Origin of the sequence: Lactococcus allomyrinae, from assembly GCF_003627095.1 — a bacterium.
GTDB lineage: Bacteria > Bacillota > Bacilli > Lactobacillales > Streptococcaceae > Lactococcus > Lactococcus allomyrinae.
In genome coordinates this window covers 807,402-1,268,774 of record NZ_CP032627.1, presented here as the reverse complement: position 1 = coordinate 1,268,774, position 461,373 = coordinate 807,402, and the positions used below count along the sequence as shown (strand labels likewise).

The 461,373-nt window shown below is 36.7% G+C and carries 405 protein-coding genes, 19 pseudogenes, 3 riboswitches and 1 other annotated feature (1 of these 428 cut by a window edge); of the genes and pseudogenes, 376 read left to right on the top strand and 48 right to left on the bottom strand.

Annotated features, from left to right (window positions below; translation table 11 throughout):
- The first annotated feature begins 162 nt into the window (after nt 1-162).
- From D7I46_RS05955 to dapA, 3 genes are all read left to right on the top strand, one after another.
- Nucleotides 163-1,239, top strand: coding sequence for an aspartate-semialdehyde dehydrogenase (locus tag D7I46_RS05955; RefSeq protein ID WP_120772064.1), 1,077 nt, complete (start codon nt 163-165; stop codon nt 1,237-1,239).
- A complete protein-coding gene (locus D7I46_RS05950; RefSeq protein WP_120772063.1) occupies nt 1,236-1,700 on the top strand; it encodes an NUDIX hydrolase in 465 nt (154 codons plus the stop codon). The genes D7I46_RS05955 and D7I46_RS05950 overlap by 4 nt, the downstream gene beginning before the upstream one ends.
- Before the next feature lie 550 nt (nt 1,701-2,250).
- Entirely contained in the window at nt 2,251-3,144 is an 894-nt protein-coding gene (gene dapA / locus D7I46_RS05945; protein WP_120772062.1) for a 4-hydroxy-tetrahydrodipicolinate synthase, read from the top strand.
- Nucleotides 3,145-3,221: 77 nt separating this feature from the next.
- Here dapA and D7I46_RS05940 read toward each other — a convergent pair whose 3' ends face one another.
- Nucleotides 3,222-3,893, bottom strand: coding sequence for an MgtC/SapB family protein (locus D7I46_RS05940; protein WP_120772061.1), 672 nt, complete (start codon nt 3,891-3,893; stop codon nt 3,222-3,224).
- 699 nt (nt 3,894-4,592) lie between these two features.
- On the opposite strand from D7I46_RS05940, the gene D7I46_RS05935 reads away from it, so the two are divergent.
- The 10 genes and pseudogenes from D7I46_RS05935 to D7I46_RS05890 all read left to right on the top strand — a co-directional run bounded on the left by D7I46_RS05935 (nt 4,593) and on the right by D7I46_RS05890 (nt 16,957).
- Nucleotides 4,593-6,299 carry a ribonuclease J gene (locus tag D7I46_RS05935; protein ID WP_120772060.1) on the top strand — a complete coding sequence of 569 codons (1,707 nt, stop codon included), beginning with the start codon at nt 4,593-4,595 and terminating at the stop codon, nt 6,297-6,299.
- A 121-nt stretch (nt 6,300-6,420) separates the two neighbouring features.
- The gene (locus D7I46_RS05930; protein WP_120772059.1) at nt 6,421-7,944 is read left to right on the top strand and encodes a leucine-rich repeat domain-containing protein; all 1,524 of its coding nucleotides are present in this window, start codon (nt 6,421-6,423) and stop codon (nt 7,942-7,944) included.
- Nucleotides 7,945-8,145: 201 nt separating this feature from the next.
- Nucleotides 8,146-9,699, top strand: coding sequence for a signal recognition particle protein (ffh, locus tag D7I46_RS05925; protein ID WP_120772058.1), 1,554 nt, complete (start codon nt 8,146-8,148; stop codon nt 9,697-9,699).
- A 434-nt stretch (nt 9,700-10,133) separates the two neighbouring features.
- A pseudogene (locus D7I46_RS05920) lies at nt 10,134-10,840 on the top strand (AzlC family ABC transporter permease).
- On the top strand, nt 10,827-11,162 hold the full coding sequence (locus D7I46_RS05915; protein ID WP_120772057.1) for an AzlD domain-containing protein: 336 nt from the start codon (nt 10,827-10,829) through the stop codon (nt 11,160-11,162). The pseudogene D7I46_RS05920 and the gene D7I46_RS05915 overlap by 14 nt, the downstream one beginning before the upstream one ends.
- Nucleotides 11,163-11,417: 255 nt before the next feature.
- Nucleotides 11,418-11,927 carry a GNAT family N-acetyltransferase gene (locus D7I46_RS05910; RefSeq protein ID WP_120772056.1) on the top strand — a complete coding sequence of 170 codons (510 nt, stop codon included), beginning with the start codon at nt 11,418-11,420 and terminating at the stop codon, nt 11,925-11,927.
- A gap of 330 nt (nt 11,928-12,257) precedes the next feature.
- Nucleotides 12,258-12,494 carry a DUF1858 domain-containing protein gene (locus D7I46_RS05905; RefSeq protein WP_120772055.1) on the top strand — a complete coding sequence of 79 codons (237 nt, stop codon included), beginning with the start codon at nt 12,258-12,260 and terminating at the stop codon, nt 12,492-12,494.
- Between the two features lie 508 nt (nt 12,495-13,002).
- Nucleotides 13,003-14,498, top strand: a pseudogene (locus D7I46_RS05900) (DUF438 domain-containing protein).
- Between the two features lie 153 nt (nt 14,499-14,651).
- Nucleotides 14,652-15,455 (top strand): glutamate 5-kinase, encoded by an 804-nt coding sequence (proB, locus tag D7I46_RS05895; RefSeq protein ID WP_120772054.1) that lies wholly within the window; start codon nt 14,652-14,654, stop codon nt 15,453-15,455.
- Nucleotides 15,456-15,715: 260 nt separating this feature from the next.
- Nucleotides 15,716-16,957 carry a glutamate-5-semialdehyde dehydrogenase gene (locus D7I46_RS05890; protein WP_120772053.1) on the top strand — a complete coding sequence of 414 codons (1,242 nt, stop codon included), beginning with the start codon at nt 15,716-15,718 and terminating at the stop codon, nt 16,955-16,957.
- 81 nt (nt 16,958-17,038) lie between these two features.
- Here D7I46_RS05890 and D7I46_RS05885 read toward each other — a convergent pair whose 3' ends face one another.
- The 3 genes from D7I46_RS05885 to D7I46_RS05875 form a co-directional block, all read right to left on the bottom strand.
- Complete coding sequence (locus D7I46_RS05885; RefSeq protein WP_120772052.1) at nt 17,039-17,953, bottom strand: cation diffusion facilitator family transporter; 915 nt, start codon at nt 17,951-17,953, stop codon at nt 17,039-17,041.
- Nucleotides 17,946-18,233 (bottom strand): ArsR/SmtB family transcription factor, encoded by a 288-nt coding sequence (locus tag D7I46_RS05880; RefSeq protein WP_120772051.1) that lies wholly within the window; start codon nt 18,231-18,233, stop codon nt 17,946-17,948. Before D7I46_RS05880 ends, D7I46_RS05885 begins: the two co-directional genes overlap by 8 nt.
- Nucleotides 18,234-18,639: 406 nt before the next feature.
- The gene (locus D7I46_RS05875; RefSeq protein ID WP_120772050.1) at nt 18,640-18,909 is read right to left on the bottom strand and encodes a heavy-metal-associated domain-containing protein; all 270 of its coding nucleotides are present in this window, start codon (nt 18,907-18,909) and stop codon (nt 18,640-18,642) included.
- 365 nt (nt 18,910-19,274) lie between these two features.
- On the opposite strand from D7I46_RS05875, the gene D7I46_RS05870 reads away from it, so the two are divergent.
- From D7I46_RS05870 to D7I46_RS05740, 28 genes and pseudogenes are all read left to right on the top strand, one after another.
- Nucleotides 19,275-19,592, top strand: a complete 318-nt coding sequence (locus D7I46_RS05870) for a PTS sugar transporter subunit IIB (RefSeq protein ID WP_120772049.1) — start codon at nt 19,275-19,277, stop codon at nt 19,590-19,592.
- Nucleotides 19,592-19,930 (top strand): PTS lactose/cellobiose transporter subunit IIA, encoded by a 339-nt coding sequence (locus D7I46_RS05865; RefSeq protein WP_120772048.1) that lies wholly within the window; start codon nt 19,592-19,594, stop codon nt 19,928-19,930. Before D7I46_RS05870 ends, D7I46_RS05865 begins: the two co-directional genes overlap by 1 nt.
- Nucleotide 19,931: 1 nt before the next feature.
- Complete coding sequence (locus D7I46_RS05860; protein ID WP_120772047.1) at nt 19,932-21,185, top strand: PTS sugar transporter subunit IIC; 1,254 nt, start codon at nt 19,932-19,934, stop codon at nt 21,183-21,185.
- Between the two features lies 1 nt (nt 21,186).
- A pseudogene (locus D7I46_RS05855) lies at nt 21,187-22,640 on the top strand (glycoside hydrolase family 1 protein).
- 190 nt (nt 22,641-22,830) lie between these two features.
- The gene (locus D7I46_RS05850; protein WP_120772046.1) at nt 22,831-24,696 is read left to right on the top strand and encodes a BglG family transcription antiterminator; all 1,866 of its coding nucleotides are present in this window, start codon (nt 22,831-22,833) and stop codon (nt 24,694-24,696) included.
- A gap of 305 nt (nt 24,697-25,001) precedes the next feature.
- The gene (pyrR, locus tag D7I46_RS05845; RefSeq protein WP_120772045.1) at nt 25,002-25,517 is read left to right on the top strand and encodes a bifunctional pyr operon transcriptional regulator/uracil phosphoribosyltransferase PyrR; all 516 of its coding nucleotides are present in this window, start codon (nt 25,002-25,004) and stop codon (nt 25,515-25,517) included.
- Nucleotides 25,518-25,648: 131 nt separating this feature from the next.
- Nucleotides 25,649-26,941, top strand: coding sequence for a uracil-xanthine permease family protein (locus D7I46_RS05840; RefSeq protein WP_120772044.1), 1,293 nt, complete (start codon nt 25,649-25,651; stop codon nt 26,939-26,941).
- 182 nt (nt 26,942-27,123) lie between these two features.
- A pseudogene (locus D7I46_RS05835) lies at nt 27,124-28,035 on the top strand (aspartate carbamoyltransferase catalytic subunit); the annotation flags it as partial.
- Between the two features lie 359 nt (nt 28,036-28,394).
- Nucleotides 28,395-29,474 carry a carbamoyl phosphate synthase small subunit gene (locus D7I46_RS05830; protein ID WP_120772042.1) on the top strand — a complete coding sequence of 360 codons (1,080 nt, stop codon included), beginning with the start codon at nt 28,395-28,397 and terminating at the stop codon, nt 29,472-29,474.
- 161 nt (nt 29,475-29,635) lie between these two features.
- Nucleotides 29,636-29,881: a type B 50S ribosomal protein L31 gene (locus tag D7I46_RS05825; RefSeq protein WP_120772041.1), complete on the top strand. Its 246-nt coding sequence runs from the start codon at nt 29,636-29,638 to the stop codon at nt 29,879-29,881.
- A gap of 593 nt (nt 29,882-30,474) precedes the next feature.
- The gene (locus tag D7I46_RS05820; protein ID WP_120773304.1) at nt 30,475-31,005 is read left to right on the top strand and encodes a DUF177 domain-containing protein; all 531 of its coding nucleotides are present in this window, start codon (nt 30,475-30,477) and stop codon (nt 31,003-31,005) included.
- Nucleotides 31,006-31,159: 154 nt separating this feature from the next.
- Nucleotides 31,160-31,852 (top strand): response regulator transcription factor, encoded by a 693-nt coding sequence (locus D7I46_RS05815; RefSeq protein WP_120772040.1) that lies wholly within the window; start codon nt 31,160-31,162, stop codon nt 31,850-31,852.
- Between the two features lie 8 nt (nt 31,853-31,860).
- A complete protein-coding gene (locus D7I46_RS05810; RefSeq protein ID WP_120772039.1) occupies nt 31,861-33,339 on the top strand; it encodes a HAMP domain-containing sensor histidine kinase in 1,479 nt (492 codons plus the stop codon).
- A gap of 635 nt (nt 33,340-33,974) precedes the next feature.
- The gene (locus D7I46_RS05805; protein WP_120772038.1) at nt 33,975-35,216 is read left to right on the top strand and encodes an ammonium transporter; all 1,242 of its coding nucleotides are present in this window, start codon (nt 33,975-33,977) and stop codon (nt 35,214-35,216) included.
- A gap of 105 nt (nt 35,217-35,321) precedes the next feature.
- Nucleotides 35,322-35,663: a P-II family nitrogen regulator gene (locus tag D7I46_RS05800; RefSeq protein WP_120772037.1), complete on the top strand. Its 342-nt coding sequence runs from the start codon at nt 35,322-35,324 to the stop codon at nt 35,661-35,663.
- A 304-nt stretch (nt 35,664-35,967) separates the two neighbouring features.
- The gene (gene murD, locus D7I46_RS05795) at nt 35,968-37,317 is read left to right on the top strand and encodes a UDP-N-acetylmuramoyl-L-alanine--D-glutamate ligase (protein WP_120772036.1); all 1,350 of its coding nucleotides are present in this window, start codon (nt 35,968-35,970) and stop codon (nt 37,315-37,317) included.
- Nucleotides 37,318-37,447: 130 nt separating this feature from the next.
- The gene (gene murG, locus D7I46_RS05790; RefSeq protein WP_120772035.1) at nt 37,448-38,542 is read left to right on the top strand and encodes an undecaprenyldiphospho-muramoylpentapeptide beta-N-acetylglucosaminyltransferase; all 1,095 of its coding nucleotides are present in this window, start codon (nt 37,448-37,450) and stop codon (nt 38,540-38,542) included.
- Nucleotides 38,539-39,645 carry a cell division protein FtsQ/DivIB gene (locus D7I46_RS05785; protein ID WP_120772034.1) on the top strand — a complete coding sequence of 369 codons (1,107 nt, stop codon included), beginning with the start codon at nt 38,539-38,541 and terminating at the stop codon, nt 39,643-39,645. The genes murG and D7I46_RS05785 overlap by 4 nt, the downstream gene beginning before the upstream one ends.
- Nucleotides 39,646-39,878: 233 nt before the next feature.
- Nucleotides 39,879-43,184 carry a GH36-type glycosyl hydrolase domain-containing protein gene (locus D7I46_RS05780; RefSeq protein ID WP_120772033.1) on the top strand — a complete coding sequence of 1,102 codons (3,306 nt, stop codon included), beginning with the start codon at nt 39,879-39,881 and terminating at the stop codon, nt 43,182-43,184.
- Between the two features lie 93 nt (nt 43,185-43,277).
- Complete coding sequence (locus tag D7I46_RS05775) at nt 43,278-44,531, top strand: sugar ABC transporter substrate-binding protein (protein WP_120772032.1); 1,254 nt, start codon at nt 43,278-43,280, stop codon at nt 44,529-44,531.
- 68 nt (nt 44,532-44,599) lie between these two features.
- The gene (locus D7I46_RS05770) at nt 44,600-45,484 is read left to right on the top strand and encodes a carbohydrate ABC transporter permease (protein WP_120772031.1); all 885 of its coding nucleotides are present in this window, start codon (nt 44,600-44,602) and stop codon (nt 45,482-45,484) included.
- On the top strand, nt 45,481-46,311 hold the full coding sequence (locus D7I46_RS05765) for a carbohydrate ABC transporter permease (RefSeq protein WP_120772030.1): 831 nt from the start codon (nt 45,481-45,483) through the stop codon (nt 46,309-46,311). The genes D7I46_RS05770 and D7I46_RS05765 overlap by 4 nt, the downstream gene beginning before the upstream one ends.
- Nucleotides 46,312-46,322: 11 nt before the next feature.
- Nucleotides 46,323-48,386 (top strand): glycoside hydrolase family 3 N-terminal domain-containing protein, encoded by a 2,064-nt coding sequence (locus tag D7I46_RS05760; protein WP_120772029.1) that lies wholly within the window; start codon nt 46,323-46,325, stop codon nt 48,384-48,386.
- Nucleotides 48,387-48,450: 64 nt separating this feature from the next.
- Nucleotides 48,451-49,368 carry a LacI family DNA-binding transcriptional regulator gene (locus D7I46_RS05755; protein ID WP_120772028.1) on the top strand — a complete coding sequence of 306 codons (918 nt, stop codon included), beginning with the start codon at nt 48,451-48,453 and terminating at the stop codon, nt 49,366-49,368.
- A 5-nt stretch (nt 49,369-49,373) separates the two neighbouring features.
- On the top strand, nt 49,374-49,946 hold the full coding sequence (locus tag D7I46_RS05750; RefSeq protein WP_120772027.1) for a histidine phosphatase family protein: 573 nt from the start codon (nt 49,374-49,376) through the stop codon (nt 49,944-49,946).
- Nucleotides 49,947-50,052: 106 nt separating this feature from the next.
- Nucleotides 50,053-51,366: a GTPase ObgE gene (gene obgE, locus D7I46_RS05745; protein ID WP_120772026.1), complete on the top strand. Its 1,314-nt coding sequence runs from the start codon at nt 50,053-50,055 to the stop codon at nt 51,364-51,366.
- A gap of 185 nt (nt 51,367-51,551) precedes the next feature.
- Nucleotides 51,552-51,680 carry a hypothetical protein gene (locus D7I46_RS13655; RefSeq protein ID WP_276117065.1) on the top strand — a complete coding sequence of 43 codons (129 nt, stop codon included), beginning with the start codon at nt 51,552-51,554 and terminating at the stop codon, nt 51,678-51,680.
- A 177-nt stretch (nt 51,681-51,857) separates the two neighbouring features.
- A complete protein-coding gene (locus tag D7I46_RS05740) occupies nt 51,858-52,028 on the top strand; it encodes a hypothetical protein (RefSeq protein WP_120772025.1) in 171 nt (56 codons plus the stop codon).
- Nucleotides 52,029-52,125: 97 nt separating this feature from the next.
- Here D7I46_RS05740 and D7I46_RS05735 read toward each other — a convergent pair whose 3' ends face one another.
- Both D7I46_RS05735 and queA read right to left on the bottom strand, forming a co-directional pair.
- Entirely contained in the window at nt 52,126-52,761 is a 636-nt protein-coding gene (locus D7I46_RS05735) for a hypothetical protein (protein WP_120772024.1), read from the bottom strand.
- Between the two features lie 166 nt (nt 52,762-52,927).
- The gene (queA, locus tag D7I46_RS05730; RefSeq protein WP_120772023.1) at nt 52,928-53,965 is read right to left on the bottom strand and encodes a tRNA preQ1(34) S-adenosylmethionine ribosyltransferase-isomerase QueA; all 1,038 of its coding nucleotides are present in this window, start codon (nt 53,963-53,965) and stop codon (nt 52,928-52,930) included.
- Between the two features lie 466 nt (nt 53,966-54,431).
- On the opposite strand from queA, the gene D7I46_RS05725 reads away from it, so the two are divergent.
- Nucleotides 54,432-55,136, top strand: coding sequence for a glucosamine-6-phosphate deaminase (locus D7I46_RS05725; RefSeq protein WP_120772022.1), 705 nt, complete (start codon nt 54,432-54,434; stop codon nt 55,134-55,136).
- 179 nt (nt 55,137-55,315) lie between these two features.
- On the top strand, nt 55,316-56,128 hold the full coding sequence (locus D7I46_RS05720) for an aldo/keto reductase (RefSeq protein ID WP_120772021.1): 813 nt from the start codon (nt 55,316-55,318) through the stop codon (nt 56,126-56,128).
- 277 nt (nt 56,129-56,405) lie between these two features.
- On the opposite strand, the gene D7I46_RS05715 is transcribed toward D7I46_RS05720, so the two are convergent.
- A complete protein-coding gene (locus D7I46_RS05715; RefSeq protein WP_120772020.1) occupies nt 56,406-57,557 on the bottom strand; it encodes a hydroxymethylglutaryl-CoA synthase in 1,152 nt (383 codons plus the stop codon).
- 231 nt (nt 57,558-57,788) lie between these two features.
- On the opposite strand from D7I46_RS05715, the gene D7I46_RS05710 reads away from it, so the two are divergent.
- The 6 genes from D7I46_RS05710 (at nt 57,789) to D7I46_RS05685 (ending at nt 62,967) form a co-directional block, all read left to right on the top strand.
- Nucleotides 57,789-58,934 (top strand): thiolase family protein, encoded by a 1,146-nt coding sequence (locus D7I46_RS05710; RefSeq protein ID WP_120773303.1) that lies wholly within the window; start codon nt 57,789-57,791, stop codon nt 58,932-58,934.
- A 2-nt stretch (nt 58,935-58,936) separates the two neighbouring features.
- The gene (locus tag D7I46_RS05705; RefSeq protein WP_120772019.1) at nt 58,937-60,169 is read left to right on the top strand and encodes a hydroxymethylglutaryl-CoA reductase, degradative; all 1,233 of its coding nucleotides are present in this window, start codon (nt 58,937-58,939) and stop codon (nt 60,167-60,169) included.
- Between the two features lie 53 nt (nt 60,170-60,222).
- Entirely contained in the window at nt 60,223-60,684 is a 462-nt protein-coding gene (locus D7I46_RS05700) for a MarR family winged helix-turn-helix transcriptional regulator (RefSeq protein WP_120772018.1), read from the top strand.
- A gap of 303 nt (nt 60,685-60,987) precedes the next feature.
- Nucleotides 60,988-62,166 carry an MFS transporter gene (locus tag D7I46_RS05695; protein WP_120772017.1) on the top strand — a complete coding sequence of 393 codons (1,179 nt, stop codon included), beginning with the start codon at nt 60,988-60,990 and terminating at the stop codon, nt 62,164-62,166.
- 201 nt (nt 62,167-62,367) lie between these two features.
- Nucleotides 62,368-62,640: a 30S ribosomal protein S16 gene (rpsP, locus tag D7I46_RS05690; protein ID WP_120772016.1), complete on the top strand. Its 273-nt coding sequence runs from the start codon at nt 62,368-62,370 to the stop codon at nt 62,638-62,640.
- Between the two features lie 87 nt (nt 62,641-62,727).
- Entirely contained in the window at nt 62,728-62,967 is a 240-nt protein-coding gene (locus D7I46_RS05685) for a KH domain-containing protein (RefSeq protein WP_120772015.1), read from the top strand.
- Between the two features lie 45 nt (nt 62,968-63,012).
- On the opposite strand, the gene D7I46_RS05680 is transcribed toward D7I46_RS05685, so the two are convergent.
- Nucleotides 63,013-63,858, bottom strand: coding sequence for a hypothetical protein (locus D7I46_RS05680; protein ID WP_120772014.1), 846 nt, complete (start codon nt 63,856-63,858; stop codon nt 63,013-63,015).
- A 334-nt stretch (nt 63,859-64,192) separates the two neighbouring features.
- Here D7I46_RS05680 and D7I46_RS05675 point away from each other — a divergent pair, with 334 nt between their 5' ends.
- The 15 genes from D7I46_RS05675 (at nt 64,193) to D7I46_RS05600 (ending at nt 82,102) form a co-directional block, all read left to right on the top strand.
- Complete coding sequence (locus D7I46_RS05675) at nt 64,193-65,080, top strand: Rgg/GadR/MutR family transcriptional regulator (protein WP_120772013.1); 888 nt, start codon at nt 64,193-64,195, stop codon at nt 65,078-65,080.
- Nucleotides 65,081-65,227: 147 nt separating this feature from the next.
- On the top strand, nt 65,228-66,037 hold the full coding sequence (locus D7I46_RS05670; RefSeq protein ID WP_120772012.1) for a Cof-type HAD-IIB family hydrolase: 810 nt from the start codon (nt 65,228-65,230) through the stop codon (nt 66,035-66,037).
- Nucleotides 66,038-66,115: 78 nt separating this feature from the next.
- Nucleotides 66,116-66,673, top strand: a complete 558-nt coding sequence (locus D7I46_RS05665) for a VC0807 family protein (protein WP_240424515.1) — start codon at nt 66,116-66,118, stop codon at nt 66,671-66,673.
- 183 nt (nt 66,674-66,856) lie between these two features.
- Nucleotides 66,857-68,056, top strand: a complete 1,200-nt coding sequence (gene ftsY / locus D7I46_RS05660) for a signal recognition particle-docking protein FtsY (protein WP_120772011.1) — start codon at nt 66,857-66,859, stop codon at nt 68,054-68,056.
- Between the two features lie 223 nt (nt 68,057-68,279).
- Entirely contained in the window at nt 68,280-69,254 is a 975-nt protein-coding gene (locus D7I46_RS05655; RefSeq protein WP_120772010.1) for a ribose-phosphate diphosphokinase, read from the top strand.
- A 469-nt stretch (nt 69,255-69,723) separates the two neighbouring features.
- Complete coding sequence (locus D7I46_RS05650; protein ID WP_120772009.1) at nt 69,724-70,398, top strand: helix-turn-helix domain-containing protein; 675 nt, start codon at nt 69,724-69,726, stop codon at nt 70,396-70,398.
- A 399-nt stretch (nt 70,399-70,797) separates the two neighbouring features.
- Nucleotides 70,798-73,308, top strand: a complete 2,511-nt coding sequence (gene leuS / locus D7I46_RS05645) for a leucine--tRNA ligase (RefSeq protein WP_120773301.1) — start codon at nt 70,798-70,800, stop codon at nt 73,306-73,308.
- A 47-nt stretch (nt 73,309-73,355) separates the two neighbouring features.
- Nucleotides 73,356-74,123 (top strand): MurR/RpiR family transcriptional regulator, encoded by a 768-nt coding sequence (locus D7I46_RS05640; RefSeq protein ID WP_120772008.1) that lies wholly within the window; start codon nt 73,356-73,358, stop codon nt 74,121-74,123.
- A gap of 3 nt (nt 74,124-74,126) precedes the next feature.
- Entirely contained in the window at nt 74,127-74,846 is a 720-nt protein-coding gene (locus D7I46_RS05635; RefSeq protein WP_120772007.1) for a LytTR family DNA-binding domain-containing protein, read from the top strand.
- A gap of 362 nt (nt 74,847-75,208) precedes the next feature.
- Entirely contained in the window at nt 75,209-76,018 is an 810-nt protein-coding gene (locus tag D7I46_RS05630) for a hypothetical protein (RefSeq protein WP_120772006.1), read from the top strand.
- 12 nt (nt 76,019-76,030) lie between these two features.
- Complete coding sequence (locus D7I46_RS05625; protein ID WP_120772005.1) at nt 76,031-76,429, top strand: hypothetical protein; 399 nt, start codon at nt 76,031-76,033, stop codon at nt 76,427-76,429.
- Between the two features lie 156 nt (nt 76,430-76,585).
- Nucleotides 76,586-77,047: a hypothetical protein gene (locus tag D7I46_RS05620; protein WP_120772004.1), complete on the top strand. Its 462-nt coding sequence runs from the start codon at nt 76,586-76,588 to the stop codon at nt 77,045-77,047.
- An 858-nt stretch (nt 77,048-77,905) separates the two neighbouring features.
- Nucleotides 77,906-79,315 (top strand): PTS sugar transporter subunit IIC, encoded by a 1,410-nt coding sequence (locus D7I46_RS05610; protein WP_120772002.1) that lies wholly within the window; start codon nt 77,906-77,908, stop codon nt 79,313-79,315.
- 481 nt (nt 79,316-79,796) lie between these two features.
- Nucleotides 79,797-81,155: a glycoside hydrolase family 1 protein gene (locus D7I46_RS05605; protein WP_120772001.1), complete on the top strand. Its 1,359-nt coding sequence runs from the start codon at nt 79,797-79,799 to the stop codon at nt 81,153-81,155.
- 143 nt (nt 81,156-81,298) lie between these two features.
- On the top strand, nt 81,299-82,102 hold the full coding sequence (locus D7I46_RS05600) for an alpha/beta fold hydrolase (protein ID WP_120772000.1): 804 nt from the start codon (nt 81,299-81,301) through the stop codon (nt 82,100-82,102).
- A gap of 109 nt (nt 82,103-82,211) precedes the next feature.
- Here the strand turns inward: D7I46_RS05600 and D7I46_RS05595 are convergent, their stop codons facing one another.
- A complete protein-coding gene (locus tag D7I46_RS05595; protein ID WP_120771999.1) occupies nt 82,212-82,565 on the bottom strand; it encodes an iron-sulfur cluster biosynthesis family protein in 354 nt (117 codons plus the stop codon).
- 408 nt (nt 82,566-82,973) lie between these two features.
- On the opposite strand from D7I46_RS05595, the gene D7I46_RS05590 reads away from it, so the two are divergent.
- The 8 genes and pseudogenes from D7I46_RS05590 (at nt 82,974) to D7I46_RS05555 (ending at nt 92,718) form a co-directional block, all read left to right on the top strand.
- Nucleotides 82,974-83,339, top strand: coding sequence for a hypothetical protein (locus D7I46_RS05590; protein WP_120771998.1), 366 nt, complete (start codon nt 82,974-82,976; stop codon nt 83,337-83,339).
- A gap of 143 nt (nt 83,340-83,482) precedes the next feature.
- Nucleotides 83,483-84,724: pseudogene (locus D7I46_RS05585) on the top strand (NAD(P)/FAD-dependent oxidoreductase); the annotation flags it as partial.
- 185 nt (nt 84,725-84,909) lie between these two features.
- Complete coding sequence (locus tag D7I46_RS05580) at nt 84,910-86,952, top strand: NAD(P)/FAD-dependent oxidoreductase (RefSeq protein WP_120771996.1); 2,043 nt, start codon at nt 84,910-84,912, stop codon at nt 86,950-86,952.
- 113 nt (nt 86,953-87,065) lie between these two features.
- A complete protein-coding gene (gene sdaAB / locus D7I46_RS05575) occupies nt 87,066-87,737 on the top strand; it encodes an L-serine ammonia-lyase, iron-sulfur-dependent subunit beta (RefSeq protein ID WP_120773300.1) in 672 nt (223 codons plus the stop codon).
- Nucleotides 87,738-87,793: 56 nt separating this feature from the next.
- Nucleotides 87,794-88,669, top strand: coding sequence for an L-serine ammonia-lyase, iron-sulfur-dependent, subunit alpha (sdaAA, locus tag D7I46_RS05570; protein WP_120771995.1), 876 nt, complete (start codon nt 87,794-87,796; stop codon nt 88,667-88,669).
- A 547-nt stretch (nt 88,670-89,216) separates the two neighbouring features.
- On the top strand, nt 89,217-89,678 hold the full coding sequence (locus tag D7I46_RS05565; RefSeq protein ID WP_120771994.1) for a CopY/TcrY family copper transport repressor: 462 nt from the start codon (nt 89,217-89,219) through the stop codon (nt 89,676-89,678).
- Between the two features lie 83 nt (nt 89,679-89,761).
- Nucleotides 89,762-89,965 carry a heavy-metal-associated domain-containing protein gene (locus tag D7I46_RS05560; RefSeq protein WP_120773299.1) on the top strand — a complete coding sequence of 68 codons (204 nt, stop codon included), beginning with the start codon at nt 89,762-89,764 and terminating at the stop codon, nt 89,963-89,965.
- A gap of 558 nt (nt 89,966-90,523) precedes the next feature.
- Nucleotides 90,524-92,718 (top strand): annotated as a pseudogene (locus D7I46_RS05555) (heavy metal translocating P-type ATPase).
- Here the strand turns inward: D7I46_RS05555 and D7I46_RS13265 are convergent.
- From D7I46_RS13265 to D7I46_RS05545, 3 genes are all read right to left on the bottom strand, one after another.
- On the bottom strand, nt 92,715-92,870 hold the full coding sequence (locus D7I46_RS13265) for a hypothetical protein (protein WP_162930840.1): 156 nt from the start codon (nt 92,868-92,870) through the stop codon (nt 92,715-92,717). The pseudogene D7I46_RS05555 and the gene D7I46_RS13265 overlap by 4 nt on opposite strands.
- A complete protein-coding gene (locus D7I46_RS05550; protein WP_120771993.1) occupies nt 92,867-95,512 on the bottom strand; it encodes a YfhO family protein in 2,646 nt (881 codons plus the stop codon). The genes D7I46_RS13265 and D7I46_RS05550 overlap by 4 nt, the downstream gene beginning before the upstream one ends.
- A gap of 304 nt (nt 95,513-95,816) precedes the next feature.
- Entirely contained in the window at nt 95,817-96,596 is a 780-nt protein-coding gene (locus tag D7I46_RS05545) for a DUF4931 domain-containing protein (protein WP_120771992.1), read from the bottom strand.
- 255 nt (nt 96,597-96,851) lie between these two features.
- Between D7I46_RS05545 and mnmA the strand changes: the two genes are divergently transcribed.
- The 23 genes from mnmA (at nt 96,852) to D7I46_RS05430 (ending at nt 122,998) form a co-directional block, all read left to right on the top strand.
- Nucleotides 96,852-97,973, top strand: coding sequence for a tRNA 2-thiouridine(34) synthase MnmA (gene mnmA, locus D7I46_RS05540; protein ID WP_120771991.1), 1,122 nt, complete (start codon nt 96,852-96,854; stop codon nt 97,971-97,973).
- A gap of 145 nt (nt 97,974-98,118) precedes the next feature.
- Complete coding sequence (locus tag D7I46_RS05535; RefSeq protein WP_120771990.1) at nt 98,119-98,667, top strand: hypothetical protein; 549 nt, start codon at nt 98,119-98,121, stop codon at nt 98,665-98,667.
- Nucleotides 98,668-98,826: 159 nt separating this feature from the next.
- The gene (gene rpsA, locus D7I46_RS05530) at nt 98,827-100,053 is read left to right on the top strand and encodes a 30S ribosomal protein S1 (RefSeq protein WP_120771989.1); all 1,227 of its coding nucleotides are present in this window, start codon (nt 98,827-98,829) and stop codon (nt 100,051-100,053) included.
- A gap of 84 nt (nt 100,054-100,137) precedes the next feature.
- A complete protein-coding gene (gene uvrC, locus D7I46_RS05525) occupies nt 100,138-101,946 on the top strand; it encodes an excinuclease ABC subunit UvrC (RefSeq protein WP_120771988.1) in 1,809 nt (602 codons plus the stop codon).
- A 95-nt stretch (nt 101,947-102,041) separates the two neighbouring features.
- Nucleotides 102,042-103,145 (top strand): A/G-specific adenine glycosylase, encoded by a 1,104-nt coding sequence (gene mutY / locus D7I46_RS05520; protein ID WP_120771987.1) that lies wholly within the window; start codon nt 102,042-102,044, stop codon nt 103,143-103,145.
- Nucleotides 103,146-103,215: 70 nt separating this feature from the next.
- Nucleotides 103,216-103,485 carry a (4Fe-4S)-binding protein gene (locus D7I46_RS05515; protein WP_120771986.1) on the top strand — a complete coding sequence of 90 codons (270 nt, stop codon included), beginning with the start codon at nt 103,216-103,218 and terminating at the stop codon, nt 103,483-103,485.
- 1 nt (nt 103,486) lies between these two features.
- Nucleotides 103,487-103,762, top strand: a complete 276-nt coding sequence (locus D7I46_RS05510; RefSeq protein WP_120771985.1) for a GNAT family N-acetyltransferase — start codon at nt 103,487-103,489, stop codon at nt 103,760-103,762.
- A gap of 106 nt (nt 103,763-103,868) precedes the next feature.
- A complete protein-coding gene (locus tag D7I46_RS05505) occupies nt 103,869-104,066 on the top strand; it encodes a hypothetical protein (RefSeq protein WP_120771984.1) in 198 nt (65 codons plus the stop codon).
- 1,067 nt (nt 104,067-105,133) lie between these two features.
- The gene (locus D7I46_RS05500) at nt 105,134-106,405 is read left to right on the top strand and encodes a KxYKxGKxW signal peptide domain-containing protein (RefSeq protein WP_120771983.1); all 1,272 of its coding nucleotides are present in this window, start codon (nt 105,134-105,136) and stop codon (nt 106,403-106,405) included.
- A 20-nt stretch (nt 106,406-106,425) separates the two neighbouring features.
- Nucleotides 106,426-109,269 carry a MucBP domain-containing protein gene (locus tag D7I46_RS05495; protein ID WP_120771982.1) on the top strand — a complete coding sequence of 948 codons (2,844 nt, stop codon included), beginning with the start codon at nt 106,426-106,428 and terminating at the stop codon, nt 109,267-109,269.
- A 144-nt stretch (nt 109,270-109,413) separates the two neighbouring features.
- A complete protein-coding gene (locus D7I46_RS05490) occupies nt 109,414-110,217 on the top strand; it encodes a hypothetical protein (protein WP_120771981.1) in 804 nt (267 codons plus the stop codon).
- Nucleotides 110,218-110,245: 28 nt separating this feature from the next.
- Nucleotides 110,246-111,457: a ParM/StbA family protein gene (locus tag D7I46_RS05485; protein ID WP_120771980.1), complete on the top strand. Its 1,212-nt coding sequence runs from the start codon at nt 110,246-110,248 to the stop codon at nt 111,455-111,457.
- A 32-nt stretch (nt 111,458-111,489) separates the two neighbouring features.
- Nucleotides 111,490-112,899 (top strand): MucBP domain-containing protein, encoded by a 1,410-nt coding sequence (locus D7I46_RS05480; protein ID WP_120771979.1) that lies wholly within the window; start codon nt 111,490-111,492, stop codon nt 112,897-112,899.
- 53 nt (nt 112,900-112,952) lie between these two features.
- Complete coding sequence (locus D7I46_RS05475) at nt 112,953-113,312, top strand: hypothetical protein (protein ID WP_120771978.1); 360 nt, start codon at nt 112,953-112,955, stop codon at nt 113,310-113,312.
- Nucleotides 113,313-113,425: 113 nt separating this feature from the next.
- Entirely contained in the window at nt 113,426-114,952 is a 1,527-nt protein-coding gene (asp1, locus tag D7I46_RS05470) for an accessory Sec system glycosyltransferase Asp1 (protein WP_120771977.1), read from the top strand.
- Nucleotides 114,953-114,967: 15 nt separating this feature from the next.
- On the top strand, nt 114,968-116,608 hold the full coding sequence (locus D7I46_RS05465; RefSeq protein WP_120771976.1) for a glycosyltransferase: 1,641 nt from the start codon (nt 114,968-114,970) through the stop codon (nt 116,606-116,608).
- A 47-nt stretch (nt 116,609-116,655) separates the two neighbouring features.
- A complete protein-coding gene (locus tag D7I46_RS05460) occupies nt 116,656-117,165 on the top strand; it encodes a helix-turn-helix domain-containing protein (RefSeq protein ID WP_120771975.1) in 510 nt (169 codons plus the stop codon).
- 72 nt (nt 117,166-117,237) lie between these two features.
- Entirely contained in the window at nt 117,238-117,624 is a 387-nt protein-coding gene (locus tag D7I46_RS05455; protein ID WP_120771974.1) for an ArsC/Spx/MgsR family protein, read from the top strand.
- A 173-nt stretch (nt 117,625-117,797) separates the two neighbouring features.
- On the top strand, nt 117,798-119,204 hold the full coding sequence (gene pepV, locus D7I46_RS05450; protein WP_120771973.1) for a dipeptidase PepV: 1,407 nt from the start codon (nt 117,798-117,800) through the stop codon (nt 119,202-119,204).
- 78 nt (nt 119,205-119,282) lie between these two features.
- Nucleotides 119,283-119,645, top strand: a complete 363-nt coding sequence (acpS, locus tag D7I46_RS05445) for a holo-ACP synthase (protein WP_120771972.1) — start codon at nt 119,283-119,285, stop codon at nt 119,643-119,645.
- A 124-nt stretch (nt 119,646-119,769) separates the two neighbouring features.
- A complete protein-coding gene (gene alr, locus D7I46_RS05440; RefSeq protein WP_120771971.1) occupies nt 119,770-120,873 on the top strand; it encodes an alanine racemase in 1,104 nt (367 codons plus the stop codon).
- Between the two features lie 236 nt (nt 120,874-121,109).
- A complete protein-coding gene (locus D7I46_RS05435) occupies nt 121,110-121,538 on the top strand; it encodes a Spx/MgsR family RNA polymerase-binding regulatory protein (protein WP_120771970.1) in 429 nt (142 codons plus the stop codon).
- A gap of 152 nt (nt 121,539-121,690) precedes the next feature.
- Nucleotides 121,691-122,998 (top strand): dihydrolipoyl dehydrogenase family protein, encoded by a 1,308-nt coding sequence (locus tag D7I46_RS05430; protein WP_120771969.1) that lies wholly within the window; start codon nt 121,691-121,693, stop codon nt 122,996-122,998.
- A gap of 86 nt (nt 122,999-123,084) precedes the next feature.
- Here the strand turns inward: D7I46_RS05430 and D7I46_RS05425 are convergent, their stop codons facing one another.
- Complete coding sequence (locus tag D7I46_RS05425) at nt 123,085-125,109, bottom strand: copper-translocating P-type ATPase (protein WP_240424526.1); 2,025 nt, start codon at nt 125,107-125,109, stop codon at nt 123,085-123,087.
- Between the two features lie 261 nt (nt 125,110-125,370).
- Here D7I46_RS05425 and D7I46_RS05420 point away from each other — a divergent pair, with 261 nt between their 5' ends.
- The 5 genes from D7I46_RS05420 to D7I46_RS05400 all read left to right on the top strand — a co-directional run bounded on the left by D7I46_RS05420 (nt 125,371) and on the right by D7I46_RS05400 (nt 128,541).
- A complete protein-coding gene (locus D7I46_RS05420) occupies nt 125,371-126,216 on the top strand; it encodes a bifunctional methylenetetrahydrofolate dehydrogenase/methenyltetrahydrofolate cyclohydrolase (protein ID WP_120773298.1) in 846 nt (281 codons plus the stop codon).
- The gene (locus tag D7I46_RS05415; protein ID WP_120771967.1) at nt 126,213-126,395 is read left to right on the top strand and encodes a hypothetical protein; all 183 of its coding nucleotides are present in this window, start codon (nt 126,213-126,215) and stop codon (nt 126,393-126,395) included. The genes D7I46_RS05420 and D7I46_RS05415 overlap by 4 nt, the downstream gene beginning before the upstream one ends.
- Nucleotides 126,396-126,457: 62 nt before the next feature.
- The gene (locus tag D7I46_RS05410; RefSeq protein WP_120771966.1) at nt 126,458-126,817 is read left to right on the top strand and encodes a YrdB family protein; all 360 of its coding nucleotides are present in this window, start codon (nt 126,458-126,460) and stop codon (nt 126,815-126,817) included.
- Nucleotides 126,810-128,063, top strand: a complete 1,254-nt coding sequence (gene xseA, locus D7I46_RS05405; protein ID WP_120771965.1) for an exodeoxyribonuclease VII large subunit — start codon at nt 126,810-126,812, stop codon at nt 128,061-128,063. Before D7I46_RS05410 ends, xseA begins: the two co-directional genes overlap by 8 nt.
- A 238-nt stretch (nt 128,064-128,301) precedes the next feature.
- Nucleotides 128,302-128,541, top strand: coding sequence for an exodeoxyribonuclease VII small subunit (locus D7I46_RS05400; protein WP_120771964.1), 240 nt, complete (start codon nt 128,302-128,304; stop codon nt 128,539-128,541).
- A 41-nt stretch (nt 128,542-128,582) separates the two neighbouring features.
- On the opposite strand, the gene D7I46_RS05395 is transcribed toward D7I46_RS05400, so the two are convergent.
- On the bottom strand, nt 128,583-129,308 hold the full coding sequence (locus D7I46_RS05395; protein WP_240424513.1) for a MurR/RpiR family transcriptional regulator: 726 nt from the start codon (nt 129,306-129,308) through the stop codon (nt 128,583-128,585).
- 318 nt (nt 129,309-129,626) lie between these two features.
- Between D7I46_RS05395 and D7I46_RS05390 the strand changes: the two genes are divergently transcribed.
- The 7 genes from D7I46_RS05390 to D7I46_RS05360 all read left to right on the top strand — a co-directional run bounded on the left by D7I46_RS05390 (nt 129,627) and on the right by D7I46_RS05360 (nt 143,418).
- Nucleotides 129,627-131,705: a fructose-specific PTS transporter subunit EIIC gene (locus D7I46_RS05390; protein ID WP_120771962.1), complete on the top strand. Its 2,079-nt coding sequence runs from the start codon at nt 129,627-129,629 to the stop codon at nt 131,703-131,705.
- 504 nt (nt 131,706-132,209) lie between these two features.
- On the top strand, nt 132,210-134,732 hold the full coding sequence (locus tag D7I46_RS05385) for a glycoside hydrolase family 38 N-terminal domain-containing protein (protein WP_120771961.1): 2,523 nt from the start codon (nt 132,210-132,212) through the stop codon (nt 134,730-134,732).
- A complete protein-coding gene (locus tag D7I46_RS05380; protein WP_120771960.1) occupies nt 134,729-136,345 on the top strand; it encodes an alpha-amylase family glycosyl hydrolase in 1,617 nt (538 codons plus the stop codon). The genes D7I46_RS05385 and D7I46_RS05380 overlap by 4 nt, the downstream gene beginning before the upstream one ends.
- Nucleotides 136,338-137,093 (top strand): MurR/RpiR family transcriptional regulator, encoded by a 756-nt coding sequence (locus tag D7I46_RS05375; RefSeq protein WP_240424512.1) that lies wholly within the window; start codon nt 136,338-136,340, stop codon nt 137,091-137,093. Before D7I46_RS05380 ends, D7I46_RS05375 begins: the two co-directional genes overlap by 8 nt.
- Nucleotides 137,094-137,400: 307 nt before the next feature.
- Nucleotides 137,401-139,326, top strand: a complete 1,926-nt coding sequence (gene mngA, locus D7I46_RS05370; RefSeq protein ID WP_120771959.1) for a PTS 2-O-a-mannosyl-D-glycerate transporter subunit IIABC — start codon at nt 137,401-137,403, stop codon at nt 139,324-139,326.
- A 182-nt stretch (nt 139,327-139,508) separates the two neighbouring features.
- Nucleotides 139,509-142,139: a glycoside hydrolase family 38 N-terminal domain-containing protein gene (locus D7I46_RS05365; protein WP_120771958.1), complete on the top strand. Its 2,631-nt coding sequence runs from the start codon at nt 139,509-139,511 to the stop codon at nt 142,137-142,139.
- 229 nt (nt 142,140-142,368) lie between these two features.
- Nucleotides 142,369-143,418 (top strand): glycerate kinase family protein, encoded by a 1,050-nt coding sequence (locus tag D7I46_RS05360; protein ID WP_120771957.1) that lies wholly within the window; start codon nt 142,369-142,371, stop codon nt 143,416-143,418.
- 55 nt (nt 143,419-143,473) lie between these two features.
- Here the strand turns inward: D7I46_RS05360 and D7I46_RS05355 are convergent, their stop codons facing one another.
- A complete protein-coding gene (locus D7I46_RS05355; RefSeq protein ID WP_120771956.1) occupies nt 143,474-144,352 on the bottom strand; it encodes a LysR family transcriptional regulator in 879 nt (292 codons plus the stop codon).
- A gap of 109 nt (nt 144,353-144,461) precedes the next feature.
- Between D7I46_RS05355 and D7I46_RS13735 the strand changes: the two genes are divergently transcribed.
- From D7I46_RS13735 to rplS, 20 genes are all read left to right on the top strand, one after another.
- The gene (locus D7I46_RS13735; protein ID WP_338033598.1) at nt 144,462-144,776 is read left to right on the top strand and encodes an EamA family transporter; all 315 of its coding nucleotides are present in this window, start codon (nt 144,462-144,464) and stop codon (nt 144,774-144,776) included.
- Nucleotides 144,776-145,396, top strand: coding sequence for an EamA family transporter (locus D7I46_RS05350; protein WP_338033597.1), 621 nt, complete (start codon nt 144,776-144,778; stop codon nt 145,394-145,396). Before D7I46_RS13735 ends, D7I46_RS05350 begins: the two co-directional genes overlap by 1 nt.
- A gap of 63 nt (nt 145,397-145,459) precedes the next feature.
- Complete coding sequence (locus D7I46_RS05345; RefSeq protein WP_120771955.1) at nt 145,460-146,317, top strand: polyprenyl synthetase family protein; 858 nt, start codon at nt 145,460-145,462, stop codon at nt 146,315-146,317.
- Nucleotides 146,318-146,812 (top strand): GNAT family N-acetyltransferase, encoded by a 495-nt coding sequence (locus D7I46_RS05340; RefSeq protein WP_120771954.1) that lies wholly within the window; start codon nt 146,318-146,320, stop codon nt 146,810-146,812.
- Nucleotides 146,809-147,285, top strand: a complete 477-nt coding sequence (locus D7I46_RS05335; RefSeq protein ID WP_120771953.1) for a GNAT family N-acetyltransferase — start codon at nt 146,809-146,811, stop codon at nt 147,283-147,285. The genes D7I46_RS05340 and D7I46_RS05335 overlap by 4 nt, the downstream gene beginning before the upstream one ends.
- A 209-nt stretch (nt 147,286-147,494) precedes the next feature.
- Nucleotides 147,495-148,301 carry a TlyA family RNA methyltransferase gene (locus D7I46_RS05330; protein ID WP_120771952.1) on the top strand — a complete coding sequence of 269 codons (807 nt, stop codon included), beginning with the start codon at nt 147,495-147,497 and terminating at the stop codon, nt 148,299-148,301.
- The gene (locus D7I46_RS05325) at nt 148,298-148,741 is read left to right on the top strand and encodes an arginine repressor (protein ID WP_120771951.1); all 444 of its coding nucleotides are present in this window, start codon (nt 148,298-148,300) and stop codon (nt 148,739-148,741) included. Before D7I46_RS05330 ends, D7I46_RS05325 begins: the two co-directional genes overlap by 4 nt.
- 286 nt (nt 148,742-149,027) lie before the next feature.
- Nucleotides 149,028-150,695 carry a DNA repair protein RecN gene (gene recN / locus D7I46_RS05320; protein ID WP_120771950.1) on the top strand — a complete coding sequence of 556 codons (1,668 nt, stop codon included), beginning with the start codon at nt 149,028-149,030 and terminating at the stop codon, nt 150,693-150,695.
- Between the two features lie 110 nt (nt 150,696-150,805).
- Nucleotides 150,806-151,327, top strand: a complete 522-nt coding sequence (locus D7I46_RS05315) for a DUF805 domain-containing protein (protein WP_120771949.1) — start codon at nt 150,806-150,808, stop codon at nt 151,325-151,327.
- Between the two features lie 114 nt (nt 151,328-151,441).
- Nucleotides 151,442-152,383 (top strand): DUF805 domain-containing protein, encoded by a 942-nt coding sequence (locus D7I46_RS05310; protein ID WP_120771948.1) that lies wholly within the window; start codon nt 151,442-151,444, stop codon nt 152,381-152,383.
- A gap of 251 nt (nt 152,384-152,634) precedes the next feature.
- Nucleotides 152,635-153,576, top strand: a complete 942-nt coding sequence (gene rsmH / locus D7I46_RS05305) for a 16S rRNA (cytosine(1402)-N(4))-methyltransferase RsmH (protein ID WP_120771947.1) — start codon at nt 152,635-152,637, stop codon at nt 153,574-153,576.
- A 99-nt stretch (nt 153,577-153,675) separates the two neighbouring features.
- Complete coding sequence (ftsL2, locus tag D7I46_RS05300) at nt 153,676-154,056, top strand: cell division protein FtsL (RefSeq protein ID WP_120771946.1); 381 nt, start codon at nt 153,676-153,678, stop codon at nt 154,054-154,056.
- Nucleotides 154,053-156,341, top strand: a complete 2,289-nt coding sequence (locus tag D7I46_RS05295; RefSeq protein ID WP_120771945.1) for a penicillin-binding transpeptidase domain-containing protein — start codon at nt 154,053-154,055, stop codon at nt 156,339-156,341. Before ftsL2 ends, D7I46_RS05295 begins: the two co-directional genes overlap by 4 nt.
- 225 nt (nt 156,342-156,566) lie before the next feature.
- The gene (gene mraY / locus D7I46_RS05290) at nt 156,567-157,559 is read left to right on the top strand and encodes a phospho-N-acetylmuramoyl-pentapeptide-transferase (protein WP_120771944.1); all 993 of its coding nucleotides are present in this window, start codon (nt 156,567-156,569) and stop codon (nt 157,557-157,559) included.
- A gap of 281 nt (nt 157,560-157,840) precedes the next feature.
- Nucleotides 157,841-158,158, top strand: coding sequence for a hypothetical protein (locus tag D7I46_RS05285; protein ID WP_120771943.1), 318 nt, complete (start codon nt 157,841-157,843; stop codon nt 158,156-158,158).
- 167 nt (nt 158,159-158,325) lie between these two features.
- A complete protein-coding gene (locus tag D7I46_RS05280; protein ID WP_120771942.1) occupies nt 158,326-159,819 on the top strand; it encodes an ABC transporter permease in 1,494 nt (497 codons plus the stop codon).
- 113 nt (nt 159,820-159,932) lie between these two features.
- Nucleotides 159,933-160,595: an ABC transporter ATP-binding protein gene (locus D7I46_RS05275; RefSeq protein ID WP_120771941.1), complete on the top strand. Its 663-nt coding sequence runs from the start codon at nt 159,933-159,935 to the stop codon at nt 160,593-160,595.
- A gap of 279 nt (nt 160,596-160,874) precedes the next feature.
- Nucleotides 160,875-161,264 (top strand): ArsC/Spx/MgsR family protein, encoded by a 390-nt coding sequence (locus tag D7I46_RS05270; RefSeq protein WP_120771940.1) that lies wholly within the window; start codon nt 160,875-160,877, stop codon nt 161,262-161,264.
- A gap of 52 nt (nt 161,265-161,316) precedes the next feature.
- Entirely contained in the window at nt 161,317-161,991 is a 675-nt protein-coding gene (locus tag D7I46_RS05265) for a GTP pyrophosphokinase (RefSeq protein ID WP_120771939.1), read from the top strand.
- Between the two features lie 219 nt (nt 161,992-162,210).
- Nucleotides 162,211-162,555: a 50S ribosomal protein L19 gene (gene rplS / locus D7I46_RS05260; RefSeq protein WP_120771938.1), complete on the top strand. Its 345-nt coding sequence runs from the start codon at nt 162,211-162,213 to the stop codon at nt 162,553-162,555.
- A gap of 76 nt (nt 162,556-162,631) precedes the next feature.
- Here the strand turns inward: rplS and D7I46_RS05255 are convergent, their stop codons facing one another.
- Together D7I46_RS05255 and D7I46_RS13260 are read right to left on the bottom strand one after the other, a co-directional pair.
- Nucleotides 162,632-163,186, bottom strand: coding sequence for a TMEM175 family protein (locus D7I46_RS05255; protein ID WP_162930839.1), 555 nt, complete (start codon nt 163,184-163,186; stop codon nt 162,632-162,634).
- Nucleotides 163,187-163,333: 147 nt separating this feature from the next.
- Nucleotides 163,334-163,489 (bottom strand): hypothetical protein, encoded by a 156-nt coding sequence (locus D7I46_RS13260; RefSeq protein ID WP_162930838.1) that lies wholly within the window; start codon nt 163,487-163,489, stop codon nt 163,334-163,336.
- A gap of 209 nt (nt 163,490-163,698) precedes the next feature.
- Between D7I46_RS13260 and D7I46_RS05250 the strand changes: the two genes are divergently transcribed.
- On the top strand, nt 163,699-164,178 hold the full coding sequence (locus tag D7I46_RS05250) for a hypothetical protein (protein ID WP_120771937.1): 480 nt from the start codon (nt 163,699-163,701) through the stop codon (nt 164,176-164,178).
- 104 nt (nt 164,179-164,282) lie between these two features.
- Nucleotides 164,283-165,289, top strand: a pseudogene (locus tag D7I46_RS05245) (alpha/beta hydrolase).
- A 116-nt stretch (nt 165,290-165,405) separates the two neighbouring features.
- On the opposite strand, the gene D7I46_RS05240 reads toward D7I46_RS05245, so the two are convergent.
- Nucleotides 165,406-165,942, bottom strand: a complete 537-nt coding sequence (locus tag D7I46_RS05240) for a TetR/AcrR family transcriptional regulator (RefSeq protein ID WP_120771936.1) — start codon at nt 165,940-165,942, stop codon at nt 165,406-165,408.
- Between the two features lie 211 nt (nt 165,943-166,153).
- Here D7I46_RS05240 and D7I46_RS05235 point away from each other — a divergent pair, with 211 nt between their 5' ends.
- The 19 genes and pseudogenes from D7I46_RS05235 to D7I46_RS05145 all read left to right on the top strand — a co-directional run bounded on the left by D7I46_RS05235 (nt 166,154) and on the right by D7I46_RS05145 (nt 185,146).
- The gene (locus tag D7I46_RS05235; protein ID WP_120771935.1) at nt 166,154-168,559 is read left to right on the top strand and encodes a YhgE/Pip domain-containing protein; all 2,406 of its coding nucleotides are present in this window, start codon (nt 166,154-166,156) and stop codon (nt 168,557-168,559) included.
- 215 nt (nt 168,560-168,774) lie between these two features.
- Nucleotides 168,775-169,107, top strand: a complete 333-nt coding sequence (locus tag D7I46_RS05230) for a metal-sulfur cluster assembly factor (RefSeq protein ID WP_120771934.1) — start codon at nt 168,775-168,777, stop codon at nt 169,105-169,107.
- Between the two features lie 352 nt (nt 169,108-169,459).
- A complete protein-coding gene (gene liaF / locus D7I46_RS05225) occupies nt 169,460-170,098 on the top strand; it encodes a cell wall-active antibiotics response protein LiaF (protein ID WP_120771933.1) in 639 nt (212 codons plus the stop codon).
- Nucleotides 170,095-171,093 carry a sensor histidine kinase gene (locus D7I46_RS05220; protein ID WP_120771932.1) on the top strand — a complete coding sequence of 333 codons (999 nt, stop codon included), beginning with the start codon at nt 170,095-170,097 and terminating at the stop codon, nt 171,091-171,093. The genes liaF and D7I46_RS05220 overlap by 4 nt, the downstream gene beginning before the upstream one ends.
- A 253-nt stretch (nt 171,094-171,346) precedes the next feature.
- Nucleotides 171,347-171,976 carry a LuxR C-terminal-related transcriptional regulator gene (locus D7I46_RS05215; RefSeq protein ID WP_120771931.1) on the top strand — a complete coding sequence of 210 codons (630 nt, stop codon included), beginning with the start codon at nt 171,347-171,349 and terminating at the stop codon, nt 171,974-171,976.
- 100 nt (nt 171,977-172,076) lie between these two features.
- Nucleotides 172,077-172,883 (top strand): Cof-type HAD-IIB family hydrolase, encoded by an 807-nt coding sequence (locus tag D7I46_RS05210; protein ID WP_120771930.1) that lies wholly within the window; start codon nt 172,077-172,079, stop codon nt 172,881-172,883.
- Nucleotides 172,884-173,085: 202 nt separating this feature from the next.
- Entirely contained in the window at nt 173,086-173,676 is a 591-nt protein-coding gene (locus tag D7I46_RS05205; protein WP_120771929.1) for a peptidylprolyl isomerase, read from the top strand.
- 1 nt (nt 173,677) lies between these two features.
- A complete protein-coding gene (locus D7I46_RS05200) occupies nt 173,678-174,118 on the top strand; it encodes a S1 RNA-binding domain-containing protein (RefSeq protein WP_120771928.1) in 441 nt (146 codons plus the stop codon).
- Between the two features lie 19 nt (nt 174,119-174,137).
- Nucleotides 174,138-174,742, top strand: a pseudogene (locus D7I46_RS05195) (TVP38/TMEM64 family protein).
- 222 nt (nt 174,743-174,964) lie between these two features.
- Nucleotides 174,965-176,203 carry an FtsW/RodA/SpoVE family cell cycle protein gene (locus D7I46_RS05190; RefSeq protein ID WP_120771927.1) on the top strand — a complete coding sequence of 413 codons (1,239 nt, stop codon included), beginning with the start codon at nt 174,965-174,967 and terminating at the stop codon, nt 176,201-176,203.
- A 78-nt stretch (nt 176,204-176,281) separates the two neighbouring features.
- Nucleotides 176,282-176,710 (top strand): flavodoxin family protein, encoded by a 429-nt coding sequence (locus D7I46_RS05185; protein WP_120771926.1) that lies wholly within the window; start codon nt 176,282-176,284, stop codon nt 176,708-176,710.
- Nucleotides 176,711-176,958: 248 nt separating this feature from the next.
- A complete protein-coding gene (locus D7I46_RS05180; protein ID WP_120771925.1) occupies nt 176,959-177,720 on the top strand; it encodes a (S)-acetoin forming diacetyl reductase in 762 nt (253 codons plus the stop codon).
- A gap of 321 nt (nt 177,721-178,041) precedes the next feature.
- The gene (gene abc-f / locus D7I46_RS05175) at nt 178,042-179,529 is read left to right on the top strand and encodes a ribosomal protection-like ABC-F family protein (protein WP_120771924.1); all 1,488 of its coding nucleotides are present in this window, start codon (nt 178,042-178,044) and stop codon (nt 179,527-179,529) included.
- Between the two features lie 221 nt (nt 179,530-179,750).
- Entirely contained in the window at nt 179,751-180,650 is a 900-nt protein-coding gene (locus tag D7I46_RS05170; protein ID WP_120771923.1) for a DMT family transporter, read from the top strand.
- Between the two features lie 186 nt (nt 180,651-180,836).
- Complete coding sequence (locus D7I46_RS05165) at nt 180,837-181,439, top strand: HAD family hydrolase (RefSeq protein ID WP_120771922.1); 603 nt, start codon at nt 180,837-180,839, stop codon at nt 181,437-181,439.
- A 94-nt stretch (nt 181,440-181,533) separates the two neighbouring features.
- On the top strand, nt 181,534-182,265 hold the full coding sequence (locus tag D7I46_RS05160) for a YwaF family protein (protein ID WP_120771921.1): 732 nt from the start codon (nt 181,534-181,536) through the stop codon (nt 182,263-182,265).
- A 151-nt stretch (nt 182,266-182,416) separates the two neighbouring features.
- Nucleotides 182,417-184,371: pseudogene (gene gyrB / locus D7I46_RS05155) on the top strand (DNA topoisomerase (ATP-hydrolyzing) subunit B).
- An 89-nt stretch (nt 184,372-184,460) separates the two neighbouring features.
- Nucleotides 184,461-184,886, top strand: a complete 426-nt coding sequence (gene arr, locus D7I46_RS05150; RefSeq protein ID WP_420844008.1) for an NAD(+)--rifampin ADP-ribosyltransferase — start codon at nt 184,461-184,463, stop codon at nt 184,884-184,886.
- An 80-nt stretch (nt 184,887-184,966) separates the two neighbouring features.
- A complete protein-coding gene (locus tag D7I46_RS05145; RefSeq protein WP_120771919.1) occupies nt 184,967-185,146 on the top strand; it encodes a MarR family transcriptional regulator in 180 nt (59 codons plus the stop codon).
- 73 nt (nt 185,147-185,219) lie between these two features.
- Here the strand turns inward: D7I46_RS05145 and D7I46_RS05140 are convergent, their stop codons facing one another.
- The 5 genes from D7I46_RS05140 to D7I46_RS05120 form a co-directional block, all read right to left on the bottom strand.
- Nucleotides 185,220-186,827: an accessory Sec system glycosyltransferase Asp1 gene (locus tag D7I46_RS05140; protein ID WP_120771918.1), complete on the bottom strand. Its 1,608-nt coding sequence runs from the start codon at nt 186,825-186,827 to the stop codon at nt 185,220-185,222.
- Nucleotides 186,824-188,368 carry a glycosyltransferase gene (locus tag D7I46_RS05135; protein WP_120773296.1) on the bottom strand — a complete coding sequence of 515 codons (1,545 nt, stop codon included), beginning with the start codon at nt 188,366-188,368 and terminating at the stop codon, nt 186,824-186,826. The genes D7I46_RS05140 and D7I46_RS05135 overlap by 4 nt, the downstream gene beginning before the upstream one ends.
- Nucleotides 188,369-188,463: 95 nt before the next feature.
- Nucleotides 188,464-189,438, bottom strand: coding sequence for an FAD:protein FMN transferase (locus D7I46_RS05130; RefSeq protein ID WP_120771917.1), 975 nt, complete (start codon nt 189,436-189,438; stop codon nt 188,464-188,466).
- A gap of 62 nt (nt 189,439-189,500) precedes the next feature.
- A complete protein-coding gene (locus D7I46_RS05125; protein WP_120771916.1) occupies nt 189,501-190,442 on the bottom strand; it encodes an OB-fold protein in 942 nt (313 codons plus the stop codon).
- A gap of 67 nt (nt 190,443-190,509) precedes the next feature.
- Nucleotides 190,510-192,510 carry a KxYKxGKxW signal peptide domain-containing protein gene (locus tag D7I46_RS05120; protein ID WP_120771915.1) on the bottom strand — a complete coding sequence of 667 codons (2,001 nt, stop codon included), beginning with the start codon at nt 192,508-192,510 and terminating at the stop codon, nt 190,510-190,512.
- 315 nt (nt 192,511-192,825) lie between these two features.
- On the opposite strand from D7I46_RS05120, the gene D7I46_RS05115 reads away from it, so the two are divergent.
- The 22 genes and pseudogenes from D7I46_RS05115 (at nt 192,826) to D7I46_RS05010 (ending at nt 214,412) form a co-directional block, all read left to right on the top strand.
- Nucleotides 192,826-193,278, top strand: coding sequence for a MarR family winged helix-turn-helix transcriptional regulator (locus D7I46_RS05115; protein WP_120771914.1), 453 nt, complete (start codon nt 192,826-192,828; stop codon nt 193,276-193,278).
- Complete coding sequence (locus D7I46_RS05110; RefSeq protein WP_120771913.1) at nt 193,275-194,831, top strand: MDR family MFS transporter; 1,557 nt, start codon at nt 193,275-193,277, stop codon at nt 194,829-194,831. Before D7I46_RS05115 ends, D7I46_RS05110 begins: the two co-directional genes overlap by 4 nt.
- Complete coding sequence (locus tag D7I46_RS05105; RefSeq protein WP_120771912.1) at nt 194,831-195,550, top strand: DUF4811 domain-containing protein; 720 nt, start codon at nt 194,831-194,833, stop codon at nt 195,548-195,550. The genes D7I46_RS05110 and D7I46_RS05105 overlap by 1 nt, the downstream gene beginning before the upstream one ends.
- A gap of 70 nt (nt 195,551-195,620) precedes the next feature.
- On the top strand, nt 195,621-195,920 hold the full coding sequence (locus D7I46_RS05100; RefSeq protein ID WP_120771911.1) for a DUF2316 family protein: 300 nt from the start codon (nt 195,621-195,623) through the stop codon (nt 195,918-195,920).
- A 311-nt stretch (nt 195,921-196,231) separates the two neighbouring features.
- The gene (locus D7I46_RS05095) at nt 196,232-196,987 is read left to right on the top strand and encodes a MurR/RpiR family transcriptional regulator (protein ID WP_120771910.1); all 756 of its coding nucleotides are present in this window, start codon (nt 196,232-196,234) and stop codon (nt 196,985-196,987) included.
- 280 nt (nt 196,988-197,267) lie between these two features.
- A complete protein-coding gene (locus D7I46_RS05090) occupies nt 197,268-198,476 on the top strand; it encodes a phosphopentomutase (RefSeq protein ID WP_120771909.1) in 1,209 nt (402 codons plus the stop codon).
- Nucleotides 198,477-198,530: 54 nt separating this feature from the next.
- Nucleotides 198,531-198,935 carry an arsenate reductase (thioredoxin) gene (gene arsC, locus D7I46_RS05085; RefSeq protein ID WP_120771908.1) on the top strand — a complete coding sequence of 135 codons (405 nt, stop codon included), beginning with the start codon at nt 198,531-198,533 and terminating at the stop codon, nt 198,933-198,935.
- A gap of 26 nt (nt 198,936-198,961) precedes the next feature.
- On the top strand, nt 198,962-199,198 hold the full coding sequence (locus D7I46_RS05080) for a zinc ribbon domain-containing protein (protein ID WP_120771907.1): 237 nt from the start codon (nt 198,962-198,964) through the stop codon (nt 199,196-199,198).
- Nucleotides 199,199-199,587: 389 nt separating this feature from the next.
- A complete protein-coding gene (gene deoD / locus D7I46_RS05075) occupies nt 199,588-200,292 on the top strand; it encodes a purine-nucleoside phosphorylase (RefSeq protein ID WP_120771906.1) in 705 nt (234 codons plus the stop codon).
- Between the two features lie 121 nt (nt 200,293-200,413).
- Nucleotides 200,414-200,860, top strand: coding sequence for an ASCH domain-containing protein (locus D7I46_RS05070; protein WP_120771905.1), 447 nt, complete (start codon nt 200,414-200,416; stop codon nt 200,858-200,860).
- An 18-nt stretch (nt 200,861-200,878) separates the two neighbouring features.
- A complete protein-coding gene (locus tag D7I46_RS05065; RefSeq protein WP_120771904.1) occupies nt 200,879-201,319 on the top strand; it encodes an ASCH domain-containing protein in 441 nt (146 codons plus the stop codon).
- Nucleotides 201,320-201,637: 318 nt separating this feature from the next.
- Entirely contained in the window at nt 201,638-203,305 is a 1,668-nt protein-coding gene (locus D7I46_RS05060; RefSeq protein WP_120771903.1) for a formate--tetrahydrofolate ligase, read from the top strand.
- Between the two features lie 126 nt (nt 203,306-203,431).
- Nucleotides 203,432-204,009: pseudogene (locus D7I46_RS13650) on the top strand (C40 family peptidase).
- A gap of 612 nt (nt 204,010-204,621) precedes the next feature.
- Complete coding sequence (locus tag D7I46_RS05050; RefSeq protein ID WP_120771902.1) at nt 204,622-205,470, top strand: amino acid ABC transporter substrate-binding protein; 849 nt, start codon at nt 204,622-204,624, stop codon at nt 205,468-205,470.
- Nucleotides 205,471-205,741: 271 nt separating this feature from the next.
- Nucleotides 205,742-206,629: an amino acid ABC transporter permease gene (locus D7I46_RS05045; protein ID WP_120771901.1), complete on the top strand. Its 888-nt coding sequence runs from the start codon at nt 205,742-205,744 to the stop codon at nt 206,627-206,629.
- A gap of 12 nt (nt 206,630-206,641) precedes the next feature.
- Nucleotides 206,642-207,394: an amino acid ABC transporter ATP-binding protein gene (locus tag D7I46_RS05040; protein ID WP_120771900.1), complete on the top strand. Its 753-nt coding sequence runs from the start codon at nt 206,642-206,644 to the stop codon at nt 207,392-207,394.
- A gap of 1 nt (nt 207,395) precedes the next feature.
- Nucleotides 207,396-207,623, top strand: a complete 228-nt coding sequence (locus D7I46_RS05035) for a DUF4059 family protein (RefSeq protein ID WP_162930837.1) — start codon at nt 207,396-207,398, stop codon at nt 207,621-207,623.
- Nucleotides 207,624-207,798: 175 nt separating this feature from the next.
- Nucleotides 207,799-208,728 carry a thioredoxin-disulfide reductase gene (trxB, locus tag D7I46_RS05030; protein ID WP_120771899.1) on the top strand — a complete coding sequence of 310 codons (930 nt, stop codon included), beginning with the start codon at nt 207,799-207,801 and terminating at the stop codon, nt 208,726-208,728.
- A 330-nt stretch (nt 208,729-209,058) separates the two neighbouring features.
- Complete coding sequence (gene secG, locus D7I46_RS05025; protein WP_120771898.1) at nt 209,059-209,307, top strand: preprotein translocase subunit SecG; 249 nt, start codon at nt 209,059-209,061, stop codon at nt 209,305-209,307.
- Nucleotides 209,308-210,000: 693 nt separating this feature from the next.
- Complete coding sequence (gene rnr, locus D7I46_RS05020; protein ID WP_120771897.1) at nt 210,001-212,433, top strand: ribonuclease R; 2,433 nt, start codon at nt 210,001-210,003, stop codon at nt 212,431-212,433.
- Nucleotides 212,434-212,602: 169 nt separating this feature from the next.
- Nucleotides 212,603-213,190: an isochorismatase family protein gene (locus D7I46_RS05015; RefSeq protein WP_120773294.1), complete on the top strand. Its 588-nt coding sequence runs from the start codon at nt 212,603-212,605 to the stop codon at nt 213,188-213,190.
- 163 nt (nt 213,191-213,353) lie between these two features.
- Nucleotides 213,354-214,412, top strand: a complete 1,059-nt coding sequence (locus D7I46_RS05010; protein ID WP_120771896.1) for an endonuclease/exonuclease/phosphatase family protein — start codon at nt 213,354-213,356, stop codon at nt 214,410-214,412.
- A 22-nt stretch (nt 214,413-214,434) separates the two neighbouring features.
- On the opposite strand, the gene D7I46_RS05005 is transcribed toward D7I46_RS05010, so the two are convergent.
- A complete protein-coding gene (locus D7I46_RS05005) occupies nt 214,435-214,902 on the bottom strand; it encodes a hypothetical protein (RefSeq protein ID WP_120771895.1) in 468 nt (155 codons plus the stop codon).
- 256 nt (nt 214,903-215,158) lie between these two features.
- Nucleotides 215,159-216,097 carry a UbiA family prenyltransferase gene (locus tag D7I46_RS05000; RefSeq protein WP_120771894.1) on the bottom strand — a complete coding sequence of 313 codons (939 nt, stop codon included), beginning with the start codon at nt 216,095-216,097 and terminating at the stop codon, nt 215,159-215,161.
- A 504-nt stretch (nt 216,098-216,601) separates the two neighbouring features.
- On the opposite strand from D7I46_RS05000, the gene D7I46_RS04995 reads away from it, so the two are divergent.
- The 17 genes from D7I46_RS04995 (at nt 216,602) to mgtA (ending at nt 238,054) form a co-directional block, all read left to right on the top strand.
- Entirely contained in the window at nt 216,602-216,865 is a 264-nt protein-coding gene (locus tag D7I46_RS04995; RefSeq protein WP_120771893.1) for an ACT domain-containing protein, read from the top strand.
- A gap of 110 nt (nt 216,866-216,975) precedes the next feature.
- The gene (locus tag D7I46_RS04990) at nt 216,976-218,313 is read left to right on the top strand and encodes a PFL family protein (RefSeq protein ID WP_120771892.1); all 1,338 of its coding nucleotides are present in this window, start codon (nt 216,976-216,978) and stop codon (nt 218,311-218,313) included.
- Nucleotides 218,314-218,368: 55 nt separating this feature from the next.
- On the top strand, nt 218,369-218,647 hold the full coding sequence (locus tag D7I46_RS04985; RefSeq protein WP_162930836.1) for a hypothetical protein: 279 nt from the start codon (nt 218,369-218,371) through the stop codon (nt 218,645-218,647).
- Nucleotides 218,648-218,961: 314 nt separating this feature from the next.
- Complete coding sequence (locus tag D7I46_RS04980; protein ID WP_338033596.1) at nt 218,962-220,305, top strand: DUF3440 domain-containing protein; 1,344 nt, start codon at nt 218,962-218,964, stop codon at nt 220,303-220,305.
- A complete protein-coding gene (locus D7I46_RS04975; RefSeq protein ID WP_120771889.1) occupies nt 220,287-220,829 on the top strand; it encodes an IbrB-like domain-containing protein in 543 nt (180 codons plus the stop codon). The genes D7I46_RS04980 and D7I46_RS04975 overlap by 19 nt, the downstream gene beginning before the upstream one ends.
- Before the next feature lie 872 nt (nt 220,830-221,701).
- On the top strand, nt 221,702-222,400 hold the full coding sequence (locus tag D7I46_RS04970) for a histidine phosphatase family protein (RefSeq protein WP_120771888.1): 699 nt from the start codon (nt 221,702-221,704) through the stop codon (nt 222,398-222,400).
- Nucleotides 222,384-223,193 (top strand): M15 family metallopeptidase, encoded by an 810-nt coding sequence (locus D7I46_RS04965; protein WP_120771887.1) that lies wholly within the window; start codon nt 222,384-222,386, stop codon nt 223,191-223,193. Before D7I46_RS04970 ends, D7I46_RS04965 begins: the two co-directional genes overlap by 17 nt.
- Before the next feature lie 18 nt (nt 223,194-223,211).
- Nucleotides 223,212-223,616: a hypothetical protein gene (locus D7I46_RS04960; protein WP_120771886.1), complete on the top strand. Its 405-nt coding sequence runs from the start codon at nt 223,212-223,214 to the stop codon at nt 223,614-223,616.
- Between the two features lie 410 nt (nt 223,617-224,026).
- Complete coding sequence (gene hrcA, locus D7I46_RS04955; RefSeq protein ID WP_120771885.1) at nt 224,027-225,070, top strand: heat-inducible transcriptional repressor HrcA; 1,044 nt, start codon at nt 224,027-224,029, stop codon at nt 225,068-225,070.
- Between the two features lie 29 nt (nt 225,071-225,099).
- The gene (gene grpE / locus D7I46_RS04950) at nt 225,100-225,645 is read left to right on the top strand and encodes a nucleotide exchange factor GrpE (protein WP_120771884.1); all 546 of its coding nucleotides are present in this window, start codon (nt 225,100-225,102) and stop codon (nt 225,643-225,645) included.
- An 82-nt stretch (nt 225,646-225,727) separates the two neighbouring features.
- Complete coding sequence (dnaK, locus tag D7I46_RS04945; RefSeq protein ID WP_120771883.1) at nt 225,728-227,551, top strand: molecular chaperone DnaK; 1,824 nt, start codon at nt 225,728-225,730, stop codon at nt 227,549-227,551.
- A gap of 286 nt (nt 227,552-227,837) precedes the next feature.
- Nucleotides 227,838-229,601, top strand: coding sequence for an oleate hydratase (locus D7I46_RS04940; RefSeq protein WP_120771882.1), 1,764 nt, complete (start codon nt 227,838-227,840; stop codon nt 229,599-229,601).
- Between the two features lie 66 nt (nt 229,602-229,667).
- Nucleotides 229,668-230,837, top strand: coding sequence for an amidohydrolase (locus D7I46_RS04935; RefSeq protein WP_120771881.1), 1,170 nt, complete (start codon nt 229,668-229,670; stop codon nt 230,835-230,837).
- Nucleotides 230,838-231,104: 267 nt separating this feature from the next.
- Nucleotides 231,105-231,800: a DeoR/GlpR family DNA-binding transcription regulator gene (locus D7I46_RS04930; RefSeq protein WP_120771880.1), complete on the top strand. Its 696-nt coding sequence runs from the start codon at nt 231,105-231,107 to the stop codon at nt 231,798-231,800.
- A gap of 103 nt (nt 231,801-231,903) precedes the next feature.
- Nucleotides 231,904-232,833 carry a 1-phosphofructokinase gene (pfkB, locus tag D7I46_RS04925; protein WP_120771879.1) on the top strand — a complete coding sequence of 310 codons (930 nt, stop codon included), beginning with the start codon at nt 231,904-231,906 and terminating at the stop codon, nt 232,831-232,833.
- On the top strand, nt 232,823-234,730 hold the full coding sequence (locus D7I46_RS04920) for a PTS fructose transporter subunit IIABC (protein ID WP_120771878.1): 1,908 nt from the start codon (nt 232,823-232,825) through the stop codon (nt 234,728-234,730). Before pfkB ends, D7I46_RS04920 begins: the two co-directional genes overlap by 11 nt.
- A 164-nt stretch (nt 234,731-234,894) precedes the next feature.
- A riboswitch (M-box (ykoK) riboswitch) is annotated at nt 234,895-235,054 on the top strand.
- Between the two features lie 315 nt (nt 235,055-235,369).
- Complete coding sequence (gene mgtA, locus D7I46_RS04915) at nt 235,370-238,054, top strand: magnesium-translocating P-type ATPase (protein ID WP_276117075.1); 2,685 nt, start codon at nt 235,370-235,372, stop codon at nt 238,052-238,054.
- A 68-nt stretch (nt 238,055-238,122) separates the two neighbouring features.
- Here the strand turns inward: mgtA and D7I46_RS04910 are convergent, their stop codons facing one another.
- The gene (locus D7I46_RS04910) at nt 238,123-240,657 is read right to left on the bottom strand and encodes an HAD-IC family P-type ATPase (RefSeq protein ID WP_120771876.1); all 2,535 of its coding nucleotides are present in this window, start codon (nt 240,655-240,657) and stop codon (nt 238,123-238,125) included.
- 250 nt (nt 240,658-240,907) lie between these two features.
- On the bottom strand, nt 240,908-241,261 hold the full coding sequence (locus D7I46_RS04905; protein WP_120771875.1) for a YxeA family protein: 354 nt from the start codon (nt 241,259-241,261) through the stop codon (nt 240,908-240,910).
- 274 nt (nt 241,262-241,535) lie between these two features.
- Here D7I46_RS04905 and cls point away from each other — a divergent pair, with 274 nt between their 5' ends.
- The 5 genes from cls (at nt 241,536) to whiA (ending at nt 247,520) form a co-directional block, all read left to right on the top strand.
- Nucleotides 241,536-242,981, top strand: a complete 1,446-nt coding sequence (gene cls, locus D7I46_RS04900; RefSeq protein ID WP_120771874.1) for a cardiolipin synthase — start codon at nt 241,536-241,538, stop codon at nt 242,979-242,981.
- Nucleotides 242,982-243,029: 48 nt separating this feature from the next.
- Complete coding sequence (locus D7I46_RS04895; RefSeq protein ID WP_120771873.1) at nt 243,030-244,358, top strand: RsmF rRNA methyltransferase first C-terminal domain-containing protein; 1,329 nt, start codon at nt 243,030-243,032, stop codon at nt 244,356-244,358.
- A gap of 144 nt (nt 244,359-244,502) precedes the next feature.
- The gene (gene rapZ, locus D7I46_RS04890) at nt 244,503-245,390 is read left to right on the top strand and encodes an RNase adapter RapZ (RefSeq protein WP_120771872.1); all 888 of its coding nucleotides are present in this window, start codon (nt 244,503-244,505) and stop codon (nt 245,388-245,390) included.
- Nucleotides 245,387-246,367 (top strand): gluconeogenesis factor YvcK family protein, encoded by a 981-nt coding sequence (locus D7I46_RS04885; RefSeq protein WP_120771871.1) that lies wholly within the window; start codon nt 245,387-245,389, stop codon nt 246,365-246,367. Before rapZ ends, D7I46_RS04885 begins: the two co-directional genes overlap by 4 nt.
- A gap of 226 nt (nt 246,368-246,593) precedes the next feature.
- On the top strand, nt 246,594-247,520 hold the full coding sequence (whiA, locus tag D7I46_RS04880; protein WP_120771870.1) for a DNA-binding protein WhiA: 927 nt from the start codon (nt 246,594-246,596) through the stop codon (nt 247,518-247,520).
- A 167-nt stretch (nt 247,521-247,687) separates the two neighbouring features.
- On the opposite strand, the gene D7I46_RS04875 is transcribed toward whiA, so the two are convergent.
- On the bottom strand, nt 247,688-248,245 hold the full coding sequence (locus tag D7I46_RS04875; RefSeq protein WP_120771869.1) for a TetR/AcrR family transcriptional regulator: 558 nt from the start codon (nt 248,243-248,245) through the stop codon (nt 247,688-247,690).
- A gap of 185 nt (nt 248,246-248,430) precedes the next feature.
- Between D7I46_RS04875 and D7I46_RS04870 the strand changes: the two genes are divergently transcribed.
- From D7I46_RS04870 to D7I46_RS04860, 3 genes are all read left to right on the top strand, one after another.
- Nucleotides 248,431-249,309: an ABC transporter ATP-binding protein gene (locus D7I46_RS04870; RefSeq protein WP_120771868.1), complete on the top strand. Its 879-nt coding sequence runs from the start codon at nt 248,431-248,433 to the stop codon at nt 249,307-249,309.
- A gap of 20 nt (nt 249,310-249,329) precedes the next feature.
- Nucleotides 249,330-250,952: an ABC transporter permease gene (locus D7I46_RS04865; protein ID WP_120771867.1), complete on the top strand. Its 1,623-nt coding sequence runs from the start codon at nt 249,330-249,332 to the stop codon at nt 250,950-250,952.
- Nucleotides 250,953-251,183: 231 nt separating this feature from the next.
- Entirely contained in the window at nt 251,184-251,975 is a 792-nt protein-coding gene (locus tag D7I46_RS04860; protein ID WP_120771866.1) for a formate/nitrite transporter family protein, read from the top strand.
- 26 nt (nt 251,976-252,001) lie between these two features.
- Here D7I46_RS04860 and ntdP read toward each other — a convergent pair whose 3' ends face one another.
- From ntdP to D7I46_RS04845, 3 genes are all read right to left on the bottom strand, one after another.
- On the bottom strand, nt 252,002-252,532 hold the full coding sequence (gene ntdP, locus D7I46_RS04855) for a nucleoside tri-diphosphate phosphatase (RefSeq protein ID WP_120771865.1): 531 nt from the start codon (nt 252,530-252,532) through the stop codon (nt 252,002-252,004).
- Between the two features lie 114 nt (nt 252,533-252,646).
- Nucleotides 252,647-252,895: a hypothetical protein gene (locus tag D7I46_RS04850; RefSeq protein WP_120771864.1), complete on the bottom strand. Its 249-nt coding sequence runs from the start codon at nt 252,893-252,895 to the stop codon at nt 252,647-252,649.
- A 42-nt stretch (nt 252,896-252,937) separates the two neighbouring features.
- A complete protein-coding gene (locus D7I46_RS04845) occupies nt 252,938-253,837 on the bottom strand; it encodes a metallophosphoesterase (RefSeq protein ID WP_120771863.1) in 900 nt (299 codons plus the stop codon).
- A 484-nt stretch (nt 253,838-254,321) separates the two neighbouring features.
- Here D7I46_RS04845 and D7I46_RS04840 point away from each other — a divergent pair, with 484 nt between their 5' ends.
- The 29 genes and pseudogenes from D7I46_RS04840 to D7I46_RS04700 all read left to right on the top strand — a co-directional run bounded on the left by D7I46_RS04840 (nt 254,322) and on the right by D7I46_RS04700 (nt 284,322).
- Nucleotides 254,322-254,612, top strand: a complete 291-nt coding sequence (locus D7I46_RS04840; RefSeq protein ID WP_120771862.1) for a WXG100 family type VII secretion target — start codon at nt 254,322-254,324, stop codon at nt 254,610-254,612.
- A 51-nt stretch (nt 254,613-254,663) separates the two neighbouring features.
- Entirely contained in the window at nt 254,664-255,134 is a 471-nt protein-coding gene (gene essA, locus D7I46_RS04835; protein ID WP_120771861.1) for a type VII secretion protein EssA, read from the top strand.
- Nucleotides 255,131-255,403 (top strand): EsaB/YukD family protein, encoded by a 273-nt coding sequence (locus D7I46_RS04830; protein WP_120771860.1) that lies wholly within the window; start codon nt 255,131-255,133, stop codon nt 255,401-255,403. The genes essA and D7I46_RS04830 overlap by 4 nt, the downstream gene beginning before the upstream one ends.
- Nucleotides 255,390-256,505 carry a type VII secretion protein EssB gene (gene essB, locus D7I46_RS04825; RefSeq protein ID WP_120771859.1) on the top strand — a complete coding sequence of 372 codons (1,116 nt, stop codon included), beginning with the start codon at nt 255,390-255,392 and terminating at the stop codon, nt 256,503-256,505. The genes D7I46_RS04830 and essB overlap by 14 nt, the downstream gene beginning before the upstream one ends.
- A 9-nt stretch (nt 256,506-256,514) precedes the next feature.
- Complete coding sequence (gene essC / locus D7I46_RS04820; RefSeq protein ID WP_120771858.1) at nt 256,515-260,975, top strand: type VII secretion protein EssC; 4,461 nt, start codon at nt 256,515-256,517, stop codon at nt 260,973-260,975.
- Between the two features lie 9 nt (nt 260,976-260,984).
- Nucleotides 260,985-261,425 carry a DUF4176 domain-containing protein gene (locus D7I46_RS04815; protein WP_120771857.1) on the top strand — a complete coding sequence of 147 codons (441 nt, stop codon included), beginning with the start codon at nt 260,985-260,987 and terminating at the stop codon, nt 261,423-261,425.
- A gap of 12 nt (nt 261,426-261,437) precedes the next feature.
- Nucleotides 261,438-261,704 carry a hypothetical protein gene (locus D7I46_RS04810; protein ID WP_120771856.1) on the top strand — a complete coding sequence of 89 codons (267 nt, stop codon included), beginning with the start codon at nt 261,438-261,440 and terminating at the stop codon, nt 261,702-261,704.
- Nucleotides 261,705-261,712: 8 nt separating this feature from the next.
- The gene (locus D7I46_RS04805; protein ID WP_120771855.1) at nt 261,713-262,075 is read left to right on the top strand and encodes a hypothetical protein; all 363 of its coding nucleotides are present in this window, start codon (nt 261,713-261,715) and stop codon (nt 262,073-262,075) included.
- Nucleotides 262,066-263,307 carry a T7SS effector LXG polymorphic toxin gene (locus D7I46_RS04800; RefSeq protein ID WP_120771854.1) on the top strand — a complete coding sequence of 414 codons (1,242 nt, stop codon included), beginning with the start codon at nt 262,066-262,068 and terminating at the stop codon, nt 263,305-263,307. The genes D7I46_RS04805 and D7I46_RS04800 overlap by 10 nt, the downstream gene beginning before the upstream one ends.
- The gene (locus D7I46_RS04795; protein ID WP_120771853.1) at nt 263,300-264,022 is read left to right on the top strand and encodes a hypothetical protein; all 723 of its coding nucleotides are present in this window, start codon (nt 263,300-263,302) and stop codon (nt 264,020-264,022) included. Before D7I46_RS04800 ends, D7I46_RS04795 begins: the two co-directional genes overlap by 8 nt.
- Nucleotides 264,019-264,363: a DUF4176 domain-containing protein gene (locus D7I46_RS04790; RefSeq protein WP_120771852.1), complete on the top strand. Its 345-nt coding sequence runs from the start codon at nt 264,019-264,021 to the stop codon at nt 264,361-264,363. Before D7I46_RS04795 ends, D7I46_RS04790 begins: the two co-directional genes overlap by 4 nt.
- A 144-nt stretch (nt 264,364-264,507) precedes the next feature.
- On the top strand, nt 264,508-265,818 hold the full coding sequence (locus D7I46_RS04785) for a T7SS effector LXG polymorphic toxin (protein ID WP_120771851.1): 1,311 nt from the start codon (nt 264,508-264,510) through the stop codon (nt 265,816-265,818).
- Complete coding sequence (locus D7I46_RS04780) at nt 265,805-266,587, top strand: hypothetical protein (protein WP_120771850.1); 783 nt, start codon at nt 265,805-265,807, stop codon at nt 266,585-266,587. Before D7I46_RS04785 ends, D7I46_RS04780 begins: the two co-directional genes overlap by 14 nt.
- Complete coding sequence (locus D7I46_RS04775; protein ID WP_120771849.1) at nt 266,577-266,921, top strand: DUF4176 domain-containing protein; 345 nt, start codon at nt 266,577-266,579, stop codon at nt 266,919-266,921. Before D7I46_RS04780 ends, D7I46_RS04775 begins: the two co-directional genes overlap by 11 nt.
- A 78-nt stretch (nt 266,922-266,999) precedes the next feature.
- The gene (locus D7I46_RS04770) at nt 267,000-268,433 is read left to right on the top strand and encodes a T7SS effector LXG polymorphic toxin (protein WP_120771848.1); all 1,434 of its coding nucleotides are present in this window, start codon (nt 267,000-267,002) and stop codon (nt 268,431-268,433) included.
- A 6-nt stretch (nt 268,434-268,439) separates the two neighbouring features.
- Entirely contained in the window at nt 268,440-269,069 is a 630-nt protein-coding gene (locus D7I46_RS04765; protein WP_120771847.1) for a DUF443 family protein, read from the top strand.
- A 1-nt stretch (nt 269,070) separates the two neighbouring features.
- Entirely contained in the window at nt 269,071-269,430 is a 360-nt protein-coding gene (locus D7I46_RS04760; RefSeq protein WP_120771846.1) for a DUF4176 domain-containing protein, read from the top strand.
- A gap of 66 nt (nt 269,431-269,496) precedes the next feature.
- Nucleotides 269,497-270,048 (top strand): hypothetical protein, encoded by a 552-nt coding sequence (locus tag D7I46_RS04755; RefSeq protein ID WP_120771845.1) that lies wholly within the window; start codon nt 269,497-269,499, stop codon nt 270,046-270,048.
- A 312-nt stretch (nt 270,049-270,360) separates the two neighbouring features.
- Nucleotides 270,361-270,528: a hypothetical protein gene (locus tag D7I46_RS13255; RefSeq protein WP_162930835.1), complete on the top strand. Its 168-nt coding sequence runs from the start codon at nt 270,361-270,363 to the stop codon at nt 270,526-270,528.
- Nucleotides 270,515-270,916, top strand: coding sequence for a glycosyltransferase (locus D7I46_RS04750; protein ID WP_120771844.1), 402 nt, complete (start codon nt 270,515-270,517; stop codon nt 270,914-270,916). Before D7I46_RS13255 ends, D7I46_RS04750 begins: the two co-directional genes overlap by 14 nt.
- Before the next feature lie 630 nt (nt 270,917-271,546).
- Nucleotides 271,547-274,366, top strand: a complete 2,820-nt coding sequence (esaA, locus tag D7I46_RS04740) for a type VII secretion protein EsaA (RefSeq protein WP_120771842.1) — start codon at nt 271,547-271,549, stop codon at nt 274,364-274,366.
- A 113-nt stretch (nt 274,367-274,479) separates the two neighbouring features.
- A pseudogene (gene queG, locus D7I46_RS04735) lies at nt 274,480-275,534 on the top strand (tRNA epoxyqueuosine(34) reductase QueG).
- Between the two features lie 117 nt (nt 275,535-275,651).
- Nucleotides 275,652-277,184: a Ppx/GppA family phosphatase gene (locus D7I46_RS04730; protein ID WP_120771841.1), complete on the top strand. Its 1,533-nt coding sequence runs from the start codon at nt 275,652-275,654 to the stop codon at nt 277,182-277,184.
- Between the two features lie 12 nt (nt 277,185-277,196).
- Entirely contained in the window at nt 277,197-279,317 is a 2,121-nt protein-coding gene (gene ppk1, locus D7I46_RS04725) for a polyphosphate kinase 1 (protein ID WP_120771840.1), read from the top strand.
- A 54-nt stretch (nt 279,318-279,371) separates the two neighbouring features.
- On the top strand, nt 279,372-280,469 hold the full coding sequence (gene prfB, locus D7I46_RS04720; protein ID WP_120771839.1) for a peptide chain release factor 2: 1,098 nt from the start codon (nt 279,372-279,374) through the stop codon (nt 280,467-280,469).
- A 233-nt stretch (nt 280,470-280,702) separates the two neighbouring features.
- Nucleotides 280,703-281,395 carry a cell division ATP-binding protein FtsE gene (ftsE, locus tag D7I46_RS04715; protein WP_120771838.1) on the top strand — a complete coding sequence of 231 codons (693 nt, stop codon included), beginning with the start codon at nt 280,703-280,705 and terminating at the stop codon, nt 281,393-281,395.
- A complete protein-coding gene (ftsX, locus tag D7I46_RS04710) occupies nt 281,388-282,323 on the top strand; it encodes a permease-like cell division protein FtsX (RefSeq protein ID WP_120771837.1) in 936 nt (311 codons plus the stop codon). The genes ftsE and ftsX overlap by 8 nt, the downstream gene beginning before the upstream one ends.
- 187 nt (nt 282,324-282,510) lie before the next feature.
- Nucleotides 282,511-283,032, top strand: coding sequence for a hypothetical protein (locus D7I46_RS04705; protein WP_162930834.1), 522 nt, complete (start codon nt 282,511-282,513; stop codon nt 283,030-283,032).
- Between the two features lie 54 nt (nt 283,033-283,086).
- Nucleotides 283,087-284,322, top strand: coding sequence for a glycosyltransferase family 2 protein (locus D7I46_RS04700; RefSeq protein WP_120773293.1), 1,236 nt, complete (start codon nt 283,087-283,089; stop codon nt 284,320-284,322).
- Nucleotides 284,323-284,381: 59 nt separating this feature from the next.
- On the opposite strand, the gene nrdF is transcribed toward D7I46_RS04700, so the two are convergent.
- From nrdF to plsY, 5 genes are all read right to left on the bottom strand, one after another.
- Nucleotides 284,382-285,359 carry a class 1b ribonucleoside-diphosphate reductase subunit beta gene (gene nrdF / locus D7I46_RS04695; RefSeq protein ID WP_120771835.1) on the bottom strand — a complete coding sequence of 326 codons (978 nt, stop codon included), beginning with the start codon at nt 285,357-285,359 and terminating at the stop codon, nt 284,382-284,384.
- A gap of 425 nt (nt 285,360-285,784) precedes the next feature.
- A complete protein-coding gene (nrdE, locus tag D7I46_RS04690) occupies nt 285,785-287,953 on the bottom strand; it encodes a class 1b ribonucleoside-diphosphate reductase subunit alpha (protein WP_120771834.1) in 2,169 nt (722 codons plus the stop codon).
- A 402-nt stretch (nt 287,954-288,355) separates the two neighbouring features.
- On the bottom strand, nt 288,356-288,778 hold the full coding sequence (gene nrdI / locus D7I46_RS04685) for a class Ib ribonucleoside-diphosphate reductase assembly flavoprotein NrdI (RefSeq protein WP_120771833.1): 423 nt from the start codon (nt 288,776-288,778) through the stop codon (nt 288,356-288,358).
- A 1-nt stretch (nt 288,779) separates the two neighbouring features.
- Nucleotides 288,780-288,998, bottom strand: a complete 219-nt coding sequence (locus D7I46_RS04680) for a redoxin NrdH (protein ID WP_120771832.1) — start codon at nt 288,996-288,998, stop codon at nt 288,780-288,782.
- Between the two features lie 154 nt (nt 288,999-289,152).
- On the bottom strand, nt 289,153-289,791 hold the full coding sequence (plsY, locus tag D7I46_RS04675) for a glycerol-3-phosphate 1-O-acyltransferase PlsY (protein ID WP_120771831.1): 639 nt from the start codon (nt 289,789-289,791) through the stop codon (nt 289,153-289,155).
- A gap of 515 nt (nt 289,792-290,306) precedes the next feature.
- On the opposite strand from plsY, the gene parE reads away from it, so the two are divergent.
- The 23 genes and pseudogenes from parE to radC all read left to right on the top strand — a co-directional run bounded on the left by parE (nt 290,307) and on the right by radC (nt 316,389).
- On the top strand, nt 290,307-292,241 hold the full coding sequence (parE, locus tag D7I46_RS04670; protein ID WP_120771830.1) for a DNA topoisomerase IV subunit B: 1,935 nt from the start codon (nt 290,307-290,309) through the stop codon (nt 292,239-292,241).
- A gap of 107 nt (nt 292,242-292,348) precedes the next feature.
- Nucleotides 292,349-292,855: a hypothetical protein gene (locus D7I46_RS04665; protein ID WP_120771829.1), complete on the top strand. Its 507-nt coding sequence runs from the start codon at nt 292,349-292,351 to the stop codon at nt 292,853-292,855.
- A 38-nt stretch (nt 292,856-292,893) separates the two neighbouring features.
- Nucleotides 292,894-293,733 carry a 3'-5' exonuclease gene (locus tag D7I46_RS04660; protein ID WP_120771828.1) on the top strand — a complete coding sequence of 280 codons (840 nt, stop codon included), beginning with the start codon at nt 292,894-292,896 and terminating at the stop codon, nt 293,731-293,733.
- Between the two features lie 178 nt (nt 293,734-293,911).
- Entirely contained in the window at nt 293,912-294,355 is a 444-nt protein-coding gene (locus D7I46_RS04655) for a GNAT family N-acetyltransferase (RefSeq protein ID WP_120771827.1), read from the top strand.
- A gap of 190 nt (nt 294,356-294,545) precedes the next feature.
- Entirely contained in the window at nt 294,546-297,014 is a 2,469-nt protein-coding gene (parC, locus tag D7I46_RS04650; protein WP_120771826.1) for a DNA topoisomerase IV subunit A, read from the top strand.
- A 215-nt stretch (nt 297,015-297,229) separates the two neighbouring features.
- The gene (locus tag D7I46_RS04645; protein WP_120771825.1) at nt 297,230-297,808 is read left to right on the top strand and encodes a biotin transporter BioY; all 579 of its coding nucleotides are present in this window, start codon (nt 297,230-297,232) and stop codon (nt 297,806-297,808) included.
- 232 nt (nt 297,809-298,040) lie between these two features.
- A complete protein-coding gene (locus tag D7I46_RS04640; RefSeq protein WP_120771824.1) occupies nt 298,041-299,015 on the top strand; it encodes a biotin--[acetyl-CoA-carboxylase] ligase in 975 nt (324 codons plus the stop codon).
- 150 nt (nt 299,016-299,165) lie between these two features.
- Complete coding sequence (locus D7I46_RS04635; RefSeq protein WP_120771823.1) at nt 299,166-299,471, top strand: CHY zinc finger protein; 306 nt, start codon at nt 299,166-299,168, stop codon at nt 299,469-299,471.
- Nucleotides 299,472-299,688: 217 nt separating this feature from the next.
- Nucleotides 299,689-300,558 (top strand): C40 family peptidase, encoded by an 870-nt coding sequence (locus D7I46_RS04630; RefSeq protein ID WP_120771822.1) that lies wholly within the window; start codon nt 299,689-299,691, stop codon nt 300,556-300,558.
- Between the two features lie 302 nt (nt 300,559-300,860).
- Nucleotides 300,861-301,388, top strand: a complete 528-nt coding sequence (locus D7I46_RS04625) for a methylated-DNA--[protein]-cysteine S-methyltransferase (protein WP_162930833.1) — start codon at nt 300,861-300,863, stop codon at nt 301,386-301,388.
- Nucleotides 301,372-301,824 carry a methylated-DNA--[protein]-cysteine S-methyltransferase gene (locus tag D7I46_RS04620; RefSeq protein ID WP_120773292.1) on the top strand — a complete coding sequence of 151 codons (453 nt, stop codon included), beginning with the start codon at nt 301,372-301,374 and terminating at the stop codon, nt 301,822-301,824. The genes D7I46_RS04625 and D7I46_RS04620 overlap by 17 nt, the downstream gene beginning before the upstream one ends.
- Nucleotides 301,825-302,047: 223 nt before the next feature.
- The gene (gene lspA, locus D7I46_RS04615; RefSeq protein ID WP_120771820.1) at nt 302,048-302,515 is read left to right on the top strand and encodes a signal peptidase II; all 468 of its coding nucleotides are present in this window, start codon (nt 302,048-302,050) and stop codon (nt 302,513-302,515) included.
- A gap of 53 nt (nt 302,516-302,568) precedes the next feature.
- Nucleotides 302,569-303,474, top strand: a complete 906-nt coding sequence (locus D7I46_RS04610) for an RluA family pseudouridine synthase (RefSeq protein WP_120771819.1) — start codon at nt 302,569-302,571, stop codon at nt 303,472-303,474.
- 107 nt (nt 303,475-303,581) lie between these two features.
- Entirely contained in the window at nt 303,582-305,246 is a 1,665-nt protein-coding gene (locus D7I46_RS04605; protein ID WP_120771818.1) for a glycosyltransferase family 39 protein, read from the top strand.
- A 489-nt stretch (nt 305,247-305,735) separates the two neighbouring features.
- A complete protein-coding gene (locus tag D7I46_RS04600) occupies nt 305,736-306,704 on the top strand; it encodes a glycosyltransferase family 2 protein (protein WP_120771817.1) in 969 nt (322 codons plus the stop codon).
- 149 nt (nt 306,705-306,853) lie between these two features.
- A complete protein-coding gene (locus tag D7I46_RS04595; protein WP_120771816.1) occupies nt 306,854-307,690 on the top strand; it encodes a COG4705 family protein in 837 nt (278 codons plus the stop codon).
- Between the two features lie 51 nt (nt 307,691-307,741).
- Entirely contained in the window at nt 307,742-308,437 is a 696-nt protein-coding gene (locus D7I46_RS04590) for a response regulator transcription factor (protein ID WP_120771815.1), read from the top strand.
- Between the two features lie 396 nt (nt 308,438-308,833).
- On the top strand, nt 308,834-309,433 hold the full coding sequence (locus D7I46_RS04585; RefSeq protein ID WP_120773291.1) for a DUF2127 domain-containing protein: 600 nt from the start codon (nt 308,834-308,836) through the stop codon (nt 309,431-309,433).
- Nucleotides 309,434-309,443: 10 nt separating this feature from the next.
- Entirely contained in the window at nt 309,444-310,775 is a 1,332-nt protein-coding gene (locus D7I46_RS04580; protein WP_240424508.1) for a sensor histidine kinase, read from the top strand.
- 73 nt (nt 310,776-310,848) lie between these two features.
- The gene (locus tag D7I46_RS04575; RefSeq protein ID WP_240424507.1) at nt 310,849-312,303 is read left to right on the top strand and encodes a glycosyltransferase family protein; all 1,455 of its coding nucleotides are present in this window, start codon (nt 310,849-310,851) and stop codon (nt 312,301-312,303) included.
- Nucleotides 312,304-312,514: 211 nt separating this feature from the next.
- The gene (locus D7I46_RS04570; protein WP_240424506.1) at nt 312,515-313,105 is read left to right on the top strand and encodes a phosphatase PAP2 family protein; all 591 of its coding nucleotides are present in this window, start codon (nt 312,515-312,517) and stop codon (nt 313,103-313,105) included.
- Nucleotides 313,106-313,780: 675 nt separating this feature from the next.
- A pseudogene (glmS, locus tag D7I46_RS04565) lies at nt 313,781-315,594 on the top strand (glutamine--fructose-6-phosphate transaminase (isomerizing)).
- A 120-nt stretch (nt 315,595-315,714) separates the two neighbouring features.
- Complete coding sequence (gene radC, locus D7I46_RS04560) at nt 315,715-316,389, top strand: RadC family protein (protein ID WP_120771814.1); 675 nt, start codon at nt 315,715-315,717, stop codon at nt 316,387-316,389.
- A gap of 175 nt (nt 316,390-316,564) precedes the next feature.
- On the opposite strand, the gene D7I46_RS04555 is transcribed toward radC, so the two are convergent.
- A complete protein-coding gene (locus D7I46_RS04555) occupies nt 316,565-317,104 on the bottom strand; it encodes a GNAT family N-acetyltransferase (protein ID WP_120771813.1) in 540 nt (179 codons plus the stop codon).
- A 110-nt stretch (nt 317,105-317,214) separates the two neighbouring features.
- Here D7I46_RS04555 and D7I46_RS04550 point away from each other — a divergent pair, with 110 nt between their 5' ends.
- The 8 genes from D7I46_RS04550 to D7I46_RS04515 all read left to right on the top strand — a co-directional run bounded on the left by D7I46_RS04550 (nt 317,215) and on the right by D7I46_RS04515 (nt 323,257).
- Complete coding sequence (locus tag D7I46_RS04550; RefSeq protein ID WP_120771812.1) at nt 317,215-317,412, top strand: hypothetical protein; 198 nt, start codon at nt 317,215-317,217, stop codon at nt 317,410-317,412.
- Nucleotides 317,413-317,591: 179 nt separating this feature from the next.
- Nucleotides 317,592-318,017: a universal stress protein gene (locus tag D7I46_RS04545; RefSeq protein ID WP_120771811.1), complete on the top strand. Its 426-nt coding sequence runs from the start codon at nt 317,592-317,594 to the stop codon at nt 318,015-318,017.
- Nucleotides 318,018-318,336: 319 nt separating this feature from the next.
- A complete protein-coding gene (locus D7I46_RS04540) occupies nt 318,337-319,830 on the top strand; it encodes a BglG family transcription antiterminator (protein WP_120771810.1) in 1,494 nt (497 codons plus the stop codon).
- Entirely contained in the window at nt 319,817-320,281 is a 465-nt protein-coding gene (locus tag D7I46_RS04535) for a PTS sugar transporter subunit IIA (protein WP_120771809.1), read from the top strand. The genes D7I46_RS04540 and D7I46_RS04535 overlap by 14 nt, the downstream gene beginning before the upstream one ends.
- Nucleotides 320,282-320,335: 54 nt before the next feature.
- On the top strand, nt 320,336-321,211 hold the full coding sequence (locus tag D7I46_RS04530) for a ketose-bisphosphate aldolase (protein ID WP_120771808.1): 876 nt from the start codon (nt 320,336-320,338) through the stop codon (nt 321,209-321,211).
- A 96-nt stretch (nt 321,212-321,307) separates the two neighbouring features.
- Nucleotides 321,308-321,622 (top strand): PTS fructose transporter subunit IIB, encoded by a 315-nt coding sequence (locus tag D7I46_RS04525; protein ID WP_120771807.1) that lies wholly within the window; start codon nt 321,308-321,310, stop codon nt 321,620-321,622.
- A 2-nt stretch (nt 321,623-321,624) separates the two neighbouring features.
- Nucleotides 321,625-322,728: a PTS fructose transporter subunit IIC gene (locus tag D7I46_RS04520; protein WP_120771806.1), complete on the top strand. Its 1,104-nt coding sequence runs from the start codon at nt 321,625-321,627 to the stop codon at nt 322,726-322,728.
- A 13-nt stretch (nt 322,729-322,741) separates the two neighbouring features.
- Nucleotides 322,742-323,257 (top strand): D-lyxose/D-mannose family sugar isomerase, encoded by a 516-nt coding sequence (locus tag D7I46_RS04515; protein WP_120771805.1) that lies wholly within the window; start codon nt 322,742-322,744, stop codon nt 323,255-323,257.
- A gap of 5 nt (nt 323,258-323,262) precedes the next feature.
- Here D7I46_RS04515 and D7I46_RS04510 read toward each other — a convergent pair whose 3' ends face one another.
- The 3 genes from D7I46_RS04510 to D7I46_RS04500 form a co-directional block, all read right to left on the bottom strand.
- Nucleotides 323,263-323,682, bottom strand: coding sequence for a hypothetical protein (locus D7I46_RS04510; protein ID WP_120771804.1), 420 nt, complete (start codon nt 323,680-323,682; stop codon nt 323,263-323,265).
- A 24-nt stretch (nt 323,683-323,706) separates the two neighbouring features.
- Nucleotides 323,707-324,315: a YitT family protein gene (locus tag D7I46_RS04505; protein ID WP_120771803.1), complete on the bottom strand. Its 609-nt coding sequence runs from the start codon at nt 324,313-324,315 to the stop codon at nt 323,707-323,709.
- Between the two features lie 496 nt (nt 324,316-324,811).
- Nucleotides 324,812-325,627, bottom strand: coding sequence for an Rgg/GadR/MutR family transcriptional regulator (locus tag D7I46_RS04500; protein ID WP_120771802.1), 816 nt, complete (start codon nt 325,625-325,627; stop codon nt 324,812-324,814).
- 335 nt (nt 325,628-325,962) lie between these two features.
- On the opposite strand from D7I46_RS04500, the gene D7I46_RS04495 reads away from it, so the two are divergent.
- From D7I46_RS04495 to D7I46_RS13250, 5 genes and pseudogenes are all read left to right on the top strand, one after another.
- Nucleotides 325,963-326,232 carry a hypothetical protein gene (locus tag D7I46_RS04495; protein WP_162930832.1) on the top strand — a complete coding sequence of 90 codons (270 nt, stop codon included), beginning with the start codon at nt 325,963-325,965 and terminating at the stop codon, nt 326,230-326,232.
- A gap of 1,064 nt (nt 326,233-327,296) precedes the next feature.
- Nucleotides 327,297-327,830 (top strand): InlB B-repeat-containing protein, encoded by a 534-nt coding sequence (locus D7I46_RS04485; RefSeq protein WP_162930831.1) that lies wholly within the window; start codon nt 327,297-327,299, stop codon nt 327,828-327,830.
- A gap of 117 nt (nt 327,831-327,947) precedes the next feature.
- Complete coding sequence (locus D7I46_RS04480) at nt 327,948-328,154, top strand: hypothetical protein (protein ID WP_120771799.1); 207 nt, start codon at nt 327,948-327,950, stop codon at nt 328,152-328,154.
- 183 nt (nt 328,155-328,337) lie between these two features.
- Nucleotides 328,338-328,517, top strand: a pseudogene (locus D7I46_RS04475) (recombinase RecA); the annotation flags it as partial.
- A 90-nt stretch (nt 328,518-328,607) separates the two neighbouring features.
- Complete coding sequence (locus tag D7I46_RS13250; protein ID WP_162930830.1) at nt 328,608-328,805, top strand: hypothetical protein; 198 nt, start codon at nt 328,608-328,610, stop codon at nt 328,803-328,805.
- A 348-nt stretch (nt 328,806-329,153) separates the two neighbouring features.
- On the opposite strand, the gene D7I46_RS04470 is transcribed toward D7I46_RS13250, so the two are convergent.
- From D7I46_RS04470 to fitA, 4 genes are read right to left on the bottom strand one after another with little or no spacing between them, the layout of a single operon-like run.
- The gene (locus tag D7I46_RS04470; protein ID WP_120771798.1) at nt 329,154-330,104 is read right to left on the bottom strand and encodes a siderophore ABC transporter substrate-binding protein; all 951 of its coding nucleotides are present in this window, start codon (nt 330,102-330,104) and stop codon (nt 329,154-329,156) included.
- 48 nt (nt 330,105-330,152) lie between these two features.
- The gene (gene fitC / locus D7I46_RS04465) at nt 330,153-330,911 is read right to left on the bottom strand and encodes an iron chelate ABC transporter ATP-binding protein FitD (protein WP_120771797.1); all 759 of its coding nucleotides are present in this window, start codon (nt 330,909-330,911) and stop codon (nt 330,153-330,155) included.
- Nucleotides 330,908-331,876: an iron chelate uptake ABC transporter family permease subunit FitB gene (fitB, locus tag D7I46_RS04460; RefSeq protein ID WP_120771796.1), complete on the bottom strand. Its 969-nt coding sequence runs from the start codon at nt 331,874-331,876 to the stop codon at nt 330,908-330,910. The genes fitC and fitB overlap by 4 nt, the downstream gene beginning before the upstream one ends.
- The gene (fitA, locus tag D7I46_RS04455; protein ID WP_120771795.1) at nt 331,873-332,820 is read right to left on the bottom strand and encodes an iron chelate ABC transporter permease FitA; all 948 of its coding nucleotides are present in this window, start codon (nt 332,818-332,820) and stop codon (nt 331,873-331,875) included. The genes fitB and fitA overlap by 4 nt, the downstream gene beginning before the upstream one ends.
- Nucleotides 332,821-334,486: 1,666 nt before the next feature.
- Here fitA and D7I46_RS04450 point away from each other — a divergent pair.
- The 23 genes and pseudogenes from D7I46_RS04450 to D7I46_RS04345 all read left to right on the top strand — a co-directional run bounded on the left by D7I46_RS04450 (nt 334,487) and on the right by D7I46_RS04345 (nt 353,525).
- On the top strand, nt 334,487-334,741 hold the full coding sequence (locus D7I46_RS04450) for a hypothetical protein (protein ID WP_120771794.1): 255 nt from the start codon (nt 334,487-334,489) through the stop codon (nt 334,739-334,741).
- Nucleotides 334,738-334,974 carry a hypothetical protein gene (locus tag D7I46_RS04445; RefSeq protein ID WP_120771793.1) on the top strand — a complete coding sequence of 79 codons (237 nt, stop codon included), beginning with the start codon at nt 334,738-334,740 and terminating at the stop codon, nt 334,972-334,974. Before D7I46_RS04450 ends, D7I46_RS04445 begins: the two co-directional genes overlap by 4 nt.
- A gap of 65 nt (nt 334,975-335,039) precedes the next feature.
- Nucleotides 335,040-335,588: a DUF916 domain-containing protein gene (locus D7I46_RS04440; protein ID WP_120771792.1), complete on the top strand. Its 549-nt coding sequence runs from the start codon at nt 335,040-335,042 to the stop codon at nt 335,586-335,588.
- A 2-nt stretch (nt 335,589-335,590) separates the two neighbouring features.
- Nucleotides 335,591-336,178 carry a DUF3324 domain-containing protein gene (locus D7I46_RS04435; protein ID WP_120771791.1) on the top strand — a complete coding sequence of 196 codons (588 nt, stop codon included), beginning with the start codon at nt 335,591-335,593 and terminating at the stop codon, nt 336,176-336,178.
- Nucleotides 336,179-336,274: 96 nt separating this feature from the next.
- Entirely contained in the window at nt 336,275-336,565 is a 291-nt protein-coding gene (locus D7I46_RS04430) for an LPXTG cell wall anchor domain-containing protein (protein WP_120771790.1), read from the top strand.
- A 60-nt stretch (nt 336,566-336,625) separates the two neighbouring features.
- Complete coding sequence (locus D7I46_RS04425; protein ID WP_120771789.1) at nt 336,626-337,297, top strand: WxL domain-containing protein; 672 nt, start codon at nt 336,626-336,628, stop codon at nt 337,295-337,297.
- A 68-nt stretch (nt 337,298-337,365) separates the two neighbouring features.
- On the top strand, nt 337,366-340,581 hold the full coding sequence (locus D7I46_RS04420) for an L-type lectin family protein (RefSeq protein ID WP_120771788.1): 3,216 nt from the start codon (nt 337,366-337,368) through the stop codon (nt 340,579-340,581).
- Nucleotides 340,582-340,647: 66 nt separating this feature from the next.
- The gene (spx, locus tag D7I46_RS04415; protein ID WP_240424503.1) at nt 340,648-341,235 is read left to right on the top strand and encodes a Spx/MgsR family RNA polymerase-binding regulatory protein; all 588 of its coding nucleotides are present in this window, start codon (nt 340,648-340,650) and stop codon (nt 341,233-341,235) included.
- Between the two features lie 522 nt (nt 341,236-341,757).
- On the top strand, nt 341,758-341,982 hold the full coding sequence (locus tag D7I46_RS13785; protein ID WP_120771787.1) for a Mu transposase domain-containing protein: 225 nt from the start codon (nt 341,758-341,760) through the stop codon (nt 341,980-341,982).
- 124 nt (nt 341,983-342,106) lie between these two features.
- The gene (locus D7I46_RS04405; protein ID WP_120771786.1) at nt 342,107-342,853 is read left to right on the top strand and encodes a MurR/RpiR family transcriptional regulator; all 747 of its coding nucleotides are present in this window, start codon (nt 342,107-342,109) and stop codon (nt 342,851-342,853) included.
- A gap of 99 nt (nt 342,854-342,952) precedes the next feature.
- Nucleotides 342,953-344,360 (top strand): annotated as a pseudogene (locus D7I46_RS04400) (PTS sugar transporter subunit IIC).
- Between the two features lie 71 nt (nt 344,361-344,431).
- A complete protein-coding gene (locus D7I46_RS04395) occupies nt 344,432-345,793 on the top strand; it encodes a glycoside hydrolase family 1 protein (protein ID WP_120771785.1) in 1,362 nt (453 codons plus the stop codon).
- Between the two features lie 555 nt (nt 345,794-346,348).
- The gene (locus tag D7I46_RS04385) at nt 346,349-346,564 is read left to right on the top strand and encodes a hypothetical protein (protein ID WP_120771783.1); all 216 of its coding nucleotides are present in this window, start codon (nt 346,349-346,351) and stop codon (nt 346,562-346,564) included.
- A gap of 595 nt (nt 346,565-347,159) precedes the next feature.
- On the top strand, nt 347,160-347,459 hold the full coding sequence (locus D7I46_RS04380; protein WP_120771782.1) for a helix-turn-helix domain-containing protein: 300 nt from the start codon (nt 347,160-347,162) through the stop codon (nt 347,457-347,459).
- Nucleotides 347,456-348,562 carry a type II toxin-antitoxin system HipA family toxin gene (locus tag D7I46_RS04375; RefSeq protein ID WP_120771781.1) on the top strand — a complete coding sequence of 369 codons (1,107 nt, stop codon included), beginning with the start codon at nt 347,456-347,458 and terminating at the stop codon, nt 348,560-348,562. The genes D7I46_RS04380 and D7I46_RS04375 overlap by 4 nt, the downstream gene beginning before the upstream one ends.
- 483 nt (nt 348,563-349,045) lie before the next feature.
- Nucleotides 349,046-349,468 carry a hypothetical protein gene (locus tag D7I46_RS04370; RefSeq protein WP_120771780.1) on the top strand — a complete coding sequence of 141 codons (423 nt, stop codon included), beginning with the start codon at nt 349,046-349,048 and terminating at the stop codon, nt 349,466-349,468.
- A gap of 95 nt (nt 349,469-349,563) precedes the next feature.
- Nucleotides 349,564-349,809, top strand: coding sequence for a DNA-binding protein (locus D7I46_RS04365; protein ID WP_120771779.1), 246 nt, complete (start codon nt 349,564-349,566; stop codon nt 349,807-349,809).
- 215 nt (nt 349,810-350,024) lie between these two features.
- On the top strand, nt 350,025-350,171 hold the full coding sequence (locus tag D7I46_RS13485) for a hypothetical protein (RefSeq protein WP_240424501.1): 147 nt from the start codon (nt 350,025-350,027) through the stop codon (nt 350,169-350,171).
- Nucleotides 350,172-350,378: 207 nt separating this feature from the next.
- On the top strand, nt 350,379-350,918 hold the full coding sequence (locus D7I46_RS13480) for a tyrosine-type recombinase/integrase (protein WP_240424499.1): 540 nt from the start codon (nt 350,379-350,381) through the stop codon (nt 350,916-350,918).
- Nucleotides 350,875-351,066: a hypothetical protein gene (locus D7I46_RS13475; protein WP_240424497.1), complete on the top strand. Its 192-nt coding sequence runs from the start codon at nt 350,875-350,877 to the stop codon at nt 351,064-351,066. Before D7I46_RS13480 ends, D7I46_RS13475 begins: the two co-directional genes overlap by 44 nt.
- A 101-nt stretch (nt 351,067-351,167) precedes the next feature.
- Nucleotides 351,168-352,019: a ribosome biogenesis GTPase YlqF gene (gene ylqF, locus D7I46_RS04355; RefSeq protein WP_120771778.1), complete on the top strand. Its 852-nt coding sequence runs from the start codon at nt 351,168-351,170 to the stop codon at nt 352,017-352,019.
- A 75-nt stretch (nt 352,020-352,094) separates the two neighbouring features.
- The gene (locus tag D7I46_RS04350) at nt 352,095-352,871 is read left to right on the top strand and encodes a ribonuclease HII (RefSeq protein WP_120771777.1); all 777 of its coding nucleotides are present in this window, start codon (nt 352,095-352,097) and stop codon (nt 352,869-352,871) included.
- 411 nt (nt 352,872-353,282) lie between these two features.
- Entirely contained in the window at nt 353,283-353,525 is a 243-nt protein-coding gene (locus D7I46_RS04345) for a hypothetical protein (protein WP_120771776.1), read from the top strand.
- Nucleotides 353,526-353,597: 72 nt separating this feature from the next.
- On the opposite strand, the gene D7I46_RS04340 is transcribed toward D7I46_RS04345, so the two are convergent.
- Nucleotides 353,598-354,350, bottom strand: a complete 753-nt coding sequence (locus D7I46_RS04340) for a mechanosensitive ion channel family protein (protein WP_120771775.1) — start codon at nt 354,348-354,350, stop codon at nt 353,598-353,600.
- 175 nt (nt 354,351-354,525) lie between these two features.
- Here D7I46_RS04340 and D7I46_RS04335 point away from each other — a divergent pair, with 175 nt between their 5' ends.
- From D7I46_RS04335 to rplL, 21 genes and pseudogenes are all read left to right on the top strand, one after another.
- The gene (locus tag D7I46_RS04335) at nt 354,526-355,548 is read left to right on the top strand and encodes a branched-chain amino acid aminotransferase (protein WP_120771774.1); all 1,023 of its coding nucleotides are present in this window, start codon (nt 354,526-354,528) and stop codon (nt 355,546-355,548) included.
- A 112-nt stretch (nt 355,549-355,660) separates the two neighbouring features.
- Nucleotides 355,661-360,114, top strand: a pseudogene (gltB, locus tag D7I46_RS04330) (glutamate synthase large subunit).
- Nucleotides 360,114-361,556, top strand: a complete 1,443-nt coding sequence (locus D7I46_RS04325) for a glutamate synthase subunit beta (RefSeq protein WP_120771773.1) — start codon at nt 360,114-360,116, stop codon at nt 361,554-361,556. The pseudogene gltB and the gene D7I46_RS04325 overlap by 1 nt, the downstream one beginning before the upstream one ends.
- A 266-nt stretch (nt 361,557-361,822) precedes the next feature.
- Nucleotides 361,823-363,076 carry a diaminopimelate decarboxylase gene (locus D7I46_RS04320; RefSeq protein ID WP_120771772.1) on the top strand — a complete coding sequence of 418 codons (1,254 nt, stop codon included), beginning with the start codon at nt 361,823-361,825 and terminating at the stop codon, nt 363,074-363,076.
- 503 nt (nt 363,077-363,579) lie between these two features.
- Nucleotides 363,580-364,092, top strand: a complete 513-nt coding sequence (locus D7I46_RS04315; protein WP_120771771.1) for a helix-turn-helix domain-containing protein — start codon at nt 363,580-363,582, stop codon at nt 364,090-364,092.
- Nucleotides 364,093-364,208: 116 nt separating this feature from the next.
- Nucleotides 364,209-364,448 (top strand): YneF family protein, encoded by a 240-nt coding sequence (locus D7I46_RS04310; RefSeq protein WP_120771770.1) that lies wholly within the window; start codon nt 364,209-364,211, stop codon nt 364,446-364,448.
- 131 nt (nt 364,449-364,579) lie between these two features.
- Nucleotides 364,580-365,392 carry a glutamate racemase gene (racE, locus tag D7I46_RS04305; protein ID WP_120771769.1) on the top strand — a complete coding sequence of 271 codons (813 nt, stop codon included), beginning with the start codon at nt 364,580-364,582 and terminating at the stop codon, nt 365,390-365,392.
- Nucleotides 365,393-365,404: 12 nt separating this feature from the next.
- Nucleotides 365,405-365,998 (top strand): annotated as a pseudogene (locus D7I46_RS04300) (nucleoside-triphosphate diphosphatase); the annotation flags it as partial.
- Between the two features lie 49 nt (nt 365,999-366,047).
- Complete coding sequence (locus tag D7I46_RS04295) at nt 366,048-366,551, top strand: metallophosphoesterase (protein ID WP_120771767.1); 504 nt, start codon at nt 366,048-366,050, stop codon at nt 366,549-366,551.
- A gap of 22 nt (nt 366,552-366,573) precedes the next feature.
- Entirely contained in the window at nt 366,574-367,035 is a 462-nt protein-coding gene (cbpB, locus tag D7I46_RS04290; RefSeq protein WP_120771766.1) for a cyclic-di-AMP-binding protein CbpB, read from the top strand.
- Nucleotides 367,013-367,729, top strand: a complete 717-nt coding sequence (gene xerD, locus D7I46_RS04285) for a site-specific tyrosine recombinase XerD (RefSeq protein WP_120773286.1) — start codon at nt 367,013-367,015, stop codon at nt 367,727-367,729. Before cbpB ends, xerD begins: the two co-directional genes overlap by 23 nt.
- Before the next feature lie 29 nt (nt 367,730-367,758).
- Nucleotides 367,759-368,490, top strand: a complete 732-nt coding sequence (locus D7I46_RS04280) for a segregation/condensation protein A (RefSeq protein WP_120771765.1) — start codon at nt 367,759-367,761, stop codon at nt 368,488-368,490.
- Nucleotides 368,487-369,050: an SMC-Scp complex subunit ScpB gene (gene scpB, locus D7I46_RS04275; RefSeq protein ID WP_120771764.1), complete on the top strand. Its 564-nt coding sequence runs from the start codon at nt 368,487-368,489 to the stop codon at nt 369,048-369,050. The genes D7I46_RS04280 and scpB overlap by 4 nt, the downstream gene beginning before the upstream one ends.
- Nucleotides 369,040-369,756, top strand: a complete 717-nt coding sequence (locus tag D7I46_RS04270; protein ID WP_120771763.1) for a pseudouridine synthase — start codon at nt 369,040-369,042, stop codon at nt 369,754-369,756. Before scpB ends, D7I46_RS04270 begins: the two co-directional genes overlap by 11 nt.
- A gap of 129 nt (nt 369,757-369,885) precedes the next feature.
- A riboswitch (FMN riboswitch) is annotated at nt 369,886-370,084 on the top strand.
- Nucleotides 370,085-370,204: 120 nt separating this feature from the next.
- Nucleotides 370,205-370,825: an ECF transporter S component gene (locus D7I46_RS04265; protein WP_120771762.1), complete on the top strand. Its 621-nt coding sequence runs from the start codon at nt 370,205-370,207 to the stop codon at nt 370,823-370,825.
- A 96-nt stretch (nt 370,826-370,921) separates the two neighbouring features.
- The gene (locus tag D7I46_RS04260; protein WP_120771761.1) at nt 370,922-372,766 is read left to right on the top strand and encodes an ABC transporter ATP-binding protein; all 1,845 of its coding nucleotides are present in this window, start codon (nt 370,922-370,924) and stop codon (nt 372,764-372,766) included.
- Nucleotides 372,753-374,537, top strand: coding sequence for an ABC transporter ATP-binding protein (locus D7I46_RS04255; RefSeq protein WP_120773285.1), 1,785 nt, complete (start codon nt 372,753-372,755; stop codon nt 374,535-374,537). Before D7I46_RS04260 ends, D7I46_RS04255 begins: the two co-directional genes overlap by 14 nt.
- Before the next feature lie 113 nt (nt 374,538-374,650).
- Nucleotides 374,651-375,406 (top strand): helix-turn-helix domain-containing protein, encoded by a 756-nt coding sequence (locus D7I46_RS04250; RefSeq protein WP_120771760.1) that lies wholly within the window; start codon nt 374,651-374,653, stop codon nt 375,404-375,406.
- 6 nt (nt 375,407-375,412) lie between these two features.
- Nucleotides 375,413-375,604, top strand: coding sequence for a hypothetical protein (locus D7I46_RS04245; protein WP_240424495.1), 192 nt, complete (start codon nt 375,413-375,415; stop codon nt 375,602-375,604).
- 69 nt (nt 375,605-375,673) lie between these two features.
- Nucleotides 375,674-375,805: a sequence feature (ribosomal protein L10 leader region), on the top strand.
- Nucleotides 375,806-375,828: 23 nt separating this feature from the next.
- Nucleotides 375,829-376,344 (top strand): 50S ribosomal protein L10, encoded by a 516-nt coding sequence (rplJ, locus tag D7I46_RS04240; RefSeq protein ID WP_120771759.1) that lies wholly within the window; start codon nt 375,829-375,831, stop codon nt 376,342-376,344.
- A gap of 81 nt (nt 376,345-376,425) precedes the next feature.
- Nucleotides 376,426-376,791 (top strand): 50S ribosomal protein L7/L12, encoded by a 366-nt coding sequence (rplL, locus tag D7I46_RS04235; protein WP_120771758.1) that lies wholly within the window; start codon nt 376,426-376,428, stop codon nt 376,789-376,791.
- Nucleotides 376,792-377,151: 360 nt separating this feature from the next.
- On the opposite strand, the gene D7I46_RS04230 is transcribed toward rplL, so the two are convergent.
- A complete protein-coding gene (locus tag D7I46_RS04230; protein WP_120771757.1) occupies nt 377,152-377,721 on the bottom strand; it encodes a TetR/AcrR family transcriptional regulator in 570 nt (189 codons plus the stop codon).
- A gap of 586 nt (nt 377,722-378,307) precedes the next feature.
- Here D7I46_RS04230 and D7I46_RS04225 point away from each other — a divergent pair.
- The 42 genes from D7I46_RS04225 (at nt 378,308) to D7I46_RS04020 (ending at nt 428,742) form a co-directional block, all read left to right on the top strand.
- On the top strand, nt 378,308-378,619 hold the full coding sequence (locus tag D7I46_RS04225; RefSeq protein WP_120771756.1) for an LPXTG cell wall anchor domain-containing protein: 312 nt from the start codon (nt 378,308-378,310) through the stop codon (nt 378,617-378,619).
- Nucleotides 378,620-378,704: 85 nt separating this feature from the next.
- Nucleotides 378,705-379,547: a WxL domain-containing protein gene (locus tag D7I46_RS04220; protein ID WP_120771755.1), complete on the top strand. Its 843-nt coding sequence runs from the start codon at nt 378,705-378,707 to the stop codon at nt 379,545-379,547.
- Between the two features lie 45 nt (nt 379,548-379,592).
- On the top strand, nt 379,593-380,384 hold the full coding sequence (locus tag D7I46_RS04215) for a WxL domain-containing protein (RefSeq protein WP_120771754.1): 792 nt from the start codon (nt 379,593-379,595) through the stop codon (nt 380,382-380,384).
- Nucleotides 380,385-380,424: 40 nt separating this feature from the next.
- The gene (locus tag D7I46_RS04210) at nt 380,425-381,183 is read left to right on the top strand and encodes a WxL domain-containing protein (RefSeq protein WP_120771753.1); all 759 of its coding nucleotides are present in this window, start codon (nt 380,425-380,427) and stop codon (nt 381,181-381,183) included.
- A gap of 57 nt (nt 381,184-381,240) precedes the next feature.
- Nucleotides 381,241-381,996: a WxL domain-containing protein gene (locus D7I46_RS04205; protein ID WP_120771752.1), complete on the top strand. Its 756-nt coding sequence runs from the start codon at nt 381,241-381,243 to the stop codon at nt 381,994-381,996.
- Nucleotides 381,997-382,043: 47 nt separating this feature from the next.
- Nucleotides 382,044-386,912: a beta strand repeat-containing protein gene (locus D7I46_RS04200; RefSeq protein ID WP_120771751.1), complete on the top strand. Its 4,869-nt coding sequence runs from the start codon at nt 382,044-382,046 to the stop codon at nt 386,910-386,912.
- Between the two features lie 137 nt (nt 386,913-387,049).
- Nucleotides 387,050-388,231, top strand: a complete 1,182-nt coding sequence (locus tag D7I46_RS04195) for a WxLIP family cell surface protein (protein ID WP_120771750.1) — start codon at nt 387,050-387,052, stop codon at nt 388,229-388,231.
- 139 nt (nt 388,232-388,370) lie between these two features.
- Complete coding sequence (locus tag D7I46_RS04190) at nt 388,371-388,892, top strand: helix-turn-helix domain-containing protein (protein WP_120771749.1); 522 nt, start codon at nt 388,371-388,373, stop codon at nt 388,890-388,892.
- Nucleotides 388,893-389,122: 230 nt separating this feature from the next.
- Nucleotides 389,123-389,251, top strand: coding sequence for a teichoic acid D-Ala incorporation-associated protein DltX (gene dltX, locus D7I46_RS04185; RefSeq protein WP_120771748.1), 129 nt, complete (start codon nt 389,123-389,125; stop codon nt 389,249-389,251).
- An 11-nt stretch (nt 389,252-389,262) separates the two neighbouring features.
- The gene (gene dltA / locus D7I46_RS04180; RefSeq protein WP_120771747.1) at nt 389,263-390,792 is read left to right on the top strand and encodes a D-alanine--poly(phosphoribitol) ligase subunit DltA; all 1,530 of its coding nucleotides are present in this window, start codon (nt 389,263-389,265) and stop codon (nt 390,790-390,792) included.
- Nucleotides 390,793-390,794: 2 nt separating this feature from the next.
- Entirely contained in the window at nt 390,795-392,012 is a 1,218-nt protein-coding gene (gene dltB, locus D7I46_RS04175; protein WP_120771746.1) for a D-alanyl-lipoteichoic acid biosynthesis protein DltB, read from the top strand.
- A gap of 32 nt (nt 392,013-392,044) precedes the next feature.
- Nucleotides 392,045-392,284, top strand: a complete 240-nt coding sequence (gene dltC, locus D7I46_RS04170; RefSeq protein WP_120771745.1) for a D-alanine--poly(phosphoribitol) ligase subunit DltC — start codon at nt 392,045-392,047, stop codon at nt 392,282-392,284.
- Entirely contained in the window at nt 392,274-393,545 is a 1,272-nt protein-coding gene (gene dltD, locus D7I46_RS04165; protein ID WP_120771744.1) for a D-alanyl-lipoteichoic acid biosynthesis protein DltD, read from the top strand. Before dltC ends, dltD begins: the two co-directional genes overlap by 11 nt.
- Nucleotides 393,546-393,719: 174 nt before the next feature.
- The gene (gene metE / locus D7I46_RS04160) at nt 393,720-396,017 is read left to right on the top strand and encodes a 5-methyltetrahydropteroyltriglutamate--homocysteine S-methyltransferase (protein ID WP_120771743.1); all 2,298 of its coding nucleotides are present in this window, start codon (nt 393,720-393,722) and stop codon (nt 396,015-396,017) included.
- Nucleotides 395,983-396,834, top strand: coding sequence for a methylenetetrahydrofolate reductase [NAD(P)H] (metF, locus tag D7I46_RS04155; RefSeq protein WP_120771742.1), 852 nt, complete (start codon nt 395,983-395,985; stop codon nt 396,832-396,834). The genes metE and metF overlap by 35 nt, the downstream gene beginning before the upstream one ends.
- Before the next feature lie 311 nt (nt 396,835-397,145).
- Entirely contained in the window at nt 397,146-399,782 is a 2,637-nt protein-coding gene (locus D7I46_RS04150; RefSeq protein ID WP_120771741.1) for an HAD-IC family P-type ATPase, read from the top strand.
- Between the two features lie 190 nt (nt 399,783-399,972).
- Nucleotides 399,973-400,731 (top strand): triose-phosphate isomerase, encoded by a 759-nt coding sequence (tpiA, locus tag D7I46_RS04145; RefSeq protein WP_120771740.1) that lies wholly within the window; start codon nt 399,973-399,975, stop codon nt 400,729-400,731.
- A gap of 244 nt (nt 400,732-400,975) precedes the next feature.
- Nucleotides 400,976-401,869, top strand: coding sequence for a choloylglycine hydrolase family protein (locus D7I46_RS04140; protein ID WP_120771739.1), 894 nt, complete (start codon nt 400,976-400,978; stop codon nt 401,867-401,869).
- A gap of 57 nt (nt 401,870-401,926) precedes the next feature.
- A complete protein-coding gene (locus tag D7I46_RS04135) occupies nt 401,927-402,517 on the top strand; it encodes a hypothetical protein (protein WP_120771738.1) in 591 nt (196 codons plus the stop codon).
- Nucleotides 402,518-402,603: 86 nt separating this feature from the next.
- Nucleotides 402,604-403,992, top strand: a complete 1,389-nt coding sequence (locus D7I46_RS04130) for an APC family permease (protein ID WP_120771737.1) — start codon at nt 402,604-402,606, stop codon at nt 403,990-403,992.
- A 102-nt stretch (nt 403,993-404,094) separates the two neighbouring features.
- The gene (locus tag D7I46_RS04125; RefSeq protein WP_120771736.1) at nt 404,095-404,679 is read left to right on the top strand and encodes a hypothetical protein; all 585 of its coding nucleotides are present in this window, start codon (nt 404,095-404,097) and stop codon (nt 404,677-404,679) included.
- A complete protein-coding gene (gene hemW, locus D7I46_RS04120) occupies nt 404,672-405,805 on the top strand; it encodes a radical SAM family heme chaperone HemW (protein WP_120771735.1) in 1,134 nt (377 codons plus the stop codon). Before D7I46_RS04125 ends, hemW begins: the two co-directional genes overlap by 8 nt.
- Nucleotides 405,806-405,852: 47 nt before the next feature.
- Entirely contained in the window at nt 405,853-406,653 is an 801-nt protein-coding gene (locus D7I46_RS04115; RefSeq protein WP_338033595.1) for a glycoside hydrolase family 25 protein, read from the top strand.
- 191 nt (nt 406,654-406,844) lie between these two features.
- The gene (locus tag D7I46_RS04110; protein WP_120771733.1) at nt 406,845-408,479 is read left to right on the top strand and encodes a urocanate hydratase; all 1,635 of its coding nucleotides are present in this window, start codon (nt 406,845-406,847) and stop codon (nt 408,477-408,479) included.
- Entirely contained in the window at nt 408,479-409,603 is a 1,125-nt protein-coding gene (locus D7I46_RS04105; RefSeq protein ID WP_120771732.1) for a DUF917 domain-containing protein, read from the top strand. The genes D7I46_RS04110 and D7I46_RS04105 overlap by 1 nt, the downstream gene beginning before the upstream one ends.
- Nucleotides 409,603-410,472, top strand: a complete 870-nt coding sequence (locus tag D7I46_RS04100) for a MetQ/NlpA family ABC transporter substrate-binding protein (RefSeq protein ID WP_120771731.1) — start codon at nt 409,603-409,605, stop codon at nt 410,470-410,472. Before D7I46_RS04105 ends, D7I46_RS04100 begins: the two co-directional genes overlap by 1 nt.
- Nucleotides 410,473-410,534: 62 nt before the next feature.
- Nucleotides 410,535-412,055, top strand: a complete 1,521-nt coding sequence (locus D7I46_RS04095; RefSeq protein WP_120771730.1) for an HAL/PAL/TAL family ammonia-lyase — start codon at nt 410,535-410,537, stop codon at nt 412,053-412,055.
- Nucleotides 412,056-412,315: 260 nt separating this feature from the next.
- A complete protein-coding gene (locus D7I46_RS04090; protein ID WP_120771729.1) occupies nt 412,316-413,860 on the top strand; it encodes an ABC transporter permease/substrate-binding protein in 1,545 nt (514 codons plus the stop codon).
- A complete protein-coding gene (locus tag D7I46_RS04085) occupies nt 413,860-414,810 on the top strand; it encodes an ABC transporter ATP-binding protein (RefSeq protein WP_120773283.1) in 951 nt (316 codons plus the stop codon). The genes D7I46_RS04090 and D7I46_RS04085 overlap by 1 nt, the downstream gene beginning before the upstream one ends.
- A gap of 184 nt (nt 414,811-414,994) precedes the next feature.
- Nucleotides 414,995-415,435 (top strand): deoxycytidylate deaminase, encoded by a 441-nt coding sequence (locus tag D7I46_RS04080; protein ID WP_162930829.1) that lies wholly within the window; start codon nt 414,995-414,997, stop codon nt 415,433-415,435.
- Between the two features lie 170 nt (nt 415,436-415,605).
- Nucleotides 415,606-416,358, top strand: coding sequence for an acyl-ACP thioesterase domain-containing protein (locus D7I46_RS04075; protein ID WP_120771727.1), 753 nt, complete (start codon nt 415,606-415,608; stop codon nt 416,356-416,358).
- A gap of 20 nt (nt 416,359-416,378) precedes the next feature.
- Complete coding sequence (locus tag D7I46_RS04070) at nt 416,379-417,152, top strand: TIGR01457 family HAD-type hydrolase (protein WP_120771726.1); 774 nt, start codon at nt 416,379-416,381, stop codon at nt 417,150-417,152.
- Between the two features lie 142 nt (nt 417,153-417,294).
- The gene (locus D7I46_RS04065) at nt 417,295-417,906 is read left to right on the top strand and encodes a TIGR01906 family membrane protein (RefSeq protein ID WP_120771725.1); all 612 of its coding nucleotides are present in this window, start codon (nt 417,295-417,297) and stop codon (nt 417,904-417,906) included.
- Nucleotides 417,907-418,170: 264 nt separating this feature from the next.
- Nucleotides 418,171-419,160, top strand: a complete 990-nt coding sequence (guaC, locus tag D7I46_RS04060) for a GMP reductase (protein WP_120771724.1) — start codon at nt 418,171-418,173, stop codon at nt 419,158-419,160.
- A 289-nt stretch (nt 419,161-419,449) separates the two neighbouring features.
- Nucleotides 419,450-419,902 carry a hypothetical protein gene (locus D7I46_RS04055; protein ID WP_120771723.1) on the top strand — a complete coding sequence of 151 codons (453 nt, stop codon included), beginning with the start codon at nt 419,450-419,452 and terminating at the stop codon, nt 419,900-419,902.
- Entirely contained in the window at nt 419,895-421,556 is a 1,662-nt protein-coding gene (locus D7I46_RS04050; RefSeq protein ID WP_120771722.1) for a lipase family protein, read from the top strand. Before D7I46_RS04055 ends, D7I46_RS04050 begins: the two co-directional genes overlap by 8 nt.
- 1 nt (nt 421,557) lies before the next feature.
- Nucleotides 421,558-421,878 (top strand): hypothetical protein, encoded by a 321-nt coding sequence (locus D7I46_RS04045; protein ID WP_120771721.1) that lies wholly within the window; start codon nt 421,558-421,560, stop codon nt 421,876-421,878.
- A complete protein-coding gene (locus D7I46_RS04040; protein ID WP_120771720.1) occupies nt 421,878-422,177 on the top strand; it encodes a hypothetical protein in 300 nt (99 codons plus the stop codon). Before D7I46_RS04045 ends, D7I46_RS04040 begins: the two co-directional genes overlap by 1 nt.
- 209 nt (nt 422,178-422,386) lie before the next feature.
- Nucleotides 422,387-423,103 carry a MurR/RpiR family transcriptional regulator gene (locus D7I46_RS04035; protein WP_120771719.1) on the top strand — a complete coding sequence of 239 codons (717 nt, stop codon included), beginning with the start codon at nt 422,387-422,389 and terminating at the stop codon, nt 423,101-423,103.
- A 221-nt stretch (nt 423,104-423,324) separates the two neighbouring features.
- Nucleotides 423,325-426,135, top strand: a complete 2,811-nt coding sequence (locus tag D7I46_RS04030) for a hypothetical protein (protein ID WP_120771718.1) — start codon at nt 423,325-423,327, stop codon at nt 426,133-426,135.
- A 282-nt stretch (nt 426,136-426,417) separates the two neighbouring features.
- Nucleotides 426,418-426,515, top strand: a riboswitch (purine riboswitch).
- Nucleotides 426,516-426,763: 248 nt separating this feature from the next.
- Nucleotides 426,764-427,360, top strand: a complete 597-nt coding sequence (locus D7I46_RS04025; protein ID WP_120771717.1) for a xanthine phosphoribosyltransferase — start codon at nt 426,764-426,766, stop codon at nt 427,358-427,360.
- Between the two features lie 74 nt (nt 427,361-427,434).
- Nucleotides 427,435-428,742 carry a nucleobase:cation symporter-2 family protein gene (locus D7I46_RS04020; RefSeq protein WP_120771716.1) on the top strand — a complete coding sequence of 436 codons (1,308 nt, stop codon included), beginning with the start codon at nt 427,435-427,437 and terminating at the stop codon, nt 428,740-428,742.
- Between the two features lie 51 nt (nt 428,743-428,793).
- Here D7I46_RS04020 and D7I46_RS04015 read toward each other — a convergent pair whose 3' ends face one another.
- Nucleotides 428,794-429,303, bottom strand: a complete 510-nt coding sequence (locus D7I46_RS04015) for a tRNA (cytidine(34)-2'-O)-methyltransferase (RefSeq protein WP_120771715.1) — start codon at nt 429,301-429,303, stop codon at nt 428,794-428,796.
- A 359-nt stretch (nt 429,304-429,662) separates the two neighbouring features.
- On the opposite strand from D7I46_RS04015, the gene D7I46_RS04010 reads away from it, so the two are divergent.
- The 28 genes and pseudogenes from D7I46_RS04010 (at nt 429,663) to alsS (ending at nt 458,632) form a co-directional block, all read left to right on the top strand.
- Nucleotides 429,663-430,163: a dihydrofolate reductase gene (locus tag D7I46_RS04010; protein ID WP_120771714.1), complete on the top strand. Its 501-nt coding sequence runs from the start codon at nt 429,663-429,665 to the stop codon at nt 430,161-430,163.
- 393 nt (nt 430,164-430,556) lie between these two features.
- Entirely contained in the window at nt 430,557-431,789 is a 1,233-nt protein-coding gene (gene clpX, locus D7I46_RS04000) for an ATP-dependent Clp protease ATP-binding subunit ClpX (protein ID WP_120771712.1), read from the top strand.
- Nucleotides 431,789-432,376 carry a ribosome biogenesis GTP-binding protein YihA/YsxC gene (yihA, locus tag D7I46_RS03995; RefSeq protein WP_120771711.1) on the top strand — a complete coding sequence of 196 codons (588 nt, stop codon included), beginning with the start codon at nt 431,789-431,791 and terminating at the stop codon, nt 432,374-432,376. Before clpX ends, yihA begins: the two co-directional genes overlap by 1 nt.
- Nucleotides 432,377-432,494: 118 nt before the next feature.
- Nucleotides 432,495-432,845, top strand: coding sequence for a dihydroneopterin aldolase (gene folB / locus D7I46_RS03990; protein WP_120771710.1), 351 nt, complete (start codon nt 432,495-432,497; stop codon nt 432,843-432,845).
- Nucleotides 432,846-432,864: 19 nt separating this feature from the next.
- Entirely contained in the window at nt 432,865-433,914 is a 1,050-nt protein-coding gene (gene folE / locus D7I46_RS03985; RefSeq protein WP_120771709.1) for a GTP cyclohydrolase I FolE, read from the top strand.
- 6 nt (nt 433,915-433,920) lie between these two features.
- On the top strand, nt 433,921-434,994 hold the full coding sequence (gene folP, locus D7I46_RS03980; RefSeq protein WP_120771708.1) for a dihydropteroate synthase: 1,074 nt from the start codon (nt 433,921-433,923) through the stop codon (nt 434,992-434,994).
- Nucleotides 434,994-435,506 (top strand): NUDIX domain-containing protein, encoded by a 513-nt coding sequence (locus D7I46_RS03975; protein WP_120771707.1) that lies wholly within the window; start codon nt 434,994-434,996, stop codon nt 435,504-435,506. Before folP ends, D7I46_RS03975 begins: the two co-directional genes overlap by 1 nt.
- 64 nt (nt 435,507-435,570) lie before the next feature.
- Complete coding sequence (locus tag D7I46_RS03970; protein ID WP_120771706.1) at nt 435,571-436,851, top strand: bifunctional folylpolyglutamate synthase/dihydrofolate synthase; 1,281 nt, start codon at nt 435,571-435,573, stop codon at nt 436,849-436,851.
- Between the two features lie 171 nt (nt 436,852-437,022).
- Entirely contained in the window at nt 437,023-437,664 is a 642-nt protein-coding gene (locus tag D7I46_RS03965) for a deoxynucleoside kinase (protein WP_120771705.1), read from the top strand.
- Between the two features lie 109 nt (nt 437,665-437,773).
- Nucleotides 437,774-439,057, top strand: coding sequence for a homoserine dehydrogenase (locus D7I46_RS03960; protein ID WP_120771704.1), 1,284 nt, complete (start codon nt 437,774-437,776; stop codon nt 439,055-439,057).
- A 35-nt stretch (nt 439,058-439,092) separates the two neighbouring features.
- Nucleotides 439,093-439,977 carry a homoserine kinase gene (gene thrB, locus D7I46_RS03955; RefSeq protein ID WP_120771703.1) on the top strand — a complete coding sequence of 295 codons (885 nt, stop codon included), beginning with the start codon at nt 439,093-439,095 and terminating at the stop codon, nt 439,975-439,977.
- 589 nt (nt 439,978-440,566) lie between these two features.
- On the top strand, nt 440,567-441,166 hold the full coding sequence (locus D7I46_RS03950) for a hypothetical protein (protein WP_120771702.1): 600 nt from the start codon (nt 440,567-440,569) through the stop codon (nt 441,164-441,166).
- A 72-nt stretch (nt 441,167-441,238) separates the two neighbouring features.
- Nucleotides 441,239-442,138, top strand: coding sequence for a UDP-N-acetylmuramate dehydrogenase (gene murB / locus D7I46_RS03945; RefSeq protein ID WP_120771701.1), 900 nt, complete (start codon nt 441,239-441,241; stop codon nt 442,136-442,138).
- A 478-nt stretch (nt 442,139-442,616) separates the two neighbouring features.
- Complete coding sequence (locus tag D7I46_RS03940) at nt 442,617-443,951, top strand: ABC transporter ATP-binding protein (RefSeq protein ID WP_120771700.1); 1,335 nt, start codon at nt 442,617-442,619, stop codon at nt 443,949-443,951.
- Nucleotides 443,948-444,730, top strand: a pseudogene (locus D7I46_RS03935) (ABC transporter permease); the annotation flags it as partial. The gene D7I46_RS03940 and the pseudogene D7I46_RS03935, both read left to right, overlap by 4 nt.
- Nucleotides 444,731-444,797: 67 nt before the next feature.
- Nucleotides 444,798-445,597, top strand: a pseudogene (locus D7I46_RS03930) (ABC transporter permease).
- A 20-nt stretch (nt 445,598-445,617) separates the two neighbouring features.
- Nucleotides 445,618-446,685, top strand: a complete 1,068-nt coding sequence (locus D7I46_RS03925; protein WP_120771698.1) for an ABC transporter substrate-binding protein — start codon at nt 445,618-445,620, stop codon at nt 446,683-446,685.
- A 155-nt stretch (nt 446,686-446,840) separates the two neighbouring features.
- Nucleotides 446,841-447,059: an NUDIX hydrolase gene (locus D7I46_RS03920; RefSeq protein WP_120771697.1), complete on the top strand. Its 219-nt coding sequence runs from the start codon at nt 446,841-446,843 to the stop codon at nt 447,057-447,059.
- A 20-nt stretch (nt 447,060-447,079) separates the two neighbouring features.
- Nucleotides 447,080-447,625 (top strand): annotated as a pseudogene (locus D7I46_RS03915) (NUDIX domain-containing protein); the annotation flags it as partial.
- A gap of 74 nt (nt 447,626-447,699) precedes the next feature.
- Nucleotides 447,700-448,830, top strand: a complete 1,131-nt coding sequence (locus tag D7I46_RS03910; RefSeq protein ID WP_120771695.1) for a nicotinamide-nucleotide adenylyltransferase — start codon at nt 447,700-447,702, stop codon at nt 448,828-448,830.
- Between the two features lie 18 nt (nt 448,831-448,848).
- A complete protein-coding gene (gene pnuC / locus D7I46_RS03905) occupies nt 448,849-449,619 on the top strand; it encodes a nicotinamide riboside transporter PnuC (RefSeq protein ID WP_120771694.1) in 771 nt (256 codons plus the stop codon).
- 197 nt (nt 449,620-449,816) lie between these two features.
- The gene (locus D7I46_RS03900; RefSeq protein ID WP_120771693.1) at nt 449,817-450,149 is read left to right on the top strand and encodes an arsenic metallochaperone ArsD family protein; all 333 of its coding nucleotides are present in this window, start codon (nt 449,817-449,819) and stop codon (nt 450,147-450,149) included.
- A 200-nt stretch (nt 450,150-450,349) separates the two neighbouring features.
- Nucleotides 450,350-451,720 (top strand): 23S rRNA (uracil(1939)-C(5))-methyltransferase RlmD, encoded by a 1,371-nt coding sequence (rlmD, locus tag D7I46_RS03895; RefSeq protein WP_120771692.1) that lies wholly within the window; start codon nt 450,350-450,352, stop codon nt 451,718-451,720.
- A gap of 3 nt (nt 451,721-451,723) precedes the next feature.
- Nucleotides 451,724-453,325 (top strand): NAD(P)/FAD-dependent oxidoreductase, encoded by a 1,602-nt coding sequence (locus tag D7I46_RS03890; RefSeq protein ID WP_120771691.1) that lies wholly within the window; start codon nt 451,724-451,726, stop codon nt 453,323-453,325.
- 142 nt (nt 453,326-453,467) lie between these two features.
- Entirely contained in the window at nt 453,468-454,088 is a 621-nt protein-coding gene (locus D7I46_RS03885) for a class I SAM-dependent methyltransferase (protein WP_120771690.1), read from the top strand.
- A gap of 236 nt (nt 454,089-454,324) precedes the next feature.
- Nucleotides 454,325-455,497, top strand: a complete 1,173-nt coding sequence (locus D7I46_RS03880) for an AI-2E family transporter (protein WP_120771689.1) — start codon at nt 454,325-454,327, stop codon at nt 455,495-455,497.
- 62 nt (nt 455,498-455,559) lie between these two features.
- The gene (locus D7I46_RS03875) at nt 455,560-456,810 is read left to right on the top strand and encodes a tetratricopeptide repeat protein (protein ID WP_120771688.1); all 1,251 of its coding nucleotides are present in this window, start codon (nt 455,560-455,562) and stop codon (nt 456,808-456,810) included.
- Nucleotides 456,811-456,967: 157 nt separating this feature from the next.
- On the top strand, nt 456,968-458,632 hold the full coding sequence (alsS, locus tag D7I46_RS03870) for an acetolactate synthase AlsS (protein WP_120771687.1): 1,665 nt from the start codon (nt 456,968-456,970) through the stop codon (nt 458,630-458,632).
- Nucleotides 458,633-458,746: 114 nt separating this feature from the next.
- Here the strand turns inward: alsS and trhO are convergent, their stop codons facing one another.
- Nucleotides 458,747-459,700: an oxygen-dependent tRNA uridine(34) hydroxylase TrhO gene (trhO, locus tag D7I46_RS03865; protein ID WP_120771686.1), complete on the bottom strand. Its 954-nt coding sequence runs from the start codon at nt 459,698-459,700 to the stop codon at nt 458,747-458,749.
- A 297-nt stretch (nt 459,701-459,997) separates the two neighbouring features.
- On the opposite strand from trhO, the gene dprA reads away from it, so the two are divergent.
- Complete coding sequence (gene dprA / locus D7I46_RS03860; RefSeq protein ID WP_120771685.1) at nt 459,998-460,843, top strand: DNA-processing protein DprA; 846 nt, start codon at nt 459,998-460,000, stop codon at nt 460,841-460,843.
- Between the two features lie 157 nt (nt 460,844-461,000).
- Nucleotides 461,001-461,373, top strand: partial view of a type I DNA topoisomerase gene (gene topA, locus D7I46_RS03855; protein ID WP_120771684.1) — the beginning only. The gene runs 1,760 nt beyond the window's last position; only the first 373 of its 2,133 coding nucleotides appear in the window; the start codon lies at nt 461,001-461,003; its stop codon lies off the right edge, out of view.

Genomic DNA, 461,373 nt, shown 5'->3' with positions numbered 1-461,373 from the left:
AGATTGTTAGGTGAGTTGGTATAAAATTGGCGTTAGTCCTCTGGGCTACTGCTTTTTAGTAAATCTAGTAAACTGACAGAAATCTGTCAGTAAACTTTTTCTTGCTCTGAGCACTCAAAAGCGTTATAATAATGTTAATTTACTAAAAAAGGATAGACAATTATGACACAATACAATATTGCAGTTGTCGGAGCTACTGGAGCTGTCGGCACTCGGATGCTTGAACAATTAGCGCAATCAACCCTTCCTATTGAAACTGTTCGTGCTTTGGCAAGCAAACGTTCAGCAGGAAAAATTGTGGAATACAAAGATCAAGAACTCGTTGTTGAAGAGTTAACAGAAGACAGTTTTGAAGGGATTGATATTGCTCTTTTCTCTGCAGGAGGTTCAGTATCAGCAAAATTTGCTCCATATGCTGTAAAAGCGGGCGCTGTGGTGGTAGATAATACATCATTTTTCCGTCAAAATCCAAATGTGCCACTCGTTGTGCCAGAAGTCAATGCCCACGCATTGGATGAACATAATGGAATTATTGCCTGTCCCAATTGCTCAACGATTCAAATGATGATTGCACTTGAGCCTATAAGACGTGCTTATGGACTCAAACGTATCATTGTCAGCACTTATCAAGCGGTCAGTGGTGCAGGTCAATCTGCAATCAATGAAACAAATCGTGAGTTGCAAGAAGCACTGAATGGAACCCCGCTAAAAGAGTTGTCAGCAAATATTTTGCCATCAGCAGGTGATAAAAAGCACTATCCAATTGCTTATAACGCGCTTGCTCAAATTGATGTTTTTACTGACAATGATTATACCTACGAAGAAATGAAAATGACAAATGAAACCAAGAAAATAATGGAAGATGATTCTATTGCGGTTTCAGCGACTTGCGTACGTATTCCTGTGCTCTACGGACACTCTGAGTCTGTTTATGTTGAAACTGAAAAAGTTGCCCCTATTGAAGAAGTGAAGCGTCTCATTTCTGAATTTCCTGGTGCAGTCCTTGAAGACGACGTTGCACATCAAATCTATCCACAAGCAATTAACTCAGTTGGACGACGTGAAACTTTTGTTGGACGAATCCGTAAAGACCTCGATGTCGAAAACGGTGTTCATCTATGGGTGGTATCGGATAATCTGCTCAAAGGAGCGGCATGGAATTCGGTACAAATCGCAGAAACACTGCATGAACGTGGCTTAGTTCGAGCAACAAAAGATTTGAAGTTTGAACTCAAATGAGTTATATCAGAAAAATTCGTGAGAAAATTGGTCATGAACTTCTGATTTATCTTGGCGCAGGTGTGATTATCTACCACGACAACAAAATCCTCTTACAACAGCGTCAGGACAATGGGACTTGGGCTTTGCACGCAGGCGGTATTGAGGTCGGCGAGGAGCTTGAAGAGACAGCACGTCGTGAACTCTTTGAAGAAACAGGACTAAAGGCTGAAACTCTTGAGTTATTGGGGATTTACTCAGGTCAAGACCGCTTTATGACTTACCCTAATGGGGACCAAATTTATATGCCCAATGTTTATTATATTTGCCGTGATTTCACAGGAAAGTTAAATCCTCAGCCTGATGAAGTTCAGCAACTCGCTTGGTTTTCGCTTGACCAACTTCCAGAAAATATTCATAAACCTAATCAAAGAGTTTTGCAGGATTTTATCAGATTGGTTATAAGTGAACCAAATCCCTGAAAAATATTCTAACTCTCCTGTTGTATTTTGAAACTCAAATCAATGGCTAAGATAGATTTAAAACTTGGCGTACACCATAAAATGTGTTATAATATATCAAACAAATTAGAGGTTGCAAATATGAAAAAGTCAGTGGAGCGGTGGATGCGATGAAACTGATGGCGGCGTATTTTGCCGAAAGAAGAATTTCCACAAGGTTTTTTCTTGGGCTGATAGGTTAAATCCGTCAGACTGTCTTTCTGTCAGCACTGATAGAAAGTTGAGCTAATCAAAATCATTTTTGACGAACTTTTAAGAACCTCTTTTGCACAAAAATAGAGGTTTTTTGATTTTTATAAAAGCAAGTGCGTGCTATCTCCGCTCTTTCAGGTCGGAGATAAAGCGGCACTATCTTCGCTATGCACGCTGTCCATCCTTGCTAAGGTGCTAAAGCACCTAGTCGGAATGGCAAGCCTTGAATTTCGACCGACTAAATTCAGGGGGAGTTAAAACTGTTCCTGAATAAGTCTTGACTTCATTAATCATGACCTTAAAATCTAAAGGAGAAATTATGTCAGCAAAAGAAGCAATTGAAAAATTGAAAAGTGTGCGGATTATCACCGCACTTGTCACACCATTTGATGAAAATGGTGAAATTAACTTTGAAGCATTTCCAAAATTGATAGAGGATTTACTCGCTCATCATACTGAAGGTTTCATCTTGGCAGGAACAACCGCCGAATCTCCAACTTTGACTCATGATGAAGAATTAGCGATTTTCGCTGAAGTTAATCGGATTGTGGCGGGGCGCGTACCGCTCATCGCAGGTGTTGGAACGAATGATACTCGCGATTCTATCGAATTTGTAAAAGAAGTGGCAAAGTTAGGCTATATTGATGCTGGGCTTGCAGTGACACCTTACTACAATAAACCAACGCAAGAAGGAGTTTATCAGCATTTTAAGGCTATCGCTGAAGCTTCGGACTTACCAATTATCTTGTATAACATCCCAGGAAGAGTTGTTACAGAAATTCATCCCGAAACGGTGCTGCATCTCGCTCAATTAAATAATGTCATTGCCGTAAAGGAGTGCACAAATACAGATAATATCGCTTATCTGATTGAAAATGCGCCAGCTGATTTTCTTGTTTATACGGGAGAAGACGGACTTGCCTTTCATGCAAAAGCTTTGGGTGGACAAGGAGTAATCTCTGTTGCCAGCCATATTTTAGGTGATGAAATCAATGAGATGTTCAATGACTTAGAGCAAGGGAATATTGTCAATGCAGCAGCAATTCAACGTAGAATCTTACCGAAAATTAATGCGTTATTTAGTAGCACGAGTCCAGCGCCAATCAAGGCAGTACTTAACCATAAAGGATATAACACAGGAGCATTAAGACTTCCACTTGTTGCAGTAACTTCTGATGAAGCTAAAATAATTATTGAAAAGATAGAAAAATAATAAGCTGTCCGAAAGGACAGCCTATTTATTATATTATTTCTTGAAGCAAATGTAATTTGAATTTTCAATCGCGAAGATTAATACTCAATAGATTGTATTTCATCATTTTCTTTTAATAAATCCATTAATAAACCAACATCATAATTTTGCGGAATTTTAAGATATAATTCTGCACGTAAAATATCGTTTGTTTGACGTTCAACTTTTAGATTGATGATTTTGATATTATTTTCTTTCAAGATTTTTTGAGTAAAGTTAATTCCCTCAATGTCAGATAATTGTAGGATAAGGCGGTCACTCGCAGGTAATTTTATCCATCGCAGATTTTGATGTAAGAGGATTTGAAAAAGGAGAATCAGAAGTGTGGCAGCGATTCCAATAAAATACAGACCTGAACCTATTGCCATCCCAATTCCAGCTGTTGCCCAGATCCCGGCGGCAGTGGTAAGCCCATTGACAGATTGGTTATGCACAAAAATCATACCAGCTCCTAGAAAGCCAATCCCGCTTACGACTTGAGCAGCGATACGTGAAGGGTCAAGCACAACATCATGAAGATTGATAATATCCATAAAACCATATTTTGAAACAATAATCATTAATGCAGCACTCAAAGCGACAATCAAATGAGTTCTCACTCCAGCATTTTTTAAACGACTATTTCTTTCATAACCAATCGTATAGCCACAGATTCCAGCTATAACTAAACGAACCAACCAGTCCAGCTGAGTTAACAGATTAATATTCATAAAATTTCCTTTCTTACTATTGTTATTTTTGAAATACACCCTCTCTATTATAGGACGATTTAGTGATAAATCAAAATGAATATGATTTTATAGGGTGGTGAAATGATTACTTTATTGGTGGGGAGTTCTTTTTCCCCGCCAATGTTAGGGTACAACCTCACATCAAAAATATGAGGTCACACCTCCGATTCGCTACGTTATCCATTCGATTTAAGCGACTAAAAATGGTCCTGTCCTTGAAGTTTAAGCGCTAAAGTGCTAAGACCCTAGGGCAGTGGAACAAAAGCAGCACGTGTTAAGTTAAACTTATTAATAAGTGACTGTTTGCTAGAGAGTCAATGCGTAAACAGGAGGAAGAGAGATTTAACAGACTTTCTTATCTACTTGATTTTTTAATTAGTTTGGGTTAAACTTATGTTAGTGTATTCTCGGTAGAGATTGGAATGCCAGTCTCTTTTATTGTAGCTTCCTACTTAAATGTAATGAAGCTTGTTTTTATCGCTTGTCCCACTTGACCGTTTACGAGAGTGAATACGGCAAGGATAAAGTAAAAACTCTGTCATGGTATGACCTTACATCTGTAAGCTGAGCTTACCTTGTCTTAGAAAATCTGGAATTTACTGACAGAGTGTTTTTATGTCGAAAAAATTATAATTTACACTGATAAGAGCAATTTGTTCTTAAAAATGAAAGGTTTTTATGTCTAATATTAAGATCACCCCTTTAGGTGGTGTACGTGAATTTGGTAAAAATATGTATTTGGTTGAGGTTGATGAGCAAATTTTTGTGCTTGATGCTGGGCTAAAATACGCAGAAATAGAAATGTTGGGAGTTGACTTTGTGATTCCTGATATTACTTATCTTTTGGAAAATGCAGATCGTGTGGCGGGTATCTTCTTAACTCATGGTCATGCGGACTCTATCGGTGCACTTCCCTATATCGTATCTGAGCTTCGTGTTCCTGTATTTGGCTCTGAACTCACAATTGAACTTGCAAAAATTAATGTAAAAAACTATGCGGATAGCCGTAAGTTTAATGATTTTCATGTGGTCAATGAAGATACGGAAATTGATTTTGGCAAAGCTGTGGTTTCGTTCTTCTCCACAACACATACGATTCCCGAAAGTTTAGGAATTGTTATTTCTACGAAGTCTGGGAACGTTGTTTATACAGGAGATTTCCGTTTTGACCCTGCAGTAGCAAAGGGTTATCGGACAAATATGCGTCGTCTTGCTGAGATTGGTAATAATGGGGTGCTTGCTCTGCTGTCTTCGTCACCCAATGCTTTATCAACATTACAGTCTGCTAGTGAACATGAGATTTATGACAAGATATATGATTATATCAATGATAGTGAAGGTCGTGTGATTATTGCTTGTAATGCAGGGAATCTGGGACGTATTCAACAAACGATTGATGCTGCGATTAAAATAGGACGTCGCCTTGCTTTCACAGGTGAAGATATGGACCAAATCATTGAAACGGCAACACGTTTGAAAAAACTTAGAGTTGTAGATAAAAAATCAGTGATTAAACCCTCAGAAATCAAAAAATATGACGATAATGAACTCGTTATTTTGGAAACAGGCCGCATGGGAGAACCATTAAAAGCGCTTGGCGATATGGCACATCATCGTCATAAATATGTTCAAATCAAAGATGGTGACCTTGTTCTTGCGGTTACGAGTCCATCTGTTTCTTACGAAACGACGATTGCACGCATTGAAAATGATATTTATAAAGCTGGCGGTGTCATGAAAATGCTTGGCTCAGATTTAAAAATTTCAGGTCATGCCAATGCACGAGATTTGCAATTTATGCTTGATATCTTACGCCCTAAAAATCTGATTCCGATTCAAGGAGAGTATCGTGAACTTCGTGCTCACGCTGAATTAGCAATGGAAATGGGTATTTTGCCTGAGCATATTTTCATTGCCAAACGTGGAGAATCTGTTGAGTTTGAAAAGGGGGAAATGCTTCCAACAGGAGTTATTTCAGCAGAAAATGTCATGATTGATGGCTCTGGTGTGGGAGATATTGGCTCGGTGGTTTTGCGTGACCGAAAAGTTTTGTCTGAAGACGGAATCTTTATAGCAGTGATTACAATTTCCAAAACAGAGCGTAAAATTGTTAGTAAATCACGTGTTCACACGCGCGGATTTGTCTACGTAAAAACCTCTCGTGACTTAATGCGTGAAGCGGGAGAATTAGTTAATGAAACTGTGGATAAATATTTGGCAGGCAAAGAGTTTGACTGGGCGGACATCAAGGGAAATATTCGTGATGCACTCGGCAAATTCCTTTATGAACAGACAAAACGTAAACCAGTGATTCTGCCAGTTGTGATGGAAGCACGTCAACCACAAGAACTTAACAAACGTTATGGCAAAAAAAATAATAAATGAAACTAAGAGTGTGAATCTAATTCGTTTAGATTTTAGCGAATTTTTATCAAAAAATTAATTTTATTTATATTATGAGTGACAAAACCTCCAAATTTTCGTATAGAAAGTTAGGAGGTTTTTTATGTATAAATTAAGATATTCAAAAGTAATTATTATCACAGGATTACTTGCTGTAAGTTTGGGTCCAATTGTTTCAGAGATACCGAAATCACTGACAGAGCTGTCAGTACAAGCAGCAACTGTAACACAGACTTATACGGACAGTCAAGGAATAACCTACACTTTAGATAACACCGGTCAAACGGCGACAGTCACTACATTTTCAGGAGTTGTTGGTGCTGATGTCATTATTCCAGATTCTGTCAGTACTGACGGACTAAGCTATAGAGTGACCTCTATTGGTGCTTATGCTTTTTCAAATATGGGTTTGCATTCGGTCATCATTGGAAATAATGTTACAGATATTAATACGAGTGCTTTCCAAACAACAACAAGCTATCCAGATTATTATAAAAAAGCATTGACCAGTGTAATATTGGGAAGCAATGTTCAAAACATTAAAACAGATGCCTTTGCTGGCAATGCACTGACAAACATTATTTTCCCGTCATCAGTATCTAAAATTGCAACACGAGCTTTTGCAAATAATTTGCTGACAGAAGTTTCATTTGGAAATAATGTTACAGAAATTATGAGTAAAGCATTTCAAAGTAATCAACTAACTAATATTACATTTGCGGATGATGCACGAACAATTGTTGACTCAGAAGCATTTTCAGGGAGCCCTGTGTCATCTTTAACACTTGGGATTGGCGTGACTCTAGCGGACGATACTTTCAATAAAGTCAGTCCACTGTTTGGACAGCTTGATGATTTACCTCTGACGGGTGTAAGAACGATTTTTGTCAGTAGTGATGGAACAATCCAAAAAAGTTGGTTAGAGGAAGATATGGCCTCCACTGGTGATTCCATTTCAGAAAATACGGACAATGAAGGCAATACGAAAGGAAGTAATGATGAAGAAACCGTCAGCACTGACAGCCCAGTAACACTGCCTGATGATGTTTTGCTCGACAATGAAACATCATCATCTGATGCTCCAAATGTAAATGGCAAAACAACTGTCAGCACTGACAGCCCAACGACATTGCCTAATACTCCAGGTGTTGATGATACGATAATATTACCAGATGATGCTGACAATGCATCAATAGATAGTTCCAACGTTGTTTCTGAAGCGGAGATTATTCCATCAATTGCAGACAATGATAAATTACTGACAACAATAGACTCAGCACCAAAAAAGCTGTCAGTTAGTTCCAAGACTTTGGAACTCCGCTCCAGTTTACCACCATCCGAATCAGTAGAAAAACTAAAGAAAACACTGATGACTAAGCGCTCCAAAGGATTAAGTCCAGCATTGCTCAGTCATACCGTCTCGTCAGAACTTCCAAAGCAACCAAAAACAAAGCAAACTGCTACTAAAGAGTCAACAAGTATTGATAAAAAGTCTCAAAACCTCAAACAAACAGAAAAGTCGGGTCAGAGGCAGCAAAAATTTGATTATTTTATGATTATTCCGGCTTTATTGCTTGGTTTTATAGTTGGTAAACTTATACCGAGTCCTAAAAAATTTAAAAAATGAAAAATTCACTCAGACCATTGATGTATTCAATTTTTTTAAAAGAAATGTTATAATAAGAACACTAAAGTTGTTCAGAAATATTGCTTTTGTCTAACTGTGCTTTTAGTGCAAGCTTTGCTTATTTCATCCGTCAATTGGCGGATTTTAAAGTGATTTTCATAGTATGAACAAATCAATGTAAAAAAGAGATTGGAATAGAAAATGGCATTTGAGAATTTGACCGAACGTTTGCAGAACGTTTTTAAAAATTTACGTGGAAAGAAAAAAATTACAGAAACAGATATAGCGGAAATCACCAAAGAGATACGTGTAGCGCTTTTAGAAGCTGACGTTGCACTTCCTGTTGTCAAAAAATTTATCAAAGCGATTCGTGAACGTACGATTGGTACGGAGGTCTCAGAGGCACTCAATCCCGCTCAACAAGTGATAAAAATTGTAGACGAAGAATTAACAGCGATTCTTGGAGGGGGAGAAGCAGAACTTCTCAAATCCCCCAAAATTCCTACAATTATCATGATGGTTGGTCTACAAGGGGCTGGTAAAACAACGTTTGCTGGAAAACTTGCTAAAAAACTCAAAGAGGAGCAAAATGCTCGTCCTTTAATGATTGCTGCCGACGTTTACAGACCAGCAGCAATTGACCAGTTAAAGACCTTAGGTGTTCAGCTTGATGTTCCAGTTTATGATGAAGGGACAGCAGAAAATCCTGTTAATATTGTTAGAAATGGATTAGAAAAAGCGCGAGAAGAACGCAAAGATTATGTATTGATTGATACAGCAGGTCGCCTTGAAATTGATGATAGACTTATGGATGAGTTGCACCAAATCAAGGCTCTTGCGCAACCAACAGAAATTTTACTTGTCGTTGATGCAATGACAGGACAAGTGGCAGCACAGGTTGCTAAAACATTTGATGAAAAACTAGATATCACAGGTGTGATTATCACAAAACTTGATGGTGACACGCGTGGTGGTGCGGCGCTATCTATTCGAGAAATCACAGGGAAACCGATTAAATTCACTGGGACAGGTGAAAAATTAACAGATCTTGAAACATTTTATCCAGATCGGATGAGTTCAAGAATTCTTGGTATGGGTGATATGCTTACGCTGATTGAAAAGGCGCAGGCACAATTTGATGAGGAACAATCTGTAAAACTTGCCGAAAAAATGGCAGAAAATCGTTTTGATTTTGAAGATTTTGTTGAACAACTTGACCAAGTGACTAACATGGGGCCAATGGAAGATATTATGAAGATGATTCCTGGAATGTCGCAAATGCCTGGACTTGACAAAGTCAAAGTTGATCCTAAAGATATCGCAAGAAAACGTGCGATGGTTTTGTCAATGACACCAGCAGAACGCCATCTTGAAGTGGATTTATCACCAGCTAGAAGACGACGCATCGCCACAGGTTCGGGAAATTCATTTATTGAAGTAAACAAATTTATCAAGCAGTTCAATCAGTCTAAAGAAATGATGCAAGGTATCATGAATGGTGATATGAATGCAATGATGCAAAAAATGATGGGCGGTACGAGTATGCCTAACCTTCCTAAAAATGGGAAGCTACCTGCAGGAATGCCTGATATGAGTCAATTAGGAGATTTATCAGGCATGATGGGAGGCAGTGGAACACCAGATATGTCTTCAATGTTCGGTGGAGGTCTTAAAGGAAAAGCTACTGAATTTGCCATGAAGCAAGCAATGAAAAGAGCCCAAAAGAAAATGAAAAAAGGTAAAAAGAAAAAATAGTAGTTGCTTTGATTTAGGTTACGTCAGCTGTCCACGTATTTTAGGGCTCTAAAGCACAATACGGAATGATCCATGAAAAATATATCTTTTGTTTGATACACTTATCAAGACTGTGGAAAGATAAAAGTATTGTTTTCCTATCTGTATCCTTGGTACAAATAAAGGTTTCCGTTAGAAATAAAACAATAGCAAAACTTAGATGAATACTATTAGAGCAGGAAAAATTTCCTGTTTTTTTATATAATGGACAGACATACTATTTTATTTTCGAGCGATTCAAGATGGATTTGCTTATTTGCTAAAGACATTATTTAGTATGAGGGCAAGAAAAACAAACTTTTATTATTTATCGTATTAATATAAAATGCAGCCTCTACGATTTCAGTAAAGTAAGTTGTGTTTAGAAGTAAATAGTATTAGAAATTTGAGAGATTATGAATTCAGAACTGACTTTTAAACAAGGATTGCGAGATACTTTGCCAACTGTTTTTGGTTACATAGGAATTGGTTTGGCGTTTGGAATGATTGGGCATGCGGCTAATTTTAGCGTATTGGTTGTTTTTTTGTTGTCGCTGATTGTATATGCTGGTTCAGCTCAGTTTATCATGATTACACTACTTGCTGATAAAAGTCCTATTCTATCAATTATTTTGAGTGTATTTTTGGTTAATTCACGTATGATTTTGATGAGCATGACCACTGCCTCTTACTTTAAAAAAGAAAGTTTGCTCAAAAATATTTTTCTGGGCACTTTGTTGACAGATGAAAGCTTCGCACTAGGGATGAACAAGCAAAATTATACAGGAGGAAAACTTAGTTTTCCTTGGTTTAATGCAGCAAATCTCTTGTCTTATATGGTTTGGAATGTGGCGACTGTTGTTGGAGCGTTACTAGGAAACCTCTTGACAGACCCAGAAAATTGGGCTTGGGATTTGCAGTTATTGCGATGTTTATCGGTCTTTTATATTTGCAACTCATTAGCGATAAAAGTTTAGGAAAGCTCCTTCAATTAATAATGATTGGAATAACTTTTGTTTTATTCTATTTTGGTTTGATGATTATTCCGAGTAATTTGCTTGTCCTATTTGTGACTTTGATTGCGTGTGCTGTGGGAGTGGGGGTTAAACGTGTCTTCTTTTGAATTTACTTTATTAACTATCTTAGGATGTGGACTTGTGACTTGGCTTTCGCGCGTTCTTCCTTTTATTTTGCTAAAAAAAATGACTTTACCTAAGCTTTTAGTCGAGTATTTAAGCTTTGTTCCGATTGTGATTATGTCTGCACTATGGGTATCCAATCTATTTGTGCAACATTTGGGACATTTTCCCTCAGTAGATTGGAATAATTTGTGGGCCTCTATCCCAACAGTAATAGCAGCAATCTTGACTAAAAATTTGTTGATTATTGTTCTTGTTGGGATTGTATCTTTAGCAATTGTGCAGCTGGTGCTTTATACTGGCTAATCACTAAACAATTTTAGTTGATTAGTCAGATTAACTGCGGTTATACTGGCGCTTGTTAAGCAAACGGATATCGTAGCAAACCCTTTTGCCTTGCTGCTTTATCAGGTTACCACAGCGATTACCCCAGAGTTTAAAGCTAGGTGCTTCAGTGGACAGCGTAACTGGAGATAGAGCGAATGAACACCTAGCCTGTTGACAATGTGGCGCGGCGGAGTATCTCAGAAGTTAAACAAGTATTAGGAGAATGGGAATACGATGGAAATTGAATCGGAGCGTCTGATTTTACGTGATTTTAAAGAGAGCGATTTAGAAGATTTGCAAGAAATTTTTGGAGATAGAGAAACGATGAGATTTTGTGAACCCCTCTATTCTTTAAAGCAAACCGAGGAATTTTTGCAGAACTTTTGTATCAGTGGGAGAAAAGCCTTCGCAGTAGAAGAAAAAATGAATGGAAAAATGCTGGGTTATCTGCTATTTAAGCCATTTTCTTCAGAACAAGATAATGTTTTTGAAATAGGATGGTGGATAAATCATAATTATTGGCGTAAAGGTTACGCTTATGAAGGGGTTACACGATTGATTGAGTGTGCATTTGAACAATTAGGAGTTGATGAAATTGTGGCGGAAACTTTGGATAACGACAAATCAGGAGCGTTGATGAGAAAACTGGGATTTGACTTGTATAAAATTGGAAGGAAAGCAAGTCAAGATAATGATGGAAATTGGTGTGACGTTTTTTGGTATAAATTGAGTTCGCAACACTGAAAGTATAAATAAATGGCAACGGTTCTGTGAGTAGAACCTCGTAGCTCCTAAAAAATGAGATTAAGCTTGGATTTTGAGGAATCTAGGTTTTTTTCTTTCTGTTCAAATAAGAGATATTTTGTTAAAATAAGGTGTCAAAAACTTTTTACAGCAAACAAAGTCATGAAAAAACTGGTATTTTTCTTATGTGCAACTTTGACTTGCGTGATGTGTTAATCACAAGTGGTAGTTTATATTGACGAAAACTTTCATTTCTGTGATTAAAGGATTGTTGATTTTTACAATGGACCAAGATATAGAAATAGAACAGTGTGAGATGGAGAAAAGAAGATGATTCAACTTAATATAGATGCGAAACTTTATGATTTGGCGACAGCCTATCCTGAAATTGTGGAGTTGATGGACGAATTAGGATTTCACGAAATTAAAATGCCAGGAATGCTACAAACAGCGGGACGAATGGCAACAATTCCTATGGGAGCTAAGATGAAACATATTGACTGGGAGGAGATTGTGCGAGTCTTTGCTGAAAATGGTTTTGAATTTGTAAGCTCTGACACCGTTTAATTTCTAAATATTCCTTACATTGGTTAATATCTAAACAACTTTGTACTAGTAATCCGCTAGTGCAGATTTAATAATTGAACTGCAGATAGACTGCTTTTTGCTCTTACCATTCTGACTTGATACTTTAGTACCATAGCGAACCATTTTGCCTTGTTGCTTTGTCTTTTGCTCTTGCTACTTTAGCAAGCAGACGGACAGTGGTTGCGTAGACCGTTCGTAGAACGGCGTGTGAAGCACGTAGCAACTTACTATTTTATAGACGTTGACGAGTAGCAACAGATATGCTAGTTGTTTCACCTAGTGGCTTAGTGAAATCGGAAGCAGAGTAAAGTGGAGATAGAGCGAATGGATACCTGCGGTGGATGGATAGCGGAGCGAAAATACGAGTAAGCAAGGGACAACGTTTGCTTTGCTGCTTTATGCATACCTGTGGTGAAACGAGTGTAGACCGTTCACAGAACGGCACACGAAGTGCGTGCCCTGAAATGATTTGTAATGGAGATAAAAAATGAATAAAGATATGAAAAAGTCAACAACGGTTGACCGTCAAAAAAGAATTGTTGAGATTTTAACTTTGCTTCATGAAGGGGTTCTTTTGAGGAAGCAAAGAAAATTTTTAATGAAGAGTTTGATGGTGTGGATGTTTCAGAGATTACTGGTGCAGAAAAAGCTTTGATTCAGGGAGGATTGAATCCATCAGAAATTCAAAAGTTATGTAATGTTCACGCAGCGGTTTTTAAGGGTTCAATCAAGGATATTCATAAATCCTCTTTAGAAGAAAATACGCCTGGACATCCTGTATATACGCTGAAACTTGAGAATCAAGTCATTGGATCACTTCTTAATGATGAAATTCGTTGGGTTTTTGCAAAGATTGAAAAGGGAGAGTGGCAACTTCTAGAACGCTTGGTTGCTGCACTCAAAGATTTGTATAATATTGACAAACATTATACGAGAAAAGAAACATTGATTTTCAGTTACATGGAGAAATATGGTATTACAGCGCCACCAAAGGTGATGTGGGGTGTGGATGATGCTGTGCGCGACATGGTAAAAGAGTTGTTAGTCTATCTTAAAACAGATAGAGTTGCTTTGAATGCTTTGCGTGAGATGCTGGATGATGTGATTACTGAGATTGAAGAGATGATTTTTAAGGAAGAGGCGATCATGATTCCAATGTGTTTGGATGTCTTTTCTTTGGATGACTGGGAGCAGATTGAGCGAGATTCTGGTGAGATTGGTTACTCATTTATCGCAGAACCTTTGAAATGGAAAGCCTCAAGTGAATCACGTGCGCTTGAAGCTGAACGAGAACCAGAGCGGCTTGCTGCGATTGAGTCGGCGAAGGCGATGACGGCGGCGATTGCGGCAGATGGTGGTGCTGAAGTTGTCAAACCCAAACGTGTTAAGCGGCAGTATGACTGGGAAAAGGCACAGGGTGACGGTGTAGTCGTGTTGCCAACTGGGATTATGCGCCTTAATGAATTGACTGCATTGTTTAACGTTTTGCCTGTAGATTTGAGTTTTGTGGATAAAGATGATATTGTTCGGTTTTTCTCTGGTGGTGAGCGGATTTTTCCACGTGCGAAATCTGTTGTAGGTAGGCGGGTAATTGATTGTCATCCACCAAAGTCATTTGATGCTGTGGATAAAATTTTGAAAGATTTTCATGCAGGAATTCGGGATTCAGCAGAGTTTTGGATTGATTTGCATCGGTTTAATAAAAAAGTTTATATTCGATATTTTGCGATGCGTGATGAGGAAACAGGTGAGTATTTGGGATGTTTAGAGGTTTCTCAAGACATCACAGCTATTCAAAATCTTGTTGGAGAGAAACGCTTGGATGGGCATGAACAACAGCAATCTGCTTATGAGGATGCTGTAGCTGAGAAGAGTGCTGACAACAATGCTGCCAGTACTGATGAAAAACTGGCTTCTTCCGAAATGCCTGATTTTGTGAAAAAAATGTTGGAGGAACGTTCTGTCAGTATTGATAAACGTTGATAAGTATTGATGATTCGCGAATTGGTTTGCTGACAGAGGTAGGAAGTGTATTCCGTACTGATGGAGTTTTTGTCAGCACTGACAGAAACTTTTACAAGGAAAAAATTGATTTTTTACAGCAAAATTGCGCCTCATTTGGTATAATTGTAGATTATGACGAGAAGAAATATTTTGAAATCTCGGCGAATTGTGATAAAAATAGGAACAAGTTCGCTGATTTTACCTAATGGAAAAATTAATTTATCAAATATTGATGAACTTGCTTTTGTTTTGTCTGATTTGAATAATAAAGGTTATGAAGTGATTTTGGTGACATCAGGTGCTGTAGGTGTGGGATTAAATGTTTTGGGAATGGATAAACGACCAGCCGACATTGCAACGCAGCAAGCTTTGGCATCAATTGGTCAAGTCGAGCTAATGAGTCTTTATACGCAGATGTTTAGGCGTTACTCGCAGAAAGTTTCTCAGTTACTTTTGACACGGGATGTGACTGATTTTCCAACAAGTCGGGAAAATGCAGAAAATGCGCTTTCAGCATTGCTTTCGATGAATATTATCCCGATTGTCAATGAAAATGACGCCATTGCGGTGGATGAAATGGACCATCAGACAAAGTTTGGTGATAATGATAAACTCGGTGCAATCGTTGCGAAGCTTGTGGATGCTGACTTGCTGATTATGCTGTCTGATATTGATGGACTTTATGACAAAAATCCGACAATCTATGATGATGCACAGATTTTTAGAGAAATCCATGAAATCACAGATGAGTTGCGCGAAATGGCTGGTGGAGCTGGGAGTCGCTTTGGTACAGGCGGAATGACTTCTAAGTTGTCTGCAGCACAAATTTTATTTGAGAATAGGCAGGAAATGGTGCTGACAAATGGTGCCAGAATCCGTGAGATTCGTGAAATCATTGCTGGTAAAGAAATTGGCACTTATTTTTATCGAAAATAATTCTGTCAGAATAAAACTCTAGATATAACAACGTTCTGGATTTATCCATTGTAGTATAGCAACTTTTGTATTAGTTCACCTTCAATTCTACTTAGTAGATTGTTAGATGAACAGCAGATATGCTGTCTTTTGCTCTTACCATTTCGTCTTGCCAGCTTTGGTGGTTTAGAACGAATAGACAGCGGAGCGAAGAAGTGCTATGTTTGAAAGTTAAACAGTATTAAAAGTTGAGCAATATTAGTCAATAGGAAGGGAAATTAATGATTGAGGAACTTGGACAAAAAGTAAAAATAGCAAGCCGAGCGCTTTCGAAAGTTCAGACGATTGATAAGAATAATTTTTTGATAAAATTGGCTGATAGTCTCATTGAAAATACTGACAGAATCTTGTCAGAGAATCAAAAAGATTTGGAAAAAGCTCAATTGCATGGAATTTCCAACATTATGGTTGACCGCTTGCGGTTGACAGAAACTCGAATTGCTGATATGGCGGTAGGCTTGCGACAAGTTGCTGGTTTGCCTGACCCGATTGGACAGCTTGTGCAAGGTTTTACGAATCTTGACGGGTTAAAAATTGTGCAGAAAAAAGTACCTTTAGGTGCTGTCGGAATGATTTTTGAGAGTCGCCCAAACGTGACTATTGATGCGTTTTCTCTGTGTTTTAAGACGGGAAATTCAGTGCTTTTACGTGGAGGTTCAGATGCTTTGTTTTCAAATATGGTTTTAGTGAAAATTATCAAAGAAAATCTGAAAAGTAGTAATCTTCCGGAGTCAGCAGTAGAGCTTTTGAGCGATACGAGTCATGCAGAAGCTGAGAAAATGATGCAGGCAACCGCTTATCTTGATGTCCTTATCCCACGGGGCAGTAGTAGATTAATTAATACAGTTAAAGCAAAAGCAACCGTTCCAGTCATTGAAACAGGCGTTGGAAATTGTACGATTTTTGTTGATGAATCAGCTGATTTCGAGATGGCAATAAAAATTATCATCAATGCAAAAACACAGCGCCCAAGTGTTTGTAATGCTGCGGAAAGCCTCGTTGTTCACGCAAAGATTGTAGACCAATTCTTACCAGAATTACAAAAAGAAATAGACAAAGTTCATAAAATTGAGTTCCGTGCTGATGAAAAAGCACTGTCAGTACTGACAGAAGCTATGTTAGCCACTGACGAAGATTTTCGGACGGAATATCTAGATTATGTGGTATCTGTCAAAACCGTTGATAACCTTGACGAAGCCATTGAGCATATCAATAAATATACAAGTCATCATTCAGAAGCAATTGTAACCCATGATTATTTCAACGCTCAAAAGTTCCAAGATGAGATTGATTCGGCAGCTGTTTATGTCAATGCTTCTACGCGTTTCACTGACGGTTTTGTTTTCGGATTAGGAGCAGAAATTGGCATTTCCACACAAAAACTTCATGCACGAGGGCCAATGGGACTTGATGCACTGACAAGCACAAAATTTTTGATTGACGGGACAGGACAAACCCGCTAAATAACTGATAAAAGTTGATAAGCACTGACAGATTTCTGTCAGTAAGTTTAATAAAAAACGACCTCTGTAAGAAGTCGTTTTTTACTTTTCATACTTCAAGTGACACTCATGTTCAATCTGTGTTTCATCAAGCTCAATTGCAGATTGACAAACATGATGTGCCTCTAAAAGCTTCCTAACAGCAACTTTTGCCGTAGTAAAATCTTGATTTTGAGGAATCAAAATATGAATCATTGCAGCATTTTGTTCACCATCAATAGACCAAATAATGAACTGAGTAATGGCACGAACTTCTGGAAGATTCTCCAATTCAAGAAGTAAATCAGAATAATCAACATCAAGTGGCACAGACTCTAGCAAAATGCGTAAAGTTCCCACGAATTTCGGCAGTGCCTTACTCAAAATAAAGAGTGCAATAGCAATTGATAAAAGTGGGTCTAACCAATACCAATTCACAAAATGGAGGGTAATGGAAACAATCAAAACACCAAGCCATCCCAATACGTCCTCCAAAGCATGGAGATTTAAAATGCTTTCATTACGAGAAGAACCGCGTGCAAGAAGCCACGCTCCGAATCCGTTGGCAACAATTGCAAAAATCGCTAAACCAAGCATTCCAGAAGCTTGAACAGGTTGCGGATTTAATAATCTAGGTACAGACTCAAAGAGCACAACAAAACTACCAGTAATCAAAATAACACTTGTAAGCACGGCTCCTAAAAGGCTAAAACGCTGATAACCAAAGGAAAATTTATTGTCTTCACCGCGCTTAGAGAATTTTTGGAAAAACCAAGCTAAACCAATAGCAACAGCATCTCCTGTATCATGAACAGCATCAGATAGTATCGCAGTCGAATTAAATAAAAATCCAAAAATAAACTCCAAAATTGCAAAGAAAAAGTTGAGTACAAAAACAATTGTGACATTTTGTGAAGTCAAAGCATCCAAAGTGTGATGGTGATTTTTATGTTTTGTAGAAAATAATTTTTTATTCATCTAAATGCTCCTCTAAATGTTCTGAAACATCCTTGAGCAGATGAAGAATGTGTCGGTCATAAATACTGTATGTTACAGTTTTTCCACGTTTTTCACTTGTTAAAATCCGAGCAGTTTTGAGCAACTTGAGTTGTTGACTGACAAGGGATTGAGAAAGTCCGCTTTTTTCAACAATTTCATTGACAGTCGCATCACTCGTAGCAAGTGTTGAGATAATTTTTAAACGTCCTTCATTTGAAAAAAGCTTAAAAAATTCTGCAATATCGTTATAATTCGTCATATTATTATATTATAATTTTATAATATAAATGTCAAGTCAATAATAAGTTATTTTTGGTGAACCAACAGTTTCGAAGATATGATCAATGTGATGTAACACTGTTTCAACTTTTAATTTTTTCGCTTCATCTTCTGCGCCGCACCATTTATCTGTTTGTTTATACTAGTTCATCTCTAAGTCTGTATTAGAAGATTTAATAATTGCAGGTATACCACCTTGCGTCTATCCAAACTTTAATTCTAAAAGGAGTTTTTATAAACCAAACAGTATCAAAATCTGAAGCTCCAAAAATAAATGTAGGATATTTGGTTGACTAATACAATAAAAACAGTCAAAGGATGGTGATTCTTGACTGCTTTTTCATTTATTTATCCAATCAATAATAGTGATACAAATTTCAATAACCTTATAATACAAGTTTGTAACCAGCTTTTTCGACTGAAAAGGAAATATCAGTTAATGATACCTCAGCATTTGTATCAAACATTGCTTTCCCTTCTTCCAAAAAAACTTTAACAGCAATAATACCGGGAACATCAAAAATAGCTTGGGCAACGGTGTTTGCACAATGTGTGCAAGTCATTCCCTCAATGTTAACTGTCGTATGTGCACTAATAGCAGTATCACCTACTTCACGTATTGTTGGACCTGTGGTAGCATCATTTATTTCTGTCATTATATTTCTCCTTTAAATTAAATAATATGTTTTAGACAAGTTCCACTAAAAAATTTAGTAAAGATATTAAGATTTTAACTACAAAAATGTGAGATACAGCTATTATCACGAGATGAATCAGTCAGTTATGGAAGCCTGTGGTGTTCCCCGTAACAGCTTAATTATAGTTTACGATTTTTCAAAACTTCAGTAATCTCATATCGATGATGTTAGCGCATTCAAAAAAACTTCCGCTTAGCAGGAAAAAAATTTGGCAGAGGAAAAAAATAACTTTTGCTACAATAAAATCATCGAAACAATAGCTTTCTACCTATTGCTTCAATAAGAAAACAAATTAAGTTAATTAAATATCTTAGGAGAACAAAATGACAAAACAAGTATTATTGACCTGTGGTGCAGGTGCATCATCTGGATTTATGGCAGCAGCGGCACGTAAAGCGGCAAAGAAACTCGGTGCAGATATCGAAGTTAAGGCAAAAAGTGAAACAGAGGTTGAAGCTTCCTTACCCGACATTGATTTACTTCTCGTTGCTCCTCATTTAAAGTACATGATTGATGAAGTCAAGGAACTTTGTGAAACAAATCATGTCAAATATAACATTATCCCACAGCGTGTCTACGGAGCGTTAGATGGTAAAGGATTAGTCCAATTTGCTCTAAAACAGTTTGAAGGAGAAGACTGATGGAAGAAAAAGAAATCGTAGATCGTGACGAGTTAGCAATAGTTTCAATGAGTACGATTCTCCATGCGGGGAACGCACGTGATTTTATCTTTCAAGCTGCAAATAAAGCAGCAGAAGGGCAATTTGACGAAGCAAATCAACTCATGAAACAAGCAAATGATGAGCTTATAGAGGCGCATCATGCTCAAACCTCAACCATACAAAAAGAAGCAGAAGGGATTGAAATTCCTTATTCTTCATTATTTGGTCATGCCCAAGACCATGTAATGACTGTAAAGACAGAGTACAATCTTGTCAAGGAAATTATCAAGCTCTACAAACGATTGGAGGAAAAATGATATGAACAACTTTATGGGCTGGATGACCGACAGTTTTGCACCAAAAGTAAATAAGTTTGCAAAAAATGCTTGGATTGCAGCTATTCAAGAGGCAATTATGGCAGCAATGCCAATGATTTTGATTGGTTCATTTGCTACAGTGTTGAGCCTTGTCAATATTTACGTCAAGGGTTTTCCAGATTTTTCAATGATTGGTACTTTTTCATTTGGACTCTTCTCAATTTTTCTTTCATATTTGATTCCAAATTCAGTGATGAAACATAAAAATCATGTTGAAATCTCGAAACAAGCAGGATTGGCGGGATTAGCATTTTTCTTAATCTTGATTTATCCTAAATTAAATGCAACGACAGGTGCGATTACTTTTGATAGTAATTCGTTTGGTACAGGCGGTATGATTGCAGCGTTAATTGCAGGTTTATTTGTTGCCTTTATCATGAATCTATTTACGAAATTTAATTTTATTGGGGAGGATTCGGGGCTTCCAGACTTTGTGGCAATTTGGTTTAACACTTTGCTGCCAATTATCGTTATTCTTCTAGTAGGTTGGTTATTTACTTTCCAACTTCACTTTAACTTATATGCAGGAATTAACTCATTATTCAGTCCGCTGATTAATTTGGGACAAAGTTTCTGGGGTCTGACCATATTAATGTTCCTTGGATTTTCATTCTTATATTCTTTTGGTATTTCAAGTTGGGTATTGACTCCTGTAATTTATGCGATTGAGCTTCCTGGTATTGCTGCAAACCAAGCAGCTGTTGCTGCGGGACAAGTACCTACAAATATTTTCACTGTAGAGGCTACAACATTAATTTTAATTGGTGGTGGCGGAGCGACATTAGCATTGTGTATTATGATGGCTTTTCTTGCTAAATCATCACGTTTACGTATGATTGGGAAAGCGGCACTTGTTCCATCAGTATTTAATATCAATGAACCTCTTGTCTTCGGTGCTCCAATAGCGTTTAATCCAATATTGATGATTCCATTTTGGATTACTGGCTTAATTACTCCAATATTGTTATGGTTGTCAATGAAACTTCACCTTGTTCCTATTCCATCGCAACCTTTTCAAATGTGGTACACACCAGCACCTATTGCTGGGTGGATAATTACGAAATCTATTGCGGGAGTTATCTTTGTATTGGCAATCTTTGCCATCTCATGGATAATTTACTATCCATTTTTTAAAGTTTATGATAAGCAAGCAGTCCAACAAGATTTAGAATGGGCCGAAGACGAGGAGGATTAATGTGAGAAAAAATAAATACCCTTATTTTAAAGAAGGATTTTTGTGGGCGGGAGCACAAGCAGCATCTCAAGCAGATGGAGCATACACTCAAGACGGAAAGAAGCCTAATTCATCGGATGTTCAACCTTATCTTAAAGGCTTAGATAATATGGAAATTCAACAACTTGAGCAAGAAGGAATGAAAATTGAGCAAGTGAAGAAGGCACTTTTGGATACAGAGCATTTTTATCCTAAACGTCACGGGATTGATTTCTATAATAGCTATGAAAAAGATTTAGAAATGCTTGCTGAAACTGGGATGAAAGCTTTTCGTACTTCTATTGATTGGTCGAGAGTCTTTCCAAATGGAGATGAAATGCTGCCAAATGAAGCAGCACTAGAACACTACGAAAAAATGATTGACAAAATTCGTGAAGTAGGTATGGAACCTATTATCACAATGCTCCATTATGAAATGCCGATTCATTTAACTTTGGAGTATGGAGGATGGACGAATAAAGCGGTAATTGAGTTGTTTGTTCGTTATGGTAAAGTGTTACTGGAGCGGTTTGGTCAAAAAGTGAAGTATTGGATTGTTATTAATCAAATTAATATGATTCAGGTGGAGCCTTTCTTGTCACTTGGAATTTGTAGTAATCAGTATGAAAATATTGAAGAAGCTGAGTATCAAGCTGTTCATAATCAAATGGTTGCTTCTAGTATGATTCAACAATATGCCAAAACACTTAACAATCCAAATTTGCAGGTTGGTACAATGGTCGCAGATGGAACAGCTTATCCTGCTTCTTGTAAACCAGACGATGTCACGCTTGCTTTATGGCATAACAGGATGCAGTATCTTTTTACGGATGTGCAGTTTAGAGGAGAATATCCACAAGTTGCTTTAAATTACTTTAAAGCGCATGATTTAAAGATTAACATGACGGATGAAGAACTTATGCTTTTACGGGAAAATCCAATGGATTATCTGGCTATCTCTTATTACTTCTCTCAAATGGTTGATGCAGACAAAAATGATTATATTCCGTATGACATTACAACAAATCCACATTTGGAGGCTAATCCGTGGGGTGGAATATTGATTCGAAGGGATTATATCACACGTTATCACAATATTGGGATCGTTATCAAAAACCTATTTTGATTGCTGAAAATGGTTTTGGAATGTATGATGAGCTCGTGAGTGGAAAGGTTCATGATGGTTATCGCTCGGATTATCTGGGGGCCCATATTGAGCAGGTAGGACGTGCTATTTATGATGGAGCAGAGGTCATTGCTTACTGTGCGTGGGGTCCGATTGATATTGTGAGCTGTTCTTCTCAACAGATGTCAAAAAGATATGGTTTCATCTATGTTGATATTGATGACGAAGGAAATGGCTCACATAAGCGTTTGAAAAAAGACAGCTTTGCTTGGTATCAAAAAGTAATCGAAACAAATGGAGCAGAAATTTAAGGAGTTTTTAAACTCCTTTTTGAGCTTGACTTGGTATGATTGTAAGAGAGGGTGTCCAAATTGTTGGTACTCAAAGGCTGTGAAATAAGATTTTAAGAGTTCCGAAATAGCTGGAATAAATTTGTATGGATGTCAAAAGATAGGATAGACAGGTATTTTACTGTGAAAATGATGAAAATGGGATAATAGGATGAAAAAGAAAGAAATTCTTTTAGATTATCTAAAAAATCAGAAGAAGGAGCAGTTTGTTTCGAGTTCGGATTTAGCAAAAATATTAGGTGTCACAAATCGAAGCATCAGGTATTATGTGAAACAACTTAATGATGATGTGCCTGATTTGGTGGAAAGTAGTCGGGAGGGCTACCGATATAATTGGCAGTATTTTGAGGTGCCAAAAGTGGATGAATCGGTGGATGGGCGCAGATTTTCTATTTTACGTTATTTACTGCAAAAAGGTGACGATGGAGTAGATTTATTTGATTTGGCAGAGGAGCTTTTGGTGTCGGAATCAACCATTCGTCAGGATATGTCAGCGTTGCAAGAGTTAATGCAGGATTATCAATTGATGATTAAGCAGCATGAGTTTCGCTATTATTTGACAGGGACTCAAGAGGCGAAACGGCTACTTATCATGACACTCATTCGTAAGAAAAATGGTGATGCACCTTCTCTGGAAGGTGAAATGCAGCAATTTTTAGGAGAAATTCCGTTGTCAGTGCTGACAGAAATCTGTCAGCAGGTTTTTGACGAATTTAATTTTCATGTGAATCAATATTTTTTTCAGAATTTTATTTTGCACCTGATTATTGTACTTAATCAGAAATGGCAGGATGAGTCTAAGGTGTTTTCAAGTCCATCTTTGCCAATGATTGAAAAAATTGCAGAGTCTATTTTTGATCACTATCATCTTGAGCTGGCGCAGGAGGATAAGTTTGAGCTGGCTTTGTTATGCGATGGCGAGCGAGGGCATCGTGAAGTTGAAGTTTCTAATTATGTGTCAAAAAATGTTTCGGCTAGTCTTCATCGGGCATTGGAAGAATTAAGTAGTGTATTCCTGATTGATTTTACTGACCAACAGTTTTTAAATCGTCTGTTACTTCATACTCAAAATCTTTATAATCGAGTAAAAAATAAAAAAGTTAAGCGAAATCTGAGTGCCTTAGAGATTAAGATGCGTTATCCTGCTTTGTTTGATGTTGCAGTATATTTGTCTTCGTTGATCGCAACGGATTTGAAAATTGAGATTGCTGAGGATGAAATTGCTTTTTTGGCGTTGCATATTGGTTCTTTTTTGGATGAGCAAAAGAAAAATGCGGAAAAAATTCATACTTTGCTTGTTGGCTCAGACTATTTAGAGAGAGAAAATCAGATTCAAGTCTTATTGGAATCACGCTTTGGTGATGAATTACTTTTTGTCAGTGCTGACGAAATAAAAAATACTGACAGCGTTGAGTTTATTATTTCGTCAGAGAAAAAATTTTTCGATTATGATGCAGAAGTCGTTTTTATCCAAGAATTTTTAAGAGAACGTGATTTCGTAAGAATTCGCAAAGGAATTGAACGCACCAAACAAAAGCGTTATTTACACTTTTTAGAAGAATTTTTACCAAAATTAATTCAAAAAGAAGCGTGCATAGCACTGGAAAAAGTAGAATCAAAAGAAGAAGTGTTCAGCTTCATTGGACAGTGGTTTTTCGAAAAGGGATTTACTGATCATCATTATACCCAACGATTATTTGAGAGGGAAAAAATGGCATCGACTGCCTTTACAAGCGGTGTCGCACTTCCTCATACCATCAGATACGAAGGAAAGAAAACTGGATTTCTTGTATTAAAACCAGTTCAGCCGCTTTACTGGGATGAACAGTCAATAAAATTGATTCTGGCGATGGCGATAAATCCAGCAGATTCACATGATTTTAATCGTATATTTCCAAGAATTATTGAAATACTTGTTGAAGAATATCATGTGAATTTTTTGCGAAGAAGTCAAACAAGCGATGAATTTATTAAGCGCTTGATTGAATTGATGGTCGCTGACGGGTATTATGATTAGCAAAATATTTTCTGTCAGTACTGACAAACTTTTATCAAAATATCTTTGACAAAAAAATATAAATTTGCTATAATATTTTAAACCTTTAAGGTTGTCCAGAGAGGCAGGCAAGGTCAGAAAATAACAAAGTAATAAAACGGTGGACAGCGTCCATTTTCTGATACTATACCTGCATTCTGATGGATGCAGGATTTTTGTTTTTACAAATCAAACTGTAAAAAATTGTCGAAGTGCTAGAGCTTGAATAAAGTTTTAGCGAGCGTCTTAATCAACAGGATTCACCTCTTAAAGCAAAGGAGTTAAAGATGGCAAAAAAAGAAATTATTGATGAAATCACAATGAAACGTGCGATTACACGGATTACTTATGAAATCATTGAGCGTAACAAAGATTTGGATAAGTTGGTTCTTGTTGGAATCAAGACAAGGGGTGTTTATCTGGCAAAAAGGATTCAGGAACGCCTGCAACAACTTGAAGGGCTTGAGATTCCTTTTGGAGAGCTTGATACACGACCATTTCGTGATGATAAGCAAGCAGAAAAAGATACCACAGACATTGATGTAGATATCACAGGTAAAGACATTATCCTCGTTGATGATGTGCTCTATACAGGACGTACAATTCGCGCCGCAATTGATGGTCTGGTAAAAATTGGTCGTCCAGCACGTGTGCAATTAGCTGTCCTTGTAGATAGAGGGCACCGTGAATTACCTATTCGTGCAGACTATGTAGGGAAAAATATTCCAACTGCTCGCGAAGAAGAAATTATCGTACAAATGTCAGAACACGATGGTACTGATAGCATTTTGATTGAACGTTAAGTTTTGATAAAAGTCTGTCAGTTCAATGTACCTGACAGAAGCATTGAATCGGTGTAAGAAAGCTCTGTTAGCATACTAACAAAGCTTTCAGTATACTGACAGCATTAAGAAGTTACTGACAGGAGAAAAAATTGAACGATAACGATATTATTTTGAAAGTAGACGAAAAACCAGGAGCAGGACAGTGGTTTGGGCTTTCCTTCCAGCACCTCTTTGCTATGTTTGGCTCAACCGTCTTGGTGCCGATTCTTGTTGGTATCAATCCGGCCATTGCCTTACTGAGTTCTGGGCTTGGTACCTTAGCTCACATGAGTGTGACGAAGTTTAAAGTTCCTGCTTACATGGGGTCATCATTTGCCTATATTGGTGCGATGACACTACTGATGAAAAATGGAGGAATGCCTGCAATTGCGCAAGGAGCAATGACAGGTGGTTTAGTTTATTTAGTGGTAGCTCTCATCGTCAAGTTTGCAGGTAAAGGCTGGATTGATAAAGTTTTACCACCGATTGTGGTAGGACCAATTGTTATGGTCATTGGACTTTCATTAGCTCCAACTGCAATTAATGATGCAATGTATACCAATGCAGGAGCGCAGACAGGATATAGCTTATCTTATATCATCATTGCTTTGATTACAGTGTTAGCAATTGTAATTTATAGTATTTATGGAAGAGGTTTTCTTTCTGTTGTACCTATCTTACTTGGGATTATTACAGGTTATGTTGCAGCGATTATTATTGGAAAAATTACTGGTTCAGATATCGTTTCATTTACTGGACTCGCTCACGCAAAGTGGCTTGACCTTCCACCAGTAGTCATTCCTTTTGTAAGTTATCATTGGGCATTTTATCCATCGGCTATTTTGACAATGGCACCCATTGCATTTGTCACAATGACTGAACATTTTGGACACATCATGGTTCTAAATTCTCTAACAAAGAAAGATTACTTCCAAGAGCCAGGACTTGAAAAAACACTGAGTGGTGATGGTGTCGCACAGATTATCGCTGGTTTCCTCGGTGCGCCGCCAGTAACTTCCTACGGTGAAAATATTGGAGTAATGGCAATTACGAAGATTCACTCTATCTATGTTATTGCAGGAGCGGCAGTTCTCGCTGTAGTTGTTTCGTTTGTCGGTAAGATTACAGCGTTACTGCAATCTATTCCAGCGCCAGTGATTGGTGGAGCATCCATTGCACTCTTCGGTGTTATCGCAGCATCGGGCTTAAAGATTTTAGTAGAAAATAAAGTAAACTTTGATATTAAGCGCAACCTTCTTATCAGCTCAGTTGTTCTAGTCATTGGGATTGGCGGTATGATTATCAATATTACGCAAAATCTGCAAATCTCATCAGTAGCCATTGCAACGATTCTTGGGATTGTCTTGAATCTAGTTTTACCAAAAGATGTCAGTGAACAATAAGCTGGCGATAACTCTGTCAGTTCAATGCGCCTAACACAAACATTGAATCGGCAAATAAAAGTTTTATCAGTGCAGTTGATAAGTCTGTCAGTGTACTGACAGCATCAAATATAATCAAATCAAAATTGTCAAAACAAACTGTAGCGACCGAGAGCGCTCAGTTAGGGTAAAGGAGACCTAATATGTCAGTAAAAAACGGATTAGTAAGTTTGTCAAACCTCACAACAATGGAAAATCTAAGTACTGAAGAAGTGATGGCATTAATCAAAAGAGCGCAGGCCCATAAATCAGGTACAGCAGAATTTAATCTACCTAAACAGACTTTTGCCTCAAATTTATTCTTTGAAAACAGTACACGAACTCACCACAGTTTCCATATTGCTGAACGAAAACTGGGATTGGACGTCCTTGAATTTGATGCCCAAGCCAGTTCAATCAGCAAGGGAGAAACACTTTATGATACAGTATTGACACTGTGTGCTTTAGGTGTTGAAGTTTGCGTTATCCGCTCAGGTGTCGAACATTACTATGAAGAACTTGTCAATTCTGAAAATATCACTTGTGCCATTGTCAATGGTGGAGATGGTTCAGGTCAACATCCAAGCCAATGTTTACTTGACTTGATGACGATTTATGAAGAATTCGGCAGATTTGAAGGTTTAAAAATTGCAATCTCTGGTGATTTGACACATTCACGTGTTGCAAAATCAAACATGATGATGCTTAAAAAATTGGGAGCGAAGCTTTATTTCACAGGTCCAGCAGCATGGTACAGTGAAGAATTTGATGCCTACGGACATTATGCCAACCTTGACCGTATCCTTCCTGAACTGGATGTTCATATGTTACTACGTGTTCAACATGAACGCCACTCAAGTGGAGAAGTTTTCTCAAAAGAATCTTATCATAGACAATTTGGTTTGACTGAAGAAAGAGCTAGATTGCTTAAACCAACGGCAATCATCATGCATCCAGCACCAGTAAACCGTGATGTAGAAATTTCGGATAATTTAGTTGAAAGTCCACAAAGTCGTATTGTTCAACAAATGAGCAATGGTGTTTACACACGTATGGCAATTCTTGAGGCAATCATGCAAAAACAAAATGAAATCAAACAAGAAAAAAATCTAAAAGTTGTAGGTGCAAGCATTTCGGGAGCAATAAGTTCTAACTTAGAAACAATAGTCTAATATAAGTGTACTTATAAAGTAAGGCAATATCATTTAATTTCATCTCCTTATACTTAGAAATTAAATTGTGTCTTGCATAATATCTAAATGTAGAATAATAGACTTGAATTCTAATTGGGTGGATGAGTGAAACCTTGATTAGTCAGATGATATTTCAAACTTCATAATGAACGGCATGACACACATTGCTGAAGCTAGTTAGTGTGAAGCAGGTGACTATAATCACTTCAAATACGGAAAATAAGAACAGAAAAGAGATAATGATGAGCAAGAGACTCTTAATCTTGGAAGATGGCACAATTTTTGAGGGAGAGGCGATTGGGGCAAACCTTGATGTAACGGGAGAGCTGGTTTTTAGTACTGGGATGACAGGTTACCAAGAATCAATCACCGATCAATCTTACAATGGGCAAATTCTAACGTTTACCTATCCAATTATTGGTAATTATGGTGTGAATCGTGATGACTACGAATCTATCCACCCGACTTGTAAGGCAATAGTTGTTCATGAAGCAGCGCGTCGTCCTTCGAATTGGCGGATGCAAATGTCTCTTGATGAGTTTCTTAAAGCAAAAAATATCCCTGGTATCTCAGGTATAGATACGCGAGCAATCACAAAGATTGTTCGCGAACACGGAACGATGAAAGCAGCTCTTGTTCAAGCAAAAGACGAAGTAGAACATCAAATGAGTCAACTAAAAGCTACCGTATTACCAACGAATCAAGTCGAAACCAGTAGTACAACAACGGCATATCCTTCACCAAATACAGGGAGGAAAGTTGTTGTTGTAGACTTTGGACTTAAACATAGTATTTTACGGGAACTTTCAAAGCGTCAATGTAACATCACAGTTGTTCCATATAATACAACATCTGATGAAATTTTAGATATGAATCCAGATGGAGTCATGCTGACAAATGGACCTGGGGATCCTACAGATGTTCCGGAGGCGATAGAGATGATTCGTGGGATTCAAGGAAAAATTCCCATTTTTGGAATTTGCTTAGGTCATCAACTGTTTAGCTTAGCAAATGGTGCCACAACTTATAAGATGAAGTTTGGACATCGTGGATTTAACCATGCAGTTCGTGAAATTGCTACAGGACGCGTTGATTTTACTTCACAAAATCATGGTTATGCAGTGGATGGTGAAAACTTACCAGAAGATTTGATGATTACTCATGTGGAAATCAATGATAACTCTGTTGAGGGAGTAAGACATCGTCGTTTCCCTGCTTTTTCTGTTCAATTTCACCCAGATGCAGCACCTGGTCCACATGATGCAAGTTATCTTTTCGATGATTTTATGGATCTCATGGATACATTTAAGGTAGAAGCTTAGTATAAAAGTATAAAAATATAATGTTAAAAGAAGATGTAAAGTTTTTTTCTTGACAAATAAAAATTTTTACTTGAAATTTTATGATGAATTTGATAAAATGTTTAAGTATTCGTACAACTTTGGTCTGGCAAACAGTCCAAGGCAGAAAGGAAATTCTAACGATGAAACAAAATATCCATCCTAAGTACCAAGAAGTAGTGTTTATGGACACAACAACTGGTTACAAATTTTTGTCTGGCTCAACAAAAGGCTCTAAAGAAACTGTTGAGTGGGAAGACGGTAACACTTATCCATTGATTCGTGTTGAAATCTCTTCAGACTCACATCCATTCTACACAGGTCGTCAAAAATTCCAAGCAGCGGACGGACGTATCGCGAAATTCGAAAAGAAATACGGCAAACAATAATAGAGATGGTCAATCGACCATTTTTATTTTTGAAGATGAAAAGCTGTCAATAGGCAGCTTTTTATACTATGGGCTCATAGGTTTATACTAGATTGAGAATTTAGTAGATGAATTGCAAGGATACACAGATAAGAAAAGTATAATCAACAAGGGTAGGACGTGTTCCTAAGCAAACGAATAGCGGAATACTGAAATAACGGTGTGGCAAAATATTTCGGCAGCTTAGACATGGTGCATTGAAAACGTAGCGTAGTCCTTTCTAAAAGAAGCTTGTAGAAATGAAAGAGTATTAGCAATGCTTTGGATTTCGTGGGAAATGATAAATATTACTGGGATAAAAACTAAAAATAATGTAAAATAAGACAAGTTGATGGTAGAGAAAATTACTGATACTGTTTCACTTTTAAAATACTTTTAGAAGTGAAAGTTTGCGTTTTATACGCTGTGTTAAGGTTGCGGATGAAAAAGAAAAAGCAATGCTTTTCCCAATCGCCAAAGACAGCATCATTGCAGCTCATACAGCTAAATGTCTAAAGCCTTTTAGAGATGAACTAGTATAAATCATCTTGAAAAATAATTGGAGAACGATGAATATGAAATGGTCTTTAAATGAGATAACTAAGAAAAAACACATTAATTTTGAAGAAAATTTAGATTTGCATGAGGAATTATTGGCACGTTCGTCAGAAATTCTTGATTGCTCTATTATTGAAACCATGGGTGAAGTGAACTATGAAGATGGACTATTCTATCTGGATTATCAGTTGAAGACGGTTCTGACTTTGCCTTCATCAAGAAGTTTAAGAGCAGTAGAATATCCGATGGAAGTGGTTGTCAATGAAATTTTTACCACAAAAGAAAATGCAAATGAAAATCAAGAACTGTTAGATAATGATATGATTTTTATCTTAGATAAAGATTTGATTAGTCTGGATGAATCTGTGGCTGACAATATTTTGTTGGAAATTCCTTTAAGAGTACTGGCGGAAAATGAAGAAGATGAAGCAATGCCAATGGGAAAATTTTGGTCGGTACTCACCGAGGAAGATTATAAAAAGCAACAAGAAGAAAAACAAGATGAAAAAAAATCTCCGTTCGTAGGTTTAGATGGACTATTTGATTAGAGGGTTCTCATTTTATCTGTTAGTGATAACAGAGTAAAGGTAAGCGGAATCAATTTTAATAATTCCAGCAAATAGTTTGTAGATAAATTAAATTTATATTATAATAGCATTATAAGATAGCAAATTATACAGATTTTTTTAAGAAGGAGAAGATATGACATCGAAAAAAATATTGATTATAGAGGATGAGAAAAATTTAGCACGCTTTGTTTCACTTGAATTAGAACATGAGGGATATTCAACAGAGATTAAAGATAATGGTCGTTCAGGTCTTGAAGAAGCTCTAGCAAAAGATTATGATTTACTTTTGTTGGACTTGATGTTACCAGAACTTGATGGTTTTGAGGTGGCTCGTCGTTTGCGTAAAGAAAAAGACACACCGATTATTATGATGACAGCACGTGATTCTACAATGGACCGAGTGGCTGGTCTTGATATTGGTGCAGACGACTACATTACTAAACCATTTGCTATTGAAGAACTGTTGGCGCGTGTTCGTGCGTTTTTCCGTCGTGAAGATCATGCTCATGCGGTAGAACAATCAGAAAATACGACTTTCAGAGATTTAGTGATTGATAAAACGAATCGTACAGTGCATCGTGGTAAAAAGGTCATTGACCTTACTCGCCGTGAATACGACTTACTTTTGACTTTGATGCAAAATGTTGGTGATGTTGTGACTCGTGAACATTTGGTCTCACAGGTTTGGGGATATGAAGAAGGAACAGAAACAAATGTTGTTGATGTCTATATTCGTTATCTTCGCAACAAAATTGATGTTGAAGGACATGAAAGCTATATTCAAACGGTACGTGGTTTGGGATACGTGATGCGTGAACGTAAGTAGAATGTAAGATGAAAAAAAATAAAACGCCCAAAGAAATAGAGAATACAAATGAAAGCTCATCTAAAAGAAGTATTATGCTTAGATGGGCTTTTGCTAATACAGTTTTTTGCTTTATCACCTTTACGGTATTTGCAGTTGTGATTTATCAGGCGACAATAACCACCTTCATCAATGAGGAGAAAAATGTTGTATTAAATTCAATGACAAATATTGAGAGTGTACTCTCCGAGGCAAAGGAGCCCTTAACTTCGGAAACTTTACATCAATATATTGACTATACAGCAACCATAAAGCCTGGTAATCATTCTTCTGAAGAGCAAACATTGATGAGTATGATTGGTAGTCGAAAAGCTTTTTACATTTATGATGTTGATAAACACTTGCTTTATTCAACACATCCTCGTTCATTTGGTTTCATGAATTTAAAAAATAATGAAATTAAGCAGTTTGATGGTAAAAATCCTGGATTTTTGGTTGAAAGAGAGATTGTTTCTAAGTCAACAGGTAAGGTGATTGGATATTTACAGGCCTTTTATGATTTAACTTCTTATCATAAAGTAAGTAATCTTCTATTGATTTCTCTCTTGGTTTTAGAAGTTGTTGCGTTGATTATAGCTCAGATTATTGGTTACTTCATGGCTCATTATTTTATGAGACCTTTGGAAAAGTTACATAAAGGGATGCAGGAAGTTGCTGAAGATCCGACAGGTGAGTTTAAACCGATTGAGATTAAGACGGGTGATGAAATTGAGGAACTTGCCCATGTTTATAATGAAATGATGATGAAAACTAATGCTTACGTAGAGCAACAAAAACGCTTTGTTTCAGATGTTTCTCATGAGCTTAGGACACCACTTGCTGTATTGGATGGGCATATTAATCTACTTAATCGTTGGGGAAAGAATGATGCTGAGATTTTGGATGAATCCTTGCAGGCAAGTCAGTTTGAAATTTCAAGGATGAAAAAGATGCTAGAGGAGATGCTTGCACTTGCAAGGCTTGAAAATGTTGATTTATCTAGTAGTGAACTGGATTGTGATGTGGTAAAAGTTTGTAAACACGCGGTGAAAAATTTTGCTTTGGTGCGTCAGGAATTTGAAATTGAGCTGATTCAAAAAGTGAGTGAGGAGACTAGGGCAAAAATTTATCCAAATCATTATGAGCAAGCATTAAGTATTTTGTTAGATAATGCGGCAAAATATTCACCTGATGATAGAAAGTCAGTTATAATCACGATTGATGAGGATGAAGAATATGTGATTACGAAAGTTTCTGATAAAGGAATAGGTATTTCTAAGGAAGATATTCAACACCTTTTTGAGCGTTTTTTCAGAGCCGATAAGGCAAGAAATAGAGATATTGGTGGAACAGGACTCGGATTGTCAATCATGGCGCGTCTAGCGGAGAATTATAAAGGAAAAATTGAGGTAGAGTCTGAGCTTGGTGTTGGCTCAACTTTCATATTAAAAATTCCTAAATTGGACTAAAGCTGATAGATATTATATTAATCACGTTTTAAAATCCAGTAAGTTTCATATGTCTTGTCATTTAAGAAATTAGGAAATAAATGAGTATTAGAGAGTTGGCAGAGTGCTAACCTCTCTTTTTTGTAGACTAGGGGTATTCATTTGATTTATATGTTATGTTTTATGACATGGAATATAAAAAATACTTGCTTTTTTAGAAATTCATGTTATAATTTATAACATGAATGAATTGTCAGAAAATAGAGTAAATTTTATCTGTTTAGAATGACTATAAATTCTATTATTTGGTACTTTGGTAAAGAAGCACTCAAAGTGAATTGCTTGGAGATGGTTTGATGCATTATAGCTTTGGTATATATTATTCCATAGAAAGGTAGATGGGCTGCTGATTCTTGGTGGTATATGCTGTATATACTAATTTCACTTTAAAATCTGATTGAATTTTATTAGTGGTAACTGTGATTGACGTATCATGGTGCTGAGTTCGCACCATGAAGTCAATCCGTTGTTGATTTTTGCAACGAATTAGCCATAGTACGGACTTTTTCAAGTGATTGAATCATTTGTTAACTCTCTGACGTGAGGAAATTAGTGATTTCATGATGAGTATTTCACGCATTTTAAAGGAGGTTGATATGGAGACAGGCTCAATTGCTTTTATTTTAATTTGTTCTGCATTGGTTTTATTAATGACACCTGCACTTGCTTTTTTCTATGGAGGGCTGGGACGTCGAAAGAATGTTTTGAATAACATGATGATGTCTTTGGCACCGATGGCACTTGCTTCGATACTTTGGGTGATTGCTGGATTTAGTTTATCTTTTTCTGGTGGTGGTAGTTTTATTGGAGATTTTCAGCATTTATTTATGAATGGTGTGGATATGGCAAAAAATTCGTTATTTCCAGCTAGTCACATTCCTGATGGATTGTTCAGCGGATTTCAAATGATGTTCTCGATTATTACAGTAGCGTTAATTACGGGTGCTGTGGTTGGTAGAATGCGTTTTACTCCGCTATTGATTTTTATGGTTGTTTGGCTGCTTCTAGTTTATTATCCTTTGGCACATATGGTTTGGGGTGGTGGATTTTTGGCTCAGATTCATGCGATTGACTTTGCCGGTGGTGATGTTGTGCATATTTCGAGTGGTGTGACAGGACTTGTATTGGCAATTGTTCTTGGGAAACGGCGTGATTATGAGCGCTTAGAATATCGGCCACACAATATTCCTTTTGTGGTGCTAGGAGCTGGGCTTTTATGGTTTGGATGGTTTGGATTTAATGCAGGATCAGCGCTTGCAGCAAATGGTGTGGCTATTAATGCTTTTATGACAACAAATACGGCGGCAGCAAGTGCGATGTTATCTTGGATGTTGTTGGAAAAACTTATCATTGGTAAACCATCTGTAGTTGGAGCTTGTTCAGGAGCTGTTGTTGGACTAGTTGCGATTACTCCTGGTGCAGGGTATGTTTCGCTTTGGTCGTCTCTTATTATTGGATTTTTAGTGAGTCCTATCTGCTTTTTCATGATTAGTGTTGTAAAGAAAAAGTTTGGTTATGATGATGCTTTGGATGCTTTTGGATGTCATGGAATTGGTGGGATGTTTGGTGGAATTATGACAGGAATTTTTGCCACACCTGCGCTTTCTCCTGATAAAGATTATGTTGGCTTGATTTATGGCTCTGGTAATCTACTTTTGGCTAATTTATTAGCAGTAATTTTTACAATTGTTTTCTCTGCTGTGATGAGTTTGGTGATTATCAAAGGGATTACTCTGTTTATGCCGATTCGTGTCACTGACCGAGCTGAGGCAATTGGACTTGATGATAGTGAACATGAGGAAACTGCTTATCCTACGTTTTTGGGATTGGATTCTTGATTTTGAGAGTATTTTTATGGATAAATGCAAAAAAATTACTGACAGTTTTGTAAAGTTTACTGATAGAATTTCTGTCAGTTGTCAGTGAGGGAAAGTGAGGAAAAAATGAAAAAAATAGAAGCAATCATTCGAGGAGATAAGCTAGAAGACTTAAAAAAAGCATTGGTTGAAAATGGAATTGTGCATGGTATGACAGTTTCTCAAGTTCTTGGTTATGGTCAACAAAAAGGTTTTATAGAATATGTCCGTGGGCAAAAAATTGAAACGACATTACTTTCAAAAATAAAAATAGAGATTGTCTGCGTTAATCAAGAAGTGGACGAGATTGTTGCTGTTATTGCCACAGCTGTTCAGACAGGAGAAGTGGGTGATGGAAAAATTTTTATTCAACCTGTTGAGCGTGTCGTTCGTATTCGTACTGGTGAGGAAGATGGAGAGGCTTTGTAAACTTGACGTTGCAATGTTAATCTGTTAGTTTGTCATAGTTAATCAGAAATGATGCAGATGAGATAAGATTTGTCAGCGACTTACAATTTGTAAGTCGTTTTTGTCAGCAAAAAATTCACTGACAGAAAGGGTGAGTGGTAAGACTGTTGAAAAAAAGCGGAATTAGGGGTAAAATAGATGAGATAAAGTTGTAAGGAGCAGAAGCAAAATTTTGCAATGAAAGATGGAAAGATTGAGCTTGCAACTTTGGATAAAGTCATCTCGTGAATACGATGATGTGTTGAATCCAAAAAAGGAATAAAAAATGAAAAAAATCACAACGTTTGAAGATAAAAAAATTTTGGTGCTTGGTTTAGCAAAATCAGGTTTAGCTGCAGCTAGACTTTTACATGATTTAGGCGCGATTGTTACAGTAAACGATGGCAAGCCCTTCGCAGAAAATAAAGAAGCACAGGAATTGCTTGAAGAAGGAGTTAAAGTCATCTGTGGTAGCCATCCATTGGATTTGTTAGATGAAGATTTTGCACTGATGGTAAAAAATCCAGGAATTCGTTATGATAATCCAATGGTTGAGCGGGCAATTTCTCTAAATATTCCTGTCATCACCGAGGTTGAACTGGCTTATTTGGTAAGCGTTGCACCGATTATTGGAATAACTGGGACAAACGGAAAAACAACAACGACAACGCTGATTGCAGATATCTTAAATGCTGGCGGTAAGGCTGCAAAACTATCAGGAAATATTGGTTTTCCTGCCTCAGGAGTAGCATCAAAAGCTGTCAGTACTGACAACCTTGTCATGGAACTTTCAAGTTTCCAATTGATGGGAATCAAGACATTTAAACCCCAAATCGCTGTGATTACCAATCTTTTTTCAGCACATCTGGATTATCATGGCTCACAAGAAGCTTATGAAGCTGCAAAATGGCGAATCCAAGAGAATATGACGGCAGATGATTTATTGATTTTGAATTTTAATCAAGAAAAATGTAAAGCCTTGAGTTCTCTGACAAAGGCAACAGTTGTTCCATTTTCAACAAAAGAAAAAGTAGCAGGAGCTTATGTTCTTGATGGTAAAATCTATTTTAAAGATGAATTTATCATGAATGTTGCAGCACTTGCTCTTCCAGGTGAACATAATGTGGAAAATGCACTTGCTGCAATTGCGGTAGCAAAACTGCGTGCTGTCAGTAATGCTTCCATTCTGTCAGTGCTGACAACATTTTCTGGTGTGAAACATCGTCTTCAATATCTCGGAGAACTTGATGGACGCAAAGTTTATAACGACAGTAAAGCGACAAATATCTTGGCCACTCAGAAAGCACTTTCAGGTTTAGATAATAGCAAACTTTGGCTACTGGCAGGTGGTTTAGATCGTGGAAATGGCTTTGACACACTTGAACCAGATTTGATTGGTTTAAAAGGAATGGTTGTCTTTGGGGAGACTGCACCAAAATTGCAGAAAACTGCGGAAAAATTAGACATTCCAGTCTTTCACAGTGAAAATGTTGCCACAGCACTAGAAGAAATTCTTCCACAAACAGAAATAGGAGATGTCATTCTATTGAGTCCTGCTTGTGCAAGTTGGGACCAATATAAAACTTTTGAAGAGCGAGGCGACTTGTTCATCGCTAGCTTTGAAAAATTGAAATGACGACCTCATCAGTGAAAAGGTCTGTGCTGACGAGGTTCTAGTCTATAAATACACATCTAATGTAGAAAAAATAAAACTGACAGGATTCTGTCAGTGAACCAAAAACCCCAAGTTAAAATTGGAGAACAAAATGCGAATTATCATTACAGGCGGCGGAACGGGTGGACATATTTATCCAGCGCTTGCTTTCATTAACTACCTTAAAACAGTTGAGCCGGACTCAAAAATCCTATATGTTGGGACGACGCGTGGACTGGAAAATAAAATTGTTCCAGCAGCAGGCATAGATTTCCAAACGGTAGACGTGCAAGGATTCAAGCGTTCGCTAAGTTTAGATAATTTCAGAACAATTGCGAAATTTCTCAAATCAGCGCGTGATGCTAAAAAATTAATCCAAGAATTTCAGCCAGATGTTGTTATTGGTACAGGTGGATATGTCGCAGGGCCTGTACTCTATGCCGCAGAAAAATTGAGAATCCCGACGCTTATTCACGAGCAAAACTCAATTCCAGGAATCACAAATAAATTTCTAAGTAAGCACGTGACAAAGATTGCGGTTGCATTTGAAGCTGCAAAACCGTTCTTTCCAGCCGAAAAGACAGTTTTCACTGGAAATCCGCGGGCTCAAGAAGTTGCAGATTTGAAACACTCAGATGTTTTAGAAAGTGAATATCATCTACAAAAAGGCAAGAAAACGGTCGTGATTTTTGGTGGTTCACGTGGTGCTATGACGATAAATGAGGCAGTAAAACAAGCCCTACCTCAATTTGTTGAACAAAACTATCAAGTGATTTATGCATCTGGTCAAATTTACTATGATGAAGACCACGAGTGTTTTGCTCCTTATGAAAATAGCCAAAATATAGCAATACGTCCATATATTTCAAATATGCTTGAAGTTCTTTCAGCTTCGGATTTAATTCTTTGCCGTGCTGGAGCGACGACTATTGCGGAAATCACAGCATTAGGTTTACCGACGATTTTTGTACCTAGTCCTAATGTGACTGCAGACCATCAAACCAAGAATGCTCAAGCACTAGTCAAAATAAATGCTGCTAAAATGATTCCAGACAGTGAGTTAACAGGCGAAGTGATGATTGAAATCATCAATGAAATTTTCAAGGACGAGAACAACTACCAGCAAATGGCAGAAAATAGTCGTAAAGCAGGCGTACCAGATGCAAGCGAGCGGCTTTACAATCTTGTGAAAGAAATAATTAAATGAGTGAAAAAGATAAAAATCTAACACCCTGGCAAGAAAAAAATCTCGAATATCGGAGAAAAAAAGCTGAGGAAGCCAGACAAGAAGCTAAGAAAAATCAGCCTAAAATTGCTCGTTTCTCTTCTCCATTCCTCAAAACAGTCTCAAAAAAAGAAGAAGCTAAGAACGAGAAAGACATTTCAGAAGAAACAGAAAATGCGGAAGGGCAAGAAACAATCCTGAGTGAGCTGGAAAATATTGCTCAAGATGTTGAAAGTTTAAGAAGAACTAGACCATCTATTTTTGCGGGCAGTGGAGTCCTTCTCAAAAAAATGTGGATTGGTTTAGCTTTTGCACTGCTTATTTTCTTTGGCTCTGTTTACGCAGTTTCTCCATTAAGCAAAATCGGAAACTTTACTGTATCTGGAAACCAAAATGAAAGTGCAGAGCAAATCGCTTTGGCTTCTAAAATTAAAACGGGTGATAGTATTTTTCAAATTTTGAACACAAAACAAAATATTGAAAACACAATAAAATCCCAATTTCCACGCGTATCTACTGTAAAGTTGAGCTACCACTTTCCCAATAATTTTGAAGCTCAAATCCAAGAATATGCAAATAGTGTCTATGTCAAACAAAGTAATAAAACCTATCTTGTTTTGAGTAATGGATATATTATCACAACACCAGTTGATTCAAAACAAGTGCAAGAAAACAAGCTTCCCACCCTACAAAATTTTTCAAATGCTGAAGTTCAGGAGTTTGTCAAAGCATATGAGACATTGAAACCTGATTTAAAAGCCCTGATTACCAATGTGACAAAAACTCCAACCAGTGCAAGCAAAGATTTTATTGCTCTTGACATGAGCGATGGCAATCAAGTTCGTGTACCTCTGAGTCAACTCGCTGAAAAGCTCCCCTATTATCCAAGTGTTGCAAAACAAGTCAAGGCACCTCAAGTTGTTGATATGGAAGCAGGAATTTATACAAAACCTAAGGCTGCCTATCTTGCTGATCTAAGCAAGCAAGCAAGTGCTCAATCATCATCACTCGCGGCAGAAAAAGCCAAAAAAGCAGCGGAAAATACAGGAACATCAGCAAGCAGCACTACTACTAGTAGCCAATAAGAGTTGATAATAACTTGATTTATATTTACTCAATCTTTTGTTTTAAATTAAGAAAGCTAAGTTTTACTTAGTTTTTTTGTATCTTTTAGTGAAACGTTTCTTTTGTAATATAAACTTAACAATGATAGTATTGACAATCATTATCGAAAGCGGTATCATCTTAATAGAAACGTTTCACTAATAAAATAATAGAAATTAGTCAGTGATATTCATGACTAAAATCGGAGAAGATAATGGGGAAGAAAATCGGTGTAAACCGTACGGTACTTAAAACTATTTCAAATGGTGATTTAGAAATTAGTTTTGTTGCAACTGGCGATATTCACACGATCAAACACAAAAATATTTTTCTAAATCAACTTATCGGGCAAGAGATTGACGGTTCTATTACTAATATTTATCTTCGAATTTTTGAAATCAACGAAATCAAATCTTATCCACTCTTAGGTAAAAATTCAGATTCACGGTTTTGGATAGGAAAATCTCAAGCAAAATGGACTGGAAGGATTGCAGATATTTCCTATGAAGTAAAGTTGAGCTTAACTGAGACCTCTTGGTTTTGGGAAGTGAGACTTGATGGTGTTTCGAAAAAGGTAGATGTTGTCTATGTTAACGATATTGGACTGGCAGATGGTAATGCATTGCGAAGCAACGAGGCTTATAATGCTCAATACATTAATCATCAAGTTTTTGAAGAAGGAGGCTACAAGCTTTTCAGCCGCCAAAATCAAGTTCAATCCACAGGTTTTCCAACACTTGAAACAGGAGCTTTTGGTGATTTAAGCGTGACGGGATATTTGACAGATGGTTTTCAGTTCTTTGGAAAATCATTTAAGCAAACAAGAAAACCGGAAGCACTAGAAAAAATTGAATTTGATAACGAAGTCTATCAGTATGAAATGTCCCTGATTGCTCTGAAAACCGAGGCTATTTTACTCAATGGGCAAAAGTCAGTGACTTTCTACGAACTTTATCAAGCTGATAGTAAAACGCTCAAAAATGCCCCTACACATGATTTTCCGCATCTATCCAATGAGGATTTAATTGAAGTTTCGCTAACGAAACCGAAGGTAAAAATGGATCAGCAGCTCAATGGTCGTCTTCTGAGTAACGAGGAACTCCGTCAACAGTATCCTAATGCAAAGTTTGAAGAAGTTGCCAATGGCCAAATTTTATCTGGATTCACTCAGCAGAATACACATTTTGTCAGTTTAGCTAAAGAACTAATTGTTGAGCGAGAACACGGTGAAATTTTCCTCTCTGGGAATTCTAAGTCCATCAAAAATAGAGGAATTGCAACGAGCAGTTTTATCTACGGATTGTTTAATGCTCAACTTGTCATTGGTAATACCAATATGAACAAATTATTATCAAATCAACGTGACCATCTCAATTTGCATCAGGTTTCAGGTCAACGTATTTTTGTAAAAGTTGGAAATGACTATCAAATGTTAGGGATTCCTTCAACTTTTGAAATGGGTTATAATTTTGCTGAATGGACCTATGTTCTACCAGACGATACACTGATTGTTAGAAACTTTGCGGCGAATCAAGAAAATAGTATTCAACTTGAAATTGAGTCACAATCGGGTAAAATTTATGAGTTCCTGTTTCTTAATCAAGTCATCATGGATGAGATGGAATATAAAAGTGAGTTGCAGGTAAATGTGGTTGACTCGATGACTTATGAATTTACAGCAGGTGAGGATTCAGCGAGTCAGATAGGAAATCCTGCACTCCGCTATCAAATGGTATTTAGTCAACCTGTTGGATTGCTTGAGTCAGAGCATCTGTTTGATGGAACAACTTTCATTGAAGATGGTCTAGTCATCTTTAAAGTAAAAGCAAATCAGCTAAAAGTGAAAATGACTGGAAGTCTTGATGGAAATATTGAGCACTTTGATTTTTTGGATTTTGTTCAAGAAAAACAAAAATACAAAGTCTATATTGAAAACCAACTACTCAACCAGTTCAGATTTACAAGTAAACATAAAACATTTGAAAAATTAAACACTATCTTGCCTTGGTATACCCATGATATGCTCATTCATTACCTTAGTCCTCATGGTTTAGAGCAGTATGGTGGTGCGGCTTGGGGGACACGTGACGTTTCGCAGGGTCCTCTTGAATTCTTCCTTGCGACACAACAGCCAGAAGTAGCACGTGAGATTTTGTTGGAATTGTTTAGTCATCAGTTTGAAGATGATGGGACTTGGCCCCAATGGTTTATGTTTGATGAATATCAACCGATTTTTTCTGATGAAAGTCATGGAGATGTGATTGTTTGGCCGTTCTTTGCGGTTGCTGAATACTTAGAGCAAACTGGAGACTTCAGTTTGCTTCGTGAGCAAGTTCCTTTCGTATCACGTTCGACACAAACATTTACTGAACAAACTTTTAGCTTTGATGAGCATTTGCAAAAAGAACTTCAATATATTAAAAATCACTTTCTTAAAGGGACATATTTGTCTGCCTATGGGAATGGCGACTGGGATGATACCTTGCAACCAGCGAATAGTGAGCTTAAAGAGCATATGACTTCAAGTTGGACAGATGCCTTGACTTATCAGGCATTACAAAAATTTGCTCAAGCAATTAGAGAAATTCGTCCAGACGAGTCTAAGAATTTGATAGAGTTAGCAAAAGCAATCAAAGCTGATTTTGAGAAGTATCTCATTCCAGAGGGGACAATCTCTGGTTTTGCTTTACAAAATCGAGATGGAAGCTTTGAGGCAATGATTCACCCCAAAGATAAAAAAACAAATATCCAATATCGTCTTCTACCGATGAATAGATCAATTATTGCAGAGGTTGCAGATAATGAACAGATGGAGCATAACTTAGAATTGATTGAGCAGCATTTGATTTTTAATGATGGTGTGCGTTTGATGAATCATTCTCCAGCATATCATGGTGGGATTTCTACGCACTTTAAGCGAGCCGAACAAGCTGCTAATTTTGGACGAGAAATTGGATTACTTTATGTGCATGCGCAGATTCGCTATGTTGAGGCGATGGCAAAGGTAGGCAGAGCTAAAGAAGCTTGGAAAGCGCTTGAGCAAACGATACCAGTCGGACTGCAAGAAGTAGTAAATAATGCTGAACCGCGACAAGCAAATGTCTATTTTTCTAGTAGCGATGGTGATTTTAAAACGCGCTATGCAGCTCAGGAAAATTTTGACAAGCTCAAATCGGGAAATATCGGCGTAAAAGGTGGTTGGCGTCTTTATTCATCAGGGCCAGGTATCTTTACGAACCAAGTCATTGCTCATTTAGCGGGAATTGAGATGACTGCGAGTGGACTCAAGGTTGATCCAGTATTTCCAGAGGATATGGATGAAGTTTGTTTTGATTTCAATATTAACGGAAAAAATCTTCATTTCAATCTGAGCAAAGGGGAGACATATGCAGCTATCATTGATAATCAATTAATTGATAGTGAAAATGTATACAATCCGTATCGTAAATCAGGAATTCTTATAAAAAATAGTGAACTATTAGTATTAAGAGACAATAGCTCAATTTACATCACAGTGTAGCATTTACTTACTTAATGGTAAGACTCAAGATAAATGCTTGATCGATTACTATTGAAAAAATTATTTTGAAAAATAAATAGGAGAACTCTTTAAATGAAACTCAATAAAAAAATTGCACTTGGTACATTTTCAGCATTAGCAATACTATCACTTACTGCATGTGGAACGTCTAGTTCTGCAAATAAGTCCTCAAATAAAGAAATCACAGTTTGGGCAATGGGAGCTGAGGGTGAAAACCTTCCTAAAGTAGCGGCTGATTTTACAAAAGAAACAGGAATTAAGGTTAAAGTTCAAAATATTCCTTGGGCAAACGCACATGATAAGCTTTTGACCGCAGTTGCTTCTAAACAAGGACCAGACGTAATTCAGATGGGAACAACATGGATGACTGAGTTTAAAGATGCAGGAGCTTTGACGGATTTATCTAAATACATCAGTAAGGATAAAAACTTATCAGACAGCAATTTCTATGATGCAAATTTGGCAACCACAAAGTTTGATGGTAAGTCTTATGGTATTCCTTGGGCAAATGACGTTCGTGTCCTTTATTATCGTACAGATATTTTTAAAAAAGCAGGAATTAATGAAGCACCAAAAACCTGGGATGATTTAACAAAAGATGCTAAAATTCTATCAACACGGGGTAAAGGGGAGTATGGGATTTCTATCGATCCAGCAGAACAAAGTTTTGCATTTATGATGGCTAATCAAGCGGGAAGTAGTTTGATTAAAGATGGAAAAGCTCAATTTGACCAACCTGAATTTGTACAAGGGGTCTCTTATATAAACAACTTTATTCAGAAAGGTTATGCTCCTAAACAGCCTTTGAGTACAGATATTACTCAAACTTTTGGAGGAACGGATTCTAAAACACCAATGTTTATCTCAGGACCTTGGATGGTAAGTGCATTAAATGCTGCAGGAAATGATATTCCTGGAAATTATGCAACAGCAGTGCTGCCAGAAGGTCCAGATAATAATGACTCGGTGGTAGGTGGCAATAATCTAACTATTGCTAGTTGGTCTAAAGCAAAAGATGAATCAGCTAAGTTCATTAGTTTTATGAGTACTCCAAAAGAACAGCTTGCTTGGTATAAACTAGTTAATGACCTTCCAACAAATAAGACTGCGCTTCAGGATAAATCCATTGCGGGAAATGCGTTGATGAAACCCTTTGTTGACCAATTGGATCACGCAAAACCAATGCCAATGGTGCCTCAATATGAACAAATTGCTCAAAGCTACTTAACCTTCCAACAAAATATTTGGTTAAAGAATGCAAATGTTACTGAACAAATGAAGCAGTTCCAGACAAAAGCTCAAAGTTTATTGGATGCAAAAAATTAATAATTATTTGATGAGGTAGAGAAGTTTAAAAACTCTATCTCATATTTTTTAAGGAGAATATAGATAAAATGAAAAACTTTCTCAATAAATACTTTCCCTATTTCTTTCTCTCTCCAGCATTAATATTGTTACTCTTGTTTTCGATTTTTCCGATTATCGTTGCACTGCTTATTTCATTTACTGATGCTGGAGTAACAGGTTTGGCGGACTGGTCACAAATTCATTTTATTGGAGTACAAAATTTTAAAGAGATTTTTTCGGATCCAGTATTTTTCCAATCTATAAGGAATACTTTGTTCTACGTGATTATAGGGGTCCCTCTAGTTGTAGTCATTTCAATGGGGCTAGCTATTGCAATCAATTTTGGTGAAAATCGATTTTTTAGAGCATTTAGAGTTGTGTTTTATGCTCCGTCAGTAACCAATGTAGTTGCAGTGGCGGTCATTTGGGCTTTTCTTTATAATCCCTATGGTTTCTTTAATTTCGTTCTTGGGATTTTCCATATACCACCTATTGGATGGTTGCAAGATACTAGTATTGCTAAAATTTCATTGATTGTTTTAGCCTTATGGAGAGGGGTTGGAACAAATATGCTTATTTTTCTTGCTGCTGTCTCTGGTATTCCGAAAGAGTATTATGAAGCTGCTTCATTAGATGGGGCAACACTTCGCGACCAGATTTTCCATATTACAGTCCCAAGCTTAAAATTTGCAACATTCTTTGTGAGTGTAACATCATTAATTGGATGGCTACAATTTTTTGATGAGCCATTTGTCATGACGAATGGGGGACCTTTAAATTCCACAATGTCGATTTCTCTATTCATCTATCATAACGGTTTCCAGTTAAGCCGTTTTGGATATGCAGCAGCAGGTAGCTTTGTTCTTTTTGTTGCTATTATAATTGTCACTCTTGTAATGTTTCGGATTCAAGGAAAGGAAAATCAATTATGATTATTACTAAAAAACAAGCAAAGGTATATAAAATAATTCTAGGGATTTTCTTACTTTTGGCCGCGGTATTTACGTTACTTCCAATTGTTTGGATGTTGTTATCAAGTGTAAAATCTCAAACAGAGTTGATGCAATTTCCTCCTACTATTTTGCCTAAAAATATTACCTTTGAAAATTTTGTGCAACTTTTTACACAAATGAATTTTGTTCAATACTTGCTCAATACATTAATTGTCGTTTTTTGGTCATTCTTTGGAATGTTTTTATCTGCTGGTGCTGGCTATGCCTTTGCTAAATTTAATTTTAAGGGAAGAAGATTTCTATTTTATTTGGTTTTAGCAACGATGATGATTCCTGGTCAAGTTACGATGATTCCTGTATATTTGCTCCTCAATGCAATAGGGCTCACAAATACGATGACTGGGGTTGTCTTGCCGGGTTTAGTTGGAGCTTTTAGCATTTTTCTGTTTAGACAATTTATGTCAGGAATTTCAACAGAAATGCTTGAAGCTGCACGTCTTGAAGGAGCCAGTGAATGGACGATTTTCTGGAGAATCATTATTCCGGTATCTAAGCCTATCTTAGCGGTACAAGGAATTTTGACATTTATTGCTGGTTGGAATTCTTTCTTGTGGCCATTGATTATTGCCAACGATCAAAATAAATATACATTGTCTGTTGGTTTGCAGCTTTTGAAGGGTCAATATACGGCAAATTATGGCTTACAGATGGCTGGTTCAGCATTTATGGTTATTCCGATTATCATTGTGTATATGATTTTCCAAAAGTATTTCTTGGAAGGTTTTAATGTGTCGGGAATGAAATAGGGAGAAAAAAATTGAAAAAAGAAAATTTAGATAAGCTTTTAGAACAGATGACAATCCAAGAAAAAATCGGGCAGTTGACACAGCTTGGTGGTGAATTTTTTCAGACAGATAATCAGGAAATTACAGGGCCAATTTACGCGGAAAACAAGATTAGTGAGGCTGAGGTTTACACGTTGGGCTCGGTTTTGGGCGTTTATGGTGTGGAAAATATCCGTAAAATTCAGAGTGATTATTTAGAAAAATCACGTTTGAAAATCCCACTTTTGTTTATGGCGGATGTCGTCCATGGGGCGCGCACGATTTTTCCGATTCCGTTGGGTCTCGCGACAAGTTTTAATCCCGAATTGGCGCGAAAAACGGCGGAAATTGCGGCGAAAGAAGCGACTGCTGCGGGCTTGCACGTGACTTTTGCGCCGATGGTTGATTTGTCGCGGGATCCGCGTTGGGGACGCGTCATGGAAGGAACGGGCGAGGATCCTTTTTTGAATGGTGTCTTTGCTGAACGTTTTGTCAGAGGATTTCAGGGCGATTTTGATGAGGAACATCTGGCGGCTTGCGTGAAACATTTTGCAGCCTATGGGGCGGTTGAAGCGGGTCGTGAGTACAATGTGGTTGATTTGCCTGAAAATAAACTGCGTGAGCTGTATCTGCCTGCTTACAAAGCTGCGATTGATGCGGGAGTTGCACTTGTCATGACGAGCTTTAATACAATCAACGGTGTCCCAGCGACTGGTAATAAATGGCTGATGAAGGACATTTTGCGTGATGAATGGGGCTTTGATGGCGTGGTCATTACGGACTATGGTGCAGTTATGGAGCAAGTAATTTGGGGAACGGCTAAAAATGCGGAAGAGGCCGCACAAAAAGCGCTGTCAGCAACGGTTGATATTGAAATGATGACAACAGCTTACTTACAGACACTAGAAAAATTGGTCAAAACTGACAAAAAGTTGTCAGTGTTACTTGATGAAGCGGTCAGACGAGTGTTAGAGTTAAAAAATCGCTTGGGACTTTTTGAAGACCCTTATCGCGGTGCAACGCTTGAGCGAGAAAAATCACAAGTCTTTACTGAAGAAAATAAACAAGTCGCTTATGATGCCGCGGTAGAGTCCATCGTTTTATTAAAAAATGATAAGAAAAGTCTGCCTTTGAAAAAAGCAGATAAAGTATCGTTTTTGGCCCCATTACTTGACAGTACTGATTTACTTGGCAGTTGGTCTTGGAAGGGAGACGTAACTGAGACGGAGAGCATTCTGTCAGTACTGACAGAAAAGGAGTGTTGTCCTACGAAAGAGGCTGATAAATTAGTTATTTTTGTAGGGGAGAAAAGTGCGCAGACAGGAGAATCAAAATCTTATACAAATATTAGCTTGACACAAGAAGCTATTGATTTAGTTGGTCAGTATGCTGATGGAAAACAGGAGATTATTTTAGTTGTCTTTGCAGGAAGGCCTCTGGATTTGTCAACGATTGCTGATAGAGTTGATAGCATTCTTTATGCTTATTTTCCAGGGACAATGGGAGCGCGTGCCATTGTTGATTTACTCTATGGCACGCAAAATCCATCTGCTAAACTGACGATGAGCTTGCCAAGAAGTAGTGGGCAAATTCCGATTTATTATAATCAATATATGACAGGTCGTCCGACTTTAACTGAAAATGAAGAGTATGTCTCACGTTATCAAGATTGCTTGTCAACGCCACTCTATCCTTTTGGTCATGGACTTTCTTATAGTGATTTTGAATATTTTGACCCATCTGTCAGTACTGATGAAAACAAAATCAAAGTTGACATCTCTGTCAAAAACAGGAGTACTGTAGATGGAAAAACAACAGTGCTCATCTTTGTTAGAGATTTAGTCGCGACCACCGCTCGTCCACTCAAAGAATTGAAAGCTTTTGAGAAAATTGAATTAAATTCAGGCGAAGCAAAACGACTTCATTTTGAGATTGACAGCGAACAATTAAAATTCTATAATTTTACTAATGATTATGTCTTTGAACATGGGCAATTTGAGGTTTTTATTGCCAAAAGTAGCGAGGATATTATTGAAAGTAAAATCGTTGAATTTTAAATAAGGTCAGGCTCAAGAAGGGGAACAAAATGGCAGGAATTAGAGAAATTGCAAAACAGGCGGGGTGTCGATCTCAACCGTGTCTTATGCCTTGAATGGTTCTGCCAAAGTTTCTGAACCTACGCGTACTAGAATCAAGGAGATTGCAGATCGATTGGGCTATGCTCCGAAATTAGCAGCGAGGACACTTAAAGGAAATAAAACAAATATTATAGGCGTATATATCTCAAGCTTTCAGGGTGAGTTTTATGGTGAATTACTTGATGGGATGCAGCATCGGTTAGAACTTCTGGGCTATGATATGATGGTCAACTCAGGAAATCGTACTCAAAAATTTCTATCTGAAAAATTGTTTGATGGCGCAATTATTCTGGATAATAAATTTCAAGATGATGATTTAAACAAAGTTTTAACTCAAGGCAATAAAGTCGTGGTACTTGACCGAGAAGTAAGCCATGAGAATGCACGAACCGTCTTACTTGATAATGCTTCAGGATCAAAAGAGGCAGTAGAGTATCTGGTCTCTCAACATCAAGAAAACTACTATATCATTTCTGGACCACGAGGAAATTACGACGTAGAAACACGCCTGCAAGCTGCAATTGAGACATTTGAAAAATCAGGTAAAAGCTTCAAAATCTTGGAGGGAGATTTCACAGAGCAATCTGGATATGAAGCGGCAGAAAAAATCATTGCAGAAGCAAAAGATAAAACAGTAGGAGTGTATTCGTTAAATGATGATGAAGCGATAGGATTTTACCGCTATGCACGTCGCCATCATATTTTATTAGAACCACAATTTAAAATAGTGGGTTTTGATAATAATCATTCAGCTGATTTTTTATATCCTATCTTGCCCTCTATCTCTTATCGAAAGCATTTATGGGGAGAACAAGCAGCGGAGACTTTGATTGATTTAATAGAGAGTAAGCCAAGTGCTAAAAATCAAACGATTAAGACAGCGCTTAGCTTTAGAAAATAAAAAATATGAAGAAACATATTTATATCATGAGACATGGGGAAACACTTTTTAATGCTCAGCGTAGAACACAAGGTTGGTGTGATTCACCATTATCTGAAAGAGGAAAAGCCGATAGCATCGTGGCTCGCAAATTCATGAAAAATTTTCCTGTCGAGTTCGATGCATTTTATAGTTCTACTTCTGAGCGGGCGAGTGATACCTTGGAAATCGTTTTTCCAAAAAAATCTTATCAACGATTGAAAGCGTTAAAAGAGATGAATTTTGGTGCTTTTGAAGGTCAGCCGACCTACCTTGAAGTATGGGATAAAACGACATTTTATGAGGCGTTCGGTGGTGAAACCAGGGCAGCGCTTGTTGACAGAGTGGAGAAAGCGTTCCTAGAAATTTTATCTCCACCTAAAAATCAAAATGTATTTTGTGTGGGTCATGGTGCAGCAAGTTGGTTTTTTCTTGAAGACAAGGTCAAGCGGACGACAGCTATGTCAACAGAAGGTTTTCAAAATCTCGATCTTATGCACTTGACATTTGATCCTAAGACAAGCGAATTTGAGTTTTGTGAAATTGTTCATATCCTATGAAACCAGCTTTTGAGATAATCGGTAAAATATGATAAAATAGGAGCAGTTCAAAGCTCCTATTTTTTTAGGAAGTGCTGAAAAATAGGAAAACAGAGGAAAAAATAAAATGAGCTTATTTTTAGATACAGCTAAAATTGAGGTAAAAGCTGGGAAAGGTGGCGATGGCGCAGTTGCTTTTCGTCGTGAAAAATATGTCCCAGACGGTGGTCCTGCGGGAGGTGATGGCGGAAAAGGTGGGTCAGTTATTTTCAAAGTAGATGAAGGAATGTCTACCTTGATGGATTTCCGTTATAATCGTATTTTTCGTGCTAAAGCTGGCGAAAAAGGCATGAACAAAGGAATGCACGGACATGGCGCTGAAGATTTAATTGTGCGTGTTCCCCAAGGAACAACGGTCAAAGATAATGAAACAGGTGTCGTCCTTGCTGATTTGATTGAAAAAAACCAAGAGTTTGTCGTGGCTAAGGGTGGACGTGGCGGACGGGGAAATATCCGCTTCGCGACACCACGTAATCCTGCACCAGAAGTCGCTGAAAATGGTGAGCCTGGTGAGGATAAGATTTTGTTGTTGGAGCTTCGTGTGCTTGCGGATGTTGGTTTGGTCGGATTTCCATCTGTGGGAAAATCGACTTTACTTTCAGTCGTATCAAATGCTCGCCCTAAAATCGGAGCTTATCATTTTACGACAATTACGCCGAATATTGGGATGGTGCAAGTCGGCTATGGCGATAGCTTTGTTATGGCGGATATGCCTGGTTTGATTGAAGGTGCACACTCTGGTGCGGGTCTTGGAATTCAATTTTTGAGACATATTGAGCGGACGCGCGTGCTGCTTCATGTCTTAGATATGTCTGAGCTTGAAGGACGTGATCCTTTTGAAGATTATAAAACGATTAATGATGAGTTGGAATCTTATAATCTGCGTCTAATGGAACGTCCGCAAATCATTGTGGCAAATAAAATGGATATGCCTGAAGCTCCTGAACGTCTGGCAGAGTTTAAAGAAAAATTAGCAGCAGATTTGAAAGAGGACGAGCAAATGCCTGAAATCTTTGAAGTTTCTGGTCTGACAAAGACAGGACTGCAAGGTCTGTTGGCTCGCACGAGTGAACTCCTTGCTGAAACGCCTGAGTTCTTGCTTTACGATGAAGACGAATTTGCAAATGAGGTTGCGTATTACGGATTTGAGGAAGAAGAGCAGCCTTTCACTGTATCGCGTGATGATGATGGCGGCTGGCGGTTGTCTGGTGAGAAGATTGAAAAATTATTTGTCATGACAAACTTTGACCATGATGAATCTGTGATGAAGTTTGCGCGTCAGCTGCGTTCTATGGGTGTTGATGAAACCCTTCGGAAAATGGGTGCTCGTGATGGCGATTATGTAAGAATTCGTAAATTTGAGTTTGAATTTGTGGATTGACATAAGATTTATATTAGTTCATCTTTAATTTTGCGCAGTAAAATTATTAGATGAACTGCAAATATGCTGCCTTGCGATGTAAGAAAAAAGTGTAGCTTTTCTTATTCCCAACCTTGACATAGTGCGTCATCTTCACTACGTTAGGCTATCCATTCGCTCTAAGCCAGCAGAGCTGGCAAGGAGAAATGGTAAGCGCAAGAAGTGGTTTGCGTGGAGCGCAAAGGCTGAGAGTGCGACTAGGTGCTTTGCCTTTTGCTCTTGCTGCTTTAGCAGCTAAGCAAAAGGATAGCGAGCGGAGCAACGAAGTTGCATAGACCGTTCGTAGAATGGCGTGCGAAGCACGTAGCACTGTAGCGCAAAATGTTCCATTTAGAAATTAAACAGTATTAGATTTATCAAGCTTGCAACTTAAATGAAGGCGATAAAGCTTGATTTTGTATGATGAAATTATAAGGTAATGAATGAGCAATAAGTGATTTTGGAGAACAAGAATGGGATTTAAAATTATTGGTGACCGAGATAAGGATGGTAATTTTATTGCTTCCGCAGATTATTGGACGGATGCACGGATTGATACGCTGTTAAAAAAATATAATCCAAAGGGAAAATTAACATTATCCAAAGCCAATCAAGAAACACACGATGAAAAAAAGACTGAGTAATTCAGTCTTTTTGACTTGTCATATTAGCTCATCTCTAAATCTACAAACATTATCAGCATTGGCAGAATACTGTAAGCAGACAATTTCTCACTAAGGGTTATCTAATGGGATTAGTAGGAGTAATCGCTTCTTGGAAAATGACACGATTTACAGTTTTTGATTCATCAGCAACTTTGTAGAGAGCGTTGCGTTGGAGGTTTTGAAGATGAGGTAAGAATGTTTGAGAGGAAAATTTAGCAAGGTTATCTTTGATGAGACGGTTAGGATTAAATGAGATATCATCGGGTACGAGAGAAAGAACTGCCGAATTTTGATAATGTGTTTCAGTAATGCTTTGATTTTCAATGTGAAATGTTGTAGCTTCTGGTGCTGAAAGGGTAGAAGATTCATGCTTAGAGGAAGAACCTGATTCTGCAAGTAAATTTGGGTATCCAGCAATAATCGCATTGAATTGGATAAACTGACCAAAAGTAGCCTGCTTATATTTATATTTTTCTAATTCATCTCTTAAAAAAAGCTGTGCTTCATCAAAGGTCAATTTTGGCTGATAGTAAAATTTTTTTCTAATCTCATTTGTAATAAGTTCAAATCCTGTGATACCGACGACAAAACCGTTTGGACTAGTTTCAAATTTTTTAAAATGAGTTTGGGTGATGTATTGGTCAGTTGTAATTTGTCCATCTGAGATAATACTGATGAAATCAGGTGTCATAACAAGGTTGAGAAAACTCATTTTGCTCCTTAAAAAGTCTATTTATTAAACTTGTGAAGTCAACTCGTATTGCTTTTGGGCACAACCAACAACTAAACGATCTGCGCGCAACAGCTTATTCTGTCAGTATACTGATTCAATGCTCGTTTTAGTTGCATTAAACGGACAAAACTTTTGTCGGTGAATTTTATGATTTTGTTCGTACAAACATTGCATCGCCAAAACTGAAAAAACGATATTTTTCATCAACGGCGTGTTGATAAGCTTCAAGTACAAAATCGCGCCCAGCAAATGCAGCAACAAGCATGACTAATGTTGACTTTGGAAGGTGAAAGTTTGTGTTGAAAGCGTCAACAACTTTCCATTCATAGCCAGGTTTGATGAAAATATCTGTCCAGCCTGAATCTGCTTGTATATCTCCTTTAAACTTGCTTCCGATTGTTTCTAAAGTTCTAATAGATGTTGTCCCACAGGCAACAACCTTGTGACCAGAGGTTTTAACTTCGCGGAGAGTTTTTGCTGCCTCTTCTGAAAGTTGATAAAATTCACTGTGCATATGATGCTCGTCAACATTATCTACGCTGACAGGTCTGAAAGTACCAAGACCCACGTGGAGTGTCAATTCAACAATTTTTACGCCTTTATCTTCAATGGCTTGCAAAAGCTCTGGTGTATAGTGTAAACCTGCTGTTGGAGCTGCAGCAGAGCCATTTTCTTTGGCAAAAACTGTTTGATAACGTTCTTGGTCTTCAAGTTGTTCGTGGATATAGGGTGGAAGTGGCATTTCGCCTAAACTTTCCAAAATTTCAAGAAAAATTCCATCATAATGAAATTCAACAATGCGTCCACCATGTTCAAGTATTTCGATAACAACAGCACTCAGACGACCGTCACCGAAAATAACTTGCTCACCGACTTTCATTTTCCGAGCAGGTTTTGCAAGAGTTTCCCAGCGATTTTCACCCAAATCCTTGAGTAAAAGAAGTTCAATGTGTCCTTTTGTTTCACTGCGCACGCCATGCAACCTAGCAGGCAAGACGCGAGTGTTATTAAGTACTAAAGCATCTCCAGATTCAAGTTCATCAATGATATTATAAAAATGTTTATCTTGCATTTGATGAGTTTTAGGGTCAAGGACCAAAAGACGTGACTCAGAGCGTTTTTCTAAAGGGGTTTGAGCAATAAGTTCTTCTGGTAAATCAAAATCAAAATCGTTAATATTCATAAAAACAATTATAGCAAAATTTCACTCAAGCAGCGTATTTTGATATTAGTTTTTATGCTGTCTCATTTCTTAAATTTTCCAAGATTAGTGAACAGCTCGGCTGTCTTGTGGCTGTGAGCTGTGAAAACACCAACACCGAGTGGTAACTGTGGATAGAATGCGTTGTGACGATTTATTACGACATCAAATGTGAGGTGCAAACTAAAAGTAAATTTTATAAATTATCATAGAGAGCAAAAAAATGAGTTTTGTTGATAAATTTTTGTTGACATGACATGATTTTATGCTATAATAAAAGTGTAGATAAATTGATATATACCAATTCAAAAATGATTCAGACTTTTTGAGGTCAGGATACATTTTATAACTGAACTTGTTTGTCTTTTCCTAAGCACTTGATATGTTGGGCTCTAGTGTGGTCGATAAAGGTGAGATGAGTTTACATTTTAAAAAGGAGCACAGAAAAATGAAAGTTATCGTAGTTAAAAATCAACTTGAAGGCGGAAAAATTGGTTTCAATCTTCTTAAAGAAGCAATGGAAAATGGTGCTAAGACACTTGGACTTGCGACAGGTTCAACTCCAGTAGAGTTTTATAATCAAATCATTAATTCTGACCTTGATTTTACTGGTATGACTTCAGTTAACTTGGACGAATATGTAGGTCTTGATGGTTCAAATGATCAGTCTTATCGCTACTTCATGAACAAACATTTGTTTGAAGAAAAACCTTTTAAAGAAAATTTCTTGCCAAATGGTAAAGCCGCAGACCTTGATGCTGAAGTAAAACATTACGACCAAATCATCGCAGAACATCCTATTGATTGGCAAATTCTTGGTATCGGTCAAAATGGTCATATTGGCTTTAATGAACCAGGAACACCTACTGATATTACAACTCATGTTGTTGACCTTGAAGAAAGTACAATTAAAGCAAATGCACGGTTCTTCACATCAGAAGCTGATGTACCACGCCAAGCAATTTCTATGGGACTTGCTAGCATTATGAAATCTAAAAATATTGTTTTGATGGCTTATGGCAAAGAAAAAGCTGAAGCTGTCAAAGGAATGATTGAAGGTGAAGTTACAATTGATTTACCAGCATCTATCTTGCAAACTCGTGATAATGTCACAGTGATTGCTGATGAAGCAGCTGCATCATTACTTAAATGAAATATAAAATCTGTCAGCATACTGACAGATTTTTTCTATACTGAACAAATCTTAAAGATAGTCTAATATAATTGTCAGTGCTGACAGAAATCATTTTTTCTAAAATTTTGATAAAATAGAAAGAAAAGTTTGGAGGAGGACAAGATGGGTTATCAGACACTTATCAACTCGCAAATGGCGTGCAAATTCCCAAAGTTGGCTTTGGAACTTGGCAAAGTCCAGATGGAGAGGTTGCTTATGAAGCAGTGAAAACTGCACTTATCACAGGTTATCGTCATATTGATACGGCTCAGGCTTATGGCAATGAACTATCTATAGGAGAAGCCATAAAAGATTCAGGAATAGCACGTGATGAACTTTTCATTACAACAAAATTATGGAATTTTGTCAGCACTTATGAAGAAGCTGTCAGCAGCATTGATGAAAGTTTGGAGAAGTTGGGGTTGGAATACATTGACCTTCTGCTTATCCATTGGCCAAATCCAGTGAAAACACGTCCTAACTTTAAGACACGAAATAGTGAACTGTGGCGTGCGATGGAAGAAGCTTATGAGGCGGGAAAAATTAGAGCGTTGGGTGTAGCTAATTTTCAACCTCATCATCTGGATGCTTTGTTTGAAACTGCAAAGATCAAGCCTGTTGTCAATCAGATTTATAGCAATCCAAGTGACCAACAAGAGGATATTGTAGCTTATAATAAAGCGCATGATTTACTGACAGAAGCGTATTCTCCGCTTGGAACAGGTGAAATTTTTAAAATATTAGCCTTGGGTGAAATCGCTGAAAAGTATGACAAAACAGTGGCGCAAACGGTGCTGAGATGGCATTTACAAAAAGGATATCTTCCTCTTCCTAAATCTATCACGCCTAATCGAATTAAAGAAAATGCTCAAATCTTTGATTTTGAACTGACAGATGAAGATATGGTATTCATTGACCAGTTACATGGCGCCCTTTTACCACACAAATATCCTGATAATGTCCAATTTTAAAAAAGAAAAACCTGTCAGTATGCTGACAGGTTTTGTTATATACTGATTCATTGATTGCTTCAATCTTTTACTACCTATCAATATCATAGCAGGCAGTAGCGATTGGAAAAATTACTGACGAAATTTCTGTCAGTGTTCATTGAGGTTGTGGAATCAACGCGTTTTGCTTTTGACGACGAGCCTAAGGTAAACCTCATATCAAAGATGTGAGGTCATCTTATCCATCTCAACATTTTAGGATAAAGGTTGTTCATTCTCTACTGACTGTATCTTGACTTTATTTTTTGTAAAGACGATGATTATCACGAATCTCACTAATTGAGAAGGGCATCTCATCATGATATTCTGCATGATGATTCAAATCTAACTTTTCATTAAACATTGTTTCATACTCAGAAATAGTCAATTTTGAACGTCCATCAAGTAATGCTTGGTGGTCTTTTGTACGCAGATATTTCTCAAAACCATCCACTAATTCACCAGAGAAAAATTCAGCGACGGTTCCAGAACCATAACTAAATAATCCGATTTTATCACCAGCAGATAGGTCAGGTGAGTTTTCTAAAAGAGAGATTAAACTCAAATAAAGTGAACCAGTGTAAAGATTGCCGACACGACGATTATAAGCAATTCCATATTCAAACTGTTTCATCAAATCATCAGCATTTTTAGGACTTTCAGACTCAAGTTTTGGCAATAAAGCTTTTTTACCCATTTTGGTATAAGGCGTATGGAAAGCAACCGCCTTAAAATCTTCAAAGGTCAAACTAGTGCGGCTGGTGTATTCATCCCAAACTTTTGCAAAGGCATTGATATAAGTTTCATTTGAAAATTTTCCATCAACAGAAGGATAGGCCTGTCCAAAAGGACGCCAAAAATCATAAATATCTTGCGAAAGTGCAACATTATCATTATTTAATGTCAAAAGATGCGGTTCGCTAGTAATCAGCATAGCAACAGCACCACCACCTTGTGTTGGCTCTCCACCTGTATTTAAACCATATTTTGCAATATCAGAGGCAATGACAAGGACTTTCGACTCAGGATGAAGAAGTACATGGTCACGGGCAGCAGCAAGTCCTGCTGTTGTTGCGTAGCAAGCTTCCTTCATTTCAATACTACGTGCAAAGGGCTGAATATCAAGAAGACCATGAACCACAACAGCGGAAGCCTTAGATTCATCAACACTGGACTCTGTGCCGACAATCACCATATCTATTGATTTTTTGTCTTCATCTGTTAAGATACTTGCAGCAGCATTTGTTGCAAAAGTAATAATGTCTTGAGTAGCAGGATTGACTGCCATTTCATCTTGTCCAATTCCAATATGAAATTTTGCTGGGTCAACTCCTCTAGCAAGCGCCAACTCTGTCATATCAACGTATGTATTTGGCACAAAAAAAGCAAGTTTATCTATACCGACTTTCATTTTTAAAAATTCCCTCATTATCATAGTTGTGCGAATATAACTTTGATTTTTTATCGAACCACATTTTTGCTTCAAGAAAAAACAAAAAAAGTTGATTTCACAACCTTATTTTTGAATGATATCATTTTAGCACATTTCACAAGATTTTCATAGCTCACCATCTTCAAGGGATAAACTCTCTTTACAAAAAGGACTCGAAATTATGCTATAATGGCTTTCGGAGGTTCACTCGTGAAAGAAATTGTAATCATTGACGCCTTACGTACGCCAGTCGGTAAATATGACGGCGCACTTTCTAAATATTCGGCAGCAGAGCTTGGGACAGCTGTCGTAAAGCAACTTTTAGCCCGACATGAAGCGATAAAGTCAGATGTGGCTCAGGTCATTTTTGGCAATGTCCTTCAAGCAGGAAACGGTCAAAATGTCGCGCGGCAAATTGCGCTAAACAGCGGTTTAAACGCTTCTGTACCTGCTTCGACGATTAACGAAGTCTGCGGCTCAGGCATGAAAGCGGTCATTTTAGCGAAACAACTCCTCCAGCTTGGAGAGGCGGAGCTGGTGATTGCAGGCGGGACGGAGTCCATGTCCAACGCACCAATCTTGAAAAATCAAAAGACGAACGAAGAGACACTCTCGATGCTCTCTGACGGCTTGATTGACGCTTTTTCAGGGATTCATATGGGAAATATCGGCGAAACCATTGCCGAGAAATTTGAAATTTCTAGAGAAAGTCAAGATGTCTTTGCGCAAAATTCACAGGAAAAGTCAGTTGCAGCTAGAAATGCGGGAATTTTTAAAGATGAAATTGTCCCTATTGGAGCGATGGCAGACGACGAGGCCCCACGTCCAAACTCAAGTTTAGAGAAATTAAGCACGCTGCGCACGGTTTTCAAAGCAAACGGAACGGTAACTGCTGGAAATTCTTCACCAGTGAATGATGGTGCCTCGGCAGTCATTTTGGCAACGAAAGAGTATGCTGTTCAACACCAAATCCCCTATCTTGCAGAGTTAGTTGATTCAGTAGAAATCGGGATTGACCCAGCCATCATGGGTGTTTCGCCGATAGAAGCCATCACAAAATTGCTCGCTAAGACGAAGTTGAGCCTATCAGAAATTGACCTTTTTGAAATCAATGAAGCCTTTGCGGCGTCTAGTGTTGCGGTCAATCGTGAACTCGCACTTGATGAGAAAAAAGTAAACATTTATGGTGGAGCAATTGGTTTGGGACACGCCATTGGCTCAACTGGAGCAAGGATTATCACAACATTGAGCTATGCACTCAAGCGTGAAAACAAACGTTACGGTATTGCAAGTCTTTGCATTGGCGGTGGTCTGGGGCTTGCCGTCTTGCTGAAAAATCCAAAATTTGAAAGCTAAACATGGAAAAGAAATTCTATCAGATGACGCCAGAAGAACGCCGTCAGACGCTTGATTTACCTGAGAAAACGCGGGCTGTTTTGCGTCAAATGGCACTCGATGAAGCCATCGCAAATAATTTGATTGAAAACCAAATCTCAGAGTTTGAGCTGCCAATGGGACTCGCCCAAAATTTTGTCATTAATGACAAAAAATATTTGATTCCTTTTGTGACAGAAGAGCCATCAGTTGTTGCTGCAGCAAGCAACGGTGCCAAAATGGCTGGCAAATTTACTGCAAAGATTACGGAACGGTTAATGCGTGGGCAAATTGTCTTTTATGACGTACAAAATGCCACGAAACTTACTGACAGAATTTCTGTCAGCACTGACGAAATCTTGTTAGTAGCACGAACAGCTTATCCCTCTATTGTCGAAAGAGGTGGAGGCTTACGAGAAATTTCTACTCGAATTTTTGACGAAAATTTTTTGTCAGTAGATTTTAAGATTGATGTCAGAGATGCGATGGGGGCAAACATTGTCAATTCAATATTGGAGGGCATAGCAGAGCGTTTTCGTCAGTGGTTTCCTGAGGAAAAAATTTTGTTCAGCATTCTGTCAAATTTTGCGACCGAATCTCTGGTAAAAGTAAGCTGTGAAATTCCGGTCAAAAAGCTGTCAAAAACTGACAACGGCGCAGAAGTTGCTGACAAAATCATGGCAGCTTCGCGTTTTGCAAAACTTGACCCTTATCGTGCCGCGACGCACAATAAAGGAATCATGAACGGTATCAATGCGGTCGTGCTTGCGACTGGAAATGACACGCGCGCCATAGCAGCTGGCATTCACGCTTTTGCGAGTCTCGATGGACAATACCGCGCTCTTGGAACTTGGCGAGTTTCAGGAGATACGCTTTTGGGCGAGCTAGAGTTGCCGTTACCCGTTGCAACAGTTGGCGGAGGCGTCAAAGTTTTACCTAAAGCGCAAGCAGCAATGGAAATTTTGCAAATTACAGAAGCTCAGGAGTTGGCGAAAGTGATTGCTGCTGTTGGCTTGGCACAAAACCTTGCAGCCTTGCGTGCGCTTGTTTCTGAGGGCATCCAGCAGGGACATATGGGCTTACAAGCTCGCGCGCTGGCGCTTTCGGTCGGTGCAAAAGCTGAAGAAGTTGCTCAACTCAGCGAACTTCTCCGCCAATCAAAACTAATGAATCAAGCGACAGCAGAAAAATTACTGACAGCACTCAGAACTCACTGACAGAAATTCTGTCAGTAACTTTTTAATCTTGAAAAGTATAAGAAGGTGATAAAATGTCCAAGCAAGCAGAAATCTTATCCAGTTTAACTGATTTATTCAATAAAATTAATTACCACTATCGCCCGCAAATGGAAAAAGTTTTCCCAGACTTAAGCCTGTCAGAGATTGAATCAATCGAATGGATTGCAAAACTTGATTATCCCAACGTGACCAAGCTCGCAGAAGCACTCTATGTCACCCGCGGAGCAATCAGCAAAGTCACCAAAAAATTGCTCAAAAAAGGTCTAATCGAAAGTTTCAAAAGTCCTGACAATAAAAAAGAAATTTATTTTCGGCTGACACAAGCAGGAAATGAAATCAATAATCGCCATGAGGCAATGCACCAAAAATTTCTCAAAGAAGATGAAATCGTATTTGAAGATTTATCCGCAAAAGAAAGCCAAGTCATCTTGAATTTTCTGGAAAAATATAACGCTCATCTTGATCAAACAATAAGAAACACTTTAAAATCGTAAAGTGTTTCTTTTTTTATCATCTTTTTATTGACAAAGAAACAAAAAGATGATATTCTATTATTGTTTCTGAGGAAACTAAATATAGACATTTAACTTAGCAAGTGCGTGCTAATTCCCCACCTCTTAGGTGGCGGGATAAGCAGCACTAAGCTCTGCTTTCGTTCTACTGCCATAGGGCGTTGGTGCTTTAGCACCTAGGCTTCTTGGACAGGGTGACCTCATATCGAAGATGTGAGGTTGTACCCTAACATCGGTGGGGAACCCTCACCGATGAAGTAATCACTTCAATCGAGGTCAACTAATATGAAACCTAATCATCATGCCCTAACCTTTGGGCTTATCTCAACATTTCTTACAGGACTGGGCTTTACAATCATTGCGCCTGTTGTTCCGTTTCTAGTCGCTCCCTTTGCAAATCATAGCAATCAAGCATTTATTGTGACTGCGCTAACTGCGATTTATGCAGGATGTACCTTTCTTGCTGCACCAGCGATGGGTGCGCTTTCTGACCGATATGGTAGAAAAATTATTTTACTAACTTGTCTTGCGGGTTCAAGCATCGGTTATCTCGTTTTTGGACTGGCTGGCGCACTTTGGATGCTGTTTCTTGGTCGAATTATTGATGGATTGACTGGTGGAAATATCGTTGCACTTTTTGCCTACTTTGCCGATATCACAAAATCTGAAGAACGTACAAAGGTCTTTGGATGGGCAGCAGCAGCTGTTGGTATTGGTACGATTACCGGTCCTACATTTGGGGGGCTACTTGCTCATTTTGGAAATAGTGTTCCTTTTTATTTCGGCGCTTTTATTTGTCTGCTCAATCTTGTTTATGGTCTCTTTGCAATGCCAGAAAGTTTAGCATTAGATAAGCGATTATCAAAACTTCCGCTAAATCGGATTAATCCTTTTACAGCACTCTTTGATGTTTTGACTATGCGCAATCTTTCAAAACTTTTCATCGTAGGTTTTCTCCTTTGGATTCCAGCGGGAGCAATGCAAGCCATCATTAGTCAGTTTACATGGGATAGTTTTGCATGGAGACCTGTAGCTATCGGGCTCGTCTTTTCTATCATGGGGCTACAAGATATTGTCACTCAAACCTTGATAATGAAACACCTGCTCAAGCGCTTCAATGATAAGCAGTTAATTAATCTCGCAATAGTGAGTGAGCTTATTGGGTATACATTGATGGCTCTCTCAGCAATCACTCAGTTTTGGCCTATCTTTATCCTTGCAATGTTTATATATGCTTTTGGAGATTCGGTATTCGGTACCGCTTTTAACGGTCGTTTATCCAAACAAGCAAGCGATAGTGAGCAGGGAAAACTCCAAGGCGGGTCACAAGCATTACAATCCCTTGCTCGTATTGCTGGACCTTTAATCGGTGGTGAAATATATACGCTCTTTGGGCATTCAGCTCCTGCACTAATGGGAATGATTTTACTTGTTGCTGCTTTACTCACTCTGAGAAAGAGGTAAGACAGTGCTGAAAAGAAATATTGATATTATCCCTTTCTTCAAAAATAATACAAAATTATCGAGAATTTTCTTAACAGTTTTTTGCGATTGAAATGAGGAAAAAATCTGCAGATGAAAGCTGTCAAGATTTTTTCTTGACAGCTTACCTTACCTATGTTATAATATTCAAGTATTAAAAATTAAGAAGAGGAATAGATAAATATGTCTGTAAAAATTCGTTTGACACGTATGGGTTCTAAGAAAAAACCTTACTACCGTATTAACATTGCTGATTCACGCGCTCCACGTGATGGTCGTTTCATCGAAACAGTTGGTACTTATAACCCACTCGTAGCTGAAAACCAAGTCACACTTAAAGAAGAACGCATCTTGGAATGGTTGAACAACGGTGCACAACCATCAGATACAGTTCGTAACTTACTTTCAAAAGCTGGAGTTATGAAAAAATTCCACGAATCAAAATTCTCTAAATAAGAAATTTGAAGCTGCCCTTTTGGACAGCTTTTCGCGGATATTCACATAAAAAATTGGACCAGGATACTGGTTAGAGTAGGAAATGTTATGCAATCAGATGTGAAAGAGTTAGTTTTGACGATTGTCAAACCATTGGTAACACAACCCGATGAAGTATCTTTAGAGCTTATCGAGGGTGAAGAATTTATGGAGTATCATCTCAAAGTCGCTGATGGTGATATCGGTCGGATTATCGGTCGTCAAGGACGTATTATTCAAGCCATTCGTACAGTTGTCTATTTTGTTCCTGTTGAGGGCAAAAAAGTTCGTCTTTTGGTTGACCAATAAAAATAAAAAAAGTCCATTCGGGCTTTTTTTGTTTCGATGAAGGAATTATCCCATTCCTAAAATTTTAGTAACAACTTGAGTTAATAAACTTCCTGCAAAATTTACAAATAACTCTGAAAGAAACTCGGCTTTATGATTGTTTACAGTACTTTCAAATGTAGAAGTATCTTTACTTTTAGCGGCTTCTAATGCTTCAATGCTAGCAGACTTAACTGAAGAGGAAATTGAGATGTTATTAATAACACGTTCTAGTTCTTTAGAGATTTCATCCCAATCATAACCAGAAACATTGGAAGCAATATTTGCGTGATTGCCATGACCGAGTTGAACCTGCTCAAGAGAGCTATTATTAATCTCTCCTATACTGAAAGATTTATCCGTATTGTTTGATTCAATAATGTTGTTATCGCCAATAGAATGTTCAGCAATTGAGTTATTATCTCCAATAATTGTCTGATCTTTTATATTAATGCTAATATTTTGGTTGCGTTGATTAAAAGCACTTTCTAAAACATCCTGAACCTCAAGTAAGAAAGATTCTTCTTTAAAATAAATAGGATAGATTATTCCAGAGTTAAGCTGAATATAAAGATAAGAATTAGTATTTAAAGTTTTCTGATAGAGAAAGTAGCCATAAATTGCCAAGGCAATGATTAAAATTAACCCTAGTATAAAAGAAAACTTTAAGATGATAAGAGAGACTAAGAACCAGATAATAATAAGTGGGTATGGAATGTTAACTTTTAGACGACCGTGACTTAGTGTGGAGACATTTGTTAATTGAAGAGTGTTTTTGTCAACTTTAAGCACATTTCCTTGGACTTGTAGTCGGTCTGTACGTATCTCTTTTTGAGATTGATTGGATAATAAGTTAGTAATCGTATTATTCATTTAGGTTTTTCCTTTTGTTTAGTATGTTCTAGATGGAGAAAAATTTCAATATGTTAATATTTTAATCTAAAGATAATAAGTGACATTATCGCATCAATGAAACTTTATTTGTAAGTAGTGTTAAAATTATCCCCAAGGAAGAACTTCAACAAAGCCAACGACTAAGGATACTAAAGCGACTAGTAGTAATGTGAATTTTAATTTTTTCATAACTTCTCCTCCCTCATAATTATGTTTGTAGTATAATAAACTATATAAAAGAATACAAAAATAAAATAGAGTTAATTTTTAACTATTGTTAATAATTATTTATTTGTAATATAGGAGAGGATGGATGAAAAGTAGAAATGTTGAGAAAGTCTTATATGGGGAAGCTTTTAAACTTTTTAGAACTTCAAAAAAGTTTACGTTGAAAGAAGCAGCTGGGAATGATACTTCTAGTGCTAATATATCTAAATTTGAAAATGGAATTTCTAGCCCATCTGTTGAAACTTTCTTTAATATTATAAATAATATTAATGTTTCAGCTTTTGAATTTCAGAACTTATATAATCAAATGTTGAATTCTAAAGATATTATGCTTTATGAATCAGAACTTATTGCTGCATATATGTCTAATGATAAGGACAAAGTTTGTCAATTTATCGAAAAACTAAAAATGTTATCTTCTACTTTTGATAGTAAGAAATACAAGTTAGATAGAGTACAAGCAGAGGCAGTTCTCGCAAAAATTGATAGAGATTATAAAATACCTGAAGAGGATATTTTATTTTTAAAAACCTATCTTTTAGAATTAGAAGATTGGGGAATATATGATATTAATGCACTAACCCGAAGTGATCATATTTTTGATCCTGTTACACTTTCAAAATTAACCCAACAGATGTTAAAAGCTAATTATTTCAATAAGAAGTTGCCAGAAATACGACGTGCAAAAATTCAGGCTTTACTCAATATTGTCAATGCATTTGTCAGGAATAAGCAGTGGGAGTTAGCAGAGAAATATATTAGTTATCTTGAAAATATGAATATCGAAGATTATTATACTTTTGAAAAAAATATTCTAAAGTATAATAAAGCCAACTATCATTTTCACCGAGGAGATGATACAGCATTAGTGATAATGGAGAAATGTCGTGATGTTTTTGAATATTGTGATTGTAACTCCTATGCTTTACTAATGAGTAAAGAAATTAAAGAGTTAAAACGGATGAGAAGGTAGAAAAATAGGTGTTAAGTGCGACTGATATTTACTGATTTTTAAAGTATAAAAACGCTGGATAGGGAAAAATAGATTAAGGATTTTGAAGAGAGATAAATCATTTGTTCAGAGTATTTGTCATTTTGGGAGTTGTGGTATAATAAATTCATGACTAACAAAATTAAATTGGTTGCCCTTGATTTAGATGGGACGTTATTGAATTCGTCGAAAGAAATCTCTCGTGAGAATATTGAAGCGATTGATGCTGCAAGAAATAAAGGAGTTGATGTCGTGTTGACGACGGGGCGTCCTTTGATTGCGATTCAGCCGTTTTTGAAACGATTAAATATGCTTGATTTTGATGATTATAGTGTGACTTTTAACGGAGGATTGGTTCAACGGAATACGGGACAAATTTTATCGAAAAAAAGTTTTTCTTACGAAGAAGTTGAAGAAATAAAATTTTTGACTTCTCGTCTGGATATTCCTTGTGATATTTTGAGTGAAGAAAAAGTGTTTGTTACAAAAAGTCCAAGAGTGTCGGAATATGAAACGTTGAATAAACTTTTGACCTTTATCAAGATGGATTTTAATGATGTGCCGCGTGAAGTGGTTTACAACAAAATTGTTTCTTGTACGGAAAGAGAATTTTTGGATGAAAGTTTAAAGCGGATTCCTGATGAATTTTTTAGTCGTTTTGAGATTTTCAAGACTCAGGCAAAATTGCTAGAATTTATGCCAAAGGGAATCAATAAAGCTTATGGGTTGACCCAACTCATCGGACAGCTTGATTTGCAACCAGAAAATGTGATGGCGATGGGAGATGAGGCAAATGACTTGTCAATGATTGCTTGGGCAGGTTTCGGTGTTGCAATGGGAAATGCAGTGGATAGCGTGAAGGAGCAAGCAAATATTATTTCGAGTCTGACGAATGACCAAAATGCTGTTGCAGATATGATTGAAAAGTATGTATTGTAATTTTGATTATCCGACTTGCGCCTGATTTTTCTAGGTAAATCGTGGTAAAATAAGTCGTAAATATTTGTAGAAGGATTAATGATGAATCAGAATTTACAGTTGAAAAAGTTTATACCAAGCTTGATTTTTGCAATTATATTGCCTGTTTTTGCTTATTTAATTTTAAAAACGTGTGGTTGGTCCGATACGTTAGCACTTGGTGTGGCTACGGCATTTCCTGTCATCCATATGATTTGGGGATTGCTCACAAAACGGACGCTGAACCCCGTGAGTTTGGTTGCTATCGTTGGATTTTTGATTTCACTTTTATCGGTCTATTTGACGCATGGAAATAATTTGGCTTTTAAACTTTGGCATCCTATTTTGACAGCAGTGATTGGAATTATCTTTTTATTGTCGGTAGTTTTTAATAAGCCTTTGCTAGAGTTGGCTGGTGAGAGTGAAGGAAGTCATAAGAAATTTATGATTTTGACTGGTTTTATGGGGTTGGTGTTTGCTAGTCACGCTTTGCTTGTGATGATGCTTGCTTTCTCGGTGGACACGACAAATTTTGTGATTGTATCAAAGATTGTTGATTTTTCGGCAGTTGGAATTTTGGTTGCTGGACTTGCGTTACTTAGAAAAAAATTAAAATAAAAATGGCTGGGTCGTTTTTAGAAAGCAAGATTCGGTACTTGATTAATTATTAATTTAGTTTAGGCTGCTTGAAAGTTAGTGAAAATGAAAACTTGAGCGATTGAAGTGATTACTTCATTTGTGAGGGGATTCTTTCTTTTCCCACAAGTGTTAGTAGAACGAATATATCTTAAAGGAGAAAATATGGGACTTTTTGACCGTTTGTTTGGTAAAAAAAAGCAAGAAGAGGTAGCTGATGATATTGTCATTGAGGAAAAACAGGATAATATCGAATCTAGCACTTTGTCAGCACTGACAGAGGTGCAGGTGGCTAATGAAGAACTTATAAATAATGATAAAAATCTGTCAGTACTGACAGAAAATGAAAATATTACTGACAATACTGCTGTCAGCACTGATGAAGAAGAAATTGTCATTGATGTTGATGCTTTAGCAGATATTTTCACGAAGTCACGTGAGGAAACTGAAAAGAAATATGAAGATTCTCTAAGTTTGACTCGGAAAACGTTTAGTGACGGCTTTAATGAATTGTTTGCTAACTTTAGAACTGTTGATGAGGAGTTCTTTGAAGAACTTGAAGAAACGTTGATTATGTCCGATGTTGGTGTTGATTTGGCGATGGAAATCACTGAGGAGCTTCGACATGAGGCAAGACTTGCTCATGCAAAATCATCTGATGATTTGCGCCAATTAATTATTGAGAAGATTGTTGATAAGTTTGATGGAGATAAGTTACCATCAGCACTTGATATTCAAGAAACAGGACTTTCTATTTTCTTGTTTGTTGGTGTAAATGGTGTTGGTAAAACAACGACGATTGGTAAATTGGCAGCGCGTTACAAAAATGAAGGAAAGCGTGTACTGCTTGCAGCAACAGATACTTTTAGAGCTGGTGCTATTGACCAGTTGGTTGAATGGGGTAATCGCTCTGGTGTGGAAGTGGTAACAAAAGCTGCTGGCTCAGACCCTGCGAGCGTCGTTTTTGACGCTGTTGCTAAGGCAAAGGCTGAAGACTATGACATTCTACTTGTGGATACGGCAGGACGACTTCAAAATAAAGACCATCTCATGAAGGAATTGGAAAAAATCGGGAAAGTTATCAAACGCGAAATTCCAGATGCACCTCATGAAACGATTCTTGCACTTGATGCGACAACAGGTCAAAATGCAATTCAACAGGCAAAAGAGTTTAGTGTAGTTACACCGATTACAGGGATTGCATTGACGAAGCTTGATGGTTCTGCCAAAGGAGGGATTGTTTTGTCAATCGTACAAAGTTTGAAAATACCAGTCAAATTGATTGGTCTTGGAGAAAAAATAGATGATTTGCAAGATTTTGATGAAGAATTTTTTGTTCGAGGACTTTTCAAAGAATTGTTGTAGATTAAAGTAAAAGGAATTCTGTCAGTATGCTGACAGAATTTTTATCTCCCGCTTTCATGCTTATGTGAATGGTAGGGTACTGACAGAGACTACCTAGTTTATAAGTATAAATTTCAGTATCAAAAACAAATGAGTGTTTGAAAAAATTAGCAATTTAAGGTAAAATAAGTAGTGCATCTAACTGAACCAGTAGGTTCGTAACGATTTATAAGAAAGGCTCTTCATGTCGTACTCAAATTTGAAGCTGTTTTCGCTCTCTTCCAATCAAGAATTGGCCCAAAAAGTGGCTAAAGAAATCGGAATTGAGCTTGGAAAAGTAAGTGTTCGCACCTTCTCAGATGGTGAAACGGAAGTTCACATTGACGAATCAGTTCGTGGTGATCACGTTTTTATCCTTCAATCAACAAGTGCCCCAGTCAATGACAATCTGATGGAACTTTTGATTATGATGGACACTCTTCGCAGGGCTAGCGCTGCATCAATTAACATTGTCATGCCTTATTACGGTTATGCCAGACAAGACCGTAAAGCGCGTGCTAGAGAGCCAATTACATCAAAACTTGTGGCAAATATGCTTCAAATTGCAGGTGCAGATCGATTGATTACTTTTGATCTTCATGCACCTCAAATTCAAGGTTTCTTTAACATTCCAGTTGATCATCTTTTGGGTTCACCACTCATTGCAGATTATTTCCGTCGTCATTTTGTATCAGCTGGCGATGATGTTGTCGTCGTTTCTCCTGATCATGGAGGAGTTGGGCGTGCGCGTAAATTGGCAAATTTCCTCAAAACACCACTTGCTATTATTGACAAACGCCGTCCGCGCGCAAATGTCGCTGAAATTATGAATATTATTGGTGATGTTAAAGGTAAAAAATGTATCTTGATTGATGATATGATTGATACAGCGGGTACGATTACTCTTGCTGCCAATGCACTCAAGGAACTTGGAGCAACTGAAGTTTACGCTTCATGTACTCATGCAGTCTTATCAGGACCAGCGATTGAACGTATTAATAATTCAGCAATCACTAAATTAGTTGTTTTGGATACTATTCAAATTCCAGAAGAACGTAAGAGTGAGAAAATCGTAGAACTTTCGATTGCACACTTGCTTGCAGATGCAATCATTCGTATCCACGAACGCCGTCCTCTTTCACCTCTCTTTGAATTGCATCTTCCTTCAGAGCAAATCTAATATGGTTAAACGGGACGTTTGAAGTGATTACTTCATTGGTGGGGACTTTTTCTCCATCAATGTCAGTAGAATGAAAGCAGAGCTTGTCGTTTCGCCTTATTGCTTTGCCTCTATCGTTGCAAGCTCTGCTTGCATACGAATAGAGGACAGCGGAGCAACGGAGTTGCGTAGACCGTTTAGAGAACGGCTTGCGAAGCACGTAGTGAGTTGCGACCTCGACTAGGCACTTTCGTGTCCTAGCTAGACAGCGTAGCTCAAAGGGCGGAGATAACACGCACTTGCTAAGTTAAAAGTCGAAGCTTGGGTTTCTTCACTTGAGGCTATTTCTCAAGTTATGGATAAGAAAAGCACTGCTTTTCCCAATCGGTGCAAGGCAGTCTATTCGCAGTTCAACTAATAAGTTTTCTACAAAAATTATTAGTTGAACTAGTATAAGACTTCAAGCGGCCGCTGGTCGCTTTTTTAAAAAATGGAACTAGAGAAAATTCGAAAACTTTATGAAAATGTTGATATCAGTACACTTTCAGAACGTGAAAAGTTACTGACAGAATTGATTTTTACTGACAGAAATTCTGTCAGCACAGAATTATTACCAAATGGGCGCTACCGTATTCTGCAGTTTTCGGCAACAGATTTTGAGTCGCTAGAAAGTACTTTAAAGCTGTTGCTTCCGGACTTTGCAAGTAGTGATGTCGATAAAAAAATTGTCATTGAGCGCTTGTCAAATGATAATCCGACAAAGTCGGAACTTTTTGATATCTTTCAAACTTTATCACAAGACATGGGAGAAAAAATCTCTGCTTATGTTGGAATGTTTGTGGATAAAGCCCAGCTTTCTGAAATTTATGCTGAAGAGTCCACAATTTTTAAAAGTAAAAAATCATTTAGTGAATATATATTAACAGAAAGTTTGAAAACTTCTGATAATAAAATTTTAAAAGATATTCGTCGTGAATTATTGGAAAATTTGGAAGACCAAAAACTTGTCATTGCACTCTATGCAACAAATGGGAATCAATCTCAAGCTGCAAAAAATCTTTATGTTCACAGAAATACTTTACTCAATAAAATTAAAAAATACGAGCAAAAATACGGTCTTCAGCTTACAGGAAGTGACCTTGTTCTCGCTTATAATTTAATCTAATACTATTTCACTTAGGCTTATTCACCAGTTTGGAGTCTAAAACCAAGGTGTATCTATTGTAAAATGCAACATGAATGGATAGTCACGCAATAATACCTGATTTCTATTTCGTTACGTACCACAGGTATTCATTTGCTCTAGACTGCTACGTGCTGTCCATTTGCTCAAGAGATAAGGCTTCAAGAGCAAATGGCACACAGTTACATTTACCCTTTACGATTTTAAAGTGGAATTAGTATTATATATCAAGAAAGGAACTGAGTCGCCTTCTTTGAAGTAAACGAAAATAGATAAGATAGAATCTGAGTCACGCTCAGAACTTCATGCTCTTATCTATGGCACAAATAGTCAAAGAACACTTTTTTTACTTCAATGCAGTCGGTCTCATATCTTAAAATTATGGAATACAATCACCAAGAAGTAGAAGCAAAATGGCAAAAATTCTGGGCGGAACATCAAACTTTTCGCACAGGAACAGACAAGAACAAACCTAAATTTTATGCGCTTGATATGTTCCCATATCCATCTGGAGCGGGCTTGCACGTTGGACACCCAGAAGGTTACACGGCGACAGACATTCTCGCACGCTACAAACGCGCACAAGGCTATAATGTGCTTCATCCAATGGGATGGGATGCTTTTGGGCTGCCCGCAGAGCAATATGCGATGAATACTGGACATGACCCTGCAGAATTTACCGCCGAAAATATTGCCAACTTCAAACGCCAAATTAATAGTTTAGGGTTTAGCTATGACTGGGAGCGCGAAGTCAATACCACTGACCCTGATTACTACAAATGGACGCAGTGGATTTTCACAAAACTCTATGAAAAAGGGCTTGCCTATGAAGCGGAAGTTGCTGTAAACTGGGTCGAAGAACTCGGTACTGCGATTGCCAACGAAGAAGTGTTACCCGACGGTACATCAGAGCGCGGTGGATTTCCTGTCGTTCGTAAACCCATGCGTCAATGGATGCTCAAAATCACTGCCTATGCAGAACGCTTGCTTGAAGACCTCGAACTTGTAGATTGGCCAGAGTCCATCAAAGAAATGCAACGCAATTGGATTGGTAAATCAACAGGTGCTGATGTAACTTTTGCTGTTGAGGGGACGAATGAAACTTTTGAAGTGTTTACCACACGTCCAGATACACTTTTTGGTGCAACTTATGCTGTGCTTGCTCCAGAGCATGCTCTGGTTAATCGCATCACCACAGCTGAACAAGCTTCTAGCATTGCAGAATATCAACGCCAAGCGAGCCTTAAATCTGACCTCGCGCGGACTGACCTTGCAAAAGATAAGACAGGCGTTTGGACAGGTGCTTATGCCATCAATCCAGTCAATGGACGCAAGATGCCGATTTGGATTTCGGACTATGTCCTTGCGAGCTATGGACATGGGGCAATCATGGCTGTACCTGCTCATGATGAACGCGACTGGGAATTTGCAAAAGTTTTTGGTCTTGAAATCATTCCTGTGCTTGAAGGAAAAGATGCGAATGGAGCATCTTTTGATGTCAATCAAGCCGCTTACACCGAAGACGGACTACATATCAACTCTGAATTTTTGAATGGCCTTGATAAAGCCACAGCCATCGAAAAAATCGTTGCTTATCTTGAAGAAAAAGGAATTGGTAAGAAAAAAATCACTTATCGTTTGCGCGACTGGCTCTTTAGTCGTCAACGTTATTGGGGCGAGCCTATTCCAATCATTCATTGGGAGGATGGGACATCAACAGCAGTTCCTGAAAAAGATTTGCCACTGGTGTTACCTGTAACAAGCGACATCAAGCCTTCTGGTACAGGCGAGTCGCCACTTGCCAACCTTACGGATTGGTTGACCGTAACACGCGAAGATGGCGTCAAAGGACGTCGCGAGACCAATACGATGCCACAATGGGCAGGTTCTAGCTGGTATTATCTCCGTTATATTGACCCTCACAACAAGGTGGCGCTTGCCGATCCAGAATTGCTCAAAGAATGGCTTCCTGTTGATATTTATGTGGGTGGTGCTGAACACGCGGTGTTACACTTGCTCTATGCACGTTTTTGGCATAAAGTGCTTTATGACCTCGGCATCGTTCCAACAAAAGAACCTTTCCAAAAACTCTTTAATCAAGGAATGATTCTGGGAACATCATATCGCGACCATCGTGGGGCGCTTGTGGCTACGGATAAAGTTGAAAAACGGGAGGGTGGTTATTTCCATATTGAAACAGGTGAGCTGCTTACTCAACTTCCAGCCAAAATGTCTAAGTCGCTCAAAAATGTGGTTAATCCAGATGATGTCGTTGAGCATTACGGTGCAGATACGCTTCGAGTTTATGAAATGTTTATGGGGCCATTGGACGCAAGCATTCCTTGGTCAGAAGAAGGTCTTGAAGGCGCGCGTAAATTCCTTGACCGTGCTGTTCGTATGATTGAAAATAGTGAACTCACAGCGGAAAATGATGGAGCGCTTGATAAGGTTTATCATGAAACGGTCAGAAATGTAACCGAGCGTTTGGAACATATGTACTTTAATACTGCTATTTCGCAGCTCATGATTTTCGTAAATAGTGTCAATAAAGCCAAAACTTTGCCTGTTGAGTATGCAAAAGGATTTGTGCAATTATTAGCACCATTTGCACCACACATCGCTGAAGAACTCTGGGTAAAATTGACAGGTGTTGCTGGCATTTCTTATGTGGCATGGCCAACTTTTGACGCAAGCAAGCTGATAGAATCTGAAGTTGAAATTGTTGTCCAAATCAATGGCAAACTCAAGGCAAAAATTAAGATTGAAAAAGATTTACCACGGGAACAACTCGAAACGGTCGGACGTGAAGTAGTCGCAGCAGCGCTTGAGGGCAAAAATGTCGTCAAAGTCATCGCTGTGCCTAATAAACTCGTAAATATTGTTGTAAAATAAGACTGTCAGCATGCTGACAGTCATAGAAAAGTGCTGATGTTAAGCTTATGATTAATTTTTCACCAGAACAAGTCAGAACACTCAATGAATTAGAGAGTTCAGTCTTTAATTTTATATTGGCAAATCTTGGTATTTCAGAAGGTCTATCCGTAAGAGAACTTGCTCAGGCTGTTCATGTTTCAACTGCAACGGTAATGAGAATGACCAGAAAGTTAGGCTTTGATGGATGGGTGGAGATGAAGTATTACCTGAAAAATCAAAATCAGGTTGATGAAGTCCCTGTCAATTATTATGAAAATCTGCTACAACTTGACTTGTTTTTAAGAAAAATTACCTCGAAAGAGTCATCAAGGAAACTTGAGGCGGCAGTAGAGTTAATTCAACAAGCGAGGTATATTATTTTTATCGGTGTCGGTTCATCTGGGGCTTTAGCGGAATATGGTGCTAGATATTTTACCAATATTGGGTTAGAATCTTATGCTATTTCAGACCCTTATCAAGCAATCAAGGGTAAGGGCGCACCTGATGTGCTGAGCATAATTTTGTCCGCTTCGGGTGAAACGGATAAAATTATTGAGCGAGTTGTTAAATTGCGTGAGGAGCGTTCTGCAAAGATTATCTCTATCACAAATCAGTCAGAAACGACCTTGTCTAAATTATCCAACATCAATCTTACTTATAATTTTCAAACAGAATATTCAAATTATGACCCGCTGGAAAATTTGACCTCACAACTTCCTGTTGTTGCTTTTTTGGAGATTTTGGCACATAAAGCTGTGGAGCAAGTCAAAAAGATAGATAAGAAAGAATTTTAACAAATGAATAGTGTCATGATTGATGCAGAATTTTATGCAGGCAATCGTCTTGAAAGTTTTGTCCTCCAAGCAGAGGAAAAGCTAGAAATTAAAAATAAGATTTATACAACGCGCGTGTTTTACAATCATGAAGATGCCTACCGTTATCTTCAAACTTACCATAATGAGATAAAAGCGTGTTTTATTAAAATTGCAACAAGGCGAGAGTTAGAAATTCTCAAAAAGATGCAAAACTTAAAAACTCAAGCTTTTTTCATGATTTATACAGATAATCCAGAATTGAACTCTGAATTACTTGCCTTTACAATATCTCAACTCTGGACACATATGACCATAAAAAGTGAACATGATGATGAGATAAAGAAAATGATTGAAAAAGTGCTAGCTTATACTTTTACAAATAACCTGAAAACAGTAGAGATAAGCGGTTATCCTGTTGCTGTAGATTCTATTTTGTATATTGTATCAGACAAAATTCATCGGAATTATCTTAAAGCAGTGACAAAGGACAATGAGTGTCTCATTCGTGGAACAATTGCTGAAGTAAAAAATAAAATCCCAGATTTAATTTCATTGGGGCGTGGATTATTGGTTAATCCAAAGAAAATACGACATATAGAAGCAGATGGATTGACTTTGAGTTTTGAGCAAAGTCTAGTGAAAATAAAAGCACCAGCCAGTTGTAAAAAAGAGTTAAGGTCACTAAAATCTCATGATAAATAAAATAATCGACTTCAAAGAGGTTGATTATTTTTGTTTTTATCACTTCATCACGTAAAGTTTTGTTTTCGTCACAAAAACATAAACTTCGTCACAAATTTGATAAAAAACGCAAAAAAACACTTGCAATAAAAAATGACAAGGCTTACAATAAAAATATAAAAAAGAACAAAACTTATTGGCGATATAGATAAAGCGAGGTACAAATTAATGGCAACATAGAAGAAGTGAATAAAACAATGAATATTAAAAGAAAGTAGAAAGCAGGCAAATTTTCAAAATGAAGAATTTATCAACGTAAGTTATGATTTCAGAGCATCTCTTGAATTAGTAACTTACAGACTAAACAGAAAAGAGAACAAATTATGAATACGAAAAAAGTTTTTACTGGAACACTTGCAGTTAGCGCTTTATTTATGGCGGGAATTACTGTAAAAGCTGATGATGCAGTGGCACCAAGTGTTGAGGTATCAGCAAATGGAGCTGTTAATTTAGTTGTGCCAGATGATGCAGATAAAGTAATCACAGATACAGATAATCAAGTGAAATATCAAGTAGATGATGCTGTGAGCTTGGACAGTACCACAGGTGGCGATGACTTGACGGCACCAGTGACGGTAGATAGTCAAGTTACATCAGATGATGGAAATGTTATTGAAGGGGTAACGACTTACACGGCTGATTTAAGTCATGCAGTGGTTGTTGACGATAATAGTTCAGAAGATGGATTTGGTTTAGGGGCGATTTCACTAGGAAATCTTTTTGGAACGAAGGTGTTCGCTGCTGATAATACTAGTTCTAATAGTGCTTGGGATTCTAGTCTAGGAGTCGAGCTTAGTATTGAAGTTTATTGGACAAAAACGGTTAAGAGTAACGTCTCCTATGGAGTAGTTACCAAAGTTACAGGGGGATTTTCAAGGAAAGATACAACTATTAGTGTTACCTCTTCATCAGTTTTTGTGGCTTCCAATTCCAATTTAACTTCTCAGCAAAAAAATGTTAGCGAGGGGACTTCATCAAGTTGGACGATTAGTCCCAATTATAAATCTGTAGCATTAACTGGAAATTATCAATTAGGAGCGAAATATACCGCTGATTTAAAACGAGGAACTTCATCAAAATGGTCAGTTACGGTAAATGATAATGTAGCAGGGGGTATGGTTAGACCATATTAAGGGAGGTGTGCCATGAGGGTAGTAAAGAAATATAGATTGGAGATGTCAATTTTAGTTGTTTATTTTCTAAGTTTATTATTGCCGTTTAACTCCGTATTGAGTTCAGTAACCTATGGATATGTTTCAAAGAATGGAATTAACTATTTTAGCCTTTCTTGGAAATATCCAATCTTCTTAGCATTGACGCTGGTTATCTTCTTTTTGATAAGAAATGAATATAAAAAATGGGTAATGTTACTCAGTGTTTTAATTGTTATAGTTTGGTATCTAGCTTACCCTATTGCCTATGCGCGTGTTAGTATAAACTACTTTTTTGAAGTATTTAGACTTTTTCATATAGGCTATTACCTGAGCTTTGGAATATTGTTGATTTTTCTTGTAATAGTATGGAAAGCAAGAAGTAAAGTATAGAACACATCCAAAAAAGATAGAAAAGATAAAAGATTATGGAGGACTGAGGGAGCAGCTAATTTGACTTGAGGAACAAAAAGTGCTTGGAATATAAAAAATTCAGGCTTTGGCTTGGGGAGGTATTACTCATGATGATTGGGGTATAGGAGGATAAAAATGAGAGTGAAAATTTGGCATATGATTCTAGTTTTTATAGCGTGGGTAGGCTTGATGTTTCTTCCTGCCACGGTTAATCAGATTAAACTAAATTCGACATTTGATATTGCTAAAAGTCGTGAAAACTATTTTTACTATTTGATGACACAGAAACCTGTAACTAGCATAATTTTAATTCTTTTATTTTGTGGGGTGGTTATTGGAATTTTGAGAAAATGGAGGATGACGAAATATTTTGCGTTTAGTTTCATGGTTCTTTATATCTATGATATGTTTCTTAATCTGGTGTTGAGTCGTATTTTTGTAGGTGTTTCTCTAAAGGTAGCTTTATCCAAAGAAACATTTGAGGGACTTTGGAGAACTTTTGGGTTAGGATTTTTCTTAGTAAGCCTTGTGGGAATAGTTTTCTCAATATTACTTTTTGTTTATACAATTAGTGATGGAAAGAAGCAAAAAAGGTAACAGGTGGGTATGATATTAATCATGGTTTATCAGCAATATCATCTTCTGTAATAATTGGCTAGTCCGCTAATCTTACGCAGATAATTCATAAAGTGAAAATGAGGCTTAAGTAAATGAAAAAAGCTATTATATCTACCTACTTTATAAGTTTGCTTAGTTTATTTCTTCCATTCATGGCTACTTATAACGATAACTTTAAGAGAACAACAATTTCTGGTTTTGAATACTTTTATAAATATCATAGTTGGCAATATCTGCTTATCTTTCTCCTACTTTTGTTGTTTTATAGGATGATTGATAGACAGTATGTAAAATACAAAAGATTAATTCCTTTTCTTCTCACGATTACTCTGATTATTTGTTATTTTGGACTTCCGATAACTTATGCTATACAAAGTAATTTGAGACTAGGAAGTGAAGTGTTAAAATTTCATGAGTTTGGATATTTTATAAGTTTTGTATTATTTATGATTACTAATTTTCTAGTATATTGGGACTGTTTTAGTAAAAATGGTAGCTATGATAAATGATAATGTAGAGAGTAGCATGATGAGACTGTATTAAGGGGGACATACGATGAAAATACTCAAGAGATATAAAGTTGAACTATCCATTTTAGTTGTCTATTTTCTAAGTTTATTGTTGCCATTTAACTCTATATAGAATACATTCAAAAAAGATAGAAAAGATAAGAGATTATGGAGGGCTGGAGGAGAGACTTCTAAAATAAATTAATTTTTTTCAAATGTAACCATTGCTGTAACATGTAACTAATGCCTAAAATACCGTTTACAAATATATTTGTAAACGGTATTATGATTGTGTAAGCAATTTTAATAAATCTAAAGGAGACTATTTATGAATGAGTTTATAAATAATAAAATTTTGCCTCCAGTCATGAAATTTGTTAACACTCGAGCGATTACAGCTCTGAAGAATGGGATGCTTTATGCGATGCCATTCATCATTGTAGGTTCAATTTTCTTGATTTTGGCAAATCTTCCAATCCCTGCAGTTGCAAATTGGTTGTCAACTAATGGCTGGTCTGAAGTTTTTAGCCAAGCTTTCAGTATGTCCTTCGGTATTTTGGCGATTTGGGCTGCGGTCGGGATTGGTTATAGTTATGTCAAAGATGCTGGGCATGGTGATGTTGCTTTGCAAGCAGGTTTGACATCACTTTCGGCATTCTTTATTATTCAATCGCTGACTATTGCAAATCCCATGACAGCGGCGCTTGCAAATGGTACAGGTACGCTCACAGGTAAGGAAGTCACAGCCGCTTTTGACAAATTACCCAGTGCCGTACAAGGTCTTTTGAATAGTCCAGTGACAGGTGTTCTTAATCTGACTTGGAATGGTGGTCAAGGGATGATTGCTGCCATACTGATTGGACTTTTGAGCGGTTGGGCTTATAGCTCAATGATTAAAGCAGGTTGGAAGATTACCATGCCTGAGCAAGTGCCTTCAAATGTTGCCAATCAATTCACATCAATGATTCCAACGGGTGTAATTATCATTGGAGCAACGGTAGTTTATGCTTTGTTTAATAAGATTGGTCATACGGATGCTGTAACATTTATTTATCATTGGTTGTCTGTTCCTTTGCAAGGACTTGGCGGTTCATTTGGTGGAATTATCATCATCTCACTTCTAGTGCCATTCTTTTGGTTCTTTGGTGTGCATGGTGGGATTATCATGGGTGCGATTACTGGTGCTTTCTTGATTCCTAACACTTTTGATAATGCTGCGCTTTACCAAGCCCATAAGTTGTCGTTGGCAAATGGTGCACATATTGTAACGAATGAGTTTTATAATAACTTTATCAACTTGTCAGGGTCTGGGATTACTTTTGGACTGATTATTTTCACTATTTTCCTTGCAAAATCTCAACAAATGAAGTCAATTGGTAAAGTTGAGTTGGTTCCTGGTTTGTTCAATATTAATGAACCATTCCTGTTTGGATTGCCATTGGTTATGAATCCAATTTTAGCCTTGCCATTCTTCCTTGTACCTGTAGTGGTTTCAGCAACGGTTTATGGTGCGATTTATTTCCATATTGTTCCACCGATGAACGGAGTGGCTGCGCCTTGGACAACACCTCCAATTATCTCAGGTTTCTTGATTGGTGGCTGGCAATACGCTGTTTTGCAAGCAGTCGCTTTACTAGAATCGACTTTGATTTATTTACCATTTGCGCGTAAATACGATAAATTACTTTTGCAACAAGAAGCTGAAAATGAAGAAGAACTTGAAGTAGAAGCACATTAAAAAATTGATGATTGATATAAAAATTGAGTCTGTCAGTACTGACAGACTTTTTAACAAAGCAAGTACTTGCTAACTCCACCACCTTTTGGGTGGTGAAATAAACAGCACTGTTTGCTGTCCATTCGCTCTAAGCTGCTAAAGCAGCAGGGCGAAGTGGCTCGCTACGGCACGAAAGTGCCTAGTCGAAGTCGCAACTCACTCCGTGCTTCGCACGCTGTTCTCTAAATGGTCTACGCAACTCCGTTGCTCCGCTGTCCTCTATTCGTATGCAAGCAGAGCTTGCAACGATAGAGGCAAAGCGATAAGGCGAAATGGCAAGCTATGCTTTCGTTCTACTGTTTTAAAGTCTTCGCTTAGACTTCAGGGATAGGGAGACCTCATATGATGTGAGGTTGTATCCTAACATTGATGGGGGAGAAACTTCCACACCAATGCAATAATTAATTCAACAAAACTGTCAGTTAATGATAAAGGGGGAAAAATGAAAAATAAAATGCCAAAAGGTTTTTTCTGGGGGAATTCAACGTCATCCATGCAAACAGAAGGAGGCTGGAATGAAGGCGGTAAAGGTCAATCGGTCTATGATGTTGATACAGCAGGGCGAACGGCTAAAAATTGGCAGATCACAATTGATAATTTTCATGGTTATCGACATGATTTTGATTTGATGAAGGAAATGAACATGAATATGTATCGTTTCCAAATTTCTTGGTCACGTGTCGTGCCAGATGGGGATGGTGATTTCAATGAGCAAGGCATTGCTTTTTATAGCGAAATGATTGACGAGCTGCTTTCACGTGGGATTGAGCCGATGATTTGCCTTTATCATTTTGATATGCCACTGGTTTTAGCAGAAAAATATAATGGCTTTTTGAGTCGCGCTGTTGAAGAAGCCTTCGTACGCTTTGGTAAAGAGATGATGCGTCGTTTTTCAAGTCGTGTCAAGTATTGGATTGTATTCAACGAGCATAATTTATATTTTGCAGAGGGATTTGAGCATTATTCTGGTGTCCTAAAAAAAGAATTAACAGTGAATGATTGTTATACTGTATTTCATCATACGATGCTTGCTCACTGCGAGCTTGCTGATTTTCTTCATGAAATTTCTGATGCAAAAATTGGTGGAATGTTGGCGACAACAGAGGTTTATCCTGCCTCGACTTCGCCAAAAGATAGTTTGTATTTGAGAAAATTTGATGAGTTTTACAATCGAAATCTCTGTGATGTTTATGCTTTCGGACATTATTCAGATGAAGTATTGACTTTTATTCGTAATCACAAGATTGAGATGGACTTTCAAAAAGGTGATGAACTGATTTTGGAGAGAGGGATTTCGGACTTCATTTCATTTTCTTATTATCGTTCGGTACTTCTGGATGCTACAACATTAACAGACGAAGATGTCCCCAATTTTTATCTATCAAAAGCAATGAAATTAAATCCACTTCTTTCACATAACCAATGGGGATGGTCAATCGACCCAGAGGGTTTTAGACGCATTTTGAATCGAATTTATCATGAATTTGGATTGCCTGTCTTTCCAATAGAAAATGGAATTGGGCAGGATGAATCTTGGGATGGTGAACACGAGATTGAAGACGATGTGCGCATTAATTATCATAAGGAGCATATCGAAGCAATGAAAAATGCAATGTTCCTTGATGGTGTGGATATAATAGGGTATTTAGGATGGGGGTTGATTGATATTCCAGCGTCAGGTGGAAATATTGACAAACGTTACGGTGCTGTATATGTTGAGCCAGAAACACTCAAACGTGTACCGAAAAAATCATTTCACTGGTTCAAAAAAGTTTTTGGAAGCAACGGTGATGAGTTCTGAAAGTAGGAATATTTCATAGGGATGAATCAAAAATCTGTCAGTACTGACAGATTTTTTGGTACAATGAGAAAGTTAAAAGCATTTGCTCACTCAATAACTTTCAGGTGAGTGCATAAAGGATTTATAGCAGTATAGGAGAAAAAATGTCTTTTTTTATAACCAACGATAATGTGAAAATAAATTTTCATGATTACGGAGATAAAAATAACCAAGCACTGATTTTAATTGGTGGATATTCATCAAGTGAGGTCACTTGGATTTGTCAAATTGATGATTTTGTAGCGGCTGGTTACCGCGTGATTACTTACGACCATCGTTCACATGGCGATTCTCAAAAAGTTGATTTCGGAATGACTTTGCATCGTATTGCAACTGACTTACATGAATTAATCGAGTATTTACAGCTGTCAGATGTTGTCTTAATCGGTCATTCTATGGGCGCTGCAACGATCATGGCTTACGAAGAATTATTTACTGACAGAAACCTGTCAGCAGTGATTACAGAGGATCAAGCTCCAACTTTTTTAAAATCAAAAGATTGGCTTGATGGTAAATCTGGTAGAACTTTAGAAACATTGGGAACTTTTATTGATGATTTTCCTAAAACAAGACTGACGCAAAAACCACTTTCTGATGATATAAAACGTGAGTTAGGTAAAGGGATGAAACCCTTTGATTTCAGGCGTTATCGCTCACTTTTACAAAATGTTATTTTGCAAGATTGGCGGGCGGAGCTTACTCAGGAACAGATTCCCCACTTGTTCTTTGCAGGAAGTCAATCGCCAATATTTCCATCAAGCCATGCCCAAGCAGCACGTGATTTGCAGCCTAATCCTGACTCAGAAGTCCAAATATTTGAAGGCTGCGGACATATTTTGCATTTAGAAGACAGCAAAAAATTTAATCAAAGTGTACTTTACTTCCTTGAGAAAATAAAAAAAGACTGATAAAATTAGTCTTTTTACTCTGTCAGTATGCTGACAGAACAATCAGCAGGACAAATCATTTTTCTATCTGCACTTTTGGTCACATTGAACTGACAGAAATCTGTCAGCATTATTTTTGCCTATAATCAACAATTTCGATATGAGGAGCGATTTGTTCGCCTCGTCCCATAATTTCAATCAAATGATTAGCAGTTAAACGAACATTCATTTCTTCGTCAAAATACATCATTCCCCATTTTTTACAGAAAAACTCACCCATTGGAGAATCAATACGTCCGTCAAACACAGCAGGTACAGCACCTTTATCAACTAAAACAATGCGATAGCGTGTAATTCCGCAGCATGAACTATCAATCATCTCGGTGCTCAATGTGTGGTCAAAATCTAAAACAAAATCCCCAGTTTTCGATTCTGTCAGTTCTGACAGACGTTTGGTAATATTATCATCAAATGTAATTTTCATTTTTTCTCCTATAATATTGTAAGGAGGGCAAATTCAACTGAATGAGCCTTACTTTTAAAATTCAACTTTATTTTATCAAACTTATCAGCCAAATTCTACTAGTTCAGCTTAGTAGATGAACTCATACTGTTTAATCTCTAAAATACTTTTTGGAGTTAAGGTTGACTTTATCTTCGCAGATTCATAGTAATAGTGCTGATACATCTAAAGCAAACTTTGATCAGTTTGAAATAAGTAATGACAAGCAGTATTTGTATGTTTCTGTGTTCTAAAGTTTATAAAACAATATCAATTCGTTGAATGATAATCATAGTTTAAAAATTAATAAGTAAAAATTAATTTGTATCTCATTTTGTTCTAATTAAAAAACTTGATAAAATAGAAGTAATAAGAGAGAGGAGGTGTTTCATGAGACATAAAAGAATGGAAATACCAGAAAATGACCATCCACATATTGAGGAAATTTCAAACACCAGTCCTAAAGTAGAAAGCGCGGTGATGAAGCTCATTGTTGACGGTTATTTGCACGGAGCTCAGACCTGTGAACTGCATGATGGGAAAATCCTTGGAGTAAGCATTCACCACGGAGCCTGTGATAATGTTCACTTCTTTATTGACAATAATCACAAAATTACAGTAGAAGTCCATCAAGGTATGAGCAGAATCACTGTGATGAAAAACAAAAACATTGAGGATATTGAATACATCCTTCCTTTTACAAAATGTTTTGGTGTAACTGAAGGTCAGGTCATGCAAAATTACTCAGAGGAGTAACACACAAAAGTCGTGACAATACGGCTTTTTCTTTTCTAGCTTTTTTGGAAATCTAAATTTATAAACAACAAAGTGTGTATTTTAATTAATAAAGTGTATAATATCTTTGACTTTATTAATTATTAGTAGGAGGCCAAATAAAAGTGGCTAAGAAAAAAATAGTTGTTGTAGGTGCAGGATTTGCTGGTGTATCAGCAACACGTCTGTTGGCAAAAACACTTAAAAATGAAGCAGAAATTACGGTTATTGACAAACATGATTTTCAGACATCAATGACTCAGCTTCACGAAGTTGCAGCAAGCCGTGTTGAACCTGATGCCGTACAATACCAATTAAGTCAAACAATCGGAAAGTTTGATAATGTAAAATTAGTTAAAGACAGTCTTGTAGAACTCGATAAAGCAAATAAAAAAGCAATCACTGTCAAAGGTAGTTACGATTATGACTACATTATCGTATCAATGGGTGGAGAACCCAATGATTTTGGAGTACCTGGTGTAAAAGAATATGGGTTCACCCTATGGTCACTTGAAGATGCCTTGAAAATCAAAGCTCAATTGAAAAAAATGGTTGAAGCTGCAAAGTCAGAAACGAATCCAGAAAAACGCAAAGCTTTATTGACTTTCAGCATCGCAGGTTCAGGATTTACAGGTATTGAGATGGCAGGTGAACTGATTGACTGGCGTAAAAAAGTTTCTAAAAAATACAACGTTCCTGAATCAGAATTTACGATTAACGTTGTAGAAATGATGCCGACGATTATGAATATCTTGGATCGGAGTCTGGCAGACAAAGCACTGGCTTATCTACAAAATAAGAACATCAATGTTCTTGTAAATCATGGGATTACAGCTGTTTCAAAGAATAATATCACAGTAAATGTCGGTGGACGTGATGAAGAAAAAGTAACCAAAGAAATTGCAGGATACACGCTCATCTGGACGACAGGTGTTCAAGGAAATACGGAAGCAGAAGGCTGTAAATTAGCTGAAACAGAACGTGGGCATCGACTTCAAGCCAACGAGTTTATGGAAGCCGTAGGAGATGAAAATCAAGGAATTTATGTGGCAGGAGATGTATCAGGATACATCGTTCCAGAAAATGGACGACCAACACCGCAGATTGCAGAAGCAGCAGAGCAAACAGGAAGTACAGCAGCTAAAAATATTATTGCAGCTATCAAAGGCGGAGAGAAAGCGAAGTTTGAAGGAAATTATCGAGGAACTTTAGTATCGATCGGTTCAAATTACGCTGTCGGAACAGTTGGGAAATCAAAATTAAGTGGTTTTTCTGCGACGTTTATGAAACATATGGTTTATCTCGTTTATACTTTTGAAATTCGTTCAGGTCATTATTTCTTCAAGTACATCAATGACCAGCTCTTCCACAAAGGAACGATTTAATCTCTTAAACTCACAAAAAAATCAGGTAAATATGAATAAAAATGAAAAATCTTCTAATTAGATTTATTAGAAGATTTTTCTTGTGTAATAGTTTACAAATTGCTATAAAAAGGATATAATAGTCTCTGACATTATTATTATATCACTATTAGGAGACTGATTTTAAAATGACTAAGAAAAAAATCGTAGTCATCGGTGGTGGGGTTGCTGGGGTTCATGCAACACGTGAGCTTTCTAAAAAGCTTAAGGCAACTGCAAACATCACTTTGATTGACAAGCATAGCTATCACACTACGATGACACAGCTTCATGAAGTTGCGGCAGGGCGTGTGCCTTTTACAACAGTTCAATACGATTTCCAAAAACTTTTAGGGAAACGCAAGAATGTTAGCATTGTAACGGATTCTGTTGTCAGCCTTGACAAAGAAAACAAAAAAGTCATCACAAAACATGGTAGCTACGAATATGACTACGTCATCGTTGCTCTCGGTGGAGAACCAAATGACTTTGGTGTACCAGGGGTCAAAGAACACGGCTTCACACTTTGGTCGCTTGAAGATGCGATGAAAATTAAACGTCAATTGGAAACAGTTGTACAATATGGCTCTACTGAAGTTGATGATGAAAAACGTCGCGCTCTTTTGACTATTTCTGTTGCAGGTTCTGGTTTTACTGGGATTGAGATGGCAGGTGAATTGATTGACTGGCGTAAAAAAGTTTCAACAGATTGGAAGATTCCTGAAGAAGAAATCACGATTAACGTTGTTGAAATGATGCCAACCATTCTTAATACTTTGGACCGTAAACAAGCCGATAAAGCCCATGCTTACCTTGAAAAGAAAAATGTTCATGTGTTGACAAATCATGGTATTGTTGAAGTTGCACAAGATCATATCAAAGTCAATGTTGGTGGACGTGACGAAGAAAAAGTTGCTAAAGAAATTCCAACACATACTTTGATTTGGACAACAGGAGTTCAAGGAAATACAGCAGCTAAAACAAATCTAAATGAAACAGAACGCGGTCATCGTCTTCAAGCTAATGAATTCATGGAAGCAGTTGGTTTTGAAGGACAAGGCGTTTTCGTTGCTGGTGACGTGTCAGGATATATTGAACCAGAAACAGGTCGTCCTACACCACAAATCGTTGAAGCTGCAGAACAAACAGCAGGTACAGCAGCTAAAAACATTATTGCTGATATCAATGGTACAAGCAAACAAAAACATACAAGCAAATACCAAGGAACAATGGTTTCTGTTGGTTCAGCTTGGGGTGTTGCTAAAATCGGAAATGCTCGTTTGACAGGTTTCTGGGCAATGATGATGAAAAATATTGTCTACTTCATCTATACATTGCAACTTCGCTCTGCTCACTATTTCTGGCGTTACGCTTTGAATGAGGTATTCCGTACAGAAGATAACCGTAACTTTATGCGCGGTCACGCTTCACGTCGTGGTAATGTTCTTTGGTCACTTCCGCTTCGTTTGTTCTACGGATTGATTTGGTTGCTTGATGCTGTACCAAAAGTATTCGGTAATTCTGATCAATCGTGGATGGGAAATACTGTAAAAATTTCCACATTCTTGAAATCAAACGGAGGCTGGCTTGAAAAGCCTGTTGCAAAAGCAGCAGATGCAGCAGCTGGAGCTACAAGTTCTGCTGCTAGCTCAACAACCAAAGCAGTAGCAGATGCAGCGGCTGGAGCAACTACTGCAGCTGGTGGTAGTGGAGCTACTCATGCAGCAGCACAACACGTTGGATTCTGGGACAGTATTTTCCGTACTACAACAGATGCAAATGGTGTTAAACACGTTTGGGGCTTGACTTACGAATACGGTACAATGCCAAAAACGACAACAGCAGGTGTGCCTCACTGGATGCAACCTATCATGAAAGTCTTCGTACCAAATTACGAAGTAGCGCTTTGGTTGCAACGTATCATGTCAATCGTTGAATTGCTTCTTGCCTTAGCTATCATTGCAGGTGCTTTCACATTTATTGCTTCTGCAGCAACAGCTGGTTTGACTTTGATGTTTGCAACGACTGGTATGTTGACTTGGGTATCACTTTGGTATATTCCAGTTGCGATTGCCCTCATGAATGGTTCAGGTCGTGCATTTGGTCTTGATAGATGGATTCAACCATGGCTTCAAAAATGGCTTGGACAGTTATGGTATGGTAAATCACGTTCTATTTACAAAGGACGTTAATCTTGTAATCTTTAGATTTAAGCGACTCCTCGGAGTCGCTTTTTCTACGACTGAAAATCACTCAAATTTATGGTATGATATTTGGAGATAAAAATTCAGAAAATGGTGATGAAGTGGATAATTTTAGATATAAAAGTGTTTTTGATATTATTGGGCCTGTGATGATTGGGCCTTCCAGCTCACATACAGCAGGAGCAGCGCGTATAGGTAAGATTGTGCGCTCTATTTTTGGTGAACTTCCTGAAAAATTAGAAATTCATCTCTATGAATCATTTGCTAAAACCTATCGGGGACATGGAACAGATGTTGCGTTAGTTGCTGGGGTTTTGGGAATGGACACTGATGATGAACGATTACCCCAAGCACCACAGATTGCTTATGAACAAGGGATGGAGATAAGTTATGTTCCTCATCCAGAAGACAGAGCAGAACATCCTAATACGGCTCGTTTAATTGCTAAAAAAGGTGAGCGGACAATGACAGTAACAGGGATTTCCATTGGTGGTGGGATGATTCAAGTGACAGAATTAAATGGCTTTGATATTGCAATTTCCGCAGGAGTTCCTACATTTGTCGTCATTCATGAAGACGTACCTGGGATGATTGCTAAAGTGTCAAGTGTTCTCTCCGAACACGGAATAAATATTGCTCAAATGAATGTTACTCGAGAAGCAAGAGGTGAAAAAGCCATCATGATTCTTGAAGTAGACACGCCAAATGTGGAAGAGGTAATCGAAGAAATGAAGTCTATTCCACGTCTTCATGCCGTGAACTTTTTCAACTAGTAGTTTGTGATGGTGCTTGTGATTGAAGATAGCGTAAATGATAAGGAATAATAGAGATGTTTAAAAATATTGCAGAATTGATTGAGGATTCTAAAGAATACTCCTCTGTAACAGAACTAATGATTGCCATAGAGATGGAGCAAACGGGAAGAGAGCGTAAACAGATTTGGGAACTGATGGAACGAAATTTGGAGATAATGCTTAATTCTGTTGATAAAGGCTTGCTTGGAGAAAAATCTTTAACAGGTTTGACTGGAGGAGATGCAAAATTAATGAATGAGTATATCCTTTCGGGAAAAGCTTTGTCAGGTGATATTATCTTAGGTGCAGCAAGAGATGCTGTGGCGGTAAATGAGGTAAATGCGCAAATGGGGTTAATTTGTGCGACTCCAACTGCAGGTTCGGCAGGTTGTTTACCTGGAGTATTGACGGCTGCAACGGCTAAACTTTCTTTGACACACGAAAATCAGATTGAGTTTTTATTTGCAGCAGGTGCATTTGGATTAGCTATTGCAAATAATGCGACTATTTCAGGAGCTGAGGGCGGTTGTCAAGCTGAGGTGGGTTCAGCTTCAGCGATGGCATCGGCTGCTTTAGTTTTAGCTGCTGGTGGTACTGCTGAACAGGCTGGCTTTGCTATTGCTCTGGTATTGCAAAATATGCTAGGGTTGATTTGTGACCCTGTCGCTGGTTTAGTTGAGATACCATGTGTGCATCGAAATGCGATGGGTGCTTCTCAAGCTATGATTTCTGCTGATATGGCCTTAGCAGGTATAAAAACAATGATTCCAGTGGATGAGGTTGTTAATACGATGTATAATGTTGGACGAACTTTACCAACTGCTTTCCGTGAGACTGCTGAAGGAGGTCTAGCTCAAACTCCTACAGGAAGACGTATCATGGCCGAAATTTTTGGTGAAGATAAGAATTAATCAGTTTTCGTGGACTGGTTTAACTAATAGGGACTTTTTGTTATATGATTTAGAGGAATCAAATTCGAGATGTATGTTAGGTCTACTTTAAATACTCACTCTAAACATCCTATTGTTTTGAGTGAGCTAGCATGAATTGAAGAGAGTTAGTGGGTATGTCGTAATGTTGAGTCGTTGCCATATGAATAGATGATATTGATTTTATTGATAATGAGAGATATTACTTGACTTTTTTTGTTTACAATTGTAAACTTGTACTATAAAAATGAAAATAGAATTGAGTTCAATTTTTATAGTAGTTCTGCTTTAGATATCCTATAAGATTTTATTATTAGTGCCTGAAGCTGAGATATTATGGTCATTAAAGTTTTTGATTCACTGTCAATTTGGAGTTATATTTTAATCAAATCAATTGTAAATTGACTCTAAAATGATGTGTTTTACATCACGTGATTCATTATTTTTGATTTTTTATCAAAGGTAAAGAAAATTTAGTAGAATATAATAATAGAGTTGAACTCAGCTCTTGCAGGAAAGGAGAGCCAAAATGAATGACGTAGAATTTAATGTATCCAATGCAGAATTGATTGTGATGCGTGTGATTTGGTCTTTGGAGGAAGCAAGGGTCGATGAGATTTATAGACAAATTCCGCAAGACTTAGATTGGTCTATTGCAACAGTAAAAACTTTGCTTGGTCGCTTAGTAAAAAAAGAAATGCTGAGTACCGAGAAAGAGGGACGTAAGTTTGTTTATAGACCTTTGATGGAAGAGTGTACAGCAATCAATCTTATGGCAGATGGGCTTTTGGAAAAAGTTTGTGCTACGAAACATGTGAATGTGTTAAAAGATATGATTGAAAAGTCAACTTTAACTGCCCAAGATGTTGAGTTGCTGAAAACAGCACTTGAGGCCAAAGAAGTTGTAGATATTAAGCACTGTAACTGCTTGGAAACAACGGGAACTTGCGCTTGTAGACATGAACATGAACATGAACAAATTGCTGTATGATAATTATAGAATTATCAGTGAGTGTGTGTTTGGAAAGATAAGATAGCCGGTTAATAATTAGAAGAGAGAAGTAAATTATGACGATGAAAGAAACATTGAAAATTGAAGGTATGACTTGTGAACATTGTGTAATGCACGTAACCAAAGCATTGGAATCAGTTGAGGGAGTGGCAAAAGCAAAGGTTTCTTTAAAGAAAAATGAAGCTTTGGTGAAATTTGATACTCCTGCAACCCTTGAAGCAATGAGCGCTGCAGTAACTGAAGCAGGTTATAAAGTAAATTTATAATAATTTATGTTTGATTTTTCTTAGGATTAGGAAGTCAATTAATTTGTGGGGAGAGCAAGTTTGTTAAAATAGTTGGAATGAAATAATCCCCAAAATCTAGTTTCGCTCGATAATAACAAAATCATCTTCATTATTTTAATGAAGATGATTTTTTGTATTAATACTTGACAAAATTCGTTTACAATTGTAAACTATAAGGTGTAGTATTTGTCCATTTTAGAATTTTGGGATGATAGGATACTAATCATACTTGGTATGTCATGGCGTGAAGCGAAGTTGTGATGTCAATTTGTTCTTGATTTTTATAATAGTTCATCTTTAATTTTTTCAAAAATTATGATGAGATGGATTTTGAAGTTACTGCTTTAAGATGTTGAGAAAATCATTGATTTTCTTGAAGTGTAGCGATGGGTGCGAAAATGGTTTACATAAATCGTCAAATAGCATTGCAATGAAGTTGGCGGTGTCTATGTGCTTGAGTGATAAAAAGATTTAAAGGAAGGGGTTTGGATTCACTTATCTTATTGATGTAAAGTGGTTTGAATTCAGGTTTATGAGATGAGAAGTCAGAGTTTTGTTATTACAGGAATGACTTGTGCAAATTGTGTTAACACAGTTTCAAAAGCGTTGAATGCTTCAGAGAAAGTTACTGAGGCGACAGTAAATTTGGCAACAGAGAAAGCAAAAGTGGTTTCGGATGAATCGATGTCTGATGCAGAAATCATTGCTTTGGTTGAAAAAGCTGGATATGGGGCGATTGTAAATGATAAAGCGCATCAGGAAAAAATTGCTCAAGAGGTGGCTAGAAAAGCGAGAAATCTGCGTTATTCTTTTTGGGGAGCAGTGGTTTTGACTTTACCACTGGTGATTGCAATGTTTGCTTCAATATTTGGACTTCATGATTTGGCTTGGGTCATGTTTTTGCATAATCCGGTGTTACAGTTGATTTTGGCTACACCTGTGCAATTTGTTGTGGGAAGTCGTTTTTATGTAGGCGCCTATCATGCTCTACGAAATAAGTCAGCAAATATGGATGTTTTGGTTGCGTTAGGAACATCTGTTGCTTATTTTTCAAGTTTGATTTTGGCTGTCTTTATGGGACAGAAAAATGCGTTGAACTTTGAGTCTTCGATGGTAATTATTACTTTAGTGGTGATGGGAAAACTCCTTGAGCAAAATGCTAAAGAAAAAACAAGTTCTGCTATCACTGGGTTGATGTCTACCCGTTCAAAACTGGTGCATACGATGGATGGAGACCTTGAAATTGAGCAGGTCAAAACTGGTGATGTTATCAAAATACTTCCAGGTGAGAAAGTGCCACTGGATGCAATGATTTTATCGGGTAAAGCTTCTTTTGATGAAAGTCATTTGACGGGGGAGTCATTGCCTGTTGTGAAAGCAGATGATGATGTACTTTTTGAAGGCGCAATTAATCTGGATGGTGAGATTAAAGCTGTTGTTGTGCATGATTTGAATGATTCGACAATCTCTCGAATGGTAGAGATGATGAGCGAGGCACAAGGTTCTAAACCAAATATTCAAAAATTGGCGGATAAAATTTCGGGAATTTTTGTGCCAATTGTACTTGGAATTGCTCTGGTGACTTTTATCGCAACTTGGCTGATAGGTGGAGTGTTGTTGACAGCGATTATGCATTCGGTAGCGGTGTTGGTGATTGCGTGTCCATGTGCTTTGGGGTTAGCGACTCCAACAGCGATTATTTCTGGGACGGGCTTGGCGGCTAAGAATGGTTTATTGATAAAAAATACAAATGCTTTGGAGCTTGCAGGAATGATTGGAACGGTGTTTTTTGATAAAACGGGTACAATTACGACTGGAGATTTTGAATTAACTGATTTTAGAGTACAATCAGCTGTTGACAAAAGTTTTGTCAACGTTGACAGAAAATCAAAAGCTTTCGTCAGTAAATTTTCTGGAGATTTGAATGGTAGTGATGCTTTTAAAATCCTTGCAAGTCTTGAAGCGCATTCTAATCATCCATTAGCACAATCCATTCAATTTGACGGAGAATTGTACGAGTTGTCAGCACTGACAGAAATCGCTGGACGAGGTTTGTCAGCAGAAATTGATGGTCAAAAATATTTTGCAGGTAACGATAAGTTAATAAATGATTTGAATTTGACAATTCCTTTTGAAACGGAGGATACAGTGATTTATCTAGCGAATGAAACGCAGCTGCTTGCTGTTGCAACATTTGCCTCCACTGTAAAAGCAGAGAGTGTAGCTGTCATTGATAGACTTCGCAAGCAAGGATTAAGAACGGTGATGCTGACAGGGATAACAAAGTGTCAGCTCGTAAAATTCAAGAAATTGTAAAACTTGATGAAGTGAGCGCAGGATTGTCACCAGAACAAAAAGCAGAGATCGTGCAAAAAACACCACAATCTATGATGGTTGGTGATGGAATCAATGACGCGATTGCGCTATCTTCGGCAACTATTGGGCTGGCGATGGCTACAGGATCTGACATTGCGATGAAAGCAGGAGATGTGACAGTTATTGGTGGTCAACTTCACAAATTGTTATCATTTTTTGAAGTGTCAAAAAGAACGATGATGAAGATTAAGCAAAATTATTTTTGGGCTTTTGTCTATAATATTATTGGAATTCCACTGGCGGCTTTTGGTTTGTTAAATCCAATGATTGCGGCCGCTGCAATGAGTTTATCCTCTGTTTCTGTGATTTTGAATTCATTGTTACTGACTAAAGTAAAAATAAAAAGTGTTGATTAATCAACACTTTTCTTATTGTATAATTCTGGATTCAATAACCCGCCTTTACTGAATTTAACTTCAATAAACTTGGTTTTTAATGAGTAACTTACAGGGATAGCGAGAGCAACACAGATGCCGAGTACGGCTGGGATGAGTGATTTAGTTTTCATCTTTTTGAACCTCCTGATTTTCTGCTTTTCTTAGCAATATGGTCATATGTTATAAATAACAAAATTCCGCTGATAAAGCAAATAATACCTACTTTCAAGCCTTGTGGGAAAAAGTGCAAAGTCAAGGTATGTGTTCCGGCGGGAACATGGACTTTGCTGAAGCCATTTTGCGCTCTGGTGATACTGATTGTTTTACCGTCAATCTGGGCACTCCAACCTTTATCATAAGGAACGGTAAGGAAGATATCACCAGTTTCTTTTTCAGAATAAGCTAATTTTGCACCATTTTTGATGAGTTGTACTTGTGGGCTATGTGCTCTTAGTTTATTCATTTCGGTTGTGTAGAGTTGTGTATTTAAGCTCCAAAATGATGTTGTATCAAAGCTCACTTGTGAATTTTCTGGGAATGAAAGCGTCACTTTGAGGGGAGTAGCATTTGAGAAAGCACCTAGATTAAAAAAGCGACCAGTATCATTTGTGCCAACGTAATAATTTGCCAAAGAATGTGTTACACCTTGACTACTTGAGCTGACGCTAATCATTGTATTTGTCGCGGAGTCACTGATATAGCTGATATTTGGAACGGACAGATAAATTTGACTATGAGCGGGTGCAGTAATGCCATAAGTGACCGAGACGTCTGTTACAGTTGATGTTTTCTTGCGCGTCAGCGTGACTGAGTTACTATATCCTGTGATTTTATCATCTGTATGCTCACTTGTCGTGTAAAATTCTTTAAAAATAGGTGATTTTGTTTTTGTCAGTGCTGACAGAAAGTTGGTTTGATTTTTTATAATGTCTGATGTCTGATCGGAAGTTGAAAGTTGAGCATTTTTAAAACCGCCTGGGACGAAAATTCCAAGACTTTGTACCAAACGATTCTTTGTCAGTGACGACAGGTTTTTGTCAGTAGACACAAGAGAAAATCCATATTTATCGGGCTGAAATTGATTGATGTTATAAGCGACACCGAACAGAGAATCCATTAAGAGCGTGTTACCAGGGTAGCGTAGGTTTAAAAAAGTATCATCAGTGTGAAAACCGAGTTCCCGCATGACTCTACTAGAATTGCTATTTCGCACTGATGAAAATTGTGAGATGGCATTAAATCCATACTTCATGCCATCATTAGCGGTGTCTGGTGTTGTGTTATCTGCTCTGGCAAATGTTGTTCCAGTCAGATTCTGGATTTCTTTAGCAATCGGACTGAGGAGTTTGACCTGAGTATTGTAGTATTCGCGACTGGCGAAATTCCATTCTTTTTGAACACCTTGAATCTGATATAAACTGTTAATACCACTTTCAATAATCATAAAAATTGAGAGAATAATAACAAACAGATGAGAGGGAATCCAATTTCTAATGGAACTCATAGATAAGATGAAATAGGCTAATCCAAAGAGAAAAGTCAAAAGGACAGGACTGGATTCAAGGTATTTATAGTTGCCAAACATAACTGTGGCAAGAAATCCTACTGACAGAAAAGCTGTCAGTAAAATAATGCACCAAGTTTTAAATTCATGCCATCTGACAAGGCTTTCTAAAGCCATCAATACAATAATCAGACTAAACAAAAAGGCATATCTGTGCAAAAACATATTGGGAGAATGCATCCCTTGCCAAAATAAATCTAAAACTTGTAAGTAAAAAGAAGCAATAAGGAATACAAGAATTCCAAGATAAGCCAGCTTTGTTTTAAACCGCACTGAACGCGTAAAAAAGAAGAGAATAGCAAGCGCAAATGGCATCATACCAACGTAAATCATTGGTACAGCAGAAAATTGAGTCGTATCATAAGAGCCAACAAAGTTCTTAGCAAAAATGTCTAATGGATGAGAATTGTCTGTGAAAGTTCCTGTCAGCACTGATAACGCATCAGAATTATTTGCCTTTAAATCAAGATACATTGGCAGTAACATGATAAGACTAGAAAAGCCTGCTAATCCTGATGTAATCACAAAATCAAAGGTCTTTTTCCAAGACCACTTTGCTAGGTTTCGAGCCAAGAAATAAAGAACAAGGAAGAGCGCAACCATAAATCCAAAATAATAATTTTGAATGAATAAAATGAGAAGTGTGACAAAATATAACCACCGATGACCAGTATCCATCATTCGATGTAATCCCCAAATGACTAGAGGGAGTAAGATGAAAACGTCAAGCCACATGATAATTTCAAGTTGTGAAGTTAAAAAACTCATCAGTGCAAAAGAAGTGCTGACAGCAACTACCATCATTATTGACAGCTTTTTATACATATTTTTGAAACTAACAAAAGCTGACAAACCAATAAAACCAAATTTTAAAAGGGTAATCAGATATAAAGCATCTGGCATATTATGAACATTAAAGAAAAATGTGAGGGGCATGAAAAAACTCCCCATATAATAAGCGGAAAAAGCATAAAGATTTAATCCTAGCCCACTTGTGAAGGTATATAAAAATCCCTGCGTACCGCCAGAATGTAGAATATTTCGATAAAGAGAATGAATGGCGACATACTGATGATAAGCATCTCCAGCCAAAATAGACCTGCCACTGCCCCAGTAAATTCCAGTCATAGCAAGACCCACTGCCACTAATAGAAGTGGAAGAATGAAACTTGCAAGCAATGCCCATTTATTATTTTTGATAAACTTCATGTTTATAGTATACCAAGATGTGAGTACGATTGGCAAGAAATGTTGAAAAATAGAAAATCTCGTGAGGTTCATCTTTTTCATTCATTTCTAATCGTACGAACTCAGTTATACCAAGATGTGAATATGCTTGGTAAGAAATGTTGAAAAATATCACTTGATTTTTTGTGCTTTGACTCTAAACCCTAGTTATACAAGTGCTGACGGAGAAAAAATACTGACAAAAAACTGTCAGTCCTAAGCGATTGAATAATAATTTTAAAAATGTGGATAAACATCCTGTCAGTTACTGACAGAACTGTCAATCTCATTTTTCCAATCTTATTTTAATCTCATCAGCAATTTCTTCAAGTTTTTCTAATTTATTGACCTGAGCAATCTTATAACCGATAAAATAAGGAGAAGTAATAAAACGAGGAACAATTTTACAAATATATTTTCCATTAAAATGATGGAAAAACAGATTATAAGAATCACATCGACCATCCATATAGTCCGTCATCAAATAACTTGTGATTTCATGCACGCTATCCGCAAGTTTTTCAACATTCTCAAGTTCTGAAATGATGACATTAAACTCAACAAAGCCCATGACAGGACGAGTAGACAAGGTCACAGTCAACCCATTTTTCTTGATTTCGATCCCTTCAAAATGTTCAGGAGAGATTTGCTCATAGCCATCTAACTCATGCAATCCAACCACTTGTAAATGCGGATGTCGCAAAGTTCCACCAGAATGTGGACCAAAATTCTTGAACATCAATACAGAGCGAAAATCACCAGATTTGATCATTTCATCCCAACAGTCAAAACCGAAACGAAAAACTTCCCGATTTTCACTTAAAGAGTAAGTAGAAACATCTCCTAAATGTTTATCAGATTCGATAATCACAGTCATCAAAGCCTTTTCAATCGTCGGAAATTTATTCTTCAACCAAATTTTGTTGCGCTCTGTTCGTAAAATATTAGTAAGCTGCTCTACATCGCAAAAAGGGCAATAATTTGTCGGAGGTAAAATTGTCTCCACTCGCTTTTTAGCGCCAATAGCAGTATTAAAAATTAAAGGATTTTCAGTATGTTCAATCATAAAATTATTATACCATACCCCAATTCAAAGAAGCGTAGAGCTGGTTGATTCAATGGCTAGACTTTAAACAGACTGACGTTTCTATCCACTTACTTAAAGAATAATTTTTGAAGTGAACATATTTACAATTTTCCTAAAATCAATTATAATTAATCAGTTACCTATTAACTTCAGCCTTCAACTGAAAGTTACCACAAAAGTCAGCCTTCAACTGATATTTTGTAAAATCAAAATAGAAAGAGATGGTGAAATTTAATGGATAACAGTAAAACTCGTGTCGTCGTTGGAATGTCAGGCGGCGTGGACAGCTCAGTCACAGCACTACTTCTCAAAGAACAAGGCTATGACGTCATTGGAGTCTTCATGAAAAATTGGGATGATACCGATGAGAATGGTGTTTGTACGGCAACAGAGGACTACAAAGATGTAGCAGCAGTGGCCGACCAAATCGGAATTCCCTACTATTCTGTCAATTTTGAAAAAGAATATTGGGACCGTGTTTTTGAATATTTCCTTGCCGAATATCGTGCAGGACGCACACCTAATCCAGACGTCATGTGCAACAAAGAAATCAAGTTTAAAGCCTTTCTTGATTATGCAATGGATCTTGGCGCTGACTATGTAGCGACAGGGCACTACGCGCAAGTTCACACAGATGAAGACGGAACGGTTCATATGCTCAGAGGAGCGGATAATAATAAAGACCAAACCTATTTTTTAAGTCAACTTTCGCAAGAACAACTTAAAAAAACAATGTTTCCCTTGGGACATTTAGAAAAGCCTGAAGTTCGTAAAATAGCAGAAAAAGCAGGACTTGCAACAGCTAAAAAGAAAGACTCCACAGGGATTTGCTTTATTGGCGAAAAGAATTTCAAAGAATTTTTGACGAATTACCTTCCAGCGACGAGCGGAAAAATGATGACACTTGACGGTGTTGAAATGGGAACGCACGCAGGCTTGATGTATTATACTATTGGGCAACGTGGCGGCTTGGGGATTGGTGGCCAACACGGCCAATTAACTTCTGACCCATGGTTTGTTGTTGGAAAAGACCTCTCAACAAATACCCTCTATGTTGGACAAGGTTTTCATCACGAACATCTTTATTCAACAAGTTTAGAAGCAAGTAACCTCAGTTTCACACATGAGATGCCAGAAAAATTTGATATGCACTGCACAGCAAAATTCCGCTACCGCCAAGCAGATACAGGTGTGACTATTCACATTAACGGCGATAAAGCTACTGTTGAATTTGATGAACCAGTACGCGCAATCACTCCTGGTCAAGCCGTTGTGTTTTATGATGGGGCAGAATGTCTCGGTGGAGCTATGATTGATTTTGCCTACAAAGATAATAAAGTAATGCAATACCAATAAATCAAAAGAGTAAAATCCGAAGTTCTAAAAGGCTTCGGTTTTTTGATGCTTTGATAAAAGCTCTAAAAGATTTCATTAGGAAATTAAAAATGATGATGTTATAATTATTTTATAATTTATTTCTAATATTAAAGGAAAGTAAATAATGAAAATAACAGTGAAAATCATTTTAATGCTAGGTTTAATAGTGATGATTCCGAGTGTTTTAGGAGTTATTGTAAATAATAAACAAATCCAAAAAGCAGAAAAAATTTCTCATGATTCTCTCATTCATCGAGTTGATTACACAGACGGTGAGATTCGAGAATTAGAATATAAACAGTTAGAAAATGGTAATTATTCAGCTTTACAAGGAGTTTGGAAAAATGATACTAAAAAGACACTCGCTGGATTAACGGTAGATGGGGGAATACTTCTTGTAAAAGAAAAGCGGTATTTCCTAAGTTTTGGTGGTAGAACAGCGGAGGATACCCTTTATTTGAAAACGCAATCTGAAAACTCCCACCGCAACACTGCTCAGCTCTATTTTTATCCTAAGGGAGTGGTTATTCCAGTGAGAACCAAGACAGGTGAAATTGACTATTCTGGTTCGCATGACCCAAGTGATCAGACAAGAGATAGACTATTATTTTCGCAAACAATATTAAGCGAAGAAGAATTAAAGAATAACGTATGTTATCGCAAAGAATTGTAGATTTTTCCCTTATTTTCAACAGGATAAAAATCATAATATATTTATTATAATAAAATTTACAATAAAATAAGGAAAATGCTTTCCCTATGCGATTTTTTATGTTATAATACTTCATAAGGCTGTGTGCCAGCCAAATTGTTGGAGGAATTTTTTTTACAAATGAACGAATTTGAAACACTATTAAACAGCGTTGGAGACGTTAAAGTACGTGACGTCGTTAAGGGCGAAATCCTTACAGTTGAAAACGGGCAAGCAACTGTTGCTATCGTAGGAACTGGTGTCGAAGGTGTCCTTACACTTCGCGAAATCACTAACGACCGCGATGCTGATATCAATACATTCGTTAAACCTGGTGATGTTCTTGACTTACTCGTAATTAAACAAATCGTTGGTAAAGAAGCAGAAGGTGCAAACGTATATCTCCTTTCATTGAAACGTCTTGAAGCTCGTAAAGCTTGGACTCAACTGGAAGGCAAAGAAGGTGAAGTCGTAACAGTTAAAGTTACTAAAGACGTTAAAGGCGGCCTTTCAGTAGACTATAACGGTGTACGTGGATTTATCCCTGCATCTATGATTGACACTTACTTTGTAAAAGACACTAAGAAATTTGTCGGCGAAGAAATTGAAGCTAAAATCATCGAAGTTAACGCTTCAGAAAACCGTTTCATCCTCAGCCGTCGTGCTGTAGTTGAAGCTGAAGCAATCGAAGCTCGTAAAGAAGCTTTTGCACAACTTCAAGAAGGTGATATTGTTGAAGGTACAGTTTCGCGTGTAACTAACTTTGGTGCCTTTGTTGACCTCGGTGGTATTGACGGATTGGTTCACGTTTCTGAATTGAGCCATAGCCGTATCAAACGTCCATCAGATGCAGTTAAACCTGGTGATGTTGTTAACGTTAAAATTTTGAAACTTGACCCAGAAGCTGGTCGTCTTTCACTTTCACTTAAAGCAACTCAACCTGGACCATGGGAACAAGTTGAAGAAAAAGCTCCAGTTGGTTCAACTGTTGAAGGTACTGTTAAACGTTTGACTGACTTCGGTGCTTTCGTTGAACTTTATCCAGGTGTTGAAGGACTTGTACACGTTTCACAAATTTCTTGGGAACGCGTTGAAAATCCAAAAGACGTTCTTAAAGTTGGTCAAGTTGTGAACGTAAAAGTTCTTGACGTAAAACCTGAAGAAGAACGTATCTCACTTTCTATCAAGGCACTTGAAGAAGCACCAGCTCGTCCAGCTCGTAATAACGACAATGACGGTGAAAAACGTGAACGCAAACCACGCGCACCACGCAAAGCAGCTAAACCTTCATACGAATTGCCAGAAACACAAGAAGGCTTCTCACTTGCTGACTTCCTCGGCGAAGACTTCGATATTAACGATTTGTAATAAAAAATTCAAAAATATCCTCAAGAAGACGCGAGAGCGTCTTTTTTTGTATCGTTAAACTGGACAATTTGGTATAATAGAAAAATGAATCAAACGATAAAAGCAAAATTGGAACTATTGCCTGATAGTCCAGGTTGTTATTTACATAAAGATAAAAATGGAACGGTCATTTATGTTGGTAAGGCTAAAAATCTTAAAAATAGAGTACGGTCATATTTTCATGGCTCACATAATACAAAGACAGAATTATTAGTTTCTGAGATTGATGACTTAGAGTGGATTGTAGTTGGCTCTAATATTGAATCACTAGTGCTTGAAATCAATCTTATACAACGCTATAAACCTAAGTATAATATTATGCTTAAGGATGATAAGTACTATCCTTTTTTGAAGATTACCAACGAAAAATATCCTCGGTTAATTGTTGTACGAAGAGTGCAGAAGGATGGTGCAACTTATTTTGGACCCTATCCAGATGTTAAGGCGGCAAATGAAGTTAAACGTTTACTAGACAGAATTTTTCCATTTCGAAAATGCGGATTAAATGAGAAAAAAGTATGTTTTTATTTTCATATTCATCAATGTCTTTGTCCCGTAGTAAATCATGTGAATCCACAAGTGTATAAAGATATGACACAGGAAGTCAAAGAATTTTTGACGGGTGATGATAAGAAAATTATAAATGAGCTTGAAGAAAAAATGCTTGCTGCATCAGGTAAAATGGAGTTTGAGCAAGCCGCTGAATATCGAGATGTTATCAAGTCAATTGGTACATTGAGAACGAAGCAGCGTGTGATGAATCATGACCTTAAAGACCGCGATGTATTTGGTTACTATGTAGATAAAGGTTGGATGTGTGTGCAAGTCTTTTTTGTCAGACAGGGTAAACTCATTCAGCGCGATGTTAATATGTTCCCATATTATAATGATGCTGAAGAAGATTTTCTAACTTATATTGGTCAGTTTTATCGAGAAAATAATCATATGCTGCCAAAAGAAGTTTTTGTTCCTAAAAATATTGATAAGGAATCAGTTGAAGCGGTAGTTGCCACAAAAATTATCCAGCCAAGTCGGGGTGAGAAGAAACAACTGGTTAATATGGCTACTAAAAATGCACAAACACAATTACAATTGAAATTTGATGTTGCTGAGCGTGATATTTTGAAGACGACTGGTGCGGTAGAAAATCTAGGAAAAATCCTTGGTATTCCGAAGCCTAGTAGAATTGAAAGTTTTGATAATTCCAATATTATGGGAACTTCGCCTGTTTCTGCAATGGTGGTATTTATTGATGGAAAGCCCTCTAAGAAGGATTATCGAAAGTATAAGATTAAAACAGTAGTCGGCGCAGACGACTATGCTTCTATGCGGGAAGTGATGACGCGTAGATATAGTCGTGCTTTGCGTGAAGGAACGGAACTTCCTGATTTAATTGCGATGGATGGAGGGAGCGGTCAAGTTAATATTGCTAAGAAAGTCTTACGAGAGTTGGGCTTGGAGCAAATTCCTGTTGCTGGGATGCAGAAAAATGACAAGCACCAAACAAGTGAATTGCTTTTTGGAGAGCCACTTATGGTAGTTCCTTTATCTCGACAATCGCAGGAGTTTTTCCTTTTGACTCGAATTCAAGATGAAGTTCACCGCTTTGCGATAACTTTTCATAGACAACTCCGCGGTAAAAATACTTTTTCTAGTAGATTAGACGGAATTGCAGGACTTGGTCCAAAACGTAAACAGAAATTGTTAATGAATTTTAAAAATTTAAAGGCAATTGAAGAAGCAACAGTACAAGAAGTAGCTGAAGCCGGCATACCTTATGAAGTTGCAGAGCGAGTAAAGAGTACTTTGGTAAATAGCATAAAAGATACTGAACCTCCTGTTAGCAACCAATGAAGTCAAGACTTATTTTGATAAAGTTAATGATTTAGACAATGAAAATCAGCTTGGAAAGCTGATTTTTTATTAAAAGATTTGTTATAATTAACTTTATGAATCTGTCAGAAAAAAATATAAAAAAGTTTAATGAGAATCTGTTAGCTTGGTATGATGAAAATAAAAAGCCATTACCGTGGCGAGAAACGACAAATGCTTATAATATTTGGATTTCGGAGATAATGTCGCAACAGACACAAGTAGAAACCGTGATGCCTTATTATGAACGTTTTATGAAAAAATATCCAGATGTAGCCACTCTTGCAGTAGCCAATGATGCGGAGTTATTGAAGCTCTGGGAAGGTTTAGGATATTATTCAAGGGCGAGAAATCTAAAGCTGGCTGCACAGCAGATTATGACAGAGTTTGAGGGAATATTTCCATCAGTACTGACAGATATTCTGTCATTGAAAGGCGTTGGACCATACACAGCAGCTGCAATTGCTTCTATTTCATTTGGCTTGGCGGAACCTGCAATTGATGGCAATTTGATGCGAGTAACAAGTCGTCTTTTTGAGCTGACAAATGATATTTCTAAAAGTGGTTCGAGGAAAATTTTTGATCAGCACTTACGAAAATTAATCAGTGCTGACAGACCAGGTGATTTTAATCAAGCATTGATGGATTTGGGTTCAAAAGTTTGTACGCCTAAAATTGCGAAATGTGAAGTGTGCCCAATTAGAGTTTACTGTGAAGCTTATGCACACGGCACTCCGCTGAATTTTCCAGTGAAAACAAAAAAGCTGAAGCAAAAAGATTTATACTTTGTGGCAGTTGCATTGCAAAATTCTTTAGGAGAGTATTATTTAGAAAAGCGCCCTGCGACGGGTTTGCTTGCTGATATGTGGACTTTTCCTTTGTCAGTACTGACAGAAAATGAGTTTGGGCAAATCATTACTGATGGAGCTGTCAGTAAACTTCCAGATCTACCGGATCTACCGGATCTACCGGAAACGATTTCCAAAACAGAATATATCGGAAATTTTACTCATATTTTTTCCCATCAGAAATGGCATATTGCAATAATGAGAGCAGTGCCTGAAGAAAAATTTGAAGTTGCAGAAAATTTTCTGTCAGCAGATAAAATGTGGCTGACAGATTTGTCAGCAATTCCTCTTGCTGGACCGCAGGTCAAAATGTTTGAGATATTGAAGAAATAACTTTTGCTGATAATCGTGCATTGCAAAGTTCACCAAATTAGTCTAAAATGTGAAGAAGGAGGTGTAATCTATGGATGGAACTCTTTTGAAGAATCAAAAAGTAACAGAGGAAGAATTGATCGCAGGAGGATATAAAAAATATTCAGGAGAAGACATTGATATTTTTTATAATCAGTCAGTCTGTCAGCATGCAGGATTCTGTGTCAGAGGATCGGCGGATGTCTATGAGGTGGGACGAAGACCTTGGATTATTGCGGATAACGAAACAGCTCAGCGTAATGTAGAAATTATTAACACCTGTCCAAGTGGTGCACTAAAATTTATAAGAAAGGATGACTAAGATGGAATTTAAAGAAGAAAAACATCGACTTGTTCTATTGGATGGAACAAAAGAAATCGGAGAGATGACTTGGTTAGATCGTGACTCTTATTTTATTGTGAACCATACTTTAGTTGATTCTGATTATAGAGGACAAGGTTTGGCTGGAAAGCTTGTGGAAAAAGGCGTTGAAAAAGCGCGACGCGAAGGAAGAAAACTCTACCCATTATGTCCATTTGCCTTAAAAGAATTTGATAGTAAGCCTGAATACTCCGATGTTCGACAGTTGGAACTATAGACTCAGATAGTCTATATACTTGTTGGTAAGTAACAGTATTATTAGTTAAACTAAGTATAAGAAAATTAGTTGCCTAATATTTAAAAAAGACAAAAAGAGAAACTTTTTGTCTTTTTTGGGAGGTAATATTATCCAGACTGATAAAGAAGAGAATTTGAATTTAGCAAATTACGGGATTTTAGAGTATCCGAAAACAGATACAACGATGACAATTCTTGCGTTGAGTGAATTATTAACACAAATTAATAATAATAATAGAATTCTAACTTTTGATGAACTTGTTACCTCAATAATCTGCGAATAAATCAAGTTGTTACTAATGGAGAATTAAAATTGGTCGCCAAACTATAAAAGAGGATTTAGGATGACTTACTGGGTTAGAGTGAAAATACGCAATAAAAATTGGTAGAGATTAATTTATAACAGAAGACTTATCATTTGCATTAAATAATACATTTATAGAACCAAAATTCTTCAATGTTTAATCTAAATATTCATATTTGGTGTCAAAATGGTTTAGTCTAGCATATATTTTTATGCTTAATTTTATTGGACAAGTGATTATAATTCAAAGGTAGGAAATAAGATAAATTAAAACACTATTGAACTCAAAGGGTCCAATAGTGTTTTTCTTATTCATAGTAACAAGTAACCGATAATTTTATCTATCATACCAATTATAACCATTAAATTTTTGTTAAAACCATATCATTTTTATGTCTAAGTGGTCAGTCAAACTTTATAATCTTTTTTGTTAAAAATAATGATTTTAAATAAGATTCAAACAAAAAAAGAGAGAATATATATGATAAATCCCCGATTAATTCGTCAAAAAACAAAAAGTGTATTCCGAAAAATATAAATTTTTCGGATATTTACTTCATTTTAAGTCACGAAAAGACATCAAATTGAAACTTTCGTTGGTTTTAAAAAGCTAATCTAACGAAATGTTTACTTATATTATATAAAATACTCTATAGAATATCAACTGTTTTACTAAATTTTTTTGAATTTTTGTTCTTTTTTCGCACAAATGCCTGTTTTTATTGTTCAGAAATCAAATATAAATATTTTTAATCATATTCCCAAAAAAGATGTTTACGAAAAATTTATATTTTTCGTAAACATCTTTTTAATTATAGGATTTCCAGTATGAAGAAAAAGAAAATTAAATGTTGAAAATAAATGAGTAACACTTAATTTTATATTCTATATTTTTCAAGAAAGGTATCAAAAGCTTAGGTAGAAAGGAGAGAAGAGATAGAAAATCTTTGTTGTCCCTGTAGTTCGGTAATAAATATACTCTAAAATATAAATGTATTGAGCATATTGAGAAGAAACTATTATAAATTTATAAGAAAGGCAAAAATTATGAAAATACAACATAAAAAACAAGTGAAGCTTACCAATTTTCGGACATGGAAGAGGGGTAAAACATGGCTTTATGCATCAAGTGCATTAGCGATATTAGCAGGAGGGGGAATTATTGCATCTCAGATAAATTCTCCTTTAGGAGTAACAAACGTCTATGCGGATACATCTTCTCCAGTAGAGCAACCAGCTAATCCTACAGATGTTTCTAGTTCTGCTGCACCTAACTCCAATATAGATAGTCTAGCATCATCCATTGGTTCAGTCACATCATCTGCAAGCAATGATTTAAATTCGGCTGTTTCAGCAGCCAGTTCAGCTGGAGTGGTGTTAAGTTCTTCAAGTTCTACGGTTACAATTTCTTTAGCTGATGATAGTAGTGTTGCGAGTTCTATTGCTAGCTCAATGGCAAGTGATTCTGCAAGTCAAGCTTCAAGCATCGCTTCAATTGCTACTGAACAGTCTTCAATCAATGCAAGTTATGCTGAGGTTTCTAGTGCTATTTCATCTGCAAATACTTCTGCAAGTTCAGTTGCAAATCAATCAAGTAACGCTGTTTCATCTGCGGCATCTTTGGCTGAATCTGCGGTCTCAAATATTGCTTCAACTGAAAATATATCTTACGCAACTAGTAATGAAGTTATTTCTCCTTCCTATGTTACACTGAGTAGCGATGCTACGGCATCTGAAGTTGCTTCAGTCGCTTCAGAAAATGCTAATATTTATTCTTCGGCAGTGTCTGATGCAATCAACTCTCTTGCCTCGGAGGCCAGTTCGGCTAGTTCATATTTAAGTTCAGCTGTTGCCGCAACAAATCCATCATCCGTTGGATCTTTCACAGTAACTACAGGTTCACTAATGTCCCAGAACTTTGTACTAGATGCTAATGGTATGGATTCCAGTGCACCCATAGTTACAGGTGGTGCAGTAGTTGGAACAGGAACAGTTAGTAGCGATGGTAAATGGATTGTAACAGACTCAGGATCATCATATGGTACAAGCTGGGGTTCATCTATGGCGGGAGCTTCAGGTTATATTGTATCAGACTTGACAGTAGGAGATACAGTCACAAAATCATGGAGTAATATTGGTACATTAAATGGTAATGAGGTTAGTGCAACAGTGACATTTACGGTAGGAGCAACACAAGACTCAAATCCAACTATGGCACTATCATATAACTTTATAACCTTTATGACGGCTAATGGCTTTTCTGGGAATTTTCAAATTTCTTATACTTGGTCGGGGGACCTGAGTCAGGGCAGAATTTAACCTTAGATGAATTAAATACGATGTCTATTTTAGGAGCTTCTTTAAGTGTAATAAGCGGAGGGACAGAATATATTACAACTGCTGATGCGAAGGGAGCAATTCTATCCAATGATTCAAATTATCCAGCACGAATAGGAGCAGAAAACGTAGATGGTTCCTCATTGGGACTGCCTTCTGGATTAAACATTATTTTCGGAGTGCCCAGTGGGTCTTCTAATTTGCCTAGTGCCAACGATTCAGATTCAAATTCATTTGCTAAAACATATGGTGTTTCCTTTGCTAATTTCACAACTTCTACTCCTACATTTTATTTTGGGACGATTGTTTATGCTACAGGAGAGGGAAGCGATAAAACAAACCATCTGATGATGTCTTCAGCATTAGCCTATAATCCTCCAATCTTAACAGTAGTAGTTCCTACTGTTGTTGCTCCTGTCATAGCTACACCAGCCTCTCCGACACCACTGTCAGCCAACTATAATGTGACAGAACTTGATATTATTGCAACACCTCCAGCAATTACCGCCCCAATAACGAGCACTGCAGTGATTAATAAACCTATTGATTTAACGCAGGGAGGACAAGTAACAGGTGAGGATAATGGAGAGCTAATCGCTTATCCAGCTAATGATATGGTTGTAACTATAACAGACTCATCAGGAAACACGACTACTTTACCCGAAGGAACGACAGATTATACGCCTACAACGAGTGGGAACTATACCGTTACTTATACTTATACTAGCGCAAATGGAACTGCCAGTACAACAACAATTTTTTCTATTCCAGATACTGTTACAACTAATTATGTAGACTCTTCAGGTAGCATACTTGCATCTAGCAATGTGCAAACAGTTGAGGTTGGGAACAGTTATAATACAAGTGCAACCGTCGTTGAAGGATATATCTTGACGACTATTCCTAGCAATGCCTCTGGAACAATTAGCTCGGGAGATGGACCTGTGCAAGTAACATACGTCTACTCTCCATTAGGAAGTTATGTTGTCACTAATCCTGATGGTAGCACAGATGAGACAATCTATCCTAATGACCCAAGTAATCCGACACAACCAGGTAGTCCAACGAACGTGATTCCTTATGTTCCAGGTTATACTCCAGAGGGACCAGATGGTACAGCGTTGACCCCAGTTGACCCTAATGATCCGAGCCAAGGTTATTTACCTCCAGCAATCCCAGATGATCCTACGCAAGACACTCCCATTACTTATACCCAAGATCAAAGTAGTGTTACTGCGAATTATGTGGATGGTAATGGCAATGAAGTGGCACCCAGCGCTCATCAAACAGGAGGAGTAGGTGATGCTTATACAACGACAGCTCCAGTAGTAGATGGTTATGTATTAACCGACACTCCATCCAATGCTAGTGGTACCTTATCAGAAGATGAAACGCAAGTAACATACGTCTACTCTCCATTAGGAAGTTATGTTGTCACTAATCCTGATGGTAGCACGGATGAGACAATCTATCCTAATGATCCAAGTAATCCCGCACAACCAGGTAGTCCAACGAACGTGATTCCTTATGTTCCAGGTTATACTCCAGAGGGGCCAGATGGTACAGCGTTGACCCCAGTTGACCCTAATGATCCGAGCCAAGGTTACTTACCTCCAGCAATCCCAGATGATCCTACGCAAGACACTCCCATTACTTATACCCAAGATCAAAGTAGTGTTACTGCGAATTATGTGGATGGTAATGGCAATGAAGTGGCACCCAGCGCTCATCAAACAGGAGGAGTAGGTGATGCTTATACAACGACAGCTCCAGTAGTAGATGGTTATGTATTAACCGACACTCCATCCAATGCTAGTGGTACCTTATCAGAAGATGAAACGCAAGTAACATACGTCTACTCTCCATTAGGAAGTTATGTTGTCACTAATCCTGATGGTAGCACGGATGAGACAATCTATCCTAATGATCCAAGTAATCCCGCACAACCAGGTAGTCCAACGAACGTGATTCCTTATGTTCCAGGTTATACTCCAGAGGGGCCAGATGGTACAGCGTTGACCCCAGTTGACCCTAGTGATCCGAGCCAAGGTTACTTACCTCCAGCAATCCCAGATGATCCTACGCAAGACACTCCCATTACTTATACCCAAGATCAAAGTAGTGTTACTGCGAATTATGTGGATGGTAATGGCAATGAAGTGGCACCCAGCGCTCATCAAACAGGGGGAGTAGGTGATGCTTATACAACGACAGCTCCAGTAGTAGATGGTTATGTATTAACCGACACTCCATCCAATGCTAGTGGTACCTTATCAGAAGATGAAACGCAAGTAACATACGTCTACTCTCCATTAGGAAGTTATGTCGTCACTAATCCTGATGGTAGCACAGATGAGACAATCTATCCTAATGATCCAAGTAATCCGACACAACCAGGTAGTCCAACGAACGTGATTCCTTATGTTCCAGGTTATACTCCAGAGGGACCAGATGGTACAGCATTGACCCCAGTTGACCCTAATGATCCGAGCCAAGGTTACTTACCTCCAGCAATCCCAGATGATCCTACGCAAGACACTCCCATTACTTATACCAAGAATAGTACGACCTCAGAGGGTTCTGGAAATACGAAAAACCCTAAAAAAACTGGAGAATCAGGAGAGAATTCAGCACAAACTTCAGATAAAACGATAGGCTCTATTGTAGATTCTACATTGGGAATTAGCCCAGTATCTGCTTCAACACTAACCTTATCTGGAAATGATTTACCAAAGACTGGTGATGATGAAAAAATCTCTAAAGAAATGAGTGGTGTAGGCTTAGTCATGCTTTTAGGAATATTAGGGCTAGCTAATATTAACAAGCGAAAAAAATCTGATGATTAGAGTTTAAAATACAGTTTAAATATAGTTTCTAGATTAGCTGCGTAATTTTTTGGCGCGGCTCTTGATAGAAAGAAATCTTATTAAACAATCGTTAGAGAATATAATATTAGCTATCAGAAAATAGATTAATGGAGAAGAGTAGACATGGAATCAGAAGGAGAAAAAAGTTTTTTTAAGCACTTGTTTAGACCTAAAAGTAGCTTGATAGAGTCTGAGATTACGGATAGTGAGAGTGATATAAAGTTTTTAGAAGCAGAAAAATACAAAAAAGAAATACAGGAATTAGAAGAAAAATTAAGAATTTCCGAAAAAGGTTATAAAATAAAATATCAACTTCTAATAAGATGTGAGAAAGAGTTAGAAAAGTCAAAAATAGACTGTGAAAACCTTTCAAAAAAACTTGCCCAAATAGAAGAGGCAAAAGATAGTTCAAAAAATCTATCTAATGAACAAGAGCTAAAAAAAACAAAAGATAATATTATAAATCAATTTTCAAAAAAAATAGAACAAGAAAAGGAGGAAATAAAGCAACAAAAAGAAAATATTGAAAAACTAGAGAAAAAATTGCAGAAGGAGGAAGAAAAAAACAAACAGTTATTTGAAAAAAATCAAAAAGAAGTTGGAAAACGAGAAGAAATAGAGAGAGAATTTCTTCATGCAAAAACTCAGTTTTCCGAATTAATCATCAATATCCGTGAAAAATATCCTACTGAGGAAATATTAAATGAAAAAATAAAAAATGCAGAAGAGCAGGCTTTGCTGATAAGGAAAAATGCGGAAAAAGAAGGAACGGATATTGTAAAAAAAGCTCAACAAAGAGTAGAAAATATGTTATCTGAAAAACAAAATGAGCTAGACAACCTTGCCTCAAAAATTGAAGATTATACTCTTAAGCTTGAAAGCTGCATTCAAATGATTGATGCAGTACCTTCTCAATATCTAGCTTGACTAATGAAATGAAAGGAAGTAATTAATATTGGATACTATTTTTAGTATTGATTTAGGCAATAGCCTAATAAAAATGAAGTCTGATCGTGGAGAATATATATATCCAGCCTCGTATTTACCAATGAAATATGTTGGAGAAGTTCAACTGATAATGGGTGAAAACTACATCTTTCAATCTTTGGGGGAAAATGATGATAAAGAGTGTTATATTTGGGGACCAAAGTTAGAAAATTACCATTTACCAGAAAAAGTAATCAATACTTATGCTCGATCTTATAGATTAGAACAAAAGAAAGTGATTCGTATATTAGAGTTTGCTCTGGGGCGTTTAGCTATGGATTATAATGAGACGGATTCTGAACACATAGTTGTTCATTTAGCTTTGGGACTTTCTGTAACGAGTATAAACGAAATTAAAACTCTTTCTTTTCTAAAAAAATCGCTAATAGGATGTCATCAATTCTTAATTAATGGAAAAGAGATACATTTAGAAATTCCATCTGAAGAATATATTTTATTCTTCCCTCAATACATGGGGTCTATATATTCTATTTCCTCTGATGAAGATTTCAAAGAGATAGAAATGTATGGAGAGTCTAAGATTGGTGTAGTTGATATAGGGGGAGGGACTCTTTTAGCTAATAGCTGTGTCCAAACGATTCCCTCTCCGATAGAAGAAGAGCGTTTTAGTGGTATTCAATTAATAGTAAAAGAAATCAGTCATAGGATTAATTCAACAAGAAATCTTATTATTGAAAAAATGCTGCGAGAAACAAAAGATTCAGATAACTATTTATATTCACCAAGTTCCAATGAAAATGATACTAAAGATATTACTTCCATAGTTGAAGAAACAATCAATCAATATACACGTTTTGTTATTGCACCATTTGTTACAGAATGTTTTCCTGATATTGAAGATATCAGGAGTATTGTTTTGACAGGAGGAGGGGCGAATATTATTTCAAAAGAGAGTTTAAGGGATGAGATTGGAGCAGATTATTTTAAACGTTTAGTTTTTGTGGAGAACTCTGAACTTTTGAATGTTAGAGGTTTGTATAAAAAAGCGAGAATAATCTGGGAAGAGGTTAATGTTCCTTTAAACCAAGGTGATTATGAACCTAAAAAAAAGGGATTATCAAATAAACCAGTAATTTCTAAAGAGATTCTCCGTAAAAAATTAGTTGAAGAACAGAAAGTTTTGAAAGAAATGCAAACAAATTTATCTGAAGAAAAATAAGACAGGAATACCTATAAAAAAGGAAAAACAGGATGAGTCATCTAATTACACAATATTATGAGGACGAAAACGGTAATGAAATTTCACCAAATACAGCTCGTATAGATTCAGAGAAGGGGGGCATTGTATATGCCCCTGTTTTAGAAGGATACATGTTAGTGAAGACTGTAAGTACTTCAAGAAGTAAGTTTTTCAACAGAGAAACAATAGTCACTCATACATATACTCCAGTGGGATGCTATATAATTAAGTCACCTAACGGAGCTATAGAGGAGATTATTTATCCTAATGGTTGGGATAATCCTAAAAAGTTTGTCAATCCTCAAAATACAATTCCATATTTTGAGGGATATAGACCAAAAACCAGTGGTAATTTTTTGGAGGCAGTGGACTTAGATAATATTGATTATGGGTATCTGTTTCCAGAACTTCCAGATGATTTAACGCAGGATATAATAATTGAATATATCCAGAATAAGGAATTTACGACTAAGCTAATAGATGCAACAACTGTCACTTATGTCTATGGCCTTTTAGGGAATTATATAGTAAGAAAACCAGATGGAAATACAGATAGAATAATGTATGAAAATGATTCAAATAATCCTAGTAAAGTTAATAATCTACTAAATAAAGTTCCCTTTATCCTAGGGTATAGACCAGAAAGTTCAGATGGTAGAGCATTGCTTTCAATCAATCCAAGTGACCCAAGTCAAGGATATCTACTTCCTGAGATTTCTAGTAATCCTACACAAGATATTCAGATTACTTATATCCAGACTCACAATGAGATTATTACGAATTATGTGGACAATAATGGTAATGAAGTAGCACCAAGCACTCGGCGAATAGGAGAAGTAGGCGATACTTATACAACGATGGCTCCAATATTAGATGGTTATGTCTTAACGACTATTCCATCTAATATTAGTGGTACTCTGTCAAAAGATGAAACACAAGTAACTTATATTTATTCTCGATTGGGAAGCTATGTAGTTACTAAACCCGATGGCAGTATGGATGATACCATCTATCCCAATGATTTAAGTGATCCAACACAAGCTGGTATATCAACGAACGTGATTCCTTATATTTCAGGTTATACTCCAGAGCAAGCTGATGGAGTGGTATTAACTCTAGTAGATAATGAGAAACCCATACTAGGCTATTGGTTTCCTACTCCAAGTAAGGTAACTGAAAATACCTTGATTAACTACATAAAGAACAAAAGTGTCGTGACTATAAATTATTTGGATCAAAGAGGAAAAATACTAGTACCCAGTATTCGTCACATAGGAGATGTGGGTGATAATTACATTACGGCAGCAGTGGTAATTGATAATTATTTTCTAATCAATTACCCAGATAATGCTCAGGGAACACTATCAGAAGATGAAATAGAGGTTAATTATGTTTACGATTTATTGGGGGATATATTGTAGTTAGCCCTGATGGTCATGAAGAAGAAATAAAATATTTTAATAATCCTAATGATGTGACTCATACGGGTAAGACTAATCAGGTAATCCCCTATTTATCAGGCTATATACCAGCAGCGGTTGGTGTAGATTTAATACCAGTCAATCAAAAAGACTTTAATCAAGGCTATCTTTTACCTGATTTGCCAAAAAATCTGAGTAAAAATATAATCATAAATTATAGAAAGAATTCAAAAGCATATGAGGTGATTATAAAATATGTTGATAAGAATGGTAAAGATTTACTTCCTAGTGTGGTCCAAACAGATAAAGGTGAGGCAGATTTTACATTAACAGCACCTCTCATCAGTAACTATCTATTATTAGATATTCAGTATACACCACGGGCACAAAAAGAAGTTGTCAAAGAAATCTAGTGATATGTAAAAATTAGGAGAAATAAAGTAGGAGATTTTATTAATAGAGTGACATTAAAAGATTTATCTGATATGTACGGACAATACTTAATTAAAAAGAAAGGAATAGATAAATGAACTATTTTGTTAATGAAAATATTTTTACTCTGAATTCAGGAACAGAATTTTCAGCTGTTAAGCGTATTAAACTTTTTCATGCGCAAGGTATCCCTGCAAAGATTTTGACACGAAATTACAATTCGCAGTTAGCTGGGGATTTAAAACGTGTTGGACTTAGTCATAGTGATGTAGTCAATATGTATGATTATTTCCAAAACATTACGGATATTGATGAAAACGATGTGAATGTCCGCTATGCATCAGTAATTGATAAAAAACTCTATCATATTGAAGGAATTGATGCCAATAAATCTCTTATTAAGCATGCGGGACATATAATTGGTGAAGTGACAATTGCTCCAGCAACAGTGGGGATTATTGCCTCAATCGATTATTATAATGAAATGGGTGAGAGTGTTGCTAAAGATATTTGGGATAGGCGAGGTTTCAAATCCTCTACTCAATATTTTCATCCAGACGGAAATGTTGGCACTCAGATATTTTATGATTATAGAGGAAATGTAAGATTAGAAATTACTCACATGAATATCAATGGAGTTTTACATCCTACAATGTATAAATTGTTAGATTACCAAAAGAAAGTTTACCGTTTTAATACTGAGCAAGAACTCTTTATATTTTTTATGAATGAATTAGCATTCCAGGAGGCAAGTGTATTTATCAATGACAGAATTTCTCTGATTTCTTCTGTAGCAGAAATAAAAAACAGTAGGGGAAAATGGCAATTTCTCCACGCTAGTCATTTGGAAATAGGTAGGCAAGACGGAACCCAAAGTAAAACGAGTGAGTATTTAGAAAACTTGTTTACAACTTTGGAATCCCATTTTGATGGGATTCTTGTTCCGACCGAACAAGAAGCAGCAGAAATTAAAAAGAACTGGAAAATAAAGCATATTTTAGCTTTGCCAGATACTTATGCAGAAAAACCAGTACGAAGTAGTAAGATTCAACGTCAGAAACATAAGATTATATATCTAGGAAGATTATCTGATGAAAAAAATCCAACGGATATTATTGAAATCATCAAAATTGTACATCAATCTATACCAGATATTAAATTTGAATTTTATGGATATGCTTCATCAGAGATACTTCAACAGAAATTACAGCACTTAGTAGATAAGTATGGTTTAAAGAATAATGTGATTTTTAAGGGATATCAGACAAAAGAGGTATTAGAATGCATTTTGCAAGAGACTTCTCTGTTTTTAAATACTTCTGAGAGTGAGAGTTTTGGTATGAACATATTGGAAGCGATGACTTATGGTGTTCCTATCGTATCTTATCAAGTTAAGTATGGACTTTCAAAATTGATTGATAATGGTATTAGTGGGTATTTTGTGCCTTATGGTAGTAAGAGACAAGCAGCAAAAAGTATTATAAAAATACTTATAAATCAAAAATTATGGCACTTATTGTCTAAAGGTGCAGCGGATAAAGCTCAAATATTCAGTATTGATAAGGTATGGGAAAGATGGGCTTACAATAATAGGGTAGTAAATAATTTATTTATAAACTAGCGGAGGAGGGAATAAATGATTTTTTTTATTAATTCATCGTTCAATGAAAAAAATTCTGGAATTGAACATGCACAATTAAAACGTGCAGCCTTATTCCGTAAGCATGCTCAACCATTTAAACTTGTATTTCGAGAGTGGAATCCTACTATTCATTATTTTTTGGCTAAAGTAGGAGTCAATGATGAGGAAACTTTAGTGATGTTTGATTATTTTCAAAAGGCAATGAACTTTCCTGAAAAAATTATCCAAGTTAAAGATTTAGATTTTGGATTATTGAATATAAGATATGATAAAGAAGAAGAAAAAGGAAGGTATCTTATTTTTCAAGAACAGCAGTTGGTAGCTCGAGTCAGTTATTTTACCGAAGATTCATTGGAACGTATACGCAGTGTTGAATATTTTGATGGTTTTGGTAATTTATACCGTGTTGATTTTTATGATTTTCGGGGGTTTTTGAGTCTTGCGCAGTGGTATACTCCTGATAATAAAATAGGTACAGAAGTTTGGTATGATATTTATGGCCAACCCATACTTGAAACATACAATCGTTATAATGCACGAAAAAATTATATTAAAACAGGGTGGCGTTTAATTGAGGATAATGGTGCTATCTATATGTTTTCGAATATTGAAGAATTAACTTTACATTTTCTTAATAGATTAAACGAAAAGTATTGGAGAGATGAAAAAGCTAATATTTTTATTATGGATAGAACACATTTAGCGGATTGGGCTTTACTTAATTTGGAACATCCAGCTTATACCGTCCTCCATTTACATAATGCTCACATGAGTGATGCACAAGATGCAATGTATTCAATGCTAAATAATTTTTATGAATTTAGTCTAACAAATGTAAATGGTTATGATGCAATCATTAGCGCAACAGAAAAACAAACTCAAGATATAAGGAAACGTTTTAATCCATCCGCGAAACTATTTACAATTCCCGTGGGAATAAATTCTGAGAAGATTTTACGAGAGAAAAGACTACCGATGTCATTACGGAAAAATCATAGTATTTTAATGACTTGTCGAATTGCTCCGGAAAAAGGTATAGATAAGGTTATTGAGGCAGTTGGAATCGCAAAACGAAAAATCCATGATATAACCTTAGATGTTTATGGTTATATTGATCATAGAAATCAAGATGAGGCTAAAAAAGCAATAGATGATGCAATTGAAAAATATGAGTTAAATAATTGTGTACACTTACATGATTATTTAGAAAAAGAAGAAGTAATTTCTGTTCAAAAAGAACATCAGGTTTATGCTCTAATGTCAGTCATGGAGGGATTTAATTTGGCGCTGCTGGAAGCACAAAGTCATGGCATGGTTACAGTAACAAATGATGTAAACTATGGTCCCAATGATTTAGTTGTTGATAAGAAGAATGGTTACATCGTTAGTTTTAATGGCGTAGAAGAAATGGCGGAGAAGTTCGTGACTCTCTTTTCTAATGAAACTCTATTGCAATCATTGTCTACCAATGCTTATGATTTATCACAGCGTTTTTCGGAAGAAAGAGTTTGGCAGGCTTGGCAAGAATTATTAAGAGATGCTGCTACAAAGAAGGTGAGGAAGATTACCCCAATCCATAAGGGAATAGGGGAGCAAAATCCTAACAATGAGAAATTGAATGACTCTTTAAGATGATAGTGAGAATTATGAAAAATTGACTAATAGTTGAAAAGAGAAAAGATATGGACGATTTGGAAGATATAGATATCAATAAAAAAATGAAAATTTTTAGAACAGAAATGCGTCGTTATAGAATTCCTATATTGAAGCTTTCAGAGGACATTGGATATCCGGCGGCATTTGTATCGGACGTTTTGTTTTTGAGAAAGAAACCAGACATTAAGATATTGGAAAAACTTGAAAGAGTTTTGAACAGCTCTGCTCAAGATAAAGGAGTGAACTTGTGTACGATTAGCGGTGAGCGATGTCTAATAGATACAAAGGATGAATCGCATCAAAATTTGAACGGTAGACAGTCTGAATTTTTAGATAATCTAGGTGAGAAAATCAGAGGAATAAGAACCCGACTTAATCTTTCAGAAGTAGAATTTGGCAGGGAGTTATCACCAAGAGTTTCCTCAAGACTCGTATGGGAAATAGAAGAAAATAAGTTTACTCCTTCTCTAGAACATCTCATTCAAATCGCAGATTTGGGTGAGGTAACGTTGGATTGGCTACTAAGAATAAGATAAGTATTATTAAATTTTCTACCTACTTTGATGATAATATATATAATAATTTTTTAATGAACGGAAACTTTTCAGATGATAAAAGTTTATAAAAGAGAAAATTCAGATAAAAGAGCCTATAAAGCAGTTGAATGGTTGGAATCTCATCAGTTACCATATAAGATTATAACTAGAAAAGAACTAACTGGTGAACTAATAAAAGAAATATTATTAGTTTCTGATAGGGGATTTGATGAAATCATGGTTTCAAGATTTCGAGTTTCTCATGCGCATAAATTATTTTATGAAAAATTTGATTTTGAGAAGATGACAGTGAATAGGCTAGTTCATATTCTCTTGGAATTTCCTGAGTTGTTAAGAAGTCCAATAATTTTTGATGAGAAAAAAATCTTAGTTGGATTTAATGGAGATGAGATTAGAAAATTTTTGCCTAGAACTCATTATGGAAGGAAATATTTTTAATAACTATGTATGAATACAAATACGAAGTTAATCGTAAAGAGGAATCTGTCAAACTAAGAGTAGCATATCGTATTTAGAGAGATAACCATACTTTCTCCAAACTTTAATCTCAGAATAAAATTTTCGTTTATTTTTTGGTATAATTAAAGATATATTAATTTCAAGGAGAAAATATGACAACGATTGATTTTACAGCTGAAGTTGAAAAACGTAAAGATGCATTGATGGCAGATTTATTTAACCTTTTGCGCATTAATTCTGCAATGGATATGGAACACGCAGATGCGGAAAATCCATTTGGTCCTGGACCACGTAAAGCGCTTGATGCTTTCCTTGAAATCGCTGAGCGCGATGGTTACAAAACAAAAAATTATGACAATTATGTAGGGCATTTTGAATATGGCGAAGGGGATGAAACCCTAGGTATTATTGGTCACTTAGATGTTGTTCCCGCTGGCTCTGGCTGGGATTCAAATCCTTTTGAACCAGAAATTCGTGAGGGAAATCTTTATGCACGTGGTGCTTCAGATGATAAAGGACCAACGGTTGCTTGCTATTATGCGCTTAATATTTTAAAAGAATTGAATGTTCCATTATCTAAAAAAATCCGTTTTATCGTCGGAACCAATGAAGAAACAGGTTGGGCAGATATGGATTATTACTTTGAACACTGTGAATTACCATTGCCTGATTTTGGTTTCTCACCAGATGCAGAATTTCCAATCATCAACGGTGAAAAGGGAAATATCACAGAATATCTTCATTTTGCAGGAAAAAATGCAGGTTCAGTTGTTCTTCATAGCTTTAAAGCAGGGCTTGCTGAAAATATGGTACCAGAATCTGCAACAGCAGTTATTTCGGGAGCAAAAAATCTTCAAGTAGCTCTTGAAAAATTTGTTGCTGAACACGTAGATAAAAACCTTCGTTTTGATTTGAATGAAGAAGATGGAAAAGCAACTATTACAATTTATGGTAAGTCCGCTCACGGTGCGATGCCAGAAAAAGGGGTTAATGGTGCAACCTACCTTACATTATTCTTGAACCAATTTGACTTTGCTGATGGTGCTGCAGCATTTATCAAAGTAGGGAGTGAAAAATTACTTGAAGACCACGAAGGTGAAAAACTTGGGATTGCTTATGTTGATGACCTTATGGGTAACACATCAATGAATGCTGGTGTTTGGTCATTTGACGAAGCAACAGAAGGAAAAATTGCTCTGAACTTCCGTTTCCCACAGGGCAATAGTCCAGAACGTATGCAAGAAATTCTTCAAAAACTTGATGGTGTCGTAGAAGTTGAATTGTCTAAACATTTGCACACACCTCACTATGTTCCAATGTCAGATCCACTTGTATCAACTTTGATTGATGTTTATGAAAAACATACAGGACTTAAAGGGTATGAGACAATTATCGGTGGTGGAACATTTGGACGGCTTCTTGAACGTGGTGTTGCATATGGCGCAATGTTTGAAGGGGAACAGGATACAATGCACCAAGCCAATGAATTTAAACCAGTAGAAAATATCTTCAAAGCCGCCGCAATTTATGCTGAGGCTATCTACGAATTGGCCAAATGAGCCAAAGTTGCGAAAAAGTAGAGTTTCTGAGTAGATTCAATAGATTAGAAATAAATTGTTGTAAGAAAGGGTGTTGATATGATTTTTGGGAATGGCGTAGATAATGTCGAATTAACCAGAATTCAGAAAGCCCTAGAACATTCAGAGCGTTTTGTAGAACAAGTTTTGACAGCATCAGAATTAGAGAGATTTAAAAGTTTTAACTCCACAAATCGTAAGACAGAGTTCCTTGCAGGAAGATGGGCAGCTAAAGAAGCCTATTCAAAAGCATATGGTACAGGAATTAGCAAACAACTTGGAATGCATGATTTGGAGATTCAAAATGATGAACTTGGGAAACCTTATTTTTCCAAACATCCTTTTAATGGGGAAGTTCATTTATCCATTTCTCATAGTAGTCTAGAAGCTGTTGCTTTTGTGGTTTTAGAAAAAAATGAGTAAGGTGGCGAAAATCGTCACTTTCGCTTATATTATATGAATTTGGGTGGAATTTCTAAATAAACAGGTATAGAAATTGTTTGTTCATATAAATAGTAGATGTGACAGCGTGAAAGTAGGTAATTTTATGAAATCTTCACCACATCGTCATACACCAGCAGTGATTGACTTAGCGGCGATTCAAAATAATATCAAAAAGTTTCGGAAACATATAGGGACTCATCCGGAAATATGGGGAGTAGTTAAAGCTAATGCCTATGGTCATGGCTCAATTCCTGTTTCACAAGCAATCCATGATTTAGTTGATGGTTTTTGTGTTTCAAATTTAGACGAGGCAATTGAGCTTCGGAATAATTTGATTACTAAGCCAATTTTGGTATTGTCAGGTATTGTTCCAGATAATGTTGATATTGCAGCGAGCTTGAATATTACTCTGACTGCTCCGAGTCTAGAGTGGCTACAATTGATTGTGAAAGAAAAAGCTGATTTTTCAACTCTAAAACTTCATATTGCGGTTGACTCAGGAATGGGTAGAATTGGTGTTCGTGATGCCAAAGAAGCGAATGATATGATCGCATTGGCAGATCAATATCATATTCAATTTGATGGGGTGTTTACGCATTTTGCAACCGCAGACGAAGCAGACGATACAAAGTTTAATGAACAAAAAATGAAATTTGATAAGATTGTTTCAGCTTTATCAAGGCGTCCTCATTATGTTCATTCGACTAATACAGCCTCGGCTTTGTGGCATACAAATCAGGTACAAGATATTGAGCGTTTAGGTATTTCGATGTATGGACTAAACCCAAGTGGTACAGCTTTGGAACTTCCATTTGAATTGGAAGCTGCTTTTTCTTTGAAATCTGAACTCACACATATTAAAGAGATACATGCTGGTGATACTTTGGGTTATGGTGCAACTTACCGTGCAACTGAAAACACTTGGATTGGTACAGTTTCGATAGGTTACGCTGATGGTTGGACACGTGATATGCAAGGGTTCCATGTCTTAGTCGATGGTAAATTCTGTGAGATAGTAGGTCGAGTTTCAATGGATCAAATGATGATTAAATTGGATAAGGGTTATTCTATTGGGACTCCTGTTACGTTGATTGGGCATGATGGTGATAATGAAATCACAGCACAAGACATTGCTGCATGGCGGAAAACAATTAATTATGAAGTTTTATGTTTACTCTCTGACCGTATTCATCGGGTATATAAGTAATAAAGAGGATTACATCTTCATCTCGTTACATTATTTATTGATTGATTAATATTTAAAAGGTTCATGTGCAAAAACAAATTAAAAAGACTGAATAGTTTCAGTCTTTTTTCTTATAGATTATTTTTAGATTAAATGCTAATTTTTATCTAATAAAAGTATTTACAAATCTTATATTTATGTTAGAATATAATTAAGAACGAATGAGAAAATAATGAAAAACAAATGAGGTAGTTCTTATGATAAAAATTTATACTGTGGTAGCGTGTAGTTCATGTAAAAAAGCAAAAGAATGGCTAGAAAGTCATCGCATGGAGTATCAGGAAGTAAATTTATTAACAGATACAATTAGCAAAGAGGATTTTCTGGAGATTCTATCTCTAACAGAAGGGGGAACGGAGGATATTATTTCTAAGAGAAGTAGAGCCTACCACCGCTTGAATATTGATTTTGAAAATATTATGCTTAATGATTTAATTGAGATTATGGATGAAAATCGTACATTATTGCGTCGTCCATTGATTGTTGATGATAAAAGACTTCAAGTTGGCTATAATGAAGATGAGATTAGAAAATTCTTACCAAGAGAAATCAGACAGGTGGAAATTAAAGTGGCGACAGAAAGAGTCCGTGAGTATGAGTTAGAACAAGCAAAAAATGAAGGATAGGGAATTCAGCGGGTAACACCGCTGTTTTTTTATTTGAGGATAGATGTTACTGTAAGCAGAATGTTTTTAAAATAAGCATAAAAAAAGTAAAATGAGCAGGAGATGTTAAATTGTTAATAAAAGAATAAAATTGAAAATGGAGGAGCGAAAGAATGTTTGATTATATTATTATTGGAGCTGGGCCTGGGGGGCTGGGATTGGCTTATTCTCTTAATGATGGTAAAAGGAAAATTGCAATCATTGAAAATGATAAATGGGGTGGAACTTGCCCCAATTATGGATGTGACCCTACAAAAGTGATGATGGCAGTTGTTGAAGCAAAAGCTCGGGTTGAAAATCTAAAAAATCAAGGTATTACAGGAGAGTTGAGCTTAGATTGGAAAGGTATTCGAGGGAGAAAACTTACAATCACAGACCCACTTGAAGAAAAAACGCTTGCTGGTTTGCAAAAATCAGGGATTACTACGCTCTATGGCACGGCAAGTTTTACCACTACTGGTGAAATACAAGTGGCAGATAAAGTTTATAAAGCTAGAAATTATATTATCGCGACGGGAACTCGACCTCGTCAATTAGATATTGTTGGTAAGGAATTTCTGAAAACGAGCAATGATTTTCTAGCACTTGAAGAAATGCCTCGAAAAGTGACATTTATTGGTACAGGTTCAGTTTCTCTAGAACTTGCCCAAATTGCCCACGCAACAGGAGCGGAAGTGACTGTTATTGCATCAGGGGATTTGGAAATCGGTCATTTTGACAAAGAAATCGGGGAGGTTTTTCTCAACCAACTCAAGGCTGAAGGAATTGTTTTTAAAGAAAACATCAACATCAGCAAAGTTGAGAAGAGTATTGACGGCTTTGTCATTACTGATAAAAATGCTCATCAGTTACTGACAGATCTTGTCATTGCTGGAGTGGGACGCATAGCAAATATTGATTCACTTAATCTTGAAGCAGTAGGTGTTAAGGCAGATCAATCAGGAGTATTTGTTGATGAATTTCTGCAAACAAGTCATCCAAAAATCTATGCACTTGGTGATGTTATCTCGAAAAATCAAGGCCATTTTACCCCTGTTTCGGATTTTGAAGGGCGTTATCTTAGAGAAAATTTGGTCAGTGCTGACAGACATCCCATCCACTATCCTGTGATTCCAGCAGTTATTTTTGGTGCTACTAAACTTGCACAAGTTGGGCAATTAGAAGGCGAAGGTATTAAGTTGAAGTCTTTTGATTTGTCATCATGGTACACTTATAAACGAATAAATGACCCTGTGGCGAAAATGAAAGTGGCTGTCAATGATGCGAACGAAATTGTTGGGGCTGTGACAGTAAGTTCAGTTGCTGATGAAGTCATTAATTTATTGATGATTTTAATTCAACAGAAAATTAATTTGTCAGAATTTGATAAAATGATATCTGCTTATCCGACTGTTGCTAGTGATTTAGGTTATTTCTATTGAAAATACCGTTTTATTAGTAATAAAAAATTCTGTCAGCATACTGACAGAATTTTTTTAATTTATAAATGTACTGACAGAAAATTTTATCATCTGTCAGTAGTTTTTTTATCATATTTTAAACTCATAGCATTGATAGAAACGATAACGGTCGAAGCAGACATCAATACAGCTGCAATCAAAGGATCGATATAAAGTCCTGTAAATGGGTAGATAATCCCGGCAGCAATTGGAATGGCTATGATATTGTAACCAGCTCCAAACCAAAGATTTTGTTTCATTTTTCTGAGCATTTTCTTAGAAATATTAATCATGTCTAAAACATCGCTAGGATTAGAGTTGACGAGCACAACATCAGCTGTAGCGATTGCGACAGAGGTTCCAGCTCCAATTGCGAAACCAATGTCTGCAGTAGCAAGAGCAGGAGAATCATTGACACCATCACCGATGAAAAGGACGCCACCTTTCTTCTGATATTCTTTTACTAAGTTTGCTTTATCTTCAGGATTTAATTCGGCACGAAATTCTGGAATATTTAGGCTGGTGGAAACTTTTTCAGCAGTAGCTTGATTATCACCAGTCAGCATCACGGGTATAATACCCTGTGCAAGAAGCCCTGCAATAAAGGCTTTAGCATCATTTTTAGGTGAATCTCCTAAAGCGATAAAACCGAGGACATTTTTTTCTTCGTCAATTAAGAAAGAAAGGGTTAATCCAAGATTTAAAAATTCAAGGACGCGTGTATCGTCAAATTTAAGCTGTTGTTTACGCAGGTATTTAAGATTGACAATCTCATAAGTTTTACCCAAAATTTGTCCAGATAGACCAACTCCAGGTATATTTTGAACATTTTCAGCCGAAAGCAATGGCAAATCTTTGGCAGAATTCACGATAGATAAGGCAATCGGATGAGTGGAACTTTGCTCTAAAGTAGCCATTAGTTGTAAAATATCTGTCCTCCCAGTAAAATCAATAACTTTTCTTACTTTGAACTTACCATCAGTCAAAGTTCCTGTTTTATCCATCAATGCATATTTAATGCTATGGATTTGTTCAAGGGAAGTACGATTTTGAATTAATAAACCATTTTTGGAAGAAATACTCGTTAAACGCGACACAACAAGTGGAACTGCAAGTCCGAGAGCATGTGGACAAGCAATAACAAAGACAGAAACTGCAAGAAGTAAAGCAAAACTGAAACTAGAAGTTATTGCCCAAAAAATAAATGAAATAATCCCAACACTCAAGGCAGCATAGAAAAGATAACCAGCTACTTTGTCTGCCATATTTTCAAGATTAGATTTTTGTGATTGGGCATTTTTTACAAGTTCAGCAACCTGATTGAGGAAACTGTCTTTTCCGATTGTTGTGACAGTCATTTCAAATGGGATATTTTGATTGAGTGAACCACCATAGATAGGGTCATTAGGCTTTTTATTTACTGCACGACTTTCACCCGTAATCATTGATTCATCAATATTTGCAGAGCCTAAAATCAAACCATCAGCAGGAATTTTCTCATTTTCCTTGACTAAAATCGTATCACCAACTTGCAGCTCAGAAATATCTATATCTTTTCCGTTTTTTAGATGGGCTTTTTTGGGGATAAGACTAGCAAGGTCTTTTAATGCATCACCTGCTCCCATGATTGCTTTCATCTCAATCAAATGTCCAATGAGCATGATAACAATCAAAGTGGAAAGCTCAAACCAAAAATTCATTGCCATTCCACCAGTTAGAGTGATGATTGTAGCATAAACGGAATAGGCGTAAGCAACAGTGATACCCATTGTGATGAGCATCATCATAGCAGGCTTGTGACTTTTAAGCTCACCTTTTGCACCGCTAAAAAAAGGGGTACCAGAGTAAGAAAAGATTGCCGTTCCAAGAATGAGCTGTACTAGTTCACTTCCAGGGAATTTCAAGATTGTAAAGCCAGCAATTGGAGAGATAAGAAGTAGTGGAATCATAAGGATAATTGCAACTTTTAATTTTAAAGCCATATTCCCCATATGCATCATGTGTCCACCATGATTCATCATATCCATGTCATGTGGCTGATTCGTTTGCATCATATCATGATGCTCGTGCTGAACTTGGTGTGAACTGGACATGGACATATGCCCCTCATGTTCCAAATGTGGATGGTGCTTTTCTACCATTTTTATTCCTCCTTTTATACTGTTAATTCGCTATATCGAAGATTTGTCTATAATTAAAGTTTACACTTGTAAATGATGAAAGTCAAGTCTATATTATTTTATTTAGTATTTATCAAATAGACTCAATTAAATTTACGAACAATCAAATTTAAAGTAAGAAATATTATAAAAGGATAAAGGAGAAGCAACTCAGCTTATGATATAATGAATAATATGAAATTGATAGATGGAAAAGCACTCGCTGCAAAAATGCAAGCAGAGTTGAAAGTTAGAGTTGAAAAATTAAAAACTTTTGGAATTGTTCCAGGATTAATAGTGATTTTAGTTGGAGAAAATCCTGCCAGCCAAATCTATGTAAGAAATAAAGAACGTCAAGCGACAGCAATAGGTATGAAGTCCAGTGTGCTTCGGTTACCTGAGGAAATAGAAGAAGTTGAATTATTAAATTTGATTGAAACATTAAATAATGATGATACTTGGCACGGTATTTTAGTACAACTTCCCCTACCTGCACATATTTCAGAAGAAAAAGTCCTGCTTGCGATTACTCCTGAAAAGGATGTAGATGGTTTTCATCCAATGAACATGGGACGACTTTGGTCAGGAAATCCTTTGATGATTCCATCAACTCCAGCTGGGATTATGGAGATGCTGCGAGAGTATCATGTTGAGTTGTCCGGCAAGCGAGCGGTTGTAGTTGGACGTTCAAATATCGTTGGAAAGCCCATGGCTCAACTCCTTATGATGGCAGATGCGACTGTAACAATCGCACATTCTAGGACAAAAAACTTATCTGAGCTTACAAGACAGGCAGATATTCTAGTTGTTGCAATTGGCCAAGACCGTTTCATAGGTAGGAATGACGTTAAAGAAGGCGCAGTTGTCATTGATGTTGGAATGAATCGTGATGAGAATGGAAAATTACATGGCGATGTTGATTTTGAGCAAGTCAAAGATATTGCGAGCCTGATTACACCAGTTCCCGGTGGAGTAGGACCCATGACGATTACGATGCTAATGGAACAGACATTGAGAGCAGCAGAGAGAAAATTAAAATGACATTAGAAACAATTTTATGGTTTATCGCCCCCTTAGCTGTACTTGTTGCTTGGGTGTATTACACAAAAGAGCGTTTTTCAAGTAGCGATTTTGCTCATAAAGTAATTTATATTGCGGGTTACGTATTATTGGTCATCTGGTTTGGGTTAGCAGTAGTCTGGACTTTACCAAATATGTGAATGAGCAAAGTTAACTAATAAGAAAATAGTATACTAATGCGGACTTTCTGAAATCGGGAAATATGAAAAGTTTATTTTACATCATCAATGCTATTCGGTTTTTGTGCGAAATGGTAAGTTTAGTTATATTTGTCCGCTTTGGATTGAAATTTATGTTTCCACTTAATTTATTGACAGGTATCTTTGTACCGATTGTCATACTTGGGGTTTGGGGTACTTTTATCGCTCCAAAAGCGAAAATCAAACTTAGTTTAGTAGTTAAATTTTTAATTGAGGGAGCTATTTTTGGTATAGCATTTTTATATTATTATTATTTTTCTGCTGGAGTTTTACCCATAGTTTATATTATTATAGTGCTCACTGTGAGCATTTTATCTAAGATTTCGGATAGACTTTATCCTGAGGGGCTTTATCTTGACTGAATATTTATCTGTATCTACTTTAACAAAATATCTCAAAGCTAAATTCGACCGCGACCCATATTTGGAGCGTGTATACTTGACAGGCGAGATTTCAAATTTTAGGCAAAGACCAAATCACCAGTATTTTGCTCTGAAAGATGAAGGCGCGGTCATTCAGGCGACCATGTGGGCAGGACAATTTAGAAAGCTAGACTTTAAGCTTGAAGAGGGCATGAAAGTGCTTGTTGTGGGGCGAATTTCGATTTATCCCGCAAATGGTTCCTATTCTATTAATATCGAGAGTTTAGTACCTGATGGTGTAGGTGCACTTGCGATTAAATTTGAACAATTGAAGAAAAAATTAACACTTGAAGGGTTATTCGATTCAAAATGGAAACAAAATTTGCCACAATTTTCTCATAAAATAGCTGTTGTGACAAGTCCATCAGGTGCGGTTATTCGCGATATTATCACGACTGTAAGCAGACGTTTTCCAATGAGTGAGATTGTACTTTATCCAACAAAAGTGCAAGGTGAAGGCTCAGCAGAAGAAATCGCAACAAATATTAGACGAGCTTCTTCACGTACAGATTTCGATGTGATGATTATTGGGCGGGGAGGGGGCTCCATTGAAGACCTCTGGGGATTTAATGAAGAAATTGTAGTACGTGCTATTTTTGAATCACGTATTCCAATCATCTCTTCTGTTGGGCATGAAACGGATGTGACTTTGGCGGATTTTGCCGCGGATAGTAGAGCTGCGACCCCCACGGCAGCAGCGGAACTCGCTACGCCAAATACGAAAATTGACCTTTTAAGCTGGACAGCAGAACAGCAAAATAGATTGACCAATCGTCTGTCAGCATTGATTAATCTCAAAAGAGAGCAAGTCGATAAATTGTCAAATTCTGTGGTATTCAGACAGCCGGAAAGGCTTTACGATGGTCACTTACAGAAACTAGATCGTCTGACAGAGCGTTTGTCAGTACTGACAGAAAATAAATTAGCGACGAGTCAACATCGCTATGAACTGTCAGCTACAAAATTAGTGCCAGCTTATACAAAAATCATTGAACATAAGAAAAATCTGACGGAGCGTCTTTATCAGTCGTTACTTCTATTGGATATTTCTAAAATAAAAGCGCGTGGTTTTTCTGTCATTACTGACAACGAAGGAAAAATTGTCAAAAGTGTGAAAGATGTGAAAACAGGTGATAAGATTGAAATTGGATTGAGTGATGGTACTGTCAGTGCCCAAATACAATAGTCTATTGTTGTGGTTTGTCTGAATCAAAAGCAATATCAGAACAATCGGTCTGTGTGATATCACTAGGATATTACACTGCGTAGGCGCGCTGTTTTTTGTCCAGCCACTATCTTCGATAAACTGTTCGTTTGCTTAGTGGGGAAAATTTTCAAGAGCAACTGGGAAGACGGCGTATAAAAATATACGTCAATCGCAGTTACTACTTAGATTTTAAAGTTAGTATATAAGGAGGGCTATCTTGCCAACTAAAAAAGAAGAGAAAAAATTTGAAGAAAACCTTGCAGAATTAGAAACAATTGTTCGAAAATTGGAGTCAGGTGATGTCGCTTTAGAAGATGCGATTGCAGAATTTCAAAAAGGAATGAAGCTGTCTGAAAGTTTGAAAAAAACACTCAATGAAGCAGAAGAAACACTTGTAAAAATTGTCGGAAAAGATGATAGTGAAAGTGATTTCTCGCCAGAGCAAAAAAGTTATTAATACTATTCAATTTCTAGTGTGCCATAAAATTAAAACTCCCGTTATTCGGGAGTTTTTAGGTATTTATTGAGATAGATATCTAAAACAAGGTCAATGATAGCGGTCTGGAAGACTCGACTTGTGACATCGTAGTTATGATATTGATTTTCAGGCATTCGTGAAGTTAGGCTCATATGAGTAGTGTGATTAAGAGGATTGTGTTGGGAATTAGTGATAGAAAGAAGTGTCGCCGCACTTTGAGCTGCTTTTGAGGCACATGAGAGTAAGCTCTTTGTTTCTCCACTTTCAGAGATAAAAATCACTAAATCAGAGCGCTGAAGAAGATTGGGGAGCAAATCAAGCATATGACTTTCATAGACATAGATCGCCGCTCGGTCAAGCTGATATAAGTATTTTGACATATATTCGGCAATAGGTTTGGTCAATCCAAGTCCAACAATGAAAATATTATTTGATTTATGAATTTTTTCAGCAAAAAATTCGAGTTTATCTTGATTAATATTAGGTAAAATCTCATTAAAGAAAAATTGGTAGCGATTTAGTAAATCAGGTTGAGCGCTATACCTTGTTTGTTCAATTAATTTTTTAATCTCCGAGCGAAATTCACTGAACCCAGTAAACCCCAATTTTTGGCAAAGTCTTATGATTGTAGAATTAGATGATAAAAGTTCAGCAGATAGTTTTGTTAGATTTGATGAAATTAGAATCTCTGGCCGATTATCCATTTCAACGAAGACGGACAATTCACTTTCAGTCAAATATTTCATTTGACTCTGAAAGTTGTTTAATAATATTCCCATGTTATTATTTTAACATAAAAAGTTAAGCGTTTACTTATTTTGGATAATTATCCAGAAATTGGATAAAAGAACGTTTACATTCATGATAAGATAAAAGCATAGAAAATTTATGAATTGAGTTTGTCTTACTAAAGCCAGAAAATAAATTGGACTTGTGCTTCGTATAAAATCACGAATTTTTATCATTTCAAAGCAGTTCACAAAAATCTTATATCTGCCATTCTTGAATTTTAAGCGCTAAAGCATAGTATTTTAGACTAGACTCACATCTTATTGGAGGTTCTCATGGACTTATCTCATGCAACATCGGAGCAGTTGATTTTTCTCAATCAGCCGTTCACGACAAAAGAAGAAATTTTTGAGTTTGTCGCTCAGAAATTTGCTGAAGTAGGCGTCGTCGCAAGCGCTGCGGACTATAAGCAGGCGCTCTATGACCGCGAAAATGAAGGACTGACAGGTTTTGAAAATGGACTTGCCATCCCGCACGGCAAATCAAGCACGGTCAAAAAGGCGACTTTTGCTGTGGTGCGGCTTTCACAAGCGCTCGCAAGTGCAGAATATGTCTCGCTCAATCCTGAAAATCAAGTCGATACGCTTTTCATTCTTGCGATTCCAGAACGCGAAGCAGGCAGTACGCACTTGACGCTCCTTGCCGAATTATCTGCAAAGATCGGCGACCTCAGCTATGTCAACCAAATCAAGCAGGCCGCGAGTGCGCAAGAAATCTTGACTTTACTGAAAAGCGCAGAAAAAACAGAAGTCGTCGCGGGGCATAAGGGCTTAATCCTCGGCATTACCGCTTGTGCGGCGGGTATCGCGCACACTTACATGGCAGCAGAAGCGATTGCCAAAAAAGCCGCAGAGCTTGGCTACACGGCGAAAATCGAAAAACAAGGCGCAAATGGGATTGAAGACCGCATCACAGCAGCGGATGTCAATCAAGCGATGGGTGTGATTTTTGCGCACGATGTCGCGCTCCAAGAACTCGAACGCTTTACAAAGTTGCCAAAAGTCGATGTGCCTGTGTCTGAACCCATCAAAAATGCCGATAAAGTCGTGAATGACTTGCTCGAAAAAGCGAAAAATTATCAGCCAGCTGACGAGAATGCTGTCAGCGCTGACGAACCTGAGCAAAAACAAGGCTTTCTCAAAACGCTCTCTACGTCAGTCATGACAGGGATTTCTTACATGATTCCGCTGCTGGTTGCGGCTGGGTTGATGATGGGGATTGCGACTTTGGTTTGGGCCTATGTTTTGCATTTGCCGATGACGGCGGTTGGCTCTAGTGCTTATTTCCCTGGTGGCGCAGCAGCGGCGAGCGGGTTGACGCTTTACACCAACTATCTCTATGCTTTTGGGAGTTTGTTGCTCAAGTTTATTTATCCGATTTTCGGGATGTTTGTAGCTTATTCGATTGCGGGTCGGACGGGCTTGGTTGCTGGTTTTGCGGGCGGTTTGTTCTCTAGCGGTTTGCAATTCACGATTTGGGGTGCGGGCTTTGGTATTCCCTTGACGACGGCGGCTGGCGGGTCAGCAAAAGCAACGGATACAGCGATTACAGCACTTGGAACGTTCAATAAAGGTGCGATTCCGTCAGGTTTCTTGGGCGCTTTGATTTTAGGTCTGGTTGCTGGTTTCTGTGTGAAATGGCTCAATGAACACATCAAGGTTTCTAAAAACTTGCAGGCGATTAAGCCGATGTTCTTAATTCCCGGGATTTCCGTTTTCATTATCTTTGTGTTAAACTTTGCTTTGGTTCAACCTGTTTTCGGTGGTTTGAACGCAGCGATTGCCAACTGGATTACTTCAATGTCAGGCTCTGGAAAGTTGCTTTTATCTTCGATTATTGCGGCTTGTACGGCATTTGACCTCGGTGGCCCTGTCAATAAAGCGGCTGGTGCGATTAACATTGCCTTGGCTGCGGATAAGACTTTTCCTTTGACTGCGCGTGTTTTGGCGATTGTCATTCCGCCGATTGGGCTTGGATTATCGACGATTATTGACCGCTTCGTGGTGCGTCGTCGGGTTTATCCAGAAGATTTGCGTGTCGCTGGTGGCACTTCGTTTATTCTTGGTTTCATTGCGATTTCTGAGGGCGGTATTCCTTTCATGCTGCGCAATCCTTTGATTGTGGTGCCGATTAACATTATTGGTGCAATCGCTGGCTCTTGTACGGCGGTCGCGCTCGGTGCGGTGCAATGGTTGCCCTTGCCTGCAGTTTGGGGCTGGCCTTTGGTCACGAACATTCCAGCTTACTTGCTGGGGTTGGTTGTTGGCGTGCTGGTCGTCGCATTGCTCAATATCTTTGTCCGCTTTGCGCTCATCAAACGGCGTGAAGCGCGCGGGGAGGAGATTGGTTTTTAGTTGAAATTGTTGAGAAGGAGGAGGAGCAATTCTCCTTTGTTTTTGTTTGGTTTGGGAAATGTTTCTAGTAGTGAGTGCTCGTCAGCCTATCTCAACAACTTCTAAACAGCCTTTAGTCTCGCGGGCGAGCCGTCAGGCTGTCAAGAAGTTGTAAATCGAGGATGCTTCCTGCGCGGAACAGTCAATGCTAAAGCATTGCTGTTCTCACTACTAGAAAATTTCCACAGATAGCGCTACGCGCAAGTTTGCTTCGCAAACGTTATGTGTCGGGCAAAGCCCGACCAGCGCGTAGCGCTCCACAAGTGGAAATTTTCTAGTAATGAGATTGTTGGTGCTTTAGCACCATACAATCTGCGCAACTGACATCCTCGATTTACGAGGTCTTACAGCGCTGACGGCTCGCGAAAGCGAGACTAAAGCGATGTTAGAGCTTGTTGAGATAGGTCAGTGAGCATTCATTACTAGAAACATTTCCAAAAAAAAAAAGAAAAAAAGAGGAAAAATATGAAACGTAAAGTTTATGTCGTCCCCCACAGTCACTGGGATCGTGAGTGGTACTTTTCACAGGAGGATTCCAATGTCATTTTGTCGCAAAATATGAATTTTTTGCTGGATTTTTTGGATGCGCACGCGGAATTTCCGTCTTATGTGTTTGATGGGCAGTATTCGGTGATGCATGATTTTTTGGCGAAATATCCTGAAAAACGGGAGTTGGCGGAGAAATTGGTGGCGGCTGGTCGCTTGAAAATCGGACCTTGGTACACGCAATGTGATACTTTGCTCAATCAGACGGAGTCGGTCATTCGCAATTTGTTGCTGGGGAAAATGGGCGCGGATCGGCTTGGTGGCGCGATGGCGGTGGGATATTTGCCTGATATTTTTGGACAAAATGCTTATCTGCCGAGTATTTTTAAGCGTTTTGGCTTGGAAAATGCGGTCTTGCAGCGTGGGCTTTATACGGCGCAAGTGGCGGAAAATTTGAATTTTCTTTGGCAAGCGCCAAATGGCGAGACGGTTCAGGCGAATAATCTGTATTTTGGTTATGGACCTGGGAAATTTTTGGCGGCTGACGCGACTTATCTTGAGCAGTCTTTGTTGCCGATTTTGGACAAGTTGGCGGAGATGACGCCTGCTGATACGCCTTTGCTTTTGCCTGCTGGGGGCGATCAGGTGCTGGTGCGTACGCATTTTCCACAAGTGGTGGCGGCGTTGAATGCGCAAGATTTGCCGTATGAATTTGTTTTGTCAAATTATGAGGAATTTATGAGCGCTGTCAATTTTGACAGTTCTGTCAAAACGATTTCGGGCGAACTGACAGCCTGTCAAAAGTCACGAATTCACAATACAATTCGCTCGCAGCGGGTGGATTTGAAAATGCTCAATGCGCGTGTGGAAGAAAAAATTTATCAGCAGTTGGAGCCGCTGTCAGTGCTGACAAAAAAGCTAGGCGGCACTTATCCGAGCAGTTGGATTAACGATTGCCTGCGTGAATTGTTTGATGCGCACGCGCATGACTCGCTTGGCGGCTGCAATTCGGACGAGACGAATTTGGCGATTAAGCATCGGCTGTTGAAAATCGAGCGCGTGGTTGACGGCTACATCAATATTTTGAAGAAGCAAATCGCGCGCGGTGTGGGCGAAAATGCGATTTTGGCTTTTAATTTATTGCCCAAAGCGCTGACAAAAAATGTGAAATTTGTGCTTTTTACCCGCGAAAAAACGGTTCGCCTGAAAGGGCTTACGCAAACTTTGCTCAAGCAAGATTATATTTCGGGCGGAAAAGCGGTCAAGGCGATGGCGGACGGCGAGCACGAAATCGAGCTGCCAGGCTACTATCGCAGCGAGATTTTGGCGGCGGTCAGCTTTGACGGCTTTGGTTATCGGACTTTTGAGCTTGAAAATGCCGCGCCAAACTTACTGACAGGCTGTCAGTCGGAGATTTCCAATGATTTTTATGAGGTCAAATTTGACAAGGGAAATCTGACGCTGACAAGGCTTTCTGACGGCGCTGTCAGGTCAAATTGGTTTGATTTTGAGGATGCGACAGACGCTGGGGATTCCTATGATTATTCACCAACTGACGAGGACGCTCTGCCGACTTTCTCTGGGCATTTCAGCTTGGTCAAAAGTCAGTCATCAGCGCTTGTCAGCCAGCTGACAATTCTGTCAGTGCTTTCTGGGCAAGAAATTTTGACCGAAATCACGCTTGAAAAAGGCTCAAAAGGCATCAAAATTTCCCATAAAATCAACAATCAACGCAAAAATCATCGCGTGCGCGTGCGCTTTCACGGCGAAAATGCGGAGGGCGTGAGTTACGGCGACCAAGGGTTCAGCCTGCAAAAACGGCAAAATATCAACCCATATCTCACCACTTGGCGCGAGGAGGGCTTTGTCGAAAGTCCGCAGGCGATTTATCCGCTGGAGCGCTTTGTCTGCGTGCCTGAGCTGACGGGCGCGGTCAGCCTTTATACGAAAGGGCTGAAAGAGTACGAGGCGACGGCTGACAGTCTGAATTTGACACTGTTCCGCGCGGTTGGCTTGCTTGGTCGAGATGATTTGGCTTGGCGACCTGGACGTGCATCTGGGATTAACAACAAAATCGTTGAAACACCAGATGCGCAAATGCTCGGCGACTGGCAGTTTGACTACGTTTATCAGTGGGCTGACCAGCTCGATGTGGCGGAGCAATACCGCGCTGCAGAGCAATTTGCAAGCAATGTGCTGACCTATCAGCTGCAGTCGCTCAATTCCTTTGAGGAACGGCTGGAACGCTTTGAATTGCCGCAACCTGAAGCCATGAAAAATCTGCCTGAACGCTTGAATTTATTGACTTTGCCCAACCATCTTTTCGTCTCCGCATTCAAAAAAGCCGAGCAATCGGACGCGTCCATCTTGCGCGTCTTCAATCCGACTGAGGAGACGGTCAAATTGCCTGATTTTGCACAAGTGGATTTGACAGAAAAGCTTACTGACAGCCTGTCAGTGCTGACAGAGCGAGACTTTGCAAACTTGGAGATAAAACTTTGAACTTACAAGAAAAAATCAACCAACATTTAGAAAAAATCTACACCGCCGAGGATTTGCTAGAGGCAAAACAACTTTTTGTCAGCCTGCTGACGAAATCAAAAGTTCATAAAAATGCAGCGAAACCCAGTGAAGAAACCGCTTACCTCATCACTTACGGCGACAGTTTCCGCGACAAAGACCGCGCGCCACTTTCGGTGCTGCGTGAAGTCGTCGCGGAGAAATTGCCCGATTTCACGGACATTCACATCCTGCCGATGTTCCCCTACACCAGCGATGACGGCTTTTCAGTCGTCGATTATCTGGCGATTAATCCTGAGCTGGGCACTTGGCAAGATGTCGAAAATCTCGCGCAGGAGCGCCATTTGATGTTTGACTTTGTCTGCAATCATCTGTCCAAATCATCAGATTGGTTTCAGCAATTTTTGTCAGACGCTGACGAATTTAAAAGCGCTTTCATCAGTTTTGACGAAAACTTTGACAGCTCCAAAACCACGCGACCACGCACTAGCCCATTATTTACAGAAATTGACGGCAAAAAAGTTTGGACGACCTTTTCCGCTGACCAAGTCGATACCAATGCGCACGACCCAAAAATGCTGGCACGACTGACCGAAGTCCTGCTTGAATATGTCGCGCGCGGCGCAAGTTCCATCCGTTTGGACGCCATCGGCTTTCTCTGGAAACAATCCGGCACGACCTCGATGCACCTGCCGCAAACCCACGAAGTCATCAAGCTCTGGCGGACGCTCCTTGACGCGCTCGCACCAAATGTCCAAATCATCACCGAAACCAACGTGCCGCACGCGGACAACATCAGCTATTTCGGCAACGGTACGGACGAGGCAAACATGGTCTATCAGTTCCCCTTGCCGCCGCTGGTTTTGCACAGCTTCATTTCAGGAAATTCGTCAGCACTGACCCACTGGGCGAAAACCATCAAACCTGTCTCAGACAGCGCCACTTATTTTAACTTTCTCGCCAGTCATGACGGTATCGGCTTGCGTCCCACAGAAGGCATTTTAACAGACGAAGAGCGAGAACGTATTGCCCAACAGGTGTTAGACAATGGCGGCAAAGTCAGCTACAAAAACAATCCTGACGGCAGCCAGTCGCCCTATGAGCTAAATATCAACTATCTGTCAGCGCTTGGCTCAGCCGAAAAGCTACTTGCTGCCCATGCGATTTTGCTCAGCTTTCTCGGCGTTCCTGCCATTTATTATCACTCTATTTTCGGCTCAAGAAATGACCTAAAAGCTGTCCAAGAAACAGGAATAGCAAGACGAATCAACCGTGAAAAACTAGATAAAACCAGGCTTTATGCCGAACTTGAAAGCAATCTAGAGAGAAAACAAATTTACGAAAAACTCTCGCAGCTTCTCAAATTCAGGAAAAACGAAGTCGCTTTCAATCCTTATGGCAATCAAAAAATATTGGATTTTGGAGAACGAGTTTTTGCATTGAAGCGCGAATATGGTAAAAAAACCTTGCTTTCAATCATCAATATCAGTGACGAAATTGTTACACTTTCGTTCTCAGGACTTGATATTATCACACAAACTGTATTCTCGGGAACGCTAAACCCTTATCAGTATGTCTGGATAAGCCTTGACTAATTTTAGTGAAACAGGTTACAATAAGGGAGATATGAATTTTGAAAGCCGTACCATAAATTTTGATTATAAATTAACAGAACTTGAAGATGACCTTGTAGATTATATTCTCAACCATAAAGAAGAAGTTGTTGAGATGAAAATAGTTCATCTAGCTCAAACGATTTACACCGTGCCAAATACAATCACGCGTTTTTGTCATAAACTAGGTTATAAGGGTTTTTCAGAGTTAAAAGCTGAGTTAAGACATGAAATAACAGATAAAAAACTGCCTTCTAATCCCCAAGCAGTACTTCTGTTAAAAAATATTGATTTGATAGATAAGGTGCGTGAAGCAAAAGTAATCTCGGCTTTCCAAAAAGCTAAAGCGGTCAATTTTTATGCGGTGGGTCAGACGGGACTTGTCGCAAAAATTTGTGTGGATAATTTCTACGCCTTAGATGATAAATTTTTGTTTTATACCTACCCAAATAAACTCAGGCATCGGATGGAGCACGCAGAGCAGGAAATTTTCTTTTTTATCAGCCTATCAGGAGAAACAGATTCTGTGATTGACCTAGCAACTCATGCCAAAAAATTAGGACATATCATCATCAGTTTGACTAATTTGACAGATAATCGCCTATCACGACTTTCAGATATTTCGCTTTTTTGTTATACAGAAAAAGAAATCGTTGATAACTATGATGTCACGGATAAAACACCAATATTGATTGTGATGCATAGTCTATTTCAGACTTTTTTGAAATAAAAATTGCTTTAATTTATGAATTTAATTTTGATATAAGTTATAAAATCACCAATTGAATTAACAATATCCCTGTGTAAAATTACACAAATTTTAGAGGCTTTCGTGTAGAGCCTTTCTTTTTTCCCAGAATTTTTGGGAAGCGCTTTTCTCATGATAAGATAAATTCATAGAAAAATAAATTAAAACTGAGTGCGAGGACACCTAAGAATAACGATTAGGACAATAGCGATATGAACTGATAGTTTTGTGCATAAATTTCACTTTTTATCGTTTTTAAGTTATGGACTCAAGCTTATTGGAGGTTATCATGAATTTATCAACGGCAACATCTGAACATTTGATTTTTCTCAATCAATCCTTCACTACAAAAGAAGAGATTTTTGAATTTGTTTCTCAAAAGTTTTTGCAGCAAGGTGTGGTTGAGAAAGCAGCAGACTTTAAACAGGCGTTATATGACCGTGAAAGTATGGGAGTAACAGGTTTTGAAAATGGTCTTGCTATTCCTCATGGAAAGTCAGTCACAGTGAAGCAAGCAGCTTTTGCAGTAATTAGATTGAAAAAACCATTAATAGCAGCAGAATATCCGTCATTGAATACAGAAAGTCGTGTGGATACACTTTTTGTACTTGCAATTCCAGAAACAGAAGCAGGAAGTACGCATCTAGACTTGCTTGCAGAACTCGCGACTCGACTGGGGGATAGTAATTATTTAGAAAAAATCAAGACAGCGTCAAATCCTTTTGAACTTCTAAAAATTCTCTCAACAACAGATAAAAAAATAATTCCAGCATCAGAAGAAAATAAAGGATTAATTCTTGGAATCACCGCTTGTGCAGCAGGTATCGCGCATACTTATATGGCAGCTGAAGCAATTTCCAAGAAAGCCGTAGAGCTTGGCTATACTGCTAAAGTCGAAAAGCAGGGAGCGAATGGGATTGAAGACCGCATCACGCCAAAAGATATTAACCATGCAGTTGGGATTATCTTCGCTCATGATGTGGCGCTCAAAGAATTAGAAAGATTCAAAAAACTACCTAAAATTGATGTCAAAGTCGCAGAACCTATAAAAAACGCAGATAAGGTTATCAATGACCTACTCTTAAAATCCGAGAACTATACTCCATCTTATGACGATGAGATTGAAAACAATGACATTGAAGAAAAGAATTTTTGGACAGAAGTTAAAGACGCGGTATTGACAGGGATTTCTTACATTATTCCTGTTATCATTGCAGGTGGGATGATTGGGGCGTTTGCTGTGATGGCAACACAGATTTTTCATTTACAAAATCTGATGGCAACCCCGATTGCGCCAGCAGTTAACAACTTCTGGTTATTTACACTTAAAACACTTGGCGGAAATATGCTTTCTGTCTTGATGGTACCTATCCTTTCGGCTTATATGGCTTATTCTATCGCAGATAAGCCGGGTCTTGCTCCTGGTTTTGCGGCTGGTCTTGCTGCGACTGCAATTAATTCGGGATTCCTTGGTGGGATGTTAGGTGGTCTTGTTGCAGGATTTTTGATGAAGTGGATGAAGAATCACATTAAAACAAAAGGAATTTTTAAAGGTTTTGTAACTTTTTGGGTCTATCCTGTGGTAGGTACTTTGATTACCGCGATTTTAATGCTTTTTATCATTGGTCAACCTGTTGCTTGGCTTAATACTGCACTCCTTGACTTTTTAAAATCAATGCAGGGAACAAATGCACTTTTGCTTGGCGCAATTATTGGCGCAATGGTTAGTTTTGACCTCGGTGGTCCTGTCAATAAAGCAGCTTACGCTTTCTGCATTGGGGCAATGGCTTCTGGTAACTTTATCCCTTATGCAATCTTTGCTTCTGTTAAAATGGTCTCTGCTTTCAGTTTATCTGCGGCAATGTTCATCAGAAAAGATATTTGGACACTAGAGGAGCGTGAGATTGGAACGCAAACTTGGATTTTAGGATTTGCTGGAATTACTGAAGGTGCAATTCCTGTTGCTATGGGAGATCCGATTCGGGTGTTAGGTTCATTTATTGCAGGTTCTTTGGTAACAGGAAGTATTGTTGCCTCGGCTAATATTGGCTTAAACGTTCCAGGAGCAGGCATTTTCTCTTTGGCATTGCTTCAGGGAGGTTCGAATATTTGGACAGCTGATTTAGTTTGGTTTGGCGCAGCGATTCTTGGTGCGGCTGTTTCTACAATTCTTTTGATTGTTACTCGTCAAGCGAAATTGCGTAAAGTTGTATAAAGCTTAGAAAGGAATTGAGTTCGGTCTTCTTGAAGCTATGAAAATAGATAAAATTGAACCTGCGCTTTGCGCAGAAGCACTTGGTTACTCTACTTTTTGGGGGTAGCCAACTTTAAATAGTCCACTGGACTATTTAAGTCCTAATTTTCTACGCTTCAGGACAGTCGGCCTCACATCTTATTATGAAAAAACGTGTTCACGTCGTCCCACATATGCACTGGGACAGAGAATGGTATTTCTCAACGGAAGAAAGCCAGATTTTGCTGGTGAATAATATGGACGAAATCATGGAAATGCTGGAATCCAATCCTGATTATCCGAGCTATGTGCTGGACGGTCAGACGGCGGTTTTAGAGGATTATTTTGAGGTCAAGCCTGAAAATAAGGCGCGTGTGCGAAAGTTGGTGCAGGCTGGGCGCTTGATTGTTGGTCCTTGGGTGTCGCAGACCGACGAGATGACGACCGGTGCGGAGTCCATCACGCGCAACCTGCTCTACGGCTACAAAGATTGCATTGAGCTAGGGCAGCCGATGGCGATTGGCTACATTCCTGATTCTTTCGGGCAGACTTCGCAGATGCCGATGATTTTGAACCAATTTGACATTCAATATTCGATTTTTTGGCGCGGGGTTTCGGAGCGGCATGGCTCGGATAAGACCGAGTTTTACTGGGAATCTGACGATGGCTCGCGTGTTTTGGTACAGCTTTTTCCGCTGGGTTATGCGATTGGGAAATATTTGCCAACTGATCCAGAAGCCTTAAAAGAGCGACTGGATAAGTATTTTAAAGTGCTGGATAAGGGTGCAACGGGGCTGACGGAGCTGCTGCCGAACGGTCATGACCAAATGCCCATTCAGCAAAATATTTTCGAGATTTTGGAACAGCTCAATGAAATTTATCCTGACCGTGAATTTTTCCTGTCCCGCTATGAAAATGTCTTTGAAGAAATCGAGCAACATGAAAATCTGGATACGTTGCATGGCGAGTTTATTGACGGGAAATATTCGCGTGTGCATCGCTCGATTTTTGCCCAGCGGCAAGATTTGAAAGCGATGAATACGCGGATTGAAAATAAGCTGACGAATGTGCTTGAACCCTTGATGTCAATGGCTTTTGACCTTGGATTTTCTTATGAGCATGGCTTGGTCGAGGTCATTTGGAAGTTGCTCCTGAAAAATCATGCGCACGACTCGATGGGCGCGTGTTGCTCGGACAAGGTACACCGTGAAATCAAAGCGCGCTATGCGGAGGCTGAGGAGCGCTGCGACCGCTTGATTGACTTTTACAAGCGTAAAATCGTGGAGGCAACGCCTGACAAGGCAGGTTTTGACAAGCTGGGGCTGTTCAATTTCTTGCCTTATGCGGCGGACAGACTGGTCAAAACCGTTGTTACAACGCGCTGGGCGGGCTTTGAGCTGATGGATGCTGATGGAAACGCTGTCAGCTACAACTTACAGGCTGTCAGTGAGCTTGACCCTGGGCTGATTGACCGTCAAATCGTGCATTATGGCAATTATGAACCGTTTTTCAGATATGAAATCGAGCTGATGCGCGACTTGCCTGCGATGGGCTACGAAGTCCTTTATGTCAAGGAAGCTGCGCGGCAAGACATTTTCTGTCAGCCTGCTGACAGGATTGTGACGGACGATTTTGAACTGACGGGAAATCCGGACGGCACGGTCAAAATTACTGACAGGCGGTCAAATCGCACTTACGAAAATGTTTTCAGTCTGGACGACACCGCAGATGACGGCGACGAATACGACTTTTCACCGCTGGCTGATGAAGTTCCGATTTCGTCGCTTGGGCAAACGCAAGCTGCTGTCAAGATTTTGGAGTTTGAAAATGAATTTATTTTGACTTCAAATTATGAATTTACAGTTCCATCAGCGCTGACAGAAAGCCGTCAGCGGACTGACAGCCTGTCAAAACTTCCTGTCAACCTGAAACTCTTTGTCAGCAAGCACTCACGCATTATCAAAGTCGAATTAACCGTGGAAAATACGGCAAAAGACCACCGTTTGCGCCTTCTTGTACCGACTGGGATTGCGTCAAGCATGAGCTTTGCCAGCAACCAATTTGGCACGATTCGGCGGCCTGTGGTGGATGACGCGCTGGCTTATTGGGAGGCAGAGGGCTGGGACGAGCGGCCTGACGCGATTTATCCGTTCTTGGGACACGTTGGGCTGGAGGACGACCATCATGCCGTGGCCATGCTGACGAATTCGTCAAGAGAATACGAAATCGTCGGTCAGCAGTTTGACACAATCGCTATCACGGTCTTGCGTGCCGTCGGCGTGCTGGGCAAAGAAGAACTCTACCGCCGCCCAGGTCGCCCGTCAGGCATCAAATTGCCAACGTCAGACTCGCAAATGCAAGGCAAGCTCACGCTTGATTTGGCGCTGACCTTTGCAAATTCGGCGGTCGAAGTCGCACAAGCTGAAAAAATTTATCATGCTAAAGTCGAAACTTACAACCAAATGCCTTATCACGCCATGAAACTCAACAAAAGCAAGCCAGTCACAGCCTGTCAGTACTCGATGTTTAGCGTGAAAAATCATGATTTGGTCTTGTCAACGGTCAAAAAAGCCGAAAATACCGGCGAAATCTTGGCTAGATTTTACAATCTAAGCTCAAAATCTGTTAAACTGGAATTAGCAGGCTTTGACCACTACGTGCTTCATTCGCTCAAAGAAGTCATCCGCGACCGAGCATTTAACGGTGTGGTTAACCCAAATCAGGTGATTACAGTGAGGATTTCAGAGCATCACCTGACTCAAAAACAAAGAAAGGAATTGAGTTCGCCCTCCTAGAGACTAGGAAAATATAGGATAGCCGTTGTTGCTTTAGCAATTTATGGATATGCTAGTTGTTACACTCAGATGAAATGGAACCTGACACGATGTGTCAGAATCACATTTCCCTAATTTTCTACGTCTCTGAACAGTCAACGAAAATTTGACAACTAGGTTATCAGATTTCTGCTGTCCCTGAAGTCTAAGCGCTAAAGCGCTAAGACCATAGAGCGGGCTCACATCTTGTATGAAAATAGTAGTAGCAATCGACAGCTTCAAAGGCTCGGCGACTTCCGCAGCGCTGAATAATGCAGTGAAAGTAGGCATTTTGTCTGCTTTTCCAGCTAGTGAAGTCCAGACTTTTGAAATCGCAGATGGAGGCGAAGGTACGATTTCCGCGCTTCAGCACGGCATTGGTGGCGCGCTGATTAGCGTTGAAACCGTGGATTTGCTGGAGCGCCCTATCAAAGCAAGCTACTTGCTTGCAGACAAGCTCGCAGTCATCGAGGCCGCAGAAGTCGTTGGCATTGACAAAATCACGGCATCAGCCGAAACCATCCAGCAGGCGACCACACGCGGTTTAGCGGCTCTTTTCATTGACGCGAAAAATCGAGGTGCAACTGAAATCATGCTCAGTCTGGGCGGTACGGGCACATCAGACGGCGGTCTGGGCTTGTTGCAAGGGCTTGGCGGCTCATTTGAGCATTTACCCCAGCTTGAAAATATAAAAATCACGGGGTTGGCTGACGTGACGAACGTTTACGCAGGCGAGACAGGCTATGCTCGGTTTTTTGGCAAGCAAAAAGGCGGCACACCTGAGATTTTGGAGCAACAAGACCAAGAGGCTCAAAAAGTGGCAAGACAAGTCAAAGTGCAATACGGCATTGACCTGCAATCCATCGCAGGCACAGGCGCAGCAGGCGGACTCGGCGGCGCTATCGCAATGCTCGGCGGCACGATTGAAGCAGGATTTCCCAAAATCGCCAGACTCTTAAAAATTGAGCAAGCGGTCAAAACGGCTGACCTCATCATCACAGGCGAAGGGCGCATGGACTTTCAGACCGCAAACGGGAAAGTTCCCTACGGCATGGCAAAAATTGCTGAAAAATATAAGGTTCCAACCATTGCCTTTTGTGGCGCACTGGGCGATGATTTGGGCGGGATGAATGAAGTCTTGCTCGCATCATACTCCATTCAGCGCTCAGCATTGAGCTTAGCAGAAGCAATGGAAAAAGAGCGCACGCTGGAAAACATCCAAATGCTTGCGACCAATGTCATGAAAACGCGGTATAAATGATTTAGAAAACTTAAAAATCACAGTTTTGGCTGTGATTTTTTGCGTCTTTTAAACTTCATTGCTCAGTAAGCCCTGAGTCAAGAAGTAAGTCTACAAAATCTTGACTTCTGGCAAATAAAGAAATCTGCCGATTGAAACTTTCATCGAATGGTTTTAGGCTCAAATTGTCGGAGTTTTTGTTGACTTGGGCATCGGCGACAGATCTTGGAAGAATCGTGACAAGATTTGTTCTGGCAACGAAGCTGACGGCAGAGCTAGAAAACTCAATCTGATGAATTGTAGGGAGTGCGGAATTTAGGGAATAATTTGAAAGCACAGCTCTGTATATCGTAGGGTAAAGCAGAAGTTCAAAATGAATCAAATCATCTCCCAAAATCATTTTTTTCTCTTTCAGCAAGGGTTCAGTATTTGCTAACGAATAAACAAGGGAGTAGGGTTCAGTAAACAAAGGATGTTCCACGAAATCTGAGGATAAATGAGAGGCGAGATCGGAGTCCACGATGATGGCGTCTAAATCTTTTGAGTTATATTGGCTGATTAATTTCTGAGTATCATTAGAGATCAACAATTCTTGGAAGTGATCAAGCGCTTTGATAAAGAATTTGGGATAAGTATAAGAAGCAAGGCTATCATAAATTCCAAGCCGACAATGTGGTAAATCAACTTTCTCTTTCTCAGATTTTGAGAATTCAGCAAGATTTTCTAATAGCTGCTGGGCAAAGTCAAAAAATTTTTCTCCAGCAACTGTTAAAGTCATCCCTTTGCTTGAGCGGATAAATAACGCTTCACCGACTTCTGTTTCAAGCCTTTTAATTTGGCGACTCAGTGAAGACTGGTCAATATAGAGTGACTCCGCTGCCTTACTTAGAGAACCTAAAGTTGCAACTTCAATAAATAATTTAAAGGTGTCAATGGAGATATTTTGAAAGTTCATTCTCTTCTTTCTTGCAGAATTTGCATGGTCTTGTTGTCAAAAAGACAATTCTTTTTGGGAGTTGGTTTTGTTATTCTAATTATATCAAATAATGAAAGAAGAATTATCATTGAAAAAACAAAATTATCTCTTAGGTATATTCCTTTGTCTTGTTTCCACGATTTTCTGGGGTGCACAATTTCCTGTGATGGGAGCTGCACTCAAAATGATTGATCCCTTCTATTTTACCCTGCTAAGATATGGCTTAGTTGCAATTCTGTTTACGATTATCCTTTTTTTCGTTGAGGGAAAGAAAGCTTTTCATACGGAAGGGAATGGCTTAAAGCTTTGGTTACTGGGGACGTCGGCTTTTGCGGGATTTTCATTTCTCGTTTTTTATGGGCAACAAATCGCTGGAAACTCTGCTCAATCATTGCCTCAGTGATGATGGGCATTCAGCCCTTGTTGGGTGTTCTCGTTGCACGCGTTTGGCGCAAGATCAAGCCAACAAAAGTCGCACTATTTTCAATGAGTATTGCCGTTATCGGTGTTTTGCTCGTGGTGACCAATGGTAATCTCTCAGTGCTCATATCAGGTGGCAATCTCATTCTTGCCACGGTTTTGCTTCTTTCAGGCGCACTTTGTTGGGTGATTTATAGTGCAGGCGGTGCTAATTTTAACCATTGGTCAGTCCTGAGATTTTCAACGTTATCAAGTTTGTTCGGAATGGGTTCTGTTGTGTTTTTAATTGCTTTTGCAACGTTGCTTGGTTGGTTGAAAATGCCAACGTTGCACACGCTAGGGAGGATTTCTCCTGAACTTGCTTATATGGTGATTCCAGCAGGAATTATAGCCGTCTTTACATGGAATCACGGGAATCGTCTGCTTGGGTCAATCAATGCGATTTTGTTTATGAATATTCTTCCTGTTACCGCTTTTATCGTATCAGCATTGATAGGCTATAAAATTGGAATTTGGGAAGTGATTGGCGTCATTGTTGTTATTGCTGTGCTTATCTTGAATAATCTTTATCATCGAATAATGATTCGACATTTTCATAAATAAAAGCAAAAGATGCAACTCAAAAATCACGGCTAAAAATCGTGATTTTTGCTATAATAGATAGTAATGAACACGAAGATTGAGAAGTTAGAGCATATTTTAACAGCATTTTATCAGGAAAAGCAGATTCCTGCGCATTTGTCGGCTGCAACCGTCTATTCGTTGATGGCGGGTGGCAAGCGGATTCGTCCTTTGTTATTTTTGGAATTACTTGAAGGCTTTGACGTTGAGCTGACTCCTACGCACTACCTTGTGGCGGCAAGTCTTGAGATGATTCACACGGGTTCTTTGATTCATGATGATTTGCCTGCGATGGACAATGATGATTACCGGCGTGGCAAGTTGACCAATCATAAGCAATTTGATGAAGCAACGGCGATTTTGGCTGGAGATAGTTTGTTTTTTGACCCGTTTTATGTGTTGTCAAATGCTGATTTGCCTGTGGAGAAACTCGTTAAACTGATACAGGAGTTAAGTTTTGCCTCTGGAAGTTTTGGCATGGTGGCTGGGCAGGTGTTGGATATGGACGGTGAGGGAGAAACGCTGAGTTTGGCTCAAATTGAGCAAATTCATCGCTTGAAAACAGGGCGTCTGCTGACGTTTCCCTTTGTGGCGAGCGGCATTATTGCTGACAAGTCAGAAATAGACCTTGAGAAACTGCGTGAGGCTGGTGAGGCAGTGGGACTGGCTTTTCAGATTCGTGATGATATTTTAGATGTGACCGCAAGTTTTGAGGAAATCGGCAAAACGCCTGGTAAAGATATCCTTGAAGAAAAATCAACTTATGTTGCACTTTTAGGGCTTGATGGTGCGAAAAATCAACTGACAGAAAAGCTGTCAGTAGCTAAAAAATTGTTGACAGAGCTTGGCATTACTGACAGAAGCGATATTTTTAAAATGATTAAGCAGTTGGAAGTGAAATAAATGAATTTTTCATTAAAAATTTTATCAGAACATCATAAAGCTGAGATTGAAGTATTTTTTGAACAAGCGAGTGATTATGCCATACTGGAAAGTGGTTTTTCCAATCCGCAGAGTGAAGCGATGAATCTGTTACATGATTTTCCAGATGGAAAAGTGGAGCAAGACAAGTTTGTTTATGGTGTTTTTAGTCAAACAAATGAATTGGTTGGTGTTGTAGATTTAATTAAAGATTTCCCTGAAAATAACGAGTGGATGCTTGGACTGCTTGATTTTATCCCATCTGTACGTCATCAAGGATTGGGAAAAGAAGTTCATCAGCTGTTGGTTGAACAAGTAAAATCTGCTGGCGGAAAAAGCTTGAGAATTGGTGTTTTACATAAAAATACTACTGCTTTGCGTTTTTGGAAAGGTTTAGGTTATCAAAAATTTAAAGAAGTGATGATGACCTTTGGAGCTAAAATTCAAAAAGTAGATGTAATGAGGCTAAAAGTGTGACAAAAATTGATCTTTATAGTGATGAAAAGTATAGTTTTATAGCGGCAGCCTATCAGCTTGCTGATACAAGACATACAGGCGGTGCGGGCAATGTGATTGCGCGTTGTGCAGTGGATTCTGAAAAATTTCCTGTTGTCATTTTGGATGACGAAGGGAATTTGGTTGGATTTTTCTGTTTGCATATCGGGAAAGGTCCTGAGCAGTATGGTTTTTCAGGAGAGGATGTGATTTTGCTCCGTGCCTTTTCGATTGATGACCGATTTCGCAGGCAGGGTTATGCTTCGTCAGCACTTACAGGTCTGCCAGCGTTGATTCACGAGCAGATTTCGTCTCAGATTCATCAGATTGTTTTGGCGGTCAATGCTGAAAATATTGTGGCACAAAAAACTTATGAAAAAGCAGGTTTTGACAGGCTTCCGCAGGTTTTTGAAGGGACATTAGGTCCACTTCTCATCATGGAAAAAGCAATATGATGTTACATTCTTAAAGAAAATACGTATAATAAAGAAAGCGAGGAACTGAGTTCACTCTCTTTGAAACTAAGAAATTAGGCAAAGTATCACTTACGCTTTTTGCAGAACCATTAGTTCTCAGCATTTTGAGGAGCCAAATTTGAAATAGTCCACAAGATTGTTTCAGTTCTAAATTTCTATGTTGCAGAGCAGTTGAGCTCACATTTTGAATGAAAGAAAGAGTAGATGTTCTAGCGACAAATCAAGGACTGTTTGAAACGCGAGAGCAGGCAAGGCGTGGTGTGATGGCGGGACTTGTTGTAGATAGTAAAAACGGGGAGCGCTTTGACAAACCAGGTCAGAAGATTGACGAGGGAGTTGAGTTACGGCTCAAAGGTGAAAAGTTAAAGTATGTCAGTCGTGGTGGTTTGAAGCTTGAGAAAGCCTTGCATGAATTTGAATTGTCTGTTTCAGGTCAGGTTTGTCTTGACATCGGCAGTTCCACGGGTGGTTTTACGGATGTCATGTTGCAAAACGGAGCGAAACGAGTTTATGCTCTTGATGTCGGAACAAATCAGTTGGCTTGGAAAATCAGGAATGATGAACGTGTGCTTGTTATGGAACAGTTTAATTTCCGCAATGCACAGCTAGAGGATTTTACGGCAGGGCAACCAGAATTTAGCTCCATTGATGTCAGTTTTATCAGCTTGGACTTGATTTTACCGCCACTTTATGACATTCTGTGTGAAGGCGGCAATGTGGTGGCTTTGATTAAACCGCAGTTTGAGGCAGGACGTGAGCAGGTGGGCAAAAATGGAATTATTAAAGAGCCTAAAGTCCATAAAATGACAATTGATAAAGTATTAAAAACAGCAACAAAATTAGGATTTTCGGTAAAAAATCTCACTTTTTCGCCCATTAAAGGTGGTGCTGGGAATGTTGAATTTTTGGTTTATTTGACCAAAGATGGAAAAGGTGAAATTGAAAATACAGTCAATATTGAATCAGTTTTACAAGAAGAGAGCGAGAAACTATGAAAAGAGAAGAACGTTTAAACTTTATTGCAAATCTCATCAAAGAAAATGAAATTAAAACGCAAGAAGAACTTGTATCACGGTTACTTGCGCATCAAATTGATGTGACTCAGGCAACCATTTCACGAGATATAAAATCTCTTGCTTTAATCAAAGTTCCAGCTGAAACTGGTGGATATCGGTATGATTTGCCTAAAAATAATGAAGCCCTACAATCAAGCTTGCATAAAGCACTTGCTTTTGATGCAATTACTAAGGTAAAAATTCATGAGAGCATGATTGCACTCTGTACAAATCCTGGGACGACAAGTCTTGTGAAAAAATATTTATTACAAGAATGTGACTCAGAAATTTTCTCAATAACCACAGATGATGACAGTGTTCTAGTTATTTTTGAAACAAATGATGAGGCTAAGAAAGTTTACGAGTCACTGATTGTTTAAGCAAAGTGGTAGTAGCATTTTTATTGATTTACAAAAACAGATGAGAAATAGACAAAGAATCAGCGATAAGCGCGAAATAGGTGATATAATCCACCTGTAAATATCGGAACGTTTGGGGAACACTTGGGGCTTTCATCTGCAAAAGAAAGGCTGTCAGTATGCTGATAGCTTTCCCGATTTACTGACAGCTTTCTTTGTCAATAAATCGTTTGGCTTTTGAGGTCATTCTCTACTGCCAAATAAAAAAGGTTCAGAAATTGGGTTATAACAAGGATTCGGAGGTAAGATGTTACAAGAAATTTCAATCAAGAATTTTGCAATTATTGAAGAAATTCACCTTTCTTTTGAAAATGGAATGACAATTTTGACGGGAGAAACAGGAGCAGGGAAATCAATTATTATTGATGCAATGAGTCTGCTTTTGGGAGGACGTTCGTCAACAGATTTTGTCCGTCATGGTGCGGGGAAAGCTGAGATAGAGGGATTGTTTTTCTTTGAGAAAGCATCGGGACTCCTGTCAGCACTGACAGCGATCGGTTTTGAAGATGTTCACCATGAGATTATTCTTAGACGTGAAATTTTTGCTAATGGTCGTTCAGTTTGTCGAATCAATGGACAGATGGTTAATCTGACAACTTTGCGTGAGATTGGTGAATTTCTTGTTGATATTCATGGTCAGCATGACAGTCAAGAATTAATGAATCCTAAAAGTCATCTGCATTTACTTGATGAATTTGGGGACGAAAATTTTGAAAAAATTAAAGATAGTTACCAAGAAAAATTTGAACAATTTAAAAATCTTCGTCAACAATTGACAACCAGACAAAAAAATGAGCAAGAATTTGCCAAGCGGATTGAAATCCTCCAATTTCAGGAAGAAGAAATCGAAGCAGCAGCCATAAATTTGATAGATGATGAGTCTCTTGCTGGACGTCGAGAAAAGTTAAATAATATTAAAAACATCGCGGAATCTTTAAGCACTGCGGCCTTAGCTTTAGATGACGAGGATGGAGATTACTCTAGTCTTAACAATATTCGGACAACAATGACAGAACTTGATGGCATTAGCAATTTTGACAATGAGTATCGAGATCTTGCTGACAAAACAGCAGAAAGTTATTACATCCTTGAAGATGTTGCGAGTCAAATTCGTCGTGTTATGGATGCCCTTGAATTTAATCCGTCAGAACTTTTGCAAATCGAAGATCGGATAATGACACTTAACACTTTGCGCAAAAAGTATGGTCCAGAATTGACTGATGTCGTCAATTATCTAGAAAAAGTACGGTTAGAATTGTCAGAACTGACAGGCTCTGAGCATGATTCAGAATGGCTAGATCAAGCAGTCAGAACAGCACAAAATGAGCTGATAAAATCCAGCCAAGCGTTAAATCAAGAGCGACATAAGATAGCAGCAGAGCTTGAACAAGACATCAAACATGAACTTGCTGATTTGTATATGGAGAAAGCTGATTTTAGAGTCAACTTTGAGAAAGCCAAATTTTCATTGCTTGGCAATGAGCATATTGAATTTTTTATTCAAACCAATCCAGGAGAAGGTTTTAAACCACTAGCTAAAACAGCCTCAGGTGGCGAACTTTCTAGATTAATGTTAGCAATAAAATCAAGTTTTTCAAGACGTGAAAATAAAACTTCTATTGTCTTTGATGAGGTAGATACAGGTGTATCGGGTCGTGTCGCTCAAGCGATTGCCAATAAGATTTATAAAATAGCGAAAAGTGGTCAAGTTTTAGCAATTTCTCATCTTCCGCAAGTTGTTGCCATTGCAGATACTCAATTTTATATTGAAAAAGCCTCCACAAATGATGTAACGACTTCGACAGTAAGAAAACTCAAGTTTGAGGAACGTGTCAATGAAATTGCTAAAATGCTTGCAGGCGATGACTTGACAAAAGAAGCCCTCGCACAGGCAAAGCGCTTGCTGACAAAGTAATTGGATGCTGACAGAAACTCGTCAGTGAATGTAAACTAAGAAACTTATAAAATGAAAGGAAACAAACTCAATAATATGAATAATATTAATTGAGTTTGTGCTGATAACCTATGATTAAAGCTTATATTAAATATTGGAAGAAATCATTCGATTTCCAAAGTTACTCAAGCCGTTCAGACTATTGGTGGGTTTTTCTCGTCAATGCCATTATCTTTGCCATCCTTAACGGAATTCGATTTTTTACAATGATTCCTCAAGTGAGTGAAGTTTTAGGGAAATCATCATCGCTTTCACAAAATGAAATGGGACAAAAAGTTTTAGATTTATCATTAAAACCTACAGGCAGTTTACTTGCAGTCAGTGTTATTATTGCAATTGTAGGCTTGATTGTCCTTATTCCAAATACTAGTCTGACTGCAAGACGACTAAGTGATGCAGGAATGCCTTGGTGGATTGCAATTATTTTTGGTTTAAGTGCCTTTATCGTGGTTATCAATTCTTTCATTCACAATAGTTTTTTGGGAAATTTGGGCCTATTATTTAATATCATCACATTGATTACGTATATTCTATGTATTTTTCCAACAAAATATAAAGAAGATGAAGAAGATGATTCAAGAATTTATGAATAAACTTTCTAGACTGAATTCACTAAAATGTGCTGCATTTTCTTAAATAGTATTGGTATAAAATCATATATGATTTTGAAGCGAAACGAGTATGTTTTACAAGAAGGAGAAATTTAAGTGCTTCAAGCTTACAAAAAATTTTGGACAGGATACGGCAGTTTTCGAGAGCGAACAACAAGGAAAGATTTCTGGTTAGCCACGTTTGTCCAAATTATCTTTTTGATATTTTTCTATGCAGGATATCAAATTTTCGCTCATATAGGTCACCCCGTCCTTCCTAACGTTTTGACTGCGCTCTCTTACTTTTTCCTGTTGTTATTATGGATTTATTTTCTGGTAACTTTGGTTCCCTTTATCTCAATGACGGTTAGGAGATTAAGAGATGCAGGACTTGCTTATGGTCTGATATTTCTTAACTTTATCCCTATTCTAGGGAGCTTTGTACTATTGGTCTTAAATCTTCTTCCTCACTCAAAAGATAAGGCAGAAATTCCAGAGTTTATAGCTCCAAAAAGAAAAAATGTTGTACTGGATGACAAGGGAAAAATTGGAATCTTACGTGCTTTAAAGTATTATTTCCGAGGCTATTTCTCTTTTTCAGGACGTACAAGTAGAAGAAGTTTTTGGTGGACACAGCTTGTTTTTGCGATTTTTGGAATTTTGTTTATTATATTTTTTGTTATGAATAAAGCGTTAGATCAGCTCATTTTTGGACAAATTTTTGTAGGAACAGAAGTGATGGAATTCATTCTTGTTATTTACGTTATCGGCTTATTCTTCCCACAACTTACAGTACATATTCGTCGTTTGCGTGATGCTGGTTTGACAAATTTTGCAATTGCTACTCTTCTGGGTGGCATAGGTGCGATAGTAATTTTTAAGGTAATCCTATGGAAAATTATTGATTTAAGCTATGGGGTGAATCACTATGACCTTATCAACTATCTATTATTCCTACTGATAATGATTCTCATCATAGCAATATTTAGTGTAGAAATGATGAAATCGGATGAACTAGCAACAGAAGAAAAAACACTAATATTTAGAAAAATAGACTGATGACTTCAGTCTATTTTTAGTTGCTGTTGGTATAATGTAATAATGTGATTTGTTTACACTGTCTGTCAATCAATTGACAGAAAAAATATCATAGAGGATAAAATCGAGTAATATCAAGTATTTGCGAGTTGTTCAGCACTCAAAAAATAAATATTTTATTTACAATTTGTGTAAACCACTACAAAAATAACAAAAAAGTGATATAATAAACAGTAAGTATACAAGGAGGAATGGCAGCTTAGCCAAAAACTATGGAATTCAAGCACGATACAGTCCTATTACATGAAACCGTAGATATGCTTGAGGTCAAGCCCAATGGAATTTACGTTGATGCTACATTAGGTGGTGCAGGGCATAGTGAATATCTTTTGAGTAAACTTACCACAGGTCATTTGTACGCTTTTGACCAAGACGAAACCGCTCATGAAAATGCGAAAATTCGTCTTAAAACACAGCTTATTGAAAATAAAGTAACACTAGTGAAGAGTAACTTTCGTTACTTAAAATCAGTACTTGCTGATCTAGGAATCACAAAAATTGACGGAATCTTATATGATTTAGGAGTTTCCAGTCCACAGTTTGACGATAGCAAGCGTGGTTTTTCTTATAAAAAAGAGGCACGTTTAGATATGCGAATGAATCAAATGCAACAACTCTCGGCATATGAAGTTGTCAACGGTTATTCTTATGAAGATTTGGTTCGAATTTTCTTTCGCTACGGTGAAGATAAATTTTCTAAACAAATTGCGCGTAAGATTGAACAAGCAAGAAAAAATAAACCTATTGAATCTACAATAGAACTTGCTGATTTAATTAAATCAGCACTTCCTCAAAAAGAATTAAAGAAAAAAGGGCATCCTGCTAAGCGAATTTTTCAAGCCATCAGAATAGAAGTTAATGATGAACTTGGAGCAGCAGAAGAATCAATTGAACAAGCAATAGACTTGTTGAAAGTGGGAGGGCGGATTTCCGTCATCACTTTTCATTCACTTGAAGATCGTTTAACAAAAAATATATTTAAAGAATATAGCACGGTAAATGTTCCGAAAGGGTTGCCTATGCTTCCCAAAGAAATGGAAGCTAAACTCAAACTGGTTAATCGCAAACCAGTAATTGCAACTGAAGATGAACTTGAGTCCAACAATAGGGCACATAGTGCCAAACTTCGTGTTGCACAAAAACAACGAGATTAAAGTGAGCTGTTATTGTTGAGGAGTTCTTTCTCAGCAACTGATTAGGGATCGCTTATCAAGTTTAAATTGCACGATATAAAATAAAGTAGGTGAAGAAACATGGCAGCACAGCCGAAAGAGTACTTTGATATAGAAACTGCGGCGAAGAAAGATAGTTATCTCATTGATAAAAATTCTCTTGCTCCAGAAGTTCTAGCAAGTAAGTTTAAAAAATTTAGTGGTGTTGAAAAGGTATTCTACTTGGCGATGGTAGTTGCCGCTTTAGTGTTGGCTGTTGGACTGTTATATGTGAAGACAAAGACACTTGAAGTTCAGGATAATACGATGACGATAAAATCTCAAATTTCTGAGCAGACAACAAAAAGTTCCGAATACGATCAACAAATATTAGACTTAGCTTCACCAAATCGAGTAATAGATACTGCAAATAAAGCAGGAATGAAACAAGATCCTTCTAATGAATTGAAAGCAACAAAATGATAAAATTTTTTAAGAAATTATTCTCTTTTCCGTTTAGAAAAATATCAAGAAATGCAAAAAGAACTAATTTAGGGCCAGAAAGAAATCGTAAACATGTAGGTAAGAGCCTCTTTTTCCTAGCTATTGCTTTGTTTACGATTTTTATATTTCGCTTTGTTTGGCTGATTACAGTCAATCATGTGGGAGATACTAACCTAAAGGTTATGGCAACAAGCAATTATGAGAGTACAATTAATGTGCCAGCTACACGCGGAACGATTTATGATAGAAATGGTACTCCGATTGCGGTAGATTCAAGTACTTATACAATTTTTGTTGTCCTTGATAAGTCACAAAAGGATGCAAATGGTAATAAGCTTTATGCAGATAGTGCCGAATTTTCCAAAATTGAAGATTTTCTGAATAAAAATTTAGGCATTGACCGTACTCTAATTGATAGCCAACTTCATTCCAAACTGAAACAAGTCCAGTTTGGAAGCAAAGGTTCAAACATTTCATTGCAAAAAATGCAAGCTTTGAGAAAGTCCGCAGACGATGAAAAACTTGTCGGAATTGGATTCTCGGAGCAAGGGAGTCGTTCTTACCCTTTAGGAAATTTTGCATCACAGTTTATCGGAATCGCACGTCCCGATGATTCTACCACTTCTCAGACTCTTAAGGGAGATATGGGCTTAGAAAAAGCTTTTAACAGCATTTTAAGTGGTAAAAACGGTGTTGAAACCTATCAAAAAGATATTCTTGGACGCCCAATTCCAGGTACAACCAAGGTAATCAAACCTGTAAAAAATGGACAAGATGTATACACAACTTTATCAGCCCCATTGCAACAAACGCTAGAAACACGGATGGATGCGGCGGTACAAGATACAGGAGCCCAAACACTTGAGGCGACATTAGTTGATGCCCATACAGGGGAGATTTTAGCAACGAGTCAGCGTCCTACCTATACTCCTACAACGATTAACACTGCTGAAAAACAAAAAAACTTTACTTGGAATAGTTTGCTCTCTCAGTCGGCATTCGAGCCAGGTTCCGTCATGAAAACATTCTTGATGGCATCAGCGTTGGATAGTAATAAAGTTGATCTTAATGCAACTTATCAACGTAAATTGCAGGTTTATGATGCGACTATTAATGACTGGGATGTGACAGAAAATAAGAGCTATACTTTACCTGAAGTTGTCAACTATGCTCAAGGTTTTGCAATGTCTTCAAATATTGGGATGAGTAGAATCGAAATGAATATGGGAAATAGTTTGTGGGATAGTTATCTTAACAAATTCAAGTTTGGTTTGAAAACACGTGCAGGTCTAGATGGCGAAGTGCCTGGTTCTCTTCCTTCAGCCAATCTAGTATCACAAATCCAATCAGCCTTTGGCCAAGGGATTGCTGTGACTCCGATTCAGCTAATTAGAGGTTGGACGGCAATTGCGGGTAATGGTACAATGCTTGAACCGCACATCGTGAACAAGATTTATGATCCTAATACAAAAACTACCTTACAATCTGAAAAAGAAATCATTGGTCATCCAGTTTCTAATGCTTCTGTGACTAAAGTTCGTGATTTGATGGTGGATGTAAATACCGACCCTGTTTATGGAACATCATATTCTACTACTGGAGATCCAGATGAGAATATCTCTCCAGGGCCTCTATTTATGGTAAATGGTCAACCTGCTGCTGTTAAAACAGGTACTGCACAGATTGCATCAACAACAGGAGGATATATGGATGGTTCACAGGACTATCTTTATTCTGCAGTTGTAATGTATCCACCGAAGAATCCTGATTTTATTTTCTATATGAATGTTAAAATCCCATCTGAGCCGTGGACTTTGAAGTATATTGCTCGTGTAGCTAATCCCCTTCTTACTCAAGCAGAGAGTAAAAAGAGCGAGTTAAACACTGTTGACAATACAGATAAGGCAGGTAAAGTGACACTTTCTGACTACAAAGGAGCTGACCCTGGAGAAACATCAGACAGCTTACGTCGAACAGTACTTAACCCAGTTATAGTAGGGTCTGGAACAAAAATTACAGCTCAATCAATTGCTGCTGGAGAAAAAGTTTCTGCTAATACTAGGGTGCTCTTATTGACTGATGATAAGAATCAATCAATGCCAGATATGTATGATTGGTCCAAAGATGAGGTAGAGCAGTTAGCAAAATGGTACGATTTGAAAGTAACGTATGAAGGTTCTGGTAATCATGTTCAAACACAGAGCATAGGAGCAGTCACAAGTGCTAAGAAAGGTCAGTCACTAACCGTGAAAATGGGAACATAGTGATTAATTAGACTTGAGTGTGAAAAATTATAGGGACTCAAGTGCAACTCTACAAAAATAGACGACTAACTTTAAGAAGATTTGTTAGTCTGTAGGATAGGTATTCCTTTGTTATAAAGGATTGCTTAGCCTAATTTAGGCGATTTTAAGTTTGAAAGTAAAGCTGATTAAAAAATGAATTTGAATTGCTATTAGGTAGGGTTAAATTAAAATTAGGAGAAAAAGATGTTATTGAATGGAATAGGGGCTGGAGTGATTTCAATGATTTTAACGATGATTGGAATTCCTCGCTTCATTATGTTTTTCCATAAGAAAAAACTAGGAGGCCAGCCTACGCTTGAAGATGTGAAGCAACACGCTAGCAAGGCTGGAACACCTACAATGGGTGGTTTCGTATTCGTTGTTGTTTCTTTGCTTGTTTCACTTATTGTTGCATTGATTTTTGGTCGTTTTACTTCAGGATTCATTACTGCGTGGTGGGTTTTCGCAATGTACGCTGTCATTGGATTCTTGGATGATTTCTTGAAAGTATTCAAACAAATCAATGAAGGACTAACTGCAAAACAAAAGATGTTGGCTCAGATTGTCATTGGGATTGTTTCATTTTTAATCTATAATCATGAGGCAAGTACAAATGTGCTGAATATTTTAGGTTGGAAATTGGATTTAGGTATTTTCTTTTCAATCTTCATCATTATCTGGTTGGTTGGTTGGTCTAATGCTGTAAATTTGACGGATGGAATTGATGGATTAGCTTCAATCACTGTGGCGATTTCATTAACGGCCTATGCAATTATTGCAGTTGCACATCATCAATATGATATTTTGTTGATTATTTTATCTGTAGTTGGTAGTTTAATTGGGTTCTTTTTCTTTAATCATAAGCCAGCGAAGATTTTTATGGGTGATGTCGGAAGTTTAGCTTTAGGTGGATTTTTGGCGATTATTTCAATTTTACTTCATGCAGAGTGGACACTGGTTCTGATTGGTGCGGTATATGTCATTGAGACCTTATCTGTTATGCTGCAAGTCGCTTATTTCAAGAAAACAGGAGGTAAAAGAATTTTTCGGATGACACCGATTCATCATCATTTTGAATTGGGTGGATTTTCTGGGAAATCTACTGGTTGGTCTGAGTGGAAAATTGATATTGTGTTCTGGTTATTTACGGCAGTTTTATCAGCAGTTGCACTCTGGATTTACTTTATTTTTCAATAGTTTATAACAAATTTAAGTATGGACCTATCAGCTGATAGGTTTTTTTATTTATACAAATAGTTATAAATAATAAAGTGCTTTCAGTAAAGCTTAAGTTTGATTTGGGCTGTGATTAAGTCTTAAAATTTATAATATTTTCATCAAGTTAGGAAATGAGTTAATTTTCCTACCCTAGAGTGGAGGTGCTTTAGGATATTTGCATAGAAGATAAGAGAATAATTTAAGCTTGCACGCTCTGTTTATATGCGATTTGACTCACATATTTATGAAAGGAAAGACAGATGGATAAGATTGTAAAGGTCTTGAGAGGAAAAGCAATTATTTGGGTTTCGTTATTGACATTGGTGGTTGGTGCTACAGCAGGTTTTTTTATTGGCAAGAGTCAAGGCGCTGCTGCACAAGAAAAAAACTTCCAACAACAAATGCAAAATCGTTTTGGTAGCCGAGCGGGTGGTTTTGGTGGAAATTCAAATTCGGATAGTAATTCTGATGCGAATACTGGTGCGACAACTGGTACCTCTGGGAATGGGGCATCGGATTCTAGTGATGACACAGCAACTTCAAATGTTGACACTAGTACAGCTGCAACGGCGGTTTAATTGCTTTTCAGAAATTTTTAAAGATATTAAGTTAATTATTGGTTTTATTGTTTTAATTTTTGAAAATGAACTGATGTGTTTAAAAATTTACTGATGAACAATTATTTTGATAGATGTCACATTCTATTTTTTAAGATTTAAACTGTAAAGTTAGAAATGAGGAATATATGGATTTTATAAGACGAGCATGGCTTTTTACGAAAGCTAAAATTGGACGGACGGTACTTTTGATTATTGCATTTTCAGCAATTTTGATTTTCGTACTTTCAGGTCTTATTATTAATAGTGCAGCAAGAACGTCAATTGCAAATGCTAAAAAAGCGGCAGGGGCTACGGTTTCTTTGTCAGTGAATATGCAAAATGTGATTAAAGCAGCTCAAAGTTCAAATAGTTCAAGTAGCGATTCAAGCAGTAGTGACTCACAAGGGCAGCACTTTAAGATTGAAATGCCAACGATTGCAGAGAGTACAGCGCAAAAAATCGCTGACTTATCAGGTGTGAAATCTTACAGTTTTTCTTATTCTGCATCTGCAAGTGCTGATTCTGGTATTACAAAAGTGTCGGATTCAAGCACATCAAATAACTCAAATGCAGGTGGCGGTTTTGGCGGTGGTCAAGGTGGCGGAATGTTTGGTAATCAGTCTGATTTTACTATTTCTGGTACGAATAATCTGTCAGCATTGACTTCCTTTACTGACAGCTACAAGATTACTTCTGGACGAGGTATTACAGCTTCTGACGAAGGGACAAATCATGTTGTTATTGAATCTACGCTTGCTAGTCAAAATGATTTAAAAGTTGGCTCAACTTTTACTTTAAAAGATAGTAATAGCAAAACTTACAAGATGACCGTTGTCGGTATTTTTACAACAACAAGTGGTTCAACAGAGCAATCAATTGAATACATGAATACCATGTATACATCGCTTTCAGTAGCCAACGCAATGAAAGCAACAACAGGTAAAATCTCAACGGCAACATATTCAATGACAAATCCAGCAGATGCTGACAGCTTTGTTAAAAAGGCGAATGCACTTGTCAATGATGATAATTTCCAAGTTTCCAAAAATGACCAAGCTTATCAAAATGTAAAATCTTCACTAAATAATGTGGCTGGTTTTGCCAGAAATATTGTCTTACTCGTTGCAGTAGCTGGTGCAATTATTCTTGCACTCATTGTCATGCTCATGGTTCGTGAACGTCGTTTTGAAATCGGTGTTCTGATGAGTCTGGGTGAATCAAAATTCAAGATTGTTGGACAATTTTTCTTTGAATTATTTATGGTAATGGTGGTATCGGTTGGTATCGCTTCTGCAGCAGGTAATGTTGTGGGAAATGTAGTCGGACAACAACTGCTAAAACAAGAAACCACACAAACTACAACCAATAATGGTATGCCTAATGGCAATGAAAATAATGGCAGTGGACAAATGCAAAGACCATCAGGAAATGGTGGCGGATTTGCTGAACGTGCAGGCGGAGCTTTTGGATTTGGACAATCTAGAGCACAAACTCAAGCGCTTGAAAAATTGAACATCAAGACATCATTTAGCGAAATCTTACTTCTCGTTGGAATAGCAATCTTGATTACACTGATTGCGGTGGGACTCGCAAGTATTGGCATTTTACGGCTTAATCCAAAACAAGTGCTGACCAATTAAAAGGCTTGTTTGACTGATTTCATCAGCTAGGATTATCTTCCCAACTGATGTCATAAGGCAAAAAGTGACTGACAGAAAATCTGTCAGTACTGACAAAGAATCAGGAGAAAAAAATGACACTAAAAGTTGAAAATTTGACCTACTATTATACAAATCCAGAGGAGTATCTTTTTAAAGATGTGAGTGAAACTTTCGAGAAAGGTACAATGTATGCTATTCTTGGACAATCAGGCTCTGGGAAAACAACCTTCCTCTCTTTGCTTGCAGGGCTAGATACACCAAAATCAGGGACAATGACTTTTGATGATAAACCAATAAAAGCAAGCACACTGACAAGTTATCGCAAAAAAACTGTCAGCACGATTTTCCAAGCTTACAACTTACTAACTTATATGAGTGCTTACGAAAATGTCAAAACAGCGGTTAAGATTTCGTCAGTAAAGTTTGAAAACGAAAAAGCTTCGATTGTTGAAGCACTTGGTAAAGTCGGACTGACAGAAGATTTGATCTACAAACCTGTCAGCAAACTTTCAGGTGGTCAGCAACAAAGAGTTGCAATTGCTAGGGCATTAGTGCTCAATCATGACGTCATCATTGCTGATGAGCCAACAGGAAACCTTGACGAAGAAACAACAGGTCAAATCGTAGCATTATTTAAGAAGATTGCACACGAAGATAATAAAGTTGTGATTATTGTTACTCATGAAAATGATGTTGCAGCAGCGTCAGACATTGTCTATACGCTCAAACATCGAAAATTTGAAAAGACGGCATAAGAAATAAGAGCTGATGATTAACTGTGCTTGGGAATCAAAATAAAATTCAGTACTCTGAACCTTATCTGGAGTGCTGAATTTTTCCACATTTTATATTTAAAGGAGAACGAGCATGAATCATACTACTATCATCGTCTGTCTTATCATTTTGCTTATGCTGTTTATATGCATCAACGAGATGTTCTGGCATCAACTAAGTATGAGCCGCAGAATACGTAAAAAAGAATCTAGTGTAAGAAATTTAAAAACAAGTAAAAAGCGAGAAACTAAGGAAAATTCATGATTAATATTTATTACAACACAAAAAATCATGGCTTTTATCGCACAATAGAGTGGTTAGAGTATCATCAAATCTCGTACGATTTAAAACCCATTTTACAACTGACCAGAGAAGATTTTCTTAAGATTTTAAGTTTAACAGATAATGGTTTTGAAGATTTATTTTCTTTGAAAAAAGTTCACAAACAAGCTTTTGACATCTATACAATGAACCAATTAATTGATTATATTTTGGAAAATCCTAAGATGCTGAAAGCACCTATTGCATTCAATGAGAAGCATCTCCTTATTGGCTACGATGCTGGAGAAATCAGAGTATTTCTATCAAGAAATCATAGAAAAGAAGAGTTAAAATTAACAAAAAGTCGCATAAATTTTGAAAATACTTAAACGCTTACAACTATGCGAAGTGTTCTATAAAAAAATTTGTTATAATAAATGTATGGATAAAGACTATTTGAAGACTCGTTTTGAAGTTGAAGAATTTGAAAAACTCAAGAAAAAACTGGTGAGATACGAGTGTGCATTAGATATTGTTAGGACACAGCTATCAAATCTAGAAGCTTACTATAATAACTTTGAGCCGGTTAATCCGATTGAACATATCAAATATCGAATCAAATCGCCAGAAAGTATTGCAGGAAAATTAAAAAAGAAAAATTTACCAATCACAGCAGAAGCTGCAGAGGAATTTTTATCAGATGTCGCTGGTATACGTATTATCTGTGCTTACGCTAAAAATATATACGAAATAGTAGAAATCATCAAAAGTCAAGAAGATTTCAAAGTGGTTAGTGAAAAAGATTATCTAAAAAATGTGAAAGAAAGTGGTTATCGGAGCTATCACATGATTTTGGAAGTCAATATTGGCAAACTTTTTGGTGAAAAAACCTGTCGGGTCGAAGTACAATTACGCACTTCAGCAATGGATTTTTGGGCGACATTGGAACATAAAGTACGCTATAAATATGATGGAAAAATTCCTGAAAGATTAAGTAATGAACTTCAAAATTGTTCCAGACAAATTAATGAACTTGATGAACGAATGTACCTTATCCATAAAGTCGTGGATATGATTAATCAATCAGAAGTTGATATTGACCGTATTGGTTATTGATTTGATGAGCTAATAAAACTTAGAAATTTGATAAATAAAGTTGGGACAGCGTAGCCCAACGTGTGAAGATAGCACGTGCTTACTTTGACAAAAACTTAGGAAGTTCTTGATAATATTAAATAGATTTGTTATAATAGTCTGGTATGTCTTAGAACATACTAATAAAGCTGTTCATCCGCTGGGTCAGAGTTACTTAATGATGGGCAAGAGGAGAAAAAAATGAACCTTATTGAATCTATCAACGCTGCGCAACTCCGCACTGATATTCCTGACTTCCGTCCTGGTGACACTGTACGTGTTCATGCGAAAGTCGTTGAAGGAACTCGCGAACGTATCCAAATGTTTGAAGGTGTTGTCATCGCTCGTAAAAATTCAGGAATCAGCGAAACTTATACAGTTCGTAAGATTTCTAACGGTGTTGGTGTAGAACGTATCTTCCCACTTCACACTCCACGTGTTGAAAAAATTGAAGTAATTCGTCATGGTAAAGTACGTCGTGCGAAACTTTACTACCTCCGTGCATTGCAAGGTAAAAAAGCGCGTATCGCTGAACGTCGCCGTTAAGAAACACAATATAACCGCTCTGTTGAGCGGTTTTTTGATACTTTAAATAATAAAAAAAGAAACGGAAAGCTCTTTTTTATTCAAAGTCGCTATGCCTTCCCCAAGATAGAGCCATTAATATCGTTACGATAGGTAAAGCATACAACCAGATAAGAGATATGAGTGCTCCTGGTAGTAAAAATATGAGGAAGATTTTGATTCTTTGACGATTACGCAGTCGGAGAGTCTCACTCCTGTTATATTGCCTGTAAATAATTTCGCTGAAAATAATCAAGCTTATCCAAATAATTAGATATATTGTAATGTATGCAATACTATCAATGAGCGAATGAGGATGTTCAGCATGAACAACAGTTGCAAAAGGAAACAGGCAAATAACCAGTAAAAGCCAATGGTTTACCCATAATAACAGTTCATCGATACGATTATTTTTTAAGAAGGTCATGACATGGTGGTGAGAGTTCCAGATTGATGCTAGCGCAACAAATGTGGTTACGTAGATAAGAAACATTAGCAATAGTCGAGGAGAAAGCAGATTTCCGTCTTTCGGTACTTTAAATTCAAGAACGGTCAATGTCATTACGACAGCAAAAATACCGTCTGTTAGAGCTTCTATTCTACTTTTATTCATATGTCGTATTATAGCAAATATTTGAAAGTTTGTTTTAATTAAAATACATTAAGAGAGGGTTTTAGGCAACAAAAAAAGCACCCACTTATATGTCAAAAGTAGATGCTTTCTACTGAGAGGGATACTCGCCCATTTGCTTTTTGCTCCTTAGACTATTTCTTCTAAATTGTGCACAGCTTCTTCGATTGTATCACCAGCACCATAAACAGTTAAATCACTAGCAAGATATGCTTTAAAGATATTTTGTGAAGTATCTAGAGTTACAGTGTACTCGAAGAGTTTGTTTTTGTTGATGAATGTCATAATACATTCTCCTTTCTCTTTATGCTGACGAAAGGGACTATAACGATTACAACGAAATTCCTACTCACAAGTATATCACATTGCACATAAAATAACAAAAAAATCATCTCATAATGTCTAATATAGAATATGATTTTGAAAGTAATTATCTCTTATGATAAAATTATAATAATATAATTAGAAAACAGTAATAAATAGATGGAGCTATAATGATCATTGATTTAGGGAATATATGGGAAGCATTGAGTGCAATTGGAACGATAGCGGTAGTTATCGTATCACTTCATCTTGCAAGAAGAGACTACCGAAAGAAACTTGAGATTGATTATTGGACGTCTTATGAGGTATTTTCTGGCGATAATATCTCTTTGTGGTGTATTGACATTGTGAATACGGGAGCTGTTCCATTTAAAATTTATGAAATTGGAATTTGTAAAAAAAGACTTTTGCGTAAAAGTGCAAAGAAAACGATGGCTTTTTCGTCAAGAGATTTGGAGCAAGAGAGTGCAAAGTTACCAATATTGTTAATGCCACAAGAAGATGCAACATATTTTGTGATGAAAGATGAGTGTCTTATTGAATTAAAAAAATCAGGATTCAAAAATCAAAATCTGAAAATGTATGCAAAAGATACAACTGGTAAATACTATTTTGCAAAAAGATTCAAGATTAGAAATGAATTGGGATAATTTAAAGTAAAAGAATATTTCTTGTAATCTTTTGTATTTTGATATTCAAATTGTTAGCTTTTTATTCGCTAAATTCTAAAAAAAATTTGTTATAATTCAAGAATATGAAGAAAAGAATTTTAAAGATTACTTTATGGTTTATAGTAGGAATTATTGTCTTATTTCTATTGGTTTTGATTGCTTTTCATGTTTCTCCTAGGCCAGGAGCACTTGTGATTAAAAAAGCATTTGATTCTAAGGTGATGATTACAGATGAAAAAGGATATCAAAGAGCTAAAAAAAATGTAGAGATTATTTCAGATCAATCCTATCAATCAAAGTTAAAAAACAATGTATTTGACATCTATTATCCTAAAGACACACCTCGACCTGTTCCTGTATTAGTTTGGGCACATGGAGGAGGTTTTGTTGCTGGAGATAAAGAAGGAGTAAAAGAGTTTGCGACAAAAATTGTGTCAGATACAAAAATAGCAGTTATTTCCATGAATTATGAAACAGCACCAGATTCACAATATCCTAATCAGTTAGTACAAATGGGAGAGCTAATCAAAACATTAGAAGAGAAAAAGTTCAAAATGTTAGATTTATCTCAAATATTATTTGGTGGAGATAGTGCTGGAGCACAAATTGCACTACAATATGTCACAACTCAAACGAACAACAACTATGCAAAAAGCATTGGAATTAAGCAAGTATTAAATACTACAGAAATCAAGGGCACGATTTCTTATTGTGGCCCGTGGATTTACAACAGACAGCTCAAGAACAGTCAACGAGTAAATTTATGAAGTTTTTTGTTGATACGGTAGCTTGGTCAGAAATTGGAACAAAGGACTGGAAAGAAAATCCTAAGTTATTTGAAGCGAGTTTGGTTCGTCATGTGACTAAAGATTTTCCTCCGACATATATCACGGATGGAAATGCATATTCTTTTCAAAATCAAGGGATTGCTTTAGAAAAGAGATTGAAACAGCTGAAAGTTCCTGTGCAAGGATTATTCTATGTTAATGATAAGAAAGAAATTACTCATGAATATCAATTTGATTATGAAATGAAGGAAGCCAAGAATTGTTACGATCAAACAGTAGCATTTATTGATGAATATAAATGAAAACTATTCTATTGAGAATAGTTTTTTTGAACATTATGTCTAAAAATGAGAGCGAATTAAGTTTTTATAGAAGTCAATTTATCTGTAAATTTGAATAGAAATTGATGGCTAACTTTTTAGTTGATTAATTCTTGGAGTAAATCAGCAATTTGAGTGGGCGTTTCTTTTTGATTCCGTCGTAACCATGACTGTGTTGTTCCAAAAATGGCATTGGCATAATAAGTTGTCGCATAGATTTCACCAAGCTTTCCTAAATTATTTCGTTTAGAATCTTGAGGAAAAATTGAATTTTGTAATAAATCTTTTAGTTTCTGAAGCATAAATTGATGGATTTCTTTACTTCCGTTTTCAGAAAGAAGTGCGGCGTAGATTTGATTGCGTTGTAAAAACTCAAAGGTTTCAAGCATTGTCGCGTGTAGATTTCCATTATTTTTCTCAAAAACATATTGAATGGTTTCAAAAAGACGGCGTTGATAGGCTTCAATCATGTCGTATTTATCTTGATAGTGCGTGTAGAAACTACTCCGGCTTACTTTTGCGATTTTAACAAGCTCTGTTGTTGAAATCTGGTCAAAAGATTTTTCGTGCAAAAGTTGAATCATTGCATCGCGAAGCTGGATTCTGGTACGGTCTTTTCGAGTGTCATGGGCCATTATTTTGGAACCTCCGTTTCAATACTTGACAATCAGTTGCTCATTTGAAAATCAAAAAAGATGATTCTCAATCTAAATGTAAGTGTTTTATTTGGACAAATGTGCACAAGCTGTCTAAAAATCGGAGCTCAACATTTGTCAATTTTTCGAAAAAGTTTATAATACATATTATAACAATTTTTGGACGAAGTGTCCATAACGGGGAAGGGAAATGTTAAAAAAAGAATGGCAAGCTATCTTCAAGCATAAATTTTTTATCATCGTTATTATCGCATTGTCACTGGTTCCGGCAATTTATAATTATATTTTCTTAGGGTCAATGTGGGACCCATATGGGAATTTAAAAGATTTGCCAGTGGCAGTTGTGAATATGGACAAGGCGTCTGAATTGGATGGTAAAAAATTAGAACTTGGTGATAAGGTGATTTCTGAAATGAAGAAATCAAAAGATTTGGATTATCATTTTGTATCAAAAGCTGATGCTAAAAATGGAATTAAAAAAGGGGATTACTACATGGTTATTACTTTCCCTAAAGATTTCTCAGAGAATGCAGCAAGTTTGATGTCAGAAAATCCAAAAGCAGTACAATTAGATTATCAAACGACACGTGGTCATAACTATATTTCTTCCAAAATGAGTGAAAGTGCTGTGACACAATTGAAAGCCAAAGTTTCGGAAAAAGTGACCAAAGATTATACTGAGGCTATTTTTGATAAAATTGCTGAGATGAAACCAGGGATGCAGGAGGCTTCAGATGGCTCTAAAAAACTCGCTGATGGTAGTCAAACGGCTTTGAGTGGTTCGTCAGAGATTTCAAAAAATCTAAACACATTGGCATCATCAAGTTTGACTTTTACCGATGGAGCAAATACATTAAATGTTGGTGTTGATAAGTATGTTGAAGGTGTAAAACAAGCAGCTTTAGGTAGCGAAAAACTTGCTGATGGCACGAAACAATTTTCTACAGGCGCTGAACAGTTGGCTGAAGGGACTCAAACTTTGGCGGATAAATCAAAAGAATTATCTGCTGGGATTGCAAAAATTTCTCAAAGTTCAGAAGCTGCGGATCAACTGCAGTCAGCTAGTCAGCAACTTGCTGATGGACTGACAAAACTGTCAGCAGCAACCAGCCTGTCTGATGAAGATAAGGCAAATTTTATAAAGCTAGAAACTGGCTTGACAGCCCTTAATCAACAGATTCAAGCTGGGAGTACCGATTCAACAGTTGTGACTCAAATGGAAAATGATTTAAAAAATGTTCAGGCTGTTTTGCCGAAAATTATTCAAGACCAACTGACGGCGTCCACCACGGCAATTTCTGCAACAGACACTTTTAAAAATTTGACATCAGCACAACAGGCGGATTTGCTTAATGCATTAAAGAATTCTGCGGAAAACTCAACAGAAATACAGACTGATTCACAGTCAATTTCAGATAGTTTGACAAATGTTGGTAATCAATTGAAGAATTTACAAACTCAAACTCAAATGTTGGCAAATGGAGCTGCTCAAATCCTTCCAGCTGCATCTCAAACCATTAACCAGTTATCAACCGGAATAGACAATGCTCATATTACTTTGAGTAATCAAATTTTGCCAGGAACTAACCAGTTGGCAGCAGGAGCTGCACAGTTTAATACTGAGATAACTGCAGGAGGACAACAGCTTACTTCAGGATTTAATCAATTTGCAGCGGGTGTCAATCAAGCGAATGATGGTGCTCATCAGCTTGCTGACAAGTCAAAAGACTTGCAAACGGGTAGCTTGCAGTTGGTTTCAGGACTAACGCAATTACAAGGGAATAGCCAGTCATTAAGCTCAGGTTCAAGTCAACTTGCTGATGGAGCAAAACAAATTGCTTCAGGCTCAAGTCAACTTGCTGACGGAAGTCAAACACTGACAAAAGGTTTGGATAGTCTAAATGATGGCGCAGGCACACTTTCGTCAGCACTGACAGATGCTGATAAAAAGCTGTCAGCGACAAATAGTAATAAAAAGAATGCTGACAAGATTGCAACACCACTCAAAATGAAGCATACAGACCATGACAATGTTCCTGTCAATGGCGAAGGAATGACACCTTACATGATTTGTGTGGCCCTCTTCATAGGGGCACTTGCAACAAACGTTGTTATCGGTCACAGTTTCTCTGGTGAAAAATGGAAATCTGGTCGTGAATTCATGTGGGCCAAAATCGGAACAAATGGTTTAGTTGCCCTCCTGCAAGCTCTTATCGTTTATGGTGCGGTTGTTGCGCTTGGACTTCGAGCAAATTATAACTTACGGATGCTGTTGTCAGTGATTTTGATTAGTTTTGCATTCATGGCAATTAATACCTTCTTCTTGACATGGTTAGGTAAGGTTGGGGAGTTTGTCATGATTGTCTTTCTTGTCTTGCAATTGGCGACGAGTGCTGGGACATATCCATTACAGCTGGCTCCGCATATTTTCCAAGTAATTAGTCCATGGCTTCCAATGACTTATGGATTACGGATGCTGCGTGAAACGATTGGTCTAGGTGGAAATATTCTTCCTTATGTCTTGCTTTTTGGGGTAATTATACTTGTCTTTACAGGTGCACTTAGCTTCTTTAAGAAGATTTCACGATTTGCTTAATCAAAATTTACTGACAGACATCTGTCAGTAAATTTTTTACTTTTATCATAAAATTTTCTAGTTTTTTTTGTTAATTTTTGTTAAAATAAAGCTTGTAAAAAGAATTTGACAATTTGGAATGGAGTTCGGTTGCTTTGTTTAAGGAGATGGCGCTTTAGTTACTTATCTTTATACTTTTAGAAGCAGTTGCCCTCACATTTTGTAGGAGAAAAAATATGGCAGATAAATATACAGAAGAGCAAGTGAGCGAAATCAAGGATAAGATTCTTGCTGCACTTGAAAATGTGATTGACCCAGAACTTGGTATTGATATCATTAACTTAGGTTTGGTTTATGAAATCAGCTTTGAGGACAATGGCGCAACCGAAATCAAGATGACTTTGACAACAATGGGATGTCCATTAGCAGATTTGCTAACAGAACAAATCCATGATGCCCTCAAAGATGTTGAGGAGGTCACAGATATTAAAGTCAATTTGGTTTGGTATCCAGCTTGGACGGTGGATAAAATGAGCCGTTATGCACGCATTGCTTTGGGTATTCGATAAGATTACTATGACTGGTTTTGAGAGTGTTTTGATAAAATAAGGCAACCTCCAAAGAGTACATTTAATATGATACTCAAGTCAATTTTTAAAATTTTTTATTGTTTTTAAATCTAGTAAAATATGAGTAAAACAACATGAAAATTTCAATCTAATCAGCGATTCAAAAAGTACGATAATAATCAGAGAAAAGTCATCAAAGAGTTTCTCTGATTTTTTTGTCAAAATGGTATCTTAAACATTACATTAATGAGATTAAACTGGCTGTTGCTACCTTTTACAACGAATTAGATATAAAAGAAATTTAAGCCTTTAGACTGAGAAAAACTCAGTCTTTTTTTGGTACAATAGAGCTATGAATAGAAAAATAAAAGCAGTAGTAATTATTGAAATAATGATTTTGATGGGACTGTTTTTCCATGTGGCACGAACACCACGAATGTGGATTGTTCTTGTAGGTGCGATACTTTTCACAATTTTGGCAAGTCGTTCTCGTGCGCGTGTTTTTAGAATGTTGAGTCTTATCTTTTGGGCAATTTCTGCGATGATACTTTTTACCGCAGGCTGGTTTTGGCTAGCGATAATCTTCCCAGCAATCATGTGCATTATTTTCTGGAAAAACAATCCTAGAGAAAGTCATCAAAGTAATGATGGTCCTTTTTTTCAATCAGGATTTGAGAATGAAGGACAAGATTTTGTTGGCCGAGCAAACGGAAATGATTTGATTGATTTAGATGACATTAATTTTAAACCAAGCGGTAACAGTTTATCTATCAAAAAAACAACCGGAAATACAAAGATAATTGTACCAAGAGATGTTGCAGTGATGCTTGATGTGACAACTCATACAGGTGTTGTTAAAATTTTTGATGAACCTTCTCAAATCAATGCAGGAAATATTCGTTATTTCAGTGAAAATATTGAAGAAGTAACAAAGCGAATTAAAATCAATATTCGTGTAGAAACTGGAAATATTGAGGTCATTCAAGGATGAAAAAATCAATTGTCACCACCTTTCTAGCTGTTTTTGGTATCATCATCGTCATGTATCTGGTTCTCTTTGCATTGATGAACAGTAGCAGACCGCTTGGAGGAATGCCAGAAATGATGGGGGATTTTAGCGGAAATCTTTATGGATTATGGATTTTTGTATCAGTTGCAGGCTTACTTGCACTGATTTTTACCCTGTTTAACTATCTTGAAAATGTGAAAATCCAACAAAATTTTCAAAACGATATTAAACGACTAGAACAAAATCAACAACCAGAAGCGCCTGAATTACAAGTTATTCATGAAAAAATCATCAAAATGTCAATGGAACTTCAAGAGCTATCTAAGCAAAAATCGGCGGATAAAGCGGAAATCATAGAGCTAGAGCGCAAACGTATTTCTCGAGAGCTTCATGATTCCGTGAGTCAAGAACTTTTTGCTGCAACTATGATACTATCTAGTGTTGCAGGTTCTACACAAAATTTGACTAAAGAGCAAATTGAAACGCAGACTCAGCTGGTCTTAAAAGTGCTTCATTCTGCACAAAATGAGATGCGAGCGCTTCTTTTACACCTTCGTCCTGTTGAACTTGATGGAAAATTACTGTCAGAGGGTCTGTCAGCACTGACAGACGAATTACAGGCGAAAATATCAGCAAATATCAGTGTGAAGCTGGCTGAAATTGAAGCTTCAAGAAATATTGAAGACAATCTCTTTCGGATGGCGCAGGAGATTTTATCGAATACGCTCAGGCATTCACAAGCTGAAAATATTGAAGTTATCCTTCGTGAGAACAGAGAAAACATTATTTTAAAAATTTCCGATGACGGTGTTGGTTTTGATACGACTGGAAGCGATAAAACAGCAAGTTATGGTTTAGCAAATATCAAAGAACGAGCGCTTTTGCTCGGTGGAGATGCTAAAGTTATTTCAGCGCCAAATGCCGGAACAACGGTAGAAGTAAGAATACCTAAAACCGATACTTCAAAAAGTCACTAGTCGTAACGGTTACCGTTATGTTTCACATTTTTATGATAGTAAAAGTGATTTAAAAATATATTAGAATAAACGAGTAAGTGTGAAACTAAATACAAAAATTGTGAAAATAATGATAAAATATGCTTATATAAAAAATAAATAAGTATTTGTTTTTATCAAAAAATGATGGTGTAGATAGGCTCTAAAAACTCAAAATTTCTAGTCTTTAGAGGTTGTCTAAAGGGAGTTGCTCTCACATTTTATAAGGAAAATTATGGAAAAAATTAAACTTTTGATTGTAGATGATCACCAGATGGTTCGTCTTGGGTTGTCTAGCTTCATGAATATTCAACCGGATATTGAAGTTGTAGGAGAGGCAGCTGATGGGGAGTCGGGTTTTCTGAAGGCGGAAGCATTGAATCCAGATGTTATTTTGATGGATTTGGTCATGGATCGTTTAGATGGCATTGGTGCTACGCAGAAGATTTTGGCAAGAAATCCGGAGCGTAAAATTCTTATTTTGACATCATTTATTGATGATGAAAAAGTATTTCCAGCTCTTGCAGCAGGTGCTAAAGGATACATTCTAAAAACTTCTCAAGCAGCCGAGATTGCTTCGAGCATTCGCAAAGTTGCTAAGGGAGAAGATGTACTTTCTGAGGCGGTAAAAGAAAAAATTGCTCAACAAAAACATCGTAAACATGAACTTTATGATGAACTGTCAAAGCGTGAACTTGAGGTGTTAAAAGTTCTTGCAACAGGACTGTCTAACCAAGAAATTGCCGATGAGCTTTTCATTAGTTTGAAAACAGTGAAAACACACGTTTCTAATATTTTCAATAAGTTAGAAGTGTCTGATAGAACGCAGGCAACGATTTATGCTATCCAGCATCACTTGGTTTGAAAGTAAAATGAGCTTTTCATACGTTGAGTTATTCACAAGAAAAGATTGAATTTGTGCTATAATCTATGAAGAACAAAATAATTATTAGAATGAAAAATTGATGGAAGATTTATTAAAAAAAGCTAAAGAAATTAAGATTATTTTCTTTGATATTGATGATACTTTACGTGTCAAAGACTCAGCTTTCATGCCAGAGTCAGTTAACGAAGTTTTTGAAAAACTGCGAGCAAAAGGTATCATGACAGGAATTGCGACAGGACGTAATCTTTTAGGGGTGGTGCCAGAGGTACGTGCGTTGCAACCCGATTTTTATGTCGCAATTAATGGTGCTTATGTTGAAAATGCTCAGACGCAAGAGGTAATTTACAAAAATGTATTTCCAACGATATTAGTTGAAGAAATCATCTCTTGGCTTAGAGCTGAAAAGAGTGAATACTCATTTGTTGCGAGTGACAGTTTGCGCGTTTCAAAATGGGACGATATTGCCAGAAATGCAATTGGGCCAGTCTATGCGGATCTTGAAGAAAACGCAAATTATTATAAAACAAATGATATCTATCAGATGTTGACGATTTCTGATCATGATGACCAATTGATTTTACCAGAAACGCTTGCCGATAAAATTCGTATGGTGCGGTGGCATCCAAATAGTTCAGATATTGTACCAATGAAAGGTTCTAAAGCTATTGGCTGTCAGAAAGTTCTTGAATTACTTAATCTTGCGCCAGAAAACATGATGAATTTTGGTGATGAACTTAATGACCGCGAGCTTTTTGATTTTGCTGGTTTATCAGTAGCAATGAAAGTTTCTCATCCAGAAATACTTGAGAAAGCAGATTTTATTACTGATTCTGTCGAAAATGATGGAATTTTAAAAGCGTTGAAAACACTGAATATTATTGATTGATGATTTTATCAGTGACGTCAAAACTTGACTGAAACGAATAAAATTTCGGTCAGCTCATGTGATTAATGGGAGCATTGGATCGATAAATGAGGGGCTAATTAGTTCCACTAATTACTCTGTCAGCATACTGACAGCTTACAAAAATGTAAGAATTGATTACTTGCTTTGTGATAAAATAATAGAAATAAAAGGTAAAAATAAAATGGCATATCCACAACTTGAACTCGAAAAATACGCAGGAACAACTGCAATTATCAAAACGAATCACGGAAAAATGACTGTGAAGTTATTTGACGAATTGGCACCAAAGACGGTAAAAAACTTTGTTGAATTAAGCAAACAAGGCTATTATGACGGTGTTATTTTCCATCGTATCATCAAAGATTTTATGATTCAAGGGGGCGACCCGACTGGAACGGGAATGGGTGGTAGCTCTATTTACGGAGATAAGTTTGAAGATGAATTCTCAATGGACGCTTTCAATGTACGTGGTGCTTTGTCGATGGCAAATGCAGGTCCAAATACGAATGGTAGTCAATTTTTTATCGTACAAAATAAAAATTTGCCTTATCCAAAGGAAGCGTTGGTTGAAGGCGGTTGGCCAGAAGAAGTTGCGGAGCTTTATACCAAAGGAGGAACGCCACATCTTGACGGACGTCACACTGTCTTTGGGCAACTTTTAACAGAAGAAAGCTTTGAAGTGTTAGATGCGATTTCAGCAGTTCCTACAGGTGTACAAGATAAACCAGTAGACGATGTTGTTATCGAAACGATCGAGATTATTGAGCGATAATATGACAGTTACACATCCTAAAATAGGAGATATTGTTGAAGTTGAAGTAGTAGGCATGCAAGATTATGGTGCTTTTGTAAAATTTTTTACTGACAGAAATTCTGTCAGTGCTGACAGCGCCTCTAGCACTTCTGTCAGTGAGAAAATAGAACAAAAAGGGCTGATTCACATCTCCGAAATTCAATCAGGCTATGTTAAGACAATTCATGACATTGTTAAGATTGGTCAAAAGTTAAAAGCACAAATTATAGATATTGATGAATTTAATGGAAAAATTAGCCTGTCAATTCGCAGTCTAGAAAAGAGTCCACAGATTCACCATTTCTATAGAAAAAAACATTTTACTGACCCGAGAGATAAAATCGGCTTCAAATCACTAGAAAAAGAACTTCCCAAGTGGGTTGAAGAAAACGAGGCCTATCTAAAAGAACATAAAAATTAGCCAAAAGTGAGGATTTTCTTTGAATGATAATGTATTAAAATATACTAAACGAGTTTTTAATGCAATTACCATACTCGGCTTTGTTGCAACCATTGTTGGGGGATTTATCTCTGGCGATTGGGTGCTTTTCAAAATCAGGCAATTTTACAACAACTTATCATTGCGCACCGCTATTTAGGACCTATCATTTTCCTATGTATGCAAGTTATCCAAGTGATTGTTCCTATCATTCCTGGAGGAATTACAATGGCTGCTGGAGTGATGATATTTGGGCCGGTATGGGGCTTTGTTTATAACTATGTAGGTATTGTGGCAGGTTCCTTTCTTTTATTCTATTTTGGACGAAAATATGGAGCTTCCCTTGTAAAAACTTTTGTCAAAGAGAAGACTTATGACAGGTATATGGCTTGGCTCAATAAAGGTCAAAAACAGTTTAATATCATTTTTGCATTGCTGATTTTATCACCAATTGCTCCAGACGATGCGCTCGTTTTGATTGCAAGCCAAACAAAAATGTCTTGGAGATTTTTGATTTGGACGATGATTCTCTGTAAACCTCTTCCAATCTTGCTCTATTCATATCTTCTCATCTTTGGTGGTGGATTCTTAGAGCACTTCTTATAAAATGCTGAAACCACTTTCAGTATTTTTTTATGAAAAATTTTCAAAGAAACCCAAATTTATTCAAAAAATTGTATAATAGAGTGGATTTGTATAACCTACTAAATTATATGCTAAAAATGAAATGACGATAGATACTGTGAGAGATTAGAACTTCACTCAACTTCTCATAATAGATAATTCATCATAAAAATAACAATATTATAAAACTGACTGGAGCTAGATTTGAAAAAAAAGAAAACAAATAAATTTTCATTTGATTCAAGGATTGATTATGGATTAATCCTACCTGCTTTTATGCTAATATTGATTGGGCTCTATGCGTTATATGTTGCAGTGACTCACGATCATCCGAGTACTGCAACTCAAATGGTTGTTCAACAAGGAACGTGGATTGTTGTCGGGATATTTGTTGCAGTAATTGTAATGCATATGGATTCTCGATTTCTTTGGAATTTGACCCCGTTTTTTTATATTTTGGGTCTTGTTCTTATGGTTTTACCAATTTTTCTTTACAATGAGGCGACATTTATCAATACGGGTGCTAAAAACTGGCTGGCTATTGGAGGAAGAAATCTCTTTCAGCCATCAGAATTTATGAAACTTTCGTATATCTTGTTTTTGGCACGCATTGTGGTAAATTTTCAGAACAAACTAAAGGTAAGAGTTTTAAAAGATGATTTTCGTTTGATTGGTCGATTGCTTCTCGCTACACTTCCAGTTGCGGTTTTATCTGTTTTTCAACATGACTTTGGAACTTTCCTTGTATTTGTCATGATTTTTGCTGGTGTTGTTTTAGTAGCAGGTGTATCATGGAAAATTATTGTTCCAGCTTTTCTATTTGTAGCAGCAGTAGCGGGTGGTATAGTAGCACTTGTTGCATTGCCAGAAGGGCAAAAATTCTTGGAGAAAACAAGCTTTGCTGAGTATCAGGTCAATCGTTTCATCGCGTGGCTTCATCCCTTCGAATATGCTCAAACTTTTAGCTTGCAGCAAGCACGATCGCTAATTTCTGTAGGTAGTGGTGGACTTTGGGGAAAAGGGATTGGTGTGGCAAATGTCAATGTTCCTGTTCGCGAATCAGATATGATTTTCACTGTTATTGCTGAAGACTTTGGATTTATTGGTGCGACTTTTGTTATTTTGCTCTATTTCATTTTGATTTATCGCATGATTCAGGTTACATTTAAGTCAAATAACCAGTTTTATACCTATATTTCAACAGGGATTATCATGATGATTTTGTTTCATGTTTTTGAAAATATTGGTGCAGCCATTGGTGTAGTTCCGTTGACAGGGATTCCTTTGCCATTTATTTCTCAAGGAGGTTCAGCTTTGATGTCTAATATCATTGGTTTAGGTCTTGTGTTGTCAATGAAGTATAATCAACTTCCTGATTTTGCAGATATTAGAAAGCAAGGTCGTGAAAGTTTGCAAAGTAGAAAACAACGGCGCCAAAAGTGAGGCTGAAATATTGCACAATTTTGCAATATTATGCTAAAATTAAGCTGTAAAATATCAGGAATGGAGTGGTTTAATTTTATGAAATATGCAGTAAGATATGCATCACGTGGTGGGAATACAAAAGCTGTAGCAGAGGTTATCGCTGATAAAGTTGGGGTGAAAGCGCTTCATGCGTATGAACCTATTACCGAAGAAGTAGATGTTCTCTTTGTGGGCGGTGGTGTGTTGTTTAATTCACCTACAAAAGAATTAAAAGAATTTTTGGCAAGTTTAGACGGGACGAAAGTAAAAGAGATTGTTGCTTTTAGTACTGCGGAATTCTCAGGGGCTACGATAAAAAAAATAGAGGCAGCTGCAAAGGAAAAGGGGATTAAGGTTAATAGTGAATCTTTACTTTTGAAACTATCCTATCAAGGTTTCTCACTTTTTGCTCCTGCTGGAGGTGATTTGAAAGAAAATCAAGTCAAAGAAGTGAAAAGTTTTGTTGATAAAATTGTTGGAGAATAATTTTGAAACAGAAAAAACTCTCTTTTTATAGAGAGTTTTTTCTCTGTTTTTATAGGAAGTATAAAATATGGTTTTAACGTAATTAATTCTTGAATTTTATGTACCAAAGTGCTAAATTATAGTTGTGATAATATTCACGGATAAAGTTTGATTGCCAAAATGACAACCATTCACATGAAAGTTTCTATATCAAGAATTGTTTAATCACTTTTGATTGATGAGAAATGACAACGGAGAAGGAGACAAATATGTCTAAAGTTGCAGTAGTTACTGGTGCAGGTCAAGGAATTGGCTTTGCTATCGCAAAACGTTTGTATGCTGATGGATTCAAAGTTGCTGTTGTTGATTACAACGAAGAAACAGCACAAAAAGCAGCGGCAGAGCTTGGCGAAAATGCTTTTGCAGTGAAAGCGGATGTTTCAGATCGTGAACAAGTGGTTGCAGCATTTGATGCTGTGGTCGAAAAATTTGGTGATTTGAATGTTGTGGTTAATAACGCTGGGATTGCACCAACAACACCTATCGAAACGATTACACCAGAACTTTTCCATAAAGTTTATGATATCAATGTGGGTGGTGTTCTTTGGGGCACTCAAACAGCCACTGCTATTTTCCGCAAACTTGATCATGGTGGTAAAATTATCAATGCGACTTCGCAAGCTGGCGTTGTCGGCAATCCAAACCTCATGCTTTACAGTTCATCTAAATTTGCTGTTCGTGGAATGACGCAAATCGCAGCGCGTGATTTGGCTGAGGAAGGTATCACGGTCAATGCTTATGCACCTGGTATCGTTAAGACACCAATGATGTTTGACATTGCGCACCAAGTTGGTAAAAACGCTGGTAAAGATGACGAATGGGGCATGCAAACTTTTGCAAAAGATATTGCAATGAAACGTTTGTCAGAGCCTGAAGACGTGGCTAATGTGGTAGGTTTCCTTGCTGGAGAAGACTCAAATTATATCACGGGTCAAACGATTATTGTTGATGGTGGAATGCAATTCCATTAAGATGATGTTAAGAACTGCATTGATTTTAGTGTTTTAAGCAAATAATAAGACTGTCAAGTTTTTATCTTGACAGTCTTGTTTTGTTTGTGCTATACTAATTTTATAAAAATATCGGAGGACGGTCTATTGAAAATCTAAGTCATGAAAAGTAGAAAATGGGTACTGACAGAAATTTGTCAGCGATTTTTTGCATTCATGATTTGGAAAAGACTGTTCAATCAAGAGCGCTGTAGCGCCATTTTTGAGCTTTTTTTCTCGTCGTGAATGCTTGACAGGGAAAGGGAGCTTTTTGTTTTCCTTTCACAGATATAAGGAGGCAAAATGTCGAATATTGAATTAAGAAACTTAACATTCGGATACGGTGCAGAGTTAATCTTTGACCATGCACAAATTAATATAGATGATAAGTGGCAATTGGGGTTGGTCGGAAGAAATGGACGAGGTAAGTCAACACTTTTGAAACTTTTACAAGGTGAAATCAAATCTGACAGTCCTGTCAGCACTGACAAAACATTTGTTTATTTTCCGCAGGAACTGACAGATAGGGATGAACTCACATTTTATGCTTTGTCAGCACTGACAGAGTTTGAACAGTGGGAATTGGAACGGGAATTGACGCTTTTGAAAGTCGATTTGGATGCTTTATGGCGACCATTTAGTTCTCTATCTGGTGGAGAGCAGACCAAGTGTTTGTTGGCATTGCTGTTTTTGGAACAACAAAATTTTCCTTTGATTGATGAGCCAACGAATCATCTGGATATAGAAAGTCGAGAAACAGTTGCAAATTATCTGAAGAAGAAGTCGGGGTTCATTGTTGTTTCGCACGACCGTGATTTTTTGAATCAAGTTTGTGACCATATTTTAGCGATTGAGCGGCAACAAATTAGTCTTTACCAAGGCACATTTTCAACCTATGAAGCTGAGAAAAAACTTCGCGATGAGTTTGAGTTAGCAGAAGATGTCAAATTACGTAGAGATATTTCACGTTTAAAGCAAACAGCACGTGAGAAAGAGACCTGGTCAAGAAATCTTGAAGCAACAAAATCTCGAAAAAATAGAGGTTTTGATAGTGAGACAAAGAGAGTAGATAAAGGATTTATTGGTCGAAAAGCAGCAAATATGATGCAAAAATCGAAAAATCTCGAAAAACGAATGAACGATGAAATAATGGATAAGGAAAAATTGCTAAAAAATATTGAACACATTGAGCCGCTCTCTATGAATTTTGTCGCTTCGCACCATAAAGTGCTTCTGAGGTTGGAGAATTTTTCTCTGGGTTTTGATGGTGAAAAACTGTTTCAACCATTAAATTTTGAGTTAAATCAGGGAGAAATTATTGCGATTACGGGCAAAAATGGTGCTGGTAAATCAAGTTTAATCAAATATTTGAGTGGTACATTTGAAGGAGAAACACATGGTCTATTGACTGTGGCTCATAATATTTCAGTGGCATATGTCAGACAGAACTATCAAAACGAAGGATTTTTGAGAGAATTTGCTGTTCAAAATCAATTGGACATTGAACTTTTTCTAGCAAATCTCAAAAAACTTGGGATGGAGCGAAATGTTTTTTCTCAAAAAATTGAAACAATGAGTCAAGGTCAGCAAAAGAAAGTCGAGTTAGCAAGAGCTTTATCGCAAACTGCGCAACTTTATATTTGGGATGAGCCGTTAAACTACCTCGATGTTTTTAACCATGAACAGATTGAGAGCTTGCTGAAAAATGTTCAACCAACGTTACTTGTCGTTGAGCATGACCGAGCATTTATCAATCATGTCGCTGATAAAGAGATAGTGTTGCAAAAGTAAGAAGCCTCATCCTTAGAAAGCTGCTCCGGACTAAAACTACAAGAGGAATCACAAAGCAAAGACTTTAGAGCAGCTGAAATCTATAGGTAAATCATAAATTTTGTGTCTAAAAGCTGGATATTTACCAGCTTTTTTACTTTAATATTCAAGCTGAATATTATTCGTTTTATTTACATTTTTTTGTTCATGATGTCGCTCATGTCTTGTGATATAATGAAAAAATGAATGTTCAAAAACGTATTTTTAAAGGAACTCTATTTGCAGTGATTGCGGGCTGTATGTGGGGAATATCAGGGATCTTTGGTCAATTATTTTTCCGAGATTATCATGGAAATCCGCTTTGGATTACATCGACTCGTTTGACAGTGGCGGGTATTATTTTGCTTGGGATGTCAATGTTGAGGAGTCGTAAACGAATTTTTGATGTCTGGAAATCAAAGAAAAATATGCCAATTCTATTTTTATATGTTTTTGGTGGCGTTTTTTCGGTACAATATTTTTATTATGTAGCGATACAACTCTCTAATAGTGCAACGGCAACGATTTTACAATATGTAGCACCTGTTTTTATTATGCTCTATTTACTTATCTTTCGTCGTCAAATCCCAAAGTTTAAATCAGTTATCTTTGTAGTCTTAGCAATGTTAGGTGTTTTTTTGCTGATTACAAATGGAAATGTTGGACGTTTATCTATTAGTCCAATGGCGCTGTTAGCAGGTTTGTTAGCTGCTGTTGCAGTTGTGATTTATTCAATCGTGCCCAGACCACTACTGGACAAATATGGTGCGTTAAACATGACGGGCTGGGGAATGTTTTTGGCAGGTGTTGGAAGTAATATTTTTTATCCTGTTTGGCGTATTGATTTTCACGTTGATGCACTTGCTATTTTTTATATTTTGACGATTTCTATAGTGGGGACAGCAGTGGCTTTTCTTTTGCTCTTACGAGCTTATCAGTTGATTTCACCATTAGTTGTTTCGGTTGCAACGGCAACAGAACCCTTAACCTCAGTTTTTGTCAGTATTCCGCTATTTGGTTTAAAGTTGACACCCTTGTCAATTGTAGCGATTATTATTGTCATTGTTTCGGTTATTTTATTGTCAAAATCAGAACAAGCATAAGAAATATTCTGTCAGTATACTGACAGTTCTTGCAAATCGTGCACACACCTTGTGTAATTGATTTTACCCTTTTAGAAGTAAGTGAAAAAAGATGAAATTTTGAACCTACCCTTGAGCAGAGGCGAAAATTTACCTATTTTTCATTACTTCTGGACAGTCGGGCTTATATCTTGTTATAATACTAACATGGACTATAAAAATTATATCTGGGATTTGGGCGGAACTTTGCTAGATAATTATGAAAGCTCTAGTCATGCATTTGCAGCAACACTTTGGCAACTTGCTGAACGTGTTATTTTACACACAGAAGCTTACGATGCTTTGAAAATTTCAACTGCGTTTGCCGTTGAAAAATTTGCAAATGATGTTCCGGGCTTTTTAGAAGCTTATAAAAAGTTAGAAGCAGAGGTTTTAGAAAAGCCAATTCTTTTTGATGGTGCTGCAGATGTTCTGTCGCTACTTGCAGCATCTGGTCAGCGCAATTTTATGATTTCACATCGTAATAATCAAGTTCTATCCATCTTGAAAGCGGCAAAAATTGAACAGTATTTTACAGAAGTTGTAACCTCTGATAATGGCTTCAAGAGAAAACCGGCACCAGATTCCATTAATTATCTGATTAAAAAATATCAGCTCATCCCTTCAGAAACAGTAATGATTGGTGACAGAGCACTTGATATTGAAGCTGGGTGTACTGCAGGAATCGCTACTATTTTTTTTGATGCCAAGTTGACCTCAGATAAAGCGACACGTCATATTCAGTCTCTGCGCGAGATTATTCAGGACTAATATCAACAATTACGTCTTGTGCCGATATAAACTTATAAATATGGATTATTAAGCAGAAGATGAGCGATTGAATAGAATTAGTATAGAAAGTGTTATGAATTCATTTTTTGTCTCAAATGCAAACGCAAAAGGTCCAGGATTTGGTCTGTTTAGTCTTACTCACATCATCACACTTTGTGTTCTAGGAGTGATAAGTTTTTTTATTTGTCGTTATTATTTCAGAGCGAGTTTGATAAATCGCAATAAATTGCGGGTAATCTTGGCAAGTAGTATTTTACTGCTAGAAGTTTTTAAAGATATTGTTCTCTCAATCACAGGACAGTTTACTTTTGGGGATTTGCCGTTTCAATTATGTGGTATTGGTATCTTTATTGTCGCTTATGATGCATTTCGCAGCAATAAAACAAGTCGTGAACTAATGTATAGTCTGACTTTACCTGGCGCGATTGCAGCATTACTTACACCAGATTGGGTAACAAATCATTTCATAAATCTCTTTGTTTGGCAGAGTTTCATCATACATACGTTACTTGTTAGCTATGTATTGATGCGGATGATTGCCAAAGAGTTTCAACCTCAATGGCGTCAACTTTGGCGTGTCATTGTGTTTTTACTCATTATGACTCCAATTGTGTCTATACTTAATCGACAATGGCATCAAAATTTTTTCTACATTGAAACACCAGTGGCAGGAAGTCCGTTAGAACCAATCGCTCTCATCTTTGGATCTTTTTATATTTTAGGAATGGTGATTTTAGTTGCTGTAATTTGGTTGGTAATGTATCTTCCGTGGATTGTTCATGGACGAAAAAATATTAATAAATAAATATTTAAAAAGCAAACTTCAATCAAAGTTTGCTTTTTTTATACAAGGAGAAAAAAGCATGATACAGCGATTTGAAGCTACTCAGAACCTCGCAAAAAATGTCATTTTATGGTATAATAGAAACAAGTTTTCATAGAAATGAGAGTTAACTTTGAACGAAGAAAATAAAGATTTAGAAATGCTTGCTGATGCCTACGATGCCAGCCAAATTCAGGTGCTAGAAGGACTTGAAGCAGTTAGGATGCGTCCGGGGATGTATATCGGTTCTACTTCAAAAGAAGGACTGCATCATTTGGTTTGGGAAATTGTGGATAATTCCATAGATGAGGCTCTTGCTGGTTTTGCTAATCATATTGAGGTTTTCATTGAACCAGATAATTCAGTGACCGTTGTAGACGACGGGCGTGGTATCCCTATTGGCATCCAAGAAAAGACGGGACGGCCAGCAGTTGAAACTGTTTTTACTGTCTTGCATGCTGGAGGTAAATTTGGCGGTGGCGGATATAAAGTTTCAGGAGGACTGCACGGTGTTGGTTCTAGTGTTGTCAATGCTTTATCAACGACGCTTGACGTGACTGTCCACATAGATGGACAAAAATATTATCAAGAATATCACCGAGGAATCGTTGCAGACGATTTAAAAATTATTGGTGAAACGGATCATCGTGGAACAACTGTCCATTTTGTACCAGACCCAGAAATTTTTACTGAAACAACAGAATTCGATTATGAAAAACTGTTAACTCGTGTACGAGAATTAGCATTTTTGAACCGTGGTTTGCGTATCTCTATCACTGATAAACGTGAAGGTAATGAAAAAAATAAAGCGACTTTTCACTATGAAGGCGGGATTCAGTCTTATGTTGAATATCTCAACGAAAATAAAACAGTGATTTTTGAACCTGCGATTTTTACTGAGGGGAAATGGATGGCATTGCAGTCGAAGTTGCCATGCAGTATACAGATACCTACCATTCAGTGGTGATGTCATTTGCCAATAATATCAATACCCATGAAGGTGGAACACACGAACAGGGGTTTAGGACAGCATTGACACGGGTGATTAATAACTATGCCAAACAAAACAAAATCCTCAAAGACAACGAAGATAATCTCACAGGAGATGACGTGCGTGAAGGATTAACGGCTGTAATTTCTGTTAAACATCCCAACCCTCAATTTGAAGGACAAACTAAGACAAAACTCGGTAACTCTGAAGTTACAGGGATTGTAAATAAATTATTCGCCGAGGCGTTAACAACTTTTATGCTGGAAAATCCTCAAGTTGCACGGAAAATCGTGGAAAAAGGAATTTTGGCGAGCAAGGCGCGTATTGCTGCGAAACGTGCACGTGAAGTAACACGTAAAAAATCAGGATTAGAAATTTCAAACTTGCCAGGTAAATTGGCAGATTGCTCATCAAACAATCCTGAGCAAACAGAGCTTTTCATCGTCGAAGGAGATTCAGCGGGAGGTTCTGCAAAATCAGGACGTAACCGTGAATTTCAAGCCATCTTACCAATTCGCGGGAAGATTTTGAACGTTGAGAAAGCAACGATGGACAAAATCTTGGCGAACGAAGAAATCCGTTCATTGTTTACAGCGATGGGAACAGGTTTTGGTGCAGATTATGATTTGTCGAAAGCGCGTTATCATAAGCTTGTGATTATGACTGATGCTGACGTGGATGGTGCGCATATCCGTACTCTTTTACTGACTTTGTTCTATCGTTATATGCGTCCAGTTGTTGAAGCGGGATATGTTTATATTGCTCAACCGCCGATTTATGGAATTAAGGTCGGCTCAGAAACTAAAGAGTATATCCAACCTGGAGAAAACCAAGAAAAAGAATTGCAAGAAGCACTTGCACGTTGGGCGCAAGGTCGTACAAAACCGACTGTTCAACGTTACAAAGGGCTTGGTGAAATGGATGATCATCAACTTTGGGAAACGACAATGGATCCAGAACGTCGCTTAATGGCACGTGTATCCGTTGAAGATGCAGCAGAAGCAGATAAAATTTTCGATATGTTGATGGGGGATAGAGTAGAGCCACGTCGAGAATTTATAGAAGAAAATGCGCAATATTCAACGATTGATGCCTAAATTTTATATATAAAAGTCTGTCAGTATGCTGACAGCTTTTTAAATGGTATAGTATAGGTTTGCTTTTGATATTACAGTATCAGTGAGAGATGACTGACAGGAAATTTGGAGATGAAATGACAGAAATATTGGATGCTGGGCCTTTTTATCATGGAACAAAAGCTGACTTACAGATTGGGGATTTGCTGACAGCAGGTTTTCAATCAAATTATCAATCGAAAGTCATCATGAATCATATTTATTTTACGGCACTAGCAGATGGTGCAGGATTTGCAGCAGAGTTAGCACGAGGGCAAGGAAAGCCTAGAGTTTATCAAGTTGAACCAACGGGTGATTTTGAAAATGATCCAAATGTGACAGATAAAAAATTTCCAGGAAATCCAACCCGCTCTTATCGAAGCAGTCAACCTTTAAAAATTATTGATGAAATTCATGATTGGAAGAAACAAAGTCCAGAAGCAATCCAGAAATGGCGTGAAAAAATTGCTAAATCAAAAGGAGATATTCTTAACTAAATTGTAATGTATGAAAAAAATATAAATTTTTGATAAAATAAATTTGTTTTTAAAATATATTTAGTCTGTAGGAGACATTCATGGATAATAAGGCACTGGTACTTGAAGCTTTCCAAAACTCAGTAGAAATGCTGGATGCGAAAGCTGTGGCAGAAATCACAGGTATCGAAAAATCAGAAGTTTCAAAAGTTATTGCTAAGCTAAAAAAAGAAGGTGTGCTTACTTCACCAAAACGCTGTTTTTATGAAGTGGTAAAGTAATTACAGATAAAAATGTAAAAAAAATCATAACCCCAATATTTTAAGGTTATGATTTTTTCTTTAGTCAGTTTGTTCAAGAGAGTAGTTGATTTCCAAGTCCTTTCGTTACCTTATGAGTAAAGCTCAAGTCTTTGTGTTTGGCATCTTCAATCAAATCTTGCCAAGCTTTCCAAACATTTTCTTCGGAGTAACGCTCAGAAAGTTTGTAGGAATGCTCACTCATGGTTTGTAAAAGGGCTGGGTCATTGAACAATGTGATGAATTTATTTGCTAATCCTTGAATGTCATCAAATGGGATAATAAAGCCGTTTTCTCCATCAATAATAAGTTCATTTGGACCATAGTTTACATCATAAGTAACGCCGACCATTCCGTTACTCAAGGCTTCCAAAAGTGAAAGGTTAAAACCTTCCATGACAGAGGTTAGAGCGTAGACCTGCGCATCCTTTTGCAAAGCAGTTACGTTGTCAACATAGTCGTGGAGTTTGACTTTATTTTGTAGATTGAACTCAGAAATGGCGGCATTGATGGCTTTCAGTGCTTCGTCATCATCTCGGTGGTCAACATAGCCATAGACATCAAGGGTAAGATTGGGAACTGTAGCTTGAGCTAGTCCGATCGCACGAATCACATGGTCAATGCGCTTTTCAGGTGCAATGCGGCAGGTCATTAAAATATTCATAGAACGCTCAGAGATAGGGACGTGTGGGCTATTTAGAATTTCTTTATCCACCATACCGACAGGAATTGTGAAGAGTTTGCAGGTTGGTGCAAAGCGTTCTGCGACATCGTGACTTTGCTTTTCGGTAGCTGAAATGATGGCATCATATTGGTTAGCATTGCTTAGACTGTATTCATAAAAATTATTGAGGACGGAGTGCATGGGATTTTGAGCATCACCAGCATGAGAATTGTGTAAGTGTAAAGCGGTATAAGCAGGTTGCTCTAAGGATAACAGACTCCAGTCTCCCAAATGAGTGCGGTCAAGTACAAAAATATTTGGCTCAATCTCGGACCAATAATCGGTATTGATTAAATTGAAAAAATGTTGCGTGAGTTCATCAAGAGTTGAAAAACTGTAGATTGCAGGAGAGGTGGCAGCGGTTAAACGCCAGCCAGCTTGCAAAAATTCACCCTGACCATTATAGCGATTGAATGCCTCTAGAACAGGCTTTCCAGAGTAATCATACCAGATTTCAGTTCCGACTTTATTATCAGGAGTATACCATTGACTGAGGCTTAAGAAACCTCGGAAATCATAATGATTGACACGGTAAAGGTTTCCAAAACCATCAAAAAGCTCAGTCATGCTTACTCTTTCATTGCTATCTTCGAGAAAATAGCGCACACGTGCAAGAAGACTTTCACCTTGAAAAACCAAGTAAAGTGGTAGATTATCATCTTTGATGTAGGTTAAGTTTTGAAGTCCAAAGTCTAAATCTTTGGCTTGTAATATTCGATCGGTAACGGACTCTGCCTTTTGGAAATAGTCAAACATATTGAGCGTTTCGCTGTCACTGATACCAACACTATTGAGGTAGTAGTGGAGTCGTGGATTCCAATCACGAAAAACAAGTTTAAAGGTTTCTTTATGGTCTCTAAAAAGCTTGGCACGCTTGAGTTGGGCGTGTTCAATGCCTGAATTTTGTTCATTGAAACTTGAGTTGATAAAGAACTTCATGGGTTGACCTCCTTGACAAAGAGATTTTCAGCTGTAATTTGTGTTTCTTCCCATTTTTGCCACGCTTGTTCTTCGTTAAATGTTTGGGCTTTCTCATAAGCTGCTTGGGAGTAAGCTGTCCATTGTTTAGCGTCTGATAGGAGAGTGACGACAGCGTCGGCAAATTGTTCAACTTCGCCGAGTGGAACAATCCAGCCGTTTTTCTTGTGTTCAATGAGTTCACGCGTGCCATATTTTACCTTATAGGCAACGATTGGAACTCCGTAACTCATGGCTTGTAGTGTGGCGATACCAAAGCTTTCAGCATGAGCTGGGTTGATGACTAACGCTGCTTGTTTTAGAAGTTCAGCTAGCTCATCGCTGGATTTGTATCCTTTGAAATGGACATCAAACTGAGACATACCTGCTTGCTTGAACGCTTCTTTGAGTAGATTCTCCATGTTTGCGGGCGAGGGATAACCATAAAAAACGAGTTCGGCTTCAGGTTTTTGAAGCTTGATTTGTGTCAAAATTTCGACTAAATCCATGACACCTCGTTCTTCTGCGAGCCGACCAAGGACGATTATTTCATTGCATTTCCGTTCGGAGAGCTGGTGTGAAACTCTGTCGATGTGTTCGGAAAAAGTGTCTGGTAAGGCAAGCACACGCTTGAAACGGAAAACTTTATTGATTTCTATTTTTTGTTGTTGGGTGGGGACGATGATGCCATCAAGAAAAGGGATAAAACTTGTGAAAAGTGGACGGAGATAATCTTGGACTTGCACAGGTGTACCAGGAATTTGGTTGGGCGAATGGGCTTCGTGGAGATATTGCCATTTACCAACTGCGCCCTGAACTTGAATGAGGGTTGGGGCGAGAGAAATGCGGTCATTGATGAACACAGCATTTTCTTGAGCAGCAACTTCATTTAAGAAAAAGAGAAAAAGTTCTTCTTCGGTGCTGAACATATAGGCTTTTCCCTTATAGTCTATAAGCTTGTAAAGTGTGGGATGCAGCTCATTGTTGATGTTCATGTGGCTGATTTCGAGTTTAGGCTGCCCTTGTAAATCATAGAAAACTTCTGTTCCTAGGTTGCCATCAGGAAGGAAATATTGGGTGCAAGATTTGAAACCACGTCTATCCCAGATGTCTTTTGACATGAGTTCGAGATGGTCTGTATAGTATTCTATTGCACCTACTAAGCCAACGGTTGCAGGGGCTATCAGGACTTTTCCAATAATTTTTCCGTGATATTTGATGACGGATTCATTAGGATTTAGGCTTTCGATATGATAATAGCTTTTGTCAATTGCTTCAATGTAGCGCACATCAATGTCTTGACTTGGCACATCTAGCGTTTCTTGAAAATAATTATACATATTGAGGACATCAGCCATTTCAATATTGAGTCGTGCAGCGTCTTGGGCAAGTTGCGAATTGTAATTTTTAGTGAGTAATCTTGCAGGTAGACCGTGATTATTAAAGAGTTGAAGTCGTTTTGCAGCTGAGAACTCAGTTCCAGAATTAAGTGTGAAAATATTTTCATTCACGAAATAATTCATATTCTTTTTCATTTGTTTTTCCTTATTTTTGGTCAATTTTTACTGACAAAAATTCTGTCAGTGTGCTTACAAGCTTGGATGATACTGACAGAAGTTCATGATTTCCACTGATAGCTTGAATCAATGATTTGAACATCATTTTTTGACAATCCAACAATTTCTAAAGTCTTGTCACGATAGGCAAATAAAGCGCCGTAGAGAATATCATTTTGTGTTTCCCAATCTGGCAGTGTACCATTAGAAAAGAATAAACGTGTGGTTTCAATCTCACCGTCTATTGAATATTTTGAGAAAACGGTAATGCTTGCAAGTTGATTGTCGTGGGGATAGCCCGTCTCAGGATCTATGATATGATGATAACTTTTGCCGTCAATTTCAAGATGCCGTTCAGCAATGCCAGAAGTTACGGCAGAGCAAGCAGGAACGCTGATCACGGCAATCGGAGTGTTGTCAGCAATTAGAGGATTGCGTACGCCGACTCGCCAGAGTCCGTCAGTGTGCTGAGGAGCAGTTCCCATTGTGATAAGATTTCCACCAAGATTGATAATTCCCGAAGCAATGCCACGACTTCGCCAATAATCTTGCACACGGTCGGCGATATAGCCCTTGCCAATCCCACCTAAATCAAGCTCCATGCCTTTTTGCGGAAGAAAAACGGTCAGTGCTTTGTCATTGAAAATAATATCGTCAGCACTAATAAGAGCTTTGCGTGCCTGAATTTCGCTGTCAGTAGGGACTCGTGCGTCAGAAAATCCAATGTGCCACAATTTGACCAAAGGACCGATTGCCACATTGAAGCCGAAATGTTCTTGACTTTTCAAAACGGCAATTTTGACCAAATCATAAGTACTGACAGAAACTTGAGTAGGTCGAATTCCAGCCGCATGATTGATATCCATCACCTCAGACTCCGCACGGTTGACGGTCAATTTGTCCTCGAAATCGTCAATCAACTGACAGCTCTCATCAAGAATATTTTTATCAGTTGTACCAAAAATCGTCAAATCAATATTTGTTCCTAAAGCGAAATGCCGCTTAGAAATGTTGTATTCTGAAAAATTCGGAATCATAAATTCATCTTTCTATAATCAATAAGACTGACAGAATCTTCATCAGATGGTCAGCAATATTTTCAGTGCCAGCTATCAACTTTTGTCGTCTGAGGGAGATAAAAATCAACCGTTTCAAAAGCTTGTTCATGCGCAACATTATAATAAATTCCTACAGAGAAGCGATTCATCCGTTGAGCTGGATTTTGATTGACCAGAGCAAGATAATGCCCCACAACCCCACCGTCAGCAGAATGCTCAAAACCAGAGCCATCCATCCCCTTAAAACTATAAATGATTTTTCCGACAGTCACTTTCGCATCATCATATTGGATTTGCGCTGCAGTGTATCCCGCCTTGATGAGTGCATCATAGCCTGTTTTCTCTGCGAGGTAACTGTTAGTCAAATCTTCTGCCAACTGCTTTGCCCCAGCTTTAGTGAACAGATAAGTTTGCCCATTTTCTGCGGCAATGTTTTGCATTCCGGGATTGGGAATGTAATTATGCGCCTGTCTGAGCACTCCTTTTTCAGAAATACTATTGTTATATAGACATTCTGTGCGTGCATCCTCAATTTCCTTTGAAACAGTACTTCTATAAAAATTTGCTTGTCCATGATTCGCCGCAGCATTTGCTGACAGGATAATCTGCGTAGCATCATTCTCAACCAAAGCTGTCCAGTTACTGACAGACATTACTTCCGCAAATTTTGCCTGTAATTTTGTTCGTTCTTTTGATTTTGGCAATGCTGACAAGGTGTCAGCCATTTTATCAGCACTGACAGGATTTTTTTCGTATTCTGTCAGTAAATTTTTTGCATTCGTCAGTAATTTTTGATCTAAAAGTTGCTCCTTTACAGCCTGTTCTTGTTTTTCATGCAAGACTTTTAATTCTTGTTTTTTTATTTTGTTCTGCTGAATCTTTAACTGCTGTTCCGTTTTAAAAGAAAATTTTCCAAGCGCCGCAGCACAAACAAAAACAAGGATAAAAAGCACAATCAACCAACGATATTTTCTCATCTTCATTTATTGACACTCTTCATAAAAAAATCATCCATCCTAAGAGATGGATGATTTAAAACGCACATTCTGACTAATTGTGACGACGACGAATTTCAACACCAGCAAGGCTTAATGAAGAACTGAGTAAGACAGCACCCACAAAGAACAAACCAGCGTTTGAAGCTTCGCCAGTCTTAGGAAGACCAACACTAGCAGCACCAGCGACAACTCCTTTAGAAGAACTTAAGAAATCAGCAGCCGTAGCAAGTGGTACATTAACTTTCTTCACATCTTTGGCAGCATAGCTGGCCGCAGGAGCAAATCCAGCAGGGTCTGAGAATCCAGTAGCCGCAGCAGCAAGACTCTGATAAGCAGCTGATATAGCAGCTGAACCAGTCGCTTCAATTGCATTTTGGTTTGCAGAGAATGAAGCAATTTCAGCATTGTAGCTTGTCAAGAACGAATTTGCAGAAGCATAAGTTGCTTCAAGAGCAGCGATAGATCCATTCAAAGAAGAGGCTTCAAGAGATTGTGCAACAGCAGTAACAGAGTTCAGTTGGTCGGTAGTAAGACCATATGAATCAGCATTGGTCATCAAATCTTCAGCCGCTTCACGTTGTTGAGAAGCACCAGTCAAAGTATCAGCAAGGATAGCAAAGTCAGCAGCCTTTGAACCAACTTTTCCATCAACCGCTTTGGTTGCATCGTTATACAAGGCATCTCCAGCTTGTTCAGCAGCAAGTGAAGCTGCAGCGTAAGCCGCTGAGTTTGCCGCAACGTAAGCTGCTTCAGCCGCTTTATTTGCCGCCTTTTGTGAAGCTGCAGTAGATGAAGCCGCAGCAATGGCTTTGTTTTCAGCAGCTACAAGACTTTGACCAGCTTTATAAGCACTAGATGCAGCAGAAACCATGCTTGCATTAGCGGAGTATGAAGGAGTCAATCCAGCCGCAGTAGCAGAGTTAACCAATTTCACAGCAGTAGAACCAGCTGCGATTGCTTTAGCCGCATCTTGTTGAGCAACAACGGCTGCACTAGAAGCAAGAATCATTGCAGCTTCAGCTTGAAGTGAAGCGCCAGTAGTCGCATCAGCATAAGCTTTAGCAGGATTAGAGGTTACAAGAGCATTGTCTGCATCATTTTGGATTTTATTACCAATAGCAACCGCGGAGGCCGTAGCATTTACAGCAGCCGTTGAAGCCGCAGCTGCAGCGGATTGAGCAGCAGTATAACGTGCTTCGAGAGGAGCTGAGATGGCAGCAAATGAAGCAGCATCAGCAGTATAAGTTGCCACTTCGGCATCAGTCAAACCGTATGAAGCAGCATTGTTTACCAAATCTTGAGCAGCTAATTTTTGTTGAGAAGCACCAGTATTTGCATCAGCAATGATTGTCAAGTCAGCAGCTTTTGTCCCGATTTTACCATCAGTAGCCTTTGTTGCATCATTATAGATTTGGTTTCCAATAGCAGTTACCAAAGCCGCAGCGGCAGACGCAGTAGCTGCAGCTTTAGTCGCAGCGCTTTCAGCAGTAGCATAAGAGGCAGCCAAGGATTGACCAGTGGCATGAAGACTTGAAGCCGCAGCGATATAGCTAGAAGCAAGTTTTGCCGCAGAAGTTGTAGCGCTAGCTTCACTTGTAGCAACGGATACCGCACTAGCGATTGATTTATTCACTGCAGCATTTGCAGCGTTCAAACTTGCTGCACGAGCCGCAGCACTTTTTGCCGCAGAACTAGCAGCAGAAGCTTGGGCAGCGGCTTGAGCGGCAGCCTGAGCAGCGGCAGCTTGTTGAGCTGCAACATTTGCAGTTGCCGTATTCGATGAGGTATTCGTGACACTTGAAGTAGAAGCACTAGGAGTAGTGGCAGGTTTAGTCGTTGCAGTCGAAGTAGTGGTAGTCGTTGATGTACTACTGCTACTTGATGAAGAATCACTAGTAGCACCAGCCACAACATCAGGTGTAGAAGCGTGTACTATGACTGTAGGAGCAGTAACAGCGACGCCAGCAAGTACGGTCAATGCCGTAGCAGCATAAAGCCAAGACTTACCAGATTTCCAAGTACGGAAATGGCTTTGATGGGTTGAATTTTCCATAAGGTTTAAGGTCTCCTTTTTTCATAAAAATATTGATTCAATTGTCATGTCAGACTTGTCTTAAAACACCTCGACATTAAATTGAGAAATATTCTCAGAATAGTTATATACCTTATTTGGAACAATGTCAAACATTTGCCTATTTTTTCACAAAGATAACAATATTAACAATGGGAATACGTCAAAAAGGCTCTAAATTAATCTTAAAAATACAGATTTCATTAAAAAAGTCAACATTTATTCTTGACAAAAAAAGTAAACAGACTATAATGATTAACGTCGTTAATAAATATCGCCATTAGGGAGGAGTGAAAAATGGATTATAATCAATTGGCTGAAAATTTCTTTAAAGCCCTAAAAAGTAAAGAGCAGGTGAAAATGTGGGGCCGAATGAATGGTTACACACAAGGAGAACATCAAGTTCTATTTTATCTTTATAAAAATGCAGGGAAAGATATTTTGCCGAGTGATATTGCAAAATATACAGGGACAAGCACTGCGCGTGTTGCAACCATTTTGAACAACCTTGAAGAAAAAGGATTGGTTACGCGAGAAATCTCTCGTGAAGACCGTCGTAAGATTTTGGTAAGTATTACTGGCAAAGGACGTGATAAAGCAGATGCCTCGCGTTGTCAATTTATCCAAAATATTGCGAGAATCTTTGAAGAAATGGGTGAAGAACGAACACAGAGCTTCATCGAAAATTTCCAATTATTCATTGAAATTGGGATGAAGTATGCTCAAGAAGAAAAGGAGAAAAATAAATGACCGATGTAATGGAAAAAGATTACACAGTTGATATTCATGGTAAAAAATTCAGTAGAATTGCTATGGTTATCTTAATTTTTATCGGTACTTTCGGAGGGATGTTAATGCAAACATCACTCGGAACGGCTATCCCTACATTGATGAAAGATTTTAGTATTTCAATGTCAACCGCTCAACAATCAACGACTTGGTTTTTGCTTGCCAATGGGATTATGGTGCCATTATCAGCTTATCTAGCTACAAAATTTCCAACACGCTGGCTTTATGTTGCGGCATATATCGTACTTTTTGGTGGAATGTTCTTATCTTATAGTGCTCCGACATCAAGCTGGTCAATTTTCCTTATAGGACGTATCCTTCAGGCTTGTGCCGTTGGTGTGACAATGCCATTAATGCAAGTTGCCTTAGTTAATATGTTTAACCCTAAACAAATGGGGGCAGTCATGGGTGCAGGTGGTATCGTTATTATGCTTGCTCCAGCGATTGGACCAACTTATGCTGGATGGCTCATCGTCCATAAACTTAGTTTCTTTGGTTTGACATTTGCAGCGAGCTGGAGAACAATCTTCCTGATTCCAATGATTATCGTAGGGATTACGGCTGTACTATCAATATTTATTATGCGTGACGTCATTCCGAATCGTCCGATGAAACTTGATTTCATTTCAGTTGTCCTCTCAGTAATCGGTTTTGGTATTTTCCTTCTTGGATTTACCAATGTTGCTACTGATGGTTGGGGAGATTTTACAAATGTTATCTTGCCAATTGCTGCTGGGATTATCATTATTGGTATTTTCTCTTGGAAACAGCTTCGAATGTCTGACCCATTCCTCGACCTTCGAGTGTTTAAAGTTAAACAGTTTACACTTACTGTTATTGCGGCTGCCTTAGTCACAATGGCAATGATGGGTGTTGAAATGATGTTGCCACTCTATATGCAAGAAGTGCACGGTTTATCAGCACTTGATTCTGGTCTGGTTTTATTACCTGGTTCATTGATGATGGCTGTAGTTGCTCCTCTCGCAGGTGGAATTTATGATAAAATTGGTGCAAAACGTCTAGCGCAAATTGGTTTCGCTATTTTGGCAATTGGTACTTTGCCCTTTCTCTTCTTTACAGCTACAACACCAGACCATTTTGTAACTCTGCTTTATGGTTTGCGTATGTTTGGTGTAGGGATGGTTATGATGCCTGTGATGACTTCTGCAATGAATGCCTTGCCTGTCCAAGAAGTAGCACAAGGGACAGCTTCAAATAATACGGCACGTCAAGTTGCTTCATCTGTCGTTGTCGCCCTACTTTCATCAGTTGCGCAAAATGTAATTACTAATCATATGCCAGCAGCGCATCTTAAAGTGACAAATCCTCTCGCATATGCAGATAAAGCAATTAATGCGATGCTAACAGGGTATCATGCGTCATTTGCAATTGGCTTTGCTTTTGCCATTATTGGTTTCATCGTTTCATTCTTCTTGCGTAGCGGAAAAGTGCTTGCAGGCGGAAGAACCGCAACAGAAGTAAAGACTGAAGAAATGAAAGGAGAAATGAAATAATGCTCATCTTTATAGCAATTATCGCATTTGCGATTTTAACTTTCTACGGTTTTATGTTTCTAAAAAATCGTACAGTACGATGGACAGTTGGTGGAATCTCAATTCTCCTTCTTGCAGCTTCTGTAGGACTTTTGACACTACATATCAAAGATAATTTTGGTATGAAAGAAGTAACAAGTGTGACCAGCCATCAAATCTACACTGCAGGTGATAAAAATGCACCCTATGGTATGATGATTAAAGCCGAAATCGGTAAAAATACAAATAACTATGTCTTAGTTTTCCGAAATGAAGCAAATCAAGCAAAACCAGATACTAATTTCAAGCCTGATGAAAAACATATTGTTGAAGCTGTTAAAAAAACAGCAACTTATAAGTTAGCAGATATTGATACTGCCAAAGTGACAACAACAGCAATCCATCGTAAATTTTCATCAGACTTCATGAAAATGATGTTTTCTCTTGGAGGAGAACAAAATGAGCTAGTCAAACAACATTCAGTTGTTTCCGTACCACGTGATACTTGGCTTGTATTGACACAAGAGCAAGTTGAAAAGTTGACAAAAGAAGCTCCAGCAATGCAAAAACAAATGGAAGCTGAACTAAAGGCAAATCCAGCTAAAGCAGTACAACTTGCAGAACTCCAAAAAACAAATCCACAAGAATATGCAAAATTACAAGTTCAACAAATCAAACAATTACTAGGAATTAAAGAATAGTCAAGTCTCCAATATTAAATAGCTTAATAGGTTAGTCTGTTATCAATTATGAAATTTTGATAGGTAAAAAATGTCATTAGATAAAAAACAACGATCAACAACGACTAGTGAGTTTAACCAAAGTTTAGCTCAACTTCATTTGACAGTAGCCGAGCTTGCAGAATTTTTTCAAGTTACATCTGACAAAATTCAATCAATCATTGATATGGATGAGCGTTTGCCAGAAAATGTTTGGATTTTAAGAAACAATTTGTTAGAACGTTTTAAAGAGCAAAATATTACTCCGATTCAATTTTCTCAATTGCAAGGTGATTATCGTAACTATTGGTTTCTTGATAGTCAGTTGATTGATAGAAAAACGCTCGTTTGATTGTGGATAAGCATTTCTTTGTAGTAAGAAGAAGATTATAAAATAGAAAAAATACCAGCAATAATTGTTGGTGTTTTTTTATTATTGATGTAATAAAAAAATATTTTTGGTCAAGAAGTAAACTAAAAATTTAAAAGGTTTTTTACTTTATTCATGTTATAATAGGGGAAAACTAATGTTATTAATCCCGCTTTGAAGTAGAACGAAAGCAAGCACTTGCTAAGTTAAAACAAATAGGATTTTAGTTAGAGCCAAACAGTATTAGCCATAGTTTCATTTTGGCTATAAAAATTAAAATTGTAGGAGGAGTCATGGATAAGCTATCTGATGCAGAGCTTTATACTTGGGAATTTTTGGAGGAAAATGGTGCAAAAGTACAACTCTCCTCGATAACGCAAATAGCGGAGCTTGCGCACGTCAGTACAGCTACTGTGGTCCGAACATTAAAAAAACGTGGTTTTGAAGGTTATTCAGATTATAAAAATACACTGAAGCGCGGCAAAAATAATGAGCGAAATGAGAGAATAAAAGGACTTTCAGAAGAAGCGAGTGTATTTATTAATAAGAATATTGATGAAGTGCAAAGGACGATTAACCTTTTAGATGCTGATGAACTTGTTAAAATTGTTTCCGCTATAAATGAGGCCCATAGTATTATGATAGTGGCACGTGGTCCATCGGCAAGTGTTGCAGATGATCTTACACATCGTCTTCAGACTTTGGGTAAAAATGCTGTAAGTCGTTATTATGATAATATGGTACTTTATGCTGAAAGTTTAACAGCAAATGACCTTGTTATCGCAGTAAGTAGTGCTGGGGAAACACAGATGATTATCTCAGCAGTTAAAAAAGCTAAGAAAAACGGAGTTAAGACCGTTCTTTTAACTTGTAATTATCAAAGCACTTTAACGACTTTAAGTGACTTTGTATTGCGTTCCTACAAATCAAAAATTGAGAAGAGTAGACTTCTTGGTGATGCCTCAAGCCGGATGCCGTTGGAGCTTATTTGTCGTATATTGCTAGATTTAGTCGCCATTTATCAAGAAAAAGGAACGATTCGGGAATAATAGGTATTGCGTATAAAGTTCTATTTTTGAGGGCTGATTCTACGAATTAATCATGGCAGGAAAAACAATTCAAGCTTGTAAAGATTTTCTAATCTTAATCATAGAATCTGAAAAGCTTTTTAGCTGAAAAAACGCTATAATAATAAGTAGTTGCAATGTATCTTCTTGTTCATAATATTAATAATGTGTGAGTTCCATAATGAAGTCTAATAGGATTTGATGAGTGGTATAGTATTATATTCTGAACAGTTGACTTCTATATATTTTAAAGGAGAAAATAATGTCGAAAAAATTTGGTCGTGTTCATGTGATTGTCATGGATTCAGCTGGAATTGGTGAAGCACCTGATGCTAATCGATTTTTTAATCAAAAAACACCTGATACTGGTTCAAACACTATTGGCCATATTTCAGAAAAAGTCGGACTTGAGGTGCCTAATTTTCAAAAACTTGGACTTGGAAATATAACGCCACTAAAAACAGTTGCACCAACAGACTCACCGAAAGGATATACAACAAAACTTCAAGAGGTGAGTGAAGGAAAAGATACGATGACGGGGCACTGGGAAATCATGGGACTTGATATTACAAATCCATTCCCTGTTTATCCAGAAGGTTATCCAGAAGAGCTTCTTGTAAAAATTGAAGAATTTTCAGGGCGGAAAGTCATTCGTGAAGCTAATAAACCCTATTCAGGTACTGCAGTTATTGAAGATTTTGGACCACGTCAGATGGAAACAGGTGAGTTGATTATATATACATCAGCTGACCCAGTGTTACAAATCGCTGCTCATGAAGATGTTATTCCAGTTGATGAGCTGATGAAAATTTGTGAATATGTACGTTCAATCACACTCGTTGGTTCGCAATGGATGGTGGGACGGATTATTGCGCGGCCTTATGTGGGAACTGCTGGACATTTTGAGCGGACGGCTAATCGTCGTGATTTTGCTTTGGCACCATTTGGTAAAACGGTATTGAATTATCTTGATGAAGCTGGCTTTCCAGTGATTTCTGTGGGTAAAATTCACGATATTTACGATGGTCAAGGCATTAACAAAGATATGGGACATAACCTGAACGATATGGATGGTGTGGACCGTATGCTTAAAGCAATGACTCTCCCTGACTTTAACGAAGGTCTTCTTTTTGTAAACTTAGTTGATTTTGATGCAAAATACGGACATAGACGAAATCCAGAAGGATATCGTGATGCGATTCAAGATCTTGATGGGCGTCTTCCGGAGATTATGGAAGCAATGCGCGAAGATGATCTCTTGATGATTACGGCTGACCACGGTAATGACCCTACTTTTGTTGGAACAGATCATACACGTGAATATATTCCACTCGTTACTTTCTCGAAATCATTTAAGACGCCTAAACCATTGCCTATTGGTCATTTTGCTGATATTTCAGCAACAATTGCTGAGAATTTTGGTGTTCAAAAAGGTGAAATTGGTGAAAGTTTCTTAGACGAATTGGTCTAAAAGTCACTGACCGATTTCTGTCAGCACTGACAGAATGTTGAAAGAATGAACAAAATGAAAAAAATATACTTCCTCTGCACAGGTAACTCTTGCCGCAGTCAAATGGCAGAAGGCTTCGCAAAAAAATATTTGACTGATGATTATGAAATTAAATCGGCCGGCGTTGAACAGCATGGTTTAAATCCACGTGCTGTACAGGTTATGGCAGAAAGAAGTCTGGATATTTCAGGTCATAGTTCGGATTTGAGTGACCTTGGTTATTTTAACGCTTGTGATTTGATTATTACACTTTGTGGAGATGCGCGTGATAAATGTCCAATGATTCCTCATGGAATAGTACATGAACATTGGGATTTACCAGATCCTGCACAAGCTCTTGGCACAGAAGAAGAAATTTTGAGTGCTTTTCGTCAAGTGCGTGATGAGATTGAACAACGTGTGAAAGGTTTGATGAAGTGAAAAAACAGTTTTGCCAATCTTGTGGAATGCCAATTAGTGACTCGTCTTATAAGGGAACAGAAGCTGACGGTAGCTTTTCAGTAGATTATTGCATCTATTGTTATATGCAAGGACGCTTTATGCAACCTAATATCAGTTTTGATGAAATGGTTAAAATAGGACAAAAAGGTCTAGAAGCTAGTCCAATGCCCAAATTTCAAAAATGGATGTTCAAAAAGCTCTATCCAATGCAACTTAAAGGATTAAAACGCTGGAAAAAGTGACCCAAAAATTTGGTCAGTATACTGACAGAAAATTTACGTCATAATTTACCAGGACTAAACAGAAACTGTGTCAGCGGGGATTTTCTTCGCTGATGTAAGTGCTGATAATACTGCCATATAAGGTTTGTGGGAGAATGAGTTAGCACTTCTTAAATTAAAAAAATAAATGCTGACAGCTTTTTTGTCAGTACTGACAGAAATAAGAATGTTCGGATTATTGATCGGACGACATAGATTAAAGTGATTACTTCATTGGTGGAGGATTCTTTCCCTCTCTCACCAGTGTTAGTAGAACGAAAGCAGAGTTTAGTGCTGCTTATTCCCCCACATCTAAGAGGTGGGGAGTTAGCACGCACTTGCTAAGTTAAAGTAAGAAAAGGAAAAAAATTATGCCAACACCACATATCGAAGCTCAAAAAGGCGAAATCGCAGATAAAATCCTTTTACCAGGAGACCCACTTCGTGCGAAATTTATCGCTGAAAATTTCCTTGAAGATGCTGTACAGTTTAACCAAGTTCGCGGAATGCTCGGTTTTACAGGGACTTATAAAGGTCAACGCGTATCTGTCATGGGTACTGGAATGGGAATTCCATCCATCTCAATTTATGCCAATGAATTAATCACTGAATACGGTGTTAAAAAATTAATTCGTGTGGGAACTGCTGGTTCAATTAATGAAGATGTTCATATTCGTGACCTTGTCATCGGCCAAGCAGCTGCTACGACTTCAGCGATTGTTCGCAATGATTTTCCAGATTTTGATTTGCCACAAATTGCAGATTTTGACTTGCTTGATAAAGCTTATCATATTGCAAAAGATTTGGGGATTACGACTCATGTCGGAAATATCTTGAGTTCCGATTTGTTTTATGGTGGCCCAGATGCAGTAAAAGTGGGTAAACTCGGTGTTAAAGCGGTCGAAATGGAAGCTGCGGGCTTGTATTATCTTGGTGCAAAACATAAAGTTCAAACTTTAGGAATTATGACAATTTCTGATCATATTTTGACTGGAGAAGCAACAACTTCAGAAGAACGTCAATTGACTTTTACTGATATGATGAAAGTTGGTCTTGAAACATTGATTGCAGAATAAGTAAGATTTAATTCATCAACTTGAATAAAGTTGGTGTTTTTTATTATACAGGAAGAGCCCTTTTAAATACTGATTGAGTGTTTTTTTGATAAAATAGAGAGAGGTAGAAGGGAAGCTTAGCATGAAATACGAAGAGTTTATCAGAGAAGCGCAACTAAATCCAAAGAAATTTCGCATGGCTTTTGCTTTCGAGAATGAATTTAATCATAAAATCGAAGACAAAGAAGCGGCAAATTTTAATGCCTACCTTGTATTAAAGGGCTGGAAGACAACAACGACAAGTTCTGTACCAGATTTTGAAGCAATGCAACCCAAATTAGCTGTGGATGGAAAATACGATATTGTATTGGATGGTGAAGGTAAGCCAGTAGCAGCGATTCAATTTACCAAAATTAAGAAACTCAAATTCTTAGAGGTGCCGGAAGAATTTGCTAGGAAAGATGGAGAGAGTGATAGCCTTGAGCAATGGCGACGATTGATTCGTACGATGCTTGAAGAGCGGGAGCAATATTTTCCTGAAATGGATATTATTTGTCTTGAATTTAAGAAAATATATCCAGAAAATTGATGGGAGTAAAGTTATTAAATGAAATATGAAAAATTTATAAGGGAAGCTGGGTTGAGTACTGATGATTTTCGGATGGCTTGGGCATTTGCAAATGATGAACTTATTGAAAACCCCGAGATAGCAGATGAACTTGCTTTATTGGTGTTGGCAGGTAAAAAAACAGCAACAGCTAGTGCACTTGCAGGTTATGAAGAAAATGAAATCTTACCTCAAGTAGATGATAAGTTTGATCTTATTCTGGATGGCAAAGGAGAACCAGTAGCGGCAATCCAAACAACCAAAGTTTATGTCGAAAAGTTTGCAAATGTGAGTGCAGAACACGCCTATAAAGAGGGTGAGGGGGACAGAACTTTGGAGTATTGGAGACAAGAGCATGAGAGGTTTTGGCGGCAATATGATTTGTTTTCGCCAGAGATGGATGTTGTATGTGAAGAATTTGAAGTTCTATACAAAAAATAAATCATCAGTGCACTTTTTATGAAACACCATAAACCACTGATCTGATGATTTTTACAATGATTTAGCTATAGTGGATGAGTAAACCTGAGAGCGCAGTATTTTATACTAATTCTCCCCCAAAAATGATGAGAGCGTCAATGCTCTTTTTGTATTTCCGAACATTTTTGACCTAAAACAATTGATTGTGGAATTATTAACAGTAAAATCAGTGTTTTTTTGCTAGAATAATATTAAAATTATCATAGAACAATCTGGTTTTACTTTTCAATCTTATTTAACTTGATTGATAGGTGAGCTTATAATTTAAAGGGGGAAATAATGAAATCTGATATTGAAATTGCGCAAGCAACAACCATGCAATCGATTACTTCAATTGCTAAAAAAATTGGCTTAAACTTTGATGATATTGAACTTTACGGAAAATATAAGGCGAAAATACCACTTGAAACATTAGAAAAATTTGAAAAAAACCGAGAAGGAAAATTGGTGCTTGTAACATCAATCAATCCAACTCCTGCGGGCGAAGGGAAATCTACCGTGACAGTTGGCCTTGCAGATGCTTTTGCGCGCCTTGGTGAATCAGTAATGGTTGCACTTCGCGAACCTTCTCTTGGACCCGTAATGGGAGTGAAAGGTGGAGCGGCAGGGGGCGGTTACGCTCAGGTTTTGCCGATGGAAGATATTAATTTGCATTTTACAGGAGATATTCATGCGATTACGACAGCAAATAACGCGATTGCAGCTTTTCTTGATAACTCGCTTCATCAGGGAAATCCTTTGAATATTGATCCACGTCGAGTGATTTGGAAACGGGTTTTGGATTTGAATGATCGTGCGCTTCGTCATATAACCATTGGTCTTGGAGGGCCTTTGAATGGTGTTCCACGCGAAGACGGCTTTGATATTACGGTAGCCAGTGAGATCATGGCAGTGCTCTGCCTTGCAACATCATTGGAAGATTTGAAGTATCGTATTTCAAAAATTGTTGTAGCACAAAATTATGATCGTAAGCCTGTCACAGTTGGGGAATTAGGGGTTGCAGGAAGCATTGCGATGCTCTTAAAAGATGCGTTGAAACCTAATTTGGTACAGACGATTGAGGGAACACCAGCGCTTATTCATGGTGGTCCATTTGCTAATATTGCACATGGATGTAACTCTGTTTTGGCAACAAAAACAGCTTTAAAACTGTCAGATATAGTGATTACGGAAGCTGGTTTTGGAGCAGATCTTGGCGGTGAAAAATTCCTAGATATTAAGACACGTCAACTTGGGAAAACACCTGATGCCGTCGTTATTGTGGCAACGATTCGGGCGCTTAAAATGCATGGTGGTGTTGATAAGAAAGAGTTAACCAAGGAGAATGTTGAGGCGGTAAAAATTGGTTTTGCCAATCTTAAACGTCATATTGAAAATATGCAATCTTATGGTTTACCAGTAATCGTGGCAATTAATCAATTTGCAGCAGATACAGAAGCCGAAATTGAAATACTGTCAGCACTGACAGAAAGTTTGTCAGTACCGATTTCACTGACACAAGTTTTTGAGAAAGGTGGCGAAGGTGGTCTTGACCTTGCCCGTCAACTCAAAAAATTATTACAAGAAAAATCTGATTTTAGTTATCTTTATGCTCTTGAAAGCCCTATCTCTGAAAAAATTAACAAAATAGTGACAGAAATTTATGGCGGTTACAAAGTGAATTTTTCTGCAAAAGCTAAGAGACAAATGAGAGAAATTGAAGAAAATGGTTGGACTAATCTTCCTGTTTGTATGGCAAAAACTCAGTATTCATTTTCAGATAATCCAAATCTTCTTGCAGCACCAGAAGGCTTTGAAATCACGGTAAGAGAGTTAATTCCCAAAATTGGCGCAGGATTTATCGTTGCATTGCTGGGGGATATAATGACAATGCCAGGCCTTCCTAAACGTCCAGCAGCACTTAATATGGATGTATCCAACGATGGGAAAATCTCAGGATTGTTTTAAAAATGTTTATAAGTCACTAAGTTACAAAAAGATTAAATGTAAAATATTTAAGTAACAAATTTACAAAAGATTAAAAAACTGTAAAGCCGCTTGTAGTGCGGCTTTTTTGTGATATACTGTTCCACGATGTTAAAAAAATTAATATTTTCAGCGGTAGTTATGATGAGTATAGCTGCTGTAACAACTACAAAATCTGTCAAAGCAGATACTATTTTTGTCAGTACTGACGAAACTTCGATAAGTTCAATCGCAGCTGTATCAGATTCTTTAGAGTTGTTGTCAACAACAATGAATCAAACCGTGAGCGCAGTTTCTAAAGCAAAAGAGAATCAGTCAATCCCTACTAATGCAAAAGGGCAGAGTGATGCAGATAAACTGGTAAATACAGCCAAAAAGTATATAGGTGTTCCATACGTTTGGGGAGGAACGACTCCAGCAGGATTTGATTGTTCAGGATTTACAAGTTATGTTTATCGCAATGCGCTTGGAAAAGAAATTGGGCGCACGACTTGGGGCAGATTTCAAATGGGAAAAAAATTCCTTTAAATCAAGCTAAAATAGGTGATTTAATCATTTTTTATGGTGGAAGTCATGTTGGGCTTTATCTGGGCAATGGTCAAATTATTCATGCACCAGAACCAGGGCAAAGTGTAAAAATTAGTTCAATTTCAGAGATGTCAGCAGATTATGCCTTACAATTTTAGACTGCCTTTTCTTCAAATTTTACTAGTTACACTTTAAAATAAAAAAAGATTTTATATGTCAGTTGTTCATTTATTCTGAGGAGCTGAAATACCAAGATGAAATGGACAGTATCAACTGTAATTGGTGTGTCGTGACCCTATCTCTACACAATGAAATCAATGCGTTGTAACGAATTAACCACAGCCAGAGATTTGTAAGTAAGGATAAAGATAATGAAAGGAAGTAGCGAAAAATCGCTATTTTTTTGTGGTTATAAATGAAATTAGACTTGGGTATAAGAAAAATTTATGGCTGGACTTTTAAGTCTATGTTAAGATAGTTTTATCGAATTTTTAAGTGAATATACGATACTTACTTTAAAACGGTGCATTTTATATTACAAATGTCCATCTGTTTTGTCTTCTGAACTTCACTGCTATTTTAGGAAGTTCAGTATAGAAATTTATTTTTAATATTTATATTCCCATTAATTTGCCATAAAATTAGTGATATGCTGCTTGGCTTCATGGCCGATAAAAATTTTAAAGCCAGCATAGTTCTAATTTTATAATGAACAGTCTATTAAAAGACAGACTTATTCGGGAATTATCTTACATACAGGAGAATCTTATATGAGAACATCACTGAAGCTTACTTTTGCTGCCCTTGCACTCATCACTGCTGGAACTTTAGCTGGATGCTCAAATTCAAGCTCAGATGCTTCATCAAAGAAAACAACAACAATCACAATTGCGACAGATGGAGCGACTAAACCGTTTGACTATTCAGATTCACAGGGCAAATTAACGGGCTATGATATTGAAGTAGCGCGTGCAGTTTTCAAAAAATTACCTCAGTATAAAGCGAAATTTCAAGTGACGGATTTCTCAGGGATTACACCAGGGATAGACTCTGGACGCTATCAAATGGGTGCTAATGACTTTGGCTGGACTGAAACACGATCAAAGAGTTATGATTTTTCATATCCTTTATCAAAATCAAATAATGCGGTCTTAGTAAAATCTGGAAGCTATAAAAATTTAGGAGATTTAGCTGGTAAATCAACAATTGGTAATCCTGCATCAAATTATACTAAGTCTATCCAAGATTGGAATAAAGCAAACCCAGATAAACAAATTAAATTGAGTTATTCGGCAGACAGTACTTCAATTAACACAAGATTTGAGCAAGTAGAATCAGGGAAGATTGATTTCATGCTTTATGATAAAATCTCACTCAAATCTGCAATCAAAGATACAGGATTTGAAGATTTAAAAGTTGAAGATATCAATATGGATGCGGGAGACCCAGAGCATGATGGTTATGAATATTTCCTTTTTGCTAAAGATGAACAAGGTCAAAAACTTCAAAAGCAAGTAAATAAAGCTTTGGCAGAGCTCCAAGCAGATGGAACTTTGAGTAAAATTTCTAAAAAGTATCTTGGTGGTGATTTTGTGCCAAAAGCAGAAATGTTCAAATGAAAAGATAGATAAAAGCTTAACTTTTCATTCAAAAAAAGAAGAAAAAAAGATAAAAATCTTGTATAATATACTTAGTCCCACTTTAAAATTCCACAAAAATTTTATTGTGAAGGCTACGATTAGCGTATCATGGTGATGTTTTTGATACCATGAAGTTGTAGAGTATTGCAATTTGCAACGAATGAGCTAGTGTACGCGACAAGAATCATAAAAAATAGACTCTGTCAGTTATAAATGACAGAGTTTTCCGTATTAGAATAATATAGAACACATGAAAAAAAATAAAAAAATCATTATTGGTCTAGTTGTATTACTTGCCCTGATTATCTTGCCGATGATTCCTTTTCTCCTTATTCGAGGGCAGTACAGTTTTCACGATTTTTGGGCAATGTTTTTTACAAAAATCTTTAACTGGTCTGCTTTTATTGGAGCTTTTTTACCAATTATTAAACTTATTCCAAAATCTCTTGAAATGACCGTTATTGCAATGATTTTAGGGCTTGTTTTGGGACTTTTACTGGCTTTGGTTCGGATTAATAAAATTCCAATTTTAAACCAATTAAGAGCACTTTTTGTTAGTTTTATCCGTGGTACTCCTATTTTGGTTCAGCTTTATCTGACCTATACTGGTATTCCTTTGATTTTAAAGGCAATCAATATGAATTATGGTACAAACTATAATGTTAATACTATTCCTGCGATGTTGTTTGTTATTGTTGCTTTTGCGCTTAATGAAGGAGCCTATAATTCAGAAACTATCCGTGCAGCTATTCAATCAGTGGACAAAGGACAGATTGAGGCAGCTAAGTCTTTGGGGATGACGAATTTCCAAGTTTTTATGCGTGTAACACTACCAGAAGCAGCAACAGTAGCCACGGCACCTTTGGGTAACGCCTTGATTGGTTTGCTCAAGTCAACTTCACTTGCTTTTGTTGCAGGGGTAGTAGAAATGACGGCACAAGCTCAGATTATTGGTGGCTCTACCTTCCGTTTATTTGAAACTTATTTGGCGCTTGCCTTTGTTTATTGGCCAATCTGTATTGTTATAGAAATTTTGATTCGCTTGCTTGAAAGCAAATTAGATGTTAAAATGCCAGGAGACAAGCGAAAAAATCGTGCACAAATTTCATTGGCAAGAAATCCATTTGACCAACAGTAGAAGGGACTTTTTATGATTAAAATTACGGATTTGAGTAAAGAATTCTCAGGTGTTAAGGTCCTTGAACATCTTGATTTGGAGATTAATGAAGGAGATGTTGTCGCTTTAATTGGTGCATCTGGTGCAGGAAAATCCACATTTTTGCGTAGTATTAATTATCTTGAAACGGCAGATAGTGGGCAGCTTGAAATTGATGATTTTAAAGTGGATTTCTCCAATATTACCAAGCAAGAAATCCTTGAGTTACGTAGACAAACGGGGATGGTCTTTCAGCAATTTAATTTATTTGAACGTCGTACGGCACTTGAAAATGTGATGGAAGGACTGGTTCAGGTCAAGAAGATATCCAAACTCGAAGCACAAAAAATTGCGGAAGATGAACTCAATAAAGTTGGATTGACTGACCGACAAAGTTACTATCCTAAATTTCTTTCTGGTGGACAAAAACAACGGGTAGGTATCGCTCGTGCGATGGCAATGAAACCCAAATTGTTACTTCTTGATGAACCAACATCAGCTCTTGATCCAGAGTTGGTCGGTGAAGTTCAGCAAGTCATTATTCAAGCAGCTAAAAATAAGCAAACGATGGTGTTAGTGAGTCATGAAATGGATTTTGTTTTTAATGTAGCTACGAAAGTTCTTTTTCTAGAAAAAGGAAAAATTATTGAATCTGGCACGCCAAAAGAAGTATTTTATGCACCCAAAAATCCGCGGACACGTGAATTTTTATCGCGTCACATTAAGAATTTAGAGGTGAAAAACTAAGATGATGATTTTACAATTTTATATCAAAGGACTGATTATCTCATTGCTTCTCGTCTTGATATTTAGCGCACTCTATGCATTTACTTATTTGGTAAGAAATGCGGACAAGCCTTGGTCAGTACGACGTAATCGGATTTTTGACTTAATTCTGATTGCGATTTTAACAACTCCAATATTGAGTTTTGCAGTACTTGGAGTTCTTGTTATCTTAAATATTCGTGGATTATAGCTACAAAAGGCTATGTCGTGCACTCATTTTTTGTGAAAATGAGTTAATTTTATGTGGCTGATTTTTTGTATAAATTGTGAAATAAGATGAAACAAATTCAAATAATGGAAAATTTTCGCAGGACAATGTAGAATAGTTCTATAAGATTTTGTTTATTAGATAAAGGTAATGAATAATGGCAGAAAATATGTATGACGTAATCATTGTCGGCTCAGGACCTGCAGGGATGACTGCAGCGATGTATACTGCGCGTTCAGAGATGAAAACCCTACTTCTTGAACGCGGTGTCCCTGGTGGTCAAATGAATAATACGGCTGAAATCGAAAATTATCCTGGTTATGGAACAATTATGGGACCAGAGCTTTCAATGAAAATGGCTGAACCTCTTGAAGGTTTGGGAGTTGAAAATGCTTATGGTTTTGTGACTTCCATTGAAGATTATGGTAATTACAAAAAAATTATCACAGAAGATGATGAGTTTTTTGCAAAGTCATTGATTATTGCAACTGGGGCAAATCATCGTAAGCTGGGTGTGCCTGGTGAAGAAGAATTTGGTGCGCGTGGTGTTTCTTACTGTGCGGTGTGTGATGGTGCTTTTTTCCGTAATCAAGATATTTTAGTTGTCGGAGGTGGAGATTCTGCAGTAGAAGAAGCACTCTACCTTACACGATTTGGGCAAACTGTGACGATTATACATCGTCGTGACCAATTACGTGCGCAAGAAATTATTCAACAACGAGCTTTTGATAATGAAAAAGTGAATTTTATTTGGGATTCGGTTGTTGAAGAAATTAAAGGAGACGACAAAAAAGTTCAAACTGTTGTCTACAAAAATGTAAAAACGGGTGAGAGTACTGAAAAAGCTTTTGGTGGTGTGTTTATCTATGTAGGTCTTGATCCTGTCGCTGAGTTTGCTCAAAGCTTGGGAATCACTGATGAAGCAGGCTGGGTTGTTACAGATGACCATATGAAAACAAACGTTCCTGGTGTTTTTGCTGTCGGCGATGTACGACAAAAAGATTTCCGTCAGATTACAACTGCTGTGGGCGATGGTGCGCAAGCGGCTCAAGAGGCCTATAAGTTTGTTACTGAATTAGATAATTAGTCGTTCTGCATTGGCGAGTTCTGGTACGTTTTTTGTGCTAGACAGGTGTGCCATTGTAAAAAATACAAAGACTTAGCGATAGTAAAATTTGCTGACAGCTGATTCATGATAAAATGAGTTCAGCTCAACCTATCAAAAAATACCTGTCAGTGTACTGACAGGTATTTTATATTTGTCAGTACGGTTTCTTTGATTTCTAAAAAGAACTTTTAGAAATTAAATCGTAGTAATAATGACGGCTAACCACAAATGTAAAAAAATATGTTATAATAAGAGTAACGCAATTTTAAAAGAGGAGATTGGGCGATTTTGCCTAAGTATTAATAAACTATGGAAAAAGTGATTTATGATGTTTTGCTCGTTGTGATGCTGATTGTGTCGGTATTCATCATTGTAGCGATTTTCATGCAACCCTCAAAACAAGATGGAGCAGCGGATGCTTTTTCTGGTGGTACAGGGGAGTTGTTTGAACGGCGCAAAGCGAGAGGTTTTGAGGCTGTGATGCAACGCTTTACAGCGGTAATGATTGGGCTTTGGTTAGTTATTGGCTTTGCTCTTGTTGTTTTATCAACACGTTGAAACTTGCGGACTGAAATCAGTCCGTATTTTGTTTATAATGATATTAGACAATCGTTGCGTTTTGTCTGTATCTTTTTATTTTGCGGGACAAAGGTTGCTTGATAGACTCGTCCAATTCTAAATCTGCTTAAAATTTTAGTAGATGAATTGCTTTGCTTGCTAAACAACGGACAGTGTAGTGAATCGCTTTGCTTTGCTGTTTTAGGTAACTTGCGACTTTATAGGATAGCTGTTGGTGTTTCAGTGCTTATGGATATGCTGGTTGTTTCCCTAGTGACCTAGTGGTTTAGTGGAATCAGAAGCAGAGCAAAGCGGAGATAGAACGAATGGACACTTGACCAGCACACCATAGTAGTTTCTAAAAGAAATTTATAGAAATGAAACAATACTAAATGACCTTGTGCCATAGGATTTATGGACTTTTGTCAGTAAAATATTTTCTGTCAGTAGCAGAATTGATTCTATCAGTAATGATAAAATGATTAATGCTACTGACAGAATGAGAAATAAGTTCATACGAACTGAGATAAGAAAGGATGTATTCAAACTTTTTGAAAGTTTGGATACGAATCAGTAGTTTTGAAAATACATAGACTAACTTTAAACTTGATTGCCTGTCACTTTTTACAACGAATAAGTGAGTGATAAGTCGTCGAAAATATTTTTATGATTATTGATTCTTAGAAAAAAATTATGAATATTAGAGAATTAATTATGGACTATTTACAAAATAGTTCAAAAACGGCTTTGTCAGTTGAAGAGCTTGCCATTGCATTGCATTTGAATAAGTCTGGAGATTTCAAACTTTTTGTTAAAACATTGGCCTCGCTGGAATCAGAACATCTGCTTCATTTTACAAGTAAAGGGAAAGTAGAACTTGAAGAAGCGAAGGCTCTGATTAATGGAATTTTCAGGGCGAATGCTGCAGGTTTTGGGTTTGTTACAATTGATGTGGATGAGCCAGATGTTTTTATTGGAAAAGGTCAAACAGCCTTTGCATTAGATGGAGATGAGGTTTTTATTGAGCTCGATAAAAATGCAAATCTACTCAAAGGAAGTGCAGCAGAGGGACATATTGTCGAAATTGTCCGGCATGAGCTGCACCAGATTGTTGGAACTTATGTTGCCTTTGATGAAAAAGAAAAGCAAGATACAGGGCTGATTGGCTATGTCAAATCACGTAATAAAAAAATACCTTACCGCGTTTATTTGACGGATGAGGGGCTTATTCCTGAAAATAAGGCGATTATTCGGGCAGAAATCACTCATTATCCAGATGCCGAATTTCCACAATCTATGCAAGGTGTTATTACAGAGATTGTTGGGCAATTAGGTGATACGGGAATTGACGTATTGGAAGTTCTGGCTTCAATGGACATCGTGTCTGAATTTCCAGCGGATGTATTAGCACAAGCTGAGAGTATTCCAGCTGAAGTGCCAGAGAGTGAAATTGTGGGGCGAGTAGATTACCGTGAGGAGATTACATTCACAATTGATGGAGCTGATGCTAAAGACCTTGATGATGCGGTACACGCTAAACGATTGGAGAATGGAAATTTTGAACTTGGTGTTCATATTGCTGATGTTTCTCACTACGTTACGGAAAATTCGCCATTAGATAAAGAGGCATTTGAGCGTGGCACTTCTGTATATGTGACCGATCGTGTCGTGCCAATGCTCCCTGAACGTTTGTCCAATGGAATTTGCTCACTCAATCCGCGGGTGAATCGCTTGACACAATCTTGCGTTATGGAGATTACTCCAGATGGGCAGGTTATCAATTATCAAATTTCGCAATCAATTATCAAAACGAGTGAACGTATGACTTATGATGAGGTCAATTTGATGATTGCAGGAGATAAAGAAACGCTTAAAAAATACGCTGATATTGCTCCGTCTGTTGAGATTATGACTGATTTACATCATATTTTGGAAAATATGCGCAAAAAACGTGGTGCCATTGATTTTGAAACAGTTGAGGCAAAGATTATTGTTGATGAAAAAGGTTTGCCTGTTGAGATTAAAAAACGTAGCCGTGGTGTAGCAGAGCGAATGATTGAGTCTTTTATGTTGGAGGCAAATGAAACGGTTGCAACGCATTTTGAGACACATGGTTTACCTTTCATTTATCGGATTCATGAGCAGCCTAAGGCTGATCGTCTGCAGCGTTTTATTGACTTTGCGGCTACTTTTGGAATGCAGGTAGATACAACTGCTGGCACCATTAATCAAAAAGCACTGCAGGATTTTTTGCGGAAAGTAAAAGGTCAACCAGGTGAGATGGTGTTATCAACGATGCTACTTCGCAGTATGCAACAAGCGCGTTATTCTGAAAACAATGCTGGACACTTTGGATTAGCTGCTGAGAATTATACGCATTTTACATCACCTATTCGTCGTTACCCTGACCTTTTGGTGCATCGCTTGATTCGAGAAATAGGTTTCGGAAAAATAGACGATAAGCTTTTACAAAAATGGGAAGATAAAATTCCTGAAATTGCTGAACATTCAAGTCATAGAGAGCGTCGAGCAGTTGATGCTGAACGTGAAGTTGAGAAGATGAAAAAAGCAGAGTTTATGGAAGAACATATTGGTGAGCATTTTGAAGGTGTGATTTCGAGTGTGACACGTTTTGGTATGTTTGTGGAATTGCCAAATACGATAGAGGGCTTGATTCATATCTCGACATTAAAGGGAGATTATTTTAATTATCATGAGCGGATGCTAGCTTTGGTAGGAGAGCGTACAGGGCAAATTTTCAAAATCGGACAGCTCATTAAAATTGAAGTGGTCAAAGCTGACAAAATGACAGGTGAAATAGATTTTGCCTATCTTCCATCTGAGTTTGATACGATTGATAAAAATGTAAAAATCAAGAAAAAACCAGAAAACAAACGAAAAAAGTCCACTGGAAAAGCGCTTAGAGTTAAAAATGTGGCTGACAAGAAAGCTGTCAGTAAATCTAAAACCCCTGTCAGTACTGACAAAACGGTCAGTGAAAATAAAAAGAAAAAAGCAAAGAAAAAACCTTTTTACACGAAAGCAGCCAAAGGGAAATTTACTGACAAAAAAGCTGTCAGTGGTCGTTTTGCCGAAGGACGCAAAAAAGCGCATAAAAAGTATTGAAATACGGAAAGCATCAACTCTAGTGTCGCTTAAAGTCTGAACAAATTTCGAGTTGATGAAATTTATCAGGAAATGAGTTACAATAAAATGGATGAAAGTTAAAAAGGAATAACTAGAACTCAGGCTACTTTTGAATACAGCCAATAATAAAATAAATGAAAGTGAAAAAATGTCAACACTTAAATTAAATAAAACAGCACTAGTTTTGATTGACCTACAAAAAGGAATAGCACAAAGAGCAGGACTTGCGCCTTATGGTGCTGAAGAAGTGCTTGAGAAAAATGAGCAACTCCTTAAAGCACTTGCCAATACAGAGGCACTAATTGTCTTTGTCCATGTAAAAAATTACGGTGGTGAGACACTACATCCAAAATTAGACACACCTTTGCAAGTAGCAGGACAAGTCCCAGATGACTACTCAGACTTTGTGTCTCCCATTGCTTATGATAAAAATGTGAAAAATGTTATCCATGTGACGAAGCATAATTGGGGAGCGTTTTATGGGACAGACCTTGATGTGCAACTTCGTCGACGTGGCATAGAAGAGATTATTCTAACTGGAATTGCGACGACGATTGGTTGTGATACAACAGCCAGAGAAGCTTTTCAACATGGTTATCAGGTGATTACAGTTGAAGATGCCATGACCGATTTCAATGAAGCATTGCATAAAGGTATTGTTGAAGGGATTTTCACTCGTCTTGGGCGTGTGAGAAATACTGCGCAAGTATTAGAGATGATTTCTGAGAGTAAATGATTGTCTTATGAAAGCTTGTCAGTATACTGATAAGCTGATGCAGAGATAGTGAGCGGGATTGTTCGTATAAGCACGGCAAGCTATAGAAGATGGTCACTGACAGAAAACTTGTCAGTGATATTTGTATTTTTATGAGTAAAAATTAGAAAAACTTTGGAATAAAATGAATAAATATTTAAAAATGGCTTTGAAGATTTTAGGAGGAATTTTAGGTCTTCTTATTGTGGTCGTTGGTGGTTATTTTATTTACGCTTATGCCCAATATCATAGGCTTCCTAACGATATCAAAGAAACGATAAATCGTCCAAAAGTGGAACAAGTTGAGCTTGGTAAAACTTATAAAATGATGACTTTCAACATTGGTTACGGCTCTTATCCGCCATCATTTAGCTTTTTCATGGATGGCGGTCCGGATGTCAGAGCTTATAGTAAGCAAGCGGTGAAAGATGCGATTAATGAGGATATTCGCCTAATCAAGACACAAAACCCAGATTTTGGGAATATTCAGGAGATTGATTGGCAAGGTGACCGTAGTCAGCACGTTGATGAGCCAAAGATGGTGCGTGATGCACTGACAGATTATTCGTCAGTACTGACACAAAACTATGACTCTGCTTATCTCTTTTACCCAGTTACGAAACCGATTGGTAAAGCAAAATCAGGAATCATGACTTATTCAAAATACAAAATTGAAAGTTCTACTCGTTATAAATTACCAATTGAGACGAATTTCAATAAATTTTTTGACCTAGATCGAGCCTTTGATGTCAATATCTTACCGATTGAGCATTCAAACAAAAAATTTGTAATTTTTAATACCCATCTTTCAGCATTTATTAAAGATCAAAAGATTCAAAAACAGCAACTCTTAACACTATTTGACAGTATGCAAAAATATGTCAATGCAGGTGATTATGTGATTTGTGGAGCAGACTATAATCACGCTTTAGCAGGAAAAGCTCATCCAGAACTCACGTGGATGAAGGAGTTCCCTACTGAAAACTTGACCAAAGGAATGCGAGTTGTCGCCCCAACAAATGCGCCAACTGTGCGCTCTCTAGATGTTCCTTATGATGCTAAAAATCCCAAAAATATTTTTGGTACAATTGATGGATTTCTCGTATCAGATAATATCAAGAGTCTAGATGTCAAGACAATTGATAATCAATTCAAATCGTCGGACCATGAGCCAGTTATCATGAATTTTGAGTTAGTAAAATAATAAAAACGCATTTTATGCGTTTTTATTTTATGAAATTAAGTGAAGAATTAGCTAAATGTGCGATTAGAAAAAGGAGAGAAAGAAGTATTGTCAATTGATTTTTCTGCCAAAGTCCGAGAAAAAAATAGTAGAGTGGAGGCATCGCAACAAGGAAAAAGAGAAAAAATGGCAAATTCCAAAATCCCAAGCTATAAATTCCCCAACCGATATAATAGTTCGCCAATGGAACAACTGCCGCCCTCAAAAAGAGGTTCTGCGGATATAAGGGAAGACGGAGGATAAAAATCAAACTAAGAATCATTCCAATACCAAAGCATTTTTCAAGGAAATCAAGCCCAAAAAATGTGGTAGGAAGATTTGTTAAAGGAGTGAGTGAAATGCGAAAAAGCGGCAAGAGAAAATACGGAAGCTCTTGCAGTATAACAAATAGGATTCCAAGTGGAAAAAATCCAAAGTAGTAATGTTTCGTGAGCTTAAACCATTTAACCATAGTGTCATTTTATCATGAAAAAACTTAAGATGAAAGTGTTTCCTTATAATATAAGATGTGAGTAGCCGCGTTCCGAAATTATGAAAATTAGAAAATTTTGGGTTCGTACGAAAGCACAGCTCTGGAAGTTGCTATTTCACTTTGTTATTTTAATTGATTGCGATTTCGACTAGACACTTTAGTGCTGTAGCGAGAATTGACAGAGTAACGGAGTGGAGATAGAACGAACGGATAGCGAAGTATCCATTTTCTGCATTTATCTGAAAAGAATACCGAGTAGAAGTGTAAAAGCAAGCGCACCATTGAACAAAATCAAATTGTCAATTTGGAAGTGGAAGGTTTCTGATTTGACTTGTTTTCTGAGGAATCTTTTCATATTTGGAATGAATTTAATCAAAATAACAAGCATCAAAAATGACCAAAGTGGAAGTATTCCAAAAATGATAGCGAATAAAATACAGAATGCTGCAAATAGATACATAAAAGTATAGAGCTTCAAGCTTAATGGTGTTTTTAGATAATAAGGTAAGGTAAAACGTTGATTTTTTACATCTTGTTCAAGGTCACAGATATTATCTGAGAGCATAATATTAAAATTTTGCACAAAACAAGCAAGCCCAACGAGCAAAAGAGGAAACAGAACACCAAAGTCCCAAGTCCAGTTCATTTTCCAACCATCAAAACTAATGAAAAAATAACCTTTATCAAAAGAATTGATATAAACAGCAAGGAAAAATCCAATGAAGCCTTCGCAAAGACCAGCTAACAATTCACCTAATGGAAAACGACTGAAAGCAAAAGGGCCGTAGGTATAAAAAATAGCGACAAGAAAAGCAAAGCCACCGATGGGAAGAATGGCAAGATTGGTCAGAAAAAGTACAGCCAGCCCGACAAGAACATCAATTACAAGAAAGCTCAAGCAAATTTTTAAGGCGAGCTTTGGATTAATCTGTTTGGCAACAATGATATTCCATTTTTTATATTCAGGATCCACCGCCTTGTAGTAATCCATCAGATTATTCCAAGCACTAACAAAAAGATTGATGGCGGCAAGACCAATAAAAAAGAGAACAGTTGGGAGCAAATGAAAATCCCTGAAATACCATATTGAGAACAGTAAGCCAGCAATGGGAGAAAGAAGCGCAGCTGGGAGCGTTTGAATACGCGTGAAATTAAGAAAGGTTTTAAAATTCATGATAGCTTAATTATAACAAGATATGGGGCTGCTTGTCCAGAACTCATGAAAATTGCCATTTGGCTCTTTGCACTTTAGTGCATAAGCCAATGGACAGCGGAGTGCTAAAGGTACGGAGATAGAAAAAGACGGAGATGAGCAACGCTCATTGGAGACTTTTATCTTTTTTCATGAGCTCTAAGCAGCCGAACTCAATTACAAGATGTGAGCACGATTTGTAAGAAATGATGGAAAATAGAAAATCTTGGAGAGACACGAAGTTTCTTGTAGAGATTTATCTTTTTTCACTCATTTCTAATCGTGGAAACTCAATTATAATAAAATATCTTGTGAAATTTACTGACAGAAAGGCTGTCAGTAAAAACCGAACTATAAATCAAATTTGCCTTCATTCTGTCAGTACTGACAGAAAAAATGAAAACAAAATGTTATAATAATTGATAATAAATTGAGTTTGGATTCTTGAAAATAGTTTCTTGACTCTTATTTTGAATGGAGAAAATGATGCGCGCAGTTGTAACAGTAGTAGGAGCAGATAAGATTGGGATTGTAGCTGGTGTGACAGCAACACTTGCTGAATTAGAAGCCAATATTCTTGAAATTTCGCAAACATTGATGAGTGGAGCGTTTACGATGATGATGCTTGTCGAAACTAAAGAAATTGATTTTCAAGTCTTTCAAGAAACATTAGGAGAAAAAGGAAAAGCGCTTGGAGTCAGCATTCATGTGCAAAATGAAGCAATTTTCAATGCTATGCACAAGCTGTAAGCACCGAAATTTACTGACAGCACTTCTGTCAGTAATTTTTATCAGTAAAAAGGCAACAAAAATGAATGAAGTTTACTGATGACAGTTTTTCAAGAAAAATAAGGATTTTTATGGACATTCAAAACATTAAAGAAACAATTGCGATGATTGAAGAACAAAATTTCGATATTCGCACAATTACAATGGGAATTTCATTGCTTGACTGTATTGACCCAGACATTGACAAAGCAAGCGAAAAAATTTATCACAAGATTGTGAGCAAGGCGGGTCAGCTTGTTACAGTTGGTAATGATATCGGTCGAGAATTAGGTATTAAAATTGTTAACAAACGAGTATCTGTCACTCCTATTGCGATTATAGGTGCTGCAACGGATGCGACGGATTACACAAAAATAGCACTTGCGATGGACCGAGCTGCAAAGGAAATCGGAATTGATTTTATCGGTGGTTATTCAGCATTGGTACAAAAAGGTTATCAAAAAGGTGATGAAATCCTGATTAAATCAATGCCAAAAGCATTAGCTGCAACAGAACGTGTGTGCGCATCAGTCAATGTTGGCTCAACAAAGACAGGCATTAATATGACTGCTGTGCGCGATATGGGTGAAACAATCAAAGAAATGGCAAAAGGCGATAAATGGCTGAATGCAAAATTGGTTGTTTTTGCAAACGCAGTTGAAGACAATCCTTTTATGGCGGGGGCTTTTCATGGTGTTGGGGAAGCAGACACGATTATCAATGTCGGTGTGTCGGGGCCAGGTGTTGTCAAGCGTGCGCTAGAAAAAGTGCGTGGTGAAAGCTTTGATGTCTTAGCCGAAACGATTAAAAAAACAGCCTTTAAGATTACACGTATCGGTCAATTGGTCGGACAAATGGCAGCTGAACGCTTGGATGTTGAGTTTGGAATTGTCGATTTATCACTTGCTCCAACACCTGCAATAGGAGATTCTGTAGCTCGTGTTCTTGAGGAAATGGGACTTGAAACAGTCGGAACACATGGAACAACAGCAGCTCTTGCCATGCTAAATGATGCGGTCAAAAAAGGCGGTGTCATGGCGGCGCAGCGTGTAGGTGGACTTTCTGGTGCTTTTATTCCTGTGTCAGAAGATGAGGGAATGATTGCGGCAGTGCAAAGCGGTGCTTTAAATATTGAAAAATTGGAAGCAATGACTTGTGTCTGCTCAGTTGGTCTTGATATGATTGCTATTCCTGAGTCAACGCCAGCTACGACGATTGCAGCGATGATTGCCGATGAAGCGGCGATTGGTGTCATTAATCAAAAAACGACAGCAGTACGGATTTTGCCTATTGGTAAGGAAGGTGATAATGTCGAATTTGGTGGACTTTTTGGTACGGCCCCTGTCATGCGAGTCAATCAAGCCTCGTCAGCAGACTTTATTGCACGTGGCGGGCAAATTCCAGCACCTATCCATTCCTTTAAAAATTAAAGGTTACTGACAGATTATCGTTAAAGTCCTGTCAGTATACTGACAGAAAATATTTTTGAAAAAAATTGAAAAGAGAAATATGCAAGTACAAATCGGAGAAACAGTTGTAGAAGCATGGCGTGTAGATGCTGCGGATACACAACTTGAAGAATGGGTACAAAATTTATTTGATAAACAAATCTGCTTTTGGCATCCTAAAAATCCTGACCAATTACGTTTTAATATGATGTTTGGTGGCATGGCAAGTACCGGAGACTACTTAATTTATATGGGAAAGAGCGATATCAAAGTGATTTCCGAAAAGAAATTTAAGAAAGAATACAGGGTTTTGTAAATCATCAGTACTGACAGAAAGTTTGTCAGTAAAAAAGATTCAAAAGTATTTTATAGATTACTTTTTGAAAAAATAATTAATGACAATGAAACGGATGAGTTGCTAACTTATCCGTTTTAATTTCTTGAAATATAGTCTTTTTTTGTTAGTAATCAATAGATTACGGGATAAACGGTTGATTATGCGTATAAAAAGTGTATAATTAAATTATAAAAGTAACAATAAGATGTCTAAAATGAATTTTCTTGTAAATAAAGCAAAGTTAGTCTGTCAGCAAAAATATTCGTTGCTGATATTTGTTTTATTTTGATGAAATGATGAAGAAAGGGTGGATTGTGGCGAAAGTTTACCAGAAAGAAAATGTTTATGAAGCATTTAACCAACGACTAGAATATATTTTTAAACATTTTGAGCATATTGTAGTCTCTTTTTCGGGTGGGAAAGATTCAGGAGTAATGTTGGAACTTGTCCATCAGTATTATGAAACGCATCATCTAGCAGAAAAACAAATCAAAGTTTCAGTTTTCTATTTAGATTACGAAGGAAATTATCAACAAACTAAAGATTATGTCCATCGGTGCATTGGAAAATTTCCCAATTTCGATTATTATCATGTTTGCCTTCCAGTTTCGGCCTCTTGTGGTATTTCAATGTATCAATCTACTTGGCTTCCTTGGGATCCTGAACACGAAGAAATTTGGGTCAGCTCAATTCCTAAAGGTGCGATTTCATTAGAAAATCAAGAATTTCCTTTCTTTGAAGTAGGAATGTCAGACTATGATTTTCAAAGTAAGTTTTGTCAATGGGTCCATCAAAAATCTGGTGCCAAAAGAACTGCTGTTTTGGTCGGGATTAGAGCGCAAGAAAGTCTTAATCGCTACAATGCTGTGACTAGGAAAGAAACATTTTCAAGGTTTGGTACCATCCCTTATAGCCGACGCATCGCTCATAATGTATTCAATTTCTATCCTCTTTATGATTGGCTTTTTGAGGATGTCTGGATTGCCAATAAAAAGTTTGGATTTGATTATAATCATTTATACGATTTATACTTACAAGCAGGTGTGCCTTTTAAATCAATGCGTGTTGCTAACCCTTTTCATCAATGTGGTGTCCAATCTTTAAAATTATACAAGGCAATCGAGCCAGAAACTTGGGGCAAATTAGTAGGACGTGTCAATGGAGCAAATTTTGCTTCTTTGTACGGTGGGACATCGGCGATGGGTTATCGTGGCGTTACCCTTCCTAAAGGGCATAATTGGGAAAGTTATGTTGATTTTTTGTTAATGACCCTACCGCCAGAAACTCGGAAAATTTATCTGAAAAAATTTTGTTCGTCTATTCATTATTGGACTAAAAAAGGTGGTGCTCTACCCACGACAATTATAGATGAACTAGCAAAAACATCATTACAATTTGAGCGACTTGGTGCACCCAAAAATAATCGGAAATATAAGCAAGATTATGAAGTAATCCGATTTAAAGCTTATCCAGATGACGTTCCAATCCAGAGCTTTCGACTTGTTCCTTCTTATAAGAGGATGTGTATCACGATTTTGAAAAATGATACTTCTTGTCAATATATGGGTTTTGGTCAAACAAAAGATGAATTACAAAAGAAACAGGAGGCAATGGAAAAATGGGGAGCGATTTTATAAGTCCGGCTTATCAAGTCATCAGAGTTCCTTTTGAAAAAATTCGAGCGAATGCATACAATCCTAACGTGACGGCTCTACCTGAGATGCAATTATTGGAACGCTCAATTTTGGAAGATGGATATACGATGCCAATCGTGTGCTACTATGAAAAAGAAGAAGATATCTACGAGATTGTTGATGGATTTCACCGTTACCTTGTGATGAAAAATTCCAAAATTATTGCAGATCGTGAACAGGGATGTCTTCCAGTTTCGGTTATTGACCGTCCATTGACAGATCGTATTGCAAGTACTATTCGCCACAACCGAGCACGCGGAACACATTCTATCGAACTGATGACAGATATTGTACGACAATTGGTGGAGTCAGGTATGAGTGACCGTTGGATTATGACTCACATTGGTATGGATAAAGAAGAATTGTTACGTCTGAAGCAGGTCAGCGGATTGGCTTCATTATTTGGTAATGCGGAATTCTCACGAGCTTGGGAAAGCGAAGATGAGGATGAAGACGAAGAATATTGAAATTATTTTCTTAAACCAAGATGTTATTCTCTTGGTCTTTTCTTTTGACTAAAAATGCTACGAAGCTTGCCATAGTACCGTAAAAAAATAAGGATAAATCACTGATATTCCTAGTTTGTTTGATTTATATTTTTGTAAGTTCTGGACAAACAGTTTCACATGATGATATAACTGAGTTCGCACGATTAGAAATGAGTGAAAAAGATAAATCTCTACAAGAAACTTTGTTTCTCTCCAAGATTTTCTATTTTCCATCATTTCTTGCAAATCGTACTCACATCTTGATATAACTGAGTTCGCACGATTAGAAATGAGTGAAAAAGATAAATCTCTACAAGAAACTTTGTTTCTCTCCAAGATTTTCTATTTTCCATCATTTCTTGCAAATCGTACTCACATCTTGATATAACTGAGTTCGCACGATTAGAAATGAGTGAAAAAGATAAATCTCTACAAGAAACTTTGTTTCTCTCCAAGATTTTCTATTTTCCATCATTTCTTGCAAATCATACTCACATCTTGTTATAATTAGGTTAAACGATTACAAATGTCGAAAAGGGAAAAAGGAGGATACTGAGAGTACTCTTAAGATTCACAATCTATGTCTAATTTGTTGAAATACTGTTTAACTTTAATCGCAGTTGCTTTCGGAATGAGGGAAAGGTAAACTCGTGTGAAAGCAATAATACATTAATGTTGATTTGTAATTTCATAGTGCAAAAGTGTAGGTGACGAGTTACTCACTTGTTGCCTTACTGAATCCTCAGCATTTTGGTACCATAGAGCATTCTACTTTGTCTTGTCTCTTTAAAAAGTTGGACGAATAGGCATGGGTAGTATAGTGAGTCTAAAGAACTTGATGTTCACTTAAAATGGTAAATATTTATTTGGTAAGACATGGTAAAACAATGTTCAATACAATTGGACGGGCGCAAGGTTGGTCCGATACGCCATTGACGGAGGCTGGAGAGCTTGGAATCATAGAGTTAGGATTAGGGTTTAAAGAGAAAGAAATTAAGTTTGACCGAGCTTATTCTTCAGATTCTGGAAGAACAATTCAAACCATGGGGTTTATTTTGAGCCATTCTGACAATGAGGGAATTCCTTACAGGTTTGATAAACGCATTCGTGAGTGGTGTTTTGGGTCATTTGATGGTGGCTATGATGGAGAACTGTTTGATGGCGTCCTACCACGAATTTTTGCAGAAAATGGCTCATTTAATGGTACATTTCCAGATGATGAAAAAATTGCTAATGCTATTTTTGCAGTGGATACTGCAGGTTGGGCAGAGCCTTGGGAAAAGCTCTCTGGGCGCATTATTGAGGGCTTTACTGATATTGCGCGTGAAGCAGAAACCACTGGAAGTAAAAATATCGTTATTGTTAGTCATGGGATGACGATTGGCAGCTTTGTTAAGCTTATTAATCCAGAGCTGCCACGACCTCGCGGATTAGATAATGGGTCGGTGACACATTTGACTTTTGAAGATGGTAAATTTACCGTTGGACTTGTTGGCGATATGAGCTATAGAACTTTAGGAAATCAAAAATTAAATGCCTTACAGAACTAGACGAGAAAAATCAAGAACAAAAAGTAAAAAAACGGTATTGATTCTTTTAGCGTTGTTGATAATTGTTCTTTTGTCAACATTTATTATCTTTAAGAGCTTACAAAAGCCGGAAAAATCGAGCTTACAAACCGTCAGTACTGACAAAAGTTCTGTCAGTTCATCATCAACTTCAAAAACATCTGAAAGTGAAAAAACAGATTTACCAAATGCTCACCAATCAGATTGGGACTTGGTTCTTGTCAATCGAGAAAATATAAAAGCTGAGATGAATCCAGTGCTTGCAACGGTTGATGGCAAACAAGTCGATGCAAGAATTGAAAAAGCAACTCAAGATTTCCTAGCAGCTGCTAAACAAATTTCACCAGCGGAACATTTGATTTCGGGTTATCGCTCAGTTGCTTATCAGGAAGAACTTTATAATATGTATATTTCACAGGAAATGGCTGGATATGGAACGGTAAAGCAAACGGGGCAACAGATTTCTAAGGAAGAAGCCATTAAAAATGTCCAAACCTACTCTCAACCCCCAGGTTCATCAGAGCATCAAACAGGACTTGCGATTGACATGAGCACTGTGGACAGTCTAAATGCTGAACCCGTAGATATTGCAGCAAAAGTTCAAGCGCTTGCACCGACTTATGGTTTTGTCCTTCGCTTTTTCAAGGGAGGAGAAGCATCGACAGGCGTACACTATGAGGACTGGCATTTTCGCTATGTGGGTGTTGAAAATGCTAAATATATGACGGAGCATCATTTAACTCTGGAAGAATATCTCAAGTTACTTCCAGCTTAAATTTTGAAAGGATTGGAAATGTTCAGTAAAGTATGGTTGTTACTCTATGCTAATGTGGCACTTTTCATCTATGCTACTGTTGAAATGATTAAAATATTGATAAAACATGATAATTTTTTCACTCATTTTTTAAATAATATTTTTGTAAATGTTAAATCACTTACTGACCAGATTCTGTCAGCACTGACAGCTTGGCAAAATTTGCTTTATCTTGCAATTTTTGCACTGTTAATCTTTCTTCTGATTAAATTTTGGCGTGTGACTTTTGTTTTGCTAGAAATTATCACCGCTTTCTTGCTTTTAGACTATGTCATATTATTTGTCAGTCATGAGATTAGATTTGAGAATGCTTTTGTTATTGCTGTCATCATCATTACACTGATGAACATCTGGCAGACTTCTAGAGAGCTTCGCCTGATGTAGCAAAGAAAAAGTTGTATAAAAAATAAATTAGCACTCTGTTAAAAAGAGTGCTAATTTTTACGTCTTTTTTCTTGACAAGCAATAAACAAAGGGTTATAATAGCTTTGTTAGCACTTGAGAGGTTAGAGTGCTAAATCAGAAAATGACGATGCTCTGCAAGTGAAAGAGACACAAAATGCCCAAGGGAAACTTTGAGGTTGCGGATAAAATTTTGCCCGACAACATGTCTTCACTGCGACAGAAAGGAGCTCGAAGCGCCCGAAGGAAGCTTTGAGGTTGCGGATAAAATTTTGCCCAGCAAAATGTCTTCACTGCGACAGAAAGGAGCTCGAAGCGCCCGAAGGAAGCTTTGAGGTTGCGGATAAAATTTTGCCCAGCAAAATGTCTTCACTGCGACAGAAAGGAGCAGTATGATTACAGAACGTCAAAGACAAATCTTAAATCTGATTGTTTCACTCTATGCGAAAGAGCATACGCCGATTGGTTCAAAGGCTCTCCTTGATAGTATTCAAGCTTCAAGTGCAACCATCAGAAATGATATGAAAGTGCTTGAAAATCTTGGATTAATACAAAAAGAGCACACATCAAGCGGTCGGGTTCCAAGTATCTCTGGCTATAAATACTTTGTTGAAAATGTCATTCAGCTTGAAGAATTTAGTCAAAATGACCTTTTTAAAGTAATGAAAGCTTTTGATGGTGAATTTTATCGCTTATCTGACCTTTTTGAAACGGCAGCGCATACTTTGTCAGTGCTGACGGGATTGACTAGTTTTGTTTTGAATGTTCCACAACGCGAACAAAGTCTAGCTTCTTTTGAAATGGTGATGTTAGATAATCATTCGGTATTATCAGTGATTACATTAGGAACGGGAGAAGTTAGAACCGATCAATTTATCCTGCCAAAATCCATGACGGAAGCAGATTTGCAAGTTTTTACTCAACTTGTCAAAGAGCGGTTAGTAGGAAAGAAAGTGATTGATATTCATTACACATTAAGAACTGAGATTCCGCAAATTGTTCAGCGTTATTTCAAAGTAACAAGTGAAGTGTTACAACTTTTTGAATCAATTTTTAATGACTTATTTGTAGAACGTCTGACCGTTGCAGGTCGTAAAAATATTTTTGATTATGCAACAGAAAATCTCTCAGAACTTTATAAATTATTCAGCGATGATGAAAGAATGCTCCATGAGATTCGTGAAATCACGAACAATGATGAAATGCGTGCAGTAAAATTTGATAATGATGAAAAATACATGAAAAATTTAACGATTATTTCACAAAAATTTGTTATTCCTTATCGTGGTCTAGGTACTCTAACAGTAGTTGGTCCAGTTGAGATGGATTATCAACGTATCATGTCCATCTTAGATTTAGTAGCTAAAGTGCTGACAATGAAACTAACCGATTATTACCGTTATCTTGATGGTAATCATTATGAAATTAGAAAATGATAAAAAATTTATTCAAAAGAGGAGGGCATATGTCCGAAGAAATTAAAGACAAGAATAGAGAAAAAGTCGAAAATGAGCAAGTTGAGGAAAGCTTGACAGAAGAAGCACTTGAGGATATTGTCGAGGAAGAAATCAACGAAGTTGAAGAAGCACAACAGTTGGCTTCAGAGTGGGAAAACAAATTCTTACGTGTGTCAGCTGAAATGCAAAATGTTCAGCGCCGAGGCAATGAAGAACGTCTTCAACTTGTGAAATATCGTTCACAAGATTTGGCTAAGAAAATCTTGCCTTCACTTGACAATCTGGAACGTGCTCTTGCTGTTGAAGGTCTTACAGAAGATGTCAAAAAAGGACTTGAAATGGTACAAGAAAGCCTGAAAGCAGCACTTAAAGAAGAAGGTGTTGAAGAAGTCGCGGCTGAGGGTGTACCTTTTGACCCTAACTTCCACATGGCCGTTCAAACCGTTGAAGCGGACGAAGAACATCCGACAGATACAGTAGCACAAGTTTTCCAAAAAGGTTATAAGCTCCATGACCGCATTCTTCGTCCAGCGATGGTTGTAGTGGCGCAATAAGCAATATAGATTGTCCGAGATGACAATAAACTATAAAAAAATAAAAATAATTAAAAAATAAAAAGAAGAAGGTAAAATAAAAATGGCAAAAATTATCGGTATTGACCTTGGTACAACAAACTCAGCAGTAGCAGTCCTTGAAGGAACTGAATCAAAAATCATTCCAAATCCAGAAGGAAACCGTACAACACCATCTGTTGTTGCTTTCAAAAATGGTGAAATTCAAGTTGGTGATGCTGCAAAACGTCAGGCAGTGACAAATCCAGATACAATCCTCTCAATCAAATCAAAAATGGGAACGAATGAGAAAGTTTCTGCAAACGGTAAAGAATACACACCACAAGAAATTTCAGCTATGATTTTGCAAAACTTGAAAGCTACAGCTGAAGCCTATCTTGGTGAAAAAGTAGAAAAAGCAGTCATCACAGTACCTGCTTATTTCAATGACGCACAACGTCAAGCGACAAAAGATGCAGGTAAAATCGCGGGTCTTGAAGTTGAACGTATTGTCAACGAACCGACAGCAGCAGCGCTTGCTTATGGTCTTGATAAGACAGATAAAGATGAAAAAATCCTTGTCTTTGACCTTGGGGGTGGTACATTTGACGTTTCAATCCTTGAACTTGGCGATGGCGTCTTCGACGTTTTGGCAACTGCTGGTAACAACAAACTCGGTGGGGACGACTTTGACCAAAAGATTATTGACTGGATGGTTGCTGAATTTAAGAAAGAAAATGCCATTGACCTTGCACAAGACAAAATGGCCTTGCAACGTTTGAAAGATGCTGCTGAAAAAGCGAAAAAAGACCTTTCTGGTGTATCATCAACTAATATTTCATTACCATTTATCACAGCTGGAGCTGCTGGACCACTTCACTTGGAAATGACTTTGACTCGTGCAAAATTTGACGAATTGACTCATGATTTAGTTGAAGCAACACGTCAACCTGTCCGCCAAGCGCTTTCTGACGCTGGGTTGTCAACTTCTGATATTGATGAAGTACTCTTGGTTGGCGGCTCAACTCGTATCCCAGCTGTCGTTGAACTCGTGCGCAAAGAAACAGGTAAAGAACCTAACAAATCTGTCAACCCTGATGAAGTTGTTGCCATGGGTGCAGCAATTCAAGGTGGGGTCATCACAGGGGATGTCAAAGACGTTGTCTTGCTTGATGTTACACCATTGTCACTTGGTATCGAAACAATGGGCGGTGTCTTCACAAAATTGATTGACCGCAATACAACGATTCCAACTTCTAAATCACAAGTCTTCTCAACTGCCGCTGACAATCAACCTGCTGTTGATATTCATGTCCTCCAAGGCGAACGTCCAATGGCTGCGGACAACAAGACTTTGGGTCGTTTCCAATTGACAGATATTCCTGCTGCACCTCGCGGTATCCCACAAATTGAAGTAACATTTGACATTGATAAAAATGGTATCGTTTCTGTAAAAGCTAAAGATCTCGGTACTCAAAAAGAACAAACGATTGTCATCAAATCAAACTCTGGTCTTTCTGACGAAGAAATTGACAAGATGATGAAAGACGCTGAAGCAAATGCGGATGCAGATGCTAAACGTAAAGAAGAAGTTGATACACGTAACGAAGCCGATGCGCTTGTCTTCCAAACTGAAAAAACTTTGAAAGATCTTGAAGGAAAAGTAGATGAAGCCGAAGTCAAGAAAGCTGAAGATGCTAAGGAAGCGCTCAAGAAAGCTCTTGAAGGCGATGATATTGATGATATCAAAGCTAAGTCAGAAGCACTCTCTGAAATTGCACAAAACTTGGCTGTAAAACTTTACGAACAAGCCAATGCAGCTCAGCAAGCAGCTGGAGAAGCTGATACTACTCAAGAAACTCCAAAAGATGATAACACATTTGATGGTGACTTTGAAGAAAGTAAATAATATTTACCGATAAACTATGAAAAGCACTGATAGAAATTCTGTCAGTGCTTTTTTTATTTTTGTAAATATAAAAGATGATGAAAGTTTACTGACAGAATATCTGTCAGTATTTTTTTGAATATTAGACAAAAATAGACACAGTGTCTAAAAAATAAAACTATCTCTTGCAATCGTTTTCCTATTGTATTATGATAAAAATAACAACAGAATAAAGATTATGAGTGACCAAATGGCAGCTTATAATCAAGAAAAGATGCTTTGCTAATCAAAGTATTTGGAGGATAATATGCGTTATACTAATGGAAATTATGAGGCTTTTGTGCATCCTAAAAAGCCGGGAAATGTCGAAGGAAAATCAGCCTATATTGTGGGAGCAGGTCTTGCGGGGCTTGCAGCTGCGGTATTTCTCATTCGTGATGGGCAAATGTCTGGATCTAACATTCACATCTTGGAAGAGCTTACACTATCTGGTGGTTCATTAGATGGCTCATTTATTCCTCATGATGGTTTTGTTGTGCGTGGTGGCCGTGAAATGGAAAATCATTTTGAATGCCTTTGGGATCTTTTCAGGTCAGTTCCATCACTTGAAATGGACAATGCGTCCGTTTTGGATGAATTTTATTATTTAGACAAAGAAGACCCTAATTCATCAAATTGTAGAATCATTCATAAACGCGGACACCGTGTTTCCGATGATGGACAATTCACACTAAGTCCAAAAGCTCAAGATGAAATTGTCAAGTTATTTATGACAAAAGAAGAATTACTTGTTGGCAAGAAAATCGAGGATTGCTTTACGGAAGAGTTTTTTGAATCAAATTTCTGGCTCTACTGGTGTTCCATGTTTGCTTTTGAAAAATGGCACTCAGCAATTGAAATGCGCCGTTATATTATGCGTTTCATTCATCATATTAAAGGCTTGCCAGATTTTACAGCACTAAAATTTACCAAGTATAATCAATATGAATCGTTGGTCAAACCCCTTATTACTTATTTACAAAGCCAAGGTGTTGATTTCCGTTATGGCTCACAAGTAGAAAATATCGAAGTTGATTTTTCAGAAAATAAAAAAGTCGCAAAAACAATCAAATTTGCTGATGGAAGTTCGTCAGCACTGACAGAAAATGATTTGGTCTTTGTCACTAATGGCTCAATCACTGAAAGCTCCACCCAAGGCTCACCACTTGAGCCAGCACCCATTACTCACGAACTTGGAGGTTCATGGAAACTTTGGAAAAATCTGTCAGCACAGTCACAAGAATTTGGTCATCCAGACGTTTTCTGTCAGAACTTACCAAAAGAAAGCTGGTTTGTGTCAGCAACAGTCACATGGAAAAATTTAAAAATACAGCCTTATTTTGAAAAATTAACCCATCGTGAACTTCGCTCAGGAAAAGTAGTCACAGGTGGAATCATCACAGTGAAAGATTCCAATTGGTTGCTGTCATTTACAACCCACCGTCAGCCACATTTTAAAGAACAAAAAGACCAAGAAACTGTGACTTGGGTTTACGGTTTACTCTCCAATACCGAAGGAAATTTCATCAAAAAACCGATTGAAGAATGCACAGGCGAAGAAATCACGCAAGAATTACTCTATCATCTGGGGATGCCTATTGATGAAATTGCTGATTTTGTTCATGAAAATACGAATACAATTCCTGTTTATATGCCTTTCATCACCTCGTACTTTATGCTTCGTGAGCCTGGAGATCGTCCACTTGTTGTCCCAAAAGACTCCGTCAATCTTGCCTTTCTAGGAAATTTTGCAGAAACCAAAAGAGATACAGTATTTACTACGGAATACTCTGTTCGTACAGCGATGGAAGCCGTCTATCAGCTTCTTGATGTTGACCGAGGAGTACCAGAAGTTTATGCATCAGCTTATGATTTACGGGCACTTGCAGGTTCAGTATACTATCTATCAGATAAGAAAAAGCTAGAAGAAATGGATTTGCCACTTATTAAAAAACAAGCACTGAAATTAGGATTGAAAAAACTCAAAGGCACATACATAGAAGAAGTCTTAAAAGATGCTGGCTTGATTTAAAAATTAAATCTAATCATTGAAAATAGTGAAGTTAAATGCTTCACTATTTTTGTTAAAATAAATGGTATGATTGAAGAAAAATTTAATAAAGAATTGGAAGAAATCAGACATTATCTTCATGCCCATCCAGAGCGTTCGGAACATGAAGTTAAAACTACCGCCTTCATCCAACAAAAATTGATGGATTGGGATATAGAAATTCTAGATGGAGATTTAAAGACAGGCCTAGTCGCAAAAGTCGGGGATGGTAATCCAGTCATTGCTCTACGTGCCGATATTGATGCACTTCCAATCAATGAACAAACCAATTTACCTTTCGCATCAAAAAATGAAGGAATAATGCACGCTTGTGGTCATGATTTACACATGACAAGTCTTTTGGGTGCAGCAAAAATTTTAAAAGAACATGAAAAGGAACTTAAAGGAACAGTTAAATTAATTTTCCAGCCTGCAGAAGAAATCGGGCTAGGAGCCAGACAAGTCCTTGAAAGTGGTCTTGTTTCTGATGTGCAGGCTTTTATTGGTTATCATAATATTCCAACACTCGGTACAGGAATTATTGGATTACGTGAAGAAGGAGTTATGGCTGCAGTTGAGCAGTTCGAAGTAAATGTTGTAGGGAGTGGCAGTCATGCCGCATATCCTCATGAAGGTATAGACACTATTTTAGCAACAAGTGCAATTATTCAAAATCTACAGCAGATTGTTTCAAGAAATATTTCACCACTCAAAGCAGCGGTAGTATCGGTGACTCATATTGAATCTGGAAACACATGGAATGTTCTTCCAAATAAAGCCATGTTTGAAGGAACCATTCGTACATTCTCCGATGAAACACGCCAACTCGCTAAAAAGAGATTTACAAAAATTATAGAATCAACAGCGGCAGCTTATGCTGTTTCAGCAGAAATCAAATGGAAAATGGAGGCTGATCTAACTTATAATGATCCAGAATTAACAAGGGTTTTGAGCGAAGCCACTCGACAATGGCATCAATTATTTGTTGTTCCAGAACCTTCAAGTGCAGGAGAAGATTTCGCTAACTATAGGCAGCAAGCTCCAAGTGTATTTGCTTTTATTGGTTCCAATCAACCTGATAGTTCAGGACTTCACTTTTCGGATATGATTGTTAAAGATGAGGTTATCCCTGTAGCAGTCGAATACTATATTCAATCCGCTCAAAGTCTACTGGAATATTTTAACCATCAAGAGATAAAAACAGAAAAGTATTTTTAAAAATGAGAGCTTGGTAAAAAAGAAATACATCTTTTATCTTGTATTTCTTTTTTTTATTTAACAAAAATGATAGTTTTTGAAAGTTTTAGATTGATTTTGAAAGAAAATAATGATATACTATCCCTGTAAACGAATTCATGAGAGAATAGTTATTTTTTAACTCAATATTTAAAAATATTAAAACAAAAACTATAAGTTGTGTAAAACCGCTTTATAGTAGGACTATACCACAACATTTCAAATCTAGTATAAGTGAGGGAGGTAAAAATGTTAGCGAATGAACGTAAGAAAAATATTACTGATTATTTAAAAAATAGGAAAAGAGCAACGATTGAAGAACTACTTCCTGTGATTGAGGGCTCAATTTCAACGCTCCGTAGGGATTTGAATGAGTTAGAAAAAGAGAAAATACTTCGTAGAGTACATGGAGGAGCAGAACTTCTACAAGATCTCACAGAAGAATTGAGTATTTTCGAAAAAACTTCCAAAAACATTCAAGAAAAAGAGAAAATTGCTGCAAAAGCACTTCTAAAAATAAAAGATGGAGATATTATCTTTTTAGATGCAGGAACTACAACAGGTATTTTGGCTGACTTAATCAATCATTCTCAAAAATATTTGACAGTTGTGACTAACTCTGTCACGCATCTTTCCAAACTAACAGATGAAAAACTAATTGTTTATCTGCTAGGAGGACGTGTAAAAAAAGTGACAGACGCAATTGTTGGCAGCCAAACTTTAGCTCAGCTTTCAAATTATCAATTCAATCTTGCGTTTATAGGAGCTAATGCGATAGATGAAATTCATGGAGCAATGACACCCGACCACGAAGAAGCCGCTGTTAAATCCCTAGCCATTAAGCAAAGCCAAAAATCTTATGTTTTGGCAGACTCATCCAAAATCGGTCAAATGAGTTTTATCAAATTTGCACAACCAGATGAATTCGAATTGCTTACAGACTAATTTTACTTTAAAATTATGTACGGTCAATAACTAACTATAACTAGTAAGACATACTGTTGATTTTATAACAAGAAAACGCTAACAGTATTTTAGAAAGAAAAATATGATTTACACAGTAACATTAAACCCCGCCTTAGATTATTTTATGAATTATGAAAAAATATCGCTTGGCGAGGTTAACCGAACCTCTCAAACACAAGTATCAGCTGGAGGTAAAGGAATTATGGAAAGCCGAATGTTGAGTTTAATGGAAAGTCCAACTACAGCTTTAGGCTTTCTGGGAGGTTTTTCAGGAGAGTATATTAGGACATTTCTGAATGAGCATGGTGTTTTATCAGATTTTACTCCGATTGATTCCTTAACAAGAATTAACGTAAAGCTCAAAACAGAAGATGAAGAAACCAGTTTAGATGCTGCTGGACCGATCTTAAAAGAGAGTGATATACAAGCTTTTATTCAAAAATTTGAAAACTTAAAGCCAGATGATATTGTTGTATTTGCAGGAACAATTCCAAAAGCACTTGGAGAAGATTTTTATGAACGCTTGATTGAAAAAGTAAAGATTAAAAGAGCTTCTTTTGTTCTGGATATTGATGGTCAAAAATTATTAAAATCTCTTAAAAGCCATCCATTGCTTATTAAACCCAATCGTGAAGAACTTGAAGCTATATTTAATACATCTTTGAAAACAAATGAAGAAATTATACCATTTGGTAAAAAGTTGTTAGATATGGGAGCACAGTATGCCATTGTTTCAATGGCGGGTGATGGCGCACTTCTTTTTAGTCGTGATGCTGTATATTTTGCCGAAGGAATCAAAGGAGAATTGAAAAATTCAATTGGCGCAGGGGATTCTACCGTTGCAGGATTTTTAGCAGAATATCATGAAACAAAAGATTTATTAAAAGCGTTTAGGCAAGCTATAGCCTGTGGTACAGCGAAGGCATTCTCAAAAGATATGCCTACCCGAGAATTTGTTAATGAAATTTATAAAAAAGTTGAAATAAAGGAGATTTCAATCAATGGAAATTAAAGATTTACTAAAATCCGAGGTCATGATTCTTGACCTTAAAGCGCAAAGCAAAATCGCTGCTATTGATGAAATGGTTCAAAAACTTGTTGATGAAGGTTATGTCAAAGATTTTGAAACATTTAAGGCAGGGATTCTCACTCGTGAACATCAAACTTCAACAGGACTTGGTGATGGTATTGCTATGCCACACAGTAAGAACAGTGCTGTCACTCAGCCTGTTGTACTTTTTGCAAAATCAAAGATAGGGGTAGATTATGAAGCTCTTGACCATCAACCTGTTCATCTATTTTTCATGATTGCAGCACCAGAAGGTGCCAATGATACCCATTTAGAAGCATTGGCGCAACTCTCAAAATTCTTGCTCAAAGATGGTTTTAACAGTAAATTGAAAGCGGTTAACTATCCACGTGAAGTTTTAGAACTCTTTTCATCAAATGAAGCAGAAGAGATAGAAACAGTAAAAAATGCAGAACATTATATAGTTGCAGTGACAGCTTGCACAACAGGGATTGCACATACTTACATGGCAGAGGAAGCGCTCAAAAAACAAGCCGCTCAAATGAATGTTGCAATTAAAGTCGAAACTAATGGTGCACGCGGTATTGATCATAAATTAACCGCCGAAGATATTAAAAAAGCAGATGCAGTCATCGTTGCAGCAGATAAAAAGGTAGAAATGAATCGTTTTTCTGGCAAAGAACTTGTAAATAAACCAGTAGCAGAAGCAATTCGTAATCCAAAAATTCTGATTGAAACAGCGCTTTCTGGTAAGGCTCCAGTATTTGAAGCGGAAAATTCAGAAGAGGAAAGTTCAGAAACAGCGACGGGACTTGGGAAAGCATTTTATAAGCATCTCATGGGCGGTGTATCCGCAATGCTTCCGTTTGTTGTTGGAGGTGGGATTTTAATTGCTCTAGCTTTCTTGATTGACCAAGCAATGGGAGTACCTCATGATCAACTTGCAAACTTGGGCGTTTATCATCCAATTGCAGCTTATTTCAAAAATGTAGGAGGAGCAGCATTTGCATTTATGCTTCCTGTATTAGCTGGGTTTATTGCAAATTCAATTGCAGATAAACCAGGATTAGTAGCAGGGTTTGTTGCTGGCTCAATGGCAAGCTCAGGATTGGCATTTGGTCACCTTGATTCTGCAAAAATGATTCCTTCAGGTTTTCTTGGTGCTTTGGTTGGTGGATTCTTAGCTGGTGGTGTTATTCTTTTGCTTCGTAAGTGGACGAAAGCTTTACCAAAATCTTTGGATGGAATTAAAGCGATATTGATTTATCCGTTGGTTGGTACATTTATTACTGGATTTTTGATGCTATTTGTCAATATACCAATGGCAGCTATCAACACAGGTTTATCCAGCTTTTTGAATAGTTTATCTGGTGCATCTGCATTGGTACTTGGTTTGGTTGTAGGTGGAATGATGGCAATTGACCTCGGAGGTCCAATCAATAAAGCAGCCTATATTTTCGCAACTGGAACTTTGGCTGCAACAGTAGCAGATGGAGGTTCAGTTGTAATGGCAGCTGTAATGGCAGGTGGTATGGTTCCTCCACTTGCAACAACAGTAGCGGTACTTTTATTTAAAAACAAATTTACTAAAGAAGAACGAAATTCTGGTTTAACCAATATTGTGATGGGCTTATCTTTCATCACAGAGGGTTCTATTCCTTTTGCAGCTTCCGATCCTGCTCGTGCTATCCCATCATTTTTCGTAGGTGCAGCTGTGGCTGGTGGATTGACTGGACTTGCTAATATTAAATTAATGGCACCTCATGGAGGAATCTTTGTCTTAGCGCTAACAAACAATCCGTTACTTTATCTTTTATTTATCTTGATTGGAGCTGTAATTTCAGGTGTTTTATTTGGAGCGTTGAAGAAAGTAAAATAAGTTTGAAGTAAAGATAACTCTGGTTTAAACACTAATAAAAGCGGCTAACTACCGCTTTTATTAGTGTTCTCATGAATAATCAAAATCATTAATCTAAAAATTATTAGAAAAAGATTTGACAAGAGTGAGATAAGAATATATAATAGATGTGGTTAGTTTTTAAGGCTAACTATCGGTAGGTGAGGCTACCACAGGGATACGGGTTGCTGCCGCAGAGTCGTGGAGACACGATGAGAGGGCCAACAGTTCATGTCGAAAAACAAGGCATGAAATAGTGCAACAACATCGCCCTGTGGAGCTAAAGCTTGAACGATGACATGAATTGGTTTCACTGTGTGTGCTAGCTTTTTTTGGAATTATTCCCTTGTCTATGTTCAAGTTACGTAGGCAAGGTTTTTTTGTGTTGAAAAGGAGGTGAAAACGAATGGAAGAACAAAGTATCAGCAGCTCTGACCCTGATAGGCCACAGCAGAACAAAATGATGAAAATAACTGTTCGTTTTCATCGTCTTAGTTTAATGTAGTCTAAAGGCCAGTAGCTGTATAATCAAAATCTATTATTATTATGAAATTGAGGTACAGACCAATGAAAAAAAGATTAACTAGAAGTCCAGGTGTAACAAATAAAGCAAATGCAAATATGATGCACCGTGAAGCAGTTCAAAGAAGATTAGTATTTGCAACAAAAGCAAATAAGGAAGAAATATTTAAAAAATTAGGTACGACAGTAGAAGGATTGAATGAGAAACAAATGGAAGTTTCTCGCACTCTTTATGGAGATAACAAAATTACGCGAGGTAAAAAAACTTCGTTTGTAAAGCGTATATACCAAGCATTTATTAATCCATTTACGATAATATTATTTATTTTAGCTTTGATATCGGCATTTACTGATATTATTTTAGCAGCACCTGGAGAAGAGAACCCGGCAGGATTACTCATTATTACAACAATGGTTTTAATTTCTGGACTCCTACGTTTTGTTCAAGAAACTAGAAGTGGGAATGCTGCTGAAAATCTCCTAAAGATGATTAGAACTACAACAAATGTGTATCGACAAGGAATTGGAAGTCAAGAAATTCCGATTGAAGAAGTGTTAGTTGGAGATATTATTCATTTATCAGCAGGTGATATGATTCCGGCTGATTTGAGAATTATAGAAGCAAAAGATTTATTTATCAGTCAATCTTCTCTCACTGGAGAGAGTGAGCCTGTAGAAAAGTTGGCAAGTTTGAAGGACGATAAATATGATACATTAACCGAAGCTGCAAATCTTGCATTTATGGGATCAAATATTATTAGTGGAACTGCATTTGGAGTGGTTATTGCTACGGGTGATGATACAATATTTGGAGAAATGGCAAAAAGTGTTGATGAAGATTCTGTTAAGACCACCTTTGAAAAAGGGGTAAATTCAGTTTCATGGGTTCTTATTAGATTTATGCTTGTTATGGTACCCTTTGTTTTATTTATCAATGGTTTCACTAAAGGAGATTGGATGGAGGCAACCTTATTTGCTCTTGCCGTAGCGGTAGGTCTAACTCCAGAGATGCTACCAATGATTGTAACGACTTGTTTAGCAAAAGGTGCTGTAACGATGTCAAAAGAAAAAACAATCATTAAAAATCTGAATTCTATTCAAAATTTAGGGTCAATGAATATTCTATGCACAGATAAAACAGGAACTTTGACTCAAGATAAAGTTGTTTTGATGCATTATCTTGATATAGAGGGACAAGAAGATACTCGTGTCCTTAGACATGCTTTTCTAAATAGCTACTACCAAACCGGTCTCAAAAATTTAATGGATCTTGCAATTATCCAAGCTACTGAGAATAATCAAAAAAAATTCTCAGAATTAGGAGAGCTTAGTAGCAGATATACAAAGATTGATGAGATACCATTTGATTTTGAGAGACGTCGAATGAGTGTTGTTGTTCAAAGTAATACAGAAGAACTAGGCACAAAAACGCAACTCATTACTAAAGGAGCTGTTGAAGAAATGCTGGATATTTGTCAATTCGCGGAATACAAGGGCGATATTGTACGATTGACAGATGAAGTTAGAAAGTATATTTTAGAAAAAGTTGATGAACTCAATGAAAAGGGAATGCGGGTGATTGCAGTAGCTCAAAAAACCAATCCTTCTCCAATTGAAATATTTTCTGTGCAAGATGAGTCAGAGATGGTTTTAATGGGATACCTTGCTTTCCTAGATCCACCCAAAGAATCTACAAAGCGAGCGATTAAAGCACTTAATAAATACGGTGTTGGAGTAAAAATACTAACAGGTGATAACGATAAAGTGACACGTTCGATTTGTAGTCAAGTTGGATTGCCCGTTGACCATATTTTACTAGGCTCTGATATAGATAAATTGGATGATGAGCAACTGGCAAAAGATGTAGAAAGAATTAGTGTATTCGCTAAATTATCCCCACAACAAAAGGTTCGGATTGTGACAGCATTAAGAAACAATGGGAATAGCGTTGGATATATGGGAGATGGCATCAACGATGCAGCAGCAATGAAGTCATCGGATGTTGGTATTTCTGTTGATACAGCTGTTGATATAGCGAAAGAATCAGCAGATGTTATCTTGCTAGAAAAAGATTTGACAGTTCTTGAAAAGGGAATTATCGAAGGACGTAAAACATATGCAAATATGATTAAGTACATTAAAATGACTGCAAGCTCTAACTTTGGTAATATGTTTTCTGTACTGGTGGCAAGTGCGTTCTTACCTTTTATTCCGATGTTGTCTATTCATATTCTTTTGCTTAATTTAATCTATGATTTGTCATGTACCGCAATACCGTGGGACAATGTTGATGAAGACTACTTGACAGTACCTAGGAAATGGGAAGCAAGTTCTATCAGTAAATTTATGTTATGGATTGGTCCGACAAGTTCTGTCTTTGATATTACAACTTACTTACTGATGTTTTTTGTGATATGTCCTGCGACATTTGGAGAATTTAGCACACTTACACCAGGAAGTGCGGCTTATGTTGGATTTATTGCTCTCTTTCATTCAGGATGGTTTGTAGAATCTATGTGGACACAAACTCTTGTTATTCATATGATTCGTACTCCAAAAATACCATTTTTAAAGAGTCATGCCTCACTCTCTCTTACATTATTAACTTTCTTGGGAATTATTGGTCTTACTATTATTCCCTTCACACCTTTTGGTGCCTCAATAGGTTTGGAAGCTTTACCTGTAAGCTTTTTCCCTTGGCTTTTACTGACGGTGATGATGTATATGTTACTAGTCACAGTTTTCAAGAAAATATTTATTGCTAAATATGGTGAGTTGCTTTAGCTACAACAAAAAAGAGCCCTTTCGAAATGAGGACTCTTTTTGTTGTAACTTCACTATAAATAATTTAATCAAGAGTTTCGATCACGTTGAGCGTGATACCAATCATCTGGTAAAACTTGGATGTATTTATCATTTTCATAAGCCATCCTTTCTTGAAATTGTCGCAGTTTTGCTGAAGCAAAAATGAAAAGAAACATTAAACTTAGGCAAAGTAATGAAAGTTTTATCTTGTTTACTTTTTTACCATCCAAGATAAGCATACGAATGATAAGCAACAAAGCAATACAAATCAAAGTTGGGATGATAAAGCGAGAGCTTTGTAGAGGAGCAATCCCTAAGAATTTTGTGATGGGTGGAATGAAGTAAGTAGTATAGAAAACTAAAGTCATACCAATAATGACACTAGCCCTATACCTACTTAAAGGACGGCACAATAAATATAAGGCGAACAGTTGAACTGAACCAATAATCAGAGTAACATCACTCAAATAAGCACCATAATTGGTAGCTAAATGTCCCGCAGATGATACAGAATATAGTGGAAATTTGTAAGGAAGAATTAGCATAGTAAAGATGGTAATACCAATTAATATTCCTGCTGGAACTACATTTACTATTATTCTTTTGAAAAAATCGTCTGTGCTTGGTTTTTCATCTTTTTCTAAAATTAACAGAGCACTAGGAACTCCAACAGTAAAAATTCCCATGAGCATCAGGTTAATTGATTCAAGTGGAAAGATTTTTCGGGTAATAACTAGTAGGATGATTAAAACAAATGTGTAAATTACTCGTAGAAGATTCATCCCTGCGACTCGTTTAATATTGTTGATGACTTTTCTGCCTTCTTGTACTACAGATGGAAGAACAGAGAAGTCATTTTCTAATAATACAAATTGGGCAACAGATTTTGTAGCTTCGTTTCCTGAACCTAGCGCAATGGCACAATCTGATTTTTTTAATGCTAGAATATCATTTATGCCATCGCCAATCATGGCTACCGTGTGTCCGTTTGATTGTAAAGCGGTAATCAAATCTCGTTTACGCTCGGGTGTAATTCGTCCAAAAACGGTGGTTTCTTCTGCGATTTTTTGTAAACTTTCTGTATCTTTAGGAAGTTCGTTGAGATTACGTGCACTTCCTTTTATACCAACATCATGAGCAATATTTAGAACAGTTTCTGGATGATCTCCTGATATAATCTTGATTTCTGTCCCTTGTCTTTCAAAGTATTCCAATATTTTTTTGGCTTCTTTTTTAGGTTTATCTTTCAAAAAAATAAGGCAAATAATCTTAGTATCTTTAGGGATTGTTTTATCTTTTAGTGGCGACCAACTATGTGCAAGTCCGAGGATTCGATAGCCTCTCTTTAAGGCAAATTCAATATCTTGTTTTTGTTGATTTTCTAGTTTGTTTGAAATCATATCAAAGGCCCCAAGAGTATAAATGCCCTTATCTTTAATTTCAACAGCCTGCTGTTTAATTTCTGATGAAAAAGGAATATATTGAACTAAGTCAAATGTAGATTGTAAAACTCCAAATTTGTTTTTGAGAGCTTCTATTGATGCATTTTGTTCGGTGTCATGTTCAACGATAAAAGAAAGGACATCATTGATTTCTTCCTTATTGTCGGTATAGTAGAGAACTTCTTCGACATTCATCTTTCCTTCTGTGATTGTTCCAGTTTTATCAAGACAAAGCACATCAACTCGTGCAAGTGTTTCGATGGCTGATAAATTTTGAGCTAAAACTTGTTTTTTTGAAAGTTTGATGACACCAGCAGCTAACGCAACAGAGGTAAGAAGAACTAGACCTTCAGGAATCAGACTTGATATAACTGCGGCACTTCCCAAAATGGCAATTTCACGTTGAGAAATTATTGATAAATCTAGATGTGTAAGGAAAAATTGATTAAGTAAAACAAGGGCCGTTACGGGTAGAATAGCAATCATAATGATTTTTAAAATTTTATCAATGTATTGCTGTATTTTAGACTTTGTATCTTTAAAACTTTTTGCTTCACTAGTTAATTTACTGACGAATGTATTGTTGCCTACTGATTGTACTTGTGTTTTAATTTGTCCTTGTAAAACTAGGCAACCTGAATAAATCAAATCTCCAACTTTTTTTTCGACAACATCTGATTCTCCTGTAATCATTGATTCATCAACATAAAGTCCATTTTCTAGGCTAATTGTATCAACAGGAACTTGCATACCTTTAGTTAAGCACAGGAGGTCATTTACAACAATTTTTTCTTTATTAATGGTGATTTTTTGACTATCTCTGATAACTTCTACTTTGTTTTGAGTAAGAATGGAAAGTTTTTCGATTATTCGTTTTGCTTTGAGTTCCTGATAAATTCCTACTCCGGTATTGATAATGACCGACAGTATAAATAGAGTGTTTTTATAAGAGCCGATTGCAATGACCACAATTGCTAAAGTCAGATTCAGAAGGTTAAAGAGTGTCATTGTGTTTCTAATAATGATTTCCTTCACTGATTGTCCTGCATTTACAGTTATTGTATTGATGTTGCCTAACTTTATTTGTTGTTCAACTTCTGATTTAGAAAGTCCTCGCATTTCTGTTATATTTTTGTTCATATATTTCTCCTATCGTTATCTTTAATTTATATTTTCTCATCTTATTTAAAGAGAGAACTTGAAGGTATATCTAGTAGGTTAGAGTATATTTTTTGATTATATACTATTATTTTAACAAAGATATGACGATTAAAGCTTACAATATTGTAAGAAATTTATAAGATAGACTCTAAAGGGAGGAAAATAAAAAAATGACTGCTTTGTTTCGGCTGAGAAATAGCAGTCATGGTTTGGTTGAGTATAATAAATATTATTTATTTAGTTTGTCTAGAGCAGTATTAGGAATAGCTTTTTTGGATATTTCTTCCCAACTTTTTACGCCATCTTTTTTGTTAATCATGACTTTTAAATAGCTGTCTAATTTTAAAGGTTCGCTACGATATTCTTTCATGTCAAATTTAACAGCTTCTCCTTTGTCGTTTACAAATGTCTGATGATAGAGATAGTATGGTTTGTTTTCACTATCTTTACTCTGAGCTGGACTGGTTTCTATTTTTGTGTAGTATACAGATTGTTTGAAGCTATCATCAAATTCTTTACTGCACGCGGTTAGTGACAATAATGCAATAATGATTAAAGGAATGGATAAGATTATTTTTTTCATTTTTCACCTCAACAAGTTAGATTAAAAGTTAAAATTAGTATTAAGAGAATTATCCCTTTAGTTTTAACTTTTTTTGTTTCTTCAACCATAGTATCATGGGAGAGTAGTTTAAAACTTACAAATTTGTAAGTTTTAAATAAATGTTTGATTAGAAAATTAACTTTATTTATTGGTTTATTAGGATTTGAGAGTGTAGAGAATGTTCTAAGTAAATATCAGGTTAGGGGGTATGGTATAATAGAAGAATAAATAGGGGTTTATTGGAAGGAGTAACATGAATTTTATTGCACTTTTTGAATTATTTGTGTTTTTTTTAAACTTTCTCTTATCCTTAATCATTATCTTTAGGGAGAGAAAATCAACGGCATCAACTTGGTCGTGGCTTTTTGTGATTAATGTTTTACCTGTTTTAGGATTTATTTTGTATCTTTTGATTGGGCGAGGGATTTCGCATTATCGTATTTTTAAAGATAGAAAAAGATTTCATATTGGTTTTGAAAAGCAACTTGGTCATGCTGAAAAAGCTTTTTCAGATCGTGCTTTTGTTAATAAGATGCGAAAGAATCACGTGATTGGACAGCTCATCAATATGTTGTATGTTGAGGAAAAATCAATCATTTCAACAAATACTGATGTTAAAATTTTTAATGACGGTAGAGAAAAATTTGATGCTCTAATTGAGGATATCAATAGGGCAAAACATCATGTTCATATGGAATATTATATTTTTAGGATGGACCACCTTGGCCACGAAATTTATGATGCTTTGCTTGCTGCTCGTAGGCGGGGGGTTGAAGTTCGCTTGTTGATGGATGCATGGGGTTCAAATAAGACGAAATTAAAGGAATTTAAGGAACTGACTGAACTTGGAGGGCAGGTTGCACAGTTTTTCCCTTTAATTATGCCTTTGATTAATCCTAGAACAAACTATCGGCTGCATCGTAAGATTGTGGTCATTGATGGTGTGATTGGTTATACTGGTGGTTTTAATGTTGGAGATGAGTATGCTTCGGTAACGAAAAAATTTGGCTATTGGCGAGATAATCATCTGCGTTTAACAGGGGATATTATCTATAGTTTGCAACATCGCTTTATTTTGGATTGGAACTCACAACATAAGTTTGAGATTACAGAGGGAGAGCCTTACTTTCCTGATTCTATTGCAATTGGGCATGTTGCGACACAGTTGGTTACTTCTGGACCAGATGAGGATAAGGAACAGATTAAGTTAACTTATATGAAAATGATTTCTGGTGCTGAACGTGAAATTGTGATTCAGACACCTTATTATATTCCTTCAGATGCTTTGCATGAATCATTGAAATTGGCACTTTTATCTGGTGTTCAGGTAAGGATGATGATTCCAAATAAGCCAGACCATCCTTTAGTTTATTGGGCGACTTATTTTCATGCGGCAGATTTGGTTAAATATGGTGCGAAAGTCTATACTTACGAAAATGGTTTTGTCCATTCTAAGACGTTAATTATTGATGGAGAGTACGCTTCAGTTGGTTCAGCGAATTTGGATTATCGGAGTCTTCAACTTTGTTTTGAGGCAAATGTGGTAATATATGATTATGATATTGCTCAGAAATTGAGAAGTGATTTTATGAAGGACTTGCAGTTGAGTCAAGGATTAACGCTTGAGCTTTATGAACAACGTTCAAATTGGATTCGATTTAAAGAAGGACTGGCACGGCTTATTTCGCCAATGTTATAAGGATAATCGCTGATTTTATGAGAAAATAATGATTTCAATGAGGTTAAAATGGATTTACCTGTAGAATTTTTAGATAAATATAAGAATATTCTTGGAAATGAGTTTGAAGAATTTTTAAAAAGTTTTGATAGAGAAGCAGTGAGTGGTTTTCGGATAAATCCTTTAAAAAACTTGAGCAGTATTGAAAGTAGTGACTATGAAGCTATTTCTGAAAGTTCTTTTGGATACTATGGGAAAATCTCTGGTAAGTCAGTTGAGCACGTGTGTGGTCTCATCTATTCTCAAGAACCTGCGGCACAGGTGGTTGCTGAAAGTGCTGGGGTTCAGTCAGGGATGAAAGTGCTTGATTTATGTGCAGCACCGGGAGGTAAATCTACTCATCTGCTCAGTTTTTTGGGAAATGAAGGATTATTAGTTTCAAATGAGATTTCTCATAAACGAAGTAAAATTTTGGTGGAAAATATTGAAAGATTTGGTGCTAGAAATGTAGTTGTACTTAATGAAAGTCCTAAGAGACTGGCTAAGGTTTTTACGCAATATTTTGATGCTATTATATTAGATGCTCCATGTTCAGGTGAAGGAATGTTTCGTAAAGATTCTGATGCAATACAGTATTGGTCTCCTGATTATCCTCAGAACTGTGCGAATTTGCAGCGCGAAATCGTTGAGGAAGCCATGAAAATGTTAGCGCCTGGTGGGTCATTAATTTATTCAACGTGCACATGGTCTGAGGAAGAAAATGAGGATATTGTGAAATGGATATTAGAAAATTATCCTAACATGAAACTGATGAATATCCCGAAAATAAATGGACAATCAGAGGGAATTGATATGCCAGAGGTGGTCCGTTGTTGGCCACATCATTTTCTAGGAGAAGGTCAATTTGTCGCGAAACTTAATGACAGACGTGACAAAGTTACTGACAAAAAAATTAAAGTTGGTAAATCTAAATTGACCAATGAACAAAAAAAATTATGGGATGAGTTTTATAAGAAAAACTTATTGACAGATTTTTTGTCAGCGGGTATTTTACAGGTTTTTGGTGATAATTTATATTTTTTACCGGAGGGTTTGCCTGATTTGTCTAAGTTAAAGATTGCTCGTAATGGTTTGCATTTGGGAGTTTTTAAGAAAAATCGTTTTGAACCTTCTTTTGCTTTAGGTTTGGCGTTGAGACCAGAAGAAGTGGAGCGAACATTAGAAATTAATGAAGAACAATTTAGAAAATATGTTGCTGGAGAAACTCTAACGATTGGTGAATGCATCAGTAACGGATGGGTGCAGCTTGTTATTAACGGAAATGGTTTGGGTTTTGCCAAGTTTGTTAATGGTGTCGTTAAAAATTATTTTCCAAAAGGTTTGCGTTTTTCATATTAGCCTTGAATGATATTGAGTCATAAATGAATAAATAGAATGTTGTCAGTACTGACAGGAGCCTGTCAGTGAGTAAAAAATAGAGATGATGTTTTTCAAGACGAGAGATAGTCATTTCAATGACAAAAATGAGAGGAACCTAATAAAATGAGTAAAGAACTTAATGTTGTTATCATTACAGGGATGTCAGGAGCTGGTAAAACTGTGGCAATCCAGTCGTTTGAGGATATGGGATATTTTACAGTTGATAATATGCCTCCGACTTTAATTGAAAAATTTGTTGAATTATTGAATACACCTGACAATAAAATTGACAAAGTTGCAATGGTTGTTGATATGCGTTCGAGAAGCTTTTTTGACCACTTATATAGTATCGTGACAGAGCTTTCAGACAATTCACAAATTAATTTTAAACTATTGTTTTTGGATGCAAATGATTCAGAGCTTGTTTCACGCTATAAAGAAACCAGACGGAGTCATCCGCTGGCTATTGACGGTAGAACTTTGGATGGGATTACCAAAGAACGTGAAATTTTGAGTGATTTGAAAAATTTAGCGGAAGTGGTTATTGATACGAGTGAATTGACACCTCGTAATTTACGTTCTAAAATTTTGCAACAATTTTCAATGAGTGTTGCTTCAACTTTTCGGATTGAGGTAATGTCTTTTGGCTTTAAATATGGTCTTCCATTAGATGCAGATTTGGTTTTTGATGTCCGTTTCTTACCTAATCCTCATTATATTCCAACACTTCGTGATAAAAATGGAACAGATGAAGAGGTTTATGACTATGTCATGAATCATCCGCAATCAGAAGAATTTTATCAAAATCTTATGAAGATGCTGGTTCCAATCTTGCCTGCTTATCAAAAAGAAGGAAAATCTGTTCTAACAATTGCGTTTGGATGTACGGGCGGCCAACATCGCTCTGTAGCTTTTGCAGAGCGAGTATCAAAAACTCTTCAAGAGCACTGGCATTTGAATACAAGCCATCGTGACAAAGACCGCAGGAAGGAAACGGTAAATCGTTCATGAGTAAGCCCAAAATAGTTGTGATTGGGGGCGGCACTGGTATTCCTGTCGTTCTGAGAGCGTTGAGAAAAGAAAAAGTTGATTTAACAGCGATTGTGACAGTAGCAGATGATGGGGGATCATCTGGGCGAATTCGCTCGGCTGTAAGTATTGCACCACCGGGTGATTTACGAAATGTTTTGATTGCAATGTCTGATATGCCAAAATTTTATGCCGATATTTTACAATATCGCTTTAATGAGGCAGATGGGGAGCTTGCGGGGCATCCGTTGGGCAATTTGATTATTGCTGCTATTTCTGAAATGCAAGGCTCAACTTATCGGGCCATTCAATCATTAGCGAAATTTTTCCATGTTGATGGTAAAATATATCCTTCGTCGGATGCAGCATTGACTTTGCACGCTGTTTTTAAGGATGGTTATGAAGTTGCTGGTGAGAGTCATATTGCTGGTCATAAAGGATTGATTGACCATGTTTATCTAACTGAGACTGCAACGGGAAATACACCTGTTGCTTCAAGAAATGTTGTAAAGTCTATCATGGAAGCAGATACAATCGTACTGGGACCTGGTTCACTTTTTACGTCTATCTTGCCAAATATCGTTATCCCTGAAATCTGTGAGGCGCTTTGGAAAACGAAAGCAAAAATCATCTATGTATGCAATATTATGACACAACGTGGTGAAACGGAGTATTTTACTGATGCAGATCATGTGCGCGTGTTGCATGAACATTTAGGGACAAATGTCATTGATACTGTACTTGTAAATATTGAAAAAGTACCAGAAGAGTATATGAATACGAATAAATTTGACGAGTATCTTGTTCAGGTTGAACATGATTTTGAATCACTCAGGGCCGAAAAAGTTAATATCGTATCAAATAATTTTTTGGAACTTCGTGATGGCGGGGCATTTCATGATGGTGAGGCAGTAGCGCAAGAAATTATTGCTATTTCTCAGCAGCAAATAATAGATTGATGAACCGTCAGTTCAAATTTTTTCTATCAGTATACTGACAGAATTGACAATGCTTTCAAAAACTTCTGTCAGTGACAATGAAGATAACTCTACTCTACTTTTTTATCGAATTGAGCTTTGATATACACTCAACTGCTTACGGTGTAGCAAAGTAGAGATAGGTTCGTCATTAAAAGTAAAGCGAGTTGATTTCACAATAACAAAAATGAATGAAAAGGGTTAAAAAATGAGTTTTACAAGTGATGTCAAAAAAGAGTTAACCCGCAATTTTGCAACGACTGGCACTCTTTTAGCTCTTGTACGGATGAATGGTTCGGTTGGTATTTCTGGTGGTTTGACTTTATCTATTGCAACCGAAAATGCGGGGACTGCTAAATATATTTATCAAATGCTGCTTGAACTTTATGAAATTCGTGCAGAAATTCGTGTCCACCAAAAAACAACTTTGTCAAAAAATAGAGTTTATACTGTCTTTATTGAAGATGGTGCCACCGATCTTCTTGATGAATTGAGTCTTGCAGAGGCGTTGATGCTGGATAATGGTGTTCCTGATTTTGTAAAAAATGATAATCTGATGAGTCGTGACTATTTACGGGGAGCTTTTTTATCTTCTGGAAGTCTTCATAATCCAGAAAAAGGTGAGTATCAGCTCTCTATTTCTAATGTTTATCAAGAACACGCGGAAGACCTACAGGAGATTTTTAGGAAATTTGAGCTAAATGCTAGAGTCATTGAACGAAAAAATCGCTGGATTTTATACCTTTCTAAAGCAGAAGAAATCATGGATTTCCTAACATTAATTGGAGCAATGCAGGCACGTCTTAAATTTGAGGATGCTAAAATGATTCGAGAAATGCGAGGCCTCGCGAACCGTCAATCTAATTTTGAAAATGCAAATATTGCTAAGTCAGTTGCAGCAAGCCAAGAAGTGATTGAAGCCATTCATTTTTTAAACGAAAAAAAAGAGCTTGAACAACTTCCACCACAACTTACCGTCGTTGCTAAATTACGTCTTGAAAATCCAGAAGCTACGCTTAAAGAGTTGGGAGAACTTTTAGATCCACCACTTGGAAAATCAGGAGTCAATCATCGCTTACGCAGACTTGTTGAGGTTGCGAAAGAACTTAAAAATTCAGAAGTTTATACGAACTAAGTGCTACATCTATGATACATTTATTTTCAAAAATATGATAAATTTGAGGCTGTCAGCATACTGATTGGTTTTTGTCAATACTGACAGGTAGAAAAAAATGGGAAAATCCCATTTTTTCTTTTGGTTTATCAAGGTTGGTGCCTTAGCACGTAAGCATTAATGGAGAACTATTTCAGTCCATTAATGAAAAATCGAGTAAGTATCCCAGTTTTTTGAAACAGATAATCTGCGGATAAACCTTTCATTCCTGAGATGAAGATATTGACAAGAAATAGGAAATCATCTTTGGTGAAGTCTTTTGAAATTTTACCTTCATCCTGTCCTTTTTGAAAAAGTTTATCATAAATTTTCATCTGCACTGTGACTGCATCGGTATCAAAAAAATCAGGACTTTCAGAGTATTGTGTCATCAAATTTTGAGAAAATATCGGAGAATAATGCTCAAGCTGTTTCAGTTTCATCTGGGTGATACCCTCATAAGTTTCTTCAAAGTTCAGATTACTTTGAATGATTTTTTCAACTTGTGCCGCCATATTTTCAAAAGCGTGCATAATGACAATATTCATCAAATGATTTTTATTTTTATAATACTTAAATAATGTAACCTTTGATACTACTGCTTTTTGAGCAATTTCATCAACAGTAATTTCTTTAATTTCTTTTTCATTCAACAATGTAAAAGTCGTGTCTAAAATGGCTTTTTTCTTTTTTTCTGTTTGGTTCATGAGGAAAACCTTTCCAATCTTACTGACAAAAAGCTGTCAGTACTGACAAATCTATTTTCTATAAAAAATTATAGCTTTTTTGTTGAACTAATTCAAGGAAAAGAGTACAATATGAACTATAAAGTTAAGTTTAGTTCATAAATTACTTTATAAACAATGAAATTATCCTTATGGAGGACTTAATTATGGTAAAAGTAGTCGAAGTAAAAGGGCTTCAAAAAAACTTTGGTAAGTTTCAAGCGCTCAAAGACGTAAGTTTTGATGTCAATGCTGGAGAAGTACTCGGCTACATCGGACCTAACGGTGCTGGTAAATCAACGACGATTAGGACTTTGCTTGGTATTATCCGTGCAAATGGTGGCTCAGCCAAAATATTTGGAAAAGATGTTTGGACAGATGCTATTGAGATTCATAAGCAAATTGCTTATGTTCCAGGTGATGTTTATCTCTGGCCCAATCTATCAGGAGGAGAGATTATTGATCTTTTCTTGAAGCTTCATGGTAAAGGAAATGCGATTAAACGAGATGAATTAATTAAAAAATTTGAGTTAGATCCAAAGAAAAAAGCTCGATCTTACTCTAAAGGAAATCGACAAAAGATTGCACTTATTGCAGCGCTCTCAAGTGATGCTGAACTATATATATTTGACGAACCAACTTCTGGACTTGATCCATTGATGGAGGCTATTTTCCAGGAAGAAGTTGGAAGGCTTAAAGCTGCAGGGAAAGCGATTCTTTTATCAAGTCATATCTTGTCTGAAGTTGAAAAGCTGGCAGACCGTGTTGCAGTCATCCGTAAAGGTGAAATCGTAGAAACTGGAAGCCTTGAGGATTTGCGACATTTAACGCGTTATCAATATAAGATTGAAACAGGGCAAGTTCCGACAGGCCTTGAAACCCTTAGCTCTGTTCATGATTTAAAAATTGATGGTACAAAAGCAAGTTTCCAAGCTGATAGTGATAAAGTAGATGAAATATTATCAACGATTACACAATATGGTGTGAAAAAACTTGAATCTATGCCACCAACGCTTGAAGACTTATTTATGCGTCACTATGAATAAAAAGTTGGGAGATGAATATAATGAATAAACCGCTTTATAAAACGGGGGCGATGTTCAAATCACTCCTAAAACGTGATTGGCTAAAATTAATATTTTGGGTGCTAGGGATGTTAGCATTTGCGGCATCTGGTGCAGGCAAGATGGAAGTTGCTTCAAGCCCAGCAACAGCAGCAACAATGTATACCATGTTTGTAAAGAATCCAGCGATGTTGGGACTTTTTGGTGCAACACCAATTAAAAATCCAAGTGCTTACACCTTAGGACCTATCTTTGGACAAACGATGACTTTGATTACGGCGATTACTTTTGCCATTATCTCAATCATCTATGTGGTCAATCGAACACGTAAGGAAGAAGATGATGGGATAGCAGAGCTTTTTCGCTCATTTTCTATTGGTAAATTAGCAAATACAACAGCAGTTGTGATTGAGCTTGTGTTGTTGCACATTGTGATGGCACTTTTGCTCGCATTCTCTATTCAAGCGCAAAATGTCGATGGTTTGAACAATCTTTCGAGTAATTTGTTGTTCGCGAGTAGCACATCAGCACAAGGGCTGATGTGGGGAATGATTGCGTTGTTCTTTGCTCAGATTTTTCCAGAGGCTGGTGGTGCTAAAGGAACAACTTTTGGTTTTCTAGGACTTCTTTATGTGATACGAATGGGAACAGATGTAGCCGCACCTCAAGCTGGGTGGTTTAATCCACTTTCATGGGGTTATCTTGGATTTCCTTATGCAGCAGGTCACGAATCTTGGCTTGGAGTCGGACTTGCTCTTGTCTTTTCGATACTGATGCTGATAGTTGCCTATGTACTCGAAATTAAACGGGATGTGAACGCTGGTTATTTGCCTGAAGGACGCGGACGTGCTCATGCTAAAAGAACGCTGCTCAGTTTACCTGGTTTGGTGTTAAGCTTGCAAAAAAAGATGATTATTGGTTGGCTATTAGCTGTCTTTGTTTTAGGGTTGGTCTATGGTTCAATGTTTGGACAAATGGACCAATTTATCAGTGGCAATGAGCTGGTTAAGCAGATTTTTATAGGAAATGCAACAGCGACAGATGCGATTACTGGAAACTTTATGGTTACTTTGTTTTCTATTTTGTCTATTTTGGTGTCTGCTTTTGCAGTGATTTTACTCTCTCGGATGACTGCTGAGGAACGGAAGAATCGTCAAGAACAACTTTATGCTTTACCGATTTCTAGGTTGAAAGTTTATCTGACCTATGTATTGACTGCAATTATAGGAAGTGTTGTCGCGCAATTTTTGGCTGTGCTTGGTATTTATGTTGAGCAGTTAGGAAATAAAAATGCTTTAAGTTTTGCTGATGTAATGAAACCTGGGATGATTTGGATTGTCGGAATTGTATTTGTTGTCGCACTTCTAAGTTTACTTGTGGCTTTTATTCCACGAGCTTCAGGCGCAATTTGGGTCTATCTTGGTTTCTTACTCTTTATGAGTTATCTTGGACATATTCTTGATTTACCTCAATGGATTGAAAAATTGAGTATTTACGATTATATCCCAAAACTTCCTGTTGATAAGATGGATTGGGGCAATGTGTCAGTAATTTTGATTCTGTCAGTGCTGATGATTGTGCTTGGTTTTGTTGGTTACCGCAGACGTGATTTGATTGGTGGTTAGTAGTGCCAAGGTTCTGAAATGAGATACGGAATAAAAATCTGTCAGTACTCTGACAGATTTTTGATTTTTTATCCACTTGTGATTTTGTAAAGTAAGGATAAAGAAGGAGTATCATAAGCGACAAAGCGTTGTATAATCGTGCTTTTACAGTATTTCTGAGCATTTCAATAAATTTTGTGATAGAATAAACAAGTTGTTTTTATAAATTATATTTTCAGGAGAAATTTTATCATGATGAATCCGGCAGAAATTCTGTCAGCAACTATTCACCACGGACAGGAAAAAGTGAAGCGACCGTTTTTAGAAAAAGCAGTGCTTGGTTTTATTGGTGGAGCAATGATTTCCTTTGGTTATTTGCTTTACATTCGGGCTGTGGCGAGTGTGGCTGAACCTTTGGGTAGTCTTGCAAGCCTAATTGGAGCAAGTGTTTTCCCCATTGGATTGATTGTCATCTTGTTAGGTGGTGGAGAATTGATCACGTCAAATATGACTGCAGTTTCAACATCATTTTTCGCTAAAAAAGTCAGATTTGCTGATTTAATAAAAAATTGGTTGGTCATCACAATTTTTAATGTTCTTGGGGCAATTTTTGTTGCTTTCGTTTTCGGACACTTGGTTGGATTGACAAGTAGTGGAGTTTTTCGAGAAGAACTTTTTAGGCTGGCACAAGGAAAAATTGGTGCAAGCTGGTATCAAGAAATTCTCTCTGGCATAGGTTGTAACTGGTTTGTCGGTATCGCAATGTGGATGTGTTATGGGGCAAAAGATGCAGCAGGAAAACTTTTGGCAGTTTGGTTTCCGATTATGGCTTTTGTCGCAATTGGTTTTCAGCATAGCGTAGCAAATGCATTTGTTATTCCAGCTGCTATTTTTGAACATGGAGCGACTTGGCTTGATTTTGGTCGTAATTTTATCTTTGTTTATGCTGGTAATATTATCGGAGGAGCAATTTTTGTTGCGGGCTTTTATACTTTAGGTTATCGCAGGCAGGCAAGAGAGAGAATAGAGCAAAAAAGTAAATAAAAATAACTCTGTCAGTACTGACAGAGTTATTTTTTTAACTGATGATAACGATCATACCAAATCTCAACATATTCCTTAGAAAATGGTCCTTTTTCATTGTTAATCCAGTCAACAAGAATTTTCACATTTTCTTTTAAAACATAATCAATTTCCTTTGGATAGCGCATTTGACGACGGTGACGTTCATATTCTTCAACGTCGAGCAGTTTTTTCTCACCGTCTTTGAAGACTTTCACATCAAGGTCGTAATCAATATATTTCAGCGCTTCGTTATCAAGGACGAAGGGACTCGCTAGATTGCAGTAGTAGCTGACGCCTTCCTCACGAATCATAGCAATGATGTTAAACCAAAACTTTTTGTGGAAATAAACAATCGCAGGCTCACGTGTCACCCAACGGCGGTCGTCGCTCTCGGTCACGAGCGTGTGGTCATTCACCCCAATAATTGAATTTTCATTTGTTTTCAGAACCATTGTATCGCGCCAAGTGCGATGCAGGCTCCCATCATGTTTATAGCTTTGAATCGTGATAAAGTCGCCTTCTTTTGGTATTTTCAAGGAGCTGTACCAACTTTCTCAATTCAAAGTTCTCGTTTATTATTTTATCATATTTTTGAGAAAATTGTAAGTTCAGAATGTCACAGAAAAATCTTCCGCTTGTAAAGCCTGACATCACTGGTTGTCAGAAGAATTTTTACGACTCGTCAAAAATTTATCTTGAATTATGAGGATAATGTCACGCCCAAAATAAGTAGCAACAAGCAAAAAAGTAATAAAAATTCCTAACTTTCCACCGCGCTGAACGTCGAAATGAGGATTATTTGCATAAAGAAAAGCAATCAAAGTAGGATGCAAAAGAACATACATTGCAAGACAAAAGGCAATAAGTCGCCAAATTAAACCACCGATAAAAGATTTCATTCTATCATTATAGAATTTTGATTGTGTTTGTCAAGCTTCTTATCAAAAATCAAATACAGTCAGTGCTGACAAAAATTCATCAGCAAGATGTTGCCTACGAAATTCTTTCCATTCAGGTAAATCTTTAATTGCCTGATAACGCTTACGCAAATGCCAAATCTCAGGAATTTGATACTGTGAGTAAAGCTTCAAAAATTGACTGACCATTTTCCATTCATAAGTATAGCCAAGCGGACGGGCATGATAATTGATGTTGTCAGTACTGACAGCCGTCATTCGATGATGAATGTGTCCAAAGATGACATCCGACACTTTAGGAAATTTCAAAAAAATTTCATGAAAATGCTGTGAACCCAGATAAGCATTGAATCTGGCAAATTTTTCATAACGCGTGTTGATAATAAAATGCTGATGAGGAACAAAGTGTGTACTGACAATAATTCTCTCCACATCAGATCGCGCTGACAACTCTGTCAGCAAATTTTCGAGTTTTGTCAGTATCAGTCCAGTTGTTTTTATATCATCAAATGCTCGTCTAATCTTTCGATCAAAATAAAAAGAATTTTTAAAAGCAACCACCTTTTTGACATCAAAATCACCTGTAAGAAATGAATAATCATACCATCCGTGAAAACTCACAAAAGCAGTTTTACCAAACATTTTTACCTGAAAATCATGCTCGGAAATTTCTTTTTCTGACAAGCCAACCATATCATGATTTCCAAGATTATACGTCACTGACAGATTTCTGTCAGTAGCCAATTGTCTCAAAAAGGGAACAGTCAATGAATGAAACGCATTAGAAATATCTCCAGCAAAATGTATATCAGTAATCCCTAGTTCTGTCAGTACTGACAGAAAAATATCTAGCTCATCCCTTGAAAATTGATTAATATCCATGTGAAAATCTGATATAACTGCTAATTTTTTATCTAAATTCATTCTCCAATTATAGCATGAATATCACCAAAATATTTTCTTCTACACTCCTTTATTAGAAGAGTAGAACACCAATTTGCTCTGAATTTATCAGCAAAAAACACAGCATAATTCATTAACGATTTGTTTCTAAAGGCACAAAAACGTATCGGGTCTTTTCTTTTGTTACATCGCTTAACAAACGAGAAAATTATGAGAATGAAAACATAAAACATCAGCTACACTACAGTAAAACTGTGAAAATCATGTAAAAAGACAACTAAATCTCAATTTTTGTGTTTCATAGATTAAATAATGTCTACAATTTCTTGACAGCTTATTCTAAAGATGATAAAATTGAAAATATAAGATAAGCGCTTTCTAATTTTATAATCATTGAAAGTTAATTTATCATCCCAAACATAGGGGAATTGTCCACAAATCCACGTGGGCTCAGTAATAATGGTAACACAATATAAATATATATCATCCAAAAGGAGAAATTATTATGGCACAAATTTCAGTAACCCCAGAAGAGCTAAAGAGCCAAGCACAAGTTTATGTGCAAGCTAAAGAAGAAATTGAACAAGCGATTCAAAAAGTAAATTCAATGAATAACACAATCGCTGAAGAATGGAAAGGTCAAGCTTTCCAAGCATACTTGGAACAATACAACCAACTCCATCAAAGCGTTGTTCAGTTCGAAAATCTTTTGGAAAGCGTCAATCAACAATTGAATAAATATGCAGATACTGTTGCCGAACGTGATGCACAAGACGCTCAAAGCTTCGGTTTCTAATTCATCAATTTAGACGCTACCTTTTGTGGCGTCTTTTTGGTTAAAAGGCCTATGAAAAAAAGACAATTAATAATACTTGGTATTGCATTTAGCTCCCTTTTGGCAGGAAGTGCTCAAAGCTTTGCGGATGATAACGGCAGCCTTCAACTTAATCCTAATGTCATTACAAACTCAGATGGCGGTGGAACAGCGAGCGATTTTCCAATACGCAGCCAACTCTTTACCCCAGAAATAGAAAAAGTTGCTAAATCACAAGAAAAAGATGATATCTCTAAACAAAAGGAGTCCCTTAACTTCTCGGATACCTCCAATAATATTCTTTATAATACCAATACAACCAAGATAGTAAAACAGCTTTTTGTCGATTATCAACCACAAGTGATTTCATCAAATAAGAGTGATAATCATTCCAAGACAACGATTGCTTATTGGATAATATTTATTATTGCTTTTCCACTAATATTTTTAGCAGTTTTATTAGGACGAAAAAATGCAAAAAGGAGTATAAGGAGAAAACGATGAGTATGCGGATTGATATCAGTATTGAATTTATGGAGCAACAAGTAGACTTCCAAATTCCTACGGAAGTAACTTTTGGTCGGCTTGTAGAATTAATGCATAAAGCATTAGAAGGAGCACGACTTCCTAAGCACTGGACGCTTGAATTAAAAGATAAACCAATAAAAATAGATGACACAGATCTCATCAAAGATTTACCCATAGGAAATGGCGACATATTCTGCCTTATTCCTATCCAAGAAAAACAGGAGTATATGAATGAAAGTATCTAATGGTAGTGAACATTTTGAACTTGAAAGAAGCAAAAATATTCTTCAAGTTCGATTAACAAGCACACAATTTAAAGAAGAAGCCCTTAAAGAACTTCCCGACAATGTCAATGTTAAAGAAGAAAATGAATCATGGGTGCTTTCTTATTCCATTCCTGAAAATTCAAAAAGTTTGGCAACGGCCATTCAAAATACCAAATCACGTCTTGAAAAACTAAAACTTGCACAAAAGCTCTCATCTCTGGCAGATTTAGTAAATCAATTTGATATTCCTTTCATTCATCCTGAGAATATAATGCTTGAAGGTGAGACACTTTTTGTAGTTCACTTCGGTTTAAAAGGTTTAATTGTACCAAACAAGATGACTTCAATTGAATTTATAAACTCTTATAAAGCTCTTATTTTTAACATCTTCAATTCTAAAAGTTCTTTTGAAGCATTTATCGCAAGTACCCGTTCGGTGAACGATAAATTTACTCAGACAATCAATGATTTTAATACCATCTCGGAGATTACGAGCTTCATTAACCAAGAAGTAGAAAAAGAAACAGTAAAAGTTAATCAAAAATTGACTAATGTCTCCAAAGGACGCTATCGTTTCTTTAAATATTTTGGAATTTTTGCCATCATTTTAGCGCTTGTATTAGGCTGGTTCACTTATTCATACTACAGCAATAATCAAAAGCAGAATGCGGTTATTACAGCGCAAACTGATTTTTTGACAAATAATTACGCCCAAACTCAAACAGACTTACAAAGCTATTCGCCAAACCAATTACCAAAATCAGCACGTTACATTTTGGCAGTCAGTTCAGTTAACCTATCAGATTTATCAATGAGTCAAAAACAGTCAATCTTGAATAATGTTTCAACAAAATCGGACAATAACACATTGAACTATTGGGTTTATACAGGGCGAGGTGACTTTAACCAAGCGCTCAATTTGGCACAGAATTTGGGTGATAAGCAGTTAACTTTGTTGGCTTATACCAATCTTTATGAAGCAACAAAATTAAACACAACGATGAACGGTGCTAAAAAACAACAGCTCTTAGATAAATACAACAAACAAATTCAAGAGCTAACCAAAGACCTTGGAAAATAAGGGGAGTTTATGAGTGATATAGGATTTGAAATTATAGAAGAAGCAAAAGAACAGCAGCTTTTTCTAGACAATCGCTTAGACGCAAGCGATACTCTTTTTGTGATTTATCTTTTAAGCAGCCAGCTCCACACAATTACTTTGTCAGAACATCGACCATCTATAACTTATCAAGACAAAGTTTTTAGTAGCTTTAACGATGAATTATTTATTAATGGAAATACAATCCCTAAAGGATACTCCAAGTTAGAAAATCTAAACGATCTTGAAGTTTTCGTGATTTCTCCACAAAGCTCAGAAACAACCTTCTTTATCATTAATGAAGACGAGCATTTCGTTATTGGTTCAGATGAGATTGCAAGTTTCAAAACACAGGGAAACAACCAAGTTGTTATTCACAAAGATAGCTTTAGTGTGGATGCAAAGGAAGATTTTCTCTACTTCAATAACGTTCCATTGAAAGGGCATCATTACATCAAAGGAATACAAGCGGGTTTTCAAATTTTAACCCCTGATTTTTTACTTGAAAAACGTCCGACACAGTGGAAAATTACCAACTTCTCAAATCATGTGACTTTTGCAAAGCGTCATTTTTTGAGACAGTCACAAGCTATGGAATTTCCAGAAGACTTTCCAAAGTATAGAAGAAGTCCCAGAGTTCATTTAGAACCCCCTGAAGACAAATTCAAAATTCAAAAAATTGAGGCACAACAAAAAGCTAATAAAAATGGAATATTAAAAGCTATTCTCCCTCCCATTGGAATGCTTGCAGTTACAGGTATAACAAGTGTGCTCTCAGGAAGAAATCCACTTATGATGCTAGGAATGGGATTTATGAGCATCATCACAGCGACTTTTACGGTTTCTCAATACATCAACGAGAAAAAGGAAAGAAAAGTCGAAGAGAAAAATAGCAAAGAAAATTATGATTTCTATCTGACAAATACTAATGCGGAGATTTCGAGAAAATATACTGAAGAAACAAGAGTTTTAAACTTCAGAAATCCTTCACCAGAAGCTTTAACTGAAATGATTAGTACCTATAATTCTCGTATCTATGAGCGAATGGCAAATAATAAAGATTTTTTAGAAATTTCTTTGGGAGAGGGCAACCAACCTTCACATCTAAAGATTGATTCAGATTTGAATGAACGTGACACAGATGAGAATACGCTGCGAGTAAAGAAACTTATAGAGTATTACTCTACTCAGCGTGCCGTTCCTACCACGTTAAATTTAGCGACACAAACGTTAGGATTAGTTGGGACATACCCCGTTCTCAAAACAGCTGTTTCTAATCTATTGCTCCAAGTCGCTTTCTTCCATTCTTATCGTGATGTTAACTTTATCAGCCTTGTTCCAGAAAAAAATTATAAAAAAGATTGGGGTTCATGGAGAGTTCTTCCACACTTTAAGTTACAAGAATTAGGAATGCGCGGTCTTATTCATAATGCTAAAACACGCGATATCGTACTAAGTAGTTTTTATCAACTTTTAAATAAGCGCAAACAAGTTCTACAAGATGCGGGAAAAGAAAAACCTCAATTCAGTCCACATTATATCCTGACTATTTTTGATGATTCTTATCTTGCTGGACATGGAATTAATGAATTTCTCGCAGAAGATATGAGTAACTTGGGAGTGACTGTTATTTGGGCGAAAGAAGATCAGAAACTTCTTCCCGAAACAGTTACAGCGCTTGTTGAGTATAAAAATCAAAGTGCAGGTGAAATCATCAATGACAATAATGTCCATGTTGCTAAAACATTTGAACCCTATGATTCCCTATCAAATATTGAAAAGAGTTTACGTCTCCTTTCAAATTTAGAACACGTTGAAGTTGAAAAAAATGCGATTCCTGAAAGTCTTTCATTGCTTGAACAATACGAAGTTAAGACCATTGAAGACTTGTCAATCAACGAACGGTGGGAAAAAGCACAACCAAATAAATCCATTAAATCATTAATTGGTTGGCGTGGAAAAAAAGAATATATGTATTGGGATTTGCATGAGCGGGTTCATGGTCCCCATGCGTTAGTAGGTGGGACTACAGGTTCTGGTAAATCAGAATTTCTAACCACATATTTGATTGGACTTGCAATCAATTTCTCTCCAGAAGATATCGGTATGCTTATCATTGACTGGAAAGGTGGAGGGATTGCAAATACACTAGCAGGTTTGCCTCATTTCATGGGTTCAATTACTAACTTAGACGGTGCAGGAACAGCGCGCGCACTTGCTTCAATTAAAGCAGAACTCGACAAACGTATGAAAGAATTTGCAAAATTTGGTGTAAATAATATCAACGGTTATATGAGTCTCTATAAGAGTCGTTTAAACCCAAAACCTGATGTGAAGTATCCAGAACAGCCAATTCCACATCTGATTTTAGTTTCTGATGAATTCGCAGAATTAAAATCAAATGTTCCAGAATTTCTAGATGAGTTAACCTCTGTCGCCCGTATCGGTCGGTCATTGGGTGTCCATCTAATTCTCGCTACCCAAAAACCATCAGGTGTTGTTAACGACCAGATTGAAGCAAACTCAACTAGTAAAATTGCGCTTAAAATGGCAAGTGAACAAGATTCTAACGAACTCCTTAAAACACATGATGCAGCACATATCACGCAACCGGGTCGTGGTTACCTTAAAGTCGGACAAAATGAAGTTTATGAACTCTTCCAAAGTGGTTATGCAGGAATTCCTTATGATCCAAACGCTATAAAATCAGAAACAGTTGATGAGCGTATCAATAGAGTTACAGAATTAGGGCAAACAGAGATAGCCTATGACCCAGGAGAAGAAATTATTCAAGGTCAAGATACGAGTGACTTGCCTACGCAATTAGAAGCAGTAATTGAAGGAATTCAACAAATATTTGAAGATTCAGGACTAACACTTCCTGCAAAACCGTGGTTACCTAATTTAGAAACACAACTTGTAACGCCAAAAATTACTACAAGTAGTGAAATAAATACAAAAATTCCTCTTGGTTTGCTAGATGTTCCAAGTCGGCAATCTCAAGAAGTTTATATTTATAATATTATAGAGGCGAGTCACACGGTGATTTTCTCTAGTCCAGGTTATGGTAAATCAACAACGCTTCAAACAATTGTAATGAATTTGGCACGTCAAAATACCCCAAATCATGTTCAATTCAACTTACTAGATTTTGGCAATAACGGTTTGTTACCACTTAAAGATTTACCACATGTAGCAGATCTTGTAACAATTGAAGAAAACGAAAAACTTACTAAAATGTTAGCTCGAATGCGAAAGATTCTTTCTGAACGAAAACAAACCTTTAAAAAAGAAGGTGTGGCGACACTTAGTCAATACCAACAAAAGACCAAACAAAAACTTCCGATTATTGTCAATCTGTTAGATAATTATGATGCGCTTGCACAGAGTAAACGGCGGGATGAAATAGACGAAATTCTAATCCAAGTGTTGCGAGATGGGGCAGCAGTCGGTGTCTATCTGATTTTGACCGCAGGCCGATTCAATGCTATTCGGATGAATATGATGAGCAATATCCAAACGAAAATTGCACTATTTATGAATGATGAAAATGAAATTTCTAACTTGTTTGGACGTGAGCGTCTGGAACAATCTGAGATTATTGGACGTGGACAAATGAAACTTGATTTCCCTGTGGCGCTTCAAATCTATCTTCCCACAACTGGTAAGAGTGATATGGAAGTGTTAGAGACTATGTCGCAAGAGATTGATGCGCTTAATCAGAATTGGAAAGGAGAGCGTCCTGATGCAATTCCGATGGTGCCAGAGGAATTAACGCAAGAAGTATTCAAAACTTATCTGCCAAGAAATAGACAAAATAGAATCTATCTGGGATTAAACAAAGGGACATCAAAACTTGAAGATTTTGAACTTTTCAGGGGACGAGCCTTAGGCATTTTCTCAGAAAATGTGAAGCAAGCTAAGCTCTTATTACCATTTGTTTTAGGACAGATTATTTCACAGAATAATGATGTAGAGCTTGATATTTTGGACAGTACAAACCTTTTGGAAAGATTTGCGGATGATGCAATGCTTTACTTTGACAAAGAAGTATTAAATAAACGAGCATTAGAGGTTAAAGAAGCGCTCCAATCCTTATCTTCTGGAAAAACAGGAAGAAAATTGATTGTGTTTATCAATGGGCTAGCAGATATTGTTGAAAAAGCATTTTTGAAGCCTGATGAAATTGTTTCTTTATTAACCGTTAATAAAGAAAATATCCAAATTATTGTAGCAGATACGGTCACACGCATTGGAAATAGTTATGGTGGCACAACAAATGCTGTAAAGGAAAATGTCTATCAAATTTTGTTCGGTGGAGATTTGAGTCAACAACACTTTATAGAAAATCTTTCACAGGAAATTAAGAAAGAAGTGACAGCACGAAATGTGATTCATTCACTCAAGGATGATGAATTCTTCAATATCGTATTTCCAACAGAACAATTATAAGGAGGAATAATGGCAAAAGATGAAGTAAGCTTACTTCCGTTAGGCACAATTTTAAAATTGAAAAATGATGAAATAAGCCGTATTATTGTAGCAAGAGCTATTAAGAAAGATAACTCCGGCATCATTTTAGATCGTTATAAAGTTGCCCCTCATCCAGAAGGAGATACGCCAAATACAGAAGTCTTTTCTATTGAAGCAGATCAAATTGAAAAAGTGATTTTTAAGGGGTATTCTGATGAGGCGGACGAAAAATTTTTGAATCAGTTGATTAAGATGATGGACAAAACTCCTGCGAAGGTTTCAGCGGAAGAACAAGTGGAACAAAGTTCAGTAGTTTTAGAAAAACAAGTAGCGCCGGAAGCTTCTGGTTCTGCAGTAAGCTCAACGGCTTCTCAAATCAATCAGCAAAGTTTGTTGGATGATGATCCATTTTATAAATTTAGAGGATAGGGAGAAAGAAACATGGCAAGAGTAAGCTCAGATATAGGAGCTGCACAAGTAGCTACCTCAGGAGTAGAATCTGTCAATATTGGCAGTAAGAAAACCGTCAATTTCAGTCAAAGTAACATTTCAGGAATGAATGCTGGCAAGAATGTTGCTAATCAAATGTTGGGAGATTTAGAAAAGCTGATTAATTGTGTGAAGACGCAAGCTGGAAAATTTAAACAGCTTGCTGCTGTCAGAGAAGAAATGGATGCGGCAGATCAAACTATTTTTAAGAAGAAGTGAGGAGAAGAATGGTCAAGGATAAAAGTGCCAATGAGCGTTATGAATATAACCAAAAAATTCTTCAAACAGAGCGAGAATTAGAGGATCTAAACACTCAACACTATCAACTCAAAAATACTTTAGAAAATTTTGAACAAACAACGGAAAAAGAATTTCGAAATCTGTTGGAAATTGACAACGAAATGATGAAACGTGGGAGTTTCTCAGCACAATGGGATTTTGAAGAAAATCAAGGCAAGGCGCAGTTTCTTAAAAATTTTTTAACACAACAACAGGAAAACCTCACACACGCTTTTTCGCAAGAAAGTCAGAAATTAGAAGATCAGCGTGAACAGTTTCAAGGAGAAAGGGATCATTTACCATGGGACTAATTTATTCAAGTTCGGATTCACAAAATCTGATGGATGGGATGAATGCGAACCTTGCGATTGCTAAGGCAGCGGTGCAAGATGTTGTGAGTGCCAGTCGTACCTTGACAGGCGCTATTGGCGCAGGCAAGTTACTAGATGGTGCAGCTTTCAATGCGGGTAAGGATTTGTTTTCTGCCCTCATCATTCCGACAATCACGCGTGCTTCAACCGCTTTTGATGATACAAAGCAACATTTGGAGCAGTATAAGACTGCGAATAGTGAAGTGAGCAGCGAGGGTGTGTTGGATGAGGATAAACTCAATGCCAAGAAAACCTCCACACAAGCGATAAAGACAGCAACGGATAATACAGCCAGTACTTTTCGGACAATGGCTTCTGCGGCAGATAGTGTTTCCCTCCCATTTGTAGGACCAATGTTGAATGATGCTGCACAGAACTTGGAGAATTATTCAGAGAGTCTTCAACAAGATATAGACAAAATTAATCAGAAACTCCAAAAACTTCATACATTCAATTCTGCAGTAAATGGCTTATTTAACGATGATTTGAATAACTTGAAACAAATTGTTCAAAATGTTACCTTGCTTAGTGGCACAGTTATAAATACCAAAACTGGAAGTTATACTTTGCCTAAAGGCACTGATTCTTCTTGGTTTACAAAACTGGCTACTACTAGTGTTCAAACTTCCATTATTGAGGGGATAAATAAAAAAGCTGAAGAAAAGATTATGGAAAAAGGTGCAGCCTATGGTGCTGGTAAAGCAGCAGATATATTTGATAATCGTTATTCCATAACAACTGCGGATGGAAAAATTCTTGGGAAGATTCCAGGGGCTACCAAAGAGGCAATGACAGGCGCCGAAGATACTGCCACAAGTCTAGCTAAATATGGCGGAAAAGCTGTAACTGGAGCTTTTGGATTAGTTGCTGGAGTGGGTATTGACATGGTGACGGGAGATTCTGCACAAGAAGCTTGGGGAAAAGAAATTACGACAACCGCTGTGATTGCTGGAGGATTTGCTGTTGCGGGGTTGATAGCAGGTGCTCCTATTGAAGCTCCTCTAGCGGCAGTCATAGGAGTTGGTATTCTAGTTAATTCTACAAACGATCTATTGAGAGAACACTTTTCTGGAGTGAAAAAGTTTGAAGATAATATTGGAAATGCTGTAGTTTCTGGCTGGAATAACGTGACTAAAGGAGTCAGTAGCTTCTTTGGAGGTGTTTTTGGATAAGTATCACAAAATTAACGTTGAAGGACAGATATTCCAATTTTCATTTAATCAAAAAAAGCCTGTGAAAGGTTGGTTGTTGTTACAAAGTAATGATGATGAGTATTTAATAAAGCAGAATAGCTTTCTATTTAGAAACGTTTATCCAAGAAAAATTTATCAGTCTGACATCAAATTGTCAGAGTATAAGTTGATGAACCCCTTTCAAAAGAAGAATACTAGTGGAATATCATACATTGGGGTAGCTGTGGTGGTTTCTGCGGCTGTTAGAGCTCTAATTCCAGCGTACTTCTTTTTTGGAAATATTAATTATCCGATTAGTATAGGTATCGGTATTGTAAATATTCTGTTTCTATGGATTATTATGATTATTGTTTTCTCAGCTATTGCTTTATTTAGAAAAATTTTGTTATCAAATGTAATAAAGAAACTAAATGGAGACTTGGCGCTAATTGGGAAAATGTCATCCAATATTCCATTAGGCAGTAACAAAGCAGGAGTTGAAGGAACAGATAAGAAAATGAAGATAATCGCCTTTATATCATTATCGTCGCTGATTATTCCGATTACAATAATTTTCCCATTTTTCGTTGGGCTACGTGCAATGGGAATATTAATTGCATATATAGGGAGTATCTTCTTTTTCAATGGAAACTATGCCTCAGACGGAAAGAGGGCGACATATGAAATTAAAATTTTAGAAAGAGAGAACAGATGAATAGAGAAAAATTATTGCCTTTGGGTAGTGTGGTTTACTTAAAAGAAGGAATTATTCCATTGATGATTGGAATAAGACAGCCTATTGTACAGTTAGATAAAGGGCAATGCTATTTTGACTACGCAGGTTTTTCACAGTTGACAGGGATAAATGCAGATGAAATTGCTTATTTCAACAACGAAGATATACGGGAAGTAATCGCAGAGGGGTATATTGGCAAAGAAGAAGATACAATTTTAGCAGCATTAAAGGATTGGAGAGAAGATACAGATATAGAAAAAGGACTTGTGACTAAGGATAAATCAGAAAATTCTATTGATGAGCAGAGTTTTGGATTTTGAAGATTTTTGTTGATAATGAAAAGCTCAGTCTCTTAAAAATTTTTTAACACAACAACAAGAAAATCTCACGCACGCTTTTTCACAAGAAAGTCAGAAATTAGAAGATCAGCGTGAACAGTTTCAAGGAGAAAGGGATCATTTACCATGGGAATGATTTATTCAAGTTCGGATTCACAAAATCTGATGGATGGGATGAATGCGAATCTTGCGATTGCTAAGGCAGCGGTGCAAGATGTTGTGAGTGCCAGTCGTACCTTGACAGGCGCTATTGGCGCAGGCAAGTTACTAGATGGTGCAGCTTTCAATGCGGGTAAAGATTTGTTTTCTGCCCTCATCATTCCGACGATCACGCGTGCTTCCTCTGCTTTTGATGATACCAAAAAACATTTGAGTCGTTATGAAAGTGCAAATAATGAAGTGAGCAGCGAGGGTGTGTTGGATGAGGATAAACTCAATGCCAAGAAAACCTCCACACAAGCGATAAAGACAGCAACGGATAATACAGCCAGTACTTTTCGGACAATATCTTCTGCGGCAGATAGTGTTTCCCTCCCATTTGTAGGACCAATGTTGAATGATGCTGCACAGAACTTGGAGAATTATTCAGAGAGTCTTCAACAAGATATAGACAAAATTAATCAGAAACTCCAAAAACTTTATACATTCAATTCTGCAGTAAATGGCTTATTTAACGATGATTTGAACCAGCTGAATATCGTGGTGCAAAGTGTAACTGTGCTTAGTGACACGGTTGTCAAGGGTGATGGGAGTTACTCATTGCCTAAAGGAACCGATGCTTCTTGGTTAACAAGTTTAAAAACAGACCACCAATCAATTCAGACGCTTAAAGACATAAAGCAAAGTTTAGTGGAAATTAGTAATACACATAAAGGCTCTTTGTCAGGTAATTCTTTTATGGATTGGCTAGAGGTCTTAGTAGGTAACACAGAACACGCAATAGATGAATATACCATTGATAAAGGCTGGAGTGTAGCATTTCCAGAATTATTTGAAAATGCTGGTGGAGAACTATTCAAGAGATTTCCTTTTATTGGTGCTATTCTTGATTGGCATTCTGAATCAGAGAATGAAAAAAATACTACAGGTGATATTGTAGCAAAAGTCGGCATACATACAGTGACAAATTTGTTAATTGATGGCGGTTTAACCTTGGTTAGTGAAAATCCGATTTTTGGAGTTGGTGTCGGTACTCTTGTTGAGGTACCAGTAGATAAGTATGAGGATGATGAGTATGACCATATAAAAAATACAATTTCTACCGATTGGAACTTTGTAAAATCTGGAAAATTAGAGAACTTTGTAAAAGATAATTTCAATAAAGCCGTTTCAAATGCTTTTTCTCCTAACTCAGTAAATTGGAATAATGAAAATGATAATCAACGGGCTGGAGACTTATTCTCTTGGGCATGGAGGAAATTAAGTGGTCAGAATTGACAAAAATATAATTTTTGATTATGACAAAAATACATTTCATGTAGATGAGTTTTCTAATTTTGGTAGAACGACTAAAAAAATAAAAATTGTATCCCAAATTTTGAATGTCTTGACAGCCGTTCTTGCATATTTGATAGTGGCACTTTGGGGAACTGGAAGCTTGACTGCTTGCTTTTCCCTTAGTTTATCTCTGCTTTTCAAAATTATCATCGTAAATGTTGCGTTGCTTTTTATTCTGGTCTTTATTTTGAGAGGACTTAATGTATTAAACATTTGGCATATGGGGGATATTTTCTCCAGCTTAAAGATTTTCTCCAGAGACAAAAATGAAGATAATTTTATTTATGTTTTTGAAAAACGTTCTAATCTGAAGTTGTCCGGAAATTTCTTGAGCAAATCGGATGAAAAAATGGATTATAATAACGTTTTAACGTGCGTACAAAATAAAAAAAAGTTGATTTTGCATTATTCACTTTACTTAAATCTAAGAATGTTAGTCATAATTTTTATTGTTTTCTTTTTATATAGCGTATCTCCTTATAATCAAGTTCAAGGAAATGTAATGACCGTTGTAATTTCCTTATGCATGTATCCATTTATCTTCAGGATATTCGCCTATTCACCGATAAAATCTTATCAATTTTGGAAGTCTCTTGAGAGTTCTTTGGAAAGGTTTATATCTTCAAAGAAAATAACTCCAAACAAATCAATGATTAACTATGAAGAAATACATAAGAAAGTTGAAGAGGAAATGAAAGATGAACAATAATGAAAATGAAGTAAAATTTTTACCACTAGGTAGTATTGTGACCGTTGATAATGCTAGAGAGACATTGATGATAATCAGTCGATTTGCAGAAACAGAGATGGATGGAGAAAGAGGATATTTTGACTATGCAGCCGTTCGGAGTTCCCTTGGACTAATTAAGGCTGACGAAATTTATTTCTTTAACCGTGAAAATGTCGAAGAAGCAAAATTTGTAGGGTATATTGATGCTCGTGAACAGTTGTTTCAAGATAATGCAGAAGATTTTTCAAAAAATATTACACTGCCTCATCTAAAATTAGAGAATAGTCAAGAATCAGACACCTTTGGTTTTTGAGAGTAAATAATACGTATTCTCGATACTCATAATTTTATAAAATAAAATCTAAATTTAGTAAGAAAGGAATCATTTACCATGGGACTAATTTATTCAAGTTCGGATTCACAAAATCTGATGGATGGGATGAATGCGAACCTTGCGATTGCTAAGGCAGCGGTGCAAGATGTTGTGAGTGCCAGTCGTACCTTGACAGGCGCTATTGGCGCAGGCAAGTTACTAGATGGTGCAGCTTTCAATGCGGGTAAGGATTTGTTTTCTGCCCTCATCATTCCGACGATCACGCGTGCTTCCTCTGCTTTTGATGATACCAAAAAACATTTGAGTCGTTATGAAAGTGCAAATAATGAAGTGAGCAGCGAGGGTGTGTTGGATGAGGATAAACTCAATGCAAAGAAAACCTCCACACAAGCGATAAAGACAGCAACGGATAATACAGCCAGTACTTTTCGGACAATAGCTTCTGCGGCAGATAGTGTTTCCCTCCCATTTGTAGGACCGATGTTGAATGCTGCTGCACAGAACTTAGAGAACTATTCGGAGAGTCTTCAACAAGATATCGACAAAATCGACCAGAAGCTCAAAAAACTTCGAGATTTCAATTCTGCCGTGAATGGTTTGTTTAATAATGACCTAAACAATTTGAAAATTATTGTGCAGAGCGTTACTGTGCTTAGTGATACGGTGGTGCATAGTAATGGAACTTATAGTTTACCCGCTGGTACAGATGCTTCTTGGTTCACGAGCGTGAAAAGCGCGAAAGATGTTTCAGAAACAGAAAAATTGGATAAGGTACTTAGTGATAAAAAAGCGAATATAGAAGATGTAAATGTTATATTAGCCTATGCCAAAGCTCACCCTAATGAAGAAATTCCACAAAGTATTCTTGACTGGATAAAGAAGAATGCTTCGGGAATTGGAGGATCGTTTAGTAATGGTGAAACTGTTGGAGACCTTTTAGATGAGGTGGTTGGAAAAGGAATATCGAAATTTGGTGGTTTAGTAAATGTCTTTACAGGTATAGCAGGTCCTGATGGGGTAGGTTCTTTTGTGTTAGAAAATTCAAATGGAATTGGGCGACAAGTTGTACAAACAGGAGAAGACATATCAAAATTTGGAAAATATGCAGGGAAAGGCTTTGCTGTAGCTGGATTTGCTTTTGGAATGTATGATGATATGGCAGATAATCATAAGACAGTTGGGCAAGCGTTGACTCATAATATTGCTTCTACGGCGATTGGTGCAGGCGCGACTGCAGGAGCTTCTTTTGCCATAGGAGCGCTTTTAGTGAGTAATCCCGTTGGGTGGGCCGCAATAGGAGTATCGGCGGCAGCCATAGGAATTGGTGTTGGAGCTACAGCTTTGTTTAATTTGGCATATGATAATAATTTTCTCGGTCTTAAGAGTGGGCTGGATTGGGCTGGAAGTAAGATTGATGAAGGATTAAAAGATGTTGGTCAGGCAGTTGGGAATATTGCGAATGCGATAAACCCATTCAAATGGGGATGGTAAAATAATATGGAAGGAAAATTAATTTCAATCTATAAGAATGATAGATATAAGATTGTTGAAGCGGGAGAAAAGTATTATCTGTTAGATACAGATGATAGAAAGAGTACGATTTTATTATGGTTTCTTGGATTATTTGGTTATCATAAAGTATTAAATATTTCAAAGCTTAATGCAGATGACTTAATTGTTGGGAGGGTAGAACAAAAAAATATTAACAATCGTTCGTTTCTTTACGGTCTTCTGCTTAGTATATTAGGAACAGTTCTTACTTATATTTTGCCAATAAATTATATATCTATCATTATTTTACTGCTTTATAATTTTATAGGAGTGCTTGGTATTAAATTTTTCTTAGCATATGAGGAAAAAAAGAGTATGTTTAATCGTGTGAACTTAGATAAAGAAAATTTTAGCTATATAAAATTAAGATTCTTAATTCCTAATTTACAAAAAACTAAAAGATTTTTTGCTTGGCTATTTCTACAAGTTATGTTCATTGTAGTAGTAGTGGTTTTTGTATTTTACTTTACAAATCCATTGGTTTTGTTCCTTTTAGTTATCGTGACGTTAATGTTTATATTATTGTTTAGTAGAGCGGCTTTTGCTGAAGGAAATTATCTAATAAAGGAGAAATAAAATGTTGTCAATTGGAAGTATTGTGTATTTAAAAGATGGTACTAGAAAACTTATGATTTTAAATAGAGGACCGTTGATAGAGTCAGAAGCGGGGACTCAAATGTTTGATTACTCTGGCTGTACTTATCCATCAGGTTTAGAACCAGAACAAGTATTCTATTTTAATGACGAAAATATTGATAAAGTAGTTTTTGAGGGTTATCATGATGAAGAAGAGGAGCGTTTTCAGGAAATTTATCAAAGTTGGAAAAAAGAAAATCCTAATATAAAAAGAGGAGAGGTGTTAAAACCTATACAAAATATGAATATCTCTGAAAAAGGAAAAGTTAGCAATAATGATGATCAGAGTTTTGGATTTTAAGCAGAAAAAGACATTGATGGCTTTTTCTCTTGGATAAACCCATTTGATTAGAGAAAGGAGTCCTAGATGACGATAATTTTAATCGTATTATTTTTGATATTGATTTTTGCAATGACAGGTCTTATCGTATATTTCTCAATCAGTCGTGCTATGCGCGAAAATAAGAAGTATGAACAGTTCGCTAAATCTCATGGTTATCAGTTTGATAAAGCTCAAGGACAATTATCTTATCGCGAAAGTTCAAAAACGAGTAAAACAGGAATGATTGTTAATTTAAAACTATTTAGAAATCCTTTTGTTGAAAGATATGCTAATTATCAGACTTATCCTTTTGGTAGAGGAGCAGATATAAAAGTTGCTTATGTGATTTCTGGCATTTATGAAGGAATAGAATTTCGAGCTTTTACCTATATTTTCACAGGCAGTACCTTTGATAGCCTTGGTAGAGGAGGTGTATTTAGTATAGTGATGATTAAATGTGAAAAAGAGCTTACTAAAAAATTGCCAGAAAATATATTTTTTGAAGGAGCAACCCTATGTAGTTATTTACAAGGAAATTTAGAGGTTGACACGATTCACTCAAGAATTGAAAAATTAAAAGGAATAGAAGGAGAATAAAATGACAGTTAAAAAATTTCCAAGTGAGGAATTTCCACAAATACCAAGTGTTGAAATAAATGTTCATGAAGGATAGGAGAGTCAAAGTTTTCCTAATTCTGTTATTGGATTGGTAAAAGAAGATTCAGATTTTTCATCAAATATCTTAATTGATGTCAAGAAGGTAGAAAAAACTATGATTTTATAAGTAATACGATAGAACTTTAAAATTATACTCAAAGCTTTAAGAAACTTGATATTTTTTCCAACTCGGTACATGAAATAAATAGTCGTTCATGGAAAGTCGAAGAATTTGCATACATCAACAAAGATATGGGTGCAATAGCTCAACTTGTTGCTGTTTCTTTTATTACATATAATGATACTAAGTTTATGATTAGTTTTACAGGAACAACTAAACTACATGAAGAAGAAAAAAACGAAGACTATGAGAAAATTCAAGAAATGTTGGGGAGTGTTAAAGTAAATGAAAACGAATAAAATTATTTTTTTGCTTCTAGGATTGGCGATAAGTCTTGTGGTTCTTGTTGGTTGCAGCGGTTCAAAATCAATTCAAGGTACATGGAAAGTTCAGGATGCGTCTGGAGATAATTCCACAATTACCTTTACCGACAAAAAAGTGACTGTGGATGGTCAAACCTATAATTATACTCAGAATGCAGTTGGTACAGAAAATGGTGTTAATTATTATGGAATAAAACAAGATGGTCAGAATTATACAATTATTTTCCCAGATAAAAATAAAAATATAGCTATTATGATCCAACCTGATTCAACCGATGATTATCTTAAAGGAACGATGTTATATGCTATGAATAAGACCAATCAACCAAATTATAAGGAATATTCAACAAAATATTTGAAGTGATTTGTGATGTTTGAAAGTAAGGAATAAATATGTGAAATAAAACAAATTGAGAAACTCTCAACTAATCTGGGAAGAATTTGATCATAAGATGCGCAAAATTCGCCCTATCGCCATAGGTGTGATTGTTCTACTGTTAGGAACTCTGATGTTTTTATTGATCCAAAATACGCAAAAGAAAACGCGAACCACAAAACCTACGATTGCATTAGTGAATGAGGATCAGGCAGGGATGTTCAATTGGTGTTAGGGCTACAGCTTTGTTCAATTTGGCATACGATAATTTAAGAGTGTGTTGAATTGGGCTGAAAGTAAGGTTGATGAAGGATTAAAAGATGTTGGTCAGTGAGTTGGGAATGTTGTGAATGCGATAAACCTATTCAAATGGAGTGGTAATGTAATATGGAAGATAAATTAATTTCAATCTATAAGAATGATAGATATAAGATTATTGAAGCGGGAGAAAAGTATTATCTGTTAGATACAGGTGACAGAAAGAGTACGTTTAATTAGATGTATTATAAATAAAAGTGGAGTGTTAAATATCATTCCACTGATTATTAGTGATGATTTAATTCAATTTAATTCATTAGTAATAATTAGTGGACAAAGCTAAAGGAGAAGGTAATAGATATGAAGAGAAGAACGGTAATAACTGGTGGTATTCTAGTAATTGCTATAATTGGACTTGGTGTTTCTTTTTGGTGGTTAAGTCATCCAAAGGAAGCGGCGGGACAGTCGGTGTCCAAACCAACGATTGTGTTGGTCAATGAGGACGAAAGTGGTAAATTTGAAGGGAAAAGCTACAATTTTGGTAAGAGCTTTGTAGACTTAGTTTCAAATGATGACAAGTATAACTGGCAAGTTGCTTCACGAAGTGTCGCAGAGCGAGCTTATAAAGATGGTTCTGTAAATGCTGTGATTTATCTTCCACAAAATTTTACATCTAATCTTTTATCTCTTCAAGCACTTGCACCCGAAAAAGCGGAAGTAAATTATAAAATTGAAACGGGTCAAAATCAGGTCAATAATGTTCAATTAGATAATAAGATCAATGGATTACTTTATGATTTTAACACGCGTATTGTTCAAATGTATTATTCAAGTGTGGCTAATAATGTTTCGAGCGCTCAAGGGGCGATGCAGGATGTTGTTGGAAGCCAAGGTACTTTACTTAATCAATTAGGTGTAAATGTACTGCCCCCATTCAAGACGACAGCTGAATCATATACTTCCACAATCAGTCAAGCTAGCTCTCTTAAGTCTCAGAATAGTTCATGGATTCAATCTCAAAATAGTTTTACTAGTAGTGTGCAAAAAATGCTAGATTCAACAAGTAAGACATTGAATAGTCAGCAGGTTCCTCTGCAAAATTTCTTTAAAGATAATCAAAAAATTGCACAAATCAATGTAGAACATGCTAATGCTGGTATTACTCATCAATTTACCTCAGATACTACATTCTACTTTGACCAATTTAAAGGACTTTATACTACTAACCTAACGAATTTCAATCAATTCTCATCTCAAAATAGTGATGGAACTTCACAAGGTGTTTATCCTGATTTGACAAATCAAATAGCCCAATATAATACGTTAATTACGGAAAAAAGAGATGATGTTGGGAATCAAATCACTCAACTTGCTCAGCAAAGAACAGAGTTATTTGGGTTGGAACAAGAAGTTTTACAACAGTTTTTTGCTTCGGATATCAGTATTAATGATTCTAACTATAAGTATGACAATCTCCAAAGTATCATTGAAGATCCGGATTCAACTTATGCACGTAAAGCGTTAGCTGAGAAATTGGAAAACTCTTTCGCTCAAGAATCGCTATTGGACAGTAAGCAAAATTATTCAGCACAAATCTCCTCTTTATTGGAAGATATTTCTGTCAACTCAAGTGATTATACTGATTTATTTAACCGTTTAGTTGAAAATAACTCACTTACGCAAGGGAAAGCTGGTGAATATCAAAAAGAACTTGACTTTCTTAAAAATTATGCTTCTGCTTTTGGAGTGAAGACTGGTGAATTGGATGAAATAACATTGCCTGATAATACACCTCATCAAACAATGGAGAAGACTGTAACGCTTAAGATTCCGAAAGGGAATATTGGTTATGTTAAGCTTACTGCACCAGATACAACAATCAGTGTTTCTAATGTTAGTGGTTCAGGAGAAAACAATCCAAGTATCAGCAGTGATAATACAACCGTCACATTGAACAATCAAAGTTATACAAAAGAAGAACCTGCATTGGATGCCAATGGTAAACCTATCATGAACCCAGATGGAACGGTCCAAATGATAGAAAAAAGCTATTCATGTGCAGGTGATGCGGTTTTGACAGTGACTTACTCGGTTGATTTTGGTTCTACGCAGATTTCTACTGCAACATTGACGACTTATGATGGAAGTAGTTCTAAAACAGGTACAATCCAATTTGTTTTAAATCCAGAGCAACCATTAAATAATGCAGTCGGTCAAACTTATTTTGAAACTCTGACTAGTATGTTTAATAAAATTGATACAAGTACACAGCTAATTAATTTTATTTATGGGAATCCTGAGGATAACTCATTGATGGTAGCCTCAGAAAATGGGCAATTACCAAGTAAAAATGATTTTCAAACCAATAATGAAAATTCTGTTTATAATCGTTATGGTAACATGGATATCAATACTATCCAGGAACGGTTAGGTAATCAAGATGTTACAGATTATCAAGACTTAGGACAGTCTAACTTAAAACAAATTATTCAAATTTTATCAGAGCTACAAGAACGCATAGATACATTGAGTCAAACGGAGAATACTCTATCAGAAAATCTTCCTAGTTCTTATTTTTCTACTCAAATGGCTGCTCTTCAAAATTGGTATAATACAGCGACTAAAGCAAATGATGAAAGTTACAAATCATGGAAAGAATCTAAGGCTGACTTACTTGCAGTAAAAAATTGGAATGAGTATAATCAAACAGACCCTAATCTCTATATTGACCCTAATGGTGGAGATAGCATCTATAAAATGATTTCTAGTTTGATGACAAATACAAGTAAGTCTGCAACTGATACAGCTAATAATGCTAAAGCAATCAAAGATAATAGTAATCAATTTGAGGAAATGGTCAAAGGGGTTAATGCGACAAAGGCTAATGCACAAAAAGTGCTTGATGGAACGGGAGAGATCTTGAGCGTAGGAGCTAAAGATCTGAAAAAGAGTAAAGATTATTCTACAAACTTCTCAACGGTTCTTGCCAACACTCGCACCCCAGGAATTAATCCAAGTCCAATTTATAATTTCTTTGCTCAGCCGTTGACTGTAAAAAATATTACTCCAAAGGCGGAAAAAACAAAAAGGCAAACGATTAATTTAATTTGGATTCCTGCTCTATTTGGAGGAATCATTATAGGTGGAGTAGGAATGTATATTGTTCGTAGAAAAGCTTGAAAATACAACTAAATGGTAAGTTAAAAGTATGAGACGGAGGTTCTCATACTTTTTTATTGTGTAGTTGGGAATAGTGATTGACATATAATAAATATTTGTGCCATAATTGAGATATGACAAATCTGAAATTAGCTATACAACAACTTGCCTCAGACCTAAACATTCAAAAAATCGGCTTTACAACAGCTGATAATTTTGAATATCTTAGGAAATCTCTTGTAGAGCAAAAAGAAGCAGGACACACAAGTGGTTTTGAACATCAAAATCTTGAGGAACGTTTGCATCCTAGACTTGCAGTTGAGGATGCTAAAACTATTATTTCTATTGGTATCGCTTATCCTAATAGGGCTGAAGAGAAACCTGAGAAAACTGAATATAGACGAGGTCAATTTTCACGAGGTTCTTGGGGGAAGATTATCATTTTGTTTTGCAACGCAAACTCAAATTCTTAGCTGAAGGGATTGAAAAACTTGCAGGTGAGTTTCATTATAAAGCGATGGTTGATACAGGAGCACTCGTTGATGTTGCAGTTGCAGCTAGAGCAGGACTCGGCTTTATCGGGAAAAATGGTTTATTGATTAACAAGGAATTTGGTTCATGGATGTTTTTAGGTGAGCTTGTCACCAATCTTGAAATTACTCCTGACCATCCTGTTGATTATGGTTGTGGTGACTGTACGCGTTGTGTAGATTTTTGTCCAACCTCAGCGCTTCTTGGTGACGGTAGACTTAATGCTTCTCGTTGTTTGAGCTTTCAGACACAAGCTAAAGGGAAAATGCCAGAAGAATTTCGTGAAAAAATTAAAACTGTTATCTATGGTTGTGATATTTGCCAAGTTGTTTGTCCCTATAATAAAGGGATTAACAGCCATTTTCATCCAGAAATGGAACCAGACCCTGAGCTCACTAATCCCGAGCTTCTGCCCTTACTTGATCTTTCTAATAAACAGTTTATCAATAAATTTGGTTCAATGGCGGGTTCTTGGCGGGGGAAAAATCCTTTGCAACGTAATGCTATTTACGCCTTAGCAAATAGCAATGATAAAACAGCTCTTCCCAAGCTCCAAGAAATTAAGAAGAATGATGTTCGAGATTATATGGTTGATGCTGCTGAATGGGCAATCGAACGCTTGGAAAATGGTAAAACACGAATTCGTCCTCGGAAATAAGGGAGCTAGAGTTGGCTCTTTTTATTTCCGAACATTTATCTATCATCAATACATATTTACGCAATATTTACAAACAATCAATATCAATCATGATAAAATTAAAAATGGAGAGCGTGGATGAAAAGACATAAAATAGCACTTATAGATATAGGTTCAAATAGCGTTAGATTGGTTATCCATGATATTCAAAAAGAATATACTTATAAAGAAATTCAAGACATAAAGATGCCAATTCGCCTTTATCAGTATTTGGATGAATATGGTAATCTCTCGCAAATAGGAATAGATGAGTTAATCAAAACTTTGAGAATATTTGAAGATATTATCAAGCTTTATCGTCCTAAAAAAACAATAGCAACTGCTACAGCTGTCATAAGGCAAGCAAGGAATTCTTCGGATGTTCTTAAAGAGCTAGAACAACGTTCAAACTTTAAAATTAGACTTTTATCGGAAAAAGAAGAGGCGGCTTATGGGCAATATGCGGTAAGTCATTTAACCACTTTTGAAGAAGCATATACGGTAGATATGGGTGGCGGCTCTACAGAAGTCACTTATTATAGAGGTAACGAACTTATACATTCACATAGTTTTCCATTTGGAGTAGTTCGGTTGATGGAGATGTTTTTTCAAGGTAAGGAACCAGGTGATTTGGAGGCGATGGCAGCGTGTGAGCGCTATGTTAAGTTGCAATTTAAGACACAGGATTGGATTCATGCTCGCAATGTTCCTATTGTAGCGATGGGCGGCTCAAGTCGTAATATGGCTTCAGTTCATCAACGGATGGTGAATTATCCGATTACAGGTCTACATGGATACTCAATGACCGTTGAAAATATAAAGAGTACGAAGTTTTTCTTGGCTGCTAAATCTTTAAAACAACTTCGGGATTTAGATGGTCTTTCACGTGACCGAGCAGATATTATTATTCCCGCAACAATAACGTTCCAAGCTTTAACAGAAACGACTTCTGCGGAGCGAATGTATTTTGTCAAAGAAGGATTACGTGAAGGGTTACTCATTAATATGATTAATGCAGAGGTGCCTGAAACCTATCCAGTGTCAGGAATCCGTAAAACATCAATAGCGCGTTTACTTGTTAATTATGGGATTGATCCAGAGAATGCAAAGCAACGCTTGAAACGTGTACGGCTTTTTCAGGATTTGATGATTCGAGCAGGTCTTGTGATACCCTCTGAGCAGTTAAATGATTATTTATATTATGCTTCAATGCTTTATTTGGCAGGGTCTTATATTGAAGCTGATGACAGTTCAATGCACACTTTTTATCTACTAGCAAATAGTAATATTTCTGGTTTTAAACATCGAGATAGAATTATTATTGCACTTCTTGCTTCTTATAAGAACAAGTCTTTGTTTAACCAGTACCTTACGCCCTTTCATGATTGGTTTGAGGATTCGGAGATTGAATTAATCTTAAAAGCGGGAAACCTTGTCCGCTTTTGTGATGCGTTAAATGTAATCCCAATGAATAAAATAGAGAAAGCGGAGCTACTTAAAGAAGGAGCAAAGTACAGACTTCGGATAAAATGGAGTCTTACGCCTTATGGTGAACTTTCACGTGCGGAACGACAGAAGAAAAAGATAGAATATATTTTAGGAAAAAAAGTAATTTTAGATTTTTATAATTAGGGGTAAATTAGAATGGGTGAGGAAATAAAATATTTTCATAGAGATTTAAGCTGGCTTTTGTTTAATCGTCGTGTGATTGAAAAAAGTTATGATGAGGATTACCCCATTTTAGAGCAGCTAAAATTTTTGGCGATTGCTTCTAATAACTTAGATGAGTTTTTTATGGTCAGAGTGCCTGCTATACAATCTAACGCGCGTCTTAGAAGTGAAGCACATAAACAAGTTGCTGGAACAGGAATGAATCATGAAGAAATATTAGAAGAGTTAAATCGGAGAAATCAAAAAAATCTTGATTTGCAATATCTTAGGTTTCAGGAACTTCTTGAGCATTTAAAAGAGAAGAAGGTTTATTTCAAACGTTATGATGACTTAAATGAAGTAGAGCGTGCACTTGCTGACAATTATTTTGAGCGAATAGTTTTACCAGCTTTAACACCAATTGGTTTAGATTCTTATCATGCAACACCAAAGATAGAAAATCAATTAATTCATCTCTTTTTGCATTTACAAAAGGAAGGAAAAGAAGATACACGAGTGATATTGCCTTTACCTGTGCAGCTTAATCGTTTGGTTGCTTTGGCGGGAACAGAAACTTTCATTAATTTAGAGGAAGTCATTCAAGGGAATTTTGATAAGATATTTTTGGGGTGGCAACTAAAACGTTATTTCACGTTTAGAGTGACCTTAGATCAGAATCCTGACTTTGAGGAAGATCCAGATGATGATATTATTGAACAGATTGAAGATTATCTGGTAGAGAGAAGACGTGGATTACCATCACGAATTGAAATTTCTATTCGTGATGGTAACTTTGATGAATTTAAACATGACTTAGAAAAATTTGAGCATGAACTTTGTTTGAAAAAAAGAGATTTTTATTTTATTAAAGGTCCATTAGATCTGACAATACTTTTTGGATTTATTTCACAAGTAAAAGTACAACATTCGGAATGGCTATTTAGTCCATTTGTTCCCAATCAGTCAGACGATTGGTCAGAAAGCAATATTTTCTCTACAATTGATTCGGGAGATATTTTGCTTCATCATCCTTATGATTCTTATCTACCCGTGCTTAATTTCTTATCTGCAGCTGCTAAAAGTCCAGATACTATTGCGATTAAGCAAACATTGTACCGCGTTGCCGAGGATTCGCGTGTTATTGAGGCATTGTGTGCTGCAAGTAAGGCTGGCAAACAGGTTACAGCAGTTGTAGAATTAAAGGCAAGATTTGATGAAGAAAATAATCTGAAGTGGGTAAAAGTACTTGAAGAGGCAGGTGTTTATGTCATTTATGGGGTGCCGGATTTAAAAACACATTCAAAAGCTTTACTTGTTGTAAAGAAAGTTGGTGAGGGAACGAAATCTTATGTTCACCTCGGAACGGGAAACTATAATGAGAGCACTTCAAAAATGTATACAGATATTAGTTTGCTGTCTGCCAATCCCGCCTATGGTCGTGATTTAGTGAGTTTCTTTAATTTTGTTGCGGGCTATTCTGAATTACCAAATTATGAGCGAATTGTCGTTTCTCCTTTTGGTATCAGTATGATGATTATGAAAAAGATTGACGAACAAATTGGGCGACAAATGACACGTCAGGATGGTTATATTTTTCTGAAGGTTAATGCAATTACGAGTAAGCTTATTATTGATAAACTTTATGAGGCTTCGCAAAAAGGAGTAAAAATTCAACTTATCGTTCGTGGTGCTTGTGTTTTGAAAGTGGGAAATAAAGGACAGAGTGAAACAATAGAGGTAAGGTCAATTGTTGGAAGATTTTTAGAGCATAGTCGAATTTATGCTTTTGGGAGCGGAAAACATCAGGAGATATGGATTTCGTCGGCTGATACGATGACACGCAATATGGATAATCGTATCGAGATTGCAGCACGTTTGTATGACAAGCAAGTCGTAAATCAAGCGCGTGAAATTATCCAAGCATTTACCAAGTATGATAAGAAAACTTTCTTTTTGAATTCAGATGAACTTTATCAAACTCACTTGATTCATAGCGAGTTGAGTCCTCAAACGTATTTTGTAAAAGAAGCGGAGAAATGTTTAGTCGAAGTACAAGAAGAAGTGTATGCGACAAAGAGAGTAAGTTTTTTTAAACGATTATTTAATCGAAGATAGCATTTTTCTTGACAGAAATGTTAATTTGTCTAAAAATGTGATAAAATAAAGGTTATGGAACTATCTGAAATTAGAAATTTACTAGAAGGATACAATGAGAAAATAGAGGATTTTAGAAGCTCATTGGATCTTGAACGCCTCGAAGAAGAAATAGCTCTTTTAGACAATGATATGGCACAGCCAGATTTTTGGAATGACCAAGTGGCTGCGCAAAAAGTAATTGATGAGTCAAATGGTCTAAAGGCAAAATATGATAACTTCATGGCGATGAATAGCATGCTCGAAGAAGCTCAGATGATGCTGGAGATGCTACAAGAAGAAGCTGATGAAGAAATGCAAGTCGAGCTTGAAGAACTGACGATAGCATTAGGTCAAAAAATAGAGTCTTATGAGTTAGAAATCATGTTGAATCAACCCTATGACCATATGAATGCTGTACTTGAAATTCACCCAGGGTCTGGTGGAACTGAGTCACAAGACTGGGGTTCAATGTTGATGCGGATGTATACGCGCTGGGGTGAAGCACATGGTTTTAAGGTTGAAATTTTGGACTATCAAGATGGTGATGTCGCTGGTTTGAAGTCTGTAACAATTCGGTTTGTAGGTCGCAATGCATATGGATTTTTACGAGGTGAAAAAGGTGTGCATCGCTTAGTACGTATTTCTCCGTTTGATTCGGCAAATCGTCGCCATACTTCATTTACTTCAGTAGATGTTATGCCAGAATTGGATGATACTATTGAGGTAGAGGTCCGTGATGCAGATATTAAGATGGATACTTTCCGATCTGGTGGAGCTGGTGGACAAAACGTTAACAAGGTCAGCACAGGGGTACGTTTAACTCATATTCCAACAGGTATTGTCGTCCAATCTACAATGGACCGTACGCAGTATGGCAACCGAGATAAAGCAATGGCAATGTTGAAATCGAAATTGTATCAAATGGAAATGGAGAAAAAACAAGCAGAGGTTGATGAACTTCGTGGTGATCAGTCTGAGATTTCTTGGGGAAGTCAAATCCGTTCTTACGTTTTCATGCCTTATCAATTAGTCAAAGATACTCGCACAGGTTATGAAACAGGGCAAATCGCAAATGTTATGGATGGAGATATTGACGGTTTCATCAATGCATACTTGAGATGGAACTTATGAAAGTGAACAATGCTCTGTAAGTGCTGACAGAAATCTGTCAGTAACTTTTTTGTTATCAAAGTAAATTTTAGATAAAAAAAGAGCTACCAAAAGCGTTCTTTATTTGATATAATTAGAACGTCCATAGTGATTAAAATATATTTTTGTTTGTCAGTTGCTGACAGCATCGCAAGATAATCATTTTTCTTACGAGATGGTAACTAATCAATCAAATCTTATACAGGAAAGGTACTATGAGTATTATAAAACTAAGTAATGTTTCCAAGAAATATTCTAATGGGACAACAGCTTTGCGTAATATCTCTCTCGAAATTGAGCCAGGAGAATTTACCTATATTGTTGGACCCTCGGGAGCTGGGAAATCTACATTTATTAAACTTCTCTATCGTGAGTTGAAGATTGACCGAGGTTCTGGAAAAGTTGCGCAATATGATTTAGCAAAATTAAGACGTCGTGATGTACCAATGTTGCGTCGTTCTGTTGGTGTTGTATTCCAAGACTATAAACTTTTGCCTAAGAAAACAGTTTATGAAAATATCGCCTATGCGATGGAAGTTATCGGAAAACGTCCACGTGAAATCAAGAAACGTGTCAATGAAGTGCTTGACCTTGTCGGATTGAAACATAAGATTCGTTCATTTCCCAATGAACTTTCTGGTGGGGAACAACAACGTGTCGCGATTGCAAGGTCAATTGCTAATGCACCAAAAGTATTGATTGCCGATGAACCAACAGGGAACCTAGACCCTGAAAATTCTTGGGAAATCATGAATTTGCTTGAAAAAATTAATCTTCAAGGGACAACCATTTTGATGGCAACTCACAATAGCCAAATCGTTAATACATTGAAACACCGTGTTATTGCGATTGAAAACGGACGTATTGTCCGCGACCAAGAGGAAGGAGTTTACGGCTACGATGATTAGAAATTTCTTCAAGCACCTTGGTGAGTCATTAAAAAACTTAAAGCGTAATGGTTGGATGACCGTTGCAGCGGTATCATCAGTTATGATTACCCTTGTTTTAGTGGGGCTTTTCCTCTCACTGATTATGAACACGACGAAATTAGCTTCAGATATTGAAAATAATGTTCGTGTTGTAGCATATATGAAATTGGATGTTCATGACCAAGAAGCTAAGATTCAGGACCCTAAAGATAAAGGGAAAATGATTGAAAACCCTGCTCATTTAAAGGTTTACAACGCAATCAAAGAAGTACCAAATGTTAAAAAAATTACGTTCTCAAGTAAAGAAGAGCAGTTAAAACAACTTACTGCGACACTCGGTAAAACTTGGAATCTTTTCCAAGGTGATGCCAATCCATTGTATGATGCTTATATTGTTGAAGCAGATAAGCCTGCGCATGTAAAATCCGTGACAGCAGCAATATCGAAGATTTCAGGAATTGAAAAAGCAACCTACGGTGGTGCAAATACAAATCGTATTTTTGACATTGCTGGAGTAGTTCGGACTTGGGGACTTGCAGCTGCTGGACTCTTGCTATTTGTTGCTGTATTCCTGATATCGAATACGATTCGAATTACGATTATGTCGCGTCAAAGAGAAATTCAGATTATGCGTTTAGTGGGAGCTAAAAACGGCTATATTCGCTGGCCTTTCTTCTTAGAAGGAGCTTGGGTTGGATTGCTCGGGTCAATCGTACCAAGTATTTTGATTATCTGGCTTTATAGACTCGCGTTTGTGAGCTTCACACCAAGCCTTAAAACGCAAGATTTATCAATGCTTCCACCATCAACTTTTATTCCACAAATTGTTGGTATTATGGTTGTTATTGGTGTACTCATTGGGTCATTCGGAGCGCTCTTGTCAATGAGACGTTTCCTTAAAATCTAATAAAAATAAAAAACAGAAAGTCAAATGACTTATCTGTTTTTTTTGTGTCTAAAACGCATACTTAAATTATGTTATTTGCCATAATGTTGCAAAATGATTTCAAAAGAAGTATAATAAACTTGTAAAATACTGTTTTGTAAAATAGTAAAAATAGATATTTGTATAGAGTTGTAGAATAAAAAGTGTAGTGAAAGTTAATCATAATATGCTAAATAAATCAAAAAAAGATCTATTAAATATGGAATTGATTGAAGATAGATACTTTGAGGAAGGAAACTGGGGTTTGAAAATTCGACAAACTTTGGCTGTTCTTTTTTCATGGATAATATTGATTTATCCGATCTTGGTTGCAATAAATTCCTCTACTTCTAAGCCTTTTTGGGATTTTATTTTTCATTGGAGTTTTGCGGAAGGACGTGTATTTGAACACATTGTATTTTCCGTACTGCTCAAAGGTGGGCTTGGAGTTATTCTTATTAGTACAATGTTTCTTATTCATAATAATTATATGGAAGAGCACGTCTTTGCTAAGAAGAAATTATATAACGAGTTTCAGGCTGAAAATCGTACAAAAGTGTTGAATGAGATTTATACAGCACGCTTTGGGAAACAAGAATTTCGTGAAAGCATACAATATTACATCGTTGCACCAGAACAAAATCTCCCAAACCATTTGATAGAGGAGGAATTTAAGAAAAAAGGATGCTGATTTAATTTGTCAAATATATTTGGATTACTATCTTCAGTATTATTTTACTATCCAATGATTGGAGCTATTGCATGGACTGTTGGCGGTATTTTTTATCGCTTTTTTTACAAAGGAAGGCTCAAAACTTTCCAGAGAGTTGCGCCTGAAGATGAGCCAATGATTACGATTATGATTCCAGCACATAATGAAGAATTGGTCATTGAAGATACTATTGAATATCTATTTACGGAATTAGATTATCATAATTTTGAGGTTTTAGTTTGTGATGATGGTTCTACAGATTTGACACCAAATATATTGCAAAGATTGATGCTCAAATATCCCAGACTTCGTGTTGTCCGAATTACTGCAAATAAGGGAAAGGCACACGCTTTTAATATTGGTGTTTCATTTGCGAAAGGGGAATTCATTTTAAGCAATGATGCGGATATTATGCCGGAACGTGATGCACTTTGGCGGTATATGAATTATTTTGTTGGAGATAAGTTTCAAAATACTGGGGCGGTTACAGTCAATATGACGGTTCAAAATCGCTCTCTTTTAGTTGAAAAATCACAAACGGTAGAGTTTTCAAGTATTGCTGGAATTATCAAACGGACACAGATGGGGGTTTTAGGAGCAATTTATGCTTACAGTGGAGCAAATACCATGTATCGTAAGAAAGCTTTGTTTGATGTAGGGATTTTTAGGCAGGATAGAGCGACTGAAGATATCTCCATTGCTTGGGATCAACAATTTCATGGGTGGCAGGCAGTTTACACTCCGGATATTATTGCTTATATGAATGTTCCGAATACTTTTGATGCACTGTATAAACAGCGTAAAAGATGGGCTAAGGGTGGAACAGAGTCGTGGTTTACTAATTTTGGACGTATTTTTAAACATCCGTTGCATTATTTGCCTAAGGTTATCCTTCTTATTGATCAGACTCTGAGTATTGTCTGGGCATTTTACTATGTTATAGGGACGATTATTATGCTAGTACAATTTATTATTGATGTTTTAACAAATAATTATTTGGATTTGAATATTCATTTGGAACGATTTTTTATTTTTTACTCTTATGTTAGTCTTGTTGGTTTTTTTCAACTTTTTTCTTCACTTGCTTTGGAAAGCCATGAATCTAAGATGAAATATATTATTTTTTCTCCACTTTACTTGTTATGGTATTGGATTGTTGGACCTATTACAGTTATTACTAGCTTTAAAGCAGCGATTCAAGGAGTAGTTAAGGGTGAAGCGTCAGGAACATGGGTAAGCCCTGAGCGAACAAAAATGAAAAAAGATTAAAGAAGATGATAATATAAAAAACTTACTCTAGGGTAAGTTTTTTATATTATGAGGATTTTTTAGATATTGTAATCATCGTCAGACATGGCTTCGACTTCACCAAGGAGATAAGAATTACCGACTTGTGAGAAGAAATCATGGTTTGATGAAGAAGTTGAAATGCCATTCATTACTACTGGGTTGACATCTGCTGCAGTATCTGGAAATAATGGGTCTTGACCAAGATTCATCAGAGCCTTGTTTGCATTATAGCGAACAAAAGTTAAAACTTCATCAGTCCATCCAATCTTGTCGTAAAGAAGAGCAGAGTATTTTTCTTCATTTTCATAGAGTTGATAGAGGAGTTCGTACATCCACTCACGAAACTCACTTTGTTCTGCTTCTGAAAGTTCGTTAAAGCCGAGTTGGAACTTATAACCGATATAAGTTCCATGAACACTCTCGTCACGAATAATCAATTTGATAATTTCCGCTGAATTTATCATTTTGTTGTTACCTAAATAGCGTAATGGTGTATAGAAACCGGAGTAGAAGAGGCAAGTTTCGAGAAATACAGAGGCTACTTTCTTTTGGAGAGGAGTACCATTTTCGTAAATACCATTGATGATTTTGGCCTTTTTTTGCATATAAACATTTGTATCAACCCAATCGAACAGTTCTGTGATTTCTTTTTTTGTGTTTAAAGTTGAAAAAATAGTTGAGTAGGATTTTGCATGGACAGACTCCATAAATTGGATATTATTGAAACAAGCAATTTCCTGCGGTGTACGTGAGTCATGCTTGAGGACTTCGGCACCGTCTACAGACTGTAAAGTGTCTAGCAAAGTAAGTCCAGCAAAAGCTTTTGCAAATGTATCGCGTTCAATCTGAGGAAGTTTGCGCCAGTCATCTAAGTCGTTGGAAACAGGAACGCGCGTGTCCAACCAAAATTGGCTTGTCAGTTTTTCCCAAGTATATTTGTCAATAGAATCCTCAATGGAATTCCAGTCAATTGCACTGTAATAGGTAGGTACAGTAAGATTTTCAGTTTCAGACATAATGAAAATGTAAGTCCGACTTTTATGAAGTTCAAAATATATTGAAGTGATTATTTTATCTGTGGATATTAGCACATACTTGCTAAGTTAAAATGATATTTTGAAGTCCATAGTATAACCTAATGTCTAACGTTTTAGGTTACTCTTTTTCATAGGATTTTGTTTAATTGATTATAAAGATATAGCAATCACAATCACAATTACAATTAATAAAAATCAATAAGATTTTATTAGGAGAACTTGTATAAATCCTTTGAGTAGAGATGACGAACTTAGTTCCTTTCTTTTTTTTTACTGACAGAAATCTATCAGTAATTTTTATTGTCGCTTAATTTGTAAATGAGTTTCAGGGATAAGTTTTAAATGTTAATTCTGTCAGTAAAAGATTTAAGTTCTGTCAGTAAATATTTACTGACAGAACTCATTTATATGACACAACTTTCACATTGGTTTGCTCCGACTTCCTCTTCATCATCTGTGAAGGTACGAATGTAATAGATTGTTTTTATTCCCTTTTTGTAAGCATAATTTCGCAAAATACTAAGATCTCTAGTGGTCATTTTGCTTGTTGTAGATTTCCATTCATAGAGTCCTTCTGGCAATGTTGAACGCATAAAGAGTGTCAGTGACAATCCTTGGTCAACGTGTTCAGTTGCGGCAGCATAAACATCAATGACAGCACGCATATCAGTATCATAAGCAGACTTATAAAAAGGAATCGTATCCGTTGAAAGCCCAGCGGCTGGATAATAAATCTTACCGACTTTCTTTTCTTGGCGTTCTTCGATTCGATTGACAATTGGATGAATAGAAGAAGAACAGTCATTGATGTAAGAAATTGAGCCATTTGGAGCTACTGCCATACGGTAAGAATTGTATAATCCAGAAGTCATGACAGCCTCTTTTAACGCTGACCAATCTTCAAGTGAAGGAACTTTGATACCATAAAACAATGCCTGAACTTTATCACTAACCACACCAAAGAAATCATGGTTCAGATACTTATCAAAATAGCTTCCGTCAGCATAAGCCGATTTTTCAAAAGTTTTGAAAGAAGTGCCTTTTTCAACGGCAAGTTTATTTGAAGCAAGCAGTGTGTAGTAATTAATCAACATGAAATAGACACTCGTAAATTCAACAGCCTCTTTACTGTCATAATGAATATGCTGATTAGCAAGGAAACTATGCAATCCCATTGCTCCAAGTCCAATCGCGTGCATCTCATCGTTACCTTTACGAACAGTAGGAACAGTATCCAAATTTGTTGTTTCAGAAATATAGGTCAAAGCACGAACCATCGCCTCGACAGAAGTTCCAAACTCTTTACCTGAAATCATCATATTGATAATATTAGTAGAGCCTAAATTACAGGCAACATCTGTTCCCACGACTTTGTAGGTTTGATCATCATTTAAAACTGAGGCAGTTTGCACTTGGAGAATTTCAGAACAAAGATTTGACATTGAAATCACACCATCAACAGGGTTAGCCCGATTAACAGTGTCAACATTGACGATATAAGGGTAGCCAGATTCTTGTTGAAGTTTAGAAAGTTCTTGTTCAAGCTCACGAGCACTTATCGGTGTTTTACGAATTTCTGGATTTGCAACCATGTTGTTATATTCCGCAGTGATGTCAACCTCAGCGAAAGGCTTACCATAATATTTTTCGACAAAATAAGGCTCGAAAAGATACATTGTTTCACCTTTTTTGACTAATTCATAAAATTTATCAGGAACAGTTACACCTAGAGATAGCGTTTTTACACGGATTTTTTCGTCAGCATTCTCTTTTTTTGTTGAAAGAAATTCCATAATATCTGGGTGGAAGATAGAGAGATAAACAACTCCCGCACCTTGACGTTGTCCCAATTGGTTAGCATATGAGAAAGAATCTTCAAAAAGTTTCATGACAGGCACAACACCTGCTGCAACACCATCGTATCCTTTGATTGGAGCACCAGCAGCACGTAGATTTGTCAAATTAAGACCAACACCACCACCATTTTTAGAAAGTTGTAAGGCGGAATTAATCGTTCGTCCGATAGAGTTCATATCATCTGTTAATTGCAATAAGAAGCAAGAAACAAATTCTCCGCGGCGTTTGCGACCAGCATTAAGAAATGTAGGTGTAGCTGGTTGATATCTCCGGTTAATCATTGAAAAAGCGAGATTTCGTGCTAAACTTTCATCACCAGCTCCCATGTAAAGGGCATTCATCAATACACGGTCTTCAAAGTCTTCAAGATAAAGAGAACCATCATTGTTTTTCATAGCATATTGATTATAGAATTTATATGCTGCCATGAACGAATCAAAACGGAAACCAAAATCAGTCAATTCTTTTCGAAGTGTCGTAATAAATGTTGAATCATATTTTGATAAAAAATCAGATTCTAGATATTCTTCTTGGACAAGCCAGTTGAGCTTATCCGTGTAAGTTTCGGCAGTAAAGCGATTAGGCTCAACGTTTTCTTTGAAGAAAGCAGCAATCGCTTCTTTATCTTTGGCTAATGGAATCGCACCATTAACAGGAATATTGATTTCATTATTGAGTTTGAAATAAGTAACATCTTTGAGATTTTTAAGAGACATATTACTCCTTTTAATACACTAGTTTCACTTTAAAATCCAATCGAATTTTATTAGTGGTAACTGCAATTGACGTATCATGACGCCATTTTTGCGCCATGAAGTTAGAACGCAACATAAATCCGTTGTGGGTTTTTACAACGGGTTAACTATAGAAATGGGACATTTACTAAACTAACTTTTAAAATGGTATATTTTATTGGTTAGCCCAAGGCGACTGCGAAGCATTCCCAATGGGTATGGAGTTGCGTAGCAACAAATTAACCGCTGTATCAGGAAGCGCTTTCCTTTAAAGTAAAAAACAAACTCGTTGAATTATAAAATTAATTACATAATAAAAGGCTTGTAAGTTTTAAATAAAAATTAAAGGAGCTTCACAGATGTGAAGCAGAAGAATAAAGTTAATCAAAAGGGCTTTTTGTAAGTGACACTTGCTCCTTGATCAAGCTTTTTAGCTAATTTTTCGACCATTTCAACATCAGAGGGTGTTCCGTTGAACTCAAAATCATATAAAATAGGAATTTGGTACTTAGCGGAAATTTCCTTTGCAGTAAAAATATAAATTCCAGCAAAATTACGATTGCCTGTACCGATGATTCCACGACAGAATTTATAGTTATCATTGTAGGCCATAAAATCAAATACTGGATCCATGACTTCAATTGATTTTGATACAGTTGGTGATTCTTCGGCATAACTTGGTGTGATAAGAATAAAATCTTCATTCATTTCTAAGTCACTATCTGCCAATATTTCTTCGTGAGGTAAGCCTGTTTTGTTCACGAAGCGGCGGGTTTGACCCGTCAAGCTGAAGTAAACAAGTTTCATATTAAGCCAACTTTGCTAATTCTGATGGACGAAATCCTGAGAAAGCTAACTCACCTTTAGTGATAACAGGTGCGGCACGAAAACCCATTTCAATAACCTTTTCTACAAATTCAGGCTGTTCATCGATATTGATTTCGTTGAAAGAAACATTGTGTTCTCCAAGCCATTTTTTGACCATTTTGCATTGCATGCAGTTATTTTTTGAATATACTGTAACCATTATAGTCCCCCATTTATGTGAGTAAAAGTTATTTTACTTTTCTCGTTATTTTTATAGTCTTATTTTAGCGTAAAAAAAATATCTAGTCAAATGATTACTACTAGATATTGTGTTGAATTATGTAAAAAATATTAGATGGACACAAGATATAGTCCTATTTTTTTATTTGTTTAGATAAGTTAAAACCAAAGGGGACAAGGGATTCTGTATGATTTTTAATTCGTTTTATATTAGATTTATGTCGAACAATAATTATTATTGCGAGGACAAAAATTATTATTGAAAATAATAAATCATAATTTGGCAGAATAAAATTAATACTAGGAAAAATGAGGATACCAATAATTGCTGCAATTGCTGCTGCAATGCTTGATAGACTAATCATACTGAATAAGAAGAGAACAATAAGAAAAACAAGGAGGAGATAGAGAAGAAATAGCGGGCTAAACCCGAGAACAACACCCCCAGAAGTTGCAACAGCCTTTCCTCCTTTGAAGTGGTCAAAGATAGAAAAAGTATGTCCTAACACAGCGATAAGTCCAAAAATTAGAGGAGATATGCCGTGAACATGAAAGAATAGTGGCAATAAAGTGGCTAAAGTACCTTTGAGTAAATCGAACATAAAGACTGCAATTCCAGCTTTAATGCCTAAAATCCGAAAAGTATTAGTTGTTCCTGTATTTCCAGAACCGTAGTCGTGGAGATTTTTTTTAAAGAAAATCTTTCCGACCCATAGACCAGCAGGAATAGCTCCCAAAAGATAACTGACAATGAGAAGAATAAAAATAAGCATAAGTTCTCCGAAGTTTATTTCGTTTAAAATGTATGATTGATTTCAAATCAGATACTAACTCTTTTAACTGTATAATTATATCATATTTTTGGTAAAGAATAATGACAATGCTGCTATCAAGAGTGGAGCTTTTACTGCGATTTTATGTATTTCATATTGCAACTTTGTGTAATTCAATTTTTAGAGTTCTCTATATTGTTTGATAAAATGGATCGTTTATTGAATAAGTTCGATATAGTATAAAATGAAGAGACATTTATTAATTGATAACGGGGTTTTGACAAAGCTTTCTGAACAAGGTACAATAATCAAGGTAAATATTTTTCTGAACTTATAAATATATTAGCTTTTGAAGAACGGTACACGAAGTGTGTGTCATGTTGCTGATATTGCACTAAAAGTTTGGTTAACGACATAGGATTTATAAAAGTGACAGAAAAATAAAATGACTTTTGAAAGTCAATAAAATCAACAAAAATATTGATAAAAAATTGTGATAAGGATAAGAGGAAAGAATGGCTGTAGATATTAATCATTATGGTGATGATGCAATTCAAGTTTTAGAAGGACTTGATGCGGTAAGGAAAAGACCTGGGATGTATATTGGATCGACTGATGGTACAGGACTGCATCATATGGTTTGGGAAATTGTAGATAATGCAGTCGATGAGGCACTTTCAGGATTTGGTAATAAAATTTCTGTTATCATTAACAAAGATGGTTCGATGACTGTTGAGGATGAAGGACGTGGAATGCCAGTCGGGATGCACGCTATGGGAATACCTACAGTTGAAGTTATTTTTACAATTCTTCATGCGGGAGGCAAGTTTGGGCAAGGAGGCTATAAGACCTCTGGTGGTTTGCACGGAGTTGGATCTAGTGTGGTTAATGCCCTGTCCAGCTGGCTTGAAGTGGAGATTACACGTGATGGCGTAGTCTATCGTCAACGCTTTGAAAATGGAGGTCATCCAGCTACAACATTGGAAAAAGTAGGTAAGGCTCCAAAGTCGAAGACGGGAACAAAAGTTACATTTATGCCGGATTCAACGATTTTTTCGACAACGGAATTCAAATATAGTATTATTTCGGAAAGATTGAACGAATCAGCATTTTTGCTGAAAGATGTGACGATTTCGCTTGAAGATAAGCGTTCAGATGATTCAGCAGAGTTTCACTATGAAAACGGGGTACAAGATTTTGTTTCCTATCTTAACGAAGACAAAGATTCGCTGACTCCTGTACTTTATTTTGCAGGAGAACAAGATGAGTTTCAGGTTGAAGTTGCGATGCAATACAATGATGGATACTCAGAAAATATTTTATCGTTTGTTAATAATGTTCGTACGAAAGATGGCGGAACACATGAGTCTGGACTGAAAACGGCGATAACCAAAGCGATGAATGACTATGCAAGAAAAACGAATCTATTAAAAGAGAAGGACAAAAATCTTGAAGGTTCAGATTATCGCGAGGGACTGACTGCTGTTTTGTCTATTTTGGTGCCAGAGGAGCATTTGCAGTTTGAAGGACAAACCAAAGATAAACTAGGATCGCCTTTGGCGCGGCCCATTGTGGATAGTATTGTGGCGGAAAAATTGAGCTTTTATCTGATGGAAAATGGAGAGTTAGCTCAAAATCTGATTCGTAAAGCGATTAAGGCGCGTGAAGCGCGTGAAGCTGCCAGAAAAGCGCGCGAAGATTCAAGAAATGGTAAGAAAACGAAGAAAGATAAGGGATTACTTTCTGGAAAATTAACACCTGCCCAAACGAAGAATCCTAATAAAAATGAACTTTATCTCGTCGAAGGAGATTCGGCTGGTGGCTCTGCTAAACAAGGGCGTGACCGTAAATTCCAAGCGATTTTGCCTTTGCGTGGTAAAGTCATCAATACTGAAAAGGCTAAAATGCAAGATATTCTCAAAAATGAGGAAATCAATACGATGATTTACACCATTGGAGCAGGTGTTGGCGCTGATTTTCAGCTTGAAGACCGAAATTACGATAAAATTATTATTATGACCGACGCGGATACTGACGGTGCTCATATTCAAACACTTTTGTTGACTTTCTTTTATCGTTATATGAAACCTTTGGTGGAGAATGGTCATGTGTATATCGCACTTCCACCACTTTATAAAATGAGTGAGGGGAAAGGTAAAAAAGAGAAAATAGAGTATGCCTGGACAGATGGGGAACTCGCAGAACTTCGAGCTAAATTTGGTCGTGGCGCGAACCTACAGCGTTATAAAGGGTTGGGCGAAATGAACGCAGACCAGCTGTGGGAAACGACGATGAATCCTGACACAAGAACATTAATTCAAGTGACAATTGATGATGCCGCTCAAGCAGAGAAACGTGTGTCTGTTTTGATGGGTGACAAAGTTGAGCCACGTAGAAAATGGATTGAAAACAATGTTAAATTTACTATGGAAGAAGAAACGGTGTTTTAAGGGAGTTTTTTAGCGGTCATCATCACGAATGACCTTCTGTCAGTACTGACAGACTTATTTTTGGTCAAAAAATGCATTGTTCAGTAACCAAGAAAGTGAAACAACTGATGAAAAAAGACGAAATTACTTTTCCTTATACGATTAATTATTCAATCATGACTTTCTGGTGGAGTTGGTGGATTTTTGTATTGGCGATTGGATTATCTCTGCTTTTTATAAATCGTTTATCGCTTTTGATTCTTTTTTGGCTTGTTTGTTTGCTTGGCATTGGTTATTACGGACTGCTTTATCGTACCGTAAAAGATAAAAGTTGTCTTACTTTGCTTGATGAACGGCTGATTTATGACATAAGAGGACTATTTTCAAGTGAACAGATTATAGTCTTTTACAAGGATATTCAAATGTTCAATCTTGTAAGTTCAAGAAGTTCAGTGCTTACGGTTCAAATCAAAAACTTGAAAACTTATCAGGGACGATATTTTAGAGTGTACAAAAATTATGTGATTCCTATCACGGTGCTGTCGCTTGAAAAGTTGAACGGTTGCAGCGTAAATCTATCTTCTTTGGAGCTTGCGCTCAATCAAAAAATAGGAGTTTTCGATAAGAAGCACTAACATAAAAGTGAAAAGAAAAAAATAATTAAAGGGGAAAAATGTCTGAAAAATATGTTGTTTTTGACTTTGAAACGACGGGTTTCTCTGCTCAGAAAAATGAGATTATTCAAATTGGCGCAGTAAAATATGACGAAAATGATGTTGAGTTAGCCCGCTTCAATCAATTGGTTAAAAATCAGCGTTCTTATGTATCGTCAGAGATTACACAACTGACAGGAATCAGACCAGCAGATTTGTTGAGTCAGCCAGTGATTGAACAGGTTTTACCGAAGTTTTTAGATTTTATCAAAGGTCATCTATTGGTAGCACACAACGCTCCTTTTGATATCAGCTTTCTCTATCAAGCAATTATTGACTGCGCAATTACTGATGTTGAGGCATTTCGCGTTTATGATACTTTAGCTGAGAGCAAGCGACTTCTACAGATGAAAAGTTATGCTCTGGAAAGTTTTAAAGACTTTTTAGAAATGAATGATTTACGTTCGCATGACGCTTTAAACGATTGTTTAGTGACAGCAAAATTGTATCAATATCTTCAAGAAATTGAACAACCTAAAGCTGTCAGTATGCTGACAGAGCCTGAGCAAATGGATTTATTTGGTGATATTTCAGATGAAATCACTGACACACTTCGTAGGAAATTAAATTTGCCAATTACAAAAAACTTGGTTTATTATCGTCAAGATTCAGAACGAATATGGCAGCAGTTTGATATTTCAGGAATTCGGATAGAGCGTGAATACTCAACAGGCTCAAGCTTGAGTATTACCTTATATAATGATGAAAAGTTGGCGATTCATTCAGATTTTCTGAAGGAAATGCAAAAAGCAAATTTTCTGACGGATTTGGACGAGAATCAGTCGAATGGTAAGAACTAATACCAGTTAACTTTCAGAAAGTGATGTTTACCGAAACGCAAGGCAGTATTGTAGTTGTGGTGCCAAATTTGCGCCATAAAGTTAGACCGCACGTCAATCCGTTATCGGTGTCTACAACGGATTATCTCAGTATAAGTTTTTAGCACGCTGTCAGTGCTGACAGAATTGGAGGAGAATGATGGAATGGAAAATAAAAACTTTTGATGAACTGTCAACGACAGAGCTTTATCAATTGTTGAGTCTGCGAACGGCCGTTTTTGTGGTTGAACAAAATTGTCCTTATCAGGAGCTTGATGGAAAAGACCAAGTTGCAAAACATTTGTGGCTTGAAAATGAAGCAGGGGAAATTTTAGCACTTTGTCGTTTGTTGCCTGAAGGTGTTTCATTTGCAGAGGCATCTATTGGACGCGTCCTTGTCCATCCAGATTTTCGCCATCAGCATTTAGGACGTCAGTTACTGACAGAAGTTTTAGATTACTTACAGAAAGTTGGTAAGTCTGCCGTCAAAATTGAAGCGCAATATTATCTTAAAGACTTTTATGCTTCGCTTGGCTTTGTAGCAGATTCCGAACCCTTTTATGAAGATGGGATAAAGCATATTAATATGCTTTTGAAGTTTTAATATTATGTTCAAATCATAATGTTTAGTTTACTGACAGCAATCTGTCAGTAATTTTTTACGGTTTTTTTAAGTTGAAAAATGTGATAGAATAGAAAAGTGATTTTGTTAGTACTTACCACAAAATCAAGGATAAAAAATCTATTGACAACAATTCTGTCAGCAGAAAATTTACAAGTAAAGAGAAAAAATAATGTCAAACATTCAAAAATTGCCCTTAGAAGATATTATGGGTGAGCGCTTTGGGCGCTATTCAAAATATATTATTCAGGAAAGAGCGCTTCCAGATATTCGCGATGGACTAAAACCTGTGCAGCGTCGTATCCTCTATAGTATGAATAAAGATGGTAATACTTTTGATAAAGCCTATCGTAAATCAGCAAAATCTGTCGGAAATGTTATGGGTAATTTCCACCCACATGGTGATAGTTCAATTTATGAAGCTATGATTCGTCTTTCGCAAGATTGGAAAATGGGTGAACCTCTGATTGAGATGCATGGGAACAATGGTTCTATGGACGGTGACCCACCAGCAGCCATGCGTTATACAGAAGCAAGGTTATCAGAAATATCAGGATTTTTACTTGCAGATATTGAGAAGGATACCGTGACTCACGCATGGAACTTTGACGATACAGAAAAAGAGCCGACAGTGCTTCCTGCAAGTTTTCCTAATCTATTGGTTAATGGTTCAACTGGAATTTCGGCAGGATATGCCACAGATATTCCACCTCATAATCTGAGTGAGGTCATCGATGCTACAATCTATATGATTGACCATCCAACAGCTGATGTGCCAAAATTGATGGAATTTTTACCTGGTCCAGATTTCCCGACAGGAGGGATTATTCAAGGTAAAGCAGAGATTCGTAAAGCTTATGAAACAGGTAAAGGACGCATTGTCGTTCGCTCAAAAGTTGATATTGAACAATTAAAAGGTGGCAGAGAAAGTTTGATTGTCAGCGAAATTCCTTATGAAATCAACAAAGCAACCCTTGTCAAGAAAATTGATGATGTGCGTGTGAATAGCAAAGTGCCAGGAATTTCAGAAGTAAGGGATGAATCTGACCGAGAGGGATTGCGCATTGCTATTGAATTAAAAAAAGAAGCTGATAGCCAGCTTGTCCTGAATTATTTGCTCAAAAATACAGATTTGCAAGTCAATTATAATTTCAATATGGTTGCTATTGATAATATGACACCTCAACAAGTAGGAATCTTGCAGATTTTACGCGCTTACATCGCACACCGAGAGGAAGTTATTGTCAAACGTTCACAATTCGATCTGACGAAAGCTGAGAAACGTTTGCATTTGGTCGAAGGATTGATTCGTATGGTTTCAATTTTGGACGAAGTGGTCGCATTGATTCGTGCCTCTGAAAATAAGGCAGATGCAAAAGAAAATCTTAAGATTTCATACCAATTTAGTGAAGAACAAGCCGAAGCAATTGTCACTTTACAACTTTACCGTCTGACAAACACGGATATTGTCACTTTACAAAATGAACAAGCAGACCTAAAAGCTAAGATTTTGGAACTAAAGGCAATTATCAATGACGAACGAACATTGTTTAATCTCATGAAACGTGAATTGAGAGAGGTTAAGAAGAAATTTTCGAAAGCCCGCAGAAGTGAGTTACAAGCAGATGTTCAGACGATTGAGATTGAGGCACATGAGTTGATTGTTGAAGAAGAAACAGTTGTTTCAGTAACACGTTCTGGCTATATTAAACGTACGTCACCACGTTCTTTTGCTTCTTCACAAATTTCAGAAATCGGTAAACGTGATGACGATGAGCTTTTGTTCTTCTCAAATGCAAAGACAACGCAACATCTTTTGATTTTTACCAATCTTGGCAATGTGATTTATCGTCCAGTCCATGAGCTTTCCGATATTCGATGGAAAGACATTGGAGAACATTTGTCACAAAGTCTATCCAATTTTGCTTCAAGTGAAAAAGTAATTTTTGTAAAAATTGTTGACGAATTTTCTGGAGAAAACTTTGTTGTCGTGACAAAGAATGGACAAATCAAACAGGTTGAGTGTGCTGCTTTCATGCCTTGGCGAACTTATCGTTCAAAATCAACAGCCTATGCAAAACTTAAAGGTACAGAGGATGAAGTTGTCTTGATCGCACCAGTTGAGTTTGCAGATATGATGTTAATTTCTGAACATGGATACGCCCTTCGATTTAATCTTGATGATGTTCCGATTTTAGGTGCCAAAGCTGCTGGAGTTAAAGCAATGAATCTTAAAGATGGAGATAAGATAAAAGCGGCCTTTTTTGTGACAACAAACAGTTGGTATTTATTGACTCAAAGAGCTTTCATCAAGCGAGTGCGTACCGAAGATATTCCAGCAACAAGTCGTGCAAATCGTGGATTACAAGTGTTGCGGACACTAAAAACAAATAATCATACTGTTTTTGCTGCTGGTCTAGTGTATGCAAGTGATGCTGCATTGATTGCAAAAGAGGAACTTGATTTATTTAGTGCACCTCTTGATACAAATAATGAAAACGAAAAACAAATCTTAGAAATTAGTACTGGTGATAAGAGTTACGAAGTAGTGCTTACTGATTTATCATTATCTGAACGAACAAGTAATGGTCATCCAGTTTCAGAAGATGTCACGCAAGTCGTCAGTGTGAAATTGAAGTGATTACTTCATTGATGGGGTAATTTAGCACACACGTTCTAGGTTAAAATAATAAATAAAAGCGCAAAGAATGCTTAAATTCTCTGCGCTTTTTCTTTGTTTATCAATAAAAACACACAATAGTAACCTTATAATTGATTTTAGGGTTACTATTTGATATTCTATTAGTACAATAAAAAAAATTTTTTATTGTAAAATATATTTTAGGAGTAATTTTTGTGACTAATAATCAAAAAATTAAAGTAATAACTTTTTCAGCGATGATGACAACATTTATCATTGTTTTAGGATTTTTTCCTGCAATTCCTTTGGGGTTTATTCCAGTTCCCATTGTCCTGCAAAATATGGGAGTGATGATGTCTGGCGGATTACTTGGACCAAAATATGGGACAATTTCGGTAGGTTTGTTTCTATTATTGGCATTTATTGGGCTTCCAATATTAACAGGAGGTAATGGTGGTGCAGCTAGCTTTATGGGACCTACTGGGGGTTATTTGATTGCATGGTTATTTACTCCACTGCTAATAGGATTATTGCTGAGAAGAATTCAGGCTCTGCATTTAAATAGTTGGTGGTGGGAACTCATTGTAGTTGTTGTAGCGGGTATTATTTTTGTGGATGTTGCTGGTGCATTATGGCTTTCTTGGCAATCACATTTGCCACTTTTTACAGCTTTGAGTTCAAATTTAGTTTTTATTCCTGGAGATTTTATCAAGGCGGTGTTATCAGTAATGATTACTCGGCGTCTTAGACGTAGTCTAGGATTTGATGATATGTTTATATTATCCAAGTTTTAATTATAATATTTTAGAGTAAAAAATATTTTTGATAATTATAGTAGAGCAATTTTTAAGTGAAATATTTGAAGAACAGATAATGGTTATACTAGTTTACCCCTAAATCTGCTATTGTAGATTTAGTAGACGAACTGTGGGTATACTGTTTTGCGCTTAAGCAAGGCGGTTTACCCAAACTTTAATTTCTAAAAGTTCCTCTCAGAAATTAAACAGTATTAGAAGGTGATTAGCGATGAATTCAACAAAACAATACGTGCTGCAACAACTTATCCGAAAGCAGGATAATTGGGTTTCTGGTGACTATTTAGCTAGTCAATTAGAAGTGAGTAGAGAAAGTATTTGGAAAGCGATTAATACTTTAAAGCGCAATGGTAATCAAATCATTAGTCGTAAAAATTTGGGATATAAATATCTTGGAAATTCCTTTTTGGATGCTGATACTATTAACTTTTATAGCAACCAACAGTTTGAAGATAATATTCATGTATTCAACGAAACGACATCTACACAAGATATTGCTAAAGAGTTTTTAAGTACACATCATGTTACTGAACCTGTGATTTTTATAGCAAATCATCAAACAAAAGGATATGGCCGGCGTGGTCGTTCATTCTACTCACCTCCAGAGACAGGGCTTTACTTTAGTGTGATTTTGCCTAATCCTACTAGCGAGTTATTTCAGGTCGGGTTATTAACTACAAGTATGTCGGTGATTATTGCTAAGGTTCTTGAAAGCTTCTATCCTGATAAGGAATTTCAGCTAAAATGGGTGAATGACATCTATTTAGATAACCATAAAGTAGCGGGAATCATCACTGAAGCTGTCCTAGATCTTGAATCAAATTCTGCAGCAAATTTTATTATGGGCGTAGGGATAAATTTGACAACTCAAAAATTTCCGACAGATTTATCTACTGTGGCACGGGGTATTGAACCAAATGCTGAAATAAATCGTAATCAGTTGGCAGCGACGCTGATTCAACAAGTGATTAAAAATGCATCAGATTACACTAATCCGAAGTTGCTTAGTGAGTATCGTAGGCGTTCGCTTATTTTAGAAAGACAGGTCACATTACAGTTGGGGAGCAATTCTATTCAAGGATTAGCGCAACAAATTGGAGAAGATGGAGGTTTGGTTATTAAAGATAATCAAGGAAAATTACGAACTTTTAAGAGTGGAGAAGTAATTAAAGTGGATTGGAATTAACGACCAGATATAGATGGGTTCCGCTCAGGTGTTCTGTCGTTCTATCAGCACTATGCAATCCGTTTGCTTATAGGCTAAAGTTGTCGAGTCACAATCTGCTGAAGCACCGATGTTAAAGAGCTAGTCATAACTGCAAATGGGAGGTTAAATTTGTATAAGATTTATGGAAAAGGGTTAGATAAGAGCGGACGCTGTTATCACTACCATCAGGATAATGACATCGTTGGACTAAAGTGTTCAACTTGTCAAAAATATTTTGCTTGTTATAAATGTCATGATGAGATGATGGATCATAATTTTGCAGCTTGTGACAAAAATAGCCATCCAGTGATTTGTGGTCAGTGTGGGACGATAAGTAACTTTGATGATTATGCCAAAGGATGTTGCCCTCAGTGTCATACGGTATTTAATCCTAATTGTCATTTACACTGGGAGATTTATTTTACAGAAAATTAAAAGTGAGTAAAGATAGCATGAGAAGATTTCTCATGCTATTTTATTAACTAAATGAATAATAGCATTATAAAAATTGCGAACATGATAAGAAATAAATAAGTTTGAGATAAGGAGAAAATAAGCCGATAAGACTACACTCTTTATAGATAAATCTAAATGAAAAATTGACGGAGTTCGCATATTCCAACAGCCGAGCTCATATGTTAGAGGAGCTCTTATGGAGAGAACAAAACGTGCTAGACGTAAAAAATTAAAAAAATATCAATTGGGTTTGTTCATTATTGGCTTGGTTGTTTTAGGAATGATTCTTTGTTTTTTGATTATTCCACGGGTCACAGAGATGTTAAAAAGAGCAGATGGGAAATTTGTTCAGGAGAATGGAGCAACTTATTATATTTCTGGTAAGGAAAAATTGAAAGGATTGCAGACGATTTCGGGAGAAAAGTATGATTTTGATTTGGAAACAGGAGCGATGAAAACAGGTTTTCAAACGGTAAATGGAAAAACCGTGTATTTTGACTTATCAACTGGAAAGATGGAGACTGGATTGCATGAGATTAACGGTTATTACTATTATTTTGAGTCAGATGGTACGGATAACGTGCTGAAGGCCTACGAAGCAGTGGCAAAAACACTTGATAGTGGTAATTCATCCATTGAAGGAGCGATAAGTAAAGGGTTAAAGTTAGTGGGTAAAAGTCCTTATGTCTATGGTGGAGGTCGGACAGACGCTAGTGTTGCAAAAAATGAGTTTGATTGTTCAAGTTTTGTGGCTTATATGTATCGTAAGGCGGGATTGCCCTTAGTTTATCAATATGCGGCGTCAACGACTTTGTTAGCTGAGACTGGAACGGCTGTTAACTGGTCAAATAAGAGTAGGGGTGATTTATTAGTAACGGCAAGTAATGCTTCTGAAGATGAGCAGCACGTTGCTATTTATCTGGGAAATGGATTCATTTTGCATGACTCAACGAGTACAAATGGGGTGGCAGTGAGCCGATTAAATGAGATAATAAACGAGAAGGTTTTAGGTGATATGACTTGGGCTGAACTTTTTGAAAGTGGTACAGTAAGACGTGAGATTTAGTGTTAGTATTTTTGACGATATCAATATTTTATGTTTTTATCATATCTTGGGAATCGTATTCACATCTTATAATTGAGTTCTGGACAAGCCGTCTCATATTTTGATGTAACTGAGTTTGTACGATTAGAAATGAGTGAAAAAAGATAAATCTCTCCAAGAAACTCCTTTTCTCTCCGAGATTTTCTATCTCCGTGCTTTCAGCACTACGCTGTCCATTGGCTTATGCACTAAAGCACAAAGAGCCAAATGGCATTTTTCATCATTTCTTGCCAATCGTACTCATATCTTGTTATAATATACTCATGGATAAAATTTTGCTTGAGTTCTGGTATGATACCCCTCTGGGACGGATGTTGTCTTTGTCGGATGATGAAGCTTTGTATTTGTTAGAATTTGAACATCGCAAGTTTTTGGATAGAGAGATTGAACGATTAAAAAAGCGACTTTCTGCCAAAATTGAATATGGAGAGACAATTATTTCTAAACAACTTGCAAGGGAATTGGATGGATACTTTCAGGGAAAGCTGCAAGTTTTTACGGTTCCTTTTGAGTTGGTTGGAACAGAGTTTCAAAAGCTAGTGTGGCAGGCGGTTTTACAGATTCCTAGTGGTGAGCGCTGGACTTACAAAGCGATTGCAGAGAAAATCAATAAACCACAGGCGAGCTTTGCTGTGGGTGCGGCAAATGGTGCGAATCAACTGGCACTTATTGTACCTTGCCATCGGTTGGTCAGAACAGATGGTGAGTTAGCAGGATATGCTGGAGGTCTTGATAAAAAAAGATGGTTATTAAATCATGAAAGTGAGTTCAAAAATGAAAGAAAAGTTTAAATTATCGGTAGAACGAGATGTTGGTGGAAAAATTATTGAAGTATTTTTTGATGATGAACATGAAGTCGTCTCTTACGAACAGTTATCAGCACTGACAGAAAAGTTAAAGGATTCTGTCAGCACTGACGAAACAGATGATGCTGATTTTCGGTTGACTTTTGGAACAGAATTTCAACAAAAAGTGTGGTTAGAACTTCCCAAAATTCCAGCTGGAACAACAATTACTTATCAGGAAATGGCTGAACGTGTAGGATCAAAAGGCGCTCAACAAGCTGTTGGACAGGCATTAGCGCGGAATCCGCTACCTGTGATTTTACCTTGTCATCGAGTGACAAGAAAAGACGGGACACTCGGTGGATTTATGGGAAAAAATAATCGCCAAGATATTAAAGCTTCTATTTTGGAATATGAGAAATCACTGATAAAATCATACTGACAGTTTCCTGTCAGTATTTTTTGAAGGAAAATTCTGTCAGTTCAACGCGATTGAAATGAATATTTAATCAGCGGGTAAAAAAATGAATAGCTGTGCTAATCATTCTGTCAGTTCAACGCGATTGAATTGAGCGTTGAATCAGCGGATAAAAGAATGATTAGCTATGCTAATCATTCTGTCAGTATACTGACAGAATGGACGTTGTTATGGTACAATATAACTTATGAAAAAAATACTTTCACTTGTCATTATTGCAGTTGGCATTTTGTTGGACCAACTTTTTAAACATTGGGTTGTCACAAATATTCCTTTGGGACATGTTAAAAATTTTTTACCTGGGATTATGAGTTTGACTTATCTGCAAAATAATGGAGCAGCTTGGTCTTCGTTTGAGGGGCAGCAATGGTTTTTTCTGATTTTGACACCAATTGTATTGATTGTAGCTGCTTATTTTTTGTGGAAAAAAATGGAGCAAAATTGGTATTTTTTTGGTCTGACTCTGATTATTTCAGGTGCTTTAGGAAATTTCATTGACCGTGTTCGACAAGGATTTGTCGTAGATATGTTTCAAACAGATTTTATGAATTTTCCAATTTTTAATATTGCTGACAGTCTTTTGTCAGTAGGTTTTGTTGTCTTGTTTGTCGCTATTTTGCTTGATAAAGATGAGAAAACAAATAGGACGAACTGACAAATCTTCTGTCTGTACTGACAGGATTAATTTTCTAAAAGAAAGAGAAAAATTTGACAAAAGTAATTATCAAAGAAGAAAATAATCTGCTTCGTCTTGACAAAGCGCTTGCGAATCAAACAGAGCTTTCAAGAACGCTTGTCACTGAGTTGATTCGTAGTGAAAAAATGACAGTCAATGGCATCACGACAAAGGCAAAATATAAAGTAAAAACAGGAGATGTTGTTGAGTTTGAACTTCCTCCTGTGCAAGAGTTGGATATCGTTGCTGAGGATATTCCACTTGAAATTATTTATGAAGACGGCGATGTCGCAGTGGTAAATAAACCTCAAGGAATGGTAGTTCATCCAGCGGCTGGACATAGTAGCGGAACGCTTGTCAATGCAATTATGTACGGGATTCGTGATCTTTCAAGTATTAATGGAGTCATTCGTCCAGGAATTGTGCATCGCATTGATAAAGACACAAGTGGTCTTCTGATGATTGCTAAAAATGACAAGGCTCATGAATCATTAGCCAAACAATTGAAAGATAAATCAAGTAAACGGCGTTATCTCGCAATTGTTCATGGCGAGTTTGATAATAATCGTGGAACAATTGAAGCACCAATTGGACGTCATCCAAAAGACAGGAAAAAACAAGCGGTAGTTGCTGGTGGTAAACCAGCTGTGACCCATTTTGAAGTTTTGGAACGTTTTCATGGATATACACTTGTCGCATTGCGCTTGGAAACAGGGCGGACACATCAGATTCGTGTACATATGAATTATATCGGCCATCCTGTTGCTGGAGACCCCTTATATGGTCCAAAACAAACACTTACACCTAATCACGGTCAATTTCTCCATGCTGAAACATTGGGATTTGTGCATCCGATAACAGGTGAAAGTTTAGAATTTCAAGTTGCGGTACCAGAGATATTTGAAAAACAACTTAAAAAATTAAGAGAGCAAGGTTGACTTGCTCTCTTTTTATGACATTGACAATTAAAATTATGATAAACTCTCATAAAACCTTCACCAATCCTCCATCAAAAATTAGTATGCTAATATGTTAAAATGGAAATATGGAAAACAAAAAAATGAATATTATCAAGAAAAAACTTTGGTTGATTATTTTTGGAGTGGCTTTTTTAGTCGCAAATGGAATAGCAGTTGCTTTAACAACAGAATGGGGAGCCAATCAATGGGGAGGGTTATTACTCGGGAATATTATTTTTTTAATTACAGTTTTTTATTTAGTAGGTATTTTTAAACTGGCAAAACACCTGTTTTCCACTGATTATTCTGTCAGTTCAAAGCGTCCAACGCAAATCGGTGAATCGACAGATAAAAAAACCGTCCACGACGTTTCTGTCAGTATACTGACAGAAAATAAAGTAGATAAATTTTATCGTATCAGTTTTTGGGGGATGGCTGTCATTACTTTTGCTCTTCCATTTCTGTTTATGATTCATGTACCTGATAGTCCGCACGCTTGGGATTATTTTGTAATTTTTAATTCAACAACAGAATTACAAGGTCATTCTTTTGCTAGTCTGCCAAACACAGCTTCCAGATTAGGATATTTTTTACGATATCCAAATAATCAGTTTTTAGGAATTTTATTCAATCGTGTTTTTGCACCTTTTGCTGACAACCTCCAACTAAAAGTTTGGGCAGTGACAGCTGTATCAGCATTGTTTACATCAGTGGGAATAAGCAGTACTTCTCTGTTGGTCAAAAATTTGAGTGGCAAAAGACAAGCCCTTCTTTACAATTTTGTAGCTGTTGGTTTCATTCCTTTTTATTTTTATGGAGCTCAGCTTTATAGTGACACACTGACACTGCCTCTCGTTGCACTTGCAGCACTATTTTTCATCTATGCTGTAAAATCAAGTCGCTTATCCAAACAAATTTTATGGTATTTCTTTGCAAGTTTAATCGGAGTAGTCGGATATGAGTTTAAACCAACCGCAGTAATTGTTATTATTGCCGGATTTATCTTTCTTGCAGTTAATAAAAAATGGAAGCAGCTTCTCATTGTTTTACCCCTATTTATTGTTTTGTTTGCAGGAGGACATGAGTTAGTAAAAACAACAATTGCAAGCGAGCCTGCATTTTCTGAACAAGCCAATGAGCGACATAATTTGCCATTAATGCATTGGATTGCGATGTCATGGTCACCCACCAATAAAACAGGAGGATTTAATAAAAAAATCCGTCTTTACTCAGAATCTTTCCCTACCTATGAAGCGAAAAAAGAAGCGGATACTCAGCTTTTTCTAAACAATATTAAAAAAATGGGACCACTAGGAATTATTAGACAGATTGGTAGAAAACTCGGCTACACTTGGACTTTCAGTGACTTGAATAGTTCTTACTATACTTATTATCATGAAAATCAGATGATTCATCGTTACTTCGATTATCTTGACATAGGAGCGAATCATGAAGGAAATGTCACAGGTTGGTTCATGTTAAAAGCTGCTCAAACCTTATATTGGATTGCACTAGTCGTTCTAATGTGGAAAGAAATCTGGTTCCTACTTGCACATAAGAAAAATTGGAAAAACCCGTGGTTTGTACCAGCTTTATCTGTTGTAGGATTAAGTATCTTCCTTATTCTTTGGGAAGCAAATTCACGCTATCTCTACCATTTTGCTCCACTCATGATTGCTTTAGCCACAGTAAATCTAGTAAAAATAGTTTCTGAGTCCAAAACTCATAATAATATTCTAACGAAAAATTGAAGGGGTTACTCCATTGGTGAGGAATTCTTTCTTCCCCACCAATGTTAGGGCAAAACTTCACATCAAAGATATGAGGTCACACCTCCGCTTTGCTACGTTATCCATTCGCTCTATCTCCGCTTCGCTACGTTGTCGATTTCACTAACCGACTAAAGTCGGAAGTTCAAATCGCAATCGACTAAAAGTTGCAAGGCGAAATGATCCTGTCCCTGAAGTCGCTAATACCCTAGAGCAGTAGAGCGAAAGCAGAGCTTGCCATTTCATCTTATCGCTTTGCCTCTATCGTTGCAAGCTCTGCTTGCATACGAATAGAGGATAGCGGAGCAACGGAGTTGCGTAGATCGTTTGGAGAACGGCGTGCGAAGCACGTAGCGAGTTGGCACTTTCGTGCCGAGCATCGACAGTGTAGCCCAAAGAGCGGAGATAGCACGCACTTGCTAAGTTAAAGATAAATTAATAGAATCACAAACATTCAAGAAAGGAACAGTTATGACAACGATTTTATATATGGTCATTCCTTGTTACAACGAAGAATTAGTCATTGATGAAACATCAAAACGGTTGAAAGAAAAATATAGTCAACTGATAGAAAATGAAAAAATTAGCCCAAAAAGCCGTATCGTGTACGTTAACGATGGTTCAAAAGATAAGACTTGGGAAAAAATTCAAGAAAAACATCATGAAGATTCAGTATTTAGTGGAATCAATCTTTCAAGAAATCGAGGACATCAAAATGCTCTATTAGCGGGATTGATGACAGTTAAAGAACTCTGCGACTGTGCAATTTCAATGGATGCAGATCTTCAAGATGATATTGACACGATTGATGCGATGATTGAAAAGTTTGAAGATGAAGCTTGTGATATTGTTTATGGTGTGCGAGATAATCGAGATACTGATACTGTTTTTAAACGCAGAACGGCAGGGGCTTTTTATAAGACAATGGAGCTTTTGGGGAGTCAAAGCATTCCTAACCATGCCGACTTTAGATTGATGTCTAGGCGAGCCTTGGAAGGATTATCACAATTTCCAGAAGAAAATCTCTTTTTGAGAGGGTTAGTTCCACTAGTGGGTTATAAATCAGCTGTTGTTTATTACAAGCGTGGTGAGCGTTTTGCTGGTGAGAGCAAATATCCACTTAAAAGAATGCTTAGTTTTGCAGTGGATGGAATTACTTCGACATCAGCCACACCAATGCGATTTATTTTATGGATAGGTTTCTTTTTCTTTATTTTTGCTATCATTGGAGCAATCTACATTGTTGGTAGACATTTTATTGGAGCACCTGATGTATCAGGATGGGCCTCTACCATGATTGCTATTATTGGATTTGGTGGATTAAATCTCCTTGCAGTTGGGATTATCGGTGAATACATTGGAAAAATATTCATTGAAGTAAAACATCGTCCACGTTATATCATTGAAGAATTTATTAATCAAGAAGAAAATAAAGGCTAGCATCGTTTAAGCCTACTCAAATAAATATAGACACAACTCTACATTTTTCTCTGATAATTTATCATAAAATTCTCTTTAAAACTTGTTTTTTTAGTCAATTTTTTCTAGTAGAATAAAGTGATAAAAATAATATGATGGGAAAAATAAAGATGATGCAAGAAAAACATATAAGTAATTATGAGTGGAATAAAGTGCCAGCAGTTGGTCTACTTTTCTGGATAGCAAAACTTATTTCGACAGGTATGGGGGAGTCCGTGTCTGATGCATCCAATAATATATTAAAAGGAATGTTTGGAGGCAACCAAGTGATTGGTGCCCTATTGACTATTCTTTGGTCAGGAGGTTTATTTGGAGTATTCTTATTTAAGCAAAAACGCGCAAAAAGATATCATCCCATTTACTACTGGGGAGCCGTTGCGCTTTTAGCGGTCTTTGGTACGGTCATCGCAGACTCTCTGACTGCAGCTTTGGGTGTTCCAATCATTTATCTTGTAGGTATTACAACAGTGTTAATGGGGCTGTGTTTCTTTCTGTGGTATCGTGCAACCCAAAATTTATCCATTCACCAAATTAGAAATTCAAAAAGAGAAACTTATTATTGGATAACAGTGGCGGTGAGCTTCGCACTCGGAACTTTGATGGGAGATTGGATGGGGGATCATTCAACTTTTGACTTGGGGCTCGGTTATCTGACTGCAGGTTACGTCTTAGGCGCAATTTTTCTTGGAGTGTTGGTTTATCGCTTGATGGGACATCCTCGTGAAAATGGAGTAATGGAAATTTTGACCTTTTGGATAGCCTATGTTTTGACACGGCCTATTGGAGCAAGTTTCTCAGATTATTTCTGTTACCGTTGGGATAATGGGGTGCTAGGTAATCGAGAAATGTCAATGGTTTTCATTGTTTTGTTTGCTAGTGTATTAGTGGCGATTGTTGTAAAATATATCCGTGAAAAACATGTAGCTCTTGCTTATCCTACAGAGTGATATTTAAACTTAGACAATATTAGCACGTAAAAATAAATGGGGAAGTATTTAATGAAGTATCATGTATTAGTTGTTGAAGATGAGAGAAGTATTTCAGATTATGTAAAAAAAGAATTGACTTTTGAAGATTACCAAGTAACAGCAGCTTTTGATGGTGAAGAAGCGCTCGAACTTTTTGAGAAGGCTCAACCAGCGATAGATGTAGTGTTATTAGATTGGATGATTCCAAAATTAGATGGTCTAACCGTTCTAAGACGGATGAAAAAAATTCAGCCCAATACACCTATTATATTTCTTACTGCGCGTGATTATATCGGGGATAAAGTTGCTGGCTTGGATGCTGGTGCGGATGACTATATCACGAAACCTTTTGAGATTGAGGAGTTGTTGGCTCGGTTGAGGCTAATTTTTAGAAAATGGTCAACGGTACGAACGACAGTTTACGCAGTGGAACATTTAAAAGTAGATACTTCAGCTCACACTGCTTGGGTATCAGGAGAATCTGTTAATTTGACACAACGTGAATTTGCTTTACTGACGTATTTTTTAGAACATCAAGGTGTTGCGATAAGTCGGGCAGATATTTTAGATGATGTTTGGGGCATGGATTTTGATGGTCAGGAAAATACGGTAGATGCCTATGTTCGTTATTTAAGATCAAAAATTGATTTGGATGATGAGCCTTCGTTAATCGAAACGGTGCGTGGTGTGGGATATCGACTTCGGAGTGATACGTTTGGGAGTTGAAGTGATTGCTTCATTGATGGGATTCTTTTCCTCCACCAATGTTAGGGCACAACCTCACATCAAAGATATGAGCTCACACCTCCGCTTCGCTACGTTGTCGATTTCACTAACCGACTAAAGTCGGAAGTTCAAATCGCAATCGACTAAAAGTCGCAAGGCGAAATGGTCCTGTCCTTGAAGTCGCTAAAACCCTAGGGCAGTAGAACGAAAGCAGAGTCTGCCATTAGCGAGTTGTGCGACTTTGACAAGGCACTTTTGTGCCATAGCGAGAATCGACAGCGGAGTAAAGTGGAGATAGTGCTGTTTAACTTAGCAAGTGCTTGCTAAGTTAAACAGTATTACAACGAATTAGCCACAGTGTGAGAACTGGAAAAGATGAGAAGCGAGGGAAAATGGATGAGAAAATTAAATATGAGAGCTGGATGGCTTGATGCAAGTTTTGATATTGTAGTTTTGTTCAAAAGCCTGTTTGCTTTATTGGAGGTAATTGGTGGAGTAGCTTTGTTTTTGGTTCCAATGACGGTTCTCAGAACTTTGCTTAATCAGTTGGCAAAAGAAGCACCTTTACCAGTTTTGGTTCAGTTATTTAATCATACGGCACAAAATTTGACAAGTGATATGACATTATTTGCAGTAATCTATTTACTTGCTCACGGTTTGCTTAAATTAGTTTCTCTGGCTTTGCTGTGGAAGAGAGTGCTTTGGGCATATCCTTTGTCACTGGTTTTACTTTCGGGGTTCATTGGGTATCAAATGGCTGAATTCTCTAAGACTGGGGCGTGGTCAATGATTGCATTAACTGTGATTGATTTACTTATGATGGTTTTGACCTTGCTCGAATATAGAAAGTTGAGCAGAAATTTTCAAAATTTGAAAAAGTCTTATGAAAGGATTTCACAAATGAAGAAAACTATTGAAAACTATAACCTTGTTATTGTAGTGTTTAATATTATTGTTCTTGTAGCAGTGTTTGTGAGTGTACGTTTTGTTGTTTAATCATTTAAAAATGAACAGAAAAAAAATAGTTAATAATAAATCAAAAACAAGTGCTAGTTTAATCACTAAAGTGTCCACTCGGATTTTCTTGATATTTACTCTCCTAAATGTACTAGTTATTTCTGCTGTTGTTGCTTTCAGCAGTTTACAAATTCGTGAGTCGGAGGGAGCTTCTATATTGAGCTCTGTTCATGAAGCGGCTCAAAACGGAAATATTAACTGGAAAGAATTTGAGCTTGGTGAAGAAGATGGAGAGCGTTCTGATTTTATTCGAGTGACTCGTCCATCAGGAGCCGTTGATGAAAGTCATGGTACAACTCAATTTTTAAAGAGCAGAAGTTTGCGCTGGGGCTATTTTAGTTTGTCGGACGACGATGTTTTTTGGTATAGTTCGGTCACTTCTCATGGGATAAAAACGGAGTTATGGCTTGATATTACTATTGTTTTGAATATGGTTTTGCGGACAATTGTGGCGATTGTTATCACGATGCTTGTAGTCTATGTTGGTGCAATGATTGCTTTGAAGCGTTCTGCAAAACGAATTAGTCAACCTATTGAAGCGCTTGCTAAGGCGACAAATATGGAAAAAAGTGAACTTATAGTTCCTGATTTTCCAGTGGAAGTAGAGCGATTAGCAAAGAGTTTTAATCAACTTTTAGGAAGACTTAATCAAAAGATTGAGCAAGAGCAGCAATTTGTATCAGATGCTTCACATGAGTTGAGGACACCGGTTGCAGCGATTCGTGGTCATGTCACGCTTTTAAAACGGCGTTGGCGTGAACATCCAGAAATTGTTGAGGATTCATTGAATTATATTGATGAAGAATCTTTACGGATGAAGCGAATGATTGAAGAATTATTGACAATATCACGAGGGAATCACTTTAGTATGGAAAATGAAAGATTTGATTTAAGCGAATTTACTGACAGAACTGTGAAAGAAATTCAACCTGCGCTGACACAGAAAGTTATTTTTGAAAATGATTTATCATTTTCTGTCAATGCTGACAGAGCAGCCATTCAAAAAATTCTCGTTGCATTTTTGGAAAATGCGGGAAAATATTCACCTGCTGACAGTAAAATTATTGTTCGGTTGAGAGAACAAGGCGATAGTATTGATTTGTCAGTAGCTGATGAAGGGATAGGAATTGCTGATGAAGAAAAAGAAAAGATATTTGAGCGTTTTTATCGCGTTGATAAGTCAAGGTCAAGTGAAATTCCTGGAACTGGTCTAGGGCTTGCGATTGCTAAACAATATGCTGAGGCTTGTGGTGCGTGGATTTTCGTGTCTGATAATTTACCACAGGGTTCTGTTTTCCACCTTGTTTTTGGTCCAAAATAGTATAGAGAAATTACTGACAGAATTTCTGTCAGTAATTTTTGATGATAAAAGAGCTTGAAGGGAAACAGCAGATGTGTTTAAATTTGAAAGAGTAACTCGTTATGTCTTATTAGGTTTTGTGTTGCTTTCACTCTTGATGATGGTCTTTGTTACATATACTGATACAGGATTTGTTAATCCGATTGATGTGATTCTAACAATATTCGTATTATATTTATTCTTCCGAGTCATTGATAGAGGATTGCGAAAGCTGTCAGTGAGGCAGCTAAAGGGAATCATTGCTCTGTCAGTAATAGGTGTCGCTGTCAGCGCATTATTGAATGTCATTCTGATACGAGTGCAATTATTTGGGGATGTCCAGATATGTATAACGATGGCTCGACAGCTCGTGCAAGGTAATTTTAATTGGAGTGAATGGATTTTACAATATAAAAATCTTGTTCCATTAACGATTTTGTATAGTGTCTTCATGAGAGTGGGACAGTTTTTACATCTAGGTTTTAATCCGATTTTTCTTGCTTACAATATCGCTTTGCTTTTGGGAAGTATAATATTGATTATTGCAACTTTATGGCATAAGAATCCACGCGCTGCGGCTTTTGCGGCTTTATTATCAATCATTGTTCCATCATTTTATGGCTTTACTATTCAAGTTGGTTATACTGATGGAGCTAGTATTTTTGCTCTAGCGCTTCTATTGTTTTTCCTCGAATGTGGGAGATTGAACTGGTGGAAGTTATTGATTATTGCATTAGTTTTTGCGTATGGTTATCTTATGAGACCAAATCTTATTATTGCTCTTGTCGCATTAGTGATAATTGGACTATTCACTTATAAAACACAGAGAAATGTTTATAGAAAAGTTGTTCAACTTTTTATTGCATCTATTGTAGGACTTTTGTTAGCGATAGGAGCTGGGAAAGTTCTTGATGCAAACTATCACTATAATAGTACAAATCCAGACGAATTTCCGATAGCACATTGGATTTATATGGGCTTAAATCAACAAAAATTTGGAGAGTATAATCGTTGCGACCGTAGTTATACACTACATCATATCGGTTTTTCTTCTGCGCAAAGTGCAGATGTTTCAGGAATTGCAACACGACTTGCAAGCTATAATCCAGAGACTTTTATTTTTCATTTGTTTGTCAAATATGGTGTTTTGTGGCGAGAAGGAACCTTTCAAACATTGACAGATTACCAAAAAACCTATATTTTTGCACCAAAGTTTTATTTGGAACACATCAGTGCGATTAGACTTATTTTTCAAGTGTTTTCGAAAGCTTTAATAGCTTTATTTCTCATTGCCGTAGGATTAAGATTTTTGAGCAATAAAATGCTAGCTAAAGATTCCCTCTTATTCGCGTTGTTGACCATATTTGGTATAAGTTTATTTCATACATTGATTTGGGAAGTAAAGACACGTTATCAATTTATGACTTTTGGACTTTTATTTTTTGTAGGGGTCTATTCATTGATTGAGCATTTTGAGAAAGTGTCAATTATGAATTCTCATATTGAGTAATTGATCTTCAGGATGAAAGAACAATGTCATGGCACACACTCTGTTTGCGTGGTCTGTTTCGTTTCATGCCACAGGCTGTAAAATCAGCCAAGCAAGGGCACGTTAAGTAGCCGTTTCTCCCTGCGACTTGAAAAGGGGGATCCGTGGTATAAAATTCTACCTGATTTTAAAATGAAACTAGTATAAATTAAACAAGATTAGAAAGAAAAAAATGAACAAAAAAATATCTTACTCCATTGGTACCATAACAGGGATTTTATTTGTAATTCTGGCGGTCTGGGTAAAATTGAGCCATACACAGACACCGCTAAACTTTGATAAGCCAATACAGAATTTTGCTTTCCAACTCCAAAATTCGTCAATTTTAACACATTTTTTTACTGCTTATACCAATTTATTTGGTGATACAGGTGGGATTATTACAGCTGCTCTCGTCGCTTTACTTTTATTTTTCTTGTTCAAACAAAAAATAGGTGGCTTATGGTTTGCTGGATTGACTGTGTTTGGAACAGGATTTAATACACTTGTTAAAGAGGTAATTGGTCGAAGCAGACCAGATATCCATCGTCTTGTAGCTTTTGCTAATCAAAGTGGGAAAAGTTTTGCAAGTGGTCATTCTGTTTTTGCGACAATTTTATTTGGAAGTCTTTTTTTGATTTATTTCACTAAGTTGAAAACACGAAGCGCGAAGCTTGGTTTAGCAGGATTAGCGTTGTTATTAACTGTTCTTGTGATGTTCTCAAGGGTATTTGTGGGGTACATTATCCAAGTGATACTATTGGTGGATTTCTTGAAGGACTAACTTTCTTAATGTTGACTTATCCTAGCTTTGTCAAAAGGAACAATAAAGAATATACGTTGAAGTGATTACTTCATTGGTGGGGAATTCTTTTTTCTCCGCCAAGGTTAGGGTACAACCTCACATCAAAGATATGAGGCCACACCTCCGCTTCGCTACGTTGTCCATGCTTGCTATGGTGCTACGTGCTTTGCATGCCATTCTACAAACGTTCTTCGCAACTTCATTGCTCCCGCTGTGCTAAAGCAAAAAGAGCAAAAGGCAAAGCACCTAGTCGCAGTGGCAACCGACTAAAGTCGGAAGTTCAAATCGCAATCGCTAAAGCGCTAAGACCCTAGGGCAGTAGAACAAAAGCAGAGCTTGCTATTTAGTGGCGTAGCGAGCATTGACCGAGCATCGATAACGTAGCCCAAAGGGCGGAGACAGCAAGCACTTACTAAGTTAAAAATTTTAAAATAAAAAAAGTACTTAGTTTCCTTGTAGAATCTAGGTTTTATTGTGATAAAATTAACAACTATACCAATCTTTCTGCAATAGTTATACCAATTTTATGTATAAATCCTTGACATGATGATAAAGTTATATTATAATGCTATTTGTAATTCAAAAAACGATAAATTAAATGAATATACCAATTTTGTATAATTTATGAATTTGGTATTTAAAGGAGAAAATCATATGTGTGGTATCGTAGGTGTTGTGGGTTCACGTAATGCAACAGATATTTTGATGCAAGGACTTGAAAAGCTGGAATATCGTGGCTATGATTCAGCAGGAATTTTTGTAACGGGAAGCAAAAATAGTAGTCTTGTGAAATCAGTAGGTCGCATTGCAGATTTGCGTAGTAAAATCGGCATTGATGTTGCAGGAACATCAGGAATTGGTCATACACGTTGGGCGACACATGGTAAACCAACAGAGGATAATGCACACCCCATACTTCAACATCTGGTCGTTTTGTCCTTGTCCATAACGGTGTGATTGAAAATTTTGTTGAACTAAAAGAAGAATATGTAGCAAGTGATGTGTTCAAGGGGCAAACTGACACAGAAATTGCAGTACATTTGATTGCAAAATTTGCTGAAGAAGAAGGTTTCACAACACTTGAAGCTTTTAAAAAAGCGTTGAATGTGATTAAAGGTTCTTACGCTTTTGCGCTAATGGATGTTGAAACACCTGATATCATCTATGTTGCGAAAAATAAATCACCACTCCTGATTGGTTTGGGAGAAGGCTACAATATGGTCTGCTCTGACGCGATGGCAATGATTCGCGAAACTTCAGAATTCATGGAAATTCATGATAAAGAGTTGGTTATTTTGACTAAGGATAATGTAGAAGTTGCAGACTATGAGGGAAATCATATCGAACGTGAAAGATACACAGCAGAGCTTGATCTTTCTGATATTGGTAAAGGGACTTATCCTTTCTACATGCTCAAAGAAATCGACGAACAACCTGCTGTTATGCGCAAATTGATTGCGACTTATGCCGATGAAAATGGGGCAATGAAAGTTGATGAAAATATCGTTAAGGCCGTGCAAGAAGCAGACCGTATTTATATCATTGCTGCTGGAACATCGTATAATGCAGGTTTTGGTGCAAAAATGATGTTGGAAGCTTTGACTTCTACGCCAGTCGAGCTTGGTGTTGCCAGTGAATGGGGTTATGGTATGCCATTGCTGTCTAAAAAGCCATTCTTTATCTTTCTGTCTCAATCTGGAGAAACAGCAGACAGCCGTCAAGTTTTGGTTAAAGTCAATGAGCTTGGTCTTCCTTCATTGACCGTGACAAATGTTCCAGGTTCAACTTTATCACGTGAAGCGACTTACACGATGTTGATTGGTGCAGGACCTGAAATCGCCGTGGCTTCAACTAAAGCTTACACAGGACAAATTGCAACACTCGCTTTTCTTGCTAAAGCGGTTGGAGAAGCTGATGGAAATAAGGCGGCGAGCGACTTTGAGCTTGTTAAGGAACTCTCACTGGTTGCTCAGTCGATTGAGTCTACGCTTTCTGAAAAAGAAGAAATCGCTGAAGTTGTAGCTAAACTCTTGCCAACTACAAGAAATGCTTTTTATATTGGACGTAAACAAGATTATTTCGTTGCAATGGAGGCTTCGCTTAAACTTAAAGAAATCTCATATATCCAATGTGAAGGTTTCGCTGCAGGTGAACTAAAGCATGGGACCATTTCGCTGATTGAAAAAGATACCCCAGTTCTTGCTCTGATTTCTAATAATGAAGAAGTTGCAGCGCATACACGTGGAAATGTGATGGAGACAGTAGCACGTGGCGCTTCAGCAATTACCATTGTTGAAGAAGGCGTAGCACGTCAAGATGATACAATTGTTGTCAATAATGTCCATCCATTCTTATCAGCAATTTCGATGGTTATTCCTACGCAACTGATTGCTTATTTTGCTTCAATGCAACGTGGACTTGACGTTGACAAACCACGTAATCTCGCAAAAGCTGTTACCGTTGAATAAAAATTACTGACAGAATTTCTGTCAGTAAGAGAATCCTGTCAGAATGTGCTGACAGGATTTTTGTCAGTAAATTTTTGAGTCTGTCAGTGACAAAAGATATTATTTCTCGTATAAATAGATATGTACGAAGTAAAAGAGAATCCTTATCCCATGTTGCCAAGAGAAAGACTAGAGCTATTAGGACCAGAGAAGTTGTCGGATAGCGAATTACTTGCTATTTTGCTACGAACAGGAACAAAAAAGTTATCAGCGCTTGAACTTGCCGCAAAAATTTTACAGCATTTTCAGACGATGGAGCGTTTTTGCCATGCTTCTATTTTAGAGTTGAAAGAAATTTCAGGAATTGGTCAAGCTAAAGCAATCGAAATTCGTGCGATGATGGAGCTTGGAAAAAGGATTCAGACCGCAGAACACCATAGGCATGGACAAGTGATGAGTGCTCAAGAGTTTGGTTTGAATTTGGCATTTGAGATGCGTGACTATGAACAGGAACATCTCCTTGCCATATATCTTGATGGTCAAAACAAAATTATCGAGAAACGAACCATTTTTATAGGGGCTGTAAATCATGCCTTGGCTAATCCAAGAGAAATTCTTTATCATGCTGTAAAAAATCTTGCAGTTGGTCTACTTGTCGCGCATAATCATCCTTCTGGAAGTTTGCAACCAAGTAGCGCAGACCGAACTTTTACTGACAAAATAAAAATTTCTTGTGATAATTTAGGTATTTCGTTTATTGACCATGTCATTGTCGGTGGTGGGAATTATTTTAGTTTCCGTGAACATGAAAGATAAAAGAGTTACTGACAAAAACTAAAATGAATTGACAAAACTCTGTCAGTACGCTGACAGAGTTTATTTTGATTTTGTAAACAATTCTTTTGACCTATTTCAAATATAAAAGTAAAATGATAGTAGGTAATTTACCTATATCTCATCTAATTTTACATTGCACCTGAAAAGGTGCTTTTTATTTTAAAAGATTAATCCAATATCGTGCTAGAATGGCTTGGTCTTCTGAATCATAAACCCAGTTATTTAACTGACCTCCTAACTTCTCAATAATATGCCGACTTGCAAAATTATTTTCATCAATCGTAACTAAAATAGAGGTGATATTAACGGAAAGATAGTGCTCAAAGGCGAATTGACACATTTCTTCAGCAATATGTTGTCCTCTAGCAAATTCAGGAACATCGTAACCAATATGTCCACCATACAAAAGTAAGTCATCTTTTTCCAAGTCAAATCGACAACGAATACTTCCAACTATTTTTCCAGCTTTAAAAGCAAAATAACTGATTTGTCGTGACTGGTTCCAGTTTTTCGGAGAAGTTTCAACTTGCTCCAGCTCTCTAAGCAATTGTTTATAATTCCCTGTTTTAAAGTTGGCATAACGATGTCTTGCAAAATGACCAAATGTTGTAAAATCATTTTTGCAAGCTTCAACATAATTTAAAAAAGCTTGTTCATCATGTTCGGTTAATCTTCTAATTTCTAAATGAGACATTTGCGAGTCCTCTCAATAGTTAGTTTGCTTATTATATCATTTTTTCAGCTATACGTTAAAGAATAGCTTTGTGCTATAATTTATAATAAAAGCTCAGAAGGAAATAATTTATGAACGATAGGGTTGCGATGAGTAAAACTTGGATATTTATTATCATAGCAAGTGTCATTATTTTTATCTTAGGACGATATTTTTATCAGCCCATTTTAGAAGTTACAGGTGCCATTGGAGCAGTGGGAGCACTAACTTGTGGTCTGACGGGGGTAATCATCAAATATTTACGGCGAAAAAGAAGAAACAGAGAATAAAAAATAAGCAAGGTATAATGAAAAGAACCTCCTAAAATAGATTTTACACTGCTTTTTTACAATGTCTATTTTACTTGGTTCTTTTCATAACTGCCTGTTTTTGTTTAGTGTAATTTATATTCTAAAAAATAGACTTTTTCTACATTTTATAATAAAATAGAGTAAAGGAGGCGCTTACAATGAGAGACGAATATAAAAGAATTTTAGTTGCAGTAGATGATTCAGACCAAGCAAAACAAGCGGTTCATGAAGCAGTAGCGATTACAAAAAGAAATAAATCGTCGCTGTTTGTCCTGCATATTAAAGATGAAACTATGCTTAGCGGGACACCACTTGCCCTAACAATTAGTTTAGAAGATTTAGAAGAAAAATCAAGAACAATTACAGAAGATATCTCAAACAGTATCAATGAAGAAGTAAAGTTTGAACTTCACAGCTTCATGGGTAATCCCAAAAAAGAGATTGTCAAATTTGCAAAGGAAAATAATATTGATTTAATCGTTATCGGATCCAATAGCAAAGGTCTAATCAATCGTATGCTCGTGGGCTCTACAACAACATATGTAGTAAGTCATGCCCCTTGTAATGTCATGGTTGTAAAATAAGTTAGCCTGCCATGAGTCGAGATAAATCATTGGGTATACAAAAAATCAAGTGTTTTACTATCCAGCATCTCACGCATCAAAGGATAAATCCATGCGCGTTCAAAATATGGAAAAGATTTATCCACGATGATCATCGTTAGTAGCAAACTCTTAAAGTAAGACTTCCAGAAACAAATGGAGGTCTTTTTCGTACAAATTTTTATTTTATAAATTGTCCATATATGTGGACACAGGAAAGTGAGTAAATCTATAGAAAACAGATAAAATAGACTTATGAAGAAAAAGATAGAAACGTGATAAAAAAAGAAAGGATGGAGTTGTGGATTTAAATGCGAATGAACGACAGGTGATGAGCCTACTAAATTTTGAGTATTACGTTGAAGCTGCCAGTTTAGCAAAACAGTTACTCGTATCGGATAAAACGATTCGACGGATGATAAAAAAAATCAATGAACGGTATACAGGACATTATGCTGAACCACTAATTCTATCACAGGCAGGAAAAGGATTTCGGCTATCAGCTTACTTCAAAGATAAGGATGTTTATGCTGAACTATCAGTAGATGAACAAGATGACAAAACCTTGTATGACATTATGCTGACAATTTTATTCAGTCATCCTAATAAAAGGCAATACGATGTTTTGAAAATAGATTATCTATCAAATAGTGCAAAGAACACGCGCCTAAATAAAATTAAACAAGCATTTAAAGATTTTCATCTTATTTTCAAGACAAATCAGTATTATGTTTGGATTGAAGGAGATGAAATTCAAATTAGACGAGCGATTAACGATTTAATTATGACGATTAACAAAAATAACAGTCTCAAACAAATTGGTCTTAATCTCTTTTCAGCAGATAATCAATTTATTGATAGACAAGTAGAATTAATAGAAGAGAAAACGCAACAATATCTAAGCTATCCTTATGATTGGACCGTCAGACTTCATCTCTCTGTTCTTGTTAAGCGTGTTAGAAAAGGGAGTATTCAAACAACCATAAATGAGATAAATGAATTAGAGAAGCAACTTATGATGAAAAATAAGTCTTTAGCAAGGCTCGCAAGTATTATCACGAAAAACTTTTCAAACTATCTCAATGTTGAGTTAAAAGAGACAGAGCAGTTATTAATGTTTCAAACCTTATATGCGATTAATTTAAGTAGACAAGAAAGTCAAGCAATAGATGAATGTTTGGCAGAAGAAGTTACCAAAACACTGATAATCAATGTATTTGAAATAGCTAATGTTACTCTATTGCCACAGAGTCGTAGATTATATGAAGATTTATATCAACATGTGTTACCTATGCTTTCTCGTTTGCGATTAGGAATTAAGATTGAAAACAATTTGCTAGACGAAGTGAAGTTAAAGTACACGAAAACTTTTGAAAAATTGTCAAAAATCATTGATGGAATTAACCATGAACTTGCCTTCGAAACTAAGATAGATGAGGCAGAAACTGGATATTTATCCCTTTATTTTGAGAAATATCATTTAGAAGTGACAACTGACAAACGAGTGTTATTAGTTTGTGCCACAGGTATTGGTACCAGTGAGCTATTAAAAGCAAGGCTCCAAAAGAAAATTCCTAACTTAAATGTTATTGCAGCGATGAGCAATCGTCAAGCACGAAAAAGTCAAGGATTTATTGAAGAAAATATTGACTTGATTTTATCAACACTTGATGTATCCGTTACAAAAATTGGCAAAGTTCCAATTCTGACGATTAGTCCACTTTTAACAGAAAAAGACGTTCAGAAAATAAATTATATTTTAGAAGAAAGTGAGAGAACGAATGACAGACATTGATTTAGGTAAAGTCGTTCATAAGAATTTGATAGTTGTACCATCAAAATCCAAAACTAAAGATGAGGTAATTAATGAACTAGGTCACTTGCTTGCGACCAAAGGATACCTCTTTGATGCTCAAGAATTTATTGATGATGTTTATTTGAGAGAGAAAGAGGGAGTGACGGGGATAGGACAAGGTATTGCTATTCCACACGGAAAATCAATTGCCGTCAAGAATACCACAATTGCAGTTGCTGTATTAGATGAAGAAATTGAGTGGGAAACTTTAGATGAACAGCCTGTCAAAGTCGTCATTATGTTTGCTGTCAAAGATACGGATGCTAATACAACTCATATACTACTATTGCAGCAAATTGCTGTATTACTAGCACATAGTGATTTTCTTGATAAACTCAAAAAAGTCACAAGTGTTGATGAGCTGTATCAACTGATGACGACTGCTAATTAAATCTGCAAGACAAATTTTGTCATAAAAAATTATATTCTATAAAGGAGAACCACAATGGTTTTAGTAACAGGTAAAGAGCTACTTTCAGTCGCAAAAGAAAAGAACTTTGCAATTCCAGCTTATAACTGTGGCTCAGGACAACTCTTAAACGCCACTTTGAAAGCATGTGAAGAAGACCAAGCACCATTCATCATAGCAATTCACCCAGATGAATTGAGCTTCTTGGAAGATAACTTTGTTGCTTCATGTATTGATGCAGCAAATAAGACTAAGTTACCAATCGCAATTCATTTGGACCATGGTGCAAGTTATGAACAAGTCATTCATGCAATCCAACTAGGAATGACGTCGGTTATGATTGATAAATCTTTAGCTCCATTCGAAGAGAATATTGAAATTACTAAAAAAGTTGTTGAAGCAGCGCATGCTGTTGGGGTATCAGTTGAAGCTGAACTTGGAACAATTGGCAATACTGGTAATAATGTTGAAGGAGGTAATCAACAAGGAATTTATACTGATCCAGCACAAGCTAAAGAATTTGTTGAGCGGACAGGGTGTGACTCACTTGCTGTAGGTATTGGAACTTCTCACGGTCTTTATCCAAAAGGGCTTCAGCCCAAATTGGCGATTAATGTTTTGGAAGAAATTGTTAAAGAGACAGGTATTCCGCTAGTATTGCATGGAGCGTCCAATAACTTAGATTCCGAGATTAAAGCAGCAGTTACACATGGAATCAATAAGGTTAATATCTCATCAGATATTAAAATTGTTTTTGCAGAACGATTAAGAGAAGAGTTAAATGATGGTAACACCGAAAAACGAGAACCAAATGTACTCTTCCCAGCGCCTATGAAAGAAACAGAAAAAGTAGTTCATCAAAAGAATCAACTTTTTGGCGCTAGTAATACGGCTAAGTATTATTTTCAGTAATTTGGTACTGATAAACTAAATTTCTCTTTGGTTAAATCCAAAGAGAAATTTAAAAAATGAAAAAGATAACGGTTACAAAAAAATGTGAGGTGACGTATGAAAATTGTTGGAATTGCAGCATGCACAGCAGGTATCGCTCATACCTATATTGCTAAGGAGAAGTTGACACAAGCAGGGATTGAACATGGACATACCATCCATATCGAAACACAAGGACTTGCTGGACAACAAGATAAGCTGACACCAGAAGAAATCGCTGAGGCTGATATTGTTATTATTGCGGCAGATATAAAAATTAATGGTCGCAAGCGCTTTGAAGGTAAAAAAGTTGTCGAAGTACCAACTAGTCTGGTTGTCAAGTCGCCAAACAAACTAGTTGAAAAACTCGAAGAAGTACATCAAGGAGTATAATAATGGGTGTTTTAAAAGATTTAGGTTTTAAAAGACATTTAATGACGGCAATCTCATTCTTTTTACCAATCATTTGTGCAGCAGGCTTCTTGCTCGCTATTGGTAATATTATGGGAGGAGCATCAATTGCTGATTTTTCAAAAGGATTTAGTTTTGCGGATACTATGACAACAATGGGAGGTTATGGATTAGGTTATCTTCCTATAGTGGTTTCTACTGCGATTGCTTACTCTATTGCAGATAAACCAGGTATTGCACCAGGATTGATTGTTGGATTCGTTGCTCATGGGATCAATACTGGGTTTATCGGCGGCATTGCATCAGGATTTGTTGTTGGGATTATTACATTACTTTTCTATGCTAATGTCAAAGTCCCAAAATGGATGGAAGGTCTAATGCCAACTTTAATTGTGCCATTTGTATCATCTTTTCTAGGTGGAATGGTGATGTATTATGTACTTGGTACGCCAATCAACTATCTAGTCAGTTTGCTGACAAATTATTTAAATCATCTTGATTCTTCACAACTTTTGATTTATGGTTTGATTATTGGCGTCCTTGCTTCTATTGACTATGGCGGACCTATTAATAAAACAGTATTTGCAGTGGTGTTTGCTATGTTTTCAGAAAATATTTATGCACCGCTTACCGTTTTGATTGGCGCATCCATGATTACACCATTTGGCTACGGGCTTGCCTTAATCCTTCAGAAAATATTTAAGAAAAATGTCTTTGATAAACAGGATATTGAAACATTAAAATCTGCTATTCCTATGGGATTTTGTCAGATTACCGAGGGGTGTTTTCCAATTATCTTCAAAAATTGGTTAAAAAATATGATTGCAACAGGTATTGGCGGTGGTATATTTGGGGCATTGTCAATGTTTTGGGGGTGTGATAGTCATATTCCGGCATCAGGGATGTTTGCTGTGCCAACTATGACAGGTAATCGTGGATTTCTCTTCGTTATCGCTCTTATCATCGGTTCACTAGCACAAGCTATTGTCTTTGTACTCATAATGAAACCTGTTAATCCAAATGAAATGGCTGAGTTTGAGGAAAAAGAAGAGGAAGATATTGAGTTTGGAGATCTTAAAATTTCTTAAGGAGTGTAAATTAATGTATCAAGGAAAAATTAGAGCAATATTCAAAAATTCAGGTATTGCTTTTACAGGGCAAGAACTAGATAATATAGAGTATGCTGATTTTGGATTGAAAAACATTGAAGAAGAGGGACTTAATCTCATTGTTTATGTGAATAATGATCGCTATTGTGCAAAAGAAATGGTTTTACTTCCTAGACAAACTTGTCCAGAACATCGCCATCCACGACGAGGAATAAAGTTAGAAATTGAAGGAAAAGAAGAAACTTTTCGAGTTCGTTATGGTAAAGTCTATCTTTATGTGGAAGGTGAGGAAAATGTGCAGGAAATCTCAGCTAAAATTCCAGAAAAGAGCAAAGAGTGGTATACTATTCGACATGAAATTGTACTTGAAGCAGGAGAACAATATACAATTATTCCTGATACTTTGCATTGGTTTCAAGCATCAGAAGAGGGAGCGATTATTTCAGAGTTTTCATCGCCTAGTGATGATTCATCGGATATTTTCACTAATCCTAATATCAAACGTTAATGAGTTTATGTAGAGCTAGGCATTAATCCTAGCTCGTTTTTTAGTAATTTGAATCTTGCGTATTGTGGATAGTGCAAGTCAATAGCTTTACCAAAAACTACTAAAATAAGTGGGTGTTGTTTCGCTAAAAGAGATAGATATTCTATTGGTTTGCTCAGAAAATCTTGGAAGTAAATATGTGAGTTCTTCAAATATTTTTGACTGTTGAGAGCGATTAATCTCCCAGAGCCATGGATAATATGGGTGTGGATATAATTGTCTTCTCCGTTGTCGTTAGAAAGAGCATCGGTTTCATGGATGAGACATAGGACATTTCCGTGAGTTTTATCTTTTTTTACATTTTTAACGATACGAGCCACAAGTTTTGCAAGGCTTTTTTTATTTTTGAGAGTATTTGGTATTGTGTAGATATCAATGATTAACATAATTATTCCTAGTAGAACGATATTTTATAAAAAATTCTTGGAAATTTTGAAGTATTTGGATAAATCTGTTTCGATAATTATAGCCAATACTTTAGAGGACACATAAACAGAGAGGAGGGTGAGAAGTGAACGCTCAATTCCTAAAAAAATACTAGAGGGAAGAATTACAAAAAGGTCAGATATAAGCAGGCCCAGACTTTTTCGGATATTGAATTTTTTTTCCAATATTTTAGCAATTAGACTACCACTTGCAGACGTTGCTTTCCCTAAATAAATGAGACCAATCCCTCCTCCCATGAAAGTACCAGCTAAAACAGCGGCAAGAATAGGATAGGGCAGCCTGAGAGGGAGATGTGCTGTAAGATGCAAAAAGATAGTGGAAAGGATTAGAACAAAAACTGTCCGAAAAATTAGAGTTTTATTAAAGTAACGATAGCTAAATATTATAAGTAAACCGTTAAGAAAAAAGTTGGTAAGATAGGAGGGGATGTCAAATAAATAAGTACCCATAGCGATTAGTCCAGGTACTCCCCCTTCACCTAGAAGATTTGGAATTGCTAAACAATTTACAGAAAAAGCAATTGATAGAGACCCAATCATGATTAGTATATATTCTTTGATATTGTTTTTCATGAGTATGTACTTGCAATTTTGAGTTTGCAAGTCCTTTCTTTGGTATTGGTATTTATAGAATCTCAAAAACACTTGTGAAAAGTAGTGGAAAACGTATAATCTGGTATTTTTGAATAATCATTATAAATTACTATACACTAAATATATTGGTCAAAATCAGAACGTGTCATAAAATAGATAAGATTTTATAGAGCGATATGAAAAGAGAAGAAAGTGATAGATTTATCGTATAAAAGAAGGGGCGAAAAATCGTAATTGCTTATGATAAAGTTAACATAGAATAATATAAGGAGGTACAAATTTGAAAAATGTATCGAAAATGGAAATTATTGTTGCGTTATTAATGATGATTTTTATTTTTATTGTTTCTATTTCGTTTATCATAATTTTTATCTGTGAATTCATTTTTGGCATATAAAAACATAGAATATAAAATCTCCTCTTTGTTAAAAAAGGGGAGATTTTTAATTAGAAATAAGAAAGAGGGATTAGATATTTATAATCTATCAAGCATATTTTGATAATATTTTGAGACTTCGGAGAGATTGAGACTATTGAAAATATCAATTGCTTTTTGTATTTGTAGTTTTCCTTCGGAGGTGTTTTTAAAACAAAAATTCCAGTACCCTACGGACAAATTTCTCAAATTTTGATTGAACATATCATGTTCTAGATGATAATTATCAATACAATTTATAACATACTTTGCAGAGTCTATGTATCCACGTGATGAAAAAAGAATGACAGATTTATAAGCAATCTGAAGCAACTTATTTCTATGTTTGGAAGAAGAAAGTAGAGGATGTTTTTCGATTAAAAAAGAATTGATTAATAATTGTGTTTCTCGAGCGCTGAGATTTGGTAGAAAGAGATAAAAAATACTTAACTCCATGTAGCCCCAGATACTGATTGAAAATAAATAATCAATAATTTGTTCACTTTCTATGTCATTCAAGGAAAACAAGGTGCTTTTGGCAGCAAGAGTGAGGAAAGAATGTCCGGATTGTTCAAGTTCATTTATAAGTTTTAATAATTCATTTTTGTCACTATAGAGGTCTGCGACGATGACACGTTCAATTAATTCATCTTGGTCACTATTTGTATAATTATTTAAAATTTGTTCATATTCTTCAAGAGAGATGCTCAACTCTTGTAATGCTAGAACGACACGGTCAAATCCCATCATTGATTCTCCACGTTCAAATTTTGCTAAGGTCGCTTTTGAGATACCAATGCTTTCAAAATGCGAAACAGAGAGCTTTTTTTGTTGTCTTAATGCTCTAAAAATCTCACCATATTTTTTATAAATCATTTAAATTCCTTTCACTGCCCTATAATCCATATTAAAAAATACGCTCTTTATTTTAAAATTGTTTTAAATACTTGTCAAGGGATTATTTATACATAGGGGTAAAAAATTTAAGAGACAATTTTTTATTTTGGAAAAATAAGGTTTTTTAAGGACAAGAAATAAAGGTAAAAAAATGATAAAATGGGGTACTGAATAAAATTATAATTTATTATTTTGTCTCACTTTATTACTTTGCGAGAAAAAGCGGAAAATTGATTCTACAGGGTGAAGCGATAAAAACTGAAAAGAAGTTTAATAGTGAGTATGAAAGGAAAGAAATAGATGAGTACAATCCAATGGTTGAAACGAACCTGCAGTGGATTATTAATGCGGGATTGGCTCAAAAAGTAAATTGGAATGCTGGAAATGGAATGCCGATTTCGATATTTGATGACTTGGCGATTTTCAAAATCTACTTGCTTGACGTAGGATTTTTGACAACAAGCGCAGGTGTTGAGCCTTTAATTATTGTACAAAAAAAGACCCTATTTATTGAGTTTTGTGGCAGATTGGCAAAAAAACTATGTATAACCATTTTTATTATAAATTTATCAACCATCCTATAATTCAAGGGTGAAGTTGATTATTTAATTCAATATCAGAATATAATTTATCCAATTGAAGTCAAAGTAGGCGTGAATGTAAGAGGAAAAAGCTTACAACTCTTTGCGGAAAAATATAAGAGCAAGCTGTGATTCGATATTCCTTGAGGAACCTTTCTTTGTATGAAAATTTGTTGAATATTCCTCTTTATATGATTGATGAAACAGAACAACCGATAGAAGAGGAGGCATCACAAAAATTAGGAATAGAAGAATAATTTGAGTATGAGTTCAATATCTGTAGTATTTGCTACTGCAATTCTCGGAATTGTCTTAGACGTTTTTAGAAAAGCATTAAATAAAGAGGAACGTAGCAAAAATTTTTCTGTTCTTCTAAAAAAACATTATTCTTTCTTTGGCTTTTTCGTTAGGTATACTTTTAAAGTTTGTAAGTATTGACTTTCCGAATTTAATACTATCTGATAGCCGAATCATTCTGATATTTCCTTAGAAATTGCAATATTTACATCCTATCTTGCTCTGCTACAGGGTAATAGTGTCTTATATCAGAAAATTGTTTTTTTATTATACAGGTGGTAAATCAATTCAATTAATAAAAATATTTCATAAAACTTAAAAAGAAAAAATTGAAACTCAAAACAAATATGATATTAAAGATAGTAGCTCCAATCCATCGAATTTGTGGAAGGAGATTAAAGCGCGGAGAGTAGTCAATGGAAAAATTAGTAGAGCTTATGTCGGTTGGTTCTATGTCCTTCTGACACTTTATGCCTTTTTAATGTTTGGATTAGTTTTTAGTTCTAACTCAAGATACCACTTTACAACTAACAGAAAAAGAAAATGACAAAGAAGTAACTTTTGATTTCAGAACTCCCGAAGATATGGAAGTACTAATGCAGTATTCTACGTTGGATATGATAGTTATGGTGACAATAGTTCGAATACTGTTTGGACACCTAAGGCTTCAGGAACTTACACAATTGAATATAGCTTCTACCTAGGAAATGACCCTACTGTCGATTATTATGGTTACGCACCTCCAAAACATAGTAACACTGACAAGAACAGTGACAGTAACACAACCTGCGGTCACATTTACAATAAATTTTGATAGTAATAGTGGTGATTTTATTCCTTCACAGACTGTTGATCTATTCGGAACCTCAACAGAACCTAAGACACCTAAAAAATCAGGATATACTTTTGATGGATGGTATACTGATAAAAGTTTGATATATCAATTTGATTTCACTTTATCAATCATGTCTGACTACACACTTTATGCAAAATGGATTCCAACATCTTCAACAACCACTACTGGCAATGCTAGTGCTTCAACTACGGTCTCGTCTAATACAGGCGATGCTAGTACCTCAACTATGGTCTCTTCTAATAAAAACATGAGTAATAGTAGGCTCACAGCAAATGTAACGCTAACCGATTTGTCAAAAAATAATAAAGCAAATACGAATGTAAACTCAGAAAAGGGGGGGGAATTACCCACGACTGGAGAAAGTTCATCGGTCTTTTTATACATGGTTGGTTTATTCTCACTATTGGGTGCTACTTGGCTTTTATTTCACCGTAAAATAAAAAATTAAAAAAAGTTGTGACTGTAGTTTGTAATGAGCAGTTAAAATAACTAATCAACTCAAAAAAGAGGCTTAGTCCTCTTTTTTGTATACAAACAAATTATAAAGTAAATATTCTTGACAACAATGAACTTTACGAGACAACAATGGAACTTAAAAGATAAAAAAGACCTTTTAGAACTCTTACCTACTGAAAATTCCTTAAGCACTCAGTTTAACAACACGGAAAGTAAGACGATGAGTGCCCTTGTTGAATCTGAAAAGCTCCCAATCATTAACGATAAAATCATGGAACTAACCAAAGTGCAAAGCTGCTCATTGACAAAAGTCTGAACATTCGCAAGCCGCTATTGATGAAATAGAACGATTAGAAATCAGCTCGTCAATAAAATATCAGAGCGTCATCAGTATTTATTTTAAGTAAAATCTGATATAAGAAGCTTAAAAAGATAATTTCTCAGATATTAGACTAGGGAGAAACAATTTGGCAATTAAGAAAAAACAAACTTTGATGACATTACCAAAAAATTTGGGAAAGAACATGATAAAGCACTTGCGGATGCACTAGCATTGATTGAAAAAGATTTTTGAAAAGGTTCTTTGATGCGACTTGGTAAAGTAGCCAATCGAAAAGTATCTGTCATCAGCTCAGGATCTCTTGCCCTTGATATTGCTTTGAGTGCTGGTGGTTACCCTTAAGGGCGGAAAGACTAGATCGCATTTTGTAGTTGAATCAGAACAAAATTTTGTCATTTATTCTTCTATTTAGGAATTTTGGTTATAAACTTGTCTGATAATAACTCTGATTGGAGATTTTATACTCTCGCTTCAGAAATGTTATATTCTGACTATGTTTTTTACTCAGAAGCTGGTGATTTGAGCTATTGGAAGTATCCTGATGCAACAGTTCTTCAAAAAGATGTAAAAGAAGTTTTGGACAAGCTTGGTGGAAACGTTATTGGACAAGCTTGGTGGAAACGTTAAATGAAGAGATGTAGAAACGAGTAAATGATATAAAGATAGAATTTTCACACTATCCTTTATAAAGGAAATACCAAAGGCATATCAAATGATGTGCCTTTTATCATCTTAATGATTGACCGCAAAGGTATTTATCTAATAGTGAACTAATAAATAAGACAAACTATATTACAAGTCAAGTAAAAAGTGATTTTTAGTTTTTGTGCCTTGTTAGACAGATTATAACATACAATTTTGTTGTCCATTTTTACAGTATACATCTAGGGGAGATAGTGGCAAGAAGATGAGTTAAAATAGAAAAATAAGTGCTCGGACGATTGGCACTTGTTTTTCTATTTTAACTCTGGTTCTTTATTTCGTTAATGCTTTTTGAACATCTTTAATCATTAAATGAGTAGATTCAAGTCCACCACCGCTTAAATACCAAACATCTGGTTGTAGTGAAATGACTTTATTGCTACGGCCAGCATTGGTTTGTTTAATCAATTCGTTGTCAGCAACGTTATCTTTTGAAGCATCACCACCAATTGCTTTTGTACGGTCAACAACAAATAAGATATCTGGATTTTTTTCTAGGACATACTCATACGAAACACTTTGTCCATGAGTTGATACTTCAATGTTTTCATCGGCTTGTTTGAAACCAAAAGTATCGTGAACAATTCCGAAACGTGAACCTTGACCATAAGCAGAAAGTTGACCTTCATTAACCAAAACAACTAAGGATTTTTTATCACTAGAAGAAGCTTGTTCTTTAATAGCGGCAATTTCTTTTTCTAGATCAGCAATTTTTTCGTCAGCAATCTTTTCTTTATCAAAAATTTGACCTAATGTTTTAATATTTTGTTTGGTTGAGTTCCAAGTATTTTTAGTATCAACTGACAAGTAAATCGTTGGAGCGATTTTGTTTAACTTTTCTTGGAAATCTTGTTGACGACCAGAAATGATGATTAAATCAGGTTTTAATTGATTAATTTTTTCTAAATCCGGTTCTTTAATGCCTCCTGCAGATTCAACTTTTTTATACGTGTCTAAGTAAGTTGGTAAATTTTTAGTGGGCGCTCCAACAACGGCATCACCAGCGCCTATAGCATCAATTGTATCTAATGAACCATTGTCAAAAACAATGACTTTTTTAGGATTTTTAGGAATTTCTACTTTTCCATTTGAATCAGTTACTTTAATCTTACTTTCAATGCTAGTTTCACCATCTGTTGCTGACTTGGTTCCGTTGTTACACGCACTTAATCCGAAAAATCCCACGATTGATATTGCTACTAATGCAATTAATTTCTTTTTCATTACTCCTCCATTAAACCTGTTATTTTATTTAAACTACTTTTCTCTAAATCACGTAAAATACATACAAAAACGTTTACCTTCAATTTCACAAATTCGGATATTCATATCATATAACTTATTTAAAAGTTCTGATTGGATAACTTCATCTGTAGTTCCGTGTGTATAAAGACGCCCTTCTTTCATAGCGACGATTTCATCTGCGTAGCTTGCAGCAAAATTAATGTCATGTAAAACAATAATAACAGTCTTATCAAATTCATCAACTAGCCGCCGTAACGTCTGCATCATTTGAACGGCATAATTCATATCTAAGTTATTTAATGGCTCGTCCAACAGAATGTAATCCGTATCTTGGGCTAAGACCATCGCAATATAAACTCGTTGCAATTGACCACCAGATAATGTATCAATTAACTCGTTGGCAAGCATCATTAAACCAAGACTTTCCATTGCTTCGTCCACTTTTTCATGGTCTTCTTTTTTTAGGTGACCTTTTGAATAAGGAAAGCGCCCAAAATTAACCAATTCTCTGACTGTCAATTTTAAGTTAATCTCATTTGCCTGTTTTAAAATCGATAACTTTTTGGATAAATCATTTTGTTTCCATGTTTTCACTTCATTATGGTCAAGATAGATTTCCCCAGTATCTTTGGGTATCAGGCGACTCATCATAGATAAAAGCGTACTTTTCCCAGCACCGTTAGGGCCAATAAAAGCTGTTAGTTTCTTTTCTGTAATAGGCAATTGTACTTCAGAGACAACAATTTTTTCACCATATTTTTTTGAAACATTTTTTATTTCAATCATCTACGCTGTTTCCTTTCACTTACAATTTTACGGATGAAATACAAGCCACCGACAAACTCAATCACAATACTTAACGTCGTGTTTAATTTGAAGACTTGCTCAATCAAAAATTGGGCAAAAACTAATAAGAAAATTGCCAATAGACTCCCTGCAATAAATAATTCACGGTGGCGATAGGTATTCATCCATTGGTAACTGACATTGGCGACAATAAATCCTAAGAAGGTTACCGGACCGACTAAGGCGGTAGATAATCCCACCAAACCACTGATAACAAACAGTAAAACTAATTGAAATCTTGGCACATTTATTCCTAAATTTTTAGCCTGATTATTCCCCAAATGTAACACATCCAACGAATAACTTTTTATCCATAGGAAAAGCACTAAGCTCGCAATCAAAATCCCTGCAATCAACAAATGTTGACTATCCACATTCCCAAAGCTTGCAAAGAGTCTCCCTTGTAGTAAATCATATTCATTGGGATCCATTACCACTTGCAAAAAGGTACTGATACTATTGAAAAAGGTTCCTAAAATCATACCAACCATCAACAAAAGGAATAAATCATTACCACTTTTTTTCAACAGAAAATACGACAATGTGACACTGAGGCCCACCATCAACAGGACATTCATTAGAAATGTGGTTAATGAAGTTTCATCTAACATTTGGTGTCCACCTAAAAAGAAAAAGAGCAAAGTTTGCACTAACACATACAATGAATCCAAACCTAAAATATTTGGGGTTAAAAAATGATTTTGAGTCATTGTCTGAAAACTAATTGTTGAAAAAGCCCCAGCAATTCCTACAAAAATAAAGGCAAGCACTTTTTCCCCTCGTAGCTCTAACGCAAAAGTCCAATTGCCATAAGTATTGTAGGATAAATATAAGAAACAAATCCCTAAAACGGCCAATAACAATACCATCACCTTAACCGAAGAACGCTGTTCTTGTTTTTTCATGTCCATCGCCTCCTCATCAATAATGTAATGAAAATGAGGCTTCCTAAAGCGCCTACTACGACACTCACAGGAATTTCATAAGGCGCAATCACTACTCGTGCCAAAATATCGCAAATCAATAAAAAAATGCTGCCACCAATAGCCGTCAGAGCTAGGATATTTTTCACGTGATCGCCATAACGCAATGAAACTAAGTTGGGAACAATAACGCCTAAGAAAGGAATACTCCCCACCATAATTAAGATTACCGCACTAGACAAAGCCACAATCAACAAGCCAAGTAATTGGATTCGTTGGTAATTCAAGCCTAAATTGGTCGCCATATCTTCTCCCATTCCTGCCACCGTAAATTGATAGGCATACAAGTACACCATAATTAGCAATGGAACGGTTAAAAATAATAATTCATAGCCTCCTTTCATGACGGTTGAAAAATTACCTTGTAGCCAAGAAGACATATTTTGCACTAATTGAAATTGATATGCAAAAAAAGTTGCGATTGACCCAATAATATTCCCGAACATAACCCCAACTAACGGGATCATTACTTGATTTTTCGCTGGTAAGAATCTGGTTAAATAGATAAAAAATAACGTCCCACCTAAAGCGAATACAAAAGCAATGAATGACCGAAATAACAACGGTGCACTAGGAAAAAAGATCATAACCACTAAAATACCTAACCTTGCACTGTCCATCGTACCAGCTGTACTAGGAGAAACAAACTTATTTTGGGTTAAATGTTGCATAATCAAACCAGAAATACTTAGCGTACTTCCTGCAATCAATAAACTAATTGTTCTAGGAATCCTTGTTGTCACTAATACCAACTTTTGCTGGGCATCCCATTGAAATAACTGTGCCAAAGAAAGTTCTTTAACACCTACAAAAATTGATAAAACACTCAAAAGAAGCAAGAGGACAAATAGGCCTATTTTTTTCATATACTCACTCTGCAGTTCTAATTGAGAAGGATTTTCATTCTTATTTATATTTTATGAAAAAAATCCCATCTCGTACACTTTTGATTGATTAGCACCTAATATTTTATCTATATAGTCAATTTGTCCCGCATGGGTGATATCAAGTGTTTTCATAGTTCCTCCAATCTGACAATTTTGATAATAATGTAAAATGTTTTTTACATTATCTATTATAGCAAAGCATAAAAAAGAATACAACGATTTATCGAAGAAAACAACACAACCGGGTCAAAAATTGATGTGAAAGCTTTTGCAATGAAATACCAAAAAAACTTTACATAGTAAGGAGGACTGAAATTTTGTACGATACTTTGTTGTATGTATAAAGGAGATTTTAAGGGGAATATAAGACACTCTCTTGCTTCAATGCTCTATAAAGAAAGCCATAGTCAGTCAACAATTAGGTCATACAGATTTATCTACCATTGCAGTATATGCCCATATCGGCAGTAGAGAAATTATGGATATCCTTAACCGATTATAATATTCTATTTCTAAGTGGTTGATAAAAGTTTTTGAGTTAAAATATGATCAACTCTATCGAAAAAATTGTATAAAAAAGAAACCAAACAGTTGATACATTGTTTGGTTTTCAATTATCGTCAAAGAAAGGAACTTGAAACACGAGATAGATCTCTTGGAGATTATGGCATTAGTTATATTATTTCTGTGAATGGTTTACTTTATGCAGATCTAAAGAAAAAGAAAGAGGAAACTGTTGTACGAAATGCAGTGCAGAAATAAAGAGATTAGTGAAATCTAAAGTTGGAAATATCCTATAAATTTTTGTTGTTAGGTATATTTAAAATGGAAGAGATTTACAAAATTTGAAATAAAATCTCAGAATGTTAGGTTTCAAGTTAAAGAGATGAAATACACACAACACTCAAATACAATCTATCCTTTTCTTTCTGAATTTTGATTTGAGTGATTCTCATTGTAATAATTTTTACGAGCTAATATCCAAATGCATATTTCCATTGATTTTTAATATAGTATGTGTGTGCTAATTATTTAGATAGTAAAATTTATATCTGAGTTGATTCAATTGTTCCTAAATACTGAGTAAAAATGGTATAGCTTCAAATATATATGTCATTATTTCAATAGCACTTTTTACTACTTTTAAAGAGAAATATATAAATTACAGTAACTTTTAGGTGTTCGAAATCTCATTAAATTATCATAGTTGTGCCAAAAATATGGTTAGACCTTCTCATTGTTATAATTTATTTTTAATGTGATTTATTTTAAAAAATATCTAACTTAAAGCATCTATATCCAGTATTGGCAAGGTTTATATAATTTCGATTTTCCGAAAAATATGAGTTTTTCGGAAAGTTAGCATATATTCACAATACATTAACTAATGTTTTTGTAATTTTTATCTTATTATCAAACATATAAATGATAACTTTTTTTCTAAAATATGTCAAGAAAAACACCTTTTTTAATTTTACAGAATATTGTATAAAAGTTTCTCGTGAATACGATATTTAATTATTAAGAAACATTATGTTATTGATACATCTATGCGAAAAACTCATATTTTTCGGAGATATGAAGAGAAAGGAGAGGAAAAATAATTTCTAACCATAAAAAAATATTAAAACTTGTTAAGAAGAGAATGAAAGAATTAAAAATTTCGCACATCAAATTATCTACAGAATTAGGGATAACAGCAGTAAAACTCTCCGATCAGCTTTCGACAAGAGTAGATATAGAAGAGGACACAATACAAAATATATTAAATGTTTTAGGAATAGATATGATATCAGAAGATAAAACAGGAGAAGATGAACAAATTAAAGTGAATTTGAATAAAACACAGACACGAGCACTGCTCTACTTTATTAGGGGGCTGATAAGGGAGAGGGGATGACAATTATCAATCTCTCCCAAAGTTTGGATATGGATTCTGCAATTGTTTCAGATATTCTTTATTTTAGGAAGGAGATTTCGGAAACATTTCTACGTGAGCTGTCTCAATTTTTACCCCTTACTGAGAATTTAATGAATGAAGAGGACTTACTCCGCCTGTTAGATTGTCATGGGTATATGTATTTAAAAGAACAATCTATTGTAGTGAAAAAAGATAATTTAGGAGTGAGATGAAAAAAAGCGTTTCAATTCTCTTAGTAAAAGATTAAAAAAATGGAAAAGAAAGAAGAATAACAGTCATGAAACAAAAGTATGTAAAATATCTAATTATCAGCTTATCTGTTTTTTTGCTTATTATAGGTGGGAAGAGTAAAAGTGCTCAGGCAGAAGAAAGTGTTGGTTTTTCAGTTACACCTGTACTTGAAGAAAATCAAATTGAATCAGGGCTTGGATATTTTAATCTTTTGCTGAAACCCAATCAAAATCAAACACTTAAATTTGATATCTCCAATAGCAGTGACTCAGAAATAAAAGTAAGTACAAGTTTTGGGACAGCTTTTACTGGTAATGCGGGAAATGTTCTTTATACACCGACCGAAACAGAAATGGATCCTTCATTAAAAATTAACATTAAAGATTATGTTCATCTACCAGCGGAAGTGGCTGTGCCTGCCCATAGTAAAGTGACCGTTTCAGCGGAAGTGACAATGCCTAAGACGACATTCAAAGGAGTGATTGCAGGGGGTTCAACTTCAGTGAACAAGAGAGTGATTCAGCGACTGAAAATTCAAAGACTTCGAAATCTGCTGCTTCTATCACGAATCATTACACCTATGTCATTGGTTTAATTATGCAGAACTCGAAAGAGAGTGTTTCTCCTAATTTGACTTTGGATAAAGTAGAACCATCACAAGTTAACGGCCGTAATGTGATTAGTGCCAACTTAACAAATTCAGCAATGGCATATTTGTTGGACATGAATGCAAATGCAGAAGTTATTCACCTTGGTGACAAATCAATAAAATACAGTTTTGATAGTGCTACGTTAAAAATGGCGCCGAATTCAAATTTTAATCTAGGGATTCCAGTTTCAATTCAAGGAGCCTTGAAAAAAGGAGAGACTTCTGTACCATTAAAATCTGGAAGGTATCAACTTGAAATGGTGGTTTATGGTAATAAAAGTACTGATGGTAAATATCAAACAATGGTAGATGGACAAGTCACAAAATATGACTATAAGTGGACATTTTCAAAAGTTTTTACGATTACAGAAACAGAAGCCAAGGAGTTGAATGCTAAAGATGTCACTATAGAGCATGCGCAAGATAGTAATTGGCTTGTCTATGGCTTAGTTCTTATTATCTTGGCTTTGGCAATTTTCATTTTTATCCTTTTACTTAAGCGTAGACCAAAAGAGGCTGAAGAAAGAGAGGACTGAGAAAACTTTTTCAAAATAATATTAAAATTTTACTGAGTTTTATGCTTGACATCAAATATTTGGTATCAAGCATAAAACTCAGTAGAAAGGAGCAAAATGAAAAAGATTATTGTTATAGCTTTTCTCTTATTTGTGGTAGCACCGCCAGTAAGAGCAGATGCTAGTACTGTGGAAGAACAGGTGTCGGTGTTCTTTATCGCCAATCCCAATCTTCCTCAATCACCAGCACCAGGAATTCCCCCAGATGGTAATCCTGTGCAAGTTACAATTTCTAAAGGAAGCCTTCCTAAGACTGGAGAAAAGCAGTCTAGCTTACTTCCTCTAGGTATGGTTACCATGATTATAGCAGCTTTTCTTCTTTTGCAAAAGAAGAAAGACGTAATCTAAATTTACTTCTCAATAAACACCCCTATAAAATATTCTTCAACTAAGAAAGGAAGAAATATCATGAAAAAAATTATTACTTTATCTTCAACAGCCCTTACAACTCTCGTATTAGCAGCTTCAGCTTCACCACTTAGTGTTTTGGCAGATACAATTAATACAGCTTCTTCAGACAATACGGTGACCTTTACAGCTCCTACTGAAGTTCCCGACGTAGAAAATCCAACAGACCCATCAGAACCACCTACAGTTATCCCTTCACAACCAGGTGCCTTAGCTGTAGACTTTGCTTCAGCAATTGATTTTGGAAGTCACACATTAGATGGTGCAACGACTACATTTACAGGAGGAGTGACAGCAGGAACAACTGGAGATGCAGGTACTCCAATTCTTGCTTGGCATGACCTTGATGGTACTTCACCAGCAGTTAATTATGAAATTACAGCAGCAGTCACTACACCTTTTGGTATGGATGGTGCAACCGTTACTTATGGTGGAGGTGAATTAATGAATACATCAGGTGCTGGTGTGACAGGTACTACAGGCGTTACAGCATCTGGAGATACCACACTCGGAGAAGATGGCACTCCTGAAACAATTATCACAAGTACGGGCGCCCTTGATGGTCATTATGTAGATGCATTTAGCGGAGTATCGCTTTATGTTCCAGTAGCTTCACAAACAGCAGGTGCTCATTCAGCAACAGTGACATGGACAATGACAAACGCTATTTAATTTATAAGAGTACAGTACTTCCTTTTAAATCTAAAGAAGGAAGTACTACTTTTTGAGGAGAAAAGATAATGATAAAATTTAAAGACTTACTCAAAAAGATAACAGTCATTAGTGTGCTTACTATTCTTGTAGGTGGTTTTTTATCTCCTGCTCTAAGTTTAATTTTTAGCAGTTACTCAGTTAAAGCTGCGACGGGTACTCCTACAACACTTTTACCAAATTCAAATGTTGACACAGGGAACCATGAATTTACGAGAACAGATATGGATGTTGCAGGGAATTGGACAAGTTTCGGACGTGGTGGAGCATCTCCATCTTGGTCAGCTGGGGCGCTAAATATTATCAATGACAAGGCTAGCCAAGCTGGTGGAGCTATCTTCAATTATGGAGTAGATTTCAGCCAAAGTCTGATATTAACGGGGGCGTTCAAAGTTGATCTTGACTGGGCGTATGATTATGCAGCTGGAGATAGTTTGGGCTTTGTTTTGTCTAAAATAAATGCACAGAATATAGTCGGGGGACAAACTGGAGGAGGTCTTGGAGTCGCAGGGCTTCCAGAGAGTATTTTTGCTGGACGAGATTTCTATTACAATTCTGATTATAACGACCCTGATGTGGGACGGGGAGTTGATGGTATATTACTGCCCAATGTCTCTAATATGATTGCAATCCGAGAAACATCTTCGGGAGGTACTTTACTTCCAGCTCCTAGTAGTGCTTCAGCTTCTGTAAATGGTGCGAATTGGCAGGCGGGTTCAATACTAAACTGGAGGAATGTTTATACTGACTATGTTCAACTCAAATGGAATCCAACTAGTGGTGTTGGAGCAAACGGAAGAGTGTCAGGGAGATTAACAATGACCTATGGTTCGGGTGCTGATGCGAGTGGAAATATCACAGGGCAAACGGGACAAATTTTTGATGATTGCGAGCTTAACCAGATGTTATCTATTGGTGTAGTTGGTTCTACTGGAGGACATTGGTCCAAGATGAGCTATTTAACTTCTTCTGGATATCTGAAGTCAACTAAAGCAACTCAACCAATTAGAGTAAATTATATCAATTCAGTTACTGGTCAAGTCATTCAATCAGCACCTTATACTACAATTAAAGCAAATGTTGGAGATAAAATTGGTGTTGTAAGTCCAACGAGTTCAGCAATAGCCTCTGATGATTATGACTATAGAGCCCCAGATTTAAGTAGTTCAGGTTATACATTTTCTGGAGTTTCTACAGGCAGTACGGTAAACACAACGTCGACTTCACAAGTAGGAACAGTACTAGTTTCTAATAATGATTCATACACTAGTACGGGGCTAATAACCCCAGTGAATAATACGATAAATGTTTATTATCAGCCTTCGACAGTTTCAGCTTCATTTATATCAGTATATCTTGGAGGAACTCCAGGTACAACAGCTATTAGTACTAGTACAGGTACAGGAATTGTCTATGCGACTCCCTCTCTTACACCCACTTCCCCTGGTAAGGCACCAACCTTAACTGCTATTCCTTCAATATTGGGTTCAATTGGAACGAGCGTTTCTGCTCCCACTCTTAATATTCCTGATGGTTACAGTGTTTATGGAGTTGTTGGTCCAGATGATAAGTCATATTTGATCTCAACATACGGAAGTGTTACGGCTACACTGAATGCAGCTCTAAACGCTAATCCTTTGACATTGGCTACAGATGTGGTTCCTTCTGGGTGTACAAATCAGTTCACTATCATTTTTCAACCGAAAAATCACTATGTAGATTTTAAATATGCGTATGATTCTAACACTCCAGGGATAGGGAATGAACCAGGGCTGGCGCCTCCATCTTTACCAACAACAGTAGTGACTCAACAAGGAGTAACAGGTCAACCCTTAGTGGATCCAGGGTTATCTTATACGCCTATAGGTGCAGGATATCAAGTAAGGTCCATTTTAGTTGCTTATCCTGATGGTAATTATTCAGTGTCTGGTGGACAAATTACTATTTCGCATGTTTTTGATAAGTGGCCTTATATGTCGTATGTGTATAAGAATCAAGAACTTAATGTTGCTGATGCCGATTTACACTTTACTTATCAGGTTGGTGCCATGCCGCAATCAGGTACAGTTAACTTTAAATATGCAGTTGGAACACCAGGAACAGACCATTCGGGTAATCCTGTACTAGATGCTCAGGGAAATCCAGAAGCGGTCACAAGTGATGCACAAGGAACTTTAGGTCTTGCCTCTGCGTTACCAGAGGCGCTCACTTTAAGTGGGAAGACAGGTGGAGTTTTAGATTTCGATCCCAGACCGAGTATTCCAGAAGGATATGCGATTGATACGATAACTGGACCAGATGGTACGATCTATACGAGTGATGATACCTCAAACGACTCTATATTACATTCTGCCTTGGAAAATAATCCATATTTTAAAGACGTCTCACAAAGTACAAATAGCTTCACAATTACTTTGAAAGCATTGCCGTCAAAAGCGATGATTCAGATGAAATTAAGTGAAGGAGATATTCCAGAAGGTATTACAATACCAGAAGAACAAAGCTTTCAATTATCTCAAGGTTTAGTAGGGTCTCCTATTTCCAATTCGGACATTTCAAATGCAATAGCTACATTAACAACAGGTGGAGGTGTCCTTGATACAACAAGTGCCCTTTACAATAATTGGTATGTTACTGATTTGGTAGGTCCACATGATGATACGATAGATACTACTGGAATACAGAATAATGCGACAGCAGTAACAAAGTTAACTGATTTAATTGCTCATACGCCTTATATTTTGTCTTCGGATAGTAAGAATATTTATACTATTAATATGAGTTATTCTGGCACTTTATCTTTGGAAGTTCCTGAAACAATTTCTTTTGGTTCACATGAAATTTCGGGAGAAAGTGTAGATTCTAGAGGAGCACTAAGTAGTGATGTTTCAGTTTATGACGAACGTTCTGCTCCATCCTCTTGGAGTATGACGGTTCAACAGACTGCAGCACTTACTGCATATAATACAACAACAGGATTGATTATTCCTAGTTTAAATCTTGATGGTGCTTTGCATTTCATAGATAATTTAGGAACCGATACTGTTTTGACAGGTACATCAGCCCCAACTGTTTACAATCAAACGGTTGGAGAAAATAGTTTAGTGAATGTGCTGAATGCTAATAGTACAACTGGTGCAGGGTTATATTTGAATGTTAATCCTAGGCAACAAGTTTCTACTTGGCAAGGAAGTGCAATCACTTTTAAGGGGGCAGTGACTTGGACAATTTTAGATGCTCCATAATAGAATAGGAAAGGGACTATATTTATATAGTCTCTTTTTCAGAGATGAAGTCATAGGAATGAAACAATGTTAGAATTTGCGGAACGATTAAAAACACTAAGAATTGAAAAAAATTTGAGACAAATTGATATAGCGAGAGCTTTAAATAAAAGACATGGTGCAGTTTCAGCTTGGGAAAAAGGAAAAGCTAAACCCAAAATGAAAATAATAAGTAAACTTGCGGAACTTTTAGATAGTACGGAAGATTATTTATTAGGGCGTACTAAAACTAGAGATAATGAGATTATATTGTACACAAGAAAATCTTGCCCCTCTTCTAAAAAAGCGAAAAGATGGCTAGAAAATCATGGAATTCGCTTTAAAGAAATTGATCTTTTGAGTAAACCACTCACTAAAATAGAATTTGTACGATTGCTCCAGTTGACTGAGAATGGAACTAAAGCACTTATTGGAGAGAGAAGTTCTGCTTATCAGAAGTTAAAGCGAAAGATGGATTTTAATGAATTAACAATCCGTGAGCTTACAGATTATATCCAAGAATATCCGACGTTACTCAAGACTCCAATAATACACGATGAAAAACAAATACAAGTTGGTTTCAATGAAGAACGGATCAGAAGTTTTATCCCAAGAGTGAGACGCAATCTAATTTAATAAAAAAGAGGTTTGAGTCTCTTCTTTATTTTTCAATAATATTGTAATATGCTTTGCTGGCAATTTATTCCGCCTTATAAATTGCCAGCAACAGTATGACAAAGGGGAGTTGGTTAAGCGGGAATATTCCTTTTTAGATTTATTCGTGTTTTCCCATTAATTGTTAATCTTAATTTCTTTTTTTCTCTAGGCAATAATGGTCTTTTAGCCTCAGGCTATCGCACGAAGGATATTTTTGATAAGGCTAAACAAGTCATTGGTAAAGAAGTGCTGCTCTACCGAGGGTATGATAAACAGAAATATGTGGCCATTATTGATTTAGATGTAAAGTGGAAGTTTTCGCAAAAACAGATGACCACCTGAGTGCTTTTTAATCATGGGTTTGATACCTCTTTGAGCTTCAAGAAGTCATTCGGAGAGTTAGGGACGATTTGAACCATAAGGAAGTATCACAAACTGTTGGAACACTCCGTTGGCGAGAAGATAGAATATTATTTTATCCCTTTGATTAGGAGCTTCTGAATGCCTATATTTACGATTATCCTAATTCTCGGGTGCGTAAAGTTTTCAAATTTTGAGGGGTGTAAATACTCTGCTCCTATACGTTACAATGGTCATAATGTTGTTCTTGAAATTGATGAGGATTACTTAGAAATCTATGATGGAAGTGTGAGCGTTTCTGAGCATAAACTCAGTGATAAACGATTCAATCTTAATAAAATCTGTCATAGAGTGAATCATCACTAAAATTTTTAGTTAAATTTATTTCTGGATGCTTGGTTGACAAAAATTTATAATTATTCTACACTTTGGCTTGTAAGCTATTTTGAGTATAAAAGTATTTATTAATTTTAATTATAAAGGGGAGTAGATGATGGATTATAACTATGAAAAAGTTCAAACACTTAATGATTTAGAATCCTCTATTTTTGAGTATATTCTTAAAAATGAGACTATTGCTAGTACAATGAGCATAAGAGAAATGGCAGATGTTGTGCATGTTTCTACTGCAACTGTGATGAGAATGACAAAAAAGTTAGGTTTCAGTGGCTGGAAGGAATTTTGTTATCATTTAAAAAATTCGGTAAGAGAACTTAAGGTCTCTACACAATACCATGAGAATATTCGTCAATTTGAATTTTTTTTAAGAAATCTGTCTGAAAGTGAATACATATATAAAGTATCGGATGCAGTGGCACTTATTTCAAATGCTAAACGAATAATTTTTATTGGAGTTGGAACTTCAGGTGCTTTGGCTGAATATGGTGCACGATATTTTTCAAATAGCGGTTTGGAAAGTCACGCAATTACTGATCTACACCAATCACTTAGAGCACGTGTTGGAGAAGATAGTTTAGTTGTTATTTTGTCTGTTTCTGGTGAAACGAGTTTATTAGTTAAATCAATTATTGAGTTAAAATCAAAAGACATTAAAATAATTGTGATAACAAATCATGATGATAGTACATTATCTAAGTTTTCTAATATTACTCTTAGTTATGAATTTAAGGAGATATTTTCTAACTATGATGCTATAGAAAATTTGACATCATCTCTGCCTGTTATTGCGTTAATAGAAATACTAGTATCAAAAGTTACGGAAAGTAAAAAGGTGTGACAAAAATATGTAACCGATGCCAAAAGCCTAAATACCCCTTGTATGCGGTTAGTACATGTGGTATTTTTTTATTATCAAATACATGGAGGTATTTAATTTATGAATAAGTTCATAAACGATAAGTTATTGCCACCTATCATGAAATTCGTTAATACGAAAGCCATGACAGCGCTCAAAAATGGGATGCTATATGCGATGCCATTTATCATTGTTGGGTCGATTTTCTTGATTTTGGCAAATGTTCCAATCCCTGCTGTTGCAAATTGGTTGTCAAATAATGGCTGGTCGGCTATTTTTAGTCAAGCGTTCAATATGTCATTTGGTATTTTAGCGATTTGGGCAGCTGTTGGTATTGGCTATTGTTATGTACGTGAGGAAGGATTAGGGGATGTTGCTTTGCAAGCAGGTCTAACTTCACTGTCAGCATTCTTTATTGTTCAAACATTATCTATTGATAATCCTTTAAAAGCAGTGATGGCTTCAGGAGCGGGGAATTTGACGGGAGAGCAGGCAACAGAAGCAATTCATAAATTGCCTGAAGCTATTCAAACGGTACTTAATAGTCCAGTAACAGGGGTACTGAACTTGACTTGGCAAGGTGGTCAAGGGATGATTGCTGCGATAATTATTGGCTGTTTGACAGGTTGGGCTTATAGCGCAATGATGAAAGCAGGCTGGAAGATTACTTTGCCTGAGCAAGTTCCTTCAAATGTTGCAAATCAGTTTACATCAATGATTCCATCGGGAGTAATTATCATTGGTGCAACAGTAATTTATGGATTGTTTGACAAAGTTGGACATACGGATTTGTTGCAAGAAATCTATCACTGGTTACAGCTACCATTACAGGGACTTGGAGATTCATTTTGGGGGATTACACTTATCGCTTTACTTATCCCTTTCTTTTGGTTTTTTGGAGTGCATGGCGGAATTATTATGGGGGCGATTAGTTCATCCTTCTTACTACCAAATACTTTTCAAAATGCGGAACTTCATCAAGCAGGAAAATTAAGTTTAGCTAATGGTGGGCACATTGTGACAAATGAATTTTATAATAATATTATTCAAATGTCAGGTTCCGGTGTAACCTTTGGTTTAATTATTTTCACAATTTTTCTTGCTAAATCTCAACAGATGAAATCAATTGGTAAAGTTGAGTTAGTACCTGGTTTGTTTCAACATTAATGAACCTTTCCTTTTTGGACTACCTTTGGTACTTAATCCAGTACTGGCTGTTCCATTCTTTTTAACACTAGCTATTGTAGGAGCGACGGCTTATGCGGCTATTGCAATGAAAATTATTCCACCGATGAATGGAGTTGCTGCGCCTTGGACAACACCCCCAATTATTTCAGGTTTTTTAATTGGTGGTTGGCAATATGCTGTTTTACAAGCAGTGGCTTTAGTGGAATCAACTTTGATTTATTTACCATTTGCACATAGATATGATAAACAACTTTTGCAGGAAGAGGCCGAAATTGAGAAAGAAAAAATGGTAGCTGAATAAAAAAATAAAATTCCGAAGAATCTTTTCTTTGGAATTTCTTAATAAATATTTAAAATAAACGAGGTGAAGAAATGAATAAACAACTGCCAAAGGGATTTTTCTGGGGGAATTCCACGTCATCAATGCAAACAGAAGGTGGCTGGAATGAAGGTGGGAAAGGCTTGTCTGTTTATGACACAGATAAAGCAGGACGTAATGCCAAAGATTGGCAAGTAACGGTTGACCATTTTCATGATTACACACAAGATTTTGATTTAATGAAGTCGATGAATATGAATATGTATCGTTTTCAGATTTCCTGGTCGCGTATTGTTCCAGATGGGGATGGCGCATTCAATGAAGAAGGAATTGCTTTTTATAGTCAGCTGATTGATGATTTGCTAGCGCGCGGCATTGAGCCAATGATTTGTTTGTATCATTTTGATATGCCCCTAGCGCTTGCAGAAAAATACAATGGATTTCTTAGCCGTCATGTCAAGGAGGCTTTTGTACGCTTTGGTCAGGAAATGATGCGTCGCTTTGCACCGCGTGTGAATTATTGGATTGTATTCAATGAGCATAATTTGTATTTTGCCGATGGATTTGAGAATTATTCAGGGGTCCTAAAAAAGGAATCGACACTTTCTGACGTATACACTGTTTTTCATCATACTATGCTTGCGCATTGCGAATTAACTCAATTTTTACATGAAAATTTTGAGGCAAAAATTGGTGGAATGCTAGCAGCGACAGAGGTTTATCCTGCTTCAATATCAGCAAAAGATAATTTATATGTACGGAAATTTGATGAGTTTTATAATCGTAATCTTTGTGATGTTTATGCTTTTGGTCATTATTCTAAAGAGGTATTGACTTTTGTGAATAATCGTGAGATTGATATGGATTGGCAAGCGGGGGATGAGGAGATTTTGAACCGAGGAATTTCAGATTTTATTTCATTTTCTTATTATCGGTCAGTTTTACTAGATGCTTCGCAATTGTCAGAGGAGGATGCACCCAATAGTTATTTGACCAAGGGAATGCGGCTCAATCCGCTACTTGTACATAATGAGTGGGGGTGGTCAATTGATCCTGAAGGCTTCAGAGGAATGCTTGGTAAGCTTTATCATGAGTTTGGTCTGCCCGTTTTTCCGATTGAAAATGGAATTGGTCAGCAAGAAATTTGGGATGGTAGTAATGAAATTCAGGATGATTTGCGAATTTCCTATCATCGTAAACATCTTCAAGCGATGTGTAATGCAATATTCATTGATGGTGTGGAAGTTCTTGGCTATTTGGGTTGGGGGTTAATTGATATTCCTGCATCAAGTGGTCAGACTGAGAAACGTTATGGTGCTGTTTACGTGGATTATGAAACACAACAGCGTATTCCTAAAAAATCATTTCATTGGTTCAAAAAAGTATTCTTAAGTAATGGAAGTAATCTAGAATAAAAATTATGCTATTATTGACCTAGATGTATTGGAAGGAAAAATTAACGAAGAACACTTGATAAAGCATCAGGTGTTTTTTTATGTATTTAGATAATATTTTCTGAATAATTACCTTGGAAATAATTTCATTTTTTGTCTTTGTCATTCTTTAACTGTGGAGGAAAACGATGTTTAACAAAGGAAAATTTCTTAAATATATGTTGAGTTTATGGGGATTTGAGTTGCTCATAATTGTACTGCTTATGATTCTCTGGTTCTTTTTAGGAGATTCATGTGGATATTACAAGACCTCCAAAAATAAAAAATACGAAAGAAAATGCAGAAGTTGTAGATGTATGAGATGGAACAGACTATGGAAATGAGGAGATGGAAAGCCATCCATAGCAGATAGAGTCGAAAAATATTCGAGTTTTAAGTCTATCATTTTTTAAATTAATTCCTCAGTTTTTATTCGCACCTTTATTCAGGAATAAAAAGAGACTCCCGAAACAGAAGCTTAAAAATTTCCTTAAACAAAAAGTGGCCCATCAGTTTGAGCGATATGAGCGGTATACGATGCTTCATCAAACGAACCGATTACTTTTACTGATGGAAAGCCTAATTGTATTTACGACGATACTAGGTGCCTTTTGGCGAAATCTTATTTCACGACTCTTTGTCCTTATCATGTTGGGAACCATTCTGAAGAAGTATGAGATTGATATTACTTCCATCCTTAACCAAGAATTTGATGAATTAGAGAAAATGAAATTTTCCAAAAGTAGCGATTAACCAAATGTTTTTGTTAATGGCTACAGGAAATTTTGTTTTTACCACTTCAATTTTCCAAGCTTCTGTGCAAAGCAAAGTGGACCGAATATTTTAAATTAATGAGATGCTTAATACCTCAGGGGATGGTTTCTTTTCATCTCAGACAGCGCAGACGCTTTGGGGGCAGTCCAACAATTAGTCGTTTTGTTTACTTATTACTCGGTTTTGCGATTGACTTTTTCACGTATTTTGGTCGTTATTATGAGAATTTCTTAAAATGGGACAAATTTTACAATCACTGGCCTAAAGGGAATTGGTTTGATAATCCTAAAATGCTTTCTTTGAGAATACCCAGCGTACCTACCTTAAGAAGATGGTTTACCTGCTCAAACTTTTTTATATGATTCCGAATGATTTAGATAGGAATTTAAAAGGGAGTACACCGACTTTTGAATCTTTCAATCAATAAAAATATAGTGAGGTGCTTTGGGAACGTAAACTTATCCTTGGGCAATACATCCAAGCTCTGGAACATAAAAAAGAGACATTTAGCTGGAGTGGAAAATAACTGTTAATATATTATCAATTAAATATAAATTATGATATAATTGATAGTATGTTATCACTTAGGACTAATAGCGATATTCTTTTAGATATTGCTCATCGAATAAAAGAGAGAAGATTGGAGTCCAATTTTACTCAAGAAGATTTAGCAAAACGTTCAGGATGTGCTCTTGCAACATACAGAAGGTTTGAACGAACCGGAGAGATTTCATTGAAAAACTTGGTACTCATTGCTTTTGCACTCGGATTTGAAGATGACTTTGATTTGCTATTTCAAAAGAAAAAATATGCAAGTATTGACGAACTGATTCAAGAAGAGGTGAAAAAACGAAAAAGAGGTAAAAGTTCATGATTGAACCTAAAGAAATTCAAGTTATGCTTTATGGAAAAGTTGTAGGGAAACTTGCACTAACGCCACAAGGTTTGACTGCTTTTCAGTATGATTCAGACTTTCAACAATCAGGATATTCAATTTCTCCATTAAAGTTACCTTTGAACTCAAATGTTTTTGTAGCTGACTCAATGCCATTTCAAGGGAATTTTGGTGTTTTCGATGACTCTCTACCTGATGGTTGGGGGAGACTGCTTCAAGACAGAGAATTGAGAAAAAGAGGAGTTGATCCACTCTCAATCACTACACTGCAACGGCTTGCTATTATAGGTGGGAATGGACGTGGAGCTTTAGAATACAGACCAGTAGAAAGAGGATTTTCACAAGAAACGACGTCATCGTTTTCTTTAAGAGAAATTGCAGAAGCCTCAGAGTATATTTTAGACGATAAAGAAGTCCCTGTAGAACAGTGGCGAGAAATTGTTAAGGCAGGAGGGTCATCTGGTGGTGCAAGACCTAAAGTATTTATTGAATCTGATGGAAAAGAATGGTTAGTTAAATTTCCTAGCCAATTAGACAGCCCTAATGTTGGGGAAATGGAATATAGAACGGCTGATTTAGCCCGAAAATGTGGCATAGTGATGCCAGAAACGAGATTATTTGATGGAAAATATTTTGGAACTTGCCGATTTGATCGATTCTATGAAAATGGAAAAGTGGTTAAAAAATTGCATACTGTGAGTAGTGCAGGGCTATTAAATGCAAATTATCGTATTCCTTCACTCGATTATTCAGATTTGCTTATTTTGACTCAGATTCTCACACGAAATATGGTACAAATTGAGCAAATGTTTCGTAGAATGGTATTTAATATCATGATTGGAAACAGAGATGACCATGCAAAGAATTTTTCGTTTGTCATGTCTGAGCAAGGAGGGTGGGAACTTTCTCCCGCTTATGATCTATTACCTTCTGAGGGATTCAACGGTTTTCACACCACAACAGTTAATGGAAATGGGCGGCCTACGGAATCAGATATGATAAATATTGGTTTAAAAGTCGGCTTCTCAAAGGGTAAAATTATACAAATTATAGACGAGGTGCAATCTGTACTTGAACTCTAAAAATAAAGGAAAATAATTATTAAATGGTACCTCAAATCGTTGTGGAGTTATCGTGTTTCTGCTATAATATGTGTATACGCTTTATATGATTTTTTATTTCCTGATAGCGTTTGGAGCTGTAACTTAGTGAGTTATTAGAAAACTTGTCATAATGCGTAGAATGGCTAGTAATCTTGTTTGGAGGATTAACAATGGTGTTGTCCGTATTACTCACTGCATATTTACTTGTTTTATTGGACAAGTTTAACTTATTTTAATTTTAGGATATCTCGTCGGTTATAATATATTGAATATATAGGGGAACTCATGGTGAGTCCTCTTTTGTATTTGTAACGTTTTTAACCCTAAAAGGGCTGCAGCATCAGTAATGATGTCATGACCAATAGGGATAGAAAAAATTGGAATCATGAATGATATTTATCTATATTTGTTACATTATCTATTGATCTATAATAGGGTGGAACAACTAATGGGAAGTGATGGGTGACTTATCTCCACTACTTTATAGAATCTCAATATCCTCGGAGTAATCAGCTTATCAAGAAAAATAGAATTCAAATTTATAATGCAGAAAATTGGCAGAATGGATTTTCTACCGTTTCAAAAATTCAGGATAGAAAGAAATCAGCAAGTTATATCACGAAGTATATTACAAAAGAATTGATTGAAATTCCTAGTGCCTTTCATCAACCGAGATATTTTGTAAGTCTTAGTTTGAAACAACTTGAAATCTCTCTGAAGTTATTACCTGACGATTATTTCAAAGGATTTAAACCGTCTTTTATAACAGACAATAAGAACTTGGCAAGTATTGAATTTGAAGCTGTTGTTTCTATTTACCAACTTGATATTTCAGAAGAGGGAGAGTTAACGCAATTTTTCTCACGAAACAGTTTGGAAACTTAGACACGAAAAAAGCTCTGATGGCAATCAGGACTTCCCAAAATAATTTTGTAAGGTGATTATATCATGTTTTGGTTAATGACCAAAAAGAGGTGGGTATGAAATTTAAACATGTGCCTATTGATAGTAATGCTGTGTGGACGAGTAAAAAAGGAATTTTGCTACGTTACGAAAATTTGAATGTTTATACGTTGAACAGATGGCTTTCTGAGATGCTAAATAACAAGAGATTTAGAGCGGGTGTAATCAATCCAACGAATAAATTAGTTTTTATCAACATAGAAATATTTGAAGACTTTTTATATTGGAAACAACATGATTATTCAAAAATCAAGGAAAAATAGGTAAAAAAATGATAAAATGAAAGTTGTTAATCATCTTTCTATTTTATCTTTAGAGGATAAGATATGTATTTTAAAGAAAGAAAAATAAGGATGGAAAATCGTTCTATGTACTAACAGAACGATATGTTGCCCCATTAACAGGTAAGAAAAAACGTGCATCTGTGGTATATTATGCAAAGACAGCAAGAGCTAGACGATAAGCTGGGTGTGATTTGATGGATAAAATTGATGAGATTATCGCAAAAAACCAAGGATTTTTCAAAGGCTCCTCAATGACTACTTTTGTAGAGTTGAAAAACAGTTGGTTTAATGTTTGGCAAACTACTCTTAAACCTCAAACTATCAAACGTGATTGTTATTAGACAATTTGCTGGAAAATATCACGCCTCTACTTATTCAAAATTGTCTAAATAAGTGCAGAGAAAAATATCAGTCCACTCATTCAGCGTAAATATACTCTGAATAAAATTTTTGATTACGGTGTTCTGCATAATGCAATTCCGTTTTCTCCATCAAAAGTTGTGAAGCTGAGTGCTACTGTTGAGGAGAAGCGAGCAAAAAGACAACGATTGAAACAGAAGTTTTTGGATGAGCGGGAGGTAAGAGTATTCTTATCAGAGTTGAAGATGAGAAGAAACCAGAATTGTTATGACCTTGTATTGTTTTTTATTGGTACTGGTTGTCGGATTGGAGAAGCTTCTGCTTTAACAATGTCAGATATTGATTTTGATAATCATCTGATTACTATTGATAAATTACTGCAGGCCCATGATTTGAGAGTAGATGATTTTTATCTTGATACCACTAAAACAGAAGCGGGCGAGCGCATTAAGCAGTTGCCAGAGTTTGTGATAAAGGCATTAAAAAGAGTAATTGAACGCAATAAAGATTTTGATGAACATATGGAAAATTTTCCATCACAATTCTTTAGAAACTCTGATTTTCTTTTTAGAACCGAATACAGTGCACCCATTGCTTCACATAGTTTTAGAGAAATTTTAGGACGAGTGAACAAACATTTGTGCTTAGAGTGTAAAGAGAAGTATGGGTTTGAATGGATAAAAAATGTTATTCCTCACAGTTTTGCATATTCATGTACTGAGAAATGACCCAACGGTTCCATTGAAAGAGATTCAGGCCCGTGTCGGTCATGTTCAAGAAACAACAACAAACGAATATACTCACTTGATGAGCACGTCTCAACAAAAATCAGTTGATGCGATTAGTCGTTTTATTGAAAAGGTGGCAGTAAAGTAAAACATGCTAAAATTAAGTAATTTTGCTCAATTTTTGCCTAAAAATAAAAATTAAAGAGTTGAGGGGCGTTCAAAACCTTGATATTAAAGGAGTTATAGAGTATGAGTACAATCCAATGGTTTCCAGGACATATGTCAAAAGCAAGGCGACAGGTGCAAGAAAATTTGAAGTATGTCGATTTTGTGATTGAGCTGGTAGATGCTAGGTTACCGATGAGTTCAAGAAATCCTATGTTGGGACAAATTATTGGTGATAAACCGCGAATTATTGCTTTGAATAAGGCGGATTTGGCTGATTCTAGTGCCGTGAAGGACTGGATTGAATATTTTGAGCAACAAAACTTTATAACATTAGCGATAAATTCTAAGGAAGAATATACTGCGAAACGTTTGACGACAGCTGCTAAAAAGTTAATGTCAGCTAAAATGGCGCGTGACAGCGAACGAGGAATTGCTCATACTACTTTGCGGACGATGATTATTGGTATTCCAAATGCTGGAAAATCAACATTGATGAATCGTCTAGCTGGTAAAAAGGTAGCCGTGACGGGAAATCGCCCTGGTGTTACCAAAGGACAGCAATGGATTCGTACAAATAAGGAGCTGGAATTACTTGATACTCCAGGGATTCTGTGGCCTAAGTTTGAAGATCAGCTTGTGGGATTGAAATTAGCTTTGACGGGAGCGATTAAGGATGATTTGCTTCCGATGGATGAAGTAACAATTTTTGGTTTGGATTATTTTTTGAGGCATTATCCTGAATTGGCAAAGAAACGCTATCGCATTAATGATGAAGATTTAGATCTAGAAATTCCCGAATTAATTATGGAATTGACACGTCGTTTTGGGTTTCGAGATGATTATGACCGGTTTTACAGTCTATTTGTAAAGGATGCCCGAGATGGGAAGTTAGGACTTTTCTGCTTAGATAGAGTCGGTGATTACAAGGAATAATGTTGTTTTTATGATGTGAAAAATGCTGACAAAATCTTGTCAGTAATTTTTTCTTGAAAATGGGAATTTATAAAAATGGGACAAACGATTAAAGAAATTAAAGAACAATTGTCAGAACTGACAGACTTGTCAGCACCTGAATTTGAGATTTTTGAAGCTGATTCACGCTCAGGTGTTCATTTGGCAATCAAGGCTCGAAAAAAACAAATTCTTGCGGAATTTGCAGAAAATGAACGTTTGGAAAAAATGCTTGAATTTGAGCGGAATTTATATGCGCAAGGCATTGAGTTAATTGCTGGAATTGATGAAGTGGGACGAGGACCACTTGCAGGACCAGTAGTGACGGCAGCGGTGATTTTGCCTCCTAATTGTAAAATTAGAGATTTGAATGATAGTAAAAAAGTACCAAAATCAAAGCATCATACGATATTTAATGAAATACAAAAACAAGCTATCGCTATCGGAATTGGAGTGGTCAGTCACGAAAAAATTGATGAAGTAAATATCTATGAAGCGACAAAAATCGCAATGTTACAGGCGGTGGAAAATTTGAAAGTTGTCCCAGAACATCTGTTGATTGATGCGATGGTACTTGATATTGCGATACCGCAGACCAAGATTATTCATGGGGACGCAACATCGCTTTCGATTGCTGCGGCTTCAATTATTGCAAAAGTGACACGTGATGAGATGATGGCAGAGTTTGCTCTTGAATTTCCTGGTTATGATTTTGAAAATAATGTTGGCTATGGTACAGCAAAACATCTGTCAGCACTGACAGAGTTGGGAATTACACCTATTCACCGAAAATCCTACGAACCGATTAAGTCTATGGTTGAATCTGAAAAATGAAGTCAAGACTTATTCAGGAAAAATTTTGACTCGCTGGTGAATTTAAGGCCCAACCTCTAGTGGCAACAACTAAGTGACTAAAAAATGTTCTTATCCAAGGAACTTAAGTGCTAACACCACTTTGCTTTGTTGTCTAATCTGTGCTTTGCAGACTGCTTGCTTGGCTGCTAAAAGCAAGAGTAAAAGTTAAAACCACAAGTCAAGGCGCAAAGCATTAGTGTTCCATGGCTGTCGGACGAAATTCGAAGTAATGCGTCTTCAATGAATTTCCTATAAGTTCTTGAAAAATCGCTTTAGCTTTGCTACAATGGCTTTGTAATTATATTTTAAAGAATTTAACGAGGGATTTTTCTTTCAAGATTGCTATCATTTGTTTCAAGCAGTTGAGTTTAACCTCGAAAAGGAGATGAAATGGATACTGAATTGATTAGAAAATTGGTTGAAAATGCAGAGGAGTCAGGTTCTTCCAAGTATCGAGCTTATGTTTTGAAAAAACAAGACCAATCGTATGAGTTACTGATGAATGGTAAGCAGATGGCTAAGTTTATTGTGACAGGCTATGAGCAGGGCTACTTGGAGAATAATGCAAGTAAAACGGACTACCAAATCAAAACAGTTGCTAGTTTAGAGAAATTTTTGACTGGACAGTATTGAAAAAACGTGAAAATTGATTCACGCTTTTTTATAGTAACTGACAAATGTTCTGTCAGTAAATTTACAAACCTGTCAGTATGAGTTGTCATAATATTTATCTAAAATTTCCATTTTTAAAGCTGGAAGTTCGGCTGATGAAGCAGTTAATGTGCTACGGATAAATAATTTTTCTTCATGATTAATAATTCCTGCGAATTTAACTTGCGGATAATCAGCATTTACTGATAAAATATGTGCTTTTGTTTCTGTCAGTACTGACAGGTCTACAGGAACATCAAGATTGACTGTGCGAGCCGTATAAGAGTAGTTTTTTAGTGCGGCAATGTTACGATTTGGGATAAAAGTAGTTGCGCCATCTGCCCCAATGACAGTAATAGAGCGGATACCTACAGTTTTGACAATTCCTTCAATATCTAAACCAGAAAAGGCCACAGTATCGCCAACATTAATTTGATGTTCAACAATGATAAAAAATCCATTGATAATATCAGCAACTAAATCACGTCCCGCAAAGCCAAGTGCCACACCAATAATTCCAGCGCCAGCTAAAACGTTGCCTACAGGAATGCCGATAAGCCCAAGAACCGTGTAGATATATAGAAAAACGGTAAGGTAATGGATGCCACTGGTTGTAAGTCTAGAGAGTGTTAAAATTCGAGAAGTATCCGTCCATTTTTGTTCGCTATAGTTTTTGAAAAGTCGCTTTACAATTCGAGTTCCAGCTTGATAAAGAATAAAAAAAAGTAGGCTGACAAGGATAATAGTGATTAATTTATCAAGGAGAAGCGCGCCTAAATCTTCCCAATTTATTTTTAAAAAGTTCATAATTCTCCAATCGCTGATATTTTTATTAAAGGCTATGAAAGCTTGGTATTATGCTGTTTTATCAAAACAAAACCGAACATTGACTGAATTTTTAATAAAAATTCTGAATATTTTCTTGTTTTCCTTTTCAGAAAATAATATAATCTATTATAACAGAAAATTTTCGGAGGATGTTATGACGATTGATTTAGATTGGGAAAACTTAGGATTTAACTATACAAACTTACCATTTCGCTATATTGCCCGCTATAAAGATGGACAATGGAGTACAGGAGAACTAACAGGAGACAATCAACTCCATATTAGTGAATCTTCTCCTGCTCTACATTATGGTCAACAAGGTTTTGAAGGACTGAAAGCTTATCGCACAAAAGATGGCTCAATCCAGCTTTTTCGTCCAGACCAAAATGCAGCACGACTCCAAAAAACAGCTCGTCGCTTGTGCATGGCAGAAGTTCCAACAGAAATGTTTATTGATGCAGTCAAGCAAGTGGTTAAAGCTAATGAAGATTTTGTGCCTCCTTATGGTACAGGTGGGACGCTTTATCTTCGTCCGCTTCTCATTGGGATTGGAGATATTATTGGGGTGAAACCTGCGGATGAATATCTTTTTACTGTTTTTGCAATGCCTGTAGGTTCTTATTTTAAAGGTGGTTTGGCACCATCAAATTTTGTTATTTCGCGCGATTATGACCGTGCTGCTCCTTTGGGGACAGGTGGGGCAAAAGTTGGAGGAAATTATGCTGCATCGCTCCAAGCAGAAGTTGGTGCTAAGAAAGCGGGTTATGCTGATGCCATTTACCTTGATCCAGCAACACATACAAAAATTGAAGAAGTCGGAGCAGCAAACTTCTTTGGGATTACAGCGGAAAATGAATTTATTACGCCGTTGAGTCCATCTATTTTGCCATCAATTACTAAATATTCACTCTTATATTTGGCAGAACATCGTCTGGGTTTGAAAGCAATTGAAACAGATGTTCCTGTGAGTGATTTGAATCAATTTGTTGAAGCTGGTGCTTGTGGAACAGCTGCTATTATTTCACCTATTGGACGTATTGATGATGGAGAAAAACAGTATGTTTTTCATTCGGAAACAGAGGTTGGACCAACCATTAAACGTTTATATGATGAACTTGTTGGTATTCAATTTGGTGATGTAGAAGCACCTGATGGATGGATTGTTAAAGTAAATTAAGAGTGATTCATATCAAATGAGTAAAAATCAAAAGCGGTTTTCCGCTTTTTTAAACCAGATAATAGTCAGAAAATAATCAATTATCAAAATTTAATGACTGAGAGGGAAAGAAATGAAAGCTGAAGCAAAAAAAGCATTGAAAACAACTTTGTGGCAGCCAGACTTTGAGTCGGATGCTTGTGGAATGGGCTTTATTGCTCAAATTGATGGTAGGGCAAGTCATCAACTTGTTGAACACGCACTTACTATGCTTAAACGGATGAATCATAGAGGGGGGACAGGTGCCGAACCGGAAACAGGAGATGGAGCAGGGATTTTACTTGCTTTACCGCATGAATTTTTTGTAAAAATAGCCGAGGAAAATAAAGTAAAACTTCCAGCGAAAGGACACTACGCAGTAGGGCAATTCTTTCTTTCACGTCAAGAAAACAAGCAAAGGCAAGCATTAGAATCCATTACTGCCGCAGTAAAAGCGCAGGGGCATGAAGTTTTATTCACACGTGCAGTTCCTTTTCATTATGAATCATGCGGATTGACTGCTCAAAAAATTATGCCTGCTTTTGTGCAAGTGTTCATTGAACAAAAAAATGTCAGTGCCGACAAAGATTTTGAAAGTGATTTATTTGATATTCGTCGTTCACTCGAAAAAAGATTCGATGAAAATGACTTGTATATTTGTTCTTTGTCAAGTAAGACAGTGGTCTATAAAGGAATGTTGCACGCTTATCAGGTTAAATTATTCTATCCAGATTTATCTGATGAAACTTTTAAAAGCCATATTGCTTTGACACACAGTCGCTTTTCTACAAATACTTTTCCATCATGGAATCGGGCGCAGCCTTTCCGTTTTTTAGCGCATAATGGCGAAATTAATACGTTACGTGGTGCTGAAAATTGGATGAAAGTTCATGATATTGAGATGTATAACTCTGAGAACTCTGACTCAGCAAAACTGGAAAATTGTATGGAGTATCTTTATAGAAACGGGCGAGAAATGCCCGAGAGTTTACTTGCAATGATTCCAGAAGCTTGGGGGGAAAATACAGGTTTGGCTCCTGAACTAAAAGCATTTTACGAATACAGTACGGCACATATCGCACCTTGGGACGGTCCAGCTGCGCTTGTATTTACTGATGGAACAACTGTTGGTGCCAGACTTGACAGAAACGGGCTACGACCAAGCCGTTATCTTGTTACAAAAGATAATTTTATCATTCTATCTTCAGAGTCTGGTGTTGTGGATATTCCAGCCAATCAAATCGTTGAAAAATCAGTACTTGGTCCAGGTAATATGATTTTGGTCAACACTGACAAAGGCGAAATGATAAGAAATGATGCAGTCAAAAAATATTATGCGAGTAAATATCCTTACCAAGATTGGCTATCAGCAGGTTTAAAAAATCTGTCAGCACTGACAGAAAAAATATCTACTGACAAAATTCCGTCAGCAAGCATTAAAGCAATGTGGAAACTGTTTGGCTACAATGACGAAATGATTCGTACGGTTATGTTACCAATGGCAGAAAATGCAGCAGAGCCTACAATATCAATGGGATTTGATGCGCCATTAGCTGTTTTGTCAGAACAAGCGCAGTCACTTTATAACTTCTTCAAACAACAATTTGCTCAGGTCACTAATCCACCCATAGATGCGATTAGAGAGCAGATTGTTATTGGCACAGAAACTTATCTTGGTGAAGATGGTAATCCAGCTTCTATCAGCAGTGACAATATTCGTAAACTCAAATTAACAAGCCCAGTCCTTTCAACAACAGACTTTGAAAAGATTTTAGCACTAAAAGAACCTCAATACCACGCAGAAGTTGTTTCTACGTTGTATGATGAAAATGACATTTTAGAAAATGCGCTAAATAAATTGTTTTATAAAGTCGAAGGACTCGTCAATGCGGGTGCGACAATCATTGTTCTGAGTGATAGAGCCTTTGAAAAAGGAAGGGTGCCAATGCCCATTTTGCTTGCTTTATCAGGATTATATCACTATATGCTTGGAAGACGTGCCGCATCAAAATTTGCGATTGTTTTAGATACAGCAGAAGTTTCCGAAGTCCATCACTTTGCAACACTTGTGGGTATGGCGCATCTGCAATTCATCCTTACGGTGCTTATGCGACACTATCAGATTGGGAAATGGGCTCACCCGAACAACTTGAAAATTATCGTCATGCTGCTGAAAAAGGAATTGTGAAAGTCATGAGTCGTATGGGGATTTCAACCATTGTCGGCTATAAAGGGGCTCAGCTTTTTGAAGCCATTGGTTTATCAAAAGAAGTTGTTGACAAATATTTTACAGGGACGAGCACAAGAATCGGCGGACTTTCATTGGCACAAATAGAAGATGAATATCGTGCTAGATATAAAAAAGCGTATGGTCATCGTGCAAATGACTTACTTGAAACAGGCGGAAGCTTTCAGTATCGTTCGCTTGAAGATGGTGGAGAACATCATATTTATGATCCAATCATGATTTATGAAATCCAAAATGCTGTCCGTCAAAATGATTATCAAAAGTTTAAAAAATATACAGGATATTTGACTGACGAAGCGAAACAACATCCAACAAGTCTGCGGCATATCTGGGAAATCAAATCCGATCGTAAACCAATAGCGTTAGCGGAAGTTGAACCTGCCTCAAACATTGTCAAGCGATTTAAAATCGGTGCAATGAGCTTCGGATCACTATCCAAAGAAGCGCATGAATGCCTAGCTGAAGCGATGAATTCCATTGGCGCCAAGTCAAACTCTGGAGAAGGCGGAGAAAATGCGAAACGTTATGGTACTACATTTAATTCTAAAATCAAACAAGTTGCCTCAGGTCGCTTTGGTGTATCGGCAGCTTACTTGATGTCTGCTGAAGAAATCCAGATTAAGATTTCACAGGGAGCAAAACCGGGTGAGGGCGGACAATTGCCAGGTAAAAAAGCCTTTCCGTGGGTTGCAGAAGTAAGAAATTCTACACCTGGTGTGAGCTTGATTTCACCTCCACCCCATCATGATATTTACTCTATCGAAGATTTGTCTCAGCTTATCTTCGACCTTAAAAAAGTTAATCCCTATGCTCAAATTGATGTGAAATTAGTTTCGTCCACTGGAGTAGGAACAATCGCTACAGGCTGTGTCAAAGCTGGTGCTGATAAAGTCGTTATTTCTGGCTATGATGGTGGTACTGGGGCGAGTCCAAGAAATTCTACACGTGATGCAGGACTTCCGTGGGAAATGGGACTAGCTGAAGCACACCAAACATTGACAATGAATAATTTGCGTGACCGCATGATTTTAGAAACTGATGGCAAGGTTGTGACAGGTCGTGATGTTGCAGTTGCGGCAATGTTAGGCGCCGAGGAATATTCATTTGGTAGTCTTGCTTTAGTCGCTATTGGTTGTATTATGACAAGAAATTGTCATTTGAATACCTGCCCAGTAGGGATTGCGACACAAAATCCAAAATTACGTGCAAATTTCATGGGAAAACCTGAGCATATTGTGCGTCTGATGCATTTTATGGCAGAAGAACTGCGAGAAATTCTTGCAGAACTTGGTTTCCGAACGATTGACGAGCTTGTCGGTCATGCAGAGTTGCTTCATAAAAAAGAACAGCTTCCAGATAAGATGCAAGGTTTAGACTTTGAGCGAATGATTGGTCACACTTTACCTATCGCTGTCAAACATGAAAATCCATTTGATGAAAGTCGTCCTTGGCGTGAGCTTGACGCAACATTGGAATCAGCAATCAACTCAGGTGCTTTTTCGGATGTTCATGAAGAAATTAAAAACATTAATCGTACAGCTACAGCGAGAATGGCGGGATGGATTGCAGAACGTTATGGTAATTTTGGGCTGAAAGATGCTACAGTACGTTACAGCTATGATGGTGTTGCTGGGCAATCTTTTGGAGCTTACGCGACAGCTGGTATGGAGTTAACCCTTATCGGTGAGGCAAACGATTATATTGGAAAATCTCTATCTGGAGGACGATTGATTATTAAGCCACCTGTTGATGCTGCATATAACATAGAAAACACCTCTATCATTGGGAATGTCGCCCTTTTTGGAGCAATCGGTGGTGAAGCTTATTTCCGAGGTAGAGCAGGTGAACGCTGTGGTGTCCGAAATTCTGGTGCAGAGTTCGTTGTTGAGGGTGTAGGTGATCATGGTTGCGAATATATGACAGGTGGAGTTGCAGTGATTTTGGGCACAACTGGTCGTAATTTTGCAGCAGGAATGTCTGGAGGAGTCGCTTATGTATATGATGTTGCAGGAAATTTTGCAGGAAAAGTTAATCATGAAATGGTAGAACTTTATCATCTTGGAGAAACGACAGGCGATGATAAATTACAAATATTGTTGAAGAAACATTTACAATATACAAACTCTACAAAAGCACAATATATCTTGGAAAACTGGGAAACCGAACATCAAAAATTTATTAAAGTTTATCCGAGAGAATATCATCATATCAAAGATGTAGAAGAAACACTTGCCAAAACAGGTTTGTCAGGCGAAAAGCTTACGATGGCAACCTTTGAGAAAGTATCGGAGGTAATCTAATGGCAGATCCAAATGGATTTTTAAAATATCAAAAAGTAAATAATCCTTATAGGGAAGTTGCGGAGCGTGTACGCGATTTTGCAGAATTGCAAGTTCCTTTATCCGTAGAAGAACGAAAAAGACAAGCAGCGCGCTGTATGCACTGTGATGTGCCATTTTGTCATCAAGGAATCTTTTATGGTGGCAAACGAGTAGTTTCTGGTTGTCCAAATGATAATCATATTCCAGAGTGGAATGATTTGATTTATAGAGGAGTTCAGAAAAAAGCTTATGAACGTCTAGTATTAACTAACCCATTTCCAGAATTTACAGGACGAGTTTGTCCTGCACCGTGTGAAAAATCTTGTGCTGAAGCACTTCATGGTGAAGGGATAACTATTAAAGATAACGAACGTTTCCTTGGAGATTTAGCCAATGATTCAGGTTGGGTATTTGAAGCTGGGCAAGCAGCAGAGCCAACAGGTTTTGAAATTGCAGTGATTGGTTCAGGTCCTGCAGGTCTAGCTGCAGCCTGGAGGCTTAATCAGCTTGGACATACTGTCACGGTATTTGAAAAATCAGACCGTTTTGGTGGTTTGCTGATGTATGGTATTCCTAACATGAAGCTTGATAAGGACGTTGTTCAGGCACGAATTGATTTAATGGAAAAACTAGGTGTCCAATTTGTAGCGAATACTGAGATTGGACGTGATTTAAGTTATGATGATTTAGATAGCCGATTTGATAAAGTAATATTGGCAATTGGAGCTGGGGTACCAAGAGATTTACCTATCGCTGGTCGCGAATTATCAGGGATTCGTTTTGCAGTAGATTTTTTAACTGAAACAACAAAAACTGTACTCGAGATTGGTGAAAATAATGTTCCGAAATCACTTGAAGGAAAAAAAGTAATTGTTATCGGAGGTGGAGATACAGGAAATGACTGCATCGGGACAGCCGTTCGTCTCGGAGCAACTCGTGTTCAACAACTTGAAATTACGCCTCCTTTGCCTTTTGAGCGGACAGAAAATAATCCTTGGCCAGAATGGCCGATGGTTCTAAAACAAGGTTATGGACAGGAAGAAGCACAATTTGCGGGAAATATTGATTTGACTGCTTATAAAATGACTGCAACACAGTTTATCAGTAATAATCAAGGGCAAATCAAAGCATTACAAGTTGCTGAAGTTGGTCCAGATTTTAAACCTGTTACAGGTACTGAAAAATTACTAGAAGCTAATCTTGTATTGCTTGCGATGGGTTTTGTCAGTACTGACAAAGATTTACTGAGCACTTTCGGGGTAAAAGAAATTTACGATAATTATACAACTAATAATGACAAGATTCTGGTTGCTGGAGACGCAAGGCGTGGCCCCTCTCTCGTTATCTGGGCCATTCGTGAAGGGAGAAAAGCAGCTGAGGTTATTGATGAACAGCTGACAAAAATGGTTACGAGTTACTGATCAAAGTCTATCAGTAAACTAGAACATTCTGTCAGTAAAAGCTCAATTTGTCAGCAAGATATTTTGAGCTTTTTCAGTGATAACAGTGTAAGAACTAAGCTCATAATAGTTCATGTCTTGTAATTAAATCCATTGATAGGCAAGAGAGAAGGCAAGAGCGTTCCATATTTCTTGACGATGTCGTTCACCTCTGGGTATAACAGAGTTCTGGACAAGCAGCCTTACATCTTGTTATAATAGAGCAAAGAAAAAACATGGAGAATACTATGAAGATCCCTTTTGTAACAAAAACACAACTTGAACAGCTCACTGCTGAATATCCAACGCCCTTTCATTTGTATGATGAAAAAGGAATCCGTGAAAAAGCACGCGCACTTCATACTGCTTTTGCGTGGAATAAAGGTTTTAAAGAATTTTTTGCTGTAAAAGCGACACCTACACCAGCAATTTTAAAAATACTACACGAAGAAGGTTGCGGAGTAGATTGTGCAAGTTATGTGGAGCTGCTAATGTCACAAAAATGTGGATTTTCTGGTTCTGAAATCATGTTTTCATCTAATGATACACCAGCTGAAGAGTTTAAATTTGCCAAAAAAATTGGTGCAACAATTAATCTTGATGCTTATGAACATATTAAATTTCTGTCAGCACTGACAGACTTTGAATTTCCTGAAACAATGAGCTTACGCTATAATCCAGGAGGCGTATTCTCAATGGGAACAAAAATCATGGATAACCCAGAAGAATCCAAGTTTGGTATGACAAAAGCTCAACTATTTCAAGGAATTAAAGACTTGCAACAGCTTGGTGTGAAAAAATTTGGAATCCACAGTTTCCTTGCTTCAAACACTGTAACGAATGAATACTATCCAGAACTCGCTCGTCAGTTATTTGAACTTGCTCTTGAAATTCATGAAAAAACAGGTGTAACGCTTGATTTTATTAATTTATCAGGTGGGATTGGAGTGAACTATCGACCAGAGGAAAAGGCAAATGATATTGCCATTATTGGCGAGGGTGTCCATCAGGTTTATGATGAAGTTTTAACACAAAATGGTTTGGGTGAGGTCAAAATTTTCACAGAACTTGGAAGATTTATGCTTGCTCCTCATGGTGTTCTGGTCACAAAAGTACTTCACTTGAAAGAAACATATCGAAGCTATGTTGGTGTAGATGCAAGTGCTGTAAACCTGATGCGTCCAGCATTTTATAATGCCTACCATCACATCAGTGTGTCAGGTAAAGATAATGATGTAGCAACAGAAATTTATGACGTTACAGGTTCTCTTTGCGAGAATAATGATAAATTTGCTAAACAACGCTCACTTCCTAAAATAGAAATTGGAGATTTACTTGTTATCCATGACACAGGTGCTCATGGTTTTTCAATGGGTTATCAGTACAATGCCAAGCTCAGAAGTAGTGAGATTTTGCTCCAAGAAGATGGGAAAAGTCGAATGATTCGCAGAGCAGAGAAACCAGAAGATTATTTCGCCACACTTCAAGGTTTTGAATTTTAATAAAAAAAAACATACATTTATAAATAAAATGTATGTTTTTTTTATAAATAAAAGTAATGGAATGACATTCTTTTTCTAAAACATTCGCATAAAAACGAAGAGGTCAAAAAACTACAATTTTTCGTAGAAATCATCAGATATTTTAGCAATTAATAATCTATTTAATACATTGGCTATATTAATAGTATACAAAACATATATAGTATGTCAAGCTTTTTCTTTAGTATTTCTTAATAAATATTAAAAAATTATGATAAATATCAAATAAATCGTGATAAAATAATGATAATGCTGACAGATTCTCTTTCTATAATATTACTATTTTATTACTATTTCTTTCCGAAAAATTGTAGTTTTTCGTAGAAATCATAAAATTAAGGAGAGTTTATGAGTGAGAAGAAGATTAACGCGGGATTTAAACTAATGCTTCGTGAGAATTTAGCCAGTATTAAAAGAGAAAATAAATTAATATTGACGAATTCAATTGTGGAAGAGAGCAGCCTATGATGACTACCACGAAAGAACAAGTAAGCATCAGTACACGTATAAAACAGTTAAAAGCAGAGATGCGACACCATCGTCTTTCCATTTTAAAACTCTCGGAAGATTTAAACTATCCCGCCACATTAATAGCAGATATCCTTTTTTTAAGAAAAAAACCTGATATGGATTTGTTGGACAAGATAGAAAATGAAATAAAAAATTCCTCGAAAAATAGAAAAATATCACAGAGAGTCCGTAATTTTCCAGATAATCCCATGGAAATGTCAAATAAATCCTATCAATCTTTAGATTTTTCTCACTCAAACATTCCCAATAAGCTAGGAGAAAAAATTAAAAAAATTCGTACTGAACTCAATTTTTCTGAATTAGAGCTTGGAGCGACTCTTTCACCTAGTGTTCCTGCAAATTTTATTGAAGAAATGGAGAATAATCAATTCATTCCATCAATAGAGCATCTCATTGAGATCTCAGATTTGGGAGAAACCACACTAGACTGGCTACTCAGAGATTAGAAAAGGCATCAGTAACATAAATTTCATTACAAAAACTACTGACAAAATACATAAATTTTGATATAATAAGGTGTCATCAATGGCGAAAGCGTTTCGCCAAATTTAGGAGATTCAAAATGAACTTATTGTTAGCTATCTTGCTTATGGTTGTCTGCCTTCTGGCTGGTTTCTTTGGGGGAACATGGTTCTCACAAAGACAAACTAAAAAAATGCTCATGGATAACCCGCCACTTAATGAAGATGCTGTGCGTCTTATGATGGGTTCAATGGGACGTAAGCCAAGCGAAGTACAAGTTCAACAAGTTCTTCGTCAAATTCGTGCTGCAGCAAAACAAGCCGACACAAAGAAAAAATAAGTAAAAGTGTATACGCTGAGCAAGTAGCAGGGACATTGTACCAAGCTCTCTCAGCGTTTACTTTTATCGGTAGCAAAAAAGGACGCTGGATAAACATATACAGCTTCTTTAACTCTTGAAGGAGAAGAAAAATGGACAACCGACCAATAGGCCTATTAGATTCAGGTGTCGGCGGACTGACCGTTGCTCGTGAGCTCCTCAGACAGCTCCCTAACGAAGAAATTGTCTATATCGGAGATACGCGTCGCGCGCCTTACGGCCCTCGGAGCAGTGAGCAGATTCTTGCTTTCACTTGGGATATGGTCAATTTTTTGCTTTCAAAGAATGTAAAAATGATTGTTATGGCTTGCAACACAGCAACAGCGGTGGCACTCGAAAATGTAAAAACTAAACTTGATATTCCTGTTATTGGAGTTATATTGCCCGGAGCTTCTTCAGCAATTCAACAAACAACAGGTAAAAAGATTGGTGTCATCGCTACACAAGCTTCTGTAAGGTCGGGTGAATATCCAAAAGCCATACATTTCAAATCACCCTCAATCGAAGTAACCAGTTTAGCCTGTCCCAAATTTGTTCCAATTGTTGAGTCAAATGAGATGGATTCATCAATTGCTGAAAAGGTTGTTAAAGAGAGTTTAAAACCTCTTATAGGAAAAGTTGATACACTTATTTTGGGATGTACTCATTACCCATTGTTACGTACTTTAATACAAAAAACAATGGGTGAAAATGTTAAATTGATTGATTCAGGAGCTGAAACCGTACGTGATATCTCAGTTTTACTTAATTATTTCATGCTAAATGGAACAGAACGTGAACAGATTAATCATCAGTTCTATACGACGGCGGGTATTGAGTCATTTCAAACTATCGCAGAAAAATGGCTGAATATTGGTCATATAAATGTTATGCACACTGAAATAGAAGATCGCAAGGAACTTTAAATGGAAAATACATTGATTATTGCCACAAGGAACAAAGGAAAAACTAAAGAGTTTGAGAGTCTGCTTGGTGATTTTGGCTATGAAATCAAAGATTTGACAGACTATCCAGAACTTCCCGAAATTGAGGAAACTGGAACAACTTTCGAAGAAAATGCACGTTTGAAAGCTGAGCAAATTTCAGAACTCACTGGCAAAGTAGTGATTGGTGATGATTCAGGACTCTGTGTAGATGCACTGGGAGGATTACCTGGAATTTGGTCACATCGGTTCTCCGCACCAAATCCTACTGATGAAAAAAACATCACCAAACTTTTGCATGAACTTGCTCCAACAGCAATTTCACCAGAAAAAAGAAGTGCACATTTTCATACGACGCTAGTTGCTGCCAGACCTAACCATGAAAGTTTAGTTGTTGAGGCTGATTGGAATGGTTATATTGGATTGACGCCAAAAGGAGAAAATGGTTTTGGATATGATCCCATTTTTCTAGTGGATGCGTTTCGGACAGCAGCTCAATTATCAGATGAAGAGAAGAATAAAGTTTCTCATAGAGGGCAAGCGCTTCGAAAGCTGATGAAGGAGCTTCCAGAGTGGTTGAATAATTGATTTTCATAATGCTATTTATGTAATATAAAATTTATTTAAGAAGGTATCTATGTTTGTAGTAATGTCAGATTCACATTATGATCGTGAGGTCATAAAATCAATTAAAGAGAAGTATCAAAATACTGCAAGTCACATTTTTCACTGTGGAGATTCAGAACTTCCCAGTTCAGATGAAATTTGGAAAGGGATTACAGTGGTTGCTGGCAACTGTGATTATGATGATGGATATCCTGAGTATGTTCTCAAAGAAGTTGAAGGAAAAAACGTGTTGATTACTCACGGTCATTTATTTTATGTTGGCTTGGGATTGGAACATTACTCATACTTTGCTGAGGAAAAAGAAGCAGATATTGCTTTATTTGGACATATTCATAGACCCGTTGTTCAAAAAATCAATCATACTGTTTATGTGAATCCAGGTTCTGTTGCACAACCAAGAGGAGAATATGACATTAAAATGTATGCTGTGATTGAAATTGAGGAAGAACAATATAATATCTCTTATCATAATCTTCAGCATGAACCAATCCCAGAATTACAGTTTAAACTATAACTTATATCTTGAGGGGGAGTAAGTGATTGATAAAAATATAGAAGAGTTTATTTTAAGTAGAAGTGACACCTTCATTGTGCCCGCAAAAAATGTTGCAGTTCTGTACGCAGAGCATAATATTGCACACGCGAAACTGTTACTCAGTCAATATAAGTATTCACGGGTTCCAGTATTGAACAATCAGAAAGAATATGTAGGCGTGCTTGGCTTAACAGAAATAGTTGAGTTTGAAATGGAACATGATTTCTTTTATGAAAAATCACAAAACACAACAATCTCAGAGATTGTAAATAAAGAAGTGCCAACTTTAAGACCTTCAGCTACTCTTGAAGAAATTATGAATAAACTCATTAAAGAGCCTTTTTTGCCTGTTGTTAAAGGACAAGAATTTATTGGAATTATTGTTCGACAAGAAATATTGAAAGCATTCAATGCTTTTTCTCATGACTTTACAAAATATTATGAAATTACCAAACGAAATTGATGGGTATTTGAGTAGTAAGGATTTTTCAGCAAATACTCGTTTGAACTACTACTATGATTTAGCTTCTTTTCACGATTTTTTTGAAGAAAGAACAATATCAGAAGAAGCATTGGAGCTTTACAAATTACATCTTTCGGCGCTTTCTCCATCTGCTCAACGGAGAAAGCTTTCGAGCGCAAATCAGTATCTTTTATATCTTTATCAAAACAAAAAAATAAATCGTTACTATAAATTAGAACAGATTTCTCAAAAGAAAATAGATAAAACTCATAGTTATCATCCAAAAATAAAGGAATTTCCAGAATTTTACGGACCACTTACTGGTCCAGGACAATTTTTAGCTTTATTAATTTTAGAGTTTGGTTTAAATTTTTCAGAGATTCAAAAGTTAAAGTGGGAAAATTTTAATTGGAAATTTAAATATTTGACAGTTGAAAAATCTGGAATTAAACGTGTACTTCCCATTAGGGAGAAATTTTCAATGCGTGTTAAAGCAATCAAAAATGCTGATGAACTATTTGCAAAATCAAGGCAATTTCTCTATACTGAACTAAAAAAATTTACCCCATATTCTTCAAAAGAAATTAGAGAACAATATATTTTGCATCAGGTAAAAAATGGAAAAACAATTTACGAAGTTGCAGGATTATTAGGGTTATCAACGATTACTACACTTGAGAAATATTATAGATAGAGGAATTACATTATTAAAAATATGTAAATATGATAAAAGAAATAAATATAAAGATTGACAACTTTGAAGGTCCGCTGGATCTCCTTTTACACCTTGTTAGTCAATATCAAATGGATATATTTCAAGTTCCATTAGTACCAGTTATAGAACAATATCTTAATTATATTAGAAAAATGCAAACTCTTGAGTTAGAAATTGCTGGTGAGTATATGCTTATGGCTAGTCAGCTTATGCTTATTAAATCTCGAAGACTTCTACCAACGATCTCTGATGATTTTATAGAGAATACGGAACAGTTAGAATATGACTTACTTGCACAAATTGATGAGTATCGAAAATATAAGATGTTATCTCAAAGTCTTAATAATCTACATGATGTGCGAAGTCATTACTATTCAAAGTCCAAGACAGAAATCATTACGGATGAAACGAGTCTTATCAAAGATAAAAATGCAATAGATTTATTTTTGGCTTTTAATAAAATTCTTGAACTTCAAAGGCAACAGATAGAGGATGAGAACACAACAATAGAAGCTGAGAAATATACGATAGCTGATAAAATTTTAGAACTTACTAAAAAGTTTACAAAACAAAAAATATGTAAATTTTCGAGTTTGTTTTCTGAAGGTGCTAAAAAAGAAGAACTAGTCACGACTTTTATGGCATTACTAGAATTGATTAAAAATCAACAAATTTCTTTTTCTCAAGAAGAACTTTTTGGGGAAATCATATTAGAAAGAAAAGGAGAGCTGAAGTATTGAATAAGACTGCTACTTGTGAGCTTTTACTTTTTGTTTCTGGTGAATCAGGCTTGACCCTTACCGAGTTGTCATCACTGGCTGAACTTTCTAAACAAGCCTGTCAACAGCAAATCGTTTATCTTCGAGAAAAATATCATGCTGATGAAGAGTCTGCTTTAACAATTATTGAGACCGCGGGAAAGTATAGAATGGCAACAAAAGAGGAATTTTCTGATTTGCTTAGCACTTATGCGAAAACACCGCTTAATCAGTCTCTATCAAAGTCAGCGTTAGAAGTATTATCTATTATTGCCTATAAGCAGCCTTTAACTCGATTAGAAATTGAACAATTGCGTGGTGTTAATTCATCTGGAGTTATTGCTACTCTGCGTGCTTTTGATTTGATTGAAAAAGTAGGAGAGCTTGAAGCTCCAGGACGTCCTAGTCTTTATGCAACAACAGAGTTTTTCTTAGATTATATTGGGATTAATCATCTTGCGGAACTTCCAGAAGTTGATGAAGAACAATTTATAGCAGAGAAACAAATTTTATTTAATGAAAGTGATGAAGATGCGAATTAATAAATATTTGGCACACGCTGGTGTGGCAAGTCGCCGCAAAGCAGAAGAATTAATCTTAACAGGAAAGGTTGTAGTTAACAATGTTCCTATGACGAATCTAGGTTATCAAGTTTCCTCAGGAGATGTGGTTGAAGTAAATGGTGTAGCGGTTTATAATGAAGAGCCAGTCTACTATTTATTGAACAAACCACGTGGTTACATTTCTTCTGTAAGTGACGATAAAGGGCGACAAACAGTAATGGATTTAATGCCTCAAGTAAAGGAAAGAATTTACCCTGTGGGACGTTTGGATTGGGACACAAGTGGTTTACTTTTATTAACTAATGATGGTGAGTTCACTAACTTAATGACACACCCAAAACACGGTGTAGATAAGGTTTATGTTGCCAAAGTTGAAGGGCAGGCGAATAAAGAAAATTTACGTCCACTGACTTTAGGAATTAAAATTGATGGGAAAAAGATGAGTCCCGCACGCTATGAAATCATCAAACAGGATAAAGTCAAAAATCACTCTATTGTTAGTTTAACAATTCATGAAGGACAAAATCATCAAGTTAAAAATATGTTTGCGGCAGTAGGACTTCCAGTTCAAAAATTAAGTCGTATTCAATATGGAACATTGGTTTTAGATGGAGTTCCTACTGGGCAATATCGTCGTTTGAATAAGAAAGAAGTTTCGCAATTAATTAATGCGGCACAATCTTAATAAAGAGCATCCTGTAGGATGCTCTTTATTAATTTATCTCTATTTTGGAATATTGTTCGGTAAAAAAATATAGTAATCCAGTATGAGAACTTAACTCTTGAAAAGAAGAATCTACTTGTGCTATAATAAGCTTATCTTCAGGGCACCGTGAGATTCGGGACCGGCGGTAAATAGGGCTTTGACCTTATGACTCCGCGATTCGCAATAGCGATTGAAGCAGTGAGAACCTGCTAGCGACAGTTAAATGTGACCAAATGGGAACATTTAATCAATAGATTTTGTTTAACAAAATTTATTGATTTGATAGTCTGGATGGAAGAAGATGAACAATTTTTGTGATGTAATCACTGCTTTTTTGCTATGATTATCGTTTTTGGCCAAACAAAAAAATGTCTATCAACTTCCTCGAAATTTGAAGAATCATTTTCTCATATTTGGAGGTTTTTTTATGTCTAAAACACGTCGTATGGTGCTTATTGCTATGCTTGCTGCACTTTCTACAGTTTTATTATTGCCTATTTTACAATTTCCACTTTTACCAGGGATTGATTTCATGAAGGTTGAACTTTCGATTATTCCTGTATTAGTAGGGGTATTTACTTTGGGGCTTGGAGATGGATTTATTATCTTGTTTATCCGTTCAATTCTATGGTATATCTTATTTAATCAGGGTCCATCGACTTGGATTGGTGTTCCAATGAATTTTATTGCGCTTGGGATTTTTATGACAATGGTGTGGCTCTTTACTAAGAAGAAGTTTTCAATCAAAAATTATATTGTGGGTGTTGTTTTTGCAACGATTTCGGCAGTAGTGGTCATGATGATTTTGAATGTATTCTATGCCCTCCCACTATACCGTCTGGCAGCAGGATTTGATGTTGACAAGATTTTTCCTGGGGCAGTTCATCTTTTTGATATGGGATCTTTGGCGGTAACGTTCAATCCTAACTACTTGATGAGTGTTGTTCTTCCCTTTAATACGATTGAAAACTTAATTTTTGCGCTTGTCTTTGGTTTAATTGTTGCTGTTTTCCGAAAAAATAAAGTGGTTAAATTTTATAATGTTTAAGATAAAAGGTTGATAAATCAACCTTTTTTGTTTTATTCTGAGTTTTTATGCTATACTAATCTTTAGAATATTATAAAATAAATTGGAATAAACTTTATGGGAATTTTTAGAGACCTCTGGTGGTTTTTTAAATCAGAGAAGAAAGGTTATGGAATAGGTCTATTTGCACTTTTTATGGTGTCAATGACACATCTGATTCCACCGTTAGTGATTGGAGAAATTATCGACCATATTGTGAAGCATACGTTGTCTTTAACGTTAGTTCTAGAATTTTCTGGAATTTTATTGGCAACTGCGGCTTTTGAATATGGTTTTCGCTATCTTTGGTCAACAAATATTTGGGGCGAGGCTTTTAAGCTAGAAAAAATCATGCGGGTGCGCCTTTTTCGGCATTTTTTGCGGATGGATACACTTTTTTATCAACGAAATCGTACAGGGGATTTGATGGCTCATGCCACTAATGATTTGCAAGCAATTCAGGAAGTAGCTGGTCGTGGCGTTTTAACGTGGGCAGATTCATTGATGACGGGTGGAACAACGATTATTGCCATGCTTTTGTTTATTGATTGGCGTTTGACAATTATTGCTGTGCTTCCTTTACCTTTTTTAGCATTAGTTTCAAAGATTTTGGGTGATAAAATTCATGTGAGTTTTGAACATGCTCAAGAGACGTTTTCTGAGATGAATGATAAGGTACAAGAGTCAATTACTGGAATGAAAGCGATTAAATCTTTCGGAGAAGAAACGCAAGATATGGCGGACTTCCAGCAAAAATTAGATAACATTGATGAGGCTTTTGTCAAGGTCAATCGAATTGATTCGATGTATGATCCTTTAATTACACTAATTGTTGGTGTATCCTATACTTTGACGATTGCACTTGGAGGCTATTATGTGGTACATCATGTATTAAGCTTAGGTCAATTGGTTGCGTTTATGACTTATATCGGTAATTTGGTTTGGCCGATGTTTGCAATTGGTGTGTTATTTAATGTGATTGAACGGGGGCGTGCATCGTATTCACGCGTGGATAAATTATTGGCTCAGGAGGCTGAATCAAAAGTTTCTGAAGGAAAGTTATTGATGCCTGATTCGGGAGATTTGACTTTTAATGTTCAGAATTTTACTTATCCAAATGAGCATGAAGGGCGTAATCTACAGAATGTTCAATTTGATTTGAAAAAAGGTAAAGTACTTGGTCTGGTTGGACGGACGGGTGCTGGAAAATCGACGATTATCAAGTTATTAATGCGTGAGTTTGACCATTATGAAGGTGAAATTGATTTTGCTAGTCGAGATATTATGGATTACCAGCTTGATGAATATTTGCCTGCGATTGGCTATGTGCCGCAGGAACATTTCTTGTTTTCAATGTCAGTAAGAGATAATATCCGTTTCGCGCGAATGATGGCTTCTCAAGAAGAAGTTGAGCTTGCTGCTAGAGCTGCGGGAATTCACGAGGATATTGTTGCTTTTCCTGCAGGCTACGATACGCTGGTTGGAGAACGTGGTGTTTCACTTTCTGGAGGTCAAAAGCAACGTTTATCCATTGCTCGTGCTTTGCTGATTCAACCTAAAGTTTTAATCTTAGATGATGCATTGTCTGCAGTAGATGCAAAGACTGAACAGTTGATTTTATCTAATTTAAAGGCACTTCGTCATGAAAGTTCGACTTTGATTGTCAGTCACAGACTTTCGTCAGTAATGGATGCTGATGAAATTTTGGTCTTAGAAGCTGGTAAGATTGCGGAACGTGGCTTGCATGGAAATCTGATAAAAGCTGAGGGCTGGTATGCGCAAATGTGGCAAATGCAACAGATTGAGAGTCACCTTGAAAGCCAAAATTCTCCATATTCACTGACAGAAAAGCGGAGCAAGGACGACGAGTCTGTCAGTATGCTGACAAAAGTGAAGGGAGGCAATAATGATGGAGAATCGTGATGAAAAAATGTCTGTCAGTGAGAGTTGGCAAGTTTTTAAATTTATTTTCAAATTTTTGCTTCCTTTCAAGCGGTATTTTATTTGGGCGTTTGTGTTTAGCGTGATAACAACGGCATTGGCTTCGATTATGCCTTTCGTTCTTTCTGCTTTTATGGATTCTTATTTGACACCGATGAGAGCAACCGACCAAATTATTTTTTATTTTGCAGGACTTTATTTAGCGCTTGCAATTATTAATTCAATTGCTTTTTTCTTCAAATGGAACTATCTCCAAAATGGATCGATTTTTGTTAATCAATATATTCGTAAAAAGGTTTATGCAAAAATTCACACTTTGGGAATGAGGTATTTTGACCAAAAACCCACAGGGTGGTTAATTACGCGAATCACTAATGACACGGATTTGTTTGACTTTTGGCAGATGCTGTTTAATGCATTAACAAGTGTGTTGTCTATTATCATTGCTTTTATTGCACTATTTTTGATTGATCATCAAATTGCATTAGTTATGTTAATTTTTTTGCCGATTTTGTTGTTGTCAGTGATGCTTTATCAACGTGTTAGTACGCGTGTTTATCGCGCAATGTTGGCAAAACGTTCGGAATTAAATACAAAGTTAAATGAGTACATTTCTGGGATGCGTATTATTCAACAATTTCGTCAGGAGTCTCGATTAGGAAAGGAATTTGAAGAAACAAATGATGAATACTATGGTTTCAGACGACGAGTCATTCAAATTAATGGAATATTACTCAGTCCATTAGTCAATTTCTTGATGGCAATCTCGATTATTGTCGTTTTGGTCATGTATTCTGATAGAAGTATGCACACCGTTGTTGCAGCTGGCTTAGTCTATGCTTTTATCAGCAATGTGCAAATTTATTTTAATCCAATTTCTGGGCTGATGGATTCTTTATCAAATTTTTCAAATGGTCTAGTGGCCTCAAGTCGAATCAAATCTATCATGGAAGAAACAGAATTTTCACCGAAACAGGCTACTGATGGTTCCGTCAATAATTTACCTACGATTACACAAGGAAAAATTGAATTTCGAGATGTAAGTTTTTCTTATGATGGGGAGCATCAGGTGCTTAAACACATTTCGTTTGTGGTAAATCCTGGAGAAACCGTGGCTTTTGTCGGACATACAGGCTCTGGGAAGTCAAGTATAATCAACGTTTTCATGCGTTTTTATGAATTTTCCGAAGGGCAAGTTTTGATTGATAACCGAGATATTCGTAGCTATTCGAAAGAGGAATTGAGAGAGAAATTAGGCCTAGTTTTGCAAGATTCGTTCATGTTTGTTGCATCAGTTACTGACAATATTAAAATGATGAAGCCTGTCATTACTGACAAAGCTGCTAAAGAAGCTGCAAAATTTGTTCAAGCTGACCGATTCATTCAGCAACTAGAAAACGGTTATGATACGCGTGTTATTGAGGGCGGGGCAGCTTTTTCAGCAGGTGAACGGCAGTTGATTAATTTTGCTAGAACGATTGTCAGAAATCCTAAAATTCTTCTCTTAGATGAAGCAACCGCAAATATTGATACAGAAACAGAAGCACTGATTCAAGCAGGGCTGACCAATATGCGTCAAAACCGTACAACAATGGCGATTGCTCACCGTTTATCAACGATTAAAGATGCCAATCAGATTCTTGTACTTGATAAAGGAGAAATCATTGAACGTGGCAATCATGATGAACTCCTTGAGCAAAATGGTTATTATGCGGATATGTATCGGATTCAAACCCTACAAAATGAACTTTAATGATTTCTGTCAGTACTGACAGAAATTTTTTATCAGAAAAACTGATATTTTATATTGACAAAGTAGAAATATTAGAATATAATATAAGAAAAACTGATAAAAGGGGCTGAGTAATGAACTTTGGGAAAAATCTTAAGCAACTTCGAATAAATGCAAAGCTTACTCAGAGCCAGCTTGCTGAACAACTTGGTATGAAACAAAGTGCCTATGTCCTTTGGGAACAAAAAGAGAGCAATCCAACACTAGAATTATTGGCAAAATTGTCAGAAATTTATGAGTTATCTATCGAAGAACTCATCAAAAAAACTGATTATTCTACCGAAAAACAGCTATTAAAAAATTATCGTTTGCTGACAGAGGAACAGCAGGAATCTGTCATTAATTTTACTGATTTTTTGATTGAGCAAAATAAATCAAATATTATCGAGTTAAAAACTTATTCTCGGAATTCACTTTATTATGCGATAGTTGAAGATGAAGAGTTGTCAGCAGGAACGGGAAACTCTGTCAATAACACTGGAGGGTATTATAAAGCTTATACTACTATACCCCTTTCTCGTTATGATGGTGCTGCACGAGTTAAAGGAGAATCTATGGAGCCTAAGTTTCCTAATTTCTCTATCGCAACATTTTTACATACTGGTTTTGGTCGTAGCGGTGATATCTATGCAATCGCTGAAGGGGATTTGGGAGAAGAGCAACTTTACATTAAACAAGTTTTTGAAGAAAAAGATTGCTTTAGAATTCATTCACTCAATCCAGACCCACAATATAAAGATTTTTATCTAGGACAGGCAGATAATTTTCGTATTATTGGGCCAGTTGTGGATCATTTTGAAGAAATTGAAGAAGCACAGATTGAGGACTAAGAGTAAATGATAACTTGGATAAAAGATATTTTACCGATTTTAGGAATTGGGGTAGTTTTTGCACTATTGTATGAATTAGTCCTCTGGATTTCCGTAAAACTTGATGAAAAAGAGATAAAAAAAACAAAAAAGCAGGAGCAAGAGATGAGTAAAATAAAAAATTTACATTTCTTCAAAAAGGAAAAAAGTATTGCTTGAATGATTTTAAAAAATAAAATTTCTTAAATTTTCTCTTGCAAATCTATGAAAATTTTGCTATACTGTTAAAGGTTCTAAAAGAACTGACCGAAGACAGTAGGGGACGTATGTCATAATATTCCTACCGAGGACAAATATCACAGTAAAAAATGATAATTGAACTCTCTATGTCTATGGTCGGCATAGTTTTTTTATGCCCGACAATAAAATATGGAGGTAAAAAAATGAGCGATTACAAAGTAAATGAAGCAACAATTGCTAAGAAAGCAGAATTGGTTGATGTTTACACAAAAAAAATGGCTGATGCAGCATCTATCGTTGTTGCAGATTCACGTGGTTTGACAGTTGATCAAGATACTCAACTTCGTAAACAACTCCGTGAAGCTGGCGTTGAATTCAAAGTGGTTAAAAACTCAATCTTGCGTCGTGCAGCTGAAAAAGCTGGTCTTGAAGGTTTATCAGAAGCTTTCTCAGGCCCATCAGCAGTAGCATTTTCTAACGAAGATGTTGTAGCACCTGCAAAAGTTTTGGCTGACTTCGCGAAAGAAGCTGAAAATCTTGAAATCAAAGCTGGTGTAATTGAAGGTAAAGTTTCTTCAAAAGAAGAAATTCAAGCTATTGCGTCTCTTCCAAGTCGCGAAGGTCTTCTTTCAATGCTTCTCTCAGTGCTTCAAGCACCAGTTCGCAACGTGGCCCTTGCAGTCAAAGCAGTTGCGGAAAAAGAAGAGTCAGCAGCTTAATGATAGGCTATTTGTTGCTCAAGCAACAAATAATCGGCGGATTTACGCAACAAAATAAAAAATTAATAGGAGAATATTAAAATGGCATTGAACATTGAAAACATCGTTGCTGAACTTGAAACAGCTACAATCCTTGAACTTTCAGAACTCGTAAAAGCAATTGAAGAAAAATTTGACGTAACTGCAGCAGCTCCTGTAGCAGCAGTAGCAGGTGCTGGTGAAGCAGCAGCTACTAAAGATTCATTTGACGTTGAATTGACTGGAGCAGGCGATAAGAAAGTTGCAGTTATCAAAGAAGTTCGTGGTATCACAGGTCTTGGTCTTAAAGAAGCTAAAGAACTTGTTGACGGTGCACCTGCACTTGTTAAAGAAGGTGTTTCTGAAGCAGAAGCTAACGAAATCAAAGAAAAACTTGAAGCAGCTGGTGCTTCAGTTAACCTTAAATAAAAATTATTATCAATTTGAATAAGCTAGAAATATTTTTAGCATTTCTAACAAAAGTCTACTAAAAATTTAGTAGACTTTTTTCATTTTTTATAAAAAAAGAACTATTCATATATTTAAGTTAAGAAGTTATCTATTACTTAATAATGGACTGAATAGATGCAAAAAAACAGTGCATAAGGTATTTTATGCACTGTTTTTTTGTAGAGGTATGATAACTGGAAACGGTACTTCTAAAAAAGTCAGTAGTATGAAATATAACATTTTCAATTGTTCAAAAATTATCTAATAAAATCAAAAATAATCAGGAATAGGTTCTAAATTTATTCCTGATTATTAATCAATTGATATCCATTTCATTGATTACTTGATGTCTTTATAGATTAAATCATACATTGAAGTCCTTATTAAAAAGCAAAATTTAGGTTTAAAAACGCAAGGTTTTACAGGATACTGTTCGCTTAACCAAATAGATATTATCCCAAAGAAATGATTATTCCAAAGAGAATATAGTTTTTTAGGTGAAATAATTGGAGAAAGATTGTTAATTTTTACAAGAAGTTCATAACGTTTCTTTATCCAAGGGAAAGACAATTCTGTAAATTGTATTATAGCCTGATGAAGTCGATCTGAAATTGATAAAATACGAATCACATCGCGATGTTTCCATAATATATTTAGAACGATATCTGCGAAAATCTCAATGGGGAGTTCATTTGGGTCATGCTGGAAAAGCCGATCATTAATTTCAGTTAAAATCTGTGAATAAATGAAATCGAAAATACCATCAATTCCCTGATTGTTAAAATTTTTTTGTATTGTATTACGAGTAACCCCAGTTCTACGAGTTATTTCTTCTAAGTTGAGTATGCCGTTTTCGGACATAATATTAAGTAAAGCCTGAATAACAATTTGCTTGGTATCTTTTGCCATAGGGCTCCTCCTATCTAAAATATATTTCAATTACTTTATTTTAATAGTTATTTTGTCAAAATGAAAGTAAATATTAGTAAAATTATTGAACCAATCACTTTATTTTTTAGAGTGTTTTTTACTACCCCAATTAGAAAACTAATAAAAAATAGTATTAACGTGGATTAGTTTGTTTTAAATAAACTAAAATCATGTATTAATAACTCAAAAAAAGATTGTATTGATAATATTTTACACAAAAAAGCCTTAATCTCTTAATGAAATGGGTATAATTAACGGAAGTAATCAATTTTAAATTATTTCATTATTGTTTGTAAACTAATAGAAATGTGTTTTAATAAATACATATAACGTAGCAAAACGATTACAAAGATTAAAAATATTTTATTTTAAGGTTTTATATTGCAAATAATAAAAAATATTTTTTATCATAATTTGTACTGAAGTATGAGCGATGTTATATAAATCCTAAATACTAATTTATCTTCTGGAATTATACAATTTGTATCGACTACCTAGTTAATAAAGAATTTAGTATTTTAATGATTTTGGCTATATTTTTAGCAATACTATATAAGGAGAAAGAATGAACAAAAAACATTTATTTGCATTGCTTCTGTTGCTTTTAATGATGCCTACAGTTTATGCTCACGCAGCCGAAACAAAGTATAACACGCAAGGCCGTGTAGGGTTTACAGGTGTTTGGACAACGCCCCCGTCCTCAAGTGGTGAGAATGTTGCTCCTGCGGAATCTAAACCAACTCTTCCTAAGGAGCAAAGTATTCTTCCCAAAACGGGAGATGCAACAAATTCTTCAGTTATAACAAGTTTTGCAGGAATGATTCTTTTATTCCTCATTACAGTTTATAAAAAGCATAAAAGGAGGGAAGCCATATAGGAAAATACTAAAGCCAAAGTTTTATTACTCACCATTTGAAAAATAATTTATTTCTAATGGATTAACATTTAAGGAGAAACAGTTAATGAACAAATTAGTATTAAAATCTTCAGCACTATTAGCAACAGTTTTAATTGCAGGACCAGTGCTTATTTCTACCGCAGGTGCAGCAACGACTACTGGTGGTGACTATACTTCTAGTGCCAACCTTACTTTGCAAGCAGGTACAGGGCCAGTAGACCCCCTTGACCCCACTGATCCAACGAATCCCGTCACTCCCGTGGATCCAGGCACCCCAGGAGCACCAGGGAACTTGACAGTTGACTATGGTTCAACACTTTACTTCGGTACACAATCAATCTCTACACAAGCACAAACTTATTATGCTCACCCTGACATGGTAGTAGATAAAGATGATGCGACTAAAATCGTACCCAACTACGCGCAAGTAACTGACCAATCAGGAGATCTGGCAGGCTGGACGTTGACCTTGACCCAAGCCTCAGATCTTCACTTGAGCTCTGGTAGTTCTTCAGATGCAGGTTATGCACTTACTGGAGCACAAATTAACTTCACTGGTGGAACAATTGTAGGTGGGAACGGAATTACCTCAGGTACACCAAGTGATGTTGTGACCTCAGGTTCACTCACACCAGGTGTAGCGACTAAACTTGTTTCAGCAGCTGAAAATGAAGGAGCAGGAACTTGGCTTTACAACTTTGGTGATGTAGATGCGTATGATGCAGCATCAGTAGATACTGCAAACACCTCAGACCAATCCAAAGTTGCGACAAAATCAGCAATTAGTTTAACCGTTCCATCAGGTTTGGTAGAAAAAGCAGCAGCTTATACGACAGATTTATATTGGAGTCTCCAAGCAGTACCAGGCAATGATTGGTCAGGTAACACATCTGCAGTCAGTCAATAAAATCATATCAGATTAAAAATAGGATTATTTAAAAGGAGACAACTCATGAATAAAATGTTACTGAAATCAGCATCAGTATTGACAACATGCCTTGTAGTAGGACCTATGATTGCTGGTACTGTAAGTGCTGCAAGTACAGGTGGAGACTACACGTCTAATGGTTACGTTAACTTTGAAGAAGGGGATAATACAGGGATTAGCCCAGTTGACCCATTAAATCCAACAGTTCCAGTAGGACCAACGAACCCAGATGGTACAGACCCAGCACCAGGGACAGGTGGCGCGCTTTCTATTGACTTTGCGTCAAGTTTGAGCTTTGGTACACAGAAGATCTCATCTAATGATGCCACTTATTATGCACATGCTCAATGGATTAGCAAAGATAAGGATGGAAATGACGTTGATATCACTCGTCCTAACTATGTCCAAGTCACAGATACACGCGGAACATGGGATGGTTGGACTTTAACTGTTGCCGAAAGTGACCAATTTCAAAATTCAGATGGAGATCAGTTGACTGGAGCAGAGCTATCTTTCAGCAAAGGCTATACGGAGGGGACCACAGCAGCAACACCAGGTTATGTTAATACTGATAGTTTTACAGTAGGGACAGCAGCAACTAAGATTTTAGGTGCAGGCACTAATCAAGGAATGGGGACTTGGGTTTACGGTCTTGGCGGCAACGCAGACTACCAAGAAAACGGAGGCCCTCATCTTGATAATGATGCAGTATCAACAGCATCACCAATTACTCTTAAAGTTATTGCAGGGACCAATAAAGCGACAGCTTACACGACTCAACTTAATTGGTCATTAACGAATGCTCCAGGGAACTAAGTCATTTGCTTAACCTCAATAACATGAAAAGGAGGGTACTGTGAAAAAAATAACATTGTTAAGCGTGCCTCTCATCCTGATTTCATTGGGTTTAGCCCATAAAGCTTACGCCGCCACGACACAGACCTACGATTCACAGGGAATTGTTGGATTTAGTACAGGAAGTGGTGTTCAACCCCCTGTAGATCCTAATACACCTGATCCTACCCTTCCTGTAGATCCACAGAATCCAGACGGTTCAAAACCTACTCCTGGCGGAGATGGCCCACTTACAATCGATTTTGCATCAAGCTTTGATTTTGGAACTCACGATATCTCAAATGAAGATGAAACCTATCTTGCGAAAGCTCAAAAGTATTTTAATTCAGAGACTTTAACGCCCAATTACGTCCAAGTAACAGACAGACGTGGCACATTTTCGGGTTGGGCTTTAAAAGTTGTAGAAACTTCTCAATTTACGCAAGTTGGTACAGGTCCCCAGAAATATAAAGTGCTTAACGGCTCTGCGATTTCTTTGAAAAACCCAGTTCCAGCATCTACAAATGGAGCATCTGCTCCCAAAGCTCAAGAAGTACTCAGCTTAATTCCAGGTGTAGAAACGCAAGTCGCACTTGCTACATCTGGTGAAGGTGCAGGGACTTGGGTGATTCGTTGGGGAAGTCAAACTAGTATTACGAAGGATGGTCTCACCCCAGATGTAACACTATTTGTACCTGGTACGACACCAAAAGATGCAGCAGCTTATACCACAACACTAAATTGGATATTATCTGATTTACCAACGAATACTCCAACTTAATACAAGAGGAGTAAGCGATAAAAACTTATTTATATCTCAGAAAGGCAGGACAATTTCATGTCTAAATCAGCAGTAAAATATATTTCATTAGCCACACTTGGACTTTTGGCCGCTTCCATTGCGCCACAAATTGCTAGTGCTGCAACAACACAAGTATACAATTCACAAGGTGAAGTTACATTCACACCTGGTACCGACACAACAGGACCAGTTGACCCACAAGATCCAACTACTCCCGTCACTCCTACAGAACCAGATGGTGTTAACCCTGGAGGTCCAACAATGCCAGATAGCGGTTTGACGATTGTTTATGCATCAAGCTTTGATTTTGGTAGTCATCCAGTCAGCAATAAAGCAGAAGTTTATAATGCAGCAGCACAAAAATTGGACGATGGTACCACACGTACAAACTATGTTCAAGTTGCGGATAACCGTGGAACATTCTCTGGATGGAACTTAAAAGTACAAATGACTGACTTCACTACTTCAGATGCAGGGCTTGTTGCTAATGGTCATGGAACACTTACTGGTGCAACAATTACACTTGGAGATGCAGAAATTCAAGGTGCTGGTACAGCAAATCCAGCCGATATTTCAGCAGCATCAACAGTATTGACACCAGGTGTTCAATCGGGAACAATCCTTGGAGCAACAGCAGGACATGGTTCAGGTAACAGCTTGCTTGACTTTGGTGGCAAAGATGGTGCAACCAAAGATACAGCCGTAACACTCGCAGTTCCAGCGGGTGTAGCTGGTGCAGCTCAATATACAGCAGACCTTACATGGACCCTTGATGACACACCTGCTAACTAATTTTTTAATAATATGTTTAGTGGTGAGAAACAAGTAAGGGAGATTTCATGCAAAGAAAAAACAAATTTAAACTTGTGACTTTTGCAATGTTGCTAGCATTGGTCCCATCTATGAACCTGGGGGCGATTCCTCAAGCTTTTAGTAGCGGACGTGTTACGCCAACATCTCTTGGGAAGATGTTATCACCTCAAGAAGTAGGAGCGACAACGTCTAATACTAGTATGAGTACCATGCTTAAAAGCGTTGTTCCCACTAGTAGTACTTTTAATGGTAAATCAGTTTCACAACCTAGTCGTACCCCCCTTCCTCAAAACACAGTTAGTGATGCAATTGCTCCCAATAGTTTTGGATGGCAACAAAGTATAGGTGGATTAACTTTACCAGCAAATCAGGTTACTGCTGTTCAGAACGGTACAGTTCTCGGTAGTTTTCCCGCAACGGATGCAGGTGTTCAACAAGCATTATACATGATGTATAGCGCCTCTAATGCGAGTACTTCAGATTTTGTACTTTATTTTGGCAGTAATACAACTTTAAATAATTCATTAGTCAAAGCTCCTGTTTCTGCACCAAGTGCAACCAGTATGACGTTTAGTACACTTGTTGGTCATGCTAAAAGCTTAACATGGGTATCTAACCCAGCAGATGCTTTGACCAGTTCCAATACTTCTCAAGCATCGGGGACAAATTACACCGTAACCCTACCGAACAATGTTTATTTTGGAGTACCTACGATATTCCGTAATGTGACTGTCGCTGCTAGCGGTGATAATATTTATGCTCAAGGGAATGCTTTTGCGACAACGAATGGTTCTTGGATTACTGGTGCTCCAAATATTTATGGAGGGACAGATAATACAAACCTTTCGGGGAGTACGAATGTTTATATTGGAGCGACAGGTGGGACGGCAGGATGGAACATCTATGGCGGTAATTCATCTGGTGGAACAATCTCTGGAGATACTCATGTTACGATTACTCAGGCATCGTCAACCCTCACTAATGTAACAGGGGGGAGTGCGGCTGGAGCAACAATCTCTGGAAATACTAACTTGGATATCAAGAACTTCCAGACGACCATTTCAAGTATTTATGGTGCCGGAATTGGTACATCAGCATCTCCAGTTACAGTCAAAGGAAATGTCATCAATAACATTGTTTCTACAAACTCTTCTTCAATTTATAGCAATAATATTTGGGGAGGGGCATATTATGGAAATATTGGAGGTACCATCTATAATACTTTTGGAGGTTTAGGTACTTACTCAGGAGCTAATGTCTTTTCGGGAGGATCGTATCAAGGAAACATTGGTACAAACGGTGTAACCACTGATGCTATTGCCACGAGCTATGATAGTTCAAAGTTTAGTGGTACAACTTCTAGTTACTTTGTAGGAGCAAATTCACCTGGAAGTATTGGAGAGATTGGTACTGCTAAAGGTACTATTTATGGTAATATTACTAGCTATGTCAAAGCGGGGTTCACCACAGGCCAAATTTATGGTGTAGAAGGTGGTTCTACAGGAACCCCTGCACTTTTATCAACGGGTGCTTTGGGTATCCCAGGAAATAATGCGGGAACTTTATCAACTTGGCAAGCTTTAAATCCTAACACTGTCAATACTACGGCGCAAAATATCGCAACTGCAGCTATCTACGGCAATGTTTACACTTGGGAACAAAGTGGAATTATGTCACGGGGAGGTTCTGATGGTTATTCTCGCGCAGGTGGACGTTCGGGTTATGTTCAAGGAAGTACAGTTATTGAACTTGGAACTCTGAACGCTGATAATTCTTGTGGTGGTGCAGGATTGGTTACCTCAAGTTCTACATCAGGAACTCCAGGTACGCAAACCTATGCTTATTCCAATAATCCACCTACACGATATGGCTACCAATCTGGTTGGGATATCGTGGGCGCAGGTGGTCAAGAATCTGATGATTATTATTTTCAAAATGGTGATAGTTGGATTATTCATAATAATGATATTTCTCGCTGGACTTATGGAGGTAGTTTTGGCGGTAATCAAATCGGAAATGACTATAATATCTTGAATGGGGGGATTGTAGATACTCTAGAAGCAGGACCCTACGATGGGAATGCAGTGTGGGGGAATGTCACTTCTCAAGTCAATAATGGTCAGGTTGATTGGTTTTTAGGGGGGACATGGTCTGGGAATTACATTTCTGGTAATGGTCAAGTTATTGTTTATCAAGGAACGATTAACTCCTTAACAGGTGGTTCATATGGTAATGGTTCGATGATTGCTGGTAATACAGAAGTAGATGTTTATGGAGGAGATTTTTCTGGCTCTCCTACCCCAGGCGAAGCAGGTTCATCAGGACCGAAAGCACTTTGTGGTGCATCTATGACGGCAAGTTCATCTGTATATGGTAATTCTACACTCAATCTTGATTTAACGGGTTCAACAGGAAGCACATTCGTACCACTTCCCAAAGGGTCTTATATATCTGGTGGTGCCAATTATGGTACAAGTGGCTCTGTTGTTGGTACAAAAGGAAATAACAATACTATTAACTTAAATATTAATGCATCAGCAGGAAGTGATGTTTTGAATGGAATTACGTGTTATGGAGATGGTTCAACAAATGGAACGAATACTAATGTTTCAACTATTAACATGAAGATCAATGCGGATGGTTCAAGTGTAGGTTCTCTCTATGCAACAAATTACGTTGCGATGCCCTCATCTGGTCAGCTCTATAATACCAATATTGAAGTCGGGGATGGAACAACTATCTCAGGAACGGTCTCTTCAGGTGGAAGTAGTGATAATTTGACAGATGCTATTGCATCGGCCAATACTAATACCTCAATAGTCACTCTGGGAAATAACACTTCTCACAATCCAATCACAATTAATGGTTCATTGATTAATTTCAATAGTGCAGAACTTACCTCACAAGCTACAGTTAATGTAGCAGGTTCGTTTAAAAACGGGGGTGGAGCTACAGCTGCGACCCATGCGGCGACATATGCGAAGCACGGAACGATTCAAATGGATAGTAATTCCACGCTTGGAATTACTTCCATATCATCTGTTGTATCTGGTAGTAAACTCATTGTTTATCCAAATGCTACACTCTCTACCCCTTACGTTCAAACATCGGGATTAATTAATCTTTCAGACTTGGATATGTCAACTAATAATGGGAATTTATTATGGGAGCCGACAGGCACTCCTCCTACAAGCACTACTAATAATCCTTATTATAATGGAGCTTATTGGGGACCACAATCAGGATTTCCTGTGTTAACTTTCAATGGTGGAGATGCCTCCACAAAATCTGGTGCAGCGAATATTACACCTGATAATTTCTCAGGCATGGATCTCACGCGTAATTATGCTTTTCTTGGAGATTACACAATGGATTCAGGGAGTAGTCCTACGACTCCCACCTGGATTGGTTATGTGGTTCCTGGACAGATACGTGTTTTCAATACTACAGGTTTGAATAGTTCAACAGGTAATTGGCAATATAATCTACCAGGTGTAACTACAGGCACTCCAACACCAGGAACGGCTATGCAAGCGTGGGCATCTGTGGATCCAAATACACCAACATCAAGTTTTGAATTGAAATATGTCATGAACTATAGTCCAGATTTAAGTAGTATGGCTAATAATCAACCATTTTCTTTCAATTCTGATGCCCCTGGATATATAAAATCTCGTTCGGCATCGGCTTACAATGGAAATGTTTTGAACAACTACCCACAAACAAACCCTAATTTTGACGTTAGTGCGGGGACAACAGGGGCTACGCGGAGTTTTGCAACCAAAGACTACTTTGTAGGCAACCAACAAGATGGCTCAAATGACCCAACCACTTTTGGAAGCTATATTATTCAAAATGTGGTCACAGATAATACAACTTCGTTGAGTGCAGGAAATTATATCCTACCCAATACAAGTTCAGAGACAAATGCTTCTTCATTGACTCAGGCTCAACTCCAACAAATAGTTGGTTTGAAAGGGGTCGGAGTAATGTCTGATATTACTGTGAGTGCTGGGACTTTATCGAGCATTAACACTGCAGGTACAAGTATTCAAGACCCTACTTCCTCAGAGACAAATGCGCAAGGTCAATCTTATGCAGAAGTTCCAATGACTTGGACACTGGGAAGTAGTACGGCTAAAAGTAATATTGTTGTTGTTCCACAAGCTGCGGTTATTTCCTCAGATCATCAGACTGCTGTGAATGCTTATGATACAAGTATGACAGGGGATGATGCACATGCGCTTAAAAATCAAGCGGATTTAGATGGAAATTGGACTTATGCCTTGGGCTTCAAAGCAGATGGGACAATAGAAGATCCAACGATTTCTACTCCAGTAGATTTAGTCGGCACTTTACAAACCATTACGGCTGATCATCCAATCATTGATGAAAATGGGAATATCGATCCTGTAACTTATACCTACAATGGGGTATCAAAAGAAATCACGATTAATTTAAGCTTTGGATCAATTAGTTTAACCACTCCTACGATGTATGACTTTGGAACATTAAATGTTAGTCCCAAACCTTTGGTTGCTTGGGCACAAAGTCCTTCAAGTGATGTGACAGTCACGGATACTCGTACAGGAACAGGGCTTAAACCTTGGGCCGTTACCGTTGCGCAAACCCAAGATTTGCAAGGCGTCACAAACGGAAATAATCTTGCTCCCTATCTTATCTTCAAGGATGGAACAGGAAGTCAACAAATTACAAGTGCTGCTATGCAAATTTACGCAAATACAGCACCAACAACAGGGACATTCAATTTGAATCAAAATTGGAATTCGGGCACTGGACAAGGGATTCAACTGAATATCCCTGTGCAGAGTCAAGAAAAAGGAACTTACGAAGGACAATTGACTTGGTCTCTCAATGATGTACCAACCAATTAATAGAAGGATTGGTTAATTTGTATTTTTGTTCTAAATGGAAATTGCTTTCCATTTAGAACAACGGACTTATTTTATATTTATAGTAAGACAACGATTTACTAATAGAATGATCACTTCATTTTTAGAAAGAGGGAATAATGAAAAAATATAGAAAAATTTTGTTATTAATTGCGACAATCTTTACGCTTGGAGCAATGAGTAAAGTGGCTTATGCCAATGAGTTTAACTTCTCGGTGAACCCCGTTCTCCCAGAAAATCAAATCGGTCAAAGTGGGTATTTCAATTTAGAAATGAACCCTGGTCAATCTCAGACTTTAACGGTTACGCTCAAAAACTCAACAGAGAAAACGGTAATTGTTGAAGAAGCAATCGCAAGTGCGACAACGAATATTAATGGCGTCATCGAATATTCTCCGAATAAGATTAAGCCAGATCGCACTTTAAAGTATAATCTTGCAGACTATGCGACGATGCCTAAAGAAATTACCCTTACTCCTAAATCATCACAACAGGTAAAAATTAATGTTAAGATGCCTGATGAAACTTTTAAAGGGGTTATCGCAGGTGGGATTACATTTAAAGAAAAAGATTCTGGCACAACAGCTTCCAAATCTAAAGGGTTGAGTATTCAAAATAAATATGCGTATGTCGTTGCACTTTTGATGCAACAAGATAAAACAGTGGTTGCACCAGATTTAAAAATGAACGCTGTGGCCCCAGGCCAAGTGAATTATAGAAATGTCATCAATGCTAATCTACAAAATCCAAATGCAGGATACCTTAATCAAATGTATGCGCAAGCAACGATTAAGGGATTGAGTAATACGAGTTTGTCCTATACTGCAAATAAAGAAATGATGCAAATGGCGCCTAATACTAATTTTGATTATCCTATTGCGATTGGTGAAGGAAAGCGTCTTGAGGCAGGGAAGTATCGTTTAACAATGACGGTCTATGGCCAAAAAGATGCAAATGGAAAGTATTCATCTAAAGATGCGGCAGGTAAAGCGCAGAAATTTGATTATCGCTGGCAATTTACGCGAGACTTTACAATTTCTGGAGAGACGGCAAGAAAATTAAATGCTAAGGATGTCACGGTTAAACCAGAAGCTTGGTATAAAAACTGGTTGATTTGGATGGGAATCATCCTGATTCTTTTGGCCCTGCTTTTCCTCTTCTTTCTCTTGTGGAAACGCCGTAAAGATGAGGAAGACGAGGAAGAACAGCCCTCCGAAAAAGAAGCACTTCAAGCTCAACTTGAAGCGATTAAAGCGCAATTGAATGAAGAGAGCAAAGAAGTTTCTGAAAAAGATGAGTAATAGAAATATTATAGGGAAAATAATTAATCACAAATTTATACGGAATATACTATACTCGGATTTTTTGAGAGACGAAGAAGTGAGGAGTATACTTATAGGTTTGAGGTTACTATAGAATGATGTGCTAGAAAGGGGAGCTATGAGTGAGTCTATAATGGAACAAACTGAAGTTGATGAACAAATTAAGAATTTTAAAATAGAGATGCGTCGTTATAGAATTCCTATATTAAAGCTTTCAAAAGATATAGGATATCCAGCGGCATTGGTATCAGATATTCTATTCCTGAGAAAGAAACCTGATATTAAGCTACTACAAAAGATAGAGGAATCTTTGAATGGTTCTATTCAGGATAAGGGTGAGGAGAGATATCTCAATGGTAAAGGGAGAATTTCTACTTTACCGATGGAAACAATGAATAAATCGTACCAATCGTTAAGTTGTGCTAATTCTGATATTCTGAATAAACTAGGCGGAAAGATTAAGACGATAAGAACACAACTTAATCTTTCGGAGGTAGAGTTTGGTGCAGAACTAACACCAGTTGTTTCTCCGAGATTTATCAGAGAAATAGAAGACAATCGATTTGTTCCTTCTCTAGAACATCTTATTGAAATCGCAGATTTGGGTAAAGTAACATTAGACTGGTTGTTGAGGGTATAGAGCGGGTATAATGATAAAGGTTTGTGAAATGTCTCGTAAAAAATTATAAAAAGTCCTTAGGGACTTTTTTATTTTGTATACTTTTTGGTATATACTGCATTTTTCTTACATAAATGTAAGTTTAGTTCTCTGTTAGGATGATAAAATGTATTCAATAAAGTGAAATTTATCTATTCGTTTATCTAAATGTGATGAAATAAACTTTATTTGATTGTAAAAGGAGGTGGAGGGTGAATAAAAAAGAATTCGTTATATTTTTTAGTAAGACAATATTTTATTTTATTATCATCATCATACTGCTTTATCTGTACTCGTACAGCCATACGGGAGGAGTACATTTTATTTATGATGAGTTTTAGAGGAGAAATGAATGAAATTATTAGAACGTATTTTAAAAATTGCGCAGGAATCTCCTGATAAAGTAGTTTTTTCTGAAGCTGAGCGCTCATATACTTACCGTGAATTGATTGGTATGATGTCATTAATTGCAGATAAAATTAAACAAAAGCGATATGAAAATGAGAAAGAGAAATTGCGTCCTATTTTGATTTTTGGTAAAAATGATTTTATAACATTAACTTCAATGCTTGCAGCAAATATGACGGGTCATGCCTATATTCCAGTAGATGCGCATACGCCTTTTGAACGAACTGAAATGATTTGGTCAGCATCAAAAGTCACAACAATAATCACAACGGCGGAGCTGTCAGAGGAATTTAAGAAACTTTTTGCTGACAGAATTTCTGTCAGCGCTGACAGCATTGAACAGCTTTCTGTCAGTAAAAAATTTCCAAAAATCAACCTAGATGATGCGATATCAGGCGATGATAGTGCATATATTATCTACACTTCAGGTACGACAGGAATTCCTAAAGGAGTTGAAGTCAGTCATGATAATCTGGCTAGCTTTACAAATTGGATGAATCATGATTTTTTACAGATTGAAAATAATCAGATTTTATCTCAAGCTTTATATAGCTTTGACTTATCCATTTTTAGTATCTATCCAAGTTTGACTACAGGAGGAAATTTGGTTTCTTTATCAAGAAAAGAAACAACAAATTTCAAGCTTCTCTTTGAACGATTGAATTCAACTGTAATCAATACATGGATTTCAACCCCATCATTTGTTGATATTTGTCTGCTTGATTCTTCGTTTGTAGAGAAAAATCATCCGCATTTACAACAATTTATTTTTTGTGGTGAAGAACTGACGGTAAAAACGGCAGAAAAATTACTGACAGCTTTTCCGTCAGCAAGCATTTTTAATACTTATGGACCTACAGAAGCAACTGGAGCTATTTCGTCAGTACAGATTACTCAAGAATTACTGAAAAATCACACACGTTTGCCTATCGGCTATGCAAAACCTGATGTAGAAGTAAGAATAATAGATGGAGAAATCATTATTATTGGTGATTCTGTCGCAAAAGGTTATTACGAAAATCCAGAAAAAACCGCTCAAAGTTTTTTCAGCATTAAGGGAAAAAAGGCCTATCATACAGGGGACGCAGGTTCTGTCAGTACTGACGGAATGTTATATTATCAAGGACGAATAGATTTTCAGGTTAAATTCAATGGTTTTCGAATTGAACTCCAAGATATTGAAGCAAATATGCAAGAAATAGAACAAATTGAGAAAGCAATTGTTTTACCAAAATTTAATACACAGCATAAAGTTACAGCACTTGTTGCTTTTGTAAAAACGAATCAAAATTTATTTCAACCAACTGATAAATCAGCAATGCGTGCATTTACAAAACAGCTCAAAGCAGAATTATCCAAAACAATTATGGATTATATGATGCCGACACAATTTATTTATCTGGAAGAACTCCCCCTTAATCAAAACGGAAAAGTTGACCGAAAGGCGCTTGCTCTTAAAATGGCAGGAGAGTGAACGTGCAACCTTATTCAACTCCCTTTTATTTTGTAATTCTTAGTATAGCTCTGGCACCGCTTGTTATTGCACAGATTTTTGGAAAAAAAATGGTGTGGTATCAGTTTGTATTTACTCTTGGTTTTCTCTGGTTAACTTTTTCAGGAAGCATCACTTTCTTGGCGTTGATTGGTTTTGGCATTTTTCAAACATTACTTATCAAAGGGTATGAATGTTTTCGGATTAAACAACAAAAGAATTGGACAGCTATTTTTTATCTAGCGATTATTTTAGCTATTTCTCCTCTTGTTGTTGTTAAAGCAACTCCGCTCATATCTCCCGAACATCCAGCGTCAATTATTGGTTTCTTAGGAATATCTTATATCACTTTTAAAAGTGTCGCAATGATTATGGAAATGCGTGATGGATTGATCAAGTCAGTTCCACTCAAAGATTTCCTATACTTTTTCTATTTTTATCCAACAATTTCATCAGGACCGATTGACCGATTTAGAAGATTTAGCAAAGAACTAAAAGCACCCGTTTCTCAAAAATATCCAGAGCTACTAAATCAAGGAATTTTCCGAATTTTTCAGGGCTTTCTCTATAAGTTTATCATTGGGTATCTTATTGACCAATATTGGCTTCATGGAGTAGCAATCGCAGCAACGCTTCATCCTAATTTTTGGACAATTACCCAGTCCATGTATGCCTATGGTCTTTATCTCTTTTTCGACTTCGCTGGTTATTCTCTATTTGCGATTGGTGTAAGTAATTTGATGGGATATGACCTTCCTCATAACTTTAATAAACCCTTTTTAGCCAAGAATATCCATGAATTTTGGCAACGCTGGCACATGACTTTAAGTTTTTGGTTTAGAGATTTTGTTTTTATGCGTTTAGTGAAAACATTCATGGTAAAAAAATGGTCAAAAAACATGGTAACCATTTCTAATATCGGTTACCTAACGAATATGTTGCTTATGGGATTTTGGCATGGTCTGACATGGTACTATGTGCTCTATGGACTATATCATGCGTTTCTAATGATTCTATATGATGCATGGAATCGTCTGAAAAAACGTCGCAACTGGGTAATTCCAAACACCAAATGGACAAGGGCAATTAGCATTTTTATCACATTTAATCTTGTATTTATCGGTTTTTTGATTTTTTCAGGAATTCCAAATTACATTATCATGCATTATATCAATCCATTTAATCCACTACCTAATTTTTAATTCTAAATAAAAGATACAAGGAGAGAAAGCAAATGAAAGAACAAATTTTTGACATTATTGAAACAATTGCAGCTACAGATGAATTTAGAGAAGATTTAGATATGGACCTATTTGAAGAGGGAATTCTTGATTCAATGAAAGCAATCATGCTCATTGTCGAGTTAGAGGGAAATTTCAATATCAGCTTACCACCATCTGAAATGGATCGAGAAGACTGGAATACAGCGAATAAAATTATTAAACGCGTTCAGGAAAAAGTCAATGAAAACTAAAATCTTTAAAGCTTTGGGCCCTCTTTTCGCAGCACTCGTTTTGACAGGTATTTTGATATTTGTTCCTATCAATGTTGGAACAAGATACTCACAAAAACAACTTACAAAATTTGCCCAAGCTCCCTACAATACGCCAAGTTTCACAGGATACTCAGTAAAAAAACAGGCATTTTCAAATTCCAATTTTTTACCTCTTCTAGGGTCATCAGAGCTAGGACACATTGACCCTTTTCACCCCAGTGCTTATTTTTCGAAATATCCAGCGGGCTTTACTCCATATCTAGCGGGGCAACCAGGGACAACAACGCTGACACATTTTTTCTATGTGAATTCAGTAGCTGAACAATTAAAAAATCGGAAAATAGTCTTCATTATAAGCCCACAGTGGTTCTCCAAGCGGGGAATTACAGAGTCAGAATTTGAAAACTTTATCTCCAAGGGTGAAATCTATTCTTGGATAAAAAACGCAAATTCAAAATCTATATCAACTCAAAAAATGGCACAACGTCTATTGAACTTCAGATCACTTGAAGCTGAAAAAACGATTCATTCAGCAGTTGAACGGCTAGCCGCCGGTAAAGTCATGACCAATTGGCAACATCTATTAGTTTCAATGTCACTACAATTTTGGCGTAAAGAAGATTTACTATTTTCAGGAATATCACAGATTACAGCAAATCATATTGGCCTATCTCCAAAAATACATAATTTGTCACATCATCTTCCTCAGATATGGAACATTGAAAAATTAGACCGATTAGCATATCTAAAAGGAAGAAAAGCTGCTGATAATAATCCATTCTGTATTAACAATACGATATGGAAAAACAAGATGAAAGCAATTTATAAAAGTCGTAAAAATCGGATGGGAAGGGTAAACTATTTACGAAGTCCAGAGTATACAGATTTCCAACAATTGTTAAATACATTCGCAGCAAATCACGATGATGTTCTCTTTGTTATCCAACCCGTGAATGGTAATTGGTATCGCTACTCAGGACTATCTGAGAAAGCACTACAAGACTTCAGTATCAAAATTCGTCAGCAATTGAATACTCAAGGTTTTAATCAAGTGGCGGATTTCACGGGAATGTATAATACACCATATGCTGTTGGCGATACGATTCACTTTGGCTATAGAGGTTGGTTAGCTGTAGACCAATCCATAAAGAAATTTATGAAACAACCGAGCAAAGTAGACTATCATCTTGATAACTCACGATTTTTATCTCAAGATTGGGCAATGAATGAAGAAAACTAATCATAAAAATAACACCCCGGACTCTGGGAGTGTTATTTTTTTATTTATCAAATATTTAAGAATAGGTAGTAGATCATATAGTTTTTAACTATATAAAAGCATATTATAAAAGTATTATTAATGACCTAGCGAATTTGATAAGATAGACTCATTAGAATTTTGGAGCGTTTAACTATGAAAAAATCAATTATTGCTTTCCCACGTATCGGTGAAAATCGTGAATTAAAATTTGCCCTTGAAAAATATTTTCGTAAAGAAATATCAGAAAAAGAGCTACAACAAGTCGCCAAAGTTATTCGTTTAACAAACTGGCAACAGCAAAAAAATGTCGGGATTGAGTTCCCGATTTCTAACGATTTTTCATTTTACGACCAAACGTTGGATTTATCTATTGCCCTCAATGCTATTCCTGAGCGTTACGAAGAATTAAATTTAAACAAGCTTGATACCTTATTTGCCCTTGCGCGTGGTTTTCAAGATGAAGCACACGATGTAACGGCTAGACCAATGAAAAAATGGTTCAACACAAACTATCACTATTTAGTTCCAGAAATAAATAGTAAAACAACAATCAAAGCGAACTTCTCTAAACTTATTGACGAATATAGAGAAGCAAAAGAGAGTGGCATTGAAACTAAACCAACGATTATCGGACCTTATACTTTTTTAACTTTAGCTGAGTATCTAGAGGATACCACAGTAGAAACTGTTTTATCGGAAGTCATCAATGCCTATCATCAACTCCTAGTCTCTCTTAATCAAGAAAATGTAAAGTGGTTACAAATTGAAGAACCTGCTCTTGTTTTGGATCAAAGCAAAGAAAAAATTGTATTATTTGAAAAAATCTATCAAGAACTGTTAAAGCACAAAAATAAAGTTAAAGTGCAGCTACAAACCTATTTTGGAGACATCCGTGATAGTTATACTAGTGTATGTAAACTTGATTTTGATGGCATCGGACTCGATTTTGTTGAAGGAAGAGAAACCGTAGCACTTATTCAGAAATATGGTTTTCCTAAGAATAAATTATTATTTGCAGGAATCGTTAATGGAAAAAATATTTGGCGCAATAATTATCAACAATCACTTGAAGTTTTAAATGCTATAAAAACAGAAGCACAAATCATTGTCAATACAAGTTGCTCTCTACAACACGTACCGGTAACGACCAAAAATGAGACTAAGCTAGACAAGGATATTTTAAAACATTTTGCATTCGCAAATGAAAAATTAGAAGAAATTAGCCAGCTTGCTGACATCTATTTCACTGAAAATGAACAATTACTCCATCAAAATGAAGTATTATTTAATGAAAAACGAATACAAGAAAATTTGCAATTGAAACAAGCGATTGACCATTTAGCTGAGAAAGATTTTGTTCGTCAACCCAGTCTGGAAAAACGTCGCAACCTTCAAAATGAAGCATTACATTTACCACTTTTACCTACAACAACAATTGGTTCATTTCCTCAAACCGTAGAAGTCCGGCGAGCGCGTCTGAATCATAAAAAGGGTGAATTGAGCAGTGAAGCCTATGATACATTTCTAGAAGAAAAAATCCGTGAATGCATTGAGCTTCAAGAAAAAATAGGTTTAAATGTTTTGGTTCATGGTGAATTTGAAAGAAATGACATGGTGGAGTATTTTGGCGAACAACTCGACGGATATGTGTTTACTCAAAAAGCTTGGGTACAATCTTATGGTACGCGTTGCGTTAAACCACCTATTGTCTGGGGAGATATTACTAGACCTCATTCGATGACAGTTCGTTGGTCAACTTTTGCTCAAGACCAGACAGCTAAACCTGTCAAAGGAATGCTTACAGGACCTGTCACCATCTTAAATTGGAGCTTTCCAAGAGAAGATATAAGCTTACGGGAAAGTACCTTGCAATTGGCTTTGGCTGTTCAGGCAGAGGTCTTAGATTTAGAAAAAGCGGGAATTAAAATCATTCAAATTGATGAAGCGGCTTTGAGAGAGAAACTACCTTTACGAAAAAGTGATTGGTATAGTGAATACTTAGATTGGGCTATTCCAGCGTTTAGACTTGTTCATTCAAAAGTAAGACCAGAAACACAGATTCATACTCATATGTGTTACTCAGAGTTTGAAGATATTATTTCATCTATTGATGCAATGGATGCCGATGTTATTTCTTTTGAAGCAAGTCGCAGCGAATTATCTATTATTGATGCACTAAAGACCCACCATTTCCAAACGCTTGTAGGACCAGGGGTTTATGATATTCATTCTCCAAGAGTTCCTAGTACCAATGAAATCAAAACACAAATTTCGCGAATTTTAGACAAACTTCCATTAGAACAAGTCTGGATTAATCCAGATTGTGGATTAAAAACGCGTGGAAATAAAGAGACCATTTTAAGTCTTGAACATTTAGTTGAAGCGACGAATTTAATTAGAAGTGGGGTTAACGAGTATGGTGAACAAACCAAAGAAAATGCTTTCGTTTGAGGTATTTCCACCAAATACTGAAGTAGGCACATCAAAATTGTTTAAGACACTTGATGATTTAAAAGAACTGTCACCAGACTTTATAAGTGTAACGTGTAGTAATAATAATCGTACAGATATAGGTCGTACTACGATTAGAGTAGCAGATTATGTTAATAATACTTTAAATATTCCTGCGGTGGCTCACTTATCTGCTGCCTATTTAGATAAAAACCAAGTGAAAGAGATTTTGGAGCAGTTAAAAGCTAAGGGTATCTACCAAATATTAGCGCTTAGAGGAGATATTACAACTTTACCGGCTAAAAATGATTTTCATTTTGCAAGTGACTTAGTTCGTTTTATCAAAGCGTATGATGAAACTTTTGAAATATCAGGAGCGTGTTATCCAGATATTCACCCTGAATCTTTGAATCGTATAACAGACTTTCATTATCTAAAAGAAAAGGTTGACTCAGGGTGTGATAAATTAATCACGCAACTGTTTTTTGATAATAATACTTTCTACGATTTTCAAGAAAGATGTGCTATTGCGGGAATAGAGGTTCCTATTCTTGCAGGAATTATGCCCATTGTCAATCGAAATCAAGCGATTAGACTTTTAAAAACTTGCAATACCCCATTACCAAAGAAATTCGTTAGAATTTTAGAAAAGTATGAGCATAACCCTATTGCTTTGAAAGATGCAGGAATTGCTTTTGCAATTGACCAAATCATAGATTTAACAACAGAAGATGTAGATGGCATTCATTTATATACAATGAATAATGCTGAAACCGCAAAGTCTATTCATCATGCAACTTCATCGTTATTCTATTAACAATTATCTTAAAATATATCATAAATAAAAAGCTCAGTGATGGGCTTTTTATTTATGATATTAAAGATAGGATATAAATTATGTTCTTATACTTATAAATATTAATCTGTGTTTTTCTAATTGAAATCAGACAAATTAGAAATTTTACATTTTCTAAAAAGAAAGATTTGTAAAAAACAGAGGTGTTGTATATAATTAAATCAAACGATGTAATAAAAAGCGGACAATATGTTCGTTTAAACTAGGTAATGGAGGACTAAAAACAACGATATAATAGGAAACCTGACGATATGTTCATAAGGAGGACACCAATGAAATGGTATCAATTACCCAAGGAACAAGTCTTAAATGACTTGCAAGTAATAGAAGAACAGGGATTAAGAAAAGAGGAACGTGAACAACGTTTAACTGAAGACGGTCCCAATTTGCTAACTGGTGAGAAAGTTGAGGGTTCAATAAAGAAATTTTTCAAGCATTTCAATGATTTGCTCATATATGTGTTGATTGTAGCGGGAATACTAAAAGGAATCAGCGGTGATTACATTGATATGAGTATTATTTTTGCAGTTGTTATTATCAATGCATTGATTGGCTTTATTCAAGAAGCTAAAGCAAATAACTCATTGGATGGCTTAAAAAGTATGATGGGAGCTGATGCTACAATCTTGATTGGTGGCGAGAAACAAGTGGTTCCAGCAGATACGTTAGTAAAAGGAGATATCGTTTTACTTAACTCAGGTGATATTATCCCAGCAGATGTCCGAATCTTGGAAGCCTATAATTTGGTGGTGGATGAAGCGATGCTCACAGGTGAATCAACACCAGTACAAAAGAATATGATTGCTATTGGAGACGAGGTCGATTTAGGAGATCGGATTAATATGGGATATTCGGGCTCCTTAGTCAATAGTGGTAGCGGAAAAGCTGTTGTTGTAGGAGTTGGAGATAATACTGAGATAGGAAAAATCAGCACTCACTTGAAAGAGGTGGGTGTGACTGAAACACCATTAATCAAGAAAATGAAACATTTGAATAAACAAATTTTCATTATTTTGCTGATATTGGTGATTGGCTTAATTATTTTTAGTCAATTTCATCGTGATTTTTCATTTGAAGAAATGGTATCTTGGATGATTGTCTTAGCCGTTTCTGCTGTTCCAGAAGGATTGCCAGCAGTATTATCAATTATTTTATCTGTTGGTGTGACAAGAATGGCTACGAAACAAGCAATTATTAAAAAAATGCCGGCCGTTGAAACCTTAGGAAGTATGGGTGTAATCTGTTCGGATAAAACAGGAACACTTACAAAAAATGAAATGTCTGTGCTTGCTATTTTAACTAAGCAGCAAGTATTTGAGAAAAGTCAAACGAACCAATGGAAAGACGAAATCAATGTGTTCAATCATGATGCGCAATTGAAACGGTTAGTGGAAACAGCGCTTTATTGTAATGATACAAAGATTGATTATCACAATGGTCAGAGAGAGGTGATTGGGAATCCGACAGAGGGCGCTCTATTGGATTGGGCTTATCATATGGAATTTATTCAAGATGAGAAAGTGTTGTATAAAATTCCTTTTGATTCAAGTTATAAATATATGGCAACTTTAGTTGAAGTAAATCATCAACGCTTCATCTACCTAAAAGGTGCGCCAGATGTTTTACTTAATATGGTGGACTACCAGTTTGGAAATGATGCTGTAGAGAAAATTGATTCTAATTTGTGGGAAGCAATGATTTCAAAACAAGCCAAAAAAGGACAACGTATATTGGCAACAGCATTTAAAGAAGTTCCTTTAAATCAAGAAACGATTAGCCATGAAGAGTTGTTTAATGATATGATTTTGGTTGGAATGTATGGCATTATTGATCCACCAAAACCAGCAGCAATTGAAGCTGTGCGTGAAAGTCATCAGGCAGGTATATCTGTGAAAATGATTACAGGAGATCATAAGGATACAGCTGTCGCTATTGCCAAAGAAATTGGTTTAAAAAATACTGATAGAGCTGTGACTGGACAAGAAATTGAGATGATGTCTGATACAGAATTATCGAATATCGTGATGAATCATGATGTTTTTGCACGAACAACTCCTGAACATAAATTACGCTTGGTAAGTGCTATTAAGTCCAATGGACAAATTGTGGGAATGACTGGCGATGGTGTCAATGATGCCCCAGCATTGAAAAAGGCTGACATTGGGATTGCGATGGGACAAAAGGGGACACAAGTCACAAAAGATGCCGCAGATATGGTGTTAGCAGATGATAATTTTGCAACTATTGCAGAGGCTGTTCGTGAAGGGCGTCGTGTCTATGATAATTTGAAAAAGACGATTTATTTTTCACTACCGACCGCTTTTGCTCAGGGGCTGTTAGTTGTAGTGTCAATATTGATTGATAGACCTCTCCCACTGACTTCAGTTCAGATTTTGTGGTTAAACATGGTAACAACAATTACATTATCCTTTGCCTTAGGTTTTGAACATGAGGCAAAAGATGTGATGCATCGTTCACCGCGTAATCCAAATGAAAATATTTTAGATAGGTATGCGATTTTTAGAACGATTTATGTATCAATTGTATTGGCTTTCCTAGGTTTCTTAGTAAATAATATAGTGATATCTGAAGGTGTTCCAACTGCAGTGGCTCAGACGACACTGTTGATGACTATTGTCTTTGGTCAAGTATTTTATATGATAAATTGTCGTAGCATTCACAACTTCTCTATTGATAAAGATATGTTGAAAAATCATGTACTTTGGATATCTTTGGTAATATTGGCAGTTTTACAGCTGATGATTATTTACGTCCCAGTAGTTAGTAATGCACTAGGAACGATGAATATCGGATTGCATAATTTGAATTATGCTTTCTTAGCTGGCCTTATCTTGTTTGTGCTCGTTGAAGTTGAAAAGTTGATTTCTCGACAATTTATCAAGAGTTAAGAGATAATAAAGGATACCATATTTGAAAATGCTGCTGAGTATTTTATGAAAAATAGACAAATTTCATTCTGAGTTGATTTCTGCAAAAAATTTAACTTTGTGATAAAATTAATCATGTAAAGATGAACTATATAGTTCAAAATTTAAGGTATCTGTGGTAAACGAAACAGAGCCTCAAAGGAGAAATAAAATGTCACGCAAACCAATTATCGCTGGTAACTGGAAAATGAACAAAAACCTTAAAGAAGTTTTTGCATTCATGGCTAATATTGATGGCAAATTACCATCGGAAGATAAAGTAGAAGTAGCTGTGGCTGCCCCTGCAATGTACCTTGTACCACTTGTTCATCATCGTGGAAAAAATCCACTTAAAGTTTCAGCTGAAAATGTTTACTTTGAAAATTCGGGTGCATTTACAGGCGAAATTTCACCTGCAATGCTCGCTGCTGAAGGGATTGAATATGCAATTATCGGTCACTCAGAACGTCGTGAATATTTCCATGAAACTGATGAAGATATCAACAAAAAAGCTAAAGCTCTTATTGCTGCAGGCGTGACACCAATTCTTTGCTGTGGTGAAACTTTGGAAACATTTGAAGCTGGCAAAACAGCTGAATGGGTTTCAGGTCAAATCGAAGCTGGTCTTGCTGGCATTGACGGTAAAGATGTTGCTAACATGGTTATCGCTTATGAACCAATTTGGGCAATTGGTACAGGTAAAACTGCAACAGCTGAGATCGCTGATGAAACTTGTGGTGTTGTCCGTTCGACAGTTGAAAAACTTTATGGTAAAGAAGTTTCAGAAGCCGTTCGTATTCAATATGGTGGCTCTGTAAAACCAGAAACAGTCGAAGAATTAATGAGCAAAGAAAATATTGACGGAGCGCTTGTAGGTGGTGCGTCACTTGAAGCCGATTCATTCCTTGCTTTGCTTAAAATGTATATGTAATCTGGAAATTTCGTTTCGGATTAGTAAAGTCTGTCAGTATACTGACAGACTTTTTTATATTAATTCTGCTCTATCAGCAGTTGAATTAGCGAGTCATGAAAGTGATTGTGTGCTGTGAAATTGAATTGCACCATTATTTTAAAACTAGGGTGCTGACAGAAATCTGTCAGTAAGCAAAAAGTGAAGTTTTTTGATAGTATGGAAGATACGGGACAAAAATAGAAATAATATGGGGAGAACAATTATGTGTACTAGTTTTCAAATGAAATCAAGTGATGGAAGCTTACTTTTTGCAAGAACTATGGATTGGCATACTTTTAGTGCTGAACCGCTTGTTTTACCTAAAAACTATACATGGAGAGCAGTGTATGATGGAAATCTGATTACAAATTTATATACGATTTTAGGTGTGGGCCGTGATTCACCAGAGCATCATGCGGATATTTCTGATGGAATCAATGAATTTGGTCTAGCAGCACAAAAATTAACATTCTCTAATCATTCGGAGTATTCTGTCAGTGCTGACAGAAATAAAATTCAACTTGCAGCTTTCGAATTTGTCATGTGGATATTGGGAAATTGTCAGTCAGTAGCTGATATTCGAGAAAAAATCAAAAATGTCCAACTTATGACAGATGACCATGCAAAAATGAAGTATGGACGTAATGATTTACATTTTTCAGCGACTGACCCAACTGGACAAATGATAAATATTGAACCTAGAGAAGGAAAGTTAGTGATTATTGATAATCCAATCGGTGTGGTGACTAATGCTCCAAAGTTTGAGCGTGAAGTTGAGAAATTGGCTACCTATATGGACTTATCAGAGCAGGCTGTCGGTTTAAATCACATTTCTACAGGAAATTTCAGTGGTAAACCAGTATTTCCGGGAGGATTCACACCAACTTCTCGGTTTATTCGTGCTGCTATTTTTAAAGAAAGAGCGATATTACCTACAAATGAACAAGAAAATGTAATTGAAACTTGGCATATTTTGAATGGTGTGACTGTACCAAAATCAGATGGTCGCTCAGATACCTATACTGTCTATCGAAGTGCAGTAGATGTCACAAGTCGTAGACTTTACTTGCAACGGTATAATGATTTGAGTATTACAAGCTATCGTTTTCCAGAATAGATAAAATAAAGGTAGTCAGAAAACTTGAAGTTTTAAAATAGAAAATTAGGATTTATCATGCATTTATTTGTAATTTTAGGGGCACTTATTTCGCTGTCCTTTTCAATTTCAACAGTCATTGCCATTATACGAGGAAGAGTGAAACCTAATCGGGTAACGTGGCTTATTTGGGCGATTGCTCCTCTTATTAGTGCCGCGGCGGCGATTTCTAGCGGTGTGACTTGGGCAGTTTTGCCTGTTTTTATGTCAGGCTTTGGTCCTACACTTGTTTTTACAGCCTCTTTTTTAAAAAAAGAAGCTTATTGGGGAATTGAGCGTTTTGACTATATTTGCGGTTTCGTTTCGATTTTAGCATTAATTGCTTGGTACCTCACGAAAGATCCTAGTGTAGCAATTATACTTGCTATCTTATCTGATGTGTTAGCAGGGTTACCAACTTTGTTTAAAGGTTGGCGCTATCCAGAAACAGAAAATGGTTTTCTTTATCTAGGAACACTTTTTTCAGCAAGTACAACTTTTACTGAAATCAAAAATTGGAATTTAGCAGAAGTTGCTTTTCCAACTTATCTTATCCTACTTAGTTTAAGCTTTTTTATCGTCATAGAGGGCAGAAGAAGATATCTAAAAAAGCACCGTGGCGCACAATGAATACCTTTGAGAAAAGCGAATAATATGATACAATAACATTGAAAAGTAACATGATTGAAATTTAATGTCATTGATATAGGGGTGCTATGGATTTATTCAGAAAAAAGAAAATTGGGCTAGAAAAAACCGAACTTGAACGTAGTTTGAACAGCATGGACTTAGTTCTATTAGGACTCGGAAGTATGGTAGGGACGGGTATTTTTACCATAGTAGGTCCTACCATTGCTAAAGTTGCAGGACCTGCTTTGATGATTTCGATTGTTATTGCAGCAATTGCAGTAGCATTATCTGCCTTGATTTTCTCAGAATTCTCATCTCGAATTCCAACTCAAGGTGGACCGTACGGCTATCTTTATGTTGTGTTTGGAGAATTTCCTGCTTGGATTGCAGGGTGTTTATTAATTGGAGAATTTTTCACAGCTATTTCAATTACAGCAAGTGGACGGGGAGGATATATTAAAAGCTTGTTTGGTTTGAAATTACCGACAGTTTTTAATGGACCGTTAGGGTCAAGTCAGCATTTTTCAATTGATTTGATTCCAATGTTGGTCATTGCAATAATAACAGCTTTAGGATTTTTAAGTGCTAGAGCGATGTTGCGTTTCAATAATATTCTAGTGATTTTAAAATTGACTGCGTTGATTGTTTTTATTGTCATTGGAGTTTTCCATTTGAATCTGGATAATTGGAATAATTTTGCACCTTTTGGTTGGTTAGATCTTCTTAGTGGTAATGGTGTAACAGCAGGTGCAGCTTTAATGTTTATGGCATTTCTCGGTTTTGAAACAGTATCCGCCTCAGCCGATGAAGCACGATATCCGAAAAAGACGATGCCTCAAGGAATATTGGGTGCTTTATTTGTTACAGCAACTTTATATATTTTAGTCACAGTAGTGTTGACGGGGATGATAAATTACACTAAGTTAGATGTTCCAGATGTCTTAGCGTTTGCTTTGCGCTCGGTGGGGTTAACATGGGTGGCAAATCTTATCTCTGTTGTTGTTATGCTTACCTTGATTACTGTAGGAATTTCTATGGCGTATGCTTTGGTACGGATAATCTATAGTATTAGTCGGGATGGGCTTTTACCAAAGCGTTTAAGTAAGATATCTGGAAAATATAAAGTTCCCCAAAATGCGACTTTACTAATGGGGATAGGAGCAATGCTTAGTTCAGGTCTTTTCCCAATCGGTAAACTATCAGAATTTCTAAATTTAAGTACTCTCATTTATTTGATGATGCTTTCTTTAGGAATTATTAAGTTACGTCGTGATTTTGGAACACCTGATAAGGGGGAGTTTAAGGTTCCTTTTGTTCCGATACTCCCTGCCCTATCTTTTCTGATAAGTTCAGTTTTAATCATCCAATATCACTGGACAACTTGGCTAACCTTGCTTATTTTATTAGTTATAATCACTATTATCTATTTTCTATATGGCTATAAGCATTCAAAATTAAGCAAAATAACAAAGTAATAGTGTTCAATAAAAAGTAACCCCCACTATCTAAAACCTGTTTACAGTATTATTAAATTTTTAAAGAATCATTTAAACCTGATTTTCTGTTATAATGAACTTATGCAATTTTTGATATTTATTGGAGCGGCGGTATCGCTGGTTTTTAACATTCCTTATGCCTGGGCAACTATTACTGGTCGTGTAAGACCTAATAAAGTGTCTTGGCTCTTATGGACGATTGCCCCTGCAATCGGCTTTTTTGCTGCACTTTCAAAAGGGTGGACTTGGGGACAATTTCCTGTCTTGATTTCTTTCTCAACAACGGCATTAATTTTTATATGTTCCTTTATTAATAGAAAATCTTACTGGGCGATTGAACGTTTTGACATTATGTGTGGTGCTGTGTCAGTTTTGGCATTATTAGTATGGGGAGTGACGAGTAATCCTAATCTTGCGATTTGTTTTGCAATTTTGTCAGATATAATGGCAGCGATTCCCACAGCGATAAAAGCATGGCATTATCCTGAAACAGAGACATGGGAGCCCTTTGCTGCGGGAGTATTTAATGCAGGGACAGGATTTTTTGCGATGACGATTTGGACTTTTACAAGTTTGGCATTTCCAATTTATTTAGTTATTATTAACGGAATACTTGCGTTAATCATTTTACGGAAGAAAATTTGGAAAGGGAAAGTAAATGTCTGAAAAACCTCTAGCCGCTTATGTTCATATCCCATTTTGCTCACATATTTGTTATTACTGTGATTTCGCAAAAGTGTTGATGGAAGGACAGCCTGTTGATGATTATATTGATGCACTTATTGCAGAATATCAAGCTTATGATATCAAAGAATTAAAAACACTGTATATTGGTGGAGGAACTCCAACAGTTCTTTCGGCACAACAGTTAGATAAACTTCTCTCAAAACTTACGGAGCATCTAAATCTTGAAGTTTTAGAAGAGTTTACTGTGGAAGCTAATCCGGGTGATTTATCTGAGGAAATTATCGAGGTTCTTGCTCAATCAAAAGTTAATCGAATTTCGTTGGGCGTTCAAACTTTTGATAATAAACTACTCAAAAAAATTGGAAGAACTCATACTGAAGCACAAGTTTATGAATCCATAAAAAAATTGAGAAATGCCGGTTTTGAAAATATCACAATTGATTTGATTTATGCGCTTCCAAATCAGACAATGGACATGGTTAAAACTGATGTTGAAAAATTTCTTGCATTAAATTTACCACATGTTGCACTCTATAGTTTAATCTTAGAAGATCACACGGTATTTATGAATAGGCAGCGTAGAGGACTTTTGCGATTACCAAATGAAGATAAAAACGCCGACATGTATGAATATATCATGGATATCTTGGCGCAAAATGGCTACAATCATTATGAAGTGTCTAATTTTGGAAAGTCTGGTTTTGAAAGTCAGCATAATCTTACTTATTGGGATAATGCTGAATATTATGGTGTTGGTGCTGGTGCTTCAGGATATTTAGAGGGGATTCGTTACAAAAATCATGGACCTGTTCACCATTATCTTGAGGCAACTAATAAGAGAGTTAGTGAAGAAGTTTTGTCAAAGAAATCAAAGATTGAAGAAGAAATGTTCCTTGGTTTACGAAAGAAAACAGGTGTTTCTGTAACGAAATTTGAATCAAAATTTTCTTTATCTTTTGAAGAACTCTATGGTAAACAAGTGCAAACATTAATTAATCAAGGGCTTCTTTATGATGACCATGAACAAATTCGTATGACAGATAAAGGTTTTGAATTAGGGAACAATGTTTTTGAGGCGTTCCTTCTTGAATCTGGAGAGTTTTGATGACATTTGATGAAACTTTTGTTACAATATAGTTAATGAAACCTAAAATGAGACGTAAACTGAAAGCGTTAGGAGCATTTTTTTTCTTAGCAATCATGGTTGGAGTTATTGCGTTACTTGGTTTAGTCAGGATACGTCCTATTTCTATTTCCAAGTTGTCCGATCCTAAAATTGTAATGAGCGATATTCTAAATGAAAAAATTCTAGATTTGAATAAACCAGTAGTTGATTTATCAGGCTGGCAACCTCCTAATGAAATTGATTATAATACACTGAGTCAACACATTATTGGTGCAATTATTCGTGTTAACGGTTCCTATGGGCAGGCAGATAACTCTGCAAATAAACACGGAGAAGATACTGCATACCAAACCCATATTAAACAACTTCAAGAGCGAGGAATTCCTGTGGCAGTATATGCATTTGTTACAGGAAAAACAGAAGCTGAGATGAAAAAGCAAGCGAAAGATTTTTATCAAAGAGCAAGTGTTTATCATCCAACCTATTACTGGCTTGATGTTGAAGTTACGAATATGAAAAATATGAATGAAGGAATTGAAGCCTTTCGTTCAGAATTGCAAAAGCAAGGGGCAAAAAACATTGGAATCTACGCTCAAGATTGGTTTTTAAAAGCAAACCAAATAAATGTAGGCAAGTTTGATGCAATTTGGATTGCAGCTTATGGACGTAATACAGGTGTGTGGGATGCATCGCCAGAAACAAGTTTAGATTATGGTATACAGCAATATACTGATAAGGGAAGTTTACCTGGTTACAAGGGAAATCTTGATTTGAACATGGTGCTTAATCAGGAAAGTTATAATAAACTTTTTAAAAACAAGAAATGATTTCTTGTTTTTTTTATTTTCTCAATAGTTAAAAATTATCACAAGTTTCAAAAAATCTGATGTCTTAGACATTTTTTTCATGTTAAAATTTTGAATATATAAAAATTAAAGTGATTACTTTCATCAGTGGGAATGTTTTGTGCCAGAAATGTTAGTAGCACTAATTAAGTTAATGGAAATCAGGTAAAGATATGACAATTACTGCACAACGTGGAAATGAACTCCGAGCAAAAGGGTGGCGACAAGAAGCGCTTCTGAGATTATTGGAAAACAATCTTGAAAATGGGGAAGACCCAGAAAATTTGGTGGTTTATGGCTCAATCGGGAAGGCAGCGCGTGATTGGCCAAGCTATCATGCGATTGTAGATATTTTAAAGCAGATTGAAGAAGATGAAACTCTGATTATTCAATCTGGCAAGCCGATTGGTCTCCTAAAAACTCACAAAGATGCTCCACTTGTCATCATGGCATCCAGTAATTTAGTTGGTCATTGGGCAAACAGTGAAGAATTTTATAAGCTCTATGACCAAAATCTGACGATGTGGGGAGGATTGACTGCAGGAGATTGGCAATACATTGGCTCTCAGGGAGTGATTCAGGGGACTTACGAAATCTTTCAAGCCATCGCAAGAGAACATTTTGAGGGGGATCTTGCAGGGAGATTTATACTAACGGCAGGTTTGGGTGGAATGTCGGGTTCACAGCCCTTGGCTGGTGTGATGGCTGGCGCCGTGATATTAGATGTCGATGTGGATGAGACTAAGGCAGATAAGAGGATTGCGACAGGCTTTTTACAAAGAAAGACGTATGATTTGGAGGAAGCTTTGGCTTGGGTTGATGAGGCATTAAGCACTAAAAAGCCACTTTCTATTGGCTTAATCGCTAATGCAGCAACAATCTATCCTGAACTGCTTAATCGTGGCATTATCCCTGATATTGTTAGTGACCAGACGGCAGCACATGATTTGCTCTATGGTTATGTCCCAGAGGATGTTGGGCTGTCTGAGCTTGCAGCATTACGCAAAACCAATCCAGAAGAAGTGATTGATAAAGCCGGTAAGAGTCTTGCTAAAGAAGTTCGTGCGATTTTGGATTTTAAGGAGCAGGGAGCCATCGTATTTGATAATGGAAATAATATCCGAACTCAAGCTAAGGCTTATGGTGTAGAAAATGCCTTTGAGATTCCTATTTTTACAGAAGCATTCTTACGCCCACTGTTTGAAAGGGCAATCGGCCCGTTCCGATGGATTGCTCTATCTGGTGAGGTACAGGATATTGAGTTGATTGATGAATATTTGCTCAAAAATTTCTCAGATAATGAAATCGTGACAAATTGGATAAAATTAGCTGGGAAATATGTTCCCGTACAGGGCTTGCCTGCTAGAATCAGCTGGCTAGGGCATGGAGAGCGCACGAAGTTAGCTTTAGCGGTCAATCAGCTTGTCGCAGAAGGAAGATTAAAAGCACCTGTGGCCTTTACGAGAGATCACTTAGATGCTGGAGCGATGACACATCCTAATATTATGACTGAACATCTCAAAGATGGCTCAGATGCAATTTCTGACTGGCCGTTAATCAATGCAATGGTGGCAAGTAGTTCAAAAGCAGATTTGGTTGCTATTCATGCTGGAGGTGGTGGCTACGCTGGTTATATGCAGTCCGCAGGATTAACAATTGTCGCAGATGGCACATCAGAGGCGGCTGAACGTTTGAAGTTGGCTTTGGACAATGATACGAGTCTTGGTGTTCTGCGTTATGCGGACGCAGGCTATGAAAATGCATTAGATGAAGTGAAGAAAAAGGGAATTCGGAGGGTAGAACTCTAATGGTTAGAAAATTAACGAAAAAAGATGTATTGGCAGCGGTAAAAGGTGGCGCAGTTTTTGCTTCTGGTGGTGGGGCGTTTTATGAGCATGGACTTAAGATGGGATATGCTGCTTTGGCTTTAGGAGATGTTAATCTCATTTCGATTGATGAGTTGCCTGATGATGCCACTTTATTGACTCAAACGGCGATTGGTGCACCTGCTGGAACTACGGATTGGCAAATGCAAGGGAAGGACTATATCAAAGCAGTCCAGTTAGTTCAGGAACAAATATCTGAAAAAATTGTCGGTTTGTGGACACCACAAAATGGGAAGTCCTCATCAACAAATGGATGGATAACAGCTGCTGCTTTGGGTTTATATATTGTTGATGTGACGGGAGATATTCGAGCTCATCCTACTGGAGAAATGGGAGATATTGGGGTAAACTCTAGAGCAGACTATATCACAACTCAGGCGGCAGTTGGAGGTAAGCATGAAACAGGAAAGTATGTTGAAGTGGTAGTCAAAGGAGCTTCAAAAACGACATCAAAGATATTGCGCGCAGCTTCTGACCAAGCTGGTGGCTTTATTGCGACAGCGAGACATCCTTTGCCTGTGAAATATGTTAAAGAAAATGCAGTGATTGGTGGCTTATCGAAGGCAATTAATCTAGGATATCGTATTCTTGCGGCTGAAGGAACAGGTGCAAAAACTGTTATTAACAATATTGCTCACGCAACGCAAGGAGAGGTGATTACTACGGGGTGCGTTGTATCAAAAGAAATGTCATATACTACTGAAGCCTTTGATATTGGGAAAATTCAAATTGTCAGTGATAATGGGCATCGGTACACAGTTTATGCGCAGAATGAGTTCATGGCGATTGAAAATGAAAACGGAGAAAGAATTTCTACTTATCCTGACGTTCAAACGATTTTTCGTGCGGAAGATGCTTTCCCATTATCCACTAATGAAATTGAAAAAGGACAAGAAGTAGTGTTATTCAAGATTGATAAATCTCATTTTCAACTTTCAACTGGTGTAAAAGACGCTGGAGTATATCCAGATGTAGAAAAAGCATTAGGGATTGAGCTTTACAAATATTCATTTCCAAATGATGAAAATACTGGGGGAGAAGAATAGTGAATCCAAGAAGAAGAAATTTATTTTTTGCTCTTTTACTTCTAATTGTGATTAGTTTGATTGGGGGATTAAGTTGGAAAAATCATAATAAAAAAGTGTCGGCAAGTTCGCATCAAAAAGTGGTGATTATTGGGAGAATCGCAGGAACGAAAAAAGACGATGCCATATGGGAAGTAGTTACAAAGCAGGCAAAAGAAAAATATGGAATCAGTTTGAAATATAAATTTTTTACTGATTATTCTCAGCCAAATGTGGCTTTATCGAATGGAAGCATTGATTTAGATGCTTTTCAGATTTATGCTTTTTTGGATAACTGGAATAAGGCACATCATTCTAAATTGGTCTCAATAGGAGATTTATGGATTACACCTTTGCATTTGTTCTCTGAGAAAGTTAAATCAGTCTCTGATTTACAAGATGGAGCAACAATTGCTGTACCTAATGATACTTCAAATGAAAGCCATGCCCTTCATCTTTTGGAAGTTGCTGGATTGATTAAGTTGAATGTATCGGATTCTGCGCTAGCGACCATTCAAAATATTTCTGATAATCCAAGACATCTGAAAATAAAGGAGTTAGATGCGGCGCAGACAGCACATGCTCTTGGCTCTATAGATGCTGCAGTAATCACGAGAAACTTTGCGGATACTGCAAAAATTCCACTATCAGAAGCTATTTTTTCTGAACCACTAAAAAATTATTCTAAGCAGTGGGTGAGCTTGGTTGCTGCAAATAAAAAATATGAACATAATAAAACTTATGAAGATGTGATTAAAGCACTTCATTCTCCTGAAGTAGCTACTGCGGTAAAAAAGAATTATTCAAATGGAGAATTGTTGCCAGCTTGGAAATTCAAGACAGCAAACTAAAGGGGAGTGGTTAAAGAGGCTGATATTAGTTATCATAAATGATAGGCTAAGAAAGGAGTTTTATGGCACATAAAATTATTTTGACAGGATTTGACCTTCAAATCGTCGATGTGTTAAGAATTGCCCGCGAAGATTATGTGATTGAACTTGATTCAAAGTCTATGCAAAATGTTCGAAAAGCACGGCAAATTGTGCTTAAAAAAGCAAATGGAACAGAAAGAATTTATGGCTTAAACACGGGTGTCGGGCAAAATAAAGATCAACTCATCGCTTTAGATTCTTTTGAAAATTTCAATCGGAATTTGATTTATTCTCACTTAGTGGCGATTGGCGAGTTGGTTCCAGAAGTTCAAGCGCGTGCTGTTGTCTTGATAAAGCTCCATTCGTTTTTACGTGGCAATGCTGGTGTCGGCGAGGAAATCATCTTTCTTTTAAAGGAATTGCTTAATCGTCATATCACTCCTGTGATGAAGGCAACATCGTCAATCGGAGAAGCAGATTTAGGAACGCTGGCTTTTCTTGGTCTTGTTTTGATGGGAGAAGGCGAGGTTTATTATCAAGGGAGGATTTTGAAAACAGCAGAAGTCTTTGAGAAAGAGGACCTAAAAGCGGTGGTATTGGGTGTAAAAGATGGCTTATCTATTGTATCTTCTAACGCTTATTCGCAAGCTTTATCTATTTTTGCGATTGATGAGATGAGGCGGCTTTTATCAAATATGGAATTGATTTATTCGCTGACTTTGGAAGCTGTTGATGGAAATATTACGCCATTTTTGTATTATCGTAAGACGGCTCCTGAGGGAAGTGGTTATCGGCTTGCTGCTGAGAAAATTTTGACAAACTTGACAGATTCTTATTTGCTTGAAAATCATCAGCGTAAGTCAATGCAAGACCCACTTTCTTTTAGAAATTTTCCTAGTGTTGTGGCAAGTCTTTATGATGCTTTGGCTTATTTGTCAACGATTGTTTCGACAAATTTGACGGTTTCTGATGAAAATCCTTATGTTGATTTGGAACGTGAGGAAATATTATCAACGAGCAATTATGATACGACATCAGTCGCACTAGCTCTCGAAATGGTAAACACTGCACTGTCACAGCTTGCACGAATGAGTGTTTTCAGAATCATCAAGTTGGGGGATTCAAGTTTTACTGATTTGCCACGATTTTTGGCAGCAAATGAACAAATGCTGGGATTTCAAACCTTGCAAAAAACAGCTGTGCGATTAGAAGTACAAATCAATGATTTAACCAATACAACGATTAATAATTTTTATCCGATTTCTTCTGGGATTGAGGATTATGCAACAAATTTACTTCTGATTTTGTCAAAAAATGCACAAATTCTTTCTTATTTTAATTATATTTTAGCGATTGAGGGGCTGTCAGCAGCGCAAGCGATTGATTTACGTCATGTCAAACGACTTGGTGCCGCAAGTCAACAGCTTTATAGTAAATTTAGAACACTTGTTCCATTTCTTGATCGAGATTATAATCTATCAGAATTGGTTGAGAAAATTGCTTCTGAGTTGATTGGAAATACTTTGGGTATTGCTGCTTCATTTGGCGCAGCGCAATTATAGGATATTATTTTAAAGAAAAAGATGCTTTTTCTTGATATTTTTAATTTTAAAACATACACTTAATATACCTTATTTTATTAAAGTAGTGGTTTGAAATCTGTATGTCGGTTCTTTGACTTATTAGTGCTGCTTAACATTTAAATGTGTCGTTTAAATGTTAGATTTATATTCTATAAACCGCGTTTTGCACTTGGTGTTTATAGTGTGGTGGAGTATTGCAGTTCATCGAATAGGTCTTGATTTTATTGATAGGAGAATTTATGAATCAATTTTTACAAACAGTATCACAGCAAAAAGGAGAGATCTTACAGGCTATTTTTGAGCATTTGTCAATGTCTTTACTTGCCTTATTGATTGCTGTACTTATTGCTATCCCCTTAGCGATTTTAGTGGCACATAGGCGACGTGCGGCAGGGATTTTGCTTCAGGTGACGGGTGTTTTTCAAACTATTCCTTCACTTGCTATTTTGGGACTTTTGATTCCTTTTGTGGGGATTGGTGTTGTGCCAACTATTATTGCGCTGATTGTTTATGCGCTTCTGCCTATTTTTCAAAATACTTATGTCGGGTTGGCGGAGATTGATCCAGCGCTTCTGGAGGCGGCAGATGCTTTTGGCATGAGGCGTTATCAGCGCTTGATTCGTGTTGAGCTGCCTCTGGCGTTACCTGTGATTATTTCTGGTATTCGTACAGCACTCGTCTTTATCATAGGTACTGCTACACTTGGTGGTTTGATTGGTGCTGGGGGTCTCGGAACTTTTATCATGTCTGGGCTGACCAACTATAATTATAATCTTGTTTTGATTGGGGCGCTTGGCTCTGCGCTTTTGGCGATTGTATTTTCAAGTCTTTTAGGTTATTTGTCGAAGCGTCGTCCACGTGTTGCGATTGGAATTTTAGTCTTGCTTGCTTTGGTAATTGGCGGGGTTAATTTGGCACAGTCAGACCTATTTGATTCTTCTGCAAAGTCAAAAGAAACCATCGTGATTTCTGGAAAATTAGGAACAGAGCCTAATATTTTGGATAATATTTACGCTGGCTTGATTAAGGAATATGACCCTAATGTTAAAGTCACTTTGAAAGAAAATTTGGGAAACACGACTTTCTTATTTAGTGCTTTAAAAGACGGAAAAGTTGATATTTATCCTGAATTTACAGGAACGGTGCTTGAATCTTTGGTCAAAACGCCAAAATCAATTGCTGACAAAAATCTGTCAGCAAATGAAACTTATGAAAATGGTAAAAAGTTGTTGTCAGAGCAGTTTGACATGACTTACAGCAAGCCGTCAGAGTTTCAAGATACTTATGCGATTGCTGTCAAAACATCATTTGCCAAAAAATATCATCTTAAGACGATTGCGGATTTAGCAAAGGTTGAAGATACGGCAAAAGTCGCTTTTGATGCAGAATTTATGGCACGAAGTGATGGATTTGCTGGTCTAAAATCAACCTATGGCTTAGATTTTAGCAAGGTTTCAACGGTGGATAATTCGCTTGCTTATCCTGCGATTAATTCTGGGAAAGCAGACATTATTGATGTCTATTCAACGGATTCTGGAATTAAGCGCTATGGCTTGACCGTGCTGACAGATAGCAAACATCTCTTTCCAAAATATCAGGCAGCACCACTTATGAAAACGAGTTTTGCGGATAAAAACCCAGAGATTGTCAATATTTTAAATAAGTTGAACGGAAAATTGACCGATGAACAAATGAGAACGATGAATTATCAGGTCGATGTTCAGCACAAGACGGCGCAAGAAGTTGCCACGCAATTTCTGAAATCGGAAGGATTGGTGAAATGATGACAGAAGCAATTATTGAGTTTAAAGGCGTTGGGCTTTCTTATGGCGACAAAAAAGTCGTGCAGGGGCTTGATTTTAAGATTGAGAATGGTGAAATTTTTGTCCTCGTAGGACCGTCAGGTGGTGGTAAGACCAGCACGCTAAAAATGATTAACGCACTGGTTGTACCAACCGATGGAGATATTTATTTTTCGGGTAAGCGGATTAAAGATTATGATTTACAAAATTTGCGTCTGAGGATTGGTTATGTTTTGCAACAAATCGCATTATTTCCTAATATGACGGTGCAGCAAAACATTGAGCTGATTCCAGAGTTACGCGGTTGGGATAAGGCAAAACGCCATGAGCGGACAGATTATTTGCTGAACAAAGTCGGGTTGGAGGCGGATAAATATAGAGGGCGTTATCCGCATGAGCTTTCTGGTGGTGAGCAGCAGCGGATTGGCATTTTGCGTGCGATTGCAGCGGAGCCTGATTTGATTCTGATGGACGAGCCGTTCTCAGCGCTTGATCCGATTTCGAGGACGGCATTGCAGGATTTGATTCTTGACATTCATGATGAGCTTGGAACAACGATTGTCTTTGTGACGCACGACATGAACGAGGCGTTAAAAGTTGGCACACGGATTGCTGTGGTCACGGACGGTACGATTGCCCAGCTCGATACACCCGAAGCCATCAAGAACAATCCAGCGACTGAGTTTGTCAAATCATTCTTTAGCGCAGCGAACTTTTCTCAAAAGTACACTTTGCGTGATGTGTTAAGTAAAATCAGTCTTGTCAATACTAAGCAACCTACAGAGCTTGCTCTGTCAGTGCTGACAGATTTATCAGTGGCTTATGAACATCTTGTCAGTACTGACAGCATTGCAATTTTTGATGAAAATGAGCAATTTCTTGGAAATTTGACGCGTGAGAATGTTTTTGAGTTTCTGTCAGTAGCACAATAGTACTGACAATTTGCAGCTTTTCTTGAGTTATGTTATAACTGAATTTGCAACACAAGAAGCTGGAGGGAAAAGGCAAAATGAAACCTGCTCTGAGTAGAAGCATATTTTTCTATTTCTCTACGCTTCTTGACGGTGTTGCGCACATCTTGATATAATAAATCTAAAACTTGAAGGATGATTAATCATGACTGAAAAATTTACTAGACCAAGTAAAGATGAGTATTTTAAGGAAATTGTGCAAGTTGTTGCTAAACGCTCGACCTGTACTCATGCGCAAGTCGGGGCGCTTTTGGTGAGCCCGAGCGGACAATTGCTTTCAACAGGCTACAATGGTGCGGTGTCTGGGATGCCACATTGCACAGATGTTGGTTGCACAGAAGATAAATATGGACATTGTGTTGCAACAGTTCATGCGGAGCAAAATGCAATTGCACAAGCAGCAAAGCATGGTGTTTCACCTGAAGGAGCAATTTTATATACTACACTTTTCCCCTGTTTGGCCTGTTTAAAACTCGTGGTTGCGGCTGGTGTAAAGGAAATCAAGTATATTGAAGAATATCATGCCAAAGACCCTTACGAAGAATTTTTGCTTGACACTTTGTCAATTGAATGTCAACAAATTTGAAAGTAGCGGATGCATAAAAGATGAGCGACTTTATGAAAGTTACTCATTTTTTTGTTAAAATAGATGTGGTTGCATTTCATGTTCTACTGAGGCTAATTTTGCTGTAAAAGATATAATGATTTGCAACGTATGAGCAAAATAGTGCTCTATACTTTATGAGGTTATCAATAATGGGTTTAAAATATCAACAAAATTACCGCGTGCCTTTCTATGAAAGTGATGCTTTTAAGAAAATGAGAATGTCAAGTATTCTTGCTGTAGCTTTACAAATTTCTGGTGAGCAATCAACGCTGCTTGGACGTTCGGACGTTTGGGTGAGTGAACGATTTAATCTTTTTTGGGCTGTGATTGAATATGAAGTCAAGATTACACGGTTACCAGAGTTCAATGAGCAAATCATGATTGAAACAGAAGCCACAAGTTACAATAAGTTTTTTTGCTATCGAAATTTTTATTTTAAAGATGAAGCAGGTAATCAACTGGTTGAGATTCATTCGACATGGGTTTTGATGAGTAAAAGTTCACGCAAAATTGAACGGGTGTTAGACGAAATCGTTGCTCCGTATGACTCGGAGAAGATTTCTAAAATTTTACGTCCTCATAAGTTTAACAAGCTAGAGCATTTTGAGCAATGCGAACAGGCAGTCTATCCTGTACGATTTTCCGCCCTTGATATGAATGGTCATGTCAATAATGCTAAATATTATGATTGGGCGGCTGATATGATTGACTTTGATTTCCGCAAATCACATCAGCCAACAAAATTATTTATTAAATATAATCATGAGGTACTCTATGGTGAGAAAATCCAAGCACTGATGAGTTGGGATGGATTAGTAAGTCACCATAATTTTAATGACGGAAGCACTCAAATTGAGATTCATTGGTCAGAAGTTACTGACAAAAATTCTGTCAGTAAATAAAAAATGAGAAAGAAATTAAAATGACAAATAAAAAGTATAAAGGTTATTTGATTGACCTTGATGGCACAATTTATCTTGGTAATGAACGGATTCCTGCTGGTGAAAATTTTATTCATCGTTTGCAAGCGGCGGGAATTCCCTATCTTCTGTTGACAAATAACACGACAAAAACACCTCGAGTTGTTCAAAAACGACTGCATGACAAGTTTAACATTGATACAGCTCTTTCAAGTATTTATACAGCAAGTCTTGCAACAGTTGATTATATGAATGATTTGGGATTAGAAAAAACGGTTTATATCATTGGTGAAGATGGTTTAAAAGAAGCAATCTATGAGGCGGGATACAAAAAAGAACGTGAAAATCCTGCCTATGTCGTTGTTGCGCTTGATACAGATCTGACCTATGAGATGTTGGTTTTAGCGACGCTTGCCATTCATAATGGAGCAACATTTATCGGGACAAATCCTGACTTGAATTTGCCAAGTGAGCGAGGTTTGACTCCTGGAGCAGGAGCTTTGATCAAGATGATTGAGGCTGCCACACGTGTCAAAGCAACGATTATCGGAAAACCAGAAGCAATCATTACCGAAAAAGCAGTCAGCAAATTAGGGTTTGAAAAATCAGATATTCTGATGGTTGGTGATAACTATTTGACAGACATTCGTACAGGGATTAACAACGGTATTGATAGTTTGCTTGTTACGACAGGTTTTACTAAACCAGAAGAAGTGCCAGAACTTCCAATTGCGCCAACTTATGTTGTTTCAAATCTTGATGAATGGGACGTTTGACCCGCAAGAGTTTCCATCAGTTTAAGGATAAGCTCTAAATATAATCATGAACTTCTGTCAGTGTACTGACAGAAATTATTAGAAGAAAATGAACTTCTGTCAGCATACTGACAAGATGATCAGAAGAAAATATAAGAAATATATGCGAGATAAATTTATTTTTGGGCTAAGTGTGTTATGGATTATTGCCCTGTCAGTTACATTAACGATTATCCTCTCCATTCCGTTATTTGCCTTAGAAATGTCATGGTATCACCTTGCTGATTTGGCACAAATGTCAGCTATGCGCTTGTGGCATAATTTTCTTGTGCTGATGAATTACCTTCTCAATCCATTTATTGGTCAGCTCCATATGCCCGATTTTCCTTCATCAGCGAGTGGTCTTGAGCATTTTGCGGAAGTCAAAATGTTGTTTATGCTGACGCTAAGTTTGACAATTGTTCTGATTCCAGCTTTTGTCATTTTTGTGAAAGAAAATCTCTCACTCTTTTTCCATAATGGTTTGAGAATTGTCATGGGCTTACCTATTGTTGCTGGATTATTTGCCCTGCTCATCGGCTTTGACCAGTTTTTTGTCATTTTTCACGAAGTCCTATTTCGTGATAACAGTTGGTTATTTGATCCTTCAACTGACCCGATTATCAATGTTTTACCAGAACAATTTTTTATGCACACTTTTTTGATTTTCATTCTCGTTTATGAACTCCTATTCTTTATCATCTATCGACGAGGATTTAATTTCAGAAAAAAATAGCACTGACAGCTTTCTGTCAGTATTTTTTATAAAAAGTTCGGAAATGACGAATTATTTTTGCCAATATATAATGAAAACAATAAAATAAATAGAAAAAACCGATTGTTTAAGGTAAAATGAATAAGGAAAGTTGAGTGGCAGAGATTTTATTTTTATAACTTTTGAGCTTGAAAAATTCATTAAGTTAATATAAAATCACTCAACTAGCGAAGCCACAGGCTTGGTCGGTCTTTCTGTAAATCTTTCATTTATGGAGAACAAAATATGAATAGTTTAAACTCAGTATTTGATTACGAGGATATTCAGCTTATTCCGAACAAATGTGTCATCAACAGTCGTTCAGAAGCTGATACATCTGTAACTCTTGGGAAATTTACTTTCAAACTCCCTGTAGTGCCTGCAAATATGCAAACAATTATTGATGATAAAATAGCGGAAATGTTAGCAAAAGAAGGCTACTTTTACATCATGCACCGTTTTGAAGCAGAAAATCGTTTAGCATTCATCAAAAAAATGCATGGACAAGGACTCATTGCCTCAATTTCAGTTGGCGTGAAAGCAGAAGAACACGCCTTTATTCGTGAAATGTCAGCACAAGCAGTGATTCCAGAATACATCACGATTGATATTGCGCATGGTCATGCCGAGAGTGTCATCAAAACAATTCGACTCATTAAACGCCTAATGCCACAATCTTTTGTCATTGCTGGAAATGTTGGTACACCAGAGGCTGTGCGTGAACTCGAAAATGCAGGAGCAGATGCGACCAAAGTTGGAATTGGCCCAGGTAAAGTTTGTATCACAAAAGTCAAAACTGGTTTTGGTACAGGGGGCTGGCAGCTTGCTGCGGTAAGATGGTGTGCAAAAGCTGCAAGCAAGCCAATCATTGCGGACGGTGGCATTCGTACAAATGGAGATATTGCAAAATCAGTTCGCATGGGGGCAACGATGGTAATGATTGGTTCTCTCTTTGCTGCTCATGAAGAGTCTCCGGGAAAAACAGTAGAAAAAGATGGTCAACTTTTCAAAGAATACTTTGGTTCAGCTTCTGAATATCAAAAAGGTGAGCACAAAAATGTCGAAGGAAAGAAAATTCTATTGCCACATAAAGGTTCACTAAAAGACACCTTGAAAGAAATGCAAGAAGATTTGCAAAGCTCGATTTCCTACGCTGGCGGACGAGATTTGAGTGCCTTGACAAAAGTGGATTATGTTGTAGTCAAAAATTCGATTTGGAATGGTGATACGATTTAAAACATTATTTAAAATCAGTGTTCAAAGCTTCTTAAACTTATCCTTGAAAATTAAATTATATCGACTTTGAAATATCTTTTGATGAATAATTGTGATACAAAAGAGTATAAATATAGGTGGTTAAATTTTAAATATCAAAATGAAAAGTTACTCTAAATAGGAGTAACTTTTTTATATCTCAATTTAGATTAGTTAATATGCCACTATTTATTGAAAAATCAAAAAAAACAATGTAAAATGAATGTAATTATAAAACAACAAGTTGTTAAAAACAGACATGGAGAGAGTTATGAAAAAACGAAATAAAATAATATTAGGAGTTACTATCCCAGTCATTTTAATCGCAGGAGGAATCATCATGACACAAACACCTTTCGATCTTTTTTTAACAAAAAACTTTACAGCACAATCAAAAGAGAGCACTCGACAAATGCAAGTTGATTATCTTAAAAAACATGAAAAAGAAATGACGGAATTTGTCATGAGTCAAAACAAGACTCAAAGTTCTGAACATCAAATTAAAAGTATTCAGTGGGATTGGGAGTCTATTCAAGTACAAGAAGGAGGAGGTCCCATCAGTTCTAGCACATGGTTAACAATTTCTGGAGGATTCAATCATATAAAGGATTCAAACTTTTCATTAGATTTCACTTTAGACAATACTAATGATATACCTAGTATAAAAGCCGTTGATTTATCTCAATCTTTTACAGTAGATGGAGGTCAGAAAGGGTATGAGTAATTTAGAAAACTTTAATAATATTTATGCAGATTTAGCGGAATCTGCATATACAGGTAATAGACCTAATAATTTTCCTCCAAAAAGTAATAAAGATACTTCACAATATTTTAATTTTTCCAAGTCTAAAACTACAAATATTGGTACAAAAGAAAAACCAGTTTATCAGACAACTCAAGGCGGAGAAAAACTTCCTAATAATGGTATAGTCTACCTCCAACCAGATCCCACAGTGCATACAGTTGATGTGAAAACAAGCCTAAGTATTCCCAATCCAAATGGTGGATATCATACCGAAAGTTATACTACGAGTACCTATCAAAAAGGATTACTTACGGATGAAAAAGCTGGGTTCAATGCTTATTTCCTGACTGATACGTCAACTGTAAATCAAGAAACTAAGAAAGCCTATCTTGCCATCCGTGGTAGTGATGCCATAAGTGTCGAAAATCTTAACGACTGGGTATACAATGATGGAAATTTTGCTTTAAATAATGCTCATATTCCTCAAGCTAAACTCGCAACAACTGCAATGAAAGAAAAAATTGCAGAATTATCCGCGCAAGCTCCAAATGTCAAATTGAATATCACAGGTCATTCACTTGGAACAATGGTTTCAGCACAAGGAGCTGCCCAGCTGATTAAAGATGACCCAAGCGCAATTAACCGCTTAGGAAACATCGTTCTCTTTGATGGACCAGATGTCACACAAAGTTTAAAAAATATGGGACTTTCTGACCAACAGATTAGGGCATTGGGCGATAAAACAACCTACTATGTTAATCCGCTGGACATAGTGAGTATGCTCAATCGGACAGCTCCTCTGAAAGAACAGTTTGGTCATGTCAACATTATCGTTCCGCTTAATTTTACGACCACATTTGATAAATCAAGTGCTCATGATTTTGGAGAATTTCAGATGGGTGCAAATGGGTTCCCTCTAGTTGCTTCAGCCAGCTTTCATCCCGAAATGTTAGTTGCAGGTCATAATCTTGCCTCGCTTATTGATACAACATTGAGTAAACTTAAAGGCCTAGTGGCTGTAAGTGTTCCCACAACACTTCTATTAACGGCACTTTCTGGAGGTGTGACTGGATTAATGGCGCTAGGTATGACAGCTGCTCAAGCTAAGGAAATTTATGATGAATTTGATAATTCTTACAAAGAAATCGTAAAAAAGGCTAAGAAAGAAGCTAAAAAATGGGACGAGCAAGCTATTCCCAAACTTCAAAGTCAAATTCAAAGTGCTAGTAGTAGTCAAAAAGTAGTCTTGCGAGCCGAGCTTTTACAAACGGTAGCTCAAGATGCAGTTCTCTCCGCAGAAGATTATGTCACAAAAATCAAAAGTACCCTTTCAACTTCAAAAGAAAAAGTTCAAAACTCTATTTCTACAGGGAGAGAATCTGCTTTCAATATTGCACATTATTTAGAGTTTTACGAAATTGAAATGCTCCTTTCTGACTTTCAGATGAATAATTTTTGGGATGAGAGTCTAGAAGATGATACAAATAGAGCGGCATCAAAATTTCAAATGAACCTTGAGCAATTTTCCGAAACTTTGATGAGTATCTCTCAAAAAATTCAGGAAACGGATAAAGAAGGTGCCGCTGGTTTCAACGATATGTTAGCAAAAGTTCAAACGAATTGGGGGAAATAGGATGTGGGAAGCAATGACAAATAATCCTTACTTAGACACCGACTGGTTGGATAATCAATTTTCTGCGGCGATGAAAGAACAAGAACGTACAGCTATACTTGCTATTTTATCAGCGAAAAAAGCGGAAATATCGAATGAAAACATAGAATTATCTCAAAAACTGACTCAGCAATCATCAGAAATGAAAGATTTTACCTCTAATCGTCTAGTTTCACATTTAAAATCTGGGCTAGAAGGTAAAGGAGCAGATGCTGCTAATGAATATCTCAGTCATACCTTGAAAAAACCTAAGCTCAAAAGTCCAATCGAAGGAGCGGAGTGATGAATAATAATGAAAAATGGAAGATTGAAGAAGCTCATGATGTGGCAATGAGAGCGCTTAATGAAGCAGAAGAGAGGTTAGATGATTATCGTCAACGCTTCTATCAAGAAACCGCTAAACTTTCTGATTTTGTGTCTAATTTTTATCATCATCTGCCCAATACTTCGTCAAATTCTTTTTACAGAAACTTTGAACAGACTGTAGAAGAATACAATTGGGAACTTCGAAAAAAACAGCAGCAAATCGAAGAAGCGCGTGACGAAGAACAACGAGATTTTAACCGTAAGTTAGATAATTAATTTTGATTTTATTTAGTAATTTTTAAAGTTCTTTAATAATATTTATCAATTATATCATTGCATCGTTTTAAGCTCCTTCAGGAGAAGACAGTAAAACTTTCATTTTGCATTTCTTTTTGTTAGAAACTGACATTATGTTATAATCAACAAAGAGCGGAGTGGGTGCATACTAGTATTTAGTTTTACATAATTTCACGGGAGGTGGAGTAATGCTTAATTTCGATGATAGAGTACAAAACATAAAATACAAAATGACACTTAACGAAGAAGAATTAACAGACTATATAAAAAAGAATATACAATCTGTTTCTCAAATGAAGATCATTACACTAGCAAATGAATTATGCATCGCTCCAAATACAATTACTCGATTTTGCGCTAAACTAGGCTATGAAAATTTTTCAGAATTAAAATTATGTTTGAAATACGAAACAGAGGATAATATATCAAGAGGACAAAGATATATTTTAAACAAAAATTTTGATCTAATTGACGCAGTTCGAGAAAAGAAAGTTGCCGATATGATGGCAAAAGCACGAGCAGTCAACTTTTATGCCTTAGAGCAAACAGGGTTACTACTGAAGGTCAGTGTGAATAATTTTTACGTTTGGGAAAGCAAATTTCAAATTTTTGAATATCAAAATGAAATTGAAACGCGAATAAAATTGAACTCCGATGAAATATTTTTCTTCGTATCACTTACAGGTGAAAATCAATATATTATTGAACTTGCTAAATATGCGAAAAATAATAATCATAAAGTTATAAGTTTGACAGATTTATCTGATAATACTTTATCTAAAATTTCAGATGTTTCACTATACTGTTATACGAAAAAGCATAAGATAAATGATTATGATGTAACGGATAAAACCCCAATTATGATTATTATGTATTCTCTCTTTTTAACATTTTGTAAAATATAACACATAAAAAAACTAAATATAAAAGATTTGGTTTTTTTTTATGATTTTAAAGGAAATAGATTTCTTTATGATATATTTAAAGTACAAATTCATATATTTTAAACAAAAAATGTTTACTTCCAATGTCTTGTTTTATAAGATTTCTAAACTACTAAATCAAATACCGGTATCAATTGACTATATAAATTGTAAAAGATCTATTAGCTAAGGAAGGAGAAAATATGAATAATTTTAATGGAAAATCTGTGAAAGTATTGTTAATGATTATAATATTATTAGTAGCAGAAACTTCACCAGTACTTGCAACCGTCCATGATGAAATTTCACATAATTTCCAAATTACAGAAACCACAGAGGGTAAGATAATCCCAGAAACAATTGTTTCTGAGGAGGAACCTAGCACTCGAACGGAAGAAGAGAGAGCTATAAAAGCTGGTAGAAATTCAGAGACCAGCTTACCTCAAATTCAGTTACCACTTCAAGTCCCAGAATTTGGTCCTACACAAGAACTATCCAAACAAATTAGTCCTGCATTGTTGGATATAAAAAATATCACTGTCCTACCAGGGCGTATAGAAAAAATTTTCGATAGAAGTAGTTCAATTTCTTCTGCAACTCATACTCGTGCTAAGATTATGATTGATGATGTATCAGTGGAATACTCGGCTACTGTTGCTTTCTCTCATCAAAGTGTTGAACGCGATAGTTCAGGAAATGTCGTTGATAAACCAGTCAATGTTACAGATTTTAAACTAGTAAATACAGAGATTGAGCTTACTTCGGAAGAAAGGGAAAAAATAATCACACAGCTTTATACTGGAAGAATCAACCCCTTTAAGATTACAGAAGAACATATTAATCTTGGAACCCTATATGTGAGACATAGTAGTAAGGTTTATGATGGAAGTCACTCTGCTACTCCTTCTAACACAAATGCATCTGTTAGTATGAATTTGGGAAATACTCCTTTTACGGCACAGTTCTATATGTTCTATATGTATATCTACTCGAACGATGTCGTCGGTTCAAGATTTCTCCAGAAAGATGTGGGGAATGGTTTAGAAGTTCATGTAGATAGCATCAAACTCACTCCTTATTATTCAGGTTCAGGCACTGACTTTGAAGGTGCGATGAATAGGCAGGGAGATTCATATTACAACTATGATTGGGAGCCACTTGAAAATTATATAGCTACTCATCGGGTAAGACCAGCGAGTATTTCAAAACGTGCCTTAAATTGGATATCAGGAGAGGTAAAGGATAAGAGATACGATGGGACGACAGAGGTAAAACAAGTCATTCAAAATCCAATATTGACAGGATTTGTTGAAGGGGAAAATCAAGAAAATACTAATTTGACGACTAGTTTTTCTAATCACCAGTTTGTAGATTCTTCAGTGGGTGTTTGGGACATTGAGGCTGATTGGTTGTTTGAATCAACTTCTAATCAATCCCCACCTGAAAATAGTAACTATTCTGTAAGGAGTCAGCCAAGTTTTAAAAAAGCTGAAATTATGAGATTTAACCCAGAGGAACTCTGGCTCGAAGATATTGATGTTATAGCAGGTCATGTAGAGAAAGTTTACGATGGAACAAAAAGCTTAACAAGAGAAAATGCTAATATTACAAAAGCACCTCAAATTACAGTCAACTCCGTTTCTCCAATTGTTCTCAAAGTAAGTGTTGATGATGGAGAATGGAATTTCAATGATATTGATGTCAACTGGTATCCAACAGGGATTATTGATAATGTTCCTTTGACAATAAATGATGTCCATATCGAAGATGAAGAGGGAAATCAATATGCACTAAGAGAAGAAGACAAAAGAGAATTCCTATCCTCACTATTTTCTGGTACAATCCTTCCACGTAAAGTGGCTTGGACTAAGGGGAAAATTGATGATAAACCCTATAACCAAAGTAAAAATATTGACTTGAATACCATTCTTGAGTGCCCAGAGCTTGCTAATCTCATTCCAGATGATAAAGTATACCTTAGTATAAATAAAGGAACACTAGAGTTCGCAAGTAGCAATGTTTCAAGAGGTATTAATCAAGAGATTCTTCCTCAGCAAATTTTTGCCACAGGCTGGAGTGTCAGTGAAATAAATAAGAATGTCATCAGTAACTATCTTCTTGTAGATTCTGTTGATAGTGACACTGAAGGGATTCGTATGATTGATGGAGAACCAACTGAATTTCAACCAAGCTTTGAAGAAGCAAAAATCTTACCTTTACCTGTGACTTTTGTTTCCAAAATTACTGCCAAAAAAGTTTTTGATGGGTTATCTAATTTTGATGAGCGAAATAGTAAACATCTTTTCTCTATTGATAAAGGCAATGAATCAAATTTTACTGGTGTGTTGCCAGGGGATGAGTTAATTCAAACAGTGGCTAATCTAAAAGGAGAACATCTGAGCAATGAAGATGGTAAGATATCAGGAAACTCAGGTTCAGGGGTACTTCTTGTTGATGATAATTATGTTGCTAAACTTGAAGGTGCTCAAGCTGATAATTATTATTTAGTAGAAAATTTAATAGTAAATAGTGAAATTACTAAAGCTCCAGGACCTTCTGTAGAGTTGATCGTTAATAAAATTACAGCAACAACTCTAAATATTGATTCAACTATCATTGATAAACATGAGTGGTTCCGACCACTTTTACGAACTATAGATGGCCCCCATACAGCAATTTATGCAATCAGTACAGAAGCTGATTCGGCATATCATCAATTAATTTGGCAAAAAACACCAAATTTTACAAAGTTGACCCCTAATAGTAAATATTACATTTATTCTTATGTCATAGAAAGTCGAAACTTTTTTGAGGGAAATCCAACGATTCTTCCTGTTTATACTTTGAAAAGTGAAGCAAATGATTCATCAGAGCAGGAGAAGAACGAACAAAAACAACAATCAGCTGAAACCAAAGGAATCATTGGTAATCTGGGAGATTCGGCTCCTGGATTTAGTTTAGTAGGAGTTCTATTTATGGTGTTAGTAGCATGGTTAAAAAAATATAAACAATAAATAAAAGAATGAAAAATCAATGTTTGATTTTTCATTCTTTTACTTTAAAGATAGATATGAGAATATTAAAGATTAGATCTACTAAAAAGAAAAATATTATTTTGAAAAACGTCTTCATAACAAGTTTAGCATATACCATATGTTTGTTGAAGTTTTTCTGTTTTTATGGGATGAGAGAGATTATTCATATCTTTAGATATCAAATATAAAGAGTTGAAAATCTGCTCTTTTTGATAGATTCTTTATCATTTTTATGTTAGAATATAATTCATATTGAGTTTAAATGACTCAAAAATCTAATCTTATTTATACCTAGAATATGGCTGGGCGTTTCTACCTCGTACCGTAAATGCGAGACAATAAGAGAACTCAATTTTTTAATTAAATTTGATTCTTTTTTGTATGTTTGAAACGCTCTATCAGCTGATAGGGTGTTTTTTTATTTGTTAAAACTTCATCTTATTTTCAATGTTCCGAGTCAATTTTGACCTTGAAACAGGTGATTTTAGAAATAAAAATTCTCAACTGATACAGGTTGTGTTAGGTATAAATGTAAAATAATATAGCTGTAGTCCACTGGATTCGATGATATATTCGTTTAGAAGTGGCCAAGTATAAGGGAGAAATAATGAAATTATTAGAAGACCGTATTCATTTAGAGGGTCGTGTATTGGGGAATGATATTCTTAAAGTTGATCGCTTTTTGACCCATCAAATTGATTACAAGTTAATGAAAGCAATCGGAAAAAGATTTGCGGATGTATTTGCCGATTCAGGAGTAACAAAAGTTATTACAATTGAAGCTAGTGGAATCGCTCCAGCAATCTATGCAGCAGAAGCACTTGATGTACCAATGGTTTTTGCTAAGAAAGCCAAAAATATCACGATGAATGATGAGCTTTTAACCACAGAAGTTTATTCATTTACTAAAAAAATGACTTCAACAGTACAGATTTCTAAAAAATTTATTGAAGAAAATGATAAAGTTCTTATTATTGACGATTTTCTAGCTAATGGGCAAGCAGCCTTAGGTTTGATAAAACTTATGGAGCAAGCTAATTCAGAAGTTGTTGGATTAGGAATGGTCATCGAAAAATCTTTTCAAGACGGGCGTAAACAGCTTCTGGATAAGGGACTAAAGTTAGTTAGTCTTGCTCGTATTGAGAAATTCGAAAAAGGTGAAGTAGTTTTTGCTAAAGCAGATGACTCATCATTCGACGAATAGCATGGATAAATAATCTGGTTTTACCGTTGTAAAATCAGGTATAGTCGAAACCACAAAGAGGGACAATCAAAAAAATGTTTCAAAAAAATAAACAAAACAATTCTAAAGCCGCAGTATTAGGGCTTCAACATCTTTTGGCAATGTATTCAGGTTCTATTTTGGTTCCTATCATGATTGCAGGAGCTTTGCATTATTCTGCAGCTCAACTTACTTATCTTATTTCTACAGATATTTTCATGTGTGGTCTGGCCACTTTCCTGCAACTTCAGCTTCGTAAACAATTTGGTGTAGGCTTGCCAGTTGTTTTAGGGGTTGCTTTCCAGTCGGTTGCTCCGTTGATTATTATTGGGCATAATCATGGTCCAGGTGCTATGTTTGGATCACTGATTGTTTCTGGAATTTTTGTTCTTTTGATTTCTGGCATATTTTCAAAGATTCGTAAGCTTTTTCCACCGATTGTAACTGGATCAGTAATCACAACAATTGGTTTAAGCTTGATTCCTGTTGCTATTGGAAATATGGGAAATAATGTGGCAAAGCCAACAACGCAAAGCTTGATTCTTGCTGTTTTTACTATTATTGTTATCTTACTTATTAATATTTTTGCGACAGGTTTCATTCGTTCTATTGCGATTTTAATTGGGTTAGTGGCTGGTACATTACTTGCTTCAGTAATGGGATTAGTTGATGTCAACGCTGTTGCTCAAGCACCTTGGGCTCATCTGCCCCAACCTTTCTTTTTTGCTGCTCCTAAATTTTATTTGGGAGATTGTTTAATGATGATGATCATTGCAGTTGTTTCACTTGTTGAATCAACTGGTGTTTATCTTGCATTAGCAGATATTACAGGGGAAAATCTTGATGAAAAACGTCTTCGTAATGGATATCGTGCTGAAGGATTCGCAGTATTTTTGGGCGGTATTTTCAATACTTTTCCGTATACTGGATTTTCTCAAAATGTTGGATTAGTCCAATTATCAGGAATAAAAACTCGTAAACCTCTTTATTTTACAGCAACATTTTTAGTGATTCTTGGATTAATTCCAAAGTTTGCAGCAATTGCTCAATTAATTCCTACTCCAGTATTGGGTGGTGCAATGCTCGTGATGTTTGGCATGGTTGCTACTCAAGGTGTGCGAATGCTTGGTAAAGTCAATTTTGACGGGAATCAAAATCTTCTTATTGCGGCAGTATCAGTAGCAATGGGGGTAGGGTTCAACTCAACTAATTTATTTTCCGCTCTTCCGAATTTTATCCAACCGTTCGTATCGAATGGGATTGTAATGAGCACCGCTTCAGCGATTATCTTAAATCTTGTTTTTAATCATAAAAAGTCAGAAACGTCTTCAAAAGTAAAGAAAGAAGTTAAACTTGCAAAATAAAAACTCTGTCAGTACTGACAGAGTTTTTTTATTTATTTGCTTTACTGATAGCTATTTTAACTTATCTTTTTCATACGTGTGAATGAGTTCCAATCCACGAAAATCTTGCTGCCTTAGCGCTTCATAGACAATCATGCAGGCACAATTTGATAAGTTCAAAGAGCGGACATGCTCGTCATTCATTGGAATTCGGATACATTCATCACGATGTTCATTCATAAATGCTTTGGGTAATCCTGTGTCCTCACGACCAAACAGAAAATAATGGTCAAGACCATCATCAGAATAATCGACATCAGAATAAACATGTTCTGCAAATTTACTGACAAGATACAGTTGACTTCCGTCAGTAATAGAAGACATAAACGCTTCCAAACTTTTATGGTAAACAATATTTACCTTATCCCAATAATCCAAACCAGCCCGTTTCAAATGCTTGTCTGAAATTTCAAATCCAAATGGTTCAATCAAGTGAAGCACTGTGTTTGTGGCTGCGCAAGTTCTTGCAATATTACCTGTGTTAAAATGAATACGAGGTTCAAAAAGAGCAATATGATTCATAAAGTCACACTTTCTCATAGTTTGTCAGTACTGACAGAAATTTCTATTATAAAAATAAAAAAACTAGGCCCCTCGGAGTCAATCTCAGCAAGAGGTCTAGTTGGGGGACTAATTTGCTTTAATCATAACAGGCAAGATTGAAACAAATTAATATGTCTATTATGATAACACTTATCTTTTAATTTGTAAAGAAAAAACATATATTTTTAACAAAAAAGGTATCTATTCGTCAGTAAAAAATACTAATGAATTAAAATAAAAACTAGTATTGTAATTTTATACACCTAGCATTATATTCAGCGAAAATAGCAAATTTTTGCTATAATGATAGGAGCGAATTTTTAGAGAAAGGGTATGCTATGATTATCGGAATATGGGCAGAAGACGAACACGGTCTCATTGGAAAAGAAGAAAAAATGCCTTGGCATTTACCCGCAGAGCAGCAACATTTTAAAGAGACTACGATGGGACAGGTTATCCTGATGGGGCGTAAAACCTTTGATGGTATGAAAAAACGTGCTTTACCAGGTCGGATTAGTATCGTTCTTACTCGCGACAAAAACTATGTGTCAGAAAATCCAAATGTAATCATCATGAACAGTAAAGAAGATGTTCTCAAGTGGTATAAAGCACAAAACAAATCTTTATTTATTACTGGTGGAGCGGAAATTCTGAAACTCTTTGAATCAGACCTTGAACAGATCTATCGTACAATTGTTCAGGGCGTATTTGAGGGTGATGCTTACTTTCCAAGCAGTTTTGATTTTAGCAAATTTACTGAAATATCAAAGAAAATGTATGAGAAAGATGCAAAAAATCCCTATGACTTTATAATCAAAAAATATGAAAAGGTGAATTAAGAGCAGCTAATCTAAAATTTGCTCTTAAAACAATGTTATGCGACTTTGGGAAAAACAACAGATAGCATTACAAAGTTTCATAATAATGCCAATATATCATCATTTCTTACGATAAATTGGCCATAGTATAAAAAGTGAGCTCAAATATGACAAAATCAATCTTTGGACTCTTCACAGCTATCCTCTGTTGGATCTGTGTCGTTATTTCCATTCAATGTTTTAGAAAAAAGCGATGGGGGTTAGGAACGCTCTTTCTCCTTAATGCTTTCACTAATTTAGTGAATTCTATCCATGCTTTTTTTGGAACTCTATTTTAAGAAACAGAGTTTCCATATTAAGATTATTTTACTTTACTGGAAAGTATAACAAACAGCTATAGAAACGAATAACACCATGTCAAATACACAAACTCCAAATATTTATTGTTCATTTTGTGGGAAAAACCAAGATGATGTAAAAAAGATGATTGCAGGCTCAGATGTTTATATCTGCAATGAATGTATTGAGTTATCAACACGTATTCTGGAAGAAGAAACACGTGAAGAACTGGCCTCTGAAATGCTTGAAATTAAAACACCGCAGCAAATGCTGGAACAGTTGAACGCATACGTCATTGGACAAGAACGCGCAAAACGTGCGCTTGCCGTAGCCGTATATAATCATTACAAACGAATTAACTTTGCAGGCAGTAAAGAGAATGATGACATTGAACTTCAAAAATCAAATATTCTTCTTATTGGACCTACAGGTTCAGGTAAAACCTTTCTTGCCCAAACATTAGCAAAATCACTCAATGTACCTTTTGCTATCGCGGATGCAACAAGCCTAACTGAAGCAGGCTATGTTGGAGAAGATGTAGAAAATATTCTCCTAAAACTTCTCCAAGCAAGCGATTTCAATATTGAGCGCGCTCAACGAGGAATTATCTACATTGATGAAATCGATAAAATTGCCAAAAAGTCAGAGAATGTTTCCATTACACGCGATGTATCAGGAGAAGGGGTACAACAAGCTCTTTTAAAAATCATTGAAGGGACTGTTGCAAGTGTTCCGCCACAAGGTGGACGCAAGCACCCTAACCAAGAAATGATTCAAATTGATACTAAAAATATCCTCTTCATCGTAGGTGGAGCTTTTGATGGTATTGAAGAAATCGTTAAACAAAGATTAGGCGAAAAAATTATTGGTTTTGGAGCAAATAATAAGAAACTCGATGAGGGGGATTCTTATATGCAAGAAATCATTGCAGAAGATATCCAAAAATTCGGACTGATTCCAGAATTTATTGGACGTCTTCCTATTGTTGCGGCTCTGGAGCGTTTGACAGAAGATGATTTAATTCGTATTTTAACCGAGCCAAAGAACGCTTTGATTAAACAATACAAACGATTGTTGTCCTTTGATGATGTCAAGTTAAAATTTGAAGAAGAGGCGCTTCGTGCGATTGCCCAAAAAGCGATAGAACGCAAAACTGGAGCACGTGGTTTACGTTCTATTATTGAAGAAGTAATGATGGATGTTATGTTTGAAGTTCCAAGCCATGAGGACATTAAAAAGGTAGTCATCAATCAAGCAGTCGTTGAGGGAACACAAGAACCTAAAATGATAAGAGAAACTGGTGAATAATGGCGATTAATACGAATAATCTAAAACTAACAATTTCTGCCGCTTCGAAAAAGCAATATCCAGAAAATGATTGGCCTGAAATAGCTCTTGCAGGTCGCTCTAATGTGGGAAAATCTAGTTTTATCAATACTTTACTTAACCGTAAAAATTTTGCCAGAACTTCTGGACAACCAGGTAAAACACAGCTTTTAAATTTTTACAATATTGATGACCAAGTTCATTTTGTCGATGTTCCAGGGTATGGTTACGCTAGAGTTTCTAAAAAAGAGCGTGAAAAATGGGGCAAAATGATTGAAGAATATTTGACAACTCGTGAAAATCTTCGTGCAGTAGTGAGTCTTGTCGATATTCGACATGAACCGTCTGAAGATGATATTATGATGTATGAATTTTTGAAATATTATCATATTCCCGTTATACTGGTTGCGACAAAAGCCGATAAAATCCCTCGTGGAAAATGGAATAAGCACGAATCTGTCATAAAAAAATCTATCAAGTTTGATAGTACAGATGACTTCGTTATTTTTTCATCAGCCGATAAAACAGGGATTGAGGAAGCTTGGCAAGCTATTTTAAAATATCTCTGAAAAAAATGCTATGAAGAGATTCATAGCATTTTCTGCCAATTAAATTAATATCACAACGAATTTTTCATTTGTGCAGTTTATGTTAGAATTTTTCAAAAATTAAAGATATAGGGTTAGAATGTATAAAATTAAAATAAATAACATGAAATTTAGAGCTCATATCGGGGTTCTTCCTGAAGAAAAAATTTTGGGTCAAAATCTTGAGATAGATATTATTGTAGAAACTAATTTTGATTTTTCAGGTAAGGATGAGCTGACTGAAACTTTATCTTATGTTGATTTTTATGAACTTATTAAGAATATTATTAGTCAATCTGAAGCTGATTTGATTGAAAGTTTAGCATTTGATATTATCAAAAGTATCAAAGCAACAACATCAAAGATTACTGCGGTTGAAGTTCATCTTAGAAAATTGGCTGTTCCTATTGAAGGGATTTTTGATTCAGTTGAAATTGAGATGAGAGGCTAGAAAATAATATGGAGGTTTTATGCAAACTGTTTATTTAAGCTTAGGAAGCAACATTGGTGATCGTCAATACTACTTACATGAGGCATTAAGATTGTTGGGCGAGCATCCACAAATTTTGCTTGAGCATCATTCAAAATTTTATGAAACCTCTCCTGTTGGAGGAGTTGAACAGAATTCTTTCATCAATCTTGCAGCAAAGATTTCAACTTTGCTTTCTCCTAATGATTTGTTAGATTTTATTCATGAAATTGAAGCGAAATTAAATCGTGAACGTAAAGTACATTGGGGACCTCGAACGATAGATATAGACATCTTATTTTATGGGGAGCAACAAGTTGATGAACTACAGCTCACTATCCCACATCCGGAAGTTTTTAATCGTCTTTTTGTCCTCATCCCATTGTCAGAATTGACGGATAAAAGTTTTAAGTATAATGAAAAAATCAAAAATGCGATAAACCTTCTCAATAAGACTAAGCAGGAAGTAAAAATGGTTGATGAGGAACAATCCCCACAAACTCGAATTGAGCGAGCTATTCGTGAAATTCTTTTTGCAGTTGGCGAGAATCCTGAACGAGAAGGACTGATTGAAACACCAAAACGTGTGGCAAAGATGTATGAAGAAGTTCTTTCATCTCAACGTTTGAACGAATTTGATGAATATAAGCTTTTTAAGATTGACCCTAGTAAAGTAGATTCGATAGTAACGGTCAAAGATATTTCTTTTTATTCAATGTGTGAACATCATATGCTCCCATTTTTTGGAAAAGCACACGTTGCTTATATTCCAAAAGATGGAAATATTATTGGACTTTCAAAAATTCCTAGACTCGTTAATTATGTTTCCCGAAAATTATCTGTCCAAGAAAATATAACGCGGGATATTGCGGAAATCCTTGAGAAAATTTTGGCTCCTAAAGGTGTAGCAGTAGTAGTTGAGGCGCAGCATCTGTGTGTCGAAATGCGCGGTGTTAAAAAAGAGAACGCCCTTACTAAAACCTCTTATTTTCTTGGAGAATTTAACGAGAGTGTCGATAAAAGAATGGAATTCCTAGAAAGTTTGTCTTAAAAATTTATGAAAATTATAGAATTAAATCAAGATCAGTTTTCTTTAAAAAATATCATGATACAATTTGAATGTGAAAGTTCTAAAAAAGCAGCTGAGTTGATGAAAAGGTTACATAGAAATGGTAATAAAGTGCAGCTTACAGAGTGCTCTATTCTTGTAACTTTTGATATTTTTGAGCTTTCATTATTTGTAGAGTCATTTCAGACAAGTTCTGATAAACAGGAACTTCAAAACATTCTACATCGTCATCAACTCATCTGGTCAGGAAATAATTTTAGTTTTGATTTGACTAAAAAATCAATTATTTATTCTATCTTGAACATTACGCCAGATTCGTTTTATGATGGTGCTCCTGAAAATCTGACTTTAAGCCACATTTTAAAACGAGCGGAGTCAGATATTAATCATGGGGCTGCTGTTCTTGAATTGGGAGGCAAGTCTTCTCGTCCAGGCTATTCAGACATTACACCAAAAGAAGAATGGTTGAGATTGGAAACTCCTTTGAAGGAAATTAGGAGAAACTTTCCTCAAGCTATCCTTGCTGTTGATACAGATGAAGCTTATGTTATGGAACGTGTTTTGGATATAGGAGTTGATATTATTAATGATATTGATGGTTTTGATACCGTTGATAAACTTAAAGTTGTCGAAAATTACCATCCTACTGTGGTAGCAATGAATAATGGACGAGCTGGATTTTCTTATGCCGACAATGTTTATGAAGAACTTTCTCAGTTTTTCTTGAAGAAATCAGAGGAGCTTTCTCAACTAGGACTCAAAAGAGAGCAGATTTGCATTGATCCTGGTGTTGGATTTTTTACTGGACCTTCTGGTTCAGATAGTGTTCAACGCATTAATACAACTGAGATTCTAACACGTTTAGGTTTACCTGTCATGATTGCTATCTCAAGAAAATCTTTCATGGGTAATATTTTTGGTGTAGATGTCGATGAACGTTTATTTTCTACTTTAATGTTTGAAGCAAAAATGATGTTAGAAGGTGGAAGGATTTTACGGGTACACGATGTAGCGGAAACAAAACGTTTAATTGATGCTGTGGAACTTTATAAAACTTTTTGATGAATAACGAAAAATTAATCTCATCTCTCAAGAAGCTACGAGAGTTTGAAGATACAAAAAAAATAGATGAAATTATTGAATTATTAAGAGTGACACACGGAGAGCTTCGAGGGAAAAAAAATCTTGACTTGCAACTTTCTGCGAGTAGTCTTGTCTTTCAAGCTGAGCAATTATATTTTATTGAGCATCCTTATCAAAAAGAGCTTTTGCTTCCAGCTGGACATGTAGAACTAGGCGAATTTCCGTTAGAGACAGCAATCCGTGAATTTCATGAAGAAACAGGATTTTATGCTGAAATGGATGGTATTCTCGTTGATGTTAATCTTATTAAGATACCATTCAATGGAATAAAAAATGAAAAAGCTCATTTACATATTGATTTTAGATATCTTTTGAAGAAGAGCATTAAAAAAGCAAGTAGAGCTGAGTTACCAGTATTTCTACTCACTCAGCAAGATGCTCCAGAGGAATTTAAAAAGTATTATCAATATAGTAAAATGGACTTGCTTTGATAAAAATAGATAGAAAACCCTATTTTTCAGTGTGAACGGGTGTTTTACAACTTAGAGGATTAAAATGATTGTTGAAGAAGCAGTGGAATGGATTCATTCCCGTTTAAAATTTAATATTCGACCAGGTTTAAGTAGGGTTGCAGCATTGCTCAAACTCCTTGGAAATCCTGAAAATGAATTATCAATGATTCATATTGCAGGAACTAATGGGAAAGGGTCTACAGTCGCATTTACGCGCTCTATTTTTATGCAAGCAGGACTTAAAGTCGCGTCTTTTACTAGTCCTTTTATAGAAACTTTTGGTGAACGGATGAGCATAAATGCCCAACCTATCCCTGATGATAAATTAGTTTATTATGTGAAGTTGATTAAGCCATTGGTAGAGAAATTGGATACTGATGAGCAATTATCTGGAATTACAGAGTTTGAAATTATTACAGCAATGGCCTTTAAATACTTTGCTGATGAGAGCGTAGATGTTGCAGTTATCGAAGTCGGTTTGGGCGGTTTGTTAGACAGTACAAATGTGATTACACCTGTTGTTTCTGGTATCACGACGATTGGGTTAGATCATATTGATATTTTAGGTTCGACTTTAGAAGAGATTGCTGCGCAAAAAGCAGGAATTATCAAACCTGGTATTCCTGTTGTTACTGGCAATGTCGTTCATGAAGCTTTACAGGTTATTTTAGAAACGGCTAGGAAAAACGTTGCTAGACTTTATCAGTTTAAATATGATTATCGAGTAGAATTAGAAGAAAATGAGCATTTTGATTTCTATTCTTCAGGACAGATTATTGAGGATATTGAAAAATCGTTGACTGGCTTACATCAGGTTGAGAACGCGGCGATGGCAATTGAATTATCACTTGTTTATGCTGATAAAGTAGGAATTTCGTTAACAGTACAACAAATTAGAGAAGGAATAAAGAAAGCATATTGGCCTGCGCGTATGGAAAAATTAGGCGAAAATCCTCTTGTTTTGCTAGATGGGGCGCATAATGTCCATGCAATGGAACGTTTGTTACAAAATTTGAAAACTGAATTTTGTGGTAAGAAGATTACCATTATCTTTTCTGCAATTAATACAAAAGATATTGCACAAATGGTTAAGATGCTTCAAACAGTTGAAAACTCTCGATTAATTTTGACGACTTTTGATTATCCAAAGGCATTGCATTTAGAAGATTTTCGCTATCTTGAGGATGATGACGTGGAGTTGGCTCCAAGCTGGCAACTTGCTTTGGTGAGAATGAAGAAGATGTTAAAAGAGGATGAGGTGCTGCTTATTACAGGTTCTCTCTACTTTTCGTCACAAGTGCGAGAATTTTTATTGAATGGATAACTTTGAATGTCATAAAAGTTGAATTTTGAGCTATAATATATTAGGCTGACTTTAATGAGATGAGTGAGTCAGCAAAATGATTTTTGAATAAGGATAAAATATGATTCTTGCATCTCATGTTTTGGAGAGGATGATTTTTCATTTAATGAATCATAAGAGGAGGAAAATAGAATTTTGATCGTATTAGCAGGTACTATTGGAGCGGGTAAATCAAGTCTTGCAAAGGCTTTGGGAGAACATTTACAAACGGATGTTTTCTATGAAGCGGTTGATAATAATCCTGTACTTGACCTTTACTACCAAGACCCTAAAAAGTATGCTTTTTTGTTGCAAATTTACTTTTTAAATAAGCGATTTGAATCAATTAAAATGGCTTATCGTGAGGATAATAATGTTTTGGATCGTTCGATTTTTGAAGATGAGTTATTTTTGACTTTGAATTATAAAAATGGGAACGTGACAAAGACTGAGCTTGATATTTATAAAGAATTGCTTGCCAATATGCTTGAAGAGTTAGAGGGAATGCCTAAAAAGCGTCCTGATTTACTCGTTTATATTGATGTATCATTTGATACAATGTTGTCACGTATTTCGCAGCGAGGTCGTTCTTTTGAACAAATTGATGGACAACCTGCTTTGAGGGAATATTATCATCAAGTTCATGGAGAATATCCAGATTGGTTCAATCAATATGATGTATCTCCTAAATTACGAATTGATGGTGACCGAATTGATTTTGTTAATAATCCGGAAGATTTGAATGATGTTTTATCTCAAATCGATAATGAGTTGAAAAAATTGGATTTACTATAATCTGTCAGTATACTGACAGATTTTTTTACAGTGATTCTGACAGAATTTTCGGTAAAATTATGAATAAAATGATATAATATTATAAATTATACTATGATGAGGAATTGAAATGACAATAAACATTGCGCTATTGGGATTTGGGACTGTAGGTTCTGGTTTGCCAGGCTTACTTTTAGATAATCAACAGAAGCTAGGAATGATTCTAAATCAGAAAATTGTTATTTCTAAGATTTTGCTTAGAGATCAAGAGACAATTAATCGAGTGAAAAAAGATGGTTTTGATTATCCTTTTGTTTTGTCTATGGATGAAATTTTACAAGATGACAGTATTTCTATTGTCGTCGAATTGATGGGACGCTTGGAGCCTGCGAAAACTTATATCTCACAAGCACTTTCTGCTGGAAAAAGTGTGGTGACGGCAAATAAGGATTTACTTGCGATTCATGGGAGAGAGTTACGCGCCTTGGCGAGAGAAAATCATGTTGCTCTGTACTATGAGGCGGCAGTTGCCGGTGGTATTCCAATATTGCGAACTCTTGCTAATTCATATGCTTCCGATAAAATTACTCGACTTTTAGGCGTTGTAAATGGAACAAGTAATTTTATGATGAGTAAAATGGTAGAAGAGTCATGGTCTTATGATGAGGCTTTGCGAGTGGCACAGGAATTGGGTTATGCTGAGTCAGATCCAACAAATGATGTGGATGGTATAGATGCTGGTTATAAATTAGCGATTTTGAGTGAATTTGCTTTTGGGATGTCGCTTTCGGCATCAGAAGTTCAACATAGTGGGATTCGTGAGATTGATAAGAGTGATGTAGAAATCGCACAACAGTTAGGTTATGTCATTAAACTTGTAGGTGAAATTGTCGAAGTTGAATCAGGGATTTTTGCAGAAGTAAGCCCAACGTTCATTCCGAAAACTCATCCACTTTCAAGTGTTAATGGAGTGATGAATGCTGTATTCATTGAGTCTTTAGGAATTGGTGAGTCAATGTTTTATGGCCCAGGCGCTGGGCAAAAACCAACGATTACGAGTGTTTTAGCAGATATTATCCGAGTGGTAAAACGGATGAATGATGGAACGATTGGGAAAAGCTTTAATGAATACTCACGAGAAACAAAGCTTGCCAGACCTGAGGATGTTAAAAATAAGTATTATTTTTCAATTGAAACACCAGATTCTACAGGTCAATTTTTAAGATTAGTTAAAATTTTCACGAGTGAAGATGCTTCTTTTGAACAAGTATTACAGCAAAAAGGGGATGGTAAACGTGCTATTGTCGCTATTATTTGTCATTCGCTAAATCAAGTACAGTTGAAAAATATACGTGAGAAATTAAATCGTGAAGTAGATTTTTCTTTACTTAATTCTTTAAAAGTGATTTATTGATGGTTTGAGCAAGTTTAATGAGATAGGAAATTGAGATGAAAATTATTGTTCCAGCAACTTCAGCAAATTTGGGCGCCGGTTTTGATTCTATCGGGATCGCAGTAAATTTGTACCTTACTGTTGAGATTCTTGGTATTTCTAATTCTTGGTACATTGAACATGATTTAGGTGAAAATATTCCAACTGACGAACGAAATCTATTGCTGACAACTTTGACAGAAGTTCTGTCAGTAAAAAATGTTGTTTTATCAGAAAAATATCATTTAAAAATGACGTCTGAGATTCCATTAGCTCGCGGTTTGGGTTCTTCAAGTTCAGTAATTATTGCAGGCATTGAATTGGCAAATCAATTGGCGCAGCTTAATCTGACGATTGATGATAAGTTAGAACTTGCCACTCAGATTGAAGGTCATCCCGATAACGTGGCGCCAGCACTTTTGGGAAATCTTGTCATTGCGACAACAAGTAATCATCATACTGATGCGGTATGTGCACAATTTCCAGCCTCTAAACTTTTGGCTTTTGTGCCAAATTATGAATTGAAGACGATGGATAGTCGCAAAGTGCTACCTGAACAATTGACTTATAAAGAAGCTGTTAGTGCAAGCTCAATCGCTAATGTGCTGACAGCAAATCTTCTGACAGGAGATTTGCTGTCAGCAGGGAAAATAATGGAGCGTGACCGTTTTCATGAACCTTATCGAGCTAATCTTGTTCCAGAGTTAGCCATTTTAAGAAAAATTGGAAGGGCGCACGGTGCTTATGGTACCTATTTGAGTGGTGCTGGGCCGACAATCATGATGTTATGTGCTGACGAAGTTCTGTCAGTACTGACAGAACAAATTCATCAGGATAAGCAACTGACTGGACAGCTTTATTCACTTGAAATTGACAAAATAGGCTTAAAAACTGAACATTGAATTAAAAATCTGTATTCTTATACAGATTTTTTTGATTATTTTATAAATAAAATGATATAATCATTAAAGGAAAAAGAATGAGAAGTATATCACTAACTTTTGTTCTATTCTGGTATATATAGGGTTTCGCATTGTAATTTTTAAATAATTAAAAAGCAATAACAAAGTATTTTATATTATTTTATAATTATGAGCATTAAATGAGAAACTTTTGTCGTCCTCATAATTTTTTATCTCAGCAGCTTCTATATTATCATTAGATTGAAATTTTAAATTTTGTATTGAGATAAAAAATTAACCGCATATGATTTGGTGCAAAAGTTGTGTCAAATCACATCTTATAACTGAGTTTGGTGTGCTTGAAATTAGTGAAAATAGACAAATTCCAGAACCGTACTTTCGCACGAACCTGTAATTTTCTAATTTTCCTAATTTCAGGACGATCGCCCCTCACATCTTATAACTGAGTTCGTCCTTCTTGAAAGGTGTGAAAAAAGGTAAAATATTCAATGGACTTTGCCCATTTCCGCATTATCTTATTTTTCAACCGTTCAGAGCCGTCGGACTCACATCTTAAAGGAGCTTACTAATGAATCAAACAAGTAAAGTCAAAGTAAGAAATCTGGTTATTGCCGCGATGCTTACTGCTCTGGGGATCTTAATCCCCGCAATAATGCCAGCAAAAATCATCATCGGCCCCGCCTCATTTACACTCGCATCACATGTTCCTGTTATGGCTGCAATGTTTTTCAGCCCTGTGATGACAGCGTTTGTTGCCATTGGAACAACGATTGGATTCATGATTAGCACACCTGTACCAACGATTTGGTTGCGTGCTGCAATGCATATTATCGTAATGACGGCAGGTGCATATTTCTTAAAAAAACATCCAGAAATTATTCATCAGAAGGTCAAAATTCAAGTTTTTAATGTTATTTTGGGCATTTTTCATGCAGGATTAGAAGCATTTATTGTCTACGTTTTCTATGCTTTTGGTTTTGCAACGCTTGACCAACAGGCGCTTTTCAACTTTTTACTATTGATTGGTTTTGGTGGATTAGTTCATAGTTTTATTGATTTCAATCTGGCTTTAGGCTTGTGTAATGTGCTGAGCAAAGCTTTCCCAATTGATATTTTTGACCGAGCAAAACCATTTTTACTGAAAAATAAAATCAAGGCGAAAAGTTAAGCCATATTATAACGAATGGGTCATAGCATAAGACAAATTGTCAATGTCGCAAGAAAATGATAAAATAATGCTATGTTAAAACAAATAGAACTTGAAAAAATTCCAGATTTACTGGTTAAATTTGATGAACCTCTGTCAAAATATACTTATACTAAAGTGGGAGGACCAGCTGATATTTTAGCTTTCCCTTCTAGCATTGAGGCTCTGACAACATTACTACGACTGGCAAAGCAGATGAGTATACCAATCACTGTGCTTGGGAATGCTTCTAATCTCATTGTTCGAGATGGTGGAATTCGTGGTATTGTTATCTTACTTGAAAATCTAAAACGTGTGAATGTTGCAGGTTTTACAATTGAGGCACAAGCAGGTAGTACGTTAAAAGAAGTCACTCAAATTGCACAACAAAATGCACTTTCTGGCTTTGAGTTTGTTTGTGGTATTCCTGGTTCAATCGGTGGTGCAGTATTTATGAATGCTGGTGCTTACGGTGGTGAAATTTCACAAGTTCTCGTCAGTTGCAAAGTGATTGATACTGACGGAAATCTGTCAGTACTGACAGCTGATGAAATGAAGTTTGGTTATCGTCATTCGATTATTCGAGACAAAAATCTCATTGTACTTTCTGCCAAGTTTGAACTTCAAGCAGGAGACCCTACTCAGATACAAAATGAGATGAATCGTTTGAATTTCCTTCGTGAAAGCAAACAACCGCTTGAATATCCAAGCTGTGGCTCTGTTTTTAAGCGACCAGAAGGACATTTTGCTGGTCAATTGATTCAAGAAGCTAAGTTGCAAGGAATGCGTATAGGAGGTGTAGAAGTTAGTACAAAACACGCTGGCTTCATGGTAAATGTAAACTCCGGTACAGCAACAGACTATGAGCAATTGATCACATATGTGATTGAAAAAGTTCACGCTCATTCAGGAATTATCCTTGAGCCAGAAGTACGAATTATCGGGGAAAAATAAGTTCATTTTTCAACTTGATAAATTATAAATTTTAAGCTATAATTAATTCTGTTCTGTGTAAACAGAAGATTTGACCGCTCATAAAACTCTGTCAGTTCAATACAATTAAAATGGATATTGAATTGCGAATGGAGGGATTATCAGTTTTACTGATGATTTTGTCAGTATACTGACAGAAGTAAAATTTACTGACAACAATAGTCTATCAGTAAATTTGAGCCAAGGCCAGACGGACAGCCGGGTCAAAAGCCGAAATTGGCGACTTTTGTTGCCTTATTGATTAACTGTAAACTCAGTTATGAGGATGAAAAGCCTCACCCAAGAAAAACACGCTTGTGCGCATCAATAAAGTATTTCAGGTTCTTCTGCAAAACAGATTCTACTCGGAATTTATGCCTTTTTGGCTATTAAATATTGAATGTTAACCAAGTGTGTATTGCACTTGGTTTTTATTATTTTCAAAGGAATATTTAATAAAATGACAAAAAACATCATCGAATTTAAAGAAGTCACAAAGACTTACGCAGATAGTAACACTACCGTTCTAAAAAATGTTTCTTTTGAGATTGAAGAAGGTAAATTCTACACTCTTTTGGGTGCATCTGGTTCTGGAAAATCAACCATCCTCAATATTATTGCAGGACTTTTGGATGCTACTTCCGGCGATATCATTCTTGATGGCAAACGAATCAATGATTTGCCGGCGAACAAACGAGATGTTCATACAATATTCCAAAGTTATGCGCTCTTCCCAAATATGAACGTCTTTGACAACGTTGCTTTTGCACTCAAAATAAAAAGTGTAGATAAAAAAGAAATTGCGACACGTGTTTCGCAAGCCTTAAAAATGGTACAACTGGAAGGTTACGAAAATCGTTCCATTGCAAAACTCTCTGGTGGTCAAAAGCAGCGTGTCGCCATTGCACGCGCTATTATCGACCGTCCCAAAGTTCTCTTGCTTGATGAAAGCTTGTCAGCACTTGACATGAAGCTAAGAAAAGATATGCAATATGAACTGCGAGAACTTCAGCAATCTTTGGGCATTACTTTCATCTTCGTTACTCATGATCAAGAAGAAGCACTTGCCATGTCAGATTGGATTTTTATCATGAATGAGGGAGAAATCGTCCAATCTGGTACACCAACGGATATTTATGACGAACCAATCAATCACTTCGTTGCAGATTTTATTGGAGAGTCCAACATCTTAAATGGTAAGATGATTAAAGACTACCTCGTCGAGTTCAACGGACAACAATTTGAAGCTGTTGATGGCGGGATGCGAAAAAATGAAGCGATTGAAGTCGTCATTCGTCCAGAAGATATCTGGTTTACTCTGCCAGACGAAGGCAAATTTAATGTCAAAGTTGATACACAGCTCTTCCGTGGTGTTCACTACGAAATTGTTGCCTATGATTTATTTGGCAATGAATGGCTCATCCATTCCACGCACCGTGCCATTGTAGGTGAAACCGTTGGTGTTGATTTCGAACCTGAAGCAATCCATATCATGCGTCTCAACGAAACTGAAGAAGAATTTGACGCTCGTATTGAAGAGTACGTAGAGGAAGAAGAACAAACGATTGGACTTGCCAATGCCGTCGAAGAGGAGAATGCTGAGGAAGAGGCAGCTATTCAAGAAGCTGTTAAAGAAGCATTAGAGAATACGATGGAACTCACAGAACTTGCTGAAACGGTCAATGAGATTCTACATAAGCAAGAGGTAGAAAATGAACAAGAACAAACGGGAAATAAGAACTCGCAAGTCCCAAAAGATGATAGAGTAGAAGATAGCGGGGTGTTGCCACAATGACCAAGCGTATCTACTCTATTCCTTATTTTCTCTGGATTTTCCTTTTTGTTATTGTTCCTCTTGTGATGCTGTTTTGGCAGTCTTTGTTTGATTTGAATGGTCATTTTACTTTAGCAAACTATATCTTGTATTTCACGAGCGGGACTTACCTGATGATGACTTGGAATTCAGTCATTTATGCCTTGATTATCACTGTCGTAACACTAGTGATTAGTTATCCCGCCGCCTATGTATTGACGAAACTTAAAATGAAGCAATTTTGGTTGATGTTGATTATTTTACCTACATGGGTTAATCTTTTGCTTAAAGCTTATGCCTTCATTGGAATTTTTGGTAAATATGGCTCTGTTGATGGATTTTTGAGTTTTATTGGTCTTGGACGTCCACAGCTTCTATTTACAGATGCAAGTTTTATTCTTGTTGCGAGCTATATTTCAATTCCATTCATGGTTTTACCTATTTTTAATGCACTTAATGACCTAGATGAAAATCTGGTAAAAGCTAGTAGTGATTTAGGAGCTTCAAAGTTACAGACCTTTACTCAGATTATTTGGCCGCTTTCGCTCAATGGTGTACGCGCTGGAGTTCAAGCCGTGTTCATTCCCAGCCTTTCACTCTTCATGTTAACGCGTCTGATTGGTGGTAATAAAGTGATTACACTGGGTACAGCGGTAGAAGAGCATTTTTTGACAACACAAAATTGGGGAATGGGTTCAACTATTGCTGTTGTCCTTGTTATTGCCATGTTGCTTGTCATGCGGCTGACTAAAGAAAAAAGAATTCACACATCGTCTCCGTCGAAGAAAAAATGGAGTGCTAAGTCAATAAAAGAAACGGAGGGAACTCATGCAAAATAAACGTCCTATTGGAAAAATCTACCTTGCTTTTGTACTCGTCCTTTTGTATGCTCCAATTTTTTATCTTATTTTCTATGCTTTCAATGCTGGCGGTGATATGAGTAAATTTACAGGCTTTACATTAGATAATTTTAAAGAACTGTTTGCCGACCAACGTTTAATTTTGATTGTTGTTCAAACTTTCTTTCTAGCTTTTTTAAGTTCGCTTATTGCTACCTTGATTGGAACATTTGGAGCAATGTATATTGTTAGATTGAAGGATAGGGGACGTGATGTTTTACTAGGTTTAAACAATGTTTTAATGGTCTCACCAGATGTTGTCATTGGGGCCTCTTTCTTAATTCTCTTCACAATGATTGGAATGCAACTTGGTTTTGTTTCAGTCCTTTTAAGTCATATTGCCTTTTCCATTCCGATTGTCGTGTTAATGGTAATGCCACTCTATCAAGAAATGGACAAATCACTGGTAGATGCAGCTAATGATTTGGGGCAACTCCTTCACAGACTTTGCGTGAAATTGTGCTTCCTTATTTGACTCCAGGGATTATTGCGGGATTCTTCATGGCCTTTACTTACTCACTTGATGATTTTGCAGTCACATTCTTCGTAACAGGGAATGATTTTACAACGTTGTCTGTTGAAATCTATTCTCGTGCGCGCGCAGGAATATCGTTAGAAATCAATGCTTTATCTGCGATTGTATTTCTCTTTTCAATTGTGCTAGTAATAGGGTATTATTTTATTATGAGGGACTCTGATACAGTCGGAAAATCTCCGAATTTGACTTAAAAGATGGATTGGAGAATCAATTGAAAAAATTACTTTATTTCTTTTTAGGAATTGTGGCGATTACAGTGTTGCTTGGTTTTGTAACCAATCGTATGAAAGCTGCAGATGGACTAAAAACAGCCAATAATAGTCTAACTATTTTTAACTGGGGCGAATATATTGATCCTGCTTTGATTACAAAGTTTGAAAAGCAAACCGGTTATAAAGTGAATTACATGACCTTTGACTCAAATGAAGCGATGTACGCGAAAGTGAAACAAGGCGGAACAGCTTATGATATTGTCGTGCCTTCTGACTATATGATTGAGAAAATGGCAAAAGAACATCTGCTCATGAAGCTTGACCATAAAAAAATCAACGGCTTGAATGATGATGACCCTAAGTTACTTAATCCTGCTTTTGACCCTGGGAATCAATATTCTGTGCCTTATTTTTGGGGAACTTTAGGGATTGTTTATAATGATAAAACAGTGAAAAATCCTCCAAAAGTTTGGAATGATATTTGGTCACCTGCTTATAAAAACTCTATTTTGTTGACTGATAGCGTCCGAGATGTCATGGCAATGGTTTTGAGTAAACAAGGCTATTCGCTCAATACGACTAATAAAAAGGAACTTGATATTGCCTATAAAGATTTACTTAAATTAACACCAAATGTAAAAGCAATTTTAGGCGATGAAATCATGAATTATATGATTAACAATGAAACGCCTATGGCAGTAGTCTACAGTGGGCAAGCAGCTGAAATGACTTCAGAGAACAGTCATTTGCATTATGTCATTCCAGAGCGAACAAATATTTGGTATGATAATCTGGCTATTCCTAAAACTGCTAAAAATGTTAAAGGAGCCTATGCCTTTATCAATTTTATGCAAGAGCCTAAAAATGCAGCTCAAAACGCAGAATGGGTAGGCTACTCTACACCAAATATGAAGGCTAAATCCCTATTGCCAAAGGCTGTGCGTAATGATAAAGAATTTTATCCTGATGAATCTGTCATTAAAGATGATGAAGCCTATAAAAACTTAAGCCCTTATTGGACAGGCTTTTACAATGATTTGTATTTGGAATTTAAAATGCATAAATAAGAAACTAAATATTGAACTTAATATATAGCATTTTGTTATAAAAATAGTGAAAAAGTCCAATTCTATCAAAAGATAGGTGGACTTTTTCAACAATATATAAAAGTATAATATACTTAATTATTGACAGCAAGATATAGGTATGATATACTTTTATCATGGAAGAAGAAAAAAAATACTACGAAACACAGGCAAGTGAAAAAGAATATCTTGCTTGGTATAAAAGTCAGGACTGGAAAAGCTATGAGAAACCAGCTATGACGATTGATAATGTTATTTTTGGTTTTGACCCTAGTGATAATCAATTAAAAATTTTGTTAATTGAGCGTAAAGCACACCCTTTCAAAGGAAAGTTTGCTTTGGTGGGGGATTCGTAGATGCTAGTGAATCTGCAAAAGAGGCGGCTTTACGTGAAACCAAAGAAGAAACGGGGGTTGAAATTACTCAGGACAATCAAATGTGGCAGATTGGAGCGTTTACTGATCCTAACCGTGATCCGCGACAATGGATAATCTCTGTTGCTCATGCGACTTTTCTATATCCTTTTGTGACTCCAATCGCTAGTGATGACGCAAGAAGTGCACGTTGGTTTACAATAAATAGAAATTCAGAGGGAGAGTTGGAGTTTCTTCATCCCAAAGCGTACGTATCTCTTGATGATTTAGCCTTTGACCATAAAGATATTATTTTAACTACTTTCAAACGTATCAAAGAAAGTTTAGATGTCACTCCTGATATTTTGCATGTTTTAGGAGAGGAATTTCTTTCCACGGATGCTTTAAAAGTTTTAAAGTACTTTGATGAAAAATTTGAAAGTTATTCGACAGGAAATTTTGTGAAGATTTACGTGAAAAATAATCCTATCCTTATGGATACAGGCCGATTTGGGAAAAAACCTAAAAGTCCAGGAAGACCTAAAAAGATTTTAAGTTTTAGGAAATAAGGATGGCGAGTGCAATGCGCTCGTTTCATCTTTGAAATAATAAAAGTATAAAATACCTAAAAGGAGAATGGATATTGGAAACTAAAAATATCAATAAACAAAAACTGAAAGGAAAACAGATTGGATTAACATTTGGAGCGTTTGCTCCACTTCATGTTGGACATCAGCAATTGATTTATAAGACTTTAATGAATAATGATGCTGCACTTGTCATTGTAACAGGCTATGACGGAGATAGAGGTGATAAAATAGGTCTTTCATTGGAGAAACGTTTTCGTTATCTTCGTGAGGCTTACAATGATGAACTAAATCTACGCGTAGCCATGTTAAATGAAAATGGAATACCAGAATATCCAAAGGGCTGGGAAGAATGGAGCAAGGCTTTGATAACGATTGTTGAAGAAAGTATTGTAGAGAATTTTGAATCCGTTAGCTTCACACTTTATGTGAGCGAAGTTGAGTATATTGATGAGCTCAAAAAAAATCTTCCGTCAAACTTTACTGTGGAAATACAAGATCGACAGATGATTGAGATATCAGCCACTGAAATTAGGAAAGATCCTATGAAACATTGGGACAAAATTAATCGTGTTTTTCGCCGTCATTTTACTAAAAAAGTATTGATTGCTGGCTCTGCGAGTACAGGAAAATCAACGCTAACTCGGCGTTTAGCACGCTCCATCAATGCTCCCTTCTCTGAGGAATATGCTAGACTTTATGAAGAAGAGGCAAATATTACTGATGAAGAACTGAAAGCGACTGATTACGCTAATTTTATATTGGGACAGAGTGCGGCAAATTATAAGGAAATTTGCAGTCCGTCAAATAATGGCATTACTTTCTTTGATACAGATGCAATTGTTACACAGACTTATGCGGCTCTCTACCTCTCAAAAGAAGAAAATGAACGGCTGAAAGATTTATTTGATATTACAATTGCTAAAGAGAATTTTGATTTAATTTTGATTGTACCACCTATAACAAATTATGTAGATGATGGTTTTAGGAATATGGAGTGGCAAACAAGTCGGATGGAATATCACAATACGTTATTATGGTATTTCAAACAGTATGGTTTTGAGGATAAGATTGTTTTACTAGACAAACAAGGTAAAAATGCTCAGGAAGGATTTTATCTTCGTTATCAGCAAGCCATTAAAGCAATAGAAGTCCGTTTAAATATAAAAATTGAACATTTAAAATAGAAAATATCAGAGGAAAATATGATGAATACAAAATTAAAGATTTTATCTCAGGGAATGAGCAATAGTTTTAATCCTAAAGTGATAATAAAAGAGTTGACGACGCTCTCAATCAGAGATTATATCCTGTTGGCAATTTTACTCCTTTCACAGATTGTCGCTTATCTTTTTTCGGGAACTTTTGATCTGATGAGTAATCTTATACTTATTGTTGAGGTGTTTACTATCGTTAATTTGATTTTAGTCAATCGAGGGCGTTTGACAAATTATACTTTCGGATTAATTGCTACGATTTTCTGGTTTATTGTTGCTGCACATGCTCGTCTTGTCGGAGATATGTTTTCCCAAAGTTATTATCTGGTGATGCAGTTTATTGGCATCTATGCTTGGCAAAAAGATTTGTCTGAAACGCATGGAACAGAAGTGACGCCTAAAAAAATCACTCGAGGTAAAGCACTTTTAGCCATTGGTGGATTTGCAGTGATTTATGGTATTGTTCTTTTGACAAGCCATCATTTGGGAGGGCAACAAATCTTCTTGGATGCTACCTTGCTTCCTTTAGCGATTATTAGTCAACTTCTCATGACTTATGGTTATCGGAGTCAGTGGCTTGGCTGGATTTTGATTGATGTGATTAATGTGGTGATTTGGTTTAATGCTTGGCAAAGTTCAGGAAATTCTTTTTTGGGAATGTTCATTCTTCAAATTGCAATGCTTGTTAATGCCTTTTATGGTGCGTATCTTTGGTTTACAAAGGATACAATGCAAGAAGTGGAAGCACAAAAGATATAAAGGGGATTTTATAACTTGGTCAGCACTGACAGAATTATTGTCAGTATACTGACTAAGTTTTTTTGCTTTATTGTTTTATCTTGCAAAGCTCGTAAAATAGTGATACAATCTATTTGTAGAAATTTTAAACGGTTTCACAACGTTATCTCTTCGGTTGGGGATAGCGTTTTTTATCTAAAAGATTAGGAAAAAAATAGATGTTAATAGAGTTGTTCGAAGCAAAAATTCCCGATTTTAACATGGAAATGATGGGATTGACACAAATTCTCGCTGCATTTCAAAATGGTGATGAGCTAACGATGAAACGTTATAATTTGATGAATCAGCCAGAAGCATTTACTCGTTATCCGCAAGTCATGCAAATGTTGCAAAAAGAGGATACGCTCCCACTTACGCTTGTTGACGGAGAGATTGTGCTGATTGGTGAGTATCCAACAATTGATGATTTGACGGAAATTACAGGAATAAGTTTTCAAAACGTCGGTGGTTGTGGTGATAATTGCGAAAATTGTTCATGTGGTGGTCATTGATTGCAAATAAAAACATTACTGACAGGAAATTTGTCAGTAATGTTTTTTGTTTGTCAGTACGGTACTAGACTTACTCTAAGGATTTAAGGGGAGAGGTCTAGTCAAATAGTATTACAAAGAATCAGCTATAAAAATATCGTTTTATTCACGAGGAAATAAGCGGCTCTGGGGCAGAAATTCAAAGGGCTTTATGTTATAATATGGACATGATAAATTTCAAAAAAAATGAAATATTTGAGGCGGATGTGATTGACTTAACTCACGAAGGACAGGGTGTAGTTAAGATTGAGCATTTTCCTTTTTTTGTAGATAATGCACTTCCTGACGAGCGCATTATGATGCGTGTCTTAAAAGTCGGAAAATCTTTTGGTTTCGGACGTGTAGAGCAGTTTTTAACGCAAAGTGAGCATCGTGTGAGCGGTGTTAATTTGGATTATTTGCGGACAGGAATTGCTGATTTTGGTCATCTTTCATACGAAGAACAACTTAAATTTAAACAAAAACAAGTCTGTCAGTTACTGACAAAAACAGCGCACAAGGAAGATTTTCCTGTCAGCAACGTTATTCCTGCTGACAGAACACTCGCTTATCGTAACAAAGCTCAGGTGCCTGTTCGCGATATTAATGGTCTGTTGACCACAGGATTTTTCAGAAAAAATTCACATACGCTTATTCCAGTTGAAAATTTTTATATCCAAACGCCTGAAATCGATGCTATCATTTTATTTTTACGTGATGAATTTCGCAAGATTGCTGTCAGCAGTTATGATGAAAAAACACGTCAGGGCTGGCTGCGCAATATAGTAGTCAGAAAAGCGTATCATAGCTCTGAGATAATGGTTACACTTGTTGTAACCTCTGACAAATTACCAAAAGATGCTGACCGACTTCTGTCAGCACTGACAGAAAAATTTCCTAATATCAAATCTGTCCAACTTAATATTAATGCTGACACGGGTTCTTTCATTTTAGGTAAAAGGTTCAAAGTGCTTTACGGTCAAGGATATATCACTGATACAATGCTTGGCAAAACTTTTCAGATTTCAGCACCAGCTTTTTATCAGGTCAATACGGAACAAGCAGAAAAACTGTATCAAATTGCCTATGATTTTGCTGACTTGAAAGCAACAGATGTTGTTATTGATGCTTATTCAGGGATTGGAACAATCGGGATTGGAATGGCAGATAAAGTTCACCAAGTTTACGGAATGGAAGTGATTCCAGAAGCTGTGAGTGATGCAAAACATAATGCCAGACTCAATAATCTGAGTAATACTCACTACGAAGTAGGAATGGCCGAAGCGCTTCTTCCAAAATGGCTCAAATCGGGGATTAAACCAGACCTTGTTTTTGTTGATCCACCCAGAAAAGGACTTGATGAAACTTTTATCAAGGTGGCTTCTGAGACTCAAGCACGAGCAATTATTTATATTTCTTGTAACCCTGCCACCTTTGCACGCGATGTTGTTCGGCTTGAGGAGCAAGGCTATCAATTAGACAAAGTTCAACCTGTTGACCTTTTTCCACAAACTCACCATATTGAACTAGTAGCAAATTTCATTAGAAAGTAATTCATGATTCGTATCACACAAATTAAACTTTCAATTGATGAGCCTGTATCAAAAATTAAAGCGCTCATTTTGAAAAAACTCAAAATTTCTGAGCATGAACTCTTAAATTATCGAATTTATAAAGAATCCATTGATGCTAGACATCGTGGTGAAATAGACTTTATCTATACCGTTGATGTTGCTCTGCAAAATGAGGGCAAGATATTGGCTAAAAATCTAAAAAATGTTTCATTGGCTCCCAAGCTTGATTACAAAAATCCTGAACACGGAATCAAAAAAATGCAGCATCGCCCACTTGTTATCGGCTTTGGTCCTGCTGGGATGTTTGCCGCTCTACTTTTAGCGCAAAATGGCTATAAACCTATTGTTTTAGAACGTGGAGAAGCAGTTGATGAACGTGTAAAATCCATTGATGAATTTTGGAAAAAAGGAAAATTAAATCCCAAATCCAATGTCCAGTTTGGTGAAGGGGGCGCAGGAACTTTTTCTGATGGAAAATTAACCAGTCGTGTGCGAGATTTACGCGGTCGTAAAGTCCTAGAAGAGTTCGTCCTTGCCGGTGCGCCAGAAGATATTTTATATAAAGCGCATCCTCATGTAGGTACAGACTTACTTCGAGATATTGTCAAAAAAATCCGTGAACAAATTATTGCTCTTGGAGGAGAAGTTCATTTTGAGGCACAGGTTGAGCAGTTCATCATTGAAAATCAAGCCCTTACTGCTGTGAAACTTGTTGATGGAACAGTAATTAATGCTAATCAAGCCATATTAGCTATTGGACATTCGGCACGTGATACTTTCTCAGAACTTTATGACAAAGGAATTCAAATCACAGCAAAACCTTTTGCCGTTGGCGTGCGCATTGAACATCCCCAAAAGCTAATTAATAAAGCACAATATAAAGAATTTGCCGAAAATAAAAGGCTTGGTGCTGCTGAATACCGCCTCACTTATAAATCTTCTTCTGGTCGAGGGGTCTATACTTTTTGTATGTGTCCAGGAGGTCTCGTTGTTCCTGCTTCCTCTGAAACAGGACGATTAGTTACAAATGGAATGTCAGAACATGCGCGCAATCAAAAAAATGCAAATTCAGGACTGCTTGTTCAGGTTTTTCCAGAAGATTTTCCGACAACTCATCCTTTGGCTGGTGTAGAGTTTCAACGAGAATTAGAAGCGAAAGCTTTTGAACTGGGAGGTTCTTCTTACAAAGCGCCTGCCCAACTCGTTGGTGACTTTCTTGATGGCAAAGCTTCAACTGCAATGGGAACGGTGGAACCAAGTTATGCACTAGGAGTCACTCCTAGTGATTTAGAGCAACTTTTTCCAGAATATATCACGACTCCAATGAAAGAAGCAATTATCGGTTTAGATAAAAAATTACATGGATTTGCTTTATCAGATGCTGTGTTGACTGGGGTAGAGTCACGTTCTTCCTCACCTGTTCGTATCAATCGAGATGAAGAAAGTTTTCAATCTGTATCCACCAAAGGAATCTATCCTTCGGGTGAAGGCGCAGGATTTGCAGGTGGTATTGTTTCAGCTGCAATTGATGGTCTAAAATGTGCAGAGGCACTCATTTCAGAATTTGTTCCTCCTGAAATTTAAGCATGATTAATCTGTTGTAAAACCAATGACGGATTGATGTTACAGTCTAGCAGCATAGCTCTATGAACGCTCTTTGTGCTATCGTACCATGCTGTTATTACTCTACATCTATAAAGTTCACATCTTAATGGAGGAATATTTTTTGGCACATAAACACCATGATTATGAAAGTGAATCCGAACAATTTTATGATCATATTGCGAATAATTTTGAACACACTTTTGATGGTTTTTTAGCTCATTTTTTTAAAAAATTTATCAAAAAAAATCTAGACTTTTCTGAACAAAGTCGCATTTTAGATGTGGGCTGTGCGAATGGCACTCTGCTCAGTATGTTGAATGAAAAACACGCTATTCTAGGAAATGGTTTAGATATCTCATCCGAAATGGTAAAAGTAGCGACAAAACTTCATCCAAATTTTACTTTTGAGCGAGGAAGCGCAGAGGAAATTCCATTTGAAAGTACATCGTTTGATTTACTCATTTGTTCAGCAAGTTTTCATCATTTTCCGAATCCTAAGCGATTTTTGTCAGAAGCAACACGCTTACTGACAGCTGACGGACGTCTCGTCATTGCAGAAATTCATATTCCTGTTGTCACTAAAATTTATAATTGGCGACTGAATCGTTTTTCCACTGAGGGAGATGTGAAAGTTTACACTCCAAAAGAGTTAGCAAAACTTTTTGAGAATAACGGATGGAAAATCAATAGGAAGAAAATTTTCTTCCAAATTCAATATTATGAATTAGAAAAAATTCACTGACAGAACTGGATTGTCATTTTTAAAATACTGATAGAATTCTGTCAGTAATTCAAAAGTTCATCAGTGACTTTTGTAAGCAATAACGCTATAACCCATACTGCTCTACCACTCTGTCTGTTTTCTCTAACTGCTGAAACAACTGATAAAAAAGCACCTTAATTTCAAAAAAACTTGCAGAATAACTAATAAAACGAGCAGTCATTCCAGTATAGAAAAAGAAAAATTTAGGAAGAATTATGGAACAAGAACAACATAGAAATATCAAAGCCTCTTGGTTTTTTAAGTGGTTTATCAATAATAAAGTTGTTGCGGGACTATCTATCTTTTTACTCCTGCTATTAAATATATTTTTGCTTAACAAAGTTGGATTTCTGTTTAGACCTATTGGAGACTTCATTACGATTATCTCACTTCCTTTGGTTCTCGCAGCGGTATTCTATTATCTTCTTAATCCTATTGTTGATTTTTTTGAAAAACGGAGAATTCCACGTTTAGCAAGTATTATCGTGCTTTTTGTGATTATTATTGCGTTAATTGTCTGGGGACTAATTGTAGCAATCCCCAATATTATTGACGGCGTAGAAAAATTTGCTTCTTCGGTGCCTCACTATGTCAACATTGCGCAAGATGAAGTTAATAATTTACTCCGTAATCCACGATTCAAACAGTTCCGCCCACAAGCAGATCAGTTTGCAGATTCTATTGGTAATCAGCTCATTGACTGGTCTAAGACATTTTCCGCAACAGCTGTAACTTCACTGACAAGTATTATTGGAAAAACGACAAGTGTTTTGATTTCTCTAATTATTTTCCCATTTGTTCTCTTTTATCTCCTCCGAGACGGGAAAAACTTAAATCACTTTGTCACTCACCTTCTACCTAATAATTGGCGTAAAGATACCTCAAAAGTGTTACATGAAATCAATAGTCAGTTGTCAAACTATGTTCGCGGACAAATTTTGGTTGCGATTGTCGTGGCGATTATGTTTATGATTGGTCTACCTATCGTAGGTTTACGCTATGCTATTCCACTTGCTATCACTGCAGGTTTCCTAAATCTAGTTCCGTTTTTAGGATCGTTTCTTGCAGCAATTCCGATGCTCATTGTTGGTTTAGCTATTGGTGGACCTTTCATGTTAGTAAAAGTATTGATTGTTATCGTTATTGAGCAAACAATTGAAGGACGTTTTGTTTCACCGCTTATTCTTGGGAAACAATTGGCTGTCCACCCTATTACAATTTTATTTGTCTTACTTACAGCAGGGAAAATTTTCGGTGTTTGGGGTGTTTTACTCGGAATCCCATTCTATGCAGCAATAAAAGTTATTGTCGTTCATTTTTATTGGTGGTATCGGGAAATTTCAGTGCTTTATAGAGAAGAAGTCGGTCAAGAAGAGTTTGAAGACTAATACGATTCAAGTCAACCACTTTTGGAGCTTGAGATATACAGACTTAAAAGAAAGGAAATCAGATGTCTTATTCAGAAGATACAATTGATTTTTTACATCAAGGCGATTTGATTGGAATGCAAAATTCGCTTGCTAAAGCACTAAAAAATGACGATGATGAACTCCTCTCAGACCTTGCCGAATACTTACAGATGATGGGATTCATTGATGAAAGTCAGCAAATTTATGATAAAATCATGCAAAATCACCCAGAGTCAACAGACTACCTGATTAATCTCGCTGAAATCGCTGAAGATAATGGTAACTTAGACGAGGCTCTAAGTTATCTTTATCAAATTTCTTCACAGGATGAAAATTATGTTGCTGCTCTCGTCAAAATTGCTGATTTATACCAATTTGATGGGGATTTTGAGACAGCAATCTCCAAGCTAGAAGAAGCTCGTGAATATTCAGATTCCCCATTGATTACTTTTGCTCTTGCTGAATCTTACTATTCTCAAGGAGACTATCAAGCTGCAATCACTGAATATGCTAAACTTTCTGAACGTAAAATTTTACATGATACAAAAATTTCAATTTATCAAAGAATAGGCGATTCATATGCCCAATTAGGTAATTTTGAAAATGCTATTTCTTTCTTAGAAAAATCATTTGAGTTTGATAAAAAAGCAGAAACGCTATACGAGATTGCACTTTTATACGGAGAAATTCATAACGAATCACGCGCAATTTCTGTGTTTAAAAAATTAGAGAAAATGGATGTTGATTTTTTGAGTTACGAGCTTGCCTATGCTCAAACTTTAGAAGAAAATCAGCAATTTGAAGAAGCGTTAAATATGGCAGAAAAAGGATTGCAAAAAAATCCTAACTCCGTTCCACTCTTACATTTCGCTTCAAAGATAAGCTTTAAATTAAAAAATGATGAAGCAGCTGAACATTATCTTATAGAAGGTTTAAACTTTCCTGAATTACACGATGAAACGGTTTTTCTGCTCGCGAATCTCTATTTCAATGAAGAAGATTTTGAAGCTGTTATAAATTTACAATCATTATTAGAAGAAGAACATCCACTCGCTCAATGGCTTTTTGCAAGTAGTTACAAAGCGCTTGAAAAAGACCTAAAAGCAAGCAAATTATACGAAGAATTAATGCTGACTAACCTGTCAGAGAATCCTGAATTTCTGTCAGACTATATCGAATTTTTACGCGAAAGCGGTAAAGCGGGTAAAGCTAAAGCACTCATTTCACAATACTTGGATTTAGTTCCAGATGATGAAGAAATGAGAATATTACTCTCTGAATACTATGAATAAAAGGAAGCAGTATAATAATAACCTGTCAGCACGCTGACAGGTTTTATACTAAATCGCGATTAATTGTAAAAGCATAAAAGTTCTGATAAAATTGAAATGAAATAGTCTGAAATTATTTGATGATTATAATATAAACTTATAAAGAATGAGAGAAGTCATGTCTGATAAAAAATTTGGCGCAGATTTAATTGTAGATAGTCTAATTAATCATAATGTAAAATATGTTTTTGGTATCCCAGGAGCAAAAATTGACCGTGTCTTTGACCTGTTAGAAAATGAAAAAGGACCGAAACTTGTTGTGACTCGTCACGAACAAGGGGCAGCCTTTATGGCACAAGCTGTAGGACGTCTTACAGGTGAGCCTGGAGTAGCTGTTGTAACTAGTGGACCAGGAGTTTCAAACCTTGCCACTCCGCTATTGACTGCCACATCTGAAGGAGATGCAATCCTCGCTATCGGCGGGCAAGTTAAACGTAGTGATAGACTGAAACGCGCTCATCAATCAATGGACAATGCAGCGATGATGCAGGCTGCCACTAAGTATTCGGCAGAAGTTCTCGACCCTACGACACTCTCTGAAACAATTGCAAATGCCTATCGGATTGCAAAAACTGGTCGTCCAGGTGCAACATTCTTATCTATTCCACAAGATGTGACAGACTCAGAAGTTACACTTAAAGCGATTAAACCATTATCTGACCCTAAAATGGGGAATGCTTCGATTGATGATATTAATTATCTTGCACAAGCAATTAAAAATGCTGTTTTACCTGTTATTCTCGTTGGTGCGGGTGCCTCAGATGCAAAAGTAGCTTCATCATTACGTAACTTACTTACTCATGTAAATATTCCTGTTGTCGAAACTTTCCAAGGTGCAGGTGTCATTTCGCGTGACTTAGAACATACATTTTATGGTCGGATTGGACTTTTCCGCAATCAACCTGGGGATATGCTTTTGAAACGCTCAGATTTAGTTATTGCAGTAGGTTACGACCCAATTGAGTATGAGGCTCGTAACTGGAACGCCGAAATTGATAGCCGTATCATTGTTATTGACAATGCCATTGCTGAGATTGATACTTATTACCAACCAGAGCGTGAGCTCATTGGCGATATCGCAGCAACACTTGACAATCTTTTGCCAGCTGTACGTGGCTATCAAATTCCTGAAGGAACTAAAGAATACCTTGATGGTTTGCACGAAGTGGCAGAACAACACGAGTTTGACACTGAAAATACAGTTGAAGGTCGGATGCATCCACTTGACCTCGTAACAACATTTCAAGAGATTGTAAAAGATGATGAAACCGTCACTGTTGACGTAGGTTCTCTCTATATCTGGATGGCGCGTCATTTCAAATCTTATGAACCACGTCATTTACTCTTCTCAAATGGAATGCAGACTCTTGGAGTAGCACTTCCTTGGGCAATCACTGCAGCTCTTCTGCGTCCTGGGAAAAAAGTTTACTCACATTCGGGTGATGGTGGGTTCCTTTTCACAGGGCAAGAACTTGAAACAGCAGTTCGTTTAAATCTTCCAATCATTCAAATTATTTGGAATGATGGCCATTACGACATGGTTAAATTCCAAGAGGAAATGAAATATGGGCGTTCAGCCGCAGTTGATTTTGGTTTCGTTGACTATGTAAAATATGCAGAATCTATGGGAGCCAAAGGATATCGTGCGCATACAAAAGAAGAACTAACTGAAATCCTTAAATCAATCCCTGATACAACTGGACCTGTTGTAATTGATGTTCCACTTGACTATTCAGATAACAGCAAATTAGCTGAAAAATTGCTACCTGAAGAATTCTATTGATTCATCCAAAAATAATAGAAAAATGTCAAACTACTAAATCAAAAGTTCTGTTCATTCAGGACTTTTTTATATTAAACTAAACCCCTCTTGAATATTCAAGAGGGGTTTAGTTAATCAAGAAACTTTTTCAATTAACGCAAGTGCAGCATTTACCTCATCTTCTGACAAATGGTGAGAAGCGATGTAACGGTTATTAGGATGAATACGACACTCCTGAGAGCAACTTCCTAAGTATTTTATTTCGTTTTCCTCAGATGATAGAATACGGCGATTACATTCTGGATTGGCACAGTTGATATAACGCTCACAAGGGCTACCATCAAACCAGTCACGTCCAACGATAATATGTTCTTTTTGATTGATAGATACAGCGATACGACTGTCAAATACATACATCTGACCATCCCACAAGTCTCCTTGAACTTCAGGGTCTTTACCATAAGTAGCAATTCCACCATGAAGTTGTCCTACATCCTTAAATCCCTCTCTAACGAGCCATCCAGAAAACTTTTCACATCGAATTCCACCTGTGCAATAAGTTAAAACACGTTTTTCCATAAATTGTTCTTTATTATCACGAATCCATTGAGGAAGTTCACGGAAATTACGAATTTCAGGACGAATAGCCCCTCGAAAATGTCCGAGGTCAAATTCATAATCATTTCTGGCATCAATAACTACTGTATCTTCAGCTAACATCGCTTCATGAAACTCTTTTGGAGTAAGATAGTCACCAGTCAAATCTAGAGGATTGATATCATCCTCAAGGCTTAAATTCACAAGTTCTGGCCTATAACGGACGTGCATCTTCTTAAAAGCATGTTCTTCAGCTTCGTCAATTTTAAATACCATTTTAGAAAAACGAGAGTCAGCGTTCATAAGCTCCATATAAGCATCAGTTTGTTCAACTGTTCCTGAAACCGTTCCATTGATTCCTTCATCAGCAACAAGAATCCTTCCTTTGAGACCAATTTTTTTACATTCTAATAAGTGTTGTTCAGCAAAAACTGTGCCATCTTCAATTGGAACGTATTTATAATATAGTAGTACTCGATAATCTTGAGTCATTATTATTATTCTCCTTAGGGGTTTATTGATTACAATATAATCCAAATACAATTTAACCATTTTTCTTCAATCTAAAGCAAAGAAAATGCTTGTGCCTTTGCTAACAAAGTTTTTGATGTAGTATTATCCTCTCATTCTCAGGTAATATTCTCATATTATTAATTTTTATTGTGACAATATCAGTATTTTTTCGTAAATAACAATATACGAGTCTCGCTTCACAATTCGTGAGGGGTTTATATCAACCAATAGGATTGATATTGACCATAATTAGTTAATAAAAAATTTGGAGGAACTATGATAACAAATTTCGATTTATTTCGATGGAAAAATGCTGGAATGACCAATTTAGGAGTGAATAAGCTACTAAAATTTTATAGAAGATATGAAAAGAAGATAAGTTTACGTCAAATGGGACAAGTTGCACAAATCAAATCTATCCCAAATTTCATTGAATCTTATAAAAATCAGAATGTTAAAGAACTAAGAGAGAGGTACAAGCAATTTTCATCTTTTTCTATTCTTGATGAAAATTACCCAGAAAGACTAAAAGAAATCTATAATCCTCCTGTTTTAATTTTTTATCAAGGAAATATAGAATTGCTTAAAACACCTAAACTTGCATTTGTCGGAAGCCGCGAATCAACACCAAACGGTGTTAAAGCTGTTCAAAAATTAATCAAGGAACTCAATCAAAGTTTCACGATTGTCAGTGGGTTAGCGAGAGGAATTGATGCTGCAAGTCATATTTCTGCTATTAAAAATCAAACATCAACTATTGCCGTCATAGGAACAGGATTGGATATTTTTTACCCTACCGAGAATCGAAAAATACAAGAATATCTCTCAAAAAAACAACTCATCCTTTCTGAGTATGCACCTGGAGAAAAACCTCTCAAATATCATTTTCCCGAACGTAATCGTATTATTGCAGGTCTATCAAGAGGTGTAGTAGTTGTCGAAGCAAAATTAAGAAGTGGTAGTTTAATTACGTGTGAACGAGCTTTGGAAGAGGGAAGAGATGTCTTTGCTGTACCTGGAAATATCTCTGATGGTTTTTCTGACGGCTGTAATTATCTTATTCAACAGGGAGCTAAATTAGTCTTTAAAGGACAAGATATTTTAGGAGAATATATGTATTAATAAAAAAACGTTAAGACATCTATATATCAGAAGATTATGCCCTTTTTTAAAATAAAATATATAATGAGTTTTCCTATAAGAAAATGAAATAACTTGACATATTGAAAAAAACACTTTATTATGGTGGAAGTATCAAATTTTCATTAGGAATAAATATATGCCAACAGCAATTAAAAATAAAACAAAAACTACATCTAAGAAAAAGGTAACTAGAAAAAAAGTTACCCCAGGGAAAAATCTCGTTATTGTAGAGTCCCCTGCCAAAGCTAAAACAATTGAAAAATATCTTGGTCGCAATTATAAAGTTGTAGCCAGTGTGGGACATATTCGTGACCTCAAAAAGTCTTCAATGTCTGTTGATATTGAACATGACTATGAGCCACAATATATCAATATCAGAGGGAAAGCCCCTCTAATAAATTCACTCAAAAAAGAAGCTAAAGCGGCTAAAGCTGTTTATCTCGCGAGTGACCCAGACCGTGAAGGTGAGGCAATTTCATGGCATTTAGCACATATTCTTGACTTACCAC

Excerpts from the sequence above, each read along its gene's own strand:
- D7I46_RS04320 (WP_120771772.1), top strand. The coding sequence starts at position 361,823 with ATGAAGATCCCTTTTGTAACAAAAACACAACTTGAACAGCTCACTGCT.
- D7I46_RS05490 (WP_120771981.1), top strand. The coding sequence starts at position 109,414 with ATGGAATCAGAAGGAGAAAAAAGTTTTTTTAAGCACTTGTTTAGACCT.
- D7I46_RS05035 (WP_162930837.1), top strand. The coding sequence starts at position 207,396 with ATGATGATTTTACAATTTTATATCAAAGGACTGATTATCTCATTGCTT.
- D7I46_RS05410 (WP_120771966.1), top strand. The coding sequence starts at position 126,458 with ATGAAAAGTTTATTTTACATCATCAATGCTATTCGGTTTTTGTGCGAA.
- D7I46_RS05065 (WP_120771904.1), top strand. The coding sequence starts at position 200,879 with ATGAAATATGAAAAATTTATAAGGGAAGCTGGGTTGAGTACTGATGAT.
- D7I46_RS05215 (WP_120771931.1), top strand. The coding sequence starts at position 171,347 with ATGGAAAAAATTAAACTTTTGATTGTAGATGATCACCAGATGGTTCGT.
- D7I46_RS04245 (WP_240424495.1), top strand. The coding sequence starts at position 375,413 with ATGATAACTTGGATAAAAGATATTTTACCGATTTTAGGAATTGGGGTA.
- D7I46_RS05565 (WP_120771994.1), top strand. The coding sequence starts at position 89,217 with ATGAATGACGTAGAATTTAATGTATCCAATGCAGAATTGATTGTGATG.
- trhO (WP_120771686.1), bottom strand. The coding sequence starts at position 459,700 with ATGACTCAAGATTATCGAGTACTACTATATTATAAATACGTTCCAATT.
- D7I46_RS04425 (WP_120771789.1), top strand. The coding sequence starts at position 336,626 with ATGAAAAAAATTATTACTTTATCTTCAACAGCCCTTACAACTCTCGTA.
- D7I46_RS05045 (WP_120771901.1), top strand. The coding sequence starts at position 205,742 with ATGAAAAAAAATAAAAAAATCATTATTGGTCTAGTTGTATTACTTGCC.
- D7I46_RS05630 (WP_120772006.1), top strand. The coding sequence starts at position 75,209 with ATGAATACGAAAAAAGTTTTTACTGGAACACTTGCAGTTAGCGCTTTA.
- D7I46_RS05885 (WP_120772052.1), bottom strand. The coding sequence starts at position 17,953 with ATGAATAAAAAATTATTTTCTACAAAACATAAAAATCACCATCACACT.
- ppk1 (WP_120771840.1), top strand. The coding sequence starts at position 277,197 with ATGGGTGAGGAAATAAAATATTTTCATAGAGATTTAAGCTGGCTTTTG.
- D7I46_RS05120 (WP_120771915.1), bottom strand. The coding sequence starts at position 192,510 with ATGGAAAATTCAACCCATCAAAGCCATTTCCGTACTTGGAAATCTGGT.
- prfB (WP_120771839.1), top strand. The coding sequence starts at position 279,372 with ATGGAACTATCTGAAATTAGAAATTTACTAGAAGGATACAATGAGAAA.
- D7I46_RS05015 (WP_120773294.1), top strand. The coding sequence starts at position 212,603 with ATGTCAACACTTAAATTAAATAAAACAGCACTAGTTTTGATTGACCTA.
- D7I46_RS05385 (WP_120771961.1), top strand. The coding sequence starts at position 132,210 with ATGAAACGTAAAGTTTATGTCGTCCCCCACAGTCACTGGGATCGTGAG.
- D7I46_RS05815 (WP_120772040.1), top strand. The coding sequence starts at position 31,160 with ATGACATCGAAAAAAATATTGATTATAGAGGATGAGAAAAATTTAGCA.
- D7I46_RS05005 (WP_120771895.1), bottom strand. The coding sequence starts at position 214,902 with ATGGTTAAATGGTTTAAGCTCACGAAACATTACTACTTTGGATTTTTT.
- mnmA (WP_120771991.1), top strand. The coding sequence starts at position 96,852 with ATGGATAACAGTAAAACTCGTGTCGTCGTTGGAATGTCAGGCGGCGTG.
- D7I46_RS04515 (WP_120771805.1), top strand. The coding sequence starts at position 322,742 with ATGTATCAAGGAAAAATTAGAGCAATATTCAAAAATTCAGGTATTGCT.
- D7I46_RS04045 (WP_120771721.1), top strand. The coding sequence starts at position 421,558 with ATGTGGGAAGCAATGACAAATAATCCTTACTTAGACACCGACTGGTTG.
- D7I46_RS04195 (WP_120771750.1), top strand. The coding sequence starts at position 387,050 with ATGAAAAAATATAGAAAAATTTTGTTATTAATTGCGACAATCTTTACG.
- mutY (WP_120771987.1), top strand. The coding sequence starts at position 102,042 with ATGAATCTGTCAGAAAAAAATATAAAAAAGTTTAATGAGAATCTGTTA.
- lspA (WP_120771820.1), top strand. The coding sequence starts at position 302,048 with ATGAAAAAAATACTTTCACTTGTCATTATTGCAGTTGGCATTTTGTTG.
- D7I46_RS05010 (WP_120771896.1), top strand. The coding sequence starts at position 213,354 with ATGAATAAATATTTAAAAATGGCTTTGAAGATTTTAGGAGGAATTTTA.
- D7I46_RS04295 (WP_120771767.1), top strand. The coding sequence starts at position 366,048 with ATGTTTGTAGTAATGTCAGATTCACATTATGATCGTGAGGTCATAAAA.
- guaC (WP_120771724.1), top strand. The coding sequence starts at position 418,171 with ATGAATAGTTTAAACTCAGTATTTGATTACGAGGATATTCAGCTTATT.
- D7I46_RS04150 (WP_120771741.1), top strand. The coding sequence starts at position 397,146 with ATGAAATGGTATCAATTACCCAAGGAACAAGTCTTAAATGACTTGCAA.
- rlmD (WP_120771692.1), top strand. The coding sequence starts at position 450,350 with ATGGACATGATAAATTTCAAAAAAAATGAAATATTTGAGGCGGATGTG.
- pfkB (WP_120771879.1), top strand. The coding sequence starts at position 231,904 with ATGATTTACACAGTAACATTAAACCCCGCCTTAGATTATTTTATGAAT.
- D7I46_RS05805 (WP_120772038.1), top strand. The coding sequence starts at position 33,975 with ATGGAGACAGGCTCAATTGCTTTTATTTTAATTTGTTCTGCATTGGTT.
- D7I46_RS04450 (WP_120771794.1), top strand. The coding sequence starts at position 334,487 with ATGAAAGAATTAAAAATTTCGCACATCAAATTATCTACAGAATTAGGG.
- D7I46_RS13485 (WP_240424501.1), top strand. The coding sequence starts at position 350,025 with ATGGATAAAATTGATGAGATTATCGCAAAAAACCAAGGATTTTTCAAA.
- D7I46_RS04930 (WP_120771880.1), top strand. The coding sequence starts at position 231,105 with ATGTTAGCGAATGAACGTAAGAAAAATATTACTGATTATTTAAAAAAT.
- D7I46_RS05765 (WP_120772030.1), top strand. The coding sequence starts at position 45,481 with ATGATTATTACTAAAAAACAAGCAAAGGTATATAAAATAATTCTAGGG.
- queA (WP_120772023.1), bottom strand. The coding sequence starts at position 53,965 with ATGAATATTAACGATTTTGATTTTGATTTACCAGAAGAACTTATTGCT.
- D7I46_RS05205 (WP_120771929.1), top strand. The coding sequence starts at position 173,086 with ATGGCATATCCACAACTTGAACTCGAAAAATACGCAGGAACAACTGCA.
- D7I46_RS04940 (WP_120771882.1), top strand. The coding sequence starts at position 227,838 with ATGCGTTATACTAATGGAAATTATGAGGCTTTTGTGCATCCTAAAAAG.
- D7I46_RS05090 (WP_120771909.1), top strand. The coding sequence starts at position 197,268 with ATGTCGAAAAAATTTGGTCGTGTTCATGTGATTGTCATGGATTCAGCT.
- rpsP (WP_120772016.1), top strand. The coding sequence starts at position 62,368 with ATGTCTGTAAAAATTCGTTTGACACGTATGGGTTCTAAGAAAAAACCT.
- D7I46_RS05060 (WP_120771903.1), top strand. The coding sequence starts at position 201,638 with ATGAAATCTGATATTGAAATTGCGCAAGCAACAACCATGCAATCGATT.
- D7I46_RS05930 (WP_120772059.1), top strand. The coding sequence starts at position 6,421 with ATGTATAAATTAAGATATTCAAAAGTAATTATTATCACAGGATTACTT.
- D7I46_RS04895 (WP_120771873.1), top strand. The coding sequence starts at position 243,030 with ATGGATTTACCTGTAGAATTTTTAGATAAATATAAGAATATTCTTGGA.
- D7I46_RS04280 (WP_120771765.1), top strand. The coding sequence starts at position 367,759 with ATGATAAAAGAAATAAATATAAAGATTGACAACTTTGAAGGTCCGCTG.
- D7I46_RS05165 (WP_120771922.1), top strand. The coding sequence starts at position 180,837 with ATGGACTATAAAAATTATATCTGGGATTTGGGCGGAACTTTGCTAGAT.
- D7I46_RS05040 (WP_120771900.1), top strand. The coding sequence starts at position 206,642 with ATGATTAAAATTACGGATTTGAGTAAAGAATTCTCAGGTGTTAAGGTC.
- D7I46_RS04065 (WP_120771725.1), top strand. The coding sequence starts at position 417,295 with ATGCGAGATAAATTTATTTTTGGGCTAAGTGTGTTATGGATTATTGCC.
- D7I46_RS04840 (WP_120771862.1), top strand. The coding sequence starts at position 254,322 with ATGGCACAAATTTCAGTAACCCCAGAAGAGCTAAAGAGCCAAGCACAA.
- D7I46_RS04445 (WP_120771793.1), top strand. The coding sequence starts at position 334,738 with ATGACAATTATCAATCTCTCCCAAAGTTTGGATATGGATTCTGCAATT.
- D7I46_RS04850 (WP_120771864.1), bottom strand. The coding sequence starts at position 252,895 with ATGAAATCTTTTATCGGTGGTTTAATTTGGCGACTTATTGCCTTTTGT.
- D7I46_RS04135 (WP_120771738.1), top strand. The coding sequence starts at position 401,927 with ATGCATTTATTTGTAATTTTAGGGGCACTTATTTCGCTGTCCTTTTCA.
- D7I46_RS05395 (WP_240424513.1), bottom strand. The coding sequence starts at position 129,308 with ATGAAATATTTGACTGAAAGTGAATTGTCCGTCTTCGTTGAAATGGAT.
- D7I46_RS04510 (WP_120771804.1), bottom strand. The coding sequence starts at position 323,682 with ATGTTAATCATTGATATCTACACAATACCAAATACTCTCAAAAATAAA.
- rplL (WP_120771758.1), top strand. The coding sequence starts at position 376,426 with ATGGCATTGAACATTGAAAACATCGTTGCTGAACTTGAAACAGCTACA.
- hrcA (WP_120771885.1), top strand. The coding sequence starts at position 224,027 with ATGATTACAGAACGTCAAAGACAAATCTTAAATCTGATTGTTTCACTC.
- D7I46_RS04495 (WP_162930832.1), top strand. The coding sequence starts at position 325,963 with ATGGTTGAAACGAACCTGCAGTGGATTATTAATGCGGGATTGGCTCAA.
- D7I46_RS04545 (WP_120771811.1), top strand. The coding sequence starts at position 317,592 with ATGAGAGACGAATATAAAAGAATTTTAGTTGCAGTAGATGATTCAGAC.
- D7I46_RS13475 (WP_240424497.1), top strand. The coding sequence starts at position 350,875 with ATGTTATTCCTCACAGTTTTGCATATTCATGTACTGAGAAATGACCCA.
- D7I46_RS05725 (WP_120772022.1), top strand. The coding sequence starts at position 54,432 with ATGAAAGTTATCGTAGTTAAAAATCAACTTGAAGGCGGAAAAATTGGT.
- D7I46_RS04790 (WP_120771852.1), top strand. The coding sequence starts at position 264,019 with ATGAATAGAGAAAAATTATTGCCTTTGGGTAGTGTGGTTTACTTAAAA.
- D7I46_RS05110 (WP_120771913.1), top strand. The coding sequence starts at position 193,275 with ATGACCGATGTAATGGAAAAAGATTACACAGTTGATATTCATGGTAAA.
- D7I46_RS05285 (WP_120771943.1), top strand. The coding sequence starts at position 157,841 with ATGGATAAGATTGTAAAGGTCTTGAGAGGAAAAGCAATTATTTGGGTT.
- D7I46_RS04380 (WP_120771782.1), top strand. The coding sequence starts at position 347,160 with ATGTTATCACTTAGGACTAATAGCGATATTCTTTTAGATATTGCTCAT.
- D7I46_RS05740 (WP_120772025.1), top strand. The coding sequence starts at position 51,858 with ATGGGATTTAAAATTATTGGTGACCGAGATAAGGATGGTAATTTTATT.
- D7I46_RS03940 (WP_120771700.1), top strand. The coding sequence starts at position 442,617 with ATGACAAAAAACATCATCGAATTTAAAGAAGTCACAAAGACTTACGCA.
- D7I46_RS05775 (WP_120772032.1), top strand. The coding sequence starts at position 43,278 with ATGAAACTCAATAAAAAAATTGCACTTGGTACATTTTCAGCATTAGCA.
- D7I46_RS04430 (WP_120771790.1), top strand. The coding sequence starts at position 336,275 with ATGAAAAAGATTATTGTTATAGCTTTTCTCTTATTTGTGGTAGCACCG.
- D7I46_RS04250 (WP_120771760.1), top strand. The coding sequence starts at position 374,651 with ATGAACTTTGGGAAAAATCTTAAGCAACTTCGAATAAATGCAAAGCTT.
- D7I46_RS05000 (WP_120771894.1), bottom strand. The coding sequence starts at position 216,097 with ATGAATTTTAAAACCTTTCTTAATTTCACGCGTATTCAAACGCTCCCA.
- D7I46_RS04075 (WP_120771727.1), top strand. The coding sequence starts at position 415,606 with ATGGGTTTAAAATATCAACAAAATTACCGCGTGCCTTTCTATGAAAGT.
- D7I46_RS05935 (WP_120772060.1), top strand. The coding sequence starts at position 4,593 with ATGTCTAATATTAAGATCACCCCTTTAGGTGGTGTACGTGAATTTGGT.
- D7I46_RS05080 (WP_120771907.1), top strand. The coding sequence starts at position 198,962 with ATGCCAATTAGTGACTCGTCTTATAAGGGAACAGAAGCTGACGGTAGC.
- nrdE (WP_120771834.1), bottom strand. The coding sequence starts at position 287,953 with ATGTCTCTTAAAAATCTCAAAGATGTTACTTATTTCAAACTCAATAAT.
- D7I46_RS04595 (WP_120771816.1), top strand. The coding sequence starts at position 306,854 with ATGATGCAAGAAAAACATATAAGTAATTATGAGTGGAATAAAGTGCCA.
- D7I46_RS03960 (WP_120771704.1), top strand. The coding sequence starts at position 437,774 with ATGACAATAAACATTGCGCTATTGGGATTTGGGACTGTAGGTTCTGGT.
- cls (WP_120771874.1), top strand. The coding sequence starts at position 241,536 with ATGAATTTTATTGCACTTTTTGAATTATTTGTGTTTTTTTTAAACTTT.
- asp1 (WP_120771977.1), top strand. The coding sequence starts at position 113,426 with ATGAACTATTTTGTTAATGAAAATATTTTTACTCTGAATTCAGGAACA.
- mngA (WP_120771959.1), top strand. The coding sequence starts at position 137,401 with ATGAATTTATCAACGGCAACATCTGAACATTTGATTTTTCTCAATCAA.
- D7I46_RS04530 (WP_120771808.1), top strand. The coding sequence starts at position 320,336 with ATGGTTTTAGTAACAGGTAAAGAGCTACTTTCAGTCGCAAAAGAAAAG.
- D7I46_RS05950 (WP_120772063.1), top strand. The coding sequence starts at position 1,236 with ATGAGTTATATCAGAAAAATTCGTGAGAAAATTGGTCATGAACTTCTG.
- D7I46_RS04315 (WP_120771771.1), top strand. The coding sequence starts at position 363,580 with ATGATGACTACCACGAAAGAACAAGTAAGCATCAGTACACGTATAAAA.
- D7I46_RS04115 (WP_338033595.1), top strand. The coding sequence starts at position 405,853 with ATGAGACGTAAACTGAAAGCGTTAGGAGCATTTTTTTTCTTAGCAATC.
- fitB (WP_120771796.1), bottom strand. The coding sequence starts at position 331,876 with ATGAAAAAACAAGAACAGCGTTCTTCGGTTAAGGTGATGGTATTGTTA.
- D7I46_RS05545 (WP_120771992.1), bottom strand. The coding sequence starts at position 96,596 with ATGATTGAACATACTGAAAATCCTTTAATTTTTAATACTGCTATTGGC.
- D7I46_RS04375 (WP_120771781.1), top strand. The coding sequence starts at position 347,456 with ATGATTGAACCTAAAGAAATTCAAGTTATGCTTTATGGAAAAGTTGTA.
- metE (WP_120771743.1), top strand. The coding sequence starts at position 393,720 with ATGAAAAAATCAATTATTGCTTTCCCACGTATCGGTGAAAATCGTGAA.
- D7I46_RS04015 (WP_120771715.1), bottom strand. The coding sequence starts at position 429,303 with ATGAATCATATTGCTCTTTTTGAACCTCGTATTCATTTTAACACAGGT.
- D7I46_RS04260 (WP_120771761.1), top strand. The coding sequence starts at position 370,922 with ATGGGAATTTTTAGAGACCTCTGGTGGTTTTTTAAATCAGAGAAGAAA.
- D7I46_RS04765 (WP_120771847.1), top strand. The coding sequence starts at position 268,440 with ATGGAAGGAAAATTAATTTCAATCTATAAGAATGATAGATATAAGATT.
- D7I46_RS05425 (WP_240424526.1), bottom strand. The coding sequence starts at position 125,109 with ATGTCCAGTTCACACCAAGTTCAGCACGAGCATCATGATATGATGCAA.
- D7I46_RS05640 (WP_120772008.1), top strand. The coding sequence starts at position 73,356 with ATGATTAATTTTTCACCAGAACAAGTCAGAACACTCAATGAATTAGAG.
- D7I46_RS05145 (WP_120771919.1), top strand. The coding sequence starts at position 184,967 with ATGGATAATAAGGCACTGGTACTTGAAGCTTTCCAAAACTCAGTAGAA.
- D7I46_RS04630 (WP_120771822.1), top strand. The coding sequence starts at position 299,689 with ATGGAGAGAACAAAACGTGCTAGACGTAAAAAATTAAAAAAATATCAA.
- trxB (WP_120771899.1), top strand. The coding sequence starts at position 207,799 with ATGGCAGAAAATATGTATGACGTAATCATTGTCGGCTCAGGACCTGCA.
- dnaK (WP_120771883.1), top strand. The coding sequence starts at position 225,728 with ATGGCAAAAATTATCGGTATTGACCTTGGTACAACAAACTCAGCAGTA.
- D7I46_RS04980 (WP_338033596.1), top strand. The coding sequence starts at position 218,962 with ATGATGAAGAAAGGGTGGATTGTGGCGAAAGTTTACCAGAAAGAAAAT.
- D7I46_RS04340 (WP_120771775.1), bottom strand. The coding sequence starts at position 354,350 with ATGAACTTTTTAAAAATAAATTGGGAAGATTTAGGCGCGCTTCTCCTT.
- D7I46_RS05315 (WP_120771949.1), top strand. The coding sequence starts at position 150,806 with ATGATTAAAGCTTATATTAAATATTGGAAGAAATCATTCGATTTCCAA.
- D7I46_RS05595 (WP_120771999.1), bottom strand. The coding sequence starts at position 82,565 with ATGAAAATTACATTTGATGATAATATTACCAAACGTCTGTCAGAACTG.
- D7I46_RS05130 (WP_120771917.1), bottom strand. The coding sequence starts at position 189,438 with ATGATTCCGAATTTTTCAGAATACAACATTTCTAAGCGGCATTTCGCT.
- thrB (WP_120771703.1), top strand. The coding sequence starts at position 439,093 with ATGAAAATTATTGTTCCAGCAACTTCAGCAAATTTGGGCGCCGGTTTT.
- D7I46_RS04255 (WP_120773285.1), top strand. The coding sequence starts at position 372,753 with ATGGAGAATCGTGATGAAAAAATGTCTGTCAGTGAGAGTTGGCAAGTT.
- D7I46_RS05330 (WP_120771952.1), top strand. The coding sequence starts at position 147,495 with ATGAAAGAAAGAGTAGATGTTCTAGCGACAAATCAAGGACTGTTTGAA.
- D7I46_RS13655 (WP_276117065.1), top strand. The coding sequence starts at position 51,552 with ATGGTAAGCGCAAGAAGTGGTTTGCGTGGAGCGCAAAGGCTGAGAGTG.
- D7I46_RS04965 (WP_120771887.1), top strand. The coding sequence starts at position 222,384 with ATGCCTTACAGAACTAGACGAGAAAAATCAAGAACAAAAAGTAAAAAA.
- D7I46_RS05940 (WP_120772061.1), bottom strand. The coding sequence starts at position 3,893 with ATGAATATTAATCTGTTAACTCAGCTGGACTGGTTGGTTCGTTTAGTT.
- D7I46_RS04960 (WP_120771886.1), top strand. The coding sequence starts at position 223,212 with ATGTTCAGTAAAGTATGGTTGTTACTCTATGCTAATGTGGCACTTTTC.
- D7I46_RS04335 (WP_120771774.1), top strand. The coding sequence starts at position 354,526 with ATGACGATTGATTTAGATTGGGAAAACTTAGGATTTAACTATACAAAC.
- D7I46_RS05590 (WP_120771998.1), top strand. The coding sequence starts at position 82,974 with ATGAGACATAAAAGAATGGAAATACCAGAAAATGACCATCCACATATT.
- D7I46_RS04270 (WP_120771763.1), top strand. The coding sequence starts at position 369,040 with ATGCGAATTAATAAATATTTGGCACACGCTGGTGTGGCAAGTCGCCGC.
- ylqF (WP_120771778.1), top strand. The coding sequence starts at position 351,168 with ATGAGTACAATCCAATGGTTTCCAGGACATATGTCAAAAGCAAGGCGA.
- nrdI (WP_120771833.1), bottom strand. The coding sequence starts at position 288,778 with ATGAAACTTGTTTACTTCAGCTTGACGGGTCAAACCCGCCGCTTCGTG.
- acpS (WP_120771972.1), top strand. The coding sequence starts at position 119,283 with ATGATTTTTGGGAATGGCGTAGATAATGTCGAATTAACCAGAATTCAG.
- D7I46_RS05250 (WP_120771937.1), top strand. The coding sequence starts at position 163,699 with ATGATCATTGATTTAGGGAATATATGGGAAGCATTGAGTGCAATTGGA.
- mgtA (WP_276117075.1), top strand. The coding sequence starts at position 235,370 with ATGATGCACCGTGAAGCAGTTCAAAGAAGATTAGTATTTGCAACAAAA.
- D7I46_RS05345 (WP_120771955.1), top strand. The coding sequence starts at position 145,460 with ATGAACACGAAGATTGAGAAGTTAGAGCATATTTTAACAGCATTTTAT.
- recN (WP_120771950.1), top strand. The coding sequence starts at position 149,028 with ATGTTACAAGAAATTTCAATCAAGAATTTTGCAATTATTGAAGAAATT.
- D7I46_RS05905 (WP_120772055.1), top strand. The coding sequence starts at position 12,258 with ATGATTCAACTTAATATAGATGCGAAACTTTATGATTTGGCGACAGCC.
- D7I46_RS05655 (WP_120772010.1), top strand. The coding sequence starts at position 68,280 with ATGTCGTACTCAAATTTGAAGCTGTTTTCGCTCTCTTCCAATCAAGAA.
- D7I46_RS05100 (WP_120771911.1), top strand. The coding sequence starts at position 195,621 with ATGTCATTAGATAAAAAACAACGATCAACAACGACTAGTGAGTTTAAC.
- D7I46_RS05560 (WP_120773299.1), top strand. The coding sequence starts at position 89,762 with ATGAAAGAAACATTGAAAATTGAAGGTATGACTTGTGAACATTGTGTA.
- D7I46_RS04750 (WP_120771844.1), top strand. The coding sequence starts at position 270,515 with ATGAAAACGAATAAAATTATTTTTTTGCTTCTAGGATTGGCGATAAGT.
- D7I46_RS04805 (WP_120771855.1), top strand. The coding sequence starts at position 261,713 with ATGGTCAAGGATAAAAGTGCCAATGAGCGTTATGAATATAACCAAAAA.
- D7I46_RS05430 (WP_120771969.1), top strand. The coding sequence starts at position 121,691 with ATGTTTGATTATATTATTATTGGAGCTGGGCCTGGGGGGCTGGGATTG.
- mraY (WP_120771944.1), top strand. The coding sequence starts at position 156,567 with ATGTTATTGAATGGAATAGGGGCTGGAGTGATTTCAATGATTTTAACG.
- D7I46_RS05550 (WP_120771993.1), bottom strand. The coding sequence starts at position 95,512 with ATGAAGTTTATCAAAAATAATAAATGGGCATTGCTTGCAAGTTTCATT.
- D7I46_RS04470 (WP_120771798.1), bottom strand. The coding sequence starts at position 330,104 with ATGAAAAAGAAATTAATTGCATTAGTAGCAATATCAATCGTGGGATTT.
- D7I46_RS05280 (WP_120771942.1), top strand. The coding sequence starts at position 158,326 with ATGGATTTTATAAGACGAGCATGGCTTTTTACGAAAGCTAAAATTGGA.
- D7I46_RS04200 (WP_120771751.1), top strand. The coding sequence starts at position 382,044 with ATGCAAAGAAAAAACAAATTTAAACTTGTGACTTTTGCAATGTTGCTA.
- essA (WP_120771861.1), top strand. The coding sequence starts at position 254,664 with ATGAAAAAAAGACAATTAATAATACTTGGTATTGCATTTAGCTCCCTT.
- D7I46_RS05500 (WP_120771983.1), top strand. The coding sequence starts at position 105,134 with ATGAAAATACAACATAAAAAACAAGTGAAGCTTACCAATTTTCGGACA.
- D7I46_RS05700 (WP_120772018.1), top strand. The coding sequence starts at position 60,223 with ATGTCCAAGCAAGCAGAAATCTTATCCAGTTTAACTGATTTATTCAAT.
- D7I46_RS05860 (WP_120772047.1), top strand. The coding sequence starts at position 19,932 with ATGAACAACTTTATGGGCTGGATGACCGACAGTTTTGCACCAAAAGTA.
- D7I46_RS04435 (WP_120771791.1), top strand. The coding sequence starts at position 335,591 with ATGCAGAACTCGAAAGAGAGTGTTTCTCCTAATTTGACTTTGGATAAA.
- D7I46_RS04225 (WP_120771756.1), top strand. The coding sequence starts at position 378,308 with ATGAACAAAAAACATTTATTTGCATTGCTTCTGTTGCTTTTAATGATG.
- nrdF (WP_120771835.1), bottom strand. The coding sequence starts at position 285,359 with ATGTCTGAAACTGAAAATCTTACTGTACCTACCTATTACAGTGCAATT.
- D7I46_RS13265 (WP_162930840.1), bottom strand. The coding sequence starts at position 92,870 with ATGAAAACTAAATCACTCATCCCAGCCGTACTCGGCATCTGTGTTGCT.
- plsY (WP_120771831.1), bottom strand. The coding sequence starts at position 289,791 with ATGCTTATTTTTATTCTTCTCATTGTCAGTTATCTTTTGGGAGCTATT.
- D7I46_RS04085 (WP_120773283.1), top strand. The coding sequence starts at position 413,860 with ATGACAGAAGCAATTATTGAGTTTAAAGGCGTTGGGCTTTCTTATGGC.
- pyrR (WP_120772045.1), top strand. The coding sequence starts at position 25,002 with ATGGCAAAAAAAGAAATTATTGATGAAATCACAATGAAACGTGCGATT.
- D7I46_RS05650 (WP_120772009.1), top strand. The coding sequence starts at position 69,724 with ATGGAACTAGAGAAAATTCGAAAACTTTATGAAAATGTTGATATCAGT.
- D7I46_RS04975 (WP_120771889.1), top strand. The coding sequence starts at position 220,287 with ATGGGGAGCGATTTTATAAGTCCGGCTTATCAAGTCATCAGAGTTCCT.
- dapA (WP_120772062.1), top strand. The coding sequence starts at position 2,251 with ATGTCAGCAAAAGAAGCAATTGAAAAATTGAAAAGTGTGCGGATTATC.
- D7I46_RS04420 (WP_120771788.1), top strand. The coding sequence starts at position 337,366 with ATGATAAAATTTAAAGACTTACTCAAAAAGATAACAGTCATTAGTGTG.
- D7I46_RS04035 (WP_120771719.1), top strand. The coding sequence starts at position 422,387 with ATGCTTAATTTCGATGATAGAGTACAAAACATAAAATACAAAATGACA.
- hemW (WP_120771735.1), top strand. The coding sequence starts at position 404,672 with ATGTCTGAAAAACCTCTAGCCGCTTATGTTCATATCCCATTTTGCTCA.
- D7I46_RS03975 (WP_120771707.1), top strand. The coding sequence starts at position 434,994 with ATGAATAACGAAAAATTAATCTCATCTCTCAAGAAGCTACGAGAGTTT.
- D7I46_RS05465 (WP_120771976.1), top strand. The coding sequence starts at position 114,968 with ATGATTTTTTTTATTAATTCATCGTTCAATGAAAAAAATTCTGGAATT.
- rapZ (WP_120771872.1), top strand. The coding sequence starts at position 244,503 with ATGAGTAAAGAACTTAATGTTGTTATCATTACAGGGATGTCAGGAGCT.
- D7I46_RS05635 (WP_120772007.1), top strand. The coding sequence starts at position 74,127 with ATGAATAGTGTCATGATTGATGCAGAATTTTATGCAGGCAATCGTCTT.
- D7I46_RS05670 (WP_120772012.1), top strand. The coding sequence starts at position 65,228 with ATGACTAACAAAATTAAATTGGTTGCCCTTGATTTAGATGGGACGTTA.
- D7I46_RS03970 (WP_120771706.1), top strand. The coding sequence starts at position 435,571 with ATGATTGTTGAAGAAGCAGTGGAATGGATTCATTCCCGTTTAAAATTT.
- D7I46_RS05495 (WP_120771982.1), top strand. The coding sequence starts at position 106,426 with ATGTCTATTTTAGGAGCTTCTTTAAGTGTAATAAGCGGAGGGACAGAA.
- D7I46_RS03950 (WP_120771702.1), top strand. The coding sequence starts at position 440,567 with ATGAATCAAACAAGTAAAGTCAAAGTAAGAAATCTGGTTATTGCCGCG.
- D7I46_RS05360 (WP_120771957.1), top strand. The coding sequence starts at position 142,369 with ATGAAAATAGTAGTAGCAATCGACAGCTTCAAAGGCTCGGCGACTTCC.
- D7I46_RS05275 (WP_120771941.1), top strand. The coding sequence starts at position 159,933 with ATGACACTAAAAGTTGAAAATTTGACCTACTATTATACAAATCCAGAG.
- D7I46_RS04440 (WP_120771792.1), top strand. The coding sequence starts at position 335,040 with ATGAAACAAAAGTATGTAAAATATCTAATTATCAGCTTATCTGTTTTT.
- liaF (WP_120771933.1), top strand. The coding sequence starts at position 169,460 with ATGAATAGAAAAATAAAAGCAGTAGTAATTATTGAAATAATGATTTTG.
- dltA (WP_120771747.1), top strand. The coding sequence starts at position 389,263 with ATGAAATTATTAGAACGTATTTTAAAAATTGCGCAGGAATCTCCTGAT.
- D7I46_RS05685 (WP_120772015.1), top strand. The coding sequence starts at position 62,728 with ATGCAATCAGATGTGAAAGAGTTAGTTTTGACGATTGTCAAACCATTG.
- D7I46_RS04755 (WP_120771845.1), top strand. The coding sequence starts at position 269,497 with ATGACGATAATTTTAATCGTATTATTTTTGATATTGATTTTTGCAATG.
- radC (WP_120771814.1), top strand. The coding sequence starts at position 315,715 with ATGTACGAAGTAAAAGAGAATCCTTATCCCATGTTGCCAAGAGAAAGA.
- D7I46_RS04660 (WP_120771828.1), top strand. The coding sequence starts at position 292,894 with ATGTCTGAAAAATATGTTGTTTTTGACTTTGAAACGACGGGTTTCTCT.
- D7I46_RS05535 (WP_120771990.1), top strand. The coding sequence starts at position 98,119 with ATGAAAATAACAGTGAAAATCATTTTAATGCTAGGTTTAATAGTGATG.
- D7I46_RS04870 (WP_120771868.1), top strand. The coding sequence starts at position 248,431 with ATGGTAAAAGTAGTCGAAGTAAAAGGGCTTCAAAAAAACTTTGGTAAG.
- essC (WP_120771858.1), top strand. The coding sequence starts at position 256,515 with ATGAGTGATATAGGATTTGAAATTATAGAAGAAGCAAAAGAACAGCAG.
- D7I46_RS04525 (WP_120771807.1), top strand. The coding sequence starts at position 321,308 with ATGAAAATTGTTGGAATTGCAGCATGCACAGCAGGTATCGCTCATACC.
- rplJ (WP_120771759.1), top strand. The coding sequence starts at position 375,829 with ATGAGCGATTACAAAGTAAATGAAGCAACAATTGCTAAGAAAGCAGAA.
- D7I46_RS04550 (WP_120771812.1), top strand. The coding sequence starts at position 317,215 with ATGAACGATAGGGTTGCGATGAGTAAAACTTGGATATTTATTATCATA.
- murD (WP_120772036.1), top strand. The coding sequence starts at position 35,968 with ATGAAAAAAATCACAACGTTTGAAGATAAAAAAATTTTGGTGCTTGGT.
- D7I46_RS05665 (WP_240424515.1), top strand. The coding sequence starts at position 66,116 with ATGATGAATCAGAATTTACAGTTGAAAAAGTTTATACCAAGCTTGATT.
- D7I46_RS04090 (WP_120771729.1), top strand. The coding sequence starts at position 412,316 with ATGAATCAATTTTTACAAACAGTATCACAGCAAAAAGGAGAGATCTTA.
- D7I46_RS05115 (WP_120771914.1), top strand. The coding sequence starts at position 192,826 with ATGGATTATAATCAATTGGCTGAAAATTTCTTTAAAGCCCTAAAAAGT.
- D7I46_RS05875 (WP_120772050.1), bottom strand. The coding sequence starts at position 18,909 with ATGACAGAAATAAATGATGCTACCACAGGTCCAACAATACGTGAAGTA.
- D7I46_RS05605 (WP_120772001.1), top strand. The coding sequence starts at position 79,797 with ATGAAAAATAAAATGCCAAAAGGTTTTTTCTGGGGGAATTCAACGTCA.
- D7I46_RS05705 (WP_120772019.1), top strand. The coding sequence starts at position 58,937 with ATGGAAAAGAAATTCTATCAGATGACGCCAGAAGAACGCCGTCAGACG.
- D7I46_RS05365 (WP_120771958.1), top strand. The coding sequence starts at position 139,509 with ATGAAAAAACGTGTTCACGTCGTCCCACATATGCACTGGGACAGAGAA.
- D7I46_RS04365 (WP_120771779.1), top strand. The coding sequence starts at position 349,564 with ATGAAATTTAAACATGTGCCTATTGATAGTAATGCTGTGTGGACGAGT.
- esaA (WP_120771842.1), top strand. The coding sequence starts at position 271,547 with ATGAAGAGAAGAACGGTAATAACTGGTGGTATTCTAGTAATTGCTATA.
- D7I46_RS05170 (WP_120771923.1), top strand. The coding sequence starts at position 179,751 with ATGAATGTTCAAAAACGTATTTTTAAAGGAACTCTATTTGCAGTGATT.
- uvrC (WP_120771988.1), top strand. The coding sequence starts at position 100,138 with ATGAATCAAACGATAAAAGCAAAATTGGAACTATTGCCTGATAGTCCA.
- ftsY (WP_120772011.1), top strand. The coding sequence starts at position 66,857 with ATGGGACTTTTTGACCGTTTGTTTGGTAAAAAAAAGCAAGAAGAGGTA.
- folE (WP_120771709.1), top strand. The coding sequence starts at position 432,865 with ATGCAAACTGTTTATTTAAGCTTAGGAAGCAACATTGGTGATCGTCAA.
- D7I46_RS04580 (WP_240424508.1), top strand. The coding sequence starts at position 309,444 with ATGAACAGAAAAAAAATAGTTAATAATAAATCAAAAACAAGTGCTAGT.
- D7I46_RS13260 (WP_162930838.1), bottom strand. The coding sequence starts at position 163,489 with ATGACATTCATCAACAAAAACAAACTCTTCGAGTACACTGTAACTCTA.
- spx (WP_240424503.1), top strand. The coding sequence starts at position 340,648 with ATGTTAGAATTTGCGGAACGATTAAAAACACTAAGAATTGAAAAAAAT.
- D7I46_RS04680 (WP_120771832.1), bottom strand. The coding sequence starts at position 288,998 with ATGGTTACAGTATATTCAAAAAATAACTGCATGCAATGCAAAATGGTC.
- ftsL2 (WP_120771946.1), top strand. The coding sequence starts at position 153,676 with ATGGCAGCACAGCCGAAAGAGTACTTTGATATAGAAACTGCGGCGAAG.
- D7I46_RS05770 (WP_120772031.1), top strand. The coding sequence starts at position 44,600 with ATGAAAAACTTTCTCAATAAATACTTTCCCTATTTCTTTCTCTCTCCA.
- D7I46_RS05675 (WP_120772013.1), top strand. The coding sequence starts at position 64,193 with ATGAAAAGTAGAAATGTTGAGAAAGTCTTATATGGGGAAGCTTTTAAA.
- D7I46_RS13785 (WP_120771787.1), top strand. The coding sequence starts at position 341,758 with ATGCCTATATTTACGATTATCCTAATTCTCGGGTGCGTAAAGTTTTCA.
- D7I46_RS05695 (WP_120772017.1), top strand. The coding sequence starts at position 60,988 with ATGAAACCTAATCATCATGCCCTAACCTTTGGGCTTATCTCAACATTT.
- D7I46_RS05800 (WP_120772037.1), top strand. The coding sequence starts at position 35,322 with ATGAAAAAAATAGAAGCAATCATTCGAGGAGATAAGCTAGAAGACTTA.
- D7I46_RS04385 (WP_120771783.1), top strand. The coding sequence starts at position 346,349 with ATGCTTCATCAAACGAACCGATTACTTTTACTGATGGAAAGCCTAATT.
- D7I46_RS05870 (WP_120772049.1), top strand. The coding sequence starts at position 19,275 with ATGACAAAACAAGTATTATTGACCTGTGGTGCAGGTGCATCATCTGGA.
- folB (WP_120771710.1), top strand. The coding sequence starts at position 432,495 with ATGTATAAAATTAAAATAAATAACATGAAATTTAGAGCTCATATCGGG.
- D7I46_RS05070 (WP_120771905.1), top strand. The coding sequence starts at position 200,414 with ATGAAATACGAAGAGTTTATCAGAGAAGCGCAACTAAATCCAAAGAAA.
- tpiA (WP_120771740.1), top strand. The coding sequence starts at position 399,973 with ATGTCACGCAAACCAATTATCGCTGGTAACTGGAAAATGAACAAAAAC.
- rplS (WP_120771938.1), top strand. The coding sequence starts at position 162,211 with ATGAACCTTATTGAATCTATCAACGCTGCGCAACTCCGCACTGATATT.
- D7I46_RS05515 (WP_120771986.1), top strand. The coding sequence starts at position 103,216 with ATGGATGGAACTCTTTTGAAGAATCAAAAAGTAACAGAGGAAGAATTG.
- D7I46_RS04845 (WP_120771863.1), bottom strand. The coding sequence starts at position 253,837 with ATGAATTTAGATAAAAAATTAGCAGTTATATCAGATTTTCACATGGAT.
- D7I46_RS04535 (WP_120771809.1), top strand. The coding sequence starts at position 319,817 with ATGACAGACATTGATTTAGGTAAAGTCGTTCATAAGAATTTGATAGTT.
- D7I46_RS04585 (WP_120773291.1), top strand. The coding sequence starts at position 308,834 with ATGAGAAAATTAAATATGAGAGCTGGATGGCTTGATGCAAGTTTTGAT.
- whiA (WP_120771870.1), top strand. The coding sequence starts at position 246,594 with ATGAGTTTTACAAGTGATGTCAAAAAAGAGTTAACCCGCAATTTTGCA.
- D7I46_RS04220 (WP_120771755.1), top strand. The coding sequence starts at position 378,705 with ATGAACAAATTAGTATTAAAATCTTCAGCACTATTAGCAACAGTTTTA.
- D7I46_RS05820 (WP_120773304.1), top strand. The coding sequence starts at position 30,475 with ATGAAATGGTCTTTAAATGAGATAACTAAGAAAAAACACATTAATTTT.
- pnuC (WP_120771694.1), top strand. The coding sequence starts at position 448,849 with ATGATGAATACAAAATTAAAGATTTTATCTCAGGGAATGAGCAATAGT.
- deoD (WP_120771906.1), top strand. The coding sequence starts at position 199,588 with ATGCCAACACCACATATCGAAGCTCAAAAAGGCGAAATCGCAGATAAA.
- D7I46_RS04640 (WP_120771824.1), top strand. The coding sequence starts at position 298,041 with ATGAATTCAACAAAACAATACGTGCTGCAACAACTTATCCGAAAGCAG.
- D7I46_RS05355 (WP_120771956.1), bottom strand. The coding sequence starts at position 144,352 with ATGAACTTTCAAAATATCTCCATTGACACCTTTAAATTATTTATTGAA.
- D7I46_RS05830 (WP_120772042.1), top strand. The coding sequence starts at position 28,395 with ATGAGCAAGAGACTCTTAATCTTGGAAGATGGCACAATTTTTGAGGGA.
- rpsA (WP_120771989.1), top strand. The coding sequence starts at position 98,827 with ATGAACGAATTTGAAACACTATTAAACAGCGTTGGAGACGTTAAAGTA.
- D7I46_RS05620 (WP_120772004.1), top strand. The coding sequence starts at position 76,586 with ATGAGAGTGAAAATTTGGCATATGATTCTAGTTTTTATAGCGTGGGTA.
- D7I46_RS04325 (WP_120771773.1), top strand. The coding sequence starts at position 360,114 with ATGGCAGATCCAAATGGATTTTTAAAATATCAAAAAGTAAATAATCCT.
- D7I46_RS04910 (WP_120771876.1), bottom strand. The coding sequence starts at position 240,657 with ATGAACAAAAATATAACAGAAATGCGAGGACTTTCTAAATCAGAAGTT.
- yihA (WP_120771711.1), top strand. The coding sequence starts at position 431,789 with ATGGCGATTAATACGAATAATCTAAAACTAACAATTTCTGCCGCTTCG.
- ffh (WP_120772058.1), top strand. The coding sequence starts at position 8,146 with ATGGCATTTGAGAATTTGACCGAACGTTTGCAGAACGTTTTTAAAAAT.
- D7I46_RS04050 (WP_120771722.1), top strand. The coding sequence starts at position 419,895 with ATGAGTAATTTAGAAAACTTTAATAATATTTATGCAGATTTAGCGGAA.
- D7I46_RS05050 (WP_120771902.1), top strand. The coding sequence starts at position 204,622 with ATGAGAACATCACTGAAGCTTACTTTTGCTGCCCTTGCACTCATCACT.
- D7I46_RS05420 (WP_120773298.1), top strand. The coding sequence starts at position 125,371 with ATGAAATTGATAGATGGAAAAGCACTCGCTGCAAAAATGCAAGCAGAG.
- essB (WP_120771859.1), top strand. The coding sequence starts at position 255,390 with ATGAAAGTATCTAATGGTAGTGAACATTTTGAACTTGAAAGAAGCAAA.
- metF (WP_120771742.1), top strand. The coding sequence starts at position 395,983 with ATGGTGAACAAACCAAAGAAAATGCTTTCGTTTGAGGTATTTCCACCA.
- D7I46_RS04105 (WP_120771732.1), top strand. The coding sequence starts at position 408,479 with ATGGTTAGAAAATTAACGAAAAAAGATGTATTGGCAGCGGTAAAAGGT.
- D7I46_RS04935 (WP_120771881.1), top strand. The coding sequence starts at position 229,668 with ATGATTGAAGAAAAATTTAATAAAGAATTGGAAGAAATCAGACATTAT.
- ftsX (WP_120771837.1), top strand. The coding sequence starts at position 281,388 with ATGATTAGAAATTTCTTCAAGCACCTTGGTGAGTCATTAAAAAACTTA.
- D7I46_RS05230 (WP_120771934.1), top strand. The coding sequence starts at position 168,775 with ATGGCAGATAAATATACAGAAGAGCAAGTGAGCGAAATCAAGGATAAG.
- D7I46_RS04310 (WP_120771770.1), top strand. The coding sequence starts at position 364,209 with ATGAACTTATTGTTAGCTATCTTGCTTATGGTTGTCTGCCTTCTGGCT.
- D7I46_RS05825 (WP_120772041.1), top strand. The coding sequence starts at position 29,636 with ATGAAACAAAATATCCATCCTAAGTACCAAGAAGTAGTGTTTATGGAC.
- fitC (WP_120771797.1), bottom strand. The coding sequence starts at position 330,911 with ATGATTGAAATAAAAAATGTTTCAAAAAAATATGGTGAAAAAATTGTT.
- D7I46_RS05735 (WP_120772024.1), bottom strand. The coding sequence starts at position 52,761 with ATGAGTTTTCTCAACCTTGTTATGACACCTGATTTCATCAGTATTATC.
- D7I46_RS05185 (WP_120771926.1), top strand. The coding sequence starts at position 176,282 with ATGAAATATGCAGTAAGATATGCATCACGTGGTGGGAATACAAAAGCT.
- D7I46_RS04110 (WP_120771733.1), top strand. The coding sequence starts at position 406,845 with ATGACAATTACTGCACAACGTGGAAATGAACTCCGAGCAAAAGGGTGG.
- D7I46_RS05295 (WP_120771945.1), top strand. The coding sequence starts at position 154,053 with ATGATAAAATTTTTTAAGAAATTATTCTCTTTTCCGTTTAGAAAAATA.
- D7I46_RS04970 (WP_120771888.1), top strand. The coding sequence starts at position 221,702 with ATGGTAAATATTTATTTGGTAAGACATGGTAAAACAATGTTCAATACA.
- D7I46_RS13255 (WP_162930835.1), top strand. The coding sequence starts at position 270,361 with ATGGGTGCAATAGCTCAACTTGTTGCTGTTTCTTTTATTACATATAAT.
- D7I46_RS04055 (WP_120771723.1), top strand. The coding sequence starts at position 419,450 with ATGAAAAAACGAAATAAAATAATATTAGGAGTTACTATCCCAGTCATT.
- alr (WP_120771971.1), top strand. The coding sequence starts at position 119,770 with ATGAAATCTTCACCACATCGTCATACACCAGCAGTGATTGACTTAGCG.
- D7I46_RS05095 (WP_120771910.1), top strand. The coding sequence starts at position 196,232 with ATGGATAAGCTATCTGATGCAGAGCTTTATACTTGGGAATTTTTGGAG.
- obgE (WP_120772026.1), top strand. The coding sequence starts at position 50,053 with ATGAGCTTATTTTTAGATACAGCTAAAATTGAGGTAAAAGCTGGGAAA.
- fitA (WP_120771795.1), bottom strand. The coding sequence starts at position 332,820 with ATGAAAAAAATAGGCCTATTTGTCCTCTTGCTTCTTTTGAGTGTTTTA.
- D7I46_RS04605 (WP_120771818.1), top strand. The coding sequence starts at position 303,582 with ATGGAAAACAAAAAAATGAATATTATCAAGAAAAAACTTTGGTTGATT.
- folP (WP_120771708.1), top strand. The coding sequence starts at position 433,921 with ATGAAAATTATAGAATTAAATCAAGATCAGTTTTCTTTAAAAAATATC.
- D7I46_RS05210 (WP_120771930.1), top strand. The coding sequence starts at position 172,077 with ATGGAAGATTTATTAAAAAAAGCTAAAGAAATTAAGATTATTTTCTTT.
- pepV (WP_120771973.1), top strand. The coding sequence starts at position 117,798 with ATGACAACGATTGATTTTACAGCTGAAGTTGAAAAACGTAAAGATGCA.
- dprA (WP_120771685.1), top strand. The coding sequence starts at position 459,998 with ATGATAACAAATTTCGATTTATTTCGATGGAAAAATGCTGGAATGACC.
- dltD (WP_120771744.1), top strand. The coding sequence starts at position 392,274 with ATGAAAACTAAAATCTTTAAAGCTTTGGGCCCTCTTTTCGCAGCACTC.
- D7I46_RS04810 (WP_120771856.1), top strand. The coding sequence starts at position 261,438 with ATGGCAAGAGTAAGCTCAGATATAGGAGCTGCACAAGTAGCTACCTCA.
- D7I46_RS05460 (WP_120771975.1), top strand. The coding sequence starts at position 116,656 with ATGGACGATTTGGAAGATATAGATATCAATAAAAAAATGAAAATTTTT.
- D7I46_RS04665 (WP_120771829.1), top strand. The coding sequence starts at position 292,349 with ATGAAAAAAGACGAAATTACTTTTCCTTATACGATTAATTATTCAATC.
- dltC (WP_120771745.1), top strand. The coding sequence starts at position 392,045 with ATGAAAGAACAAATTTTTGACATTATTGAAACAATTGCAGCTACAGAT.
- D7I46_RS04140 (WP_120771739.1), top strand. The coding sequence starts at position 400,976 with ATGTGTACTAGTTTTCAAATGAAATCAAGTGATGGAAGCTTACTTTTT.
- D7I46_RS05455 (WP_120771974.1), top strand. The coding sequence starts at position 117,238 with ATGATAAAAGTTTATAAAAGAGAAAATTCAGATAAAAGAGCCTATAAA.
- D7I46_RS04875 (WP_120771869.1), bottom strand. The coding sequence starts at position 248,245 with ATGAACCAAACAGAAAAAAAGAAAAAAGCCATTTTAGACACGACTTTT.
- racE (WP_120771769.1), top strand. The coding sequence starts at position 364,580 with ATGGACAACCGACCAATAGGCCTATTAGATTCAGGTGTCGGCGGACTG.
- D7I46_RS05880 (WP_120772051.1), bottom strand. The coding sequence starts at position 18,233 with ATGACGAATTATAACGATATTGCAGAATTTTTTAAGCTTTTTTCAAAT.
- D7I46_RS03920 (WP_120771697.1), top strand. The coding sequence starts at position 446,841 with ATGGAAGAAGAAAAAAAATACTACGAAACACAGGCAAGTGAAAAAGAA.
- D7I46_RS03900 (WP_120771693.1), top strand. The coding sequence starts at position 449,817 with ATGTTAATAGAGTTGTTCGAAGCAAAAATTCCCGATTTTAACATGGAA.
- D7I46_RS04830 (WP_120771860.1), top strand. The coding sequence starts at position 255,131 with ATGAGTATGCGGATTGATATCAGTATTGAATTTATGGAGCAACAAGTA.
- D7I46_RS05910 (WP_120772056.1), top strand. The coding sequence starts at position 11,418 with ATGGAAATTGAATCGGAGCGTCTGATTTTACGTGATTTTAAAGAGAGC.
- abc-f (WP_120771924.1), top strand. The coding sequence starts at position 178,042 with ATGTCGAATATTGAATTAAGAAACTTAACATTCGGATACGGTGCAGAG.
- xerD (WP_120773286.1), top strand. The coding sequence starts at position 367,013 with ATGAAATTACCAAACGAAATTGATGGGTATTTGAGTAGTAAGGATTTT.
- D7I46_RS05715 (WP_120772020.1), bottom strand. The coding sequence starts at position 57,557 with ATGAAAGTCGGTATAGATAAACTTGCTTTTTTTGTGCCAAATACATAC.
- D7I46_RS04130 (WP_120771737.1), top strand. The coding sequence starts at position 402,604 with ATGGATTTATTCAGAAAAAAGAAAATTGGGCTAGAAAAAACCGAACTT.
- D7I46_RS05220 (WP_120771932.1), top strand. The coding sequence starts at position 170,095 with ATGAAAAAATCAATTGTCACCACCTTTCTAGCTGTTTTTGGTATCATC.
- D7I46_RS04350 (WP_120771777.1), top strand. The coding sequence starts at position 352,095 with ATGGGACAAACGATTAAAGAAATTAAAGAACAATTGTCAGAACTGACA.
- D7I46_RS04920 (WP_120771878.1), top strand. The coding sequence starts at position 232,823 with ATGGAAATTAAAGATTTACTAAAATCCGAGGTCATGATTCTTGACCTT.
- arsC (WP_120771908.1), top strand. The coding sequence starts at position 198,531 with ATGAAAAAAATATACTTCCTCTGCACAGGTAACTCTTGCCGCAGTCAA.
- D7I46_RS04215 (WP_120771754.1), top strand. The coding sequence starts at position 379,593 with ATGAATAAAATGTTACTGAAATCAGCATCAGTATTGACAACATGCCTT.
- D7I46_RS05580 (WP_120771996.1), top strand. The coding sequence starts at position 84,910 with ATGACTAAGAAAAAAATCGTAGTCATCGGTGGTGGGGTTGCTGGGGTT.
- D7I46_RS05610 (WP_120772002.1), top strand. The coding sequence starts at position 77,906 with ATGAATGAGTTTATAAATAATAAAATTTTGCCTCCAGTCATGAAATTT.
- D7I46_RS04205 (WP_120771752.1), top strand. The coding sequence starts at position 381,241 with ATGTCTAAATCAGCAGTAAAATATATTTCATTAGCCACACTTGGACTT.
- secG (WP_120771898.1), top strand. The coding sequence starts at position 209,059 with ATGGAAAAAGTGATTTATGATGTTTTGCTCGTTGTGATGCTGATTGTG.
- rsmH (WP_120771947.1), top strand. The coding sequence starts at position 152,635 with ATGGAATTCAAGCACGATACAGTCCTATTACATGAAACCGTAGATATG.
- D7I46_RS05890 (WP_120772053.1), top strand. The coding sequence starts at position 15,716 with ATGATTGAGGAACTTGGACAAAAAGTAAAAATAGCAAGCCGAGCGCTT.
- D7I46_RS05810 (WP_120772039.1), top strand. The coding sequence starts at position 31,861 with ATGAAAAAAAATAAAACGCCCAAAGAAATAGAGAATACAAATGAAAGC.
- D7I46_RS04040 (WP_120771720.1), top strand. The coding sequence starts at position 421,878 with ATGAATAATAATGAAAAATGGAAGATTGAAGAAGCTCATGATGTGGCA.
- alsS (WP_120771687.1), top strand. The coding sequence starts at position 456,968 with ATGTCTGATAAAAAATTTGGCGCAGATTTAATTGTAGATAGTCTAATT.
- D7I46_RS05850 (WP_120772046.1), top strand. The coding sequence starts at position 22,831 with ATGAAAAAGAAAGAAATTCTTTTAGATTATCTAAAAAATCAGAAGAAG.
- D7I46_RS05350 (WP_338033597.1), top strand. The coding sequence starts at position 144,776 with ATGATGGGCATTCAGCCCTTGTTGGGTGTTCTCGTTGCACGCGTTTGG.
- D7I46_RS04620 (WP_120773292.1), top strand. The coding sequence starts at position 301,372 with ATGAAAGAAAAGTTTAAATTATCGGTAGAACGAGATGTTGGTGGAAAA.
- D7I46_RS04995 (WP_120771893.1), top strand. The coding sequence starts at position 216,602 with ATGCGCGCAGTTGTAACAGTAGTAGGAGCAGATAAGATTGGGATTGTA.
- rnr (WP_120771897.1), top strand. The coding sequence starts at position 210,001 with ATGAATATTAGAGAATTAATTATGGACTATTTACAAAATAGTTCAAAA.
- D7I46_RS05125 (WP_120771916.1), bottom strand. The coding sequence starts at position 190,442 with ATGAAGATGAGAAAATATCGTTGGTTGATTGTGCTTTTTATCCTTGTT.
- D7I46_RS04025 (WP_120771717.1), top strand. The coding sequence starts at position 426,764 with ATGAAATTATTAGAAGACCGTATTCATTTAGAGGGTCGTGTATTGGGG.
- arr (WP_420844008.1), top strand. The coding sequence starts at position 184,461 with ATGACTGACAGGAAATTTGGAGATGAAATGACAGAAATATTGGATGCT.
- D7I46_RS04080 (WP_162930829.1), top strand. The coding sequence starts at position 414,995 with ATGACTGAAAAATTTACTAGACCAAGTAAAGATGAGTATTTTAAGGAA.
- D7I46_RS04990 (WP_120771892.1), top strand. The coding sequence starts at position 216,976 with ATGGACATTCAAAACATTAAAGAAACAATTGCGATGATTGAAGAACAA.
- D7I46_RS03880 (WP_120771689.1), top strand. The coding sequence starts at position 454,325 with ATGGAACAAGAACAACATAGAAATATCAAAGCCTCTTGGTTTTTTAAG.
- D7I46_RS04625 (WP_162930833.1), top strand. The coding sequence starts at position 300,861 with ATGGATAAAATTTTGCTTGAGTTCTGGTATGATACCCCTCTGGGACGG.
- D7I46_RS05235 (WP_120771935.1), top strand. The coding sequence starts at position 166,154 with ATGTTAAAAAAAGAATGGCAAGCTATCTTCAAGCATAAATTTTTTATC.
- D7I46_RS04125 (WP_120771736.1), top strand. The coding sequence starts at position 404,095 with ATGCAATTTTTGATATTTATTGGAGCGGCGGTATCGCTGGTTTTTAAC.
- D7I46_RS05510 (WP_120771985.1), top strand. The coding sequence starts at position 103,487 with ATGGAATTTAAAGAAGAAAAACATCGACTTGTTCTATTGGATGGAACA.
- D7I46_RS04770 (WP_120771848.1), top strand. The coding sequence starts at position 267,000 with ATGGGACTAATTTATTCAAGTTCGGATTCACAAAATCTGATGGATGGG.
- D7I46_RS04230 (WP_120771757.1), bottom strand. The coding sequence starts at position 377,721 with ATGGCAAAAGATACCAAGCAAATTGTTATTCAGGCTTTACTTAATATT.
- D7I46_RS04815 (WP_120771857.1), top strand. The coding sequence starts at position 260,985 with ATGGCAAAAGATGAAGTAAGCTTACTTCCGTTAGGCACAATTTTAAAA.
- D7I46_RS05390 (WP_120771962.1), top strand. The coding sequence starts at position 129,627 with ATGGACTTATCTCATGCAACATCGGAGCAGTTGATTTTTCTCAATCAG.
- D7I46_RS04020 (WP_120771716.1), top strand. The coding sequence starts at position 427,435 with ATGTTTCAAAAAAATAAACAAAACAATTCTAAAGCCGCAGTATTAGGG.
- D7I46_RS05785 (WP_120772034.1), top strand. The coding sequence starts at position 38,539 with ATGAGTGAAAAAGATAAAAATCTAACACCCTGGCAAGAAAAAAATCTC.
- D7I46_RS05415 (WP_120771967.1), top strand. The coding sequence starts at position 126,213 with ATGACATTAGAAACAATTTTATGGTTTATCGCCCCCTTAGCTGTACTT.
- D7I46_RS04800 (WP_120771854.1), top strand. The coding sequence starts at position 262,066 with ATGGGACTAATTTATTCAAGTTCGGATTCACAAAATCTGATGGATGGG.
- murG (WP_120772035.1), top strand. The coding sequence starts at position 37,448 with ATGCGAATTATCATTACAGGCGGCGGAACGGGTGGACATATTTATCCA.
- D7I46_RS03890 (WP_120771691.1), top strand. The coding sequence starts at position 451,724 with ATGATTCGTATCACACAAATTAAACTTTCAATTGATGAGCCTGTATCA.
- D7I46_RS04480 (WP_120771799.1), top strand. The coding sequence starts at position 327,948 with ATGAACTTTACGAGACAACAATGGAACTTAAAAGATAAAAAAGACCTT.
- D7I46_RS04600 (WP_120771817.1), top strand. The coding sequence starts at position 305,736 with ATGACAACGATTTTATATATGGTCATTCCTTGTTACAACGAAGAATTA.
- D7I46_RS05265 (WP_120771939.1), top strand. The coding sequence starts at position 161,317 with ATGGATAAAGACTATTTGAAGACTCGTTTTGAAGTTGAAGAATTTGAA.
- D7I46_RS04095 (WP_120771730.1), top strand. The coding sequence starts at position 410,535 with ATGGCACATAAAATTATTTTGACAGGATTTGACCTTCAAATCGTCGAT.
- D7I46_RS04570 (WP_240424506.1), top strand. The coding sequence starts at position 312,515 with ATGAACAAAAAAATATCTTACTCCATTGGTACCATAACAGGGATTTTA.
- D7I46_RS04010 (WP_120771714.1), top strand. The coding sequence starts at position 429,663 with ATGATTATCGGAATATGGGCAGAAGACGAACACGGTCTCATTGGAAAA.
- D7I46_RS05780 (WP_120772033.1), top strand. The coding sequence starts at position 39,879 with ATGGGGAAGAAAATCGGTGTAAACCGTACGGTACTTAAAACTATTTCA.
- D7I46_RS03875 (WP_120771688.1), top strand. The coding sequence starts at position 455,560 with ATGTCTTATTCAGAAGATACAATTGATTTTTTACATCAAGGCGATTTG.
- D7I46_RS05140 (WP_120771918.1), bottom strand. The coding sequence starts at position 186,827 with ATGAAGTTCTTTATCAACTCAAGTTTCAATGAACAAAATTCAGGCATT.
- leuS (WP_120773301.1), top strand. The coding sequence starts at position 70,798 with ATGGAATACAATCACCAAGAAGTAGAAGCAAAATGGCAAAAATTCTGG.
- proB (WP_120772054.1), top strand. The coding sequence starts at position 14,652 with ATGACGAGAAGAAATATTTTGAAATCTCGGCGAATTGTGATAAAAATA.
- D7I46_RS04500 (WP_120771802.1), bottom strand. The coding sequence starts at position 325,627 with ATGATTTATAAAAAATATGGTGAGATTTTTAGAGCATTAAGACAACAA.
- D7I46_RS05865 (WP_120772048.1), top strand. The coding sequence starts at position 19,592 with ATGGAAGAAAAAGAAATCGTAGATCGTGACGAGTTAGCAATAGTTTCA.
- D7I46_RS05135 (WP_120773296.1), bottom strand. The coding sequence starts at position 188,368 with ATGAATTATTTCGTGAATGAAAATATTTTCACACTTAATTCTGGAACT.
- D7I46_RS05325 (WP_120771951.1), top strand. The coding sequence starts at position 148,298 with ATGAAAAGAGAAGAACGTTTAAACTTTATTGCAAATCTCATCAAAGAA.
- D7I46_RS05955 (WP_120772064.1), top strand. The coding sequence starts at position 163 with ATGACACAATACAATATTGCAGTTGTCGGAGCTACTGGAGCTGTCGGC.
- D7I46_RS04190 (WP_120771749.1), top strand. The coding sequence starts at position 388,371 with ATGAGTGAGTCTATAATGGAACAAACTGAAGTTGATGAACAAATTAAG.
- D7I46_RS04265 (WP_120771762.1), top strand. The coding sequence starts at position 370,205 with ATGTCTAAAACACGTCGTATGGTGCTTATTGCTATGCTTGCTGCACTT.
- D7I46_RS05105 (WP_120771912.1), top strand. The coding sequence starts at position 194,831 with ATGCTCATCTTTATAGCAATTATCGCATTTGCGATTTTAACTTTCTAC.
- D7I46_RS04655 (WP_120771827.1), top strand. The coding sequence starts at position 293,912 with ATGGAATGGAAAATAAAAACTTTTGATGAACTGTCAACGACAGAGCTT.
- D7I46_RS05480 (WP_120771979.1), top strand. The coding sequence starts at position 111,490 with ATGAGTCATCTAATTACACAATATTATGAGGACGAAAACGGTAATGAA.
- D7I46_RS04555 (WP_120771813.1), bottom strand. The coding sequence starts at position 317,104 with ATGTCTCATTTAGAAATTAGAAGATTAACCGAACATGATGAACAAGCT.
- D7I46_RS04785 (WP_120771851.1), top strand. The coding sequence starts at position 264,508 with ATGGGAATGATTTATTCAAGTTCGGATTCACAAAATCTGATGGATGGG.
- D7I46_RS05240 (WP_120771936.1), bottom strand. The coding sequence starts at position 165,942 with ATGGCCCATGACACTCGAAAAGACCGTACCAGAATCCAGCTTCGCGAT.
- clpX (WP_120771712.1), top strand. The coding sequence starts at position 430,557 with ATGTCAAATACACAAACTCCAAATATTTATTGTTCATTTTGTGGGAAA.
- D7I46_RS05600 (WP_120772000.1), top strand. The coding sequence starts at position 81,299 with ATGTCTTTTTTTATAACCAACGATAATGTGAAAATAAATTTTCATGAT.
- D7I46_RS05160 (WP_120771921.1), top strand. The coding sequence starts at position 181,534 with ATGAATTCATTTTTTGTCTCAAATGCAAACGCAAAAGGTCCAGGATTT.
- D7I46_RS04860 (WP_120771866.1), top strand. The coding sequence starts at position 251,184 with ATGATGAATCCGGCAGAAATTCTGTCAGCAACTATTCACCACGGACAG.
- D7I46_RS04885 (WP_120771871.1), top strand. The coding sequence starts at position 245,387 with ATGAGTAAGCCCAAAATAGTTGTGATTGGGGGCGGCACTGGTATTCCT.
- D7I46_RS04905 (WP_120771875.1), bottom strand. The coding sequence starts at position 241,261 with ATGAAAAAAATAATCTTATCCATTCCTTTAATCATTATTGCATTATTG.
- D7I46_RS04590 (WP_120771815.1), top strand. The coding sequence starts at position 307,742 with ATGAAGTATCATGTATTAGTTGTTGAAGATGAGAGAAGTATTTCAGAT.
- D7I46_RS04505 (WP_120771803.1), bottom strand. The coding sequence starts at position 324,315 with ATGAAAAACAATATCAAAGAATATATACTAATCATGATTGGGTCTCTA.
- D7I46_RS05750 (WP_120772027.1), top strand. The coding sequence starts at position 49,374 with ATGAAGAAACATATTTATATCATGAGACATGGGGAAACACTTTTTAAT.
- D7I46_RS04405 (WP_120771786.1), top strand. The coding sequence starts at position 342,107 with ATGATGGATTATAACTATGAAAAAGTTCAAACACTTAATGATTTAGAA.
- parE (WP_120771830.1), top strand. The coding sequence starts at position 290,307 with ATGGCTGTAGATATTAATCATTATGGTGATGATGCAATTCAAGTTTTA.
- D7I46_RS04030 (WP_120771718.1), top strand. The coding sequence starts at position 423,325 with ATGAATAATTTTAATGGAAAATCTGTGAAAGTATTGTTAATGATTATA.
- D7I46_RS04700 (WP_120773293.1), top strand. The coding sequence starts at position 283,087 with ATGATTGGAGCTATTGCATGGACTGTTGGCGGTATTTTTTATCGCTTT.
- parC (WP_120771826.1), top strand. The coding sequence starts at position 294,546 with ATGTCAAACATTCAAAAATTGCCCTTAGAAGATATTATGGGTGAGCGC.
- D7I46_RS04730 (WP_120771841.1), top strand. The coding sequence starts at position 275,652 with ATGAAAAGACATAAAATAGCACTTATAGATATAGGTTCAAATAGCGTT.
- D7I46_RS05255 (WP_162930839.1), bottom strand. The coding sequence starts at position 163,186 with ATGAATAAAAGTAGAATAGAAGCTCTAACAGACGGTATTTTTGCTGTC.
- D7I46_RS04775 (WP_120771849.1), top strand. The coding sequence starts at position 266,577 with ATGAACAATAATGAAAATGAAGTAAAATTTTTACCACTAGGTAGTATT.
- D7I46_RS05180 (WP_120771925.1), top strand. The coding sequence starts at position 176,959 with ATGTCTAAAGTTGCAGTAGTTACTGGTGCAGGTCAAGGAATTGGCTTT.
- grpE (WP_120771884.1), top strand. The coding sequence starts at position 225,100 with ATGTCCGAAGAAATTAAAGACAAGAATAGAGAAAAAGTCGAAAATGAG.
- D7I46_RS05270 (WP_120771940.1), top strand. The coding sequence starts at position 160,875 with ATGATTAATATTTATTACAACACAAAAAATCATGGCTTTTATCGCACA.
- D7I46_RS04520 (WP_120771806.1), top strand. The coding sequence starts at position 321,625 with ATGGGTGTTTTAAAAGATTTAGGTTTTAAAAGACATTTAATGACGGCA.
- D7I46_RS05435 (WP_120771970.1), top strand. The coding sequence starts at position 121,110 with ATGATAAAAATTTATACTGTGGTAGCGTGTAGTTCATGTAAAAAAGCA.
- D7I46_RS04070 (WP_120771726.1), top strand. The coding sequence starts at position 416,379 with ATGACAAATAAAAAGTATAAAGGTTATTTGATTGACCTTGATGGCACA.
- D7I46_RS05200 (WP_120771928.1), top strand. The coding sequence starts at position 173,678 with ATGACAGTTACACATCCTAAAATAGGAGATATTGTTGAAGTTGAAGTA.
- D7I46_RS04345 (WP_120771776.1), top strand. The coding sequence starts at position 353,283 with ATGGATACTGAATTGATTAGAAAATTGGTTGAAAATGCAGAGGAGTCA.
- murB (WP_120771701.1), top strand. The coding sequence starts at position 441,239 with ATGTTAAAACAAATAGAACTTGAAAAAATTCCAGATTTACTGGTTAAA.
- sdaAA (WP_120771995.1), top strand. The coding sequence starts at position 87,794 with ATGTTTAAAAATATTGCAGAATTGATTGAGGATTCTAAAGAATACTCC.
- D7I46_RS05340 (WP_120771954.1), top strand. The coding sequence starts at position 146,318 with ATGAATTTTTCATTAAAAATTTTATCAGAACATCATAAAGCTGAGATT.
- ftsE (WP_120771838.1), top strand. The coding sequence starts at position 280,703 with ATGAGTATTATAAAACTAAGTAATGTTTCCAAGAAATATTCTAATGGG.
- D7I46_RS05680 (WP_120772014.1), bottom strand. The coding sequence starts at position 63,858 with ATGAATAATACGATTACTAACTTATTATCCAATCAATCTCAAAAAGAG.
- D7I46_RS04395 (WP_120771785.1), top strand. The coding sequence starts at position 344,432 with ATGAATAAACAACTGCCAAAGGGATTTTTCTGGGGGAATTCCACGTCA.
- D7I46_RS04760 (WP_120771846.1), top strand. The coding sequence starts at position 269,071 with ATGTTGTCAATTGGAAGTATTGTGTATTTAAAAGATGGTACTAGAAAA.
- D7I46_RS05625 (WP_120772005.1), top strand. The coding sequence starts at position 76,031 with ATGAGGGTAGTAAAGAAATATAGATTGGAGATGTCAATTTTAGTTGTT.
- D7I46_RS04865 (WP_120771867.1), top strand. The coding sequence starts at position 249,330 with ATGAATAAACCGCTTTATAAAACGGGGGCGATGTTCAAATCACTCCTA.